The 461373-nt window shown below is 39.6% G+C and carries 379 protein-coding genes, 4 tRNA genes, 1 other RNA gene, 4 pseudogenes, 4 riboswitches and 3 other annotated features (2 of these 395 only partly in view); of the genes and pseudogenes, 77 read left to right on the top strand and 311 right to left on the bottom strand.

What is annotated here, in order from left to right:
- Window positions 1-316, top strand: the end of a protein-coding gene (locus RCP16_RS04285; protein ID WP_069329058.1) for an MFS transporter. 887 nt of this gene lie to the left of the window's left edge; only the last 316 of its 1203 coding nucleotides appear in the window; its start codon lies beyond the left edge, outside the window; it ends in the stop codon at window positions 314-316.
- Between the two features lie 50 nt (window positions 317-366).
- On the opposite strand, the gene RCP16_RS04280 is transcribed toward RCP16_RS04285, so the two are convergent.
- From RCP16_RS04280 to RCP16_RS04240, 9 genes and pseudogenes are all read right to left on the bottom strand, one after another.
- A complete protein-coding gene (locus RCP16_RS04280) occupies window positions 367-1098 on the bottom strand; it encodes a YitT family protein (protein WP_069329057.1) in 732 nt (243 codons plus the stop codon).
- Between the two features lie 366 nt (window positions 1099-1464).
- A complete protein-coding gene (locus RCP16_RS04275) occupies window positions 1465-2412 on the bottom strand; it encodes a serine/threonine protein kinase (RefSeq protein ID WP_069329056.1) in 948 nt (315 codons plus the stop codon).
- 311 nt (window positions 2413-2723) lie between these two features.
- A complete protein-coding gene (locus tag RCP16_RS04270) occupies window positions 2724-3311 on the bottom strand; it encodes a HEAT repeat domain-containing protein (protein WP_308641735.1) in 588 nt (195 codons plus the stop codon).
- Between the two features lie 325 nt (window positions 3312-3636).
- Window positions 3637-4980, bottom strand: coding sequence for an L-lactate MFS transporter (locus RCP16_RS04265; RefSeq protein WP_137220697.1), 1344 nt, complete (start codon window positions 4978-4980; stop codon window positions 3637-3639).
- Between the two features lie 148 nt (window positions 4981-5128).
- Window positions 5129-5974 (bottom strand): LytR/AlgR family response regulator transcription factor, encoded by an 846-nt coding sequence (locus RCP16_RS04260; protein ID WP_308642444.1) that lies wholly within the window; start codon window positions 5972-5974, stop codon window positions 5129-5131.
- Window positions 5975-5983: 9 nt separating this feature from the next.
- Window positions 5984-7645: pseudogene (locus RCP16_RS04255) on the bottom strand (LytS/YhcK type 5TM receptor domain-containing protein); the annotation flags it as partial.
- A gap of 201 nt (window positions 7646-7846) precedes the next feature.
- Window positions 7847-8641, bottom strand: coding sequence for an ABC transporter ATP-binding protein (locus RCP16_RS04250; protein WP_069329052.1), 795 nt, complete (start codon window positions 8639-8641; stop codon window positions 7847-7849).
- Window positions 8641-9576: an ABC transporter permease gene (locus RCP16_RS04245; RefSeq protein WP_137220699.1), complete on the bottom strand. Its 936-nt coding sequence runs from the start codon at window positions 9574-9576 to the stop codon at window positions 8641-8643. The genes RCP16_RS04250 and RCP16_RS04245 overlap by 1 nt, the downstream gene beginning before the upstream one ends.
- A gap of 162 nt (window positions 9577-9738) precedes the next feature.
- A complete protein-coding gene (locus RCP16_RS04240) occupies window positions 9739-10770 on the bottom strand; it encodes an ABC transporter substrate-binding protein (protein WP_308642443.1) in 1032 nt (343 codons plus the stop codon).
- 277 nt (window positions 10771-11047) lie between these two features.
- On the opposite strand from RCP16_RS04240, the gene RCP16_RS04235 reads away from it, so the two are divergent.
- Window positions 11048-11581 carry a hypothetical protein gene (locus RCP16_RS04235; RefSeq protein ID WP_308641734.1) on the top strand — a complete coding sequence of 178 codons (534 nt, stop codon included), beginning with the start codon at window positions 11048-11050 and terminating at the stop codon, window positions 11579-11581.
- A 219-nt stretch (window positions 11582-11800) separates the two neighbouring features.
- On the opposite strand, the gene recG is transcribed toward RCP16_RS04235, so the two are convergent.
- Genes recG through RCP16_RS04220 form a run of 3 tightly spaced genes read right to left on the bottom strand, consistent with a single transcriptional unit; the run spans window position 11801 to window position 16547 of the window.
- Entirely contained in the window at window positions 11801-13852 is a 2052-nt protein-coding gene (gene recG, locus RCP16_RS04230) for an ATP-dependent DNA helicase RecG (RefSeq protein ID WP_069329049.1), read from the bottom strand.
- Between the two features lie 13 nt (window positions 13853-13865).
- The gene (locus RCP16_RS04225) at window positions 13866-14726 is read right to left on the bottom strand and encodes a DegV family protein (protein ID WP_308641733.1); all 861 of its coding nucleotides are present in this window, start codon (window positions 14724-14726) and stop codon (window positions 13866-13868) included.
- A gap of 27 nt (window positions 14727-14753) precedes the next feature.
- On the bottom strand, window positions 14754-16547 hold the full coding sequence (locus RCP16_RS04220) for a DAK2 domain-containing protein (protein ID WP_137220701.1): 1794 nt from the start codon (window positions 16545-16547) through the stop codon (window positions 14754-14756).
- A gap of 440 nt (window positions 16548-16987) precedes the next feature.
- Here RCP16_RS04220 and rpmB point away from each other — a divergent pair, with 440 nt between their 5' ends.
- Window positions 16988-17176 (top strand): 50S ribosomal protein L28, encoded by a 189-nt coding sequence (gene rpmB, locus RCP16_RS04215; protein WP_069329046.1) that lies wholly within the window; start codon window positions 16988-16990, stop codon window positions 17174-17176.
- 208 nt (window positions 17177-17384) lie between these two features.
- On the opposite strand, the gene rpe is transcribed toward rpmB, so the two are convergent.
- The 6 genes from rpe to RCP16_RS04185 all read right to left on the bottom strand — a co-directional run bounded on the left by rpe (window position 17385) and on the right by RCP16_RS04185 (window position 23880).
- Window positions 17385-18047 (bottom strand): ribulose-phosphate 3-epimerase, encoded by a 663-nt coding sequence (gene rpe, locus RCP16_RS04210; protein ID WP_273594396.1) that lies wholly within the window; start codon window positions 18045-18047, stop codon window positions 17385-17387.
- A 3-nt stretch (window positions 18048-18050) separates the two neighbouring features.
- Window positions 18051-18980 (bottom strand): ribosome small subunit-dependent GTPase A, encoded by a 930-nt coding sequence (rsgA, locus tag RCP16_RS04205; RefSeq protein ID WP_137220703.1) that lies wholly within the window; start codon window positions 18978-18980, stop codon window positions 18051-18053.
- Between the two features lie 80 nt (window positions 18981-19060).
- Window positions 19061-21235 carry a Stk1 family PASTA domain-containing Ser/Thr kinase gene (pknB, locus tag RCP16_RS04200; RefSeq protein ID WP_308641732.1) on the bottom strand — a complete coding sequence of 725 codons (2175 nt, stop codon included), beginning with the start codon at window positions 21233-21235 and terminating at the stop codon, window positions 19061-19063.
- Window positions 21232-22005 carry a Stp1/IreP family PP2C-type Ser/Thr phosphatase gene (locus RCP16_RS04195; protein WP_069329043.1) on the bottom strand — a complete coding sequence of 258 codons (774 nt, stop codon included), beginning with the start codon at window positions 22003-22005 and terminating at the stop codon, window positions 21232-21234. Before RCP16_RS04195 ends, pknB begins: the two co-directional genes overlap by 4 nt.
- A gap of 6 nt (window positions 22006-22011) precedes the next feature.
- A complete protein-coding gene (gene rlmN / locus RCP16_RS04190) occupies window positions 22012-23058 on the bottom strand; it encodes a dual-specificity RNA methyltransferase RlmN (protein WP_069329042.1) in 1047 nt (348 codons plus the stop codon).
- Window positions 23059-23316: 258 nt separating this feature from the next.
- A complete protein-coding gene (locus RCP16_RS04185) occupies window positions 23317-23880 on the bottom strand; it encodes a TetR/AcrR family transcriptional regulator (RefSeq protein ID WP_083243609.1) in 564 nt (187 codons plus the stop codon).
- 191 nt (window positions 23881-24071) lie between these two features.
- Between RCP16_RS04185 and RCP16_RS04180 the strand changes: the two genes are divergently transcribed.
- Window positions 24072-24947, top strand: coding sequence for an alpha/beta fold hydrolase (locus tag RCP16_RS04180; protein ID WP_308641731.1), 876 nt, complete (start codon window positions 24072-24074; stop codon window positions 24945-24947).
- 85 nt (window positions 24948-25032) lie between these two features.
- Here the strand turns inward: RCP16_RS04180 and rsmB are convergent, their stop codons facing one another.
- The 11 genes from rsmB to dapF form a co-directional block, all read right to left on the bottom strand.
- Window positions 25033-26472: a 16S rRNA (cytosine(967)-C(5))-methyltransferase RsmB gene (gene rsmB, locus RCP16_RS04175; RefSeq protein WP_308641730.1), complete on the bottom strand. Its 1440-nt coding sequence runs from the start codon at window positions 26470-26472 to the stop codon at window positions 25033-25035.
- Window positions 26469-27419: a methionyl-tRNA formyltransferase gene (fmt, locus tag RCP16_RS04170; RefSeq protein WP_308641729.1), complete on the bottom strand. Its 951-nt coding sequence runs from the start codon at window positions 27417-27419 to the stop codon at window positions 26469-26471. Before fmt ends, rsmB begins: the two co-directional genes overlap by 4 nt.
- Window positions 27420-27426: 7 nt before the next feature.
- Window positions 27427-27906 (bottom strand): peptide deformylase, encoded by a 480-nt coding sequence (gene def / locus RCP16_RS04165; RefSeq protein WP_137220708.1) that lies wholly within the window; start codon window positions 27904-27906, stop codon window positions 27427-27429.
- 65 nt (window positions 27907-27971) lie between these two features.
- The gene (priA, locus tag RCP16_RS04160; RefSeq protein ID WP_137220709.1) at window positions 27972-30497 is read right to left on the bottom strand and encodes a primosomal protein N'; all 2526 of its coding nucleotides are present in this window, start codon (window positions 30495-30497) and stop codon (window positions 27972-27974) included.
- Window positions 30494-31723 carry a bifunctional phosphopantothenoylcysteine decarboxylase/phosphopantothenate--cysteine ligase CoaBC gene (coaBC, locus tag RCP16_RS04155; protein WP_308641728.1) on the bottom strand — a complete coding sequence of 410 codons (1230 nt, stop codon included), beginning with the start codon at window positions 31721-31723 and terminating at the stop codon, window positions 30494-30496. The genes priA and coaBC overlap by 4 nt, the downstream gene beginning before the upstream one ends.
- A 202-nt stretch (window positions 31724-31925) precedes the next feature.
- Window positions 31926-32144, bottom strand: coding sequence for a DNA-directed RNA polymerase subunit omega (gene rpoZ, locus RCP16_RS04150; protein ID WP_069329035.1), 219 nt, complete (start codon window positions 32142-32144; stop codon window positions 31926-31928).
- Between the two features lie 48 nt (window positions 32145-32192).
- Complete coding sequence (gmk, locus tag RCP16_RS04145; RefSeq protein WP_069329034.1) at window positions 32193-32765, bottom strand: guanylate kinase; 573 nt, start codon at window positions 32763-32765, stop codon at window positions 32193-32195.
- Between the two features lie 67 nt (window positions 32766-32832).
- A complete protein-coding gene (gene remA / locus RCP16_RS04140; protein ID WP_020615370.1) occupies window positions 32833-33093 on the bottom strand; it encodes an extracellular matrix/biofilm regulator RemA in 261 nt (86 codons plus the stop codon).
- Window positions 33094-33156: 63 nt separating this feature from the next.
- Window positions 33157-34053 (bottom strand): YicC/YloC family endoribonuclease, encoded by an 897-nt coding sequence (locus RCP16_RS04135; protein ID WP_137220866.1) that lies wholly within the window; start codon window positions 34051-34053, stop codon window positions 33157-33159.
- Window positions 34054-34085: 32 nt separating this feature from the next.
- Window positions 34086-35978, bottom strand: coding sequence for a bifunctional homocysteine S-methyltransferase/methylenetetrahydrofolate reductase (locus RCP16_RS04130; protein ID WP_069329033.1), 1893 nt, complete (start codon window positions 35976-35978; stop codon window positions 34086-34088).
- 115 nt (window positions 35979-36093) lie between these two features.
- Window positions 36094-36930 carry a diaminopimelate epimerase gene (dapF, locus tag RCP16_RS04125; RefSeq protein WP_308641727.1) on the bottom strand — a complete coding sequence of 279 codons (837 nt, stop codon included), beginning with the start codon at window positions 36928-36930 and terminating at the stop codon, window positions 36094-36096.
- 124 nt (window positions 36931-37054) lie between these two features.
- Between dapF and RCP16_RS04120 the strand changes: the two genes are divergently transcribed.
- The gene (locus RCP16_RS04120; RefSeq protein ID WP_308641726.1) at window positions 37055-38815 is read left to right on the top strand and encodes an Rqc2 family fibronectin-binding protein; all 1761 of its coding nucleotides are present in this window, start codon (window positions 37055-37057) and stop codon (window positions 38813-38815) included.
- Window positions 38816-38982: 167 nt separating this feature from the next.
- Here the strand turns inward: RCP16_RS04120 and RCP16_RS04115 are convergent, their stop codons facing one another.
- The 6 genes from RCP16_RS04115 to RCP16_RS04090 form a co-directional block, all read right to left on the bottom strand.
- A complete protein-coding gene (locus RCP16_RS04115; RefSeq protein WP_308641725.1) occupies window positions 38983-39870 on the bottom strand; it encodes a PHP domain-containing protein in 888 nt (295 codons plus the stop codon).
- A 51-nt stretch (window positions 39871-39921) separates the two neighbouring features.
- Window positions 39922-40824 carry a selenium metabolism-associated LysR family transcriptional regulator gene (locus RCP16_RS04110; protein WP_069329030.1) on the bottom strand — a complete coding sequence of 301 codons (903 nt, stop codon included), beginning with the start codon at window positions 40822-40824 and terminating at the stop codon, window positions 39922-39924.
- A 207-nt stretch (window positions 40825-41031) separates the two neighbouring features.
- Window positions 41032-41469, bottom strand: a complete 438-nt coding sequence (locus tag RCP16_RS04105; protein ID WP_069329029.1) for a hypothetical protein — start codon at window positions 41467-41469, stop codon at window positions 41032-41034.
- 393 nt (window positions 41470-41862) lie between these two features.
- The gene (locus RCP16_RS04100) at window positions 41863-42111 is read right to left on the bottom strand and encodes a YlbG family protein (RefSeq protein WP_069329121.1); all 249 of its coding nucleotides are present in this window, start codon (window positions 42109-42111) and stop codon (window positions 41863-41865) included.
- Between the two features lie 82 nt (window positions 42112-42193).
- The gene (locus tag RCP16_RS04095; protein WP_069329028.1) at window positions 42194-42634 is read right to left on the bottom strand and encodes a YlbF/YmcA family competence regulator; all 441 of its coding nucleotides are present in this window, start codon (window positions 42632-42634) and stop codon (window positions 42194-42196) included.
- Window positions 42635-42716: 82 nt separating this feature from the next.
- Window positions 42717-43916, bottom strand: coding sequence for a M20 metallopeptidase family protein (locus RCP16_RS04090; RefSeq protein ID WP_308641724.1), 1200 nt, complete (start codon window positions 43914-43916; stop codon window positions 42717-42719).
- A 503-nt stretch (window positions 43917-44419) separates the two neighbouring features.
- Between RCP16_RS04090 and ftsW the strand changes: the two genes are divergently transcribed.
- The gene (ftsW, locus tag RCP16_RS04085; RefSeq protein WP_371748224.1) at window positions 44420-45592 is read left to right on the top strand and encodes a putative lipid II flippase FtsW; all 1173 of its coding nucleotides are present in this window, start codon (window positions 44420-44422) and stop codon (window positions 45590-45592) included.
- 78 nt (window positions 45593-45670) lie between these two features.
- Here ftsW and RCP16_RS04080 read toward each other — a convergent pair whose 3' ends face one another.
- A complete protein-coding gene (locus RCP16_RS04080; RefSeq protein WP_069329026.1) occupies window positions 45671-46033 on the bottom strand; it encodes an Asp23/Gls24 family envelope stress response protein in 363 nt (120 codons plus the stop codon).
- Between the two features lie 192 nt (window positions 46034-46225).
- On the opposite strand from RCP16_RS04080, the gene cax reads away from it, so the two are divergent.
- A complete protein-coding gene (cax, locus tag RCP16_RS04075; protein ID WP_069329025.1) occupies window positions 46226-47290 on the top strand; it encodes a calcium/proton exchanger in 1065 nt (354 codons plus the stop codon).
- A gap of 72 nt (window positions 47291-47362) precedes the next feature.
- Here cax and RCP16_RS04070 read toward each other — a convergent pair whose 3' ends face one another.
- The 4 genes from RCP16_RS04070 to RCP16_RS04055 all read right to left on the bottom strand — a co-directional run bounded on the left by RCP16_RS04070 (window position 47363) and on the right by RCP16_RS04055 (window position 51595).
- Complete coding sequence (locus tag RCP16_RS04070) at window positions 47363-47662, bottom strand: Fpa/YlaN family protein (protein WP_069329024.1); 300 nt, start codon at window positions 47660-47662, stop codon at window positions 47363-47365.
- 196 nt (window positions 47663-47858) lie between these two features.
- Window positions 47859-48116, bottom strand: coding sequence for an HPr family phosphocarrier protein (locus RCP16_RS04065; RefSeq protein WP_069329023.1), 258 nt, complete (start codon window positions 48114-48116; stop codon window positions 47859-47861).
- 213 nt (window positions 48117-48329) lie between these two features.
- Window positions 48330-49445: an aminopeptidase gene (locus RCP16_RS04060; RefSeq protein WP_137220717.1), complete on the bottom strand. Its 1116-nt coding sequence runs from the start codon at window positions 49443-49445 to the stop codon at window positions 48330-48332.
- A gap of 176 nt (window positions 49446-49621) precedes the next feature.
- On the bottom strand, window positions 49622-51595 hold the full coding sequence (locus tag RCP16_RS04055) for a sensor domain-containing diguanylate cyclase (protein WP_069329021.1): 1974 nt from the start codon (window positions 51593-51595) through the stop codon (window positions 49622-49624).
- Between the two features lie 400 nt (window positions 51596-51995).
- On the opposite strand from RCP16_RS04055, the gene rpsD reads away from it, so the two are divergent.
- The gene (gene rpsD, locus RCP16_RS04050; RefSeq protein ID WP_069329019.1) at window positions 51996-52595 is read left to right on the top strand and encodes a 30S ribosomal protein S4; all 600 of its coding nucleotides are present in this window, start codon (window positions 51996-51998) and stop codon (window positions 52593-52595) included.
- A gap of 142 nt (window positions 52596-52737) precedes the next feature.
- Here rpsD and RCP16_RS04045 read toward each other — a convergent pair whose 3' ends face one another.
- Together RCP16_RS04045 and tyrS are read right to left on the bottom strand one after the other, a co-directional pair.
- Entirely contained in the window at window positions 52738-54795 is a 2058-nt protein-coding gene (locus tag RCP16_RS04045) for a methyl-accepting chemotaxis protein (protein WP_137220718.1), read from the bottom strand.
- A 216-nt stretch (window positions 54796-55011) separates the two neighbouring features.
- Window positions 55012-56265, bottom strand: coding sequence for a tyrosine--tRNA ligase (gene tyrS, locus RCP16_RS04040; protein WP_137220719.1), 1254 nt, complete (start codon window positions 56263-56265; stop codon window positions 55012-55014).
- 93 nt (window positions 56266-56358) lie between these two features.
- Window positions 56359-56626, bottom strand: a binding site (T-box leader).
- Window positions 56627-56799: 173 nt separating this feature from the next.
- On the opposite strand from tyrS, the gene RCP16_RS04035 reads away from it, so the two are divergent.
- Window positions 56800-59949 carry a transglycosylase domain-containing protein gene (locus RCP16_RS04035; protein WP_308641722.1) on the top strand — a complete coding sequence of 1050 codons (3150 nt, stop codon included), beginning with the start codon at window positions 56800-56802 and terminating at the stop codon, window positions 59947-59949.
- A gap of 200 nt (window positions 59950-60149) precedes the next feature.
- On the opposite strand, the gene ccpA is transcribed toward RCP16_RS04035, so the two are convergent.
- Complete coding sequence (ccpA, locus tag RCP16_RS04030; RefSeq protein ID WP_069329015.1) at window positions 60150-61157, bottom strand: catabolite control protein A; 1008 nt, start codon at window positions 61155-61157, stop codon at window positions 60150-60152.
- Between the two features lie 114 nt (window positions 61158-61271).
- Window positions 61272-61613: a bacillithiol system redox-active protein YtxJ gene (ytxJ, locus tag RCP16_RS04025; RefSeq protein ID WP_069329014.1), complete on the bottom strand. Its 342-nt coding sequence runs from the start codon at window positions 61611-61613 to the stop codon at window positions 61272-61274.
- 300 nt (window positions 61614-61913) lie between these two features.
- Between ytxJ and RCP16_RS04020 the strand changes: the two genes are divergently transcribed.
- On the top strand, window positions 61914-62441 hold the full coding sequence (locus tag RCP16_RS04020; protein WP_069329013.1) for a type 1 glutamine amidotransferase domain-containing protein: 528 nt from the start codon (window positions 61914-61916) through the stop codon (window positions 62439-62441).
- 130 nt (window positions 62442-62571) lie between these two features.
- Here RCP16_RS04020 and ptsP read toward each other — a convergent pair whose 3' ends face one another.
- From ptsP to aroA, 4 genes are all read right to left on the bottom strand, one after another.
- On the bottom strand, window positions 62572-64329 hold the full coding sequence (gene ptsP, locus RCP16_RS04015; protein ID WP_308641721.1) for a phosphoenolpyruvate--protein phosphotransferase: 1758 nt from the start codon (window positions 64327-64329) through the stop codon (window positions 62572-62574).
- Between the two features lie 2 nt (window positions 64330-64331).
- Window positions 64332-66206, bottom strand: coding sequence for a glucose PTS transporter subunit IIA (locus tag RCP16_RS04010; RefSeq protein WP_069329011.1), 1875 nt, complete (start codon window positions 66204-66206; stop codon window positions 64332-64334).
- Window positions 66207-66470: 264 nt separating this feature from the next.
- Complete coding sequence (locus RCP16_RS04005) at window positions 66471-66902, bottom strand: CoA-binding protein (RefSeq protein WP_308641720.1); 432 nt, start codon at window positions 66900-66902, stop codon at window positions 66471-66473.
- 75 nt (window positions 66903-66977) lie between these two features.
- A complete protein-coding gene (gene aroA / locus RCP16_RS04000; RefSeq protein WP_308641719.1) occupies window positions 66978-68273 on the bottom strand; it encodes a 3-phosphoshikimate 1-carboxyvinyltransferase in 1296 nt (431 codons plus the stop codon).
- A 163-nt stretch (window positions 68274-68436) separates the two neighbouring features.
- Between aroA and RCP16_RS03995 the strand changes: the two genes are divergently transcribed.
- Complete coding sequence (locus RCP16_RS03995; RefSeq protein ID WP_069329008.1) at window positions 68437-68745, top strand: rhodanese-like domain-containing protein; 309 nt, start codon at window positions 68437-68439, stop codon at window positions 68743-68745.
- Window positions 68746-68817: 72 nt separating this feature from the next.
- Here RCP16_RS03995 and RCP16_RS03990 read toward each other — a convergent pair whose 3' ends face one another.
- The 3 genes from RCP16_RS03990 to RCP16_RS03980 all read right to left on the bottom strand — a co-directional run bounded on the left by RCP16_RS03990 (window position 68818) and on the right by RCP16_RS03980 (window position 71759).
- On the bottom strand, window positions 68818-69351 hold the full coding sequence (locus RCP16_RS03990; protein ID WP_241669243.1) for a shikimate kinase: 534 nt from the start codon (window positions 69349-69351) through the stop codon (window positions 68818-68820).
- 196 nt (window positions 69352-69547) lie between these two features.
- Window positions 69548-70960 (bottom strand): NADP-dependent phosphogluconate dehydrogenase, encoded by a 1413-nt coding sequence (gene gnd / locus RCP16_RS03985; RefSeq protein ID WP_308641718.1) that lies wholly within the window; start codon window positions 70958-70960, stop codon window positions 69548-69550.
- 202 nt (window positions 70961-71162) lie between these two features.
- A complete protein-coding gene (locus tag RCP16_RS03980; RefSeq protein WP_069329006.1) occupies window positions 71163-71759 on the bottom strand; it encodes a YkzI domain-containing protein in 597 nt (198 codons plus the stop codon).
- A 332-nt stretch (window positions 71760-72091) separates the two neighbouring features.
- On the opposite strand from RCP16_RS03980, the gene RCP16_RS03975 reads away from it, so the two are divergent.
- Window positions 72092-72724, top strand: coding sequence for a YktB family protein (locus RCP16_RS03975; protein WP_308641717.1), 633 nt, complete (start codon window positions 72092-72094; stop codon window positions 72722-72724).
- 70 nt (window positions 72725-72794) lie between these two features.
- Here the strand turns inward: RCP16_RS03975 and RCP16_RS03970 are convergent, their stop codons facing one another.
- Window positions 72795-74078, bottom strand: a complete 1284-nt coding sequence (locus tag RCP16_RS03970; RefSeq protein ID WP_308641716.1) for an MFS transporter — start codon at window positions 74076-74078, stop codon at window positions 72795-72797.
- Window positions 74079-74268: 190 nt separating this feature from the next.
- Between RCP16_RS03970 and RCP16_RS03965 the strand changes: the two genes are divergently transcribed.
- Complete coding sequence (locus RCP16_RS03965) at window positions 74269-75753, top strand: aminotransferase class I/II-fold pyridoxal phosphate-dependent enzyme (RefSeq protein WP_069329003.1); 1485 nt, start codon at window positions 74269-74271, stop codon at window positions 75751-75753.
- A 100-nt stretch (window positions 75754-75853) separates the two neighbouring features.
- Here RCP16_RS03965 and RCP16_RS03960 read toward each other — a convergent pair whose 3' ends face one another.
- Both RCP16_RS03960 and RCP16_RS03955 read right to left on the bottom strand, forming a co-directional pair.
- Window positions 75854-76162 (bottom strand): DUF1292 domain-containing protein, encoded by a 309-nt coding sequence (locus RCP16_RS03960; RefSeq protein ID WP_069329002.1) that lies wholly within the window; start codon window positions 76160-76162, stop codon window positions 75854-75856.
- A gap of 175 nt (window positions 76163-76337) precedes the next feature.
- On the bottom strand, window positions 76338-76892 hold the full coding sequence (locus RCP16_RS03955; protein WP_069329001.1) for a stalk domain-containing protein: 555 nt from the start codon (window positions 76890-76892) through the stop codon (window positions 76338-76340).
- A 354-nt stretch (window positions 76893-77246) separates the two neighbouring features.
- Here RCP16_RS03955 and RCP16_RS03950 point away from each other — a divergent pair, with 354 nt between their 5' ends.
- Window positions 77247-77987 carry an MBL fold metallo-hydrolase gene (locus tag RCP16_RS03950; protein WP_069329000.1) on the top strand — a complete coding sequence of 247 codons (741 nt, stop codon included), beginning with the start codon at window positions 77247-77249 and terminating at the stop codon, window positions 77985-77987.
- A gap of 97 nt (window positions 77988-78084) precedes the next feature.
- Here RCP16_RS03950 and RCP16_RS03945 read toward each other — a convergent pair.
- Window positions 78085-78547 (bottom strand): annotated as a pseudogene (locus RCP16_RS03945) (GNAT family N-acetyltransferase).
- Between the two features lie 56 nt (window positions 78548-78603).
- Between RCP16_RS03945 and RCP16_RS03940 the strand changes: the two are divergent.
- A complete protein-coding gene (locus RCP16_RS03940; RefSeq protein ID WP_308641715.1) occupies window positions 78604-78735 on the top strand; it encodes a hypothetical protein in 132 nt (43 codons plus the stop codon).
- On the opposite strand, the gene RCP16_RS03935 is transcribed toward RCP16_RS03940, so the two are convergent.
- Window positions 78732-81008: a glycoside hydrolase family 3 C-terminal domain-containing protein gene (locus RCP16_RS03935; RefSeq protein ID WP_308641714.1), complete on the bottom strand. Its 2277-nt coding sequence runs from the start codon at window positions 81006-81008 to the stop codon at window positions 78732-78734. The two genes, RCP16_RS03940 and RCP16_RS03935, sit on opposite strands and share 4 nt — an antisense overlap.
- A 224-nt stretch (window positions 81009-81232) precedes the next feature.
- Here RCP16_RS03935 and RCP16_RS03930 point away from each other — a divergent pair, with 224 nt between their 5' ends.
- Window positions 81233-81664, top strand: coding sequence for a hypothetical protein (locus tag RCP16_RS03930; RefSeq protein WP_308641713.1), 432 nt, complete (start codon window positions 81233-81235; stop codon window positions 81662-81664).
- 158 nt (window positions 81665-81822) lie between these two features.
- Here RCP16_RS03930 and murI read toward each other — a convergent pair whose 3' ends face one another.
- The 30 genes from murI to RCP16_RS03780 form a co-directional block, all read right to left on the bottom strand.
- Complete coding sequence (gene murI, locus RCP16_RS03925; RefSeq protein WP_371748223.1) at window positions 81823-82617, bottom strand: glutamate racemase; 795 nt, start codon at window positions 82615-82617, stop codon at window positions 81823-81825.
- A 141-nt stretch (window positions 82618-82758) separates the two neighbouring features.
- Window positions 82759-83748 (bottom strand): alpha/beta hydrolase, encoded by a 990-nt coding sequence (locus RCP16_RS03920; RefSeq protein WP_308641711.1) that lies wholly within the window; start codon window positions 83746-83748, stop codon window positions 82759-82761.
- A 106-nt stretch (window positions 83749-83854) separates the two neighbouring features.
- On the bottom strand, window positions 83855-84610 hold the full coding sequence (locus RCP16_RS03915) for an SDR family NAD(P)-dependent oxidoreductase (protein WP_308641710.1): 756 nt from the start codon (window positions 84608-84610) through the stop codon (window positions 83855-83857).
- A 108-nt stretch (window positions 84611-84718) separates the two neighbouring features.
- A complete protein-coding gene (locus RCP16_RS03910; RefSeq protein ID WP_308641709.1) occupies window positions 84719-85465 on the bottom strand; it encodes an amino acid ABC transporter ATP-binding protein in 747 nt (248 codons plus the stop codon).
- A gap of 15 nt (window positions 85466-85480) precedes the next feature.
- Window positions 85481-86140, bottom strand: coding sequence for an amino acid ABC transporter permease (locus tag RCP16_RS03905; protein ID WP_137220729.1), 660 nt, complete (start codon window positions 86138-86140; stop codon window positions 85481-85483).
- Window positions 86141-86291: 151 nt separating this feature from the next.
- Window positions 86292-87071: an amino acid ABC transporter substrate-binding protein gene (locus tag RCP16_RS03900; protein WP_308641708.1), complete on the bottom strand. Its 780-nt coding sequence runs from the start codon at window positions 87069-87071 to the stop codon at window positions 86292-86294.
- A 224-nt stretch (window positions 87072-87295) separates the two neighbouring features.
- Window positions 87296-87910, bottom strand: a complete 615-nt coding sequence (locus RCP16_RS03895) for a hypothetical protein (protein WP_069328990.1) — start codon at window positions 87908-87910, stop codon at window positions 87296-87298.
- Window positions 87911-88462: 552 nt separating this feature from the next.
- Window positions 88463-88630, bottom strand: coding sequence for a hypothetical protein (locus RCP16_RS03890; protein ID WP_161594182.1), 168 nt, complete (start codon window positions 88628-88630; stop codon window positions 88463-88465).
- A gap of 231 nt (window positions 88631-88861) precedes the next feature.
- Window positions 88862-89170, bottom strand: coding sequence for a hypothetical protein (locus RCP16_RS03885; RefSeq protein WP_308641707.1), 309 nt, complete (start codon window positions 89168-89170; stop codon window positions 88862-88864).
- A 91-nt stretch (window positions 89171-89261) separates the two neighbouring features.
- Window positions 89262-89333 (bottom strand) — tRNA-Val (locus RCP16_RS03880).
- Between the two features lie 93 nt (window positions 89334-89426).
- Window positions 89427-89693, bottom strand: a complete 267-nt coding sequence (locus RCP16_RS03875) for a hypothetical protein (protein WP_069328986.1) — start codon at window positions 89691-89693, stop codon at window positions 89427-89429.
- Window positions 89694-89866: 173 nt separating this feature from the next.
- Window positions 89867-91765, bottom strand: a complete 1899-nt coding sequence (locus RCP16_RS03870) for an Ig-like domain-containing protein (protein WP_308641706.1) — start codon at window positions 91763-91765, stop codon at window positions 89867-89869.
- A 168-nt stretch (window positions 91766-91933) separates the two neighbouring features.
- Window positions 91934-92350: a hypothetical protein gene (locus tag RCP16_RS03865; protein WP_069328984.1), complete on the bottom strand. Its 417-nt coding sequence runs from the start codon at window positions 92348-92350 to the stop codon at window positions 91934-91936.
- Window positions 92351-92377: 27 nt separating this feature from the next.
- The gene (locus RCP16_RS03860) at window positions 92378-93049 is read right to left on the bottom strand and encodes a uracil-DNA glycosylase (protein WP_273594423.1); all 672 of its coding nucleotides are present in this window, start codon (window positions 93047-93049) and stop codon (window positions 92378-92380) included.
- Window positions 93050-93323: 274 nt separating this feature from the next.
- Window positions 93324-97289, bottom strand: coding sequence for a GH32 C-terminal domain-containing protein (locus RCP16_RS03855; RefSeq protein WP_308641705.1), 3966 nt, complete (start codon window positions 97287-97289; stop codon window positions 93324-93326).
- Window positions 97290-97320: 31 nt separating this feature from the next.
- Window positions 97321-99597 carry a GH32 C-terminal domain-containing protein gene (locus RCP16_RS03850; RefSeq protein WP_308641704.1) on the bottom strand — a complete coding sequence of 759 codons (2277 nt, stop codon included), beginning with the start codon at window positions 99595-99597 and terminating at the stop codon, window positions 97321-97323.
- Window positions 99594-102047, bottom strand: a complete 2454-nt coding sequence (locus tag RCP16_RS03845; protein WP_308641703.1) for a PfkB family carbohydrate kinase — start codon at window positions 102045-102047, stop codon at window positions 99594-99596. Before RCP16_RS03845 ends, RCP16_RS03850 begins: the two co-directional genes overlap by 4 nt.
- Before the next feature lie 20 nt (window positions 102048-102067).
- Entirely contained in the window at window positions 102068-103660 is a 1593-nt protein-coding gene (locus tag RCP16_RS03840; RefSeq protein WP_308642442.1) for an ABC transporter substrate-binding protein, read from the bottom strand.
- 135 nt (window positions 103661-103795) lie between these two features.
- On the bottom strand, window positions 103796-104692 hold the full coding sequence (locus RCP16_RS03835; protein WP_069328979.1) for a carbohydrate ABC transporter permease: 897 nt from the start codon (window positions 104690-104692) through the stop codon (window positions 103796-103798).
- A gap of 13 nt (window positions 104693-104705) precedes the next feature.
- On the bottom strand, window positions 104706-105659 hold the full coding sequence (locus RCP16_RS03830) for an ABC transporter permease (RefSeq protein ID WP_193555929.1): 954 nt from the start codon (window positions 105657-105659) through the stop codon (window positions 104706-104708).
- 173 nt (window positions 105660-105832) lie between these two features.
- Window positions 105833-106801, bottom strand: a complete 969-nt coding sequence (locus RCP16_RS03825) for a LacI family DNA-binding transcriptional regulator (RefSeq protein ID WP_137220740.1) — start codon at window positions 106799-106801, stop codon at window positions 105833-105835.
- A gap of 163 nt (window positions 106802-106964) precedes the next feature.
- Window positions 106965-109643 carry a glycoside hydrolase family 2 protein gene (locus RCP16_RS03820; protein ID WP_308641702.1) on the bottom strand — a complete coding sequence of 893 codons (2679 nt, stop codon included), beginning with the start codon at window positions 109641-109643 and terminating at the stop codon, window positions 106965-106967.
- A 37-nt stretch (window positions 109644-109680) separates the two neighbouring features.
- Window positions 109681-110508 carry a carbohydrate ABC transporter permease gene (locus RCP16_RS03815; RefSeq protein WP_137220742.1) on the bottom strand — a complete coding sequence of 276 codons (828 nt, stop codon included), beginning with the start codon at window positions 110506-110508 and terminating at the stop codon, window positions 109681-109683.
- 6 nt (window positions 110509-110514) lie between these two features.
- Window positions 110515-111399, bottom strand: a complete 885-nt coding sequence (locus RCP16_RS03810; protein ID WP_069328974.1) for a carbohydrate ABC transporter permease — start codon at window positions 111397-111399, stop codon at window positions 110515-110517.
- Window positions 111400-111503: 104 nt separating this feature from the next.
- Window positions 111504-112754: an ABC transporter substrate-binding protein gene (locus tag RCP16_RS03805; protein ID WP_308641701.1), complete on the bottom strand. Its 1251-nt coding sequence runs from the start codon at window positions 112752-112754 to the stop codon at window positions 111504-111506.
- 210 nt (window positions 112755-112964) lie between these two features.
- Complete coding sequence (locus tag RCP16_RS03800) at window positions 112965-114020, bottom strand: LacI family DNA-binding transcriptional regulator (protein ID WP_069328972.1); 1056 nt, start codon at window positions 114018-114020, stop codon at window positions 112965-112967.
- 239 nt (window positions 114021-114259) lie between these two features.
- Window positions 114260-115654, bottom strand: coding sequence for a glycosyl hydrolase (locus RCP16_RS03795; protein WP_308641700.1), 1395 nt, complete (start codon window positions 115652-115654; stop codon window positions 114260-114262).
- Between the two features lie 655 nt (window positions 115655-116309).
- Window positions 116310-116395, bottom strand: a tRNA-Leu gene (locus tag RCP16_RS03790).
- 84 nt (window positions 116396-116479) lie between these two features.
- Window positions 116480-116565: transfer RNA gene (locus RCP16_RS03785), tRNA-Leu, on the bottom strand.
- 152 nt (window positions 116566-116717) lie between these two features.
- A complete protein-coding gene (locus RCP16_RS03780) occupies window positions 116718-117983 on the bottom strand; it encodes a GAF domain-containing sensor histidine kinase (protein ID WP_308641699.1) in 1266 nt (421 codons plus the stop codon).
- Window positions 117984-118263: 280 nt separating this feature from the next.
- Between RCP16_RS03780 and RCP16_RS03775 the strand changes: the two genes are divergently transcribed.
- Complete coding sequence (locus RCP16_RS03775; protein WP_137220746.1) at window positions 118264-118464, top strand: hypothetical protein; 201 nt, start codon at window positions 118264-118266, stop codon at window positions 118462-118464.
- 183 nt (window positions 118465-118647) lie between these two features.
- Here RCP16_RS03775 and RCP16_RS03770 read toward each other — a convergent pair.
- The 38 genes and pseudogenes from RCP16_RS03770 to RCP16_RS03585 all read right to left on the bottom strand — a co-directional run bounded on the left by RCP16_RS03770 (window position 118648) and on the right by RCP16_RS03585 (window position 164089).
- Window positions 118648-118721 (bottom strand) — tRNA-Ile (locus RCP16_RS03770).
- 267 nt (window positions 118722-118988) lie between these two features.
- Window positions 118989-119630 (bottom strand): orotate phosphoribosyltransferase, encoded by a 642-nt coding sequence (gene pyrE, locus RCP16_RS03765; RefSeq protein WP_137220747.1) that lies wholly within the window; start codon window positions 119628-119630, stop codon window positions 118989-118991.
- A complete protein-coding gene (gene pyrF, locus RCP16_RS03760; RefSeq protein WP_308641698.1) occupies window positions 119617-120366 on the bottom strand; it encodes an orotidine-5'-phosphate decarboxylase in 750 nt (249 codons plus the stop codon). The genes pyrE and pyrF overlap by 14 nt, the downstream gene beginning before the upstream one ends.
- A 132-nt stretch (window positions 120367-120498) precedes the next feature.
- Window positions 120499-123798, bottom strand: coding sequence for a carbamoyl-phosphate synthase large subunit (gene carB, locus RCP16_RS03755; protein WP_069328967.1), 3300 nt, complete (start codon window positions 123796-123798; stop codon window positions 120499-120501).
- Between the two features lies 1 nt (window position 123799).
- The gene (gene carA / locus RCP16_RS03750) at window positions 123800-124930 is read right to left on the bottom strand and encodes a glutamine-hydrolyzing carbamoyl-phosphate synthase small subunit (RefSeq protein WP_069328966.1); all 1131 of its coding nucleotides are present in this window, start codon (window positions 124928-124930) and stop codon (window positions 123800-123802) included.
- A gap of 73 nt (window positions 124931-125003) precedes the next feature.
- A complete protein-coding gene (gene pyrC / locus RCP16_RS03745) occupies window positions 125004-126329 on the bottom strand; it encodes a dihydroorotase (protein WP_308641697.1) in 1326 nt (441 codons plus the stop codon).
- A 39-nt stretch (window positions 126330-126368) separates the two neighbouring features.
- Window positions 126369-127280: an aspartate carbamoyltransferase catalytic subunit gene (locus RCP16_RS03740; protein ID WP_137220750.1), complete on the bottom strand. Its 912-nt coding sequence runs from the start codon at window positions 127278-127280 to the stop codon at window positions 126369-126371.
- The gene (pyrR, locus tag RCP16_RS03735; protein WP_069328963.1) at window positions 127277-127840 is read right to left on the bottom strand and encodes a bifunctional pyr operon transcriptional regulator/uracil phosphoribosyltransferase PyrR; all 564 of its coding nucleotides are present in this window, start codon (window positions 127838-127840) and stop codon (window positions 127277-127279) included. The genes RCP16_RS03740 and pyrR overlap by 4 nt, the downstream gene beginning before the upstream one ends.
- A 591-nt stretch (window positions 127841-128431) precedes the next feature.
- The gene (locus RCP16_RS03730) at window positions 128432-129346 is read right to left on the bottom strand and encodes an RluA family pseudouridine synthase (protein ID WP_371748222.1); all 915 of its coding nucleotides are present in this window, start codon (window positions 129344-129346) and stop codon (window positions 128432-128434) included.
- Between the two features lie 125 nt (window positions 129347-129471).
- Window positions 129472-129963 carry a signal peptidase II gene (gene lspA, locus RCP16_RS03725; RefSeq protein WP_137220751.1) on the bottom strand — a complete coding sequence of 164 codons (492 nt, stop codon included), beginning with the start codon at window positions 129961-129963 and terminating at the stop codon, window positions 129472-129474.
- 216 nt (window positions 129964-130179) lie between these two features.
- Window positions 130180-133275, bottom strand: a complete 3096-nt coding sequence (ileS, locus tag RCP16_RS03720; RefSeq protein ID WP_137220752.1) for an isoleucine--tRNA ligase — start codon at window positions 133273-133275, stop codon at window positions 130180-130182.
- Between the two features lie 81 nt (window positions 133276-133356).
- Window positions 133357-133659 (bottom strand) — a binding site (T-box leader).
- Between the two features lie 199 nt (window positions 133660-133858).
- Window positions 133859-134362, bottom strand: a pseudogene (locus RCP16_RS03715) (DivIVA domain-containing protein); the annotation flags it as partial.
- Between the two features lie 159 nt (window positions 134363-134521).
- Window positions 134522-135304, bottom strand: a complete 783-nt coding sequence (locus RCP16_RS03710; protein WP_069328959.1) for a YlmH family RNA-binding protein — start codon at window positions 135302-135304, stop codon at window positions 134522-134524.
- 62 nt (window positions 135305-135366) lie between these two features.
- Window positions 135367-135639, bottom strand: coding sequence for a YggT family protein (locus tag RCP16_RS03705; protein WP_371748221.1), 273 nt, complete (start codon window positions 135637-135639; stop codon window positions 135367-135369).
- A gap of 4 nt (window positions 135640-135643) precedes the next feature.
- Entirely contained in the window at window positions 135644-136093 is a 450-nt protein-coding gene (locus RCP16_RS03700; protein WP_069328958.1) for a cell division protein SepF, read from the bottom strand.
- Window positions 136094-136095: 2 nt separating this feature from the next.
- The gene (locus RCP16_RS03695) at window positions 136096-136785 is read right to left on the bottom strand and encodes a YggS family pyridoxal phosphate-dependent enzyme (RefSeq protein ID WP_308642441.1); all 690 of its coding nucleotides are present in this window, start codon (window positions 136783-136785) and stop codon (window positions 136096-136098) included.
- Between the two features lie 7 nt (window positions 136786-136792).
- Entirely contained in the window at window positions 136793-137638 is an 846-nt protein-coding gene (pgeF, locus tag RCP16_RS03690; RefSeq protein WP_308641696.1) for a peptidoglycan editing factor PgeF, read from the bottom strand.
- Between the two features lie 165 nt (window positions 137639-137803).
- A complete protein-coding gene (ftsZ, locus tag RCP16_RS03685) occupies window positions 137804-138958 on the bottom strand; it encodes a cell division protein FtsZ (RefSeq protein WP_069328956.1) in 1155 nt (384 codons plus the stop codon).
- Between the two features lie 63 nt (window positions 138959-139021).
- Window positions 139022-140278, bottom strand: a complete 1257-nt coding sequence (gene ftsA / locus RCP16_RS03680; protein ID WP_069328955.1) for a cell division protein FtsA — start codon at window positions 140276-140278, stop codon at window positions 139022-139024.
- A 366-nt stretch (window positions 140279-140644) separates the two neighbouring features.
- Complete coding sequence (locus RCP16_RS03675) at window positions 140645-141430, bottom strand: cell division protein FtsQ/DivIB (RefSeq protein WP_273594435.1); 786 nt, start codon at window positions 141428-141430, stop codon at window positions 140645-140647.
- Between the two features lie 112 nt (window positions 141431-141542).
- Entirely contained in the window at window positions 141543-142448 is a 906-nt protein-coding gene (murB, locus tag RCP16_RS03670) for a UDP-N-acetylmuramate dehydrogenase (RefSeq protein WP_137220756.1), read from the bottom strand.
- A gap of 18 nt (window positions 142449-142466) precedes the next feature.
- The gene (gene murG, locus RCP16_RS03665) at window positions 142467-143588 is read right to left on the bottom strand and encodes an undecaprenyldiphospho-muramoylpentapeptide beta-N-acetylglucosaminyltransferase (protein WP_137220757.1); all 1122 of its coding nucleotides are present in this window, start codon (window positions 143586-143588) and stop codon (window positions 142467-142469) included.
- Window positions 143589-143698: 110 nt separating this feature from the next.
- Window positions 143699-145174, bottom strand: a complete 1476-nt coding sequence (gene murD, locus RCP16_RS03660) for a UDP-N-acetylmuramoyl-L-alanine--D-glutamate ligase (RefSeq protein WP_308641695.1) — start codon at window positions 145172-145174, stop codon at window positions 143699-143701.
- A 3-nt stretch (window positions 145175-145177) separates the two neighbouring features.
- The gene (gene mraY, locus RCP16_RS03655) at window positions 145178-146146 is read right to left on the bottom strand and encodes a phospho-N-acetylmuramoyl-pentapeptide-transferase (RefSeq protein WP_069328951.1); all 969 of its coding nucleotides are present in this window, start codon (window positions 146144-146146) and stop codon (window positions 145178-145180) included.
- A 6-nt stretch (window positions 146147-146152) separates the two neighbouring features.
- Complete coding sequence (locus RCP16_RS03650) at window positions 146153-147559, bottom strand: UDP-N-acetylmuramoyl-tripeptide--D-alanyl-D-alanine ligase (RefSeq protein WP_308642440.1); 1407 nt, start codon at window positions 147557-147559, stop codon at window positions 146153-146155.
- Window positions 147559-149046 carry a UDP-N-acetylmuramoyl-L-alanyl-D-glutamate--2,6-diaminopimelate ligase gene (locus RCP16_RS03645; RefSeq protein WP_308641694.1) on the bottom strand — a complete coding sequence of 496 codons (1488 nt, stop codon included), beginning with the start codon at window positions 149044-149046 and terminating at the stop codon, window positions 147559-147561. Before RCP16_RS03645 ends, RCP16_RS03650 begins: the two co-directional genes overlap by 1 nt.
- Before the next feature lie 111 nt (window positions 149047-149157).
- Window positions 149158-151629 carry a penicillin-binding transpeptidase domain-containing protein gene (locus RCP16_RS03640; protein WP_308641693.1) on the bottom strand — a complete coding sequence of 824 codons (2472 nt, stop codon included), beginning with the start codon at window positions 151627-151629 and terminating at the stop codon, window positions 149158-149160.
- Between the two features lie 15 nt (window positions 151630-151644).
- Window positions 151645-152061 carry a hypothetical protein gene (locus RCP16_RS03635; RefSeq protein WP_069328947.1) on the bottom strand — a complete coding sequence of 139 codons (417 nt, stop codon included), beginning with the start codon at window positions 152059-152061 and terminating at the stop codon, window positions 151645-151647.
- Between the two features lie 18 nt (window positions 152062-152079).
- Window positions 152080-153045 (bottom strand): 16S rRNA (cytosine(1402)-N(4))-methyltransferase RsmH, encoded by a 966-nt coding sequence (gene rsmH / locus RCP16_RS03630; protein ID WP_137220762.1) that lies wholly within the window; start codon window positions 153043-153045, stop codon window positions 152080-152082.
- A 20-nt stretch (window positions 153046-153065) separates the two neighbouring features.
- Entirely contained in the window at window positions 153066-153503 is a 438-nt protein-coding gene (mraZ, locus tag RCP16_RS03625; RefSeq protein ID WP_069328945.1) for a division/cell wall cluster transcriptional repressor MraZ, read from the bottom strand.
- A 279-nt stretch (window positions 153504-153782) separates the two neighbouring features.
- Window positions 153783-155042: an adenosylhomocysteinase gene (locus RCP16_RS03620; RefSeq protein ID WP_069329344.1), complete on the bottom strand. Its 1260-nt coding sequence runs from the start codon at window positions 155040-155042 to the stop codon at window positions 153783-153785.
- Window positions 155043-155087: 45 nt separating this feature from the next.
- Window positions 155088-156734, bottom strand: coding sequence for a bacillithiol biosynthesis cysteine-adding enzyme BshC (gene bshC, locus RCP16_RS03615; protein WP_273594441.1), 1647 nt, complete (start codon window positions 156732-156734; stop codon window positions 155088-155090).
- Between the two features lie 183 nt (window positions 156735-156917).
- Entirely contained in the window at window positions 156918-158690 is a 1773-nt protein-coding gene (locus RCP16_RS03610; RefSeq protein WP_069329342.1) for an ABC transporter ATP-binding protein, read from the bottom strand.
- Window positions 158691-158711: 21 nt separating this feature from the next.
- Window positions 158712-159587, bottom strand: coding sequence for an ABC transporter permease (locus RCP16_RS03605; protein WP_245703517.1), 876 nt, complete (start codon window positions 159585-159587; stop codon window positions 158712-158714).
- Between the two features lie 48 nt (window positions 159588-159635).
- On the bottom strand, window positions 159636-160568 hold the full coding sequence (locus RCP16_RS03600) for an ABC transporter permease (protein WP_069329340.1): 933 nt from the start codon (window positions 160566-160568) through the stop codon (window positions 159636-159638).
- 245 nt (window positions 160569-160813) lie between these two features.
- Complete coding sequence (locus tag RCP16_RS03595; RefSeq protein ID WP_137220767.1) at window positions 160814-162478, bottom strand: peptide ABC transporter substrate-binding protein; 1665 nt, start codon at window positions 162476-162478, stop codon at window positions 160814-160816.
- 199 nt (window positions 162479-162677) lie between these two features.
- On the bottom strand, window positions 162678-163070 hold the full coding sequence (locus RCP16_RS03590) for a DUF3397 domain-containing protein (RefSeq protein ID WP_137220768.1): 393 nt from the start codon (window positions 163068-163070) through the stop codon (window positions 162678-162680).
- Window positions 163070-164089, bottom strand: coding sequence for a ketopantoate reductase family protein (locus RCP16_RS03585; RefSeq protein WP_308641692.1), 1020 nt, complete (start codon window positions 164087-164089; stop codon window positions 163070-163072). Before RCP16_RS03585 ends, RCP16_RS03590 begins: the two co-directional genes overlap by 1 nt.
- Before the next feature lie 191 nt (window positions 164090-164280).
- Here RCP16_RS03585 and RCP16_RS03580 point away from each other — a divergent pair, with 191 nt between their 5' ends.
- Both RCP16_RS03580 and RCP16_RS03575 read left to right on the top strand, forming a co-directional pair.
- Complete coding sequence (locus tag RCP16_RS03580) at window positions 164281-165387, top strand: hypothetical protein (protein WP_083243634.1); 1107 nt, start codon at window positions 164281-164283, stop codon at window positions 165385-165387.
- Between the two features lie 92 nt (window positions 165388-165479).
- Window positions 165480-165908, top strand: coding sequence for a hypothetical protein (locus RCP16_RS03575; RefSeq protein WP_308641691.1), 429 nt, complete (start codon window positions 165480-165482; stop codon window positions 165906-165908).
- A 92-nt stretch (window positions 165909-166000) separates the two neighbouring features.
- On the opposite strand, the gene RCP16_RS03570 is transcribed toward RCP16_RS03575, so the two are convergent.
- The 45 genes from RCP16_RS03570 to lepA all read right to left on the bottom strand — a co-directional run bounded on the left by RCP16_RS03570 (window position 166001) and on the right by lepA (window position 225224).
- Window positions 166001-167344: a PhoH family protein gene (locus RCP16_RS03570; protein ID WP_273594445.1), complete on the bottom strand. Its 1344-nt coding sequence runs from the start codon at window positions 167342-167344 to the stop codon at window positions 166001-166003.
- Window positions 167345-167812: 468 nt separating this feature from the next.
- Complete coding sequence (locus RCP16_RS03565; protein WP_308641690.1) at window positions 167813-168823, bottom strand: LCP family protein; 1011 nt, start codon at window positions 168821-168823, stop codon at window positions 167813-167815.
- Window positions 168824-169153: 330 nt separating this feature from the next.
- Entirely contained in the window at window positions 169154-170992 is a 1839-nt protein-coding gene (gene typA / locus RCP16_RS03560) for a translational GTPase TypA (RefSeq protein ID WP_069329334.1), read from the bottom strand.
- A gap of 155 nt (window positions 170993-171147) precedes the next feature.
- Complete coding sequence (locus tag RCP16_RS03555) at window positions 171148-171645, bottom strand: hypothetical protein (RefSeq protein ID WP_069329333.1); 498 nt, start codon at window positions 171643-171645, stop codon at window positions 171148-171150.
- An 89-nt stretch (window positions 171646-171734) separates the two neighbouring features.
- Window positions 171735-172958: a tRNA uracil 4-sulfurtransferase ThiI gene (thiI, locus tag RCP16_RS03550; RefSeq protein ID WP_308641689.1), complete on the bottom strand. Its 1224-nt coding sequence runs from the start codon at window positions 172956-172958 to the stop codon at window positions 171735-171737.
- 2 nt (window positions 172959-172960) lie between these two features.
- Window positions 172961-174112 (bottom strand): cysteine desulfurase family protein, encoded by a 1152-nt coding sequence (locus RCP16_RS03545; protein ID WP_308641688.1) that lies wholly within the window; start codon window positions 174110-174112, stop codon window positions 172961-172963.
- A gap of 199 nt (window positions 174113-174311) precedes the next feature.
- Window positions 174312-175169: a lytic transglycosylase domain-containing protein gene (locus RCP16_RS03540; RefSeq protein WP_069329330.1), complete on the bottom strand. Its 858-nt coding sequence runs from the start codon at window positions 175167-175169 to the stop codon at window positions 174312-174314.
- 409 nt (window positions 175170-175578) lie between these two features.
- Complete coding sequence (locus RCP16_RS03535) at window positions 175579-176079, bottom strand: YpuI family protein (RefSeq protein WP_308641687.1); 501 nt, start codon at window positions 176077-176079, stop codon at window positions 175579-175581.
- 448 nt (window positions 176080-176527) lie between these two features.
- Window positions 176528-176941: RNase P RNA component class A (gene rnpB, locus RCP16_RS03530), an RNA gene on the bottom strand.
- Window positions 176942-177170: 229 nt separating this feature from the next.
- On the bottom strand, window positions 177171-178286 hold the full coding sequence (locus RCP16_RS03525; protein WP_308641686.1) for a Nif3-like dinuclear metal center hexameric protein: 1116 nt from the start codon (window positions 178284-178286) through the stop codon (window positions 177171-177173).
- Window positions 178262-179044, bottom strand: a complete 783-nt coding sequence (locus RCP16_RS03520; RefSeq protein WP_308641685.1) for a tRNA (adenine(22)-N(1))-methyltransferase — start codon at window positions 179042-179044, stop codon at window positions 178262-178264. The genes RCP16_RS03525 and RCP16_RS03520 overlap by 25 nt, the downstream gene beginning before the upstream one ends.
- Window positions 179041-179865 carry a hypothetical protein gene (locus RCP16_RS03515; protein WP_069329821.1) on the bottom strand — a complete coding sequence of 275 codons (825 nt, stop codon included), beginning with the start codon at window positions 179863-179865 and terminating at the stop codon, window positions 179041-179043. Before RCP16_RS03515 ends, RCP16_RS03520 begins: the two co-directional genes overlap by 4 nt.
- Window positions 179866-180136: 271 nt before the next feature.
- Window positions 180137-181264, bottom strand: a complete 1128-nt coding sequence (rpoD, locus tag RCP16_RS03510; RefSeq protein WP_069329822.1) for an RNA polymerase sigma factor RpoD — start codon at window positions 181262-181264, stop codon at window positions 180137-180139.
- Between the two features lie 41 nt (window positions 181265-181305).
- A complete protein-coding gene (gene dnaG / locus RCP16_RS03505) occupies window positions 181306-183126 on the bottom strand; it encodes a DNA primase (protein WP_069329823.1) in 1821 nt (606 codons plus the stop codon).
- A gap of 46 nt (window positions 183127-183172) precedes the next feature.
- Window positions 183173-183652, bottom strand: coding sequence for a YaiI/YqxD family protein (locus tag RCP16_RS03500; protein ID WP_069329824.1), 480 nt, complete (start codon window positions 183650-183652; stop codon window positions 183173-183175).
- Between the two features lie 153 nt (window positions 183653-183805).
- Window positions 183806-185881 (bottom strand): glycine--tRNA ligase subunit beta, encoded by a 2076-nt coding sequence (glyS, locus tag RCP16_RS03495; protein WP_308641684.1) that lies wholly within the window; start codon window positions 185879-185881, stop codon window positions 183806-183808.
- 2 nt (window positions 185882-185883) lie between these two features.
- A complete protein-coding gene (glyQ, locus tag RCP16_RS03490; protein ID WP_069329826.1) occupies window positions 185884-186762 on the bottom strand; it encodes a glycine--tRNA ligase subunit alpha in 879 nt (292 codons plus the stop codon).
- A gap of 340 nt (window positions 186763-187102) precedes the next feature.
- A complete protein-coding gene (gene recO / locus RCP16_RS03485; RefSeq protein WP_069329827.1) occupies window positions 187103-187876 on the bottom strand; it encodes a DNA repair protein RecO in 774 nt (257 codons plus the stop codon).
- Between the two features lie 138 nt (window positions 187877-188014).
- Complete coding sequence (gene era / locus RCP16_RS03480) at window positions 188015-188917, bottom strand: GTPase Era (protein ID WP_069329828.1); 903 nt, start codon at window positions 188915-188917, stop codon at window positions 188015-188017.
- 103 nt (window positions 188918-189020) lie between these two features.
- On the bottom strand, window positions 189021-189425 hold the full coding sequence (gene cdd / locus RCP16_RS03475; protein WP_069329829.1) for a cytidine deaminase: 405 nt from the start codon (window positions 189423-189425) through the stop codon (window positions 189021-189023).
- A gap of 199 nt (window positions 189426-189624) precedes the next feature.
- Window positions 189625-189993: a diacylglycerol kinase family protein gene (locus tag RCP16_RS03470; protein ID WP_069329830.1), complete on the bottom strand. Its 369-nt coding sequence runs from the start codon at window positions 189991-189993 to the stop codon at window positions 189625-189627.
- Complete coding sequence (gene ybeY / locus RCP16_RS03465; protein WP_069329831.1) at window positions 189993-190493, bottom strand: rRNA maturation RNase YbeY; 501 nt, start codon at window positions 190491-190493, stop codon at window positions 189993-189995. Before ybeY ends, RCP16_RS03470 begins: the two co-directional genes overlap by 1 nt.
- Window positions 190490-192736 carry an HD family phosphohydrolase gene (locus tag RCP16_RS03460; protein ID WP_069329832.1) on the bottom strand — a complete coding sequence of 749 codons (2247 nt, stop codon included), beginning with the start codon at window positions 192734-192736 and terminating at the stop codon, window positions 190490-190492. Before RCP16_RS03460 ends, ybeY begins: the two co-directional genes overlap by 4 nt.
- 66 nt (window positions 192737-192802) lie before the next feature.
- Window positions 192803-193774, bottom strand: a complete 972-nt coding sequence (locus RCP16_RS03455; RefSeq protein WP_069329833.1) for a PhoH family protein — start codon at window positions 193772-193774, stop codon at window positions 192803-192805.
- Window positions 193775-193999: 225 nt separating this feature from the next.
- A complete protein-coding gene (locus RCP16_RS03450) occupies window positions 194000-194563 on the bottom strand; it encodes a YqfB family membrane protein (RefSeq protein ID WP_139129316.1) in 564 nt (187 codons plus the stop codon).
- A 31-nt stretch (window positions 194564-194594) separates the two neighbouring features.
- Window positions 194595-195596: a flotillin-like protein FloA gene (floA, locus tag RCP16_RS03445; protein WP_308641683.1), complete on the bottom strand. Its 1002-nt coding sequence runs from the start codon at window positions 195594-195596 to the stop codon at window positions 194595-194597.
- Window positions 195597-195846: 250 nt separating this feature from the next.
- Window positions 195847-197271, bottom strand: coding sequence for an NfeD family protein (locus RCP16_RS03440; RefSeq protein ID WP_273594454.1), 1425 nt, complete (start codon window positions 197269-197271; stop codon window positions 195847-195849).
- A gap of 209 nt (window positions 197272-197480) precedes the next feature.
- Entirely contained in the window at window positions 197481-197924 is a 444-nt protein-coding gene (locus RCP16_RS03435; protein ID WP_069329837.1) for a GatB/YqeY domain-containing protein, read from the bottom strand.
- A gap of 15 nt (window positions 197925-197939) precedes the next feature.
- Window positions 197940-198113, bottom strand: coding sequence for a 30S ribosomal protein S21 (gene rpsU, locus RCP16_RS03430; RefSeq protein ID WP_005547957.1), 174 nt, complete (start codon window positions 198111-198113; stop codon window positions 197940-197942).
- A 195-nt stretch (window positions 198114-198308) separates the two neighbouring features.
- Window positions 198309-198677, bottom strand: coding sequence for a histidine triad nucleotide-binding protein (locus RCP16_RS03425; protein ID WP_069329838.1), 369 nt, complete (start codon window positions 198675-198677; stop codon window positions 198309-198311).
- A 63-nt stretch (window positions 198678-198740) separates the two neighbouring features.
- A complete protein-coding gene (locus RCP16_RS03420) occupies window positions 198741-202154 on the bottom strand; it encodes an SbcC/MukB-like Walker B domain-containing protein (RefSeq protein WP_308641682.1) in 3414 nt (1137 codons plus the stop codon).
- Complete coding sequence (locus RCP16_RS03415; protein WP_308641681.1) at window positions 202151-203326, bottom strand: exonuclease SbcCD subunit D; 1176 nt, start codon at window positions 203324-203326, stop codon at window positions 202151-202153. Before RCP16_RS03415 ends, RCP16_RS03420 begins: the two co-directional genes overlap by 4 nt.
- A gap of 179 nt (window positions 203327-203505) precedes the next feature.
- Window positions 203506-207675 (bottom strand): helicase-exonuclease AddAB subunit AddA, encoded by a 4170-nt coding sequence (gene addA / locus RCP16_RS03410; protein WP_308641680.1) that lies wholly within the window; start codon window positions 207673-207675, stop codon window positions 203506-203508.
- Complete coding sequence (gene addB / locus RCP16_RS03405) at window positions 207672-211223, bottom strand: helicase-exonuclease AddAB subunit AddB (RefSeq protein WP_308641679.1); 3552 nt, start codon at window positions 211221-211223, stop codon at window positions 207672-207674. Before addB ends, addA begins: the two co-directional genes overlap by 4 nt.
- 394 nt (window positions 211224-211617) lie before the next feature.
- Entirely contained in the window at window positions 211618-212988 is a 1371-nt protein-coding gene (locus tag RCP16_RS03400; RefSeq protein WP_137220784.1) for a class I SAM-dependent rRNA methyltransferase, read from the bottom strand.
- A 45-nt stretch (window positions 212989-213033) separates the two neighbouring features.
- Window positions 213034-213822, bottom strand: a complete 789-nt coding sequence (locus RCP16_RS03395) for a 16S rRNA (uracil(1498)-N(3))-methyltransferase (protein WP_308641678.1) — start codon at window positions 213820-213822, stop codon at window positions 213034-213036.
- A gap of 161 nt (window positions 213823-213983) precedes the next feature.
- Window positions 213984-214667, bottom strand: a complete 684-nt coding sequence (locus RCP16_RS03390) for a site-2 protease family protein (protein WP_308641677.1) — start codon at window positions 214665-214667, stop codon at window positions 213984-213986.
- 3 nt (window positions 214668-214670) lie between these two features.
- The gene (gene prmA / locus RCP16_RS03385; protein WP_069329846.1) at window positions 214671-215639 is read right to left on the bottom strand and encodes a 50S ribosomal protein L11 methyltransferase; all 969 of its coding nucleotides are present in this window, start codon (window positions 215637-215639) and stop codon (window positions 214671-214673) included.
- 152 nt (window positions 215640-215791) lie between these two features.
- On the bottom strand, window positions 215792-216913 hold the full coding sequence (gene dnaJ, locus RCP16_RS03380; RefSeq protein WP_069329847.1) for a molecular chaperone DnaJ: 1122 nt from the start codon (window positions 216911-216913) through the stop codon (window positions 215792-215794).
- A gap of 214 nt (window positions 216914-217127) precedes the next feature.
- Window positions 217128-218972, bottom strand: coding sequence for a molecular chaperone DnaK (gene dnaK, locus RCP16_RS03375; protein ID WP_069329848.1), 1845 nt, complete (start codon window positions 218970-218972; stop codon window positions 217128-217130).
- Window positions 218973-219065: 93 nt separating this feature from the next.
- Window positions 219066-219671: a nucleotide exchange factor GrpE gene (gene grpE / locus RCP16_RS03370; protein ID WP_273594460.1), complete on the bottom strand. Its 606-nt coding sequence runs from the start codon at window positions 219669-219671 to the stop codon at window positions 219066-219068.
- Between the two features lie 61 nt (window positions 219672-219732).
- Window positions 219733-220764, bottom strand: coding sequence for a heat-inducible transcriptional repressor HrcA (gene hrcA / locus RCP16_RS03365; RefSeq protein ID WP_069329850.1), 1032 nt, complete (start codon window positions 220762-220764; stop codon window positions 219733-219735).
- 187 nt (window positions 220765-220951) lie between these two features.
- The gene (locus RCP16_RS03360; RefSeq protein ID WP_069329851.1) at window positions 220952-221422 is read right to left on the bottom strand and encodes an N-acetyltransferase; all 471 of its coding nucleotides are present in this window, start codon (window positions 221420-221422) and stop codon (window positions 220952-220954) included.
- Window positions 221423-222008: 586 nt separating this feature from the next.
- Window positions 222009-223199, bottom strand: coding sequence for a radical SAM family heme chaperone HemW (gene hemW, locus RCP16_RS03355; RefSeq protein ID WP_069329852.1), 1191 nt, complete (start codon window positions 223197-223199; stop codon window positions 222009-222011).
- A 210-nt stretch (window positions 223200-223409) separates the two neighbouring features.
- Window positions 223410-225224 (bottom strand): translation elongation factor 4, encoded by a 1815-nt coding sequence (gene lepA, locus RCP16_RS03350; protein WP_069329853.1) that lies wholly within the window; start codon window positions 225222-225224, stop codon window positions 223410-223412.
- A 221-nt stretch (window positions 225225-225445) separates the two neighbouring features.
- Here lepA and rpsT point away from each other — a divergent pair, with 221 nt between their 5' ends.
- The gene (rpsT, locus tag RCP16_RS03345; protein WP_069329854.1) at window positions 225446-225718 is read left to right on the top strand and encodes a 30S ribosomal protein S20; all 273 of its coding nucleotides are present in this window, start codon (window positions 225446-225448) and stop codon (window positions 225716-225718) included.
- 267 nt (window positions 225719-225985) lie between these two features.
- Here rpsT and holA read toward each other — a convergent pair whose 3' ends face one another.
- From holA to RCP16_RS03295, 10 genes are all read right to left on the bottom strand, one after another.
- A complete protein-coding gene (gene holA, locus RCP16_RS03340) occupies window positions 225986-227005 on the bottom strand; it encodes a DNA polymerase III subunit delta (RefSeq protein ID WP_069329855.1) in 1020 nt (339 codons plus the stop codon).
- Between the two features lie 117 nt (window positions 227006-227122).
- Window positions 227123-228529, bottom strand: a complete 1407-nt coding sequence (locus RCP16_RS03335) for an anti-sigma factor family protein (protein WP_308641676.1) — start codon at window positions 228527-228529, stop codon at window positions 227123-227125.
- Entirely contained in the window at window positions 228526-229074 is a 549-nt protein-coding gene (locus RCP16_RS03330; protein WP_069329857.1) for an RNA polymerase sigma factor, read from the bottom strand. Before RCP16_RS03330 ends, RCP16_RS03335 begins: the two co-directional genes overlap by 4 nt.
- 308 nt (window positions 229075-229382) lie before the next feature.
- Entirely contained in the window at window positions 229383-232043 is a 2661-nt protein-coding gene (locus tag RCP16_RS03325) for a DNA internalization-related competence protein ComEC/Rec2 (protein ID WP_308641675.1), read from the bottom strand.
- A 198-nt stretch (window positions 232044-232241) separates the two neighbouring features.
- Window positions 232242-232745, bottom strand: coding sequence for a deoxycytidylate deaminase (locus RCP16_RS03320; protein WP_281181708.1), 504 nt, complete (start codon window positions 232743-232745; stop codon window positions 232242-232244).
- Between the two features lie 21 nt (window positions 232746-232766).
- The gene (locus tag RCP16_RS03315) at window positions 232767-233417 is read right to left on the bottom strand and encodes a ComEA family DNA-binding protein (protein WP_308641674.1); all 651 of its coding nucleotides are present in this window, start codon (window positions 233415-233417) and stop codon (window positions 232767-232769) included.
- 102 nt (window positions 233418-233519) lie between these two features.
- Entirely contained in the window at window positions 233520-235961 is a 2442-nt protein-coding gene (gene leuS, locus RCP16_RS03310; protein WP_273594465.1) for a leucine--tRNA ligase, read from the bottom strand.
- Window positions 235962-236076: 115 nt separating this feature from the next.
- Window positions 236077-236358 (bottom strand) — a binding site (T-box leader).
- 57 nt (window positions 236359-236415) lie between these two features.
- Window positions 236416-237669, bottom strand: a complete 1254-nt coding sequence (locus RCP16_RS03305) for an MFS transporter (RefSeq protein WP_308642439.1) — start codon at window positions 237667-237669, stop codon at window positions 236416-236418.
- A gap of 70 nt (window positions 237670-237739) precedes the next feature.
- Window positions 237740-239212 carry an FGGY-family carbohydrate kinase gene (locus RCP16_RS03300; RefSeq protein ID WP_308641673.1) on the bottom strand — a complete coding sequence of 491 codons (1473 nt, stop codon included), beginning with the start codon at window positions 239210-239212 and terminating at the stop codon, window positions 237740-237742.
- On the bottom strand, window positions 239184-240212 hold the full coding sequence (locus tag RCP16_RS03295; RefSeq protein WP_137220794.1) for a 2-hydroxyacid dehydrogenase: 1029 nt from the start codon (window positions 240210-240212) through the stop codon (window positions 239184-239186). Before RCP16_RS03295 ends, RCP16_RS03300 begins: the two co-directional genes overlap by 29 nt.
- 244 nt (window positions 240213-240456) lie before the next feature.
- Window positions 240457-240548, bottom strand: a riboswitch (SAM riboswitch).
- A 222-nt stretch (window positions 240549-240770) separates the two neighbouring features.
- Here RCP16_RS03295 and RCP16_RS03290 point away from each other — a divergent pair.
- Window positions 240771-242822, top strand: a complete 2052-nt coding sequence (locus RCP16_RS03290; RefSeq protein ID WP_308641672.1) for a molybdopterin oxidoreductase family protein — start codon at window positions 240771-240773, stop codon at window positions 242820-242822.
- Between the two features lie 34 nt (window positions 242823-242856).
- On the opposite strand, the gene RCP16_RS03285 is transcribed toward RCP16_RS03290, so the two are convergent.
- From RCP16_RS03285 to RCP16_RS03215, 15 genes are all read right to left on the bottom strand, one after another.
- The gene (locus RCP16_RS03285) at window positions 242857-243834 is read right to left on the bottom strand and encodes a LacI family DNA-binding transcriptional regulator (protein ID WP_308641671.1); all 978 of its coding nucleotides are present in this window, start codon (window positions 243832-243834) and stop codon (window positions 242857-242859) included.
- Between the two features lie 150 nt (window positions 243835-243984).
- Window positions 243985-245421, bottom strand: coding sequence for a glycoside hydrolase family 1 protein (locus tag RCP16_RS03280; protein ID WP_069329864.1), 1437 nt, complete (start codon window positions 245419-245421; stop codon window positions 243985-243987).
- 70 nt (window positions 245422-245491) lie between these two features.
- On the bottom strand, window positions 245492-246589 hold the full coding sequence (locus RCP16_RS03275; protein ID WP_161594190.1) for a GGDEF domain-containing protein: 1098 nt from the start codon (window positions 246587-246589) through the stop codon (window positions 245492-245494).
- Between the two features lie 106 nt (window positions 246590-246695).
- Window positions 246696-247490, bottom strand: a complete 795-nt coding sequence (locus RCP16_RS03270) for a class I SAM-dependent DNA methyltransferase (protein ID WP_308641670.1) — start codon at window positions 247488-247490, stop codon at window positions 246696-246698.
- Window positions 247491-247537: 47 nt separating this feature from the next.
- Complete coding sequence (locus RCP16_RS03265) at window positions 247538-248461, bottom strand: CvfB family protein (RefSeq protein WP_308641669.1); 924 nt, start codon at window positions 248459-248461, stop codon at window positions 247538-247540.
- Complete coding sequence (rsfS, locus tag RCP16_RS03260) at window positions 248458-248805, bottom strand: ribosome silencing factor (protein ID WP_069329867.1); 348 nt, start codon at window positions 248803-248805, stop codon at window positions 248458-248460. Before rsfS ends, RCP16_RS03265 begins: the two co-directional genes overlap by 4 nt.
- Complete coding sequence (gene yqeK / locus RCP16_RS03255; protein ID WP_308641668.1) at window positions 248805-249389, bottom strand: bis(5'-nucleosyl)-tetraphosphatase (symmetrical) YqeK; 585 nt, start codon at window positions 249387-249389, stop codon at window positions 248805-248807. Before yqeK ends, rsfS begins: the two co-directional genes overlap by 1 nt.
- Entirely contained in the window at window positions 249370-249963 is a 594-nt protein-coding gene (nadD, locus tag RCP16_RS03250; RefSeq protein ID WP_069329868.1) for a nicotinate-nucleotide adenylyltransferase, read from the bottom strand. The genes yqeK and nadD overlap by 20 nt, the downstream gene beginning before the upstream one ends.
- Window positions 249964-250006: 43 nt before the next feature.
- Window positions 250007-250303 (bottom strand): ribosome assembly RNA-binding protein YhbY, encoded by a 297-nt coding sequence (gene yhbY, locus RCP16_RS03245; protein ID WP_069329869.1) that lies wholly within the window; start codon window positions 250301-250303, stop codon window positions 250007-250009.
- Window positions 250304-250321: 18 nt separating this feature from the next.
- Entirely contained in the window at window positions 250322-251197 is an 876-nt protein-coding gene (aroE, locus tag RCP16_RS03240; RefSeq protein ID WP_069329870.1) for a shikimate dehydrogenase, read from the bottom strand.
- Window positions 251198-251233: 36 nt separating this feature from the next.
- Window positions 251234-252361: a ribosome biogenesis GTPase YqeH gene (yqeH, locus tag RCP16_RS03235; protein ID WP_069329871.1), complete on the bottom strand. Its 1128-nt coding sequence runs from the start codon at window positions 252359-252361 to the stop codon at window positions 251234-251236.
- On the bottom strand, window positions 252358-252885 hold the full coding sequence (locus RCP16_RS03230) for a YqeG family HAD IIIA-type phosphatase (protein ID WP_069329872.1): 528 nt from the start codon (window positions 252883-252885) through the stop codon (window positions 252358-252360). Before RCP16_RS03230 ends, yqeH begins: the two co-directional genes overlap by 4 nt.
- Window positions 252886-253034: 149 nt before the next feature.
- On the bottom strand, window positions 253035-255251 hold the full coding sequence (locus tag RCP16_RS03225; RefSeq protein ID WP_308641667.1) for a DUF4129 domain-containing transglutaminase family protein: 2217 nt from the start codon (window positions 255249-255251) through the stop codon (window positions 253035-253037).
- A complete protein-coding gene (locus tag RCP16_RS03220; RefSeq protein WP_137220800.1) occupies window positions 255248-256513 on the bottom strand; it encodes a DUF58 domain-containing protein in 1266 nt (421 codons plus the stop codon). Before RCP16_RS03220 ends, RCP16_RS03225 begins: the two co-directional genes overlap by 4 nt.
- Window positions 256514-256515: 2 nt before the next feature.
- Window positions 256516-257472 carry an AAA family ATPase gene (locus RCP16_RS03215; RefSeq protein ID WP_069329875.1) on the bottom strand — a complete coding sequence of 319 codons (957 nt, stop codon included), beginning with the start codon at window positions 257470-257472 and terminating at the stop codon, window positions 256516-256518.
- Between the two features lie 221 nt (window positions 257473-257693).
- Here RCP16_RS03215 and RCP16_RS03210 point away from each other — a divergent pair, with 221 nt between their 5' ends.
- From RCP16_RS03210 to RCP16_RS03185, 6 genes are all read left to right on the top strand, one after another.
- Window positions 257694-258767, top strand: coding sequence for a M42 family metallopeptidase (locus RCP16_RS03210; protein ID WP_069329876.1), 1074 nt, complete (start codon window positions 257694-257696; stop codon window positions 258765-258767).
- A gap of 308 nt (window positions 258768-259075) precedes the next feature.
- A complete protein-coding gene (locus RCP16_RS03205) occupies window positions 259076-261526 on the top strand; it encodes a right-handed parallel beta-helix repeat-containing protein (protein WP_308641666.1) in 2451 nt (816 codons plus the stop codon).
- Window positions 261527-262072: 546 nt separating this feature from the next.
- A complete protein-coding gene (locus tag RCP16_RS03200) occupies window positions 262073-264526 on the top strand; it encodes a right-handed parallel beta-helix repeat-containing protein (protein ID WP_308641665.1) in 2454 nt (817 codons plus the stop codon).
- A 321-nt stretch (window positions 264527-264847) separates the two neighbouring features.
- The gene (locus RCP16_RS03195; protein WP_069329879.1) at window positions 264848-267163 is read left to right on the top strand and encodes a right-handed parallel beta-helix repeat-containing protein; all 2316 of its coding nucleotides are present in this window, start codon (window positions 264848-264850) and stop codon (window positions 267161-267163) included.
- A 183-nt stretch (window positions 267164-267346) separates the two neighbouring features.
- Complete coding sequence (locus RCP16_RS03190; protein ID WP_069329880.1) at window positions 267347-268138, top strand: SDR family oxidoreductase; 792 nt, start codon at window positions 267347-267349, stop codon at window positions 268136-268138.
- Between the two features lie 194 nt (window positions 268139-268332).
- Window positions 268333-269403, top strand: a complete 1071-nt coding sequence (locus tag RCP16_RS03185; protein ID WP_308641664.1) for an SDR family oxidoreductase — start codon at window positions 268333-268335, stop codon at window positions 269401-269403.
- A gap of 72 nt (window positions 269404-269475) precedes the next feature.
- Here the strand turns inward: RCP16_RS03185 and RCP16_RS03180 are convergent, their stop codons facing one another.
- The gene (locus tag RCP16_RS03180; RefSeq protein ID WP_308641663.1) at window positions 269476-269844 is read right to left on the bottom strand and encodes a winged helix-turn-helix transcriptional regulator; all 369 of its coding nucleotides are present in this window, start codon (window positions 269842-269844) and stop codon (window positions 269476-269478) included.
- 260 nt (window positions 269845-270104) lie between these two features.
- On the opposite strand from RCP16_RS03180, the gene RCP16_RS03175 reads away from it, so the two are divergent.
- From RCP16_RS03175 to RCP16_RS03165, 3 genes are all read left to right on the top strand, one after another.
- Window positions 270105-272414 carry a right-handed parallel beta-helix repeat-containing protein gene (locus tag RCP16_RS03175; protein ID WP_308641662.1) on the top strand — a complete coding sequence of 770 codons (2310 nt, stop codon included), beginning with the start codon at window positions 270105-270107 and terminating at the stop codon, window positions 272412-272414.
- 360 nt (window positions 272415-272774) lie between these two features.
- On the top strand, window positions 272775-275453 hold the full coding sequence (locus RCP16_RS03170; RefSeq protein WP_308641661.1) for a right-handed parallel beta-helix repeat-containing protein: 2679 nt from the start codon (window positions 272775-272777) through the stop codon (window positions 275451-275453).
- Window positions 275454-275687: 234 nt separating this feature from the next.
- Window positions 275688-276662, top strand: coding sequence for a ring-cleaving dioxygenase (locus tag RCP16_RS03165; RefSeq protein ID WP_069329885.1), 975 nt, complete (start codon window positions 275688-275690; stop codon window positions 276660-276662).
- Between the two features lie 105 nt (window positions 276663-276767).
- Here the strand turns inward: RCP16_RS03165 and RCP16_RS03160 are convergent, their stop codons facing one another.
- The 9 genes from RCP16_RS03160 to RCP16_RS03120 all read right to left on the bottom strand — a co-directional run bounded on the left by RCP16_RS03160 (window position 276768) and on the right by RCP16_RS03120 (window position 289401).
- Window positions 276768-277340, bottom strand: a complete 573-nt coding sequence (locus RCP16_RS03160) for a GNAT family N-acetyltransferase (RefSeq protein ID WP_137220808.1) — start codon at window positions 277338-277340, stop codon at window positions 276768-276770.
- 144 nt (window positions 277341-277484) lie between these two features.
- Window positions 277485-278075: a nucleotidyltransferase family protein gene (locus tag RCP16_RS03155; RefSeq protein WP_137220810.1), complete on the bottom strand. Its 591-nt coding sequence runs from the start codon at window positions 278073-278075 to the stop codon at window positions 277485-277487.
- Window positions 278076-278112: 37 nt separating this feature from the next.
- Entirely contained in the window at window positions 278113-278907 is a 795-nt protein-coding gene (locus RCP16_RS03150; RefSeq protein ID WP_308641660.1) for an aminoglycoside adenylyltransferase domain-containing protein, read from the bottom strand.
- 142 nt (window positions 278908-279049) lie between these two features.
- Window positions 279050-281875: a DUF3863 domain-containing protein gene (locus RCP16_RS03145; protein WP_308641659.1), complete on the bottom strand. Its 2826-nt coding sequence runs from the start codon at window positions 281873-281875 to the stop codon at window positions 279050-279052.
- A 324-nt stretch (window positions 281876-282199) separates the two neighbouring features.
- Window positions 282200-283093 carry an L-serine ammonia-lyase, iron-sulfur-dependent, subunit alpha gene (sdaAA, locus tag RCP16_RS03140; protein ID WP_308641658.1) on the bottom strand — a complete coding sequence of 298 codons (894 nt, stop codon included), beginning with the start codon at window positions 283091-283093 and terminating at the stop codon, window positions 282200-282202.
- Window positions 283094-283119: 26 nt separating this feature from the next.
- Window positions 283120-283785: an L-serine ammonia-lyase, iron-sulfur-dependent subunit beta gene (sdaAB, locus tag RCP16_RS03135; protein ID WP_137220816.1), complete on the bottom strand. Its 666-nt coding sequence runs from the start codon at window positions 283783-283785 to the stop codon at window positions 283120-283122.
- Between the two features lie 76 nt (window positions 283786-283861).
- Window positions 283862-283940, bottom strand: a riboswitch (glycine riboswitch).
- 3 nt (window positions 283941-283943) lie between these two features.
- Window positions 283944-284054, bottom strand: a riboswitch (glycine riboswitch).
- A 218-nt stretch (window positions 284055-284272) separates the two neighbouring features.
- Window positions 284273-285064, bottom strand: a complete 792-nt coding sequence (locus RCP16_RS03130; RefSeq protein WP_308641657.1) for an SDR family oxidoreductase — start codon at window positions 285062-285064, stop codon at window positions 284273-284275.
- Window positions 285065-285190: 126 nt separating this feature from the next.
- Window positions 285191-287986, bottom strand: a complete 2796-nt coding sequence (locus tag RCP16_RS03125) for a PAS domain-containing sensor histidine kinase (RefSeq protein ID WP_308641656.1) — start codon at window positions 287984-287986, stop codon at window positions 285191-285193.
- A gap of 32 nt (window positions 287987-288018) precedes the next feature.
- Window positions 288019-289401 (bottom strand): sugar phosphate nucleotidyltransferase, encoded by a 1383-nt coding sequence (locus tag RCP16_RS03120; protein ID WP_308641655.1) that lies wholly within the window; start codon window positions 289399-289401, stop codon window positions 288019-288021.
- Window positions 289402-289760: 359 nt separating this feature from the next.
- On the opposite strand from RCP16_RS03120, the gene RCP16_RS03115 reads away from it, so the two are divergent.
- On the top strand, window positions 289761-290456 hold the full coding sequence (locus RCP16_RS03115; RefSeq protein WP_069329893.1) for a response regulator transcription factor: 696 nt from the start codon (window positions 289761-289763) through the stop codon (window positions 290454-290456).
- A 26-nt stretch (window positions 290457-290482) separates the two neighbouring features.
- Here the strand turns inward: RCP16_RS03115 and RCP16_RS03110 are convergent, their stop codons facing one another.
- Genes RCP16_RS03110 through RCP16_RS03100 form a run of 3 tightly spaced genes read right to left on the bottom strand, consistent with a single transcriptional unit; the run spans window position 290483 to window position 297143 of the window.
- Window positions 290483-294919: a polysaccharide biosynthesis protein gene (locus RCP16_RS03110; protein WP_308641654.1), complete on the bottom strand. Its 4437-nt coding sequence runs from the start codon at window positions 294917-294919 to the stop codon at window positions 290483-290485.
- A 41-nt stretch (window positions 294920-294960) separates the two neighbouring features.
- A complete protein-coding gene (locus tag RCP16_RS03105; RefSeq protein WP_308641653.1) occupies window positions 294961-296697 on the bottom strand; it encodes a sensor histidine kinase in 1737 nt (578 codons plus the stop codon).
- Window positions 296694-297143 carry a hypothetical protein gene (locus RCP16_RS03100; RefSeq protein WP_069329896.1) on the bottom strand — a complete coding sequence of 150 codons (450 nt, stop codon included), beginning with the start codon at window positions 297141-297143 and terminating at the stop codon, window positions 296694-296696. The genes RCP16_RS03105 and RCP16_RS03100 overlap by 4 nt, the downstream gene beginning before the upstream one ends.
- 45 nt (window positions 297144-297188) lie before the next feature.
- On the opposite strand from RCP16_RS03100, the gene RCP16_RS03095 reads away from it, so the two are divergent.
- Window positions 297189-297881, top strand: coding sequence for a response regulator (locus RCP16_RS03095; RefSeq protein WP_308641652.1), 693 nt, complete (start codon window positions 297189-297191; stop codon window positions 297879-297881).
- On the opposite strand, the gene RCP16_RS03090 is transcribed toward RCP16_RS03095, so the two are convergent.
- Genes RCP16_RS03090 through RCP16_RS03075 form a run of 4 tightly spaced genes read right to left on the bottom strand, consistent with a single transcriptional unit; the run spans window position 297865 to window position 302375 of the window.
- Window positions 297865-298779: a glycosyltransferase family 2 protein gene (locus tag RCP16_RS03090; protein WP_308641651.1), complete on the bottom strand. Its 915-nt coding sequence runs from the start codon at window positions 298777-298779 to the stop codon at window positions 297865-297867. The genes RCP16_RS03095 and RCP16_RS03090 overlap by 17 nt on opposite strands.
- Entirely contained in the window at window positions 298742-299956 is a 1215-nt protein-coding gene (locus RCP16_RS03085; protein WP_069329899.1) for a glycosyltransferase family 4 protein, read from the bottom strand. The genes RCP16_RS03090 and RCP16_RS03085 overlap by 38 nt, the downstream gene beginning before the upstream one ends.
- Before the next feature lie 12 nt (window positions 299957-299968).
- On the bottom strand, window positions 299969-301252 hold the full coding sequence (locus tag RCP16_RS03080) for an MATE family efflux transporter (RefSeq protein WP_308641650.1): 1284 nt from the start codon (window positions 301250-301252) through the stop codon (window positions 299969-299971).
- Between the two features lies 1 nt (window position 301253).
- Window positions 301254-302375, bottom strand: coding sequence for a glycosyltransferase (locus RCP16_RS03075; RefSeq protein ID WP_273594488.1), 1122 nt, complete (start codon window positions 302373-302375; stop codon window positions 301254-301256).
- Window positions 302376-302747: 372 nt separating this feature from the next.
- On the opposite strand from RCP16_RS03075, the gene RCP16_RS03070 reads away from it, so the two are divergent.
- Complete coding sequence (locus RCP16_RS03070; RefSeq protein WP_308641649.1) at window positions 302748-303701, top strand: DMT family transporter; 954 nt, start codon at window positions 302748-302750, stop codon at window positions 303699-303701.
- A gap of 286 nt (window positions 303702-303987) precedes the next feature.
- On the opposite strand, the gene RCP16_RS03065 is transcribed toward RCP16_RS03070, so the two are convergent.
- Together RCP16_RS03065 and RCP16_RS03060 are read right to left on the bottom strand one after the other, a co-directional pair.
- Window positions 303988-304620 carry a restriction endonuclease gene (locus tag RCP16_RS03065; protein WP_308641648.1) on the bottom strand — a complete coding sequence of 211 codons (633 nt, stop codon included), beginning with the start codon at window positions 304618-304620 and terminating at the stop codon, window positions 303988-303990.
- Between the two features lie 266 nt (window positions 304621-304886).
- Window positions 304887-305420: an NAD(P)H-dependent oxidoreductase gene (locus RCP16_RS03060; protein ID WP_308641647.1), complete on the bottom strand. Its 534-nt coding sequence runs from the start codon at window positions 305418-305420 to the stop codon at window positions 304887-304889.
- Between the two features lie 214 nt (window positions 305421-305634).
- Between RCP16_RS03060 and RCP16_RS03055 the strand changes: the two genes are divergently transcribed.
- Window positions 305635-306006, top strand: a complete 372-nt coding sequence (locus RCP16_RS03055; RefSeq protein WP_308641646.1) for a winged helix-turn-helix transcriptional regulator — start codon at window positions 305635-305637, stop codon at window positions 306004-306006.
- 125 nt (window positions 306007-306131) lie between these two features.
- Here RCP16_RS03055 and RCP16_RS03050 read toward each other — a convergent pair whose 3' ends face one another.
- A complete protein-coding gene (locus RCP16_RS03050) occupies window positions 306132-307910 on the bottom strand; it encodes an acid phosphatase (RefSeq protein ID WP_308641645.1) in 1779 nt (592 codons plus the stop codon).
- 188 nt (window positions 307911-308098) lie between these two features.
- On the opposite strand from RCP16_RS03050, the gene RCP16_RS03045 reads away from it, so the two are divergent.
- Window positions 308099-308989 carry a sulfurtransferase gene (locus RCP16_RS03045; RefSeq protein ID WP_308641644.1) on the top strand — a complete coding sequence of 297 codons (891 nt, stop codon included), beginning with the start codon at window positions 308099-308101 and terminating at the stop codon, window positions 308987-308989.
- Between the two features lie 78 nt (window positions 308990-309067).
- Here the strand turns inward: RCP16_RS03045 and RCP16_RS03040 are convergent, their stop codons facing one another.
- A complete protein-coding gene (locus RCP16_RS03040; RefSeq protein ID WP_308641643.1) occupies window positions 309068-309991 on the bottom strand; it encodes a VanZ family protein in 924 nt (307 codons plus the stop codon).
- 232 nt (window positions 309992-310223) lie between these two features.
- Window positions 310224-310739, bottom strand: coding sequence for a hypothetical protein (locus RCP16_RS03035; RefSeq protein ID WP_308641642.1), 516 nt, complete (start codon window positions 310737-310739; stop codon window positions 310224-310226).
- 342 nt (window positions 310740-311081) lie between these two features.
- Here RCP16_RS03035 and RCP16_RS03030 point away from each other — a divergent pair, with 342 nt between their 5' ends.
- Window positions 311082-312122 carry an NAD(P)/FAD-dependent oxidoreductase gene (locus RCP16_RS03030; protein ID WP_308641641.1) on the top strand — a complete coding sequence of 347 codons (1041 nt, stop codon included), beginning with the start codon at window positions 311082-311084 and terminating at the stop codon, window positions 312120-312122.
- Between the two features lie 97 nt (window positions 312123-312219).
- On the opposite strand, the gene RCP16_RS03025 is transcribed toward RCP16_RS03030, so the two are convergent.
- The 4 genes from RCP16_RS03025 to RCP16_RS03010 form a co-directional block, all read right to left on the bottom strand.
- Window positions 312220-312621, bottom strand: a complete 402-nt coding sequence (locus RCP16_RS03025) for a hypothetical protein (protein ID WP_308641640.1) — start codon at window positions 312619-312621, stop codon at window positions 312220-312222.
- Between the two features lie 22 nt (window positions 312622-312643).
- Window positions 312644-313093, bottom strand: a complete 450-nt coding sequence (locus RCP16_RS03020; RefSeq protein WP_308641639.1) for a hypothetical protein — start codon at window positions 313091-313093, stop codon at window positions 312644-312646.
- 146 nt (window positions 313094-313239) lie between these two features.
- The gene (locus RCP16_RS03015; protein WP_308641638.1) at window positions 313240-313674 is read right to left on the bottom strand and encodes a DoxX family protein; all 435 of its coding nucleotides are present in this window, start codon (window positions 313672-313674) and stop codon (window positions 313240-313242) included.
- A 90-nt stretch (window positions 313675-313764) separates the two neighbouring features.
- A complete protein-coding gene (locus tag RCP16_RS03010; RefSeq protein WP_308641637.1) occupies window positions 313765-314376 on the bottom strand; it encodes a TetR/AcrR family transcriptional regulator in 612 nt (203 codons plus the stop codon).
- A 279-nt stretch (window positions 314377-314655) separates the two neighbouring features.
- Between RCP16_RS03010 and RCP16_RS03005 the strand changes: the two genes are divergently transcribed.
- On the top strand, window positions 314656-315870 hold the full coding sequence (locus RCP16_RS03005; RefSeq protein WP_308641636.1) for an FAD-dependent monooxygenase: 1215 nt from the start codon (window positions 314656-314658) through the stop codon (window positions 315868-315870).
- A 167-nt stretch (window positions 315871-316037) separates the two neighbouring features.
- Here RCP16_RS03005 and RCP16_RS03000 read toward each other — a convergent pair whose 3' ends face one another.
- The 3 genes from RCP16_RS03000 to RCP16_RS02990 form a co-directional block, all read right to left on the bottom strand.
- On the bottom strand, window positions 316038-316259 hold the full coding sequence (locus RCP16_RS03000) for a hypothetical protein (RefSeq protein WP_308641635.1): 222 nt from the start codon (window positions 316257-316259) through the stop codon (window positions 316038-316040).
- A 41-nt stretch (window positions 316260-316300) separates the two neighbouring features.
- On the bottom strand, window positions 316301-316945 hold the full coding sequence (locus tag RCP16_RS02995) for a FusB/FusC family EF-G-binding protein (RefSeq protein ID WP_308642438.1): 645 nt from the start codon (window positions 316943-316945) through the stop codon (window positions 316301-316303).
- Between the two features lie 276 nt (window positions 316946-317221).
- A complete protein-coding gene (locus tag RCP16_RS02990; protein WP_308641634.1) occupies window positions 317222-317749 on the bottom strand; it encodes a DNA topology modulation protein in 528 nt (175 codons plus the stop codon).
- Between the two features lie 243 nt (window positions 317750-317992).
- Here RCP16_RS02990 and RCP16_RS02985 point away from each other — a divergent pair, with 243 nt between their 5' ends.
- The gene (locus RCP16_RS02985; RefSeq protein WP_308641633.1) at window positions 317993-318595 is read left to right on the top strand and encodes a hypothetical protein; all 603 of its coding nucleotides are present in this window, start codon (window positions 317993-317995) and stop codon (window positions 318593-318595) included.
- A gap of 28 nt (window positions 318596-318623) precedes the next feature.
- On the opposite strand, the gene RCP16_RS02980 is transcribed toward RCP16_RS02985, so the two are convergent.
- The 7 genes from RCP16_RS02980 to RCP16_RS02950 form a co-directional block, all read right to left on the bottom strand.
- Window positions 318624-319187, bottom strand: coding sequence for an ATP-binding protein (locus RCP16_RS02980; RefSeq protein ID WP_308641632.1), 564 nt, complete (start codon window positions 319185-319187; stop codon window positions 318624-318626).
- Between the two features lie 195 nt (window positions 319188-319382).
- On the bottom strand, window positions 319383-319811 hold the full coding sequence (locus RCP16_RS02975; RefSeq protein WP_308641631.1) for an oxidoreductase: 429 nt from the start codon (window positions 319809-319811) through the stop codon (window positions 319383-319385).
- Between the two features lie 279 nt (window positions 319812-320090).
- Window positions 320091-321119: an NAD(P)/FAD-dependent oxidoreductase gene (locus RCP16_RS02970; protein ID WP_308641630.1), complete on the bottom strand. Its 1029-nt coding sequence runs from the start codon at window positions 321117-321119 to the stop codon at window positions 320091-320093.
- A gap of 1 nt (window position 321120) precedes the next feature.
- Window positions 321121-322095 (bottom strand): ABC transporter substrate-binding protein, encoded by a 975-nt coding sequence (locus RCP16_RS02965; RefSeq protein ID WP_308641629.1) that lies wholly within the window; start codon window positions 322093-322095, stop codon window positions 321121-321123.
- Between the two features lie 96 nt (window positions 322096-322191).
- Complete coding sequence (locus tag RCP16_RS02960) at window positions 322192-323847, bottom strand: helix-turn-helix domain-containing protein (protein ID WP_308641628.1); 1656 nt, start codon at window positions 323845-323847, stop codon at window positions 322192-322194.
- A 147-nt stretch (window positions 323848-323994) separates the two neighbouring features.
- Window positions 323995-324849: an SDR family oxidoreductase gene (locus RCP16_RS02955; protein WP_273594508.1), complete on the bottom strand. Its 855-nt coding sequence runs from the start codon at window positions 324847-324849 to the stop codon at window positions 323995-323997.
- A 201-nt stretch (window positions 324850-325050) separates the two neighbouring features.
- Window positions 325051-326091 carry a LacI family DNA-binding transcriptional regulator gene (locus RCP16_RS02950; RefSeq protein ID WP_308641627.1) on the bottom strand — a complete coding sequence of 347 codons (1041 nt, stop codon included), beginning with the start codon at window positions 326089-326091 and terminating at the stop codon, window positions 325051-325053.
- 348 nt (window positions 326092-326439) lie between these two features.
- On the opposite strand from RCP16_RS02950, the gene RCP16_RS02945 reads away from it, so the two are divergent.
- From RCP16_RS02945 to RCP16_RS02920, 6 genes are all read left to right on the top strand, one after another.
- Window positions 326440-327492 (top strand): 2,3-butanediol dehydrogenase, encoded by a 1053-nt coding sequence (locus RCP16_RS02945; RefSeq protein ID WP_069328396.1) that lies wholly within the window; start codon window positions 326440-326442, stop codon window positions 327490-327492.
- A 412-nt stretch (window positions 327493-327904) separates the two neighbouring features.
- Window positions 327905-329203, top strand: coding sequence for a hemolysin family protein (locus tag RCP16_RS02940; protein ID WP_069329968.1), 1299 nt, complete (start codon window positions 327905-327907; stop codon window positions 329201-329203).
- A 74-nt stretch (window positions 329204-329277) separates the two neighbouring features.
- Window positions 329278-330357, top strand: coding sequence for a hemolysin family protein (locus RCP16_RS02935; RefSeq protein ID WP_308641626.1), 1080 nt, complete (start codon window positions 329278-329280; stop codon window positions 330355-330357).
- Between the two features lie 149 nt (window positions 330358-330506).
- Complete coding sequence (locus tag RCP16_RS02930; protein WP_308641625.1) at window positions 330507-332162, top strand: DUF6138 family protein; 1656 nt, start codon at window positions 330507-330509, stop codon at window positions 332160-332162.
- A gap of 262 nt (window positions 332163-332424) precedes the next feature.
- Complete coding sequence (locus RCP16_RS02925; protein ID WP_308641624.1) at window positions 332425-333960, top strand: methyl-accepting chemotaxis protein; 1536 nt, start codon at window positions 332425-332427, stop codon at window positions 333958-333960.
- A 148-nt stretch (window positions 333961-334108) separates the two neighbouring features.
- A complete protein-coding gene (locus RCP16_RS02920) occupies window positions 334109-334654 on the top strand; it encodes a DUF1697 domain-containing protein (protein ID WP_308641623.1) in 546 nt (181 codons plus the stop codon).
- 40 nt (window positions 334655-334694) lie between these two features.
- Here RCP16_RS02920 and RCP16_RS02915 read toward each other — a convergent pair whose 3' ends face one another.
- The 8 genes from RCP16_RS02915 to RCP16_RS02880 form a co-directional block, all read right to left on the bottom strand.
- On the bottom strand, window positions 334695-335768 hold the full coding sequence (locus tag RCP16_RS02915; RefSeq protein ID WP_308641622.1) for a leucine-rich repeat domain-containing protein: 1074 nt from the start codon (window positions 335766-335768) through the stop codon (window positions 334695-334697).
- 16 nt (window positions 335769-335784) lie between these two features.
- A complete protein-coding gene (locus tag RCP16_RS02910) occupies window positions 335785-336222 on the bottom strand; it encodes a DUF6678 family protein (protein ID WP_308641621.1) in 438 nt (145 codons plus the stop codon).
- Window positions 336223-336282: 60 nt separating this feature from the next.
- Window positions 336283-337086 (bottom strand): hypothetical protein, encoded by an 804-nt coding sequence (locus tag RCP16_RS02905; protein WP_308641620.1) that lies wholly within the window; start codon window positions 337084-337086, stop codon window positions 336283-336285.
- Window positions 337079-337789, bottom strand: a complete 711-nt coding sequence (locus RCP16_RS02900) for a DUF4274 domain-containing protein (RefSeq protein ID WP_273594515.1) — start codon at window positions 337787-337789, stop codon at window positions 337079-337081. The genes RCP16_RS02905 and RCP16_RS02900 overlap by 8 nt, the downstream gene beginning before the upstream one ends.
- 46 nt (window positions 337790-337835) lie before the next feature.
- Window positions 337836-338609 carry a hypothetical protein gene (locus RCP16_RS02895; RefSeq protein ID WP_308641619.1) on the bottom strand — a complete coding sequence of 258 codons (774 nt, stop codon included), beginning with the start codon at window positions 338607-338609 and terminating at the stop codon, window positions 337836-337838.
- Window positions 338610-338785: 176 nt separating this feature from the next.
- Window positions 338786-340411, bottom strand: a complete 1626-nt coding sequence (locus RCP16_RS02890; RefSeq protein ID WP_308641618.1) for a DUF1593 domain-containing protein — start codon at window positions 340409-340411, stop codon at window positions 338786-338788.
- Window positions 340412-340639: 228 nt separating this feature from the next.
- The gene (locus RCP16_RS02885; RefSeq protein ID WP_308641617.1) at window positions 340640-341359 is read right to left on the bottom strand and encodes a TerC family protein; all 720 of its coding nucleotides are present in this window, start codon (window positions 341357-341359) and stop codon (window positions 340640-340642) included.
- 497 nt (window positions 341360-341856) lie between these two features.
- Window positions 341857-342267, bottom strand: a complete 411-nt coding sequence (locus RCP16_RS02880) for a DoxX family protein (protein ID WP_069329979.1) — start codon at window positions 342265-342267, stop codon at window positions 341857-341859.
- Window positions 342268-342482: 215 nt separating this feature from the next.
- Between RCP16_RS02880 and RCP16_RS02875 the strand changes: the two genes are divergently transcribed.
- Both RCP16_RS02875 and RCP16_RS02870 read left to right on the top strand, forming a co-directional pair.
- Window positions 342483-343013 carry a helix-turn-helix domain-containing protein gene (locus RCP16_RS02875; protein ID WP_069329980.1) on the top strand — a complete coding sequence of 177 codons (531 nt, stop codon included), beginning with the start codon at window positions 342483-342485 and terminating at the stop codon, window positions 343011-343013.
- Window positions 343014-343183: 170 nt separating this feature from the next.
- Entirely contained in the window at window positions 343184-343813 is a 630-nt protein-coding gene (locus tag RCP16_RS02870; RefSeq protein WP_069329981.1) for a YfbR-like 5'-deoxynucleotidase, read from the top strand.
- A 66-nt stretch (window positions 343814-343879) separates the two neighbouring features.
- On the opposite strand, the gene RCP16_RS02865 is transcribed toward RCP16_RS02870, so the two are convergent.
- The 4 genes from RCP16_RS02865 to RCP16_RS02850 form a co-directional block, all read right to left on the bottom strand.
- Complete coding sequence (locus RCP16_RS02865; RefSeq protein ID WP_308641616.1) at window positions 343880-344341, bottom strand: hypothetical protein; 462 nt, start codon at window positions 344339-344341, stop codon at window positions 343880-343882.
- A gap of 40 nt (window positions 344342-344381) precedes the next feature.
- On the bottom strand, window positions 344382-345695 hold the full coding sequence (locus tag RCP16_RS02860) for a WD40 repeat domain-containing protein (RefSeq protein WP_308641615.1): 1314 nt from the start codon (window positions 345693-345695) through the stop codon (window positions 344382-344384).
- A gap of 152 nt (window positions 345696-345847) precedes the next feature.
- Window positions 345848-346159, bottom strand: coding sequence for a hypothetical protein (locus RCP16_RS02855; protein WP_308641614.1), 312 nt, complete (start codon window positions 346157-346159; stop codon window positions 345848-345850).
- Window positions 346160-346377: 218 nt separating this feature from the next.
- On the bottom strand, window positions 346378-347019 hold the full coding sequence (locus RCP16_RS02850) for a cell wall hydrolase (protein ID WP_308641613.1): 642 nt from the start codon (window positions 347017-347019) through the stop codon (window positions 346378-346380).
- A gap of 329 nt (window positions 347020-347348) precedes the next feature.
- Here RCP16_RS02850 and RCP16_RS02845 point away from each other — a divergent pair, with 329 nt between their 5' ends.
- Window positions 347349-348230 (top strand): PhzF family phenazine biosynthesis protein, encoded by an 882-nt coding sequence (locus RCP16_RS02845; RefSeq protein ID WP_308641612.1) that lies wholly within the window; start codon window positions 347349-347351, stop codon window positions 348228-348230.
- Here RCP16_RS02845 and RCP16_RS02840 read toward each other — a convergent pair.
- The gene (locus tag RCP16_RS02840; protein WP_308641611.1) at window positions 348208-348888 is read right to left on the bottom strand and encodes an alpha/beta hydrolase; all 681 of its coding nucleotides are present in this window, start codon (window positions 348886-348888) and stop codon (window positions 348208-348210) included. The two genes, RCP16_RS02845 and RCP16_RS02840, sit on opposite strands and share 23 nt — an antisense overlap.
- Before the next feature lie 92 nt (window positions 348889-348980).
- Between RCP16_RS02840 and RCP16_RS02835 the strand changes: the two genes are divergently transcribed.
- From RCP16_RS02835 to RCP16_RS02810, 6 genes are all read left to right on the top strand, one after another.
- Window positions 348981-349772 carry an exodeoxyribonuclease III gene (locus RCP16_RS02835; protein WP_273594526.1) on the top strand — a complete coding sequence of 264 codons (792 nt, stop codon included), beginning with the start codon at window positions 348981-348983 and terminating at the stop codon, window positions 349770-349772.
- Window positions 349773-349815: 43 nt separating this feature from the next.
- Complete coding sequence (locus RCP16_RS02830; RefSeq protein WP_308641610.1) at window positions 349816-351003, top strand: PstS family phosphate ABC transporter substrate-binding protein; 1188 nt, start codon at window positions 349816-349818, stop codon at window positions 351001-351003.
- Window positions 351004-351137: 134 nt separating this feature from the next.
- The gene (locus tag RCP16_RS02825; protein ID WP_308641609.1) at window positions 351138-352121 is read left to right on the top strand and encodes an ABC transporter substrate-binding protein; all 984 of its coding nucleotides are present in this window, start codon (window positions 351138-351140) and stop codon (window positions 352119-352121) included.
- A 195-nt stretch (window positions 352122-352316) separates the two neighbouring features.
- Window positions 352317-353663, top strand: coding sequence for an amino acid permease (locus tag RCP16_RS02820; protein ID WP_069329993.1), 1347 nt, complete (start codon window positions 352317-352319; stop codon window positions 353661-353663).
- Window positions 353664-353735: 72 nt separating this feature from the next.
- Window positions 353736-354881 (top strand): VanZ family protein, encoded by a 1146-nt coding sequence (locus RCP16_RS02815; protein WP_308641608.1) that lies wholly within the window; start codon window positions 353736-353738, stop codon window positions 354879-354881.
- A 177-nt stretch (window positions 354882-355058) separates the two neighbouring features.
- Entirely contained in the window at window positions 355059-355817 is a 759-nt protein-coding gene (locus RCP16_RS02810) for a YdcF family protein (RefSeq protein WP_308641607.1), read from the top strand.
- A 108-nt stretch (window positions 355818-355925) separates the two neighbouring features.
- Here RCP16_RS02810 and RCP16_RS02805 read toward each other — a convergent pair whose 3' ends face one another.
- The 3 genes from RCP16_RS02805 to RCP16_RS02795 form a co-directional block, all read right to left on the bottom strand.
- Window positions 355926-356573: a nitroreductase family protein gene (locus RCP16_RS02805; RefSeq protein WP_069329996.1), complete on the bottom strand. Its 648-nt coding sequence runs from the start codon at window positions 356571-356573 to the stop codon at window positions 355926-355928.
- 44 nt (window positions 356574-356617) lie between these two features.
- Entirely contained in the window at window positions 356618-357040 is a 423-nt protein-coding gene (locus tag RCP16_RS02800) for a MarR family winged helix-turn-helix transcriptional regulator (protein WP_069329997.1), read from the bottom strand.
- A gap of 257 nt (window positions 357041-357297) precedes the next feature.
- The gene (locus RCP16_RS02795; RefSeq protein WP_308641606.1) at window positions 357298-358599 is read right to left on the bottom strand and encodes a hypothetical protein; all 1302 of its coding nucleotides are present in this window, start codon (window positions 358597-358599) and stop codon (window positions 357298-357300) included.
- A gap of 143 nt (window positions 358600-358742) precedes the next feature.
- Here RCP16_RS02795 and RCP16_RS02790 point away from each other — a divergent pair, with 143 nt between their 5' ends.
- Complete coding sequence (locus RCP16_RS02790; protein WP_308641605.1) at window positions 358743-359651, top strand: FUSC family protein; 909 nt, start codon at window positions 358743-358745, stop codon at window positions 359649-359651.
- A 70-nt stretch (window positions 359652-359721) separates the two neighbouring features.
- On the opposite strand, the gene aspA is transcribed toward RCP16_RS02790, so the two are convergent.
- From aspA to thrC, 5 genes are all read right to left on the bottom strand, one after another.
- Window positions 359722-361131, bottom strand: a complete 1410-nt coding sequence (gene aspA / locus RCP16_RS02785; protein WP_069330000.1) for an aspartate ammonia-lyase — start codon at window positions 361129-361131, stop codon at window positions 359722-359724.
- A 209-nt stretch (window positions 361132-361340) separates the two neighbouring features.
- Window positions 361341-362636: an arsenic transporter gene (locus tag RCP16_RS02780; protein WP_308641604.1), complete on the bottom strand. Its 1296-nt coding sequence runs from the start codon at window positions 362634-362636 to the stop codon at window positions 361341-361343.
- Between the two features lie 39 nt (window positions 362637-362675).
- Window positions 362676-363989 carry an SMI1/KNR4 family protein gene (locus RCP16_RS02775; RefSeq protein ID WP_308641603.1) on the bottom strand — a complete coding sequence of 438 codons (1314 nt, stop codon included), beginning with the start codon at window positions 363987-363989 and terminating at the stop codon, window positions 362676-362678.
- A 171-nt stretch (window positions 363990-364160) separates the two neighbouring features.
- A complete protein-coding gene (locus RCP16_RS02770) occupies window positions 364161-364562 on the bottom strand; it encodes an RrF2 family transcriptional regulator (protein ID WP_069330003.1) in 402 nt (133 codons plus the stop codon).
- A gap of 242 nt (window positions 364563-364804) precedes the next feature.
- Window positions 364805-366205 carry a threonine synthase gene (thrC, locus tag RCP16_RS02765; RefSeq protein ID WP_308641602.1) on the bottom strand — a complete coding sequence of 467 codons (1401 nt, stop codon included), beginning with the start codon at window positions 366203-366205 and terminating at the stop codon, window positions 364805-364807.
- 229 nt (window positions 366206-366434) lie between these two features.
- Between thrC and RCP16_RS02760 the strand changes: the two genes are divergently transcribed.
- A complete protein-coding gene (locus RCP16_RS02760) occupies window positions 366435-367445 on the top strand; it encodes a BMP family lipoprotein (protein WP_069330005.1) in 1011 nt (336 codons plus the stop codon).
- A gap of 49 nt (window positions 367446-367494) precedes the next feature.
- Window positions 367495-369249 carry a methyl-accepting chemotaxis protein gene (locus RCP16_RS02755; protein ID WP_308641601.1) on the top strand — a complete coding sequence of 585 codons (1755 nt, stop codon included), beginning with the start codon at window positions 367495-367497 and terminating at the stop codon, window positions 369247-369249.
- A gap of 110 nt (window positions 369250-369359) precedes the next feature.
- Here the strand turns inward: RCP16_RS02755 and RCP16_RS02750 are convergent, their stop codons facing one another.
- The 4 genes from RCP16_RS02750 to RCP16_RS02735 all read right to left on the bottom strand — a co-directional run bounded on the left by RCP16_RS02750 (window position 369360) and on the right by RCP16_RS02735 (window position 372891).
- Complete coding sequence (locus RCP16_RS02750; protein WP_308641600.1) at window positions 369360-370217, bottom strand: formate/nitrite transporter family protein; 858 nt, start codon at window positions 370215-370217, stop codon at window positions 369360-369362.
- A 358-nt stretch (window positions 370218-370575) separates the two neighbouring features.
- A complete protein-coding gene (moaA, locus tag RCP16_RS02745; protein ID WP_137223415.1) occupies window positions 370576-371595 on the bottom strand; it encodes a GTP 3',8-cyclase MoaA in 1020 nt (339 codons plus the stop codon).
- A gap of 115 nt (window positions 371596-371710) precedes the next feature.
- Window positions 371711-372538 carry a formate dehydrogenase accessory sulfurtransferase FdhD gene (gene fdhD, locus RCP16_RS02740; RefSeq protein ID WP_308641599.1) on the bottom strand — a complete coding sequence of 276 codons (828 nt, stop codon included), beginning with the start codon at window positions 372536-372538 and terminating at the stop codon, window positions 371711-371713.
- Between the two features lie 5 nt (window positions 372539-372543).
- On the bottom strand, window positions 372544-372891 hold the full coding sequence (locus tag RCP16_RS02735; protein ID WP_069330010.1) for a Na-translocating system protein MpsC family protein: 348 nt from the start codon (window positions 372889-372891) through the stop codon (window positions 372544-372546).
- A 502-nt stretch (window positions 372892-373393) separates the two neighbouring features.
- On the opposite strand from RCP16_RS02735, the gene fdhF reads away from it, so the two are divergent.
- From fdhF to RCP16_RS02715, 4 genes are all read left to right on the top strand, one after another.
- Window positions 373394-376336 (top strand): formate dehydrogenase subunit alpha, encoded by a 2943-nt coding sequence (gene fdhF, locus RCP16_RS02730; RefSeq protein ID WP_137223411.1) that lies wholly within the window; start codon window positions 373394-373396, stop codon window positions 376334-376336.
- Between the two features lie 23 nt (window positions 376337-376359).
- Window positions 376360-376521: a hypothetical protein gene (locus RCP16_RS02725; RefSeq protein WP_308641598.1), complete on the top strand. Its 162-nt coding sequence runs from the start codon at window positions 376360-376362 to the stop codon at window positions 376519-376521.
- A gap of 224 nt (window positions 376522-376745) precedes the next feature.
- Window positions 376746-377240 (top strand): helical membrane plugin domain-containing protein, encoded by a 495-nt coding sequence (locus RCP16_RS02720; protein ID WP_308641597.1) that lies wholly within the window; start codon window positions 376746-376748, stop codon window positions 377238-377240.
- Window positions 377241-377426: 186 nt separating this feature from the next.
- Window positions 377427-378146: a stalk domain-containing protein gene (locus tag RCP16_RS02715; protein WP_069330013.1), complete on the top strand. Its 720-nt coding sequence runs from the start codon at window positions 377427-377429 to the stop codon at window positions 378144-378146.
- A 155-nt stretch (window positions 378147-378301) separates the two neighbouring features.
- Here RCP16_RS02715 and lpdD read toward each other — a convergent pair whose 3' ends face one another.
- The gene (gene lpdD / locus RCP16_RS02710) at window positions 378302-378646 is read right to left on the bottom strand and encodes a prenylated flavin chaperone LpdD (protein ID WP_308641596.1); all 345 of its coding nucleotides are present in this window, start codon (window positions 378644-378646) and stop codon (window positions 378302-378304) included.
- 229 nt (window positions 378647-378875) lie between these two features.
- Complete coding sequence (locus RCP16_RS02705) at window positions 378876-379310, bottom strand: LysM peptidoglycan-binding domain-containing protein (protein ID WP_308641595.1); 435 nt, start codon at window positions 379308-379310, stop codon at window positions 378876-378878.
- A gap of 337 nt (window positions 379311-379647) precedes the next feature.
- Between RCP16_RS02705 and fabV the strand changes: the two genes are divergently transcribed.
- On the top strand, window positions 379648-380844 hold the full coding sequence (gene fabV, locus RCP16_RS02700) for an enoyl-ACP reductase FabV (RefSeq protein WP_069330016.1): 1197 nt from the start codon (window positions 379648-379650) through the stop codon (window positions 380842-380844).
- Between the two features lie 98 nt (window positions 380845-380942).
- Here the strand turns inward: fabV and RCP16_RS02695 are convergent, their stop codons facing one another.
- The 7 genes from RCP16_RS02695 to RCP16_RS02665 form a co-directional block, all read right to left on the bottom strand.
- Entirely contained in the window at window positions 380943-382628 is a 1686-nt protein-coding gene (locus RCP16_RS02695; protein ID WP_069330017.1) for a methyl-accepting chemotaxis protein, read from the bottom strand.
- Window positions 382629-382817: 189 nt separating this feature from the next.
- Entirely contained in the window at window positions 382818-384587 is a 1770-nt protein-coding gene (locus tag RCP16_RS02690; RefSeq protein WP_308641594.1) for a helix-turn-helix domain-containing protein, read from the bottom strand.
- Window positions 384588-384658: 71 nt separating this feature from the next.
- On the bottom strand, window positions 384659-385927 hold the full coding sequence (locus RCP16_RS02685) for an amidohydrolase (RefSeq protein ID WP_308641593.1): 1269 nt from the start codon (window positions 385925-385927) through the stop codon (window positions 384659-384661).
- Between the two features lie 4 nt (window positions 385928-385931).
- The gene (locus RCP16_RS02680; RefSeq protein WP_137223397.1) at window positions 385932-386651 is read right to left on the bottom strand and encodes a DUF1028 domain-containing protein; all 720 of its coding nucleotides are present in this window, start codon (window positions 386649-386651) and stop codon (window positions 385932-385934) included.
- 29 nt (window positions 386652-386680) lie between these two features.
- On the bottom strand, window positions 386681-387511 hold the full coding sequence (locus RCP16_RS02675) for an ABC transporter permease (protein WP_069330021.1): 831 nt from the start codon (window positions 387509-387511) through the stop codon (window positions 386681-386683).
- 12 nt (window positions 387512-387523) lie between these two features.
- Entirely contained in the window at window positions 387524-388465 is a 942-nt protein-coding gene (locus RCP16_RS02670) for an ABC transporter permease (protein ID WP_273594539.1), read from the bottom strand.
- Between the two features lie 90 nt (window positions 388466-388555).
- Window positions 388556-390112 carry an ABC transporter substrate-binding protein gene (locus RCP16_RS02665; RefSeq protein WP_137223393.1) on the bottom strand — a complete coding sequence of 519 codons (1557 nt, stop codon included), beginning with the start codon at window positions 390110-390112 and terminating at the stop codon, window positions 388556-388558.
- Window positions 390113-390503: 391 nt separating this feature from the next.
- Between RCP16_RS02665 and RCP16_RS02660 the strand changes: the two genes are divergently transcribed.
- Both RCP16_RS02660 and RCP16_RS02655 read left to right on the top strand, forming a co-directional pair.
- Window positions 390504-390827 carry a DUF3817 domain-containing protein gene (locus RCP16_RS02660; protein WP_069329273.1) on the top strand — a complete coding sequence of 108 codons (324 nt, stop codon included), beginning with the start codon at window positions 390504-390506 and terminating at the stop codon, window positions 390825-390827.
- 166 nt (window positions 390828-390993) lie between these two features.
- Window positions 390994-392301, top strand: a complete 1308-nt coding sequence (locus RCP16_RS02655) for an MFS transporter (RefSeq protein WP_308641592.1) — start codon at window positions 390994-390996, stop codon at window positions 392299-392301.
- Here the strand turns inward: RCP16_RS02655 and brfA are convergent.
- Window positions 392269-392502 (bottom strand): ribosome rescue factor BrfA, encoded by a 234-nt coding sequence (gene brfA / locus RCP16_RS02650; RefSeq protein ID WP_069329270.1) that lies wholly within the window; start codon window positions 392500-392502, stop codon window positions 392269-392271. The two genes, RCP16_RS02655 and brfA, sit on opposite strands and share 33 nt — an antisense overlap.
- Before the next feature lie 315 nt (window positions 392503-392817).
- Here brfA and dctA point away from each other — a divergent pair, with 315 nt between their 5' ends.
- Window positions 392818-394185, top strand: coding sequence for a C4-dicarboxylate transporter DctA (gene dctA, locus RCP16_RS02645; protein ID WP_308641591.1), 1368 nt, complete (start codon window positions 392818-392820; stop codon window positions 394183-394185).
- 165 nt (window positions 394186-394350) lie between these two features.
- On the opposite strand, the gene RCP16_RS02640 is transcribed toward dctA, so the two are convergent.
- The 5 genes and pseudogenes from RCP16_RS02640 to RCP16_RS02620 all read right to left on the bottom strand — a co-directional run bounded on the left by RCP16_RS02640 (window position 394351) and on the right by RCP16_RS02620 (window position 399066).
- A complete protein-coding gene (locus tag RCP16_RS02640) occupies window positions 394351-395370 on the bottom strand; it encodes a Gfo/Idh/MocA family protein (RefSeq protein WP_069329269.1) in 1020 nt (339 codons plus the stop codon).
- 339 nt (window positions 395371-395709) lie between these two features.
- On the bottom strand, window positions 395710-396447 hold the full coding sequence (locus tag RCP16_RS02635; protein ID WP_308641590.1) for an MORN repeat-containing protein: 738 nt from the start codon (window positions 396445-396447) through the stop codon (window positions 395710-395712).
- A 138-nt stretch (window positions 396448-396585) separates the two neighbouring features.
- A pseudogene (locus tag RCP16_RS02630) lies at window positions 396586-397337 on the bottom strand (amino acid ABC transporter ATP-binding protein).
- A gap of 50 nt (window positions 397338-397387) precedes the next feature.
- Entirely contained in the window at window positions 397388-398056 is a 669-nt protein-coding gene (locus RCP16_RS02625) for an amino acid ABC transporter permease (protein WP_204823070.1), read from the bottom strand.
- Between the two features lie 161 nt (window positions 398057-398217).
- Complete coding sequence (locus RCP16_RS02620) at window positions 398218-399066, bottom strand: amino acid ABC transporter substrate-binding protein (protein WP_137223382.1); 849 nt, start codon at window positions 399064-399066, stop codon at window positions 398218-398220.
- A 285-nt stretch (window positions 399067-399351) separates the two neighbouring features.
- On the opposite strand from RCP16_RS02620, the gene RCP16_RS02615 reads away from it, so the two are divergent.
- Window positions 399352-400053 (top strand): MgtC/SapB family protein, encoded by a 702-nt coding sequence (locus RCP16_RS02615; protein WP_308641589.1) that lies wholly within the window; start codon window positions 399352-399354, stop codon window positions 400051-400053.
- A 130-nt stretch (window positions 400054-400183) separates the two neighbouring features.
- On the opposite strand, the gene RCP16_RS02610 is transcribed toward RCP16_RS02615, so the two are convergent.
- Window positions 400184-400801, bottom strand: a complete 618-nt coding sequence (locus RCP16_RS02610) for a hypothetical protein (protein WP_069329264.1) — start codon at window positions 400799-400801, stop codon at window positions 400184-400186.
- A gap of 363 nt (window positions 400802-401164) precedes the next feature.
- Between RCP16_RS02610 and RCP16_RS02605 the strand changes: the two genes are divergently transcribed.
- Complete coding sequence (locus RCP16_RS02605; RefSeq protein WP_308641588.1) at window positions 401165-401398, top strand: hypothetical protein; 234 nt, start codon at window positions 401165-401167, stop codon at window positions 401396-401398.
- 2 nt (window positions 401399-401400) lie between these two features.
- On the opposite strand, the gene RCP16_RS02600 is transcribed toward RCP16_RS02605, so the two are convergent.
- The 10 genes from RCP16_RS02600 to deoR all read right to left on the bottom strand — a co-directional run bounded on the left by RCP16_RS02600 (window position 401401) and on the right by deoR (window position 411481).
- Window positions 401401-401583, bottom strand: coding sequence for an aspartyl-phosphate phosphatase Spo0E family protein (locus tag RCP16_RS02600; RefSeq protein ID WP_069329262.1), 183 nt, complete (start codon window positions 401581-401583; stop codon window positions 401401-401403).
- Between the two features lie 275 nt (window positions 401584-401858).
- Window positions 401859-403160, bottom strand: a complete 1302-nt coding sequence (locus RCP16_RS02595; protein ID WP_069329261.1) for a pyrimidine-nucleoside phosphorylase — start codon at window positions 403158-403160, stop codon at window positions 401859-401861.
- Between the two features lie 24 nt (window positions 403161-403184).
- Window positions 403185-403898 (bottom strand): purine-nucleoside phosphorylase, encoded by a 714-nt coding sequence (gene deoD / locus RCP16_RS02590; protein ID WP_069329260.1) that lies wholly within the window; start codon window positions 403896-403898, stop codon window positions 403185-403187.
- A gap of 305 nt (window positions 403899-404203) precedes the next feature.
- Window positions 404204-405385 carry a phosphopentomutase gene (deoB, locus tag RCP16_RS02585; protein ID WP_137223376.1) on the bottom strand — a complete coding sequence of 394 codons (1182 nt, stop codon included), beginning with the start codon at window positions 405383-405385 and terminating at the stop codon, window positions 404204-404206.
- A 241-nt stretch (window positions 405386-405626) separates the two neighbouring features.
- Complete coding sequence (locus RCP16_RS02580; RefSeq protein WP_069329258.1) at window positions 405627-406811, bottom strand: NupC/NupG family nucleoside CNT transporter; 1185 nt, start codon at window positions 406809-406811, stop codon at window positions 405627-405629.
- A gap of 154 nt (window positions 406812-406965) precedes the next feature.
- Window positions 406966-407373, bottom strand: a complete 408-nt coding sequence (locus RCP16_RS02575) for a cytidine deaminase (RefSeq protein WP_069329257.1) — start codon at window positions 407371-407373, stop codon at window positions 406966-406968.
- A 168-nt stretch (window positions 407374-407541) separates the two neighbouring features.
- Window positions 407542-408207: a deoxyribose-phosphate aldolase gene (gene deoC / locus RCP16_RS02570; RefSeq protein ID WP_273594547.1), complete on the bottom strand. Its 666-nt coding sequence runs from the start codon at window positions 408205-408207 to the stop codon at window positions 407542-407544.
- Between the two features lie 299 nt (window positions 408208-408506).
- Entirely contained in the window at window positions 408507-409850 is a 1344-nt protein-coding gene (locus RCP16_RS02565) for an MFS transporter (protein ID WP_069329279.1), read from the bottom strand.
- A gap of 82 nt (window positions 409851-409932) precedes the next feature.
- The gene (locus tag RCP16_RS02560; protein WP_308641587.1) at window positions 409933-410391 is read right to left on the bottom strand and encodes a MarR family winged helix-turn-helix transcriptional regulator; all 459 of its coding nucleotides are present in this window, start codon (window positions 410389-410391) and stop codon (window positions 409933-409935) included.
- A gap of 154 nt (window positions 410392-410545) precedes the next feature.
- The gene (gene deoR / locus RCP16_RS02555) at window positions 410546-411481 is read right to left on the bottom strand and encodes a DNA-binding transcriptional repressor DeoR (protein WP_069329277.1); all 936 of its coding nucleotides are present in this window, start codon (window positions 411479-411481) and stop codon (window positions 410546-410548) included.
- Between the two features lie 349 nt (window positions 411482-411830).
- Here deoR and RCP16_RS02550 point away from each other — a divergent pair, with 349 nt between their 5' ends.
- From RCP16_RS02550 to RCP16_RS02540, 3 genes are all read left to right on the top strand, one after another.
- Window positions 411831-412733, top strand: coding sequence for a manganese catalase family protein (locus RCP16_RS02550; protein ID WP_069329255.1), 903 nt, complete (start codon window positions 411831-411833; stop codon window positions 412731-412733).
- Window positions 412734-412997: 264 nt separating this feature from the next.
- The gene (locus tag RCP16_RS02545) at window positions 412998-413255 is read left to right on the top strand and encodes a GlsB/YeaQ/YmgE family stress response membrane protein (RefSeq protein WP_069329254.1); all 258 of its coding nucleotides are present in this window, start codon (window positions 412998-413000) and stop codon (window positions 413253-413255) included.
- 220 nt (window positions 413256-413475) lie between these two features.
- Window positions 413476-414561, top strand: coding sequence for a mechanosensitive ion channel family protein (locus RCP16_RS02540; protein WP_308641586.1), 1086 nt, complete (start codon window positions 413476-413478; stop codon window positions 414559-414561).
- A 130-nt stretch (window positions 414562-414691) separates the two neighbouring features.
- Here RCP16_RS02540 and RCP16_RS02535 read toward each other — a convergent pair whose 3' ends face one another.
- Together RCP16_RS02535 and RCP16_RS02530 are read right to left on the bottom strand one after the other, a co-directional pair.
- Window positions 414692-415477: an alpha/beta hydrolase gene (locus RCP16_RS02535; RefSeq protein ID WP_308641585.1), complete on the bottom strand. Its 786-nt coding sequence runs from the start codon at window positions 415475-415477 to the stop codon at window positions 414692-414694.
- Between the two features lie 212 nt (window positions 415478-415689).
- The gene (locus RCP16_RS02530; protein WP_175425225.1) at window positions 415690-415857 is read right to left on the bottom strand and encodes a hypothetical protein; all 168 of its coding nucleotides are present in this window, start codon (window positions 415855-415857) and stop codon (window positions 415690-415692) included.
- A gap of 381 nt (window positions 415858-416238) precedes the next feature.
- Here RCP16_RS02530 and RCP16_RS02525 point away from each other — a divergent pair, with 381 nt between their 5' ends.
- Window positions 416239-416955 (top strand): S-layer homology domain-containing protein, encoded by a 717-nt coding sequence (locus RCP16_RS02525; protein ID WP_069329251.1) that lies wholly within the window; start codon window positions 416239-416241, stop codon window positions 416953-416955.
- A 187-nt stretch (window positions 416956-417142) separates the two neighbouring features.
- Here the strand turns inward: RCP16_RS02525 and RCP16_RS02520 are convergent, their stop codons facing one another.
- Both RCP16_RS02520 and RCP16_RS02515 read right to left on the bottom strand, forming a co-directional pair.
- Complete coding sequence (locus RCP16_RS02520) at window positions 417143-417694, bottom strand: GNAT family N-acetyltransferase (protein WP_308641584.1); 552 nt, start codon at window positions 417692-417694, stop codon at window positions 417143-417145.
- 50 nt (window positions 417695-417744) lie between these two features.
- On the bottom strand, window positions 417745-419760 hold the full coding sequence (locus RCP16_RS02515) for a S9 family peptidase (RefSeq protein WP_308641583.1): 2016 nt from the start codon (window positions 419758-419760) through the stop codon (window positions 417745-417747).
- A gap of 340 nt (window positions 419761-420100) precedes the next feature.
- Between RCP16_RS02515 and RCP16_RS02510 the strand changes: the two genes are divergently transcribed.
- Window positions 420101-420226, top strand: coding sequence for a hypothetical protein (locus RCP16_RS02510; RefSeq protein ID WP_308641582.1), 126 nt, complete (start codon window positions 420101-420103; stop codon window positions 420224-420226).
- 28 nt (window positions 420227-420254) lie between these two features.
- Here the strand turns inward: RCP16_RS02510 and RCP16_RS02505 are convergent, their stop codons facing one another.
- From RCP16_RS02505 to mdcA, 9 genes are all read right to left on the bottom strand, one after another.
- Complete coding sequence (locus RCP16_RS02505) at window positions 420255-421214, bottom strand: DNA-3-methyladenine glycosylase family protein (protein WP_308641581.1); 960 nt, start codon at window positions 421212-421214, stop codon at window positions 420255-420257.
- Window positions 421215-421424: 210 nt separating this feature from the next.
- Complete coding sequence (locus RCP16_RS02500) at window positions 421425-422471, bottom strand: HD-GYP domain-containing protein (RefSeq protein WP_069329247.1); 1047 nt, start codon at window positions 422469-422471, stop codon at window positions 421425-421427.
- A 365-nt stretch (window positions 422472-422836) separates the two neighbouring features.
- Window positions 422837-424306 (bottom strand): carboxylesterase/lipase family protein, encoded by a 1470-nt coding sequence (locus RCP16_RS02495; RefSeq protein ID WP_308641580.1) that lies wholly within the window; start codon window positions 424304-424306, stop codon window positions 422837-422839.
- Between the two features lie 171 nt (window positions 424307-424477).
- Window positions 424478-425410 carry a malonate decarboxylase subunit epsilon gene (gene mdcH / locus RCP16_RS02490; protein WP_308641579.1) on the bottom strand — a complete coding sequence of 311 codons (933 nt, stop codon included), beginning with the start codon at window positions 425408-425410 and terminating at the stop codon, window positions 424478-424480.
- A 63-nt stretch (window positions 425411-425473) separates the two neighbouring features.
- On the bottom strand, window positions 425474-426133 hold the full coding sequence (locus RCP16_RS02485; protein ID WP_308641578.1) for a malonate decarboxylase holo-ACP synthase: 660 nt from the start codon (window positions 426131-426133) through the stop codon (window positions 425474-425476).
- Window positions 426124-427857: a biotin-independent malonate decarboxylase subunit beta gene (locus RCP16_RS02480; RefSeq protein ID WP_308641577.1), complete on the bottom strand. Its 1734-nt coding sequence runs from the start codon at window positions 427855-427857 to the stop codon at window positions 426124-426126. Before RCP16_RS02480 ends, RCP16_RS02485 begins: the two co-directional genes overlap by 10 nt.
- Entirely contained in the window at window positions 427847-428146 is a 300-nt protein-coding gene (locus RCP16_RS02475) for a malonate decarboxylase subunit delta (protein ID WP_069329242.1), read from the bottom strand. Before RCP16_RS02475 ends, RCP16_RS02480 begins: the two co-directional genes overlap by 11 nt.
- Window positions 428146-429108 (bottom strand): triphosphoribosyl-dephospho-CoA synthase, encoded by a 963-nt coding sequence (locus tag RCP16_RS02470; RefSeq protein WP_308641576.1) that lies wholly within the window; start codon window positions 429106-429108, stop codon window positions 428146-428148. Before RCP16_RS02470 ends, RCP16_RS02475 begins: the two co-directional genes overlap by 1 nt.
- Window positions 429109-429110: 2 nt before the next feature.
- Window positions 429111-430778 (bottom strand): malonate decarboxylase subunit alpha, encoded by a 1668-nt coding sequence (mdcA, locus tag RCP16_RS02465; protein WP_069329240.1) that lies wholly within the window; start codon window positions 430776-430778, stop codon window positions 429111-429113.
- A gap of 48 nt (window positions 430779-430826) precedes the next feature.
- Here mdcA and RCP16_RS02460 point away from each other — a divergent pair, with 48 nt between their 5' ends.
- Window positions 430827-431714, top strand: a complete 888-nt coding sequence (locus tag RCP16_RS02460) for a LysR family transcriptional regulator (protein WP_308641575.1) — start codon at window positions 430827-430829, stop codon at window positions 431712-431714.
- Here RCP16_RS02460 and RCP16_RS02455 read toward each other — a convergent pair.
- Window positions 431630-432829 carry an acyltransferase family protein gene (locus RCP16_RS02455; RefSeq protein WP_308642437.1) on the bottom strand — a complete coding sequence of 400 codons (1200 nt, stop codon included), beginning with the start codon at window positions 432827-432829 and terminating at the stop codon, window positions 431630-431632. The two genes, RCP16_RS02460 and RCP16_RS02455, sit on opposite strands and share 85 nt — an antisense overlap.
- 256 nt (window positions 432830-433085) lie before the next feature.
- Between RCP16_RS02455 and RCP16_RS02450 the strand changes: the two genes are divergently transcribed.
- Complete coding sequence (locus RCP16_RS02450; protein WP_308641574.1) at window positions 433086-433637, top strand: GNAT family N-acetyltransferase; 552 nt, start codon at window positions 433086-433088, stop codon at window positions 433635-433637.
- 104 nt (window positions 433638-433741) lie between these two features.
- Window positions 433742-435466, top strand: coding sequence for a glycoside hydrolase family 13 protein (locus tag RCP16_RS02445; protein WP_308641573.1), 1725 nt, complete (start codon window positions 433742-433744; stop codon window positions 435464-435466).
- 158 nt (window positions 435467-435624) lie between these two features.
- Here RCP16_RS02445 and RCP16_RS02440 read toward each other — a convergent pair whose 3' ends face one another.
- The 16 genes from RCP16_RS02440 to gcvH form a co-directional block, all read right to left on the bottom strand.
- Window positions 435625-436101 (bottom strand): GNAT family N-acetyltransferase, encoded by a 477-nt coding sequence (locus RCP16_RS02440; protein WP_069329235.1) that lies wholly within the window; start codon window positions 436099-436101, stop codon window positions 435625-435627.
- Window positions 436098-437675, bottom strand: coding sequence for a PTS sugar transporter (locus tag RCP16_RS02435; protein WP_069329234.1), 1578 nt, complete (start codon window positions 437673-437675; stop codon window positions 436098-436100). The genes RCP16_RS02440 and RCP16_RS02435 overlap by 4 nt, the downstream gene beginning before the upstream one ends.
- 220 nt (window positions 437676-437895) lie before the next feature.
- Window positions 437896-439479 carry a gluconokinase gene (gene gntK, locus RCP16_RS02430; protein ID WP_069329233.1) on the bottom strand — a complete coding sequence of 528 codons (1584 nt, stop codon included), beginning with the start codon at window positions 439477-439479 and terminating at the stop codon, window positions 437896-437898.
- A gap of 45 nt (window positions 439480-439524) precedes the next feature.
- A complete protein-coding gene (locus RCP16_RS02425) occupies window positions 439525-440901 on the bottom strand; it encodes a GntP family permease (protein WP_069329232.1) in 1377 nt (458 codons plus the stop codon).
- 248 nt (window positions 440902-441149) lie between these two features.
- Window positions 441150-442109, bottom strand: a complete 960-nt coding sequence (locus RCP16_RS02420) for a Ppx/GppA phosphatase family protein (RefSeq protein ID WP_137223344.1) — start codon at window positions 442107-442109, stop codon at window positions 441150-441152.
- Window positions 442110-442367: 258 nt separating this feature from the next.
- Window positions 442368-445250 carry a type I pullulanase gene (pulA, locus tag RCP16_RS02415; RefSeq protein ID WP_308641572.1) on the bottom strand — a complete coding sequence of 961 codons (2883 nt, stop codon included), beginning with the start codon at window positions 445248-445250 and terminating at the stop codon, window positions 442368-442370.
- Between the two features lie 479 nt (window positions 445251-445729).
- Window positions 445730-446476: a type I methionyl aminopeptidase gene (gene map, locus RCP16_RS02410; RefSeq protein ID WP_308641571.1), complete on the bottom strand. Its 747-nt coding sequence runs from the start codon at window positions 446474-446476 to the stop codon at window positions 445730-445732.
- A 238-nt stretch (window positions 446477-446714) separates the two neighbouring features.
- The gene (locus tag RCP16_RS02405) at window positions 446715-447233 is read right to left on the bottom strand and encodes a GNAT family N-acetyltransferase (RefSeq protein ID WP_069329228.1); all 519 of its coding nucleotides are present in this window, start codon (window positions 447231-447233) and stop codon (window positions 446715-446717) included.
- A gap of 59 nt (window positions 447234-447292) precedes the next feature.
- Window positions 447293-447865, bottom strand: a complete 573-nt coding sequence (locus tag RCP16_RS02400; protein WP_308641570.1) for a DUF2569 family protein — start codon at window positions 447863-447865, stop codon at window positions 447293-447295.
- 132 nt (window positions 447866-447997) lie between these two features.
- On the bottom strand, window positions 447998-448849 hold the full coding sequence (locus tag RCP16_RS02395) for an SDR family oxidoreductase (protein WP_308641569.1): 852 nt from the start codon (window positions 448847-448849) through the stop codon (window positions 447998-448000).
- 238 nt (window positions 448850-449087) lie between these two features.
- Window positions 449088-450587 carry an extracellular solute-binding protein gene (locus RCP16_RS02390; RefSeq protein ID WP_273594566.1) on the bottom strand — a complete coding sequence of 500 codons (1500 nt, stop codon included), beginning with the start codon at window positions 450585-450587 and terminating at the stop codon, window positions 449088-449090.
- 45 nt (window positions 450588-450632) lie between these two features.
- A complete protein-coding gene (locus RCP16_RS02385) occupies window positions 450633-452126 on the bottom strand; it encodes an extracellular solute-binding protein (RefSeq protein WP_308641568.1) in 1494 nt (497 codons plus the stop codon).
- A gap of 504 nt (window positions 452127-452630) precedes the next feature.
- Window positions 452631-453503, bottom strand: coding sequence for a carbohydrate ABC transporter permease (locus RCP16_RS02380; RefSeq protein ID WP_069329223.1), 873 nt, complete (start codon window positions 453501-453503; stop codon window positions 452631-452633).
- 30 nt (window positions 453504-453533) lie between these two features.
- Window positions 453534-454433 carry an ABC transporter permease gene (locus RCP16_RS02375; protein WP_241669368.1) on the bottom strand — a complete coding sequence of 300 codons (900 nt, stop codon included), beginning with the start codon at window positions 454431-454433 and terminating at the stop codon, window positions 453534-453536.
- Between the two features lie 258 nt (window positions 454434-454691).
- Window positions 454692-457124 carry a helix-turn-helix domain-containing protein gene (locus tag RCP16_RS02370; RefSeq protein WP_308641567.1) on the bottom strand — a complete coding sequence of 811 codons (2433 nt, stop codon included), beginning with the start codon at window positions 457122-457124 and terminating at the stop codon, window positions 454692-454694.
- Window positions 457125-457429: 305 nt separating this feature from the next.
- A complete protein-coding gene (gcvH, locus tag RCP16_RS02365; RefSeq protein ID WP_069329220.1) occupies window positions 457430-457822 on the bottom strand; it encodes a glycine cleavage system protein GcvH in 393 nt (130 codons plus the stop codon).
- Between the two features lie 178 nt (window positions 457823-458000).
- Window positions 458001-458098, top strand: a riboswitch (glycine riboswitch).
- A gap of 280 nt (window positions 458099-458378) precedes the next feature.
- Here gcvH and gcvT point away from each other — a divergent pair.
- The 3 genes in view from gcvT to gcvPB are tightly spaced (at most 44 nt apart) and all read left to right on the top strand, a layout consistent with a single transcriptional unit that may run on beyond the window.
- Window positions 458379-459497 carry a glycine cleavage system aminomethyltransferase GcvT gene (gene gcvT / locus RCP16_RS02360; protein WP_308641566.1) on the top strand — a complete coding sequence of 373 codons (1119 nt, stop codon included), beginning with the start codon at window positions 458379-458381 and terminating at the stop codon, window positions 459495-459497.
- A 44-nt stretch (window positions 459498-459541) separates the two neighbouring features.
- Window positions 459542-460897: an aminomethyl-transferring glycine dehydrogenase subunit GcvPA gene (gcvPA, locus tag RCP16_RS02355; RefSeq protein ID WP_308641565.1), complete on the top strand. Its 1356-nt coding sequence runs from the start codon at window positions 459542-459544 to the stop codon at window positions 460895-460897.
- A protein-coding gene (gene gcvPB / locus RCP16_RS02350; RefSeq protein WP_308641564.1) for an aminomethyl-transferring glycine dehydrogenase subunit GcvPB crosses the window boundary here: on the top strand, window positions 460894-461373 show its start. The gene runs 1029 nt beyond the window's last position; 480 of the gene's 1509 nt are visible here — the first part of the coding sequence; its start codon is at window positions 460894-460896; its stop codon lies beyond the right edge, outside the window. The genes gcvPA and gcvPB overlap by 4 nt, the downstream gene beginning before the upstream one ends.

The raw sequence follows: 461373 nt of genomic DNA, 5'->3' as shown, positions 1-461373 counted from the left end.
TCTATCTACTGTTCTTCACAATCAGATCTTAACGCTTCTATTCGTATTTCTCTGGGGTGCAGCGGCCTTTGGTATCATGCCAGGTATTCAGATTCGTATTATGAATCTAGCCCATGAAGCGCCAAGACTTGCAGCCACTTCCAGTCACTCTGCATTGAATTTGGGTAATGCAGGTGGCGCTTTTCTCGGTGGCGTTGTTATTACCCATCTCGGCTTACCTTACGTTCCACTGATTGGTGGCGCTGTTGCTGTAGTCGGTATTTTAGGATCTATCCTTAGTTATTATTTGGTTGAAAAAAGAGCACTTGTCAAATAAATAGCAAAAAGCCGTTCAATGATCGTTAAGATCTACTGAACGGCTTTTATTTATACTTTGATGCTCTTATTATTGATTTGTAGTGACTGTGGAGTAGATGCTATAGGTTTTACAGCTGCTTTACTCACAGATACAGCTAATGTGGAAGTGCGCTTAATCGGTAGTACATAACGTATTTGCCAAGATGTTGTCATTGTCCATGTGATCACTTTACCAGCAATCCATACTGCAAGAACAGTATACATTGTTTCTTTAAGCGGTAAATAGAACAAACAGATCAATAACACAATCGCATCACTTGCAAAAAATACATTACCGATCTTCCAGCCACTCCAATCACTGATTAATTTGGACAACACATCATCGCCTCCGGTCGCCCCACCATATCGTAGAACGATTCCTGCTCCTAGACCGGTTAACAACCCAGATAAGACTGCGGCTGCTAGCAGGTTACCGTGCAGGTCCACCACAAACAACGATAATTGCTCAAATAATGAGTAAAATAGTGAAAACGATAGTGCTCCAATCAGTGTAAATAACATGAATCTGCGACCTTTCAACCACCATGCAAGTAATATCACTGGAATATCCAACAACAAGGCTGTCCAAGCTGGTGACCATCCAAATGCATATTTACCTAATAGGGCTAAGCCGACAAATCCGCCTTCTGACAATTGATTCTGAACATTAATGTGATAATAAGCAAACGCTAAAATCAAAGTTCCAAGCAGTATTATGGCAATCTGCCTTAATACTGTTTTATCCATTTGTTTTCTCCTCATACAAGCTCCCTCTATTTCTCGTAAGTTTGATCGATATCGACCGACTCCTACGTGAGGCAAACTTGGAGGACTTTGTCCTTCGCATACATGATTCCCTCTTCCGTTAGAGTTGGTCTATAGTGACTTGTTCTCTACGGAAGAGCTAAGTATAAGAGAGATCATAACGTTTCCAAACCGTCCTTTGGGGAAGTATCCTTCGGGGACCCATGGTATCCTGATCCTTTCGTTAATAGATTCTAAAGCTAAATTTATTATACCACAAGAAGCTTAATGCTAAACAGCTTGCTTGTGTAAAAGATTTTCTAAGATTGTATATTCCATGTAAAAAAAGCCTACACATTAAAAAGATGTAGGCTTTAAAGATATTTACTTTTTGATCGTTGATTTGTGATCATTTGCTAGTTTCTTTTTACCATTCATCAAAATAAATTTGCGTTCCCACAGTCGTTCAGCACGCATAGCGACTTTGAACCATTTGAGAGAAGCACAACGTTTCTGTGCAGAGACTGCCAATCCCCAATGAATTACTCTTGTTAAAATAGGAGATACTTTGTTCATATCACGCAATGGCTCTAATGTATCATGGAATAGACGCTTAGGTACATCAATCGGTGCTTTACCCTGACAGCAGAAATACAATGTAGCAGCCAAACTATAAATATCCGATACCGGTCCTTGTACCGAGCGACCTGAATAAAATTCAATCGGTGAATATCCTGCTGTCGTCAGAATCGTATGCGTTCGTTCTTGATAACGCACAGCCGAACCAAAATCAAGCAACTTGGTCTGTCCATCTTCTCCAATCAGAATATTACTTGGTCTCACATCACGATGAATATAACCAAGACTATGTATGTATTCCAATGCCCGAATAACAGGAACCAGTCGTTCTACCAGAAAATCATTGGTTACTTCTGTAGGATGTTCTTCCATAAATTGATCCAATGTGATGCCTTTGCAATATTCAGTGACAAGATAAGCTGTACCATTTTCTTCAAAATATTGTACATAGCGAATAATACCTTGATGATTGATCTGACTCAATATTTCAGCTTCAGAACGAAATGTTTCCAACATTTCTCTATATTTAGAACCCAGACCAGGTTCATGACAATCAATATGCCGACGATCCTTTTTACGTTGTACCAATGCACTTGGAAAAAATTCTTTGATTACATGAAGTGTACCCTGTTCTATATGTCTGGCTACATAGACGATAGATAATTCACTAACCGATAATGTCCGGCGAATCTGATATGTATTCGCAAGTGTATGGTTTCGGGCAAGGGCCGGATTGACTATTATTTTATTCATTCTACACCCCTTCGCACCTTCCCACAGCATAGCGGTTCCCCATGTATATTACGCCCTGCCGGTGAAGAATATGGATAACAGTCATTGATTATGGCTGTCTACACAAATATTTTAGCATGAAACTTGACAATTGTGAGCAATTTCTCTGACAAATTTCATTAATTTCAGCAAATGTTCTGCTTTTTTCTTAATATCGCAGAACATTTGCTGTTTTTCCCACTACTTTTCGGATTTATTTATAGTATCTCCCATTTCATGAAGGTTATCAACGTTACTCGATAATACTTCAATTGAGCTACGACTCATGCGTATTAAGCACGTTCTGAGATCCAATCGCTTTCTCGCATAATCCGTAAAGCACTCTCAGCTATTTCGGCTACTCTGGAATCAGGATCATGTGTAGCAGTATAGACTAACATATCCTCAAACTCTCGCCAGCCGATAAAACTTGTAGCAAATACGGCGGATTGACGTACACGTACATCGGGATCACGAAGATATAATTGGAAAATGTCTAACACTTCAGATGAAGCTTCATCATACGAAGCAATACCCAAACGACAAATCGCATCGATTCGATCATCAACATGTTGATCATGTAGACAACGATATTGAATATCTTTGCTTGAATACACCATACCACTTTGATATAAATGATACGCTAATTGCCGATGATCTGGGCCTGATAATAATAAATAAGGAATACTGGTCGATTGATCATTAATAAGATGTACCAAAGTCGACTGATCATCCATAACAAATGTGAAATATTCAGACGTCTGTTGCTCCTTTGTTTTCTGTGTTCCTTCTAAAGTAGATAAACATTGCAATTTTGATAGCGCTTCCAATATATCAAAAAAACGTAACTTAGGTTTCGTGCACAAACGAATATCATTCATACGAATACCTCCTCCTTTAATCTTGGGATAGAGTTAGTCTTACTTAAGTTATAACGATATATGGATATAAACGAATCATTATAGTAAAAATTGTAAGAAAAAGTAATCATACAAGTTACATATTGAGGCGAAATAATATTTAAAAATCAAAAATCGGTATGATTGTTCGAAGATTACTTAACACTTATAGAACCTATAGAAAAAGCGTCTCTTAGTGGATAAGAGGCGCTTTTAGATTTTACAATGATTGATCAATATGACATATATGATTATTTGTATTTCCATAATCATATCTACATCTTACAAGTACAATAGAGTATGCCTATTAACTACGTGCTGTATGCGGTTTGGCACTCCATTTTTTCTCGTCTGCGGTTTGTTTTTCTTCGGTTGCACCAGCAACTGGAGGTTTGATCCACAATGCAATCAAGAAGGAGACGATACATAACATGCCGATAACGATAAAGGTTGGTTTGAATCCACCCATCCATGCTGCGATAAATGAACCTGCTAATGCACCAATACCAAATCCTTGATAGACAATACCATAGTTTTTGCTGTGATTTTTGAGTCCAAAGAAATCACTCACAATCGCAGGGAATACGGTAATATTACCACCGAAGCAGAATGCAATCGCTGCAACAGCTGCGAAGAAGATACTGTATGTTAATGGGATAAAGCTTAGAACCGCAACTGCTGCTGCTGTCACCATAAATGTACCGCAGATCACTTTCATGCGTCCTACTTTATCAGACAATGCTCCCAAAATAATACGTCCTGCTGTATTGAAAATAGCGATCATAGCAACCGCATTAGCTGCTGTAGCCAAATCCAAACCTGCTAATTGAACACCGATATCTTTGACAATTCCGATTAAGTACAATCCACTCATACATGCGGTAAAGAACATAATAAACAGTAAGTATACTTGTTTGGTTTTGAGCATTTCTTTAACTGTATAATCATGAACAACTACTGTTGCTGTTGGTTTGATAGAAGATGGTTGGCTATCACCTACGCGTTGTTGTGCTGCTTTTGCTTGTGGAGCTGGTGCCCCGGATACATTTGCTTCACGAATAAAGCGTGAACCAATAACGATCATTAGTAGCACAATAATGCCCCAGTACAAGAATGTTGCTGATACACCTACAGAACCGATAAAAGCACCATTGATATATTTGAAAATGAGACTGCCTGTTCCATATGCTCCTACAGATATTCCGGAGATTAACCCTTTACGTTCCGGGAACCATTTGATCAAGTTAGATAGCGATGTAATATACGCTGTACCATCTGCAAATCCAACAATCACCCCTGCTAACATATACAGTAAAGGTAATGAAGAGACTTGCGAACTAAGCATTAAGCCTACACCGAGTACAATACCCGCGATACCAATCAGACGACGGATACCCCATTTTTCTTGTAATTTCCCTGCAAATAAAGTGGAAAAAGCTAAAGCAAAACTGGTAATCGAAAACGTAATCGCTACTGAACTGAGACCCCAACCGAATTTATCAACAAGAGGCTGGTTAAAAAGACTCCATGTATAAATCGTCCCCAGACCCATTTGTACAATAATTGTACCGAGTGCAATCAACCAACGATTGACTGGAGGTTTAGTGGTTTGTAATTGAGCTGTACTGGCTTGATTGGATACGTTTTTCATGATCGATGTTCCTTTCCGTAAGGACCGCAAATTGTAGTGTTATATGGTTCGGAGAATTCTCTGTTTCCTATGACCAAATTATAACCCTACCTTTGATGTAACATTCCCAAAAAGGAATGAAATGCAGTATATACGGAATGAAATGCCTTTAGATACTCATGATCTGCCTGAACTCTTTGACTTTACTTCGGCTCACCGGAACTTCATAATCCAGATCATGTAAACGAAGTAAATAAGTGTTATTAAACCAGGGCACAATTTCACGGATTTTGGTGATATTTACGATATAAGAACGATGACAACGAAAAAAATATTCTTCTGGCAATGTATTTTGAAATTCTGAAATGCTTGAAGACACTGTATATTCAGCTCGCTTGGTAAATACATTCGTTACTTTCTCACTGGCAGACGCATAATACACATCATCTACAGGAATCACCTGAATTTTATCATTTTTCCATAAGCTAATCTTACCTTGCAATACATGTGCATGATGAGGAACATGTGTTGTACTGGCTGTTGTCGATTGACCTAATGTAGACTGATCTGCATTAGAATAAGTCACTTCAGCATGTTGCTCTGTTGATTCTTTTTCAGAAGGCGGATTAGATAGAGTCTGCGAACCTTGATCACGTTCATACGTATTTTCTAATTTGCGTAACATTGATGTCATACGAGATTCACTATAGGGCTTCAAAATATAATCAAACGCTTCGATTTCAAATGCTTCTGCGGCATGTTCTTTGTACGCTGTAATAAAAATAATATAAGGTTTACGTGAAAATTTACTAATCGTATGCGCCAAAAATACACCATCTAACGAAGGAATATTAATATCAAGAAAAATAGCATCTACTTCATGATCTTGTACATATTTTAAAACATCCATTCCATCGTCAAAGCTACCTACAATCTCAATCTGACTATGTGTACGGATATAGTATTCTAATTCTTGTCTCGCCAGAAATTCGTCTTCCACTACGATTGCTTTCATGACATCTCCTTTTTTCACTTTAAACTGGATACGTGTGCCTCGTTCAAGACGCTCTATTTGTAATCCTTCACCATAGATCAATTTGACCCGTTGATGCACATTTGAAAGCCCGATTCGATTTTCAGGCATTTTACCATTATAGACATTCGTAATAATATCTTGATCGATTCCTGCTCCTGTATCTTCTACACTGATGAGTACTTGATCGCCATGATCTTTAACCGACAATGTTACTGTACCGGAACCTTTACCTTTCAAAATGCCATGCACTATCGCATTCTCCACTAATGGCTGAATAATAAGACTGGGGATTTTCACTTCTACTTCTTCATCCACATCATAGATCACCGTCAATTTATTACCAAATCGTGCTTTTTCAATCTCGACATAATTTACAACCTGACCGAGTTCTTTATTAATATCGATCAATTGGTCACTCCATTCCAGACTATGACGAAGATAACCGGATAGATTGATAATCATTTCACGGGCATAGTTAGGATCGATACGGATGGATGATGCTATCGCATTGAGAGCGTTAAATAGAAAATGAGGATTGATACTGGTCTGTAATGCTTTAATTTCAGCTTTGTTTGCCATTTCTTTCATCTGCTCAATCCGAGACACTTCCATCAATGTAGAAATGATCTGGGAAAGACCTACAGCTAATGTTTGTAAAGAATATGTTATTTTATGCGCTTTGCGATAATAAATCTTGAGTGCACCTGTAACGATCCCTTTTTCAGTCAAAGGAATAATAATTAACGATTGAATATTAGGTACTTTGCCTTCCATATCGTTATTGCTAATCATAATCTCACCGCTACGAATCGTCTGTTTGGTCGCATCAGTAATAATCTCATGCCCGATATTGTAGTGATCTTCGCCAAGTCCTACATAAGCTAAAATAAGCTTGGTATCTGTAATCGCTACAGCATCCGCTTGAATATCTTCTTTGATAATACCGCATATTTTGCGCAAAGATTCGCTATTAATGGACCTGAAATAAGGAAGTGTTTTATTGGCAATATCCAGAGCTAACTTTGCTTGTCTTGCAGCGATATTTTCCTTTTCCCCTTCGACTCCTTGTACAAATAGAACGATTAGACCTACACTCACCTGACCTAGAATCATCGGCAAAGCAATAATAGATACGATTTCTCGACCTAGTTGAGCCGGTTCTGCCATCACTAGAATTAAAAACATGGTTAATGCTTCACAAAACATGCCTGCTGCTATACCAGCAATCCAGCGTCGATTACGCTTTACTTTTTGATGAATATATCCTGAGACAATTCCTGCGGTAATACTGGTAATCAGACAAGGTATTGAAGTAACACCATCTATATCAATCAAATAGCGATGAAGCCCTGAGACGACACCGGTGACGATCCCGACCGGCCAACCAAATAATATACCGCCAGCCATCACAGCTATAATTCGTACATTGACCAGGGAACCTTCTACATTTATACCTGTATACGTACCAAATACAGCAAATCCACTAAAAATAATCGAAATAATCAACAAATCTTTTTTGAATAATATATCTTTCTGAAAAATCTGTCTAAAATGCGATAACCTCGTTAAAAAGTATAAACAAATCAGTAACAATGCTGCACGTTCAAACAGCTGTAACAGGATAATTAACGTTACATTATTATTAAGCATGTATGCCTCCACTATAAAGTTAAAAAGGATATAGGATATACTTTTTTATTCTTTCGTTTTCGTTTAGATTATGATTGAACTACATTCTTTTTATTTTACACTATTTTGCTTCTTTTGATTGTGACACCTTTCAAAATAAACCCAATCGCTCTGTAGATCACAGAATGATTGGGTTTATCTTCAAATATTTAATATAGGCCTTTAACCAAGTACCACACGATCATCTGCCATTTTAGTCCCGCTGATTTGCTCAAATTCAGACATCAATCGTTCGATCGTTAGATCTTTTTTCCGTTCTTCATCAATATCCAAAATAATTTTGCCTTTATCCATCATAATTAGACGATTACCAAGACGTATCGCTTGCTCCATATTATGTGTAACCATCAATGTCGTTAGATTCATATCACGTACAATTTCTTTGGTCAGTGATGTAATCAAGTCGGCACGTGCAGGATCAAGGGCAGCGGTATGTTCATCCAGTAAGAGTATCTGTGGGCGAGTAAATGTTGCCATTAGTAGACTCAAAGCTTGGCGTTCTCCACCTGATAACATCCCCACTTTGGCACGTAGCCGATTTTCCAATCCAATCCCAAGACGTGATAACTCTTGTTTGAAAAGATTACGTCTTGCTGTTGTCACGCCAAATGAGAAGCCACGATTTTTACCACGACGATACGCCATCGCTAGATTTTCTTCAATCGACATATGAGGAGCTGTTCCAGCCATTGGATCTTGAAAAACACGTCCGATCCAGCGACTACGCTGATATTCTGCTAAATGTCCTACCGATTGCCCTTCGATATTAACCAGACCTGTATCGGGTTTTATTACCCCGGAAATAATATTCATAAGTGTTGATTTGCCTGCACCATTACTACCGATCACAGTCACAAAATCGCCCGGCTTCAAATGAAGCTGAATACCGATCAAAGCAATTTTTTCATCGACAGTACCCGGATTGAACAATTTAGATACATTTTCGATATGCAACATTACTGTTCACCTCCGGTTGGTTTGGAATAAGGCGCTGTCTGGATATTGCTTAATAGTTCAGCAGAGCGCTTTTTGGCTAATCCTTTTTGTTTCACTTTGCTTCGAACAGCCGGGAACACAAGTGCAATAATAACTATAACCGCTGTAATTAATTTGAGATCAGATGCTTCAAACCATTCGATTCGTAGAGCAGCTGTGACCACAATCCGATACACAATCGAACCTAAAATAACAGCCAATGTAGCTCTAAATACCGTTTTGGCACCGAAAATCGCTTCTCCTATAATGACCGAAGCCAGTCCGATCACAATCATTCCAATACCTGATGTCGCATCTGCAAAAGTCGATGTCTGAGCAACAAAGGCACCTGATAAAGCCACCAGTCCATTGGAAAGACTTACTCCAATAATGGTTGTTGTATCGGTATTAGCGCCTAGACTGCGAATCATTTGCTTATTATCGCCTGTTGCTCGCAGAGCCAATCCCATATCTGTACGCAAAAAGGCATCTAGCAACAATTTACATGCAATCACAATAATCAGCATCAATGTGATTGGAGAAATATGATCAAATACCATATCGCTACCAAAAATAGACACGTTCGGACTACCTAAAATCCGCAAATTAATCGAATACAATGCAATCATCATCAGAATACCAGATAATAGTCCATTAATTTTACCTTTTGTATGAAGTAATCCTGTACAGGCTCCTGCTACAAGTCCGCCTGCAAAAGCTCCTAGACAAGCTAACCACGGCGAAAAACCATGAACAATCATCACTGCTGCAATCGCACTGCCTGTGGTAAAGCTTCCATCCACCGTCAAATCAGGGAAATCCAAAATACGAAACGTAATATATACACCTAATGCGAGCAGAGCATACAACAAACCTAGTTGTATCGATCCTTCGCCTATTTTCAAAAATAACTCCATACTCTAGCCCGCCCTTTCTTCATGTTGCTTCGTTGCTGATCGCTGGTGCTGACACGGATAGGATCAAGCCTACGGTAGCAAAATGGGATGAACTCAAAAGAAGCTCACCCCACTCTGTGTGATCCTATTTCACTTTTAGCTATAGTGCTCGCTACTATACTATTATTGAATCAAATTGTTCTCAGGATCTTTGACTTTGGCTTTCATTTCATCAGTCACTTTAATACCTTGTGCTTCAGCTGCTTTCAGATTCAAAATCAAATCTAGCTTTTCTTGCATAGCTACAGGTAGATCACCTACATTTTTGCCATTTTTCAATACGTCTACAGCCATTTGACCGACTTGATAACCATGATCATAATATTTGAAGCCTACTGTAGCAAAAGCTCCTTTTTCAACGGTATCGCGATCACTAGAGAAGAAAGGCATTTTGTTCTCATTGGCTAATTGAATAACAGTATCTACTGCGCTCACTACCGAGTTATCCAGTGTAATATAAAAGGCATCTGCACGACCGACTAATGATTGTGCAGCTTGCTGAACTTCAGAAGTATTGGTAACTGCTGCTTTGATCATCGTAATTCCGTGCTTTTTGAAAGCTTCTTCTGCACGTTGTGCCATAATTACAGCATTAGGTTCACCTTCATTAATCACTAATCCAATCGTTTTGATATCAGGTAATTCTGTACCGATAAAATCAGCTAATTCTGTGATTGCTTCTGGATTCGTATCCGATGCTCCTGATACATTTCCACCCGGCTTTTGTAGATCGCTAACGATCTTGGCACTTAATGGATCTGTTACTGCCGCAAATAAAACAGGTGAATCTTTAACCTGACTGACAACAGCTTGCGCTGAAGGGGTAGCAATCGCTAACACGAGATCATTGTCACTTTGAGATAATGTCTGTGCAATCGATAAGTTATTGGTTGAATCGCCCTGTGCATTTTTATAATCGACTGTTAAATTCTGACCTTCTACAATGCCCGCATCTTTAAGTGCTGCTAAAAACCCTTCACGAGTCTCATCCAAAGAAGGATGCTCGACAATCTGCGAAATGCCGATTTTGTAGGATTTACTATCTGTACTGCCTGCCTCTCTTGAAGAAGCACCTTCACTTCCACTGTTACTACACCCTACTGCGGTTAAGATCATTAGCACCATACTTAGAGGTAAAATCCATTTCTGCTTCATATTCATTTGTCTGTAACCCCTCTCGTCTCTAGTCTCAAGCTGTATATGTTCAGTAAACTAAACTGCATCATTCAAACTACAATGCCGTTTGAATGCGTTGCAACTTTACTTAGTAAAAGTCCCAGTATAAAAAAGGGTAGATTCCTTATACTTTACATTCTATGAAATATTCTTAGCGTATTTTAATTTACTTTTAAGAGTATTCTCATCTACAGCAAGTATGCTAAGTGGATATCCTCAACGTAAAGTATCAAGTTAGAAAGGTGGAGAGAGCCTGATGGATATCAAAAAAATAATGGCGACCAGTTCAATGGCAATGGCGCTAGCTGTAAGTGGAACCTTACTGATTATTCCACAAGCTCATGCAGCGACAATCAGCAAAACCATTCCTAGCCGACTGGAACGTACGATAGCGAATCCATTATCCGTTAATCAGACTCCAAGGCGTGATATGCACCAACTTATGCAAAGAGAACGTATACCCTCTGCTTCCCATGCTATATTAACAACAAGAAGTCTATTATCTATTGATACGACAGCAAATATAGGCCATTTATTTGATGAAATATCCAGTTTACTTGGCATGAGCAGTTTGGAATTAAAACAGTATTTACAAGATGGAGATACAATTGCTCAAATCGCTGAGCATCAAGGTATGGAAGAAACGAAAATTACCGATTTGTTGATCAATAACATAAGCATCATCTGGCAGCAACAATTAGCTGCTGGTCAAATTACACAAACACAATATGAACAATATAAGGTAGAGGCAAAAGATCAAGCACAGAGGATTATTAACAGTGCTATGTAAGAATATATTTGATATCGAAAATGTATATTAAATCTATATTAAAGCTCTATCCTATACACCGTCAATCTATAATTAGAGATATCTTTGTAAAAAATAATATTTGCTGCTGAGATATCGATTTGTACATGTTAATCATATGTATTTTATAACGTATAGCAAAAAAAGGAGAATACGATCATCGTATTCTCCTTTTTCATATCCAGTTTGAGTCTATTGCGTTTAATCCATTAACTCGCCTTGAAATACTTGCTGACGTTCCAGATAATCCCGCAAAGCAGCGTATTCGGGTGAAGTCCAGAAAAATTCGTTGCTTACTAATTTAACAGCATCTACACGAGCAATTTCTAATACTTCATAATCGCTCATCATATCGGCTACTTTAAATTCAGGCAATCCACTTTGCTTGGTACCAAAAAATTCACCAGGCCCTCGAATTTCCAGATCACGACGAGAAACTTCAAATCCATCTTCGGTTTCAGTCATCGCACGCATCCGCTCTTGTCCATTTTCAGACTTCGGATCAGCAATCAAAATACAAAACGATGCATGTTCACCCCGACCAACCCGTCCTCTTAACTGATGAAGTTGAGATAAGCCGAAGCGATCAGCATCCATAATAATCATCAGTGTGGCATTAGGTACATCTACTCCAACTTCAACAACCGTTGTTGAGACTAACAATTGAATATCGTTACTGTAAAAGTGACGCATCGTTTCTTCTTTTTCTGCTGCACTCATACGTCCATGTAATAATCCTACTTTATAATTAGGAAAATCTTGATCCATTTGTATATACAGATCAATCGCATTCTGTACATCCAATTTGTCGGATTCTTCTATAAGTGGACAGATGAGATAGGCTTGTCGTCCTTGGTCAATTTCGCGCGCAATAAATCCTTTGACACGATCCATCATATTATGTTTCACCCAATACGTGCTGATCGGTTTGCGACCTTTAGGACGTTCTGCAATCGTCGACACATCCATATCTCCAAAGGCGGTAATAGCTAGTGTACGTGGAATAGGTGTAGCTGTCATCGTGAGCACATCAGGATCGAATCCTTTGCGTCTTAAAATACTACGCTGATTGACACCAAAGCGATGCTGCTCATCAGTGACCACTACGCCCAGACTGCGGAAATACACTTCATCTTGAATCAAAGCATGGGTACCTACCAGAATATCTATCATTCCCATTTGCAAAGAAGCCAGTAGATCCTTCCGCTTGCGCCCTGTGACACTACTGGTTAACATCCCGACTGTAATATCAAAAGGCTCAAACATCCGCTGGAGCGAGCGCATATGCTGTTCTGCTAGAATCTCGGTCGGTACCATCAGTGCACCTTGATGCCCTGAACGCACAGTTGCAAATAAAGCGATCGCAGCGATTACTGTTTTACCAGAACCTACATCTCCTTGAAGCAAACGATTCATACTATAAGGCTCACGCATATCTTTGAGAATTTCCAATTCCACTTGCTTCTGCGCATTCGTTAATTCAAATGGCAAGCTACGAACAAATTCACGAATCGTCGCATTATCTGTGGTATGGACAATTCCGCTATTACGCTTACGATTAATATTGCGATACGCTTGTAATTTTAATTGGAACAGAAATAACTCTTCATAGACCATGCGGCGACGTGCTTGCTTACCTTCTTCAATATCACCAGGTTGATGCAAATGGCGAATCGCTTGCTTGCGTGATACCAGCTTATACCGACGCATAATCTCTTGTGGCAAAATCTCAGGAATCATTTCACCGTATTGGTCGAGCGCTTTACCAATCGTTTTGCGCATCCAACCTTGCGTGATATTACCCCCGACCGAATAGACAGGTTGCAGACTACCACTACGTTGTGTTCCCTTATCAGGAAATTCAGAATCAAGCACTGTCATTTGTGAGCGGCGTTGATCCCATTTGCCAGTCAGTATAATTTCACGACCGGAAGTTAATTGTTCTTTGAGATAATGACGGTTAAACCATGTCGCTGTAACCATCCAATCGTCGACCATCATTTTGCAGGTCAGACGTGACTTTTTACCATAACGTTGTAGTACAGGTAGACCTACTATTTTGGCTTGAACGGTTATTTTTTCGCCATCTTTGACTTCTATTAATGATCGTAAACGATAATCTTCATACCGGAATGGAAAATATTCCAGTAAATCAAGGATCGTATAGACGCCAAAGGCGTGAAGCTCTCCTTCTTTGAGAGCACTCACGCCGTTCACTTGCCGAACTGTAATCTGTTCCAGACTGATATTCATGTTCATCCCTCGTTTATGGCTGATCCGGCCACGCGAAGATCCCTAATGTGCGCGCTCCTGTATGACTTCCCACTACAGATCCGATGTCTGGCAATACCAGTTCACCAATCTCATAATGTTCTTTGAACAGCGCTAACAGTGGCTCGGTAGACTGTGGATCAGCTGTATGTCCCAAAGCTAGGTTAATTTTATCAACTTTTAATTCTTGACGCATCATTTCAACGATACGTGCCATTGCTTTTTTCTGACCTCTTACTTTTTCAACCGCATAGATTTGTCCTTGTTCGTCGATCGATAAGATTGGTTTCACATTAAGTAATGTTCCGAGAACAGCCGATGCTCGTCCAATCCGTCCACCTTTACGCAGATTTTCCAGATCATCTACGATAAAGTATAACGAACGACTTTTCAAAATATGTTCAATACCTTCTACAATCTCATCTACTGTTTTGCCTTGTTCCGCAAGTCTTGCAGCGTGGACCACAGCCATACCAAAACCGTATGATGCTGATTTGGAGTCCAATATCGTTATATGATCATCTTGATCGATCATTGATTTCCCAATAAGTGCAGATTGATACGTCCCGCTAAGTCCAGAAGACAAATGAAGCGAAATAATGGAAGCCTCTGGATACTGCGCATGAATTGATTCATACATTTCTGCAAATTTGGCAGGAGAAGGCTGTGATGTAGTTGGTAATACTGATACAGACACCAGACGACGGTAAAACTCGGTCGCCTGAATATCTACACCATCTTGAAACGTTTCTTCACCGAAAAATAAACTTAACGGGATAATCCGTATACCATACTGTTCTGATAGAGCAGCCGGAATATCTGCTGTACTATCAGTCACGATTATCGTATGTGCCATCGTTTCTCCCTCCTATCGTTCCTATTTTCAAGATTCTACCGAGAATAAGTAATGGTAAACGGGTTGACCACCTTCATGCATCTCAATCTCTGCATCCGGATATGTCTCTTCTAACCAGCCCATAAGTGCACTGGTGTCTTGATCATCTGCATCGTGCCCTACTAACACAGTCACTACTTCTTGTCCTTCTTCGATCATTTTGGACAGTAGTTGTTGACAGGTGGTTAGCATGAGATCACTAGCGGCTACAATTTTGGAATTATGAATTCCGATATATTGTCCTTCTTTAATATTCATATCTTCAATAACAGTATCACGTACAGCATTAGTCACTTGACCGGACTTCACATGTTGCAGTGCTTCATTCATATTGCTCTGATTGACACTGACATCTTCATCTTCTTGAAAAGCAAATGCCGCAGCAATCCCTTGTGGAATACTTTTACTTGGAATAACTGTGATGTGATGTGTTTCTTCTAATAAGTCTTTGGCTTGTTGAGCCGCCAGTACAATATTAGAGTTATTTGGCAAAATAAAGATATGGTCAGCTGACATACTTTCTACAGCTTTGACGAAATCTTCTGTACTCGGATTCATCGTTTGCCCGCCGGATAGAATAGCATCTACACCTAGACTTTTGAAAATATCAGAAATACCGTCTCCTGACGATACCGCGATAAATCCATAAGCTGCCACTTCTTCTGCTGGAGGTGTAGCTGTTTCCTGAGCAGTCAGTGGTTGTGGTGGCATTTCAGCAAATACGTCTGGTGATGGCGCAATATCTAGTCCTGCTGATAATAGATCACGATGTTGCTCACGCATATTCAAAATATGAATCTGTGTAATCTCACCATAACGTAATGCCAGGTTCAATACTTCACCGGGTGCTTTGGAATGGACATGTACTTTGACGACTTCATCATCGGCAATAACAATAATTGAATCTCCATTCTTAGAAAGTTCCTGACGGAAAGATTCTTCATTAAAAGCAGCATTTTTGATATCACCGATCTGACGATTGATAAAAAACTCCATATCGTACAAGAACTCGATATCTTCGGTCTCCATACGAGATTGAGCAGAATGATCAGGAGTAGTGGTCGCTAATCCTTTAGCTTTATCCAAAGCTACGCTAGAACCTTGTACCGGAACACTTTCTCCAATATTCGCATAGATATCCGCTTGCTCTTGATTCACTTCATAACCATGTTGTAAGTAGTTATAGAAGCCTTCATAAATATAGACTAATCCTTGTCCACCTGAATCCACTACGCCTACTTGCTTGAGGATCGGTAACATTTCTTGAGTCTGTGCCAATGTTTCTTGAGCACGCTTGAGCACTTCGCCCATCAACTCGGTAATATCGGTCGTGCGACGTGAATAATAGAGTGCATGTTTGGCAGCTTCTTTGGCAACCGTTAAGATGGTTCCTTCTACCGGTTTCACGACTGCTTTATACGCTGATTCCACTCCACTTTGAAGAGCTGCTGCAAATTGATTCGCATTTAATTCTTCATATGAAGCCGCAGAACGACTGAATCCACGGAATAATTGAGATAAAATAACACCTGAATTACCACGTGCTCCCATCAGTAACCCTTTAGATAATACGGTTGCAGTTGATCCAATAGCAGCCGAGTGATTACGCTTTAGTTCTGTAACGCCCGCAGTCATCGTCAAATTCATATTAGTGCCTGTGTCTCCATCAGGTACCGGAAACACATTGAGGGAATTGACGTGCTCTGCATGTTGTTGCAATCGCTCCGCTCCAGCCAATACCATAGCGGTAAAATCAGTCCCATTTAAAAAACGCTTACTCAATGAAAATTCCCCTTCCTCATCATACCTATACATCCTGCCGGATCATATTTCGGTCAGGATATTCATTTTTAGTTGTAGTTAAGATTGTTGAAAAGCCATATTTGTATTTCATAAGGACTATAACAGACTATTCTCTATCAATGCCACTCTATCCATTACCACCATACCTACAAATTAGAACCTTGTCCTTGTACCAAGTACCAAAAATAGGCGAGAAGGTATAAAGAATAGACGATTTCTTATAAACGATCCAGAAATCATCAAGTCAGTTACCTTTAAGATCCGACAAAAAGATATACGTCGGACTATTTTACATTGTACTATAACCTACCATAGAAATAAATAAAGTATTTGACACTGTTGACTATAGTCAAATCGTTATGCTAATATGGTAGAAGTGTTGTTTTCATGCAGTTTTTTTGGAAATAGGAGGTGTAACTATGGCTCGCAAATGTTATGTAACAGGTAAAAAACCTGGTAGTGGTAATACTGTTTCTCACGCTAATAACCGCAATCGTCGTACTTGGGGCGTGAACGTTCAAAAAGTTCGCATCTTGGTAGACGGTAAACCAAAACGCGTATATGTCAGCACCCGTGCTTTGAAATCCGGTAAAGTGACTCGCGTATAATTTACGGCTAATACATTTGTATTATATGTAATGATGAAAAGCATCTCTAGCGATAGGGATGTTTTTTTGATTTCATTTTTAAATTATGGCTCAAACATTCCAAATATACATATACACCTATATAAAAAAACCAGTAACTATTATCGTACTGATAACGTTACTGGTTTTTTTATGATATATACGCAATTACTACAAGATCATGAGTTGGTTAGTTCAAGCTATCTCGAATACTTTGGATCGCTTTAGCACGATCAGGAGCTCCAAAGATAGCACTTCCTGCTACTAACACATCTGCACCTGCATCCACGACCAATTTGGCAGTTGTTGCGGAGATGCCTCCATCGACTTCGATATGAAAAGCCGTATGACCTTTCGCGTTAGCCCAATCACGTAATTGTTTTACTTTATCGACCATACGTGGGATAAACGCTTGTCCACCAAAACCAGGGTTAACGGTCATCACAAGCACCATATCCAAATCATCCAATACTTCTTCAATCGCAGAGATCGGAGTTGCAGGATTCAAAGCTACCCCTGCTTTCACACCATGCTCTTTGATCAAATGAATAACACGATGTAAATGTACACATGCTTCTGCATGCACAGTAATCATATGTGCACCTGCTTTAACAAAATCAGCAATATAATTTTCTGGATTTTCGATCATTAGATGCACATCTACAAACAATCCTGTATGCGGAGCCACCGCCTGTAATACAGGAGCACCGAATGTAATATTAGGTACAAAATGACCATCCATTACATCAACATGCAACCAATCTGCTCCACTACGTTCGATTTCTGCGATTTCTGCACCTAATTTGGCAAAATCAGCAGACAAGATCGAAGGCGCAATTTTGATAGGATTCATCGTTCAATACCTCCGTTTTTCATCTTTCATTTCTTGATAAAATAATTGATAGTGCTTATAGCGACTTTCTGCGATTTCACCTTTAGCTAATGCTTCGGTTACTTTACAGCCCGGTTCGTGTAAATGAGTACATCCACGGAACTTACAACCGTCTGAGTATTCATTGAACTCACGGAAACATGATCCCAAGTCTTCTAAATCTACACCAAGCTGTGTAAAGTTCATCTGACTGAATCCCGGAGTATCGGCTACATAACCACCGCCATCAAGCTCTATCAGCTCGACATGGCGTGTCGTATGCCGTCCACGTCCCAGTCGCATACTGATCTCGCTAGTATTGATTGTACTTCCAGGAATAATAGCATTCAGTAAAGAAGATTTACCCACACCTGATTGTCCTGCAAACATACTGATTCGATTCGATAATTCTGCACGAATCGATGCTGTACCTAAACCGTCTTCCGCACTGGTCAAAATGACTTTATAACCAATTTGTTCATACAGTAGACGTGCTTGCTCTACTTCAGCTAATGTTTGAGTATCGTCTGGATCGATCAAGTCCATTTTGCTAAAACAAATCAATGGTTCTAGATTCGCATCTTCCACATGAACCAGAAATTTATCTAATAAATGTAGACTCAAATCCGGTTCTTTCACTGAAAACAGAAGGACAGCTTGTTCAATATTAGCTACAGGTGGACGAATCAACTCTGTTTTTCGAGGCAATAATTCTTCCACTGTACCTTCTCCATTTTCAGTTAACGAATACAACACTTGATCGCCGACTAAAGGCGCAATCCCTTTTTTCTTAAGAATACCGCGTCCACGACACTGAACTGTTTTCCGGTGATCCCCGCCCGAGGCTATATCATCGACTTGTTGTTGTACATAATAGTAGCCGCTTAAAGCTTTGACGATTAAGCCCTGTAGCATGTGATTACGTCCCCTCATGGATAAAGCTTATTTCTTTGGATTGTGCATTCTTATGGTTACTGGTTTATACATGATCACTATTACGGTGTACTGGTATCTCCACTATCCGCTGTTCCTTCTTCTGTTGTTGGATCAGTCGTCGCAGTTCCATCTGTAGCTGGATCAGTCGGTGTAGTGCCTTGACCGTCTACTGGTGGATCTACGGCAGGATCATCTGTTCCCGTGCCTGTGCCTGTACTTCCACTATTATCGACCGGTGGAACTTCAACAGGAGCGTCTGGTTCGACTACAGTTTCTTGTACAGTACCTTGCTTCGCTTCGTTATACCCAATCGCGTACGTATCAATAAATTCACCATCACGATAGATTGATACAGCGCCATCTCGATTTGGTCCCAAAACCATATTCACTTTTAGCGATTGACGTGAATTGATTGTTTTGGTTCCCCAATCTTTGTTTTCACCAGTAGCATCGGTATATTTAATATTGATTTTGCTTGATTTGCCTGCTGTAGCTGGCGGAATAGATACGGAGTACGTATAGTCGAATGCTTCTGGCGGATACCCAGAGCTCACCCAGAACGATACTTTACTTCCTTTGCTTAATGAATTACCGGAAGCAGGATTTTGTCGGGTCACTTTACCATTCGCTACAGTATAGCTAGTTTCTTGCCCTACATCGCCTACAGCAAATCCGTTAGAAGATAGTTTGGATTGCGCCTCTGATTGACTCATACCGGTTAGATCAGGTACTGAAGCTGTAGCTGTTCCTTTACTTACAGTCACCGTGACTGTTGTCGTTGCGGGATCAACATCTGCATTCGCTCCTGGAGTCTGATCAAATACGGTTCCACTATCTACATTGTCATTATTTGCATCTATACGTGTTATCTGATCTTCTTTGAATCCTTCAGCAAGTAAAAGTTTACGTGCATCTTCATATGTTTTGGCATTCAGATCAGGCATTTTGGATAACTCTTTTTCAGCGGTAACCGTAATATCAATTATAGCGCCCTCTTTGACCATCGATCCCGCGTCTTTACTCTGGGCGATAACAATACCGGCAGGCTGTCCTTCTTTGTATTCACTTGTAACCTGACCGATTTCCAACCCCTGAGCATCGACTAGCTTCTTGGCGTTATCCTGTGTCTGATTGATCAGATTCGGTACAGCCACATCTGCCACTTCTAAAGTCGAGCGAACATACATCGTCGCAATCGTCATCAGTGCCAGCAAGACGACAACCGCAGAGATCCAGATCGTCGGCTTCACCCATCTACGCTGTTTCTTCGAAGGCGCAGACGAGCGTGACATTTCACGATCAGACTTACGATCATCATCCCCAACAGGAATCGAAGTCGGGCGAATTGCGGATATAACTCGTGTCTGTTCATCATCATCAATCGTAGGGAAATACACTTTGGTTTCACTACGACGTTCTGGTAAAAGACAAGTGTCCAAATCTTGCAACATTTCATGCGCCGAGTTATAACGTTCCGAAGGATTTTTGCGCATAGATTTCAAAATAATATTTTCTACACTTTGCGGAATCAGCGGATTGATCAACCGCGGTTCTTCAAATTCATCTTGTAAATGCTTAAGCGCTACACTAATAGGACTTTCGCCCAGAAAAGGAAGTCGCCCAGTGAGCATTTGATACAATACAATACCTAGTGAGTACAGATCAGACTTCTCGCCTGTAGTCACACCTTTAGCATGTTCAGGTGAAAAGTAATGCACCGAACCGACCACAGAGCCTGTCTGTGTAATCGTTGTAGAGGTAACTGCACGAGCGATACCAAAATCGGTTACTTTGACCCGGCCATTACGTCCAATCAAAATATTATGCGGTTTGATATCACGATGAATAATCTGATTATGATGAGCATGATCTAGTGCATCGCAGATTTGGGAAGCAATTCGTATCGCTTCATCTACAGGCAAAGGCGCACGTTCTTTGATCACTTCATTTAAATTGTAACCTTGTACATATTCCATCACGATATAGTGAATATCGCCTTCTTGTCCGACATCATAGATGCTAACCACATTAGGATGTGATAAGGAAGCCGCCGATTGAGCTTCACGACGAAAACGGCGAATAAATTCTTCATCATATACAAATTGCTGGCGCAAAACTTTGATGGCAACATGACGATTAAGCAGCACATCGCGCGCATTATATACAAGCGCCATACCACCGCCACCGATTTCCTCGATGACTTCATAACGGCCGCCTAGCGTATGTCCGATCATTGTTCCCACCCCTTCGTGCTTAACTCTACTGTAGAGTCATCCATTTCGAACAGGGCAACAGTAATATTATCTTCGCCACCAGCTTCTAGGGCTAATGCTACTAAATGCTTCGCGCGTTCTTCAAGTGCAATACCAGCTAACGCAACGGTCTCGATCTGCTGATTACCAATCATATTGGTTAAGCCATCGCTACATAGTAATAACACTTCGCCAACTTTAAGCTGAATATCGTCAATTTCAACGACAACTTCTGCATCTGTACCCAGCGCACGTGTTAATACATTACGGCGCGGATGAACAGCTGCTTCTTCTTGGGTGATCTGATGATTTTTGAGTAATTCATTGACCAGTGTATGATCTTGCGTTAATAGACGTAATGCTTCTTCGCCTACCAGATAAGCGCGGCTATCACCGATATGACCGATAATGCCGCTATTACCGCGTAGCAATACAGCTACAACAGTCGTTCCCATATTGTGGTAACTGTCGTCCATTTGAGCAGTATGAAAAACAACATTATTCGCATGTAAAATGGCATCATGTAATGCGGCACGACATGCTTCAAGCGATAAGCCCGCTTCTAGCCCTTGCAGATCACCAATAATCGTCTGCACTGCCAGTTGACTTGCTGTATCGCCAGCACGATGTCCGCCCATACCATCAGCAACTATACCTAATGTATATTCCTGTTGAATTGAACCAATCCATACTGAATCTTCATTCACTTGTCGAACGTGTCCCCTATCACTATGTTGCGCTGTTCTAATCAAATGTGATCACCTCGCAGTCGACTCCATGTGTTTCGCTCGTAATTGTCCACAAGCAGCAGCGATATCGTGTCCTTGCTCACGACGGATCGTTACATTCACACCTTTGTCTGATAAAATACGCTGGAATTCAAAAATATCTTTGCGCGGGGTACGCACATAATCACGTTCTGGAACATAGTTAACAGGAATCAAATTGACATGACACATCATTGTTTTGAGAACATCTGCTAATTCTTCTGCATGCTCAGGTTGATCATTAACGCCACCAATCAACGCATATTCAAACGTAATCCGACGACCTGTTTTCTTCAAATAATAACGAAGAGATTCCATCACATCATCAAAAGGAAAACGACGGTTAACCGGCATTAATTTAGAACGTAATTTATCATTCGGTGCATGAATAGAGATCGCTAGATTGATCTGCGTATCTTCATCTGCAAATTTGTAAATATTCGGTACGATTCCACTTGTAGAAACAGTAATATGACGTTGACCGATATTCAATCCTTTTTCATGAATCATAATCCGTAAAAAGGTCATTGTTGCTTCATAATTTTCAAAAGGTTCACCTGAACCCATAATAACGATACTGCTTACCCGTTCATTTGTCTCATCCAAAATCTTCTGTGCTTGAACAACCTGAGCAACAATTTCACCTGCTGTCAGATTACGTTTCAATCCGCCCAGTGTGGATGCACAGAATGTACAACCGATACGGCAACCTACCTGTGTCGTTACACAGATACTATTTCCGTAGTTGTGACGCATAATAACCGTCTCGATCGCATGAGCATCATGCAGACCAAATAAAAACTTAACCGTACCATCTTTAGACTGCATTTTTGTAATCTCATCCAATAGAACAAAAGAAAACTGGTCGTCTAGTTTAGCGCGAAGTTCCTTGGAAAGGTTAGTCATTTCCTCAAACGAAGTCACACGCTTCACATACAGCCAGTCGAAAATTTGTCCTGCACGGAAAGCAGGTTCATTATTTTCTTTTGCCCAGTTCTGTAGATCTTCCAAAGCATAATCATATATAAAAGGTTTCATTACAATTATCACACCTATTCTCAAATTCTTTTCATTTTTTGATACTACTGATTACATGACGGTCAACATTGAATTTCATCCTTACTATTCTAGCATAAAACAATCAAACCCTAAAGAGTCTGTTCATTAAGATATCGTCATATTTATCACAACTTTATTCATTTTACAGATTATAGACTCTTATTTATTTATAAACATAGCAAAAGTTGCTTTATTCAAGGCATATTTCGTTATCCTAAGATATCCAGCCAAGATCCATTACGATAGTTGCTGAATCAGAATTTGTGCTGCTTCACGAGCATGAACAGCTGCCTCTGGCTCTGTTTGTAGCATATAAGTCATTATAGCTCCTTCTACTAACATATATAGAGTGCTAGCTAACATTTGCGATTGTTTAACATTGCACTGTTCTACCAGTGATGCAATATAATCACGTAGATACACTTTATATTGATGAGAAGCTACAAAGTAAGGATGATTATCATCTGAAAATTCCGAAGCTGTTTTGATAAAAGCACAGCCTGTAAAATCTGGCGCTACAAACCATTCTCCTAACACATCATAGACAGCTAGCAAACGATTTTGTGGTGTACCTCCGCGACGATCAACAGAAGATTCGAACCAATCTCTCCACTGTTCATCCTGTCTTTTCAGATAAGACAATACAAGTTCATCTTTGGATGGAAAATGATTATATAACGTCATTTTGGCGACTTTAGATTCGGCGACGACTTGATCGACACCTGTAGCACGAATCCCCTGTTTATTAAAAAGTTCAGAAGCGACTCGCAGAATCTGTTCTTTTTTACTTTTATTAACCATCACATAACCTCTATTCCCAAAAGCTTTTGCAATTGATTATCAATATATACAGACCTGTAAGTTTATATTAAATCGACTCCAATGTAAATACAAATAAAATAGCTTGAAACTATACAGACCTGTATGTATAATTTAAAAAGTGATAGCACCATTACACATTGCAATTCAAAACTAAAACTGAGGTGATCTCTATGAACGTGAAGCATAAATATGCGCTGGTCAATGGTTTAAACATTTTTTATCGAGAAGCAGGTAATCGCAATCATCCCACAATTTTGTTACTACACGGATTCCCATCTTCCTCGCATATGTACCGTAATCTTATGATTCAACTTGCTGATCGTTACCATGTTATTGCTCCTGACTATCCAGGGTTTGGTAACAGCGATCAACCGCCAATGACTGATTTCGAGTATACGTTCGACAGTATTGCTCATCTGATCAACGATTTTGTTGAACAATTAAACTTGGCTAAGTACAGTATCTACGTACATGATTACGGCGCTCCAGTTGGCTATCGTCTAGCCGTTATGCATCCAGAACGTGTTCAAGCGATTATTTCTCAGAATGGTAATGCTTATGAAGTGGGGCTCGAATCTGCATGGGCACCTATCCAAGCTTTTTGGAAAAATCCTAACGATGCTGCGATTCGTCAAGATGTGCTTGACATATTAACAATCGAAGTTACAAAACATCAATATGTAAATGGAACGCGTGACCCTGAATCGATTAGTCCAGACAATTGGAATAACGATCAGATTCATCTGGATCGAGAAGGTAATCAAGAGATTCAACTGGCACTCTATTTTGATTATCAGAACAATCTGAAGCAATATCCAACATGGCATGAATACTTCCGTACTTATCAACCACCTGTTCTTGTCGCGTGGGGTAAAAATGATATGTTTTTTGGAGTCAAAGGAGCCTTAGCGTATATGGATGATCTTGAAGATGTAGATGTTCATTTGTTGAACACAGGGCATTTCCCACTGGAAGAAGATTTAGCGATTAGCATTGATCTGATTCGACACTTTTTAGAGACTCGATTAATCGGTTCATCCTTATAAATATACAGACCTGTCTGTTTAAAAGTGGATTTCTTTTCCAACAAAGAAAGCGCCCAAAAGGCGCTTTCTTTGTATATCATTTATGTTAGTGACTGTTTTTACGTAGTGCTGCAATATAGAATCCATCTGAATGAAAATCTTGCGGTAAAATCTGTACACCTGTTGTAGCATGATTGGTAGTGATCGGTGCAAAAGGAACCACTTCAAACTCTTTATTTTGGTGTAAAAAGGATTCCACAATTGCTTCATTTTCACTACGTTCAATCGTGCATGTACTGTATACCAGAATACCATCTGGTTTGAGCAATGTAGAAATATTCTGCAACAATTGTTGTTGTAACTGTACGATTTCTTTGATATCCGCCATACTTTTATTCCATTTGAGATCAGGTTTACGACGAATAACGCCTAGACCGGAACATGGAGCATCTAACAATATCCGGTCAAAAGAACCCGCAGGATAACGTTCTGCTAGTGTTAAGGCATCACCAACGGTCGTTTCGATAATCGAAAGTTGTAGACGTTCTGCCTGATCGTCGACTAACTGACGCTTATGCTCATGAATATCGTTAGCGATAATATGACCACTGTTCTTCATTTTCTCTGCCAAATGAACACTTTTCCCACCGGGAGCCGCGCAACAATCGAGTACATTCATTCCAGCTTGAACTTGTACCGCTTCTGCCACTAACATCGAACTTTCATCTTGTACCGAAATCAATCCTTCTTGATACCATGATGTTAACGCCATATTACCACCACCATGTACCAGAATACCATCTGGAGATAATGGAGAAATTTCTACCTCGTATCCTTCACTTTGTAGCAATTCCAACATCGCTGTACGAGAAGTACGATGCGTATTTACACGAATACTTACCGATGGAGCTTCATTATTAGAAATACAGATTTGCTCTGCTGTCGCTTCATCATATTGCTTGATCCAACGTGCTACCATCCATTCAGGGAATGAGTGTTGCAATGATATTCTTTTGGCTGCTGACAAATCTTGCGGAATAACTAATTCTTCACGACGACGAATTACATTACGCAAGACACCATTAACCATTCCTGATATACCTTGATGTCCACGACGCTTCGCAATATTAACCGCTTCATTTACAGCCGCATGCGCAGGAATACGATCAAGATAATAGATTTGATAAAAGCTAAACCGTAACAGATTACGTACCCATGGTTGAAGTTTATTTAAGCCTTTAGCTACAAATTGTCCAAGGAAATAATCAATCGTATTCAGACGTGAAATCGTACCGTACACTAGCTCTGTGGCGAGTCCAATATCGGCACGTTCCAGACGAATACGATTGAGCATTTGATTGAGAACAAGATTACTATATGAACCTTCTTCTTCCACAGCAGTAAGTACTTCCAAAGCCACTTCACGAGCTGTTGTAGGACGAACCGATTTGCTTTTGGGATCCGATTTCGTTTTGGTGCTATTTGCTAACGGGCTATCTGCATTCGGTTGACGTTTGGATTTGTTGTTATGATTTTGATTATTCACCCGAGCACCGTACCTTTAGTCATTGACGTTCCGCGTACAAATTCAGACGCTTTGAGCGCCTTTTTACCCGCAGGTTGAATCTCTGTAAGTGTCACTGTGTTATCGCCTGTACGAACAACGATACCTTCTGGAGACAAGTCTAAAACAGTTCCAGGTTTGGCATCGAGTGCAGCACCTGTTAAAGTGACATCGGTATTAGGTTTACTCATTTTCCATACTTTGAATACTTCACCGTTCCATAACGTGAATCCACCGGAAAACGGTACAAGACCACGCACTTGATTATATAATTCACGACTGGTTTTCGACCAATCCAACTGTTCATCTTCACGAGTTAGGTTCGGAGCATAGGTTGATTCATCATCATTTTGCGGTTCTGCGTCAACTTTACCTTCTAACAAACGTGGCAATTCTTGACGAAGAATTGTTGCTCCCGCTTCACTCATTTTGGCAAATAAGGTACCCGATGTATCTTCATCCGTAATCGGAACTTCAATCTTGGAGATCATATCCCCTGTATCAAGTCCCTCTGCCATATACATCAGTGTAATCCCTGTTACTGTCTCACCATTAATAATACACCGCTGAATCGGTGCACCACCACGATATTTAGGCAACAAAGAACCATGAATATTGACACAACCTAGACGAGGAAGATCAAGTACTGCTTTGGGCAAAATCTGTCCAAAAGCAGCCGTTACGATCAAATCAGGTCCATAAGCGGCCAGTTCTGCAATAGATTCTGGATTTCTCATCCGCTGTGGTTGAAGAACAGGAATACCATGTTCTACAGCTGCCGCTTTGACAGGCGTAGGTGTTAATACTTTTTTACGACCTTGAGGACGATCGGGTTGAGTTACGACACAGACTACGTTCATGCCTTCTTCAATCAGAACATTCAAGCTATGCACAGCAAAATCAGGTGTGCCCATAAATGCAATTTTCACGATAGACTTATTCCCCTTCCTCATCTAGCTTACGGTCATAGACACGTTCTGCGATATCCGTAAACAGTACACCATTCAAGTGATCGATCTCATGTTGAAAAGCACGTGCTAATAGATCACGACCTGTGATTGTCACTTCTTCACCATTACGATCTAACCCTTTAACCGTTACTTCCAACGCACGACGAACTTGACCATTTAGACCTGGAATACTCAGACAGCCTTCAGTGCCTAATTGCTCGCCATTGCTTTCTATAATTTCAGGATTAATGAGTTCGATCAATCCGTTATCATCGCCTACATCAACTACAATCAGACGTTTCAAAATCCCAACTTGTGGCGCAGCAAGACCTACACCATCTGCATCATACATCGTGTCCGCCATATCGGTTAACAACTTTTGTACATTGGGTGTAATTTTAGTCACTTCTTTTGCTTTTTTGTGAAGCACGTCATCCGGTTCAGTTACAATAATACGTATAGCCATTCTTTATCCCGTCCTTTATGTCATCTCTCTACTTTTGCGTTGTTACTATTTTGCATAAACCCTTTTTACATTAATACCTGTGGATCGACATCGATACTGATTAATAATTCTTTATCACGTACACTGTCTTGCAATTGTTCTGCCACATGCTCTGCAAGCTTGGCAACGTCCATATCTCCACGCCATTTTATCATACATTGGAATCGGTATCTATTTTTTAAGCGTGGGATTGGCGAAGCGACAGGACCTAATACATCCAGAGCTTCATTTGAAAATCGTTCCAGACTACCTAACCAACCCAATTTAGAGGCTTGATCTTTAATCATCTGTGTATAATTTTCAGCAATTCGTACTAACAAAGCCAACTTCTCATGAGAAAAGGTAATCAGTGCTAGACGGCAATAAGGTGGATACCCTAATGTCTGACGATGCTTTAATTCTTCACGTACAAATGAATGATAATCGTGATGACTGGCATGTATGACCGAATAATGCTCTGGATTATACGTCTGCACAATCACTTCACCCGGTAAATGATGACGACCGGCTCGACCGGCTACCTGTGTAAGTAGTTGGAACGTTTTTTCCGCTGCTCGAAAATCAGGTAAATGTAACGCCGAATCGGCAGCAATAACACCGACTAATGTCACATCTGGAAAATCCAATCCTTTCGCTACCATTTGGGTACCTAACAGTAAATCCGCTTTTTTATCTCGGAATTGATTTAATAATTTCTCATGTGACCCTTTTTGCGTGGTTGTATCGACATCCATCCGTACAACACGAATACCGGGAAATAACTTCGCCAATTCTTCTTCAACACGCTGTGTTCCTGTGCCAAAATAACGAATATGCTCGCTACCACATTCCGGGCATATTTGCGGAGCCGGTTCAGCATGTCCACAGTAGTGACAACGTAGACTGTTCGAGCGCTGATGATAGGTGAGCGAGATATCGCAGTTCGGACATTCAGCTACATATCCACAAGTACGACACATAACAAAAGTAGAATGACCACGTCGATTAAGCAAAAGAACCGTCTGCTGCTTTTTCTCTAGCCGATCTTCTATCGCTTGGTGAAGCGGTCGGCTAAACATCGAGCGGTTGCCTTCTTTCAACTCTTCACGCATATCAATAATCTCTACAGCTGGAAGCTCACTTCCAAGTGCACGTCCATGAATTTCCAATAAGGTTGGCATAAATTCATCATTTGCTTGGGATCTAGCTGCATAATAACTTTCCAATGAAGGGGTAGCTGATCCCAAAATAACCACTGCATTATGCTGATGAGCACGATGAATAGCTACATCACGAGCATGGTACTTCGGACTTTCTTCTTGCTTATACGAAGTCTCATGCTCTTCATCCATAATAATTAAGCCCAGATTAGAAAAAGGAGCAAAAATCGCTGATCGTGCCCCAATAGCAACTTGCGATTTGCCTTCACGGATTTTGCGCCACTCATCATAACGTTCTCCACTAGATAAACGGCTATGCATCACTGCTACACGATCGCCAAATCGACCTTTGAATCGCTCAACCATTTGCGGAGTCAGTGCAATCTCAGGTACCAACATAATCGCTTGTCGATCTTGTTCAATCACACGCTGAATACATTGCAGATACACTTCTGTTTTACCACTACCTGTAATCCCGTGAATTAAATATTCACCTTTTTCCCGCTTGTTAATCCTACTGATGATCGAGTTGTATACCTGTTGCTGTTCATCGGTTAATGTAAATGGAGTAGTAGGTGTAAAGTTACGATCTTGATAAGGATCACGATACACTTCCATATCCATAATAGCGATATATCCTTTGTCAGCTAAAGCTTTCACTGTACTGGCTGTTACGCCAAGCACCGTCATAATTTCTTTCAACGGTACATCGCCGCCTGTATCTGCGATATACGTTAGTACTTCTTGCTGACGTTTGGCTTTGGCAGGAAATTCTTCAATAATCGTACGAATCTCATCTTCTGGCAAATGTAAAGAAACCGTTCGAACAGTTTTCTTTTGCACTTTATCACGTATGCTACGGCTTTCTAATAATATGCCTCGTTGTAACAACGATTTGATAATATGCGCTTGTTCACCAAAACGTCGACTTAACAATTCCATTCGCACTTCTTGTTGCTTTTGAATATGAGAGATAATCTGTTCTTCTTCATCGGTTAATAAAGATGCTGTAGCATCAAAAAGAGAATCTTCGCCTACCCAAGATTCACGTTCAGCCACTCGAATATACCGTTCTGCTTTACCTTTCAAAGCCGCAGGTAACATCGATTGAAGGGCAGTAATGCGGTGACACGCATATTTGGCGCTCATCCATTCAGACAATTCTACTAATTCTTCTGAAAGTGGAGGCACAAGATCAAGTAATTCCTGCAATGCTTTGAGCTTTGCAGCAGGTGTCTCTGATGTTCCACTTAATCCAATAACAAATCCTTGTAATGTACGTGGGCCAAAAGGAACACCGACACGACTCCCTACTTCTAACCATCCTTGCATCGATTCCGGCACAATATAATCAAATGGACGATCTGTGCCCCGGCTAGGTACATCAACAATCACCTGAGCAATAAGCGTCATGAGGTAGACACTCCATTCAGCCGTTTGGCTACTACACTCAACAATTGGATCGCTACGTCATCTTTACTCATCAAAGGCAGATCCATTACTAATCCATCAGCATCATAAATCTGAACTACATTGGTATCTGTACCAAAACCAGCTCCAACTGTAGTGACATCATTAGCGACTAATAGATCACAGTTTTTGCGTTTTAATTTGCCCATAGCATGTTCAGCCACATCATTCGTTTCTGCGGCAAATCCAATCAGAAATTGTCCCTGTTTGCGTTGACCTAAGCTTTCCAAAATATCGACTGTTTTTTCGAGTTCTAATGTAAGCCCCTCGTCTTTTTTCTTCATTTTGGTATCGTATACAGTACGTGGACGATAATCTGCAACAGCTGCTGTTTGAACCATAATATCGGTGCTGTTCCATTCTCCTAATACAGCTTCATACATATCTTGAGCAGACTGAACACGTACAGTCTCGATCCCTTCAGGTAAAGGTACTTGAACCGTCCCTGCGATCAGTCGTACCGATGCACCCATATCACGAGCCGCTTTAGCAATGGCAATCCCCATTTTGCCGGAAGAATCATTCGTAATAAAGCGAACAGGATCAATCCGTTCCACGGTTGCACCTGCGGTGACTGTTACTTTTTTGCCTGCTAATGCTTGACTTAACTGATTACGATGAGCCTGAGCTTGAAAAAAGTCTTGTACTACTCTAATAATCGTCTCCGGTTCTTCCAAACGTCCTTTGCCAACATAACCACAAGCAAGCATTCCACTTCTAGGCTCGATCATTAGCACACCTCTACTAACCAGTGTATTCATATTCTGCACCACGGCTGGATGCTGGTACATGTGTACATTCATTGCTGGAGCTACCATGATTGGAGCCATCGTTGCAAGCAAAGTTGAAGAAAGCATATCATCTGCTAGTCCATGAGCCATTTTAGCTATTGTATTTGCTGTGGCTGGAGCAATTAATACCAGATCGGCTAGATCGGCTAGATTAATATGCGTGACTACTTCTGGATCACGTTCGTCAAATGTATCTATATGAACCGGGTTACGAGAGAGCGTCTGTAGGGTAAGTTCGGTAATAAATTTGGAAGCTGAATGTGTCATAATAACATGTACATCTGCTCCTTGTTTTACCAATCCGCTACATAACGCTGCCGCTTTGTAAGCAGCGATTCCGCCAGTAATCCCTAGCACAATCTTTTTACCTTGCAGCATCTCTATCTCCCCGCTTTCGTTTAGTTTGAGCAATTATTCATCCCTTTATTATACCGCTTTTTGTAGTAAAAAGGGAATAACAGTGATCATTTCGAGAACTTTTCAAAAAAAATAACAACCTTTCGGTTGTTAGCAAGTGGCGCCGGGGACCGTATTTAATTATACATTAGATAGCGGACCCCTTTACCTAGACCCTTACTTCTTACTCGTCGTCATACTCTGTTTCTGTTCTGCGTTCAATGCGAAGAATATCGTTATAGATTTCTTCTAATGCAATACCTACATATTTGCTCGCATGAGCATCTTTCAATTCACTAGTGCTACCTTCGCGCAATTGTCTTGCACGACGGGAAGCTGCAACAACAAGAGAGTACTTACTGTCGACTTTAGTCATCATTTCATCAATAGAAGGATATAACATTAGATACACACACCTCTTCGTGTTCTGCGAAATAAACTTCCGCAGGACTTATTTTGTAATCTTACAATGTTCTGCGACAATAATACTCTGGATTCGCATACATGCTAGATCAATTTCATCATTGACTACAGAGTAATCATAATGCTTCATCAATTCCAACTCGTCAGCAGCTACCGTCATCCGATTCATAATCGTATCTACGGTTTCAGTTCCACGCCCATGCAGACGTTGTTCCAATTCTTCAAACGAAGGTGGAGTCAAAAAAATAAATACGCCTTCTGGAAACTTCTCCATGACTTTCAAAGCACCTTGTACTTCGATTTCAAGGAAAATATCGTTACCCGCATTCAGCGTATCTTCTACAAAATCACGTGGAGTGCCATAGAAATTACCTACATACTCCGCATGTTCCAGCAATCGATCATTTTGGATCATTGACTGGAATTGTTCATGACTTTTGAAAAAGTAATTCACTCCGTCCACTTCACCTGCACGAGGCTGACGAGTGGTTGCAGATACAGAATAGATCAACTCAGGCATGCGCGTCCGAAGAGCACTGCATACCGTCCCTTTACCGACACCAGACGGGCCGGATAACACAAATAATAATCCTTTAGACATGGTACACTCCATTTTAGGCTGTTGCGTCTTCCGGTCTGTACTGGATTGATCAACAGCCTCTTTTTGTTTATTCGTCGTGATCATCATCTTTGGTAGATAGACGATGTGCTACGGTTTCCGGTTGCACTGCGGAAAGAATCACATGATCGCTATCTGTAATGATAACAGCACGAGTACGACGACCATATGTGGCATCAATGAGCATATGACGATCGCGTGCTTCCTGAATAATTCTTTTGATTGGTGCAGACTCAGGGCTTACTATAGAAATAATCCGATTAGCGGATACAATATTTCCGAAGCCAATATTGATAAGTTTGATGGCCATCTTCAGGTTTTTCCCCCTATACATTTGACTCATTTACGCCGAAATGAGGTCGCTGACTTGCATTCATTCCAAATTTGCAGCTTGTTCACGGATTTTTTCCAGTTCCGCTTTCATCTCAACCACATGATTAGTCAGAGCCAGATGATTTGCTTTGGAACCAATTGTATTCACTTCTCTATTCATTTCTTGAATCAAAAAATCAAGTCTACGCCCTATTGCATCATTACTTTCGAGCAATAACCTGCACTGCTGAAAATGACTATTCAAACGTGTCAATTCTTCATCAATATTTGAACGATCTGCAAATACGGCGATCTCCATGCTAATTCTGGAATCATCCCAATGATAACTTCCATCCTGAAGTTCAGATAATCGCTGTACCAGACGTACACGATGTTCTTCTACTACAGTAGGTGCTAATTCACACATCTTCCGATAATGCTGCTCTAGTAAATTCAGACGCTCCCGCAAATCGTTAGCTAAATGAATCCCTTCTCGTGCACGCATTTCCAGTAAATTATGAAGTGCTTCTTGTAGCCCCTGACCAAGAATCTGTTGCCACTGTGCTTGTCCTTCTTCATCTGCCAATTCTGAAGGTTGCTCAGTCGTCATTACTCCCGGTAATGCAAGCAATTGGTTAATATCCAACGTTCCATTCATACCATAACGCTCTGTTAGCTCTTGACCTGCTTGTAAATAAGACTGGACATTCGCATGGTTGAGCTTCAGAGACGGAACTTGCCCTGTATCTTGCTCTTTGTTCATAAATACATCTATCCGTCCACGCTTGATCGCATCTTGAATCAGTCGTTTGAGACTGTCCTCCATTTGACCCCATTCGCGTGGTATACGCATCACGATTTCGCAATAACGATGATTGACGGATTTGACTTCAATCTGGACTTTGTAGCCGCCAAATTGCACGGCGGACTGACCGTATCCGGTCATACTGAATGACATCGGCATCACATCCGTTATCCTATTGTAATTGATTATCTAGTGTGAAACAAGGGGTTTGGACGGCGCTTTGCTTTTGTCCATATATATTCAGTTAGCTGTACGCTCATATCATAAAACATAAACGGAGTCATAATATATATTCCATTAAAATGTTCCATAGCGACATCCAGCAGTTCTTTAGCGATCACTACGCCTGTAGCTCTGCCTTCTTCACCTTCGAGCCCAGCCATTCGTCCACGTACTTCATCCGATAATTGGATACCCGGAACTTCATTATGAAGATATTCAGCATTACGACCGCTCGCAAGTGGCATAATGCCGATAAAAATAGGAATATCCAAATGTTTGGTCGCTTCGCGAATATCAGCAATCAACTGCACATCGTAGACAGGCTGAGTCATGATATAATCAGCACCGGCAGCAATTTTCTTTTCCAGACGAACGACTGCTTTGTCGAGATGTTTTACATTCGGGTTAAAGGCTGCCCCTACAACGAACTTGGCACGTTGTTTGAGTGGTTTACCTGAGAAAGCAATGCCTTCATTCAATTGCTTGATCATTTTGATCATATCAAATGAAGTCATATCGTAGACCGAACTTGCTCCTGGCAGATCACCAAATTTAGACGGATCACCTGTTACCGCTAGAACATGATCAATACCCAATGCATCGAATCCCATCATATGCGATTGACTACCAATCATATTGCGATCACGACAAGCAATATGGATCAAAGGGCGAATACCCGCTTCACGTTGCACAATATGTCCAAGTGCCATATTACTCATTCGAGTAACTGCTAGCGAATTGTCTGCTAGAGTTAATGCATCCACTCCTGCTTCTTTAAGCGCAGCTGCTCCTTTGAGAAAGCGAGTGATATCCAGATCACGAGGCGGATCCAGTTCAACGATAACGGTTGGACGTTCGCGCACCAGATCAACCAGTGTTGGCGGTACATCTTCCCCATTACGATCACTTTCATCCATAATTGCATTTTCTATGGTTACACTGATCTGTGGAGTAGGTTTTTGTACATTTGAAAAGTCTAATGTCTCCGGTGTATATCCTTCTAGTGCTCTTGCGATTGCAGCGATATGTTCAGGTGTAGTTCCACAACATCCACCGATCACTCTGGCACCTAACTCGGCAAATCGAACACTCCGTTGACCAAAATAAGCCGGGCTTGCTCCATAACGATATTCACCATCAACGTAATCAGCGACACCAGCATCTGGATAAACAGATAACGGTAACGATACTTTTCCTTGAATCGCTTCAAGTGCATGTAGTGTTCCATTAGGACCCACACGGCAATTAAGACCAACCATATCTGCTCCTGCATCCGTCAACAAAGCAAACGCATCTGGCAAAGCAAATCCATCTAACGTCCGAATCGCATCTTCTACTGTTAATTGGCACATGACAGGAATATCAGTAAGTTTGCGTACCTGCCGTAAAGCAATCGCAAGTTCTTCCACTTCAAAAAACGTTTCTAACAAAATTCCATCTACACCTTCATCTAATAACGAAGATACTTGTTGTCTAAAATATTGGCGTAATTCAGACCTCGGAATATTGGTACGTTTACCATTGCGAATCGCTCCGACTGAACCAACGACATAAGCTTGATCCCCAGCTGCTGCCCGGGCAATACGTACCCCTGCGCGATTAATTTCATCGACTTTATCTTCAAGCCCATATTTAGATAATCGGTCATAATTAGCAGAAAATGTATTGGTCTCAATCATTTGAGCACCTGCATTAACATATTGACGATGTACATCTTCTATAATATGTGGACGAATCAAATTAAGTTCTTCATAAGAGATCCCTACTGGAAATCCTAATTGATATAAATAGGTTCCCATCGCTCCATCACCTATAATCACGCTATCTGTCCATTTGGAACGCAAATCTGGCTTCATTGTATAGTCCACCCCACTGGATTCATTTACGTTCTAATGTAGCACAAAAACAAGAGCTATAAGACGTTCAAACGGTGATATAGCTAAATTATATAACCAGACTGTTTGTAAGCTGTTATTCGGTTGTTTCTCCTGTATAGACCGTAGCCGCAGAACCAGTCATATAGACTTTGTTACTGGACTCATCCCACTCGATATATAAGTCTCCACCTTTAAGAGATACATATCCACTACGATCTGAATATCCATTAAGCACCGAAGAAACTAATGTTGCACAAGCACCTGTTCCACAAGCCAGTGTTGGCCCTGCTCCACGTTCCCATACACGCATATCCATACGATCACGACTTTGTACAGTTGTAAATTCTACATTGACTTTGCGTGGAAATAACGGATGATTTTCAAGCAGTGGCCCCCATTTATTCAGATCAATATTCACTGCATCATCAACATAAATAACACAGTGAGGATTACCCATTGATACTGCTGTAAAATGGAAAACCTGTCCTTCCACTTCAATCTCTTGATTCATCACAGGATTACCTTCTACTGCCACTGGAATTAAAGTGCTATCCAGAATGGGTGCTCCCATATCGACACGAACGGTATGAGCAACGCCATCTTCGGCTTGAACTGTTACCGACTGAACACCTGCACCCATCGTTTCTATTGTAATTTCAGTATGCGGCGTTAGACCGCGATCATATACATATTTGGCAACACAACGAATCGCATTTCCACATTGTTCTGCTTCTGATCCATCTGAATTAATAATACGCATCATAAAGTCTGCATTGGCGGACGGCAAAATATAGACTAAACCATCTGCACCGATACCAAAGTAACGATTGCAATGCTTAATCGCCAATTCTGCTACATTTGCTGGCAATGATGGCTCTCCATAAACAACGATAAAATCGTTGCCCAGACCATTCATTTTGGTAAATTCCATCTCAATCCTCTCCTCCGAAAAACACATTCTATTGGGTAAGCATACATGATGGCACTATAAATTGCTATGGGTTTGTGGCATGATAGAAGATGATTATGATAGTAAGAATAGGAGAATATTAGATATGGCATTAGATGGCATTGTTACCCGTGCGATTGTTCATGAGCTTCAGTCTCTACAAGGCGCACGTATTAATAAAATTCACCAACCGACAGGTAATGATATTGTTTTTCAGATTCGTGCACAGCGTGGGAATCGCAAATTAATTCTAAGTGTGAACCCTACTTATCCACGTGTTCAATTTACCGAACAATCATTTATGAATCCGCAAGAAGCACCGATGTTCTGTATGTTACTCCGCAAACATTGTGAAGGCGCAATTATAGAATCCATTGAGCAAGTAGGTATGGAACGTGTCATTCATTTCAATGTGCGTCAACGTGATGAATTAGGCGATGTTTCATTCAAACGGTTAATTATCGAAATCATGGGTCGTCATAGTAATATGATTGTAATCGATCCGGCAACCAATACGATATTAGACGGAATTCATCATATTACACCCGCTATTAGTAGCTACCGTGTCATCATGCCTGGATTCAGCTATGTAGAACCGCCAGATCAGCACAAATTGAATCCGTTAGAAACAGGCGAACAACAGTTTATGGAACTGCATCGTGAAAATATTGATCCGCCTGCTCGTTTTATTTTGAATACGTTTAGCGGTCTAAGCCCTTTGATTGCTGAAGAAATTGTATATCGTGCTCAGCAAGCTGATGTGAGTGCTAATGGAGCAAATGAAAATCCGTATCCAGATGTACAGTATATCTGGCAAGCTTTTTCTACTTTAATGGAGCAAGTATCCAAAGGAGAATTCGCTCCTGTCAGTGGTCTGAATGCTCAAGGTAAAATCGTATTTTCAGCAGTGCCCTTGACTCTGATTCAAGAGGAAGAAAAGCATTACGATTCGATCAGTCAATGTATCGAGGCTTATTATGGTGACAAAGCAGAACGTGATACCGTAAAGCAGAAGACAAGTGATCTATTACGTTTTCTTCAAAATGAGCGTAGCAAAAATATTAAAAAATTAGACAATCTACAAAAAGATATTCAAGAAGCTGAAGGTGCTGAAAAATTCCGTATCCAGGGTGAATTGTTATTCGCTTCACTACATGAACTAAAACGTGGCGATAAACAGATCGAATTGATTAACTTCTATGATGAAGAACAGCGTCCAATTACGATCACTCTTGATCCGCAATTGACACCCTCTGATAATGCACAGCGTTATTTCAAACGGTATAACAAATACAAAAACAGTCTAGCGGTTATCGATCAACAATTAATCAAAACACATGCTGAAATTCAGTATTTGGATTCGTTGCTACAACAATTAGGCAGTGCTTCTTTGCAAGATATTGACGAGATTCGTGAAGAATTGGCGGAGCAAGGATATGTACGTAATCGTAATAAACGTGCCAAAAAGAAACGTAAAGACAATCGTCCGACTCTTCATGTCTATACGTCTAGCGAAGGTATCGAAATGTATGTAGGTAAAAACAATTTACAAAATGATTATATTACCAACAAATTAGCTCACTCCAATGACACATGGTTGCATACCAAAGATATTCCTGGTTCTCATGTGGTTATCCGTAGTCAACAATTTGGTGAAGCTACATTAGCAGAAGCTGCACAGCTTGCCGCTTATTTTAGCCAGGCTAAAGAATCCAGTAGTGTGCCTGTCGATTACACATTGATTCGTCATGTGCGTAAGCCCAGCGGAGCGAAGCCTGGATTTGTCATCTATGAGCAACAGACTACTTTGTTTATCACTCCGGAAGAAGATGTCGTTAAAAGTTTGGAAAGTTCGATCAAATCTTAATCCGTATGTTTTAATGATATTTTAGAACTATCCAATATTGCTTTTGCGATGATGATTTACAAATAAAGAACGGCTTGAATCACCTTTGTTACAGGTGATCTTCAAGCCGTTCTTTTTCTTATCATTTTTCTTATGATGCAGAAATATTCCATTTGATTACGTTGTGATTATTCTGCTGTAATGCCTGTCTCGATCGCTGTCTGTAATTGACGCAATTGAACTAATGTAGACATCGGTACATTTTTACCGCCTAATGGGCCATGAAATACTTTGCCTTGGCGCTCCCCATGATAATCAGATCCACCTGTGACAATCAGATCACGACGTTGTGCAATTTCCAAATAGCGTTGTTCATCTTCAGGTGAATGATCGGAATGATATACTTCCAAGCCTGCTATCGAACTGTGATCCAGAATACGCTCCACTAATGTATCATCACCATAAATACCCGGATGAGCCATTACAGGAACTCCATTGGCTTCACGAATCCATACTGCCGCATCAGCAGCAGTAATACGTGGGGGTGAAACATAAGCGGCTGCACCTTCTGCTAAGTACTTGTTAAACGCATCTTTCATATCGGTTGCATATCCTTTGGCAACTAATACATCAGCCATGTGCGGACGACCAATACTTTCGTCAGGCATTAATTCTCTGCCTAACTGTTCAATCACTTCTTCCATTGTAATCTCCACGCCAAGGTCACGTAAGTTTTGCAAAATCTGTACATTACGATGATCACGAACTTCACGCAATTGTTGCAGACGCTCTAATAATATAGGATCTTCTGTATTCAGATAATATCCTAGAATATGAATATCTTTGTTAGCTTCTCTTGTACTAATTTCCACACCGGCAATCACTTCAATATCATATAGCTTGCCTGCTTCGATTGCTTCAGCTACACCTGCAACAGTATCATGATCTGTGACAGCGATCGCACCTAGTCCTGCTTCTACAGCCAATTTCACGTTTTGCGATGGGGTATTCATCCCATCAGATGCCTGACTATGTGTATGCAAATCTGCATAACGTTCTTCTGAAGACATATCCATATCTTATTCACTCCTCTTCTATTCCTTTATATATTGATTACACTTTCCTATTCAGACCCACTCATACTCTTGCACAAATTGTAAAAAAGTCACTGCTGGAATGGTTAGCAATGTCGATTTGAGATGAATCGAGTAAAATTGCCGTTGAAAGGAGACCCCTTCAATCGTTAGTACTTTCAGTAACCCTAATGCTACTTCATGCTTTACGGATGATGGGGATAAAATTGTAATGCCTAATCCTGCTTCTACAGCAGATTTAACAGCGCCTGTACTTCCAAGTTCCATGACAGTCTGAATTTGAGAGAGATCGACATGATGTCTAATCAATTCTTCTTCCATTACCTGTCGTGTACCTGATCCTTTTTCCCGTAATACAAAAGGATACGTTAGCATATCGGATAACTGTACTATCTCCTGCGTGGCTAAAGGATGATTACCTGGCACAATAAGCTTTAGTTCATCTTGCATCACAGGCTTAATTGTCATATCAGGATGTTCAACAGGAGCTTCGATTAGACCAAAATCCAATTGATTACGACTGATCTCATCTAAAATCTGAGTCGTATTCATCACTTTAAGCATCACCTTCATATGTGGATATCGTTGCCCTAGTGGACCTAATAGACGTGGTAATACATATTCGCCAATCGTATTACTTGCCCCTAATACCAATCGCCCTGCTAATGTATCTGTAAAGCGTGACATGACCGCATCTGTTTCTCGCATCAAATGGATACCTTGAGAAGCAAATGGCATCAAAGCATGCCCTGCTTCAGACAATTCAATTTTTTTAGTTGTACGGTGAAATAATTTCGTGCCAAAATGATCTTCCAACGACTGAACTTGCATCGTTACCGCAGGCTGAGTCATATGAAGCGCTTGGGCTGCTGCTGAAAAACTTCCTCGTTCAGCAACTGTATAAAAAATATGCAATTGATGAAAATTAAATGCCACTACCGTTTCCCCTCCTTGCTATGTATATAGTGTACCATTTTCAAATAAGCATACAAAAAAGAAGCTTGCTTGAATAGCAGCTTCTTCTCAAAGTATACAGACTCTATTTATAGTGGATTGGATATTCATTGCATGATTACGCAAATGGCTATAATGGGTTCATAACATCCATTAAGGTAGGTTTATCATGAATGAAGTTTATCATCCTTATTTACGTTTACGACTGTTTTTGATCAATGTCATACGGCGAGAGTGTCTTAACCAAGAATAGTAAGATTTAAGATCGCGCAGTTCAATCGTTTCGGACATTTTACCCAAAAATGTAACGATAATCATTTTGTGCAGTGGATTACCTGTAAGATCGTATTCACCCGGCAGATCAGCAAATTCAGCGACAACAACAAGGTCTTCATCGATCAAATATACATCTTCTTCTTTACGGTAATAAGATATAATCCGATTTTGTTTAAGTGTTTCCCACATGAAGGAAGCGATCTCTTCTGGCTTGGTTTGAGCTTTGGCAATACGGTCATTATAACGACTGATCGCATGATTCGTGATCACAATATCAGCTACCTTTTTCTCGCCCAATTCTACGTGAAAAGGTTCGTACGTGCTCCAGCGTTCCATTACTTTATCTCTCATTAACTATTCACTCCCCATTCTGTATGGGTCTTTCCGTCTAAGTATTTATACCTATTAAGATATATATATCGTTCGCCCTACACAAGACGAAAAAGCTACCATTTTTAACGTTTTTTACTAAATATTTGACATTTTTAAAGTCATTTCATGTTATTAATTTATTTGTCTTTGTTATCTTACAGTTCTGTAGTCCCACTAAATATTATATCGACAGCTAGTCACGTTTCTTTAACCCATAAATGATAATTCTTCAAAATTATCGTAAATAATACTTATTAAATACCTTTAACCACTCATAAATGAAACCGTTTGCTGCAAATTAAATATAAAAAAGCGACCATTTAAGGTCGCTTTTTGTTTATTGCTAAAGGTAATCATTCCCAAAGGGATTAATTAAATACCGTAAAATTGAGTCTGATCCGGTACTGCTTTGGTGTATTCGGTCTTAATTTCATTACGATAAGAACGTTCAACTTTACGTACATAAGAAAGACGACGGATATTTTTGAGTGTTTCTTCGGCTTTTTCAGTGTACAGATACATAACCACATAATGCATGCGACGTGAAATATAATGAACACAGCCATATTTTTCAAGATTGCGCGCTGCTTTGACATCGTTGACCCAGATAATATAACCGATACGTTCAGGTAGAGCTAACCCTTGTTCCTCTTGTTCTGGAACTTGTTCTTGCTGGACTTGAACTTGTTCTTGTTGCTCATTCTCAACTGCATCCACATGATCCTCCACTACCACATCCGCCTCCTTTCGGTAAAGGGTTGTTACTTGGAACTTTAATACTTTCAGAAACGGAATGTGCAATCAGTTCTGACATTTCGTATAACATTTGATCCAAATTATTTTCAGCGTCTTTGAAGCGCCATACCGCTTCAATTTGTTCCATTTCCCGTTGAACCGCTTCCACCTGTTCTTTGGCTTCATGGAAGTTTGGATGGAAATGACCGAACCGCTGTGTTTCTTCAAATAATTCTTTTTTACTGTTGAGCTTGTGCATCAAGCTTATAACGTCCGGGTGAGCCAGCATACGCTCTTCCCAATATAGGTAATTCGCGACTTCGATAGAATTGTTGATCATATCGCCTAATTCATAGGCGTTTGTCAAGACTTCGGCCATATCGACCGTCCTAATCTCGGTTACGCTCATGAAATTCATCTCGTTTCTGTATATAAAGTGGACAACTATCTTCTTAGTTGTCTCTATTATCATAGCATAAGCCTAGAACAGATTAGAAGTGCTTTTCCAAAAATGGTATTTCATCCTGCTGTTCCAGATAATTTTCAGCCATAGAGACTAAGATTTGGGCTGCATTCAGCATCGCTGCTTCATCAATATCGAATCTAGGATGATGATGAGGATAAGTAATCCCTTTATCTTCATTACCAGCACCTACAAAAATAAAACAGCCCGGCACTTGTTGAACATAGTAAGAGAAATCTTCAGCAGGCATCATCGGTGGTGTCACCTGAACTTGTTCTTCTCCAAATACGGCTTTAGCTACTTGGAAAAAGCGTTCTGTCTCTCCGGCATGATTCACAAGCGGTGGATATCCCATCATATAATCAATTTCTACTGTTGCTCCATTCATAGCGCAAGTATGCTGAGTCACTTCTTCGAACCGTTTGCGAATAACAGCACGGGTTTCTTCATCAAACGTCCGCACTGTCCCTGTAATCCGGCACGTTTCGGCAATAATATTTTTGGCTGTTCCACTATTGATCGTTCCGATCGTTAACACAGCAGGTTGAAGAGGATTCACATTGCGACTGACAATCGATTGTAACTGTACTACCAATTGCGCGCCTGTTAATACACTATCCACCGTCACATGAGGAATACCGCCATGACCACCTTTACCTGTAATATCGATCACAAAGTCATCTACAGATGCCATGATCGGCCCTGCTGCACTTGCTAACGTGTGTACTGGCAAAGGCGACCATAAATGAACACCGTAGATGACATCGACTCCTTCAAGCGCACCTGCCGCAATCATTTTTAACGCTCCACCCGGACAGACTTCTTCTCCCGGTTGGAAAATAAGACGAATTTCGCCTTTCAAAGTATCTCTATTTTCACTGAAATAACGAGCTACTGCTAATAATCCTGCGGTATGACCATCATGTCCACAAGCATGCATGACACCTTCAACTTGTGAAGCATACTCACATTCTTTTTCATCTTGAATCGGTAATGCATCAATATCAGCACGTAGCGCTACTGTTTTGCCGGGCAGACTTCCTTTAATTGTACCTATCACTCCGGTATCGCCAACACCGGACTGTGTGTCAATACCAAAGGCTATTAATTGGTCTGCTATAAATTTCATTGTATTGTGTTCTTGATAAGATAACTCAGGGTGACGATGAAGATGCCTGCGCCATTCTACCATATCTGGAAATAAAGCTTCCCAATTATAATTCCCCATCTGCTCTTCATCCTTTCAATGTGATTCTCGTTATTTCATTATACACATATTGGTAAGTTTCAATACCTGTGTGTTGGTTAAATAATAGTTTATATGACCAATTTCTGTTTAACCGTAACATATTTGCTTGATAAGTGCGTCAATACAGCTTTTCAAAGCTTGCGCCTACCTACAAAACGTACTATCATGAAAAGTGAACTTAACCATAATTTTATATGATAATACAACATATATACGTTTTTTATTACAAAAGGAGGATTTGTGCATGAAAATTAGCAGTTTGTTAACTGCCTCTATGAATGATGACCTGTACATATCCGTTCTATCCTTGGAGACTCGTTATGAATAAAATCAGACATACTTCGCAACGAACACTAAACAACCAGACTACAGCCAATCGCTATCGGAATACAAATACCCAATCAAGTTCCAATGTGCGTAATATACAGCAACCTGCGCAGACAATCACCAAAAAAGGGGCTCCTGATTTTCAATTGTTAATCATGACCGTCATTTTGGTCTGTTTCGGTATTATTATGGTCTTTAGTGCAAGTTCAAGCATCGCATGGACGAACAAAAACTATAACTTCGACTCCTTGTATTTTACGAAAAAACATATTTTATACGCCGTTATTGGTTTGGTCGGTATGTTTTTTGCTATGAAAGCTCACTATAGTAAATATAAAAAATGGTTTGCGCCCTTTTTTCTGATTACTTTAGCGCTATTGGTTATCGTTCTTATGATAGGTAAAGAGTTGAACGGTGCTCGAAGCTGGTTGAATATTTTTGGATTTTCACTTCAGCCTTCTGAATTTGCCAAATTAGCTGTTATTTTGTATTTAGCGGCTCTGATCTCCAAAAAAGGAGATAAACTTAGAGATTTACGCAGTGGTTATATTCCAGTCATGGTTGTTGTAGGCTTAATTGCTGGCTTAATCTTTTTACAAAATGACTTAGGTTCTTGTATGATTTTGGTCGCAACAGCAGGTTTAATTATTTTTGCTGGTGGCGCTAGTGTCAAACATATTATGGCTTCTGTTCTTTTATTGGTTCTGGGAGCATCACTTGTACTCGGTATAGGTGCCCTCTTTAATCATGATGATAACAGCAGTAATGAAAGTAGCTACAAAGCAGGACGGATTGAAGCGTTTCTTGATCCCATGGCTGATGAAAAAGGAAGTTCTTATAACCTTGTTCAATCGCTAACTGCTATTGGAGTGGGTGGATTTACAGGCTCAGGCTTTGGTCAAAGTATTCAGAAGCTTCACTATCTTCCTAACCCTTACAATGACTTTATTTTTGCCGTCATTGGTGAAGAATTCGGATTTATAGGCACCAGCTTATTCTTATTGTTATACGGGTACTTTATCTGGCGAGGCTTGTTTATCGCTTTGCGATGTCCCGATATCTTTGGAACACTCGTTGGAGTCGGTATTATGAGTCTGATCGCTATTCAAGCGTTTATTAATATCGGTGGTGTTACGAATACGATTCCTATTACAGGGGTTACATTACCATTTATCAGTTATGGAGGTACATCATTAATTATGATGATGACCAGTATGGGGATCATGTTAAGTATTTCTCGCGAAACGAATCGGGTAGCTAGTGAAAAAGCACAAACAACAAATTCACGCATAAGTAGTCGTTCTTCGGTCTCTATGCGCATGAAATAATAAAATAACTGCATACAAAGTAAAAAAAACGACGGAGATCATATCCGTCGTTTTTTTATATGGTTAGACTTGAGATTTCTACAAAATATCGTCTTTAAAAGCGACGCCTTCTACTTTTACATTCACTTCAACCACTTTAAGTCCGGTTAAATTTTCTACAGCTTCACGTACATTTTGTTGAAGCATGCGGCATACTTCATGAATCGGAGTTTCGTAGAGAACAATAATACGCAGATCAATCGCTGCTTCCAATTGTCCGACTTCTACAGTCACACCTCTTTGTACATTTTTACCACTTAGACGTTTGGCAAATCCATCGGATAATCCTCCAGACATAGCAGCAATACCTGGCGTTTCTAACGCGGCCATGCCCGCTACTTTTGCTACGACGTCATCGGCAATTTTGATACTACCCATTTCCAATTGTAATGATTCGGTCATGTCCCATCCTCCTCTAAAGCTTAAAACTTCATCTGTCTAAATAACTTCATATCGAGCTGATGTTTTCTTCTCTATTGTATCAGCATTCGAGCAAAATCTAAACTTTATCCGATACAATCGGTTTAAATACCCTACTGTTTTGGTTATAATGTTAAAGAATTTACATAAAATATATAGAAAAAGGGGTGCACAATGAAGAAACATTTATCTACTATTTTATTAGCCATCTTTTTTGTGTTTAGTGCTATTGCTCATTATGCACATTTGAATCCTATTCTACAATTTGTAGTATCGGCTATTGCAGTTATCTTAGTCGCAGGATTTCTAGGACGTGCTACGGAAAGTGTAGCTCATTATGCAGGACAACGTTTGGGTGGATTTCTGAATGCTACATTTGGTAATGCCGCTGAGCTGATTATCGCTATTATGTTGCTACGTGAAGGATTATACGATATGGTCAAAGCCAGCTTAACTGGTTCGATTATCGGTAACCTATTGCTGGTATTGGGTCTTAGTATTTTTGCAGGTGGAGTCAAACATAAAGTACAGAACTTTAATGTGGCATTAGCTAATATGAATGGTTCATTGATGATCGTAGCTGTGATTGCATTATTTGTTCCTGCTTTATTTTTAAATACTCATTCTATTACGCCTCAAGAAGTCGATACACTTAGCTTAATTGTCGCAGGATTGTTGATTGCTGCTTATATTGCATGGTTGATCTTCTCGATGGTGACACACAAAAAGTATCTGGAAGATGTCAAAGATCCCAAAGCACCTGAAGATCATGAGCAACCAAAATGGTCTAAAAACAAATCAATCTTGTTTTTAGTGGTGGCTACAGTGATGACTGCATTTGTCAGTGAATGGCTTGTCGGTACACTTGAGACATTTACGACAGACTTTGGATTCAGTGAACTATTTGTCGGTGCATTCGTTGTTGCCATTATTGGTAATGCGGCTGAACATAGTGCAGCTATTATGTTAGCGATGAAAAACAAAATTGGTGCATCGGTTGAAATTGCAGTAGGTAGTAGTCTACAAATTGCTCTGTTTGTTGCTCCTGTACTGATTTTTGTTAGCTTTTTCCTAGGCAATACGATGGATATTGTATTTACGACACTTGAACTGGTCGCTATTATGGTGTCTGTATTTATCGCCAAATCCATTATTCAAGATGGTTCGACCAACTGGTATGAAGGATTACTATTATTAGTCACTTATATTATTCTGGGTGTATCGTTCTATCTCGTCTAAATAATATTCCAAACCAAAAAACGCCTGTACCCTCAGATGAAGGTACGGGCGTTTCTATGTAACGAAAGTCTGCTACTCAGCAGACTGTTGTTTATTATTCATAGCTTCGTACAATACAGATAAATTACGTTCCAAGTTGCTGATTAACTGTTTGCCTACAGGCTCAGAAACAAATCCGGCACGAATCGCAAAATCTACTTCTTTGGAAAAGCCGTATACTTGAGTATCCAGAACTTCCTCGTACAGAGGACAGTAACGAGTATCCAAATTCTCCATCTGTATTTCAATTAATTTTTCAATTTTATTTGCATCTTCTTGTAGAAGATTCAATGCTTTTATATTCAACTGTTCTTGTAAATCAGATGAAGTCATGCTCTTCCCCCCCATGTTCGAGAATCGTCAGTCACTACTACTCTTAATATTAGACGAAATTGGAGGCTAATACAAGAACCCCTAACGAAATTAAAGGAATTTACCTTAGATTTTAACAATTGATTCGTAAATCTATTTAAGATCGATTCCAACAAAAAAATGCTGACAATCCACAAGGGATCATCAGCACTCTTAATCATTGACCTTCTGCAAGTTTTACAGCAAGTCCATGTTTTTCAAAAGCAGCAACGACTGCTTTTTTAGCTTCTTCTTCGTCTGGTCCATGTACATGAAGCTCATAATCTTGGTTTTTTACAAGTGTTGTAAATAGTCCCAAAATACTTTTAACATCAATAAATTTAGATTCATGTTGTAAAACAATAGAAGAAGTGAACTGACCTGCTGTCTGTGCGATTTCAACTACTGCGGCATTATTCGTATTACTTGTTGCCATTTGAGAACCCTCCTACTCCGACTAAAATTTTTCAACAATTCAGGTTTTCCATTTACATCATAATTGAATACGCTTTCTTATGCAACCCATTTCTTACTTCTGGTAAGAGTGATAAATAGAGGTTATCTTATCGGGTTAGCACATAAGATGCTCACACCAATATATAACCTCTTTTACCATTTTCAATCTTTTACTGTAGATTCAATCCAAATATTATTTTAAGTTCTCTGGATTAAGAGCTTCCAATTCTGGTAAAACAAAGATTCCATCTTTACGAATCAATACATCGTCAAAATAAATCTCACCGCCACCGTATTCTGGACGTTGAATAAATACAAGATCCCAGTGAATCGAAGAACGATTACCGTTATCTGTTTCTTCATACGCTTGTCCTGGTGTGAAGTGGAAGCTACCTGCGATTTTCTCGTCAAACAAAATATCGTTCATTGGATGCAAAATGTGTGGATGGAATCCAATCGCAAATTCTCCGATATGACGAGCACCATCATCTGAATCCAAAATGCTATTTAATTTCTCTGTATCATTACTTGTTGCTTCAACAATTTTACCATTTTCAAAACGGAATGTGATGCCTTCAAACGTCGTTCCGTTATATACAGTTGGGGTGTTGTAGCTAATAACGCCGTTAACTGAATCACGAACCGGCGCGCTGAATACTTCACCATCAGGAATATTACGTTGACCAGAACATTTTTTAGCGCCGATATTTTTGATAGAGAAGCTCAAATCTGTATTTTTGCCGACTAGGCGTACTTTATCTGTACGAGTCATCAATTGTTCCAAAGCATCTTGAGCTTTATCCATTTTAGCGTAATCTAGATTACATACATCAAAATAGAAATCTTCAAATGCTTCTGTGCTCATACCTGCGAGTTGCGCCATACTTGCATTTGGATAACGAAGAACGACCCATTTAGTATGTTTAACACGTTGCTCACTATGAACCGCATGTTGGTAAATGCTGTTATATAGCTTTTGTTTGTCATCAGGAACATCGGATAGATCATTAATATTCTCACCTGCACGAATACCGATATACCCTTGCATCTGCTTCATACGTTCCAGATCAAGTGCAGCCCATGTATTCATACTTGCTTCTGTTGCATTCATCAACATAGCACGTTGTACTTTGCGATCTGTTAATTGAACAAAAACATTACCGCCTCTTTCGCCAATCGCATGAATCACTGCGTTCAGTAGATCACGCTCTGTACCGATCATTTCGACCAATACATTTTCGCCTGGTTGTACATCAATTGAATATTCAACCAAATTTTTGGCTAATACTTTTACTCTAGGATCTTGCATAGTATATCTTCCCCTCTTGGTGTTTTTTTCAAAACATTTTTTTGAACAACGGTTAATTATTCAAAAAATATTGTATCATGATGTTAAGTTTCTTGTCTTCATCTGTCCTTATAAAATAAAAAAGTAGCTCTATGATCTATAGCTATTCGCCATATACCGTTAGAACTACCCTTTGGTTATTCTCTTGGACTCTCATCAATACATATACGATTCCGTCCGCTTTTTTTCGCTTGATACAGTGCCATATCTGCACGATAGAACAAAGATTCTACACTGACTTTTTGATCTTCTCGATCCCACGCAGCAATTCCGCAAGAAACGGTCACGGTTGGATGAGTTTCATTTTCGATTTTTTCACGAATACGTTCAGCGATCACTTCTGTCTTCTCTGCATCAATCTGTGGGAAATACACGGCTAACTCTTCTCCGCCCCATCTTGCCGCAATATCACCTTCACGAATAGAAGACTGAATGATTAAGCTCACCTGTTTGAGAATCTCATCACCGATCTGGTGACCATACGTATCATTTACCTGTTTAAATTTATCAATATCTACCATTAGCAAAGCACCGCTATCCTCTTTACTTTGATAGCTTTGAATCTTTTCATCCAGATAGCGACGTAGATACAACCCTGTAAGCGCGTCACGGCTTGCCATACGTCTTACTTCATCATGTAGAGTTGCATTATCAACCGCGAGCCCAATATGCGTTGTAATGACTTGTAGCAGCTTAAAATTGCCATATGAAAAATAATGACTTTTACGGTGGCCCAAAAAGATCGATCCTTTGACTTCGCCACCACCGATTAAAGGAGAAGCAATCATTGAGCAAGAACCCGATGCATTCATAAATAAAGATTCCAGACTGGGATTGTTACAATAATCTGATAAAATCACCGGTTCTTTGGTACGGTAAAGTAAACCGGTATATCCATGATCTTTGCCTACTGACTTACCTTCCATACTTGGAACGTTGCCTGTTACGACTTCGAACTGTTCGGTTTCTGGATTCAGATGGAGTACAGCCACCGTTTCTGCTTTGAATACGTCTAATAACTCTTTGCCTGCGATATCAAAAATTTCATTCAATTGCAGACTTTGATTTAACCTTCTAGTGATTTCATTGATCAAACGTAGATCTTCATTGAGCAATTGCGATTGTTCGTATAATTTAGCATTTTCAAATGTACGTCCAGCCGCTTCTGCCATAATGCGCATCAGTTCAATATCTTCTTCTTCTAAAGGATAATCAGACAACAAATGAAAAACGCCATAGATCGCTTGCTTGCCACTTAAAGGAATCGCTACTTCCATTCGATCAGACAGCCCTGAAGATTCTGAATGCACTTCAATCAAGGGCTGACCTGCTGTAAAAGCACGCACACACATATCCTCTTTAGGATTTTGCAATAATAAAGGTTTGACCTTGGGATTGTTACTCTTATTGTCCTGAGATACCAGCAATTCAAATTCGACTTGCGGATACATCTGACCCACAATAGCAAACAGTTCTGTAATCAACGCATCGACTTCAAATTTGTCATGCATACGTTGAATGACTTGGAATAAGACGGAACGGCGCTGGGCTTCACGTTCTGCCAGCGTTTTGGAATGTAGCATATCGGCTATAAATGTATATTCAAAACGCCGATAAAATAAACTTTTATAATGTAAAACAAGCATGTTAATTTCTTCTTTAGATAACAACTGGGATTGATTACATAATTGAATACAACCCATCATTGCAAATGGTTTTTGATGATGACGTGTATAAATAGGAACAATTGTAAACTGATACTGTTCCTGTTGATATTCAATAAGATGCTCATTAGAGATTGAACGATCTAAGACTGCTATATCTATCTGTGGTATCAAGTGATCACTTGTCTGATCTCCGCCTATATATTTATGCATATGGTTAAATAAAAACCAATGTGCATTACCTATCCGTGTTTGAGAACTATTCTGTTGTTGCCAATCACTAAGGCTTTCTTGCAACAACGGTTCGATATACGGAAAATCTTCAGGACTAATATCCAGATTTTGAAGCCAGAATGTGTTATCAGTAGTTGATACGACCGGATAGGAGGCATGTCCTTGTTCGGTACGCCAGGCTTGCACCGGATAATTCCATTGATTGTCTGACATATAAAATGCCTCCTCTCACAACGAATGTAAGTCACTAAATGTCTTAACATTAATACACCCATTCTACAATTTTATACTATAGTTTGCACTCAATATTTAAATTCAATACTACCTCCATAAAATTTTACATAAACAATATCAACAAACCTATTGACGACAGATGATTGTTTCCTATATAATTTATTATTGATGAAGACTGGATAGACTTTAATTTGGGGTAACGTTGTTTCACCCTCACGCTTTTTGTTGCTAGCAAGACTGCGGCTGAACATTTTTGCTAGTAGTACGCTTCCTATCCAAGCCTACGACAAACAAAACGCGGCAACATGAATCACAGACCCAAAGCCCCGGAATGTTTATTTTCAAAATAAAACTTTAATTACGAAGGAGCTTATTATAAATGTCACGTTACACTGGTCCTAAATTTAAATTAAGTCGTCGTCTTGGTATTTCCCTAAGCGGCAATGGTAAAGATTTGAAACGTCCTTTCCCTCCAGGTCAACACGGAGCGAACCAACGTCGTAAAATGAGTAACTATGGTATGCAATTACAAGAAAAACAAAAATTGCGTCACATGTATGGTTTGGGCGAAAAACAATTCCGTACTTTGTTCTCTAAAGCTCAAAAAATTCAAGGTATTGCTGGTGAAAACTTCATGTTCTTGCTAGAAAGCCGCTTGGATAACTTGGCTTACCGTATTGGTTTTGCTAACAGCCGTGCTGGAGCACGTCAATTGGTATCCCACGGTCATATCACTGTTAACGGTAAAAAAGTAGATATCGCTTCTTACTCCGTAAAACCAGGTGATGTTATTGGTCTTCGTGAAAGAAGCCGTAGCTTGTCTTCTGTTAAAGAAGCTATCGAAAACCGTTCACACTTGCCTGCTTATGTTGAGTACAACGAAAACGCTGTTGAAGGTAAATATATCCGTTTGCCAGAGCGTTCTGAATTGTCTCAAGAAATCGACGAAAAACAAATCGTTGAGTTCTACAACCGTTAAGATTTAAATCCAAAGCTATCAGAGTTCGCTCTGATAGCTTTTTTATTTGTCTATATACGTGAATATAGCAAACCCCCATCAGTAATCACCGATGGGGGTTTTATATTTCTTTTATTATATGATCTCACCCTATTAAATGTTATTAAGTTCGGAACTTGGAAATCAATTCATTTAAAGAATCCGAGACTGCATCTAATGATTGCGCAGAAGCTTCAAGTTTCTGTAACGATTGCGATTGTTGTGTAGAACGTTCTGTTGCACTGGCTGCTCGTACTGCTGAAGATTTAGCAATATCAGCTAGATTATTGAGAGAAGCAGTAACTTCTTCTGCTCCAGCTGACATCTGCTCGGATGCAGAAGATACTTCTTGAATCTCACCCGCTACACTTTCGATATCCTCACTAATCGAAGCAAACATCTGCTTCGTATCTTCGAGCATCGTAATTCCTTCTGTGACTTGTAAAGATCCGTCTTTCATCCCACTGACTACCGCAGACGTCTCTGCTTGCATAGAAACGATCTGCTCTGTAATCAACTTGGCAGAGTCTCCAACATTATTAGCTAGATTACTGATCTCTGAGGCTACTACAGCGAACCCTCGACCTGCTTCTCCTGCTCGCGCCGCTTCAATAGAAGCATTTAACGCCAGCAATGTAGTCTGCTTGTTAATCGATTGAATCATATCTATAATACTGCTGATTTGTTGAGAGCGTTCATTAAGCGAAGCTGCCATACGTCCTGCTTCATCCATTACTTCTTTGGCTCTATCAATCTGCTCTACTGCTTTGTTCAGACGATTATTCCCTTGTTCAGCTTTCTGTTCAATCACAACTGTAGCTTCCGATACTTCTTGTACCGATTCAGCGATCCGTTGTACGCCAATAGCCATTTCTTCCATTGCGACTGTACTTTCATCTGCTGCTTTTAACTGCAAGTCGGCTCCATTTTCCATCTCATGCAATTCTTTTACATTATGCCCTGCATCGGTTGCCGCCATAGCTGAATCTTGAGCAATCTGAGCTGCGGCATTTTGAACCATGGTGGATTGTTGATTAAGATGCGCCATGATCCCACTTGTCGATTCTAATACTTTATTAAATTCGGTAGCCATTTGTCCAAATTCATCCGCTCGTTGATTAGACAAGCGTTCAGAATAATCGCCTACAGCCATTTTACGACTTACGTCTACTACTTTACGTGTTTCACGAATCAGTCCTATATTATTCCACAAAATAGCAGCACTAATTACAATAATACCTATGGCTCCTACAATCAGTAGAATATGTAACAATTCTTGAGTTGGCTGTTTAATTTCAGAATCTGGTAAAATAACAGCGATTTTCCAACCTGTCTCTGCAACAGTTGCATAGAAAATCGTATTCAACTCTCCTTGAATATTTAATACGGTATTGCCTGTTTGATTTTTGTTCATCAAATTAGCTACGGTTTGAATACCATCTATTTTCTCATCTTGTAACGGAGTATCTTCTACAATCTCTTTTCTTCCACTTGCAAGTACTTCACCTTTACTACTGATTAAGAATGCACGACCTGCTGTGCCTATTTTGAGATTGTTAATATAATCTTTAATATTATTCATACTCACATCGGCGGCTACTATTCCTAATACTTGCCCATCATTATTACGAATCGTTTTTCCTGCTGTAATCATCTTCATTTTGCTCACAGAATCGGTAAAAGGTTCTGTATAATAAATCTTATCAAAATTGTTCAGTGTACCTGTATAGTAAGGCTGTGTTAAATAATCATAAGCTGGATCATCATATTCTGTAGTGGTATTAATTTTGTCTCCATCTCGTACCGCATATATCGAACGATACTTTACGCCTTGTTCATACGCATTCTCAGCAAAGAAAATACCAGTTCCATACGTAAATGAACTTAACATTTGCCAGCGTTCTGCTAGCTTGAAATAATCGGGAACGCTAATTGTATTCCCTAACTCTCCAGTAGCGGCGGCGAGTGATGATACAATCATCGAATTCTGTTTTAACTGACTGTTTAAATTTTCGTTCAAGCCTGTTAATGTTGTTGCAGCATTAGTGTTGATTTCGGTATTGAGTTTTTGTTTGGCAAATTGATACGATAGCGCACTAATGAGCACAAGAGCAATAATAACAATCGGGAGTAGCGTTAACAGTGTGCGAGCTTGGATGCTTTTAAACTTAAATCTACGCAATGTAATTACCTATCCTCTCTATATCTATAATAAAATCCACATTCTACTTATATCGACAAATTGATACATAAAGTTAACAGTTTCATTTTGAGATATTGAACGAACAATAGATAAAATAAGGAGTATATGCTCAAAAATCTATAAACAAGTACAACAAAAAAACCTTTATCATCACCGAAGCGATCATAAAGGTTTTTGTTTTTGAATTAAGCTGGATTAAGCTTTTTTGATTTTAGCAAATTTACGTTTACCTACTTGAACAATATCACCATCAGCTAGTTCAATACTTGCATTTACATCATCATGCTTTTGTTCGTTGATTTTGAGTGCACCTTGTTGAATACTGCGTCTAGCCTCACTCGTAGATGTTGCAAATCCAAGCGTCATTACCAGTTTGATCAGCCCGATTTGTCCATTTTCTAGTACACTCTCGTCCAATACTACTTCTTGAATATCATCAGGTAATGCACGTTGCTGGAATACAGTTACAAAGTGATTTTTTGCAGCTACTCCTGCTTCTTCATTATGGAACATACGTACATAATTTTGTGCCAGATTCATTTTGGCATCACGTGGATGTACAGAACCATCTGCAAGCCCTGCTTTGAGTGTAGCCAAATCTTCATTCGAAATATCTGTTGTTAACTCATAGTACTTAAGCATCAATTCATCCGGTACACTCATTGATTTACCAAAGATTTCATTCGGCTCTTCATCAATGCCAATGTAGTTACCCAGACTTTTACTCATTTTTTGAACACCATCTAGACCTTCGATAATAGGTAAAGTAATCGCAACTTGAGTAGCTTTACCGTATTCTTTTTGCAGTGTACGTCCCATCAATAAGTTAAACTTCTGATCGGTACCCCCAATTTCAATATCACTTTCAAGAGCTACCGAATCCATCCCTTGCATTAGTGGGTAGAAAAATTCGTGAATACTGATCGGCTGACCGCCCTGGTAACGCTTCGTAAAATCATCACGCTCTAGCATACGGGCTACTGTAACTTTAGCTGCCAAATTTACCACATCGGCAAAATTCATCGGACTTAGCCATTCCGAGTTAAAGTATACTTTCATTTTACTTGGATCAAGGATTTTGGTGATCTGTTCTTTGTATGTCTCTGCATTGTGTTTAACCTGTTCTTCTGTTAATTGCTTACGTGTCTCTGACTTACCTGTAGGATCACCAATACGTCCTGTAAAGTCACCGATAATTAATTGAACATGATGTCCCAATTCTTGAAATTGACGTAATTTCTGCAAAACAACAGTATGACCGATATGAATATCCGGTGCAGATGGATCTAGACCTAATTTGACTGTTAATGGCTTGCCTGTTGCTACAGACTTGATCACTTTCTGACGTAATGCATCTTCAGGAATAATCTCTGCTGTTCCTCGCTGAATCACACTTAATTGCTTTTCGACTTCTGCTTGTTGCGCTGACGTTAATTCTTCCCATTTCATTATTCATTTGCTCCCTTATTCGATAGTATACGGATCACTTCCGCTGGAGTGCCTGCTTGAAAATGCGCATCAAAAAAGACCTACCCATCCCCATAAAGGGACGAGCAGGCCTCGCGTTACCACCCTAATTAGAAGACTGATCCTATACCTATATTGATAAAATCATAAGATATATTCAGCTTCTCACTTCATTATATATAACGGAATCTTCATTCCGGCTTGATATTATCAATAAAACTACTAATATCAAACGACTCCAGACCTGTAATTCAAAGGAAGTCCGCTTGCCGATTTGCACCAACCATCGGTTCTCTGAGAACGGTAATCTCCACTTCTACTGGGTGTCTTTCTTCGTCTTTGTGTTATGTAATTGTAGATTGCTTCAACGTATCACTTTTATAACATACCTTTTACAAACAAGTCAATGCTTGTTCACATCCGACTTTGTGCCCATCCTGCTTTTATCGGTCATAAGAAACTGATTATAGCGTAATTTTTATGATATAATAGTGGCTGGTAAAAGGGGGAAGTTACATGGCTGAAAAGAAGGACAAGCGTCCAACAAATAAGTCCACTAGCAAGCATGCTAGATTCCGCAAATTACTCACTATTTTGAAATGGGTAGTTATTGCTGGGTTTGCCATTTGCCTGTTTGGTGGAGGTATTTTGATGGGCTACGTTTCTTCGATTGTAAAAGACGAACCGGTGCGTTCGCGTGAAGAAATAGTCAAAAAAATCAACGAAAATGCAGTGACCGGTTTTGCTTATTTTAATGACGGTTCCCCGATCGGACAACTTCGTACAGAAGAAGATCGTCGATTGGTGACTTATGAACAGATTCCTCAACCTGTCATCGACGCCATTATTTCCATAGAAGATAATCATTTTTATGAACATAAAGGTGTTGACATGAATGGTACGCTGCGTGCTGTCAAACAGCGTGTACTGAATGAATCCGTCCAAACCGGAGGTAGTACACTTACACAGCAATTGTCGAGACGGGTCTTTTTGAACTTGGACAAAACAGATGATCGCAAAATTAAAGAAATGTTGCTTTCTCTTCGGATCGAGCGCTTTATGACCAAAAATGAAATTTTGACTGCTTATTTGAACAAAATGCCTTTTGGTAAAGGTTCAAGCGGATACAATATTTTTGGGATCAAAGCAGCAGCTAAAGGTATTTTTGCTGTAAACGATCTCAGTAAAATCAATATCGCGGAAGCCGCTTATATTGCAGGTCTACCTCAATTGCCAACCGCTTACTCTGCTTTTGACAGTAGCGGTAAATTCAATGAAAAAGGATTTAAACGTGCAGTCGGCAGACAACAACTGGTTCTTGAACGGATGAAAGAGCTAGGTAAAATTACAGCTAGTGAATATAATGAAGCAATTAACTTTGATCTCAAAAGTTCACTCGCCAAACCAACAGCCAAAGCGTATTCTCAATATCCTTACTTAATGATGGAAATTGAACGACAAGGCGCGCAAACAATTGTAAAAATGGAAAATCCAGATTTGGATATGTCCACTCTGTCTTCTGAAGAACGAAATCAACTGTTTGAAGATGCACGTCAGAAATTGTTAACTGGTGGTTATCGTGTCTATACAACGATTAACAAAACAGTCTATAACACGATGCATGAAGTCGCTGAAGATAGTAGTAATTTCTCACCCGACAGTAATACCAAAGGCAAAGAGCAAACTGCGGCTATGATGATTAATCATAAGACAGGCGCTATTCTTGGTATGATTGAAGGTCGTAGCTTCCAGGAAGAACAGATGAATTATGCTACTCAGATGACAAGGCAACCGGGTTCTACAATGAAGCCGATCGCTGCTTATCTGCCTGCTCTAGACGCAGGTCTGGTGCAACCGGCAAGTATTCTGGATGATGCACCAATTATTTTGAAAGACGGCGGTAAAGGCTATCATATCCCTGCAAACGCGAACGGACGCTATCAAGGTCTAGTCACTGCTCGGACTGCATTAGATGAATCGCTAAATATACCTGCCCTCAAATTATTTAATCAAAAAGTAGGTATTGATAAAGCTTGGGCATTTTCCAAAAAATTAGGTATCACTACGATTCAAGATACCGATTACTCTGCTCAAACCGGAGTACTGGGCGGTCTTAAATATGGAGTGACTGTAGAAGAATTAACCAATGCCTATGGCTCCATTCCGAATCAAGGGATATTCAATGATGCTTATATGATCGATAAAATTGTTGATCCGTATAACAAAATCGTTTACAAACACAAAGCTGATCCACAACGAGTCTTTTCGAAGCAAACCGCTTATCTTATGACCGATATGCTTCGCAGTGTTATCACAGATTCTCGTGGTACAGGGAGAACGATGCAGACCTTATTTAATAAATACGGAAAAATACCGATTGTCGGTAAAACCGGTTCTACTCAGAACTATGCTGATGTCTGGTTTATGGGCTTCACACCGGATATTACACTTGGTGTATGGGCAGGTTATCGTGAGCCTGTAAATACCTTGTCCGAGGATGGTAAAAAGCGTGCTCGTACCTTATGGGCAACGATTATGAACAAAGTTACTGATAGTGATCCCGAGTTGTTCAAAACCGATGCTTTTAAAAAGCCAGATGGTATTGTCACACAGACAGTGTCTGGATTTAGTGGTAAATTACCAACATCGGCTACACGACAATCCGGTAATCTAGTGACCGATATTTTCAATGCTAAATATGTACCTAAAGACTTTGATGATGGTGTAGCTTATGCGAAATATATTACGTACAATGGCGTAAATTATATTCCTCAAGATAGCACACCAGATGATATGGTCAATCAACGTACAGTCGTCAAACGGGAAATGCCTATTTCAGAATTAATCAAAGATCTGCAACATGCTCTAGCTAATATGTCAGGTCCTAAATATGCGCTATGGCGTTATCTTCCTGAAGATGCAGGTACAGATGCTCCAACTCGGATCGATCCAAGGCAAGATGATGGTGGGTCACCAAATCCACCAACTAATGTGCGCTTATCGACCAGTGGTAGCGATGCGCGAATTACCTTTAACTCAGGTGGTTCAGGAGATGTGGTAGGTTACCGTCTGTACCGTTCATCCGGTGATGGTTCTTATCAATATCAGAAGTCTGCACAGCTAGGTAGTAGTCAATTTAATTCATTTGTATCTGCAAATGGTAACTTCTCTTTCTATGTAACAGCCGTTGATGTCGGTGGACATGAATCGAGTCCAAGTAATACGGCGGATTACAGTGCAGCACCAGTACCGGTAGAAGAGCCTGATGAAGGCACCTTATTACCAGATGGAACGACTGAAGAACCTGCAACGGATGGCACGACGCCACCAGCAGAAGGCGAATCGACTGAGCCTGCTACAACTACCGAAGAAGCGGCTCCTGCTAAAGCAAAAGCAGCGCCTTCGGCTCCGTCTTCACTTAGCGCTAAAGGCGCAGGTAAAAGTGCAGTCGTGATCTCTTGGGGCGCTCCATCGCAGACTGCCACTAATTACAAAGTATACTTTAGCAAAACAAGTGGGGGTCCGTATAATCTAGCTGGATCAACACCAGATACCAAGTTCCAATATAATTCCAGTCGTAAAATTGATGGTTGGTTTTATGTAGTAGCTGTTAATGAAAGTGGTTCTTCTTCTCCATCATCACCTGTTCAGTATAAAGGGAAATAAACTAAAAATAGATTAATTGAACAGCGAGTACCGATTTAATATTTATCGGTACTCGCTGTTTTTCTTTTATTAAAAATTGTAATCAACCATTAATATCTATCAAGTTAGTTCCGTTGGGTAGGTATAGTCTAAAGATATAACAAAAAAAGCATCCTCTCCTTAAAGGAAAAGATGCTTTTGATTATTGCGGATATTCAATATTAGTTTAATTGATTGACAGACAAGCGTAGGATGGTTTCGTGTGGCAAAATAACACGAGTGTTCTCTACGTTTTCTTTTTTCATCAACTTCGTTAACAAACGCATAGCTACAGCACCTAGATCATACATCGGTTGAGCTACAGTCGTTAACTGTGGACGTACCATCGAAGCTAGACGAATATTATCTACCGAAATAATAGAGAAATCGTCTGGTACTTTCAAGCCTTCATCTTGAATGCTGTGAATCGCACCAATCGCCATTTCATCTGTTGCTGCAAAAATAGCCGTTGGGCGCTTTTTCAGACCGATAAAATATTTCATAGCTTCTACGCCAGATTCGTAACGATAATTACCGATACGTACCCAGTCTTCTTTATATTCAATATTTGCTGCTTCTAATGCTTTTTTGTATCCTTGGAAACGAGAATATCCATTTGCAGGATCTTGTAATGTACCACTGATCATTGCAATTTCACGATGTCCATGACGAATCAATGTATTCACAGCATCAAAAGCAGCTGCTTCATGATCGATATCTACAGATGGAATCAATCCATTCTCATCACGAGTGGCACACAAAACGATAGGTACAGCTGAAGATTGGAATGCTTGCAAATGATCTTCTGTAACGGTTCCGCCCATAAATAACAGACCATCTACTTGCTTCTCTAGCAATGTATTCACTACACGAATTTCTTTTTCTTTTTTCTTATCTGCATTACAAAGAATAATATTGTAATGATACATATTTGCGATATCTTCTATCCCACGTGCAATTTCTGCAAAGATAGAATTTGAGATATCCGGGATAACAACGCCTACTGTTGTTGTTTTCTTACTAGCAAGTCCACGTGCTACTGCGTTAGGGCGATAACCCAGACGCTCGATCGCTTCATAAACTTTTTTGCGCGTTTGCGGCTTCACGTTGGGATTATTATTCACTACACGAGATACTGTAGCCATAGATACTCCAGCTTCACGTGCCACATCGTAAATGGTTACTGTCACGGTCCTTCTCTCCATTACCAATAAATTTTCTTCATGTTTTCAAGAATTTGCTTCATTTTTCATTTAGATTCATGATACGCTAAAATACTATGACTTGCAATCATTGGTTATCGCTTAAGATAGCGCTTCACGTAGCGAACTGACTGTAATCTTAGAATGAGAGGTGTTCCAGATCGGCTCGCCATTTTTAACCAAAATCACTTGTGGTGATTCGTGCTTCAATTGCAGACTTTCTGCTACAGCGTTAGATACATCGCGATTCTCCACTACATAGACCAAACCATAATCAACATCTTCGCTTGGATTACTTTCCAAATACGATTTAAATTCATTATAAGCGCCAGCGCTAATCGGACAACGAGTACTATGTTTAAAAACAAGCAGTGGTTTTTGTGTTGTATGATTCAATGCTTCTTGTAACTGATCGGTTGTAGTCATCTGAGTTACACTTGCCATTATGCACACATCCCCTTTTGCTATTAATTAATGTAAGAACGTTTTCATGAATAACTATCATAAGTATCTTAACAAATAACAGTGTAAAAATCCATTTTTTTGTCATTGTTAACGTTTTTTTAGCTGAATTTAATGAAATGTAATTTTCATATTCACTTTCTTTTCATAGTTATACCATTGCTTTTCATTTGACCTCTTTTGATCCATGTTCATTATTTTGATACAATGAAGCCGAATAAACGCAGTTGAGCTATCGGTATGATGATCATTAATCAATATAATTCTGAAAGGAATGAGAATATGAGATTAGCAGGTAAAAAAGTGATTGCTTTGGTCGATGAGGAATTTGAAGATTTGGAACTATGGGTTCCTGTATATCGTGTACGTGAAGAAGGTGCTGAAGTTCATCTAGCAGGTGCAGATCGTGGTAAAAAGTACATGGGTAAATATGGAGTGCCTGCTGAAGCAGAATATAGCTTTGACGAATTAGACAGTGCGGATTATGATGGCATTCTTGTTCCCGGAGGATGGGCACCAGATAAATTACGCCGTTATCCTAAAGTATTAGAATTGGTACGAGAAATGCATGAAGCTCGCAAGCCGATCGGTCAAATCTGTCATGCAGGTTGGGTACTAATCTCAGCAGGTATTCTACAAGGAGTGACAGTTACTTCTACACCAGGTATTCGTGATGATATGGAAAATGCCGGTGCTACTTGGAAAGATGAAGCTGTTGTTGTGGATGGTCATATTATCTCAGCTCGTCGTCCGCCAGATCTTCCTCCGTACGGTAAAGCATTTTGTGATGCTCTGGCAGCAAAAGTGTAACTACAAACTCTCTTTTGGAGCAAGCATATTAAATTGGAATCACCGTACACTCTAAAGTAATATACAAAAAAGAAGCAGACCTTAAACTACATGGTCTGCTTCTTTTTGTATCATTTGATATGGTACTTATTTATGAAGTTGAAGAAGCAAATGAAGCATCCGAATCTGTTAATGTATTCATATAGTGTTGAATGCCTTCTTCGATCGCTTGCGATGTTTTTAATTTCATCCATGACAATGCTTGATGAGAAGCTTGCTTGGAATCGGTATTCAATATGCTCTGTTTGACCCGCAATAACGATTGAGGTGACATGCTTAGATGATCGACACCCATCTGTAACCAAAATGGAATCGAACGTTCATCTCCAGCCATTTCTCCGCATACACTTACAGGTATACCTTCTGCATGAGCAGCTTGAATCGTACTCCGAAGCATCCGTAGCACAGCAGGATGATACGGATTATACATATGGGCAATATGTTCATTCATACGGTCAACAGCCAGTACATACTGAACTAGATCATTGGTACCGATACTGAAAAAGTCACATTCTTCAGCCAGCAGATCAGCAATAGCAACAGCCGCAGGAATTTCGATCATAATACCGACTTGAATATCACGGTTATATGGCATTCCACGTTGATCCAATTCATCCATTGCTTCACGGAGAATTACATTCGCTTGTTGTACTTCTTCTACCGAAGAAATCATCGGATACATAATTTTGACTGCACCATAAGCACTTGCACGTAATATCGCCAGTAATTGCGTTTTGAACAAGTCCGTATGTTCTAGACAGATTCGAATCGCTCGATAACCGAGGAAAGGATTTTCTTCTTCAGGTAATGGGAAATAATCCAGTTCTTTATCTCCACCAATATCGAGTGTGCGAATAACGACTGCTTGTCCTTTGGCTTTTTCAGCAACTAACCGATACACTTCGAATTGCTCACGTTCACTTGGAAAAGAAGTGCGATCCATATACATAAATTCAGTACGGAATAATCCCACACCTTTAGCTCCATTTTTCAAAGCAATATCCAGTTCTTTAATCGAGCTGATATTCGCTGAGAGACGCATAGGAACACCATCTCTAGTAACTGAATCTACTGTAGACAACATCTCTAACTGCCGTTTACGGCGATCCTGAGCAGTTCTAATTAGCTTATAGTGTTCGATTGTTTTTGAATCAGGGTGAACAATGATTTTACCATTATCCCCATCGACAATAATCATTTCACCGGTCTGAATTGGTGGATCTAATTGACTTTCCAATCCAGAGACAAGCGGAATCCCGATCGCTCTTGCCATAATAGCCGAATGAGATGTTTTTCCACCTAAAATGGTAGCAATACCGAGTACATTATGTGGATTCAAATGCACCAATTGCGAAGGTGATAATTCTTTAGCTACCAGAATATAAGGTTGTGTATCTGTAGGCAACGTCACTTCAGGCGCACCTAGTAGATGTTTGAGTAGGCGGTTACCTACATCTTTGATATCAGCAGCACGTTCTTTCATATATTCATCATCCAGTAAATCAAACATCGTTACAAAATGGTTAATCGCTTCTTGTACAGCCACTTCTGCCGCTTTGTATTGACGTTCAATAATACCGCGAATCTCATTCATAAATTCAGGATCTTCCAAAATAGCTAAATGAGCATCGAAAATGCTTGATTCTTCGGGGCCTGCGATTTCCTCGAATTCATTTTTCATGAGCTCTATTTCCGTTTTGGATGTACGAATCCCTTCATATAAACGCTCAAATTCTTGTGCAAGGTCTGTTGGATCTAGACACTGATCCGGCACATCCCATTCCCAAGTTGGTAATACAAATGCTTTTCCTATCGCTACTCCACCAGCAGCTGCAATTCCTTTGATCATGTTTAGTCCCCCCCACCGCTCTTATCATGCAATACTACCGACATTACAGCCCCTTGTCCTTTTTTCACATTTTTAAATGGAGCATAACTCCATGATCTGACACGATCAGGGTTAGTAATAACCATCGGAGTCGCAAGTGACGGTGCGTTTTTTTGCAATGTTTCCAAATCAAATTTGATCAATAACTGTCCGGCTTCGACAACATCTCCAGCAGCAACAACCGCTTCAAAACAGCCTTTTTGCTGAGAGGTATCAATACCGATATGAAGCAATATTTCAACACCTTCGGTTGTGCCAATACCTATCGCATGCATTGTAGGATACAAATGCATAATCGTTCCGGCTACCGGTGATACCAATTCACCACTTTCAGGTAAAAAGGCTACACCTTCACCGACTAATTTACCTGCGAAAATCTGATCAGGCACTTCAGATAAAGCAATCATTTTACCTTGTACAGGTGCACAAAATTGAACATGTGTCAGATCGCGATCCATCAACTTCCGAATCTCTTCACGAATCAATTCAGAATACGTGCCGAATACGATTTGTACATTACCGCCACCTAATTTGATCAGTCCGGCTGAACCTAACGACTTCAGCGCACGACTATCTATCGCACGGTCATTGACTACCGTTAATCGCAATCTTGTAATACAAGCTTCCACTCTGACAATATTTTCTTTGCCACCTAATGCTTGCAAGATAAGCGGAGTCTGATAAGGTATATTACCCACCCAATCGCCTAATGTAGAAGCTTCTTCACGACCAGGTGTTGGAATCCTAAATCGCCGAATCGCAAAGCGGAAAATAAAGTAATATGCCAGTCCATAGGCTATTCCAATCGGAATCAACATCCATGCATTGCTGGACAAATGATAATTCAGCACATAATCAATCGCTCCTGCTGAATAGGAGAAACCATGATGAATGTCTAATGCATAGGTGATCCACATCGCTAGTCCAGATAACACAATATGAATACCGAATAACCATGGCGAAGCAAATAAAAATGCAAACTCAATCTGCTCGGATACCCCTGTCAAAAAACAAACGAGCGCCGCCCGCATAAATGTTTTACGCACTTTGGGCTTCAAATCTTCACGTGCTTCTTGAATAATAGCAAGAGCTGTCGCTGGTAATGCAAACATCATCACAGGATATAAGCCTGCCATATAGATACCTGCTGTCGGATCCCCACTGAAAAACCGTGGCAAATCACCCTGAACAATATCTCCATGCGTCTCATAAGACCCAATTTGGAACCAGACAATATTATTTAATAAGTGATGCAATCCAAAAGCGGAAAGAATACGGTATAACGCTCCATATAAAAATAACCCGAACCCGCCCATCGTAGACAATCCCCAGGTGAGTCCATTTAAAAGATGTTGTAATATCGGGGCGAACCATAACATGCCATAAGCAAATACAGAAGAAAATAACCCCATAAACAGCAAAACAAAACGCGATCCGCCAAAAAACTGGATCGCTTCGGGAAGACGTACATTTTTGAATCGCCTGTACACTGCCCCGGCTATGATACCCATCATGATTCCAATCAATGTGGAAGGCTGTATCAAATCACTGCTAAAATGCTTGGTCACCTGATCATATAATGCCATTCCGGCAAAAGCGGCAAGTCCTGCAGTTCCGGCTTGATTAGCCAGTCCTAAGGCAACACCTATCGCAAAAATAAACGGTAAATAATGAAAAATACTTTGACCTGCTATCGTAGCTACCTCAGAAACGACAGGTAAGCCCCATGCTCCCCATGGAAGGCCTCCTACACTGAGCAAAATAGCCGCTGCCGGAAGTACCATGGTAGGAAGCATAATTGCTCTTCCGAACTGTTGCAGGGAACCTAGCCAATTCAACGCGCCCTCCCCCTTCCTATACCTGATGGTACGCTGTAGGCCATGTTTTGTCAAAGCGGCTCCATATGATAGAAATGCCATGATTTCCTCATTTTTATATATAACATACACCTAATTGTTCATCTATTCTATATCTATTATGCAAAAGATATCGAAAAGACAAAAAAATATAGAAAAGCCTGAGATTGGATCAACCGGCTTTTCTATATTTTGATGGAGTACTTCATTTTTATCGTATATTTCAAGACACTTATCTATAATTGATTAAGCTCGTACAGGACGTACAATCGCTTCTTCTACTTTGATGCAGCGATCCATAATCATCTGGATACCCTTTTCTTCTGCTATTTGTGCGGCTTCGTTATTCACTACACCTAATTGTAACCAGATCGTCTGGGCATTGACCTCTACCGCTTCTCTAGCGATGTCCGCGCAATACTCACTACGGCGGAATACATTGACCATATCAATCGGTTCAGGAACATCTTTAAGGCTCGCATAGCAGGTTTCGCCTAGAATCTTCTGCCCTGCTGCTTGTGGATTAACAGGAATAATACGATAGCCTCGATTTTGCATCGCTGCGGATACCATATACGATGTACGATCCATTTTGTCAGATAATCCAACGACTGCGATATTGCCTACATTTTCCAAAATCGTTTTAATTTCTTCTCGTGAAGGATTAGTAAAAGCCATCTTCATCTTCCTCCTTGATCTGTATTTAATAGAGAACAGTACGCTGATTAATTCAAGCTATACCTATTGCTTATATTAACCTTGTACCCATTCTATATTAGCGCCAAGCGCTTGGATGTGATCAAAGTACTGCGGATACGACTTCGCTACATGATGAGCATCACGAATAACGATCGGTTGTTTGGCACGTAAGCCTACAATAGACAGCGCCATAATAACACGATGATCATAATGAGCATCAATCGTAACGCCACCTTCTACTCCTTCAGGACGACCATGCACGATGATCTCTGCTTGACGCTCTTCTACATTAGCACCTGCTTTGCGAAGTTCTGTTAAATAGTCTGTGATCCGGTCGCACTCTTTATAACGCAAATTTTCTACATTATAGAAGCGTGAAGTGCCTTCTGCAAATACAGCCGCTGCTACCATCGCAAGTACAGCATCTGTAGCCGCATCGCCATCAAATTCAACCGCTTTAAGTACGCCTGTTCCTTTGACATGTACAATATCATTTTCATGGGTTAATGGAACTTGCATCATTTGTAATACATCTACGACTGCTTTTTCCCCTTGCTTACTTTCTACAGGTAAGCGATGAATAATCACATCAGACTTGGTGACTGCCGCTGCTGCAAGTACAGCTGCTGATCCCGGATAATCGCCTTGCACCGTGTAGGATTGAGCTACATATTTTTGACGACCTGGTACTTTGTAAGTCATCAAGTTTTCACTTGCTTCAATCGTAATACCAGCTTGCGCTAATACTTCAAGTGTCTGTCCTACAACGACTTTGGACTTGAGATCATGTAGTACTGTAATTTCACTATCTTCTTCTAATAAAGGAGTCAAAAATAACAATGCACTTAAATACTGTGAGCTGACACTACCCGATACAGTAATCTTGCCACCACGCGGCTGACCTCCACGTATCGTAATTGGTAGTCTTCCATTCTGGTGTTCTACTTCGACACCTAATTGACCCAAAGATGTAATCAGATCATCATGTGGACGTTTCCCTAGTGAATCTGGATATGTATTCACAAACGTCACTTCAGGGCATAATGCAGCAATCGCCATCAAAAAGCGTAATACCGCTCCAGCATTACCTACATTTAACTCTTTCACATCTACAGGCTTGCTCCCGAATCCAGTAATCACTATTTTCTCATCATCTTCTTCTAAAATGGCTCCCAAATCACGAATACAACGACGCATTGCATCACTATCTTCACTGTGTGCAGGGAAATGAATCGTACTTGTTCCTTCTGCTAAAGCAGCTACTAGCAAATAACGTGTAGTATAATTTTTAGAAGATAACGCTCCAATTTCTCCTTTGAGTTCAGGGGTAGGGGTAACAATAACATCCATAGTTTTCTGCTCCTTTAAATAAAATAATATTGGTCATTATAGTTATACTTCTTTTGTTTAACTCATTTTCTGTGCTATGCTGTCACTTCAATTGACAGTAAAGATCACGCTTCGGTATGATAAAGATGTTAAAAACACATTCAGAAATGAGGGTATAACCTATATGTCTAATCCTACTCAGATCGACACGGATGAACTGCGCGAACGCTTGGCGGCAGGAGAAAAATTGCAATTAATTGATGTACGTGAAGATGAAGAAGTGAACCAGGGTATGATCGATGGTGCCAAACATATTCCTTTGGGTCAAATTCCTGATCGTCTGAATGAAATCGATAAAACAATACCGACTGTTTTAATTTGTCGTAGCGGATACCGTAGCGAACGTGCGCGCGAATATCTACAACAATTAGGTTACGATCATTGCTTAAATATGTCTGGTGGTATGATTGATTGGGTTGAAAATCAATCTTAATTGAATATTCTTTATCTGTATCAAAGACTTGTTGACTTCATGTAACAAGTCTTTTACTTTCGTACCTAAACATTAAAAAGCTTGAACGCGGTAACGTGTTAAAACATGTGTAGCCACTTCATCTGGATTCAAAAGCGATGTATCTACAGTGACATGGGCAAATTCATAAGCGTGTTTACGCTGCTCCATAATACTACTGACTCGCTCATATGTGTCTCCTGCTAGCAATGGACGGTTATCGTCTCCACCTACACGTTGTACAATATGATCAATATCAGCGGTCAAACATACCACAAGCCCTTTATTGGTCATGAGCTGGCAATTGGTATCCCGCAACACTGAACCTCCGCCTGTCGACACGATTTGCCCTTTTTGCTCCAACACTTTGGCAAGCATTTGGCTTTCAAGTTCACGGAAGTACAATTCTCCTTTGGAAGCGAAAATATCCTGTACACTCATACCTTCTGATTCTGCAATCACTGCATCAATATCAACTAATGGATATTGCAGTAAATCAGCTAATAATGTACCTACGGTTGTTTTGCCTGTACCCATCATTCCAACCAGAATAATATTGGAATGCAACAAATCTTTTGGTTGATGCACTATGTCTACACCTCTTTCAACAACTATGCTATTCCACCCATCATATCATAGAGGTAAAACATAAGACAATCATTCGTTTCTTCGATGTAATCCCTTTAGAAGCAGACAAAGTAGACATCAAAAAAGCGCACTGGCTTTTCCTATCTGCATAGGAGTTCCAGTGCGCTTTAAAATAATGATTATCAGATATTGTAGACTATTCTTGCATCCATTCGTGATGGAATGTACCTTCTTTATCCAAACGTTTGAACGTATGTGCACCGAAGTAGTCACGTTGAGCTTGTAACAAGTTTGCTGGCAATCTTTCTGTACGGTAGCTATCGAAGTAAGCCAATGCACTAGAGAATCCAGGAACCGGAATACCGTATTTCACAGCGATAGATACAACTTCACGCCATGCATCTTGATATTCTTCAACTACACCTTTGAAGTAATCATCAAGCAATAGATTTTTTAGACCGGAGTCTTTGTCATAAGCATCTTTGATGTTTTGCAAGAAACGAGAACGGATAATACAACCGCCACGGAAAATCATAGCGATATTACCGTATTTCAAATCCCAACCGTATTCGTCAGAAGCTGCACGCATTTGTGCGAAACCTTGAGCGTAAGATACGATTTTGGAAGCAAACAATGCTCTGCGAACTGCTTCAATAAATTCAGCTTTGTCGCCTGTGAAAGCCTCTGTTTTAGGTCCGTTTAGAATTTTACTTGCTGCTACACGTTCTTCTTTCATTGCAGACAAGAAGCGTGCAAATACAGATTCAGTGATCATAGACAATGGAACGCCTAGATCTAATGAACTTTGACTTGTCCATTTACCTGTACCTTTTTGTCCAGCAGAGTCAAGAATAACGTCAACCATAGGTTTGCCAGTTTCTTTATCATATTTAGAGAAGATATCAGCTGTAATTTCGATCAAGTAGCTATCTAGTTCGCCTTTGTTCCACTCGCTGAAAATAGATTGTAATTCTTCAGCAGAAGTTCCTAGAACAGAAGTTAACAAGTTATATGCTTCACCAATCAACTGCATATCGCCATACTCGATACCGTTATGCACCATTTTTACATAGTGTCCAGCACCGTCTGGTCCGATATATGTACAGCAAGGATCGCCATCAACTTTAGCAGAAATTGCTGTAAGAATAGGTTCTACCAATTTATAAGCACTTTCTTGTCCACCTGGCATAATAGCAGGTCCTTTAAGTGCGCCTTCTTCACCACCGGATACACCTGTACCGATAAAGCGGAATCCTTGAGCTTCCAAGTCTTTGCTACGACGTTGCGTATCTGGGAAGTAAGCATTACCACCATCAATAATGATGTCACCTTCAGCTAAGAAAGGAATCAATTGTTCAATCGTAGAATCTGTTGCAGATCCTGCTTGAACCATAATTAGAATTTTGCGTGGAACTTCCAAAGAATTAACAAACTCTTCGATAGAAAATGTTCCAGTTAGATTTTTGCCTTTTGCTTCTTCAAGCAAATCGTTCGTTTTTTGCGGAGAACGATTGAATACAGATACTGTAAAGCCTCTGCTTTCAATATTTAAAGCTAAGTTCTTACCCATAACGGCAAGACCGATTACACCAATTTGTTGTTTAGACATTTCTGGTTCTCCATCCTTTGCTTCAATATTTTGTATTCATGATTTTGCATAAAATAAGTAGGTTCAATTCATCATTTTACAGGTTTTAATGTCATAAGGAAAGTCTCAAAACGTGATCTGACCAAAATTCATAGAATTGTTGAAAGAATTGTGAATATTTTGGCTATCTCAACAAATTATTTTGGAGATCACGTTTTAAGGTTTACTTTTCCAAACGAATAAGTTCAAAACGAAGATTTTCCAACACTTTTTTACATTCATCAATTTTTTCAGTATCGCCTGTTTTGATCGCTTCATTCAATCGATCTAACGATTCATCAATTTGCGTCTCTATATTTTCCAATCTCTGTTCACCTTCCGTCGATAAAAAAAGTGTGTGTAATGCTTCATGCGTTAACGTCGATTCTTTTTGATACAATACACGCTGTTCGAAACCCGATATTTCGACCATACGAATCACTTCACCAAACAATATGTTTTCAACAAGAATCTGTTGATCTTTAAATCGTTTGACGATTGCATGTCCACGTGTATCACCGATTAACTTCTCCATCCATTCAGACAAACGCGAATCATGGATACGATAATCTCCGATCAATTTGTATCCTTCTTGTGTTTGTTGAAAACGTAATTTGGTCATATGATCATCTGTACGGATCGATACGATAAATGAATCCTCGGTTTCTCTCCAATACAGTGAATATCCTTCTTTGATCAAATCACGAATCAAATTTTGAATATCACGCCGCTCAAAACGCAATTCCAAGTTACAATATTCCACTTCATAACTTTTATTCATCATAATCCCTCCTTTTCAAACAATTGGTTGATCTGTATGTCATTCTATATATCTTTCTAGCTGTTCTGTGATTAATTGATAAAATATACAAAAAAAAGTATAAATAACGAATTCTATTTTGGAAATAAGCACTATAAAGAGTATTGTTGTATATGCAAACTTTAGTACAATGTATACTTATTATAATTTTACCCCTTTACAAGGTTGTCTAAGCACTAAAGCATACAGATACATGTAATCTTCATGAAATAATCGTATGCTCTTATGCTATAATAAACGCGGCTTATCGGTACACTTATATGGATGGATTTGGAAAGAGGGGCATTTTAAATATGAATAATGTTGAATTTAAAGGATTTGATTCGAAAGACTTTGATGTATTTACTATCGATGGTTTGGAGCCACGTATGGATGCGTTGATTCAGACGATTCGACCTAAACTCACAACAATCGGTGAACAGATACAGCCTTATCTGGCTACACTATGTGGTGAAGAAATGTATGTACATGTTGCCAAACACGCTCGTCGTACGGTGAATCCACCTAAAGATACATGGGTAGCATGGGCATCGAATAAACGTGGATACAAAGCATTACCTCACTTTGAAGTAGGTATGTTTGGCAGTCATGTCTTTATTGTATTTGCAATTATCTATGAAAGTCCACGTAAAGTAGATTTTGGTAAAGCATTACAAACCGATTGGAAAAAAGTAAAACAAATGATTCCTGATGAATTCTACTGGTCTACAGATCATATGTCACCACAAGCTAATATTCAGGGTGAATTGGATGACCAGTACTGGTTGGATACCGCAGAACGATTACAACATGTCAAAAAATCCGAGATCGTATGTGGATTACGTATCGAAAAAGATGATCCATTGCTTCAAGATGGTAAAGCTTTTATCGAAAAAGTAGAACAAACTTTCGAACAATTACTTCCGTTGTACCGAATGGCATTTTAATATCGACCTTCATATGAATCTATAAAAACACCTTATCTGCGATGTAAGCACATAAGGTGTTTTGGTATGTTTATCTAAGATTAGGTCGATGACGTATCATGATCCAATGAATACAAAACAAAATAAACATTGAACTAGCACTGACAAAAAAAGGAGCTTGTGGACTAATACTATCCCATAACTTTCCAGAGACTAGAGGTCCAATCACAAGCCCTGATCCTTGTAACGTCAAAAACAACCCCCAGATCATACCTCGTTCTTGCGTAGGCACAAGCTTGGCGAGTAACGAATTCCAAGCGGGCAAAATCATCGCATAACTCAAACCTATACCCACTACAAATATCCATATCCAAAATAAAATTCTAGTAGAAGCCATTCCGACTAATGCCGTACCTGCAAGTAAAAACCCAATATGCAGAAAAAAGCGACTGCCAAAACGATCGATCAGGCGACCTGCTGGAATCAGACCCAGTGCTGTCACACCGCCACCTACAATTAATAAGCCGTTAAAATACGCAGGCGTTAATTCGAGTTGGCTGATCACATACAACGTGATAATAGGCGTAAGAATACCTAATGCAAAAGATTGTAGAAATAATGCCGGATATAATAACGGGTGGATATGTAGCGAACGAATTAACGATACATATTGCTTTATCCGTTGCTTACCTGTAATTCGAGAAGTTGATCGGTGCTGTAGCTGTTCATCCGATTCAGGATCAGCTTCTAGAGCATAGACTTCTTTTTTACGACCCGGTAAGCATAAAGCAATTCCTAGCACTACAGTCATACAGACTAACATCATCCAAAGTGTTGATTGATACGATGTGCCACTGATCCAATTGACAGTTACGGGTCCAAGCCCGGCGCCTCCAAGAGAAGCTATTTCTATAATGCTCATCGATGTTCCATATTTGCCATCAGCCTGTGAAAGACTGGTAATCTGCGACATCACACAAGGCCATAGAGGAGCACTTCCTATCCCCATCACTGCACAAGCAAAGATTAGCCAGCCTGTACTTTTTTCGGTTGCCATAATAAAAACAGCACCCAGTACAAGAATCACACCGATCGACATAATCATTCGGAAGCCCAATCGTTCTGCTAACCAGCCAGCAGGACCTCGAAGTGCATTGTCCCCTACATATTGCAGTGCAAAAGCAATACCGATTGCAAACGCAGGTAATCCAAGTACATGGCCCATATATACAGGCAGTAAAGTGACTAATAATCCACCTTTAACAAATTCCACTAAAAAAATAAGGAGCCATAGGCATACAAATACAAAAATATGACGTTGACGCTTTTTTGCTTGATTCTGCTGGTCTGTGATAGAATTCGAAATCGATACCATTAATGAAGATGACTCCCTTCAAGTCTAACCCTGAATGTATACCTCTTTATAGATCATGCATTTTATCTTATCATAATAACTATTGCATTCCCTCCACGTTTTGCTATACTCATTTTGTTTGGCAAAATGTTGTATAAGCATTTTAGCCTATGAATCATTATTTGACATCAGAAAGGTTGTGACAGCTTTAATGGATCATCAGCAAACGCCGCTTTTTACCGCTCTTCGAGAACATGCGGCAAGCAATCCCGTCCAATTCCATATTCCAGGGCACAAAAAAGGAATCGGAAGTGATCAGGAATTTCGAGAGTTCGTGGGTGACAATACCCTTTCTATAGATCTGATCAATATCGCACCACTGGATGATTTACACCAACCTATGGGTGTGATCGAGCAAGCACAAAAATTAGCTGCTGATGCTTTTGGTGCTGATTATACGTATTTCTCAGTTCAAGGAACAAGTGGTGCTATTATGACTATGATTTTGTCGGTCTGCTCACCCGGTGACAAAATTATTGTTCCTCGTAATGTACACAAATCAATCATGTCTGCGATTATTTTTGCAGGAGCGAAGCCTGTATTCGTGTCTCCAGCACGTGATGAGAACTTGGGGATTGATCATGGTATTACGACTTCATCGGTACGTCGTGCTCTAGATCGTCACCCTGATGCCAAAGCTGTTCTTGTGATTAACCCGACTTACTTTGGTGTGTGTGCAGATTTGAAAGAAATCGTGGATCTTTCGCATAGCCGCGGTGTTCCCGTATTGGTTGATGAAGCGCATGGTGTATTGATTCATTTCCACAAGGACTTACCGGTCTCTGCGATGGAAGCCGGTGCAGATATGGCTGCTACCAGTGTACATAAGCTAGGTGGCTCGATGACTCAAAGTTCTGTCTTGAATCTAAATGTAAAAAATGGTCATGTGAATCCTCACCGCGTACAGACCATTATTAGCATGCTGACTACAACATCTACTTCATACATCCTACTCGCTTCTTTAGACACGTCACGTCGTAATCTAGCGCTACACGGACATGATATGGCAGAGCGCACGATCAATCTGGCACAAGAAACACGTCAGAAGATCAATGATATTCCTGGATTATACTGCTTTGGTAAAGAATTGCTTGGTGGTGAAGCTACCTTCAATTACGATCCGACGAAGCTGACGATTCATATCCGTCATTTAGGAATAACAGGCTATGATGCAGAGAACTGGTTGCGTGAGCATTACAATCTAGAGATTGAACTTAGTGATATGTATAACATTTTGTGTCTGGTGACTCCAGGGGATACACAGGATAGTGTAGATATTCTGGTACGTTCGTTAACGGATATGGCTTCTCAATATTACAGCACAGACGGTTCCAAAGAAATTCATGAACTGGTGGTCAAAATTCCAGAGATTCCGCAATTGTCACTGATTCCGCGTGATGCTTTTTACGGGGATACAGAAGTGGTTCCTTTCAAAGAATCCGCAGGACGCATTATTGCTGAATTTATTTATGTATATCCGCCGGGTATTCCGATTTTGCTACCAGGTGAAGTCATTTCACAAGAAAATATCGATTATATTACCGATCATGTAGAAGTCGGTCTGCCTGTTAAAGGGCCTGAAGATCGTACGGTTCATCATGTCAAAGTGATTGTCGAGACAGACGCTATTTTCTAAACATTCAATTACCTTTCTATAACATACAAAAAAAGCCGGAGCGAATACTGTATAGAAATATACAATATCCATTCCGGCTTTAGTTATAAAGTGATGAATCTTATTCTGATTCTTCAATAAGCTCGCCGTATGCTTTCTCTACAGCTGCCCATTCTTTTTCGTCTTCGATATTTTGCAATTCGAATCCGTCTTCTTCTTCCTCAAGACGCATGATATAACCATCCGCTTCAGGGTTGCCACGCTCTAGTAGAAGTGCATACAATTTCTCGCCCACATCAAATGTTTCAACAAGAACCATTTCTACATCATTACCTTCATCGTCAGTCAATGTTAATACATATTCTTCCGCTTCGTGGTCATGGTCGTGATCATGATTGCAATTTTCATCATGTACATGTTTATCGCTCATTAGGATAACCTACTTTCAGTATAAAATTGAATGTCATTTAGGTTCATAAATAGGTACAATACCTTGGATTCATGAAATAATACTTGTGTATCTTACCACTTTCCCCTAGACAGGTCAATTGAGAGTCATACCTTGAACAGATCCTAACGGATGAGAGACTAATCAGATATCATGATTATTGATTGAGCGCCGTAATTACCTTTTGGGATACCAGTACATAATCGCTAGCTTTGGACTTTTTCATATAAAATCCGACTGTATACTTGCCTGCGCTATTAAAGTCGTATGTGAAATCATATGTGCGGAACCAGAAGTTATCTTTTTGTTGTGTAATATCCTGACTTTGGATATCTTTTTGATTCCCTGAAGGATCGATAATCGCTACTTTCACAGCTACAATATCCGTTTGTAAATTGTCGACTTGACTAAATACGTTGAATTTGAGCTTTCCTTTACTGACGTTACCAAACGCCGTATCATTTTTGAATAAAAAGATATGTACGTTAGGTTTGGTAAGTTTGACCGTTTTGGCATCATTATCATAATCGACAATGCCTTGAATTTCACGCAAAGGCACATAGGTTTTGCCATCGATCATGTACGCTCCATCACTAACCTCACTTCCATTGATCCAGACTTTAATCTTTTGACTTACAGCATCTGCAAATAGCACTGAACTGCTCATTAAGAAAAAGGCTAATGCACAGACTGCAACTCTTTTCCATATCACGTAAGAACCCCTCCTTTTATATTTAGAAAAAGCTTATCGACTCCAATTCTTTCTGTATTATAAAAGCATTGTATCTCTATGCTGATCTTCTTATACATATATACTCCATTAGTCCCGTTCAGTTGCGGTGAAAAAATTGTAACCTTTTGACATATGGTCACTCTTCTGCATTTTCACTTTTAACTCTTATTAAACCAATGAATTAAAGTTGTATCTCTGCGGGTTGGCTATAACAGTATTATATTCATCATTTCCCTTCTTGGTTCTATTCATGGTACATTGAGAAGGAAGAATGTCTAATGACTATATAAGACATATCTAGATCATACGTACAATACAGACAGGAGGAATACTGTGTCTATTGAACTACAAATGCTAGGAACAGGTAATGCTTTTGCCAAAAATTATCATAATAACAACGCCCTTCTTCATGTAGGCGACTATACGTTGATGGTGGATTGCGGTATTACAGCTCCACTGGCTTTACATCAATTGGGCAAAACGGTCAATGAAATAGATGCGATTCTAGTGACTCATATTCATGGAGATCATGTTGGAGGACTGGAAGAGCTAGGCTTTCAAATGAAATTTATCTATAATCGTAAACCGGTTCTATATATTGCAAGTACATTGGTTCGTCCACTATGGGAGCACACGTTGTCTGGTGGAATGACACAAGAAGGAATAGAACGAATCGAAGATGTGTTTGATGTGAGACCGATTGTGGCTGAGCAACCGATTACTTTAACCGAAGGACTGGATATTGAATTGATTCAGACTCCGCATATCGATGGCAAGAATAGCTATTCCTTTTTACTGAATGAGACTATTTTTTATAGCGGAGATATGAAATTCCAACCTCATCTGCTGGAACATTTGGTATATGAGCGAGGGGTACAGACCATTCTGCATGATTGCCAATTACATCCTCCGGGTATTGTTCATGCCACGTTAGATGAATTGCTGTCTTTACCAGAACAAGTACGTTCGACTATTCTGTTGATGCATTATAACGATGATAAAGATGATTTTGTAGGCAAAACAAAAGAAATGACATTTTTAGAACAGCACAAAATTTACACGTTAGGATCATAACCCTCCTATCGATAGATCAACAAAACAAAAAAACCGTGCCCTATGCAACTGGCGCGGTTTTACTACGTTCATTCATGTCTATACATAGGTGAAAAGATTAGATCGTGACAACAAGTTGCTTTTTCATACTAACATGAGCAATACCTGCATCATCAAAAGGCTCTTCAGAAATCGTGATATATCCCATTTTATTGTAAAATCCTTCAGCTTGACATTGAGAATCAAGTAAAGCTTTTTCAAATCCATTTTGACGCGCATAATTTTCCATACCCAAAAGAATAGATTTGCCATATCCACCTCTACGATAACCAGGCAACACAGCAATACGTTGCATTTTAGCTGCTCCATTTTCATAACGAATCATACGGCCTGCGGCAATAACTTTCACCATCTTTTTGCAATAAAAAGTGGTAAGCTACACCGTCATTAGGCAAATGATCGTACTGATCTATTTCTCGACTCTCAGGAACTTTCTGCTCTACAACAAATACTTGTTTCCGGATTTTTAAACATTCTTCCAGTTGTTGTTGAGTTTGAACGCGTATCACTTCTATCGCCATTTTGTTTTGCTCCTTCGATCTTTCCATTGTGGACTCTTTATAATTGTATCATATAAATGGAAGATATAGACGGCTATTGTTGGGATATGGTGGATAAATTCTATTTCTATGCTGATCCAAAACAGCTTGGTGACAGCAAAAAACAGCCCTTTTCCATAGCGAAAAAGGCTGTTTTATCTACAAATTAACGTTGATTATTTACAAATGCTTGATTCAATATTTCGATATCTTTAGCTAACATTTCTTCTGTATATTTACCCTGTCCAAAGTTTACCATAGCACGTAAAGGCATTCCTTTGACCATAGCAGACATCATATCATCACTAGGATCAAATAATTCGCCCATTCCTGAACGTTCTAACAATTCTTTAGCCAGTTGTTGAGTCGTTGGGTGTGTTGTAATATCACCCATCGTTGTATTACGGTCAATCGTAATCGGAAGTTCTACTGTCGATTGTATCTCTACTGATTGTTGCACACGAATATCACGAGAAGAAGAACCGATTAGAATCTCAAATGTTCCTGATTCTACATGCCAGTCCGCAATATCTACATTGTAATAAGCGAAAGCACGTTTATCGAGGGTAAACTGTACTGTCTGACTTTCCCCTGCTTGTAGATGAACTTTCACGAATCCTTTCAATTCTTTTTGCGGACGTATCACTGTACTCTCATGATCGCTTACATACAATTGCATAATTTCTTTGCCTGCTGTCTTACCTGTATTGGTAATCGTCACACTCACTTTTACTTTATCTTGATCGCTGTATTGCTGACGATCTAACTGTAGATCACTATATTCAAATGACGTATAACTGAGTCCGTAACCAAATGGGAATAAAGGCTCTACTTGCTTGGTATCATAATAACGATAACCTACAAAAATACCTTCACGATATTCGACCCGATCTTTTTCCCCCGGGAAATATAAAAATGATGGATTATCACTTAAATGCATAGGGAACGTTTCTGCTAATTTACCGCTTGGACTCACTTCGCCAAAGAGTAGATCCGCAACTGCACCTCCAAATGCTTGTCCACCCAGATATCCTTCTAGCACAGCTTTGGCGTGGTTGATCCACGGCATTTCTACAGGTGAGCCGTTACTAAGAACAATAATGAGATTAGGTTGTACTTTAGCAATTTCTTCGATTAATTGTTGATGATTTTGCGGAATATTGAGATGAGTTCGATCATATCCTTCAGATTCATACCGATCAGGTAAGCCAGTAAACAAAATAGCTACATCTGCTTCTGCTGCTTGTTGTACCGCTTCTTGGACTAATGCGGTTTGGACATCATCGCTATCGAGATCATATCCAGCTGCATACGATACCTGACCTTGATCGCCTACTAATTGAGTAATTTCGTCAAATGCTTTATCCAGTTGAGTTGGATTCACATGGGAACTGCCGCCGCCTTGATAACGAGGATTTTGTGCAAATTCACCGATCACCGCAATTTTTCCTTTTTTAGCAAGAGGTAAAAGGTGATCTTCATTTTTGAGTAAAACCATACTTTCTTGTCCTATTTTGCGCGCTAGTGCATGATGTTCATCTGCATTATACGTAGCATCTGCTTGAAGTTGCTCGACCGCTTTGAAAATAAATTCCAAAATCTTGGTAACGGCTTGATCTAATACCTCTGCATCCAATTGTCCTTCTCGAACAGCTTTGACAATTTTGGCATCACCAATACCATTATTAGCAGGCATTTCAAGTTCTAATCCTGCACGAAGACCGTCTACACGTTCGTTCACAGCGCCCCAATCGGAGACTACAAACCCTTCAAATCCCCATTCTTCACGTAATACTTTGGTTAACAGAAATTCATTTTCTCCTGTATATGTTCCATTTAATTTATTGTAAGAACACATCACGCTCCAAGGTTGAGATTGCTTAACCGCTCCTTCAAAGCTAGCTAGATAAATCTCACGCAATGTACGCTCATCGACAATCGCATCTACACTCATACGACGTTCTTCTTGATTGTTAGCGGCAAAATGTTTGAGTGATGTACCGACACCCTGACTTTGTACCCCTTGAATATGATGAGCAGCTAATTCCGCAGAAAGATAGGGATCTTCAGAAAAGTATTCAAAGTTGCGTCCACATAACGGCGAACGTTTGATGTTGGTTCCAGGTCCAAGCAATACAGCTACATCTTCTGCTTGTGATTCTTGACCTAGTGCTTCCCCTACTTGACGGATAAGATCACGGTTCCATGAAGAAGCCATGCCTGCTGCTGATGGGAAACAAGTCGCAGGTACACTATCGTTTAACCCTAGATGATCAGCTTCTTTCCCTTGCTTACGTAATCCATGCGGTCCATCGGTCATCATGACAGACGGAATATTTAAACGTTCGATCGGTTGTGTGTTCCAGAAATCAAGACCTGAGCAAAGACTCGCCTTTTCTTCAAGCGTCATTTGAGATAATAATTGTGGAATATTAGTTTTCATTATGTCCTCCTTGAATAACTGTACTTATCTATAAATCGTTATCACTTCACTTACCCAATATAAGCATAGACTGAAATCAATAGTTCGTATGGTACGATCCATATGTAATTGGTACTTATCTGAATGATTATAAATAAGGCTTAAATAACACTTGAAAAAGAAACGTATGTTCGTATATAATAAGAATATAAATAAGAACAAATGTTCGGATGGGAGAATACGATATGTTATCTAAATATATAGGCGAAATTGTAGAAATTGTGTATATGGATCGTTCGAATCAATTGACTCAACGACGCATAGAGATCAAGCATATTCGTAAAGGTCTGGTATATGCAGACTGTCTACGTACAGGAAGTCCACGTACATTTCGTGAAGATCAGATTTTGGCATGGCAACCTGCGAAGTCCAAGCTGAAGCCTACGATTAAGCCTGTTCAACCGCTTCATCCTCGTCTAACAGGATACACTGCTTCTCCGACGAGAGCAGAAGTTATTCCTCAGACGTTCACTAGCTCATCCTCTCATGCTGTCACTACATCTGTGGTTAGACCTCCTGCAACCAAACGTAAATCTATGTCGATCAAAGCTACCCGTTCCCTTCGTCATTCTACACCGTCTGCTCTTGCTTCTACTTCTCCTACTCAGGTTTCTTAACCAAAGCTGTGGAAAGTGTACTCCATTTTTAGAATACTGCTTATCCAAAAAATATTTGCTGATGTACACTACATCTTATGCTGATTAGTACAGCAAAAAGCGCAGCTTATCATGATAGGCTGCGCTTTACTTGGTATATATGAGGATAGAATCATTTTTTAGGATGAGCGAAATGGTGATGGGGACGATAATCTGACTAACAATTGATGATAAGCCTCTAACTGCTCTGCCTCATGAATAACTTTGCCAGATTCTACATACATTATCTTACCTGTTCCTTCACCGATTGAAGAATGCTCTTGTAATATACGGTATAGATTTCGTGCTGTGCCTTCTCCACCATCAATAATATCTACTTCTTCTGGAAAGAAATGATGCAAGTGTTCTCTAAAATAAGGAAAATGAGTGCATCCTAAGACGATAGTTCCGTATTGATTGGGATCAAGTCCAGATAGCGCTTGTTCCAAATAAGACTGCACTTCTTCCTCTGCGAATTGACGCTTTTCAGCTAATTGTACCAACCCTGGCAAAGCCAAACTTTCTACAATATCAGCAGTATCAATAGAGCGGACTAAATTTTGAAATTTTTCTTCTTGTAATGTTAATGTGGTTGCGAAGACCAATACCTTTTTGCGCTTAATCATACTGTTCTGAACCGCAGGCTTCACTGCTGGTTCTATACCTAGAATAGGAAAATCATAAGCTTGACGTAGATCATTGACTGCTATACTGGTAGCTGTATTACAAGCAATCACCAGCGCTTTAATATCTTGCGCAGCTAAATAATCTACCGCTTCAAAAATATACTGACGCACTTCGTCTTTCGGCTTTTCACCATAAGGCACATGCTGAGTATCTGCATAAAAAATATAGTCTTCCTGTGGCAATACTTTTAACATCTCATGTAAAACAGTTAATCCACCAATCCCCGAGTCCAACACACCAATTTTCAATTTATTCACTCTTCTTTCAAGACGGCAACTTGTTGTCTTTGTAATAAAGTCGTTCTTTCATTATAACTTTTCTTGTTTATTTTTTAAAATCAAACCTTATTTAATAGATAATGCTCACTGTTCGACTTTATTCCTTAATATTCATTCTTCTTGGTCTTGGTCTTGTTCTGTCGATTGAATATAAGTTACCGATTCGTGTAATAACTGAGCGAAAGATTCAGGATAATCATGATCCAGTTCAGGAAGCTCAATATATTGGTAATCTACATGCGCTTCTTGTAGAGCTTCGATCAATTCCATCGTACCTGGTAGACAATCATCGTCCCATTCTCCACACATAATCGAAAGTTTAACACCAGCTTCCTGTAATCCCGCTAGCCCTTTCTCCCATTCTGAAGCTTCTGGTAACCACGGTGCGACCAGAATCAAGCCACTGAACGCTGTAGGGTCTTGAATCGCAGTATATAGAGACACTCTTGCTCCTGCTGAGAATCCACCTACAATCGGCTTCAAGGATGTAGTTGAAGGGCTTAGAGCATCTTCGGTCATAATATCACTAAGATGCCATTTCAATTCTTCTATACCTTGCTCTACATCTTCCCACTCATACGCATCGGTGAACAGAATTTGCGAAGATTGAGGTAAAGCTAGACGATAATGATGATCTAACAGACTGATCCAATAAGGTTCTGCAATTTCGATATTTTCCTGATCACCATGTAGAGCAATAATTGTCTGTTGTATTGTATGATCTTCTTGATCATTCGGGTACAGAATTTTCAATTCAGGTGTAGACTCTTCGCGTGCTAACGTTTCTCGTTCTACACATAGTTCAACTAATTTTTGAAATTCATCTTGATCACGTAAAGACTTCAAATCTTCTTCTTCCAGTAAGTATGTGGAAGAATACCAGTATCCTTTTTCCAAAATAGCTTCTTGTAGTAGTTGTAATGCTTCTGTATTCATACCTGAAGCAGCCGCTAAAGAATAACGGAAATTATACACTTGTGCATCGTTACCTTTTACTTCATTCGCATGTTCAGTTATATAAGTATAAGCTTCTTGACTGCTCTGCTCTGCCAAAATTTCAAGTGTCCGGTTAATAAGACGTGTGTATGTTAGTGTAGTCATGTCTTCAGCTCCTATAATGTCAAAATAAGAAAAACCCTTGAAATGATGATTCAAGGGTTCTTGCATACGTATTGTACCAAATTCTGATACGATAACCTATTCTATCTTATTGTGCGGTTACAGCTCCATCAATGGCATAGACAGCACCGTTGATATAAGGTGCTTCATCCCCTAATAAGAAAAATACTAGATTCGCAATTTCTTCGGGTTTGCCTAATCGTCCCGACGGGATACTATCAACGGTTGCTTTCATTGTCTCTGGATTCTGTCTTCCGAATTCAGCTACCATCGGTGTCTCGATTGTACCGGGTGCAATTGCATTCACACGAATATTGTTTTGACCGTATTCAATCGCAGCGGTACGCGTCAAACCGATAATCCCATGCTTGGTAGCGGCATAAGGAGCTACTGTCTGTACACCGACTACACCTGCGGTAGAAGCTGTATTGACGATAGACCCGCCACCTATTTTAAGCATTTCAGGAATAACATATTTCATCCCATAAAATGCTCCACGTAAATTAATATTAATAATCTGATCAAATTGCTCAATACTATGATCAGCTAATTTGAGTCCAGGACCGGAAATCCCTGCATTATTAAAAAACATATCGATTCGTCCAAATGTAGCTACTGTTTGCTGAACAAAATGCTCTACTTGTGGTGCTTGGCTAACATCAGCAGCAATAAAAAGCGCTGTGCCTCCTTTGGCTTCGATCATCGATACCGTTTCTTGCCCAGCTGTTTCCGAGATATCTACCACGACGACCGTAATGCCGTTACTGCTTAATTTGAGAGCAGTGGCTTGACCCAGTCCACTTCCTGCACCTGTAATAATAGCTACTTTTGATTGTGTATTCATCGTACGCCTCCATCAGATCAGTCTTTATGATTACGATATGATCTTAGATGAACCTACTCTGTTCCGCAATCCTCAATTAGCCTGCTATCTATTACTGGCTCATTAGACTTACTTTTCTACTCGACTTAAAAAAGCTTTGGTACGATCTAACTGTGGGTTGCCAAAGATTTGAGCAGGTGTACCTGATTCTGCAATTTCACCTTTGTCCATAAATATAACTCGATCAGCTACATCTCTAGCAAAATTCATCTCATGTGTGACCACAACCATAGTAATCTTTTCTTGCGCCAATTGCTGCATCACTCGTAACACTTCACCTGTCAATTCTGGATCAAGTGCTGAAGTCGGTTCATCAAAAAGCAAAATATCTGGATTTAGCATCAATGCTCTTGCGATCGCTACCCGTTGTTTTTGCCCGCCAGATAGATTAGCTGGTAGTACATTCGCTTTATCCAACAATCCTACTTTATTCAGAATCACTTCACTGCGCTTACGGATATCTGCGACACTTTCTTTTTTCACCGCTTTGGGCGCTAATTCCAAGTTCTGTTGTACCGTTAGATGAGGGAATAGATTAAAGTGCTGGAATACCATCCCCATACGTGATGTTATTTTTTTGATCGTGTTTGCATTCGTATATTTGCCGTTCTCGACTAATGCTTGACCTTGAAATAAAATACTACCGCTGTTCACTTCTTCCAGATGGATTAGACTCCGTAACATCGTACTTTTACCTGAACCAGAAGGTCCGATAATCGCAACCACTTCACCCGGTTCAACTGTAAAATTTACACCTTTTAATACTTCGAGATCGCCAAAACTTTTTTTGAGTTGTTGTACTTCAATCATTGTCATAGATAGACATTCCTTTTATTCAAATTTAAATCGACGTTCTAATCCTTTGAATAGCAACGTCAATACTAAAGTCATTAATAGATAAATAATACCTGCCAGTACAAATGGAGTGATCGTAAAATCACGATTGACTGCTGTTTGTGCAAAGTGAAGCAGTTCTGGTACCGCTACAGCATAGAGTAAGGCGGTATCTTTGACCAGTGTAATCGACTCATTAGCAAGTGAAGGTAACGCCACCCGAATCATCTGTGGAACAATCACTTTGGTCATCGTTTGCCATTTGCTGAGTCCCAGTACTTGCGCCGCTTCATGTTGCCCTTTATCAATCGACAATAATCCACCTCTGAAGATCTCTGCGAAATAAGCTGCATAATTCAGGACAAATGCAAGCCCTGCCGCTACAAAACGATCAAACACCAGATAATCGCCTATAATCGGCAACATCGGTAATCCAAAGCAGAAAAAGAGTAATTGTAATAGTAATGGTGTTCCACGAGTAATATAAATAAACGTATGCGCTAACCACGATAACAATTTGATGCTGCTATTGGCTAACAATGTAATTCCAAATCCTAGAGGAATAGATAACACAATTGCAATCAAAAACAGAAGAATTGTATTTTTAGCTCCCTCTAGCATGGGTCCTATAATTTGTAATAAGTAATCTACACTCATCGTATTCGACTCCTACATCTCAACATTTTTAATTTACATCTGATTATTTACAAAAGAAAACCGGGTTGTATCACTCAACCGGTTTTCTAATGACTTTTATATGGGTGTACTCTTGTACGCTTTGCAAAACATGTATACATCATCTTAATGATTATTTAAGAACTTTGTCTTCACCAAACCATGTAGTTGAAATTTTGCTAGCTGTACCATCGCTATTTAATTCATCTAATGCTTTTTGCAGACTATTAAGCAATTCTTCATTACCTTGCTTCACACCAATACCATATTCTTCAGGCGATAATGATTCATCCAATAATTTAAACGTATTCGGTTCTTTGGACATATAGTAACGAGCAACCACTTCATCAATAACGACAGCATCCAAGCGACCATTTTTCAAATCACTTAACGCCAGTACGTTATCCGGGAACTCACTTACTTCTTTCAGCTGTGCTTTGATCGGATTAGCTGCTAAAGCATCTGAAGCAGAAGATAGCGACTGTAGTCCGACCGTTTTACCAGCTAGATCATTGAATGTAGTGATTGGCGAGTTAGCAAGCACAGCAACTACTTGACTATTCGCTAGATAAGGTTTGGTGAATAGTACTTTTTGCTTGCGTTCATCTGTGATTGTATATCCGTTCCAGATCAGATCAATTCGACCACTATTTAATTCAGATTCTTTGGCAGACCAATCAATCGGTTGAAATTCGACTTGCTTACCCATTTTAGCTGCGGCAGCTTTGGCATAATCAATATCAAATCCAACAATATTATTTTGTTCATCACGGAATCCCATCGGTGCAAATTTATCATCAATTCCGATGACTAGCTTGTTATCATCTTTGTTAGCTCTACTAGAACATCCTGCTAATACCAATAAAACCACACTAAATATCAATAATAATCCTGCTATTTTTCTCTGTTTCATATGATCGCTCCCCTTACAATTTACCGAACGCTTTAGTTCGTTACCACGTTATCAGAACCACTATAATAACATAGCATGGAATTGAAGTCGAGCGCTAGAGTAGAGAACAAAAAGATATTTGGTGATTTCACGATTTATAGTATGTATTCAACCACTAGTAGGAGTTCTAAAGATTAAAATGGCATATAAAAAGCACCCATTTCAGGGTGCTCATCACATCAATATTATACAGCTTCCAATGCGTTCATAAAACGCTGGATATAATAAGTAGGAATATTTTGTTCCATCCAGTCTGTAATATCTTGATACACCAAGCTATATTTTGTATTTAAATATTGAGGATGTGGCAACACTTCAACTTCCTCAAAATAATTTTTAACTTTGCGACGCAAATTACGCAGAACTTGCTGTTTGGATTCTACATCTTCGCGATCTTCGATTAACAAATGATCTTCTAATTGATTACCATCATTCATCATAATTTCGCGACTATACATATAACGTTCACCTACACTTAATTCGCTTTCATAAAAGTTAGCATATACTTTATTGTCTACAATAATACGTCTACTATAGATACGTTTCAATTCGCCCATGACACGATCGAATTTTCTATATTTTTCGACTCCGATGGTATCAATCAATTCACAGATTGTTTTTACCGCTTGTTGGTGATTTTCTTCTTTACTATCAAATAACTCAAAGATATCTACTTTTTTGTAACGAAAACGGATATACGATTTGGATAACTTACCATACATATAAAAAACAATACTAACATCAAGAATCTGGTCATTGTACTGCACATCCATATTGACATATCGGTGCTGTTGACGCATAAGATTCTACCCCTTTTCTTGTTGAATTGATTGGGCTAGTAAATCGTTTATTCGACAAGGTGGATACCTTTAAAATAAATGTACTAAGCTACCATCGTATCCAAATAAATGTAATCTATACAAAGATTTAACCTTTAAATTACAATTCAAATCAAATGAAGCACAGTTATTAACAAATATATTTACAACAAGCCAAAATTTAAAACCTTTTTTTCTTCGATTATGTGGATATTATCTGTTATTTTGTTGGAGTATCCAGAGATATCAAGGTTTTTTTTCATCTTTTTCTAGATAAGACATTGTCGTATTTGAAAAGATCATTCTTATCATGTAAACACCTAATGTAAAAGAGTGTACTGATCTATTGTCTGCTTATGATCAAATCAATCTAGTATGAGGTAAAGAAATAAGGTATGTAATTTATTAATATACACAGGTGAGTCATTGTGTAATATATCTATACACATGAAAAAACAGGCGAACAGTGAAGTTCAGCCTGTCTTTATATAGGGTACGATTTTATAGTTATAATTAAGTCGTATAGTATGAAGTTTAGTTAGTAGTGGATGTATATCTGCTTACCAATTCACTAATTTTACCTCTAACGGCTAAGTCGGAATTCTGACGGTTTTTCAAAATAGCATGTACTTGATCGACAAAACTATTTTCGGTATCTTTTGTTTCCATTAAAGGTGTTGTTGCCATAGATTCTAAGTTCATCATTATTCCTCCACATCAATTAATACGTTCTCGAATGATACGCTTATTTAATATGACCCCGATTACAGACGTTTAAAACACATTTTGATTAAATTATTGGAAATACTTAGCAACTCTTTCGATACATAAATTGATTGTAATCGTTATCAATTCGTTCCAATCGCTTGTTTAACGAATATTTTGGTAACAAAAAAAGTCCCAAAATAATATTGGGACTTTCTGTTGAATACATTAACCTTCTGCTATATCTGCTCGTAATGCACTAGCCACTTCGATCATTTTCGGGATCACTGCTTCATTGGTACCTGAGACGTACAGATCGCCTTCATAATGACGGAAAGGGATCGAAGCTGTACCAATATCCCATAAGAAGAAATCTCCGTCTATCGACATTGTCGCTTCTCCTTTAACAGTAAACACTGGAGTGTATGTGAAATCAGGTTGAAGTGCAAAGTAAGCCTTGCACTCTTCTAAAGTAATTGGATCTACTTCACCTTCTGGTTGTTGCATTTCTCTTGTGATACGGTAACGCTGAATCATATGATGTCGCTCCTTTTATTCAATAAATATATAGTTCAATTCATACCATAAAAAAATAAAAAAGCCCTTGATAGACAAGGACTTTCGGTTATGACCTGTAGTGGGATCGAACCACTGACCCCTACCCTGTCAAGATAGTGCTCTCCCGCTGAGCTAACAGGTCAAAATAAGTATGACAACTTCCATATAATATCAAGAATTTATAACGTTGTCAATCACTTGCTTGGGTTCGTGTATGCGCTCGATATGTAATCTTCTAATACTGTGTCCAATACGATTCTGGAAGAGGAAGTACGGTCTTTTCTTTGCGCTCCCAACCCTGAATCATGACAACACTATTTACTTCAAGTTTGTTATCCCAGTATATGTATTGTTTATGTTCGAGTGATAATAAAATCTGACTCAACTCTTGAGTCGTCTTGCCTGTTTTGAAAGATAATTCTCTCCATTCTGGCATACGACGGTACAGCGAAAAAAAGTTATACAAAATACGCAACAACTTACGTTCATTATCTTCTAACATGATGTATCTCTCCTTCTGATCACAAATCCAATAGGCATGTAATCATATACGAACTTTTGTTCTTATTTTAAATGAAGTACTGCCTTTTGGCAAGTTTAGTTAACAAAAAGACTCTACCTCATGAGGTAGAGTCTTCCTATTAGCTAGATCACATCAAGTGAATACATTGATTATTATTGTTTAGCAGGAACAACTTCTTTTACGTTCACAGTAGTCGACAATTTTTTATCGCCGTATTCTACTTTAATTGTTGTTGTCCCTTTAGCAAGTGCTGTAATTTTACCTTCAGTAACTGTAGCGATATTGGCTTTGGTACTTGTCCATGATGCTTCTTTCGTTACATCCACTTTCAGACCTGTATCATATTCAGCTACGACCTGAACCGATTTAGCATCGCCAACAGTCAATTTCAAAGCTTTCTCAGAGAACGTTAATTTTTTCAACTTCGCTGTTACATTGACTTTAACTGTCGATGTTAAGCCCTGGTATGATCCTGTCAACGTTGCTGTTCCTAGATTCACGGCTTTGATGCTTGATCCTTTAACTGTAGCTACAGAAGGATTAGAAGACACCCAGTTCATTTTGGTAGATAGGTTTACAGATTTACCTGTTGCCGCATATGTTCCTACCGCTTTAATAGATTTGCTCTTTTTGATATTCAATTCAACCACTTCTGGCGTAACTGTGATTGATTTAATTTTTGGTTCCATCGTTACTGAAACTTTAACGATTTTGTTAAGGTAAGTTCCTTTAAGCGTAGCTTTACCATTTAGCAATGCTTTTGCTGTAGAACCTGTTAACAATAAGCTTTCAGAAGAAGAAGTCCAGTCGATATCTTTACTTACATCAATCGTAGAACCTTCTACTGTCATTGCTTCTACTTTAGGCAAGCTTGAAGATTCACCAACAACAATACTTAAAGTCGTTACATCTGGTGTTAATACAAGCAATTTCGTCTGAACGGATACCGGTACAGTTACTTTAAGGTCACCAATCGTACCCACTAGATTGACCTTACCTTCGCTTTCAGCTTCTACTTTAGTACTTGTAACTGAAGCAATACTTCCGTCACCTGCACTCCATTCTACAAGCTTAGATAAGTCTACTGTTGTTCCATCTACTGCTGTACCTGTTACTTTAGGAAGTGTAGCACTATCTCCTGTAACCAAGTCGATTGAATCTACACTAGATTCTACTTTTTTCATAGTTTTGTAGACTGTAACTTTGAAGCTCTTTGTATAATCTTCATACTCTGCTTTGATCGTAGAAGTACCTTCTACCCACGGAGTAAGCAAACCTTTATCTGCTGTTACGTTGATTGCATTAGATGAAGTCCATTTCACATCACTCGTTACATCTGTATTTACGCGAGTGGCGTCAGCTACTTCTGCTTTGATTTGTTTAGGAGTATCACCGATAAACATCACTTGATCTTCTTCAGGTGTTAGTAACAATCCTTGGAAAGAAGAACGTACATAGATCGTTTGTGTATCTGCTAATCCTGCATATCTAGCAGTTACTGTTGTTGTTCCTTGTTTGATTCCTTTTACCGTACCCAGAGATACAGTGGCTACTGCTGCACTGTATGTAGACCATGTTACTGAAGAAGTGACATCTTCTGAACTACCGTCTGTTTTGGTAGCTGTTGCTGTAAATGTATAAGGCTGTCCGATCGTTACATTTGCTGCTGCATCTGGTGAAATTTTTAATGCTGTATAGGGTGAGTTCACTGTTACTTTTTTAGTAGCAGATAGATCGCCATACTTAGCAGTGATTGTCGTTGTTCCTGTGCCAACCGGCGTAATACTTCCTGCTTTAACTGTTGCTACTGTAGATGCTGAAGAAGTCCATTTCGCTTCGTCAGATACATCTTCCGTATTGCCTGCTCCGTCTACTGTGGATACTGTCAAGTCAGTAGCATCATCATCTAAAGATAAAGTTAACGCATTATCGTCGGCGAATTTGAGTGATACGGCAGTCGTATTTGCTGCGAAAACTCCGGCTGGAAATAGTGTGCTTGCCACGATTACAATTGCAAGCATCCATTTTGCCATTTTTGCAGTATGTGTCATTAATTTCTCCCCTTGTATACAATATTTGTGTTCAGCTCTGTCCATTCCTGTATTAATATCGGTTGGAATACTATATTTTTGAAGATAAATGATCCAAAATAAGGCTATAGTCCTGTAAATTCTCTTCTTTTTCTGGAAAATCAAGGGGTATTTTCATCACTATGTAGTTCAGCATCCACGTAGAGAACGTACAATAAATCGATAATCGGATTTACGCAAAATACGTCCATTTCCCAAAACAACTTGTTGATGATCGTGTCTGACGATCTGCGCTTGAAGTTCAACCAGTCGATCACCTTGCCAGATCATAACTTGGGAGCCGAAAAGAATAGCATTATCGAATTGCACAGGTAATTTCATAATATACCCGATATGATTAAGTTCTGCTGCGGAAGACTCTAGCTCTTGTGGTAACTGTTCTAGTTCTTTAATATACAAAATATCATTGAGCAGAACATTGATCGCACCCGGTTGCAGAATCAATCTATTTTTACTTTCATCCCAGTACTGGATCGTACCGTACAAGCGAGAAGAATATTCATCATCTCGGGTGACTACTACTTTTTTACCTTCCCAATGCTTCATCTTTTCACCTCCCTGAATGATTAATCTTTATGTGATATTAGGAATACGCCAGTCGATTGGACGTTCACCGTGCTCCTCAAGAAATTGATTGGTACGTGAAAAAGGTTTGCTTCCAAAAAATCCTTTGCGAGCAGCAAAAGGACTTGGATGTGCTGAACGAATCACTAGATGACGCTCTTGATCGATAAAAGCTTCTTTTTCACCAGCATGATTGCCCCACAGTAAAAATACCATTGGCTCTTTTCTATTATTAAGCGCATGAATAACAGCATCTGTGAATTGTTCCCATCCTTTGCCTCGATGAGAAGCAGGCTTGGATTCTCTGACTGTTAATGCAGTGTTGAGCAAAAGAACACCTTCTTTGCCCCATTGTACAAGGGAACCGTGATTGGGTGTCGGTACATCGATATCTTCTTTTAGCTCTATGTAGATATTACGTAAAGAAGGTGGTACTCTTACCCCTGGCATCACTGAAAAGCTTAATCCTTCTGCTTGTCCTGCGCCATGATAAGGATCTTGTCCCAAAATTACAGCTTTGACTTCTGCATAGGGAGTCAGACGAAAAGCTTGAAAAAGCAGGTCACGTGGAGGATAGACGACCTCTTCTGCATACTCTTGATCTAGCCATGTCATCAACTGTTGAAAGTAAGGCTTTTCGATTTCTTCTTTTAATACTTCATCCCAATCATTACCGAACATATCCAACACCCTTTCTTCATTATTGATCTGTGATCTGACAAAAAAAGGACCGACCCATTATTCATGAGTCAGTCCTTTGTACAATAGGTGTACTTATGATAACCACGTATACCTACTTGAATGCTAAGGATCTCACCGTTCACCTATGAGCAACATTTATAATAGAAAGTAAACTATGCTATGCGTCTGTATTATAGCGTATTCTAGGTTCTAAAGGCAAGAATCTAGAGGATCTATTATCGTGAACGAATGGATGCTATTCTTTATATTTTTTCTATTTATGAGCAGGTACATTAAAGTCATCGACATTAATATGTCCGAATCCTCCAGTTGATTGATCCACTACTTTAATGTAGAGTTCTTCGCCTAAATATGCGGATGCATCCCAAATTTTTCTTTGATACTCTTCATAGTTAGTCGCTGTTTCTTTAAATAACTCTTTGCCGTCTGATGCTCGAACCAGTGCTACATATAATTTATCGATATCACGACCTCCACTGAGTAAGAAATTGATACGTCCATTTCCTCCCAGAATAAAACGTTGTGATTGTAGTGTACCGGTTAAGCTATCTCCTCCAGCTTGTTCATTGAATCCCCATAAATGGTATCCACCCGGGATTTTTTGGGAAGGATTGAAATAAATCGTGTCCCAGAAAAACTTTTGATTGGTGACATGTACATTTTGGAAAGCATTCCCTTCGCTAATCCATCCTGTAAGATCACCTGTAGCAAAATCATGATTAGGCAAGTCTTTAATATTGGTGTATTTGGTATTATCCCAATCCTCTGGTACATCTACAGGTGGAGCAGGTTCACCTGTCAAAGCATTCATATTCCATACTTCCATCGACTTCACTTGGATATCCTGATCTGCCCAGACTTGTAAACCAAGCGAATCGTATCTACCCACATAGACGCGAGTGGTCAATTTTTTCTTATCGTTGGCAAAAGCTTCAACAACCGAACGATCCAAGAAAATATGCAATTTCAGATTTTCTCCATCAAGGTCTACATATCCGCCTTGGATGCCATCGACACGTACATCAGGATCTACACTGCTTTTATTGCGATCGACGTTAAAGGTTTTATTAGTTTTATCATAATAGATTAATGTTTCCTCTTCACCTTTGTCAGAGCGTCTGACTTTCAGTCCAAACTTCTGAGATTGTTTAGGATCGATTTCCATTACAATTTCTAACGTATCGCCTTTGACCGATTGAATAGCTTGATTAGCAGCTTGTAGATTTTTTTCTTTGAAATTGACTACTTTCGCACCCCGTAGACTCTGTAATTCTTCTATCGGTTTAATCTGTAATTGATCCTTACTATCCAGACTCAGCGAAATCGGCAATGCCAAATTATGAGCCCAGCCTGCCTGATATTCAGCTTGCGGTGTTCTTACATTTTGCACCATCGAATAAATGACTGTTCTACCGTCAGGTGTGACCATTCCACTTTCAGCGGTTAAATAGCCGTCGCCTACATCTAACTTAGAAGGCGCTTCTTGATCCGGAATAAATTTGAAATGTTCTCGATCCCATGTGCCTATCCAGTAAAAGACTTCAACATCTCTTTGCACATCGTTAGCTGGAGCAACATGCTCTGGTTTTTCATGCGGATTGATAATAAAAATATGTTTTTCTTTGCCTGCACTATTTTTACCTAATGGTAACAATACAGGCAATTCCCATACTGTACCGAGTTCAGGATAGCGAGTTCGATCACTTTCATATAGTGGACCTTTGTACTCCCAGTTATACATATCATCCGATACATATACCAGAGCTGTACCACTGCTAAAATCTTTGATACCAGACGTGACTAACTGATACCACTTGTCAGTTTCTTTGTCATACCATACAAAAGGATCGCGGAATTCATTCGGAATTCCTTTACCGTTCTGTTCAGTCACCGGTGTAGGATGTTTCACCCATTTCTCCAAATTAGGATCAGCCAAATTCGCAGGTTTGGCTAGAGCTGTACGTTGATTAGGAGATAATGCATCATTTCCAGCTGTATAAAATAACACAGGATTACCTTCGCGATCATAGGCTGCACTGCCTGACCATGCACCATCAGGATCCAGACTACCTGCTTCTGGAGCAAGTGCAGGTCGTACATTTTCCCAATGTACCATATCATCACTCACCCAATGACCCCAATGAATCTGATGCCAGAAAGGTCCTTGCGGATTATGTTGATAAAACAAATGATATTTTCCGTTAAAATAAATCGGTGCATGCGCTTCATTCATCCAATTTTGTGGAGGCATTGCATGATATTGTGGACGATGTTGATCCCCATCAAAAATAGCAGGATCTTCATCAATATCACCATTTGGAATAGTTGGAATGTTGCCACCATGCAGAGTTTTCACACTCTCATATTCAGCTAAAATCTCTTGAGAAGTTAGTGCTTTGTTGTATAGCTTTAATTCATCAATCAATCCGCTAAACATATTAAATGAAAATAAACCTGCTAGCTCGACTGGATTGTTATTTTTTCCGATCACTAAATCTGCTGAAGAAGGAGTAATCGGAACGTTCGCAGGTGTTGCCTGAGAGGCTACTTGCTTACCGTTCAAGTATAACTTGATAATACCTTCTGTTTTGTCAAAAGTGGCAGTGACATAATTCCATTTGTATTTCTCAAGCGGGTGATCTTTAACCCATACTTGAACCCACTGACCCCCGATTCCTAACTGCATCGACCATGTGCCATGTCGATACATTCCAAGTGCAAAACCTTCTGCTTTATCCGGGTTAGACTGATTGATAATCGTAGATAGCTTATTGCCATCTCCCCATTCATAGCTACGTGGAGCTACCCAAGCTTCGATTGTTAATGCATCATTGACAGTAACAGTATCTTTGGCTTGAATCTGAATATCATTCGAATAGCCATCAAATAGTAAGGCTCCACCTTTCACTCCACGTGAAGTCCATCTAGGATCTTTGGAATCCATATATCTAGCGTTGTTAAATACATAATTCACATCGTGTTCGATATTGGTGACTTTTTCTAATGCTTTCTTTCCTGTACCTTCGTCAAAATTCATATCAAAAATAGTACCTACATTGTTAGCTCGAAAAGCATCAACAGCAATACTAGCTTGATCAGATGAATCGATAATCTTCAGATACAGTTGCTTATTGTAATATTTCTGGAGTTGCCATGAGATCTTCTGATTGGCACTGACAGTCTCTGTCTTTTTCAGTAGCACGTCTGTCTGTGCATCATATAGGGCAACATAAGCATCCTCTGGATGAACGATATCCAAAATAGTAAAGTTTATCATGCCTGTTCCTTGAAGTTTGAAAGTACTGGAAGTTAATGAACCGATTCCTTCCAGAGAAGACTTGGCATAATACTGTCCTTCTTTGCCCGCTTTAGATTCATCAGTTACTTGAAAAGGAGTCCCTTCTACTGTCCAACCTTCAATATTCCCTGTCTCAAAGCTAGGATTTTTTATTTCACCGGGAATAGTAGCCACTGGAACCCTATTTTCTGCTAATATGCCTTCTTGAGGAGCCGTTTTATACAATGTTTGGAAATCATCTGCGAAGATCAGTCCCCAATCGGAGGTTGCATGATCCACAATCTCAATATACAGTTTTTTACCTACATACTTAGACAAATCTGCTTTATACTTTTCCATATTTGCAAGTCTTAATCCTTGATTGGGATTGGGGAATCCAGATTCATTAAAAGCAGAATTTCCGTATTTGGCTACAGAATTTCCTGTATCTGCATCAATAATGTTCACATAGGCTTCATTATTATGCTTACCTCCGCCCAATCTAAACGTAATCCAACCTGTCCCACCAAGCTTGAACGTACTCGAACGAAGTGTACCTGTAGCCGATTCATCATATTTCCAACCGTTTAGATGATAAGAGCCTTCTTGATTGTATGGAATTTTTTCAGCCCACCATGTCGTTTCATTGGATACACTGTTCGGGCCGAATGCATTACCTTCAACCACCGTCCAGCCCGTAAGATCTCCTGTCTCAAAACCTGGATTGGTAATCCCATAGACTGCTTGTGTAGCTGATAATGTAGGATTTTGATAAACTGCATCTGTCACCGATGATTGGATGTCTTTCTGTGAAATCGAAATATCGCTTATCGTAGATTCAGGTGCTGCTGCCGCTGATATTTCAGGAGCGATACATTGAAGAATCATAATCGGAATAATCAATTTGGAAATCCAAGATTGTCTACTCTTGATATTGTTCATTAAATAGCCTCCTTCATCGTATAAAGCGCTTCTACCAAATCGATTGCATATCCCATACTTCCATCGAGATCACTTCTAACTCTCCATCACTCCAAAGTTCCATTTCCAAAGCATCTGCTCGACTAGGATAGACTCGAGTCGTTAAGCTTTTCAATCCATTTGCATAGACTTCGATCATAGAACCATCCAGATAGATATGAAGCTTCAACGGATCATCATGAATGTCTAACGTACCCCCTTGAATGCCTGTAGAGACCTCTTGAGGATTCAGTGTTGATTTGGTACGATCAACCAACAATTGAGCATCCTTTCTATCGTAATATAGCAATGTTTCTTCTGCTCGATCCGGTGTACACCGAACTTTAATCCCTATGTTTTGAGCTGTACTGGATTGCAGTTCGACCTGAATCTCTAGTCGGTCACCTCGAACATGCTTCAGAAGGTCATTAGCTTCTTGTAACGACTTTTCTTGAAACGATACATGCTTCTTCCCACGCAGGGATTGAAGCTCTTGAATAGGTTCTATGCCTAATCGTCCATCTTCCCTCAAATAGATGCTTAGCGGTAACCCAGCATTGTGAGCCCAACCTGCCTGATATTCAAGTTCCGAAGTACGATCACCCTGTGCAATAGTGAAAATAATTTTTCGATTGGTTTTGGGATCTATCATTCCGCTCGGGCCTGTAAAATGAAAATCTCCTACATCAATTAATTGAGGTTCTTCTTGATCCGGTATAAATGACATTTGTTGTTCATCCCATTGCCCGATCCAATAGAACACTTCAACATCTGCGCCCTCTCCTACAGGGCTAACTAACAAAATATGCTTATGCTGACCCTGCTGATCGATTCCTAATGGAAGAAAGACAGGCAACTCCCAAATCGGCCCAAGATAAGGATATTTCTGTAGATCCGCTTGATAAAAGATACCTTTGTACGTCCAATTCAGCATATCTTCTGAAGAGAAGGCAAGTGCTACTCCGCCTACATCTTCAATACCTGATCCTACTAAAGCTAACCAGCGATCACCTTCTTTCCATACAAAAGGGTCTCTAAAATCTCCAAACGCACCTATTCCATGGGGTTGCACCATCAGAGAATCTGGATATTTAGTCCATTGCACAAGATCTGGATTGTGATCTTGCAAATAAGTGCTTTGTGCAAGGGCTACACTTTGATTGGGAGAAAGATTATCATTGGCTGCTGTAAAGAACAAAACAGGTAGCCCGTTGGCATCATAAGTAGCGCTTCCAGACCAAATTCCATCAGGTGAAAGGTCATCATGTTCAGGAGCTAGCGCTACCGGGAGATCACGCCAGTGTACAAGATCTTTACTCACCCAGTGCCCCCAATGAATATGATAAAAGAACGGGCCCAAAGGGTTGTGTTGATAAAATAAATGATATTGCCCGTCAAAATAAATCGGTGCATGGGGTTCATTCATCCAATGAGCAGGCGGACTCGCATGATACTGTGGTCGATGCCGATCTTGTAATAATGGTGTTCGATCTAGCTTGATCTCGTCATATTCTAGCTGTGGATGTGTACCTTCAGACGTACTGTCTAAAACATGTTGATACGCAGAAGCAATCTGCTCTGTATTCAGTGCTTGATTGTATATTTTGAGTTCATCGAGGATGCCACTGAACATTTGAAGATGGAATACATCAGCCAGTACACTGCTATGATTGTTTCTACCAATAAGCAGATCGGTATCGTCAGCTTGAACAAGTCGAGCGCCCACAGGTACATCAGTACAAGCTATTTCGCTACCATTCAAATACAATTTAAGTTCTCCACGATCACTGTCAAATACAGCATGGATACAAGACCATGTATTTTTGGGAAGTTCATATCCAGCAGGTGCCCATACTTCTTTCCATTGCCCGGTAGCCAGCCCTACTTGAAAAGACCATGATCCATGTCGTGACATTCCTAGTAAATAGCCTTGTTTTTGCTCCATATCATGACGATTCACAATAGCTGTTAGCTTGCCTTCATTGCCCCAATCATAAGAACGTGGTGCTATCCAGACTCCTATCGTAAGTGCAGAGAAAGAGACAGCTTCACGCTCTATACCTGTCTTATCCAATGAATGAGCAATATACGTTGAATATCCATCGAAGCACAGCCCACTTCCGACAACGCCTTTTCTCCACTGTGGATCGTGCTGATGCAACTCTGATGAATGAAAAACATAATGGATCGAATCTTGGACTTGAGAGATATTCTCTACCGTGCTTGATCCTTTACCTTCATCAAAGTCCCAATACATTATCAATCCACGATCTTCTGCCAGGTGACTCATGCATCTGCCCCCCATGCAATAGCATCTTGCATTGTCACCGATTTCAGGGTATGCAATTGAAGAGAAGTTAGCGTCGTTTGACCTGATTTTGTACTGATCTCGATAGATTCAAGTGGATCAGGGAAAATCTGATCGGTGATAGCGACAATACCCTGATTGGCATACACTTCTATCGAATTGCGATCTACCCAAATATGCAGATGTAATCGCCCTTCTTTTATCGCTAGAGGAGCACCGTGTTTGACAGCAAATGAAGGATGAAAATCCGTTATTCCTGAACAAGAACGATCGATAAATAACCACTGTTGCACAGGATCGTAACCGATAATCACTTCACTTTGTTGCGAAGATTGAAGACGGATATGAACTTCATCTTGCGAGCGGACATCTAGCTCTACTTCTATTTCGATGAGATCATTACGGCTATGCTCTACAAAAGGAGTTGCAGGTGTAATCAAAATATTTTCCCAATGTCGAGATTCTTCACGTAACTGTTGTAATTCTTGTACAGGCATTTGCTTGAGTATTGTATGTCCGTTGTTAGAAGTTAGAGATAAGACACGTGGTAGCGTCATAGCGCCACGCCACAAATCAGTAGGGGTGTCGTTAGCATATTTCCAATTACTCATCCAGCCGATAATCACCCGGCGTCCATCTTGTTCAGGTATATCTGACCAAGTCACGCCTGCATAATTATCTCTACCATAATCCAACCACATGACATGATCTTTAGGGTTATCATTGCTGAAGGTATGACCGTCAAAATCTCCAACAAAATATTGTGTTCGAGATCCTTCAGGGTATTCAGGATGATCTCCTATACTTATTATCAGCACCCATTTGGAATACCCTGTATCATCTATAGGTAATTCAAATAGATCAGGACATTCCCATACCCCATCATGTGAGCCTTGACCTTCGCCAAATGTGCTGGTTAACGACCATTCCAATAAGTTTTTGGATGTATAGAATCGTGCATGATCGCCTGCAACAATCACCATAATCCAGTGAGCACTTTGCGAATGCCAGAACACTTTAGGATCTCTGAAATCGATCAAGTCTTTTTCCGTAATCACAGGATTCCCAGCGTATTTGTGCCAGGTATGCCCTTGATCGCTACTATAAGCTAGACTCTGACGTTGACGGGGTTGATCGGTGTCTGGATGGGTATCTGCATGGGTAAATATAGCGATTAATCCATGAGTATCTTCAAATAATCCGCTACTATTTTGCCAATCTACAACACAGCAACCCGAAAAAATCGCTCCATGTTCATCCGGAAATAAAGCAACCGGCATATGTTGCCACTGAATAAGATCTTCACTGACAGCATGCCCCCAGTGCATCGGTCCCCATTTCGTACTGTACGGATGATATTGATAAAAAAGGTGATACATGCCTTCGTAATACACTAATCCATTCGGATCATTCGCCCAGTTAGCGGCAGGTGCAAAATGAAAACCGGGTCTGAATACATCTGTAGTATGCTGTTGATTTAACTTCATAAATTGCTCAATCTCATCTATTGTTGGCATCGCTTCAAGAGCCCCTTTTCGTGTAGTCACTAATGCTCCTCCAGCGTTCGCAAAAGTAAGCATACTTATCATTTGTGGCGTTGTTACATGTTCCAAAGCACTATCACTCTTCAGAATGTGATATAACAAGCAACCTAGAAAAGCATCACCAGCGCCTGTAGTATCAATAGGGTCAACTTGGAAACCCTTTACATATCCCTCTAGATGAGATAAACGGTAATAACAACCTTTTTCAGCTAAAGTTACTACGATCAAGGGAATATTGAATTGACGTTGTAACTCTAACGAACCTTTTTCAATATCAGTGGTGTTGCAAATAAAACAAAGCTCTTCTTCCGATATTTTCAAAACACTGGCATGATTCATTCCCCACCATATCTGTTGCTTAGCTTCTTCTTCACTTTCCCATAAAGACATACGCAGATTCGGATCAAAAGAAAGAAGTACTCCTGCTTCTTTGGCTTGCATCACCGCAGTCTGAGTCGCACTACGTGCAGGTTCATGACTCAACGATACCGAACCAAAATGCAGCACTTTACAATGTTGAATCCGCTCGAGTGAAATGTCTTCTGATTTCAGAAAAGTGTCAGCCCCTGGCTTGCGAAAAAAACTAAACGATCGATCGCCTTGATCATCTAAATGAACAAAAGCCAAGGTTGTACTCGCTTCGTCTGTAAAAGACACTTCAGATACATCCACTCCAGCATTTAACAATCGTTGATGTAGTAACGAACCAAATGGATCACCTCCTACCTTACTGATTAATGCCGTACTCGCTCCTAGACGAGACAATGCAGTCACTACATTAGCAGGTGCCCCTCCAGGATTGCACTCAAACAATTGATGATGTTCAGCTGTATGTCCAGCCGGGGTAAAATCCACTAGCAATTCTCCAATAGCAATAACATCAAGCACAGTTGTTCTCCACCTATTCTCTATTTATTTGTAAGATTAGCATTGTAACGATCAAGTCCGGTCTGATAGATGCCCATCAATTCATTCAGACCCATTTTCTCCAATGTTTTTAAATAATCATTCCACTCTTCATCGGTCACACCGTTCACAATAAATTGTCCTCTTTTCGTGTTGACATATCTCATTAATTCAGGCTCAATTCTGTTGATCTTATCCAATTCTTCTGCTGCAAAAAAGATATTTGGGTACTTCTCTTTTTCCATATAAGGAACATAGTATTTGGCTAAATCTTTAGCACGATTCTGAGCACGAGGCTCCATATCTACAACTTTCCCAAAATCAGCAGCCGTAATGACGCCCGGTCCACCTGATCCTGGTGTTACTTTTTGGCGATACTCTCCTGCGGATGCTCCTTCTGGAAGTGGCAGATTGACTAATTTACCATTTTTGTCTTTTTTAAATATGATATCTAACGGACCCCAGTGAATTTGGGCAGCCATATACGGTTCATATTGTTGATCAATCCAACGCATCGTCAATTCGGGATTACTGTTGACGCTAGTAATAGCAAAAGCTCCGCGCCCTGGGCCTCCACCGTTAGCACGTCCAATCAATTGATCTCCTTGCGGTCCTTTTAGTGGAGATAGAAGAACATAATCTTTAGCACGCTCTGTTCCAACCACTTCTTCAGCTTCCCACCAGATATACGATCCAAGCGTCTCATCAATCGTTTTACCTTTAGATAAATACTGCGCGGCATCTTGAGTAAATGATTCTGGATCAATCAGACCTTGCTTGTACCATTTCTCATGGAAATACGTTAATGCTTCCTTGTATTGAGGCTGGGTAGCGGTAAAGATCACTTGTCCATTGCGAACCACTCTGTGCTCCAAATTGTCAGGAAGCCCAAAAGCTCCAAAAAGACCTGCAATATCCATACACCATTGCATATGCATAAAGCTTAATGGGATTTCATCAGGCTTGCCGTTTCCATTAGGATCTTGTGTTTTGAAAGCCAATAAAGCTGCTGTATATTCATCTAACGTTTGCGGAACAGGAAGCCCTAATTGATCCAGCCATGATTTATTAATCACATGAAAGAACGGGTTGATTTCAAGATTGTTTTCTTCCCAAGAAGGTAATCCATAGATATGCCCATCTGTTGCTGTAATGGCTAACTTGATATCAGGACGACGTTTAAGCAGTGCTTTCAAGTTAGGCGCATATTGATCAATCAAATCTTCCAACGGAATAATCGTGCCATCTTTTCCATAATTGATTAACTCGTAATCGGTAAATCCTGCTGCATAAAAAGCATCTGGTAAATCGCCACTAGCAATTAGCAAATTTTTCTTTTCTGTATAATCAGTATCAGGAATATTCTCCCAATTGATTTTGACATGTGTCTTCTTTTCCAGACGTTTGAAGATTTCCATTTCTGAAAATTCTGGAGCTAAAGCAGACTTTGGAGATACCATTCTTAACGTTATTGATTCATCTACAATAGGAAGACCTGTTTGATGAAAAGCTACTTTTTTACTGGGATCACTACTTTGATTGTTGGAACCATTATTGGTTGAACATCCACCCAGTATTAACGCTCCACTCACCATCAAAATGACGGTACTTTTTAATACAGATTTCACAATTTCTAACCTCCTTATACTTTCCACAAGCTACAATCTGGTATCACATGTTATGAAAATAGATCTCTTTGCGATCATCACTTCTGTGTAACTCTATTTCACTTATCCTTTGATTGATCCGATCATGACTCCTTTAACAAAGTACTTCTGCAAAAATGGATACAACATCAGTAAAGGTAGACTGGATACCATAATCACGCCGTATTTAATCAATTCAGTCACACGCATTTTCGCTGCATACGATTCGACATCAATCATCATGCCCGAGTTGACCTGATTCTGAATTAGAATATTGCGAAGGACTAATTGTAGTGGATACTTCTTATCGTCACTCAAATAAATCAAAGCATCGAAGAATCCATTCCAAAAGCCGACTACATGATAAAGCACCATAACCGCTAAAATAGATTTGGATAAAGGTAGAACGATACTCCAGAAAAATCGAGTATTGGAACAACCATCAATAGAAGCGGCTTCCCACATTTCATCTGGAATCGATGATTGAAAAAACGTTCTGACGATAATAACGTTAAATACGCCACCTGCTCCAGGAAGAATAAGCGCCCACATGGTATTTAACAAATGCAGATCTTTTATTAGCAAATAGGTAGGAATCAACCCTCCACTAAAAAACATAGTGATTAGCAAAAACCACATAATAAAAGACTTTCCAGCTAGATTTTTACGAGCTAAAGGATAAGCTGCAAATACGGTAACTGCAACTCCGATCAGTGTTCCGAGTGTGGCATACAAAATCGAATTCGCGTATCCAATCCATATCGAAGAATCATTAAAAATTCGTTCATATCCATCTAGAGTAAACCCTTTAGGAAATAACCAAATCTCACCCGAATAGATGTAATTAGGATCACTGAATGAGGCAACCAATACAAAATACAATGGATATAATACAAGCAACATAATAAAGGTCAGTAGAGCATAATTAATAATGTCAAACCACATATCTCCTCGACTTTTACGCTTCAGCAATGAATTCAAAGTAAACTCCTCCCTACCAGAGACTGGTTTCTGTCATTTTTTTGGCAATTCGGTTGACTGTAACAATCAGAACAATATTGATCAGTGAGTTGAACAAACCTACTGCTGTCGAAAAGCTATATTGTGCTTTCTGAATTCCCATCTCATACACATAAGTTGGAATAATATTAGAGGTCGCATAATTCAAATCACTTTGCATTAAGAATGCTTTTTCAAAACCTATACTCATGATATTACCGAGGGCGAGAATCAGTAAGATCACAATCGTTGGCAAAATACTTGGAATATCGACGTACAATACACGTTTCCATTTGCTTGCACCATCCATTGTTGCCGCTTCGTGAAGTTCAGGGTTAACCCCCGCTAGTGCAGCCAGATAAATGATCGTGGCAAACCCTGTTTCTTGCCAGATCCCTGATAAGATATACAGTGGTCGGAACCATCCTTCATCCGCCATAAAGAGAATCGGTTCTCCGCCAAACATCGTAATGATATGATTGATCATTCCACTATTGGGAGATAGAAAAACGTTAAGCATACCGATCAGTACTACTGTAGATATAAAATGCGGTGCATAAATCACAGTCTGTACAAATTTTTTGTATGTTTTCCCTAGCATTTGATTGAGCATAATGGCAATAATAATCGGAGCAGGGAATCCAAATAATAAGGATAAGAAGCTAAGTGAGAGCGTATTCATAATAACTGTCCAGAAATTATAGGAATTAAAAAAATCGATAAAGTGTTGAAATCCTACCCATTCACTTCCCCATATTCCTCGACTGGGTGAGAAATCTTTGAAGGCAATCTGTACGCCATACATAGGATAGTACTTAAATAGAAGATAAATAATAATGATCGGTAGTAAAAATAAATACAATTCATAGTCTCGTTTGAAGCGACTCCATCTTTTTTGTTTGGTTTTGGTCGGTTGTTTGACCTGACTGGTTATCGAATCCACTCTCATTCTCCCTTTCATTTCTATCGTTTTTGAAACGTTTCCAACTTGGTCTAAATAAAATATTCACGTTTCATTTTATAGGATTGATCATTTTTGAAACGTTTCCAATTTTAAATAAAAAACAGCAAGTACTCCTTATTACGCAGTATGTACTGAAGTTTTTTTGATCTAAACAAAGATCATGTCGTTTCACCTTGTTTGAACATTACTGGAATACGGTATACTTGTTGCTCCAAAGAGACACCTTCCATTTTGCTATACAGGAGTCTAATACTCGTGCGCGCCATTTCTTCTACTGGTTGTCTGATTGTTGATAATATAGGATGAAAATAAGGACTATCTTGAATCCCATCGTATCCAATCACTTTTACATCTTCTGGAACTGAGATCCCCTGTTTAGTTGCTCTGTCGATATAATTCGCTGCCAACATATCTGTAATTGCAAATACACCATCAATATCAGGATATGTACCAAAAAACTCATCAAAATACGCTTGATCATCTACGATCGGATCTGCCTTTTCATAAATAACATAATCGATTCCTAGTGCTTCTGCTTCATCGATAAATCCTTTTCTTCGATTCATCGTTTCGCTAAATACAGAAGTGATACTTCCCATAAAAGCTGGCTTTTGAGATCCTGCTTTAACCAGTTCTCTTAGAGCTAAGCGCCCTCCTTCATAATTGTCTGAAGTGACACAGGTGATCTTCTTATTAAAGTGTCGATCAATACTTACAATCGGAATATCATTACTGACACTACTTTCGATATCGTTATACGTTATGCCTACAATACCCGCGACTTTGTTTTGTCGTAGCATATCCAGATAGTACAGTTCTTTTTCAGGTTTCCCTCCACTATTGCATAACATTAACTTAAATCCTTCTTGATCCAATTCATCTTCAATATAATAAGCTAATTCAGAAAAGAAAGGATTCCAAATACTCGGAAGCAATAAGGCTACCATTTTAGATTTTTGCATTTTGAAATTACGAGCGACTTCATTCGGGAAATAATTAAGCTCTTGGATAGCTTCTTCTACTTTTCGACGTGTGATTGGTTTAACAGCTCCAGAGTTGTTAATAACTCTAGAAACGGTTCCTACAGCAACGCCGGCTAGCATAGCTACATCTTTAATGCTGGTCATTTAACACCTCCGACCTTTCTTATGGAATTTATAATAGCACCAAATTGGAAACGTTTCAATACTTTTTTGGAAACGTTTCATTTTAAATAAAAATTGAACAAAAAGGACTTACTCTTCCTTCTCGAGTCAGCCCTCTTCTACTACAAATATAACGGTTATCTAGCTAGCTATTTAATTCAGTTTGTCGTTCGTTAATACTAGCATGTTGTTGAAATGCGCTAAATACGATCTCAGGGAATCTCTCTCCATCTATTACAGAGTGATCCGTATTCTCTACCGATAATGGCTCTGTTGAAAATAATTCAGCTTCTTGACGACAGCAAGTCACGGTAATGTGTTTGGATTCACCCGGGAAAAGAGTAAAATAAGCTTCACTTGCTGTGATCCAATAACGGTCACTGGATTCATAAGGATAGATATGCAAAGCTACACTTTCCCCTTGATTGGTTACTTTATAATCTCTTGTCCATAATGTATAAGCGATACTATCAGATACAGAAGTACTCCACTCTTGATCGGCTTCTACCTGTAAATAAGAATTGCCTTTTTGAAGCGCAGGTGCATAGATAGACTGTTGCTTCGTTGAAAAAGTATACATATTATCTGCAATCGATTTCTCTCCACATGTAGACTGCAAGCGAATATAGAATAACTGATCTTCAGTCTGTGGAATCGTACAGCGGAACAAAGCAGGCGTTACCGCATGATTGGAATTAGTTGTTCCAACAATATGGCGTTCTTGCAATATCTGACCTTTGCTGTTCAGCAATTGGATATTCACTTTAAATGGTTGGTCGTGATCATGACTAACAATACGCATAGGAAATGCGACAATCTGCCCTGCTTGATAATGTAGACTACGATAATCGATACTTGCTCGAAAAGGAGCAAACGCTTCTTTCACCCAATAATAAGCCATTTTCGTTTCATAATAATAATCTACTAGATTTGTGCAGCTCACATTAGGCCACGGTTCATTCAATTGCCAGACAAGACTACCACTATTGTTAAACTGCCGGCTTCGATTGGAATCCAAAATAAAGCGTAATCCTTCAGCTTGAATCCATTGGCTACAATTAACAAACGTTTCTAATGTCTCTAAAGAGCCAAATAAGTCAAGATCCCGACTATACGTATCCCACCATTCTCCATGATGCCGCCAGACCAGACTCTCTTCCATCGAAGTCGGTTGCCGATAAGACTCACTTAGAAATTTATGTAGACTGCGAACAGGACTCATCCCGTCTACGCCAAACTCACTATGAAATAAATGATCTGCTTCTCCATACAATACATAATGTTGCGGATTACCTTCATATTTCCAGTGACCGTGTACATCATGGCTGACACCTTTTTCATGGGTAATATATTGCACAGGTCCTGAAGCAGATGTTGGTAAAAACAACCGCTGTGCGTCATATTGCTGAACAAGTTGCTTGAGCATCGCTAAATTAAGATCATCATATGTCGAAGGAATATTAGGTGCACTCATTAATTCATTACCACCACTCCAGATCGTAAGGCTGGTATGATTGCGACGACGCTTTAGTGCAGAGATCGCATTGGTTTGTAATAAAGTCAAAAACTCTGGCTGTTGAGAAGGCCTATTATCTATTCCAGAACTAGACTGGATAAATTCTTGCCAGATCATAATACCGTGCATATCACATAGCTCATATAAAATACTTTTTTCTATAATACCACCACCCCAGATGCGAAGCATATTCATATTCGCTTCTTTAGCAAGGTGAATAAGCCATTCATAACGACCATCCGTAATATTGCCGTACAGATGATCCAGTGGAGTGATATTTGCACCGCGAATATAGATTTTACGCCCGTTAATTTTGACAGTGTAAGGTAAAGCATCTGCTGGGCTTTCTTCATTCGCTATATATTCTAAGCGCCGAATCCCTATACGACATGTATACAGATCACATTTCATATCCTGCTGAAGCAATATAACCTCTACAGTATACAAAGGCTGATCTCCATATCCATTGGGATACCATAACTGCGGAGAATCAATAACACTTTGAATGTTAAATGCAGACTCATGCTCTGTAAGTGACTGTTCTAATTGAACAACCGAATTTCCTGCTGAATCCAAAATAGATACTTGCACTAGCTTAGCCTCTTTACTCTCCCCATGTTGCTTGATCTCTCCAACAATCTGAATAAGCCCTTGATGTTGCTCATTTAGATCTGTCTGTACTTGAATATCCTGTAATGAACAGTTTTGATAGGACTTGAGCACAAGATCATCCCAGATTCCAATATTGATCAGACGGGTTGAAAAGTCCCATTTGTAATTGAATCGGCTTTTCTGAGTAAAGGTTGTAGACGTTTTGCCGATTTGCCCCATTTCATCAGGAGGATGTTTGAGTACAATTAGTAATTCAACAGTCTGACTTTGCTTCAGACATGCGGTGATATCCAATACAGCCGGTTCATACATCCCGATATGTTCTCCTAGAAATTGCCCGTTCCAATAAATAAGGGCTTCGTAATCAAGCCCTTTGCAGATCAGTTCAGTTCCAATAGATTCTGGGTTTACACCCCATACATCTGTCCAGTCAAAACATGTCCGATACACCCACCAGCGATTCTCCACCCATTCACATTTTAGACTGTTCATATCAAGATATGGACTCTCTATCCAACCTGCACGATAAAGATCATAATGAACACCACCAGGTACAGTTGCTGGCATCCATTCGGTCACACCCATTAATTCATTCCCAATCTCCATACTTGTTCCTTTGATCGGAACCCAGGGCCAGAATCCTTTCAGTTCCCATGTCAACTGACGCAATGAATATTCTTGATCTGATGTATACATACTTGCCAATAGAATCATGTCCTCTCTTACCGTATGATTATCCTTTTACTGCACCACTGGTCACACCTGAAAAGATATATTTTTGCAGAAATAAATATAATAAAACGGTTGGAATCATAATAATCAGAATCGCCGCACAGATATTTGTCCATTGGGCTTGATTGTTTCCCGCAAACCGCATAATAGCTGTAGAGACCACCACTAAGTCTTGCTTGGGCATATACAGAAATGGAATATACAATTCATTGTAAATATTGATTGTTTTTAAAATAATTAACGTAGCTGTTGCAGGCCCTAGTAACGGTAAAATAATACTGCGATAAATCCGTAATAAACTGGCTCCATCCATCATGGCACTTTCATCTAATTCGTACGGAATATTTTTGATAAATTGCAAATAGATATAGATCTGGATCACATCGGCTCCTACAAAAAGCAAAATAGGTGCATACAGCGTATTATAGATTCCCATCGCTTGAATAATAGAAAAGGTAACCACCTGAGTCGTGATCGTCGGGATAATCGTAGCAATCAAAAACGCCCCAATCACGAGTTTCTTCCCTCTAAATTCGATTCGTCCTACAGCATAAGCCACCATCGTACCCAGTATAATATTGCCGATTAACGCGACCATAATAATCAGAAATGTATTGAAGAAAGCATGCATAATATCTGCACGATCGATTACATTTGCAAAATTGTCAAAGTTCAAAAAGCTAGCAGGTAACGAAAAAGGGTTACTGCCTTCATCTTCATTTTTAAATGCATTTACAAATACAACATACAGTGGAAAAAGAACGGTACATGTACCCACAATCAAAATGACATATTTGAGCATATGCACAAGATCAAATTTTCGACTCATTAATGATCAGTCCCCTTTCCGATTAATGACTAGATTTTGAACTAACAAAATAATGGCTGTAAATAGAAGTAACACCACACTCATCGCTGAAGCTAACCCATAATTGTTAAATTGGAAAGCAGTCTCGATCGTTTTGAATAAGAACGTTTCACTCGCTCCAGCAGGGCCGCCTTTGGTTAAAACAAACGGTAAATCGAATACAGCCAATGCACCACTAAGCGTTAGGAACATATTTAACGAGATGATAGGGGTTAGATTAGGAATAGTTAGTGACCATAACATTTGAAAACGACTGGCTCCATCAATTTTAGCGGCTTCGTACATATCACCCGGAATCGATTGTAAAGCTCCTAGATAAATGACCATATTGTAGCCCATAAAGCGCCAGAAGCCGATCGAAGCCAGTGCATAGTTAACTAGCGAAGCATTACCGAGCCAACTTTGTTGCCATGACTCTAATCCAACAAGCCCTAGCAATCCATTCAACGATCCATTAGTGGTATCGAAGACATACTGGAACATAAATGCAACTGCAACGGCATTCATAATAAAAGGAAGAAACAACATCACTCTAAAAAAATTACGTCCTCGCAACTTGGAATTCAAAATAACAGCAAATACAATCGCTACGATATTTTGAATAATACCAATCAGTACATATGGAATCTGATGTAGAAAAACACCAAACAAATCTGGATTGGTGAAAATCTCAATATAGTTCCCTAGTCCAAGCCACTCTTTAACCGGACTAATACCATCCCAACTGGTAAAGCTCAAGTATACTAATCGCATCGCCGGATAATACGTAAATAGCGCTAACAATGCCAAAGGGATCAACAAAAACGATATTAAAATGAATTTGCGTTGTAACGGATATGAAATATGACTCATCGTTCCACTTCATTCCCTTTCTATAACAGCTTCATAGAGCAAAGTAGACTCGTTTACAGATCGATGCTACTTTGCTTCTATTTAGTTCAACTTTTAATTTGGATTTAGTTACCTAGTGATTTTTTGGCATTTGCCCAGGCTGCGTTGTATTTATCAATAATCGTTTGTGGGTCTGAAGCTAGCACAAATTCTTGTACAAAAGCTTCTTTGGTGATCTGCGCTTTATTCACAATTGCTGTCACTTTAGGATCATCAGATACAGCTTCAAGATACTTCGGTTTGAAGCTATTAAATTCTGTTAATTGAGTAACCGCCGGCTTTTTATCTTTGAGAACTGGAATAAATCCTGCAAAATCATCAAATCCTGAATCTTCCAACATCCATTTTACAAAAGCTTTAGCTGTTGCCGGATGCTCACTGTTTTTGTTTACTCCATAAGCCCAGTCTGGTGCTAATGTCACATTGTGTTTACCAGAATTATCATAAGGGAATGGGAAGTATCCGATGTTAGCTGAATCGGTTCCACTTTCAATCACTTGCGGAATCGCCCAGTTGCCGATTACATACATCGCAAATTTACCACTGGCAATATCTTTTTTGGATTGCTCCCAATTGGTCGAATTAATATCCGGTTCAAGATAGCCTTTCTCATACATATTGCGAATAATGCCCATCGATTGACCATAAGGATTATCCAATTGATAAGGTGCATCACTTTGAAGACGATTGTTATTGAGGTTAGCATCTCCTGCGATAGCAGTCGGAATCTCTGAAGACCACGGATATAATGTCCATTGATCTTTAAAATTAGAAGCAAGTGCTACTTTACCGGCTGCTTTCAGCTTATCTGCTGCTGCATAAAATTCATCTAACGTTTGTGGCACTGTAGTAATCCCTGCATCGGCAAAAGCTTTTTTGTTGTACAAAATACCTGTTGTCGTAGCACCAACTGAAATGCCATACACTTTGTTTTCAAATGACTTGTAATCTTTAAAATAAATACGATCATTCAATCCTAGATCATCTAACGGTGCAAAATATTTAGGAAGATCAGAATTAGGGATGGTCGGAATTAACACTACATCTGGAAATTCACCTGAACCTACACGAATCTTAGTCGTTTTATCCAAATCGGTAACCGCTTCAAATTCGACATGAGCATCTGGATACTTTTCATTAAAGCGTTTAGCATAATCATCGTATTTCTCACCGATCATATCTGTACGATTCGTTAAAAAAGTGATCGTGCCACTAATCTCATTTTTGTCGGCGGATTGACTTTCTGTTTTACCACAAGCGGTGATGAATACAGATAATATGACAAGGAGTACAACAGGTAAGTATACTTTTTTCACTTTGAATCCCCCTAATATTGATATCGCTTACATCCAAACATTAACATATTTAAATTTTTATTTCAACAAAATAATTATATTTAATTCAACTTTATAAAAATTGTTGAAATGATTCGACTGTAAACATAGCAAAAAGACACCTTCTACACATGATGTGCTGGATAGGTGTCTTTAACAGGTAGCTATTCAATGGATGATAATAATATCCAATTATTCTTTTGATTGCTTTGGTGCTGTAATTGATGCTCGTTCAATCAATTGAGTAGACATTAGTATATGTTCAGGAGTCACATCAGGATTTTCAATACGTCGCATCAACATTTGTACTGCTCGCATTCCAATATCATTTTTAGGAACACGAATTGTAGTTAGCTTAGGATTCATCAGCTCGGTTAATGTCAAATCATCAAACCCGATAATAGATACATCTTCCGGGCAACGAATATCCCATTTTGATAACAGACTAAGTGTCTCTAACGCTACCACATCATTTCCACAAAATAGTGCTGTTAATGCTTGATCAGATGTTGTGTGCGTTTTCAAATGTTCTGAGAATTCACCAGTGATATACATTCCTGTACCACTTACACCGATCCCAGCAATAAACGTTGCTTGTATATCGTCAGTATTCTTTTCGTTAAAATCACGAATGGCTTCACGAAATCCCCGGCTACGTTCACGAAAGCTCCATGAAGCATCAGGATCACCAACAAACCCTATGTTACGATGACCTTGTGCAAATAAATGATTGGTCGCTTGATAGGCACCCAAAAAATTATTCGCCAGAATATGATCAATCGAAGGATCTAACAAATTCGCATCTAACATCACAAAGGGAAAATGGATCGAACGTAACATTTCAATATAATTATCCGGTAAATGCCCCATTACGATAGCACCATCCGCCTTGCGATCATAGATGCTTGACGGCAATCCTTCTTTGGGAAACAAACTAATATCTATCGTCGATAAAATCATACTAAACTGATGATTGGTCAACTCAGCTTCGACGCCTTGCATCACTTTACCCCAGTATTCAATATCATCAAGATACGCTCTAGGCATTAACACTACAATATTACCTGTTTGAGCATCTCCAACTTTTTTGCGAACAGGCTTAATCCGATAACCCATTTCTTCTGCGGTCTGCCATATCTTTTCTCGTGTGCCTTCATTAACAGCCGGATCATTAGATAACGCTTTGGAGACAAGCGCTTTAGATACTTTTAATTCATCTGCAATCACTTGCAGTGTAATTTTTTTCATGGAGCTTATAATCCCCCTTTATGTATCGTTTATCTGTGTTATGGATTCACTTGCTTTAACAATAAAGCTTTATTCAACAAATTTCAACTCTATTCCTATACGATGTAAGAACAAAAAAATCCAAACAATAGCTAAGAAATCTCTCTTAGTCTACAGTTTGGATTTTTCATCTGGACTGTGTCAGTTACGCCTTACTGATATAATCCTGAATCTTACTTAGTAATGTCTGGTACTTTATCTTACTTTAACTTCGGTAATTCATCACGTGTGATCACATTAGAAGCATTATAGACGGTTTGAATTTGTGCATTTGTATTTTTTTCAAAGGTGAGTTCTGCCCAGCTCATCGCAAATGCCCACTTAGGCTGAGCCGCTAACTGGCTCGGAGTCGGTAATACATCACATTCACCAATAGAAATCGGTTTGCCATTGGCTACACTCAAAGCGGTATTGTATTTCTGCGTTGTAAATCCATCTGGATTGTATACATCTAACGCAAAGATATCCCAATAAGCACTACCCGGATTATATACATTCCAATTCAGATCCAAATCTTGCATATCCCATACCCAGACCAGATTAGTCAATCCTTTAGTTTTAACTAGATAATCATGTGTTAAGCGATACAATTCAGCTGTACCTGTACTTCCCGGACGACCTGCCCACCAGAATACTCCTTGATTCATTTCGTGAAATGGACGGAATAAGACAGTCACGTTATTATCTTCTAAATATTGAAGGTATTGAGCATAGTTATCTAAGCGAGCTTTCCACGCTTTGTTTAACGTACCTCCATTAGTCGTTAAGTCTTTCCATTGTGTATCACTAAGATGACTGACTACGCCACCTTCCCAATTGCCTGCATCTGCTTGTGTAGGAGGTGTAACATGCATCATCACCTGAACGATTGCTCCGTTATCCCACTGTTTTTTGGCTTCATAGATCATATTCCAACGGTTATTGACATCATTTGCTGAAAATAATAAATCACCACTCCACAGCCCTGGATATTTACCTGTAATGCTTTTTATTTTCTCAGTTTGTACAGCAGGCGTAGCATTCGGTTCACGATTGTGCATGCCGATCACTGTCTGCTTGCCACTGATACTTTTAATATAATCAAGGACTCCGGTAGAAGCTTGTGTACCACTACCGTATATTTCAAATTCATATAAAGAATATCCATACGTTGTAGCTCGTTGAAAAGCATACATTTTCACATATCTAGCTGTAGTCGATGGAAAAGTAATCGTGTTGGTTCCACCAGTGTTACTATAATTCGAATAGACCGTATTCCAGTTTATATTATCGGTAGATGTCTGAATTTGGAATTGCTTCGCATACGCAGCTTCCCACCGTAAAATAACACTTGATACCGATTGAGCCGCTCCCAAATCAACAATATAATATTGTTGGTCTGCGTTGGTAGATGCCCAGCGTGTAGAGGTATTACCATCTACAGCATTAGAGGCTATATTGCCACTGGCTTCAGTCGAAGAAACCGTCACTTGTTTTCCTCGTGCCAGATTCACACCTGCCGCTTCCACCTTAGATGACGAAGAAAACGATACACTTCCAAACACCAAACTGAACATCACTAGAACGATTAACAAAGTACGACTCTTTTTCACCATCATATTGCCTCCTCTATCAAGTTCAGTGTTTTCTTTCTACTCCTACCCTGTAATTCATCTTGTGTAGCATACATTTACAATCGTGTACGGTAATAAAAAGCATTTTTTAGAGTACTCTATCACCTCCTTCAATATTTCAAATAATATAATTATACTTTTATTTAAATTTTAAAATTTGTTTAATATACATATATTACATAATTTGAAAATAAAAATATATAGTTTTTCACAAATTTTAAAAAAGAATTATAAACAAAACAGACTATCCTTGATCATGGATAGTCTTCTTCGCACATATATTCAGCTATTTTAAATGCTGTATAAGCAACAACAAGGCATTGATCACTTTGATAAAAGTAACTTGAAGTAGAAGGTTCGATCTTTCTGTATTTCTATTTTTATATACTTCTCATCTTTAATCTTCACCATCTTTTTTAAACAGCTCAAGAAGCGCTAGAAATGCTTTTATAGACGATTCAATTATAAATACGATTACTTATATAAAACGTATACAAACATAACTAAAAACCGATTCTAGAAGCTCTAACCAAGACTGCGGTATGACTGGATTGAACCTGATTATGTCTAGAAAACAAAAAGAGCGCTTCTACCGTTATACAACGGTGAAGCGCTCTTTTATCTGTACATCTCATAATGCCGAGAACCGGAATCGAACCGGTACGGTAGTCACCTACCGCAGGATTTTAAGTCCTGTGCGTCTGCCAGTTCCGCCACCCCGGCACATTAACCCTTAAGGGTTATACATGTGCTGCTCTTCTTTATGTAATACGTGTATGGCTTTTACTTATATCAAAAATATAAGTATGCCGAGGACCGGAATCGAACCGGTACGGTAGTCACCTACCGCAGGATTTTAAGTCCTGTGCGTCTGCCAGTTCCGCCACCCCGGCAAATGATGAGATGAATAAATTCACCTTCATACTCATTGCCTCAATCACTAGCAGTGATTGTTTCGCCAACATTTAAGATCATACCATGCTAAATATATAACTGTCAACACTTTAGATTGGATTTTATTTTTAGCTGATCAAATCGTCGATTTTCAAGAGACAATATCTATATTTTCCAAAGAAATAAATTGAGATAATCGCAAGTTAAAGCGAATCGAAGTGCCTTGCTCTCCACTATTGATTTCAAATTCACCTTTGAGTAAATGGATCAATTTTCTACTTATTGCAAGGTTAAGCCCTATACTACCGTACTGCTGATACCATGACATATCGTTAACTTCATTCAGCGAATCAAATAATTGCTCTAATGTTTTGTTATCCATAATCATGCGCGAATTATGAATAGAAACATCCAAAAATACACTGTTATCTAAAGCATGAATCACAGTAGAGATAGATAATGTTAATTGTCCCACAGAGTTGTAACGTAAAGCATTAAGTGTATTAATCAATGTTTGTCTTAGTCGTAAAGCATCACCATAGATTAACGGCAATATATTCTCAGCCGTATCGACTTTTACAATAATAGGATTCTCTTCTAAAGGGGTCTCTAGTGACGTAACCACTTCATGAATCGTATGCATCAGATCAAAAGGTTCTTGATCAATCTCTGTTGCTCCTTCTTCCATATGACTAAAGCTTAAAATGTCTTCTACTAATGTCAGCATCGATTGATTACTGGACTCAATAATATCCATATAGACCTGTTGTTGTGGATCGATTTCCGAGTCCATCATCAGATCCGCTACGCCTACAATATTTGTCATTGGTGTGCGAATTTCATGCCCCATGATCGCTAGAAGATTACGATTAACTTGTGCAGACTTTTCTGCTTTGAGGCGTGCTTGCTCAAGTTCTGTTTCTTTTCGCTTCAGATCTGTAACTGTTCGTTCCAACTCTACGACGTATGCCAAGAAAATAGTCATCGTTTCTAACGTTTGGATATCTGCTTCACTAAATTTATACGTATCACGGTCTAGCGCACAGATCGTTCCATAAATACTACCATCTCGCAAACGTACCGGTAATCCTATAAAAGAACCTCCACCAATAGAACTTGTTACTTCCATATTGCGTGTCAATTCGTCTTCATTGGTATTTTCGATAATTAAAGGCATCGTCTTATTCTCATTATTGATCACAAGACTGCAATAACTTAATTCTAAAGGAAGTACGCTTCCCTGTTCTACTAATTGTTCATCACGATTATAAGCTCTCATAATGACATTGTTTAAGCCATCATTACTGGCAATAAAAATAGTATTGATATGGATAAGTCCACCGATTATTTTAATAATGTGGTCTGCTGCATCGCCCACATTTTGATATAAAATGGTATTGATTGAAGAGGTATTCATTGTGAACTTCACCATCTTTCATTAAGAAAATTGCAAGTATAGTTCTATATACCCAATTTATACTTAAGTTTATTATATATTAAATTTTAAATAAAGTATTGTGAATTTTTGTACTTTTTTAGCATAAGATATATGTTTTAATAAACATATAAAGATAGAGAGAATCTAAAGATGTGATTCATCTTGCTCTACAATGGTTTATTTCGATAACATAGCCTTTATATTGTATTGCATATCTGTTATGTCGAAAATAGCAAGATAGACGAAAGGGTGACTTCTAATGAGTAAACCAGATGAGTATAAAAACCATGAGGAACGCGGCGCAGGTGTAGATCCTATACCAGATCCAGATTCTAATAAAAATCATTCTGCAGAAAATTTGCTTGAGGAAGCAGTGAGTGAATCTGTAGATAAAGTGAAAGAAGATTTCAGTAAAGATTCCAAAAAAGATTCTTCTACTGATCATTCTGATCATAAATAAAAATAATTCTGATTCTTTTGAACTACTTGGTCAGTGATAAAGCTTGGAGGTTATACGCTATGAAATTTATTCTAATTGTTGTTATTGTTGTACTTTTAGTGATGCTGTTTATGCGACGCAGAAAACGGTAAATATAGCTACTTATACAAAAAGACCCTTACAGATGTAAGGGTCTTTTTCTAATGGGCCCAGAGGGACTCGAACCCCCGACCAACCGGTTATGAGCCGGTAGCTCTAACCAACTGAGCTATAGGCCCGCATCTCCAAAAGAACGATTTCTATTGGAAAGTAATATAAACAGCGACTCAACTAATATACCGTATTTCACCATTTCACGTCAAGTGAATTTTCTGTATACTGTATACATCCATGTCATATACCTTATCATTATCACGTTCTTATTTTACAAAATATGTAGAATGTGTATTAAAGATCAGGGCATACACCATGATGTATACCCTGATACTCATCAATTCATTAATGAATTATATTTAGCATTGAGTTACCTATTGATTAAGACTAGCTTATTTGCCAAAAGCAGATGGATCTTCACGCCATGAACGTAGCAATTCCAAATCTTCTGCTGGAATTTTGCCTAATTCTACTGCTTTGTCGATCAAGGCTGTATAGTTGGAAAGCGTTTGTAATGGAAGATTCGCTTCTGCAAAAGCATGTGTAGCTTTATCCAACTGGTAACTAAAGATAGCCAGTACTGCTAATGGATCTGCTCCTGCTTCGCGCACTGCTTCAGCAGCTTTAATTGAACTACCTCCTGTTGAAATCAAATCTTCGATAACAATCACTTTCTGACCTGATTGAATTAATCCTTCGATCTGATTGTGTTTGCCATGTCCTTTGGCTTTGTCCCGAATATAAGCCATCGGTAAATCTAACTTCTGTGCTACCCATGCCGCATGAGGAATACCTGCTGTAGCTGTTCCTGCAATCACTTCAGTATCTGGATATTGTTCACGAATGATCATAGCAAACGCATCTGCAATCTGATCGCGTATGTATGGATATGACATCGTCAGACGATTATCACAATAGATAGGTGATTGGATGCCTGATGTCCATGTAAAAGGCTCCTGTGGACTTAAAGCGACCGCTTCAATCTGTAATAATGCAGATGCAATGTGTGCTGGAATCTCTTCAATTGTTAACATGTACACTCATCTCCTCTATAATCTGTTGTGTAGCTTCTCTAGGATCATTTGCTCCTGTAATCGGACGACCGACTACCAAGTAATGACTACCGCCTGCTATCGCTTCTCCTGGTGTCAATATACGCTTCTGATCACCTAGATCACTGCCTGCTGGACGAACACCTGGCGTGACTGTAGCAAATGATGTCCCACATGCTTGTTGAATCATAGACACTTCTAATGGAGAGCATACTACTCCGCCTAATCCACTTTGCTGTGCTAAGCGTGCATAATGAACCACAGCTTCTTCTACCGTTCCTTGAATACCAATTTCTTGATTCATCACTTGCTGGGATGTACTGGTTAACTGTGTCACAGCGATCAGTAAAGGACGTGCTAAGTTAGAATCTGTAGCTAACGCAGATTCCATACCTTCTACTGCTGCTTTCATCATCTGTACACCACCTGCTGCATGCACATTAAATATATCTACGCCCAGTCTGGTGATGCTGTTTGCTCCACCTTTAACAGTATTCGGAATATCATGCATTTTCAAATCCAGAAATACAGAATATCCTTTTGTTTTGAGTTCACGTACAAAATCAGGACCTGCACTATAAAATAATTGCATCCCTACTTTGATCGTACATGGAATGCCTTGAAGATGTTCAATCAATACTCGTGCTTCTTCTACATTAGGATAATCGAGCGCTACAATCAAGCGCTTCGCAATTGCTTGAGATATGGAATGTGTCAACTGGCTATACCTCCTTGATGATCGAATTCTTTATTTCATATCCGTACCTAAAGTTCAATTATATGCACACAAATGACGGCGGACACGAGAATGATCCGCCGTACTTTAATTGTGTGATCGGGGTCGCTGGTATTAGCTTAAAATCGTTTCTTGATCTTCTAATTGACCAACAACAACATTGTTAATGACTTCATCTTTTTTGCCTGCATGTACAGTGTTAGTCAATGACGGCATCGCGTACGAAGAGAAGTTGATCGTATCTAGCATCGTGAGTAGTGCTTCAACAGTATCCAGTGAGGTCATACATACCACACCATTTTCAACCGCTTCACGGCGGATACGGAATCCGTCACGAGCAGGTGTTTTGCCTTTAGTAAAGGTATTTACAACGAAGTGTGCTTGTCCACTGCGGATAAGATCCAGAATGTTCGGCACGCCTTCTGTTAGCTTATGAATAACAGTAACTTTGATCCCTGCTTCTTCTAGTGCTTTTGCTGTACCGCTTGTCGCAATAATTTTGTAGCCTAGACGATAGAATCCTTTAAGCAAACGAACCGCTTCTGGCTTGTCTTTGTCTGCTACTGTAGCAATCAAAGCACCAGTGGCTGGTATTTTCATACCTGCTCCGATCAATCCTTTATACAGAGCTTTCGCATAAAGTAGATCGCGTCCCATAACTTCACCTGTTGATTTCATTTCAGGGCCTAATGTAGGTTCTACACGACGTAATTTGGCAAAAGAGAACACAGGTACTTTTACCGAGATATATTCGCTTTCTTTCCACAATCCTTCGCTATACCCCAAGTCTTTAAGCTTAATGCCTAGAATTGCTTGTGTCGCAATTTTCGCCATCGGAATATCAGTTACTTTACTCAAGAATGGCACTGTGCGTGAAGAACGTGGATTCACTTCAATCACGTAGACTTCATTTTTGAAAATAACGAATTGGATATTCACCAAGCCGACTGTTTTAAGCTCTTTGGCTGTACGAATAGTGATATCGACCACTTTCTGCTTCAGTTCTTCAGACAGATGTTGCGGAGGATACACAGCGATTGAGTCACCGGAGTGAACTCCTGCACGCTCGATATGTTCCATGATTCCCGGTACAACAACGGTTTCTCCATCACAGATCGCATCGACTTCAACTTCTTTACCTAGCATGTAACGGTCAATCAATACCGGATGTTCTGGATTTACTTTGACTGCTTCTGCCATATACAGTAATAGCTCTTCATCAGAGTAGACAATTTCCATTGCACGTCCACCCAGTACATAAGAAGGACGAACCAAGACTGGATAGCCTAATTTCTGTGCTGTTTCTACTGCTTCATCTATCGATAACACGGTGCTACCTTCAGGTTGAGCAATATTCAAGCGAGAAAGTAAAGCTTCGAACTTTTTACGATCTTCTGCTTCATCAATACTTTCTAAGCTTGTTCCTAGAATTTTAACGCCTGCTTTGCTTAATGGTGCTGCAAGGTTAATCGCTGTTTGTCCACCGAACTGTACGATAACCCCGATTGGATTCTCCTGTTCGATAACATTCATGACATCTTCAAAGAATAACGGCTCAAAGTACAGTCGATCTGAAGTGTTGAAATCTGTTGAAACAGTCTCTGGATTGTTGTTGATAATAACCGCTTCATAACCAGACTCTTGAATTGCCCAGACAGCATGTACAGTTGAATAATCGAACTCTATCCCTTGACCGATACGGATCGGGCCGGAACCTAGAACAACGATTTTTTCTTTCGCACTTGGAATCACTTCATTTTCAGTCTCAAATGTTGAGTAGTAGTACGGTGTAGTCGCTTCAAATTCTGCTGCACAAGTATCTACCATTTTGAACACAGGCATCATGTTATTTTCTTTACGATATGCACGAATACTATGCTCGTTATTCATAGGATCTTCTGGATGATTGATATTGCGTAGTTCAGCAATCGAGCGATCTGTAAATCCAAGACGCTTCGCCATATATAATGTATCATCGCTTAGTGTATCTTCTGAAGAAATTACAGATTCATAAGCGACAATACGTTCGATTTTATCTAAGAACCACCAGTCAATATTGGTGAGTTGTTGAATTTGTTCTAAGCTATAACCACGACGGAATGCTTCTGCGACTAAGAAAAGACGCTCATCATCTGCTTTGGCTAGACGTTCATCTAATACGCTATCTTCGATATGTTCTGCATCTTTTAAGTGGATACGATGAACACCGATTTCAAGTGAACGGACTGCTTTGTGAATCGCTTCTTCAAATGTACGTCCAATTGCCATCACTTCGCCTGTTGCTTTCATCTGTGTACCTAGCTTACGGTTAGCACTGATAAATTTATCGAAAGGCCAGCGTGGAATTTTAGCTACAATATAATCTAATGTTGGTTCGAAGCAAGCGTACGTTTGTCCTGTTACAGGATTCACGATTTCATCCAATGTGTATCCCATTGCGATCTTCGCTGCCATTTTCGCAATCGGATAGCCTGTTGCTTTGGAAGCAAGTGCAGATGAACGACTTACCCGTGGATTTACTTCGATGACATAGTATTGATAACTTTGTGGATCAAGAGCGAACTGTACGTTACATCCACCTTCGATATTCAGTGCACGGATAATTTTGAGAGAAGCAGAGCGTAACATCTGATATTCACGATCAGAAAGCGTCTGGCTCGGTGCAACAACGATACTATCGCCTGTATGCACACCTACTGGATCAAAGTTCTCCATGTTGCAGACAACGATACAGTTATCATTAGCATCACGCATAACTTCATACTCGACTTCTTTCATACCTGCAATACTTTTCTCTACCAGACATTGTCCGATCGGGCTATAACGAATACCAGCTTGTACCGTTTCGCGTAATTCTTCTTCATCAACACAGATACCACCACCTGTACCGCCCAATGTATAAGCAGGGCGTACAATGATTGGATATCCGATCTCATTTGCAAATACTAGCGACTCTTCAAGGGTGGTTACAATAACACTTTCAGGAACCGGTTGATCTAATTCGCGCATCAAGTCGCGGAACAGATCACGATCTTCCGCTTTTTCAATCGATTCTAATTGTGTACCTAGTAATTTAACATTTTCGCTTTCTAGTACACCTGCACGTGCTAATTCTACAGCCATATTCAAGCCTGTTTGTCCACCCAGTGTAGGCAGTAGACCATCAGGACGTTCTTGACGGATAATTTGAGTGACAAATTCAAGCGTGATTGGCTCGATGTATACTTTATCTGCCATATTTGTATCTGTCATGATCGTTGCAGGGTTACTGTTGATCAGTACAACCTCTACCCCTTCTTCTTTCAGTGCCTGACAAGCTTGTGTACCTGCATAGTCAAATTCAGCAGCTTGACCGATAACAATAGGTCCGGAACCAATCACAAGTATTTTTTTGAGTTCATTATTTTTGGGCATATCAGTTAGCTCCTTTCACAGCAGCCATCATTTCGGCTTGACGCGTTTTTTGAGGGTGTTGTTCTTTATATTCACGAATCATCGTTAGAAATTGATCGAATAGATAGCCGTTATCAAAAGGCCCTGGTGCTGCTTCTGGATGATACTGTACTGAAAATGCTGGATACGTCTTATGCTTTAATCCTTCAATCGTTTTATCATTGTTATTGATATGAGTCACTTCAAGTTCTGTTCCTTCAATAGAAGCTTCTTTCACCGTATAACCATGATTTTGCGATGTAATGTAGCAACGACCTGTTTGCAAATCTTTGACAGGATGGTTACCACCACGATGTCCAAATTTCAATTTGTCTGTGTCTGCTCCGCAAGCCAAAGCGAACAATTGATGTCCTAAGCAAATACCGAAGATTGGATATTCGCCAAGTAATTCTTCAATCACTTTAACCGCAGCCGGTACATCTTTCGGATCTCCTGGACCGTTAGATAATTGAATACCATCTGGATGCAGACGGCGAATCTGTTCTGCTGTTGTATCTTGCGGTACAACCACCACATCACAACCACGTTGAGACAGTTCACGTACAATCCCTGTTTTTGCACCATAATCGATCAGTACAATACGTTCTTTCGGTCCTGGACTTGTATAAATATGAGAAGTTGAAGTGTGACTTACTTGGTTCGTAGCCGATACGCTACTGTTCAGACGCTCCATCAATTCTTCTGTTGATAATGATCCGCTTGTCAAAATGCCTCGCATTGTTCCTTGATGGCGGATACGACGTGTTAACATGCGTGTATCAATATCACTTATTCCGATAATGCCATGTTCGCGTAGCAACTCATCAATCGTGTATTGAGCACGCCAGTTACTAGGTACAGGCTCATGTCTACGAACAACGAATCCATTAATGTACGGACGAACCGATTCAAAGTCATCACGGTTAATACCATAGTTGCCGATCAGTGGATACGTCATCGTGACGATCTGTCCACAATATGAAGGGTCAGATAGCACCTCTTGGTAACCGGTAATTCCGGTATTAAATACAACTTCTCCAGTTGTTTCGCCTTCTGCTCCGAAACTACGGCCTGTAAATAATGTTCCATCTTCTAATAACAATTTTGCCTGCATCCCGTTTCACTCCTCTATCTATCTTAAAAGTTTGTTATATTAAAATGAATATTTATATCATTTTTTAGTATATTTATGCTTTGAAAGCCGTAGCTTCCTGCGACCATACGACTTGACCGTCTACGATCGTTGTCTGTGGCCAACCTTGTAATGTCCAGTTGGTAAATGGTGTATTTTTTCCTTTTGTAGCAAACGTAGTTGGATCAACCACTTGCTCTGTTTCCAGATCAATCACAGTTAGATCAGCAGGAGCCCCTTGTTCTAAGCGTCCTGTTGGTAAGCGGAATACTTTAGCTGGATCAGATGTCATGCGATCTACAAGCATTTGTAATGACCAGCGTCCTGTTTTTACAAATTTGGTATATAACAATGGAAATGCGGTCTCGAATCCGACGATACCGAAAGGTGCTAATTCCATTCCTTTTGCTTTTTCCTCTTCACTATGAGGAGCATGGTCTGTCACGATAATATCAATCGTGCCATCTTCTAACGCTTGAATACAAGCTTCTACATCGCGTGGTGTACGTAGAGGCGGATTCATTTTCCAGTTCGCATCCATACCCGGAATATCTTCATCCGATAAGATCAAATGATGCGGACATACCTCAGCAGTCACTTTGATACCGATCGATTTGGCTAAGCGGATCAAGCGAATTGATTGCTCTGTACTGACATGACACACATGATAATGAACACCTGTAGCTTCAGCCAGTAAAATGTCACGTCCTACATGGATAGCTTCAGACTCATTTGGAATCCCTTTAAGACCATGTTTACGAGCAAATTCGCCTTCACTGACTGATGCTCCAACGACCAGTGAATCATCTTCACAGTGAGCAATCACTGGCATATCCATCGAAGCGGCAAGTGCCATCGCATTTTTCATCATTTGTGCATTTTGTACACCTACACCATCATCGGTGAATCCGATAGCCCCTGCTGCTTTGAGTGCGGCAAAGTCTGTTAATTCTCTGCCTAGCTCATTTAAAGTAATCGCTGCATAAGGAAGTACTTTGACACTGCCTGCTTCTGCTGCTTTGTCCAGTACAAGCTTCACCGTATCCGCATTATCTGTTACCGGGCGTGTATTAGGCATACAAGCAATCGTTGTAAATCCACCTTTTGCCGCTGATGCTGTACCTGTTGCAATTGTTTCTTTGTGTTCAAAACCAGGTTCACGTAAATGAACATGCATATCAATTAATCCCGGTGTAACTAGCTTACCGGATGCATTAATTTCTGTTACTTCTTTGCCTGCTCCATATCGGACAAGCAATTCTGCTGCATTTTGATCGCCTGTAAATAGGTGTTCAATACTATTATTTTCGATCCATATATGTTTGATTTCCAGTTCGTTATTTCCGTTCAATACATTTGCGTTTTTGATAAAAAGTGTCATTGTTAACCTCCGAAGTTGTATTGTTGATCATCGTAGTGCTTAGTTACGTAAGGCTCTTTCAATCACAGCCATCCGAATCGGTACACCATTTTGCATTTGTGGGAAAATTTTTGATTTAGGACTTTCCACCAGTGCATCATCGATCTCAACATTACGATTGACTGGAGCCGGGTGCATAATAATCGCATGCTTTTTCATCCGGGCAGCTCTTTCTTCGGTCAATCCATATTGTAGGCGATATTCTTCTGCTGACTTGAGCATGCCTACTGCATGGCGTTCAAGTTGTACTCTTAACATCATCACTACATCTGCTTGCAATGCTTCTTCCATACTGATATAAGAAACATCTCCCATATCATCGGCACGCATATTGTTCGGTGCGCAGAAGCTTACTTTGGCACCCATTGTCTGCAATGCCCATAGATTCGAGCGAGCGACACGGCTGTGTAAGATGTCTCCAACAATTGCTACATGCAGACCCTTTAATTCGCCAAACTCTTGTCGCATAGTATACAGATCAAGCAATCCTTGTGTTGGATGCTCATTGTTACCATCGCCTGCATTAATAAGCGGTACATTTACTTTCTCTGCTAATTCTTGCAACACTCCTGAAGGTTTCAATCGAATAATTCCTGCATCGATACCCATACTCTCAAGTGTGCGAACTGTATCGTAGATAGATTCACCTTTTTCAACACTGGAGACTGCCGAAGTAAAGTTAAGTACTTCTGCACCAAGCCTTTTCTCAGCCATTTCGAAAGAGAATCGTGTACGTGTACTATTTTCAAAAAACATATTTGCGACAAAGCGTGATTGCAAAACAGATACTTGTTTCTCTGTATGTGCATCCCAATACGCAGCACGATCAAGTATAGACACTAACTCCGGTTGACTCATACCTTTGAGACCGAGTAGACTGCGTTGTTTCACTGTAGTGTTGGTCATAATCATGCAGTCACCTCACGATGTTGCATAATATTCACTTGATCACTACCGTCGATTTCGCTAAGTCGTACTTCAATCTCTTCTAATTTAGAAGTCGGTACATTTTTGCCAATGTAATCCGGGCGGATCGGAAGTTCACGATGTCCACGATCTGCCAGTACAGCCAGTTGAATCATTTCAGGTCGTCCACAATCCATTAGTGCATCCATTGCCGCTCTAATTGTTCTACCTGTGTAAAGTACATCATCGAACAAAATAATTTTTTTGTTGCGAATGCTTAGATTCGCTGGTGTAAGCATCGTGCTACTATTGATATCTGTAGGACGTCCATTGTCTTGGTCATCACGATATCCTGTAATATCTAGCTCTCCACAAGGAACAGGTTTGCCTTCAATTTCTTGAATACGCTCTGCAATCCGTTGTGCCAGGTAAATACCACGTGTACGAATACCGACCAGAATACAATCTTCAATCCCTTTATTTTTCTCCAAAATCTCATGTGCAATACGTGTAAGTGCGCGGCGGATTGCTGTCTCATCCATGATAATGCGAGTCTCTGTATTCATTATCGTTAGCCTCCTCAGGTTGTGTACACCCTGGGCCCCGTGGTCAACATCATAACGCGTGTCTGGTCATACTTGATTTCCTGACTAGATTGCACGTTCTAAGACAGGGTATAAAAAAGACTCCCTGCCCTAAAACGGCAAGGAGTCTGTAGTCATAGACACACGTCATGACAGTCATACTCAGACGCACTGTAGTATGCACCACTCCACACAGAGGGTGTCCTACAGTGAACATCGTTCACGTTACCTTGCCAGTCTCACGGGACTGAATTAAAGGTGCTTATTCATCTGAAATGAATTATGACAGAAACTTGAGTCACTGTCAACCGCACAACTTACCGTGGGATGATGAAGAAATCATTATATAGTTGTAAAAGGATTATCACACTTCGTTTTAATAATCATAATTATACAATATATACGAATAAATATCCACAATTATAAGTAAAAATATCATTTTAATCGATTTTTATTCATTATTTATTCATGATGCTCCATTACATTTTTCTATTGAATTAGTTGTCGATAGGATATAGACATAAAAAAGAAGCCATTCTAGTGATAGAATGACTTCTTTGACTTATTCATGGCTTAACGATTACGTAGTGAAAACAACACTTGTTCAAGATCATCAGGGATCGGTGCTTGGAATTCTAAATATTCACCTGTTGTAGGATGAACAAACCCAAGTACTGCTGCATGTAATGCTTGCCCATCCAGTGTGGATGTCTTGGCTCTTACACGTCCATACATCGGATCTGCCACTAGCGGATGATCGATAAATTTCATATGCACACGAATTTGATGTGTACGTCCTGTCTCAAGGCGAAGTTCGACTAATGTAAAATCACCAAAACGCTCTGTTACTACAAAATGGGTCACTGCATGCTTGCTGTTCTTCTCCGTAACCGTAAACATTTTACGATTCTGTGGAGAACGACCGATCGGTGCATCTATTGTTCCTTGATCATGATCTACATTACCATGAACAAGCGCTATATATTTGCGGGTAACCGTATGATTTTTGAGCTGTTCTGATAATGAAGCATGAGCTTTATCATTTTTGGCAGCCATCAATAATCCTGTTGTATCTTTATCAATACGATGTACGATACCCGGACGCACTTCGCCATTGATCCCTGATAAGTCTTTGCAATGATACATCAAAGCATTAACCAGTGTATCGGAAGAATGACCGACAGCAGGATGGACAACCATACCACGAGGCTTATTAATCACGATTACATCTGAATCTTCATAGACGATCTCAAGCGGAATATCTTGTGCTTCGATTTCTACAGTAGATAGACTTGGAAGTTGAACGATAACCTGTTCATTTTCTATCAATTTATGATTCGCTTTAATAACTTTGCCATCTACAGTCACTAAGCCATCTGTGATCCACTGTTGTACTTGAGAACGTGAGAAACCTTCTGGCAATAAGTCTGTAATGTATTTATCAATACGAGTTTTGGCATCTTCAGCATCGATTGTCCATTCCATCATTTGTCCAGTGTTTACTTCTGCCTCATCATCACCGATTTCTTCAACATGTTCCAGATCAGGCATATCCTGCTCTACCGACTGTGTATCTTGAACTTCATTTAACTCTGATTTGTCTTGCTTACTCACTAAACATTCTCCTCTTCATGACCGGCAGCTTGTTTCTTCTGACGGCTCATATCCAGCAGTGCGTCTATAATAATCAATGCCACCCCAACCACAATACAAGAATCGGCTACATTGAAAATCGGAAACGTATAACTACCGAAGTTAAATTGTAAAAAGTCTACGACTTCTCCCATACGTGCACGATCAATAAAGTTACCAATTGCTCCACCTAAAACAAGTGACAAAGCAACAGGCAATAATTTATCCGGTTGTGATTTTACTTTTTGGATATACCATATAATCGCAACAACGACTATTAAAGTAACAACGACAAAAAACCAGCGTTGATTTTGCAAAATACCAAAAGCAGCACCTTGATTACGGTGGGAAGTAATCAAAAAGAAATTGCCGATCACTGAAATCTGATCTCCTCGTTCCATCCCAGTAGCGATCCAGTATTTGGTTAACTGATCTACAATAATCGCTATAATTGCAATCACATAATATATCACAATAATCCTCCACCCTATTGATATCTTATCCATGTGCTTCGTCCAATACTACCACTAAACACAGCTTTGTTTATTGTAGCACAGCCTAGAATCAGTCGTCTATTGAGAAGCCTGATAATAAAAAGCATGAGTATCATTTCACTACTTTAAAAGTAGATTAATGATGCTCATGCGTATTGAATATATAACCTAGCATGTGATTCGTATAGCCGTTATTTAAGAAATACGGATACCTACATTTTGACCCATTAATTCAACTTGTTCCATGCCTTCTTCTCTAGCAAACGATACATCATTAACCAATACATTTTCACGAAGGACATGATCAAATGTTTGGATTGCTTGACGAAGATCATCATTCACAGACAATGTTAAATTGACATATTTCTCGATAGGTAAATCTAATTTTTTACGATAGTCTTGGACAGCACGTACAATCTCACGTACCCATCCTTCTTGCTCTAGTTCAGGTGTTACATCTGTATTGAGTGCCACCGTTAGACCATAACCAGATGCAGAAGCAAAACCAGACTTCGCTTTTTTCTCAACTAATAGTTCTTCGTTCGTCACTTGTAATTCTTCGCCTTCTGGAGAAAGAATATGCAAGAAGCCATCTTCAACCACTTTACGCGTTTCTTCTACAGCCATGCCTTTGAAGAAGTTTTGCAAGAAACCTACGTTTTTACCGTATTTCTTACCAGCAACTTTAAGATTTAATTTAAGAGTGAAGTCAACAAATCCAGAATCATCGGTCTCCGTATGGATACCTTTGACATTGATCTCATCTTTGATGATCTCTTCATAACTATTCAAATCAAAATCTTTGTCCAATGAAACGATCAGCTCAGATAGCGGTTGACGTGTTTTAAGCCCTGTTTCGTTACGTACATTACGTGCTAATTCAACAATACGACGAGCTGTTTCCATATCACGTTCTAGCTCAAGGTCGATCAGATCTTCATTGGCAACAGGATAATCATCCATATGCACACTTTCACCACTGCTTAGGTTTAGATAGATATCTTCAGCTAGCATAGGTGTAAATGGTGCAATCAATTTGGCTGTTGTTAATAATACTTCTGTTAATGTGCGGTAAGCATCTAATTTATCTTCAGTTAGACCACTACCCCAGAAACGGTCACGCGAACGACGGATATACCAGTTACTGAGTTCATCAACAAAAGCTTCGATCGCTTTGGAAGCATTTAAGAAGTCGTTAACAGCTAATCCTTTTTCTACTTGTTTGATTAAACTGTTCAGACGAGATAGAATCCAACGATCCAATTTATGTGCTGACGGTTGGAAAGGATGTTCTGCTGGATCGAATCCATCAATCGTTGCATACAATGTCATAAAGGCATGTGTATTCACAAGAGTATCAACCATTTTAGATTTGGCTTCGCCGACAATACCTTTAGAGAAACGTTTGCTATTCCATGGTGCACTATCGGATAACAATGCCCAACGGAACGCATCTGTTCCATACTCATCAATGACTTCCCACGGATCAATAACATTACCTTTAGACTTGGACATTTTCTGTCCTTGTTCATCCAAGACATGACCTGTCGCCATAACAGCTTTGTAAGGTGCTTTGCCTGTGATTAACGTAGACACTGCTAATAGACTGTAGAACCAACCACGAGTCTGATCGATACCTTCACAGATCATATCTGCCGGGAACTGTTCTTGGAACGTATCTTGATTTTCAAAAGGATAATGTTGTTGAGCAAAAGGCATGGAACCACTATCGAACCATACGTCGATCACTTCAGGTGTACGAATCATTTCATATTGACCACATGAACTGCGTACTTTGATATCATCTACATACGGTTTGTGTAGTTCAATATTTTCAGGAACATCACCAATCGCACGCGCGCGAAGTTCAGCGATACTATGTGGCGCAAATTGTTCACCTGTCTCTGCACAGACCCATACGTTAAGCGGTGTACCCCAGTAACGATCACGACTGATATTCCAGTCTACTAAGTCTTCCAAAAATTTACCAAAGCGTCCATCACGTATATGCCCTGGATACCAATCCACTTCTTTATTGTTAGCGATCAGTTGTTCTTTGACTGCTGTCGTTTGGATAAACCAGCTGTCCATTGCATAGTATAGAAGTGGTGTATCACAACGCCAGCAGAATGGATACGTATGCTCATATTTTTCTTTGCTGAACAAACGATCTTTTTCAGACAACAAACGCACGATATCAATATCACAATCTTTAACAAAACGACCTGCAAAATCAGTTACTTCTGCTACAAATTTACCTTCTAAATCCACCATATTCACAAAGCTGATTCCATTTTCACGGCAGACACGATAATCATCTTCACCATGAGCAGGCGCCATATGAACAATACCTGTACCACTTGCATCGGTAACAAAATCTGCACCTAAAATGATATTAGCTTTTTCTGCTGTAAAATAGTTAAAAGGCGGCGCATAGGTTTTGCCTACTAATTCTGCACCTTTTAATGTACTAAGCACTTTATATTCGCCTTTACCATCTTTCATCACATCGTCTACCAGATTTTTGGCAACGATATAGACGCTTCCATCTTGACTCACACGTACATAATCCATATCTGGATTAACAGCTAATGCTACGTGAGAAGGTAATGTCCAAGGTGTAGTTGTCCAAGCTAGAACATATTCACCACTATCATCTAATTTGAATTTTGCGGTTGCGCTCAAATCTTTGACATCTTTATATCCTTGAGCCACTTCATGAGAACTTAGTGTCGTCTGACAATCAGGACAATATGGACTTACACGGTGCCCACGATACAATAGACCTTTGTCATGAATCGTCGCTAGATTGTTCCATACACTTTCGATATAGTTATTTTCAAGCGTTACGTATGGATGATCTAGATCTGTCCAGTACCCAATAGCAGATGTAAGATCACGCCATTGTTGCTCATATTCAAATACACTTGCTTTACACTCTTGAATAAATTTCTCTACACCGTACTCTTCAATCTCAGGTTTGTGAGAGATGCCTAATTTTTTCTGTACACCAAGTTCTACAGGAAGACCATGCGTATCCCAACCTGCTTTACGAACAACACGGTATCCTTTCATCGTCTGGTAACGACCTACAAAATCTTTGATAACACGTCCAAGAACGTGACCGATATGAGGCTTACCATTAGCTGTTGGTGGACCTTCATAAAAAACAAAGTTAGGTTTGCCTTCACGATTCTGAATAGAACGTTGGAATGTATTTTCCTCATTCCATTTATTTAAAATCCGTAAATCACGTGTACGTGCTTTTTCTTTGACATCTACTCTTTGCATGATTTTGTCATCCTTCCCCATCTACAGATATTTAATACGTTATAACTATTCATTGTGAAAACATCAAAAAACCCCATCCCAGAAAGGGACGAGGTTGCTCGCGTTACCACCCTTGTTTCACTTCAATCCTTCATCGTACCTACTCAAACGAAAACCAGTTATAGATACTGTTTTCCTTTGGGTACAAGGTGAAGTGACACCTTAGATCCGCACAAATGATGCGGTGCCTCTGTAACGGTTGGCAATCCGGCTCGGCTTACTGCATTATGGTTCAGCCTCGCTTCTCCAGGGGGATATTCTATCATACGATGTTCATTGGCTTGCACCAACCGCCAACTCTCTGTGAACACATGTATGATGTACTGACCCTATCAACGAATGGTGATGTTCATATTTATATTCGTCTACACGAACAAATCGAAATAAGTTATAAAATATTTATAGCGCTTTAGGCTTTAAATGTCAACTTACAACATTGATCTTAATACAAATCGCCTGAACTGTGCTGTTCTTCATTATCGCGATCTCGTTCACGATCTCTGTCTCTATCGCGGTCACGGTCGCGATCTTCTAGACGATCTCTTTCACGATCACGTTCATTGCTTGTACGTTGCAGTTCACGCGTTTGATTTTCCAAAGCATCCCATCCATCTTGACTAAGTAGCTCTAATTGAGCTTCTACCAATGTACGGAAACGTGTGCGGTAAATAGAAGCTTGTTTTTTGAGCTCTTCTACTTCCATCGACACTTTGCGTGATTTGGATAATGACTCATTGATAATACGATCCGCATTTTTCTCGGATTCTTTAATAATCAATTGAGCTTCTTTTTTCGCATTATTACGAACTTCATCGGCAGCTTCTTGAGCAACGATAATCGTTTTACTCAATGTATCTTCCAGATTCGCAAAATGATCGAGACGTTCCTGAATAGACATTAACTGACTTTGCAGTTCTTTGTTTTCACGGATCGCTCCCTCATAATCCTTGATCACCTGATCTAGGAATTCATTTACTTCGTCTTCATCATAACCACGCAAACGACGCGAGAATTCCTTATTATGTATATCAAGCGGGGTTAATGGCATGTTGGACACCTCCTGTAATGTTTAGGCCGTTGAATTGCCTCGTTACTGCTATGATACTTCATTTCGACGCATAAGGATATATCCCTGCCAAAGACACTACAAAATAAATAAATTTGCTATATAAAGAATACATTTAATCCCGGTGTGTTCTATTCTTTATCAAACAAATTTACCTACTTTGACTCGGTATCTTCCTTTTTTTGTAATTCCATCCATCTCTAATACTTTAAAACGACCTAATCCTTGAATAGAGATCATATCACCTTGTTGCAAAGCATAAGAAGGATTTTCTTCCACTTTCCAATTGACACGACAACGTCCTGCTTTGATCGGGACTAGAATTTTACTACGACTCATCCGATAGACATCGCTTGCTATCCCATCCAAACGTAGAGAAGCTACGGTTAGCTCCATCGACTGCAATTCTGGAGTAGCCACTTGCAAATCGGTAATCGGTAAAATCTCAGTCATCACATGAAGACGATGCACTTGGGTTAAATTTAGATGCAAATAAGAAGCAATCTCAGACGACACCACTGTATGACAACCATCCGCCAATGCGTGGATATCTCCAATCTTACCTCGTTTCATACCCAGTCCTAAAATAGAACCCATATAATCACCATGCTCCAGATCAGCGAACTTGCGTCCTTCTGGTGTGATCGATAATACTGATAAATTCATATCTTCGTTGTCTAAATCCATATAATCTGGTCCAATAAGAGCACGCTTCCGTTCAGAATGTTCTGATCCTCCATCCAATCGGATATGCACATCTAGATTACGAGCAGCGAGAATATGGAGAATATAAGCCTGACGTGGATCCAAAAAATCGGTCAGCTTTAGCTCATGATAACGGGCTGCGTTATCGATCCACTCCGCAGCCCGTTCCACAAACTCTCGCTCATCTGGATGAAAATGATGATAAATATTGCTTTGCATGATGTTGTTCATACCTTTCATATTTAGAGCAAGTGTAATTTTTTTGTTACATCATTATTAAATTAGTAGATAAGACTTCTCAATAAAAATATTAATCCACTAAATGCTAATTGTAGTACGAATAATGCTACAATCGGAGATATATCAATGGCTCCCATAATTGGTGGTATAAAGCGACGGAAAGGAGCAAGATAAGGTTCTACTAATCGTGCTAGAATTTGCCCGAAAGAACTTTCACGCGCGCTAGGCAACCAAGAAAGTAAAATATAAATAATGATCATATACGTATAAATTCGATATAAAGCATTTAACACTGCAAAAGCTGTTTCCAAAATTGCGTCACCTCGTCTTGTTATATTCGTAATCTTCGCCTAAGATTTCAGCGATAGTGCCTTCAATTTCGACGGTATCCGGTGTACACAGAAAAATGTTGCCCCCGATTTTTGAAATACTGCCTCCAAGTGCATAAACGGTTCCGCTCATAAAATCAATAATACGTGTCGCTTGATCGATACGAACACGTTGTAAATTGACAATAACTGAACGATGAGAACGCAAATGGTCTGCAATATCTTGAGCTTCATCATAACTACGAGGCTCATTCAAAATCACTTTCACATTTTTCTGAGAATGAATACTAACGACATTACTGGCTCTATTGTTCTTACGTAATTCTGTGCCAGAGGTTTCACGAGGTTCTTCATCATCATCCATAATCTGTTCGCGCTCAACAATTTCCTCTTCTTCTTGAAGTCCTAAGAAGTTCATAAAGCGATTCATTACACCCATCGTTAATCCTCCTCTTTACCTACTAATATGGAGCCAAGTCGCACAAATGTGGCGCCTTCTTCAATCGCAATTTCAAAATCACCCGACATGCCCATAGATAAATGTGTAAGTGGATTTTTCGTTAATCCACGATTATTAATATCATCTCTTAATTCACGAAGTCCTCGGAATACAGGACGTGTCATTTCGGCATGATCTACTTCTGGAGCCATCGTCATCAAACCTACTACTTCTAGATTAGAGAAGGCAGATATTTGTTCAAAAAAGGAATCTACTTGTTCTGGTGGCAATCCGTATTTGGATTCTTCACCAGAGATATTTACTTGTACCAATACTTTAACACGAATATCCATTGAACTCGCTTTTTTTTGTATTTCTTTTGCTAACGACAAGCGATCCAGTGAATGAATATATTCAAATTTGCCAATCACATCTTTGACTTTATTCGTTTGCAAATGACCGATAAAATGCCATATGCCACGTTCGTGTAATTGATTCCATTTATCTTCAGCATTTTGCCAGCGATTTTCGCCTAGATGCAAAAGCCCTGCATCTAACACTTGAGCCGTTTTGGCAACAGAGACATATTTAGTGACTGCTACAAGTTGAATCTCTTCACGCTTGCGTCCACTTCGTTTACATACTTCTTCAATACGCTGTTCTACATGCTCTATTCGATCTTGTAATCCCAACTGCATTTCACTCCGTTTCTATACCTATCCAACTCGCCATTCTGCCGGTTACTCCTCCGTCAGCCCGATACGAGAAAAATAGATCGTGGTTACGGTAAGTACACCAATTACTCATTTCGATATGTTCAGCAGGTATTCCTGCAAAAATCATGAATTGTCGATTTAATTGTTTGAGGTCTAGCCAAGTTTTACCATTATCGCCCGGACGGGCATAAAGAGGTTGTTCACCATTACCCATTAACTTGCTTTCCCAAACGTTTACGGCATCCATGACTTTATGGTCGACTTCATAACTTTCTCCACCGATAGAAGGACCAATAGCCGTATGGATATCTGATATAACACTCCCATACTGCGTTCTCATCGTTTCAATCATTTCGCCTGCAATGTTAGCTACTGTTCCTTTCCAACCTGCATGAGCAAGCCCTACAACTTGTCGAACAGGATCTATAAAATACAGCGGTACACAATCTGCATAAAAAGAAGTTAACAAGATACCTGGTACGTTAGTGATTAATCCATCTGTATTTTGAAAAGCACTTTCACGATCAAGCCAGCCTTTACCTGCATGTTCTGCTGTAACGATCTCTATATGATTACTATGTACCTGTTCTCCCGATACCCAGTGAGTATACTCAAACTTTAATTCATCGCATAACAACTTCCGATTTTGCAACACATCTTCTGGTTGATCATTCACATGATAAGCCAGATTAAATGAATCATAAGGCGATTGACTGACTCCACCTTTGCGTCCTGTAAATCCTGCTGTAATTCCATGACTATATGCAGAAGTATCTAACTCAAATAATTCAGGTCCGCTACTTATCGTACGGCTTACAAACTTCTCCATGTATACACCTCATATTAAACAAAATATTTTAAAGGTATTTGACTATACCTATACCTTTATCTTACTTAGATCATACCATTATTCAACTCAATATATAATCAAATGAAAAAGACCTGTTTTCCGTAGAAAACAAGCCCCTCGCATAAATCATTATATTGCTAGTACCTAATCGTTTTTGTGACGAGAACGATTGCGTAGGAATGTTGGAATATCCAACTGATCTCCACTAGGTTGTGTAGTATTTGTATTGTTGTACGGACGCGATGTCGGCGCTTTGTCTTTGTCTTCTACATTGTTGGTTGGTGCTGGTGTAGATTCATCGACAGGCTGAGACGGACGACGTACTGGTGGCAATGGTTGTGCCGGTTTGTGTTCAAATCCTGTTGCGATAACAGTGACTTTGATCTCTTCTTTCAGATCTTCATCAATAATCGCACCAAAGATCATATTCACTTCTGGATCTGATGCTGAAATTACGATTTCTGCTGCTTCGTTAACTTCATACAATGAAAGGTTGTTACCGCCTGTAATGTTCATAATCACACCACGTGCACCTTCAATGGAAGTTTCAAGTAACGGACTCATAATCGCTTTACGTGCTGCTTCTGCTGCACGGTTCTCCCCTGTTGCTTCACCAATACCCATCAATGCTGAACCACGCTCAGTCATGATTGTTTTTACATCGGCAAAGTCAAGGTTAATGAGTCCTGGTACTGCGATCAGATCCGAAATACCTTGTACAGCTTGACGCAATACATTATCAGCTTCACGGAACGCTTCTAACATAGGTGTCTTTTTGTCAACAATTTCAAGCAAGCGATCATTAGGAATAACGATCAATGTATCTACTTTTTCTTTCAATCCTTCAATACCTAGCTCTGCTTGTGAAAAACGCTTGCGTCCTTCAAAAGTAAATGGACGAGTGACTACACCGACTGTCAATGCGCCACATTCTCTAGCGATCTCAGCAATAACAGGTGCAGCACCTGTTCCTGTTCCGCCACCCATACCTGCAGTAACGAATACCATATCAGCACCTTTAAGAGTGCTCATGATCAGGTCACGAGATTCTTCAGCTGCTTTTTTACCTACATCTGGATTAGCTCCTGCACCCAAACCGCGCGTCAATTTATCACCGATTTGCAATTTGTGTTCAGATTTAGCTAAATGCAATGCTTGAGCATCTGTATTAACCGTTATAAATTCCACGCCTTGAACACCATTCTCAATCATACGGTTAACAGCATTGCTTCCGCCGCCACCTACACCGATGACTTTGATCTGGGCTAGGCTTTCCATTTCGAAATCAAATTCTAACATACTTTCCCATCTCCCCCTCGTTGTCCATGAATAGCTTGTTCCCATTTAAAATAGAACGTTAGCTTATATAAACTCACTGAACATATTTTTTAACCGTTCAATCAAGCCCGGCTTGGCACTGCTTTCCGGGGTCGAGGTTGTTTTGTTACGTGCTGGTGCTTTTTTGTTAGTCCCAGCCGTGCTTCCACCACCACGGATATTGCGGATGACATTATACAAAATGCCTACCCCGCTTGTATAAGCAGGATCACGTACACCAATATAATCAGGAACTGCTATTCTTACAGAAGCTGCCAGTTCTTCGCGAGCGACTTCTAAAACGCCCGGCATTGAAACTGTACCTCCTGTGAGTATATAACCACCAGCAAGCTCTTGATAACCGAGTCTTGTGACTTCTTGACGAATCAGTTGAAAAATTTCTTGAACACGAGGCTCAATAATAGCTGCTAAATCTTGTTGTGTGAATTCTTTGTCTACGTTACTGCCAATACGCATCACTTTGAATACCACATCAGAAGCAGCATCATCTATCAAAGCACAGCCATACTTCAGCTTCACTTTCTCAGCATGTTCTGTTAGGGTACGTAGTCCATAAGCAATATCATTAGTGACAAACTCTCCCCCGATTGGCAAAGTCGATGTCGCTTTAAGCGAACCTTCTTCAAAAATCGCAATCGTGGATGAACCTGCACCGATATCCACTAGAATCGAACCCATTGATTTTTCATCTTTAGACAAAGCCAATTGACCTGCACCTAAAGAGATTAATACAAGATCCTTAATACGAAGATCTGCTTTTTCTACACAACGAAGAAGATTATGAATAGAAGTTTTGGCTCCTGTAATGATCGTAGCTTCTACTTCTAGACGAACACCAATCATTCCGCGCGGGTCCTGAATTCCTTCTAACCCATCAACCACGTACTGTTTAGCGACAACGTCAATAATTTCCCGTTCTGGTGGCAGAGCGATTACTTCTGCCGCTTTTAATACACGTTCGATATCTTCTTCACCAATCTCACGATCTTCATTGGATACGGCAACTACTCCGTGGCTCGTTTGAAGTCCGATATGATTGCCTGAAATACCAACGATAACTTCAGATATCTGAATGCCGACCATACGCTCGGCATGATCAACAGCACTACGGATGGATTGTACAGTTTGATCAATATCTACGATCGCACCTTTACGAATTCCTTCCGAGTCGGCAGATCCAACTCCAATAATATTAAAGGTTCCATTGTTGATTTCCCCGATAATAGCACGAACTTTGGATGTACCGATGTCCAAACTAACAATGATGTCATTGTTGCTCAAGCCCTAGGCACCTCCCGCTATCCTGTAATAAAAATGATGTATCTAAATCCTTAAGAATAACACCATTATGTGTTGGAAATTGAATTTCCGAAATAAATTGGTTCCCAAAATTGCTCTCTACATTAATATTCAACATTACCTATGCTTTCCCTCTTTTTTCTCCAAACTTTTTGAACACTGGTTTGCATTATAAAAAGGTTGAAGAAAAAAGGATCAGGTCAGCTATTTTCGTCATAAATTTTTAAAAGTTTACAAAACTTTAATATCTACAACTTTCATTCTAGCATCTTTCGGTCATTGCAGAAAGTATTGTATCGATATGATTTTACAAAACGTTCGTATTTATGAGTTACAAACGGTCAAATCCTAAGGTGCAACTTCCTGCTCTGCTACGTCTTCTGGATTAAAAGGAGTATATGCATCGGCTTCAAGCATCGTAATCACACCTGGTGGTTGAGTCTCGATAACCTGATTTAAATACTCTACTTTATCAGCCAAAAGTGACACACTTGTGATCACTTCAAAGCGAGAACGTGTATAGATTTTGATTCGGTCTGGAAAAGAAGGCGTTGGTGATGGACTAATCTCAGAAATATCAGAAGACAACTCGTTAGGGATCGTCCCTAATACTTTGCACAATTGTACTTTCTGCGCTTCGAAATCATTCCAACCTGTAAGCACTGGCTTCTCCACAGCAACTCCGCGTGTATCGGCTCGTACTAAAGCTCCACTTTGCAAGATAGCTGTTAGTTCTCCGGAATCTTGTAGTTCATATGCCACTACAGGATACTCTTTGATTGTAATATCAATTTGACCTGGAAAATGCTTAATGACTTCTGCATCTTCAATCGAACGAATCGTTAACAGCTTTTTCTCGATTGTTGTTGCCGATGTGCCAAAAAAGGCATTTCCCTTAGCCAATCCACTTACATTCAATAAATCTGTTTTGGCTGTGAATGTATTTCCTTTAAACGTGATTTGCGATATTTTACCAATAGGCGAGAACCAGAATACAATTCCGATGACGATTATCAGTATAAGCGATAATAAAATAATCAATCGCGTTTTGCGAGTCATTTTTGGGTTAAAGGAAGGTCTGCGATTGCCAGTCGATTTGTTATTCGGAATAACAGTTAATTTTTGCTTTACCATAGCGATCTCCACAAATCTTTTTTAGGTTCTATTCATTAAAGTCATTGTCATTATATCATGCAGAATGCTGAATACCTAAATGTGCTTTAGCTATCGCTGTATACGGCTCTATTTACTTTTCACCCATCAGATAAACTTCCGGTTGAAGCTCTATACCGAACTGCTTCACAACTTCTTGTTGCACATGCGAGATTAACTCTAATACATCAGCCGCAGTACTTTGTCCCACATTGACAATAAAGTTAGCATGTTGAGTCGATATTTCTGCTCCACCGATTCGATATCCTTTAAGACCTGCTGCTTCGATCAAGCGAGCCGAGTGATCTCCAGGTGGATTACGGAAAACACTCCCTGCTGAAGGTTGCTGCAATGGTTGTGTAAGACGTCTGCGATCTTTATGTGTATTCATTTCAGCCATAATCGTAGTACGGTCGCCTAATTTCATTTGAAAAGAAGCTTCCACTACGATTCCAGGTTGCTCTTGCAGGATAGAATGACGATACGCATATTGCATGTCTTCTACACTGTATGTCACGATTTGACCATCATGAAGAACAATACGAGCAGACTGCAAAATTTTAGAGGTATCTGATCCATGAGCTCCTGCATTCATATAGACAGCACCGCCTACAGAACCTGGAATACCGCCGGCAAATTCAAGACCAGACAATCCTTTTTTAGCCGCTAAAATACAAAGCTTAACTACGGAATGAGCAGCACCTGCGATAATACGATCTTCTTCAAACGTAGCATAATCAAAACCTTCGCCTAATTTGATCACGACTCCACGAATGCCTTTATCAGCGACTAACAGATTGGAGCCACGTCCTAGCTGTGTCCATGAGATCTGATGTTCTTTGAGAACAGTCATCAATGTACTTAGCTCTTCTTGATTGCTAGGTATAACCAGTACATCAGCAGGTCCACCAATTCTCCATGTTGTATATTTTGCTAACGGTTCATTGACAAGTACTTGACCGACAGCATGCTGGGATAATAGATTCATCCACTGCTGCATTTCGTTAACTTCCCCCTTCTAGCGGGACAGAACACCTGACAAACGCTTCATTTCTTCAACAATCAAAAATGCAGATTGAGGTGTACCCAAGCTGGTTGCTGCTTTGGACATGTTCTGTCTAACCTCTTCATCACTCATAACTTTGTCTATTCGAGCTAACAACGATTCTCCTGTTAACTCACGTTCTAGTAATACTTCAGCCGCACCTGCTTTTTGTAGTGCCCAAGCATTGGCTTCTTGATGATTATTGGTAACATTAGGTGACGGTATCAATATAGATGGTGTACCTAGTGATGTAACCTCAGCCAGTGAAGAAGCTCCTGCACGTCCTACTAATAGCGAAGTAGCCGCTAGCACTTCTGGCATATTCGGAATATAAGGAAGTACGTGAAGATAATAAGGAAATGATCCTACCGCATCCCGAATCCGTTCACGAATTTCTTCATAATAGATTTCACCGGTTACAAATACATAATGCATCGATGAATTGTTTTGCTTGAGTAAAGGAGCAATCTGAACCATGGCTTCAACCAATGCTCTAGCACCTCGACTACCTCCAACGACTAATACGATCTGTGCATCAGCAGGTAGACCCAAGGAAGCAAGTCCACGTTCACGATTGGCATTTTGTACCATCGTAGCTCTTGGATTCCCTGTAAACATCACATGCTTTGAACGTGGAAATCGATTCACTGAATCTTGAAAACTGACAGCTACTGTACTTGCATATCCACTCAAAAATTGATTCGTTAATCCTGGAATCGCATTTTGTTCATGTACAATCGTTGGGATTTTAAGCTTAGCTGCTGCATAAACTACTGGCCCACATACATAGCCACCTGTTCCAATAACAACATCAGGCTTAAATTTTTTAAGTAGCTGTTTTGAAGTTTTCACACCCTGAATGAAGCGATTTATCGTTTTAATATTTTCTAATGAAAATAACTTACGTCTAAAACCGGTAATATCAATACTTTCAAAAGGGATTTTTTCTTCAGGCACAATCTTATTTTCCAATCCTCTTTTGCCACCGATATACAAAAATTCCGCATCTAATCCTTCGGTCTCACATTGCTGAGCAATCGCAAGTGCTGGATAGATATGACCACCTGTACCTCCGCCGGTCAATACGACCCGCATGATAAATCACCTCCTTGATTCAAATTTCATTATTTAAGTTCGTAAGTTAATTTGCTGAATGACCTATTGTAAAGGAGAAGCCCTATTTAAGCTAGTCTATACAATCCATTTTATAATTGATGTACTGCTTCTTTAAACGCATTTCCACGTTCTTCATACGAAGAGAACATATCCCAACTTGCACACGCAGGAGACAATAAGACAATATCCTCTGCTTCAGCAAGCGCTGCTGCTTGTTCTACAGCTTGCTTGATAGCTAAGTTAGCTTCCTCTGATTCTTCGATAATCTTCACTTGGCTAATACCTGCCAGTTCTGCAACTTTAGCTAATTTGTGGCGAGTCTGTCCTAACACCACTAATGCTTTAACTTGTTGCTGAAATACAGGTAGCAAATCCATATAATCAGAACCACGATCCAGTCCACCCGCAATTAAGACAATACCTTTATCTTGAAACGCAGATAATGCCATCATGGTCGCTTTTGCATTGGTTGCTTTGGAATTATTATAATACTGTACCTGATTGTGATCCTGTACATATTCTAAGCGATGTTCCACGCCACGAAAATCACGTAGTGAATCTGCAAGGTTTTGCGGTAGACAACCCGCAGCAATTGCTATTGCACAAGCAGCTAACGCATTTTCGATATTATAACGACCTTTGATACCCAGTTCACTAACAGGCAAGATAGCTACTTCTCCATCTTGATCACAATACATCATCGTACGTGGTAAATCATCTTCCATTTCTGGAATATAAGCAGGAGATACATACAATCCCGCTGTTAATGCTGAATCCGTTGATGATGCCTGTTTTGCTGCTGTTATATAATTGCCTAGATTCTCTGTAATGGAAAATGGAATCAAAGTACCTGCTTGGATATAAGGCACAAGGCTACGACAGTAACTGTCATCCCAGTTAATGATGGCTGTATCGTCTTTGCCTTGATTTGCAAAAATCTTACGTTTAGAAGACACATAATCATCCATTGAACCATGATAATCCAAATGCGTCTCAGCTACATTCAACAAACAAGCAATTTTGGGATTGAAATCAGTCGTTCCTTTTAATTGAAAGCTACTTAATTCGGCTACGATCCAGTTCTCTGGCTGAGCTTCACTTACAGCTTCACATAAAGGAATTCCAATATTCCCACCTACGATAGGATGTAATTGATTATCTTCAAGCATTTTACCGACCCATGTTGTTGTCGTTGTTTTGCCGTTTGAGCCTGTAATCCCAATCATAGGCACATCCGAAATACGATAAGCTAATTCCACTTCGGTAATCACTTCTATGCTTAGATCTAGCGCTTGCTTGATCGGAGGAGCTGTATACGGAATCCCTGGATTTTTGACCATTAAAGTGATACCCGAATGAATCAATCCTTCTGGGTGTCCTCCACAAATCACTTGAATATCCAACGCTTCTAATTCTGCTGCTTCTGGTGATTGTTCTCTTGGTTTCAAATCATTAACAGTTACGATTGCTCCTAAACGATGCAAAGCTTTGGCTGCTTCTACACCGCTTCTCGCTAATCCGATAACGATGACTTCTTGTCCCCGATATGTCTCAGGATCATTCATATATTACAACCCCTTGCTCAAGTAGATGCCGATTACAGCTAATACTAGACTAACTGCCCAGAATGTAGTCACGACGCGCCATTCTGACCAACCTGACAATTCAAAATGATGATGAATAGGCGCCATTTTAAAGACTCGCTTACCGTTTCTTGTTTTGTAGGATACCACTTGTATCACAACAGATAGCAGTTCAATAACAAAAACAGCTCCGATAATTAAAAATAGCAATTCGCTTTTGGTTACAATCGCTATACCACCAATAGCTCCACCGATTCCTAAAGAACCCATATCACCCATAAATACTTTAGCCGGATGCATATTAAAAATTAGGAATCCAATTACAGCACCGATCATGGCTGCTGCACATACAGCCGCCGCAGGTGAAGTTGCTTGAACAGCTACCACTGCATATGCAGCAAATGCGATTGCACTTACACCTGATAACAATCCGTCCAATCCATCCGTAAAGTTAACTGCATTACTAATTGCCAGCAACATAATAACGATAAATGGATAGTAGAACCAAGGACCCCAATCAAATGAGAACGATGTCGCTGGAATACCTAATGCTGTACTGTGTCCACTTTGGATCAAAATATAACAAACAATTGCAGAAAATAACAACTGTCCAAACAACTTCTGCTTCGCTGTTAATCCAAGTGAACGCTTCAAGCCGATTTTGATAAAATCATCCAAAAATCCAACTAATCCGAATCCGAGTGTGGCTACCAGTAACACCCAAAAGTTCGTATCCACTACAGAAAATTTCACGTACGCTAATGTAAAAGCAATCATAATAATAATACCGCCCATAGTCGGCGTGCCTGCTTTTTTCAAATGACTCTGTGGCCCGTCATCACGTACTTGCTGTCCAAATTTCATACGGCGTAATACCGGGATCAGAAGCGGTGCAGCAATAACTGCTAATACAAATGAAACTCCTGCTGTTAAAAATAATATTCGAAAATCCATGTCGTTTTACTCCTCCAGCGCCTTTGCGTTACTTGTTGAATCAGGCATCAGCGCCTGTACGACCTCTTCTAACTTCATGCCACGAGATGCTTTGAACAAAATAGCATCTTTGTCCTGTGCTATTTGTAATAAATCGTTGATCAGTTCTTGCTTGGACAGATAAGAACGAATCTGAGAAGCTTCTAATACTTTAGCTGCTCCTTCGGCAATCTGTTGTCCAAGCTGACCATACGTAAACAAAATATCTGCTTGTCCATCAATATATTGACCTACTTCTTGATGATAAATCGCTTCGTCTTCACCTAACTCTAACATATCTCCAAGTACTGCAATTTTACGCTGATACCCTTTAAGATTGCCCAGTACATCGATTGCAGCTTTCATTGAAGTCGGGCTAGCGTTATAAGCATCGTTTAACAATGTTATACCATTACGTCCCTGAATGATTTCAATTCTCATCCCTGTCAGTTGTAGCTTGGATAAGCCTTGACGAATCTGTTCAGGAGTGACTTGATAATGTTGAGCTACAGTGATTGCAGCTAAAGCATTGATCACATTATGCATGCCTAATAAAGGTAATGTCCATGCTTCATCAGATTCACTATTTGTTGTGAAAACAGTACTTTTCCCCTGAAACATGACACCTGTTGGATATACATTATTAGTATGATCCAGTCCAAATGTTATTTTGTTCATTTCTTTTTGCTCAAATGCTGATTCTGACAGAATTTGTTTGAGTAAAGGTTCATCACCCAAATACACAAGCAGTCCGTCTGCACGTAGTCCACTGACAATCTCTAATTTAGCACGAGCGATTTCTTCTCGACTTCCTAACTGTTGAAGATGCGATTCACCGATATTGGTAATAATCGTTGTCTCTGGATGAGCGATATTCGATAGCAACTCAATCTCGCCACGTCCACTCATGCCCATTTCCAAAATTAAGATTTCGGTATCTTTAGGCATAGCTAGTATAGTTAAAGGGAGTCCAATATGATTATTGAAATTTCCTTCTGTTTTATGAACACGGTATGCTTCTGCAAGCAAAGCATAAACGATATCTTTAGTGGTTGTTTTGCCATTAGATCCAGTAATACCTACTACTTTAACACCTGTTTGTTGTACGTAAACTTCTGCAAGCTGTTGTAGTGCTTGTAGCGTGTCTTTCACGATCACAATATTTCCAGACGGTGGAGTGCCATGATCTTCTTGCCATAATGAACCTAATGCTCCTTCTGTCAACGCAGATGTCACAAATTCATGTCCATCAAATTTTTCACCGACAATAGGAACAAATAATCCGCCTTGAACCAACTGACGGGAGTTAATACTAACGCCTTCTAAACAGGTATCTGATGAACCTTGAAGTTGTCCACCACATATATCGGCTATTTGACCGAGTGTTGTATTTATCACTTGTTAAGACCCCTTATCGCTTCTTTGGCTACCAGGCGATCATCAAAATCTAATGTTTGTTGACCGATAATCTGGTATGTCTCATGACCTTTGCCCGCAATCAATACTACATCTCCTGGCATCGCCATTTCAACCGCTTTTTCTATCGCTTGCTTGCGATCAATCATACATTCATATTTTTCTGTAGCCACATGATGTTCTTGTAGTCCTTTTTGAATATCTTCAAGAATTGCTGCTGGATCTTCTGTACGCGGATTGTCTGAAGTGATCCATACATAATCACTATATTTAGCGGCAATCTGTCCCATCAAAGGACGTTTGGTACGATCACGATCACCACCACAACCAAAGACAGTAATAATCTTACCTTCTGCAAATTCATTGATAGTACGCAACACATTGTCTAATCCATCCGGTGTATGAGCGTAATCTACGATCACTGCGAAAGGCTGACCTTCATCTACAGACTCTACACGTCCATCTACACCAGCAATCTGTTCTAGACTCAGCTTAATCTGTTCTAACGATATATCTTCGATTAGAGCGGCTGTGATCGCAGCTAGAGCATTATAGACATTGAATTTACCGACCATTTTCAGAGTCATCTCTGTGTTGCCTTTAAATGTATCCAATTGGAACGTCGTACCTTGAGATGTAATTCGGATCTCTGACGCATGTACATCGGCAGGATGATCGACTCCATATGTAATCACATCTGCTGCTGTAATTTTACGGAAATACTCAGCGGCAGGATCATCGTTATTCAACACCGCATATTTACGCTTTGCAGGGTCTATTTCATAACGGTTCCCCAAACGTGCAAAAAACAGCCCTTTGGCTGCAATGTACTCTTCCATCGTCTCATGATAATCCAGATGGTCTTGACTTATATTAGTAAAAATAGCTGTACGGTAATCTGTACCTTTGACTCTACCTTGCTCTAGAGCGTGAGAAGATACTTCCATTACACAACTTTTCACATCTGATTGCACCATTTCATGTAACAAACGTTGCAATTCTAATGCTTCTGGTGTTGTACGAGGCATAGGTGTAGCTTTGCCGTTATAACGCATTTCTATCGTTCCAATTAACCCTGTATTGATATGAGCATCATTCATAATACGCTCAATCAGATAAGAAGTTGTGGTTTTGCCATTAGTCCCTGTAATTCCTATCATCGTTAGTGCTCTACTTGGATGATTATAAAAATGGTCGGATAATACAACCATAGCATGACGACAACTACTGACTAGCAATTGAGGAATGTCCAGTTCCAGTCGACGTTCTACGACTAGAGCAATAGCCCCTTTTTGAATCGCTTGAGCTGCATAATCATGTCCATCGACTGTAAAACCAGGCAGACAGATAAACAGATCACCTGACTTCACTTTGCGAGAATCAATCTCCATACCGGATATTTTTGTGTGAACATCACCTAGCACCTGAGACGTGATCAGCAGATGTGCTGCTTCTGACAAAAGCATAGTTTTACCTCTTTTCTAAATATTAATAACGATACCCGACAAATAGCAGACAAAAGATAGAGCCACTTGCACTCTATCTTTTCTGATTATGCCGGGTGATCGTAGATTACATTAATTCGTAGGCGCACCTGTAGGCTCTGGAATTTCTAGACTGCTTGCAGGATTTTGATTAGCACTGCTTTCAGATGTACTACTTCCAGTTTTACCCTCTGTAGTACTTGAATCTGTTTGAGTATCCGAAGTTGTTGGATCTTTGGATTCAGTAGCTTTCGGATCAGTAGAAGTTTCTTTATCTGTTGACGATCCTTCTGAAGTTGTTTTGCCATCAGTTTCTCCGTCTTTCGGCGCTGTTGCTTCTTCCGAAGTTGCTGGATCTTCTTCTGTATCATCTACACCTGTTACTGTTGCTCGCGCAGATTTAAGAGTAAGCGTCACAGATCGTCTCCCCCCACTAGAAGCCTCTACTTGTTCAGATACATACCCTTCGCCTGTCGCTGTGACTTCTACTTTCATCAGCGATAGAATTTGTAATGCATCACGCAGTGATTCTCCTTTTAGATCAGGAATACTCATTTTGGTGGGATCTTCTGTCATCAAATAAATGGTTTGTCCACCTGTCATTGCTACTCCACTGGCAGGATATTGTTTGACTACTTTCGTTCCTGAACCGACAGTTGTATATGAAATACCATCAGCAAGCAATTTTTTCTTCGCATCTGTAAGCATTTTACCTGTTAGTGTAGGAGCCGTATATGAAGCCATGAGTTTTTTAGAAGCAACTTCTGCTTTAGGTTTGGTTTCACCATCATCAAACACTTTGGAAATACCCATATAAGGTAATACTTGGCTCACTATTTTTTTAAATACAGGAGCCGCTGCTGTACCTCCGCCTAGCTTCGAATCTGACGGTTGGTCAATCACCACGATCATAGCGATCTTAGGATCATTAGCAGGTGCAAACCCTACAAAAGATACCACTTGCTTCGTATAATCATATTTACCATTGATAACTTTAACAGCTGTACCTGTTTTACCTGCAACACGATAACCGTCAATATAAGCATGACGACCTGTTCCGATGTCTTGATCCGAAACCACTTGTTCCAAATAACCACGTACTTTTTCAGAAGTTGCCGAGTCAATCACTTGACGAACGACTTTAGTCTGTGTATTTTCAGTAACACCTGTATTGGGATCTGTAATCGATTTGACTAAATGCGGTGTTAATAATTTCCCGCCATTCGCTACTGCTGAGATCGCTGCTAACTGTTGAATAGGTGTAACTTGCACCAACCCATGACCGTAAGCTGCTGTTGCTACTTCTGTCGGGATATTAGGATGGAAATTGATAGCCCCTTTAGCTTCACCAGGCGTTTCTATTCCTGTCTGTTCTCCGAATCCAAAAGCATCAATATATTTACGCAAACGTTCTGCACCAAGCATCTTATAACCAAGATTAACAAAAGCTACATTACTTGAACGTTTCAGACCTTCTAAGTAACTAATCGTTCCCCAGCCACTATGATTCAAGTCATGCAGTGTGGTGCGTCCTACTTGAATAGAACCGGATTGATACGTAGCATTAGGATTAAACAGATTTTCTTGTACTGCTCCTGAGAGCGTAACAATTTTAAATGTTGAACCTGGTTCATAGATCGCTTTGACAGCCAAATTACGGAAATCTTTAGGATCAGTCACTTCATTAAACTTATTAGGATTAAAAGTTGGCATATTTGCCATACCTAGAATTTCCATCGTATTAGGATCTGCTGCAATCACAGTGATACTTTCAGGTTTCAATTGTTCATAAGCATCTTTCATAGCTTGTTCAATATAATACTGAATCGTCTCATCAATCGTTAACGTTAGATTATCTCCATTTTTAGCAGGAGTATAGACATCTTTGGAATCAGGTAATTTATCTCCTTGTTTATCACGAAGATATTGAATATGACCGTCTGTACCTTTAAGCTTTTCATCGTAATAAGCTTCAATTCCTGCAACTGCATTACCATCTTTATTCGTATAACCAATAACATGAGCTGCTAATTCATTTTTAGGATAATACCGTTTGGAATCAGCACTTAAATAAACGCCTACATCCCATTTTTGTCCCGTTTTTTCTTTCAACTGCTTAACAAAAGCGTTAATTTGATCTGCTTTTTCTTGATCGATTAGACGACCACCTGAATTAAGTTCACGCCACGTACGAAGTTGACCTATTTCATCTCCACTGGTTAATACAGAAGTGGCTTGCTTTTCAATTTCTGTTTCATCTGTGCCAAGAATAGCATGAAGTTGACTTACAACATCGCCTTTAATCCCATACTTATCAATAACTCTAGGATTAAGGGCAACATTATAAGCTGGAGCATCCATTGCCAGATCATTACCATTACGGTCTGTAATCGTACCACGTTTAGCCGAAATATTACTGTTGGCTGTCCACTGTTTAATTGCTTTATCCGTCCAATCACCTGATTGAACAACTTGTAGCCAAAATACTTTAGTAATCAGTACAGCAAAAAAGAGGGTAATACATCCCCCTATAAATAAAGTACGAAGTTTTATTCTCTTATTCACTGTTGGTTCCCCCGTTTACTTGCCTTGTGTCTCATCCGTCGTCGAGGTTGTTGCTTCTGTTCCCTTTACCCGGGATACTTGAATTGGAGCTGTATCCGTAGGCTCTATGTAACCTAGAGCAGTGGCACGTTCAACAATTTGATCTTGTAACGAATATTTGCGAATTTCATTTTGTGTTGTTTGCTTTTCAATACTTGCCGTTTCACTATCCATACTTTGAATATTTTTGTTCACTTCATAGATATGTGCATATTGAAAAACAATTACACTTGCTACTGTCGCACAAAAAATAATAGTCATCAAATAAAGCAGCTTTTCTTTCGTTGGAAGCGCGCTACGACGTACAACTACTTTGGTCGTTTCACGATATCGTCGAGCCGCTTTTTCAGCCGATTGTTCTTTGACAGCTAGATTGCCGCGCGTATAAGCCATTGATCCGTCTCCTCTAAATTAAGTTTTCGTTGGTTTTTCCACCTTTTCGGCAACACGCAGTTTGGCCGACTTTGCACGCGAATTCTCTTCCAATTCTTCTTCCGAAGGAAGGATTGGTTTGCGATTGATCAATTTTAGTTCTCCACCAGTACTGACATAGACCGGAAAACCAGGTGGTGAGACGTTTTTCTCTACGTATTCTGCAAAAATTTGTTTGCAAATACGATCTTCTAAAGAATGGAACGTGATAACCGCCGCTCTTCCTCCTGGCGTTAGACAACGTATTGCTTGATGAAGAGCTTCTTCAAAAGCGCCCAATTCATCATTTACAGCAATACGAAGTGCTTGAAAACTCCGTTTCGCAGGATGTCCCCCTGTTCGTCTTGTTGCCGCCGGAATGCCTTCTTTGACAAGCTCAGCCAGTTCCCCCGTTGTTTCAATCGGCTGGATACTTCGCTTGGCAACGATCACTTTAGCAATCCGTCTTGAAAACTTTTCTTCCCCATATCGATATAAAATGCGGGCGATTTCTTCTTCCGGCCAGGTATTCACTATAGTTTTGGCTGTGAGTTCGGCAGATTGATCCATTCTCATATCCAAAGTTGCATCATGGTTATAGCTGAATCCTCTGTCACCGTCGTCAAATTGAGGTGAAGAAACACCAAGATCGAATAAAATGCCATCTACTTGCGGAACTCCATCTTTGACCGGTACTCCTGCTGCCAATAGCGACTCTTCCAATTGACGGAAATTGCTTTTGATCAACGTTACACGATCTTCATAAGGTGCAAGTACTATTTTCGCATTGGCAAGTGCCGTATCGTCTTGATCAAAAGCGATCAGTCTTCCGCCTGCTCCTAATTCAGCAGCAATGACTGAACTATGACCAGCTCCCCCGAGTGTGCAGTCAACGTAAATACCATCAGGCTTAACCTGAAGTGCTTTTGTGGCTTCTTCTTTTAATACTGTGATGTGATGAAACAAGATGTAAACCTCCCGGACGATTACAGGTCGAAATCAAAATCAACCAGCTTTTCTGCAATTTCATTAAAAGATTGTTCAGAATGATCATAATATTCTGACCATGTTTCTTTACTCCAAATCTCTACCCGATTCGAGACGCCAATAATAACACACTCTTTTTCGAGCTTAGCGTACTGCCGTAAATTCCCTGGCAGATTGATTCTGCCCTGCTTGTCCCATTCGACTTCGGTTGCACCGGAGAAGAAAAAACGACTAAATGCACGGGCATCCGCTTTCATCAGCGGTAGAGATTTGAGCTTTTGCTCAAGGAGGGACCACTCCTCCATAGGATAGACGAATAGACAATGATCCAATCCGCGGGTGACTACAAATGAAGTTCCGAGTAATTCGCGAAATTTGGCTGGAATAATAATCCGGCCTTTTTCATCAATGCTATGTTGAAATTCTCCCATAAACATTGACGTTTCACTCCTCTAAACCATAGTCTCCCACTTTGTCCCACTATCCACCACTACCATAAGCATAATAGATTCGACGCAGAAAATCAAAATCCTTTTTTTATATCATTATTTTTTAGAAAAATACTGAAAAAATTTGTTTTATGTAAATCAGCCATTTCATTTGCAAAAATAGGCGCAAAAAAGGACTGATTTCTCTTTATCGGAAAAATCAGCCCTTTTTATTATGCATGAGTAACTTTTATTTTAATTTTAAAGCAATAATTCAAAATTCAATGATTATGACCAGCTATCTAGATACAATTTTTGTTCTTCAGTTAATGTATCGATATGAATACCTAGACTTTCTAATTTGAAACGCGCTACTTGCTCATCCAGTTCATAAGGAACACTAATAACGCCTGCTTCCAGTTGTTCATAGTTTTCACTTACATAACGAAGACCTACTGCTTGTAGAGCAAAAGTCATATCCATAATTTCAACAGGGTGACCATCTGCTGCTCCCAAGTTAACCAAACGACCTTCTGCTAATAGATAAATGCGGCGTCCATCTGTTAATTTGTATTCTTCGATATTTTTACGAACTGTACGAATCGATTGGGAACGAGCTGCCAAATCAGGTTTGTTAGCTTCCACATCAAAATGCCCGGCGTTCGCAATGACTGCGCCATCTTTCATTACATCGTAATGTTCACCTGCAATAACGCTTTTATTTCCGGTTACTGTGATAAAGAAGTCACCATGCTTAGCCGCTTCATTCATCGGCATCACACCAAAGCCGTCCATATGTGCTTCTACTGCCTTGATTGGGTCAACCTCGGTAACGATAACATTTGCACCCAAACCTTTAGCACGCATCGCTATACCTTTACCACACCAGCCATAACCTACTACCACGACTGTTTTACCTGCAATAATCAAATTGGTTGTACGAATAATGCCGTCAAATGCTGATTGACCTGTTCCATAGCGGTTATCGAATAGATGTTTACAGTAGGCATCATTAACAGCAACCATCGGAATTTTCAATGTTCCTTCTTTTTGTAATGCTTTTAGACGAATAATCCCTGTCGTTGTTTCTTCTGCTCCACCACGGATCGTCGATAACAAATCAGGACGTTCTCCATATAAGAAAGTAATCAGGTCGCCACCATCATCGATAATCAGATCTGGCTTCGCTTCTAATGCTTTTAAGTTCAAACTTTTATATTCTTCTACACCTGGATTATATTTCGCAAATACGGTAATACCGTCTTCCACCAAAGCTGCACATACATCATCTTGTGTAGACAAGGGATTGCTACCTGTAATGGTTACATTAGCTCCACCGGCCTGAATAACTTTAGCTAAGTATGCTGTTTTAGCCTCTAAGTGTAAACAGATCGTTACATTCAATCCTTTGAAAGGCAAATCTCTTTCAAATTCTGCTCGAATACGATTCAATACCGGCATATGGGAAGATGCCCAATCAATTTTAAGATGTCCCTCAGGAGCAAGTGCCATATCGGCAACAATACTTGCTTGAATAGATGATGTCATTGTACAGTTCTCCTTTGTTGGTTGAAATAGATATCCAGCGTTATTTTATAAATAAACAAGGCGATGTGAACCATTAAAATCAGGTTCAAGTGTTAACAATTGATCAATCCAGTGCTCTCCGTAACGCCCTAGATAGTAATAACTGTTGATCGTACGTTCTTGTGGCTTACCAAACGGATATAAAGCATAAGCAATACGATCTAGACGCTGTAATCCAGTCTGATGTTGACGTGCTATCGCATTCTGACTTTTGCGATACAAATAATCAATTTGCAAATCAATTTTATGTTGAGTAGTTTCTCCTAGATGCGGTAATGAAGGATCAATCTCACGTAAAGAATCTACAAAAGGTGCATACAATTGTTGAAATTGCTCACGGAATGTAGTGAATCGTTTTTCCAAATGATAATCTTCTTGCTCACTTAACCACGTCTGACGAATATCATCAAACCGTTGTCTTACATCATCAAAGGTTAACTGATACTGTTGCATCAAAATTTTAACCTTTTCTTCCACCATTGTAAATAACATCCTAGGAACGATCGGAGGCATTTGCATATTTAATACAGGAAATGCTTGTTTGGTTAAAGCCCAGTATGCAATCTCGCCTGTTCCCAAAATGGTACTAAGTACAGGGAATAATGAATCTTGCATCAAAGGACGTGTTAACACATTATTACTGAATCGTTCAGGGTGTTGTTCCAATAATGTTAACAACTCTTGTTTGGTAAATACAACTAATCCTTTGCGATCAGTAAATAAACCATTTCGCTTAAATAATAATAATCGTTCATTGGTATACACTTCATCACTATGGATATAGAACAAATTAGCACTTTCTTCATCGACAGTGGCTTGTTCTTCATAGCCATACTGCCTTACTTGCTCAGCAGCAGCGACATATGCTTGAGTCAATGCATCATTATGTTCTATCAATTGACGAAATACAGGAATTTCTAGACGACGAATAGCTGCATCATCGGAATCCATCAACACTAATCCGAAACGTCCAAATAATTGACCCAATTGCTGAGCAAAAGCACTACTCAGATCAGTCGCTTGTTCCATAATATTTCGTAATGTCTGTGTCCACTGATTTTTATTTGCAGTATCTGGCAACAGACTCTCAAATTGATTCAAAATATGTTCGGTATTGAGCTCATTGATAAATGTACGGCTTACTGGTGAATGTCCACCACGTTCATGATCCAAACGAATTTTGACAGCTGCTCCGTCTTGATCAGGTAGATACGTATGATTGACTTCATCCCAGTCATGATCTTCACCTGCAATCCAGAATACAGGAACAATTGGACGTTGTAGGCGATTTGAAGCTTCACGCGCAGACGTTAACAATGTGATCACTTTGTAAATGACCAATAAAGGTCCTGTAAATAGACCACTTTGTTGTCCACCTACCATCACAAGTGCTTCATCTGTCCGTAAGGCTTCTAAAGACTGCTGTACCGCTTCATGATTATTATACTGACGGTTATATATGGTTAGGCAGTCAACTAAGGCTCCACGTTCGATCCGGGAGTGCTTACTCTGATCTAGCCATTCTGCGCGTTTGATCCATGTTTGTGGATCAGAGACATTCATATTATACAAACTGCTTACCGATGCAAAATCATTGATGTACCGCTCAGCGAGCGGCTGATTCGCGGGTAGGCTCTCCGGAATCACATTCATGGGGTGAAGTCCTCCTCATCGCTATTGCTTTTGATTGTTACTAATCGTAACTTATTAAATCTTATTTGATTGTAACGAAGTTAGTACTGTTTAGTCAAAAGCTATTCTTAAAATATTTAAATATTTTTAGTAACAACCAAAAAACCGCCAATAAATGGCGGTTTACAGGTTCGAACACATGGATTAAGCAGAAGGTTGAGATACCCAGTGACCTTCAGACACTTCGATCAACTGAGAATTTTCCAAATTAAACGGATCTTTAGCTGCCAAAGTGGCTGCTGCTTCTTGAGAAGCTGCAAGATGCTCTTCAGGCAATAAGATTCTACGTTTATTTGCTTCCACTTCAGGATCAGGAATTGGAATCGCAGATAGCAATGTTTTGGTGTAAGGATGTAGAGGATTTGCATAAAGTTCTTCACTTTCAGCCAATTCTACAATTTTACCCATATACATAACAGCTACACGGTCACTGATATGTTTTACCATTGATAAATCATGCGCAATAAACAAATACGTCAATCCAAGACGTTGTTGCAATTCTTCCAACAATTTAACGATCTGTGCTTGAATCGATACGTCCAAAGCAGACAATGGCTCATCACAGATAATAAATTTAGGATCTACAGCCAATGCACGTGCAATCCCGATACGTTGTCTTTGACCACCAGAGAATTCATGTGGATAACGAAGAGCATGACTTGGATTCAAGCCTACCATATCGAGCAATTCTTCTACACGTTTTTTACGTTCAGCACGGCTATTCACTAGACCATGAATGTCTAGAGACTCACCAATGATGTCCATGATATTAAAACGCGGGTTCAATGAAGCATACGGATCTTGGAAAATCATTTGCATATCTTTACGCATGTTTTTCATTTTGCGTGGAGACAGATCATAAATGTCTGTTCCGTTAAACTTCACACTACCACCTGTTGGTTCATACAGACGAAGAATCGTACGTCCTGTTGTTGACTTACCACAACCGGATTCTCCTACTACGCCTAATGTCTCACCTTCGTAGATGTTGAAGCTAATATCGTTAACCGCTTTAAGAATATTACCTTTACCTAAATTGAAATGCTGTTTCAATCCTTTCACTTCAACCAACGGTTTACGTGGATCAAGATTAAGTTTAGCAGAAGCTAATTTAGGTTTTTTAGGCTCATCCAAGCGTGGCAAAGCATTTAGCAAACGTTGTGTATATGGATGTTGAGGGTTTTTGAAAATTTCAGCTGTTGTTCCTGTTTCAACAACATCGCCTTCTTTCATAACAACCACGCGATCACACATACCTGCTACTACACCAAGGTCATGGGTAATCAAAATGATCGAAGTACCCAATTTTTGTTGCATATCTTTCATCAGATCAAGGATCTGAGCTTGAATCGTTACGTCTAGTGCTGTTGTAGGCTCATCCGCAATTAGCAAAGATGGACGACAAGCTAGAGCGATTGCAATCATCGCACGTTGGCGCATACCACCAGAGAATTGGTGAGGATATTGATTAAAACGAACATCAGAATTTTTGATACCTACCAGTCGTAACATTTCAAGCGCACTTTCTTTTGCTTGAGAAGAAGACATGTTTTGATGTTTACGCAATACTTCAGTAATTTGTTTACCCACTTTAATGGTTGGATTCAAGGAAGTCATCGGATCCTGGAAAATCATTCCGATATCTTTACCACGAATAGCTTCCATTTGCTTATCGGTTTTAGCAAGTAGACTTTGACCTAGGAATTCAATCTCTCCACTTTTGATCTTAGAAGGCGGAGAAGGAATCAGACGCATAATGGTTTGAGCTGTTACACTCTTACCACTACCGGATTCCCCAACAATACCTAGCGTTTCGCCTTTGCCAATTTCAAAATTGACATCTTTTACCGCATCAAATTCACCAGCACGCGTTTGAAAGGATACGCTTAAATTCTTTACTGTTAAGATTTTCTCCACTTGTTCCACCTCCTATAGATTTTATTTTCTCAATTTTGGATCCAAAGCGTCTCTAAGACCGTCGCCTAGCAAGTTAAATGCAAGCATTGTCAAACAGATTAGAGCAGCTGGGAACCACATACGCCAAGGATACAAGTTCCATCCTGTTAATGCATCATTGATCATTGAACCCAATGAAGCGACAGGAGCCTGTACACCTAGACCCAAGAAACTCAAAAATGCTTCAGAGAAGATAGCACTTGGTACAGAAAGAGTTACAGTAACGATAATAGGACCCAAAGCATTAGGCAAAAGATGTTTGAACAATTGACGTCCAGCACTTGCGCCCATAGAACGTGCTGCTAGTACAAAGTCTCTACTTTTCAGCTGCATAATTTCACCACGAACGATCCAGGACATTGTAATCCAACCTGTTACCGTCAAAGCAACGATAATCGTTCCCAAACCTGGCTCAAATACAACCAATAATAGAATAACAACTAGCAAATAAGGAATAGAATAAAGAATCTCTGAGAATTTATTCATGATAGTATCTACACGGCCACCAAAGTAACCCATGATCCCACCATAAATAATACCGATGATTAAGTCAATTGCTGCTGCTGCCAAACCTACAATAAGAGAGATTCGTGCACCCATCCAGGTACGAACCCACATATCACGTCCAAGGTTATCTGTACCGAACCAGTGAACACTAGAAGGCGCTTTATTCGTATTCATCAAATCATTAGAGTAATAGTTAAAAGCAGAGATCATTGGTCCAACGATTGAAGCCAAAATGATAACGATCAATGTTCCTAAGCTAAACATAGCTACTTTGTTACCTTTTAAACGAATCCAAGCATCCTGCCATAAAGAGATACTTTCCTGTTGCAGTGCGATTGGTTCGCCGACCACATCTGTAGTCGCATTTTTATTGTTATTGTTTCCGCTAGCTGACAACGTTTAGCTCCCCTTCCGACCTGATAATTTGATCCGTGGATCTACCAGTACATATAAGATATCTGTAACAAAACGAGCAAGCATCAACAACACACCATAGAAAATAGTTACTCCCATAATCATTGTATAGTCACGGTTAGTGATACTGTCTACGAATACTCTACCAATACCACCGATACCGAATATTTGCTCGATAACAACGGAACCCGTTACGATGTTTGCAGTCATAGGACCTACATACGTAACTACCGGAAGAATACCATTACGTACAACGTGTCTAGTCATAATGGTAAATCCATTTAGACCTTTAGCTTTAGCTGTTTTGATATAATCTGCATTTAACACTTCTAGCATACTAGAACGAGTCAACCTCGCTATAAATGCAATCGGTTGAACAGCAAGTGCTATAACCGGAAGTACAAAGTCACTTGGCTCATTAAAGCCCATAACATCAAACCAACCTAATTTTAAAGCAAAAATATACTGGATCAATGTTGCCAATACAAAGCTGGGAACAGCTATACCTAATACAGCAATAATCATAGCTACATTATCAATCAATTTACGATGGTAAAGTGCAGCGATTAGACCTAATACAATACCGACAACAATTGAAATAACAATAGCGAAAATACCAATTTGTAAAGATGGAGAGAATGTATCAGCAATACGCTGAGAAACCTCTTGATTTTGGTATTTCATAGAAATTCCCAAATCACCTTTAACTAAATTCCCTAGGTACTGCAAATACTGTTCAGCAATTGGTTTATTTAATCCATACTGCTCCATTAGACGTTCTTTAATTTGAGGCTGCACATTTTTTTCTGACATAAACGGATTACCCGGTATAGCTTTCATCAGGAAAAATGTAGCTGAAGCCAAAATGAACAAGGATAACAGCATATACAAAAATTTACTGGCGATATAACGAACCATTTCCCCAAGAACCTCCTTTATCACATTTTGTAGTTTATTGAACATGGTCAAAAACAGCTCGTCATTATTCAACAACTTTTTCATTTTAAAACTTCATCTAATAGATAACAAGTAGAACTTGAAATTATCATGTTTAGAATAGCAATATATGGAAAAACGATAAACACGCAAAAACGGGATATATATGGATGGAGAATCCACACATACATATCCCGCTGCAATCATTAAACCGAAATCTTACTTAATTATTGGAAATAAGCACGAGTAAAGTCAATTGCACCACTAAAGTCTACAACGATACCTTTAAGATTTGGTTTAACCAGTGAAACGCTAGTGTAGTAATAAATTGGCATCATAGCCATATCATCTTGCACTAAGATTTTTTCTGCTTTAGACATATCTTCCATGCGTTTAGCGTTGTCTTGAGTTGCTTGCGCATCTTTCAACAATGCATCGTATTCAGCATTATCATATTTAGCGTCGTTGTTGCCATTACCTTTCATCCACATATCCAAGAAAGTCATAGGATCATTATAATCCGCTGTCCAACCTGCACGTGCGATTTGGTAGTTACCACTTTGACGATTATCTAAGAACACGCTCCACTCTTGGTTTTGTGTTTTAACACTTACACCAAGATTGTTTTTCCACATATCAGCAATTGCCAAAGCAATTTTTTGATGAGCTTCACTAGAGTTGTAGATCAAAGTAATTTCAGGAAGAGTTGTGTAACCTTCTTCTTTCATACCTTCAGCTAACAATTCTTTAGCTTTAGCTGCATCTTCTTTGAAGTAGCTATCTTTGTATTCTGTACGGAATTCTTCAGTGTTACCTTTGATTCCTGGTGGTACATAACCGTAAGCTGGAATTTGTCCACCCAATGTTACGTTGTCAACAATCGCTTGACGGTTGATTGCCATAGAGAATGCTTGACGGATTTTCAAGTTGTTAAATGGTTTTTCTTTAAGGTTGAACAAGTAGTAATAAGTACTTGCAATCCCTTTAGCTTGGAACTGATCTGGATATTGTTGTTTTGCAGCTGGAATTTGGTCTGTTGGAATTTCACCAGTTGGTGCTCCAGCATAATCCAATTGTCCACTTTGGTAACTTGAGAACTCAGTAGCTCCAGAGTTAACCAATGAAGAAGTAATTGTATTTAATTTAACACTAGCAGCATCCCAATACTTAGCATTTTTTGTCCAAGCCAATTCTTGACCTGTTGTCCAAGTTGTTAAGTTGAATGCACCGTTAGTAATCATTGTATCTGCTTTAGAAGCCCATTGTGCATTAGCTTCTACATTCTTTTTGTTAACAGGGTAGTACGTGTAGAAAGAAGTCAATCCCAACCAGTAAGAAGTTGGATTAGCCAAAGTCACTTCTAGTGTTTTTTCGTCTACGACTTTAACACCAACATCAGCGAAATCTTTAACTTTTCCTTCATTGAATTCTTGTCCATTTTTGATGTAATAAAGTTGGTAAGCGTACTCAGATGCTGGAGTTGTTTTTGGACTTAGAACGCGTTCCCAAGCATAAGCGAAATCTTCTGCTGTTACCGGTTCACCGTTACTCCATTGTGCGTTATCACGAAGATGGAAAGTGTATTTCAATCCGTCTTCAGAAACATCCCATTTTTCAGCAACGCCTGGAACAGGATTACCATCTGTACCTGGACGTGTAAGACCTTCATACATTAGTCTCAAGGCAGTATTTGTTTGACTATCTTTTGCCTGAGCTGGATCAAACGTTGGAGGCTCAGCACTCATGTTAATGTGTAAGTCTTGAGCTGCTGTAGCGCCATCTCCTGATTCTCCACTTGTTCCTGTGTTGCTAGAACCGCTGCCGCAAGCTGCAAGCAAAGTTCCGAACGCCATGACAAGCGCCATAAGTACTAACCAACTTTTTCTCTTCATCTAGCAGTTTCCCCCTAAAAAATGTGGTATATGCTTTTAAATTATACAACCAGTGGTCAAAAAAATCTATAACTTATATTTAAAAAATCATGTTTTTTTCGTTATTTTATATAAAACTGTCACATTTAAGCGTATATTATGCTTCACGCTACGGTCGAATACCTAACATCAAGCAAATATATTCCAATTTTCGACAAAGTTACTGTGTTATGTATTGCAAAATTCCAGTAATCAGTAAAGCAATGTAACCTATACTCAGTAATAAAAAAGAAACTCTCCATACTGCACGAAATAATCGTTTATAGTCCACTTTTCCTTTTAAACGGTTTTGTGCACCTCCGATGAGTCCAATACCAAGCAATAAAATAAGTAAAAAGATATAAAATCCTGTTTTGGTATTAAACGTATTATTGAATAGTGCAGCTACAGCAATATACAAAAATGGTGTTGTGACATCCATCGCCATACTGATCGCTGGCTTTTTTTCTTTTCCTTTTAGCCTATTAATAGTATACGTTAATACAAATGGAATAAACGGAACTAGGCTTAAGAAAATAAATCCATTCAATAATAATCCCAAAAATACCCCCATTAATGATCCTCCTGTCTATTCATAGCTTCAATCAAATGATATACACAGTCATTTGTTGGTGTAGATATGTGATGATCTTGACCCATTTTAATAATACTACCATTGATCCACTGAATCTCGGTTGTTTTACTTTGCAAAACGTCTGCAAGCATAGATGATGTATTATTAGAAGTCGCTTGGCATATGGCTAATATGTCTTCCCACCACAACGAAGAAACTTCGATACCATTAGCTTCGTATACTTCAATCACTTCATCATATAATTTTCGCATGACAGCTAAGCGCTGCTTAGATACAAGCAATTCACCATTCATTATACGCCAGATCGCTGTTAATGGATTGATTACAGCATTGATAACAAGCTTCCGATAGATATCTTTATCGATATTATTCGACAAGACGATATCAAGTCCTGCTTTTTGTAGTTCATTTAGCAAGAGTTGTATAGATAGTTGCTCTTCTTTATCTATTGCTTTAGATTGATCAACGACTCTAGTACTAGAAAGATTGGTTACACGACCTACAACTGTTTTTCCTATTCCTGTATGACTGACTTCATTTGGAGATATTCTTTTAGCACCTTCTGTTGTAATTGCGGCATAAACCTGCCATGGTGAATCCCACCATACATCCGTTCTTACCCCATTTTGCAAACAGATAATGCGAGTATGATGATCTGCTCTTTGTTTCAAATAAGAAACAAAATCAGCAGTGATATCTTTTTGTTTGACGGTAACCAGTATATAGTCTGCTTTTGGTTTATTTTCGTTATCAGTCATATCATAGATAGCACAGGCTTGATGTAGCTTACTAGGAATATAAGTTTGCGCTTCTACATTGTAATCTGTAGTGGATGTTTGGGCAGTAATCCCTTGTTGATTGATTAAAGTTGCTTGTTCTGATGTTCGAGTCCATAGATGAATCGTAGCTACCGAGCTATGACTAACTAATTTGCTGTAAAAAAGTAATCCTATAGCTCCTGCTCCAAAAATATCAATGATCAATTTTGTAACCTCCATACGTTTTTAAATAGGTATAATTAGAGTATATTCAACACTAATGAGTACGATGTTATACTGATAGTAAGTCATGAGTAATGGTTAACATGTATAGAAACAAGTGCTAATACTCTGATGTTTTACTTTGTAAAATCACTTTGATTTAATAATAATTGCGCTTGTACTGCCAGGCGCTATAGGAGGGACGATCAGTGAGATACATATATCCGGTCAAAATCGTCTGCTTCTGTTTGACTTTAGCTCTAACTTCTCAGCTTTGGTCTTCTTCTGTGAGAGCACAATCTGTACCTGCACCTCCGCAATTAGACGAAGCGACACGACAGTTATTAGAAAACAGTCTATCTGTGAATGAATTAGATCAAGAAATCAAACGGATTGCAGATCAGCAACATGTAGCTCAAACAAAATACACGACATTGGAAAAAAGTTTGGTACAACAAGAAAAGTTACTATCACAAGCAAGACATCAAGCAGATTCAGTGCTTGTTTCTTATTATACAGGAGAACGGGATGATTTTTGGGCTCTTTTTTTCTCGACAGGTAGTCTTTCAGGTATGATTGCTTTTTACGATTATTATAGAATGATTATTGATCATGATCAGTTGCTCCTTAATGATTATCAAGAACAATACACATACCTTACTCAGCAAAGAAATGAATTATACACGACAGCGACTGAATTAGGAGAAATTACTACCAATTTATCGAACCAACGTACACGAGTAGCTAGTCTGCAACAATCGATTCATCAAAATCTTGCTACCAGCTCTGATCCTGAGATTGCTCGGCAACTTATGAATGAAATGAATGAATATTGGAACAATATTGGACTCTATGAAGTCAAAAGATATTTTAAAGCGATTGCTCTATCTATGCAGCAATTCCCGGATTATCTTAAATCTCAACCTGGAGCTATCCAGATTAGAGGTACACATTACACGATTTCTATAGATGAACAACAACTCAATCAATTTTTGCATATACAAGGTCAGTTACCTGAATCTTTTCAATTTAAATTTGCGCAGGATCAATTAAGTGTACATGGCAAAGAAGGCAATTTAGACTTGGATATTACAGGACATTATGAAATTGTCGATCAACCTCAAAATGCGATTCAATTTTATGTGGATAAACTTGTATTCAACGGACTTCAATTACCTGATACAACATGCCGAATGTTAGAAAATGAGTTTGATCTTGGCTTTTATCCACAGCAAATTGTATCTTATTTGAAAGCAACTTCAGTCACTACAGAACCACAATTGATGAAAATTGAACTTGAACTATCGTTAAACTAATTTCATCATACACAATAGATACAATGATGATGAAAGGATTTTGGATGATGAATGAAGTTAAAGTTCTACATTTATTCAAATTCTATACAACAATGGCTAGAGAATTATGTCATTCTATGTATCAAATGCTTCCAGATGATCAAAAACCTATAGTGTTACACCAGCAGGCTTCTACTCATTTTGAATGGTTATTTGATTTGATTTATGAGGTAGAGTTATGTAAACCATTTGTGATATACTGCAATACCCATTGGACTTGGGATCTACATGGGGAACACTGTTTATTTGAAAGTGATCAAGGTATTCAGATTGAAGCCAATATCTATAATACAGACTTTGTTGATATCGCCTTTTTTAATGTTTTTATCAAAAGTTATACCGATGCTCATTCCTTGTTCGAATCTATAGAGGATATTGATTTTAAATTCACAGCTACTTTATTTGATCAATGGGCTAACAAGAATATTTTGCAGCAACAAAGTGGTACTGAATTTAGTCTAGTGCATCCTATAGATCACTAAAATACAAATATATTCACCATTTATATGTAAAAAAAGACTCTACTGTGCTAACCATGCACGGTAGAGTCTTTTGCATTGTATTTAAAACTATGTTATAGCAAATCAGCAGCCAATTGAGCCAGTTTAGAACGTTCACCTTTTTCAAGGGTTATATGACCACTGATGCCCTCTTGCTTGAAATGCTCAACTACATGCGTTAATCCGTTACTGATTGAATCCAGATACGGATGATCGATTTGATCAGGATCACCGACCAGCACAATTTTACTGCCTTCACCTACACGAGATACAATCGTTTTGACTTCATGGCGGGATAAATTTTGCGCTTCATCAATAATAATAAATTGACCTGGAATCGAACGTCCACGTATATAGGTTAAAGCTTCAACCTGAATACTACCAAGCCCCATTAAAATTTTATCAATATCGCCAGCTTTTTTCGTATCAAACAAAAATTCTAAATTATCATAAATCGGTTGCATCCAAGGGCGCAATTTCTCATCCTTCTCGCCCGGAAGATAACCGATATCTTTACCCATAGGTACCACAGGTCTTGCAATAAGCAGTTTTTTGTATTTTTGTTCATCTTCGACTTTGGATAAAGCAGCAGCCAATGCAAGCAGTGTTTTACCTGTTCCTGCTTTACCTGTAATCGTTACTAAAGGAATATCATCATTTAATAATAGTTCCAATGCCATCCGTTGTTGTGCATTTCGAGCAGCAATCCCCCATATCGGATCATTACTTAAAAATAACGGTTCTAACTTCGTAGAATCGGCATTTACTTTAAGTAATGCTGATTTAGCACTTCCTAATTCATCTTTTAATATCACAAATTCATTTGCATAAAAAGAATGTTTGATATTTAAGGATTGGATAGGTAAATAACGATTGCTGTAAAATTCATCAATCACAGCTGGATGGACCGTTAATGTGGTATAACCTGTATACATTTCATTAGGATCGGCTGTGCGATCAGATAGATAGTCTTCTGTATTTACACCTAGCACGTCTGCTTTGACTCTCACCAATACATCTTTACTAACAAGTACAACTTGAGAACGTGCCTCTTGATTTTGTTCTTTTTCTTGCTCCTCTAACTCATAATTCAATGCTACAGCCAGAATACGATTATCATTCGAAATCTCTCCGAACATATCTTGTACTTTGGCAAAACTACGATGATTCAATTCAACACGTAATGTCCCACCATTTTCTAAGTGGACACCATCATGTAGATAACCTGATTCTCTTAAAGCATCGAGTGAGCGTGAAATACTTCGTGCATTACGTCCAATCTCGTCTGCATTCCGTTTTTTAGAATCAATTTCTTCGAGTACAACCGCAGGTATAATGACATCATTTTCTTCGAAAGCAAAAATGGCATTTGGATCATGAAGAAGCACATTGGTATCCAGTACAAAAATCTTTTTCATCGAGAGTTCCCCCTTGAGTAGAAAGTCTTATGATCTCTGATGCCATTTACTTAGTGGATAACTATGCTTATCCCTTCTTGATCGGCCAAGCCTCACCCTCCTCTTAAATACACAAAAAACCAGACGCTATATCATAGCTAACTGGTTTTTTTTATACAATGATTCATATATGCACTTTGTCCACGATACACCAATGTACATAACAGTATAGAGCCTCTCCGGCACGTATGTGTGAAATATAGCATACGATCAAGCATCATCATGGATTCCGGCATCATAGAGACCTCCAATTACTGGCATGAATATACTGGTGTTTCTTCATTATAGCATAGGTTAATTTCATTTCAAATCCATAATCTGGAGAACCCCGTACAGCAGATATACATAAAAAAAGAAGCCTTTGCTTAAGCAAAGACTTCATGATTATTGACAAACTACGATTAGCTTTATCTAGCTACAAGAGTGATATTACTGACTTACTTTGCTTGTACCTGCTGGTTGATCAAATTGATCGGTATGCGTAGCTGTACCTGCTAATTCATCTTGTAGTGCCTGTTTAGCATTTGCTAATTCAGTTTCGTTGATATAGACGTAAGGACTTTTCCAATCACCAGTTACTGGCATGTATTTAATATTCTGCTTAGGAATATCCCAATACGTAGTCAGTAAATTTTTAAATTGTTCACCTTCAATATCAGTCTCCATATTTTTATCTACAGATTCGATAATCGATCCCAATTTAGTTACACCGCTAAAAGATTGAATTTTGTCTACGACAGCATTCAGTACTTGGTTTTGGCGCTGGTTACGACTGAAGTCATCAGACCCTTGTGTACGAGGACTACAATTTGATTTACGGTAACGTACATAATCTAGAGAGTTTGCACCATTTAGATGTTGTTGACCGGTAGACAAATTAATATTCGTACCATCTGCTTTATCCACATAACACATTTTCATATCTACATTGATATCAATACCACCTACTGAATCGACAACATCCCGGAAACCCTGGAAGTTCAACACAGTTGTATACTCTACATCTACACCCAAGTATTTACCGAGTAAAGTTTTCATTTCACTCATCGCTAAATCTGTACCCTCTTTTTTATCTTTAGCATAAAACTTCGGATAATAAGAGTTTAGTTTATTAGGAATGTACCCTTCGAGTTGTAGATACGTATCACGCGGCAAAGAAACAATTGTGGCTGACTTGGTATCTGGATTAAGTGTAGCTACCATAACAACGTCTGTTAAACGTGTTCCTGTTTCTTGACGATAATCAGTTCCCAAAAGTGCCATCGTAATCGGTTTTACTTTTGCTGATTTCTCAGGCGCAACAGGTTGACTTATAACAGTACCACCATTGTCTTTAGGACCTACTCCATCAAACATACCTTGAACCTGATAATATAAATATCCGGCATAAGCCATCACGCCAACAACAGCTAAAAGAATAACAATAAGCAATATTTGCATAAAGCGCTTAAAGCCACTTGCTTTTTCTTTTGCTTTTTTTGGGATTGGGATTACCGGATTTTTGTGTTTTGGCTTTTGTTCCTGCACGCGGCGGAAGTCCACCTGTTGTCGTACTCATTGCTCTCAACACCTGTTCCATCATTTTAGATAATGAAGTTATAGTCTTCAATTATGTTGCCTTCATCATACGTTCCGCTTCTGCATAGAGTATGTAATGGCATGTACTGTAGCAGAGATTCGATCTATTTCTTAGCGACCGAATCTCAGAACAGTATTTAACCTGTTGAAACAGGTACTTAAGCGCAGTGGTCTATCCAACAATATATGATATTAAGATTGCATTGCAGATTTACGTTGTTTTTCAGCACGTTCGCGCTCACTCTTATTCAAAATCTTTTTACGCATACGAATTGATTTTGGAGTGATTTCACAATACTCATCTTCATTCAAATATTCCAATGCTTGCTCAAGAGAGAAGCCACGAGGAGTTTTCATTTTGACTGTATCGTCTTTAGTCGCAGAACGAACGTTAGTTAATTGTTTTTCTTTACAAATGTTAACAACAATATCGTTATCACGTGTATGTTCACCAACGATCATACCTTCGTAGATTTCAGCACCTGGCTCAAGGAACAATGTACCGCGATCTTCAACAGACAAGATACCATACAAAGTAGAAGAACCACTTTCGCTGGAAACCAATACGCCTTCATGACGTCCGCCAACTTGACCAGCAGCAACTGGACCATAGCTATCGAAGGAATGGTTCATAATTCCGTAACCTTTAGTCAATGTTAGGAAGTATGTTCCGTATCCGATCAAACCACGAGCAGGAATCAAGAATTCTAAACGAACTTGACCACTACCGTTGTTAATCATGTTTACCATCTCAGCTTTACGTGAACCCAAGCTCTCCATAACTGCGCCCATGCTTTCTTCAGGCAAGTCAATCAATAGATGCTCGATAGGCTCCATACGTTTACCATCGATTTCGCGCACGATAACTTCTGGTTTGGATACTTGCAATTCATAACCTTCACGACGCATGTTCTCGATCAAGATCCCAAGGTGAAGCTCACCACGACCAGATACGATATAAGCATCAGGGCTATCTGTTTCGTCTACACGTAGACTTACATCTGTTTCTAATTCTTTGAACAAACGGTCACGAAGACGACGGGAAGTTACCCATTTTCCTTCGCGTCCAGCAAATGGACTGTTGTTTACAAGGAATGTCATTTGCAATGTAGGCTCATCAATTTTAAGAACTGGCAATGCTTCTGGGTGTTGTGGATCAGCAATCGTTTCACCGATGTTGATGTCTTTAATACCAGCGATAGCAATAATATCACCAGCACCCGCTTCTTCAATCTCAATACGTTTTAGACCTTGGAAACCAAATAACTTCTCGATACGAGCTGTTTTCTTTTGGCCTTCACGGTTAATAACGGTTACGGATTGACCTTGACGGATAACACCACGGTTAACACGACCTACTGCAATACGACCCAAATATTCGTTATAGTCCATCAATGTAACCAAGAATTGCAATGGCTCATCAATTTTCTCTTTTGGTGAAGGGATATGTTCGATAATCGTTTCATACATTGCTTGCATCGTTTCGTCTTGTTTTTCTGGATCAAGACTAGACGTACCATTCAACGCTGAAGCATAAACAACCGGGAATTCCAATTGCTCATCATTTGCACCAAGTTCAATAAATAGATCCAATACTTCATCAATAACTTCTGTAGGACGAGCAGCCGGACGGTCAATTTTATTTACGACAACAGTAGGAGTCAAATTTTGCTCCAATGCTTTACGCAAAACGAATTTAGTCTGAGGCATACAACCTTCATAAGCATCAACAATAAGAAGTACTCCGTCTACCATTTTCATGATACGTTCTACTTCACCACCAAAGTCGGCGTGACCTGGTGTATCCACGATATTGATTAAATAGTCTTTATACGTAATAGCTGTATTTTTTGCAAGAATCGTAATACCGCGTTCACGCTCCAGATCATTGGAATCCATCGCACGCTCCTGTAAAGTCTCGTGATCCCGGAAAATACCTGACTGTTGCAACAATTTGTCCACTAACGTTGTTTTACCATGGTCAACGTGGGCAATGATTGCGATATTGCGAATTTGTTCTCTTGATTGCATAAATTTCTCCAAATCCTCTCCATAAAAGGAGCGTCGGTCAACTAAGCCGACGCTCTACTATTTGTTAACACGGTGGTCAAAAAATCGGCATCCATAATCTTGCTTATTATAATTATACGTCATTGTTTCTATAAATCAAGCAAATTCGCATTTTATTACCAACCTGTTTTTGAATTACTACGGCTAGCAAGTAACCACAATCCAGATAGAATCAGGATCATAGCGATAAAATAAAAACCTAAAGTACCTAATAAACTGAAAATAAGCAGAATAACTGATAAACAAGTAAGGACAATAGAAACAAAACCAACATTTCGTGAAGCCGGTGAAGCTGCACAGACATAATACTCATACAGTCCTATCGCAATTCCCAAAATAAGAACAGGCCATAAATGAGCCATTATCTCCCATCCCCATGTATTACAGAGGAAAAATAATACTCCATATACTGTAAGTATTCCAGCCGGAATCAATACAATAGCAGGTGCACTGCGGCTAAAATACAGCAATTGCAATACAATACCAGGCAAAAGAATAGCAAGTGGCCAAAAAACGTGACCAATAAAACTGAATACGCCCAATTTGCCAAGTAGGATAATCAAACCTGCAAATAAAACAAAAAGTCCGATTAACCCTTGATTACGATTGGTCATTCCAGCTTCCTCCTTCATCAATCTGTCCCTATTTATATCGGTTGACTTTTGGCTATTCTGAAGATGTAAGTCATTTAACCTGTTTCCGCTTAGAACCAATCCTCATTGATTGTAGCGGATGCAAGTTGTAATGGACTTCCCGCTTCAATAATCATTAATTCTGTCTGCTCTACTGCACGTTCAATCATAGGCTCTAACTCCAAAAATGATTCTACTTTTTCAATAATTCGTAAATTAGGATTTGTTGTTGGTGATTTTGGTATAAATAATGTACAGCAATCTTCATAAGGCAAAATAGATAAATCGTACGTGCCTATTTCTTTGGCTATCTGAATAATATCATCTTTTCCAGTCATCACTAAAGGACGCAAAATTGGTAATTCTGTCGCACGCTCAATAGCGTTCATACTCGATAATGTCTGACTGGCTACTTGACCCAAGCTTTCGCCGGTAATCAAGGCTAATCCTTTTTGCTGTTCAGCGATCTTCGTAGCGATTCGCAACATTGCCCGGCGCATCAATGTAATCATTAAATTATCTTGCCCTGTTGTGGTAAAGGCGGTCTGTATCTCTGTAAAAGGGACTACATGCAATTTGACCACTCCAGCATATCCAGCCAGTACACGAGTCAGATCGACTACTTTTTCTTTGGCACGTTCACTGGTAAATGGATAACTATGAAAATGAATACATTCGACTTCCAGTCCACGACGCATTGATTGCCATCCTGCTACAGGGCTATCTATACCGCCGGAAAGAAGCAACATCGCTTTACCATTGCTACCCCGAGGAAATCCTCCTACTGCCGGAATCAGTTCACTATAGATATACGCGGCTCCATCACGAATTTCTACCCGTAATTCAATCTCTGGTTGTCTTACATCTACTTTGAGTAAAGGATAAGCACGCAATACAGGTGAACCGACTAAATGATTCATGTCTTGTGACGAATGAGGGAATTCTTTCCAAACCCTTTTGACAGACACTTTAAATGTAGTCAATTGTTCAATTTGTTGTTCACCGATCAATTCTACAGCGGCTGCAATAATATCATCCAATTGAGGCAACGTCTGCTTCACTGGAATAATATCCATAATGCCAAAAACATTTTTTAATACTTGAATTAATTCTTCTACAGATTCTCCACCTGTTTCGACATACATTCTACCGTATTCACGGCGAACATGTGCTTTAGGATAAGGGCGTAATACTGCACGTACATGTTCTGAAATTGTTTTTTCAAATCGGGATCTATTTTTTCCTTTGAGTGTCATTTCACCTAATCTTAAAATCAAACGATCTATATTTTGCATACTTAATGGGTTCTCCTCTCCAATGGGCGAAGCTGTGTAACAGTCTGATGAAGTGCTGTAATCAAATGTTCAATATCTTGCTTCGTATGTTGATCTCCTAAGCTGATCCGTATACCGCTTGCAGCATGTTCTCGCTCAATACCCATCGCTAACAATACACGACTAGGTTCAGCTTTACGGGAAGAACAAGCAGACTGTGTAGATACAATGCAACCCTGTTGTTCTAGACTATGCAATATCACTTCAGACTTCATCCCCGGGTAGCTGAAATGAACAATATGAGGTGCAGACACTGAAGGATTCGTTAACACTAATCCTTCAATCGATTGAATCGCTATTTTTAACTGTTCACTCCATGCTAGCAAGCGTTCTAACAATGTTGATTGTTCTGTGGATGCTAAACGTAACGCTTTGGTCATCCCTACAATGCCAGCGACATTTTCAGTTCCTGAGCGATATCCATTTTCTTGTCCACCACCTGCAAGCAACGGGAACAATTCAGTCCCTTGTTTAACATATAATAAGCCAGTTCCTTTAGGCCCTCTTAATTTATGAGCAGATAAGCTATATAGATCAATATTCCATTGTGCGATATTTACAGGCAATTTACCAAATCCTTGGACTCCATCGACATGAATCAATGTGCGCGGTTGTACTTTTTTGAGCCAATCGGCTAGTTGTTGAATCGGCTGGACAGCACCTGTCTCGTTATTCACATGCATTATACTGACAATAATAGTATCTGGGCGTAAAGCATTCTGAATATCTTCTACACGCACAATACCATCTGAAGCAGGATCAATATAACTAACATCAAATCCGATCTGCTCTAATTGACGACAACATTCATACACAGAAGGATGTTCGATCCGTGTGGTAATAATATGTCCTTGTGTACGTCCGCCTCGCATAGCGGCTCCTTTAAGCGCAAAGTTATTACTTTCTGTAGCTCCTGATGTCCAAATGATTTCGCTTGGCTTGACTCCAAGAATCTGAGCTGTCACTTCTTTGGCATGTCGAACCAATCGATCAGCTTCTTCTCCATATTGATGTAAAGAAGATGGATTACCAAAATGCTTTTGCATAATTTCAGCCATCGATTGTATCACTTCAGGATAAGGAGGAGTGGTTGCTGCATAATCAAAATATTTCATCGTTTCTGTATCCTCCTTTTCCTGTACATTTATATTTTCTATCCATTAAAAAAAGATCAAAAAACGGAACCTACGCTCCGCTTTTTGATCTATCTCATATGGAACAATCTGACTCTATATGATGATCAAATCTCTGTATCGCTAAAACGTTCGTGTACTATTATACCATGTACTTAGGTACTATGAACGTTAATTATGATTATAATTCGTATTTGGCTTGTGCATTTTCAATCTTGCCAATATAGCGTTGTGTTTCTTTTGGCAATTGGCTTAATTTCGCCATCAATTCTTCATCATTGGAGATACCTAAACGTTGTAGTCGACCGGGTCCTGCATTATAAGCAGCTAACGCTGTTTTCACATTACCATCATAACGCTTGATCTGATAAGACAAGTATTTAGTACCACCATCTATATTTTGCGCCGGGTCAAAAGAGTTACTCACTCCCAAGCCAGCTGCTGTACCATCCATCAATTGCATTAATCCTTTTGCACCCGCAGAAGAACCAGCATTAGGATTAAACGAAGATTCTGTATCAATCACAGCTTTGATCAATGATTCTGAAATTCCGTATTTGCTACTGGCTGAACTGATCAAATCATTATACGCTGTTGGCTTACTAGCACCCGTGCCTGTAGCATCAATTGCAGAAGCAGCATCTGCTCCGCCAATTCCTGCTGTACCTGTGGCTGGAAGAGGTGTATTCACTTTAGCCGTTGTTGTTGAAGTCGATGGATCGACAGGAGCCAATTGATCAAATTGATACCACGGATCACTTTGACCTGCACCACTCGCTGCATAGGTATTACCTGTAACTGAGCTTGCATCCACATCGCCAATACTTGTTGCAGAAGGTAAAACACTTGCAAGGCTTACCGCACTCAAATTCGAACCTTTGGATTCAGTCGAACTCCCAATATTTTGTTGTAACATCATATCAAATAATTTATTGCTGTCACTGGTATTAGCGGTCACTTGGTCTGCACTACCCACACCAGACGAATTCAAATATTTTAATTCAATTAATTGTTTTGCCACTTTTGCATCAATTTGCATTCTGCTCGTGACTCCCATCTATATAATGTACATAATGTCCGTCATCTATATTTATCTTTGTCTTTATTATAGTTGTACAAAGTGTTCTATTCTATAAGAAACAATACTCATAACTGTACCTTCTTCAGAAAATAGGAACAATCTCCTTCTATACTCGAAATCATGGTTAGTTAAACATTTTTATAAGTCTATATACTACTTTTCGACAAATAACTTACTTTTGTGAATAACAAGTTTATTAATTTTTGTAACGACTGTATTTTATATTGTAAACAAATCATTAAATATGGGTAATTCATTAAATTTATATGTAATATTTTATATCATTTATCGTTATATTATATCTATAAAAAATAAAAAGATGCCCCGAAGGACATCTTGGTTTACTGATTTCATAGTGAGATCAAAATTAAGCGTGGCGTTGATTCATACGACGTTGTGTCAAATAATCACTTTCGTAGTAAGCTAAATCATCGCGTAATTCTTCATAAATTTTGGTGATTTCTAAAATAATGTCTCTAACCGGTTTGACAGGAGTCTGACGGAAACGAATCGCTTCCTGACCTGTATAAGCATAACGTCCATCTTCAGAGTAGCACTCATTTTTGGGATAAAAAAAGCTATTGATACAATGGTGATACGCATTATAAAGTGCTTTTTCTGCAAAATCCATATCGAAGTTTGCACGACGGATCACTACACCTAATTTTTCGTAAGAAACTTCGGAAAACACAAGCAAATGACGTAAATCGGACAAAAATCCTTTGTAGAAAACAACACTGTCGACCCCACTTTCAGCGGTCAATGCTTGTAAAGAGTATTCGTTTAGGAACTCTTCCATCTTCTCCATTGCTGGTTTCAATTTTTCCCTAGTGCTTTCACTTAACTTTTGGACATTCGCTGCTAACATGTCTGTAGCTCCCCCTTAAAATTGGTTCCTTAGAGACTGGGATGCCCCTCGAGAAAGGAAACATTACCCTGATTTTTAATTACAATCCTACCACAAAAATAATACTTATGGTATCTCTGATGTGTACAAAATCTTCTTAACTTCATTTTAACCATATTTTAAATATTAAAAACGTCTCCTTGTGAAAAGGAATCTCATCAATATCCCCATTGATGAATGGTTTATTATCATATAGATTACTTTGGTTTTTACAAAGAAGCAAGTTTGTTATTAGAATATCAATTTTAACCGCATCAAAAAGCGGCGTGCTCTCCAGAGATGGAAAAACACACCGCCTTCTTCCAGCGGATATACAACCGGTACAGAGTGTCTATAACTCTATATCGGATCATGATCAATACTTATAAATGATATCTGTATACTGCATCAAATAAATAGTAGCGTTAGTGGGGAAAGCTTCTCGTAAGCCGGGTTCTGTGCCTTTTGTGGTTCAGACGGGAACTACCCTCCCACTTTAGGCGACAATCATCTATCTAGGCCAAACATTACTGTTTGGCTCCAGCGACCAACCTCGATACACCTCGGGCAAAGGCTGCTTTTTCGAAAAAAAGCCGTATCTCTTTAGGTCTTGCTCCAGATGGGGTTTACCAGGAACGAAGTCACCAGCGTTCCTCGGGGTCTCTTACACCCCGGTTCCATCCTTACCTGTGCATAATTTCCGAAGAAATCAGCCATCGGCGGTCCATTTCTGTGGCACTATCCTTCAACTCGCGCTGACTGGATGTTATCCAGCACCCTGCCCTGTGGAGCCCGGACTTTCCTCCCGTGACGATAAGTCACCGGCGATTGTCTGTTTAGCTTTCCGCGAACGCAACACTTCACATTATATAATCATTCTATAAGAGTGTAAAGCATACATTACACTTTTTAAGAGTTTACATTACAAAAATGCAGATTTGATTGCATTCTCTAGCTATTTCGATACATTTCGCACAGTACATTTTGTAAAGCACACGATAATTAACTTAAAGATATACGGCTTCAAATCTTTAAATACAAAGATTAACATAACTTTTGTACCCGATTAACTTTTATACAAATTGAAAAGGTTCCGTATTGATTGTAGAAGCATGCACTTGAGTATCGTACTTATCTGCTTGTAGTCGCTTACGAATAACCTCAGCCAGTCCTGACTTCATAATCTTCTCTGTATTATGCCCGGGATCAATAATCGCTATTCCAGCCATCAATGCATCCTGAGCAGTATGATAATCGATATCTCCTGTAACAATTACATCTGCACCTTTAAATAAAGCCTGATTCACATAGCGACTACCTGATCCACCAAGCACTGCTGCTTTTTTGATCGTACGCTGAAGATCACCGGTTACTCGTACAATCGATACATCTAATCCTTGTTTAACCGTATCGACAAATTGAGCAAGACTCACCGGAGCATCTAATTTACCTACACGACCTAGACCATATACTTTACCGCTATCTGCTAACGGATACAGATCATAAGCGACTTCTTCATAAGGATGCGACTTGATTAATGCTTGAATCACTTTATTGCGCAGACTGGAAGGAACGACTGTTTCCAGACGAATCTCAGATACCGATTCTAATTTACCTGTAGTCCCTATGTAAGGCTCACTGCCTTCTTCCGGCTGAAATGTACCTGTACCTTCCAAAGTAAACGTACAATGGCTGTAATCACCGATATGACCGCCACCAGCCGCAGTGATCGCCTTACGTACACCTTCTACATGAGTATCAGGTACAAAAGTGACTAATTTGAATAAAGAATCTGTAGATGTCTGTTCGATCGGTACTGTCTGACGAAGCCCTAACGCATCAGCCATCCAATCATTGACTCCACCTTCAGCGATATCTAGATTCGTATGACTGATATAGACTGCAATATCATGCTTAATAAGCTTTTCATACAATTTGCCCATTGGCGTACTGGTATTGATACTTTTAAGAGCACGGAAAATAATCGCATGATGAGCAATAATCAAATCAACATTAAGAGCGATCGCTTCATCGACTACTTCATCAGTCACATCAAGAGCAACCAGAATGTTACGAATATCCTTTTGTAGTGTTCCTAATTGCAGACCAATTCGATCATCAGGTACAGCGATACTTTTAGGTGCAAATTGCTCCATATATTGAATTACAGTTTGTCCTTTTGCAAGCATACTAGAACCTCCTTCACAGTTTGAAGCTGTTGGCGAAAAGCAGCCGATTTGGCTTGTGCTTCTTCATTTTCAGACTTACCTGTTGAAGCAGCTACTTTTTCAAGTTTATTGATTTCTTGAGACCATTTGTATTGAAAAATGACAGACCCTTCTTGAATTAAATAAGGTCCAAAACGTAGCAAGCTATCTTGATCAACATGATAATCATTCACTTGGTGATCTGTACTGTGAGCAGTTAACGTTATCCCTGCATATAATTGTTGATTTTGCGTACTCGCATCAGGCAGACGATCTGCTGTTAAAATTTCATAAATACGTCCGTCTTCTTCTAAAATTTGTTCATGGCTTAAAAACCAATCATGTTCTAGTAACCAACGACGTACGTTTTCTTCGCCGACATTAGGTTGAAGTACAAGACGTTGTACACCTGCTAATTTATCAATGCCTTCCGATAAGATAGAGACGATCAATACGCCGCCCATTCCTGCGATCGTTACCACATCCACTTCGCCGGGCTCGATCACAGCAAGTCCATTACCTAATCTTACATTGATCTTTTCTTTGAGCCCTGCTTCATTCACCTGACGCTGAGCCGCATCGCGAGGCCCTACATTGACTTCCCCTGCAATTGCTTCTGTAATTATGCCTTTACGCATAGCAAAAACCGGCAAAAGGGCATGGTCGGAACCAATATCCGCCAACCGGCTTCCTGTCGGAATTTGCTCTGCAATTTTTGTTAATCGTGTTGATAATTTCATGCAGCCACCCACGCTATCCATTTTTTTCGAAGTACAAATAAAATAATACATATCAATGCCACTTTTACCATACAAAATAGTGCGAATGCTTCTGGCATTTGTCCCCGTAGAAAGACTTCATCAATCTCCGGCATAAACCAGACTCCAAGACTACTTGTAAAATAAACAGCCGCCATTTTTTTGCCACGATGATGTACAAGCCAGCAAAACCACATTAATAACAAACTAATAGGTAACCATAGCCCTTGTAACATCAACCATGAAGCTTTAGGTTGAACCTGAGCAAAGAACCCTGCATATAATAATACAAAAGCACCAAACCCTATATACAATAACACAGGACTCGAAATAATATAACCGAGTATACACCATATTATCGCGCAAACCAAAATTAACAGCGTTGTAAAAACACGTTCATCCATGCCCTGTTCACGAATCAAAAATATACCTAATCCCAACATGAGCAAACTACCTATCGCTAATAAAAATGACGATGCCAGCGCATTACGTGTACGCAGACGAATTCCGCCAGTATAACATAAAGCCGTAAATAACGGTATACATACCAGCTGTACTAAAAATGGAAATGTAGCAAAATACAAAATAGTCAAACAAATAAAACATACCACGATAAAAGTAAACAACCATGTGCGAATATTGCCCTGTTGTAATGAATTCATCGACAGTACTTTTTTGTCACTCCGCTCTTGATCCACATCGTACAAATTCATCAAAAAATCGCAATAATGCCCTGGAAGCAAGCGATTTTCCCGCCAGTATTCAATTTCATCCAAAATAACTTCCCGTTTCCCCCGATCCACGACTTTCCCACTCCCTATTCATCACTAGGCCATTGCTCGATCTATGCGCTGCCAGCCGATTGTAACCGATTATTAGATACTGATAACAGCTATACTTGCATTATAGCCTGTTATGTTCTTCTATAGTTATATATCGCTTAATTGGGAGCAAAAGTAAACCCCTTACATAATGAATCTGTAAAAAACGAATTTTGACTGATATGTAAACCAAAAAACATCGTAATACAAAAAGAGACCTTACCGCTATAAGCAGAAGGTCTCTTTGTATACTCTATTCTAAGAAATCTTTCAGACGTTTGCTACGGCTTGGGTGACGAAGCTTACGAAGTGCTTTTGCTTCAATCTGACGAATCCGTTCACGCGTAACACCAAATACTTTACCAACTTCTTCAAGCGTTCTCGTACGTCCATCATCTAAACCAAAGCGTAGACGAAGTACATTTTCTTCACGCTCTGTCAAAGTATCCAGAACATCTTCCAATTGCTCTTTTAACAATTCATAAGCCGCAGCATCTGCTGGAGCCAAAGCATCTTGATCTTCAATAAAATCGCCCAAGTGAGAATCATCTTCTTCACCGATCGGCGTTTCTAACGAAACAGGTTCTTGAGCAATTTTCATAATCTCACGAACTTTTTCGACACTTAGTTCCATTTCAGCAGCGATTTCTTCTGGTGTAGGTTCACGTCCTAATTCTTGTAGCAATTGACGGGAAACCCGAATCAATTTGTTGATGGTTTCTACCATATGCACAGGAATACGAATCGTTCTTGCCTGATCGGCAATTGCGCGCGTAATCGCCTGGCGAATCCACCAAGTAGCATACGTACTAAATTTGTATCCTTTTGTATGGTCAAACTTCTCAACCGCTTTGATTAGACCCATATTACCTTCTTGGATCAAATCAAGGAACAACATTCCGCGTCCCACATAACGCTTAGCAATACTAACTACGAGACGTAAGTTAGCTTCAGCCAATCTACGTTTTGCTTCTTCATCGCCATTTTCAATCCGTTTAGCCAATTCCACTTCATTATCTGCTGATAATAGAGGAACACGACCGATTTCTTTCAAATACATACGAACCGGGTCATTAATCTTGATACCTGGTGGAAGCGCAAGGTCATCGTCGAAATTAAATTCGCTATCTGAACTCTCACGATCGGTACTAGGGCGCATTGTAATTTCTTCGTCGCCTTCATTGACCACTTCGATACCTATATCACCCAATTGCTCGTAAAACTCATCAATTTGCTCAGAATCCTGGTCAAATGGAGCCAGTCTTTCCATAATATCTTTGTAATTCAGAGAGGATCTTTTTTTGCCGACCTCTATTAATTGTTCTTTCACCTGATCTAATGTTAATTCGGTTTCTAATTCAGTATGCTGATCGTTCGCCATCTTTCGACTCCCTCCTCCCTAGAACTATCCGTACAAGACAATTACTGTCTTTCTAGGGCGATAATCTCACTTGCAATTTGTGCAGCACGTAAAAAATCACCTGACTTTTCAACGCGTAGCATTTCTTCTCTTTTTTGCTCTACTTGTTTCTGTTGTGGAAACTTTTTGATCTGTTGAATACAATCTTGCAAAACTTGCGTACTGTCACCATGAGGGGTATCCATCATAAGGATCGAAGTCGCTGTCTTTTCTAGCCGATCATCCTGAAGCGACGAAATAAATCGGCTTACATCGGGTGGCTTACCTTGCGCATAATAAGCATAAATATAGGAAGCAATCGCAGCATGATCAGCAATATTAAAAGCATCTCCTAGATGTTCTGATACATACGTTGCCGCTTCAGCATCTTGTAGCATCATTGCAATGAGTCGACGCTCTGCCGCATGATAAGCCGGTAACAGAGTAGGTGTACCCTGAGCTTTTCTAGAATTACCATTTCCAGAACTGCGATTCCCATTCTGTCCTTGCGGACGAGTCCTATTCAAAGTCTGACGCATCAAATTACAATCTTGTTTAAGACTTTCAAGCGATACACCTACCTCGGTTGATAACTCTCTAAGGTATACTTCTCGCTCTGTCGGTGAAGATAGCTGGGCAATCACTTTTAATGCTTCTTGAGCATAGGACGCTTTGCCATCTTCTTCTAACAAGTTGTAATTTCGTTTCACATAAATAAGCCTGAATTTGGTTGTTGAAACGGCACCATCAATCACTTGACTTGCAAAACGTTCGGCTCCGTATGTTTTGATATACTCATCCGGATCGAGCCCATTTTGCAATAAAGCGATCTTAACGCGCATGCCTGCTTCTTCCAAAATCGGAATACTTTTGAGCGCTGCTGCTTGTCCGGCATTATCACCGTCATAACAAATCACAACTTCTTCTGTGAGTGTTCTCATTAAAGAAGCATGATTCTCAGTAAGCGCTGTGCCCATCGTCGCTACACTATGTTGTACCCCCGCATCCCATGATGCAATCACATCACCGAAACCTTCCATCAATACCAGCTGCCCTTGTTTACGAATAGCAGACTTAGCAAGATTCAGATTATAGAGAGTACGACTTTTGTTAAATAAACGACTCTCAGGTGAATTGAGATACTTGGGCTGCCCTTCTCCCAAGATTCTACCTGCAAATGCAATAATCCTGCCGCTTCGATTCATGATTGGAAACATAACTCGTCCGCGGAATCGATCAACATATCCAGAACCATCTTGTTTGGAAGAAAGTAAGCCGCCTTTTTCCATTTCTTTGAGATCAAAAGAGCGTTTTTCAAAAAATTGAACTAGCGTATCCCAACGATCAGGCGCATAGCCAATTTGAAATTGATCAATCAGCTTATCCCCGAATCCACGGGCACGTAAATATTCCATTGCTGGTTTGCCATGTTCCGTATTTTTCAAAAGGTAATGAAACAACTTGGCTGTCCATTCATGAGCTTGTAATAAACGCTCAAGCTCTTGATCACGAGGAGCCACTCCTCCACCTTTACCATCCTGAAAAGGAATATGTGACTCTTCTGCCATCAACTTTACAGCCTCTGGAAAAGAAAGCCCGTCAATCTCCATTCTAAACTTGATTGCATTGCCACCTGCTCCGCAACCATAACAATAAAAAATTTGACGATCAGGCGTCACTGTAAAAGAAGGCGTCTTCTCCGAATGAAATGGACAGAGGCCTTTCATATATTTCCCCTGTTTGGTCAAATGAACATATTTGCCTACCGTATCAACAATGTCATTGTGCTGAAGTACAGCTTCAATCACTTCGTCAGGAATACCACCATTATGTCCGGTGCTCATTGTTACCACCTTCATCTCTTTTCACACGATACATAATATTCGATAGCTAGGAGTCGATCTCCTGCAAATTTGTTAAAAGTTTTGTTAATTGGGACTGAAAATTTTTCTTATCTTCTGTTGTTAAAGGCTTAGGACCTTTACCATACTTGCCACTACGACGTGCTTTGGCTTGTGCATGTCGGCGTGCCAACAGGAATTCTATATTCTCACTATCAAATTCCATTCCTCGAAAAGAAAGAATTCGACATTGCTTTGCTAGAGCAATCGTTGCCAAACCATAATCTTGTGTAATCACAATATCTCCTGGACGCACATGATTCACAATATACAGATCAGCACTCTGATCACTGCGATCCACTTGAACCACAGATACACCTTCTTCTGCATAAATCTTGTGATCAAAAGAAGACACCATTAAAACAGGTGTCTGAAATGCTCGTGCCGTCTCTGCAATTTCTGCTTTGACCGGACAAGCATCTCCATCCACCACAATCGTACGCGGGTGGAATGGCTTGTTACTTTCCAATTTCCATCCCCCCTCTCATTGGGACTTCCTATGGAGCATACGTTCGTTTATAAAAGTAGAAAATACGGAACGACAAGACATAAATGCCGTCGTTCCGTATAGCTGTATTTAGTCGTTCATTTAAAGTTATATCTGTAAATCTGTTGTTATCTTTTATTTAACCAACTTCGAGAAGTCTGCATAGCTACGAATATCTTGATCGACCGCTGCTAGTAAAGCAAGGCGATTTTCCCGTACAGCTTCATCTTCTGCCATAACCATCACTTGATCAAAAAAGGCAGTGATTGCTGGACGTAAAGAAGACAATAATGCTAAAGCTTCTGCTGTGCGATTAGCTGCAAGCAGTGTGCGATATTCTGTAGTAGCGGCTTGCCATGAAGCGTATAATTCACGCTCTGCTGGTTCAATAAACAATGCTGGTTGTACAGCTACACCAGAAGACTTCGCTGCAAGATTAGATACGCGTCCAAAAGACTCGATCGTCAACTTGAAGTCTGGTGTTTCTTGAACCACTTTCATCAAATCATGACCACGAGCAACCACAGAACCAATATGATTGAATCCTGATGCGATAACTGCATCTACAACATCATAACGAAGATGCTCAGACAACAATTTTTTCACACGAAGTCCAAAGAAGTCATATAGTTCTATACGTATTATATCGTAAGAACGTTTCATATTCCTTAAATTTTGATGAATATTTAGGGCAATATCAAATAATTGTTCTAAAGTCAGTGATAATTGATGCTCAAGCAAGATTTGTACAATCCCTGCTGCTTGACGACGAAGAGCATATGGATCTTGCGAACCTGTAGGAATAATCCCGATTGAGAAACAACCTACAATCGTATCCAGCTTATCGGCAATACTGACAAGTGCTCCTGTTAATGATGCTGGAGAAACTTCGCCTGCAAAGCGTGGTTGATAATGTTCAAAGATTGCACGCGATACTTCTTCACTTTCGCCTGCTTTGCGTGCATAGTCTTCACCCATAACCCCTTGTAATTCAGGGAATTCGTAGACCATTTGAGTGACCAAATCGAATTTACAAATATCTGCTGCACGACTAACTGCTGTTGCTTGCTCAGGCGTCACATGAAGTTGTACGGCTAATTGATCTGCGATTTGACGAATACGACGTACTTTATCGCCTACTGTTCCAATCTCTTCATGGAACACAATATTTTCTAACTTGGCAAGTGCTGTATCAATCTGTACTTTCTGATCTTCTTCATAAAAGAATTTGGCATCAGACAGACGTGCACGCAACACTTTTTCATTTCCTTTAGCAATAATATCTAAAGAACGATTATCTCCACTACGTACGGTTACAAAGTAAGGCAATAATTGACCCGCTTCATCCAGTACAGGGAAATAACGTTGATGTTCACGCATCGAAGTGATCAATACTTCTTGCGGAATATTCAAAAATGCAGGATCAAATGCTCCGTACAATACAGTCGGCGTTTCGACTAGGAATAATACTTCTTCTAACAAGTCTTCTTTGACATCAATATGCCAATTCTTTTCACTCGCTAAATGAGCGATCTGTGCACTGATCATCGCTTCACGTTCTTCAATATCAGCAATAACATGTTGATTGCGAAGAGCTTCTAAATACAATGTAGGCTCAGCAATCTCAGTCTCACTACCTAAGAAGCGGTGACCGCGTGTTGTGCGTCCTGTGTGTACGCCTGTAATTTCAAAGTCGATCACATCATGTCCCCATAATGCAACGATCCATTTAATAGGACGTACAAATTTGAAATCATGTGTACCCCAACGCATATTTTTAGGGAATGTCATTGTCGTAATAATGTTACGCAATGCTTCAGCAACAATACTTTCTGTACTGATACCTACACTGCTCTTTTGAGCATAGATATATTCAACTCCGCTCAGTTCACGGAAAGTGAATGTTTCGGGATCAACACCTTGACTACGTGCAAATCCAAGTGCTGCTTTACTCCAAGCACCTGTCTCATCTTGAGCAATTTTGCGAGAAGGGCCTTTCACTTCTTCATTGATATCTTCTTGCTTTTCAGCGACATCTTTGATCCATACTGCAAGGCGACGTGGGGTTGCAAAAGCTTTTGCTTCTCCATGAGTCAATCTAGAATCGTCTAACCATTTGACTGTTTTATCAAGCAATTGGTTCATCGCTGCACGTAAAAAGCGTGCAGGTACTTCTTCCAGTCCAATTTCAAGTAATATGTCTTTTGCCATGATTAAGCATCTCCTTTCTTCAACATCGGGAAGCCTAACTTCTCACGCTCTTCCAGATACGTAGCTGCCACTTGACGTGCTAAGTTACGAACACGAGTCAGATAGCCTGTACGTTCAGTGACACTGATCGCTCCACGTGCATCCAGTAAGTTAAATGTATGTGAACATTTCAAAACATAATCATAAGCAGGGAATACCAAGTTCTGATCCATAGCACGCTTCGCTTCTTGCTCATACGTGCTGAATAGATTAAGCAACATCGCTACATCGGAGACTTCAAATGTATACGTAGAATGCTCTACTTCAGGTTGATGGAATACATCGCCATACGTAATGCCATTCACCCATTCTAGATCAAACACATTTTCTTTATCTTGAATATAAGAAGCTAGACGCTCCATACCATACGTAATTTCAACAGCTACCGGATTTGTCTCAATACCACCGACTTGTTGGAAATAAGTGAATTGAGTAATTTCCATACCATCTAGCCATACTTCCCAACCTAGACCTGCACAGCCGAGTGATGGATTTTCCCAGTTGTCTTCTACAAAACGAATATCATGATCTAACGGATTAATCCCTAATTCTTTGAGGCTATCCAAGTATAATTCTTGAATATTATCTGGTGAAGGCTTGATGATTACTTGGAATTGATGATGCTGATACAAACGGTTAGGGTTCTCACCATAACGACCATCTGAAGGACGGCGGGAAGGTTCTACATAAGCCACATTCCACGGTTCAGGTCCAATCGAACGTAGGAACGTCATTGGATTCATTGTTCCTGCACCTTTTTCAGTATCATAAGGCTGTACGATAATACAGTTCTGAGCTGCCCAAAAATTTTGCAGTGTCAAAATCATTTGCTGGAAATTCATTGACATTACTCCTTTATCTTCATAGTTGATAGGTGATTTCGCTGAATATGTATCATCTGCATCGCACGCAAAAAACTCCCGTTCCTACGCCTGATGTACAGACATAGGGACGAGAGTTGTATTCCCGCGGTTCCACCCTATTTGAAGACATTTGCATGTCATCCACTTTTCTATTCAGCTCATATGCTCACGGATGCCATTGGGCATAAGGTCGTCATCAGGCTTACACTATCCCTGACTCGCTATCCAAAGACGATAATCTTCTGCTTACTAATCCGGTCAACGCATCATGTGTGTATATAATACACAAGTTATAACCTAGATCATATCTGACTTTAGACTATTCGTCAACATGGTTTTGAAGTGAAGTTTCATACTTATCCAATTGATCTAGGAAGCGGCGGGATTTCAATTTAAGCCCTAACTGAACTTCCATAAAAGCATCCATAATTTTTTTCAGCTCTGCTTTGGTTGAATCTTTGACATCAATATTACCAAGGCGACGAATATCCAATCTAGAAAATAATCGCAACAACTTGAGCGTTCCCGGAGAAACTGCAAAAGCTGCTGGATCTTGACGACGTTCACGTTCTGATAAAATACCACCAAGTCCTGGACTGAGGAAAAACTTCCCTTCAGTTTCGCCTGAAAAAATACAAGCATCCACTTGCGGAGAGTATCCAGTCGCTTGCAGAATTTTCATTTCGAACAACGTAGTGAGTACGACAGGATCTCTGCCTTCGCCTAGAAAAGAAAGAAAAGCTTTGAGTTGATCGAACCAGAAGCGTCCTGTTTCATTTTCTTGGAGTGCTTTATCGACCATTTCACAGCCATAAGCCGCATAAGCTGCTAAAAATACATCTTCACGTAACTTATGATTCGATTCGATGATCTCACCTTGATTAAGAGTACCCAGACCTGTTCCATTACGAATAAAGGAATATTCACCATACGTAAACGGCTGTACCATAGCACCGTGGCGGCTTTTGGGCTTTTTGGCTCCGCGTACAAAAATACCTATCTTACCGTGTGTTTCTGTACACAACGTAACAATTTTATTCCCTTCGCCATAATCCATGCTGCGGATGATAATCCCTTCCACCCTGTATAGCATGTCTCATCTCCCTATCTGATTATGAATATAGTCCATTTTGAATTTAAAAGAAGCAGAGCATACAATTCTATGCTCTGCTCTTCGATCCTGAATCTGTATTGAAGTGATATAAAATAATTAACCCGATTTAACTATAGATTAAGCATTACGATGGAAACCAAGATCTTTCAACACACTATCTTGATTACGCCAATCTTTTTTCACTTTTACCCATAGCTCTAAGAAAATCTTAGAACCTAGCAAATTCTGAATATCCATACGTGCTTGTCTACCTACTTCTTTCAATAATGCTCCTTGTTTACCGATAACGATTCCTTTTTGAGAATCACGTTCTACAAAGATCACCGCTGAAATATTAACTACACCGTTAGGCTCTACACTCATTGCTTCGATGGTTACTGCAATGGAGTGAGGAATCTCTTCGCGTGTCTGATTCAAAATTTTCTCACGAATCAACTCAGCACATACAAATTGTTCTGGATGGTCTGTAATTTGATCGTCTGGATAATACTGAGGGCCCTCTGGTAAATACTTACCAATTTGCTCCATCAGTGTATCTACGTTGTTACCGAGTTTGGCAGAGATCGGAATAATCTCAGCAAATTCATGCAATTTACGATATTGATCAATAATAGGCAACAACTGCTCAGGTACCACTTGGTCAATCTTGTTGATCACTAGAAAAACAGGTGTTTTTACTTTTTTCAGATGTTCAATAATAAAGCGATCCCCGCCACCTAGTCCTTCAGCTGCATCAACTAAAAATAGAACAGCTTCTACTTCGCTAAGTGTGTTCAGTGCAGTTTGATTCATATAATCGCCCAATTTGGATTGACGCTTATGCACACCCGGTGTATCCAAGAAAACGATTTGTTTATCATCTCTTGTAAATACGCCATGAATCTTGTTACGTGTAGTCTGTGGTTTGTCAGACATAATCGCAATCTTCTGTCCAATCACCTGATTCATTAGTGTGGATTTCCCTACATTTGGTCTGCCGACAATAGCCACAAACCCTGATTTAAAATGTTTTTTCGACATATCATTCTCCGTTCCAAGAGTTATTCTTTAGAATAGCTCCTGTCATATTAAAGTGCTTTTTGGTAGTACAAGTCTGTGTATATAAAGTTCTCAACGATTCCGCTTATTTATTTAAATTCCACGGTCCAAACGCATGTGGCAACAATTCTGAAATTGTCGTCAATCGCGTATCGCCTTTCATATTTCCAAGCAATATAGGCATATCCGGTTGACATAGTTCAACCATCACCTGACGGCATACTCCACAAGGAGCAATCGGTTCATCTGTATCTCCAACAACAGCCATCATTTGAAAAGAGCCGGGTTGTTGCCCTTGCGCAATCGCACTAAACAACGCTGTACGTTCTGCACAATTACAAGGAGTATAGCCTGCATTTTCAATATTACAGCCGTGATGCACTTGTCCATTACGATCAAGCAATGCTGCACCGACAGCAAAGTTGGAATAAGGTACATAGGCTTTGGCACGAGCAAGAATAGCTTCTTGTAATAATTGTGATGATTCCATGGTAATCCTCCTGAACATGTATCGTATTGATCGTTTCCATACACTGCCTATTCTTATATATTACACGATTTAGACGTTTACGCCCACTAATCTACATGATGTTCTAGAACTTTTTGCATAAAAAAAGATAAAATCCCCTCCTGACTCTATACCTCAAGTCATTAGAGGGGAACGTATACGTTATAGTCATGCACACTATTTATCGGGTGAACCATGATAAAAAAGGTTCTACAAACACAATAAGACCAATCACAATCGCAACGATGGAAGAAATAAGAACAGCTCCTGCTGCGGCATCTTTTGCTTTTTTGGCAAAGGGATGCCAATCGGGAGAGCATAGGTCTACAGCAGCTTCAACACCGGTATTCATTAATTCCGCTCCGAGCACCATACCTATCGCTAATGTTAGCAGCATCCAATCTACAGCAGATACATGACAAAGGATTCCGGCGATAATGATAATACATGTAATCAATACATGAATACGAAAATTACGTTCTGTCCGAAAAGTGTCTGCAATTCCTTCTGCCGCAGAAAAAAATACGGCTCTCCACGTTCTTTTTTTCATCAGCGTGTCAATCCTGCTTGTTGTAATACCGCTTCTTGCTTGCCCATCATTTCGGCTTCGGTCTCATCATCTTGATGATCATACCCTAACAAATGCAGAAAACCATGAACAAACAAAAAACCAAGTTCCCGTTCTACCGAATGCCCATAATCTTCGCTCTGAGCAATAGCACGTGGCACCGAGATAATAATATCGCCTAACATATCGCCTGGAAGTGGTGTATCCTGTCCAGTTAATGCAGGATCATAGATAATATCTAATTCATCATCAAGCGATTCATGCATGGCAAAAGACAACACATCTGTTGGACGATCAATCCCACGATACTCTTTATTTAGCTCATGAATTGCTTCATCGTCAACAAAAGTAAGAGCAACTTCACCATCATTCACTTTTTCTTGTTCTCCTGCTTTTTGCAGAATCAGTTCAAGTGTAGTGATTAGCTCATCTGTAATCTCATATTTATTTTGTTCATTTTCCCATGCAAGCTGTAAACTCATGCTTTATTCTCCTTCTGATCCGGTTTCTTGATGTCTTCCGGATATTCAATACGAGAGTGGAATATCCCCATTACGGCTTCTTTGAGCGTTCTGGCGACCACATCTAGTTCTTTCATCGTTAGATCACATTCATTAAATTGATTATCATCGACGCGACCTTTAATAATTTTCTCGATCATCGTCTCTACTTGTTCTACAGTAGGTTTGCTAAGTGAACGTACTGCCGCTTCTACACTATCTGCAATTCCTACGACAGCCGCTTCTTTGGTCTGGGCTTTGGGCCCCGGATAACGGAAATCATTTTCAGTGAAATCCGGTTCGATCTCTTGTTCTTCTGCTAGCTTCAATGCTTTGTGATAAAAGTAATGCAAAAAGGTTGTTCCATGATGCTGTTCAGCAATATCACGGATCGGTTTTGGTAATTTGTACTCTTTCTGCATTTCTACGCCATCACGAGCATGAGCAATAATAATTGATTTGCTGAGCTTAGGATCAATACTATCGTGTGGATTACCAATATTGTTCTGATTTTCGATAAAATAACCCGGACGTTTGGTTTTGCCAATATCATGATAATATGAACCGACCCGACATAACAATCCATCGGCACCAATCGCTTCTGCGGCGGCTTCGGACAGATTCCCTACCATCACGCTATGATGATAAGTACCTGGTGTCTCAATTAATAATTTACGCAATAACGGATGATTTGGGTTCGACAATTCTACTAATTTAAGCGCAGATAAAATACCAAAAGTCGTCTCAAAAAACGGCATTAATCCAAGCACCAATACAGTAGTGATCAGCCCTCCAATACAAGCAAATCCAACAGCATACATCATCGATATACGTGTCCATTCTCCATCATTCAGTAATACTAATGTCAGAACCGCTATGGCTCCAAAGAAGCAACTCATAATACCTGCTTTGAGAATAGTAGAACGTTGACTAGCACGATGAATACATTGAATCGCTGTAAATGAAACCACTAATGTGAAAAATCCAAATTGATAATCGAATAATTCATGCTGACTCATATTCAAAATAATACTTGCTAAAATACTCATAATAATCGACGAAATATACGCCAATTGAATATCAAGCAACAATGTAATTAACATCACCACGATAGCCGCTGGTACAAGGAATCCAAAGTAAGGTGAATTTCCCATTTGCAAAATACGTACCAGATGCAAGCAAATCACACCAATCGCAAAAATAACGATCAACATGAACAACTGCGCATTATTGTAAGTTCGACCTTGATGAATAGACTGACGTAGATACATATACAGCCCTAAAGTAATCAAAAAGGCAAACAGTACTAGACCCAGTTGAGGCCAATAATTCACATCGTTTTTGAGCAGATCATTTTCATCCAGCAATGTATACATTTCCTGTGTGATCTTCTCGCCTTTAGGAACAAGTACTTCTCCTTGCTGAATATAGACGGTTGGTGTATTCTCACGAGCTTCTACTTTCGCCGCTCGGGTCGCTTCTTCATCATAGAACTTGTTAGCTGTGAGTGTGGCACGGACAAGCTCTTGCACCACTTCACGAGCTGTACGGCTACTTAGAGAACTGGTACTGACCAATTCAGCGACTTTAGCACGTGCAGATTGCGCATCTGTTATCTGATCGCTCATTAAACGAGACATAATCGATGTAGCGACCTGACGCATATCTTGTATTTCAGATGTGGATAGACGTGGAATTTTGAGAAACGTTTCTTCAGGAATACTGTACGTTTGCTCGCCTATCGTTTTTTGCATTTCATCTAACATCTTATCTGAATATTTACCTGCTTCACGGTTATTCCGAATAAAGTTAGCGATAGAATTTTGGGCACGTTGTGGAATCTCTTCGCTATAAATCTGTGCTTTATCCGCATTGGTAATCTGATCATCTTGATTCAGAGATTCAATTCGATCTAACATTTGTGAAATAACCGTTTCTCTACGCATCGATACAATCGCGTATACAGATTCTACTTGTTCAGCAGCAGCCTCCTGCGCTTGAAGCGTAGTTTTGTTATTCGGAATCTGCATCGGAGCAATAATATCGCTATCACTCACGGTACCGACTTGAATATCAAAGCGCTGTGGAAGCAGATTGGGTGCCAGACTGACATAAAGCACTACAAATAGCAGAGCAAACATTCCGTAACGGGTCATTCTGCTATTTTTCCAACCTGCGATCATAGAATCAAGTAAATTGCGTGTGGACGGTTCTTTGGAAGTCATACATACAGCCCTCTCACTTCTGAATATTCAAAATGTGCGGTTTCTGTTTTCTCCGCTGACCGCCGACTACTCCAGATTTTCCGAAGCTTTATCATAAGCGACAATAATTTTTTGTACCAAGGAATGACGAACCACATCTTGCTCGCCGAAAATAACAAATCCGATTTCTTTGATACCATCCAGAATCATTCGAGCTTCCACCAGACCGGACTTTTTACCACGAGGTAAATCAATCTGTGTAACATCACCTGTAATGACCATTTTGGAACCAAATCCTAAACGGGTTAAAAACATTTTCATCTGTTCGGCTGTACTATTCTGTGCTTCATCCAAAATAATAAAAGCATCATCTAATGTACGTCCACGCATATAAGCAAGCGGAGCAATCTCGATCAGACCACGCTCTAGCGCTTTGGCTGTCTGCTCAGGTCCCATAACATCATATAAAGCATCATATAACGGACGTAGATAAGGATCTACCTTTTCCTGTAGATCGCCGGGTAGAAACCCTAGGCTTTCCCCTGCTTCAACCGCAGGACGAGTCAGAATGATTCGTTTGGCTTTGCCTTCTTTAAGCGCTGCAACTGCTAAGACTACAGCTAGATACGTTTTACCTGTACCTGCTGGTCCAATCCCGAATACAATATCTAGCTTTTTGATTGTCGATACATAGTGTTTCTGACCAATCGTTTTGACACGAATTGGTTTCCCACGATACGTCTGTGTAATTTCACCTTTATATAAGTCAAGCAGTTGGTCTGCTCGAAGCTCTTTGGCAAGTTCTATTGCATATAAAATATCACGTTCTGTAAGTACATAGCCATTGCGAACTAATTGTAATAATACTTCGAAAAGCTGAGTCATCTGTTCTACTGCTTGTGCAGGACCATGAATCGAAATCTCTGCTTCACGACTACCAATTTTGGCTTCCGTTTCGCGTTCAATTAATTTTAGAAAACTGTCCTGTGGTCCAAACAGTGACAATCCTTCTTCTGCATTAAGCAGTGGAATTCTGGTGCTTTGCGTTTGCTCTAACAAATAGCCTCAATCTCCTCATTAATAAAATAATATAAAACTGCTGTGTGCATTTATACTATAAAACTTGAGTGCAATATCTTTACCCTAAACTTTACCATTGTATGGTTTGTCATGCAAAATTTTTTGCACATTATTTATCATTACCATACATCGGTCAAGATAGAAACAAAACGAAGATAGATTAGAAAGAAACCGATCTCCATATAGAGATCGGCTGATACCTTACTATTTCTTGTCTACTGCATATTTATGATGGTTATAAGGACGTTTAGCACGTGGTTCACCTAAGATTTCTGCCCAAATCACGCCTTTACGAAGTTCATCCGACCCGATTGCATTTTTAGAAGTCGATGCGGAATCTAATTCTTCGATAACTACTCGACTTCCTGCGTTCAAATGCATTGAGCGTGCTTGAATATCTTTATGCATAGCATCCAAACGTTTTTCTACTTCACTGCGATTAGCAGTGACCGGCTTCGGTATTTGAGGCTCTTGCATAGATGAAGCCGATCTAGTTGCAGAATCTTCATATCCTGGAGCATTTTCAGACGTATCTGACTCATCGTAACGTTGCTGAGCCTCATGATACCGTCGCTGTGCATCATCTAATGGTCCGGGTTCAGCAGATGTGCGTTCAGGTTCATTGAACCATCTTTTTTTGTGATCACCATTTCCACCAAACGTCGGCATCCCAGAAGGTTGCCCGCCTGATTTCTTTTTTGCTGAACGCGTTTTGACAAAAGAAAAGATAGCAAAAGCAATAATGGCGACAAAATATAAATTACCCATAAGGAAATCAAGCATCAATTATCGCACACCTTTATTTATTTGACTTGTTATCTGAACTACTATCGAAATCTTCTGATTTACCAAGTGAGCCTCTCATTTGAGTATCTGCTTCGATATTTTTGAGGTTCATGTAATCCATTACACCCATTTGTCCTTTACGAAGAGCTTCTGCCATCGCAAGCGGTACATCGGACTCGGATTGAACAACACGCGCTCTCATCTCAACAACACGTGCTTTCATTTCTTGTTCTTGAGCTACAGCCATTGCACGTCTTTCTTCTGCTTTAGCTTGAGCAATACGTTTGTCCGCTTCTGCTTGTTCTGTCTGTAGCATTGCACCAATATTTTTACCAACATCTACATCCGCAATATCGATCGATAGAATTTCAAAAGCAGTTCCTGCATCTAGCCCTTTTTGCAATACTGTACGAGAAATCATATCTGGATTTTCTAAGACTTGTTTGTGAGAATCACTAGAACCTACAGTTGTAACGATACCTTCACCCACACGAGCAATAATCGTTTCTTCCCCTGCACCACCGACCAAGCGTTCGATATTCGCACGTACGGTTACACGAGCTTTAACTTTTACTTCGATACCGTTACGAGCCATAGCAGCGACAACAGGCGTCTCGATTACTTTAGGGTTAACACTCATCTGTACAGCTTGTAGTACATCACGACCTGCAAGGTCAATGGCTGCTGCACGTTCAAATTCCAACGGAATCTCTGCACGTTGTGCTGCAATTAGTGCATTCACGACACGGTCTACATTACCACCTGCTAGATAATGACTTTCCAATTGGTTCATATCAAGTCCCAGACCTGCTTTGTGCGCTTTGATCTGTGGATTCACAATACGTGAAGGTGTTACACGACGAAGACGCATCGCTACAAGTGTAATAATACTTACACGTACGCCAGAAGCGACAGCCGAGATCCAAAGCATAACCGGGAAGAAACTGAAAAATACACTTAAAATAATAATAGCGACAACAACGATAAAGAGAATACTTAATACACTTGTACTCATTATTCACATCACACTCCAATTTTTATAGTTCAATCTGTGTTACCTGACTTGCCCATTGCCTGTATTCTTGGATTCAATGAATCGGTTATACGGCTAAATATGTAAACGTACATGACCCCTTTTGTCTACATATGTGTATATGAATCCATAATGAAGACGAAGCAATATCATTTTAAAATGATCAAGGTATGAATAGAAAATGAAACGGTTTATCCATACCTTACCTATGGAATAACTTCTATATTTGAAATTATTCTTTCAATAATTGTGCGTGCAGAGCCGATTCTTCTGTTATTTCTTCGACAATAATACGACTGCCATCCACTTGCTTGACTCGAATCGGACGATCACTCGCAATAAAGTTACCCTGTGTAACGACATCGATTCGTTCATCGCCGATCAGTACTGTACCTGACGGACGAAGAGGCGTTACACTTATTCCTTCTTTGCCCAAAAATTGTTCTCTCGTTAAGCGAGACATAAAGCTCTGTTCTGAAGAAAGTTGTTCTTTGAGAATAAATCGATTCCAGACGCCACGTTCTTTGAGCAAAATAGCAATCAGTGTGACGACTACAGCAGCGGCAGCAAATGCGATACCTAAAGATAACAAAGCATCGCTTGTATCATATGCGGCTTTCACTACCCCTGTAATCAGACTGGCTGATCCTAAAATACCCAATATACCAAAGCTTGGAATAAACAACTCCAACACCAGTAAAATAAGTCCTCCTAAAAACAGTAACCATGTGGTAGATCCTGAGAAACCAGCTGCATAACTACCGAAGAAGTACAATGCAAAAGCAACAATACCGACGATACCTGGTATACCAAATCCCGGTATAATAATCTCCATAGCTATTCCGACCATTCCAATAAATAGGAGCAATGTGGTTACAATCGGATTAGTTAGCACCCGTGCGATATTTTCGCCAGCACTTGGTTGTACTTTTACTATATCTTCAGGTGAATGCCCTAATTCAGTTACAACCGCATTGGTAGAAGAAAGAATCTTGTCTGCAAAGCCTACTTTCAATGCTTCATTACTAGAAAGAGAAATAATCTGTCCTTTTGTTTTGGTCTGATTAATCTCTGGCATAGATACTACCATGTTCACATCTGTCATACCGTCAGCGATATCTGCGTTACGATTATGAAGCTGTGCGGCAGCTCTCATTTCACTTTTCCAATAAGCGACCTGTTTGGGATTATCAATCGGATTGCCTTTACCATCTACAATAGCAGCAGCACCAATTGTACTTCCAGGTTGCATAAAAATCTTATCTGCATTCAAAGCAATGTAACTTCCTGCTGATGCAGCTTTGTCTTGTACAAAAACAGCTACAGGTACACTGCTATTACGTACCATCGCTCCAATATCACCAGCCGCTTGAAGTTCTCCGCCCGGCGTATTCATTTCCAGTACAATCCACGATGCTTTCGCTTGCTTCGCTTCTTCAAATCCTCTTACCAAAAACTTTTGTAATCCGCTTTCAATTTGACGGTCAATAGGAATCACGTAGACGGCACCATCATTATTGCTAGTAGCGGGTGCAGATGCGGCACTAGCAGATTGTGGATAAATCCCTGCCACGATAAGCATCGCCATCAGTGAACCTAGCAATAATAAACTTAGCTGACGCTTGATACGGCCAATCTGGTCAAGCGATGAGTTCATTCGATCTTAGCCCCTTTCAGTTCAGATGTGTTTTGTTTAATACAGTCATAACAACAATATTAAACAATATACATATAAGCATGGTAAAAGGTAGTCTATACATAATACGTAAACATCATGGTTACGTTTCAATTATATTCCTTTTTGATAAAATAAACATAGAAAAAAGCACCCCACTTTATAAAAAAATGAGGTGCTTTCACATATGTTTATTGCAGAAATTGTTGAACCGTTTGATTCACAACTTTTCCGTCTGCGCGACCTTTTACTTTAGGCATCAGGGCGCTCATCAGTTTTCCCATATCGGCTTTTGAAGAAGCACCGGTTTCCTGGATGGTCTGCTTTACAAGAACTTTAATTTCTTCTTCAGACAGCTGTGTGGGAAGATACTCGGAAATAATCTCAATCTCCGCTTTAAGGTTGCTTGTCAGGTCATCACGACCTGCTTTTTCAAATTCTTGGAGGGCATCTTTGCGCTGTTTGATCTCACGACTAAGAATATCAAGCACTTCAGTGTCGTCCAAGTCTCTTTTCAAATCTATTTCGAGATTTTTAATCGTTGAACGAACCATGCGAATAGTCGACAATTTGAATTTCGCCTTGTCTCTCATTGCTTGCTTCATATCTTCGTTTAATCGTTCGCTAAGATTCATAACGGGTAAATCCTCCTAAAACTTTCTTTTACGAGCAGCCTCAGATTTTTTCTTACGCTTAACGCTCGGCTTTTCATAATGTTTGCGTTTTTTCACCTCAGCCAGAACGCCATCTTTAGCGATGGAGCGTTTGAAGCGACGAAGTGCTGCATCAATTGTTTCGTTTTTGCGAACTTTCGTTTCAGACACTAGTTTTCCCTCCCTCCGACCAGACCGTCCAAGAACAATAACACGGTTTATCAACTTTCATTATAGGTGAAAGTTGAATGAAGTGTCAATATGATTGGCTAGTTTTGCCTGCAATTTTTTAATGTTCTATTATATACCCGTTTTAGACTGTATTGGAACATCTTTTTTTATTATTCTTTTACACGTTATTTTGACTTATGCGTGAGAGCTCGAAATGCCTGTCAGGGCGCCAAGATTGGCTCCACCTAACAAATGATAATGAAGGTGTTGTACCGCTTGTCCGCTATCCGGTCCACAGTTATTGATCAGACGATATCCACTTTGATCCACGCCCAATTCTTTGGCTAATTGTATCGCTACGCCATGAATATGACCGATAACTGGCAAATCTTCTTGAGATACTTCATTCATCGAGTCGATATGTTTTTTGGGAATAAGCAATACATGAACAGGGGCAGCAGGTGTAATATCGTGAAAAGCTAGTATCTGATCATCTTCATATACTTTTTGTGAAGGAATCGTTCCTGCAACAATTTTACAAAATAAACAATCGTCTTTAACCATAATCTTCAAACACTCCTTCAATTCTTTTTGTGTATTTTGTTTCCTATGGGCATAGTTTCAAATCTACATGCGTTCAAGGACTACTTTGGAGCCACTTCCTGCTTGCTCCGCAGGTACAATCACTAATTTACGAGGCAATCTCATCCGTAATTCAGGAACATGGCTAATAATACCCACCGATAGTTGATCGTTATGAAGCTTCTCCAGTGAAGTCACCACTGTATCCAAAAGTTCGGGATCAAGCGTACCAAATCCTTCATCCAGGAAAAAGAACTGAAGCGGATACTGACCGCGCAACTGAATCTGAGCCGATAAGGCTAATGCTAATGATAACGAAGTTAAAAACGTTTCTCCACCGGATAAAGAAGATACCGGGCGACGAATCCCACCATTGCCATTATCACAGATTACAAATCCTCCACCAGAATCCACTTCCAATGAATACCGTTGTTTGGTCAAAAAGCGTAATCGCTCAGAAGCGGCTAGACTGACCTGCATTAATTGTTCTTCTGCAATATATTCGACAAAAGCATTACCACGCATACTGGCTTGTAATTTGGATAAATGCTTAGCCTCTTGCGCTAAAATGACTCGTTTGTCTTCTAGCTCACGCCAGCGTACATGACGCTCTTGAAGGTCTTCACGATCACGAGTGGCTTTGGCTCGTTGTTCTAATGCCATCTCATCTGCTTGACGGGCTTCTGTATATTGCTGTTGTATCTGTGCCCATTCTTCTTCACTGAGACTCTGTCCGTTTAACTTGTTCTGTACTTCTCGCAAATGAACAGATAATTCATGTTGTTGATCACGATGCTGTTGAATCTGCTGACGATACAACTGAATCTGATCTTCTGCCATCCGTGATTGACTGACACTTTGCTCATTATCAAAAGGAGAGGCTTGTAATGCTTGTTGCCACTTCTCTGCATGCTGATCGACCTGTTGTTGTAACGATTGTGCTGATTGCACAGCCAATTCAACTTGATGTGTTGCTGTCTGCTGCTGCTGTAGCGCTTTACGCCACAAGTCTGCGGTCTGCTCTGCTTGCTGTCGTAATTGTTGTTGTTGCTGTTGCGTCTCTGTAAGTAACTTCTCAGCCGATTGATCGCCGATCCACTGTGTAAGACGATTTTTCTTTTCTTGTAAAAGTCGTTGATTCCCTTCTTGACGGGTCTGATCTTGAATACGTTGCTTATCCAATGTATTGATCTGTTCTGTACCATGCTTGATGGCTTGTTCACGCTCTTCGATATACGGAACACTTTTATCCAATCCTTCACGGATCTTCTCTGCTTGTTCATCCATCTGTGCTAGAGCTTCAAATCGCTCACGTGCCGACTGTTCTGTTAGATGCGGTAAAGTCTGTTGCCACTGTTCTAAAAGTTGCTCTAACGTCTGTGTAGCGGCTTGGAGACGAGTATTGGATTGTTCTGACAGGCGAGCAGATGATTGTTGTTCAGATTGAGCTGTAACTTTACGCCCTGACCATTCTCGTTCATTTTGACGCCATTGTCTTAATTGTTGTTGTAATTCTCTAGTCTGTTGCTCTAAATTCTGATTATGAGCTTGTATATCTAGCCATTGTGCTTGCAGTTCTTGATCCGATAAAAGAGTCGCTTGATCAGAAGAAGCAGTTAATGAATCTGAATCTTTTATCTGCCAATCCCATTCTTGCATATGACTGTCTAGCTCTATTTGACGACCACGAACATGTTGCTGTACAACTTGAAGATTTTGTTTCATTTGTTTGAGCGCTTGAGTCTGCTCAGTTGTTGTATCCGCCACTGATTGATTATCTGCTGTGACTTTATGTTCGATGTCATGAGCAGGTTGAGGATGATGAGTAGATCCACATACTGCACAAGGTTGACCTTCTTGTAGTTCTACTGCTAACAGACTTGCCAGACGATTCGATTCTGCTTCTCTGGATTGTTGTGCATACTGTTCTTCCAGTTGTTCCGCAGATTGGTGTGCTTGCTGTAGCACATGTTCAAGTTGTTGATGCTCTTGATACAACGAAAAAACATGTTGTTGTAATTGCTGTTCTTGCTCAGATCGAGTGGCTTCTTGCTCAATTAATTTTTGCCATACTTGATTCGCCTGTTGTGCTGACTGAGTATAACCATCATATTCGGTTTGTTGTTCTTGTAGACGGGTTCTAGCTGTATTCAGAGCAGACAATTGTTGCTGGGCTTCTTGTAATTCACGCCGATCCTGACTGCGAACTTCACAAGCTTTGAGTTGCTTATTCAGTTCTTCTTGACGCTGTCTTGCCTTATCCAAAAGCATCTGTTCACGCTGTACTTGATGAGATGCTTCTTCCCATTGTTTTTGTATATTTTCCAATTGCTGATGAATCTGCTGTTGATCTTGTTCTAATGCTACACATTCCTTTTGCAATTGTAGTGCTTGTTGTAGTTGTTCGATCCGTGTCATTAATTGCGGTTCTTGCTCGGTTAATTGTTGTTTGGCTTTTTGTTCACGCTCTACAGCTGTCGCTACTGCAATCTCTGCTTGTTGTAAATCTTGCTGTAATGTAGTTACACGTTGTTGTTCTTGTATGGCTTTGGCTTCATGAGTACGCCATGCATCTAATAATGGTAATAAGTTCTGCGCAGATAACGCTTGTTCAATCTGCTGTTCTTTGTGGGCAATCTCAGCTTCGTGTTGTTGTAATTGAGTTAGACGTTGCTGTAACTCAGCTTGTTCTCGTTGATATTCTCTAATCTTGCTCCATTGTTCGGTACGAGCAGTAATATCAACCAGTTCTTGACGACGTTGTTCTGCTTCTTGGATCGCTGTTTCTAAGCGCTCTATTGCTGTTTGTAGCGCTTCTGCTGAGGCTTCGCCCAGACCTGTCTGTTCGGCGTACAGTTTGCCTAGTACGTTGTCTGTTTCTTTCACACGCTGGCTAAGCTTCTGCATTAAGCGGTCACCGTATCGTTCCAGATGGAAAAGACGTTGCAACATCTGTCTACGGTCACTACCTTTAAGAGATAAAAATTCAGCAAATTTACCTTGTGGTAATACGACTGCGCGTGTAAAATCATCCATTTTCAGCCCGATATAATCTTCTACACAACGTGTGACTTCTGCTAATTTGTCAGCAACCACAACATCGCCATCTGCACGCATTTCGATAAAACGGCTCATCGCATTACTTACTGTATGATCGCCCGTACGTTTAAACCGGCGTTCGACTCGATACCGTTGCGCCCCTTCAGCAGATAACAATTCAAAAGAGAACGATACAAATAACGAATCTTCCGAATGATTCATGATCCCCTGTGTACCGTTGTAAGCTCGTTCCACCTTGCCATACAAAGCAAGTGTAATAGCATCAAGAACAGTTGATTTCCCACTCCCTGTAGGTCCAAAAATACCAAATAGGCCTGTTTCACACAGTGCTTCAAAATCGATTTCTTGTTGTTCACGATAACTTTGTAAACCGGATAATTTAAGTGTGATTGGCTTCATGATGATTGTTCCTCCCCGGTTTCTTCTTCATCGATCAGTTCCAAAAACAGCTCAACTAATCGATCTTCGGGCACGGCTCCACCTGTCTGGCGTGCATAAAACGTACGGAACAATTCATGGACAGGCAATTGAGCACGTTCTGCAAAAGATTGCTGTGCTTCTGTTTCTGGATATACAGGACGAATATTGACAATGCCACTATAAGCTTTGCGAATCGATTGAATATCAGACATCGACAAAGCTTCTAACAATGAAATTTCCAGATCGATAAAAGCATTGCGATCTCTGCCTTCCTCTAACCATTGATGGACTTCAGTCAGACCGCCTTTCGCTTTCCAGCGCACTAAAGGACGACCACAAGTTAAAAAGATTTCTTCTATCTGTGGAATACCACCGGGTACAACATCGAGCATCGTGACAGATTTGGCTTGCCCTGCTTCAGAAAAACTATAAGCTAGCGGAGAACCACTATACCGAATCATTCCTTCTCCTTTGACTGCTTGAGCACGGTGTAGATGACCTAGCGCTGTATATTGAGCTCCTGTATATAATGCAGAAGGATCAACTGTATACGCACCACCTACTTGAATAGGGCGCTCTGAATCCGATTCGACTCCTCCAAGAGCATAGATATGGCTCATAGCTAGATTGATCGTATCCGAACGGAAGTCAGTCGCTAATTGTCGCATTAACATGCCTACACGTTCACTATAGGCACGACGTATTAAATCTTCATCATGTTCCTCGGTTAATAATTCATTCAGTCTAGCTTCGGATGGATAAGGTAATGCTGCCACTATAGCTGTCTCCGAAGTACGAGGTACAGGAATAGTTAAAGCCTGTGCAGCAGGTGTACCTAATAAATAAATACCTCGCCCTTGAACCAATGGTGTCGCTGACGCAATACGATCAGGTTGATCATGATTCCCTGCGATAACAGCAAGTGGACGACCATTAGCTGTTAATCTAGCGGCGGCTTCATAAAATAATTGTTCTGCTACAGCAGGTGGATTCACAGAATCATAGACATCGCCTGCCATCAGAATAAGATCGGCTTGTTGATCATCTGCAATCTGAACCAATTCATCGACAAAAGCGATTTGTTCATCGAGACGACTTCTGCCTTCTAATGTTCGACCAAAATGCCAGTCAGCTGTATGTAAAATACGCATAGCTTTCTCCTTTTTAAGTGATGCTAGAATTGGGTGTATATCGAATCAAAGGAAGTTTGTCATCTCATAGACTAGCTTCAAAATGCCATTAGTCTTATGGACAACAAACCACCTTTTTGGTTTACCATTTTAGATTGATGAATGAAAAAGAGTTAGGTTATTTAGTATGTTAATCCTGTTTAGATTTCTATCGCTTCGTTAATGTCGAAGAAATACAACCATAATTGATCGACTTTCCAATGCAAAGAATCTTGAATCGCTTGCGCATACAGCTGAAGTTGAATACGATAACGATCTTTCAGCGCTTCTATACCTCCATGGGTATCTACTACACGATCGGTTTTGTAATCGACAATGATCCATCGATTATCAATCTGGAAAATGCAATCGACTATTCCCTGTGACAAAATCTTATCACCGGCATCATTGATCGGAATACCATAACTAAAGGCTAATTCTCGTCTGATCTCTGTAGCTTGCAACATTTGTTGACCGAGCGATGTTGCGAAAAAAGCAACGATCTCATTCGCATGTACGCTATCCGCTTGATCCTGACGTAGAATTTGGCGCTGAACCAGATCTGCTTTGGTCTGTTCAACTATCTTGACATCTACATATCCCTGATCTAAAGGCACTCGCTGCATGACAGTATGATATGCGGTTCCACGTTCTGCTCCGCTTAGACCACGTTGTTCCATAAATTTAGGACGTTGCAATTTGAGTGTACTTCCATCTGCTTGGTGATCGATCGCACCAGACAAAGTAGCTGATTGCTGAGAAGATACATCTGTTTGCAATCTATTCGATACAGGCCCAGCTGAAGAGGTCTGATCATCTGTCTGATTTTCCAGCAGTATACCTGCCCGCTGTAAAATAGTGCTCATCAAAAATGGATTAGCCCCTTTGACTTGTGGGACATCTATTATGGATTGATCTTGATGCTGGTCAGTATAACGTCCAATCATAACCCGTTGATCCAGAGATTCATGGATACCGTCTACAGCTGGAGATTCTTCTGAAACCAATTGTCGCTTGATTTCACTAATCGTTGTTTTGGCAGCAATATGAGTCGATAATTCATATGGATACTGCCATGACAGTCTTTGTTCGACTTCTTTCGCGTTCACAGACGTATCAACATCTTCAACAGCGAGATCATGATTATTTTCAAAATCAGTCACAGGCTGTACCTGTTCCCCATCTGCAATCTGTTGCAAAGCAATCCACTTGGGATCATGTTCGCGCAAAGCTGTTATCGATTGCTCGGTATCTTCTGTTTTCGATTGTAATTGACGACTATCCAGAATGGTAATGCTCCACGGTGTTGGATCATCTGCCAAGCAAGCTGAATAAGGCCCTGCCGCAATTTCGTTACGCTCACGGAATACAGAAGCCGTACGATGACGCATTAATGCTGGACCCACCCAATCAAGATACGTCCGACTTTTGGCTAATACATAATCAGGCAGTTGCAAATGATCAGAGTTCTGAACCTGACTCCATGCCGAGATTTTTTTGTCGATATCTTTGACTGTTCCGATCATAATCAGTTTGTCCCGAGGACGAGTTAATGCTACATAAAGGACACGCATTTCTTCTGCTAATAACTCTGTGGCTGTACGACGACGAATCGCCAAATTCGGTAATGTTGGATAACTCACACGTGTATCTTCATCTACAAATTTAGGGCCGAATCCTAATTCTTTGTGCATCAAAAAAGAAGTATTTAAATCTTGCATATTGAACATTTTGGACATGCCTGCTAGAAACACAACTGGAAACTCTAGACCTTTACTTTTATGAATAGTCATAATTCGAATCGCATTTTCTTGACCATCGACCGAAGCTGTAGCTCCTAGATCACCATCTGTATCTTGCAGACGACGAATAAAACGCATAAACCGAAATAGTCCTCGTGAAGATGTAGACACTTCAAATCGGCGAGCACGATCATATAGTATTCGTAAATGATGTTGACGTTGCAATCCTCCAGGTAAACCAGCTAACCAGTCGAGATAACCTGTATCCCGGTAAATACGCCAGATCAGATCACCTAGCTCACCTTCTCGTGCTGCTAGTCGCCATTGATTCAATTGTTCAAGAAAATGAAGTAACTTGTAACTCCATTCTTCCGGTTGTTCTTGCATATGTTCAGCCGCTAACATCATAGCTTGATAATACGAAGTGTCTTTGCCAAATAAACGAATGGTCGCCAATTGATCTTCATTCAAACCAACAATCGGTGAACGCAGTACAGAAGCCAGTGGGATATCTTGTTGCGGATTATCAATTACAGCTAACAAAGATAGAATAATCTTTACTTCCACTGCTTCAAAAAATCCTTGATTCAATTCGCTATATGCAGGGATACCTTCACGTTGCAATTCCTCTAATATGAGTGGTGCCCATGCTGCGGTTGATCGTAGCAAAATAACCATATCGCGATATTCAGCCGGACGTAACCCATCGACCGATTTATCATAAATCATCAATGGTATGCCATCAGGCTCTACCATTTCACGTACTCGTACAGCAATCGCTTGTGCTTCTAAGCGAGCAGATTCCATTTCCGAGACTTCGCTATTGCCATATCCCTCACTATCATTACTGTCATCTGCATTGTTGTAGTCAGAACTTGCTCCACTTCCTGCACGATCAATAATCCAGCATTCTGGTGCATAGGCAGTTTCGTCACCCGGTGGATAAGTTGCACCAGCTACTAATTCTGCTCGCTCATCGTATTCAATTTCTGCTACTGTTTTATTCATAATCTGTCTAAAAATCATATTAACAGCATCGACAACTTGATGACGGCTACGGAAGTTACGAGAAAGATCGATTCGTCGTCCTTCTCCTTCCCAATCGTCTTGATACTTCTCATATTTATCTAAAAACAGCCCCGGTTCTGCCAGACGAAAACGATAAATACTTTGCTTCACATCACCAACCATAAAGCGATTTCCTACCGTGTCTCGTGAAATGAGCTGTACTAATTCTTCCTGTACAGAGTTAGTATCTTGATACTCATCGAGCATCACTTGATCAAATCGTTCACGATATTCCAAAGCGACTTGTGAAGGAATCACATGCTCAGGTGTAGAATCGGCATGACGTAATATATGAAGAGCGTAATGTTCTAGATCGGCAAAATCGACCCATCCTTTACGCTGTTTCTCCTGTTGATACTTTTGACTAAAACGAATTACCAATTCTGTTAATTCTTTCATCAATGGAAATGTTTCACGTAATTCTTGAGCAAACTCATCAGGAGTTCTACCGAAAAATAAATTTTTGATCTCAGCTAACGATTTTTTCGCATTTTCACGCAATTGTTTAACAGTTTCTTGTAATTGAGGATCGATTCCCTCTTTGCGTACTGCTTTTAATTTACCGAAAGCCGCGCTTTGGAAAACGGTATACAATTGCTCCCACGGCTGCACAGTCATTGCAGATTGAAGAGTATGAATCACTTCCAGATCATCTCGTAGACTATCTGCATAAGCTACAGGTCCACCCGGTAATAATGCTGTATCTATCGCTTGATGTAGCACCGCTTGAATACCTTCTAATGTCAAAGCAATATCAGTCATAATATTCTGTACCCATGACGTATTTTGCAATGAAGACCCATCGGTTACATCGAATTCAGCCGCTGTTCGCTCTAACCAGTATTCAGGCCATGGATGACTACGTGCAAAATGATAAAGGCGCTCTACCAACACCAAAGCGGCATCATCACTTCGCTCTCCACCGAACCAGTTCATTAAGCGGTAAAATTGCTTATTATCACGCTCTTCTTCTTCGGTATACTTTTCTTCAAATAGTTCAGTTAACAATTCTTCCCGCAAAATATCACATTCATTAGCAGTCGCTATCCGAAACCCCGGATCTAACGGAATCATCGAATAATAACGTTGAATAATTTCTAAACAAAAAGAATGTAGCGTCGTGATCGATGCTTGGCTTAATAAAGCCAATTGTTGACGCAAATGATCATCTTCCGGGCGACGCAATACTTCTTTGTCCAGAGCAGCACGTATCCGTTGTCTCATTTCAGTTGCGGCTGCTTTGGTAAAGGTAGCTACTAACATCCGATCCACATCCATTGGATGAATAGGGTCGGTTACTTGACGAATAATACGCTCCACAAGAACAGCTGTTTTACCCGAACCTGCCGCTGCTGCAACCAGCATATTTCCACCGTCCAGAGAGATCGCTTTCCACTGATCATCGGTCCATGTACTCTGTTCAGGCTTAGGCATTTCATTTCTAACAGGCAATGGTTGATCATGATCTGCGAATAAATGATCTATCGATTCATTATTGTCGTTATCGTTGTTATGGATCATGAAGGTGAATCTCCTTTCTGGTAGTCATGACGGTTTTGTAAAAGTTCCCATGTCTCGTTTTTGCCCGGTTTTTGTAGTAATTTATATTGATTATCTTTTAACGTTTCATCGAATTGGCAGACCGATTTGTAATCACAGTAATCACATGCTTTTTCTTGTTCTATACGATAAGGTGTAATCTGTGTTGTACCATCTGTGATCTGCGTCCCAATTTCTTGAGCCGTCTGACGCACATTACGAAGCAATTCTTGCCACTGCTCTCCTGTGGCTACTGCTGAACTGCTGTAAAATCCTCCATCTGCTTTGACAGCTACAGGAAGAATCGCAGAATATCCTTTATCCAGTTCTGTATCCATTTTGCCAATCACATCACGGTCTGCAAGAAGTAATCCTTTCATTTTGAAACGCTTGAGCATTTCTTGTTCGGATTGTTGCATACTTAGCCCGTTCCCTGCTTGTAGCATCGGATTATGCACATGGAAATAAAGAGCACCTGCTGGTTGTGCCGATTGACCTAATTGTTGTTCTGCATGAGTTAGCAATACATCCAGATACGTCAGCATTTGCAAAGCAAGTCCGTAATAGACTTCATGCAATTTGAGATCGGTTTGACTGGATTTGTAATCGATAATCCGTAGCAATAATGTATCATCACCTTCAGCAACATCCACCCGATCAATTCGTCCTACAATCTCCATCGTACATCCATTTTCAAGGGTAAAACGAAGCGGTGGCCATTGTCCATTCGGTCCAAATGCCAGCTCTAAATAAAGTGGCTCAAAATCTCCACGGCGTGCTTGCTCTCCCAACATAATCGAAGCACGACTCACAATCTCACGCAATTTACGTGAAATATAATTGTATCGTTTGGAACTGGAAAGAATCTGTCCTTGCAGACGTGGGATATGCTTATCTACAGCTTCATAAGCAATTTCTACACACTCTTCACGAGTCAATTCTCCCCATGCCCGTCCTTGCTCTTTCAGTGTAGTGGCAAGATCGGTTAATGAAGCATGGAATAACTGTCCAATATCAGGTGCTTTCAACCGATACTCTTGGCGTTCTCGCAATCGTAATCCACGGGAAGCAAAGTGAGCGAAAGGACAAGAAACAAACTGCTCCATGCCTGATACACTGGTACGTAACGTCTGCCCGTATAAATGCCGACTGGTTTCCGTTTCTAATAATTCGCCTGTATTTCTATAAAATAAAGATTGAACTAACATACTGATCTGCGGTCGCCATGCTTCACGTGCTGTATACCAATTCAATACATGCCACCATGAATCTGCAATCGTTGTTCCACGACTCCATTCCCGTAACTGTGCTATTACATGTGGTAACGTTGTAGTTGGTGTAGTCACATATCGCAAAGATTCTATATCATTAGATTGAGCAGATAATGGAGTAGTAGCAACTTGTTCTTGTAAAAAAGGAAATAATTTATGCACATTCGTAATCACTTCAGAAGGCAAAAGTCCTTTATCTTCATCGTCTGTCAATGCATAACTAAGCCATAATTTGGAACTGGCTACCGTTAACGCATGATAGATCAAAAATTGCTCATTTAACAAAAGACGCTTACTACCTGGAGACAGCTCTAAACCACCTTCCAACATATTGGTTCGTTCCGGTTCACTCAAAATACCACTGTCTGGAAATAGTGAAGGCACAATCCCTTCATTCATGCCCAAAACGAATGCATATTTGATATCCATCGGACGAGTACGATCCATAGAACCGATCAACACCTGATCAATCGCTGGAGGAACAATCCCTAGACGGATGCCGCTTAATCCTGTTTCCAGTAAGCCTGCAAAAGTTCCCAGATCTATAGCATCTTCTGCCATAATATCCACCATCTGATCCAGTAAATCGATAATTTCTCCATAGATCTGTATATGTTCACGCGCACGTAATGGATTGCCTTGCGCCGTGGCTGTTGTACTCATATGTTCCAAATGCATCGCAATCTGACAATCTTCCAGTAGCTGATACAGAGCGATACACATTTCTTTGGCATGTTTTGCTTTTTTGATTCGTTTTTCAAATCGGTACAATGGTTCCACTACTAACTGACGTGCTTGTTGCATGCGTTGTCCTTCAGCTAATTCACGTTCGCTAATTTCTTTAACTTCATCCCCCGCTTCGAGTGAAAGGCTAGGAATACCTTTCCACGGATGTCCATCTGTCCAACGTGATCCATGAATCCCAGAAGCCAACACCACATTTTCCAAACGATCAATATCTTCTGTAGTGACACGTCCATCATCTGGAAGTAATAGCCCTGTCTTGATACAGCGGAATACATCTTCATACCGCCAAAAATATTGCACAATATCCAGTGCTGAACGTATAAACTCTGCTAAAGGATGTTGTAAAATGCTACGTTTCTGATCGAGAAAATAGGGAATTTCATAGTCTTGTAGTAGTGGTGCAATAATATGTTCATAATCTACTAATTGACGTACAAAAACGCCCATCTCTTGCCAGCGTGCACCTTCTTCACGAGCCAAACGAATCATTTCGCGAAGCGCACTCTCCACTTCTGAACGACGATCAGGAGCAGCATACGTATGAATATCTTGACGTTCATTTACCTGCTTCACATACGGAGCTTGTTGCCAGCGGTGAGATGAACGATACGCATTTTCCAAATGAGCAAGCTGTGGACTGGATTGAAAACGAACAGGAACATCTATAGGATTCTCCGAAAGATTTTCAACATCTATAGTAAACGATTCATCAATCGCTGTAGCGTACTGCTTTAACTTGATATACGTTGTAGCAGTCTGATGGAAAAGCTCTAGCTCATGAGGAGGCTCACCATCATAAGGACGATCCAATGTTAACGCAATCGTGACAGAATTGGCTTTTTGCAATAAAGCTGTAATCACAGCATATTCTTGTGGAGTAAAGCTATGAAATCCATCTATCCAGATATCGATATTATGCAGCACCTGTGATTCTGGAATCGCCAAAGCCAGATCTGTTAACGTATTTTCCCCATCTACATATAACCCTTGCAGATTCTGTTCAAAATCTTCATAAATACGTTGTAGATCATGCAATTTATCAATTAACAACGGTGAGCGCGCCGAAGTGGATAAACGTTCACTATATTCCGTTAACTGTTCTAATGTAATTGTATGACGCTTAAATTCATTATATAATTCGCTTAATTTGCCGATAAAACCAAACTGATCGCTAGATGTACCAAACATCCGTAGTTGCGATTGATGTCGCTGAATTAATCGATAAAGAAGCATTTTTTTACCTTCTTCACCGATCGGTGTTTTGGCACTGCCACCTACATCTTGAAGCACCCAATTAGCTAAGCGTCGAAAACCGTACGTTTGCACACGTACATTTCCTTTCGATTGATTGGAACGAACAAGTGCATATTGAGCTTGAAAAGAACCCTGTTCAGGAACTAATAACAAGATAGGTGGCCCATCAGGTTGTTGTGTAATTTGATCAATAATTCGATTAGTAATTGTGGTCGTTTTGCCACTTCCAGAGCGACCTAATAAAAAATGCAATGGCATGTGAGTTCACCCTTATTTATTGTAGTATAGTCTTCACGATGCATAAAAATTGTTCCACAAGACAAGAACAAATGTTCCCTTTATTATAAAGGAATAGATGTAGATATGTAAATCCCCTCCGGTTCAACCGTACAGTGTGTACATGTTTCACAGAAGGGGATATTGTAGATCATTGCAAATGCAGTTATATATTCATCATTTGATACCGAAAAACATGAATTACAGAGCCTCAATATATCTACAATCTATAGTTTATTACACTCCAAAGCTTATATATTAACAACCGATATATAATATACAATTTCAGATAACATATAACTTTAGATTCAAAAACAAGAAATAGATTATTCAGCTCATGATATGACTTTTATAATAACGAACTTAACCTTATGATTTAAAATGTTTTGCTACGCACTTCAAAAATAGCGAATTTCAAATAATGCCCTTCTTCTACACCCAAAATTTGCGGATGATCTTTACCTGCTGCACGCCATTCAATGAGACGTAATACTTTACCCGCATCTTTAGCTGCATCTTGAATCGTCTCCAAAAATAGATCAGGACGCATATGATACGAACAACTAGCAGTGACTAGATAACCACCTTCATTTACAAGCTTCATTCCGTGTAAATTGATATCTTTATATCCACGAACAGCACCAGCTACAGCACTTTTCGTTTTGGCAAAAGCAGGCGGGTCCAAAATAACAACATCCCATGAACGTCCACCAGAAGCAGTCATCGGTTTGGACGTATCTTGTTTGCTATCTGTGCTACTACGTAATTGACGCTCATCTAATCCTTTAGCATTACGGCGCAAATAATCAAAAGCATCATCCACTACAAATTCAACACGATCTTCAAATCCATTTAAACGTACATTTTCTTTGGCACTTTCGATTGCGTGTGCTGAGATATCAAGGCAAGTTACTTTTTTGGCTCCATAATGACAAGCATGTAGCGTAAAGCTTCCTGTATGTGAAAAGCACTCTAACACATTAGCTCCATCCCAATAAGGGAAATCGACAATTTTACCATTGCGATTCATAGGCTTATGCGTCATATGCCCATCTACTTCAACTTCAGTCAGCTCAATTCCACTACGATCTCCCCAACCTAACATCAGTGGAGCAATTGAAGCACGATTTTCACGCTGATCGAAGAAATAACCTGTTTTTTGACCTTCTACAATATCCACTTCAATCAATAGACCATTTTCTGTAACCGTTACATGGCGAGGACATTCTCCATATAACACACCGGTGACTTCTTCTAGCCCTTCTAATTTGCGTACAGATACATCGCTACGCTCATAGATACCTAATGGCTGCATAACTTGTACCAATGCATCAATAATCGATTGACGGCAAGCATCCATACCTAACGTCAATAACTGGACAACCAATACTTCTCCAAAGCGATCTACGATTAAGCCAGGTAAAAAGTCTGCTTCACCGTAGACTAGACGATATGCATTTTCTGTAGGCAAAAAACGATGACGATGCTTAAGACAACGAGTGAATCGCTCTACAAAAAAAGCAGTATCCATTTCTTCTAAAGGCTGATACGACACTACCCGCACTGTGATCTGAGAAGCTGGATTATAATATCCAGTTGCCAAAAAGCGCTTCTGATGCGTCAATACACTCACTAATTGCCCGGGAATAGGATCTCCTTCAACCGAAGCAATCTCATTTTGAAAAACCCACGGGTGAGCTTGTTCTAATCTTTTTTTACGCTTGGGTTGCAATATAACACTTGCCAATAGTATTCCACTCCTTCTTCTATACCTGTTTATTGTTTAAGCTCTTTATACGTTGTTAGCGCTCATTTCGCCTGTTTCATACATGATACAGGCTAGTGCTGTCATGGCAGCGGTCTCTGTACGTAAGATACGTCTTCCTAGACCTGTAGCTACTGCACCACTTGCTTCGGCTGCTGCTACTTCTTGCTCGCTGAATCCACCCTCAGGTCCGACAACAATCATGACACGAGTCACTTGATTAGAAGCATGATGATGATCTGCTGTTAACGATTGTGCAAAAGGTTGAACCACATCACGAAGTTGATGCCCGTTCTCTTTTTCATAACAAAAACAGATCAAATCGTAATCTGCAAATTGCTTCAATAATTGTTTCCACGATACAGGTGATTCGACCAGCGGAATACGACTACGATGACTTTGTTCTGCTGCTTCTTTAGCTATTTTGCTCCAACGCTGAATCCGTTTTACTTCTTTACGTTCATCATATTGAACAACTGTACGTTCAGACAAAAAGGGTAGAAAAGAAGATGCACCGATCTCTGTACATTTCTGAATCACACTTTCCATTTTGTCTGCCTTGGGCAAACTCTGAGCAATCGTCACAAATAGATTAGGCTCTCCATGCTGTTCTAATGTTTCTACGATCGACGCAGTAACTACGCCTTCGGCAAGTTCTGTAATTTCAACCAATACATCTAGAGATTGACCGTTACAAGCAATCACTTGATCGCCTACACGGGATCGCATCACTCGACTAATATGACGCGCATCTTCACCAGTAATACGCACTTCTTGTTCGTCAAACTGGTCTGCGGGTACAAAATATCGCTGCATACTTCATCTACTTTCTATGTGCATTTGATAACGTGCTAACTCAAGTTAATATCATACAACTTTTAAAGGGACAGGGCTAGGTGTAATGTATCGTTCACCTGCTTCTGTCCCTTTATGATGATGCTTATTACTCATTGGATTGCATAACTATATCATTAGCTTTAGCCACCGAAAATAGTTCTGGCAAACGTATAAAAGCTACCTGACATTTGTCCTGCCAAATCATATAACGGAGAAATAGTAACTGCACGTAGAGGCTGTATAAATACAAGGAGCAAAAATAATAACATCGCCCATTGTTCTAGCCGTTGCAATTTAGCACTTTGACGTGGTGGTAACCAATCGCTTAGTATCCGATAGCCATCTAAAGGTGGTAAAGGAATCAAGTTGAATATAAACAAGAAACAGTTCATTAACACCATATATTGTACAAATGTAAAAATAGCTTCGTCTATACGAGTATTAGCAAAAGAACCGATCACGCCAAAATAATTCAAAGCATAATAGACAATAATTGTAACAAGTGCTAATACTAAATTACTGATTGGCCCTGCCGCAGAGACAATAATCCCCATCAGACGTGGATTTTTGAAATTTTCACGAGTGACAGGTACAGGCTTCGCCCAACCAAAACCAGCAATCAATAACAAAATAATACCTAACAGATCAATATGCACCGCAGGATTAAGACTAACCCGTCCTAACAAGCGAGCAGTTGGATCGCCGAACTTATTGGCAAAATAAGCATGCGAAAATTCATGTACTGTAAATCCGATTACTAATGCCAATACGTAAAAAGGTAGTACATCTAACCGTACAAATAATAAGTTGTTCAAAAAATCCATTACTTACCTCTTTCTCGCAACAAAGGCAATCCAATCTTCATCCCGATGTGCGCCTTCAATAATAAATCCGGCAGCTTCTAAAGCTTCACGAACAACATCTTCTTTATTTTTATAAATACCTGATGCGATATATACACCATCTGGTGTTAGTGCTTCATACACATCTTCAATAAATAACAAAATAATTTCAGCTAAAATATTAGCCACTACCACTTGCACAGGTAAAGTTACATTCAGCTTGGTTGTTGCATCTGCTTTGAGCACAGATAACAGATCACTTTCAAATACAGTGATTTCTTGCTCTAATCCATTCAAATGTGTATTTTCTTTGGCACTAGATACAGCTACCGGATCAAGATCAAGGGCAAGCACGCTTTTTGCTCCTAATTTGATCGCTCCAATTGCCAGAATACCTGATCCTGTACCGACATCAATAACTTCTTCTCCGCCTTTGATAACAGTCTCAAGTGTACGTAAGCAAAGTGATGTTGTAGGATGGGTTCCTGTACCAAAAGCCATACCGGGATCTAATTCAATAATCTTTTCGATATCACTTTCAGGAGTATAATCTTCCCATGTTGGCTTAATCGTTAGACGCTCAGACACACGAATAGGCTTGAAATACTGTTTCCATGCATTTGCCCAATCTTCTTCGTCTACTGTTTTGAAAGACATCTCTGCTGTACCGACTTCAATATCAAATTCATGAAGTTGTGCAATACGTACACGCACTTCTTCCATCAATGTATTCATATCCGTTTCTTCTGCAAAATAACCTTGCACCACTGCTAATCCTTCTGGAATATCGTTAAGCGGAAGTTCATACCATTGTCCATATGAAGTATCGCGTGGCTTATTCAGTGTGCCTGATTCTTCAATCGCTACACCACCAGCTCCAGCTTCATGCAGAAAGTTGGAAATCATTTCTACTGCTTGCTCTGTTGTATGTATAGTTAATTCATGCCATAACATTATTCATTTCCCCCTAATAGTGAAACATACGTACGATTTATTGTACTACATCTGGACTGAACAATTCAAAATTCTCTTTCATACCTTGTAAATGCCTGAATGAAAAGCCCGGCTCATAAAGAACCGGGCTTTCTATTTAGACATGTTAGCACTTAATCACCGCGGAAAGCACGTTTTACACGATCAAAGAAAGATTGCTCATTTTCATGAGTATGCTCACCATTAAGCGCTCCAAATTGACGAAGTAAATCTTTTTGCTCTTCGCTTAGATTGCTTGGTGTAACCACAACTACCTTAATATGTTGATCCCCTTGACCTACACCACGTAGACGAGGAACACCTTTTCCTTTAAGACGGAAATACGTTCCTGTTTGCGTACCCGCAGGGACTTTGATTTTCACTTTTTCATTCAATGTAGGAACTTCGATCTCATCACCCAAAGCAGCTTGAGCAAATGTAATCGGAATTTCACAGTAAATATCATCATCTTCACGTTCGAAGAAATCATGCGGTTTAACGCGGAATACGATATATAGATCACCTGGAGGACCTCCACGTGAACCACCTTCGCCTTCACCGTTAACTCGCATTTGTGCGCCATCATCTATACCCGCTGGAATGCGAACATTGATTTTGCGTTGTTTTTGTACACGACCTGTACCGCTACAAGTATTACATTTCTCTTCAATGATTGTACCTGTACCTCCACAGTTAGAACAACTGCGACGGTTGACCATACGACCGAATGGTGTATTTTGTACCACTTCTTCTTGACCACTACCATGACATACAGAACATGTTTTAGGTTGAGTCCCTTTTTTGGCACCTGTTCCATTACATGTATCACAATTTTCACTACGGTTAATTGTAATATCTGTTTCTTTACCGAATACAGCTTCTTTAAATTCAATAGTCATCGTATATTGTAGGTCATTACCACGTTGTGGAGCGTTCGGATCACGCTGTCTTCCACCGCCACCAAAGAACATATCGAAGATATCGCCGAATCCTCCGCCACCTGCTGAGAATCCGCCTCCGCCCATACCTTGGTTCGGATCGACATGACCAAATTGATCATATTGAGAACGTTTAGAAGAATCGCTTAATACATCATAAGCTTCTTTAACTTCTTTAAACTTCGTTTCTGCATCTGCTTCTTTGTTTACGTCTGGATGATATTTACGGGCTAGCCCACGATATGCTTTTTTAATTTCATCATCGGAAGCACTTTTGCCTATACCTAGTACTTCATAATAATCGCGCTTATCTGCCATCGTTCCACCTCGACTCCTTGTCATATAATCGTATCAATCTCACACAGTATTCAAGTGTATCCTTATAAACAAACGAAAGTCAAAGCACGGGATGCCCCGGCTTTGACCTTCCCACTTCATAAATGTTATTTATTCCGTGCTGTGGTATAGATATTTTGCTTTGCAAAAATCTTTCTCTTATTACACTTTGTTGCACTTATAATGCCAAGTGCTATTACTCTTTATCTTTTTTCTCGTCTTCGTCAACCACTTCGTACTCAGCGTCAACAACGTTATCTTTTTGAGTTGTTGTGCCTTCAGCACCTTCAGCTGCTTGACCTTCTTGTGCAGCTTGCTCATACAATTTAACAGCAAGAGCTTGAGCCACTTCGCTTAGCGCTTCTGTAGCAGATTTGATTGCTTCTACATCGTCGCCTTCCAAAGCAGTTTTCAATGTTTCTTTCGCTGCATTTGCTTTTTCAACTTCAGCCGCATCTGCTTTTTCGCCAAGATCTTTGATTGTTTTTTCAACAGAGTAGATCAATTGGTCACCACTGTTTTTAACTTCAACCAATTCTTTACGTTGACGATCTTCGTCAGCATGAAGTTCAGCGTCTTTCATCATGCGTTCAACTTCATCATCGCTCAAACCGCTAGAAGAAGTGATCGTGATTTTTTGGCTCTTACCTGTACCTTTATCTGTAGCAGATACGTTAACAATACCATTCGCATCGATATCGAAGGTAACTTCGATTTGCGGTACGCCACGAGGAGCAACAGGAATATCACCCAACATGAAACGACCCAATGTTTTGTTACCTGCTGCCATTTCGCGTTCACCTTGAAGGACATGGATTTCTACGCTTGTTTGGTTATCAGCATATGTGGAATATACTTGTGATTTACTTGTAGGGATCGTTGTATTACGCTCGATCATTTTAGTAAATACGCCACCTGCTGTCTCAATACCAAGAGACAATGGAGTTACATCCAACAAGACAACGTCTTTAACGTCACCAGTCAAGACACCTGCTTGTACAGCAGCACCCAATGCTACAACTTCATCCGGGTTAACGCCTTTATGAGGATCTTTACCTGTTAATTTTTTGATTGCTTCTTGTACAGCTGGAATACGTGTAGATCCACCAACCAATACAATTTTATCGATTTCGCTAGCGCTTAGACCAGAGTCTTTGATCGCTTGACGAGTAGGTCCAAGTGTACGCTCAACCAATGGAGCAGCTAATTCTTCGAATTTAGCACGAGTTAAGTTTACTTCTAAATGCTGAGGTACGCCATCTACAACAGTGATAAACGGAAGAGAAATGGTTGTTGTTAATACACCAGACAATTCTTTTTTCGCTTTTTCAGCTGCATCTTTTAGACGTTGTACTGCTGCTTTATCTTTGCTCAAGTCCAAGCCTTGATCTTTTTTGAATTCACTTACCAAATAGTCGATAACCACTTGGTCAAAGTCATCACCACCAAGGTGATTGTCACCACTGGTTGCTTTTACTTCAAAGAATCCGTCGCCTAGTTCAAGGATCGATACGTCAAACGTACCGCCACCAAGGTCATAAACAAGGATCGTTTGATCTTCTGATTTTTCCAAACCGTAAGCTAAAGCTGCTGCTGTAGGCTCGTTGACAATACGAAGTACTTCAAGACCTGCAATTTTACCAGCATCTTTAGTAGCTTGACGTTGGCTATCGTTAAAGTAAGCAGGAACAGTGATAACGGCTTGAGTTACTGTTTGACCCAAGTATGCTTCTGCATCTGATTTTAATTTTTGCAAAATCATTGCTGAAATTTCTTGTGGGCTGTAGCTTTTCTCATCGATCGATTCTTTGTGATCTGTACCCATATGACGTTTGATAGAGCTGATAGTACGGTCAGGGTTAGTGATGGATTGACGTTTTGCTGTTTCACCAACAATACGCTCACCGTCTTTTTTGAAACCTACAACAGAAGGAGTTGTACGTGCACCCTCTGGATTTGGGATAACGACAGCTTCGCCGCCTTCCATTACTGCTACACATGAATTTGTTGTACCTAAGTCAATACCAATTACTTTACTCATCGTAAAACTTCCTCCTAGCATCTATTTAATATATTTTTAAAATGTTGGTAATTATTAATGTATAAAAAGGATATAGCCAATTAAAAGTTTGTATTAGCTACTTACTTTAACCATTGCCGGGCGAAGTACTTTATCTTTCAGTACATAACCTTTTTGTAATTCTTCAACAACGATACCTTCTTCATGCTCGTCAGACTCAACTTGCATTACCGCTTGGTGAAGTTCAGGGTTGAATGGTTGCCCTACAGCGTCCATTTGTGTCAAGCCTGCTCCTTTAAGCACTTCGTCTAATTGACGGAAGATCATATCAATACCTTTGTTAAATGATTCCAACTCAGGGCTTTCTGGCTTAGTTGCCATTGCGCGTCCAAAGTTATCAACAACCGGAATCAACTCGGTAATCAATTGCTCGGAAGCATATTTCGCCAAGTTTTCTTTTTCTTTCTGTGTACGACGACGGAAGTTATCAAAATCCGCTTGAGCACGTAGAACACGTTGTGTCTGCTCGTCTAGTTGCGCCTGTACACGTTCTAATTCAGCTTTGGATACCATTTCATCAGAACCCATATCGGCTGTTGTAGAACCTTCTGTTGCCTCAGGAGCAGGTACTTCGCTCTCTACCGCTTCAGTTTCTGTATGATTAACCGGGATTTCTTGCTCCGATTGATTATTTTCTTGAAAGGATTGCTCTTTATTCAAGATTGTTCACCTCCTTAAAATACTTAAATACAGATCATTATTTATATTGAAATAGTATCTACTAACGATACCAGTGATTCAAAATTTTAGTCATATCACGAGATAACACATTTAAAATACCGATTACTTTGGCATATTCCATTCGTGTAGGTCCCAGTATACCAATCGTTCCTAACGATTCGCCATTCACTTCATACGTAGCTGTAATCAGACTACAATTTTCAAACGCTTCATGTCGATTCTCTGTACCTATACGTACTTGAATACCATTTGGTGCCGAAGCTTCTGTAATTATTTTGGAAAGTGTCGGGGTTTCTTCTAACAAATCAAGAATACTTTTCACTTTATCCATATCTTTGAATTCCGGTTGGATCAGCATATTGGTTGCACCGCTCAAGAAAATCTTCTGTTCTTGATCTTGATCAAATGCAGCATTCAGTGTGCTCATTACTTCTTCATAATGATTCATATGGCGCTGCATCTCTTCACCAATTTCGGAAAAGATACGTGATTTTAATTTATACAGAGGCACACCAATCAATTTGCTATTTAGTAAATTGACGACTTGTTCCAAATCGGAAACAGCTACACCTTCTGGAATACTGATTTTACGATTTTCAACTTGTCCGGTATTCGTAACTATAATCGCAAGTGCCGTCTGGTCATCCAGTGAGATTAACTGAAAATGACGTAATGATGTATTAAACACTTCAGGCCCTAATAGAATCGAAGTATAGTTTGTCATATGGGACAAAACCATCGCAGCATGTTGTATAACCTGCTCTGCTGCTGTTAATTTCTCTGTAAAAAATTGTTTGAGTTCTTTAACATCTGAAGCGCCTACCGGTTGAAAAGGAGTCAGATGATCCACATAATAACGATATCCTTTATGAGAAGGAATACGTCCAGCTGAAGTATGCGGCTGTTCTAGAAAACCTAACTCTTCTAGATCCGCCATTTCATTCCGAATCGTAGCCGGGCTGTATTGCACATCGCCACGCTTGGATATACTACGGGACCCGACAGGCTCTGCCGAACGAATATAATCATCCACTATCGCATTTAGAATCATCTTTTGACGCTCGGTTAACATGTAGTTCCCTCCTTCTAAACATATCCAGTTTGATATCAATCCAAGTTCATTCTGCTCTATCATCGTTAGCACTCAATCAACATGAGTGCTAACGACTAATACAAAAATACCAAACTGACTCGATTATTGTCAAGTTAGTTTGGCTGATTTTTAATATATATTTGATGAATATGCTTACTTTTTTTGATTATACGGCAATAACTTTCAACACAGCAATTTCATCGCAACAATGTTGTTTGGGACAATGCACACAATCCGTCCATACCTTTTCAGGGAAAATGCTGGTATCTACGACTTCAAATCCATTCTTTTTGAAAAAAGAAACTTCATACGTTAATGCCATCACTTTAGGCAATTTTCTAGCTGCTGCATGTTCAAGCAGAGTATCGACTAACTTTGAACCTATTCCTTGACCTTTATGTCCATCTGAAATACCCAACGAACGAATCTCAACCAAATCTTTGCCTAATTGACAAAGTGATCCACAACCGACTAATTCATTATCGATTTCAGCGACAACAAAATGTCTCAATTGACGTTGCAATGCCTCACGAGAACGGGGAAGCATAATCCCTTGCTCGGCATAACCTGCAATCATCTGATACAGTGGCTCTACATCTTCAAGTACTGCTGCTCTACAAGTAACTACGGCAGGCATATAGCTTTCCTCCTCATGAGGTAATGCGGATCAATCGGTATCATTTAGCGATTTTCTTATCATCCGTATAACCGTTTCATTTTTTAGTTTAGATTTTCATTCATTTATTTTTAAAATAGCTTTGATTTGAAATAGAAATGTTTATTTGAATTTGGTTTGTAAACTGTAGCTATTATGCTACAAATTTGAATCTTATAAGAGAATACGTATAAATATACATTAAGATGAATGATATTTCAATAGATTTTCAGAAGAAAAAGATATAAATATTATCGGACAAACACTCTATTTTTCTTTATAGCTGAATTCTTTATATTCTACCTATTTCGAGATAATATTCATATTTTCTATATTAAAGCTCAGATATACAAGTATTTTCTGTATATCATTGCTTCTGCTTTCGCTATACTTGTACAACAAACTTCAAATGAATGCAATAGGTTATATACCATTTAACCAAATGAGTACTAATTATTCATGTCACTGCATAATTTTTATGTTATTTTCGATTTTATGATCTACTTTTATGTAAAATACAAACAAAAAACCTGAAGAATTTCTCTTCAGGTTCTTAATTTAATGAATATTATTTTGCAGTTTCTGCTTCTTGTACTAGACTGCCTACAAATTCACCGAACACATCATTACCAAACAGCAGACCTTTTTCGCTTAATTTATACCCTTCTGCTGTGGGTTCTATCAATGCTAGACGTAACAATTTCTCAATTTGTGGGCGGAAAATATCATCTAGCTGTGCTCCGTTAAATTGACGAACAAAGCGTTCTTTGGAGACACCTTGTAATAACCGCAGACCCACCATCATAAAGTCTTCCATCGCTTCTTCACGATCCACTTCAAAATGTTCTAATCGTGGTAAGCCTTTCATAGCCGCTTCATTGTAAGGATTTACGCCTTTAATATTCATATGACGTTTACCTCCTACATAACCATGTGCTCCTGCTCCAAGACCGTAATAATCTTCATTATGCCAGTACGTAGTATTATGCCGACTACTATAACCCGGTTTGGCAAAGTTACTGATTTCATACTGCTCGTAACCGGCTTTTTTCATCCGCTCCATCAGAAGCAAATACATATTCAACTCATCATCTTCATCAGGCAAAGGAAGTTGGTTTTTTTGGAACATGGTATGGAACAATGTGTTTTCTTCCACTTTTAAGCTATAAATTGAATAATGAGGCAAATCCAATTCTAGCGCACGATCAATACTGTACGACAGCATTTCAAGTGTCTGATTCGGCAAACCAAACATCAAATCAATCGATAGATTATTTAGCCCCACTTTACGTGCATTTTCCAGACTGCGATACACATCATCAATATTATGAATACGTCCGATACCTGTTAACAGCTCATTTTGAAAAGCCTGTACGCCAAAGCTTACTCGATTGACGCCGCCTGCTTTCATGATTGCCATTTTTTCCAAATCCGTTGTACCTGGATTGGCCTCCATCGTAAATTCTATATTTTCTGACCAATTTGGAAAATGCTTACGGATCGATTGTAAAAAGTATTCCATTTCATCGTTTTTGAGAACGGTTGGTGTTCCGCCGCCGACGAAAATCGTATCAATGACTCCGGGTGGAGTCTGTTGTACTGTATATTCCATCTCACGTTCTAACGCCCGTAAATAATCCATTACCGGCTGATCTTTAAGAACATAAGAATTAAAGTCGCAGTAAAAACACTTATTGGTGCAAAAAGGAATGTGCATATAGATCGCACGGGGCGCGTCGTTTTGTACATTACTATTCATGACTCTTTTCCTCCCCGTTTGTGGATATTTGGTAGTGCCCAGCACTTATGGTGCCAATTGCTAGGACAAAAGGGAAAGCCTTGCGGCTCTCCCCGAATGATCCTAGTATTGCAGTTGTGGTAAAAAAACTAAACGAACGTAAGATATTTTACTTTACAAAAATCACTTTTGATTCAAATAGAGAAAGTCACGCTTATATTGCCAAGCGCTTTAATCATCGATTTTCAGTACTGCCATAAATGCTTCTTGAGGCACTTCGACATTACCGACTTGTTTCATCCGTTTTTTACCTTCTTTTTGCTTGTCTAGCAATTTACGCTTACGTGAAATGTCACCGCCATAACATTTAGCCAATACGTTTTTACGCATCGCTTTAACGGTTTCGCGGGCAACAACTTTGGTTCCTACTGATGCTTGGATCGGAATCTCAAACATTTGGCGAGGAATCAATTCACGTAATTTTTCACAAATAATCCGTCCACGATGATAAGCACGCTCACGGTGAACGATAAAGGACAAGGCATCAACTTGCTCGCCGTTTAGCAAAATATCCATTTTTGCCAAGTTCGACTTACGATATCCAGACACTTCATAATCAAATGAAGCATATCCTTTAGTACTTGATTTCAATTGGTCAAAAAAGTCATATACGATCTCTGACAAAGGTACTTGGTACGTAATCGTTACACGTGTAGTATCCAAATATTCCATGTTGATAAATTCGCCACGCTTGTTCTGACACAATTCCATGACTGTACCTACATAATCATTCGGCACAATAATAGATGCTTTCACATAAGGCTCTTCTACATATTCGATTTTACCCACTTCTGGATAGTTCGAAGGGTTATCAATCGTCATGACATCGCCATTGGTCAATGTTACTTTGTAAATAACACTTGGAGCCGTTGTAATCAATGGAATATTGAACTCACGCTCAATACGCTCTTGAATAACATCCATATGCAGAAGTCCTAAGAATCCACAACGGAATCCAAAACCTAATGCACTTGAAGATTCAGGCTCAAAACTTAGCGACGCATCATTTAATTGCAATTTCTCCAACGCTTCACGTAGATCGATATAATCGGATGATTCGATTGGATACAATCCGCAATATACCATCGGATTGATTTTACGGTAACCTGGTAAAGGTTCTAACGTAGGATTTTTAGCATCGGTTACCGTATCACCTACACTGGTATCGCCAACTGTTTTGATCCCGGCAACGATAAATCCTACATCTCCAACATTCAATTCATCGACTATCGCCATACGTGGCATAAATGCCCCTACTTCGATAACTTCGAATTCTTTTCCTGTTGCCATCATTTTAATTTTGGAACCTGATTTGATTTTGCCATTAATGACACGAATATAGACAATAACGCCTTTATACGGATCATAATGAGAATCGAAAATCAATGCTTTAAGCGGCTCATTCGGATCACCTGTAGGTGCAGGAACTTTTTGTACAATCTGCTCTAAGATGTCTTTAATCCCGATTCCTGCTTTGGCAGAAGCCAGTACAGCATCGCTTGTGTCCAGTCCAATAACATCTTCTACTTCTTTCTTCACCCGTTCAGGATCAGCACTAGGAAGATCGATTTTGTTGATGACTGGCAAAATTTCTAAATTGTTATCTAACGCTAAATACACGTTAGCTAACGTCTGAGCTTCGATACCTTGCGCCGCATCGACGACAAGCAAAGCGCCTTCACAGGCTGCCAGACTACGAGATACTTCATACGTGAAATCGACGTGTCCCGGTGTATCAATCAGATTTAGCAGATACTCCACACCATCATCTGCTTTGTACACAAGACGAACGGCTTGTAATTTGATCGTGATTCCACGTTCACGTTCCAAGTCCATTTGATCAAGTACTTGTGCTTGCATCTCACGCGAAGTGAGCGCGCCTGTATATTCCAAAATACGGTCAGCCAAAGTGGATTTACCGTGGTCTATATGCGCAATGATTGAGAAATTACGAATTTTTTGTTGTCTTACTGACATATCAGTCATGCCTTACCCCCAACACAAGCCTGAAATATACTGCTGATTATTGAAAAAAATCAACAATCCCATTAATCCATTTATTATAGCAGTTGAGCGATTTTACAGCAATCCCACATCTCAAATATCATTGACTATAGTCAATAATGGTATTGCATTTGATTAGGGTACATGATAGAATATTTAAAGTTGTGAAGAATACGTATATGCTCTACAGGAGGTGAATGTAATTGCCTAACATTAAATCCGCGGTGAAACGTGTAAAAACTAATGAAAAACGTCGTATGTTGAATGCTTCTCACAAGTCTGCTCTTCGTACAACAGTTAAAGCTGCTGATACTGCACTTGTGAATACTGATGTAGAAGCTGCAAAAGCTGCTGTAATGGCTGCTTCTAAGAAGCTTGATAAAGCTGCTACTAAAGGTCTTGTCCACAAAAATGCGGCTGCTCGCAAAAAATCTCGTTTGGCTAAAAAACTAAACGCGATTTCTAGCCAAGGCTAAATTTCGTGCAACAGATTGTTGAATGTATTCACAATCTGCATATAATAAACCCCTGCATCGGCCATTCCGAGCAGGGGTTTATTTTGTTAGTTTGCTAGGGTGAGCTTGGGATACTGATACTATCCATGCACATCTACTTTTTATATTTACCAAAATATGATTGTAACAAAAAAAGGCTGCACCACAGATAATATACATTCTGGGTAAGCCTTTTTTGTGTGAAATAAGATAAATTTATGATAAACAGTAGTGCCTACCTCAAAAGGATCAAGCTCCTAAACGCAACAAAAACATTTCTAACCCTAATACTTTGTCGATCGCGCCTGTTTTCATCTGATAATCCAATCTACCCAAATGTGCTAAAATCGAGCGTAATTTCTGACTATCAAATTTACGAGCTTGTTCACCGGCTAACTTAACGACATAAGGATGTAGGCTCAGTTGAGAAGCCATCTGTTGTTGCGAATAATTCTGCCCCGCTAGCTCTTTTACCTGCAACATAATCCGAAATTGACGAGCAATCAGAGCCGCAATCTTGATCGGTTCTTCACGCTGTTTCAGTAGATCATAAAAAATAGTCAATGCTTGTTCTAAACGAACAGCTGCAATCTGTTCTACTAAAGCAAACACATTTTGCTCTGTACTGCGCGCAACAAGGTGCTGTACATCCTCTACCGTGATGACACCGCCTTTGCCAGCGTGTAAGCATAACTTGTCCATCTCGGCAGCTAGAATACCCAATCCAGTACCCGCAGACTGTACAAGTGCTTCTGCGGCTGTTGTAGAACATTCACATTCTAACTTTTTGGCATGACGAATCAACCATTGTAACAATTCATCTGCACCCATTGGTTGAAAAGGCAATATACACGCTGATGATGATTTAAGCGCTTTGACAATTTTTTTGCGCTCATCTAACTTTTCGCCCTGTACCCAAAAAATAATAATGCTATATTCAGCGGGGTGTTCCATGTAACGAAGTAAAGAATCGATGCGATGCTCGATTTTGGTATCTTTGCCTGCTGTTAGTACAGAAGAGTCTCTGACAATCATCACTTTACGAGGCACCATAAAGGGAATCTCTTCTGCTTCTTCGATAACGGTCTCTAGCGGTGTTTCTGCAAGATCATATTGAGCTAGAGCAAAATCTTTATGCTCGGGTTCAATTAATTGCGAAGTCGCAAAATCAATAAACTCACGAATACGATATTTTTCGTTGCCATAACATACATAAATAGCGGCTGGATTATTATTTTTAATTTCTTTACTTGCTGTTTTTAAGTCCATCTTCCGTCCCCCCAAGTTCGTCCTTTTTATTTTAACGGAAAAAGGAGTATACGACAAAGAACTTTCCTAAATACTCGGAAAGTTCTTGATTTACATTTGTTATCATGTACATTGATGTTATTGAAGTCCAGCTGTAGAAAGTTTATACCATTTGGTTTTGCCTTCTTTAGCTACTTGATAATTAAATGCTTTTCCATCTTTAGTCCATTGACCATTTAACCAGGTACCATCAATTGTAGCTGTAGCCACAACTGTGCGACCATTAATATTGTTTTTGGATAGACTATCCAATCTCAACGTATTGGATGTGGTTAATACAACTGCAAATTGCGAAGTGGGAGATACCCATTCTTGCTCTTGCTGTATGGTATTGGTACTAAATGAACGAAGCTTACTATCGTCTTTAGGTTTAGCATCTGTTTCTGGTGCTATACTATACGTTTTTGGTGCAACATCACTATCGGATGTATCCGGTGTAGTACTAGAAGCATTATCTTTAGACGATGAACTATCTTTGGACGAACTATCATCTGCACTTGATTTGGGTGCTACTGTAGATGAAGATTCATCGTTATTTGCTGTACTTGGGGTAGTGCTGTCTGACGATTTGGAACTGTTCGAAGAACTACTATCTGTTGTTCCTGAATCGGTTCCTGTTGCAGATGATGATTCGCTTGTGCCACTACTATCGGTATTCGGCGCAATTTCTTGCTGTTTCATCAACTGATCTTGATTACTGCTTGGGTCACTGCTCGAACTCGGCGGACTTGCTTCTGGTCCAGTCTGGGAACTTGCTGGAGGATTGCCTCCCTTGTTGCCTGAAGAAGGAGTGCTTTCCTGGCTAGTGCCTGTACCTGTATCAGGAGTCGCTTTATCTGGCGGTGTCGCTTGTGAATCTAGTGTTCCACTGTCAGGCACCGTAGTTTCTGGTGATTGATCCGACTGTGGTTGTGTATTACTTTCAGGTGAAGTTGTTGATTCAGGCGTATTTGTTACAGGTGCTTGTAAGGTAGCATCTTGTTCAGCATTGGATTTCGCTGCGCCTTTTTCTTGCTCTGCTGCTTGTTGTTCCATACTGATACTGGTTGGTGCTTGTCCTGCATCTGAAAGTGTTTTGGGTTCGTATGTTGCAATCGACACTCCAAGAATAACACCAGCAGCGACTAGCCCACCGATCGTACGTACAGGCAGACGATCTCTCCAAGAACTTCGCTGTCTACGACGTTCAGTGAATTCATCTTTACTTTCATGTTGCGGTTCCATAATGCCGATATCAGAAGCAATCTCAGCACGACGTTCTGCATCGATATCATCTAAAGTAGGCAATATAGAATCGACTAGACTAAACCGGGGCTTAACATCTGGTAATTTCTCAAGCTGTAAAGATAAAGCGCTCATTATTCGAAATGTATCCGCATCATCAGGATTATTATCGATATGGCGGAACAGGATATCAGCATCTTCCTCGCTTAGATCACCGTCCAAATAGCGGTTCATCCATTCTTCCGCTACTTCACGTTTCATCCAGTCACTCCTCCTTTCTCATAATCTGCAAGCAGACTCTGTAATTGTTGACGGGCACGAAACAAATACGATTTCACAGTATTCAATGGCAAATCAAGACAATCTGCTATTTCGTTATAGGATAAATCTTGAATATAACGGAGTACAATCACGGTTCGGTGATGCTCTGGTAGTTGATTAATCGCTTCGCGTACATCTTCTGATGTATAAGCACGCATAACATCATGCTCTACATTATCGCGACCTTCAAAAATCATTTCATGCTCATCGATCGAGACCGTTGGTTTGTTACGTCTAAATTTATCAATACATACATTTGTCACGATTCGTTGTACCCATGTTTTAAATTGTGCTTTTTCTTCATAGGAACCGATTTTGGTATAAATACGGATCAAAGCTTCCTGAGCCGCGTCTAGAGCATCTTGTTCATTATTTAAAATGTAATATGCCGTTTTGTAGACATGATGTTCTATCTCTCTTAATAGGGTGATTAGAGCATCCCGGTCTCCCGCTTGGGCGGCCTTGATGAGTCCCTGCTCCACCACGGAGGATCCCCCTCTCCTTACAACTATTCAGACGCAAAGAGTTGCCTAATAGTTGCAGTTATTTTCAAATTAATTTTAATTAATTGATTCATTTGAATAATTAGTGGTCTACGCGCTTTATCTTGCATTACGGAAAGATGTGAACTCTGGTGTTATAAAGATTTACCCTATGTAGGATTCATCCGAATCGAATGTCAAGATGTAAACGGTTCAAGACTGTATTTAGAATAACAGAAACACTTGTATTCGTCATCCCGACAGTTGGTATGGATTAGAATACACGTCTAAAGAAAGGCTGTAATGGAGGATTAAGGTAAAGGAAACATCACTCGCTCTAACATGTCTCCATCGGGTGTCACTTGAATCTGTATTTCTCCTTGCAGATCTGTACGAGCAACTTCCGAGTCTACTTGCTCTATCCGTTGCAATACTTCTTCTGTAGGATGACCGTATGTATTTGTAGCTCCTACAGAGATTACAGACAAATGAGGTTGCCAGTAGTGTAACCATTCACTAGAAGACGATGTTTTGCTACCATGATGACCGATTTTGAGCACATCAATAGGAAATTCGGTTCGTGATGCTACAAACGCTGAGTTAGATTCAAACGTAGACGACTGCTGAAGATGATATAATATGCCTTGTTCTTCTGCTTGATCAGCGTCTCCTGTAAATACAAAGTTACGCTTATTCATGGTCAGCAAAAATACAACCGAATAATGATTTTGATTTTCTTCACGTGGTAATCCTTTGAGCTGATTATTCTTTCCTTGATGTAATGATTCAGGAGCTAAAAAGGTCAATGTAGTCTGATCGTCGATCTGTAATTCGCTACCCGGTGTAGGTGTAATTAAAGGAATCTGTTGATCTAATAGCGTCTTCATCAATGGATTCAAGCTATCTCCATCTGGCAATGTGCCATTAAAAATAAAATGATTAACCGGAATCTGCTTCACTACAGCAGGTAAGCCTCCTGCATGGTCATGATCGCCATGTGTTAAAAGAACCGCATCTAATTGATGTATCCCTCGCTTTTTGAGCAATGGAACCAGTAGCTTGTTACCAATCTCATACGGATTTTTGCGTTTTCTCCATTCTTGTCCCGGACGTTCAAATGTCATTGTGCCGCCACCATCCACTAAGATCTGCTTTCCTTGTGGAGTCGTAATCAAAATACTATCGCCTTGCCCTACATCTAAATATTGAACGATTCCGTTACCTGAAGTGGTAGGCTGAATATAACCATAGATGATCAAAATAGTGACTAAACATCCACTGATCCAACAAGCGATATATCTTCGCTTGATCCATGGAGATTGATAAGATATGGCATACCATTTAGAATGTATAGTCTTTAAAGGCTGTGTGATTGCAGATTGTAGATCCGTTGAATGATCTGAAGAATCAGCATGTGCTGACTGTTCTCGAAATTTCCACTGTATAATACTTTGATTACAGCGCAATCCTATATAAAGCAGTACGTAATATAATAAGATCCATAACATAGAAGGCGAATACCAGATCGTTAACATGCCGGGTATAACATCGATCCAATCTACCAGATGAAATGTCCATGTGTTGATCCATGAGACTCCATTTCCAAGACTATTCGCTATAGGCAACCATACATAACTAAGAGCAAGTACGATAGATCCGATCGGCAATACAATCAAGCTTACAATCGGAACCAAGATGAAGTTAGCCACCGAGGATAATATAGAAAACTGATTAAAATAATAAATGGTTAAAGGAAACGAGATCAGCTGTGCTACCCATGTTACAGCTATCGCTCCTGCCCATTTGGACGGTATCTTTTGAAGTAAAGGTTGAACTAAAGGCACAAAAATAATTAATCCCGCTGTTACGATAAAAGATAATTGAAAGCTCACATTCAGCAAATAATAAGGTTCATAGATTAACATTCCTATACAAGCAGCACATAGTATATGCAGTCCATCTTTGAGGATGCCACGGCTAAGTGCATATAGACCAATCATGCCCATAATACCTGCACGGACAGCAGATGGAGAAGCTCCTGTTAATAAGACATAGATAGGAAGAAGCACAATCACAATCAAACAAGCCCGTTCTCTGGTCACTCTCATCTGGCGTAACAGCCATAATAAAATAGCTGTATAAATGGCTACGTGCAATCCAGATATCGCCAGAATATGCGTTAATCCTTGTCTGGAAAAAGAAGCAAATGTCTCAGGATCCAGATCACCCGAGTCTCCGATCAACAATCCTTTCATATATCCACGATCATGATCATCAAATAATGCATCAATGCGTGCTCCAAGATCCGCTCGAACCTGATCGTTATAACGTAGTAGTTCCCATTTCCACTGTGTTATTTTGGATAATGGCAGTGTAGTCTTTTCCAGTGAATGGGCACCTTTTGCGCTAATGATCCAATGGACGTATTGTGTACGTAGATAATCTCTGTAGTTAAACGTATTAAAATTACGAGCTTCTCCGGGTACTTTCCATACACCTTGAATCTGTATCTGATCTCCTCGTTGCCACAAAGCCGCTGTTTGCAATTCGGATTCTTTTGCTAATTTGAGCTGAATTCTTACTTTTTCTGGTGTAGCCAGTGATTGATCTTTTTGAAAATGATATGTATTCATCAAAAAAGTAACTAGATCACCATCTATTTTGATAGGACTAATAATGATACCACTACTTTGAACGGGTTGATCGATCATCTGTGATGCTTGAACTTGAAGGGTAGAAGGGATTCTGCTGATATTATTCACTTCATTCCAGTGCCAGTAAAGTAGCGCAATCAACATAACAGAACCTAGAATAATGATCGAACGTCGATTTTCCGGTAATAACAGATAACTTGAGCATAAAATCAGACTTAACCCTGCAAGTACCCACCCTATATATTCACTGGTTAGACAAGCGATCATACTGCCTCCAACCCATACTGCACATAATGCGACAAGTGGACGTGTTTGCAATCCTGTTCTCTCCGTTCTTGATTTATTGTGTTCAAAAGAACTATTTTTCAAGACCATCTCGCCCTCTACGCACAAAAAAAGAACCATTACCTGTATAAGTTCACACGCATCTTCAACAGATGTGGTGTACTTACAAGATAATGGTTCTTCCATATATCGTTCCCTAATTTGCGATGAGGGCAGATGAATCTTATGAAATTAGCTGATCACTGTGGTGTCAGGTGGTGGATTATAATGATCCAACTGACGGAAAATAATGCCTTTTTGCTTCATCATAGCTGTCACTTTACGTGTATCTTTGGGATAAGGACGATAATAGACGATCTCGATAATCCCACTATTGGCTAACATATTGGCACATGTCCAGCACGGTTCGTCTGTAACATACACTACTGAACCTTCACGGTCAGCACGATCGGTAAAAAGGAGTAAATTCTGTTCGGCATGAATGGTGCGAATACAACGTTGCTTTTTGACCATTGTTTCTACACCATCCACATTGACCACTTCTACTTCTTCTGAGATCATACAACCATCTTCAGAACAATCGGGTACACCCATCGGTGCTCCATTATATGCGGTACCAAGTAACTTTTTCCCTTGTACTAAGACTGAACCGACATGACGACGCGGGCATCGTGAACGTGTCGAGACCATATGAGCAATATCCATAAAATACGTATCCCAATCTTTACGTACCAATCTTACTCCCCCTTATATCCCCTAAAGCTGTACATAAGGCAACATCTTCGCTAACATTTTGCTACCGATTCCTTTGACATTATCCAATTCATTGACACTGCCAAAAGCTCCATGTGTATTCCGATAATCGATAATCGCTTGTGCTTTCTTTTCCCCGATGCCAGGTAATTCAGTCAGTTCCGACAAACTGGCACGGTTAATGCTAATCCGACCATCTTGCACACTAGCAGATGACTCAACCGTCTTTGATACAGGTTCAGTCTGCGGTGAGCTTGAACCTGTAGACTCTGCTGAGTTCATTGAAGTTGTGGTGGATCGTTTCTCACGGGTAGAAGCAGGTTCAGTTGTGATACCCTCAGCAGCTACCTCAACCGCACTCTCTTTGAGAGAAGCTGTTGCAGAAGTCGGTTCATCTCTGGAACGATCTCCTAAGTTGGTTGGTGTAGCTATTGATTCTTGTGAAGTAGAATCTTTCGTTTTGGGAGCAACTGCCTGATCTTCTGTCAGTGAAGCTTGTGCTTGTTCATTTAAAGCTGTCCATTTCGTTTCTTGATCACTGGATTGTAAAGTGCCGAACCCAATCAATCCTACACCAAGTACAGCGGACACTACCGCTGTCCATATGATATCCCGTCTCATAATTACACCTCTGCCGTCGGGACTCCAGTACATTACCGGAATCCCGGTAATAGACTCCCATCGCATAGGAGATTAAACGATTTTACTGTTAAATCAATTCATCCTATCGTAGTTAATCTATTCACTGGTTCGTGATTAGTTAGCTACAATATTTACTAATTTCCCAGGTACAGCAATGACTTTACGAACGGTTTTACCTTCGATGGCTTGTTGCACCGTTTCTAAAGACAATGCCGATTCTTCCATGGCTTTGGCATCCAAGTCTTTTGCAATTTTGTTACGTTGTACAATTTTGCCGTTCACTTGAATCACAATTTCCACTTCAGATTCCGTTGTCCATTGCTCATCAAATGTAGGCCATTCCACATACGTAATACTGCCTTCATGACCCAAACGAGTCCACAATTCTTCAGCGATATGCGGAGCAAGTGGAGATAACAATTGTACAAACTTCTCCATTAAATCGCGTGGCAATACTTCGGTTTTGTAAGCATCATTTACAAAGATCATCAACTGACTAATCGCTGTATTGAAACGAAGTCCGTCTAAGTCTTCGGTTACTTTTTTGATCGTTTTGTGAGCGGTACGTTTGAAAGCTTCATCACCTTCACTGTCAGTGATCTTCGGATTCAATTGTCCTTCATCATTGATAAATAGACGCCATACACGAGATAAGAAGCGGTACATGCCTTCTACACCATTTTCATTCCAAGGCTTCGTTGCTTCCAGTGGTCCCATAAACATTTCATATAGACGTAATGTATCTGCGCCATATTCATTGACGATATCATCTGGATTAATCACGTTACCACGAGATTTACTCATTTTCTCGTTATTATTACCTAAAATCATGCCCTGATTCACAAGTTTTTGGAAAGGCTCTTTCGTATCGACTACACCGATATCGTATAGTACTTTATGCCAGAAACGAGCGTACAACAAGTGAAGAACAGCGTGCTCTACACCGCCGATATATAGATCAACAGGTAACCATTCTTTTTGCTTCTCTGGTGAACACAAAGCATCATCATTGTGTGGATCGATATAACGCAAGTAATACCAGCAACTACCTGCCCACTGTGGCATTGTATTTGTTTCACGGCGTGCTTTCATTCCTGTTTCAGAATCAATCGTCTCTACCCAGTCCGTGATATTAGCGAGTGGTGATTCGCCTGTACCTGAAGGTTTGATTTGATCAATATCAGGAAGCAATAAAGGCAATTCAGATTCAGGAACAGTCTTCATCGTCCCATCTTCTAAATGCAAAATAGGAATAGGCTCTCCCCAGTAGCGTTGACGGCTGAACAACCAATCACGTAGACGATAAGTGACTTTACCTTGTCCTTTGCCACTTTCTTCAAGCCATGCAATCATTTTAGCAATCGCATCGGTTGTATTTAATCCATTTAAGAAATCAGAATTTACATGTTCGCCTTCGCCTGTGTACACTTCTTCTTGTACACTACCACCAGCTACCACTTCTTTAATTTCCAAATTGAATTTCTTCGCAAATTCCCAGTCACGAGCATCATGGGCAGGAACAGCCATAATAGCGCCTGTACCGTAACCTGCAAGAACATAATCAGCGATCCAGATTGGTAATTTTTCTCCACCTGCTGGATTAATCGCATAAGCACCTGTAAATACGCCTGTTTTATCTTTTGCCAAATCAGTACGCTCCAGATCACTCTTATGCGTTGCTTGGTCTTGGTAAGCTTTAACAGCCGCTTTTTGTTCAGGTGTTGTAATCAGGTCTACTAATTCGTGTTCAGGAGCTAATACGCAGTATGTTGCACCGAATAATGTATCTGCACGAGTTGTAAATACCGTTAGATTCTTATCTGTACCTTCGATATCAAAATGAACTTCTGCACCGACAGATTTGCCGATCCAGTTACGCTGCATATCTTTGATACTTTCTGTCCAATCCAATTCTTCCAAATCATCTAACAGACGCTCTGCGTATTCAGTGATGCGTAACACCCATTGACGCATCGGTTTGCGGACAACCGGATGTCCTCCACGTTCACTTTTGCCATCAATAACTTCTTCATTCGCAAGTACTGTTCCTAATGCTTCACACCAGTTCACAGCTACTTCGTCTACATAAGCAAGCCCTTTATTATACAGTTGGATAAAGATCCATTGTGTCCATTTGTAATACTGTGGATCGGTTGTACTGATCTCACGATCCCAATCATAAGAGAAACCTAGTGATTTAATTTGACGACGGAAATTATCAATATTTTTGAATGTAATATCACGAGGATGTTCACCTGTATCCATCGCGTATTGTTCTGCCGGTAGACCAAAAGCATCCCAGCCCATTGGGTGAAGAACATTAAAACCGCGCATCCGTTTGTAACGAGACACGATATCTGTTGCTGTGTACCCTTCAGGATGCCCTACATGTAGTCCTGCTCCAGATGGGTAAGGGAACATATCCAAAGCATAAAATTTTGGCTTACCTGGTTCTTCTTGTGTTTTAAATGTTTTGTGCTGATCCCAATATCCTTGCCACTTTGGTTCGATCTGCTGTGGATGATAACCGGGTTGAGCTGTTTTTGAATCTGTCATCAATGTGTCCTCCTTCGGTCTTAAAGACCGTTTGTGTCTGTGGTGTAGATTAATTTCGTTCTGTTTTACTGCGCATATGCGACAAAAAAACCTCTCATCCATAGCGCATAATATCGCTAGGGACGAGAGGTTGTGTCTCGCGGTACCACCCTAGTTAGTGAACAAGCATACTTTGCTATTCACTCACTTAGTTGCCTGATAACGGTAGGAAGCCGATGTCGTTCAGAACTATCATAACAACGCTGACTATGTATCGCTAACGATCACAGCGTGCCACATATTCTTGCAACATATCTCCAAGGTGAGTTCATACCAGTATCATATCGACTTGCACCACCCGTCGACTCTCTATCATTACATGCTTACTGATATTACTATTCCTTTTCACTGAGCATTGTATTATAAAATATAACAATAGTTCTATTTTAAAAAATTCACCTGTGAAAGTCAATGATTACGCAATATTCTCTTGCACTTTGCGTTTGCCTGCTAATTTGGCGGCATCTTCTTCAGGTGTTGTAATAAATTTGGTAATAATTGCGCTGATAAAATAAAGGATAGCAAATATCCATACGACCCCTTCTGCACCGATCGTACCAATAAAAGCAAAAGCAATTGCAGGCGCAATAAATGCAGATAACCCCGCACCTAGATTCACGATCGACATGGCAGGCCCTTTATTTCCACCTGCAACCGATGGAGCAAGTGCAGCGATTGGAACATAACCGGCTAATAATCCACCCCAGATAAATCCAACAATCGTTGTAATCCACAAATTACCGTTCGTCCATTCAGGAACATAGAATAGTAATAATGTGAAAATTCCACATCCCACTCCACCAAACCACATCACCGTCTGTCTCCAACCAAACTTGTCACCGATAATCCCGAATAGTAGATTGAATACGATATTACCTAAAAAAATCGTTCCCCAAATATTGAGCCATGTACCGGTTTGTATACCGTACTGTGCCATATGTAATGGTAAAAATACAGGGAATCCGTAGGAACCTACACTATTGATAACCCGTACGATCCCACTCAATCCGACTTTGGGATGCGTTTTGACAATGGTTAAGCCTTTGCTGAGTTCACGTAATGTTTCACGGGCATTGCCTGCTTTTTTCGGTAAGCGATCACGATTGATTAACAAAGCAAAAATAGCTCCGATTCCTGCAAGTACTACAGCACTCCATAATGTCTGCATATACCCTAGATGTTTGATTGCATAACTGGAATAATAAGCTCCCAATACAAACATACCTCCGGAATAAGCAACCCAGAACCAACCAATCGCAGTACTTAATTTATTTTCAGGACTACGATAAGTGACCCATGTTAAAAAGGAATACGCAAATAATGGATATCCGAATCCTTTGACAGCATACGTTAACAACATTATTGGATAGTTCAAATCAGTGATGCCAAAAGCGATAAAAGCAGACGTACCGATTACATAAGCGATAAATCCAATCAACATCGACTTCTTCGCTCCAAATGCTTCTAAAAATACGCCTGAGAACCATGAAGCTATTGCAAGAGTGACTCCGTATACAGTAAATAGTAGACTGGCTTGTTGTACACTAAGTCCTCGTTCAACCAAATAAGGACTTAACCAACCTGCTTCTAACCCATCTCCCATCATAAAAATCAATACTCCGAGATAGCCCCAGACTAGTGTTTTGGGGATACCGACTCGATCCAATATATTCATACTCCACACTCCTTTTCTTTTTTGACTATGGATATTGATGTGTACCATCAAAAGTAATTATTTTTTATCCAGAAGGGGTTGGTGCTGATTCTGCTAATTGTAATTGTGCAAAAAAGAGCTGTGCCGCATGCCATTGTTGATAATCTTTTTGCAATTGATCTGAAGATTGAGGATAAAAAGATTCTATCTGTTCTTCTTGCGTTGAATCTATACTCAAAGCTTCATTACAGATATAAGCGGCACCGACAATAGATGCATGTTCGAACCCAGCACGAATCCGAATTTCTTTGCCCAACAGATCCGCAATACTTTGGATCAGAGTACGGCTTTGTAATCCTCCGCCACATGCCCAGATATACGAACGATCTAGTGCTACCACTTGTGCCAGTTGATCGAAGTTCACTTTGATTGAAAATGCAATCTCATGTAAGGCGGATCTGACAAAATGAGCACGACTTAATTGATCTGATAATGGAGCATCAAATACAAATCCACCACGTACACGTGCATTTTTGGCAGAAGATAGATAAGAACCTAAGGCTGCAATACATTGACTTTCGCCAAGCGCATCCATCTCTTGCTCCATCACGTCATATCCTTCATTAGGATAGAAAATAGATTGCAATTTCTGATAATTCAAGCCTGTAATGCCTGGATTGGTTTCGATCAAAAATTGATGAGGTGTCGTATACGCATTAATCCATGCTTGCGCTGAATCATCAGTAGTAAATGTACTTGTAATCTTAGCGATAGGTGTCGTAGTGCCTGATACGATAACAATATCTTCAGCCTCTGCTTCTGTACTATGAATAGCCAGTTGTGTATCTCCACCACCTACGATCACAGGTGTATGTATAGGTAGATTTAACTCTGCTGCTATAGCGGGTATGACTGTCCCAAGTACACTGCCTGAAGACACCAACTCTGGCAATACAGTAGGTGAGATTCCAAGTACACTACACATCTCGTCTGACCAGTTTCCTTGCTCTACATCGTATAAAAGAGTCTCACATGCTTGAGAAGGTTCATAACTTAACGATCCACTGAGCGTATATGTCACCCAATCACTAATACTTGTCAAACGATGTAACCGTTGATACTGCTCCGAACGGCGTTCACGTAACCCGACTAATTTCATCGCTGAAAATAAAGCAGATGGTGTTCTTCCTGTTCTATGATAAATAGACGATAGATCTGTATACTGTTCTTCCCACTCTCGTCCACGGTTATCAATATTCGGTAATCCTAAATACGATTCTCCTGCTTCGTCGATCAATACAATTCCTTGACGTTGACTGGTCGAAGTAATCGCTGTGATATGAATATCAGGTACTCTAGATAATGCCACCTTCGTCAACCCGGCAATCTGTTCCCACAATACTTCAGGTACAAAGTGACGTGCATCTGGATACTGTTCATCATTGTGATAGACAATATCAGCACGTTCGATCGATAATACGTTCCCATGGATATCAACAACGGCTACACGGGCATTACCTGTACCAATATCAAAGACTAGATAAGCTTGTTGTGTCATTGTTCATATCCTCCAAGATTGCTTTATTGTAGAGCACTTTCACATCGGTCTGCTGATGTTCGAACCAATCAATTAACGCGGTATTCATAATCTCTACATGATGATCTTCTACTTCATAAGTAGCACCTGCTAGATGCGGAATGGCTAATACATTCGGCAATGAAATCAATTCATAATCTTTGGGAAGTGGTGGTTCTTGATCAAATACATCAATAATCGCTCCACGAATCTGATTCTGTTGTAACCGTTCAACCAGTGCATCATGATCTACCACAATCGAACGAGCCGTATTTACAAAAATAGCGTCGCTTTTCATCGATTGTAATAATGTTTTATCGATCAATCCTTTGGTATCTTCAGTGACCGGTAAATGAATTGATATGATATCGCTGGTTGAAAACAACTCCTCTAACGATACTTTCTGATCACGTGGATCCGGGCTTGTCACATAAGGATCGTAATAACGAATATCACAAGGAAAGCTACGTAGAATACCTGCGGTACGCTGAGCTACAGCTCCAAAACCGACCATACCTACGGTTTTCCCTGCTAGTTCATTACCTTTGAATTTGAGATAAGCGGTTAAACTGCCGCTTTGCCATTGTTTGTCTTCCAACCATTGGCTGGATGGAATAATACGACGTAGAAAAGTAATCAGACTGCCTACAACCATTTCTGCTACAGCCTGTGCATTACGGGCAGGCGTATAAAAGACTGGAATACAGTGTTTGGTGGCAACAGGAACATCTACATTGGAAGGTGTTCCCCGGCAGACACCGATAAATTGTAGATTGGGCACCGATTGAATAACTTTTTCAGTCACCAGATCAAGTTCTGCAATCAGTCCATCTGCTTGTGTTTCTTGTAATAAAGAAATTAATTCGTCTTCTTGATAGGCTTGTCCATGATCTTTCCAACAACGATAGATGACTTCTCCAAAAGTATCCGCGAGTTGCTGACGACCTTGTTCGTTATAAGGGGCAGTAATTAATATTTTCATTATTGAATCTCCTTTGGTACACTTAGGTGCAGTGTTATTTAAGTGAAGCTTTAAAGTAAGAAAGTATGAACTTATAGCATGTTCTCCTTTTGATCCAAATGGAAGGATCATATGAGATATAGATATGATGAGTAAAAGGATAAAATATAAAAAACCTCTTTCCCAAATCAAGGAAAGAGGTTATCTAAATATTCACTATACTGTTGTATATTTACAAACAGCTAATGCAATAATTCATCCTGCTTTCCTATCTCCCAAGCGATTCAAGCTTGCTGGAATTGGCACGTTTTTGCCGAGGTTTCGTAGGGCCAGTCCCTCCACCTCTCTGGATAGAAAATCTAATGTATGCAGTTGTCGAAAAAACTTGCAAATCAGGATCAGACACGATAAGGTATAAAACATCTAATTTTGTCGAATTCGAAATAATTTTCTTAATTCTAATTAAACCTAGTAAAAAAGTCAACATTAAATCTAAAATTTGATTTATGATAAACACAACATGTACACATCGTATGTATAATTTAAATTGTTTGATGTATTTTGAAAGGAGCTTGGTATATGTCTACTTATATTGATCAACAAGATGGGGTATTTCCTTCTGTCTGCTCACTCGATTGTCCCGATCAATGCGGACTGCTTGTTCATAAAGAAAAGGGTAAAATCGTCAAAATTGCAGGCGACCCTAATCATCCTGTTACTAAAGGCAATATCTGCAATAAAGTTCGCAATATGGCTGAACGTATCTATGATACGAAGCGTCTGACGACTCCGCTTAAACGTGTTGGTGCTAAAGGAGAAGGATCATTTGAGCCTATTTCGTGGGAGGAAGCTATCTCTATCATTACATCGAATTGGAAACAAATGATTGCTACATCCGGTCCTGAAAGTATTCTTCCTTACAGTTTCTACGGAAATATGGGCAATCTGTCAGCAGAAGGTATGGATCGTCGCTTTTTCCATCATATGGGTGCCAGTCTACTAGAACGTACGATTTGTACAGCTGCCGGTTCAGCAGGATATAAATATACAATGGGTGGCAGTATCGGTACCGATCCTGAAGATACTGTAGATACACAGCTTTTTATTTTCTGGGGAATCAATGCAGTAAGTACTAATATGCATCAAGTCACTTTAGCTCAACAAGCTCGCAAAAAAGGCGCTAAAGTGATTGTTATCGATGTTCACAAAAATCAAACCGGTCGATCAGCGGATTGGTTTATCCCTATTTTGCCGGGGACGGATAGTGCACTTGCTCTAGGCATGATGCATATTTTATTTGCCGAACATAAAGTAGACCAAGCTTTTATGGAGCAATATACTGTAGGGCATGAACAACTTCGTGAGCATGTGAAACAATACGATCCAGCCACAGTATCTGCGATTACAGGCGTACCTGTCGATGATCTGTATCGTTTAACACGTATGTATGGAGATGCCAGCCCTTCTCTAATTCGCATCGGAAATGGATTACAACATCATGATAATGGTGGTATGAATGTACGTACCATTACGTGTCTGCCTGCGATTACAGGGCAATGGTTAGTACGTGGCGGTGGTGCAATCAAATCCAATACATTCCAGCTTAGCTTTAACGAAGAAGCATTACAGCGTCCAGACTTGCTCATCAATCGCAATACACGCTCTTTCAATATGAACCAATTGGGTCGTGTATTATTAGAAGAATCTGAACCTGTACAGTCTCTGTATGTGTATAATTCGAATCCTGCTGTTGTCACTCCTGAATCTAGTAAAGTGCGTCAAGGATTAGCGCGTGAAGATTTATTTACAGTGGTTCATGATCTCTTTTTAACCGAAACCGCTAAGTATGCAGATATCGTTTTACCAGCTACATCTGCTTTTGAAAATACAGATTTCTATGCGTCTTACTGGCATCATTATATGCAGATTCAACAACCTGTTATTGCTCGCTATGGTGAAAGTAAATCGAATACTGAAGTCTTTCGCTTACTTGCTACAGCTATGGGGTATGAAGAACAAGCATTACAAGACAGCGATGAACAGTTAATTCGTCAAGCGCTCGATCACCCTGCGAATCCTGCACTTAAGCCGATTACGTATGATTCGTTAGTCCAGCATCAATATGTCAAAGCAGATCGACAATATATTTTCCCGGATCGCTTACCTACACCTAGCGGTAAGATCGAATTGTATTCTAAAGATATGGAACGTGATGGATTACCTCCATTGCCAACCTATACACCACTTCAAGAACAAGGTACCCATCCTTATATTTTTGTGCCGGGTCCTAATCATAACTTTTTGAATTCAACATTCTCTAATAATGCCAAGCATATCGGTCTTGAAAAAACACCGAAGCTATTTATGAATACTACTGATGCACAGAATGCAGGTATCGAAGATGGAGACTGGGTCACCGTCTGGAACGAGCGTGGTTCTTGTGAATTGCTTGCTACGGTAGGTGAACATGTATTACCGGGCGTTGTCGTCAGTCAAGGACTGTGGGCAGATACAGATAACAATCAAGCGACACATCTAGTGAATGCTCTAACACCTGATCGCTTAGCCGATATGGGTGGCGGTGCGACATTCTTTTCCGGTCGAGTCGATGTGATGAAGAAGTCCAGTTAATATTCAAATATTTATCCATCAACGACCATAGATATTAGACACTACTGCGTTCGATTAATGTATAGGGAATAAGCCGTTTGGCTGAAGTTAATGTAGGATCAAGGCTACGTTCATAAAATAAAGAAAAAGCTTGTCTGCCGATTTCTTGCAAATTCTGATCAATCGTCGTGAGTTGCAAGCCTGCGGAGATCGGCTGATTATCATAACCGATAATCGCTAATTGATCTGGAATACCTAGACCATATTGCCGAGCGCCTAACATCACACCTGCGGCAGCTTCATCCCCTGTAACGATTAATGCAGAAGGTGGTTTATCCATTTCAGCAATCTGTTTCGCAATTTGTTCGCCATCACTCATATGAATACAATCTGGAAAAATCCACTCTGAATACACTTCAAGCCCTGCGGCATGGAGTGTATTTTGATATGCACGGAATCGCGCTTGACTGCTGGCACTTGTTTTGCGACCGACACAATAACCGATTCGGGTATAACCACGATCTAATAAATACTGAATTCCACTACAAAAAGCATCATAATGATCAGTATAGACTGCTGATAGATTAGACTCTTCTGTATACTCACAGACGACTATAGGCCCTGATTCACTGTAGGACTGAAATTCTGCCCACGGCAATACACGTGAACATGAAATAACGCCATCCACTTGTCTTGTACTGAGCATATGTAGATATTCCCGTTCTTGATCTGGATTATATGAAGTCTGACATAACAATACATGATATCCATATTGATAAGCTTCTTCCATCACTCCTGCAATAATGGCATGATAATACGGATGATGACTAAAAGGCAAAATCAAGCCCACTGTACGTGTTTTGCCACGAATGAGGCTGATCGCTTGTGAATTAGGCGTATAGCTATTTTGTTCGATCACTTGCTGAACACGCAATCGCTTATCTTCACTGACATAAGGATGATGGTTGAGCACTCTGGAGACTGTAGTGACGGATACGCCTGCTTGTTTGGCAATTTGTTTGATATTGACCATGAGGTAACTCCTTTCTGTTTATACCCTTTCAATAAACTTTGTGTATTATTTCTATCATAACTTATAAATGATAAAAACGATAAAAACCGTTTATTCTTCTTAGTCATCTAACGAAGAATAAACGGTTTATTTAGATATAAAGGAATCTTATTACAATTGTTCGCCGTTGCTTTCAATCACTTGTTGATACCAATAATAGCTTTTTTTCGGAATACGACGCATATCTTTTTCACTGTCTTCATCACGGTTAATATAGACAAATCCATACCGTTTCTGATAGCCATTCAACCAGCTTAACAAATCTGTAAATGACCAGCTACAATAACCAATCAGATCAACACCATCAGCTATAGCTTCACGGCATTGTTCGAGATGTGAACGTAAATAATCAATACGATAATCATCTTGAATACTTCCATCGGCTTCTAACTTATCGAATTCACCTAATCCATTTTCAGTAATAAAGACAGGCAATCCATAACGACTTGTAATACGGCGTAATCCTATACGAAGCCCGATCGGATCAATCGCCCAATCCCAGTTCGACGTTTCTAAATGTCCATTAGGTGTTGTTTTGTATAGCCCTGGTCGCCCTGTATCTTCATTGCTTCCTTTTTGACCGGTCGTATTCATTTTACCTTCAGCGACACCATCAATCGGATTGAACTCATAAGTGATCGTCTGATAATAATTAACACCAACAAAGTCAGGAATACCTTTGGTCAGTAGTTCAATATCACCTTCTTCAAACGTTGGTGCTAGATCATGTTCTTGCAGATAACGAAGTGCTACCTGTGGATAATGACCGAGACAATACGTATCCAGCCACCAATTATTTTGAAACTCTTCCGCATTCTCATACGCTAACATATCACGAGGTTGGCTACTCGCTGGATACGAAGGAGAATACGCAAAGCTAGGTCCTATTTTACCGTTTGGTACATATTGACGGAATGATTCGATCGCTTTGGCATTCGCAAGAAAAGCAATATGGTTCGCTTCGTAAAATCGTTTGCGATCATGTACACCGGGTGGATGCATCGCTGTAATAAAAGCATGATTCGAGTTATAATTTTGCTCATTTAAAGATACCCAATACTTCACACGATCTCCATAACGCTTATACAATGTGATGCAATACTGGTTGAAATCTTCAATCATTTCTCTGGATTCCCATGCTCCATACTCATCGGCAAGCGCTTGAGGTGCATCCCAGTGATATAGCGTTAATACAGGTTCGATCTGATTCGCAATCAATTCATCAATCAATTGATCATAGAACACTAAACCTGCTTCATTGACTTCCCCTTTACCTTGCGGATAAATACGAGGCCAACTAATCGAAAAGCGATATGCTTTAAGCCCTTGCTTTGCCATCAAAGCAATATCTTCTTTATAACGATGATAATGATCTACCGCTACATCTCCGTTAGTTCCTTTAAACGTTTTCCCTGGAATTTTGGTAAAAGAATCCCACATCGAAGGCCCTTTACCATCTTCATCCCAAGCTCCTTCTACCTGATAGGCTGCTGAAGCAGAACCCCATAGAAAATCTGTCGGAAACGCTTTTTTCTGTTCATGATGCATATATACTCCTCCTTCAAGCTGATCATGCTTTTATGATAAAGTATGAAATGCATTTCAGATCAAGCACTGTTTATTTCAGTGGTTCAGCTAACTTCACCTGATTACGTCCCGAAGACTTCGCCACATACAATGCTCGATCTGCTTGTTCAAACATATTTTCAGGCTGATCTTGCGGATAACAACTAATTCCTATTGAGATGGTGACCTGAATAATCTGTCCATCTTCTAATTCAAATGGATGAACTTCGACCTTTTTACGAATAGACTCTGCTATCTTTAGCGTCTTTTCTATAGTGCAATCATTCAAAATAGCAGCGAATTCTTCTCCGCCTTTACGAGCACAATAATCATTCGATCGCATAGTCATCTTTAATAACTGAGCCACTTGGATCAAAATAACATCACCATTCAGATGCCCGTACGTATCATTGACTTGTTTAAAATGATCAAGATCAAACATAAGCAAACTAAAAGGCTGTGCTTGATACGCTATATTCATTGTTTTTTGCTCAAACATTTTCTCAAACGCCCTTGGATTATGAAGCCCTGTTAAGAAATCGAGATTGACCGCTTCACGCATCAGTAGTAATGCATCATCCGTACGTTTCATATAACGAAGCAAATAGTAGACGAATAAGACCGCAGGAATATAAAAAAGGGAAAAGATAATAATCGTAAAAAAGGCTTTCTCACCCAATACAGAAAAAACAGATAAACCATATACAAGTAAAATACCAAACATCATACGAACCCATTGCGATAAGACTAACTCTTTGCCTTTTTTGATAAAAAATCCAGTCACAATAAAGGTAAAAATCGCATTAAAAAAGCCAATAAATGAACTAAAATTGATCGGATCAATCAAAAAGAGTCGATATACGCCAATAATAACAGCAGTCACCAAGCTACTTAATGCCCCGCCAAAATAAAAGGAAAGGATAATAGCCACTTGGCGAAGATCCAGCACGATCATATCTGATAAACGAAATGAAAAGTATTTGGTAAGCATAATACCAATCACACCAGCAAATACACCAGATACTAATTTGACATACAATGAATGGATATCGATTCGTTTACTAAGCCATTTTAATATTAAATTACCAAAGAAAAGAGTAGTGGTTAGAAACGTAAGATTGTTCAGCAGGGATTGAATAATAGTTATCATCTCAAAATCCTCATCTATGAATTTGAAAAGCATTACGTGTAGATCAATCAAATAGATAGATCAAAAAAGCTCCCTATACTGGGAGCTTCTTATAAAGCATATCATATTATTTAATCGCTACAAAGAACAATCTAGACGCATCATTACCAGCTTCAACCCATTCAAAGTCAGCGTAACAATGTACATCTCGAAAACCTGCTTTGATTAATTCTGTTTTCAGCCATTCTGGATCATATGAACGCTGAACATGCGTTTCTTCAAATCGTTCATATAAAGCATTACGCTCTTCACCTGCACGGGCAAAAATCGTCAAATGATGCTCGATCTCAGTACGAACTTGATCATATTCACATGTCCATAAATATGAAACAGAACGCTCATCTAACATAAAAGGTTGCTCTTCATCGTAACGGCGTAGGGTCTGCGGATGATGAACATCAAACACAAACGTACCACCTGATTTGAGACCTTTATACGTAGATTGGAATGTATCTACGATATATTCAGGTTCTGTTAAATAATTAAGACAATCGCAAAATGAAATTACACTATCCACAGGCTCTGGCAGTATCCAATGCGTCATATTTTGACACACCCAATTGACACTCCCGTTTTGGAAAAGACGGTGTCCTTGCGGAGTCGATTCTAGCTTGTCTTTAGCAACAGATAACATATCCGAAGATAAATCGATTCCTGTCACTTGAAAGCCTGCATTGACCAGTGGAATAGTAATGCTCCCTGTTCCACAGCCAAGCTCAGCGACGGTACGAGGCATACCATATTTATCCCAGACTTCACGTACAAAGCGTAACCAATCTGGATAGGGCATGTCTGCCATTAATTCATCATATACATAAGCAAACTTCCGGTACGACAATACGCTAACCGTCCTTCCGTACATCTGCAATATTGATTACAGAATGATCAATTCATACTACAAGTTATCTATTAAGACTGTTGTTCTTCGTCAGGCGCAGAAGCTTCAGCAGCATCCGTTGGCTTGACTAACATCGTCCAGTTTTCTTTCTGCTCGACAATGCCTTCACGCATCAATTTACCAAGTGCACGTTTGAACGCAGATTTACTAATGCCAAAACGTTGCTTGATAATATCAGGTGTCGTTGTATCCGAGTAAGGCATCGCTCCGTCAGGACGCTCGTTTAAGAATGCAAGTAAACGCTCTGCATCTAGATCGCGACCGACTTCTTTACGCTGAATCATGGATAGATTGACACGTCCATCTTCACGAACTTGAGTCACACGTACATTGACTTTTTCACCTAGACGAAGCATACGACTGCGTTCGCTTTGGTGAATCATACCCAGTGCACCGAATCCAAGTACGCCACCTTCTACAATCACAAATGTCCCCATTTGTAACGGACGATAGACTTGTGCATCTAACCAGAGGTTAACCCAAGATTCAGGAGCGTGAAAAGTATGCTCCATAAATTCAAGTTCACCTGCTAATTTGGCACGAAGACGACCTTGACGATCATGCTCCATCATCACATAGACTTCATCGCCTATTTGCGGACGAAGTTCTTTGAGTTCAGGCATTTCGCTTAGAGGTAATAACAACTGGCGACCCAGTCCCATTTCAAGAAATGCACCCAGACGAGGATGAAGATCAGCAACTGTTAATTTCGCCATTCCACCTAACGTTAAAAATGGCTTTTTCATCGTTGCGGCTAGACGATCTTCGGTATCATGGAAAATAAACACTTCCAGATGATCGCCTATCTTGATTTTTTTAGTGATTTCACTGTAATGAAGCAACACATCGTTTTCTCCATCAGACAGAAAAAAACCATACGGCGACACTTCACGCACTAATTCAAGCGTTAATACTGTACCTGATTCAAAACTCATACGTTCTCCATCACTTTAGCATCTGACCACAGACGCTCGATGTTATAGTATTCACGCTCATCACGATGGAAAATATGCACGACAACATCGCCCAAATCCATCAATACCCAACGAGCTGCATTTACACCTTCCATACCACGAATCTCAGCTTTAGCATCATGCATCACTTTACGAATTTCGCTAGCAATCGCTTGTACTTGTGTATCCGAGTTACCGTGACAAATCACAAAATAATCAGCAATCATAGAGACACCACGTAGATCTAGTGCTACTAGATTGCTTGCTTTTTTACTTTCAGCTGCTTCTACAGCAAGTTGCAATAATTGTTCAGGATTCAATTTCATTAAAGTTCCCCCTCGAGTTGTAGCTGTTTGACTAAATCGTTGCGAGATAATACGGTCAAAGGAAAAATGATCTGGCGTTTGGCAACCAATAACTGAATCGTTGAGTCAAATCCAGCGACTAACCCCGCTTCAAGACTGTGCTCAGCTAGACTACGAATATGATCAACTCCTGGAAAATCACGTCCAGGCTCTATATAATCAGCCAAACAAATCACTTTTTCCAAAACAGTCATACCGACACGTCCAGAAGTATGATAACGAATCGCATTCAATATCTCTTCATCGTCTACACCATATTCTACTTGTGCCGTATATGCTCCCACTTCAGCATGCCATAACGGCTTATCATACAATAATAATTCATCATTCAAAGCATGTTCACGTAACACTTGCTCCTGGCGATCACTGGTCCAATATTTAGCGACATCATGCAAGATTGCAGCGATCTCGGCTTTGACAGGATCAGCACCATAACGTTTGGCAAGTACAATCGCTGATTGCATCACACCTTCGGTATGCTTCCAGCGCTTTTGTGGCATTTGAGCGGATACTGATTCCATCAACTCATCTCGTGTCAGGTTCATAGATTCCGCTCCTTTTTATATATTCATTCACTTGATCATGTACCATATAACGAACAGATTGCCCTGTTGCTAGACGTTCACGGATATCGGTCGACGAAATGTCTACTTGTGGCATCTTAACCAGAACAACTTTTTCCTGCAAATAATGAGGTAAATCTTCTTTGCGAATCACAGAACCTGGACGACCGACACCGATAAAAGTAAGCACCTGTGCTAGCTCTTCAATTCCATGCCATTGTGTTAACGAATTTACCATATCTGCACCGATAATAAAAAAGAAATCATGTTCTGTATAGCGTGCTTTTAATTCACGGATCGTATCAATTGTATAAGATACACCTCCGCGTACAAGCTCTATATCCAATGTACGAAAAGCAGGATTCGTTCCTACTGCAAGCTCCACCATCTGAAGACGTTCATCTCCTCCGGCTCCTGCTTCGTGCTTATGCGGTGGAATATGTGACGGCATAAACCAGACTTCATCTAAATGACAACCTTGAAGTGCTGCTTCTGCTGCTAACATATGACCGATATGCACAGGATCGAATGTTCCACCCATAATACCGACTTTCATGAATACACCACCGAATACGATTTTATAATAGAAATAAGATCAATTAAGCTTTTGGTAATTCAATTTGTTTGTGGTCTTTGGATTCTTTGTACAAAATAATCGTACGTCCAATCACTTGTACCAACTCGGATTTTGTACTTTTTGCTAATTCTTCAGCCAAATCTTTTGGCTCTTCTAGACAGTTGTTTAATACTGAGATTTTCATCAATTCGCGCGTTTCAATCGCATCCAGTACATGACGAACGATCCCGTCATTCATACCGCCTTTACCGATTTGAAAAATCGCATCTAAATGATGTGCTTGTGAACGCAAAAAGCGTTTTTGTTTTCCTGTTAACATATATTTCTCCTTCAATACCTATTCTTTTTGATGATTCATCGCTTCAAGTAAAGCACTACGCATGACAGATACCGGCGCAGGTTGCCCTGTCCAATATTCATAGGCATATGCTCCTTGATATACAAACATACCGAGTCCGCCAACTACCGTACAACCACGACTTTTAGCTTCGCGTAGAAAACGTGTTTCTAACGGATTGTAGATCAAATCACTGACAATAATTCCTTCTGGAATGCGTGACTGCTCTAGTGGAGTCTCGTCACTATTCGGTGACATGCCGATCGAAGTGGTATTAATAAGTATATCGGTCTGTGCAAGAACTTTATCGAGTGTATCATAACTGCCACTTTGTACTTGTAAAGTGTCATGACTGAACTCTGTTGCTAGCTGTTCAGCCTTGTCTACTGTACGATTAATAACCGTTACACTTGCAGGTTGTTCTCGCAACAAAGCATAGACCACTCCACGTGCAGCACCACCTGCACCTAGAATCGTAATGTGCTTACCGGATAACTCACTATTCAATTCTTCTTTTAATGAACGGACATAACCGATACCATCGGTATTATATCCTTTTAATTTACCATCTTGAATAACCACTGTATTCACAGCACCACAACATACCGCAGATTCATCAAGCTCATCCATCAACTTCAGCATTTCTACTTTATGAGGAATCGTTACATTGAATCCGCTGAAGCCTAGCGCTTTGGTGCCTGCTACAGCTTCTGCAAGTTGTTCTGGTTTCACATGTAAAGGAACATACATCCCCGGAATTCCTGATGCTTCTAACGCAATATTATGCATAGCTGGTGACTTCGAGTGTCCGATTGGATCTCCCATAACCCCTAATAAAAGCGTATGATGTGATAAATCATTTTTCCGGTCTGTCATGATGTACATCCTCCTGTGAATAAGATGGGTCTTCGATTAGATCAATGATGGACGCATCATTACTTTGACACCTTTAGGCAAATGAATAGCAGCTAATGCGCCTGTGTCACCGTTAACTTTGATCCAACCCAAGCCTGAAATAAATAGATCATATTGTGAACCGCGTGGAACACGGAATTCATGACGTGTCCATTCTGGCAAATCAGCTAAATGTTCTTTGGTTGGTGGTGCAAGCATAACTCCTGCATGATCTGCAAATAAGTCATCTGCACGTTCCAACTTGGTACGATGGATTTTGAGACCATTATTAATGAAGCAAGTAAATGATTGACGACCACCTTCAAGGTAATCAAATCGTGCCATCGCTCCGAAAAATAGCGTCTGACCTTCATTTAATTGGTATACCATCGGTTTGAGTGGTTTGTCCGGCATAATCGCAGCCAAATCTTGCTTGGTCACCAATTCTGTATAACGAGATTCGTATACAATTCCTGGTGTATCAATAATAAAATGTCCATCATCTAATGGAATATTGACGGTATCCAGTGTTGTTCCCGGATAGCGCGAAGTGGTTAATTCTTCTTCCAGATCACTATAATCTGAGATCAGACGATTGATCAATGTAGATTTACCTACATTCGTTGCACCGACCACGTACACATCACGGTTACCACGCATCTCGCCAACCACTTCCAAAATACGTTCAAACCCTGTATTTTGTTTGGCACTACAAAGAATGATTTCCTCGGTTTTGAGTCCGATTTCTTTCGCTTCTTTTTGTACCCAATTACGCAATTTGTTCCAGTTGGTTACTTTAGGCAACAAATCGATTTTGTTTACAGCTAGAATCACAGGATTATTTCCTACAAAACGTTGCAATCCTGAGATCACGCTACCCTGAAAATCGAACAAGTCGACAATATGGATAACCAGTGCATCCTTTGTGCCCACTTCACTGAGCAATCGCAAGAATTCGCTCTGATCTACCGTTACTGTCGACGATTCATTATAATTGCGGATACGGAAACAGCGCTGGCAGACTAGAGGTGTTCTTTCTAGTGCTTGTGCTGGCAAATATCCTGGTAATTCAGGCGCGTCCATCTGTAGAGCAATACCGCATCCACTACATTTCGCACCCGCGGTAAGACCGCTTTGTTCTGTCATTTATTCTTTTCCTCCTCGGACCATAGTCCTTTTCTACGCAGTCGTTTTCTTGCAAACCGTTCGACCTGACGGTTAACTTTGGTTCTCCAACCTTCATCAGCAGCAGCGATAGGTAAGACTAGAATTGTAAATAAACCCAGTCTGTTCCCACCATATACATCTGTTAACAATTGGTCACCGATAACAATAGTCTGTTCTTCGCTCCATTTCATCAGCGTCATTGCTTTGCGAAATGGTGCATTGGACGGCTTGCGTGCCGCATGCACAAATTTGATATCCAGTGGTGTAGCAAATAAGGATACCCTGCTCATATTGTTATTCGAGACAATAATCAGCTCGAAGCCGTATTTTTTTACTTTAGCAAACCATTCGATCAATTCCGGTGTCGCATTTGGCGCTTTAGCACCAACGAGTGTGTTGTCTAAATCTGTAATGATTCCACGATAACCTTTGGCATACATTGCTTCTAGATCAATATCAAATACAGTATTCACGCGCAACTTGGGTACGAGCATCTCAAACAAGCTTTATTCACCTCGGTTTCATACGACAAACTATATCATAAGTGTAACCTATCTGACAAAAAGAAACGCCGCATAAGCGGCGTTTTTTGTAGGATTTATAAATAGTTTGTCCAACGTTTTGAACAATCGTTCAGCCATCCATTATTATACTACTTTGTGGACGTTTTGCGCCATCTTTTTCGCAAGTTTTGTAGATGGTGTTGCATTGTTGTCCACTCTTCCTCTGTAATCTGATTCGGACTGTATTTGGCTTTTTCAAACAATTCAAGTAATGGGGTTAAATGTATCGCTAAATCTGGACGTACCTCTTCCCATCGGATCACCGATTCACGCAATGTTTCATGAGGACGACGATCCATTCCATGGCGTTTCATCCAGGCGAACCAGCGTTTGGATTCAGCCATCATTTTTTGTTGCGGTGTCAAAGCTTCACCTTGACGCATACGCATAATCATAAAGCTCAGTTCACGACGGTAGCGAATCAACATCACGATTGCCCAAGCAGCAATCACACCACTTGCTATCCAGATCACAGCAGCAGGTACAGCAGGCTCATTGTTTTGTACCGGTGCTTGCGTTTCTTCTTCCTCTGGTGTCTGTTCTTCTTCCTCTGGCTCAGGTGTTGGTGTATCATCTGCTGGTGTCTGAACAGCCTCTGTAATCATCGGCATATCAAATCCTGGTGTGGCTTCAATCGGAACCCATCCATAATCAGCAAAATAAATCTCTGCCCATGAATGTGCATCTGCATTAGTTACTGTATATTCTGTAGCACCATCTGGGAAATAATCACTGGTTACATAACCGGACGCTTGCCCGGGTGCATACCCTTTAACCCAACGTGCAGGGATATCTAATGAACGTGCCATCATCACCATCGCTGTAGAATAATAATCACAATACCCTTCTTTGACTTCAAATAAAAAGCTATCTACAAAATCACGGCTTTTTTTCTTCGACAAATCAGGATTGTTGGTATATGCAAAATTGTTTTGCAAATATTGTTGTAATAACTCTACTTTCTCGTAAGGCGTATCTCCTGATGCGGTTACTTCTTTGGCTAGATTACGCACACGATCAGGCAATTCCGAAGGAACTTGTAGATACCGATCTAACGATTTATCGGCATAGAGTTGATTAAATGTTTTCTTTTCCAATTCTTTGACAGGTACGATCGGCACTCTGGAAACCAGTGAATACGATTCTGGGAATTTACGATTCTGACGTGTAGGGCTCCAGTGCACTTCGCCCGGGTTACTACGCCAATCCAGTTGTGACGTATCTGACCCGCCATCGACATCGGTTACTCTTCCTATCGTATAAGCACCAAATAATACAGGATATGTCACATTATCTTCAGATAACATTTTTACTTGTTGCTTAACGGTTTTCTTTTCTACATCTGACGATTCATCCAGTGGAAGCTCGGTACCTGCTTCGACCGATTGCAGTTCACTCCAACCATTACTAGAGCGATCGATCCAACCTTCGCCTGAATAGACTAATCGTGTCTCGCCCCGCCAGTAACTACGACTGGTAGTGCTGACTGTCATCACCGGTGTATAGTCAAAATTAAAACCGCCACCTAGATTGGAATCTTCACGACTATATCCAGAAGAAGCACCTTGTCCATTTAAAGGATTAGAACCATTGATCGTAATAACAGCTTCACCACGCCAATTTTTCCATGCTGTATATGGATCTTTAAGTGTAGGTTGAACTTCCGGTACATTGACACCTACCAGTAAAATGATGGAGAAAATAACAGCAATATTAAAAATGATTTTGAGCGGATATCTACGTAAATGTTTCCATCCTTTGGGGAATCGTTGCTGAAAATAACGAAAATGATTACTTACCAGCCAACCCATTCCTGCAAAAACAACCCATGCGACTTCTTCCCACATCATCGAGGTTGTAAAAGAATCCAAAATCGACAACGCCGCAATATTCGTACCGACAAACATAATAATGGCTCTACGTGAAGAACCGATTCGAGCAGAGACTTCGATCAACACCCATGCCGATAACACAAACCACAAGTAAGGCGAGACAGTCTGAGTAAATGTTTCTACATTATCGGTGAGTGAGCCTTCTTGCCAGCTATAAAATCCATAATGACTGAGTACATAATAGACTGCACCCAGTACAGCAAATAATTTGATCACTAGACGATAGATCATTTTGAGCGGTATCAAAATATCAATAATAGCCACCACAGCCATCGTCGCCAGAACAAGCGGTGTCGTTTCTTGATACCAGACTCCATTGGCATAATTAATCCATTGTAGCGCAATAATAAAAACCCATACTAAAGATAACGAATAATACCAAGAGCGACTTATTCCATCCCACCATTTTTTCAAATCGCTCCACCTCCTAACACAGCTGGCAATTGCTCTAATGAAGAGATTGGATAACAAGATACTCCGCGTGCATGAGCAGATTGTGACCAGTTGATTACAGCTTCTTTATTTTTTTGCATCGTAGGGTTAATTAAAAATTGAAGAGGAGTCATTTGACGAATACGAGCAAATTGAAAAATCTCCCATACTTTTTCATTCATTAAAGGCGTAATCAAAATAAATAAAGTACCTGCTGGAAACATACGCGCATGATCTTCAAGTTTATCTAATAAACGTCCTTTACCATCTGCCATCACATCGACAAGGTGTAGACGCATTCTTTGACGTTCCCCTACATGATCGGATGGCAAGAATACTCCGCTATTCTGACCGGTTGTAAATAAACCCATTCCCATTCGTTCCCGTACCCCATAATCAAGCATTGATGCCGTCGTGGATACTGCTAATTCAAAAGCTTCATCTGATTCATAATGATCAGCGATCGCATCAAGTACCAGTACAGTTTTGGGTAATGATTCATGTTCAAATTCTTTTGACTTCCAATTGCCTGTACGAGCGGTAGCAGACCAGTGAATTCTTGAAATTCGGTCACCATATACATAATCACGTACACCATTAATCTGATTCGTTTCCGGACGGGACATCAATTGCGAGGTCTGTTGACCTCCAAGTCTAGAATACCGTGATCCCATTTGCCAGTTCGGAATAAAAGCAATTCGTGGTAATACTAAAAATTCACCGGACGCTGTAAATCGCCCTTTATTTTCGATTAATCCAAAAATATCTTCACTGATACATTCGGTGCCATAAAAGCGGTAACGTCCTCGCTCTAATGGAGGGGTCTGAAATAGTAGTTCACCTTTGCCCCGCATACTTGGAATCAGACTTTCTTCAAAAGACCACGATTCACCATTGTGACGCTTAAGCGTTTCACGAATAATCACATATGGTAATGGCAGAAATCCAGGAATCGTCACATCCAGACGTACCTGTACTTGATCACCTGCCAATATCATTTCTCCTTGTTCCCCTGCTGTCGATAAATGGCGCTGACCATGAGCGCGTCCAACACCACGAAAGCCACCGCCAATTAAATATAGCGACAGCAAAGAAACCATCACAAATAGCATGACCGATGTTTTACCACCTTGAAAAAGCACATAAAATAAACATCCAATCCATACCATAAACACCAACCATAATTTAGACGGTTGGCGTTTCCACTGCAAATTCAGACGCAAGTATGAAAATAAGGCTCTCATACTTATTGTCCCATAGATACAGGAGCATGAATTTGCTCCAAAATCTGCGCTACAATTCGTTCAGAACTCATGCGCTCCATCCGTGCTTCTGGACGTGGAAGTATACGATGTGGAATAACATAAGGAGCTAACTTCTTCACATCATCAGGGAGTACATAATCACGATTCTGTATAAATGCATAGGCTTTGACAGCCATCATAAAGGATAATGTTGCACGTGGACTGGCTCCAAGTAATACCGATCCATGTTCACGTGTATGGCGAACCACACTTACTAAATAATCACTTACCGATTCATCCAAATGAATCTTACGAATCTCTTGTTGAATATCAGCGATATGTTGCATATCTGTAACAGGTTCTAAGCGATCCACTGGTTGTCCGGCAGCACCATGACGAAGCAAATTGCGTTCAGTCTGCTCATCTGGATACCCTAGTGTAATTTTCATCATAAAACGATCCAATTGAGCTTCAGGCAACATGTATGTTCCTTCGAAATCAATCGGATTCTGTGTAGCACATAACATAAAAGGATGAGGCAATGGATGAGTCTCTCCATCTACAGTGACACTGCGCTCTTCCATAACTTCTAATAAAGCAGATTGTGTCTTGGTCGTTGCACGATTAATTTCATCCGCAAGTAGAATGTTCGTCATTACTGGACCTGGACGGAAATAAAACTGCTCATCCCGAGGATGAAAAATAGAAACACCTGTGATATCACTTGGCAAAATATCGGGATTACATTGAATACGACGATATTGACCACTCATTGATTTAGCAAGCGCTTTGATCATTTGTGTTTTACCTGTTCCCGGGACATCTTCTATGAGTACATGTCCTCCAGCAAGCAAAGCGGTAAGCAACAATTCGATTTCAAATGATTTGCCTAATATACAGGATTCTAGATTGGATCTTACAGCTGCAATGACTTCCATAGATTCTTTGCGTGCCGACATATATATAAAACCTCCTACTTCTGGTTCATATTCTTATATAATGATGTAATGACTCTAACTTTGTTGAAAATGTGTATATAGTTATATTGTACATGAACGATAAGTCAGAGTCACTTCAATAGCTGATTACAATTTGAAGTCAGCGCGAATGATTGGACATTTTTCGACATGAAGTTCATACTGTATCAAAGAATAACACTGTTAAGGAGTGACCTACGTCAATGGATAAGCAGACGCTTCAGATGTTTAAACAATTAACCGAATTCCCCGCAGTATCAGGGTTTGAAAGAGAACTTCGTCAATTCGTTAAAGAAAAAATGGAACCGTATACCGACGAATTTGTACAAGATCGATTAGGTAGTCTATTTGGTGTTATGCGTGGTGATGAAAATGGCCCTAAAATGATGGTCGCTGGTCATTTTGATGAAGTTGGATTTATGACAACAGGCATCACTGATCAAGGTCTTATCCGTTTTCAACCGTTAGGCGGATGGTTCAGTCAAGTCGTGCTTGCTCAACGTCTACATATTATTACCGATCAAGGCCCTATCGTGGGAGTTGTTGGATCTACCCCTACTCACTTACTTAGCCCGGAACAACGTAACAAACCTGTAGATATCAAATCCATGTATATTGATATTGGTGCTGATGATCGTGCAGAAGCAGAACAAATGGGGTTACGTCCAGGACTGCAAATTGTACCGATCTGTGAATTTACACCAATGGCTAATCCCAAAAAAATTATGGCAAAAGCTTGGGATAATCGCTATGGAGTCGGTCTAGCGATTGAATTATTACAAGCTCTTCATGGAGAGAAGCTTGGTGGGACTTTGTATTCTGGCGCAACTGTGCAAGAAGAATTGGGATTACGTGGTGCACGTACTGCTGCACAATTGATTCAACCAGATCTATTTTTCGGACTTGACTGTAGTGCGGCTAACGATATGACAGGCGATCGCAATGCATTCGGTCATTTGGGTAAAGGTGCATTATTACGTATTTATGATCCAACTATGTTTACTCACCGGGGTATAGTTGAATATATTCAAGATACTGCAAGTACACACCAGATTCCAGTACAGTATTTCATTTCTGCTGGTGGTACAGATGCAGGTCAAGTTCATGTCAGCGGAACAGGTGTACCTTCAGCTATTATCGGTATTTGCGGACGGTATATCCATACTTCATCTTCGATTATTCATACCGATGATTATGATGCTGCCAAAGAATTGCTCATTAAATTGGTAAAAGGCATGAATCATTCTACCTATCGTACCATTTTGGATCGAGCTTAATCTATCGACTGATCATGATTATTCCTATGTTTTTACTTTAATGATACGTAAATATCCGGTTGCCAGATCTCTTAATAGGAGAAAAGTAACCGGATTTTTTTATACATTTCCTTCTTTTCAAAGTGATTTATATACTAAATAACTACAAATTCGTCCCGACTTTTTCTTCGCTTAATCTACATCACTCGCCATTTTCAGTGCATAAATGAGACTTTGCAAACGAACGGTTTAACCCTATCGGCACATGTAATCTAGTGATATACCATTTATAATAAGCAACAAAATAGATAGATAAAAGGAGAGAACTAATGAATTTAAAGACTGTACTGTACCAAAAATGGTCTAAAAATCTGATGTTATTGACTGTATTTTTGATGCCTCTAAGTTCGTTTATCTACTCGGTACCTGTCACTGCGGAAGAAAGTTCTGCATCTAACAGCGAATCGACTCTGTCCAATCTGTCTACAGTGACTCAAAATGTATATGTGTCTCCTAAAGGTAGTGACTTCTTAGGATCAGGGACTCTACAGGCTCCTTATCGTACCCTTCCCAAAGTTCGCTCTGTTTTGCGGGATACGTATGCTGAACGACCGGCTGGCGGAACAACAATCTGGTTGCGAGAAGGCGAATATGAATTGTCTTCTACCTTAGAATTAAATGAACTGGATTCAGGTACAGCCGACAGACCAGTGACATATCGCAACTATCCTAATGAACAAGCGGTGATTACGACTGCCAAAACAATTGATCCCACGCGTTGGAAACCGCTTAATTCTGAAGCGGCAGCTCGTGTTCATCCGGCGGTCTATGCTGATCAATTAGTCGAATTGGATGTACAATCGTTAGGACTCAAAAATACGTCTGGGTTCCCGGGAGGGACTTCGTTTACAAAAGAATGGGGTATTGTCGATCTGATTGTAGATGGCGTACGAGAACCGATCTCTCAATGGCCTAATCCTCAGCAAAAAATAGGCAAAAATCGGGTGGGCTGGGTAACGATGAATGGTTCGGCTGATCCTCAATCTTTTTATTACGGTGAAGGTGGACAACCGAAAGATGGAATAACCACAGATGAAGTGAATGCCGATCAGACCGATCGTACTGCACGCTGGCAACGATCTATCGAACAAGGTCATGATCTGTATCTCAAAGGATTCTGGCGTACTGATTTTGACCCTGTTACTAGCAAAGTAGAAAGTATTGATAATACACGTCATACGATTCGTCTAGTTGATATCCCAGAAGGCGGAATGGGTTCCAAATGGAGTAAAGATGCTCCTGTAGCTGATTCTACAGGGACAGGGACAACTACATCTACAACTATCTCTACTCCCCTGCCAGCTCAGTCTCCTGTAACTATTCACGGGGATACGTATGTTACGCAAGATGTCTATGTAACCGATGACGTTTATCATGCGTCCCTGTTTCCTGAGCCGTTGCTAACTGCTACTTCTGTTACATATCAAGTGTATCGGGTGGGAACAGGAACCGAAGAATGGCAAGCACTGAACCTGTTGGATGAGATTGATGCGCCGGGAGAATGGGCTTTGGATTTTAAAGATCAGAAAATCTATTATTATCCTGATGGCGATATCAACAAACAGAATATTATTATTGCCGATCGTACAGGCCCTATTATCAAATTAAATAATGCTTCGTATCTGAACTTTGTCGGTCTGACGATTGAAGGTGGCTTAAATAACGGTATCGAGATGCAAAGTTCTCATCATATTTCACTGGATAACAATACGATTCGTAATATCGGTGGTGGTGGAATTCTCGATTATTATGGTCATGACAATCGGATACAAAATAATACCATCTATGAAACAGGAAGTTTTGGGATCAGTATTGGATATGCAGGGAATCGAGATACATTGACCCCTGCTGATTCATGGATCACCAACAATCATATTCATAACACAGGTACACTGATTGCTTTGGAAGGATTAATTATTACACAGTCGATCGGAATGACGATCAATCATAATCTAATCCATGATGTGCCTAAGCATGGTATACGCTATGTGTATAATAATGATCTGCTTTTCGAATATAATGAGCTTCATCATATCTCGCTTGAAGATGGAGATGCAGGAGCTTTCTATACCGCTCAAGATTGGACTTCATACGGTAATGTATTACGTTATAACTATGTACATGATAGCCCGCGGGCAAATGGATTCTATGCAGATGACGGGGATAGCGGAGATACATTTACCAACAATATTGTCTCAGGAGTATCCAAAGCATTTCTGTTTGGCGGAGGTCATCATAATCGAGCTACAGGCAATCTGATTATTAATGCCACATCTGGTATTCAGATTGATGATCGCGGTATTGCACGCAAATATACAGCAGACAGTACTCATGCAGAACAATTAATTGCTAAGAACCCTTCTACCGGGCCTTGGAAAGAGTATGGTCGTGTGTTGGCAGATACGTATGGATATGATACGAATCTATGGAAAAACATGTTGAATCCAAAATGGCATCCTGAATACCCGAATGGAACTCATTTCAAAGATAATGCTATTGTTCAATCGGGTACACTGGTTATTCCTAAAAAAGGGGCTGTTATTATCCAAAACAACCCAAGAATCACAAATACTCAATCGGCTGGACTGAATCCGAATACAACAAATGGATTCTACACTCAAAATCCTACGATTTTGGCTATCTTTCCAAATATCAATACCATTTATCCACAGATTGGATTGCAAAAAGGAGATGTTATCTCTACCTCCTCTTCTGATTGATAGATCCTATTTAGGTTAAAAGAATACCTTCTCAATCCAAATAGCCAAAAGCTTCAGACATTGATCTGAGACTTTTGGCTATTTTCTTATGTCCTATATAGCTATCGGGGCTATTGCTTGCTGACTGAATAGGAAGGACATACTAATATAATTTGATTTTCTATCGCAATAGATACCTTCAAGAATGAGACATTAAGGCGGTTATCAGTTGTTGGAACATATACTATACTGAGGGTGGCTAAAGAAACACCAACACTTTCAATTTATTCTTCTATCTATCTCTTCTACTTCTTCCCACTCTTTATTCTACTACCTAACCTACTTGTTTACGTTATCCCTACTTCATTACATTTTGCTTTCCTTGATCTTCTTTCTAATACGAGTATATCGAAAGTTGAGATCACGGATTAATCCAATACTATATCTGACCTAATAACCCTACTCAATTATAAGAAAACAGCTACAGTTAGCCATCTTAGAGTACATCTATTCGTTCATCATTTATTTGATAACAATAGCATTCAGGATATTTAGGAGGAAAATATAATGGTAACAACTACGAAATGGGTAGCATGGATACTTTCACTGAGTCTTATGATTACTCTTCTACCAACAGGGCAAACCAGTTATGCTGCAACAAATCAAATGCTTAGTAGTGGTAACACGGTTGCAACTAACGTTAATCTATACGTCGATCCAACAGGTAATGATACAACAGGGACAGGCACTAAATTAGCACCTTTCAAATCATTATTCAAAGCTAGATCAACGATTCGTGCTTACAAAGGCAATTTACCAGCAGGTGGTGTTACCGTCTGGGTCAAAGGCGGAACATATAATCTAGCCACAACATTCGATCTCAATGCTCAAGATTCAGGAACACCCGATAAACCTGTTATTTATCGCACGTACCCGGGAGAGACGGTTACCTTAACAACAGGTAAAGGCATTGATCCTACATCATGGCAACCTTTAAGTGCAGATGCAGCGGCACGTGTTAATCCTTCTATTCAACCAAGTAAACTACGCGAGCTAGATGTAGCTTCGCTCAATATACAGAATATTGCTGGCTTTGCAGGAGGTACAACATTTACAGAACAATGGGGTATTGTTGATCTGATTGTAGATGGTATTAGACAACCGATCTCTCAATGGCCGAATGAAAATCAAAACATCGCATCAAATCGTGCAGGTTGGGTCACTATGAATGGATCCGCAGACTCCAAATCCTTTTATTATGGTGAAGGCGGTATTCCAGAGAACGGAATTACAGACGATGAAGTCAATCAAGACGGTACCAATCGTATTCAGCGCTGGAAAGCTTCCATGGCTAAAGGGCATGATCTGTATCTCAAAGGATTCTGGAGAACAGCATGGAGCCCTGTAACGAGTAAAGTAGGCGCTATCTACCCTAACGATCATATTATTTCTCTATACGATATTCCAAGTGGCGGTATGGGCGATAAATTTAGCAAAACGGTTGTTACAACCAACACACTCAAAAGTTCAACGGTCAGTATGGATGTTTATCGTCCTAATCTAATGTCTTCTACTTCAGTACAAAAAGATGTATATACTCCAGCATTTTCTGTTCCAAGTGCTAATGTGAACCTCTTCAATGTGACTGCTAGTGTCTATGGATTGGCTAACGATGAACCTTTTATTCCAGATACAAGTGTGAGCTATAGAGTCGGCACAGGGAAAGAAGAATGGAAAGCTATTAATTATTTAGATGAAATCGATGTTCCTGGGGAATGGGCACTTGATTTTAAAGACGGCAAAATTTATTACTATCCTACAGGTGATCTTACTAAACAGATGATTACCTTATCGGATAACAAAGCATCTATTATCAAAATGAGTGACGCTTCTTATATTCAATGGCTTGGATTTACGGTTGAAGGTGGTATGGGTAACGGCATCGAGATGCAACGTTCTCATCATATGAAGCTTGCTGGAAATACAGTCTGTTATGTAACAGGCACAGGTATTGTTGATTACTACGGCAATAACAATCTGATCCAAAGTAATGATGTATTTGAAATTGGAGCTGCCGGTATCTCTATGGGGTACTCAGGAGATCGTACTACTTTGACAGCATCCAATTCTAGAATCAATAACAATCATATTTCAAATATCGGCACATTGATTAGTCTTGAAGGTATCGTGATACGCGAATCTGTAGGGATTAAAGTCGATCATAATCTTATTCATGATACACCCAAAGCGGCAGTTAAGTATACTTCAGATAACAACCTGTTGTTTGAGTATAACGAAATTCATAATACGTCTTTAGTTGAAAGTGATTCTGGTGCTTTTTACACACCACAAGACTGGACTTCTTATGGAAATGTACTCCGTTATAACTTTATTCATCATAACAAACGGTCTCATGGATTCTATTTTGATGATGGAGATAGCGGTGATATTGTCAGCAAAAATATTATTCAACAATCTCAAATCGCTTTTATCATGGGCGGTGGACACGATAATCTAGCGCAAAATAACCTGATTATCGCTTCTAGAGCAGCAGGACAAATTGATGATCGTGGTATTACACGTGGATATACGGCTACAAGCACGTATGCTCAGAATTTGATTAGCAAAAATCCAACTTCTGGCGCATGGCTACAGTACGGTAAAGATTTGAAAGCAACTTATGGCTACACTACTAATCTATGGGCAGATATTCTTAACCCTGAATGGCATCCAGAATATCCAAACGGTTCTTCGATTTCCAATAATGTATTTGTACAAACAGGCGCAGTCACTACACCTAAAAAAGGATCTTTTACTGTAGCGAACAATGTGATTCTAAATACGATCGCGGATGCTCAATTTTATAATGCTAATACAATGGATTATCGTACCAATAATGCAAGTATTCTGAGCAAATTTACAGATTTAAATACGATTTTCCCACAGATCGGATTATCTCAAGATGAGTATAGAGTGCAAGTCGTTTCTAGATCAGCATCAGGCGGAATGAGTAATCATTAAAATGAATAGGAATTTCCATATTATTGTGAACTTTTTATGAATACAGTAGGTCTACCCCTTTTACTCCTCCTACTAATGATTCATAAAAATAACTTTTATTCCGGGGATAATTAGTAACTAAATATCTTAATTATCCCCTCTTTTATCAAAAAAAGTCGATTTTTCACTTAAATTAACCAAATTTATCTATAACCATTACAAAATGGGCAAAAGTATCCGACAAAGTAACTAGTGAGCCTAATTCGATAATTATAAAACCAAATATCCAATTCTAATACAACTATAGGTAAACCATATTACAGTATGAAAGGATGTTTTATAATGTTCAGAAAGACACCGTTAGCCATGTTAATGGTGATAACTACACTAGTTGTAAGTACTTTGTTATCACCAAGTTCCGCTTTTGCAGATCGTACCGTAAATGGAACTGTTGTTACCCTAAGTAGTGGAGCAACGACCAATACAGGTCTCAATATCTATGTAGATGGTTCTGTAGCAACTGCTGGAACAGGGACAAAAGATGCTCCCTTCAAAACACTGATCGAAGCTAGAAATGCGATTCGTGCTAAAAAAGGAGTTTTACCTGTTGGAGGAATTACAGTATGGGTCAAGGGCGGCACATACAAATTCACTTCTACAATGGATATGAATGCTTCTGATTCTGGAGCACCTGGTAAATCAATCGTTTATCGTACCTATCCTGGAGAGAAAGTTATTCTTTCTAACGGTACATCTGTTGATCCTACACTTTGGAAACCTTTAAATAGTGAAGCACAATCCAGAGTTAATCCAAAAGTTAGTGCAAGCAAGCTAGTTGAACTGGATGTAAAAGCTTTAGGGCTTACCAATATTAACAGCTTTCCTGGAGGCAATTCATTCTCCGATAAATGGGGCATTATTGATCTGATTGTCGATCATGAACGTCAACCGATCTCACAATGGCCGAATCCAGGCGAAATGGCTGGTTCCAAACGGGCTGGTTGGACAACAGCTAACGGTTCCGCAGATGCTAAATCTTTTTACTACGGTGAAAATGGAATCCCAACAGATGGTAAGACTGATGATGAATTAAATGCAGATGGAACCAATCGTTCCGAGCGTTGGGCTGCTTCTGTGAATGCAGGACATGCTCTATACCTTCAAGGCTTCTGGAGAACAGTCTGGAGCCCGGTAACAAGCAAAGTACAAAGTATTGATAATGCAGAAGGCAGTATTTCTTTGTTAGATACACCTACAGGCGGTATGGGTTCCAAATGGAGTAAAGATATTGCTAACTCTAACCCTGTCTACCGTACAGGTGATGGAACAGAAGAATGGCGTGCAGTGAACTATCTAGATGAGATTGATGTTCCTGGCGAATGGGCACTTGATTTCAAAGATGGCAAAGTATACTACTACCCTGATGGCGATATCAAAACAAAAGATGTAGAAATCGCTGATAATGCTACACCTATCATCAAAATGTATGCGACGTCCTACCTTCAATTGCTAGGCTTCCAATTAGAAGATAGCATGAGTAACGGGATTGAAATGCAAAAAACGCACCATATTACAATTGCAGGTAATACGATCTTAAACGTAAGTGGTGGCGGTATTGTCGATTACTATGGCAGTTACAATTTGATCAAAAGTAATGATATTTACGATACAGGTGAATTCGGAATAAGTCTTGGTTATGCAGGTGATCGCACAACGACATTTACCAAATCCAATACACGTGTAACCAATAATCATATTCATCATACTGGTCTACTTTCTCACCTTGCAGGTATTATCGTACGGGATTCCAATAATGTATGGGTCGATCATAACTTGATCCATGATGTTCCCAAAGATGGTATTCGTTATGTAAGCAGTACAAATCTAACGTTTGAATTTAATGAAATTCATAATGCTGCTCTAGTTGAAAGTGATACAGGAGCTTTCTATACAGCTCAAGACTGGACTTCATACGGAAATGATCTTCGTTACAACTTTATTCATAACAATGTACGTGCCAACGGATTCTATGTGGATGGCGGCGATGCAGGCGATAACTTCTACAACAATATTATTCAAGGCTCTGATCGTGCATTCCAATTTAACGGTCATCATAATATTGGTCGTAACAATGTCGTGGTTGCTTCTTCCAAAGTACAGATCGAAAATCGTAGTGATGTACTCACAACTGATGTGGTAGCAAATGCGATTATGACGAAAAGTTATGGAGTCGGCAGTAGCTTTGCAGATGGATTGCGTGCTAAAAATCCTTCATCCGGTGTCTGGGCAGGCTTTGCAAGTGAGCTCAAAACACGTTACGGATACACGGATAATTTGTGGACAGATATCCTGAATGCTAACTGGCATCCAGAGTACTCTAATGGTTCCAAATTAGTAGATAATGCATTCGTTCAAGTCAATAGTATTATCAAACCCAAACTTGGAAATATCACTGTTGAAAAAAATAATATTCTGTCTAAAGTAGCAGATGCAAGCTTCTTCAATTACGGTCAAATGGACTTGCGTACTAACAACAGACAAATTCTTGAGAAATTCCCGAATTTGAATAGTATTTTCCCTCAAATCGGATTGCAACAAGATATGTACCGTATCCGTGTGGTAACTCGTGCAGAGACAGGCGGATTCACCAATCACTAAGTTAAATGGCTAGCATACAGCCGAACTTCTTTTGTAAAGAAGTTCGGTTTTTTGTTGTGTTTAGCTCCAGCTATACTTGTGCATGACATGAACCTATTTGATTAGTTATCCAAGCGAACGGGTAAATGCACTATGAATCCGAACGACACGAAGACGATACAGAACATACAGGAGGAATTCATCATGTTAGGTAAAAAAACAATTTTTATTACAGGTGCTGGTAGTGGACTTGGTAAAGGTGCTGCATTAGGTCTTGCCAAAAAAGGACATAAAGTGATTGCTTCCGTAGAAATTATTCCTCAAGTGACAGAGCTTCGAGAAGAAGCCAAAGCTCAAGGACTCGATATTGAAGTACTCAAATTAGATGTAAATAAACCACTTGATCGTATTCAATTGGAAAAATATGATTTTGACGTATATGTAGCGAATGCAGGTATTGGTGAAGGTGGTCCACTTGCTGAGATTCCAGTCGATAATATCCGTCAAATTTTCGATACCAACGTTTTTAACTCATTAGAAATGGTACAGATTGTCGCTCGCCAATTTGTCGCTAAAAAGAAAGGTAAAATCATTTTTGTCAGCTCTATCGCTGGACTAAGTGTGACTCCTTATCTTGGTGCATATTGCGCTTCCAAACATGCTGTAGAAGCGATGGCTCAAGCGCTTAAAGAAGAACTGAAAGAGTTCGGAATTCAAGTCGCTACAATCAATCCTGGCCCTTACAAAACAGGATTTAACGATAATATGTTTGAACAAAAAGAGAAATGGTATGATGAGAAAACCAACTTCACCAAACGTGCTGATTTGTTAAAAGGTGAAAAAATGCTAGCTCAACAGTTCGATCCTCAAGATATGATCGACAAAATGGTGGAAGTCATTGACGCGAAGCACCATCCTTTCCGCAATGTGTATCCAAAACCATCTGAAGAGCAAGTAAAAGAATATCAAGCAAAAATATGGGAAGAAACAGTATAAATCTTTCTTTTCTACTCACTACTATCATGTATCCAAAGCACACAGAATGGGCATTTTGACTGCCTTCTCTGTGTGCTTTTATACTGCTAGAGCACTTTGAAGTACCTATCGCACTTCAAAGTGCGTACTTCTCATCTCTTCTATTATGCTGCAAGCTAATCATGTAACCTATCATGATTAAAGGAGAGCTCAAGATGAATACATCGATCAATCATTCTCGTAAAGTCGCTCTGGTTGTTGGAGCCAACGGAGTTATAGGTAGTAACCTGATTGACCACTTAATTACACTCCCTGATTGGGATATTATAGGGTTATCCCGTAGAGGCGGTATTTCAACAGATCGTGTGACTTATGTATCGGTAGACCTTTTACAGCGAAGCGAAGTTGAACATGTTTTAGCATCATTTCCCACGACCACACATATTTTTTATGCGGCTTATCAAGATCGTCCAACATGGGCAGAATTAGTAGAACCTAATCTGAATATGCTGATTCATATTGTAGAAAGTGTAGAAGCCACTTCTCCTCAACTTGAACATATCAGTCTGATGCAAGGCTACAAAGTATACGGTGCCCATCTGGGTGCATTTCCAACCCCTGCCCGTGAAACAGATGCGAAGCCGATGCCACCTGAATTCAATATGGCACAACAGGATTATCTAGTGCATCAACAACAAGGTAAAGATTGGACATGGTCTGCTCTTCGACCTTCTGTAGTATGCGGATTTTCAGTAGGTAATCCGATGAATCTAGCTATGGTGATTGCGATCTATGCGACGATTTCTAAAGAACTGCAAATCCCTTTGCGCTTCCCTGGCAAGCGAGGAGCTTACCATAGCATTTTAGAAATGACTGATGCAGGCTTACTCGCCAAAGCAACGGTATGGGCAGCAACAACGCCTGCATGTGCTAATCAGGCGCTGAATATCAATAACGGAGATGTATTTCGCTGGGAATCCTTATGGCCTAAGATTGCTCATTATTTTGATATGGAAACGGCTCCGCCTTTGTCGATGAACTTAAACGATATGATGAAAGATAAAGAAGCTCTGTGGGATTCGATCGTTAGTAAGTATGGATTAACAGCATATACTTATGCAGAGGTGTCTTCATGGGCTTTTGGTGATTTTGTATTTTCGTGGGATTATGATTTTTTTGCAGACGGTAGTAAAGCACGTCGTCTTGGCTTTCATGAGTATGTCGATACCGAAGAAATGTTTATCACTATTTTTGAGGATTTCCGCAAGCGTAAGATTATCGCCTGATCTTCTGTCGTTTGTATCGATATATCAACAAAAGCCGACCTTAGGTAAGACAAAGGTTCGGCTTTTATTGATTTACATCACTTGAGGAGGAGACGATAAAATACGCGCTTGATCGCCATAGTGTTTATTCACATGCACTTCTCCCCATTTGCACATTATATGAAGTAACTCTGTTAGAGTCGTTCCGTATGGGGTTAATTCATATTCAACTTTGGGTGGCACAACATGATAAGAAGTTCGCAATACGGTGCCTGCTTCTTCTAATTCACGTAATTGCTGGGTTAGCATTTTTTGCGTAATCGCTGGAATTAACTTTTTAAGTTCACTGGTGCGTTTTTTACCAAATGTAAGATGGAATAAGATCACGGGTTTCCATTTACCACCGATCACTTCCAACGTGACTTCAACAGCAGTATGATATACTTTTTCTTTTTCTTCCATTATTGTTCCACCTTTCTAAGGTAGTTAATTATTTAGTATACTTACATCTAAGGTACAACACGAGCGTATGGTATAGTTCTTTCTACTGTAACATAGCCTATGGATAAGAAAGGTAAGCTATTTGGTTTGGTAAACATTACTTTTTTATTACCATGAGTGTATTGCTCAAACCAAGTGCTGTTTGACAGTAGTCCTTTGTTCTACCTATACTAATGCCAACTCAATCTATACCCAAGCATATAATATAAGGAGGTGGTCGCTTGAAAGCATCAAACTCGCGAATGATCCTTTTGGGGCTCGCTTTATTCGCTTTGTTACTAGGAGTACTATACTACAGTTTTCATACGAAAAACGATTCGTATCCGTTAAGTAGCGGTGCTGTGAAGGAGTCTGGAATGAATATCTATGTCGCCAAAACAGGGAATGATCAGACTGGAAATGGTAGCAAGAACAGTCCTTATGCGACTTTAAAACAAGCTCAGAAAAAGATTCGTGCCTATCAGGGCAAGCTTCCTCAAGGAGGCATAACGGTCTGGGTGAAGCAAGGAAATTATCTGATGGATTCTAGCTTACAACTGGATCAAAAAGATTCAGGAACAGCCAGTTCTCCAATTACATATCGCACGTACACTGGAGAACAAGTAACGTTATCTACAGGCAAAACAGTAACGGACTGGCAACCACTCAGTCAAGAAGCTCAAGCTAGAGTTCATCCGAAGATTGATCCCAAGCAGTTAGTAGAATTGGATGTACGCAAATTAGGATTTAAGCATATTAATGGATTTGAAGGTGGTACTTCGTTTACAGAAAAATGGGGTATCCTGAACTTATTTGCAAATAATCAAATGCAACCTATTTCCCGCTGGCCGAATACTACAGAAGTCGCTGGTGGACAACGTGCAGGTTGGGCGATTGCTCAAAGTGTCTATAATGCTCAATCTTTTTATTATCAAAAGCCCGGTTCGTCTAGTGTTAATATTCTGGATGAAGATGGTACTAATCGTTCCAAGCGCTGGCAAAATGCGATTCAACAAGGACATGCGATCTACTTACAAGGTTTCTGGCGTACACTATGGAGTCCAGCCAGTATCCAGATCAGTCAAATTGATCCTGCTCAAAAAACGATCAAGCTTCTCGATACCCCTCAAGGCGGTATGGGTTCTAAATTCAGTGCTCTCGTGTCTCCTTCTGCTATATCGAGAACAACGAATGAGCAAAATGATAACAGTAGTACACCTTCTACTTATCGTGTCGGTGATGGCTCTGAAGAGTTCCGAGCGCTTAATCTATTAGAAGAAATTGATACGCCCGGAGAATGGGCGCTTGATTTTAAAGACGGCAAAATTTACTACTATCCACCTTCTGACATTCATAAATTGCAGACCGTGATTGGCGATCAAGATTCACCGATTGTCAGTATGGATGGTACATCTTATGTGCAATTTAAAGGATTTACGATACAGAATAATATGGGCAATGGTTTTGAAATGAAACGAAGTCATCATATAACGATAGCAGGCAACAAAATTCATGATGTAAATGGCGGTATCTTAGACGTAGATGGTCATCATAATACATTCCGCAGTAACGATATTTATGATACAGCTAGCTTCGGAATCAGTCTGAATAGTGCAGGTGATCGGTCTACCTTATCGTCTGCAAATACTCGCATTACCAATAATCATATTCATCATATCGGTAAGCTGATTCATCTTGAAGCGATTATTATTCGAGATTCAGTCGGTGTGCGGGTAGATCATAATTTGCTACATGATGTTCCCAAAGATGCTGTTCGTTATGTATTTAGCAATAAGCTGTTGCTAGAATACAATGAAGTTCATAATACATCTCTGATTGAAGGCGATACAGGAGCTTTCTATACCGCTCAAGATTGGTCTTCGTATGGCAATGTATTACGATATAACTTTATTCACAATAACAAGCGCTCCAATGGATTCTATGCAGACAGCGGTAGCAGTGGGAATACGTATCAGTATAATATTATTCAAGATACTTCCCGTGCTTTCCTATTTGAAAATGGTCATCATAATGTAGCGACGAACAATCTATTAATTGATGTCCAATCGCTTGAAATTAATGACCGTTCCAATCAACTCGATTATGGACTAAATAGCGACAATGCAAATCGTCTACGTGAACTACAACCTTTAACCGGAACTTGGAAAAAATACGGTGAACAACTTGCTGAAAAATACGGACTGCAAGGCAATCTATGGAGTAGCGTATTAAGCAAGAAATGGAATCCGCAATATCCAAACGGCAGCAAGCTCAATCATAACGTTATTGTAGGTGCAGATGGACAAGTGAAATTACCGAAAAAAGGTGATGTGACAGCCGTAGGGAATACTACTGTGAGTAGCACATCCAAAGCTGGATTTTATAACCTAGCTACACTGGATCTACGTACCAAAAATGCGAAGATTCTAGAGAAATTCCCAGACTTGAATACCATTTTCCCAACGATTGGATTGTACAAAGATGATTATCGCACTCAGCCTTTTAATCGTGCAGATTCAGACGGTCTTTCCGATCATCAATCGACTTCTTAAATCAAACTTTTCTTGATATTACTGACTGATCAGTTGTGCTTCGGTGCAATTGATCAGTTATCTTTTTATAGATTAAGATTTCGTCCGACACACTTGACAAGCAATCTACCAGTATGCTCAAATGGTTACAAAAAAGAAACTAATTTATGAATAAATTGAAATTTTATTAAGAAAGTATGAAAATAGTCTTTGCTAAATATGTATCTGTATTTTATTATATAAAAGCATCTAAAGAAATTACCAAATTATATGTATTTTAGGGGGTGATTAACTAATTAAAACAATGATCTACACCATAGCAGGGATAAACCATCATCCCAACGACATCAGTGTATCTAGAAACGGAGGGAATTTATATTTATGAAGAAGTTCCAGAAAATGATATCGCTCGCAGCTATTCTTGCTTTGAGTAGTGGTATAGCAGTTCCATATGCATCTGCTGACAAAGTTGGAAATCAAGAAGTGATTAATCTTGATAGCGGTGCTGTGACAAAAACCGGTTGGAATCTATATGTAGATACTGCCGGAAGCGATACCGATGGGAATGGCACAAAAGAGAAACCATACGCCACCCTCGAAAGAGCACGTGATGCGATTCGTAGCCTCAAAGGCGCCCTACCCGATTATGGAGTAACGGTCTGGGTCAAAGGTGGAGAATATGAATTTTCCAACTTGGAATTTACAGATGCAGATTCAGGTACGCCTGATAAACCGATTGTCTATCGTACCTATGCGGGAGAACAAGTAACGTTAACCAATGGTATTCGTATCAATGCGTCAGATTGGAAGCCTCTTAGCGCTGCTGCCAAAGCTCGTGTTCATCCTGATGTAGATGCCAATGCTCTGTACCAGTTAGATGTAAAATCGCTGGGCTTGAAGCATATTAGACATTTTGAAGGTGGCACTTCATTTACCGAAAAATGGGGAATCATTGATCTGATCTCTAACGGTATTCGTCAACCGATCTCACAATGGCCGAATATCACCGAATCGGTAGATGGACATCGTAAAGGATGGACAACTGCTAACGGTTCAGCGGATGCCAAATCTTTTTATTATGGTGAAGGTGGTATTCCTGAAAATGGAGATACAACGGACACATTGGATTTGGATGGTAGCAATCGTGCAGCACGCTGGCAGAAGTCTTTGTCAGAAGGTCATGCTCTTTATCTCAAAGGATTTTGGAGAACGGTCTGGAGTCCATTGACCAGTTCTGTACAATCCGTCGATACCAAGCACAATGTAATTACACTTAAAGATATTCCAGATGGCGGTATGGGTTCCAAATGGAGTGCTACCGTATCTGATTATGCATCTGCTACATCCGCTACAGCGAATACGTATGGAGACGATGCCAAGTCAGCTAGTGTGGCTCCATCTACTTCTGCGACAAGTGCGCCTGCGGCAGATGATGCTTTGCATGATACTGATTCTACGCCTCAATCGTATAAGCTGTTTAACGAACAAGGCGAATCAGGATCAGTAAGTTTGAAAGAAAATGTGACAGACGATTCTCAATTAACGACCGAAGCGACGGACTCGGAAAACAGCTTATCGTTACCTTCAGGCGTAACGGAACATACAGGTACCGATGCTACTGTGACAGAACATACCGCTGACTCCGAATCAGCCAACGTTTCTTCATCTGTAAAAAATGATGTCTACAAAACAGCGACAGCCAGCACGTATTTCGCACCTTCATCGTATTCATCCAAAATTAAAGCGCCTTATCGAATCGGTTCCGGTTCGGAAGAGTGGAAATTGATTAATTATCTGGATGAAATCGATGTACCGGGTGAATGGTCACTCGACTTCAAAGATGGGCAAATTTATTATTATCCGAAAGGCAATCTAAAAAGCCAAACGATTATTATTGCCGATCAAGAAAACCCGGTTGTCTCTATCAACGGTGCTTCCAACTTGGAAATGTTAGGGTTCACTGTTGAAGGCGGTATGGGGAACGGAATTGAATTGAAAAATACCGATCATATTACGATTGCAGGTAACACACTTCGTAATCTAGGTAATGGTGGGATTCTGGATGTAGATGGTACCAATAATCTTTTCCAGAGTAACGATATTTATGAAACAGGCGGATTCGGGATCAGTATTAACGATGCTGGCGACCGTAAAAAATTAACAGCAGCAAATAGCCGCGTTACTAATAACCATATTCATAATGTGGGTGATCTTACTCACCTCGAAGCGATACTGGTGCGTAATTCAGTGGGAGTCAAATTCGATCATAATTTACTGCATGATGTACCCAAAGATGCTGTCCGTTATGTGTACAGCAACAATTTAACATTTGAGTACAATGAAGTACACAACACTTCGTTGATCGAAGGCGATACCGGAGCATTCTATACCGCTCAAGATTGGGCTTCGTATGGTAATGTGCTGCAATATAATTTTGTTCACCATAACAAACGTTCTAATGGATTTTATTCAGATGGTGCAGATAGCGGCGATAATTATCGTTACAATATTGTACAAGGTTCCACAAAAGGTATTTTACTCAATGGACATGACAATATCGCAAATAACAATCTAGTGGTCGATTCCAATATGATTCAAGTCGATCAACGGGGCGATAGTAATTCTCATGGTGTGAATAGTATCTATGCAGATCAACTTCGAGAAATGAATCCAACCAGTGGTGTCTGGAAAGAATACGGAGCAACATTACAGAAAACGTATGGTTACGATCATCCGTTATGGAGTAGTATTCTTGATCCGAACTGGCATCCTGAATATCCTAATGGTACAAAAATGAATAACAATGTAATGGTCAATACCCCGAATATTGTGGTTCCCAAATTAGGCGATGTGAAAGTTGAAGGTAATCAATTTATCTCTACGGTCACAGGTGCAGGATTCTACGATTACAGCAAAATGGACTTACGTACCGACAATAAGACTATTTTAGCGAAATTCCCGAATCTGAATGAAGTCATGCCTAAAATTGGATTGAGTCAAGATGAATACCGTATCAAAGTCGTGACTCGTGCCGAATCAGGCGGATTAACCAATCACTAATCTAACCAGCTCTTCTATGCTTTGACCAAGTAGAACCTTTGAATCAACAGGCTGTTTGCCTACGATTCAAAGGTTCTTTTTTGTCTATACATTTCTTTTTTACATAGTTACTATATTTTTTTCATGGAAATGACTTGTAATTATTTTTGTCCATGTTATAATTATCTTAATATTAAGATTTTAAATATAAGCCGATTATGATTCATTCATATATATATTAGGAGGTTGACGATTATGGAATTATTAGGTATTCATCACGTCTCAATTATGACAGGTAAAGCGGAAAAAAATTACGATTTTTATACCAAAACAATGGGTATGCGTATGGTCAAAAAAGGAGTCAATCAAGACGATACCACTTCTTATCATTTATTTTATGGGGATGCTGTTGCTTCTCCCGGTACCGAACTGACTTTCTTTGATCTACCAGGTATCGGACCTAGCTATCAAGGAGTATCTAGTATTTCAGCCACTTCATTACGTGTAGCCAATACAGAAGCGTTGCAATACTGGTCTGATCGATTTGATCAATTGAATGTTACTCATGAAGAAATCAAACAACGGGCTGGACGGGATACTTTAGCGTTCCAAGACTTTGAAGGTACACGTCTTATTCTTGTAGCCGATAATGGCGAACAAGGTGTTGCTCCCGGCAAAGCTTGGGATCAGACTGAAGTTCCTGTTGAATACGGTATTCTTGGACTTGGACCTACCACATTGACACTTGCCAAACCAGCTTCTACAATTATGATTTTGACTGAAGTGATGGGATTCCGTCACACAGGCTCGTATCCTTCGCTTGCAGGTGACTTTGCAGATATTGAAGTCTACTCTACCGGTCAAGGCGGAGCAGGTGCAGAAGTCCATATCGAGACACGCCCTGATCTTCCGAATGCTCGCTTGGGTCGTGGTGGTGTGCATCACGTAGCTTTCCGTGTACCTGATGAATCCGAGTACGAACGTTGGGCAGACAAATTATCCAAATTAGGCATTCCTAATTCGGGTAAAGTCGATCGTCACTATTTCCGTGCTCTTTACTTCCGTGAACCCAATGGGATCTTATTCGAACTTTCTACAGATACACCGGGATTCGATATCGACGAATCTATGGATTCATTAGGTGAGACATTGTCTTTACCTCCTTTCCTTGAAGGTAATCGTGCACAGATCGAAGCTAATCTTCGTCCGCTTGTACTTGATGAAGCTTAATGTATTAGATGAAATAGTATCGTTATCATAGATTTATAACACAAAGAGCAACTCTTAACAGAGTTGCTCTTTTATGATTTAAGCATATTTTTGTAGCTGTGTCTCTTACTTCCCTTGAGAAGACGTCTGCTCAAGTTGCTCTGCTTGCTTCCGCTCTTCAAGATAGGCTTCAAATCGCTCAGGATGAACCACTTTACGCATCAAATGCATCGGTCCTTCTCCTTTACCTGCATCTCTAGAACGGATACTTTCATATCCTCTACGTTCATACATTGGCAGTAACCATGGATGTTTCTCCGCAGTACCCAGTGTAACCGCAGGCGCGCCTACTTCATCACGGATAATATGTTCTTCTACCCAATTGAGTAATTTGCTACCTGCACCTGTTCCTTGTACATTCGGATCCACTGCGAACCACATAATAAACGGTAAGCCCGTCTCAGCAGTTAACTCTTTGACCCGTTCAGGATCAGCTAAAGTCACTGTCGCTACGATCAAGCCATCTTGTTCTAATACATAGCATTTATTGTGCGTAATATTATCTTCAATTAATGCTAGATCAGCATGAGCTGCTGGCCACGTTAATCCTAATTCACGAATAGTCACATATGCTTCATATGTGATATGAAGTACACGCTCTGCATCTTCTACGGTTGCCAAACGATAAATGTCACTCAATTCTGTCACCTCTTTATTCCGACTATGTTCATCAGATTATTAAATATAATCTAACATTGATTATACCACTTTTCTAATTGATTTTTTTTATAAGTAATTTTCTATAAGTAACGATGGATGATATGAATCCTTATTTTATATGATCTACTTATCGACAATCGTTAGACGATTCCATGTGTGTTGCCAATTTTTTTGTTGAACACGTTGCTGATAAATATGAACGTCTCCGCGTGTCTGAAGAAAGCGTGGATTGACACGTATCTTCATTTCAAATACATCTTCAAGTCCACAAGGAGCGACAAGAATCACTTGATCATCTTCATCTAACCGTACTCCTAATGCTGTCGCAGTTTCGGGAAAGCATGAGATAGCATCTACTGTAGAGGTGTAAGGCTCAATACGATTGGCGATATGCATTCTTGCTTCATTTTTGACTGACCACGGCACTGCTGGTTGCATACAGGATAATTGGCGTTCCCACTCTTTTTCATTATTTTCATCCAGCTGGTTGGGATCGTAATAGACTACATCAATATCAGCAAGTACTGTGCGAGAGTCAATCTGATGTAACCTATCCCAGATCTTCGAACGGACAAATCCTGCACATACCCAGCTATCCGGCAGATCCAGATGTCGTACACTGCGCAAAATATCCATCATCCAACCATCATCTTCAATCCATTGAACAATCGTCTGCTGCCTACTTTGCTCTTTGTCACTATCATATGTAGACATGTCTGTAGCTCCTTTATACCCTGAATTGTGCTCCTATTTATACGGTTGAATCACTAAGCTGTTGTTGGATTTCATTTACCATATATTCGGCAAATGCTTGTAACTGTACAGGTTCCAATCTTGGATCATCTATACTGCCACTATACATATCAAGGCAATTACGAATAAGCTCAGAGTAGGTAGAAGGCAATGCAGAGATTCCCCATTCCCCTCCTTCTTTTTTCGATGACACCATATGTTCTTGAAGAAACAGCAAGATCCGACACAGGTTAAGGGTGTAATATACAGGTGAATCTATTATATCTGTAGATACATGTTCTATATCTAACAAAAGTGATTGAATATACAAATGAGGGTCGATTGGCGCAAATACTGCGGAGATCTGTTTACCATATAAGGTTAGACCTCGCTGATATGTAACAAAAATATGGGCTGCTATATCGGTATCTGTATCCCCTCCGCAAATATAATGCGTATCTGTACGATACTTTTCGCGGTGATGGGCTGAATAATGGAATTCAAATGGAGTCGGGTATACAAAAGGGTTTATATCTTTTTGCAATAATATACTCAACTCGAGCCCGTTGCCGTATATTAAGTCTTCTTCTACTATTAGAAGTTTTTGAGCGATATCTAATTTCAATTGCTGACTGATTGCATCTTGTACCACAATTAACAAATCAATATCACTCTGTTCAGGATTGAACCCACCCATCGCCAAAGAACCATGTAGATAAATACCGACTAGATTATCTTCTAATACTGTTTGAAATAACTCTGTAATACCTTTAAGTTTATAGGCATGATCTGAGATATGAGGCTGAATATTCAATATGATCGGCTCCTTTTCAATACCCTATTTCACCAAAATATCCTTCTATCTTCTTCCTTTTAGATGGTATCGTCAACCATAGACAAGGATCTATCAAAAAAAGCATCCCTAATGATCTAGGAATGCTTTTTGCTATACTATTTTACTGATAATCTACATCTTCGGTGAAATGAATCTGTTGCAATCGTTCTTGAATCCGCTGAATCTCAGCTGATGTTAACGGTGCGTTAGGCGCAATCTTATAATTACGTCCAGTCACATAACTAACTTCAGTATGACTGTCAAAAGCATATGGGGTCTGCGGAACAGGCGTTTTTGTATAATCAGTAAAATCAATCACCGACCATGCTTGATCTCCATCGTGCTTGCGCAAAATTAGACGCTGATATTGATTCTCTGTCCATAGATAACGAGTATCAGCTGGAGAGTTATTACCATCTAGTGCCGTCGTATAACCGGAACCTCTGAACATCAATGTAAATTGAGCTTGATCATTGGTAGAACCTGACTTCGTTCGATACGTTTGCCCAAGTTCGTTGATCCCTACAATATGCACATTACGTCCTGCTGGAAAATGATCAACAAAGTCTTTCCATCCATTTAGCAAATTATCATGACGTAACACCCAGTTTGTATCAATCACAATAGATAGATAGTTAACGGTGTTCATCATTTGATAAGGATTATCGACATATTGCTGCGCAGTATACAATTGCGGTTCAGCATTAGAGTCTTTGACATACGGATCACCCGGATGAATCGTCCACCGGGAAGACTTTTCTACATAACGTGAACCGATAGGATCGATTGTCACTGGATTCATAAAGACGGCTCCACTATTATCTAGACTTCCCTGTGCAGGCACCAATGGATTATGCTCATTCGACCAGTAAGGCATCAATGGCGAACCTTCTCCAAATAATTGATTTACATTATATTGCGTCGCTGCCCAGCCCATATAGGATGTAATCTCAAAATGATCTTTGAGCCATGTCACTTGCTCGGGATTGACAGCAAAGCTAGATAATGAAGTTGGACGATATGCCGCTGGAATACTTTCAAATACTGATGGTTGTCCGACTGTACCTGATTCATGCAAGGTATTCATAGCATTATAGCGATACATATACAACCACTCATTCATCTCATTGCCCCACTGTGCTAACGTATAGTGATTGTTCGGATAACCAGACAAAATACCGACTTCATCTCCATACAGATCAACATACTGTAAGACTTGATGCAATTGAGGACGATTGCTTTCTTGAAAAACAAAATTATTATCGATTGCCCATGTCAGATGTACATTCGGATCAATCTGAGCAAGCATACTGCGCATCTGTTGCATTTCAGCTAGGGTAGTTGATGAACCTGATCCACCTTCTAACATCACGGATACTGCAAAATATTGTTTTCTACGCTCACCAGCCACTACGTTCAACTCAAATTCTTTATGGAGATATACGCTAGTCGAAGGTGATGTCACACTGATTTGGACAGGAATCGTGCTACCTACCGGTGGGATATTATGCACATTGATAATCCGTCCTTGCTCATCAATAATACCCGTATTATTTTCAAATCGAATATGAAGATCGGCTGGCAAATGTTCAGAAGCAATCGGTTGACCATATACATCTTGGAGCACATACCGGATACGCCATGAATCTGGCTTAATCGATACCGATTGATCTAACGTATATGTGTCCAGATAGACAGAACGAATCACATAATCTGGCTTGTATTCCGGTTCTTCAACAGGTGGAGTCACTGGTGGTGCTTTGATTGTCACCATTATCATGGTCTCGATCTTAAGATCAAGCTTCGCTTGTGGTGAGACAATATGAAGTTGAACAGGAATTAATCCGCCTGTGGCTGGAATATGTTCAGGATGAATAATTTTGCCCTGTGTATCAAATATATTTAATGGATCTTCAAATTGGTATGTCAGATCGGATGAGACTCGTTCAGGTAAAGCAATCTTCTGACCCTGATACCAGAAATAAAACGACAGTCGATATGCACTATATGTTGCAGGATCATTCCACAGTACAGGCGCTTCTATATTCACCCGATCAAATACAAATGAAGGTTCCACTGGAGGCAACACAGGAGGTGCGACGGGTGGCACAGGCACTTCTGGATTAGGACTAGGGTTGTTGCGATCATGGTCTTTGTCTTTAGGATTTGCCCGGCTACCTGTCAGTTCAGGCGTACTATCTACAGAATTTGATCCAGACGTTGGTTCAGAATGATCTTTTTCTATTATTACAGGTGGACGCTCGGGAGTCAGTACAGGTGGAGTTACCTCTGTAGAGCGGCTGGCTAACAACTGCTGTGCACGCTCCTGTAAGTTATCTCCTGATTGCAGTACCCGATAGGCTACCAAAATAGCCGCTTGACGTTGTACAGGTTGCTTGGGTGCAAAATGATGCTGCTCATTGCCTTGCATCAGTCCTAATTGCTCCATTAACCACACACTAGATTTGGCATAATCTGAAATATCGGCTTGATCTTCAAATGTCGATACATTCGTCACCTGTTGCTGATCAGTCAAGCCAAGATAACGAGCATACCAGACAGCGACATCTTGACGACTAATCGGTTGCTTTACACCGAATTCGGTAGCACTGATTCCTTTGGTAATATCATACTGATATAAAGCACTAACATAAGGAACTGCCCAAGGTGATACATCGGTAAAAGGGAGTACCGTTCCAGGTTCTGATGTCCAATTTAAGCTTTTAACAAATACACTTGCCCATTCTTGTCTAGAAATAGAGCGTCTCGGCTGAAAGCTGCCATCCTGATAGCCTGTAATGACTCCTTGTGCTGACAATGACGTAATAGCATCAACAGCATAAGATTGTCTAATATCTGTAAAGGCTTCTTTGCTCATCGCTGATATATCGGTGGCATTCGTACAGAACAGCAATACAATCAACAAACAAGCTATATATTGCTTCATATGTGTTGACCCCGCTTTGGATATCATATAATTAGTTATAACCTGTTCTACTTCAAACAAGCTATAACGTTGTATTCACCTCCAAACACATCTTATGAACCTATAATTTGAAATTAAATTCATACTTTAGACTCATTTAATTAAGTAAATACATCTAATCTAGGGTAAAAGTTGAGCAACTATACTACTAATTTATTTACGTATATATCGAATTATACAACAATTTATCGGAATATTAAGGAAAGGTTTGAAGAAAAATCGAAAAAAGTCGTTTTATTATAAACGACTTTCTTCATTTCACTTCAAATAGTTCATGTGAGGAAGTTAATTTTTATTTTCTTGTCTTCTGCGTCTTAATTCTTCAGTGATTTTGCGTCCGGTTGGTGTCTGTGCTAATCCTCCGCGGGCCGTCTCACGATGCTCACTTGGCATAGAACGTCCGACTTGTAACATCACATCGACCACCTCATCTGATGGAATAGCGCTACGCACTCCAGCAAGTCCCATATCTGCCGCTGCTAACGCATTCACTGCACCTAATCCATTACGAACAATACAAGGAATTTCGACAAGTCCAGCGACTGGATCACAGATTAATCCCAATGTATTTTTGAGAGCCAATCCTACAGCATGCATAGCTTGCTCGGGTGTACCGTTACGCATCTCGACCATCGCTCCTGCTGCCATCCCAATTGCTGAACCGACTTCTGCCTGACATCCACCTTCTGCGCCTGAGATCGAAGAATTGTTGGCAATCACATAACCGATCGCTCCTGCTGCAAATAGTCCTAGAACCATATGATCATCATCCCATCCAAAACGTTCTTGCGAACTGACAAATACGCCAGGAATAATTCCACATGAGCCGGCGGTTGGTGTAGCAATAATACGACCCATCGAAGCATTGACTTCAGATACAGCTAGCGCATACGCCATCGCACGAGTAGCATCACTGCCTGAAGAAGTTTCTCCACTTAACATATACTCATGCACACGGCGTGCATCTCCGCCCGTTAGACCGCTTCGTGAAACGGTATCTTCTGTAATTCCGCGGTGTACTGCTTCTTTCATCACTTGATAATAATCTGCCATCTGCTGGATCACTTCAGGTTCACTAACCCCTGTTTCTTTTACTTGTTCTTCAATCATCAGTTCCGCAATCGTGAGTGAACGTTCTTCACATAACCGAACAATATCTTTTAACGTGCGAAATTGCATATTCTATACTCTCCTTTGTCTTTCATTTACTTCAAGTCTATAACAGCCGCACGAGTTACATAAGGCAATTGTAAAATACGATTCAACACATGCGGATCAGGCGCAGTATCCAATTCGATAACAGTCATCGCTTCACCACTACGAGCTTTGCGATCCACATCCATAAATCCAATATTGAGTTCCGCATCACTAAGTGTACGTGTAATATCAGCCAGTACACCTTTACTATCCGTGTGTTCTACAGCAAGCATCGGATACTGACCAGAGCCTCGTACATCGAATCCATTTAATTCATGAATCTCAATATTTCCGCCACCGATCGAAGCACCTGCTACTTCAGCTGTTTCTGTTCCATGCTGTACAATAATTCGCACAAAGTTAGGATGCGGATAATTGCCTGTGCCTTTATCAAAAGAAATCGTTATCCCTTGACGATCGGCTTCTTCTGCTGCATCTGGTAAGCGATCATCATCGGTATCATAATCAAGCAGACCACCGACAAGTGCTAGATCTGTACCATGTCCCCAGTACGTTTCTGCAAACGAACCATACAAAACAATCTTTACATGCTCAGGGCATGCTCCTAAAAAATGACGAGCCGCTCTTCCTAGGCGAGCTGCTCCTGCTGTATGTGAACTAGACGGTCCTACCATCGCCGGCCCTATAATATTGAATACATTTTTAAAACGCATAAATTCCTCTTCTCCCTTATCACCAAAATATGCGCGCACAAAAAAAGACAGGGAATAGCCCGCGCGTGGCTTATTCCTCTGTCCTCGTTACCTGAGAGTTTGGACCGAATCGTATCGGTTGTACTCCTTGGGTGGCTGGTATGCTCTCTCCAGAGTTGCATCCGATAGCGGTTCGGGTACCTGAGAGATTAATCAATCATCGCCAAATGATTAACTTGCTCCTTCGGTGGTGGATCACATACATCCACAGACTCTCCCTCTATCTTCATGTGCAGTTATTTATTTGAATGGTTCGTTATTAGTTAAATCACGTGAATACGTTCGATACCTTTAGCTTAATTCAGCATACCTGACACTGTCAATTGATTGATTTGAAAAAGGATACTTTTGTGCATAAAGACAACAAAGTCCTTTCCCGATATGCTCGAAAAAGGACTTTGATTGGACTATCATAGTATCATTTATCTATCTATACTTGTAGATACAACTATCCTCGTAATAACGATTCTGCGCCATCTACAAATATCTCTGTACCGGTTACATGTGAAGCTTCACTAGAAGCCAAGAATAGCACTAGATTAGCCACTTCTTCGATTTTACCAGGTTCGCCTTTAAGCGGATGATCGCCTTCTGGGAATTCCATTGGAATTTCGACTTCTTTTAGATCGTCACTTGGATACGTATTGTCGTCGATTTCGGTATCGATCGCTCCCGGACAGACCGCATTAACTCTGATTTTATAGCGTGCAAGTTCTAGCGCCGCCATTTTCATAAATGCTACTTGCGCTGCTTTGGTTGAAGCATATGCAGAGAATCCTACATTAGAGAATACACGATTACCATTGATTGAACTTGTAATAATAATACTACCGCCCTTTTCTTTCAAATGAGGGATAGCGTATTTTACAGTTGCAAATGTGCCTCGTAAATTAATCTCTACCGTTTGATTCCAATCATCTATTTCTAATGTTTCGATAGGGGATTTGCTACCATTGATTCCTGCATTCGCAAATACAATATCCAATTGACCTGCTTCAGCCACTACTTGTTTCATAGCACTTTCAATCATTTCTGGTTTGGAAATATCGCACTCAATCACATATGCTTTTCCGCCAGCTTTTTCAATTTCGGCTTTGGTTTCTTCTGCATTTTCAGGCGTACGATCTAACATATATACAACAGCACCTTCTGCCGCAAATCGTATCGCTGATGCTTTACCTATTCCTGATCCGCCACCTGTTACTGCTGCTACTTTACCTACTAATTTTGTTTCTGCCATGTGGATAAGCCTCCATATTTCAGAATGTGTTTGTACTAGATAACTGTTTTTTGATACTCACAACGTTATCTGTTTTCCTATTGTAAGTACCCTAGCAGACAGAACAATGAAACAGATGATAACGTATTATTCGATAGAATGTGCAGAATCATTCTTTTTGGGCTTCGGTAAAAGAACAGAAAAGACAGAACCTTCATTCGGTCTCGATACAAAACTTAATTCACCCTTATGATCGTTAACAATTCGTTGCGTAATATATAATCCAAGCCCCGTTCCTTTGATTTGATGTTCAGACGCAGAACTTGCTCGGAAAAATTTTTGGAAAATACGAGCTTGATCTTCAACAGGAATACCTATTCCTGAATCTTCTATAGATACACGAATCTGATGAGGTAATTCTTCAATCACAATATGAACAAACGATTCAGCAGATGAATATTTAAGCGCATTGCTGATTAGATTCTGAAAAACTTGAATTAAACGATGATGATCACCGGTAATAAAGACTTCATCAACCCCTTCATGATGAAGAATAATACGATCTCTCGAATCTGGATTCCATTGATGACAGATTCCTTGTAACAGTTCATATAAAGGAATATACGTCATATGATATTCGGCATGATCTGCTTCGATGCGCTGAATATCGAGGAAATCATCTAACAAATGAGACAATCGTTGCCCTTCTTGATGAATCGTTTCTATAAAAGTATGTCTTTTCTCAATCGACATATCCTGATAGATCATTAACATTTCGATATATCCCATCATCGCTGACAAAGGAGTACGCAATTCATGAGAAACGACACTAATTAACTCATTTTGCATTTGTTTGACCTGTTCTTCTTCTGTACGATCCCGAAAAACAAGAATAACACCATGTTCAATCTGTTGTACGGTATCGGTCACTGGAGTGACATAAAGCGATAAAATCTTTTCATTTTTCAGCAATACAAGCTCGCCTTGATTCCAATGAGGTTCACCATTTAAGAATTGTTCTAACTTTTCAATCCATGATGATGTGCCTTCAATCAGTTGATCTTCAATATGATGTAACAATTGCTGTACCGAGTAGCCGGTATAATCTTTGATTTTGAATAGCGATAACATCGTAGGATTGATAAAAGAAATGATTCCTTTTGAATCACACATCACAATACCTTCTTGTACCGATTCAAGTAGATTCCCTGTAATACTTTTCTGCTTTTCAGCTACACCCTGCTCTTCTCGCAAGCGATCATTAAGTGCTTCTAATTGACGTTCATGCTCATTGCGCTGTGCACGTTCTTTTTCCTGCTGGGTTAAATCATGTACAAAGAAAGTCTGAAAAGAAGATTCTTCTGCCAAAATTTCACTACGTGTCAGTTCCACCTGAAAAGGCGTATCATCCGAACGTATCGCTGTAATAGAATGATTGGAGTCTTCCTGCTGACTTGTGTCGATAACCAATAGATCTGATAAAGGCCTGCCAATGACCTGTTCACGACTGTACTTGAACATCTGCTCTGCCGCAGGGTTAAATTCTGTAATCTTCATCTGATGATCGGTTGAAATAATACCGTTAATCGCATATTTGAGAATAGCCCTTTTCTGTGATTCACTTTCAGCCAGATCAAAAGTACGTTCGACTACACGAATTTCTAGATTTTCTTTATCCCGTTGAATTTGCAAAAACTGATTCTCCAACACAAGCGATACCAATTTGAAGTTCTCGATCAATGCATGAAATTCGGAAATATTGCTGTTAGGCCAATCAATAGGCGTATCTTTAACCAATTTACGTGGAATATTGTTAGACGCTTTGGCTAATTCCAGTAAAGGTTTGGTAATTTTGCGACTAATCGGTCGTGCTAACAAAATCGCAATACCAATAACGATCAGAATCGTAATAATACTCTGAATATAAAATATATAAATACGTTCTAAATAAAACGCCGCTGTCAATTTTAAAAGTAATCGATAATTATGATTTAGTGGAATATCCATAACAAAGTACGACTCCTGCCATCTCTCGATCAGGGTTAACCGATTTAACGGAAAATGATGAAAAATTCTTGCTCCGTCTGCTGTTTCTTTAATCATCAACGATTCATAACTTCCATCTTGAACGAGTTGTTTTGTTGTCTTATTATCTAGTGTGCTGTACATGGACGAACCTAACGGACTAACCAGAACAGAATCAATATAGAAATTTTTTTTATATTGATTCATTAACGGTTTGACTGTACGCATATCCGAAAAACTACCTTCAATATCTTGCTTATAAATATAAGAAGAACGTTCCAAATACGAAGAATACAATCCTCGAATATCTTGAAATTGCTGATGACTGCTAACGGTTAATAATAGCAATGACGTAAAGATAACAAAGGCAATTAAATACTTAAAAATAATTCGCCCCAACGAAATCGTATACGTAGGCTTAATATCTATTTTGATACGACTTATAATACTTTCTAACAAAATCGAAGCGATCAATAAATTGATAATACTGTTAAAACTTTGTTCCAGAATAACCAGTGTCATCATCTTGATTCCCATTTCATCAAGACGGTACTGGTACATTAAGAATACTAAAGGGAGTCCGATACATCCCCAGAATAAAAGATCGCCTTTAAACAAAATACCTTTATTAAACCACTTAAAATAAAAGTACAAAAACAAAATTTCCAAGCCAAACAAGCCGGTCATGAAAAGATAAGACCCGCCAAATCCAAAAGGTATATTTATAGCGAGTAAAGCAGGCACAGCAAATCGTAATCCGTAGAGACGAAAAATAATCAAAAGTGCTGCGCTGCCAAGTGCAAATCGTAAATTTAAAGATAAATCCCATTTAAAATAATTACCTGCTATGCCCAAGATCGTTAAGATGATTGTTCCAATCCAAGGCGATCGGAACCAAAGAAGTATTCTGTATTTCATGACTAACGGTCCTTTCTACCACGGACAGCAGGTTAACCCGAAAGACCTTCTGATAACAAAATATCTGGATTCACTCCAGGATATTCGTATCTAAAAATGTCAGTCTCCGATACAGCTTTCCCTATCTGTGACTCAATAAATTCCAGTTCGCCTTCTGAAGCGCTAATATAATGTCTTATCTCAGGCTCTACGACAATGACATCACCTGGAGATACTATAGTTAGGACTCCATCAAGGCAAATCTTGCCTATACCTGATACAATAGTCCATACTTCTTTACGTAACTTATGTTCATGATAACTAATCGATCTACCTGACGTGATGACTACACGTTTAGTCACTGTTTCAAGTCCACCTTCATCTTTACGATGAGAAAGAATTGTTTGTTTTCCCCAGAATCGTTCTTCAAAACGTGGGGCAATTTCTACTTGCCCGACCATATCTTTAATGCCTGTTGCATCTTCCCGATCGGTAACTAATATGCCATCAGGTCCGGCAACCACGATAATACCTGGCACATTCCATACACTCACGGGTATATCTAATTCGTTGATAATTCGCGTCTTATCAGATAACGGAGAAATGTATCCTGAACCCGTGACATCAAAATCCATTTCACGAATTAAAGAGTCCCATGTTCCCAGATCGCGCCATTCTCCATTAAACGGTAATACTGATATATGACTTGTTTTTTCTACAACAGCTACGTCAAAGCTTGTTTTTGGTAACGACAAATAATTGCTTAGTAAATCATTATAATTGGAATTCCATCCTTGATGATCCATATGATCTAGCAGAAATCCTAAGCGAAATGCGAATACACCGCAATTCCACAATGCCCCTTTATGTATTAAGGATTGGGCAGTGATAACATCTGGTTTTTCTATAAATGAACAAACACCAAAATATTCCTTATCCACCATATCAGACAACAATGGTACAATATATCCGTATTTGTCTGAAGGCTCGGTAGGAGAAGCACCCATAAGAACTAAGTCATCACCAGAATTCTCTAAGATAGATGGAAGCTTACGCAAATGCTCAAAAAATTCATCACCGGCATAACCGTCTACTGGCATAACTCCTATCATTTCATCACGTTTGGCACCGGCATGATGATATAAATATGAAGCTGCTAAAGCGATTGCTGGAAAAGTATCCCTTTGCGCAGGTTCTTCGATAATGGTAGCATTTATACCAATTTGTCCTCGAATCAAGTCAGCTTGATGCCCGCTAGCCGAAAAATAAGCTTGCTCGGATAGCCCTGCATCTTGTAATTGTCGCCATATGCGCTGAAGCATACTTTCAGGCTGACCTTGATGGCGAAGAACGGGAAGAAATTGTTTGGGACGATTAACGTTCGATAAAGGCCACAGACGTTTACCTGACCCACCGGACAACAATATCATGCGCATATATGAAACCTTCTTCCAAAAAAATTGTAGTAAATCTTAAAAAACTGTTCATTTTAACTGATTATGCCGAAAATAAATGTAAAGATTCGAATGATACTATAGTCCTATTCCATTTTCTCATGTATATTTTAAGAAAGTTCTCTTTTCTGTATAAAATTTCATGCTAATTGATTCGCATTTTTTTAACATTTGGATTACTTTCATTATATTCAAAAATGAAATAGTACTATTTTATTGAAATTCTGTTCTTGATTATTCTATACATGGTATTTAAATATTGTCCTATTAAACATGTTATAGAATAGGAAAAGGGAGATATTCAACAAGCCTATTATTTTTCATACAGGAGAGTGACAGCGATGTCTATTAAAGTTCTTCTTATTGAAGATGAGAAAAGTCTGGCAGATATGATTGCATTTTTTCTTCAAGAAGAAGGTTACCTTACCGAAATGATTCATGATTCCAAAGACGCTATTCAAAAGTTGTTTCATTTCAAACCCGATATTATCGTAACCGATCTTATGCTTCCTGATATGGATGGAAGTGAATTAGTCAGTCAAATCCGCAAACAATCTACCGTACCTGTATTGATGATATCTGCCAATACGATGCTGAATGAACGGATCAAAGCACTGGATAATGGTGCAGATGACTTTTTGTGTAAACCATTCAGTCTCAAAGAGCTGGATGCTCGGATCAAAGCCTTATTACGTCGAAGTGGCCCGACCATTATTAATGAACCTAAAGTCAATGTTTCGAAAGACAAAAAAGGTCGTATTTCTGTGAATGATTATCGTCACAGTCTGTTTGTAGAAGAACAAGAAGTTGAAGTGACACATATTGAATTTGCGATTATGAAAGAACTTTATAATTATCCAGGTAAAGTATTTACCCGCAATGAATTGATGGATCGTATTAAAGGAGGAGATCGCGCTTATCTGGATCGTACCATTGATGTACATATTTCCAGCTTACGCAAAAAGATAGAACGCGATCCCAAAAACCCTCAGCATATCCGCACCGTCTGGGGTACAGGATACAAATACGTGATGTAACGAAAAGCACATCATTTTACATTTTATTACCGTCGTTGCCTTCGCTTTTTCCAGCGCTGGTAAGGAAGAATACAAGCAATACCTGCTACAATACCTATTGCAAATAGTATCCAGCCTATCCGGTAAGCAGAAGCAAGAATAATAACAACTGTTCCACTTCCGTTTCCTTCGGTGATAAATCCGGTTGTGACTCCGTTAACAGCCAGTCTGGCTCGCTGAGTCTCTCCGTTTAATCGGAATTCCCAGAGTGGATTAGGCGATTCAGTCTCACGAATCAATACTTGATCATGCGCTGGATTGCTCAAGATGAAGCTTCGTTCCATCGAGTTCTCACGAGTCGCTTGGACTGTTGCTTTGAGAGTAGGAACTGTAAAGAACTGATTGATATCCTCACCTTCAAATAACATGAATTGATCGACCATAATCATCGCTTTATACGGAATAATGGAGTAGTTTTTCATTTGAAAAGAACCTTTTACTTTTTGATCCGCATGCGCCAGCACTTGGAACTGCATCATTGCAGTTTCGGCTGGCGCTTTTATGATTTGATCATAATGATTCCACTTGTTTTTATCCTCTTCTTCTACTTCATTGATATAGGTAGTCTGTAGAATTTGAGAATTAGCATTGAGGAAGACTAATTTCATATGACGCTGTTTGATCTGTTGAGACACAGCATCCAAAGTGACTGAATATTCTTCCAATGGTTCAGCTTTCATTTTCTGAGAAGCATAAATATTCCAATCGCAAGAGTAACTAGGGGCATACTGAATGGTGATCCCGTCTTTAGATATCACTTTGCGTGTCTGTCCGGGCTGAATATCTGTCATACATTCTGCTGACGTATTCTGAAGTAAACTTTCATTATTCTCTTCACTTGGCAGTACTTTGACTTCATCCGCTTTCATCAAGTGAAGATCTTGCTCATTGGTCAGCGATGGTACTTGACTATCCAACACTAATTTCAATTGATACGTACCTTTGGTTAGCAGTAAATGATTCCATTCAATACGTCCATAATTACGAAGTAAATGAGGAATACTTAACTTTTGTTTGGCAAATCCATCTTGATCCGGTAACGTTTCGATCACTGTATTTTTGATCGTGTCTGGATCGGTTGATCGGGTATAGACTTGATCGCTTGCTATTTTGCGAGAAATGACTTCTCCTGTTTGTTGATTGATCCATTTCATCGTCAAGCTTCCTTGATAGCCTGAAGGAATATTTGCCAGAATCGATGTCGAATACTCTGCTGTTTTGAGAATATCTACTTTTTTCTGCAATGTTCCTTGTTGATAACTGATTCCTTTTCCCATACTTAATAAAGGAAAAGCACGCTCAGTCTGCGTATTGCCCTGTCCTGCAAAATCATTCTCTGCTTCTAGAGTGAAAAATAACTTACCTCGCTTCACTGCTTGCTCTACAGGGAATGATAATTGATCCTCTCGATCGGTTGGAACAACAGCCAGTAGATTGATTGCATTGAAGCCTTTAATATTGTTTACTGTAATGGCTGAATCGCCCGCAGGGAAATGATGCTCTCCCAAGTCAATCCATTCAAATTGATTGCTACCTTCATGTTGTGTATTGATATTGACTTGCTTATCAGGCATCCCAAATACCAATTCTCCACCTTGCTTATTCATAAATATTCGAGCATATACATGAGCTGTCTGCTCTTGATCTAACTTTTTGTGCATTGTAAATGTATTAGGCTTACGATATTGCCCTAGATCAAGTAACTGAATATCATGAATCCACCAGTAATTTTTTTGCTCCGGACGCTGTTGAGTTAACAGATCAATTCGCATCCATTTGCTACCCGGTGGTGATACATATTCCCCGTAGAAATTAACACCGTTAAAGTTATTTTCTTCCGAAGGAGCAACGACATAACTCACTCCAAGTTCATCCATATGTTCATCGTAAAATCTCATTTTGACATGCATTTTATTCGTGCCTCGACCTGAAGCGGTGATATTGAATTGATAAGGATTGTTTTCTTTGGCTTCGATCATGCCAGATTTGGCAACTTGCCAGATATTATTGGCATCGCCTTTGATAATTTCTCCGTGTAGTGTAGGCACATCATTTAACTCATCTAATGGATTCGCCTGTACACTGAACATTTGCGGATTATCAGGTGTAAAAAACTTTTCAGTACGTAATAATGAATCAAAATCGACGACTGTTCGTCCTTCAAGCTTACTCATCTCATAGGGTTGTACATCTAATTTTTCACTGGCAAAAGTGACAGCAATTCCTGCATCCATTTCCATATCAAATGAAAAGTTTTTAATATTTTGTGAGGACAGATACCAGAGCCAATCATTCGTTGAAGCAAATGTTTTGGACCATTTTAGAAAAGCATTACCATCTTCAATCGCATCAAATGGGAGTAAATAATCTTCTTCTGGTAATTGTGATAAAAATAAATCGTTATATGATGAAGCTTCTACATAATCACCTTTGTTTACCGTCTGAATCGTATCAAGCTTGGGATTAAGTGTACTGAACAGCACTCCAAATTGATTGAAATTAAAGCCGGGCTGATGACTATAACTTTCCAGTCGACTATATCCATAAGGCGTAATCACTTTAGCAGGCAAAATATTCATATATTCAGGAGCTTGATCCAATTGGAATATCGAAAAGATCGAATTCTGGTAGGTGCGCTTCAATCCTGCTTGATCTTCCAGCATGGATAACTGGAATTGTTGCCGCTTCTCCTGTCCTTCATATTCGTTATGATAGACAAGTTGATTGATACCAAACGTTGAAAACAATGAACCCATTTTCGAACTTAATCCATTGTCCAACATATACTGCAAAAAGTTCATATAATACGTAATACTCGGGTCATTACCTTCATGGTGAAAGATTGTATTTTTGGGCGAAGAATAGACTTGGAAATCACCTGTTGCTTTTTGCATCGATGTCTCGCCTTTATTCCAATAAGGTGTGGCTACCCCGTTAAAACCTTGAATCATATTATCTGCAATGGGGAAATATAACGCTTTGCTATCATAGCGATCAGGATCGGTTAATTTGTTCGCCATTTCGGCATACTCTGCGGGTACTGTCACAGGCTTATAATACCCTTCTACAAATTGAGTCCGTAAAGGTGTAACATAAATCGCCAGACATACCACTACAGCAACAAAAGCAGTATGTTTGAATATACGTTGTAATCGTGACGAGCCGAACCATTCAATCAGCTGAATGATCCCAAACGTCAACAACACACCAAAATTCAAAGCAATCAAACCGATAAACTTATTCGGATCACGGAATATAGAACCGATTACAGGTGTCTTGGTGACTAAAATGACAAAAAATCCAGCAATCGAAGGAAATGTCGTTCCAGTAGCAGCAATTAAAAAGAATAAAGTTAGCAAAGTAAAAATCAAAATAATCGGATTTTTGTGTGAACGTGTAACCATTGCATAGCCGATCAGTAATAACAGAAATCCACCGCCGATATAGAAAATAAGCGGTAAACTGGATAAAGGAAACATAGGCCACCAGTAACTAAGTAAATAAGCTACATTTTTGAGTGTACTGTTACGACTGAATAATGATAAGGTATCAACCACATTGATATTATGTTGTGACGCTTGCGCATCCATAAGAATACTTCCCATATACAAGGACAACCAGTAAAAGCTTAACAATCCAAAAAAGCAACCAAAAATAAGCCATTTACGAGCAAAGTTAAGATACAACAATTTCAAAAATCCCCAACCATTTTGTTTATACGTCCATGTTAATTTGATTAATAACAGACCGGTAAAAAATGCTAGATAAATCATTCCAAAAAAGAAATAATGAATCGCAGCAGCACTTACTGTAAACACAGCCGCTAACATAAAAAGATCGATCCAATTACGCTGATATAACTTATGTAGGTTGTAATGATAAATCTGTTGTTTCTGAAACTTCGGATCAAAACTACTAAAGAAAAAGCGCAATACTAAAGGAAACAGGCTATATCCACACAATAAGTAGATATGTTGAATACGAAACACTACCCACGGATTCAGCGCGTAAAATAAAGCTCCGATCACAATCGCAAAAATACGTGTTTTAGTAAAACTAGGTGAATAGTACACACTGACCAGACGCTTTGCAAAAGCATACATGGAGAACGCAGATATAAATAACAAGCCCGTAATAAACGACTTGAGCAAAACCGGGCCACTTTCGCCAAAAGCAAGTGATAATAAATAAAACGGTAAAATATAAAGGATACGTGGTGCATTAAATAACGTAGATGTTGACCAGCGTTCATTCCATACTCCTGCAATCTCTTCCAAATAACGATGAGAAGTCGCTCCAAAAGCGATATCGCTAAATACAATCTGTCCTGAACTGTAAATTGGAAGCAAAAATAAAAGGATGGCTGCCAGCATAATCAGTACAGCGACCAGATCATAACGATACATCTCGATCCATTTTTTCATGTGACAGCCTCCTTTCTTTGCTTATTTATATTTATCATCCATCAACGTCTTAATTGGATAATCGCTTGCAGTCCACGATCTGTATTACGTAATTTAAGTCGCCCACCGATCGTTTTCAGAAAAGCATCCATATGATACAGACTGAGTGTATCGGCATTATTATTTTGAGAATAATCAGACTGGAAGTAGTTCCAGCGCATCTTATCATCAATCCCTCCGCCAGTGTCTTCAATCGTAATTAGAATCTCTTCTTCATCCATCAGAGAACTGACTTTGAGTGTTTTGTTCACTCGCTTCGATCTTGGAGCAAAAGCACCGTGTTCACTCATATCAGGAGGTGCTTCATAATGCTGAGCCATGGCTACAACTGCATTTTCAACCAATCCTTGAATCGTACGATATAACATCGCCGACTGCGCCGCTATTGGAGATACAGGTTCTTGCTTGACGACCACTTCGATCCCTTTCATATCAAGAGCACGATTTGCCCATTTTAACGATTCTGTGATCACTTCATTCATATCTGTAAAATTAATACCTGCTGCACCATGCATCTTCTGCTCTAACTCTTCACGAAGTTCCTGCACAGATACAGCAAGCTCTGCAATATAAGATTCTTGCTTCAATCGTCCTTGAGTAAAGTTCTGATTGAGCTCTCGAAAAAATTCAAGTTCTGCACGTGAAGCAGAATCGCCTCGGCTGGCTGATGCTTCTAGATTGTCTGCTAAGTTGTTATAGAAACCCAGTAATTTCAGATCATCGCCACCGGTTAAACGGGTGGTTCGATTCTGTAATTCTTGCAATTGTTCTTCCATGGATTGCAACATCGGCAAGTAATACGTATCCTGCTGTTGACGCAAATCTTCTTCACGACGCTGATCTCGAACTTGAGTGTTCACTGTATTGTCTTTAATCACACGTCTGCGGTAAAACACCATCACTATCGCTGCGATCAAAAAAACAGGGATATAGATCAACACCATTTGATTGCGAAATGCTTTTACATTTTGAGCCGTATCATTATTGATCTCATGTACAGCGACATAAAGAGCATGGTCATCATTAATGCGACTGAACCCGATACCATATTTAATATGGTTATCTTCGATGATCCCTGTGTTACCGTCTAGTAATTTTTTGGTAACTGCTGTAATATCGACTCTACCGATATCTGTTGCATTATGAGAGCCGACTACTTTGAATTCTTCGTTATAAATTAAAGTCTCGTAATGTGTAGAATCAGCAATGATCCGTTGACTCAACATTGATGTATCAATAGCACGCACAGCAAATCCATTTTGATCGGTTCCTTTGATACGGCAAATCATATATTGGACAGGTTGATTATTTTCGGTTGTAAATCCTGTGATTCCACAGCCATTTTGTAACGTTTGTACTTGTTGAACAGCACTTTGCATAATGGTATTGTTACGACCGCCTATAATCTCATATTGATTGGTAAGCACATAAAATTCGCCGGGGTTACGTGTAATTCCACTGGTATACGCTCGCTTGCTATTATCCAATATATTTTTACCAATAGTAGCGGCAAGTTCATTCAATTCCACTTGCCATGTCTGATATTGATTGTTCATATTGGTTGAAGTCGCTTGCACAATATCTTGCAAATGACTTTCGTTAATCTCTGTGATCTGAAGCTGATACTCATGAACAGCGAACCACTGGATTGCAAATAACAACAGCGCTACAATACCCATAACGACGGTATATAGAATCAGTCGTTGCCATGCTGGTCTGACAAATGCCCAACCTTTCATTGCCGTACCTCTCCTTTATTCTGCTCCAAGCGGTGAATGATCGCTTGCATGAGACATTCCAATTCAAATTTGGCTAATGGTAATCGTGCACATAATAAGCGCGGTGTTCGGCGCTGAAGCGCGGCAAAGCGAGCCGCATCTTCCGGTTCTCCATTACTGAGGAGTAGCAGTTCGCAATGCTTCGCGATATACAGAAGATCCAATTCTTCTTCGGTATACTCGCGAAGATTCACGATATATACATCGTATTGTTCATCCATATGTTTAAGTCCTTGAGAGACTGTTAATGTCAGATTAGCATGTTGATTCCCTTGATATTGATGAAATAAATGCATCCCTTTTTCCCAGAGTGCATGCTCGGCTGAACTGAATCGTTCACAGAATAAGCGTAGTTCACACGCCACACTAGTATCTTTCAAAAATGCCAAAACATTGATATTATACATGTAGTTCCTCATTTCTGAACCTATGATTGGAGTTATCCAGAGCTTATGAAAACCCAAAGTATTCTGTTTGTTGACGATAATAAGATGGTCTTAACGATTCTAGAGCGTTGGTTAGAAGAGGAAAAATTTCACATTCATATGGCGAATACGCCTAAAGAAGCACTACGCATTATTGAGCAACATCCTATTGATGTTGTTGTATCTGATCTGTTAATGCCTGGTATGGATGGACTTGCTTTTTTAACAATGATGAAAGCAGATTATCCTCATGTTGTCCGTATTATTTTATCCGGTCATTTACATACTCAATCAATGCTATCTGCTATCAATCAGGTAGGTATTTTCAAATTTCTAACCAAGCCATTAGAACTGACAGAAACACTTAAAAACATTCTGTACGAAGCGTTACAGCAATCTGAACGAAATCTATTCGCTTATCATGCTGAACAACAGTTCGCTAATCATTTATCGGCATTTATTACAGATATGATGAAAATAACAGATCAACCGTATGTACTGATCAATCATAATCATCTGGTTATGGCTAATCATCACTCGATGAATCAAATGTATCCGGTAGGACAGTCGCTTCTGCATCCTGTCCATGATGGGATTCATCTTGCTGCACATGATGTATATATTGCACGGCAAGAACTTGAGCATTATACGAGTGATCTCTGCACGATTAACCAATTAGTATTTAAAGATACGATATTGCGTGTTATTTATTTTCATTAAGAGGTGTAGATTGGGTAGAATGGGAACTGCTTTTTAGTAGTGCAGTTACCCCGAGCACACTGAGACAAATATACATCCAACACATTCCGGCAGTTAACAACGGATGACGCAAATATTGAAGTCTATTCGCACGTGAATACAAGACAGGACGGAAAAAGTACCATCGTTCTAACGCTTTACGAAATCCGCCTTCTTCTGAAGAAATAGTCTGATCCATAACCGAAAAATAATATGCTTTTTTACGTAATATATCGCTAAGATATACTTGTTTTTCATCATGATAAATACGTGTACATACAGCACGGCGAATATCTCCGCCTTCTTCTACATAACGCAGTGTCGGCTGAATTTCTTCGAAAGCAATCTGATCGGCATTAAAGCCACCGGTTGACTCATATGCATTCATGCGCCAGAATCGTGCGGCTTCAATCGAACGCTTACCTAATGTTTCTCCTGCATTATTAATGACATTACGTTCAAATACTTTGACTTTGGAAAAGAAGTTAGTCGCTGTCGAATAGGCTTCTTCAGGGACAACAAGTGCTCCCACCTGAGGATGACTATCCAAAAACGATACACACTGACTGACCAGATCTTTTGCCAGAATCATATCGGAATCGATCACCAGTATACAATCAGCATGTAATCGCTGTGCTTCTGCAATCGCTGTTACCCGTGCTATACCACGTTCACCATGCGGTAATTCTAATACAGTAATAGGTACAATACTCTCTTCAGCTAACTCACGTATCACCTGCACCGTGTTATCGCTAGAGCCATCATCAGCAATAACAATATGAAGCGACTGATGATTCTCCTGACTCATACAACTTTGCAGACAAGCGACCACCGTCTGTTCATTATTGTACGTGGAGAAGAGAATGACGACTTTGCTCATGCTCTTGTGCCTCCTTTACCAAATGATCTACAAACGTATCGAATGCAGCTCCTGTATGATTGAAATGGAACTTTAATGCATACTCATATGCACGCTTACGCATCCCTGCATAATCTTCTCCGCCCATAGCTGCACGTTCCATTTGCTCGGACAACCCTTTTACATCTCCATGAAAACAGAGATACCCTGCTTTGCCAAAATCGGTTGCATCGACAAGTCCTGGTGAATTACTCACAATACTTGGTGTACCGACAGCCGCCGCTTCAGTAACCGTAAGTCCCCAACCTTCACGCAATGATGGGAAGACTAGTGCTTGGGCACGACTCATCAATTCAAGCTTACGTTCTTCCGACACAAATCCGTGAAAAATCACATCCACTTCAGGATCATCCAATTCACCATAGGTTAATCCATATTGATTCATGATTGGCAATAACGCACATTGCACATACTCTTGATTGGTACGACCAGCGATCCATAATTTGGCTTGCGGAAATTTCTTTTTCAATTCGCCGAACGCTTGGAATACCAGATCAATCCCTTTATATTTTACAAATCGTCCCACATACATAAAAGTAGGTTGAGCTTCTTTAGGCAAAAATTGCTCGGGTTGCCAGTGTTCGAACTCAATGCCTTCTGGTAATAAATGAACACGCTTCGCATCGAATCCTAATTGCAGTAGATCATACCGGGTCGAAGGCGATACTGTGATTGTCTGATCCTTTTGAGCTAACTTCAGCATCCAGGGTTCTAAAGCATGACCAATATGATTCAGTGGAAAGCTAGCATTTTCATACCAGATTTCACGTGTTAACTGGTGAATAAAGAATATACGCTTTGCAGGTTCTACCCAGAATGAAGTGAAAAATTGATGTGTATTGGATTGATTCACTACATAATCAATTTCATTGCGATGCTGGCGATAATAACGAATCGCATGACCGATAACGCTATAGATATTGCCCTGACGAATATAAGTCACTCCATCGATCTCTTCTTCAGCAGGTAAACCTTCAAATTGAGGAGCAAAATGGATAAAACGATATCGACTCTGTTGCGAACGTTTTAACATTTCATGAGTGAAAATTTCTGCTCCTCCGCTTTTTGGAGAGCGAATATCACGCCATGATAACAGTAAAATAGTAATTTGATCTTTTTTTACATAAGTAGAATCCATAATCTTGCTCCTTCAATTCAAAATAGTTGGATCATGTTGTTGCCTCTGTTGTGCTGGCAACGTCTGTTTAGAATATAAATAAAACCACGCATCAATAATAAAATAGATAGATAAAATGCTATATAACCACAGTTCAGCACGTAAAAAGTCTTGCGGGCTTTGATGCCACCATCCAAAAGAAATCAATAAAGCAGCCGCCCCTGCTAACATGCCCCACATAAATTTGCGTCGACCGATTAATACATGAACATGAACAAAAAAGAGAACAATCGAGAATAACCAGTACACCCAACCGCCTAATACCAAATATTGTTCTGCCGATTGGTAAGCTTCACCAAATAACAACGGAATTGATAATGGGAATATAAAAGTAGTTCCGATATACACACCAATCGCTGCACAGATCATTAGAACGCTATAGATTCCAATCAACTTACGCAAACCTTGCTTGTTATCGCCATTAGCGCCTAATTTGGGAATAAAGGCAGCAATGAGACTGTAAGAAACATAATAGACGAGCTGACTGTATTTCAAAGCAATCGCATAACCACTACTTTGTACCGGAAAATAATGTTGTACAAAAATCATATCGATTGAAATAAAAAATAAAACGAATAAATTGGTCATCAAGCTATCTGTAAAATCTTGACCGAGTGACTTCCAAATCCCTGATAACTTTGAATTCCCAGCTGTGACCGAGGGCGCTGTATTTTGCCGCACACTATATATCCAACCGTGAATTAAAGCGAATAACATGCCTGCACAACTACCAATCAGAACAGCTGCTAATGTAAAGCCCAAAGCAGCAAGTATAAAAAAGACAATCAGCTTCCCTAACACTTCAATATAATAATTTATATTTAGCGCTAACATACGTTCTTTGCCTTGCATATCACCACGGGTCATACTCACAATCGTATGCAAGAAAACAAGTATGTAGAGTAACAATAAAGAACCGGAATCTACACCAAGTACAGAACGTAATACAGGCAACAGCATCAACAGGATAATACATGAAGTGAAGCTCAATATAATCGGTGTTTTGATTAACAATGAACCTAAAGGTAATTGCTTGAGCGACAATGTACGATCTTCTTTTGAGACCACTTTAGCTGTTAATAATTGAATTGATAATCCTAGAACAGACAATAAAGCGAATAAAGCCAGTAACGCATTTGCTTGTCCATAAGCAGTGCCTGTTAAATACCAGCTGGCAGCGATATGGAAAAAGAAGTTGAATCCATTCAGCATTACATTAAAAAAAGGAAAAAGCATAGGTCTTATCCGACGAATCACGTTAACGCACCCGCCGATCCAGTCGCCAGATATCGATTAAAGATCGCAAAAAGCGAACTGAATCTTTCCACACTTCAATATGTGAACCTTCACGGTCGATACATTTGACAGGAATCTGTAATACACGCAATTGTAATCGTTTGGCGATAAACATCATTTCTAGATCAACTGCAAGTCCAAGTTCTTGCTTCAGATGAGGAAACATTCGTTTGACAGCAACAGAACTCATAATTTTGAGACCAGTCTGCGAATCAATCACACCTGATGGTAAAAATGGTCGACAAATCTGTCGTTTGCAAAAGCTAACCATCGAACGAACAAAAGAACGATTTTCAGCCGTCATATCTTTGGTTCCAATTACCACATCGTAATAGCCTTGCCTTACCACATTGATCATTTTGGCAATATCTTCAATAAAAAAAGAATCATCCGCATCTACAAATACATAATAATCGGCTTCAATCGTGCGCATACCTTCTAAATACGTTCCAGCTTTGCGTGTATTCCGCTCTAACTGCTGTGCTTTAAATAATGGGCTGGCATTACGATTGATTCGGTTGATCACCATACTCGTGGAATTTTCTAATGATTCTAACAAAAGCTGTGTCCCATCCAAGCTTCCATCATCAATCACATAAATAGAGCCTTCCACTAGATGACTTCGAATAAATTTTTGTAATCGTTCAGCAAATTTTTGCACATGACTGAATCGCTCTTCTTCGTTATATACCGATAAAATAAAAGCGATATGCGGACTTTTAGCTGGATATTCGGGATACAATAAACTTTGAATTTCAGACAACATTTCTTCACTATGATTCTCTTTCCAATACAACAACCGTAATCGCCCTACTCCTGTAATACGCACTAGATGTCGGTCACTAACTGGCTGCGATACATCAGTGATTAACAATAATGCCATTTGTGGAAAATACAGTCTGATCTGATTAGCCGTGTGAACAGTTCGTTCAGGATCTGTATACGCAATTACACAACAACGTGCGGTTTCGTAAACTTCCAATTCATCTGGATGGTTACAAAATGACGTTTCATAGAAATAAATAACATTTTCGTAGTCAATATTTCGGATATGATCCGTAAAAATGGTTATATGCCCCTGCATGATAGTACCCTCCGTTTAGTGCGGATACCTTATTTTGTCGAAAAAGGATTAAAAATGTTTTTATTTTAGTATAAAAGTACTAGTTCTATTTTTAATACTTTTTTAATAAAATTCCTATAATACACTGATATTAAAGCGTATATAAAAATTAATAGTAAAATATCAATATATTAAGTTTGTTATCTTTAGACCTATTTTTCTAAAAAAATAGAAATTAATGGTTCTTTTTTACTAGTTCTTAAGGGCGTTTTTGTTGTCAATAGGAAGATTTTCGAGTAATCATTCCCAGCTAATCAGGGATAGAGTATAATCATGAAGGCATAATTTTATTAAAATATGTACATGATTATACTTATATTTAGGAGCGCACCTATGAATTCACATGCAACCTCTAAGAGTCCTGCTATTCCTCTAGAACTTCTCTACGTTATTGGCATTATAGCTATTTCTTTTTCGTCGATCTTTATCCGGTGGTCAGATGCTGAAGTATCTGTGATCGGAATGTACCGATTGTATTTCACCAATTTACTGTTATTACCGCTTGCGATTCGTTATCGCAAAGAACTATTTCGAATTCAGCCCAAAACATGGCTGATGCTGGGTATATCAGGGTTGATGCTTGCACTTCATTTTCTACTTTGGATGGGATCGTTACGTTTAACGACCGTTGCTAGTTCTACTGTTATTTTGACACTTGAGCCTATTATGGTGGTCATCGGTTCTTATTTCCTTTTTCGTACACGTACCAATCGATTTATGATTATCGGTATGGGTATGGCGGTGCTGGGATCAGTCGCTATTGGGTGGGGAGATTTTGCTCTGTCGGGAACAGCGCTACAAGGTGATATTTTATCGTTTCTAGGTACGATTGCTGTGGCTATACATATGCTAATCAGTAAGCATATCCGCTCTCATATGGAAGCTTTGATTTATAATTTCTGGGTATTTTTTATCGCAGGTAGTGTGATGGCGCTTTACAATGTGTTTCATGATATTCCGTTTACCGGATACGCGGCTAAAGACTGGGGCGTATTCTGGTTACTTGCGATTGTGCCTACATTGTTCGGACATTATTTGTTTAACTGGCTTTTGAAATATATGAATGCGGGTGCTGTGTCTATGGCGGTATTGGGTGAACCTGTTTTTGCTTCTCTTTTGGCTTTCTGGTTGCTAGGAGAATCGTTAACAGGGATTCAATTGGGTGCTGGCGTATTGATTTTACTTGGCGTATGGGTGTTTATTCGTTTTGGAAAAGATAAAATAGAAGCGCTTGTTCCTCCTGATCTGATGGCGACAGAGGAAGAAATGGTGGAGCGGGGGAAATAAAATCAACTATGATGCGCAAACGATTTGTAATGAATGGGAGTGGGACACTGCGGGAAAAGAATCGTTTGGTGGGGGTTGATCATTTTTAAAACCTTTAAGAATCTACAATCTATAATCTATAATCTATAATTTATAATTTATAATTTATTATTTAGAGTTTAGGGTTTATAAAATTACAAATACTATAAGAGTGTTGGGTTTTATTTCTTTAATGAGGTTTAAGGATATAAAGTGAATTAAAATGGATTAAAAAAAGGCTACTTCCTTATGAGGGAAGATAGCCTTTTTATCTACTTTTACGTGTGCGCTGAGATTGTCGTTGGTTTGTGTTTTGTTTCCACGGAGATAATAGAATCTGGGGTTCACTTTCGATGATGTCCATAGCTTCTTCGTGATCATTGGATTTGAAATCTTCAATCAGTTGAATCAGATCATTGCGATCTAGTAATGTGACGGCATTGACACCGGCGAGTGTTTCACAAGCTTTGGTAAAATAAGAAGATGTTAATACGATACACTTCTCTGCTTCATAATAACGCATGGATGAATAAATTTCCTGTACAGCACTCAAACCAATTTTATTATGTTCGGCATAGCATTTGGCTTGCAGTACATTACGTATTCCTTCTCGATCGGTAAAAACTAGATCTGCACCAAAGTCGCCACTGCTTTGTGTTTTGTATGTATCTTCATATCCTAATTCAGTGAACAAGCGATATAAATATCGTTCAAATTCTGATCCTTCCATCTGGTCAATATCCTGCATAGTAATACGGTATGGATCAAGTTGTTGACGGCGTATTCTAGCTCTTCTGCGGGAGAGGCTTTTGATCGTGAGTATAATGATGAGTAGAATAACTACTGCAATCAGTGCGTAAATCCCGAGCGAATATTGGTCAAATATCTGGTTGATATTCATGATGTGTGGCTCCTCTTATTTATCGTTATTCTGAGTGTAACAAAAAAAGACTTTAACCGAAATACCAACGTTACACTTGAACGTCTACGGCTAAAGCCTTTTATACAAGAAAAGATTTATAGATATAGGTAATCAATAGAAAGATTAGTAAAAGGAATTAATGAAAACAATCATTACAAGTAAACATGTCTTATGTGGTGAAAGGTCGTATTTCGATAAATCTACTTTTACTCAAGCTTATGTTTGATACGTTTTTTACGATTAGGTTAACTCTTATGCTCTACAATATAGTCAATATACTCTTTAGCACTTTGATCAATTTGTTGATCTGTTGCTTGAAAAGATGCCCCAAACATAGCGAAGTGTGGCACTGCTATCGCTCCTACATGCTGCATACTTGCTTGGAACGGACTGATTAATTGTTCTACTGTAAAAGTAACCGAACCTTCTGGATCATAATTTTCCTGCTTATCTCCAATAGACATCGCTAAGCCTATCTTTTTCCCTTTCAGCTTATCCCCTGCTGATCCGTATGCCCATCCATATGATAAGACATCATCGAACCACTTCTTCAGTAAAGGTGGATAGCTATACCAGTAGAATGGAAATTGTAAAATAATATGATCATGAGCTTCCAGTAATTGTTGTTCCTGAGCTACATTAATATTCCAATCTGGATATGCTTGATATAAATGATGAATCGTCACTTGATCCGGGTGTTGAAGTAATTCCTGATGCCAGCGTTTATTCACTTTGGATGTTGCAAGATTCGGGTGTGCTAAAATAATCAATGTTTTCATACGATATAATTTCCTTTCGTGATGTGAGAATATTGCCATTATGATATAGCTTGATCCAAAAGAAAATACACACAATAAAGTCATGTACTTACTTTAAAGTGTGTATAGACTTTATCTACGATCTGGTGTAACAATAAAGAATCAAGCTTATGATCGATAGGCTTATATAGCTCAATAACTACAAGCAAATGAGCTCAAACGGAGGAAATGAAGAATGAAACAATATCATCTAGGCATAGAAGCCACCCTTGAAATTATCGGCGGAAAATGGAAAGCGTTGATTATCTGTTTGTTAATGGCATCGGATGCAATGCGTACTAGTGAATTGCAACGTAATATTCAAGGTATTTCGCAAAAAGTACTGATTCAGCAATTACGTGAACTTGAACAAGATGGCTTAGTAAGTCGATATGTCTATCAGCAAATGCCTCCTAAAGTTGAATACTCTTTAACAGCATACGGCAGAACAGCCAATACTATTGTCGAAGTGATGTGTGCATGGGGCACAGAAAATATTACTCTGCGTCAGCAACAAGGAGAAGACATTGAACTATTAGATCATGAAGTAAAGCGCAATGTTAAATAGGATATATGAGCATCGACTTCAATATAAGAATGACTTGCACCATAAGAGGTAAAATGCAAAAAAATACAAAGAAAAAGCCATCTATAAGATGGCTTCACTTTTAGGAATATATGCACGACATCAGACTATTTTTTACTCACTTTTAATTTCACACTGGTATTACTGTAGATCGCTTTGACGCTGTACCCTTTAGGTAATCCTGTTGTTGTCATCGACGAGAATTGTCCATGTTGTACAGATTTCTTATTGATCACAATCTTCATACCGTTAGCAGGCATATAGTTATTAGTAAAGTTCAATTGTAGCTTACCGTTATAACTAGCTTTTCCTTTGATTTTCAAAAGATCGGCTTTGCTCCCGATATTTAGTTCCAGTGTACCTTTAGGTGTTTGTTTGAAATCACCATCAATCGTCCACATGCCAGCTGTTTGTTCAGCAAGCGTACCGCCTTGGTTGGTGACATTTCCACGTCCAAATGCTGTCGCTGTTGTTCCTTCGAGTGTGCCTTGCATAACCGTTGTATTTCCACTGAATGTATTTTTACCTTCTAGATAAAGAGTACCTGTTCCTTTTTTGATCAAACCGCCTTTACCTGCGATAGCATTACGCCAGTGATCTTCCTGATTGAATCCACCTTTGTAAGCATCCATCGTTACCGTAACATTACTCATAAATTCGCCATAACCATCCGCTGCGGCAAATAAATTCAAACGTCCCCATCCTTCAGCATCATCCAATACAGGATAACCAGATGGAATCCCTGTTGTTGCTAATACGGCTCGGCGCTGGTTATCACTTAGATACGGTTGACGCGTTTCTAATAATACCTCTGCCCCTTTAGGTACAGCGATAGGTTGGTTTTTGGCATACACTTGCGGGAATTGGTACGTTAAGCGCTCGGTATACATTTTTTTATTGGCTTTGTAATCACTAAAGCGATCTGGCGCTGTTCCTGTTTGCGTCATTAATACTTTTTGCGCTTGTTGGTATGCTTGTTTCTTCAATTCTTTATTTGCTGGATCATTCAAAATAGCCGCCGACAAAGCCGTTGCCATCACACGTCCACCCATTACATCAAATGGAGAATGCATGCCTGCAACAATTCGGTTGTTGCCAAGTTCAGAAGCACGAGTCAGTAACTCCTGATAACGTTCAGGCATAGCATAAGCCATCGCAAAAGCACTTAAATAGGCTGCATTCGTATGCCCACTCGGGAAGCCACCATCTGAGGTTGGATCAGACTTAATCTGTGGCACTAATGTTGGAATCACAATCGCTGGTGAATCCCAACGGAAAGGACGTTTGTAATTAAAAAAGCTTTTCGCTGGATTCGTAGATGAATAATCACCACGTAACTTGTTCACCAGACTTACAACACTACCCAAGCTAGAGTTCGGATCACCTGCATTGTTGCCTCCATCATCATACTTTTGCGTTGTCGCATCTGCGGGAACATCTGTAATGGTTGTCGTTGCGCCTGCATCTTTACGATATACATCTGTAAGCGAACCTAGACCTTCGATCACACTGTAACTCTGGTTACGACGATCATCCAGATAAGCCGCTTGAGCTTGACTGGCTGTACGTTTTTTTGCTATGTCGATAACCATCTGAATATTCTGGTCTAAGATTTTAACATTTACGGCTGTACCTGAATCCCAAGTAGCACCCGGTGTCCATAACTTTTCAAATCCAGATAATACACCAATAGCCGGATTAGATGTTGCAGACATATTGTCTTTAGTATTGTTTTTGTAATTGTCTACAAAATAACCCCATGCTGGCTTCACCGGTGTCAATGCATCTTTCGCTTCTGCTGCATACGAAGAATGTCCACCGACCGTACCTGCCAATACCGATAACGTCAGGGATAATCCTAGCATTTTAAATTTAGATAATTTCATAATAATGTAAATCCTCCTCAACAATTGTGCATCTATGTACTTTCCACATCTTACGGTAATTTTGTTAACGCTATGTTTGTTATTTATATTAAGTTTGTTAAACGTCTTTACGAATTCCAAATAGATACCTGCTGCAATATCATGTACACTATACAAAAAGATATTATTTATAAAAGGAGATACATATAATGCAAAATATAGTATCAATGAAATGGTTACTTGCTCGCTTGTACGAACCCGATATCGTCATTGTAGATTGTCGCTTCTGGTTAAATGACAAACCTGCGGGTGCGGCGGCTTATGAAGCAGAACATATACCGGGTGCGGTCTATCTCGATCTGGAAAAAGATTTATCGGCCCCAGTAACAGCACATGGTGGTCGTCATCCATTACCTGATGTCGATCAATTAGCACTTACTCTTGGCAAAGCTGGAATTCATCCAAATAGTCGTGTCGTGGTCTATGACGATAACAAAGGGCTGAATACTGCTAGATTGTGGTGGATGCTTCATTATGTAGGACATGAGCAAGTGTATGTATTGAACGAAGGATTTACCACCTGGAAAAATGCGAAGTATCCTGTGACTAGCGATCAACCTGTTGTGATTCCAACCACATTTGTCGCACATGTACAGCCTGATATGTTAGCAGATATCGAAGAAGTTCGTCAGGTGTCTCAAGCTTATCGTTCTACAGATGCGACTCCTTCTGTCCAGACTCAGGATAAAGATTCTTTGCCTACATTGATTGATTCTCGTGAAAACAAACGGTATCTGGGACTTGAAGAACCGATCGATCCCAAAGCTGGACATATTCCAGGAGCGGTGAATTATTTCTGGTTAGATACCCGTCATGATGAAGAAGATCGGTATGACGATGTAGAGCGGTTGGAGAAGCATTTTGCAGGATTGGATAAAGAGAAACCGATTATTGTGTATTGTGGTTCTGGAGTGTCAGCTTGTCCGAATGTGTTGGCATTGAACGAAGCTGGGTATAAGAATGTGAAGTTGTATAGTGGGAGTTGGAGTGACTGGATTAGTTATGAGGAGAATCCGGTGGCGACTGGAGAAGATATATAACATTTAAAAAAGCCAAAAAAGAGCGACTTTAAGTCTAAACTAAGACTTAGAATCGCTCCTTTTTCTATTCGATTGTTCTTATTCCCAAAAATGCTTCATCTCTCGATATCCAACATCCCATGCCTTTTCGTTTCCTTCTAACGTAATCGTCAGCACGTCGGCTTGTTCGAAATACCACTCGAATATCTCAGGCTTATGCTTTTGATATTCAGAGGAATAGGATAAGATTTGCCGTCCGTCTACAGACACACTTATACTTCCTTGGAAATCGGTTTGGTCTGGAATTCCATATTGCAAATAAAAATAAAATTCGTTGTCATTAAACTTGTAACTATATGTTTCTGATTTCTTACCGTTAGTGTCATATACATTGAATTGAGGAGTGATTTCTTGTCCACCTATTTTGAAGGGGAGCGATTTCGTCTTTTTCGATGTGACTCCACTGCTGTTTTCCCATTCGTTTAAAGCAACAAATAATCCCGGATTTTTAGCAACTGCTTTATCGATCCCGGCACCAATTCCCCATGTTACGATCAATAGCAAAGCCATAGAAATACCCATAGAGATAACGCTTCGTCGAACGTTTTTAGCACGCATTCCAACGCTGTAAGCTGCGAACCCGATCACTGCACCAGTTGAGTTTTTCAAAACATCGCCCATATCGAAGCTTCCAAGTAAAGTCAAAGCCTGTATCGTTTCAAGCACAAGGATAGAAAATATAAACAAGATAATGAATCGAATAAATTTTATCGAATACAATAATGGAATTAAAATGCCAAAAGGAATAAAAGCCGCCATATTTCCTAGACTCACCATATCCATTAGTGTCGGATGCAAAAAGTCTAACGGATTAGGTAATTTCAAAAAATTATCGGGTACAAAGATAAATGTATAACTATCGGATTCAGAATCGCTTCTGCCGAACGCAAAAAACATAAAATAAAGAATAAAGAGCGTATACAGTAGTGTTATAGTGAGAATAAGTTTGCGTCTTTTAAACATCGTTGGCTCCTTTGAAAAGAACTTTTTCAATACTCTGTATAAAAGACGGACTTTTGCTTTCTTTTGTATCCATTTCTTAGGAGTCTAATATTTAACAAGTAATCAGAAAGCAAAAAGTCTCGTAAAATAGAAAAAAGAATTGATCCTATATAGTGACCAATCCCTTACATATTCATTGCCCATTATTATGGTTATCGATTCAGATGAGTATACGTACGGAGCTAAGAAGGATTCAGTTACTCCACTGTTTGTATCCCAAAACAGCAAGATTCGGATTCATACTTGAAATAAAAATTCGAAATTTCTTGTAATCATTTCGTGGTAATGTCATATGTTGCTTTTGGACTTTGGAACTTGGTTGAAATGTAGTTACAAATACAGATTCCCAGCCTTTAGCTGTTTCTGTTTCCAGACTGAATACTACTATTTCTTTATTTTGACCTGGAAATGGAAATGCAGTGAATTGCACATCTGTCATTCCTTCTGCATTAAAACTTATCGTCGAATGAGGTGTAGATTCAGCAGTAAAACCAGAGATAACATAATAAGCAAGATCAGGTACCGGATCTCCTGACTGTGGAGGTTCTGGAATTGTAATCGGTCCAACCTGTATGCTACTCGGCTGCATAACACTTGAAGCACTCTCCGCAAAAGCAGTAGATTGACCTGAAATACACATGGTGAATAACAAACCTAAAGTCATAACTGGTATAGACCCTTTTTTTACCAGCAATTTTAACATTTTCATTATTCTTCTCCACCTTCATTTGTCAAAATATTCAGCTTTATGCCGTGACGAGCTATAATGTTCTACGCTCACCTCTTTTCTTTATAAGTCCTATCTCCTGTGTACATTTTCAAACTAATTAACTAACTAAGTACACCTTTAATATAGAATATTTAGAAATATATGTATATAAAATTCTAGGATTTCTTCTGCTTCTTTTAATCACAGCCTAAGGGATACTGGCTTATAAGAAAGAATAGATTTTATAGTTGGAACATGATTTGAAAAAGCTAGGTATTGGATTGTCATAACGCCCGATGAATATGGCTTATGCTACAATGGAGGGCAAAGGAGGCGTTATTATTGAATAAACCGAAAATCGTCATTATTGGCGCAGGGATTGTAGGAGCTTCTATGGCATACCACCTCGCCAAACGGAATCAAGATGTAATCGTGATTGAGCAGTATTCAGCCGCAGCGCAAGAAGTGACAGAAAAATCTTTTGCTTGGATACATACGACTCATGAAGTGGCTCCCCCATACCAACATTTATATGATTCAGCTTTGGAAGAATATCATACGCTTCAGCAAGAACTGCCAGAACTGAATATCCATTGGAACGGAGCTTTGACTTGGGACATTTCGTCACCTGTTAAACAGCATCGCTTTCAAAAATTAAATCGTACGCAACTTATGGAGCTAGAACCGAATTTAGAAGAATATCCCGATGAAGCGTTTTTTGCTAGTGAAGAAGGAGCAGTTAATCCTATAGAAATAACCAAACTCTTACTCGGCAAAGCGCAAGAATATGGAGCGAAAGTTCTATTAAGAACACGTGTGACCGGGCTAGAACAAGACACATCCCGACTGATCGGTGTTCATACATCCAATGGTTTTGTAGAGTCAGATATCGTTGTATTGGCAGCAGGTACAAGCATTCTTGAACTGTGTAGCCCATTAGAAATTCATGTACCCGTAACATCGTCACCTTCTATTCTGGTTCAGATGAAAACGTCCCATAAATATATCCATACATTGATTTCGAATGCTAAATTTGAAGCACGTCAACTGACAGATCATATCCTATTGGCTGCTGAAGATTATATCGACGATTCGTTAGAAAATGGGCCTGAGGCAGTTGGTAAGCGAGCGTTCGATACGCTGCGTCATAGCCTCAAAGATGGGGATCAAATAGAATTAGAAAGCATAAAAGTTGGGTTGAGACCCATGCCTGAAGACGGTTATCCGATCGTAGGTTTTGATAACCGCATAAAAGGTCTTTATCTAGCATCAATGCATGCTGCGATTACGCTAGCACCTCTTATTGCGCGTTTGGCAGCAAATGAAATTATCAATCAGCAATCTGAAAGCCAATTAGCTCCTTGTCGACTTTCCAGATTTTAAAAGTGCTTTTTGAAGGAGCTCTCATGATTAGGAAAATTAGAAATAAGTAAAAAAGCTCGTATATAACTCAAAAACCCCTTTGCAGACTCTACGGTGATCAGCAAAGAAATTTCATTTTAATATACTTACTTCCCAAACCCCAATAATCACGGCTATATTCTTCAGGGTATTGTATAAGATGTTTTGAACGTTGTATCCAAGCTTTTAACTTTTTAGCCTTTGCAGTCTTATCTACTTTATTTAGTAATATAGAAAGTTTTCGTATCTCTTCTACCTTTGCACCTCTAATAACATCTCCAGTAAAAACATAAAGACTACTCAGAAAAAAGCGATCACGATTACATGTCTCATCGTCAATAAAAGTACAAATCATAGGTATATGATCAAAACTATTGACTGCTAATTCCCAGTCTTGCTCTGGAATACTCTCTTTACTATAAGCCCAACTTCTAATTTCTTCAGAAGTTGGATTCCAAGCATGACTCGAATCTCTAAACAAAAATATCATCTCCTTATGTATACTATTGTTTTAAAGCTCTACTGACATCTGTTAATTCATCTTGAGCTTCTAAATATCGTAGTGTTTTTTCAATAGCTTCATAATTTATTTCTTTTAATATAAGTAAATGCCTGATATTAAAACCTAAACGGTCCATTTGCTTTTCAAAATAATCTGCAAGTTTAGAAGGAGTGGTGATCAGACACCATCGCTTACTACCATCTGAAAACATAAGATCAACTTCTATAAAATCTAATTCTGCTGGATTATCTTCTACTTTCCATTCTTTCAAATAGGGCAATGTGATATTCCCCTCTATAAAATAAGCTTTAGCTATCCAAACTAATCTGCCATGATTACCAGTTATTCTATACTTATCATCACTCTCATTATTGACAATATACTGATTACCTCTCTTAAGCGCATGCCCATATACACCTACACTACAGCAAGTTACGATTGATTTGGTCATCACTAGATTCACTTCCATCCTTGATTCAGTATTTTAGTTATTCAGATACTTTAGCACATCATCAAACCCTTTGTTTTAGACAAACTACTATACAATTGATATGAAAATTTGTGTATAACCTTTCTCACCTAAATCTAGAAACCTTTTCACCCTGCCAAAATTACAACTATGATAAAAAATACTTGCACAATACTTCGCACAAAAAGATTTGGCACAGGCTTATATCCGACCTTCAATTGATTTCGAGAAGCTAGAATGTTTGCTGGGAACATGGCAACGAATAATAGAGCCAATCCCATAGAAGCCACTCGTGATGTAAACGGAACAATAATTCCAATCGCTCCTGCGATTTCAAGAAGCCCCGTAGCAGTCACGATCCAATGTGGACGTGGAAAAATTGCTGGAACCATGCGAATCAAATCTGCTCTTTTAGAACCCCAATGGGCAGAGGCTGCAACGAATAACATCACTGCTACACTTCCTTGAAGTACAGCATGCCAATCATCAAAATGTGAAAGACCTAGTAAACCAAGACCTTTGAATATCAGAAACGATATAATCAACACATAAAATGGGATCATACTTAGTACTCCTTTGAAATAATCTTGTATTTACAGCGCATAAATAAACATAAATCGGTCATCAGCAAATAATCTATAGATATCAAGCGCTTATGCCTTTGGTGGTTCTTTGGGTGATTGAAGCATTTCAGCAATCCATTTCGAAAATAGTTTTGCATCAAAAAAGTGCTGTATATTTGGAATAGAAGCTCGCATACGTATACCCATCGTCAATAAAACGAACATATCTGCCATTTGATGCGAATCGATTGATGGCGATATAACACCATGCTGTTGTCCGATTTCAATCCATTCCTGCGATAAAGCTACAGTTCTCTCGTAATATTCTTTAAGTGCTTCTGCGATCATAGGCTGATCTTCTTTACCTAATAAGTACAAAAGAATTTTGTTCGTTGCATCTTCTGGATTTTCATAAAATGTAATACTTTCTGAGATTCTCTTCATAGGTTCGGAAAAGGATTCTTCGTTCTCCTTTACTTCGTTTCTAAATTGTCGATTTGTTTCTTCGAGTCGTTCTTGAAGTACCCAAATAAAAAGTTCATCTTTACTTTTTATATAATGAAAAATAGCTCCTTTGGATAACTCTGACCTTTCCATGATGTCTTGCATTGTGATAGAATTACACCCTTTTTCATTAACCAAACTTTTGACAGTATCTAATAACTTTTTTATCGTTTGTTCCCGGCGTTCTTCTTGCTTCAAGCGTACTCCTCCTTTGTTACTACACATTGAATAACGTTTAATTGCTATTATTATAAAAACAAACCGTCGGTTTGTAAATTATTTATTATTACATCCATTTAATATGCTCAACAATATTACTTTTAATTACAGTTTCAATTTCTAATCACAGAGGGTAAGAAACATCTAACTGCATCTCTCCACTTTGTACTAAGGGTGAGTTGTGGTTTTTTATGATTGCCTTTAATGATTCTAATGTTATTCATAATGGCGTATTTACACGTCGAGAGGAGCAACATCATGACGGTTCAAAAAGCGCTGATTTCAGGTGCGAGTATTGCTGGACTTAGTACAGCATTCTGGTTGAACAAAGCTGGTTGGGAAGTTACAGTTATTGAGCGTGCCCGTACTTTTCGTGAGGGTGGGCAAAATGTCGATGTACGTGGGATTGCACGCAAAGTTCTTCAAATGATGGGCTTGGAAGATCAAGTACGCAACCAAACGACGACTGAAGAAGGAACGGCATTTGTAAATGAAAAAGGGCAAACCGTTGGTGCTTTTCCTGTAGAAGGTTCGGATGGACTGACGGCTGAACTGGAAATCCTGCGTGGAGACTTAGCACGTATCATTTTGGATGCGTTACCAGAGGAAGTCCAGGTTCGTTATGGTGACTGGATTGAACACATTGTGGATCATCCAGAACATGTGGAGATCGATCTACATTCGGGTAAAACAGAAATATACGATTTGCTTATTATCGCTGAAGGTGTGCGTTCCAGAACACGGGATAAAGTGTTTGGAGATCGTGTATCTAGACGTGAACTGGGTCTGAACATAGCATACGGTACGATTGAACGACAAGCTGGAGATGACCGATGGTGGCGCTGGTATACAGCTACAGGTGGTCGTCAAATCTCACTTCGTCCTGATAATCAGGGAACGATACGTGCGATGCTCGCCTTTAAAGATCGTGATCGTAATCTGGCAGCTATTCCTTCAGAACAGGCTCGTACAGAATTACGTAATATTTTTGCAGGAGCGGGCTGGGAAGATCAACGCGTGATTGACGGATTTTCTACATCACAAGATGTTTACTTTGATTACCTCACGCAAATTATGATGCCTACATGGTCAGAAGGCAGAGTATGTGTTACCGGTGATGCGGCTTGGTGTGTCACTCCTATCGGTGGAGGTGGATCGTCACTCGCATTAATTGGCGGATATGTGCTTGCAGCTTCCCTTTCACAAGCCTTGACTCATCAAGTTGAAGAAATTCAAATGTGTCTTGGCAAGTATGAAAAATGGATGCGCCCTATTGTAGATAAAGCACAGCATTTGCCTCCCGGAGCTCCTAACCTATTTTACCCTCAAACCAAGGTTGGCGTGGGAACAATACAGACCTTTATCCGAATCGCTAGCTTTGGTCCGATCCGCAAGCTTGCTGCTCGCATCGGTCATGTTGCTCGTACCGATCAACAATTGCCTGATATCAGGCTTGTACAGACTACAACATAAGTAATCTTATGAACAAATTGATATACACATAGAAATCATTATTAGAAATAAGTTCACTTGCTCTTACCCTTCTTGATGTACAGGTTGTCCTCCTATAAAAGATATGGAAAATGGCTCTCTTTCCGATACATTATAGGAGGGGAATGTTGTATGCAATTAACGTTTTCTTACGTATGTATCACTTTTATATAGGTTCTTATGGAGTCTGGAATGACTTCTGCACTCTCCTCCGATACTGAGTATTCACTCTTTATTTGATCTTCAATGATCTCTATTCCATCAAAATAGGCTTTTGCTTGATACCAGCTAACCATTTCAGCCAAAGGAAGGCTCTCTTTTAGATGTGTACCTTTATATTTTGGAATACTTATAACTACGTAATAAGCCACAAAAAAGCCGCTCCAAAGAGCGACCTTTTCTGATCCTAATATTACTTGTTCACCGCAGAAATAAACTTCTCCAACGCAGCAGTATCTGCAATACTATGGTTGCAATCTTCATCGTCTACACAAATATACTGACCCACCGAAGCAATATTATCCGGCGATCCACTTGCTTTGATTTTCACATTGAAAAATCCAAGTTCACGATGTCGATTACAGAACATACAAAACCCTTTTTTATTCATCGAAGTTATCTGTCCTTCAATACCGACCAACCGATCTTGATGCGGATAAACAATATATAGACGATTTGTCGCAATATCTGTCCATCTTAGATATGTTGTATGTGTATAATCGATTACTTCTAGATTAGGTGTTTTGAGCTTTTTCGCTTTTGGGAAAAGCTTCTGAATCTGCTTGAGCGAAACTTTTGGAAATGGAATCACATACGCATCCAGTTGTTCTAAATACTTTTCCAGATCATGAGTCGCTTCATAGGTAGATAGCTGTTCCAAAAGACTTTTTTGCTCTGCGGTCAAGTCGTCAAAAGCTTCTATAACGTTCATAACAGCAGTTTCTCTAACGGTTGCTAATACTTTACGATCGGCAACACTTCGCATTGTTTTTAAAAGAAAATCTGCTTGTTTTTTGATTACATTCAATTGATAATTTTGGATAAATGGTGTTTGCATTGCTTTCAGCCCCTTATTATTATTCATAAAATCATAAGGTGCAAAGCCTACGTATACCAAAATACGTTACAACATGGGCGATATCCTTTGTTCTTATCGCGCCCTACACAAAGAAATGCGCCCCGTTTAGGCTTTGCGTAAGGCCTTTGTAGTGAACGAGCAATCTAGCACTGCTACCAACATTGCCACGGTATAACCCCCAATTCAGTAGTATATCCAAATTATAACAGGGAAATGCTAAGAAGGAAAATCAACTTTATATTCCAGATTCTGTGGTTATAACAGATCATTTTCATCATTTTGCAATCGCTCTATAAATTGTTGTAACTGCTTCGGATGACGTATAATGATAACTTTTTTATGTTTTCCGACTTGTTCTAGCTTTTCTAACGTTCTCACGCGATTTCTTTTTTTATAATTCCATACCCATTTGATAAATTCAATGTCAATTTTTTCCGGGCAATCTTCGTTAAGATCAGGTCTTGTTTTGCCATGATACTGCACTCTTCGCTTCATGATCCGATACATACACAACCATCTAGGCATGTCCAAAAAAATAATGACATCAGCTCTCTTAATCCGTATATCTAATGTTCTGGAGTAATTACCATCTATAATCCAACGATCTGTTAACGCAAAATCTTCTACTTTTCGATCCCATTCTGTAGACTCTGTCGCTTGCCAATTAGCTTTCCAGTAATAACGATCTAAATGAATAACAGGTAATTGCCATGCCTGATGAAGCTTTTGCGAAAGAGTCGATTTCCCCGAACCTGAACAACCTATTACTATGACTCGTTCCATAAAATTCACCTCTTTTTTATTTCATACATTGTATTATTTCGCTTATATCTAACTCCATAGATGTAGATATATAAAACTTATATCATTTATTCAATTTTTATTTAAAATTAGTTCTTTTATACTATTTTTTATTGCTGTATTCCTAATCCTTTGATAGTATAAATAAGAATTTGGTTATATTTAACTATTTCACTCTATTAAATACTAATACATTAATATAAAAATGATAGGATGTGCGAAATCATGTTATTTAAAAAGTTAGTATTACCTGCTACTGTTATTATTCTCCTTTGTGGCTGTGTTAACCAACAAGAAGATGTACAAGTTAATAACTCAAGTACAGATTCTACATCAACTACTGAGAGCACAACTAAAACACTAGACACAAATAAGCAACAAAATAAAACAGAAGCCACTTTGTCTAAACAACAAAAAGAAGATATTAAAAAATATCTGATAACTTATACGCAAGGTATACAGTATATAGGTCAACAAATGCAAGAAGTTGCTACACCTGCTAATATATCTGAAGAAATGACTGAAGATGAGATACTGGCTAATATTCAACCTTATTCAGACAATATTGATAAAAAATTATCCGCTCTTTCATTAATCACTACACCTCAAATCAAGGACACTGATTTGCAAGCTGATGTTATAGCTCTTCGCGATCATGTACTGGTTATAGGTTATACAGGTAAACAAATTATAGATAATCTAAAACGCTACTTAAAAACTGGAGATGAAGCTATTTATAATGACACTATCAAAATGTATGAAAAAATGGCTGCTAATCAACAAGAATTTATGGAGCAGGCTAAGGACTTAGGAGATCAACTGAACTAGCCTTAATAGGCTACCTTAACTAGACAGCCTATTTTAGTTTAAACTTTTCTATAATCATGTCTGCCACCGTATCTGCTGATAGATGAGTATTATGGATCCGTAAATAATGTTGCTGTTGTATCTCATCGGATAAGGAGTTAAGTCGATACATTTTATTTGTTTCAATCATCTCATTTTCTGACCATTCGGTATTTCGTTTGGTTGGTTTATGTATTAGTCTATTCTCGGTCTTATTTCGCACCTTACGTTCTTCAAGATCTGCTTCAAGTTCCACATAATATACTTCAGCACCCCTAGATCGAAATAGATCAGAAATGTTCTCTATATAATCCCAATCACTTTGCAGATCAAACGCCCATACATAGGTGAAAATCAGTCCATCCAGATTACTTTTGGATATTTCTTCAAATATCTCTTGTCGGATGACCTGTACCAACCGCTTGCCAGCAGGCGTACCGTAATCGAAAAAGTTAGACACCAAATCAATCGACATATGATTATGAAATAATTTAAAGTTCGTTTTAGCTACAAGACTCTGACCGACTGTCATTTTCCCCACTGCTTGCGGACCAAATATAATAATAAATTTCATAGAAACTCTCCTATTTTTCAGCTTTCACTATTACACAGCACACATCCATGACAGGTTAAATAAACATCATGCTTTTCGCATTTTGGATATCCTATTGGAATCGTAGGTCGATCATCACCTTCTTCAATTTCTGTCCATTCTATGTAACTTTCCATATTCACATGTTCCTGAGTAAATACTTCTATCATTATATTGTTATTTAGTCTTACTTATTAATTTCTGATATTTTTCCCATTCAAAATAAAAGGGTTCTATAGGTATAGTTTTATTATCAGGCTCTAGTTTAAAATCTCTCCATATGATCATGTCTGCTTCTCTTTCTATGAGAACAGATATAAAACCACATTCTTCATCCCCGCACCAAGGACAGACCAATATCGGATATCTATAATATAGATAAGGATGCATCTGTCTGAGTAGCAAATAATCTAATATTTGTTTTTGATGCTCTTCCCCACCCCATCCTAACACAGGAACCATATCATATTTTTTCAGCATGTTATAAAGAGATTTACCATCGATGACAAAATCAATAAATTCTGTATTTTTATTTCCATCTTTTTGAGGATCGAACTCATCGTATCTCTGTGTAGGATTTAATTGTAAATGATTTATGTTATGCATATATTCTCCTTTTCAACATGCTGTTTTGCACAAATAAGATATAAGGATTCTTTTCTATCCATTCATTCGATCTCGACTCTATTAAGAAATTATTATTCACTTTTTTTACTTATTAAAAAACGAGCTAATCCGTAGTGGTTACAGATTAGCTCGTTTATTTTCTTCTATCTCTAATTAGCTTATAATCACTTAGATTATTGTTCTATGCTATTTTGGGTCTATCGTTATTGGGTATACTCACTTCTTCATCCATCATCACACTATACTTGCTACGCTAACTTACGAGCTCACATTTTTATTTTTTTCATAAAAACGTGTATTGTGAGAAGAGACTCCTGCCATAAGAGAAGCATCCGGTTCTAGATACAATTTGGCTGCATTTACTGCAAGCACAGCATCGTTAAATGCGCCTGCGATCAGTCTCACTTTGCTTCCATACGTGATACAATCTCCTGCACCAAATACGCCTTGAATATTGGTACGCATGCGTGGATCTACCGATACACCGTAATCTTCCCGCTCTAGACCCCATTCCATCAGATTACCAAAGTTACGATCGTATCCGTGATTGACGATGACTTCATCGACTTCAATATGTTGTCGCTCATCCGTATGCATATGAGCGATTTCCACACTATCTATTTTATCTTGTGCACCATGTAGATGATCTATACGATAAGGTGTGCATACCCTAGCAAAAGATTTCATTTGTGCAACAGGTTGTTCATGTCCTCCAAATTCATCTCGTCGATGCACAACAGTGACTTCTTTGGCTAACCCTGCTAACTCATTTGCCCAATCGACTGCTGAATCTCCACCACCAGAGATCAGTACGCGTTTGCCCGCAAATCGAGAAAGATCGGTTACTGTATAGTGTAGATTGGTCAGTTCATATTGATTGGCACCTTGGATATCTAGCTTCTGAATCTGAGTCATCCCTCTACCGATACACAACACAATAGTCCGTGTGTAATGACGTTCACCTGTTTTGGAAGTAAGCATGAGCACCCCATCTTCAAGCCGTTCCAAGTGAGCCACTTCCTGACCAAATACAATAGTGGGTTCAAATGTTTTGGCTTGTCTTTCAAGCGAATCAATAATGTTCTCGCAACGAGTCGGATCAATGCCGCCTACATCCCATACTAATTTTTCAGGATAGGTACGCATAAAGCCACCGAGTTCATGTTTGGCTTCGATAATCTTAGTACGCATTGCTCGCATTCCACTATAGAAAGAAGCATACATCCCCGCAGGGCCGCCGCCAATGATGGTGATATCATAAATATCAAGCTGTTCAATAGGATTCATCTTATTTCACCAACTTTTCGACGACGTTATTCATCAATAACACAGAACCGACAGGTCCTACTCCATGAACAAAGTCACTGGTTTTTAAAGGGAATACATGATCATTTTTGACAGCTGTCAGACTTGCCCATACTTTATTTTCTTTCAACTTTTTCATTGATTCGGTATTATCGTGATCTTTCAAAATACGATCTTCGACAAAAATATAATCGGGATTCATATCAGGTAAAGCTTCTAGTGATATAGGAGAGAACCAATCGGTAGAGTCTTTGATCGCTTCAGGGCTATGTAGACCTAATGTCTGATAAAAGAATGCACTACTATTCGCCGCTTTGGGTCCCATGACACGATAACGCTCTGACTCTACACGTAGAATCAATACCGTTTTGTCGCCAATGGCTTGCTGAATCTGTTCTCTAGCTTGCTTGGCTTTGGCATCGAATGCTGCTAGTACTTGTTTGGACGTTTCTGTTTTATCAAAAATACTAGCTAATTCAGGCATAGCTGTTTTCATTTCACTATCTGCATTGATCGCTACTGTTGGTGCAATTTTAGATAACTCTTCATAGGTGCCAGGCTCCATACCTATTCCAATCCCTACGATTAGATCTGGAGACAAGGATAGCAATTGTTCATAATTATATTGATACTGCTCGGCTTCAATCATTTGAATTCCATTTTTTTTAAAATAAGGAGCACGATAATCTGGTTCTACTTCCGGTACAAAAATCACCATCTGTGGTGGCACACCCATTTCAATCAAATACTCTGCATAGATCGAGCTAAGCACCAGTACATTTTTAGGCTTTTCAGGAACAGTCACTTCTCCAAAATAATCTTTTACTACTTTGGTTGCTGTAGCTTGTTCAGTAGCTGTTGCTGTGTTTGCTTCTTTATTCGAACCGCTAGAACAAGCGGACATCAACACGCTAAATGCCATCAAGATTATTCCCCAACTTAACAAACGACGTGACATAAATGTATCTCTCCTCATATGATAATGATTATTATTATCATATAGTATCAGACAATAACTCTTCCTAACATGGGGAATCGTGCGTATTGATTTGAATTATTGTGCACTATTTTTAGAAGTAGGGTTAAGATGAGTCGTTATTTCATCCAAAATCATCGTGTATCCTTGGATTCCACGTCCTTCTACCCACAGCCTTGTATCCATATCAAATACTTGCTGTTGCTGAACAGCTTTTAACTGTTGCCACACATCACTGTCTATTAATTTGTTCATGCTCTCTTCTGTACTGAACTGCTCTATAATTCGTTTTTCTATAAAAAGATAATCAGGATTGGCTGATAGCAACAAATCGAATGTACACGGATTGAACCATGCTTTACCTTCTTGTAATACCTCTGGCGCACTCAAATCCAACTGATGATACAATAATCGGGCAATCCCCACTGCATCTACACCAAGATAACGATATCCAAACGGTTCTACTCGTAAAACCATAATAGTCGCTTTGGCGTTAATGATCGGTTGTAGCGCTTGTTTGGCGACAGTTATTTCTTGTTCTAACTGAATTTGAAGTTGCTGAGCTTCTGTCTGCTTGTTAAATACAGACGATAATTGTTCCAGTAATGTCATTACATCTATACTCAAGCTTGTAATCAAAGGGGCGATAGCACGTAACTGTTGTCTCACCTCTTCAGACCAGACATTGCCAACCAATAATTCAGGTTCTAATTGCTGAATCTGCCCAATATCTTGCTCATACTGCGCGATCTCCACCATTTTCACACCATGGGCTTCGAATTGCTTGAACTGATGGGGAGCCAAAAGAATCGGAGTAACAATCACCGCATACGGAATTATACCAAGGTGAATCATAATGTCTGCACAGGTAGAAGAAAGACAGACTATTCTGCGTGATGACAAGCTGTCAGCATATAGAGTTGGCGAAACACCAACCAACTGCTTAAACCTGCGGCTAAAATAATGCGTATCTTCAAAGCCCGACTTTTTGGCAATATCTTGTGAATTGATCTGTGTAAAGATCAGTTGTTCTTGCGCTCGATACATACGAAAAGAAGCTAGATACTCTAGCGGTGACTTCCCGAATCGCTCACTAAATTTACGTGAATAATACCAAGGACTTACTCCTGCAATCTCTGCTAACTGCTTACGGGTAATCACTTGATCATAATGAGTCTGCATATATTCAGCAGAACGTATGATTCCTTGAGTCAGTGTCTGTTGATCATCGGGTTGATGCATCCTGTCCATATACAGATAATTAAGCAATTCATAGATCATATAGGGATGCTTAATAGATGATTCGTACTGTTGATCTGCTTCTTCTTGACTCAAATGCTGGCTAATATTGGTTAGTATTCCGCCTGTTAATTGTACTTTCTGATACGTTCCTTCTACAGGAACAGACCATGGGTATTCAGTCAAAGTGGAGGTATTATCTGCTATACCATATGTATTAAATTCAAGGCACCAACCTGACAAATCAAGTTGACCTCCTTCAAGCACTTCGATCAACGAGTATGCTTCTACTGCAATTAATTGACCGAATGACACTTGAACACGTTCACCGTTAATTTTCCAGATGGCCTGTCCATCTATAATAAGAATGAATACTGGATATATAAAAGAATGATACTCCCCGATCGACATCCATTGATGGGTTAACGCTTGTGTTGATTTCCATTGTACAATCCACTGCTTTTTACCTGACATCACGATTTCCCTCACGATCATTCGTATAAGCTTGACTACTTTAGTATCTTTTAAGCTCATCTTACTTTTTTGTGTATTGTATCATAGCTATCAAAAAATAAGCCTGCTTCTACAGCATTATTCACTGTATCAGCAGACTTATGTGTTGGAATCGATTATTTATTTAAATTAGTTTTGCTTCAAAATATCACGAAATCCTTCGCTAAGTGGTGTATTCGGATGACCCAATACGTTTTGGAAATCCTGACTGTCTACAGCTAGTGAACCTTCACGAATCGCCGTCTGAATACCAACTACAAATGGAAGAGCGTCTACAGGTACGCCAGCTTCTTTCATTACTTGTTCATAAGTTGCATCATCCACTTGTTGAACAGGAATATCTTTGCCACTGACTTCAGCTAAGATGGCTGCTAATTCTTCTTGTGTTAATAATGGACCTGACAATTCATAGACTTTATTATTGTGACCTTCATGAGTTAACACATTAGCTGCTGCTTCTGCATAATCACGACGGATCGCCCAGCCTACTTTACCGGTTCCAGCAGATGTTAACCACGGAGCACCTTGTAATGCAGCTTGAATCGTACCCATTTCATTTTCCAAATACCAGTTATTGCGTAGAATAGCATAGGTGATACCTGAAGCGATTAGCGCATTTTCAGTTTGACGATGATCTTCTGTTAAAAAGAATGTACTTTCTTGAGCATTCGGTGCACTCGTATATGCGATAAAGCTAACACCTGCGGCTTTAGCGGCATCGATTGCAGCTTGTTGCTCTGCTACACGATTACCCGGCGAAGTTGAGATCATCAATAATTTATCGATACCTGCAAATGCGGAAGATAATGTCTCTGGACGAGCAAAATCGCCTTCTCTTACTTCTACACCTTGAGCGCTTAAATGCTCTGCTTTTTTCGGATCACGTACACTTGCAACGACATCACTAGCAGGAACCGTTTTTAATAATTGCTCAATAACCAGTGAACCTAATTGACCTGTAGCTCCAGTAACTAGAAATTTCATAAGCGCAACCTCCATTGTATCTCACATTATTTTTTGATCTGTAATCAACTTGCTCTATTCATCATAATCAATAACGTATGCAATTCATATTACATTCAGCAAAATAAAATAATTTGTTATCTTAAGCACAAATTCATTTATTTACTTTATGTAAGTTAGTATATTTAAAATATAAAGTTTCGTCAAGTAACCAAAATAAATTTATACATCACTAGATTTGTTGATATGAGAATAATGATGCGACGCTACACTGGATTCACGCACAATTAAACGAGGTTCAAATTCGACACGGTCATATTCAGTTCTATCAGGTGACTGAATACGTTTGAGTAATAGTTCTGCGGCTAATCTCCCTACTTCATTGCCCATAATCGAGACTGAACTGATCTGCGGAGTCGTGATCGTTGTCCATAAATTATTATCGATTCCTACAATAGCGATATCTTCAGGAACACGCACTCCTAATTCTTTGAAACGATTCACAATACCGATCGCTACCATATCATTTACAGCATAGATTGCATCAGGCATATGTTTGAGATGATAAAAATAATTCGCTGCTTGCCGTCCCGTCTCAAAGGTGAAATCTTCGCCAAAATAAACAAGTGAAGCATCGACCTGCCCCACAGATTGTTCATAAGCAAGATAACGTTCTTCAATCTTGTCTTTGGGTGCGCCTGCATAAGCAATTCGAGTACGTCCAATCTGAATGAGGTGCTCCATCACTAACTTGCCTTCTTGCTTGGCAAGGCCTACAATATCGGCTTTGAGATCAGAGCTTAGCTTTTTACTATAATTAATAACCGATATCGGGATACCTGCACGATTAATAAGACTTTCTAGTGATTTGGGATAAGCGAGTGGCATCATCACTAACCCATCTACATGAAGTTTTTTGATGTCACGTAACGTTTCCAGTTCCAGTCTGGCATTTCCCAGTGTATTGATCTGTACCACACGGTATCCATGTTGTTTTGCCGCTTGTTCAACTGCCCACGCAATATCAGGAATAATAGCGTTACGAATATCGGGTACCGCAAGCGCAATCTGACGGGTCTGACGAATTTTGAGACTTTGTGCAGAAGTATTCGGTGTAAAGCCCATTTCATCAATAATCTGTAATACCCGTGCTCTAGTCGCTTGACTGATCCCTGTACTGTTATTTAATGCCCGCGATACGGTAGCAATACCGACTCCCGCTTGCTTGGCTACATCTTCTATCGTTACTTTTTTTGAAGTCATCTTTAGATCGTCCTTCCTCATCGGAATCGTTTCCATACTCTTTTGAAATTTTTCATTAGTTACATCCATTATATCATGCAGTCTGATCTACAAGCTGTATCAAGGGATAATGCATTATCCGCATGATTCTATTTCGTTATTGAACTCTCCTTTTGATCTAATATAATCTCATATAAAGATTATTCTTATGAAAAAAGAATCTATTTTTTCAATGATTATCATCACTTTTTATCGCTAAACCATTTGACTTTATGTCAATAATGTGACATTATAATTTTCGGAAACGTTTCCTAAAATATTTTATAATTAACTTTAAAATGATATATTCAGACTAGGGAGATGACAGAAATGCAAGCATTGCGTTGGCATGGTGTTAAAGACTTAAGAGTAGAAACGATCGAAGAACCTCAAGCATCCGCAGGCAAAGTAAAAATCAAAATTGAGTGGTGTGGTATTTGTGGTAGTGATTTGCATGAATACGCAGCAGGTCCTATCTTTATTTCTCAAGGAACAAATCATCCATTAACTCATGAACAAGCCCCTGTCGTTATGGGACATGAATTTTCCGGACAAGTGGTTGAAGTGGGCGAAGGTGTAACCAAAGTGAAGGCTGGTGACCGTGTGGTCGTAGAGCCTATTTTTGCATGTGGTAAATGTACAGCTTGTAAGCAAGGTAAATATAATCTGTGCGAACATATGGGATTCTTAGGTCTTGCTGGTGGTGGCGGTGGTTTCTCCGAATATGTCGCTGCTGATGAACATATGGTTCACAAAATTCCAGATAGTGTGTCTTATGAGCAAGGTGCTCTTGTTGAACCTTCGGCTGTAGCTTTATATGCTGTACGCCAAAGTCAATTAAAAGTCGGTGATCGTGCTGTAGTATTCGGTGCAGGTCCAATTGGATTGTTAGTGATCGAAGCACTCAAAGCATCTGGTGCAGCAGAAATCTATGCTGTTGAATTATCAGAAGAACGTCGACAAACAGCTGAATCTCTAGGCGCTATTGGTCTAAATCCTGCTGAAGTAGATGTGGTTGCTGAAATTCACCGTCTAACCAATGGTGGAGCTGATGTCGCTTATGAAGTAACAGGTGTACCTGTTGTATTAACACAGGCGATTCAATCCACGAAGCTGAGCGGACAAATTATGATCGTTAGTATTTTTGAAAAAGAAGCTCCAATTCATCCGAACCAGATCGTCATGCAAGAGCGCAATATTACAGGTATTATCGGTTACCGTGATGTATTCCCTGCGGTGATTAGCTTAATGAGTCAAGGCTACTTCTCTTCTGAGAAATTAGTCACCAAACGTATCGCTTTAAATGAAATTGTAGAACAAGGATTTGAAGCATTACTAAAAGAAAAAAACCAAGTGAAAATTATGGTTTCTCCGAGTCTGTAATCGTTAAGACCTTTATAGAGTCTAATTGAGGAGAACTCATCTACTTTTATTGATATATTTCTATCTCTATTTAAATGATTGATTTTATTCATATTTTATAGACAAAGACCTCTTTTTCGTAAAGAGGTCTTTTTTGCAATAATCACCAGAAATGTGGACAAAATAAGAACCATTACCTGCTACTGTATGCTTGAGGTAAGAACATGATATAATCATAGGAATATAACAAGAGAGGGGGTAGTCCAATTGGGAAGGCGATATTGCAAATGGATCAAGTTACTCAATTAAAGCCAAGTGATGCTGTAATGAATATTCTCGATAGACTACCTGTTCTATACGGATAGCTAGCTCAACACAAATGAATAAGGCTTTTTATACTTTTGGAGGTGAATCCCTTTTTTAAGGGAAATAATTGGACATTATTACGATCATTAATTTACTTATACTTGCTGTTTTAATTGTGTTAACTGCGTTTTTTGTTGCATCTGAATTTGCTGTAGTCAAAATTCGAATGTCTCGAATCGATCAATTGATCGCAGAAGGTAACAAAAAAGCTCATTTAGCTAAAAAAGTAGCAAGCGATCTAGACTATTACCTTTCTGCTTGTCAGTTGGGGATTACAGTAACAGCACTTGGACTTGGAGCGATCGGTAAACCTGCTGTAGAACGGTTAATGTATCCTGTGTTTGATCTATTAAATGTTTCTGCTGCAACAGCTTCAATTGCTTCGTATGCGATTGCTTTTGCTTTAGTCACCTTTTTACATGTCGTTATTGGAGAAATGGCTCCCAAAACGTTGGCGATTCAATTTTCGGAAAAATTGACGTTAATGCTTGCTCCTTCTCTTTACTGGTTCGGTAAAATTATGAACCCTTTTATTTGGGCTTTGAATGGTACTTCACGCGTATTGCTTCGTTCGGTTGGTGTAAAGCCTGCTGGACATGAAGATATCTATTCTGAAAGTGAATTGAAGATTATTATGACTCAGAGTTTTCAAGGCGGCGAGATCAATCAGACCAAGCTAGATTATATGGAAAATGTGTTTTCATTTGACGAACGGGTAACCCGCGATATTATGGTTCCTCGTACTGCTCTGGTTACACTTGATCTTAATATGACAGAAGAACAGATTATTGCGACGCTGGACGAAAATTATTATACTCGTTACCCGGTGACAGAATCCGGTGATAAAGACGTGATCTTAGGCGTAGTTAATGTTAAAAAAATGTTGCCTCATATCGTGGCAGGTCGAGAACATCAATTGCAACAGTTTGTACGTACTCTTCCTTCGGTACAAGAAGCAACTCCTATTCAAGATGCGATGATTCGGATGCAAAAAGAACGTGTGCATATGGCGCTCGTTATTGATGAATATGGTGGTACTTCCGGTGTGATTACAATGGAAGATGTATTGGAAGAACTGGTTGGCGAGATTCGAGATGAATTTGATGATGATGAAGTCGCTGATATTCAACAGATCGATGACCATCAATATCTGATCAATGGACGTACATTATTGGATGAGTTAGAGAAGCAATTCGGTATGACTTTTGAAAATGATGAAGAGATTGATACGATAGGCGGTTGGATTCAGCATTATAAAGGAACCGATGTGCAAGTCGGTGAACAATTAGAAGAAGACGAATCTGTCTGGACGGTTACAGAGAAAGACCACTTACAGATCAAGCAAGTACGACTAAATAAAATATAATCAGATCGGTAGTATATCGTATATTCACAAAATTATAATCACGCGGAGGTGAATCCCTCATCTGAGGGAAATCATTGGACGGAACAATTGGTTTAAATTTATTTTTAGTAGCTGTATTTATTGGCTTAACTGCTTTTTTTGTAGGAGCAGAATTTGCTATTTTGAAAGTCAGAATGTCTCGAATTGATCAATTGATCGCCGATGGTAACAAAAAAGCAGTACTGGCGAAAAAAGTAGCCCATGAACTTGATTATTATTTGTCTGCCTGTCAGTTGGGGATTACGATTACAGCGCTAGTCTTAGGGGCGCTCGGTGAACCGACAGTTGAGAAAATATTGCATCCGTTATTTGATCAATTGAATGTACCTGCTGCGCTATCTACTGTGCTCTCGTATGTAATTGCATTATCTATTATTACATTCTTGCATGTTGTTATCGGTGAATTGGCACCCAAAACATTAGCAATTCAATTTGCGGAGAAAATGACATTATTGTTGGCACCTCCACTGTACTGGTTTGGTAAAATTATGTATCCATTTATCTATATTCTGAATAGTTCGGCAACTTTGTTACTACGTATCTTTGGCATTAAGCCTGCCGGTCATGATTCTGTATATTCTGAAGAAGAATTACGCTGGATTGTGGATCAGAGTTACGAGAGTGGCGAAATTAACAAAACCGAGCTTAGTTATTTGCAAAATATATTTACATTTGATGAGCGTACATTAGAAGAAATTATGATCCCCAAAGCTCAAATTGCCACGCTGGCGAAAGAAATGCCACTTGCAGGTATTATTGAGATATTGGATGAATATGAGTACACTCGTTATCCTGTGATCGACTTAGACGAACCCGATCATTTTATCGGATTTATCAATACCAAAGAATTATTAACGGCTGTAGCCGCAGGTCGTGATTACAAAGTCGCTGACTTTATTCACAAAATGCCCCATTTTCCATCGACTTCTTCAGTGAAAGACGTATTGATCAAAATGCAACAAAGCCGTGTGCATATGGCGATTGCTATAGATCCATCCGGTCACACTGTAGGTCTAGTGACGATGGAAGACATTTTAGAAAAAATTGTCGGTGCGATCCGTGATGAAGCAGATACTAGCGATCTTGTTTTTGAACCGAAAATGACATCATTTTAATGGCATAGTAATATAAGCAGTACCATAAAAGGTCTCTATATCTCTTAGAGACCTTTTTCTTTTGTATTCATGAGAGCCATAAGATCATTCAAACGGTACATGGTATAATAAGCAAATCATAATCAGTGATTAATCAAGGAGGTTATACTTTGAATCCACATATTGAACTTTTATTATCCGAAACATGGTCACAGATCGAGTCATTATATCTGAAGGAAAAAGAACGTATCGATGCATTCAAATCATACCATTCATTACAAGCAGGATTACGTGATTATCTCAAAGTTGGTTACCGCAAAGGAACAGCAAGCTATAAGCAAGGCTCCTTTTTTGTAGAGATTGAAGAACCTTTTTCTTGGAGCGATTCAGCCTATACATGGGAAAGTGAAGTCTCTATCGATGAACTATCTGCTACTCTACTCCAAGAAGAATATGCTCCTGCTCTGCAACAACGCCTGTATACGTTATTTATGTCCGATGAATATGGAAGTCACTTTTTTGATTATCGTTTTGAGCTTTGGTTTGAATTTGAAAATGAACAAGCCGAGCAATTGTATATACATAATGAGCAATGGATCAACACATCCAAATTAACAACATTACAACAAGCACTGGATCATTTTATAACCGATAAAGTAACTTCGGATCTGCCTGTATTACCTAAAGAAAAAGATTTATTTTTCTTTGCCAAATTAATGTTGAATAAAGATATTATCCCTACCGATGTAGAACGTGTTTCTTCTTTATTTGAGCAGCTTGATCTGAAATTATTTAATTTTAGAAGTCTGTACAGTGATTGGCAGTCTACATCTACGATGGCTTTACGTTTTTGGGCAAATGAAATCTTTTTACCTACCTATTTCGATGCTGAAAGTGAATATAACACCACATTACATCTCAAATCAGCAGAAAGTCTTCCTGCGGTAGATGAAAAAGAATTAGCATTGTTTATTTATGCTGCTTTACGTATTGGTAAACAAGATGCCGAACAACGGAAAACATATCTAGAATATGCTGTTCAATTACATTCAGAACAAGCTCAGCGTTACCTTCGTCAAGGCAGTGGCACGATAGAAAGTGAACGCAAAACCGACCTTTTTCATGGTAAAGCTAATGACATTTTACAAATGATACAGATTAAGCTTACTGCTGAAGATGAACCACATTATCGTGAAGCTTTGACCTATATCTGCGATCTTTTGCGTGCCGATTTCCCACGTGAATATGTACTGAAGTTCAGCAGTAAACAAAAGAACTTTTTACCTGTTAAAGGATTAGCTAAGTCTGCATTACATCGCTTTTTCGCTAATGCTTTGCAGTATAAAGAATTGCATCCCTTGATCGCGGAGTATGGTGAATTGGCTTTGCAAGAATTCGCATGGTATAACGATGTTGAAGCTGGCGAGAAATCGGTGATGCCTGGAACGTATGCGATATTAGGTCTAGGGCTATACAGTACCGAATATTTCCCTCTGCTTATCCGTTATATGAAACTGGTGGATACAGAACATCAATCTGCACAAGATCATTATCCAGCGGCTCTAGTAGAAGCTCACGGGATGGATGCCTCATTTGTACCTACATTAATGTCTGTACTGTTAGCTAGTAGTGAATCAGCTAAACCGATCAAAGGCTGGGGGGATGTTCTGGAAAAAGATGAGATTATTCTTGCATGGGATACTCAGCTTCAGTCCTTAGAAGATTATCAGCGTGATCAGGTATTGTATTTACTCTGTGGCAATTCCGCCAAACAAAAAGCTTTTATGCAAAAAGCAGAGCGTCTTCGTTCTTCAACCCATTCCTAATCAACTTCATATGTATATCTACCTTTTATCTGTGCTGAATTTAGCAGGATGAGAGGTATTTTTTTGTTTTTCTTATTTTTTTTATCTTAGCTATTTAAGTTTGTGTCTTAAGTTCCGATATACTGTTAGTAGTAGAACTTTTGAACTATAAATATAATCAAAAAGTATACATAAATACTAATTTTTATACATAAAAGTAGTGTACCTTTTTATTAAATAGTACTATAGTCGCTACATATACAATCATAAAGGATGGGTATAGATGACTCGCAATGATGAGATTATTTGGCAGAGAAACAAATTAGTAAGTTATATGTTGTGGGCTATTACAGCGATCAGCGCAGCATTAACCGTACTTGTACCGGATTTACTATTTTCTACATTATTATCTGTTCTAGTAACTGGCTTGATTACAGTTGCCAACTTAACTAAAAAAGGAATTCACATTATCCCCTGGGTAGTCACGGTTGCCGTCATCGCAAGTGGCATTTATGTTAGCCGTGATTCTGTAAGTACAGTGCAAGGTATTCTAGTCACTGCTCCACTATTATTATATCCAAATAGTAAACATTATAATATTTCATTTGGCGCATTATTATTGTATTACATCATCAAATTAGTCACAGGTACGCAAGCTGATCCTATGGTATTCTTCAACGATATTATCAATATTACGATGTTTATTGTTACAGGTATTATTTTGATCACGGTTTCTCGTATGAACAAAAAGCTATTTACAGCGAGTGAACAACGCCGTAATGAAGTCGAACAATCACAGACCAAAGTAGAAAATATGCTACAACATGTCAAAGAAGCCGTTAACGGTCTGACTGTATTTACCGATCAATTTAAGCAAAAAGTAATCAGTACAGGTTCTATCACTAACGAAGTTACAATGGGATTCAATGAAGTGGCTAAAGGTGTAGAATTTCAAGCTAGTAATGTCGCTGAAATCTCTGAATCGCTAGCTATTTCAGATCAACATATTCAGGACGTTGCTTCCTATTCGTTACAGATGAAAGAAGTATCTGCTCATATGGCGACTCGTACAGCGACAGGTAGCACCACAATGGAGCATCTTAATACACAGATGGTTGATCTGTATGAGAAAGTAGATACCACGGCTGAAGATATGAAAAAATTCAGTGAAGAAAGTGCATCTATGACTGTGATTTTAAATGGAATTTCTGATATCGCTCGTCAAACCAATTTGCTAGCTCTAAATGCAGCAATTGAATCGGCACGTGCAGGTGAACATGGTAAAGGATTTGCTGTGGTTTCGGATGAAGTACGTAAGCTAGCTGAACACTCCGGACAATCTGCAACCGATATTGCTTCTATTTTATCAAGCTTACAAGATCGTACCAAGACACTAACTGAGCGATTTGATCATATACGTAGTTCACTTCAAGAAGGTCGCAATGCGGTGCAGACAGCCGCAGAAGTATTCCGTCATGTGAATACCAATTCTCAACAAGTACTGACTCAAGCTACTGATATTGAAAATAGTTCAGTGACGATGAAGCAATCATCTACTAAAGTGGTCGGAGAAGTTAGCGAAATCTCAAGCCTTACCGAGCAATCTAGCGCAGCTACAGAAGAAATTCTAGCCAGTATGGAAGAACAGCATCAACTGACTCAGAATATGGTGTCTAGCTTTGGTGAGTTGGAACAACTGATCGTAAGTCTGAATACATTAATATCTGAGAGTGATCATGCGGTAGCCCCTACACCGATCTCGTCTAAAGTAGTAGCACCACAATCATCATCGGCACCATTAGCACAATTACCCGCTTAATATCTGGATACAACAAAAAAGGCTGTACTCCTTTATCAAAGGAAGTACAGCCTTTTTGACTTGAATAAATATTCTCTTGTAACCTTGAGATAACACGTTACACTATACATACATCATTATCATTTCTGATACGAAAGAGGTAGAATGTATGATCTATATTGCTTTACTACGTGGTATTAATGTAGGTGGTAACAACAAGATCAATATGAAAGCACTCCAATCTACATTTGAACAAGCAGGTATGCGTCATGTAACTACTTATATCAATTCAGGCAATATTATCTTCTCCCACTCTACTCTCACGCATAGTGAACTATCTTCTATTCTAGAGCAAGCTATAACCACAGACTTTAATTTACAGATCAAAGTTATGATTCGAGATATGCAACAAATGCAGACCGTTCTGTCACAAATACCGGAATCTTGGAGCAACGATGATCAGATGAAAAGCGATGTCTTTTTTCTCTGGGACGAGATCGATAACGAATCGATCATAGAAAAGCTTCCTCTCAAAGCTGGTATAGGCATACTGATCTATATTCCGGGAGCGATTCTATTTGCTGTTAGCCGTGAAGATGCTGCCAAGAGTCAAATGAATAAATTAGTTGGTTCCAAACTCTATCCATTGATGACCATTCGCAATGTAAATACCACTCGTAAAATAATTCAGTTGATGCAAGCTGTACAAGAGTAATCCGATTACAAAAGTTTACAATAGATTGCATCCTGATCTATTAATTCTCATATGGAAATTCAAACCACCAATGTTCATGATGGTGATCGCGTTCTTCCAGTGTATTCTTTTTGTGATAATGGTGTAATAAATGCTGAAATGTATTCATTTTTTTAGCGTTTTTCAAATGAGCATATGCTCGCTTCACTGAAGGATTTCTCATTAAGGGTTCATACGCTTCTGGTGCCATTTCCCAAGCTTCCCGATGAATAAATTCGATCAGTGCAGGTGCATATTCTAACGATTGAATATCTTTTAACCCTTTCATGCCGATCAATTCAATTTTTCGTAAACTGTGTAGTTCATCCAGAGCAGGTAATGTTGTGATATGAGGCAAAGCTTCTAAATACAAGTATTGCAAGCCTTGCATAGCAGAAATGAAATGGATATCATCTAATCCTTTAATTTGAGACAGGCGCAGGTATTTAATATGCTGTAGACGAGCGAGCCCTTCAAGCTGACGAGTACCTCCAAAATGAAGATGAAGCGACCATAATGACTTCAAGTCTGCTAGAAAATCCAAATCAGATACAGAAATCGATTGCAATACCAGTTGTTCTAATGTTCTTAATTGACCGATTACTTCGATATGCTTGTGATGACCGTCTATCGACAGGTAAGTTAGCTGTTCAAATCGTGCTAACATCTCCAGATCAGGCTTTTTGGAGGATGTGGAGCCAAGTTCTAATGACTGAAGATGGGCAGGAATCTGCGACAATAGATCAAAGCTATCGATTTGTTCACACTGTAGACTGAACTCCTTTAATTGTTGAAGTGTAGCTATCGACTGAAGATGAGCAATCTCTCCTGTGCATTCAATAGACAGCTTTGTTACAGCAGGCATATGTTCCAGACATTCAAGATCGCATACTTCATCGTAAAATCCATATATTCGCAAAGTTACATCAGAGCGCTTTGCAAACAATAGATCATTTAGATGGGTATACGTATCTGCACCAAGTGGATGATTATATTGAACAATACGGAGTTCAGACATGTGACAGAGTTCTTTTATTTCTGTTGGAGTCAATTCTTTTGTCACTTCAATAACACCTTCACGAATCTGACTGTACATAGATGTTCACCTCATCTTAATATCCTAGTTGTTCAAATTCTATGGCTGTGGCATACCCGTATATCCAGTAATCCTGTTCTTTTTTCAGATAAGGGATACGTAGTCGTTGTAATAGATTGACCCATTCTGCTTCGATATTTAACAGAGTCGGTTCGGTATACTTTCCTGTATGTTCAAGCAAACGTGGCTTTACTCTTACCCATTCGACATTGTACCAGGCTGTACTCAGACTTTCCCAGTCCCCTAGATAAAATACATCTTGCTCGAACACTAATGGATAAGGTTCTGCTTCTAAAACATACTTGTTCTGAAAAGCAGGAGGAAAACGCAGTTCAAGATAGATCGCTTCTTTGAGCTCATTCCATCTCGTATGATTCATGACAGAAGTTAGTGAACGTTGTTCCACTTCTGCGATAACTTTTTGCTTATATATCTGGTCTGGATCGGCTTTCATACAGCTATTCCTCCTTTGTCTCTTCCAATCAGTGGATGATAAGGTTCATACTTTATTCGCTTATAAATACGTTCCAAAATAATAATGGAGCATAGAGGAAGAGTACCGATCTTCACCTTGCCATATAGCCACCGAATTGAAGTCGCCAGAACCTCCGCGTAATTTGCGTGGTGTATCTAAAGGAACCAACAACCCTGCATAACCCCATATTTCCATTATCACATCACGTTCATGTTTATTAGCAGGAAAAAGGTCTTTCCAGCGTTTTTCTAATTTGCGTGCGCCTTCATCTTCATTACATTCCTCTATCGCTTGTATCATTTGCTGTAGTATAGCTATATCCTCCGGGGTCACAGTGATGGCAGTATGATCCTGCTCCATAAATAATTTTAGATCCAACCAGCAATACAGCAAGTGATTCAGACGAATTCCACCCCATTTGATCCGTTCAAAATTCAATACATTGATATCTACATCTGTATACTGATCATCTGACATGAGTCGATTAAAATTACAATCTCCACAACTGCTCGTATTCGCATGTACAGCACGTCTTTCTTCATAGGTATGTAGGGGTAGGTTGACGGTTAATGCCCAGCTAGACAAGATACTACGCCCATGTGTTTGACGTGTAGAAAGACTATGTAAAAAAGCTTGCATTACCTGCTCTTTAGTAATCACTTCTTGATGCCATCGGTGTATATCTTGAATGATAGCATCATGAGTGATCGATAGCCGATCAAACATCGTTCCCTGGCTTTTGGCATACTCAAATTCTTCACCTGTAAAAGACGTAGGAGCTGATTTCCATCCTTGTGCTGACCAATATGTTTCTAGTAAAATCTTTTTCGCTTTTTTATCCATTGTGTTCTCCTTTACATTCTTGATCTAATAACAGAGCCAGTTCTTTCCAGCGTGGATATTCTTCATTTTCAGCCAGCTCCTGATCTTCTTTTGCTAACCAGTAGTCTGCTTCTAGTAGTTCGTACATATCTAACTTGGTAATATACAGACATAACGGATGCCTGACAACTGCTAACATTGGTTCTGGACCATCATCCCAATTATATTGATTGACTACAGCATGCAATATCACAGAAGAATCGAGTTGTTCAATTCCTCTACATGCTACCGCCATATCTTCTTCATACAAAATGGCATCGAGCTGTTGCTCTTCTTGTTCAAGCAAAACAGATCGTACCGACCCTACTGTATCCAGTAACATATCAGCAATACCCGGATGATGTTGACGTGCAAAATTCCACGGTGTCGCTAAAATACCCTGCTCTGAATCTAACTGTACTTCTGCTTGAATCAAGGCGGTTATCACAGCAGTTTGTTTGAATTTAATTGCTTTTTTTAGAGCGGTATGTCCAAGTTTATCCTTCCTTTCCAGATCGGGTTGTTGCTCTAATAGAAGCTGAATAGCATCCAAAGAGGAGCGATTGGTAATCAATAACATTAGCGGAGTTCGACCGCGTTCATCTTGCTGATTAATATCTAACGTCTGTACTGCTTGACGAAGCTGTTCCATATCTTGAAGTTTTATAATTTCTTGCCAATTCAATGTAATATGCCTCCCTTGATGTAATGAACGATTTCTATATATACATCTATAGAACAACCGAATTGACAGCAGCTTGAGCGCATTGAAGTAGCGCTGTATATAACTGTCCGGAAAGATCCCGATATTGTTGCTCTAACTGATGACTATGCGCGCTATTTGCTGGATCATCATTCCATGATCCCATTCCTCCGAATACCCATGCTTTGTATACGGCATTCAGTAGAAGATACGCTTCTTCGGAATAGACTTCAGGTAATTCAAATGTAAGCTTAGGCGCATTCGTAGCATCCGTTAACATCACAATAGCGGGATCAAAAAAGTTCACTTGCCAGAACCTCTGATCTATCTGCTCCGCAAAATCAGAAATTTGTTGTAGTGCATGTTGTAAATGATCTATATATTCACTTAATGGCTTAAATGCATGTTGTGATTGTTTGCTCGCTTCATAAGGTTCTGCTGTATAGGATACGTCCCATGTGACTTTAGCAGGAAGCCGATGAACTTGCCAACTCGGTCGCCATAATGTATCTAGAGCGGTTCCTATCGTTCTGATTCCTATCGGCGTCCCTCCACCTGCGAACCCGCTACTTTGCCAGGATGAAGATGGTGCAGGGCTACTGACTAGCATCAAGCGCTGATACCCTGTTTCTCGTAAATACTCTAGCCATTTGATCCATGTCCAGCTTTGTTCTTGATACTTAAATTGAACATGTATACTTTCATGTTGGGTCAGCTCAGGATGAGTAGCATCAGTTCCTCGTATTAAATACGCATTGCCTAATGCTGTAATCAATAATTGTTGATGCAATTCACCATTCATACCGCATCTCCTTCTATCATTAATGATCTTAAAGTCGTTATATATATACACTTAATGCCATTTAAACATGCAAATGATTCTAAATTATTGATCTGTATATTACGGCTGGAAAGGTATATTATCGCACAGAATAAGCCCACGATAAACGTGGGCTTGGTCATACTGATCAAATCATTTTATTGTACTGTAATAATCACACGCTGATAATGTTTGAGTTGGTGTTTGCCATGATCTTGTACTTCACCAATGATATGAATCGTATCGCCTGATTGGGCATCTGTTGGAACGGTGAAGCTTACCGTATTTGTATCTTTACCTGTTAAAGCAATGGTATCTACTTGTTCACCTGTCGCTAATTGTTGATGAAGTCCAAGCTGTAGATCGCCTGCCATATTCGGTTCTACTTTTTCTGGTGTCCCTTTGAAGTCTTGATACGTATCAGCTTCAAAATATCTCCACCATTGGTATGTCAATTTATCGCCATCAGGGTCTGTTCCTTCGGCATGTAACGTCATCGCTTGCCCCGGCGTAGCTGTAAGGTCTAATCCTTCTTTAATCGTTAATGTAGGATTATGATTCGCGTCTGCATATTGATCCGCTATAGCCCAATCTGCACGAGCTGCAAAATCATTTTGAATATCATCAAACCAGCGCATTAATGAATATTCAGCTTCATATTGCTTAGTATAGATATCATAATCAAGAACGGTGTTGCGGTACAACGTATCACTTACTTGTCCAAATCGACCACCCCATCCTCCATAGCTAGGATCTTCCATACTACGTAGACCATTATCGATTAGATAGAAGAACGAAGGAGAATCCCCTTCTGAAATAAAATCGTACTTTTTGTACTGTGGATTTTTGGCTAGATACTCTGCACTACCACGTTGTTCTTCTGCAACTTCCCCATCGATCATTTTGCCATCGCCCATCAGTGCATACATATCCAGCAATGTACCATGATCTTTTTGAATATGTTCAACATTCCATGCCCCTTGCAATTTATCATTCACTTTATCGGTATGCATTTTCCAAGCATACGCAAAATGCCAGAAATTCGATTGGTCATTAATAATACGAATGTTGGGCCACTTTTTGGCAATATAATTGTTATAGCTATCATCTTGATCCAAAATAATATACAAGACTAACTTATCGCTCACTTTTTTCTGAATATCTGCCCACTCCGCTGTATCTTTATATTTCTCTTCAATCGATTGGAGTGCTCTTGCTGTCGTATTGGTTCCACCCCATGTCTGTACATATAGATCGCGCTCATCATCGTCTAAAAATAACTGTTCTAGAAATGTAGAACCTTCGGTTACTTTTTTCATTTCGCCTTTATCTGAAATATTACCGATCTTGGTCACACTGCGAATATAGTCAGGAGTAGGATAACCTTCTGCCTGTTGACTTAAGTTCGGATAAATCTCTTCATAAGCATCCGTCATATCCGATACCCACTGTGTTCCTGTCCAGCGGAAAGGCTTAATTCCTGCTTGTTTGTCTCCTGCATAATGATACATAGAACTGGTTAATACAACGCCTTCCAGATCCATTTCATTCGCATAGAGCAAAAAGCGAATGACCGAGTTCATATCATCCACTTCACCATCGGTAGTGATGACTGTTCGAGCTTTAGACGATTGATTTGGGGCAGGGGTAGCGACTGTAGTCTGTGTATCTGAATTCGTCTGCTGCTTGGTTCCTGCTTGAGGTTGTGCTTGAGTACAAGCCGTTAATATCCATACACATAGTAGACTAACTATTCCCACTTTGAGCCATTTTTCTTTTTTCATGATAAGTCCCCTTTTCTCATTGCTAATCAGATTAAGATGACTGAGAACGAAAAAAAACCTAAATATATGTAGCACCCCATACGTGTGGGTGATACATATACTTAGGTTTTGCCTGCATTATCAGTCACAATCCGTATTCGTACAATAGCATGTTCATTTCTAAATGTAAACGGTTTATATCTAGATAATAAAAAAACTCCTCTGTCGTTATGACAAAGGAGTTCTTGATTATACTTTAGCTTTATTTACACGAATACGGTTGATTACAAATGTAATTGCGAATACAACAACCAGAAGAACAAAGAATGTAGCATGTCCCATATGGTAAATACCTGCTGTATCTAGAATCATTTTAAGTCCGATAATAGCGATTAAGATAAATGCTGCATTTTCAAGTTCAGGAATTTTATCCATCAATTTCAGGATAAAGCCAGCAACTAGACGCATCATCAAGATACCCAATAGTCCACCCGCAATCAGAATCCACGGGTTAGGTGATACAGCGAATGCTGCTAGAATGGAATCGATAGAGAATGCGATATCCATCATTTCAACAGTAATGATTGTACGAACAAAAAGGCTCATACCTGTCTTAGCAAGTAATTTCTGTAAACCGCCTTCTTCTTCCCCTTCATCATCGCCATCTTTACTTTTGAATTTATCCCAAAAGTGTTTGATCGCGATCCAGAGAAGATAAGCCGCACCGATATATTTGACCCATGCGATCTGCACGAGGTAAATACCGACTCCGATAGCAATGATCCGGAAAACGTAAGCTCCCCATAGACCATACAATAATGCTTTTTTACGTTGATGCGCAGGCAATTTGTTAACGATTGCTGCTAGAACCAACGCATTATCTGCGGATAGCAGACCTTCGATAATGACAAGGGATAAAATAAAGCCCCAGCCTACAGGTGTTGCGAATGCTTCTAAAAATGTACTCATTTCAAACAAATGACTATACGTCATTACCGCACAACCCTCTCTCTTTTTTCTGGTATGTTTAAAAAAATCAGATGAAGAAAGATATGATTCATTCTTCGATCTAGCACACTCTATTTATATTCGTGATTCCTATAAAACCATAAATATACTACATATTTCCTTATTGTCAATCTGCCGACATGAAAAATTATATCATATAAACATGATTAGCCAAGTATAAAAAATGAATATATTCTACTATCGTTTTGGGCGAACAAAATAGAGTTAAAGCTGATTGATTATTCAAATGATCTTTTTTACATATAAGAAATGCAACTTTTTGAATAATACGTTGTAGCCGGGTAAATGGTTTCTTTTTTATTTAAAAAAGAATATGTATACCTTTTTTCGAAGATTATGTATATCGGATAGAAGCTATATACAGCCAAAAACCTCTATAACCATATTGCTATGATCACAGAGGTTTTTGATAAAGATGAGGGTTACGCTACATTTAATTAGCGATTTGTTGACGACTTTTTAAATAACAATCCGTCTACTGACCAGCTTCTTGTATTTGCTACAGCTAGATAGAGCGCAATCACAATATAAGCGATATCTAATTCGTAGCCTGCCATTTGACCATTGCCCATTAGACCAGCAGATAACTTCGCTGTAAAAATAGCACCTAACAGAATAATAATAAATACGATTGAGATATAACGTGTCAATAAACCAATAATCAACATAATACCGCCAACTACTTCGATCGTACCTACAACGTAAGCCATAAATCCTGGAATGCCTAGACTTTCAAAAAATCCAGCTACATTTCCAAAGCCCATTTGTACTTTACTCATACCATGTGCCAGGAACAAAATTCCTAATACGACTCTCATAATAGTTGTAACGACGTTAATTTTCATCATCATACATCTCCTTTTATGTTCTAATAGTTACTTTTATACTGTAACTTTTATTTTGTAACTATAAAGCAATACAAACAGAACTGTCAACAAAAATATTATTATTACCAATAAAATATTTCTATAACTAATAAAAAACAATGGTTTTAGTTGCTATACTTAATTACTTGTTGTTACAATAACTCATAATATAATGTAAAGAAATGCGGGGTTATATAATGAATATAGGAGCTATGATTCGTTCGATTCGGAAGCGTAAAAATATAACAATTGCAGAAATATGTAAAGAAACCGGACTATCACAAGGATTCATGAGTCAGGTAGAAACGAACAAAACTTCTCCTTCGATCAATACATTGGAACATATAGCACAGACGCTTCAAGTGCCTTTAAGCTATTTACTCTTACAGCAAGAAGAACGGATGCAAGTGATTCGCAAAGAAGAACGTGAATTGACTTCAAGCGGCCCTGACCAGCTGAAAGTCTCTCATCTGGGTCATACCTCGAATATGCGAATGATGTTAGTGGAAGTTCCTCCAGGAGCTTCGACAGGAGAAGTGCCGATGGCGCACAAAGGAGAAGAAGTTCATCTTGTGGTTAAAGGAACGATTTATGCAGAACAAGGTGAAGATCAATTTGAATTGCATGAAGGCGATTCATTTAGTTGGAATGCTTCTGTCCCTCATCGGGTTAAAAATATCGGGGAAGATACGGCTGTTGTTCTTATTTCAGTGTACAAAGAGAAATAAATTGTAGATCATAACCATTTATTTCATACTGCGTTAATACCCTACTAACATATGAACATTATAATTTAGCTTATCAATACTCTTGCTGAATATTTACATTTTTTTGTGAAATGAATGTAAGTGTTCATCAAAATCTACTACTTTGATGTAGCTAAAGGATGGCTTATATTATGGGAATTCATGCGTATTTTAGATCACTTAATGAATTAGAACGCATTATTCGTTGCCCGGGTAAATTTAAGTTCGAAGAACACAGTGTATCTGCTCATTCATGGAAAGTGGTGCAGTATGCCAAAACACTAGCAGATATTGAAGAAAAACATGGTGTCACTGTCGATTGGAAAAAGTTATATGAGATTACCAGTAGTCATGATTATGGCGAAATCTTTATTGGAGATATCAAAACACCGGTGAAGCACTCTTCGATGGAACTGCGTAAGCTGATCCAACAAGTCGAAGAAGGCATGGTACAGCATTTTATCGAGGAACATATTCCGGAAGATTTCAAAGCGATATTCCGTCAACAATTACGTGAAGGTAAAGACGAATCCGTTGAAGGTTTGATTTTGGAAGTTGCGGATAAAATGGATCAGGTGTATGAAGCTTTTGCAGAGTTACAACGTGGCAATACGGAAAAAGAGTTTATCGTGATGTATCGTAATGCACTGGTCAAAATAAAGCATATCAAACTGCATTGTGTTGATTATTTCCTTGAAGAGATTTTACCGGATATGGTAAATGAAGAATCATTGTCTCCGATTGATATCAAACGCATTACAGAAGAAGCACTGGCGTTATAATCCAGCACTTCCCCTGCTCTCTTACTTGTATGAGAGTTTTTTGCGTTGTATACATATAGCATTCTATTACGTATAGGTAATACTTATCGAGGAACTAGCAGAACGAGGATCATACGATGAACTAATGCTGCCATAGGCTACTTTATATTCGATATAAGGATAAGGCTTGGAGCGCCGAACATCTGGTTTACGTTCTAGTTCTTGGCGGAGCAAAGCATCATGTTCTTGCTTGCGTTGCAACTCTTTCGCTTCCGTCCAATCGTCCCATGATTGACCATATTTTGGATGAGAGATGCTCATCATCGTCATGCGAAATACTGAATTTTGGAATAACAAAGACACTGAGAATACGTGAGAACCAATCGGTACATTTTGAAAAGAGTACCATACATAACCATTATTCATATCCCGAATTTCTGTAAAATAATCGCTATACCATTGAGATTGTAATACTTCTTCTAACGTCAGTACTGGATATATTGCTCGTTCTTGATTCACCTCTAATTCGCCTGCAATCCAATTGCTCATCAATAGACTCCTTTCTCTATACTGTACATCTTCACTTTGATTACCAGCGTAATGGGATTTGATCTTTCCAAAGAATCCAGCGACTGGTTTCACTTATCGGTGCTGTTCCAATGGTATATTCATCTCTTACTCCACTTTGTAGATCAATCCAATGTGCCATACCGCCATGCGTTCCTACAATTAACCACTTTTCATCAGAAGATACAACAACACCTACAATCGTACTGCCTACAAAATAACGCCATATTTCTTGTCCATCATGATCGATCAAGCGCAAGTATCCATAAGCATCGCCTACAATATTACCGGACGGCAATGAAGCTCCTGCATAGACACGCATTTCTTGATCCATCAATGGTAATTCGTCTTCTTCGTTGATCTCATCTTGTTGAATGTCTGTAAGATCAACTTTAATGGTTGCTCCATTATAAAAATGACAGGCATTGTACCAGACACTACGATTGTCTTGTGCAAATAAACTGTAATGCGGATAACTGGATGCCGGTTCGAATTTGTGTATTTTCTGCGTATATGTATCTAACAAGCAATGTTCACTCATCTGGCTACCATAAGCAATCCAGCGACTATCCAATGATACTGCGCCATGCGCCATATCTAATGATATCGTTGTATACTCTTTTCCATACGATTCGATCTCTGCTAATTCAGGCGATAGTAAGACTGCTTGTTCTCCTTCAATTAGATAAATACCATATCCGCTAACTAGCAATACTTTGGTTCCTTGGGCAAATGGAATAATATCGATCAAAGTCTCAACAGGATAGATACTATCGGCGAGCGATTCCCAGCGCGATAATTTCTTTTTCAGGGTCTGTTGAATATGTTCCCAGCTAAAATAAGCGGTATGATCTCCATTTAATAAAAGATCGGGGTTATGTACAACACTAATCCCTGCTGCCGTGACTTTGGCTATATATTGCTGGTCAGGAGATATACCTAGTCGAAGAATATTAGGAATTTCGATTAATTGCTCGCTGTTGGCTAAATACAACTTCGTATGCTCGCGTGTATTACCTGCTTGAACAATAGCATAATCCTGAATACATCCGATTGGACATACCGGTTGTAATTGCTCTTCAAAATGAGGCGTAATTGGTGAAGATGCGGGTGGAACTTGTTCATGTAGACGCTCTATATCATCAGCTTGATTAGCCGCTATAATCATTCCCATCACATCAGATGCCAATACCGGACGCTTGTCTTCTTCCGGTTCGTCTTGAGGTTCCTGCCAATCACTTGCTATACCGATACGTACAAATTCATTAATAGCATGTGCATACTTTTTACCTTCTTGTCTCCATTGTGATGCTACTTCTGGATGTAACCAATCCATACTACTCATCTCTCTTTCTATTCAGTATTTCTTTATTATCTCAAAGTTCTACTCAAAATAAAAATAGCCCCAACGAGGATTAGGGCTAAATACAATATATATCGATCCTTTTGATAGCAACGACTCACAACGTTTTGTAGCTCGCATTCGATTCACTTGAGGTGCAATCTAGGCTTGGCGTATTCTTTGAATGCCTGAATAAACAAAGAAGGATCTTCACGAATCATATATGAAAATACACCTTTACGCGTATGCAGATAAAAGAAACCTTCACCATCGCTAAATGTACGATAAGACATATCAAACACATCCAAAATAGCAAATTCTCGGCGATGAGTCGTTACTCGATCTTGATATAAAATAAGCATCCGTTCATCAATCCAATGCTGTTGTTCCAGTCCATCGTTTTTGCGCTCAATTTTGCGTTCGACTTTGTAATAAGGTTGTACTGCAATTTGATTCATTTCACCCCTCCTTAGCGAGAGAATACAAGTCTATTGTATCTATTACCCAAAGTATTCGGAATGACGAGAACAATAACCTATTCATTCAACATTTTGCAAAATAATATATCTTCTACCTACTCATCGACCTGAAGTCTAAAGCAAAAAGCCGCTTTGCTTTTCTACACATATAGAATCAGCAAAACGGCAATTAAATTATATTGTTTATCTCTATTGGATTAGTTCGTAAATGTATGTTGACCTAAAGAAATCACTTTAGGACGGGCAATACTCCAGCTAGACGTTGCAATCTTAGGATTGTAATAGTAAAGTGATCCGTTCGTTGGATCGACACCATTTAATGCTTGTCTTGCTGCATCATAAGCTCTCTGATTCGGTCTCATTCCGTATTGTCCATCTTGCACTGCTGTAAATTGTCCGGGTTGTAAAATAACAGCAGAGATCGAATTAGGGAATTGATTTGATTGCACACGATTCAACACGACTGCACCTACCGCCACTTGTCCACGGAATGATTCTCCACGAGCTTCAGCATAGATAATTTTGGCTAACATATTCAATGAATGATTGTTGACTTTGCCTGACGGGTTAAGCCTTTTCATAGTTGCAGGGCCTATAACTCCGTCTGCTGTTAATCCATGATCTCTTTGGAAATTTTTAACGGCTTTGCTGGTAATTTGACCGTAATAACCGGTAACGCCAACATGAAAATATCCGCGTGAAGCCAGTTGCTCCTGTACCTGACTTACTTGTTCATTTTGCATACCTTGTGTCAGCATCAATGCATGGGCTGGCGTAGCCACCGTAGCTGTACCGAACAAACATGCACAAGATATAAGAAGAGCGGGTAATTTTTTCATCTTTTGAGATAACCTCCACTTTGATTTTCTGACCGGTTCCATATGCCGGGCTGTCCATCCGAGAGACGTTGATCCGCCTGAATCGAATATACACGCTCCAAACGGAGAATGTAACGCACTAAAGGAGTGGGACTAAGCTGTATTAAAGCATCGGTAGGATTCTAGCATATATTTTTGTGAATAGCAATTTAATTGCTAAAAAGATGAACGCAAACAATATAAAATACATTGTTCTGAACTTCTGCTATTACCTTATTACAGTCAAAATCTTTTCTTGAATCACTTTTGACTCATGATATACTTTCGTATATTGAGAAAGGGGATTGAGAATGGATATTGAAGTGTATACTTTAAATGCTTTTTCCTATCAAGAACAAGGCGGTAATCCTGCGGGTGTTGTGCTGGATGCCAGTCATTTATCGACCGCACAAATGCAGCATATTGCGCACCAGTTAGGCTTTTCAGAGACTGCTTTTATCCTGCCTTCTACAGTCGCTGATTATCACATTCGTTATTTTACACCGAATCATGAAGTGGATCTATGTGGTCATGCTACGATTGCTAGTTTTTATTTGATGGTGAATCAGCAACATATTCGCCCTGGCAAATATCAGATTGAGACGTTAGCAGGACAATTGGACGTACATATTCAAGATGATCATTATGTATTTTTAACACAGACATTACCTCAATTTGATATCGAAGTCGACCGTCATGAGATTGCAGATTCGTTAGGGATTTCTGTATCTGAATTAAGTGTAGATTTACCTGTTCAGATCGTATCTACAGGATTGCGAGATCTGATGATCCCTATTCGTTCGTTAGCTACGTTACAACGCATAGAGCCTAATTTGGAGCAGATCAAAAACATTTCACAAAAGTATGATGTTGTCGGTTATCACTTATTTACACTGGATACAACGGGTGATGCTATCGCACAATGTCGTAACTTTGCTCCACTGTACGATATTCCAGAAGAAAGTGCTACAGGTACTTCTACAGGAGCATTAATATGCTATCTCCATCAACATAACTCTATTCCAGTCACAGCTACTGCACCTTTTATTTTTGAACAAGGGTATACGATGAATTTACCTTCCCGCCTGCTAACCACACTACAACTGAATACTCAAGGATCGATCGAAAGCGTACAAGTAGGTGGTCTAGCAGCAAACATTCAGAAGTGTTCTATTCATCTACCTGAGGAATAGAGTGAGTGTTGATCCAGTTGTGAATAGCTGTAAACCCTAGATGTTTATGTGCTGCATAACAGACCAAATGTCCACTATCTGGTACCATCACCAATTGAGTATCAGAGGTGCCTAGATGTTGGGCTAGATAAGCAGCACTTTTGGGTTTGACTAAATGATCAGCATCTCCCTGTACAATTAGTGCAGGGATTTTGATCTGAGGATAAATAGCGAATGATTCATGAACAATCCGGTAAAATTCGCGTGTCGCTTTGGAAGGCACAACAAAGAAATTGCGAATATAAGCTTTCACCATAGGCCAGCGATATAGTGTACGAATAATCTGCTGTGGATTGAGCGGGAAAACAGGGGTAGACAGCATCGTTAAAGAACAGATGCGATCTGGATATTTAACAGCCAAATGAGCTGCTATTAATGACCCTGTTGAAAAGCCAATAAGATGTATTTTAGAATATGTAGTTAGCAATAGGTTTAATTGTATTTCAGCACTCTCGATCCAATCATAACGATCAGTGTTACGAAGATCGGTTTTACTGCCACCATGACCTTTTAACGTAAACATTTTCACTAGATAACCTTGTTGTGCTAAATATTCAGCTAATGGAGATACTTCATGTTCTCCTCCAGTAAATCCGTGGATTAATAAGCATACTTTCATAACAAGCTCCTTTGGTGTTGGTAATGCTAGATTCTTATCATAACTGGTTATGGTACACTATGAAAAGTCTGACAAAGGAGAATAACTTACTTATGAAATTAATATCTTGGAATGTAAATGGACTGCGTGCAGCAGTTAAAAAAGGATTTAACGAGTATTTCGACCTTATGAATGCTGATATTTTCTGTATTCAAGAGTCCAAATTACAAGCGGGACAGATTGAAATGGATCATGGAGATCGTTATCATCAATACTGGAATTATGCGGTCAAAAAAGGATACTCCGGTACAGCTATTTTTACTAAAGTGAAGCCTCTATCTGTATATTACGGTATAGAAGAAAATGCTGAAGAAGAAGGTCGTATGATCACACTGGAATTTCAGAATTTTTATCTGGTTAATGTGTATACGCCCAATGCCAAGCGTGATCTGACACGCCTACCGTATCGCTTAGAATGGGAAAATCGGTTCCGACACTATGTTCAGCAATTGGATCAGCTTAAGCCGGTTATTATCTGTGGTGATCTGAATGTCGCTCATCTCGATATTGATGTCAAAAATGCCAAGTCCAATCATGGCAATTCAGGCTTTACGACCGAAGAACGCGGTAAAATGACCGAATTATTGAATGCAGGCTTTATGGATACATTCCGTTATTTCTATCCGGATACGACCGATGTGTATAGCTGGTGGTCATACATGTCCAAAGTACGTGAACGTAATATCGGCTGGCGTATCGATTATTTTCTAGCTTCTGAACGTCTTGCTCCTTATCTTATCGATGCTTCAATTGATCATCAGATTATGGGTAGTGATCATTGCCCGATTATGTTAGAGATCAATGATTTTCCAGAGTTGCCTGCACATCATGCTGTACAATCCTAGATTCTAGAATAGAAGAGCAAGCTACGTTAAAGGAGGATTTGTGTTGAAAGAAGACAAAGCAGATCATTTATTTAAAAGCTTTGGAGCGATTCTGGCGATTTTATTTTTAGCTTTTGTAGGATTGATTGTTGTTGCTTTATTCAGCAATTCACAGCCTTTTTATATTCCGTTTATTTTTGTCCTAGCAGGTGCGATGATCATTGCAGTGATTTTGAGCAATATTCAGTCGATTGCTCGTCATCGCTTTTTTCCATTAGCTATCAAAATCAGTCTTGGTTTATTTGTACTAACAGCTGTCGGTTATCATATTCAACATTTAATTGTGAGTGAACAGGATGTCAATGTCGATGATTATCGCCCTTTTGCTGATCATACTAAAGTGGTCACATTAGATAAACCTTCAACCTATACGCTAACTGCTCAGGATCAATTACCTGTATTAGATGGTGCAACCGCTCTGTATCCACTTTATTCTGCTTTTGTCAGAGCCGTCTATCCAGCTAACGATTATAAGCCTAATGATAAAAAAAGTAGTGTTCGAATGACAGGAACAGGTCAAGCATACAAACACTTAATTCATCATCGTGTAGATATAATCTTTGCCGCAGCTCCATCGAAAGAACAAGAAAAATTAGCTCAAGCTAAAGGATTACAATTAAATATGCAACCGATCGGACGTGAAGCTTTTGTATTTTTTGTACATAAAAATAATCCGGTACATAGCCTAACTTCTGCACAGATCAAGCAAATCTATACAGGTGAAATCACCAATTGGCAACAAGTTGGAGGCAATAATGATCCGATTCGTGCTTTTCAACGTCCTGAAGATAGTGGTAGTCAAGCGATGTTACGGCGCTGGATGGGTGATCAATCACCGATGACTCCAATTGTAGACGATGTAGCATCAGGTATGGGTGGAATTATGGAACGGACTGCTGATTATCGAAATTACAAAAATGCGATTGGATATTCTTTTCACTATTTTGCCACCCAAATGAATGCTAACGCTGATATCCGTCTGCTCGCTGTAGATGGCGTATATCCAGATGAAGCATCAATTCGTAATGAAAGTTATCCTATTATTACTCCTTTTTATGCGATTACAGCTTCGGATCGTACAGCAAAAGATTCAACGGATACAACAAATCCTAATATTCAACCTTTTTTAAATTGGATCTTGTCCGAGCAAGGTCAACAATTAGTAAGAAAAACAGGATATTTTCCGATCTGATCCTAGATTGACGTTATATTTCTAAGAAAATGTTGAAAATCTCTTTATTTTTCGTTGTGATGGTATACATTTAAAGCTATACTAGCGATGAGGATGATAATCATTTTCAACAACTTGGTGGAGGGAATATACACATGAATCGTAAGCATACTTACTCAGTAACCCTTATTTTATTATTAAGCGTGGGACTTTTATTAAGTGCTTGTTCTTCAGGCACATCTACACCAGCACCCGCAACAAGTACTGAAAATACAGCAACCACAGAGTCGATTCCTACAGAGCGTACACTAACCGATGCAATAGGAAATGTAGTCAAAGTACCTGCAAATCCACAGCGTGTCTTGGCTTCGTATTTAGAAGATCCTTTAGTGGCTTTGGGAGTAACACCTGTTGCACAATGGGCAATCGGTGAAGGAAATACACAAGGTTATTTGCAAAAACAATTAGCTAACGTTCCTCCTATCGATTCCACTCTTCCTTATGAAGCGGTACTGAATACTAATCCTGATCTGATCTTGATGGATAGCGCTGAAATGGTAGCTGGCGACAAATATGCTCAATACAATCAGATTGCACCGACTTATGTAGTTGGCAAAAAGCAAAATAACGATTGGCGAGAAGAATTACTCACTATAGGTGATGTACTTGGCAAAAGCAATGAAGCCAAAAAAGTGTTAGTGGATTATGAAGCCAAAGCCAAAACAGCAAAAGACCAACTGCAACAACAGATTGGTAACGAATCAGCGGCTGCGTTATGGGTGACAGGTAAAAATATCTATGTGGTAAGTCGTAACTTATCCAGTGGAGATGTACTTTATAACGATCTGGGCTTAAAAGCTCCTGTGGTTGTAGAGGAAATTTCCAAATCAGGTGAAGCAAACTGGCAAGCCATTTCGTTAGAAAAATTAACTGATCTGGATGCTGATTATTTATTTTTGATTAACAGTACCGAACAATCTAAAGAAGAAATCACTAGCCCTGCGGTATGGAAAAATATTCCGGCAGTCAAAAAAGGTCATGTCTATGATTTCAGTGCAGATTCAAGCTGGTTGTACACCGGTGCGATCGCTAACGGTCAAATCATCGACGATGTACTGGCAAGTGTACTTCAAAAATAATAAAAAAGAGGAAGCAGAATTATTCTGTTTCCTCTTTTTTTGTCTATCTAGATAGAGTCAAATCGATGTTACTAGCTACCAAGTTAGCAACTGCATATTAAATTCATTTCTCATGCTTACATTCTGGTGTAATATAGATAGTCTGAACGAACGATATATATAGAGTGTGTGTATTTATGGAGGAGGATTGGAACGTTGAACGTCAAAGAAGAAGCATCATTACAGAAAAAATTACGTCCACGTCATATTACATTTATGGCTATGGGTGGCGTAATCGGAACAGGGATTTTTAAAGGGAGTTCTGAAACGATAGGGTTAGCAGGACCGGGCGTTATTTTCACCTATATTTTTGCAGGAATATTACTATTAGTGGTCATGGGTGCGATCGCAGAGATGGCTACTGTTTATCCTAATATGAATATGAAAGACTTTATTCGTCAGGCTTTTGGCGAACGATTATCTTTTATTGTAGGCTGGTTGTACTGCTTTATGTGGTTATCGGTCTGCGTAATCGAAGTCATTGCTGCGGGTAGCTTTCTTCAGTACTGGATGCCTGATGTCCCTCTATGGATACTTAGTCTAGCGAGTGCTGTATTTATTTTATTAATTAATACGATGAGTGTCGGCAATCTAGGTGAAGTCGAATTCTGGCTTGCTGGTATCAAAATAGGCATGATTATTGTATTTATCGCTCTAGGAGGTCTACTGTTATTCGGCATTATTCCTAGCGATCCTACACCTTACTTGAGCAATTTTACTGCTCATGGCGGATTTTTCCCTAATGGTTGGACAGCGATTATATCTGCTCTTCTGGTCGTCATGTTCTCGTATGGTGGATCTGAACTGATCGGACTTACGTTAACAGAAACAGAAAATGCAGATAAAATATTGCCTAAAGTGGTAAAAAGCTTTATTTTGCGTGTTGTTTTATTTTATACCTTACCGATTCTAATCATCTGTGGACTGATTCCATGGAATCAACTTAGTGATCAGACCAGTCCATTTGTACAAGTATTATCTTCGACAGGACTGCAAGGTGCAGCTCATATTATGAACTTTATTCTAATTACTGCTGTATTGTCTGCTGCGAACTCCGGAATCTATGGAGCAACTCGGATGTTACATTCACTAGCTACAAATAATGAAGCACCCAAAGCACTTGCCAAAACATCATCCAAAGGAGTACCGATCAACAGTTTGATTTTATGTGCGGTTGTTCTTTTGGGTGGAGCCATGCTTGCTTATGTCGCTCAAGATCAAGTATTTGGTATTTTACTTGCTGTTCCTGGATTTGTGGTGTTGTTAGTCTGGATTAGTATCTGTCTTGCTCAGTTAAAATTAAGAAAAGTCTATCCGATTGAGCCAACATTCCGTATCTGGGGATATCCTTATATCACAGGAATCACTACTCTGTGTCTGGCAGTCATTGCGATATTGTTTGTATTTGATGCGAATAATCGAATTAGTATTGGTGCTTGCTTGATCTTCTTAGCTTTTCTGATTGTATGGTCTATCTTTAAATTCCGCAAATCTGCTCACTAAACAGAATGGAATATGAACAAAAGATACATTAGACTAAAAATACAATTTACTTGCTGGCAGGTGTCCCAACCAATGTATCAATCTTATCTATTCCCTATCGCCTATGCTTTTATTGCTTTTCCATTTGTAGCGGCTTTGTTCACTTTGCCTTTTCTAATCGTGCAGTATCGCAAATATGGTTATATTCACAAAGTACGTGCGATCACACTGTATTTGTTGTTACTGTATCTGATGAATACCTTTTTTCTAGTGATTCTACCGTTACCTTCTTCTCGTCATAATCCAGCTTTAGCGAATGGTGATCTACAATTATTGCCATTGCAATTTGTATATGACTTTTTGAAAGAAACATCGGTTTCCTTTAGGCATCCATCTACGTACTGGCATATGTTTGTCGAGCGAGCTTTTTTACAAGTGGTATTTAATATTTTACTGACAGTGCCGTTTGGAATGTTTTTACGCTATTATTTTAGAGTTCGCTGGCTAAGTGGATTGATATTATCGTTTATGTTATCGCTCTGGTTTGAGACGACTCAACTCACAGGAATCTATGGTATCTATGATCATGCTTACCGGATATTTGATATTGATGATCTACTTTGTAATACACTTGGTGGTATTCTTGGATTTTTGATTGCCGAATGGATTGCGAAGCGGCTCCCTCATATTGAACATCTGGATCGCCATATTGATCGTGCCAGTAAACGTGTGTCTTATACGCGTCGTGCTGTGGCTTTTATGATTGACCTAGTTATCTGGTATTTATTGATGATTTTGCTTACTTTGAATGATATTCCTATTCCTTTCTGGATATCGAGTGGTATCTATTACATTCTGATTCCTTATTGGACGCATGGGATTACGGTAGGTAAATGGATTGTTCGTATCTATGTCACTAGCACACGTCCTGATCACTCCAGAGTATCTTTGCTAGCTTTAACGATTCGTTATGGGTTATTGTATTGGGTATTTCTCGGGCTTAACAACATTTTGAGTGATCTGATCGTGTTGCCTGATATTCATACAGTCTGGCGTGCGTTATGTAGCTTATTATTATTTGTGATTGATATTAGCTTTTTGATGCATGTATTAACTCGATTATTTCAAAAAGGTTCGGTTCTATGTTATGAAAAGCTCAGTCATACCAAGCATCATATTCAGTGGCCTGAGCTAGAACTCTCCACTTCTAATGAAGCCGATCAAAAGGTTGATGTATAAACCAATTAAAGACAGCCAAGCATACCCGATCTTTAGGATCAGTATACACTTGAGCTGTCTTTATTTATTACGCTTGTTTTATGATCGATATAACCGTGTTACAATACATCTAATGTTCTAAGTTGATTCCAATGGATTGTGTCTCTGTTGCGCAATAAAGAAGGCGGTTGATCGGTTTTGATTTACATTATCAAATTTTTGTATAGTTTTGTACTCCCTCCCGGGCTTTTTATTGTTTTACTATTCGGTATGACGGTCTGGTTGTGGCGAAGTCAATTTAACGTAGCTATGGTTCTGTTAGCAATTACACTATTACTCTACATATCTTCGATTAGCATTGTTAGTAATCTACTGATTGGTAGTCTAGAACGTCAGTATCCACAACCTAAGGTAGCTGAACTTCAAGGTGATGTTATTGTAGTGCTTGGTGCCGGAGCTTCTAAAGGTACACCTGATATTGATGGTACAGGTAATATGTATGGTTCAGCAGGTAACCGTCTGATCACAGCCGCACGTCTTCACCGAATTACCGGTTTGCCGATTTTATTTTCGGGTGGACAGGTCTTCTCAGATAGTGGAAATGAAGCTGATATTGCGAAACGCCAGCTTTTGGGCATGGGTGTAGAGGAAAGTAAGCTTATGGTTGAAAATCGCTCGCTTAATACAGCGCAGAATGCTAATAATACGGCTGTGATTTTAAAAGAAAAAGGATTATCTCATCCGATATTGGTCACCTCTGGATTTCATCTTCCACGCTCTGTCATGCAGTTCAAGCGTCTAGGCTTGACCGTTCAACCTTTCCCAACCGATTACTGGGTAAGTCAGCCTTCGTCGATGTATTTCAGCAAATTCTATCCATCAGCAAGCGCTATGTCTTCGACGGCCACAGCGATCAAAGAATATTTAGGTATGTTAGCGGTAAAAATCAAAAACTAACTATCTCTGATTCCAAAACAGCAAAAAACCTCCTAAACACGAATACTGTGCAAGGAGGTTTTTTTGCTGTTTTTGTTATTTATATGATCACATCTACGTTGTAGATGATTATTTCCACTCGGCTACTTTTTCTACAGGAAGACGACCTGAACCGTGACCTTCGCTGTCTGCTTTACCCATAGACAACAACATTACAGGTACATAACGATCTTTTTCCATACCAAATGCTTCAGCAATTTTAGTTTTGTCATATCCACCGATTGCATTTGTGTCATAACCATGAGCACGAGCAACCAACATCAATTGCATTGCTACAAGACCGCTATCGATCAATGCGATATCTTTACGTGCAGCATCAGAAATATTTTCATAATAAGCTTTAGCAAACGGAAGTTGTTGATCTCTTACGTCAGCAGGCATATGACCCGCTTCTACAGCAGCATTAAAGATTTCATCTGCATTTTCTTCATGACGAAGATCACCGAAAATAGCAACAACCGCAGCAGCTGTTTCTACTTGACGTTGGTTAAACATAGCAAGTGGCAACAATGTAGCTTTGGCTTCGTCACTTTCGATAACAAGGAAACGCCAAGGTTGTAAGTTGATTGAAGATGGTGCGCGTGTTGCTTCAGCCAAAATTTCAGTCATTTCTTCACGGCTGATTTTTACAGTTGGATCGTATTTTTTAATTGAACGACGCTCTAAAGCAATTTTGTTAAAATCATTTGTTTTTGTAATTTGGTTTACAGTATTCATTGGGAAAACTCCTTTAAATGTAAGTTGAAATATCAATTTAATCGTTACATCTCACTCATATTTTGATTGAGACGACGCAACATATCCAATAATTGCTCTTGTTCTTTCTCTTCAAAATTCTGTAGCATATCTCCAAGAAATTGTTCTTTTTCTTTGGTGTAGGCTAGAATTTTCTGCCGACCTTCTTCAGTCAATTGCACGAGTGTAAAACGATTGTCTTCAGGACTCATGCGACGTGTCACCATTCCCGATATTTCCAATTGCTTTAAATGTCGAGTGACAGCTGCACTATCAATACCCAGTGTTTTTTGCAAAGAAGTCTGACTGATCTCTTCCACTTGATAAAGCTGATGCAACAATTGTAGGCGCGACGCACTTATGCCAGCACAACGTTCAAATACGCTACTGATCTGACGATGCAGCCCTTGCAACTGGTTAAAAATATCTTCAGACGATGAATGAAGCATAGCGTCCCTCCTTGTCCAAAACCAATCCTTTTATCCAGAACTGCTAGTATATAGCATGTTCTCAATTCAATCACTTCTTATTAATTGACCCGTCAACTATTGAGTACTCAACTAATATAACACATTGTACATATGTTTGCAAATACCATTCTATAAATTAAATTGTGTGAAATAATAAACGGTATTATTTTAATGTGTATAGCAAAAACCGATGTAAGTTTAACACTCACATCGGTTACTTTCAATCTTTGATCCGATTAAGACTTTCCTTTAAGATCAGAAGCTTTCACTTTCAAAATCTTACCTGCCGATTCGGATACAGGCTTGGTGTCTGTTCCCAGTCCGAAATAGAAATCACCGTCTAGTTCTTCAAATGACTTCGCATACGTATCTTGATTGAATTGCAAGATTTGTGTCCACTTGGTTAGGTTCTTTGTCATATAGACACGGTTGATATACGAACCGTCTGCTTGCTTTGTATACGTAAGCACATACGTTTTATTAGGACGTGTGATAATATCAGTAGGCAATGCATGGGTATCAGGGAATGTCACTGTACGTGCAGGGTCTGCAATATTTTTAGTGACGATTAACGCTTTAGGTGCTAATTGAGCGTCATTGTATACATCGCCTACAATATAAGCAAGTTGCTTTCTAAATACGACTGTTTTGCCCATTTTCATATACGGTGTTTTGCCAGCTGTCTGTACATAGGTCATACCGGGCAACAAATTAGTACCGGATACTTGTTGTTGTGTCACATTAAATTTTTTGTCAATCGCAAGAAGATGGGTCTGATCTCCCCAGATATTGTTATTAGGCATTAAGATAGCAGCTGCATATAATGTTCCTTTAAATTCAAAAAACTTATATGCTCTTGTGCCTAATCCTTTGATCTGAGCGAGTTCTTTCCAATTCTCTCCATTATCGTCTGAAATCAGTACTTTGGGTGCGGTATCTGTACCGATCGCCGCTAGCAATTTCCCATGATAATAAGCCATATCGTATACATGGATACCGTCTGGCAAATTACGATATTTGTTCCATTCACCGCCATCTAGCTTGTAGAAATTACCGAAGCTCCACTGTTCACTTTTGGAATCGTTACCCGGAATATAGAGTTTACCTTTCAAAATTTTGAACGTATCGATCTGTTCTTCACTTGTTGCATCTTCTGTGCTTTGTTTGCCTGTTTTTGGATCGGTGTATGTGACTTTTTCCGTTACAAATTGACTGGTTTGAGGATTATAATAGACAATAGGGATCGGCCCTGCATTAGGTGAAGGCTCAGCATTGCTACTATTGCCATGACCCAGATAAATTTTGCCATCAAATACTTGCATATCCCATACATTACGAGCATATGCAGGTGTAGAAAAAGGCTGACCCACTAGCTGTAATTTGGAAGTGACATCTGTACTCTGATCGGCTTTGCTACTGGCGGCACTTACCACTTGTGTAGTAGCAGGTAAAGATAATGGGCTTACACTCACCAGTATCCCAGCACAAGCTGTACAGATAAGAGAGAATTGTATTATTTTCTTTTTGGTAATCATCATTATATTCCTCCACTCAGTTAGTAAACTATATATTTTTAATCGTCCTTATTTAAGGGTATTAAAGCATAGGGTAACGAATATCGACCTCCTTACAGATATGTATCAGGATTCACTATTTTCTAGGAAGGAATCACAGAAATCTTATGAAATTTTTAGTAGGTATGCGTAATCTCAAAACAGCACTGGCTGTTTTTATTTGCATCATTATCTCACAACTTCTGCAATTAGAGTATCCTTTCTACGCAGTGATTGCAACTATCATTGCTATGGAAAATTCGGTAACCAACTCATATACCGTAGGCAAAAACCGAATGATGGGTACACTGGTGGGTGCGGCAATTGGCTTTGTTTTTGCATGGATCGATCCGCATAGTGCCGTCTATTCTGCAATCGGTATCGTGATTGTGATCTATATTTGTAATTTGCTCAAATGGAACAAATCGATCTCGATTGCCAGTATTGTCTTTCTAGCAATTATGCTGAATTTGCGCCCCGGGGAAAGCCCTTTTCTGTATGGTATGCACCGTGTCGCAGATACATTGATCGGGATTAGTGTCGCTGTACTCGTTAATTATCTCGTTTTCCCACCAGATCATGAACGGTCGATGGAGCAGATGCGTAGTGTATTACGCAAGCACTTAACCAAGCTGGCTCATGAATTGCTGTGTGAAGGTGGAACTATTCATATTAGTCCACTCAAAAAAGATATGGCTAATTTGGAAAAAGCATATGAGACCTATGCTTCTGAATTTCATCTCAAAAAGAATAAGCAACAAATGTTAGAGCATCTGGAGCAAGAAATTGATGTCTATCACAATACGTACTCTCATATGCGAATGATTCGTCTGCTCACCGATGAATTACCCACTCATCATCATTGGGATCTGCCCGAGCAACATCACAGTCATCTGATGGCTCAATTGCCACTGGATATCTCTTCTCAGCAGATTATTTACAATTATCATGTGAGTTGTATATTGCAAGAAATGAGTACATTGGGGTTATTGATTCCTTCTCATATTGCCCAACCCTTTTCCAGTTCTTCTACATAAATAAGCGATGCCTCTCTGTCTGTAGAGAAAAGGCATCGCTTATTTGTTTTATACGACTATAATTATTCTATTATTCTTTGTGCAACAACTGTTCACCAGCAATACCCGGCTCTGTCATTTGGTATGGATCTAGAATAATATTCAATTCTTCTTCGGTCAGTACGTTATACAGCAAGCAAAGCTCACGTACAGGCTTACCTGTCTGAATCGCTTCACGAGCAATACGAGATACCACTTCATAACCTAGATGCGGATTGAGGGCTGTAATCATGCCTACACTGCGTTCTACATACTCACGGCAACGATCCACATTGGCTTGAATCCCATCAATACAATGAAGACGGAAAACGGTAAATCCTTGCTTCATAATTTCTAAAGACTGCAATAAATTATAGACCAATACCGGTTCCATAACATTCAATTCCAATTGCCCTGCTTCTGAAGCTAGACAGATGGTATGATCATTACCAATCACTTGAAAAGCAATCTGGTTAACGACTTCACACATTACTGGATTAACTTTACCCGGCATAATGGAAGAACCCGGTTGACGAGCAGGTAATACCAATTCGCCTAATCCTGCATAGGGGCCTGAAGCCATTAAGCGAATATCGTTCGCCACTTTAGACATATTCATCATGCAGATTTTGAGAGCCGCGGATACTTCTGTATAAGCATCCGTATTCTGAGTCGCATCGACGAGATGATCTGATGCAACCACAGGGAATCCACTAATATCAGCCAGTATTTCAGCTACTCGTACGATATAACGTGGATCTGCATTTAGCCCTGTTCCAACAGCGGTTGCGCCCATATTGATATGAAGCAAGTTTTCTTGTGTCGCTTCTACACGGCGAATATCCCGTCCCAATACACGAGCATAAGATTGAAATTCTTGACCCAAGCGAATCGGTACAGCATCTTGTAAATGAGTACGTCCCATTTTGATCACTGTATCGAATTCATCTGCTTTCACTTGAAAAGATTGCTGTAATTCGCGCATCGCTACCAGCAATTTCTCGATCATGGATAATGTAGCAATATGAATCGCTGTTGGAAAAGCATCATTGGTGGATTGCGCCATATTCACATGGTTATTCGGACTGATATCGACATAGCTTCCTTTGTCTTTTCCCATAATTTCCAGTGCACGGTTAGCAATAACTTCATTCGTATTCATATTAATTGAGGTACCGGCTCCGCCTTGAATCGGATCAACGATAAATTGATCTTGCCATTGTCCAGCAATAATCTCTTCAGCCGCTTGTACCATTGCTTCTCCTTTAGGAGCATATAGACGTGACAATTCCATATTTGCGATTGCTGCGCCTTTTTTGACGATCGCCATCGCACGAATCAATTCAGGATGTAGACGTTGTCCGGTAATAGGGAAATTCTCTACTGCACGCATCGTCTGAATACCATAGTATGCTTCATCGGGAACTTCTTTTGTACCCAAAAAGTCTTTTTCTATTCTCACGCTTCATTCCTCCGACTGTTTGCCTATTGTTAAAAATCTCATAGTTGTTCTACATTGACTATTATATGCTTCTGTTGTTATCTATGCCACCATATACAGCCTTTATTTTGTAAACGTTTACAATATTAATAATAAAAAAACAGTACCGCTTCTTTGTGAGAAACAATACTGTTGAAATCGTACGTTTAACCATGCATACAGATGAATGATTATACGACCAATAACCATAAATATAATCCAAGTAACGTAATTAATAATGTCGGAATGGTCAAAATAATTCCGATTTTAAAATAGGTTCCCCATGAGATTTTGATTCCTTTGGTTGCCAGAACATGTAACCATAATAAAGTAGCTAGAGAACCAATCGGCGTTATTTTAGGACCCAGATCGGAACCAATCACATTCGCATACACTAGTGCTTCACGAATCGGTTCTGATGTTACAGTTGCTTTGATAGCAAGTGCATTGATCAGAACGGTTGGTAAATTATTCATCACTGACGATATAATCGCTGCAATAAAGCCCATACCAATCGTAGCTGCAAACAGTCCTTGGTCGGCTATCTTCTGAATTAAGGTAGCTAACAGATCGGTTAAGCCTGCATTACGTAATCCATAGACTACGACATACATGCCGATAGAGAAAAAGACAATCGACCACGGAGCATTTTTAAGTACTTCTTTGACAGGAACAATTGGACTTTTGCGTGCTAGAATTAAGAAAATAATGACAATAACTCCTGCAACAATCGATACCGGAATATTCAAAAATTCACTCACAAAGTAGCCAATTAATAATACAATCAGCACGATCCAGGATAAGCGAAACATCCGTACATCTTTAATAGCATCCATAGGTGGTTTTAAATGAGTACTTTCAAACGTACGAGGAATACTTTTGCGGAAATAAAGATACAATACACCGATACTGGCAATCAGTGCGAATAGATTAGGCACAATCATATGCCCTGCATATTGCATAAATGTAATCCCAAAATAATCAGCAGATACAATATTCACCAGATTACTCACTACTAGCGGTAATGATGTCGTATCTGCGATAAACCCGCCTGCAATAATAAAAGGAAATACTTTACGTTCATCCAGATTGAGTGCACGCACCATCGCCAAAACGATCGGTGTTAAGATTAGTGCTGCTCCATCATTAGCAAATAGTCCAGATACAATAGCGCCCAGAATACCTACATAGATAAACATCCGTACACCGTTACCACGGGAGATATGAGCGACATGAAGTGCTGCCCATTCAAATAACCCTACTCGATCCAAAATCAGCGAGATTAATATAATCCCAACAAAAGCCAGTGTAGCATTCCAGACGATCAAGGTAACATCCCAGACATCATGAAAACTCACCACACCCAATAGAAGCGCAAGTGCTGCACCTCCACAAGCAGACCAACCAATCGACAGATTCCGTGGTTGCCAGATCACGAATGTTAATGTGATCACAAAAATAAGACACGACAATATAACCAGAACCACGTAGTTAGCCTCCACTATAAATCATTCTTTATTTACTTATTAAACATTGTATTGATCCAATACTTTCAACGCTTCTGCGATAATTCGCTTTTCTTTTTTAATTACAGCTTTGTTCATAGCCTGTTCTAATAATACACGCACACTTTCAATTTGTTCAACTCTGTGAAACGTTTGATCTAATTGTACCGATTTGCCCAATGCTGAAATAGCGATCTGGCGCTGTGCATCATTGCCTTGTAACCACTCTATATAATCTTCACTCTGTGGATTCGAAATGGCAAAGAGCTGATCCCAACCATCGTATGGAAAAGTGACTCGATCTTTGATCCAGTGAATGACTTTGCGACTGTGAAAATTTTTGAGACCGGTATTCGCTTCATACCCATTTAATTTACGCTCTTTTTCCTTTTCTTTTTCTTCAATCTTTCTCCATATCCGTTCCAAACCTTCATCTTCTGGTAAACAAATCGCTGTCAGATAGGCAAGAATATATGAATTAATCCGTTGATCTTCAGGTAAATCCCATAATTCGCGCACCCAATCCGCAGCATGATGTCGATTAATTAATCCGGTATATTCGATTAATCCGTCTTTGATAGACTGTATATGTTCGATCTGAATCCGTTCAAGCCATGCTTGTAATACTTCGTCTGGATGATAATGTGCAAAAGCTTGAACCGTATCATCTTCTATTCCATTTAATTCTGTATAACGAATCAATTGATTTAGATGCTGACTTGCGTCTTCTAACGTAAAATGCAGATAATCATGAATCCATTGTTGCCACTGCTTGGCAAGCTTACTATACAAATTCAATCCACAATTATCGATAAACGGCTGGTACTGCCATTCTTCTGCACCGATACAACTCAGTTCTGTGACTTTATTCAAAAAGTCAGTAAGCGAGACAGCTAGAATATGAAATTCGCCTGTCTCATGTGCCCAGTGGAATACCATTGGACGCTGAGGATTACTATACAGATCCAATACCAGCTCATCGCCGTTACCTGCATGGTAAAAGCATAAGTAACGCTTCTGATCAATCTGTTCATCGTCTCCAAAATCGGAAAAATCTATACTTTCTATATCCCAACCCGTATCTCCAGATAACTCAAAAGGAGCCGTTTGAGCATATGAAATATTCCAGTAGACCATGACTCTTTTGCCACCATCTTGCAACAGACTTCTTAACTCTTCTGGCAATGTAATCTTTAATTGATGCTCAATATCAGCAATTTCTTGATCTGTAGCTGGTTCCTCCCAGAGCAGTGCAGTGTCTGCTCCTTTTAGCTCCAATTGGTGCAATAATTGCTTCCATTGTTGTTGCCATTCGACTAGATTCTGTTGCAGCATTCCTATATCATCCTTTCTACAGACCCAAATATGTCCTCGTATAACAATGAATATACATAACTTGTAACATATACAGCTTCCTCTTAGTACCCATTTTAATATAGGCTTAACGCAAACAAAAGATCGCAGATATAATTACCTGCGATCTACTGGATCAAAAAGGAGCTTATTTTATATCGTCATCTCCGAATGGATAGACACATCGATCAACTTTTTCTCTTTGAGATAGTGTTCCATCTGACCTTCTGCTTCGAACATCACTCGCTGAATAGCACATTGATCATTGTTATTCAAACAGCCTGTAAATAAAGAATTAACGCCCTCTATAGCATGAATTACTTCCAGAAATGAAATCTCTTCACGCTTTCGTCTTAAGCGATATCCTCCATTCGCTCCTGAAGCCGATTCAATAATGCCTGCTTTGACCAGCTTGGTCAAGATTTTGGATAAATAGGTTGGTGAGACGGAGAAGGTCTCTGCAATTTGTTGTACTCCGATAGGCTTATTCGATTCCTGTTGCACCAGATAGACCATTGTATGCAGTGCATAATTGGTAGCTTTTGAAAATTTCATATCGATCCCTACTTCCTAGCGTTTAGCTCTATCTGTATTCTTTATGATATTGGTCAAAAGCGATTGTATATAATCAAGATGTATGATGTCTTTAATTTTAACGAAGCAAAGAATGATCGTCAATAAAGCTCATTACGTGTACATACCAAAAAACATCCTTTTCTTTATATCTATTCTTCTGGCTGGTGACCTGAACAGAATATAAAGAATACAAGGATGTTTATTCGGTCATATCGTGAGAACTACGCTAATGTGTAAAAGGCTTCTAATTGACGTACAATTTCTGCTGTATCATGTTCAACCACTTCTTGATGTTGCGGTTGGGAGAATAATGCTTTGATTTCGTCAGGGAACTCTTGCTCAATTTCACATAGAATAATGGCTTCATCAAATTTGGCTGGATGAGCAGTAGCTAAAGTAATACAAATCTCATCGTCCCCTTGATATTTCTCATAAGCTGTAATCCCACATGCTGTATGAGGATCAAGTAAATAATCATGATTGCCTTTATATTTCAAAATCGTATCCAGACATTCTTGATTGGAAGCGCCATAAGCCGCAAAGTCACTTTGTACTTTGGCTAGATCTTCGCCTGTCATCACAATTTGTCCTTCACTTTTGAGAACGTTCATATATTCGGAGACTTTAGCAGCATCTTCACCTACAAAATAATAAAGATAACGTTCAAAGTTACTGGCCACTTGAATATCCATCGAAGGGCTATGTGTACTTCTGAAATCACCCGGTTTGTATTCACCTGTTTGTACAAAACGCTCTAAAATATTATTTTCATTGGTTGCGATAATCAGTTTATTGATCGGCAATCCCATTTTTTGAGCTAAAAATCCTGAAAAGATATTACCGAAATTACCGGAAGGTACGCTGAAATTAATCTTTTTCAATTGGTGTTGTCCTTGATCAATATGCAAGTAAGCATAGAAGTAATACACCGTTTGTGCTAAAATCCGCAAAAAGTTGATCGAATTAATTGCACGTAGATGATATTCTTTTTTGAAATTGAGATCGCCAAACAACTCTTTAATAATCTTCTGACAATCATCAAAATTACCTTTAACTGATAAGTTGAGTACATTCTGATCATCCACTGTCGTCATTTGTAGCTCTTGTACACGACTTACTTTCTCATGTGGATGTAAGATACAGATTTTGATTCCTTCTTTACCACGCACCCCTTGAATAGCCGCAGCGCCAGTATCACCGGATGTTGCTCCCAAAATATGAATAATCTCGTTTTGCTTTTTGGATACATAGGAATAGAATTCACCCATAAATTGTAAAGCTACATCTTTGAATGCGAATGTAGGTCCGTGGAACAATTCCATAATATAAAGAGATTCATCAATCTTAGTCACAGGTGTCACTTCAGGATGACGGAAATTAGCATAACTGCGAGTCGCTAAATCTTTCAAATCCTCTGCTGGAATCTCATCATTCGTATAGTAAGAAAATATAGTGAGGAATAAATCTACATAACTTAGACTTTTCCATTCATTTAACGTTTCAGGAGCAATCACCGGAATATGCTCGGGTACCATTAGACCGCCATCATCAGCAAGCCCCATTAATACAGTGTCAATAAATCCTTTTGGTTCTACTTGTCCTCTAGTACTGATATACTTCATGCTTCTCCTCCAGTAATAACGAATTCGTATTTTTATTGTCTATCATACCCTGTCACAGTGTCGCATCCAAGCATTAATTTCAAAAAAACTATTTTGTGCTTAAATAATTATTTTAAATTTAAAGTATTAGGTCGATGGCTATAAAATTTTATAAACGAACTTCTCTCATCAACCGATATAAGAAAGGAAGTTATTTATTTTGGGATTAGAGGGGAATAGGAGAAGTATGATGAGAAAAAAAACGTTTCTATCTGGATTGACTGCTTTAATCGCAATCATGTTATTACTAAGTGCTTGCTCTTCTCAGCAAACAAAAACAGAAGCTGCCACAGGGGCAAACAAAATCAAAGTAGGGATTGTATTATCGGATATTGGCTTAGGTGATCAATCTTATAGTGATGCTGCTTTTCGCGGATTAATAAAGGCACGAAATGAAGAAAGTATTACCTTTGATTATAAAGAAATTTCTCAGACCAAAACGTATGATGAAGCGTTTAACCAGTTAACAAAAGAAAACAGCGATATCATTATTGGACTTGGTTATATCATGAAAGAAAGTCTAGAAAAAGCGGCTAAAGCTAATCCTACCAAACAATTTATTATTGTAGATGAGACTTCAGAGCTACCTAACGTTGCTTCGATCACGTTCAAAGAAGAAGAAGGTAGTTTTTTGGCAGGTGCTGTAGCTGCTATGGCAAGTACATCTGATCGTATTGGATTTTTGGGTGGTGTAGAATCCCCATTATTGCATAAATTCCAATCTGGATTTGAACAAGGGGCTCGCTCTGTAAATTCTAATATTTCTTTTGTAACCAACTACACAGGTGACTTTGGTAATTCAGAACTAGGTGCCAAAACAGCGAAAGAAATGATTGAAAATGAAAATGTAGATGTGATTTATACTGTAGCAGGTTTGACGGGCGTAGGTGCTTTACAAGAAGCACAGACTCAAGGTAAATATGCGATTGGTGTAGATAGCGATCAATTTTTCGTAGCTGAAAAAGCAGTGTTGACTTCGATGATCAAAAATGTCGATGTCGCTTTGTATAGCGCATTACAATCTTTTGCCAAAAACAATAAAACGTTTAAAGAAAAAGACATGGTGTTTGGTCTAACTGGCGATGGTGTAGGCCTAACCGATATTCATGTTATTCAATTAACCGAAGAACAACAAAAACAATTAGAAGATTTAAAGAAAAAATTGATTTCAGGCGAGATCAAAATTGATCTAAATTCTTAATCAATCTAATATAGCTCCTGAATTTAAAAGTAACTACGTGGAGGATCTTATGAAAATACAAGGTAAATTAGTATTAAATGCGATGATTTCGCTGATCGCTTCTTTAATTCTTGTCGCATACATTATTTTTCAACTACTTAATATCAACTCACAAAACAATAATCTCGTTCCAGCTATGCTAAATGTTAAACAGCTAGATGGTAATATGGTACAGACAGGACAAGCTTTAGCTAACTTCTCTTTTACCATGTCAGCTAGTAATAAATCGAGTGTAAATACTCAATTGACTCAGACGCAAGCAACGATTGATACCCTTTCAAATGGCATGTTACAGACGCCTGAAGAACAAGCACGTCTAGCTTTAATAGTGACTAAATTCAAAGACTTGAGTGACACATCACAACAAGCATTAACAAACGATGATAGCTCAGAAGCCAAGCGTCAAAGTATTCGTATCGAAGGCGTTCAGAACGATATTTATATTTTGAATGAACTTACTCAGACACGGTATGCCGAATATACTAAAGACTTAACACACAGTATTGATCTCACTTGGCAAATCGCTTTATTCGGCGCTATCTTCTTACTGATTGCTGTCGGCGTATTTAACACATGGACAGCACGTAAATTTGCACGTCGTACTCAACAAATGAATATTGCAGCTCAACGAATTGCTGATGGCGATCTAACGATCAAGTTAGCAGAGACTAAAGGTAAAGACGAACTGGATGATCTTAATCGTTCATTCCATATTATGATTGATAACTTGCGTAGTATCGTAACTTCGATTGATCAAGCAGGCGTTCGTGTCGATAATATGGCACAAGATATTGATCGTAGCAATGATGTGATGCAAGAAATTGTGAATCAAGTTGCTACTTCGACAGAAGAATTAGCGATTGGTAGTCAGAAGATTGCGGAAGACTTGAGCACAACAGTTATGGTTGTTGATGATATGCAACAGAAATTTTCATCCAATCTAGAGACGACCACAGAATCTGCGGCGTATAGTGAAGAAGCGATTCAAGCGATTGAACAAGGTAGTCTTGTGATGAAGCAACAATTGCAACTCGTAGCTAACAATCGTTCTGCGATGGCTGAAGTCGAGAAAACCGTCTCTGAACTTGAAAAAAATGCAGAACAAATCACAGATATGACCAAGTTAGTATCTGAAATTGCATCTCAAACGAATTTACTTTCTCTGAATGCTTCCATCGAAGCGGCTCGCGCGGGCGAAGCAGGTAAAGGATTTGCTGTCGTTGCAGATGAAGTGAAAAAGCTAGCTTCTCAATCTGTGACCGCTGTACAACAAATTTTTGCAGCAGTTGAAGGCATTACTGTAGCGATGAATAAAGTAAAATCTTCTGTTGCTCAAAGTATTGATCTCTTTCAGGAACAAGAGCAAGCGACAAGTTCTACAGATGCTTCCTTTGCGGCAATTAGTAGTAAAGTCGGACAGATTGCTGAACATGTAAGTAAGCTTGCGACAGATATGAAAGTTTCTCAAGATATGAGTAGTCAGGTTCATCAAGCGATCGAAAATATCAGTGCTATCACTGAACAATCGGCTGCCGGTAGTGAAGAAATTACAGCTTCTACAGTAGAACAACAACGTTCATTCTTAGAATCTAGCGAAAAAGTGAAAATGCTTCGTCAGATTCGCGAAGAAATGCAACACGAACTGAACCGCTTCCAGATCGATATGAATGAAGTAGTCAATTCAGCAGACACTAATAATGTTGAACCGATCGTCAGACCATCTACTCCTACTTCAACACCACATGACGAGAAAACTTCGGCTTAATAGCGACATGATGGATTTGTATATTTAGCTTTATTTCTATAAAAAAGAAGCATTGCCGTATCGATTCGGTTATGCTTCTTTTTTTATAGATAGATATGCGTATATGGCTGTTAGTGTTTGACTTTGACCACTGAGCTACTTAATCCTTGCTCATGATAATGGTTAGAATCACTTACTGCTTCTGTCGTTATAGCAAGCTCTGTCGTATAGCGATAAGCTCCAAAATAAGCAAGAGCAACAAAGATAGCCCCTCCAACTAAATTCCCTAACAAGACAGGCACAAAATTCTCTACATATTGCGTCCATGTAATATCAGACCCTGCAAAAATAGCCGCTGGAATCACAAACATATTAGCGATCACATGCTGAAATCCAATTGCAACAAATGCCATAATCGGGAACCAGATTCCTATAAATTTACCGACTGAATCTTTACTGCCATAAGCTAACCAGACTGCCAGACAGACTAACCAGTTACAACCAATCGCAGATACAAAAGCTTCACCAAAACCTTCGCCCACTTTGGCATGTGCAATTGCGAGTGTTTTGGCTAAAAAATCACCTTCTGTAAGTCCAACCACATGTCCAAAAAAATAAGCAACTGCAATCGCACCTATAAAATTAGATAGCAATACCAATACCCAATTGCTGATTACTTGGGATAGTGTAATCTTTTTGGCAAACCACGACATAGCCATCACCATCATATTGCCTGTTAATAACTCTGCTCCTGCAAGAATCGTCAACATCAGACCTACTGGAAAGACAGCGGCTCCAAAAAAGCCCGCGATTGAGCCTAATTCTTTGGGTGCTGTACCAATCACACGAATATCAGCTAAAAATCCTAATGAGATAAATGCTCCACCTAGAAAGCCCAGAATCAATACCGTCCAGAATGGTAATCTTGATTTTTTTAGACCATTTTCAGCGGTGATATTCATAATTTCTTGCGGGGTGTAAAAAGACATTGTAAACCCTCCATGTTCATCATCGTTGTAACAGATCGTCGTTATCATAAACTATAAAAAAAACGCCAAAAAACCACCATTAACAATGCTCCAATAGACCTCTTAGATCTAGCTCAAAAAGAGGATAGAGAATAATTAATGCTGGTTAATGCCCTTACAGACGCCTATAAGGATACCAATCAACTTGATCGTTAGATTTAAAGCAAAAACATTCTATGAGTCTGCTTCAAATAATAATCGCTAACTGCTCATTAAGATTAATCTGGTGCTTAAAGTTTGTCAATACTGTGACAAATAAAATTTTGGAATACCCAATTCTGCTGTATTTGCAAATAAAAAAATAGAAGGGTTGCCCCTTCTATCCTCCAATATGCGACATTTCTACTTTATGACCATTGGGATCATTTTTGTCAGAAGCTAATCCTCGCTCTAACGAATACTGGTCTTTACGATTGGTCCATACAGCTTGTATATAATCTGCAATCTGTTCATCGCTACGGTCTGAACGTAACCAATCTCTAAGATCATGACCTTTAGTTGCAAATAAACAAGTATATAATTTCCCTTCGGCAGACAATCTTGCTCGTGTACATGATGAACAAAAAGCTTCGGTTACCGAGGAAATAAACCCAATCTCTCCGATACCATCTGCAAATTGATAACGTGTTGCTACTTCACCATCATAATTCGGTGCAACCGGTTGAAGTGGAAAGTGTTCGCCGATCCGATCCAGTAATTCTTGCTTACTGACCACATGCTCACGATTCCAACCATTACTATTTCCTACATCCATATATTCAACCATACGTAAAATATGACCTCTTTGGCGGAAATAATCGACCATCGGTACAACTGCATCTTCGTTGAATCCTTTTTGTACGACCATATTTACTTTGACCTGTAATCCTGCTTCAGCTGCCGCATCAATCCCATCAAGTACAGGTTGAACACGACTGCGTCCTCCATTCATCTGCAAAAACATATCGTCTTCCAGACTATCCAGACTCACGGTAACACGATGAAGTCCAGCTTGACGCAAGCTTACAGCCATACGGGATAACAGACTACCATTGGTCGTTAACGATATATCTTCTGCATCCAAAGTGGATAGACGCTCTATAATATTAGGCAAGTCTTTACGCAGTAAAGGTTCTCCGCCGGTAATTCGTAATTTTTTGGCTCCTAGAGATACAAATATTTTGGCAATTCGACCAATCTCTTCCTCTGTCAGTACGCTTTCTTTAGGTAAAAAGGCATAATCCTTACCAAAAATTTCTTCTGGCATACAATATCGACAACGGAAGTTACAGCGATCTGTGACAGAGATGCGCAAGTCTCTTAATATACGATTATGTTGATCTTTTGAAGTCATAGACACCTCTCCATTCCTCGCTAGTACCGTCTTACATCGACTTCGAAACGTGTTCATCTTACCTTGTTGCAAGATAGTTTAGAATCTTATCTTCTTCTGGTATTTATTTTTTGGTTTCATACTAGAGTATCATAGAATCTGGTGATATGTCCTGACATTCCAGAATTCTTTGTGAATGTGTATATACATTGCATGAATCTTCACGAATAAATCCAACAGTTGTAATGCCTAGATGATCGGCTAGCTCAAGAGCTAATCCTGTAGGCGCAGATTTGGATAAGATCACTTCACAGCCAATTTTGGATACTTTCGTCAAAATTTCGGAAGAAATTCTACCGCTAAATACGATAATTTTACCTTCTAAACTAAGATTCTGTTTGAGGCACCAACCGTAAATTTTATCCAATGCATTATGGCGACCAATATCGCTTCGTGCCACAATAATTCCACTCGGATCGCATAAAGCGGCTGTATGCACACCACCTGTATGACGAAATAATTCCCCGCTTTGTTGGACTTCTTCCATTAGCCGAAAACAATCTTCAAAAGACAAAGTAACGTTAACTGTATCTATAACTTTAGCTGTACGTGCATCATTAAAAAAAACAAATCCCTGACGGCTGGTACCGCAACAAGAAGTAATATAACGCTTGGTAAATAATTGACGATGCTGTGGCTTCCAGCGATCTGTATGCACATGGACAAAACCTTCTTCAGGCTGTACCCATAGTTCTTGAATATCGCTATACTGCTTGATCACGCCTTCTGAAGCCAAAAATCCTACTGTCATATCTTCAATATACTCAGGTGTGCAGACTAACGTTACAAATTCTTCGCCGTTTACTTTTACAGTAATCGGTTGTTCGCTAACGACCTGATCAGTGATCGTGGTGACTTGTCCGCGCCGGTAACGCACAATCGTACGCTCTTGTTGCAATTCTAGATCCATCTGCCTCATCCTTGCTCAATATTTTTTTCGAAAACAAATACAGAGATGGCAAAATCATCTTCCACCTTAATATCGGTAAACAAATGCTGTAATTTAGAACCGCATAATTCTTCCATACCATCAGGTACATGCTGATCATACAGTCCTTGAACCATCTGTGTTCGCGCACGGTGTACCATTTCTTTGCCTTCAGAAGTTAAAGCAATAAATTTTTCGGTAGGTGTAAAATTGCCCCACATTTTAGTAATTGCCATATTATCTACAAAGGTCGTATGAATCCGTTCCGGTCCTTTGCCAAATGTATCTTTACGTACTTTACGTACGATTTCATTGAAAGTAGTTTCCTTTTTCATTGATAATCCTCCTTGCTGTAATGTTTTGATCATACACCTCATTTTGTAGATTTCAAATACAGATAGCTAGCATGGTGTGTTAAATGTGTCTTGAAATTTCACAAAAGAAGAGTATAATTTAGAGTATTCACATTTTTGTCATAATATAATCGGATTGGTCAGTTAGTATGTCATTGCTAAACGATTACTCCACTTTAAAAGTGCTACCTGCAAAGGGGTAGTGATTTTAAGGTGGAGTTTTTTTATGCCTTTTTTATTTTATCCTTAATCTGTATCTATTAGTTAATAATACATATTTAGGATAATAAAGTATAAATATGATACTACACAAATCCGAAAATCTTTATATTATGCTCTATTTGATGTGCCACATTTTGCAAAACCTGAGAAGGAAGATATTTTGTTTCACAAAAATCATTTTTGATTTCACTAGAAGAAGTCGCATTTATAGTGCCAAATGCGTACATCTAGAAATACAACTGTTAAATAAAGGGGTATCTGCATGAGCGAACAACAACCAATCAAAATTACGATCAATGGCGAAACCTATGAAGCCGGGCAAGGATTAAGCGTACTGAATGTTATTAATCTAGCTCAAATTCAGCATCCACAAATCTGTTATGTTCCTGAAGTCGATCCGATTCAGACCTGTGATACCTGTATTGTTGAAATTGACGGTCAATTAGCACGCGCTTGTTCAACAACGATCACAGAAGGAATGAATGTGCAGACCAATTCTATTTCTGCCAAAGCGGCTCAAACAGAAGGTATGGATCGTTTACTGGAAAATCATATGTTGTATTGTACTGTTTGTGATAACAATAACGGTAATTGTAAACTCCATAATACAGTTGAAGAAATGGGTATCGAACATCAGAAATATCCTTTCCAACCGAAAGTCCCTGCAACCGAAGTAGATATGTCTCATCCGTTCTATCGCTATGATCCCAATCAGTGTATCGCTTGTGGGCAATGTGTAGAGGTATGTCAGAACTTGCAAGTCAATGAGACGTTATCAATCAATTGGGAAGCCGAACGTCCATACGTGATGTGGGATGAAGGCGTTTCTATTAACGAATCTTCCTGTGTCAGTTGCGGACAATGTGTCACCATCTGTCCATGTAATGCTTTGATGGAGAAATCGATGCTAGGCGAAGCTGGATTTATGTCCGGTATTGGCGAAGAAATGCTTAATCCGATGATTGATCTAATCAAAGATGTAGAACCAGGATACAGCGGTATTTTTGCTATTTCAGAAATCGAAGCGGCTATGCGTGATACACGGACTCGCAAAACCAAAACAGTGTGTACATTCTGCGGAGTCGGTTGTTCATTTGAAGTATGGACGAAAGGTCGGGAGATTCTTAAAGTTCAGCCTTCTCACGATGCACCAGTGAATGCCATCTCTACCTGTGTAAAAGGTAAATTTGGTTGGGACTTTGTTAACAGTGACCAACGCTTAACCACTCCACTGATTCGTCGTAATGGTGAATTTGTAGAAGCGAGCTGGGATGAAGCCTTAACACTTGTTGCTGAAAAAATGACAGCGATTCGCAAAGAACATGGCAGTGATAAATTAGGCTTTATCTCCTCTTCCAAAATCACCAATGAAGAAAACTATGTGATCCAAAAATTAGCTCGACAAGTATTTGAAACCAACAATGTCGATAACTGTTCTCGTTATTGCCAATCCCCTGCTTCAGATGGTCTGATGTCTACAGTAGGGATTGGTGGTGATGCAGGTACAATCAAAGATATCGCCGCTGCTGGTCTTGTGATTCTGATCGGTTGTTCTCCAGCTGAAGGTCATCCTGTTCTAGCGACTCGTATCAAGCGTGCACACAAATTACATGGTCAACAATTGGTTGTGGCTGATCTACGTAAACATGAAATGGCTGAACGGGCAGACTTATTTATTCGTCCGCAACAAGGAACAGACTTTGTCTGGATTACAGCGATTATGAACTATATGGTAGAGCAAGGCTGGCATGCTGCTGACTTTATCCACCAACATGTGAATCAATTTGATGAATACCTCAAAGCTTCTGAGCCTTATACGCTTGCTTATGCAGAAGAAATTACTGGAATCGCACAAGCTGAATTGATTCGAATTGCTGAAATGATTCGGGATGCGGATGGAACTGTAATCTGTTGGGGTATGGGAGTTACACAAAATATCGCTGGATCTCATACGTCTGCGGCTATTTCCAATCTGTTATTAGCAACAGGTAACTATATGCGTCCAGGTGCAGGGGCTTATCCACTTCGTGGTCATAACAATGTACAAGGTGCTTGTGATATGGGTACTTTACCACCTTGGTTACCAGGATATCAGCACGTTTCTAATGATGAAGCACGTGCTAAATTTGAAAAAGCTTATGGGGTCTCGATTTCTCCAGCGCCGGGTAAAGATAATATCGCAATGGTCGATGATATCGCTCGTGGAGAACTTAAAGCGATGTATCTTGTCGGTGAAGATATGGCATGGGTTGATTCCAATGTGAATCATGTTCATGAAATGTTAGCTCAACTTGAATTTTTCGTTGTTCAAGATGTCTTTTTATCCAAAACCGCTCAGTTTGCAGATGTAGTCTTACCTGCGGCTCCATCTCTTGAAAAAGATGGTACTTTCTCCAATACGGAGCGTCGTGTGCAACGTTTGTATCAAGTCCTTGAACCTTTGGGCGATTCTAAGCCTGACTGGTGGATAACAACTCAACTTGCTAAACACTTGGGATTTGATTGGGGGTACACTCATCCTTCTCAAATTTTTGATGAAATGGCAAGCTTAACGCCTTTCTTCTCCGGTTGTAATTATGAGGTGTTAGAAGGTTGGGGAAGCTTCTTATGGGGTTCGAGTACGGGTGAAAGCACACCTCTACTTTATACAGATGGGTTTCATTTCCCGGATAAAAAAGCTCGTTTCTCACTAGTGCAATATGTACCTGCTGTAGAGTTCCCTGCTGAGTTCGATCTTGTGTTGAACAATGGACGACTACTCGAACATTTCCATGAAGGCAATATGACGAATAAGTCTAAAGGGATCAATCGCAAATTACCTGAAGTGTTTGTCGAAGTGTCTCCTGAACTAGCCACAGAACGTGGTGTTGAAGACGGTACACTGGTTCGTCTTGAATCTCCGTATGGTGCTATTAAATTAAGAGCTGTTGTCACCGACCGTGTACGTGGCAAAGAAATTTATGTACCTATGCACTCTACCAGTCATGAGACAGCTGTTAATCTTTTAACTGGTTCAGCGGTTGATGTACGGACGCATACACCCGCTTACAAACAGACCAAAGTACGGATGATGATTTTGAATGTCAAAGGTGTTAATCCATTACCTTCATTCAATCCTCGTAACAAAAAACGCCATCCGCAAAATGGTGTTGAAGTACAACGTAAATGGAATCGTGATGATTACGTCTCTTTAGTTGATATGTAGAGGGGGAGGAGTTACCTGCGCTTGTGAGTGAGATTGTTCTTGTCGTCGCTGGTGTAACGGAATCCCTTGATTTACCGCTTGGCGGTAGGGATTTCGTTACAAAGGCGAGCGCTTCGCTCTTTCAGAACAATTTCACTCCCTTCGCTGGTGCAACTTGGGGATTGTGGAGCAGTGGTAAAGAATAAAACCTTTTTAAAGAATTTAATTCTTTAGAGAGTTGAATACATTATTTTATTTTTATGATTTGTTTTATATGGATTTATTTCCTACTTTTATGTGTTTTTCATTTTTACTTGTTAGGTTTGATTTCCTTTTTTATATGATGTTTTTTGAGTATTGATGATGAATTTATATGTTTGTAAGTTGGTATATCTTACTAGATGGATATGGGCGAAAGGAGAATGTATGTATGGCGACTCCGATTACTACGATTCGTAAGCGGGTGCTTACTGATGAAGAGCAACAGCAGCAGACGATTGATGAATTGAAAAAGGAATTAGCAGAATCTAATGCGGCGTTAGCACGGTCAATGTCGATATTACGGGAGTTAAATGATAGTGGGATTTTGGAAGCAGCGGAATCGATGCTCAAAGCGAAAGCGCATATTGCAGAGATTGCTTTGGGACAAGTTTCTCGTAAAGAAATCACTAATCTGATCAATAATGGTATGGCGGCAGCGGGTGCCTTAACTGCGGTTGATCCTGCACAAACGACTCAATTAATGAATAGTGTGACCAAAGGATTAGAAGAAGCAGGTAAAGAAGATAACACCAAACTAGGTGTATTCTCATTAATGAAAGCTTTGAAAGATCCTGATATCAATCGAGCGCTTCGATTTGGAATGCGATTTATGAAAGGGCTAGGTCAAGGATTGAAAGAAAAAGATCCTACAGATTATTCTTAATATACAACATTATATAAGCAGACAGTACAGAGGTATTTTACTTTGTACTGTCTTTTTTGATCTTTTATGATCTATATTATACATATTAAAAAAGACATATCAACGCATACCGAACACTTGACAATCAGTTGTTAATCGTTTATTTATAATAGTGTTTATTACTTTATTACTCAGGAGGGATATTTAATGAACAAAAAAGTTGGTTTGGGTATTTTGGCGGCTACGTTAACATTTGGAATAGGGACAGGTGCTCTCGCAGCTACAGGATTAGAACCGATTAAAGCTTATTTGAACAGTACAATTTCTCTTAAAATGAATGGAACTACGGTTACGGCTAAAGATGCAAATGGTCAAGCGGTACTCCCTATTACTTACAACGGAACAACCTACTTACCTGTACGTGCAGTTGGAAATCTAATGGGAACTTCAATCACTTACGACAAATCTTCTTCTTCTGTTATCATTGGCGATTCAGGTAACACAGGATCTTCTACAACCCCTATCGAAAATAAATCTCAATCACTCAGCACGCTAGGAACCAAAGTATTAGGTACCTCTGACTGGCACACCAAAGATCCAAGCAATACTGTTTATAAAGACAAAGATTACAAAGATATTTTTCTATACACTGGTGTAAATAATCAAAGTAAAAGCTTTCAGATCATGACTGATAATAAATATTCTACATTGCATCTAGAACTAGCTTCACTTAGTGGTAATCAAAAAATAGTTATTATGAATCAAGATAATACCACACTCAAAACGATATCTGTTAATCCTGATAATGGTATGGTTAGCGCCGATGTAGATGTTTCTAATACCAAAGCTATTTTTGTTGAAATCACTGATGCTGATAATGACTCTAAATTATTCGTACCTTTAACTACTTCTTCATTAACTAAATAAGCAAGAAATGATTTGATTTATAAATAAACGAGATAATTATGTTAACGATTGACATTCTATTCGTTGATGTATCATCTCGTTCTTTTTGTATATGTATTCTTTATTTAAATTAGTTACATGGCTAATTCTAATGTTTACTCTCACTCTATCTATTACTACTTCTGCAACTTCAATATCAATTCATTCCCCATCTCTACCACCATTTCGATAAGTTGGTTAATTTCTTCACGATTGATCTGATCAATATGAATTCCTCCAGAAATCGCAAAATTCCCACGCCAATGTTTCCGTAAGTTCATAGCGATTTCCTCTGTGATATAAAATTCTTGATGTCGCTGAAATTGAATCGTTTGCAACGGTTGATCTTTAGTGCCTGTCGTTATTGTGCCCAAATGAGGGCGATCTCCTCCACTGATCAGTATAACCACATCGTCTGTACCCATCAGATAAGCATCCATCTGAATCTCTATTCTTCCTCTACTTTTACATATATGAATCATAAGATCCCCTCCGCTTTCTTTATTATTAAAAGCGAATAGATGTCACAGCACAATGAACTATCTAACAGTTATTGATCGTCTTAACTGTTTGAAAACAACAAAAAAAGCCAACGCTCGGGGGAACGTCAGCTTTTTATATATAAACTACGCCATAAGCATTTGGCAGATACTTATGGGTAGATAATATTTTGGCCGATCAGATGGCAGTTGATCGATAATGTCTAAATTCTTATTTTTGAGGAATAGTCAATTGGTATCCAGCAGGTAGAAGGTTGTTGGCAGCAACCAATTCGTCTACAGTTACACCATATTGAGCAGCGATTTCAGTAAGGCTAGCACCTTGTGGAAGAATTACAGTGATTTTGTTGTTTGCTACTGGTTCAGTTGTTTTTGTAGGCTCAGTTGTTGTGTTGTCTGTTGGTGTAGTAGGTTCAGTTGTTTCGTTAGCAGTTCCGAACATAGAGTTAATTTGTGCACTTACAGAATCTACATAAGCTTGGTTGTCAGCACGTTGTTCTGCTTTGTCTTTGTTTTTCTCATGGTTGCTTTGATCGTTAGAAGCTGCAGATACTTGGTTAGCTCCGATTGGTGCTACAACTGCTACTGCTCCAAGACCTAGTGCTAAAGTAGTTGACAATAAAACTTTTTGAAATTTGGTATTCATGGTTAATTTCTCCTTTGTGATGTTAGCTGTTTTTTGGTAACTAATTTTCTCTTAGTAACCTTATGAATTAATAATAACATTAATTAAAGAATATTGCAATACTATTTAAAAATATTTTATTATATTTTGTGCAATTATTCTTTGATGTTATTTATTAACCAACCTATCTAAATTTTAAACAGCTATTTAGCATTATTTTATGTCCATTTTGGGACGATAATTGAACTTTGTAATTTACTGATTCTATATGCCTCAACTAGCCTTATCGTGTACACTTTCGCAAAAAATGCTACAATACGAAAGATGATGTAAAAAGTGAAAGCGAGGAATCCTTCCTATGATTATTAAACCTAGAACACGTGGCTTTATCTGCACGACAGCTCACCCTGTCGGTTGTGCACGTCAAGTTCAAGAACAAATTGAATATGTACAATCTCAACCTAAAATCAGTGGCCCACGCAATGTACTTGTTATCGGTGCTTCTACGGGTTATGGACTAGCTTCTCGTATCGTAGCGGCATTCGGTGCAGGTGCTAATACAATCGGTGTTTATCGCGATGGAGGTTCAGTTAAAGGGCGTACCGCTTCTGCGGGCTGGTATAACTCGGCGGCTTTTGAACAAGAAGCACAAAAAGCAGGATTGAAATCTTGCAGTGTGATTGGTGATGCTTTTACTAATGAGATCAAAGCTCAGACGATTGAAGCGATTCGTAAAGAATTGGGTCAAGTCGATACTGTGATCTATAGCGTAGCAGCTCCACGTCGTACCGATCCAGAAACAGGTGAAACATTCAGCTCTGTGCTCAAACCTATCGGCGCTGAATATACCAACAAAACAGTTAACTTCCACAATGGTGAAGTCACTCCAATTACGATCGAACCGGCTTCTGAACAAGAAGTACAAGATACGGTAAAAGTAATGGGCGGCGAAGATTGGAAATTATGGATGGATCAATTGAATGCAGCAGGTGTCTTGACTGAAGATGTAACAACAGTTGCTTATTCTTATATTGGTTCAGATATTACGCAAGCGATCTATCGTCAAGGTTCGATCGGACAAGCAAAAGATCATTTGGAACGTACAGCACAAGAAATGAACGATCAATTAAGTGCTACAGGCGGACGTGCTTTTGTATCTGTAAGTAAAGGATTAGTAACTCAATCCAGCTCAGCGATCCCTGTTGTTCCTTTATATATCTCAGCATTGTATAAAGTTATGAAAGAAAAAGGGATTCACGAAGGCTGTATCGAGCAAATGTACCGTCTTTTTGCAGACCGTTTGTATACAGATGGCCCTGCTCCTGTGGATGAGAAAAACCGTATTCGTATCGATGACTGGGAGTTGCGCGAAGATGTGCAAGCTGAAGTTGCTGAAATTTGGGACAACTTAACGTCTGAAAATATTTATGAATTGACTGATCTAGAAGGCTATCGTCGTGAATTTTTCCAACTGTTCGGCTTTGAGACAGATCATGTGGATTATGAAGCAGATCTAGAACCTGACGTGAAAGTGCCTAATATCTTCTCAACATAAAATAATTCTCAATATACCTTTACCAACAAAAAAAAGCACATCCTACATCATGTAGGAATGTGCTTTTTTCTTTAGGCTATAGATCTTTGCGATATAGATTAGATTTTGAAACGAGTGACTAATGCTTGTAAATCTTCTGCAAGTGACGTTAAAGCTACAGCAGAATGTAGAACTTCTTCGCTCGAAGCTAATTGCTCTTCTGTTGCCGCAGCGATTTCCTGCGTGCTGTCTGATATTTCTTGTGTTCCTTTAGTCATCGTCTGCATTGTATCCGCAGAATCTGCAAAAGAATCATTAACTTGTGAAGCATTATTCGCGATATTTTCCGTTTTGGATGAAATTTCTTCCACTGCATTCAAAATATCATGGAATTGCTGTACTGTTTCTCTGGTCATCTGATTACCTGTTGCAACATCTGTTTGAACCGTTTGAATAGCTGACATTGTCGATTGTGTTTCTAACTGAATATGACTAACCAATTCTTTGATCTGTCTACCTGCATTTGCTGATTGTTCAGCCAGCTTTCTAACCTCTTCTGCTACCACTGCGAATCCACGTCCATGTTCTCCCGAACGAGCAGCTTCTATAGAAGCATTTAATGCTAGAAGATTAGTTTGAGACGAAATTTCATTGATTAATGTAGTTACTGTATCAATCTTAGTCGCATGTCCTGCCAGTACACCTACACTTTGATCTGCGCGAGATACTGAACTTTGAATCGATATCATTTGCTCGCCTACACGTTCAATCGAATCTGCTCCTTTTTCAGATTGTTGCTTCATTAATTGAGAGAAATCTGCCATTTGAGCAGTGTTCGAAGAAATCTCAGATAATTTATGGAATGAATCTTGCAAAGAAGCCGATTGATATCTCAATTGTTTGGCTTGTCCACCTGTCTGATCAGCGATCACTTGCATAGATTCAGCGACTTGCTGAGAAGTAGCCTTGGATTGCTCTGCACTTGCTGAAAATTCTTCTGCTGAAGCTGCAACCATATCAGACGATACACCGATCTGACTGACGATAGAATGTAATGTAGATACAAATAAGTTAAAGTTCGATGCTAATGTTCCAAATTCGTCTTTTTGTTTCAATATAATTTTCTGAGTCAAATCAGCTTCGCCTTGAGCGATTTCTAACATTTGGCGATTTAGCAGACGTAAAGGTTTGAGGATAGCACGTAGTAAAAGAATACCTAAAAGAATACCCACTACTGAAGAAATGATTACTGCTGCTAAAATAATCGTTTTGCTGAGATGCGCTTGTTTTTCATTTTGTGCTTGTAATTGTGCTACTTCTTGATTAAGGTTCGTAATCACTTCACTGACTGCTGGTGTTAAAGCTGTTTTGCGTAGTGTCCGTTCTTCTCCAAAATGATATTGACTAGCAGCTGTTGGATTTTCGCCTTGCAATTTGACTACATTTCCATTTAACTCGGTAACTTTGGCAAATGTCGTACTAATCTCTTGTAAAGAAGATTGATAAGGTGCACCGGCTGTTGATTGTTGCAACAATTGTAAAATGCTATTAATTTCGGTGATTTTTTTCTGCATTTCGGGTACGTATTCTTGATCACCTGTAAGTAAATAACCACGTTCATCATTAGAAAGCCCTGCTAATCTAAAATCGATCTGTTTCATATTTTTTTGCATTTCCATTTTGGATTGTAATAATGCACTTTGTTCAATCGTATTAGAAATGGTAACAAAAGATAATATTCCGCTTCCTAAAATAGTAAAAATTAATAAACTAATGGTTACAATTAATCTGGTTCTGACCGTCATGATGTGTCTGCCTCCGCTATATTGTTATATAATCCTCTTAGTTACTAAGACCTATTATTATTATCGAATTTTGTCATATTATGTATTAGCTTTTTTTGAAATTTTTACACTGCGTTAACAAATCAAAAAAACTTTATCTCTTTTAGGATAAAGTTTCGTGTTTATTTCGTATTTTCTCCCGCATTTTGGTTAATCTTCATATAAATACAAATAAATCTGACATGCCATGCGGACATTGAACCATTCATCTCCATGATCAAAAGAGTAACCTAATAATTCTTGAATCCGTCCGAGTCGATAATATAAAGTATTGTGGTGAATACGTAATGATTGAGTTGTATTTTTGAGATTGCGGTCATATTTAACAAAGGAGACTAAAGTGATCATTAGATTGGCTTTTTTTTGCTGATCATACTGAATAATTGGTTCCAATACATCATTCAAATATTCTTCTAATTCTTCATACGATTGTTGCATAAAAAAGCGAATCACTCCTAGATCACCAAAATAGATCAAGCGCTGTTGATTGCCTTCTTTGAGCAATAACTGCATACATTGTTCAGCATCTTTGTAGGATCGACTTACTTTATCTAATCCCTGATACAATCTACCGATACCTGATGATAATTGACGATCTCGGCGCAGCTCACGTAATAACAATTGAAATTGACTTTGACGTTCTTCTTTGTCCAGATTCCCCGCAATATTCACAATAATAATCGTATGATGATGCCGTTCAACCAATAAATAATGGATATGTAGCTGACTCATAATAGATTCAAATGAATGTCGTGCACTCCCTTGTAGCGGTTGCATCAACATCACTGCATAATGATCTTCCTGTTCAAATCCGAGTACACGCGCTTGCTCTTGTAAAGACATATTCATCTCACCGGATAAAATACTTTCGAAAAAAGCATCTTTGGCACGCATTTGTGATTGTTGAACAGCTTCTTTTTTCACCCAATCTAAGGCAAGCACCGTGGCACTGTATTCAAAAATCATTTTGTTCGTACTCATAAATTCTTGATTTCCTGTCCATGCACACAAATAACCAAGCAATCGATCGGTACCTACAATCGGAGTTACAATAATAGATTGAGCAGCATCTTCTTCGAGTACAATTCGTTGCCACTTTTTACTGCGTTGCACCCACTGCATCGCAGGATGTTGTAGAAATTGATCGGGTAAATGAGGTTTGACTTCAGCAGGTAAATAACCCATAGGTGTGAGTAGCAGATCGAATACAGCAATCGGCATTTTGACATTACGATATAGAGCAGACAGAATTTCAGGGGTTCCGTACCCTTTTGCTGCCAAGTTATTAATCTGATTATGGAAGTCCATTGTCACTTGTAATCGCTCATGCTCTTGACGTAGCGCATCATGAGTCAAAAACAGCTCATGATTCTGCTCTTGAACCTGTCGAAATAAACGATGATGCTCAATCGCCATCGTTGCAAGATCACAATAGATTTGTAGAGATTCCAGATCATGTTCAGTCAATGCTTGTGCATCGGTAAAATTATCAAGCGTCACTACTCCTATACAACGACCATCAGATAATAAAGGCACTGCAATACAGCAACAAGGTATTTCCCCTTGAGTCGATGATTCTACATAGTATTTGTAATTAAAAGCACTCATATTATCCATAGCACTTTGTAGATCCAGAGGATTGTTGATCCGAATAGGCATACGTTCTGCAAAAACCTTGCCTGATATCCCTTCACCTGAAGACAATCGAGTCATCGTCATCACTGCTGGAAGATAGCCTACTGTAGCTTGAATAATCAACTTATTGATTAATGGATCATACAAAAATAAAAACCCTGCTTCTGCGGCTGGGATACTATCCATCGCTGTCTGCAAAATCAGTTGAAGCATTTGTTCTTCATGAACCGGAGACATAATCGTCTTCATGAAGCGCATAAGAGAATGAATCGGGGGATGCTCCATCGGTTACGCCTCCTTTAAGTTCATTTTTTGCTAACATTTTGTACTATAAGTGATGTATACTTTTTGTCTATTTATAGTTGCGGTTCAGACTGCTCAAATGTTATTTGTCCACCTGCCATCGTCAGAGCTACTTCACCTGAATCGGTAAGCGGATGTGTATTCCAGATCACGATGTCTGCATCTTTGCCTACTTTTAGTGAGCCTGTAGAATCGGCTAGATGCAAATGACGAGCCGCTTGAATCGTTAACGCTTCCCATGCGGCATCTAGTGGCAATCCTGCTTGAATAGCCATTTTGGCTGATGTTGGCAAATATTGAATAGGTAATACAGGATGATCGGTTGTGATTGATATCGGCACCCCTGCTTGATACAGAGCAGGATACGTTTCCCAAGAAAGGTTACGCAGTTCCACTTTACTACGTGAAGATAAGGTAGGACCTACACTGCAATATCGACCTGATGACGCTAATTCTTTGGCAATCTTAATCCCATCGGTTGTATGCTCAATGGTAATATCCAAGTCAAATTCATGTCCTAATCGTAGTGCTGTCGCGATATCATCGGCACGATGTGCATGAAAACGAACAGGAATTTTCTTTTCTAAAGCCAGACCCAAAGCTTCCATACGCAAGTTGCGTGGAGGTGATGGTCTCGATTGTTCTACCTCTATAGATTGTTGCTGTGCTATATAATGTTGAGCCTGTACTAATTGTTCACGAATGATACCAGCTATCCCCATACGAGTCAATGGCGCTCGACCACTAGCTACTCCATGATATTTTTTAGGATTTTCGCCCAATGCCATTTTGAGACCTGACGGATGCAGTACAACCATCTGCTCTACGGTTGATCCTGGAAGAACTTTGAGACAACACATTAAGCCTCCAATCACATTAGCACTACCCGGTAAGACTTGAACCGTAGTCACACCTGTTCTAGCAGCATCTACAAAGCCTTCATCATAAGGATTAATTCCATCTAACGCACGCAAATGAGGAGTTACCGCTTCAGATGTCTCATTGTAATCAGCACCTTCCCACCCGATACCTTCTTCATCTATACCGATATGGGTATGAGGATCGATCAAGCCGGGAGAGACTAGGCGATTCTGTGCATCAATAATTCGAGTATTGGATATATTGCTTAGTTGTGACTTATACGTTTCCCATTCGGTAGTATCGCCTAAGCCTACAATTTTACCATCTACGATATGAATCCAGCCTTGCTCTATCGTTACCCCTTCCATCGTTAACAGGTTTGCATTGGTAATCAGGATAGAAGATGTGTTTAACAGAGATGTTGTCGTTAAAGAAGGATCATTTTCCGGAAAATAACTCATCGACTCAACCTTTCTTTTCGAGTGGAATACCTTTCATCACGGTGTCCACCCAGTCGTAGTATTGTTCAATTAATACAGATCGATTACTATAATAAATTCGTTCTAATTCAAGAATAGGTTCGGGATGATCATCGACACGGAAATCGACATAAGGAAAACCGGGTGTAGCGGCGACTTTGAGTACGGATGCTTGTTTGCCACGACGATCTCCACCTGCATCTGAACCTGCTTTGAGAGCAGCAAGTAGGCGTTCTGCCAGTTCCAGATCTGCACTTTGTTCAAAAGCTCGCTCCATAGCAGGCAATACGTCTTCATTCGCAAGCAAATTGCCTGATAGACAAAATTGATCCCCAATCACATGCCCTTTAACATCATCATTTTCACTACCTGTAAAAGCAGCACAATGACCAAAACGATCGATTACAGCCACCTGCCGCAAATCTCGACCGGGATCTTCCATCAGCAGATCATCTAATACTTTATTAGCAGTAAGTCCTTGTCGTAACAATTCTATACCACGAGGTCCGAGTGCTGGATTCATCCATCCTTGGGTAGCTACCACCCCATATTCAGGATCAACACAAGGAGAGAATGCGCCAACACCGGGAAATTTAGAAGCCGCAGCTGCACCAAAACGTTTGGTCTGAGGACAACGAGCAATAATAGCAAAGGTATTGCATTTAAAGTCAGCTAAAGGTCGATCTGTTGGATAAAAAATAGGCATCAAACAGCACTCCTTTCTTCTAAGATGATTTAATGTTTATTGGATTTGGGATCAAGCGCATCACGTAGACCATCTCCCAGAATATTAAAACTTAATACAGCAATGGTAATCGCTAGACCCGGGAATACAGCAATCCACCATGCCGATTCCATCCAGTCTTTGCCTTCGTTAAGCATCGTTCCCCATGATGGGGTATCCGGCTCTGCGCCCAGCCCTAAAAAGCTAAGCGCTGCTTCTGCTAAAATAGCGAAAGCAAAAGATAAAGTAATCTGTACAATAAGTGGAGCCATAATATTAGGCAATACATGTTTGAGCATAATTCGAATATGCCCTACACCGATCGAACGAGCGGCTTCGATATAAAGCGAACTTTTGATCGACAATACAGCACTTCGAGCAATACGTGCAAATATCGGTGTGTATACAATACCGATTGCAATCATTAAGTTCGTTGTACTTGCACCTAGAATCGCCATAATTGATAAGGCTAACAAAATATCAGGAATCGAAAATAGAACATCGGTGATACGTGAAATGATCGCATCGACCCATTTGCCAAAATAACCTGCAAGGATTCCCATTGTCGCTCCAATAAGCAATGCAACCCCGACAGCAATAACACCTACTCGCAATGATATCCTTGCTCCATAAATAATGCGAGAAAGAATATCCCGTCCTAACTGATCTGTACCTAACCAGTGATGAATACTGGGCTTGCCTAACATTTCGGTTCCCAGTGCATAAGGATCAAATGGAGCTATCCAGCCTGCACCCAATGCGATCAGCACAAAACAACTAATAAATAGGAGACCCGTCATGGCGAGTTTGTTTTTGCTAAAACGATACCAAATCTCTTTCATTCAGAGCTCCTCCTAATAACGAATTTTGGGATTTAAGATCGAATACAGAATATCAACGATCAGATTAATGACTACAAAACAAAAACCTACAAACAGTATTGTCCCTTGCATTAAAGCGTAATCTCGATTGGTAATGGCTTGTAATGCTAAGCGTCCAATTCCGGGTAACGAAAAGATTTGCTCAATCACAACAGATCCACCGATCAAATAACCAATCTGGATACCGAGCACTGTAATAATCGGAATCATTGCATTTTTGAGTGCATGTCTTGTTAACAATCGCAACGGCGACATTCCTTTGGCACGAGCCATTTTCATATAATCTTCGCTTAATACTTCAAGCATCGTGGAACGTGTCATCCGCATGACTACCGCAGATACGGCTGCACCAAGCGCAATACCCGGCATCCACATATGATGTAAGTTTTGTAGTGGATTTTCCCAGAAAGAGATATATCCGCTGGAAGGAGCCCAGCCTAACTTCAATGCAAATAATAAGATAAAGATCGTTCCTAACCAGAATCCCGGAATCGAAATTCCCAATAGCCCTACAACCGTTGCCATATAATCAGGTAGTCGATTATGGCGATAAGCTGCCCATATACCGAGTGGAATCCCTACGAGACTGGCAATCAATACACTAATCAATGTCAATTCTAGAGTGACGGGCAAGCGTTCGATAATTGATTGCATCACCGAATCTCCGCTAAATGAAGAACGTCCTAGATCGCCCCGCAGTACATTTCCAATCCAGATCAAATATTGGATATATAAAGGCTTATCCAGCCCGTAATAAGCTTTCAATTGTATAGCTTGCTCTTCGCTATAACGTGTTCCCAATAATGCCGTAACGGTATCTCCGGGTACTAAACGAATCATAAAAAAAGTAACAATAGAAATGCCGAACAATACAGGAATAGACACTAGAATCCGCCGGACAATATAGCTCAACATCTTATCCCTCCTTTAACCAAACAGGAACTGATACGAGCAAGCCCGTCAGTTCCTATGTTCATGTCTAGCAGCTATATTCTACAGTTCAATCTACTCTACTTTGGTTTGTTTTAAGAAAATAGAAGTAACTGTCGGTTCCACGATAAAGCCTGTAACATTATTACGATAAGCGGCTGCACGTTCATTCATATACAGGAATACCATCGGAGCTTCATCAGCTACAGTGGTCTCAATTTGTTTGTAAATGTCTTTACGTGTTGCTTCATCCGCAGTCGTGCGACCTTTTTCGAGTAAAGCATCTACTTCTGGATTAGAGTAGCCTTGTTGGTTATAAGCTTCACCTGTATGGAATAAGTTATAGGTATATTCATCTGGATCTACAAATCCTTGCCAACCAACGACCGCCATCTGGAAGTCACCTTTACCTAGTGCATCGAAAAAGACGCTAGATTCTTGAGATTCCACTTTGACGGTAATACCTACTTCAGCTAATTGTTGCTTAATTACTTGAGCAGCTTGCACCTGATAATCATATTCAGAGCCGACTTTGAGTGTAAGCGAAATAGCCGGGCTTCCTGCTGCTTGTAACAATTGCTTGGCTTTTTCTACATTACGCTCAGCATATGGATGAATATCAGGGTATGCCCAGTGATTCGGAGGAATATTTCCGCCGTCCAATACCGTTGCTTTACCTAACTTCACCAATTGATTGATCTGATTGCGATCTACTGCATTGGCAATCGCTTGACGCACACGAACATCACGTAGTGCAGGGTCTTTGACATTCAGCCCGATATATTCCCAAAAGGTACCGGGTTCTGACTTCAATGTAATCCCTTCAACATTTTCTAATACTTTATTTTCTTTTTCTGTCGTTTCTAGAATCAGATCAATCTCATTATTACGAAGAGCTGTTGTACGAGCGGTTGCATCTGCAATCGGCTTGAAATCCACTTCGTCCAAATAAGGTAACCCTTTTTCATAATAATCAGGATTCTTTTTCAACGTTAGCTGTTGATCTTTATCCCATTTGACCAATTCAAAAGGACCTGTGCCTGCATCTACGTTATCTAGGCTGTTGTTATTGGCTTTGACAATATCGCTATCTACAATGCCATTCATCGGGTTCGCTAGATAGGTAAGGAAAGGAGCCATTGGTTGTTTTAAATGAAATACAACTGTAGATGGATCAGGTGTATCTATACTTTTGACTGCGGTAAATTGATTTGCACGTACTCCTTTATCAATAATTCGTTCAATAGAATATTTCACATCGGCTGAAGTCAGTTCTTTACCAGAACCGTGGAACTTCACCCCTTGATGTAGCTTAAAGGTATAGGTGAGTAGATCATCCGAAACAGTATACGATGCAGCAAGTCCCGGTTCAATTTCACCATATTTACCATTGTATTGCATCAATGTACTGTACATATTTTCGATATAATGCATAGAGCCTGCATCTGTAGCGGTATGAGGATCAAGCGTTTTGCCATCCGATTGTACGGCGACTCTTATCACATTGGATGCTGTAGATTGACCTGTACTTGTTGAAGAGGTTGATGTGCTTGCCGTATTTGGAGCTGAACTAGAGCACGCTGTCAACATAATTAACATTCCAACCAAAATTCCACCTGTTATCTTTCTCAATATACTCACCTCATCTATAATTTCTTGTATTTGATGTTTTTCATGTTAACAATGTTTACTTTTTAAACATACGTTAAATCTACTGAAATCCAACAGTACTATTTGGGATAATTACCAAATAAACTATTGACTATTGCCCAAATAAATGGATTATCATGCTAAAATATATGTATTCTTATCCAATAGGATCTACTTATTCATAGTTAAATAGAAAGAAATCGCTATTTTTTAGATTTAATTATTGTTAGCTAAGTTATCATAAATATTTATTATGTATATAATCTCTTATTAAAGTGTACTTTCAATATTTTGTAACTTTTGATTGTGCTTTTAACAGAACATTTACGTTATATTTGAATTATTAAAATTGGAATAAAGGAGAATATACTTTATGATCAAAAATGCTCTAAGTATGTTACGAGTGATTGGTAACGTGGAAGCGGTATCTTATCTTGCTCTCGTACTGATCGCAATGCCTCTTAAGTATTTTGCTAATATGCCTCTTGCGGTGACTTATGTAGGGATGATTCACGGGGTATTGTTTGTAGCTTATGTAGCGGCGATTGGATTGACTTTGATTTTGCGTAAAATATCGTTTAAACAAGCTATTTTAGGATTGGTCGCTTCTATTCTTCCGTTCGGACCTTTTGTATTTGATCGCTACTTGCACCGTCAACATCAACGTGATGCTGTAGAACAGACTCAAATTTCATAATGCATTAGAAGATCATCATCAATGATCATACATACATGAGATCGTTTATATGGTTTTGGATCAGACAATTCTTTTAGAGAATTGTCTTTTTTGTATAGTATTGTATAGAGAAGAACGAATACACTTGAATACAAGAATGATATGAGCTGAAAAGGAGAAATCGAACATGCCCCTCGAGCAAGAACAGCAAGAATCTGTTATACGACGTTTTCTCTCCCCTGTACGTCAGTCCAAAGCATTTACATATCTGTGGTTAGGTCAATTAATAGCGATGCTGGGTAGTTCGGTTACGATGATTATTTTGCCTATCCTTGTCTACACGTTAACCGGTTCTTCAACCATTATGGGGCTAGCGATGACGATCTATATGCTTCCGATTGTGATTATTTTGCCGATCTCCGGCTGGATTGTAGATCATACCGATCGGGTACGCTTGATTTTATTGACCAATAGCGTCCGATTTGTGTTAATGCTGAGTGGTGCAATTTTAATTTTTACAGATCAATTGTCTTTAGCTGTCTTATATGTAGGACTTGCTCTATATGGATTAATGGAAGGTATATTCCAACCTGCCTATTCTGCTTTACGTGCTGAAATATTTACACCTGATATTCGAAATGCGGCGAATGCTCTAACCCAAGTTAGTATTCAGTTCGTCCGTCTACTAGGTCCGACATTAGGTGGGATTCTGGTGACTGTCGCTTCTCCCGGAAGTGGATTTGCTTTGGATTCACTTACATATCTATTCTCACTGCTTTGTTTTACTTTACTTAGCAAGCACTTTATCTCTAAACGTCAGCAAGAACGTCATAAGCAACAGACGATTGATCAAACCTCTTCTACCGATTCGCTACACTCTCCAGTGAAAACATCGGTGTGGCAAGAGTTCACCGCAGGATTTGTTATTTTGCAAAAACAGCCGTGGTTGTGGATTACAATTGTAATTTTCTCGCTCTTGAATATTTGCTATGTAGGGATTACCAGTGTTCTTATTCCATGGCTTTTCAAAATTCATCATCATTTAGATCCTGTTGTCTATGGACTGGCTATGACATCTGCTGGAGTTGGTGCTATTATCGGAGCAGTCTTATTTGGAAGTCGAAAACAGTGGCGCAACCGCGGTTGGATTGGATATGGCGGAGCATTGTTAAGCGGAATCGCTCTATTCTTATTATCGGTGATTACATGGCCACCCGGTATGGTGATGATTATGGCTTTGGAAGGATTCGGCTTGATGATGTTTGCGCTAGTCTGGGAAACGAGTCTGCAAGAGTTAGTACCTGTGGAAAGTTTTGGACGTGTGGCTAGTCTGGATATGTTCGGTTCATTCGCTTTTTTACCGATTGGATTTCTACTTATCGGTTGGTTAGCCGATCAGATTGGTGGACTGATTACGATTAGTTTATTTTCGGGGATTGGAATGTTATTGGTGATTATCGGGTTATGCGTACCTGCGATCAGGCGATTTGACTAAAAGACACAAAAAAGAAGCATCATCGTGTGTGATATGCTTCTTGTGTTTTACTTTTTGTAATCGTTCTTGTTTGGTAGATGTCATACGGGTATGTTGCGAGATGGCTGCATAATCTTCATTGGCTCTGCGACTGTATTCGGGAATCCAACTGCCACTACGCTTTGCTTTACGAATAGCTTTTTGAGTCTGGGTACGTGCCATAATAAGTTCACTCTCCTGAATATTAAAATAGGTTACTGCAATATTATACCATAATGTCTCAAAATAAATAAGCGAATGATATGTTACTTATTTTAACATATCATTCGCTTATTTTTGTATAAAACTCAAAATTTAAACGTTTGAATTGTGAAATATACAAAAAATATCGAAATCTATAGTAACCACTTTGACCAAATGTTATAAAATGCTACATAAGTTAAAGCAGAATATACAACCAACATAGACTAAATAATTCTTTTCCAAATCCATGAGGATGTAGTGTCGTTAAGCATTTGAATATCAAGGAGGTTTATTATGAATTTTGTTAAATCATTATTTTTTCAAATCATTGTAGCTGTTGTGATCGGTATTGGTGTAGGAATAGCCTTTCCTAACTTTGGAGAGCAGTTACAACCGCTTGGAACCGGATTTATCAAATTAATTAAAATGTTAATTGCACCCTTGATCTTCTTCGTCGTTGTCGCAGGTATTGCCAAAGCAGGCGATCTCAAAGCAGTCGGTAGGATCGGTCTCAAAGCTATCCTGTGGTTCGAGCTTGCTACGACGGTGGCACTCATGTTAGGTCTTGTCGCTGCTCGTATATTCCGTCCGGGAGAGGGAATGAATATCAATGCCAGTACACTTGATCCCAATGCTGTAGCCGCCAAAACAGGAGGCGCAGAACTTCCACATACTGTCGACTTTATCCTCAATATTATTCCAACCAGTGCAGTAGATGCTTTTGCGCAAAATGCACTGTTACAAGTTTTACTACTTGCTTGTCTATTCGGTACTGCTCTTGCCGCTAGTGAAAGTCAATTAAAACATAATGTACTGACGCTGGTCGATCAGATCATGGAGCTGATTTTTAAAGTGGTCGGTTATATTATGAAATTAGCACCCATTGGTGCATTCGGTGCGATTGCTTATACGGTCGGTGCCTATGGAGTAGCGACATTGACTTCTTATGGAATGTTGATCCTTGCTTGTTACTTAGCTGCGATCTTATTCTTAATCTGTCTGGGATTAGCGGCATGGTGGATCACAGGTATGAATCTATTGCAATTTATCAAATACACTCGTTCTGAAATTATGCTTGCGATTGGTACAGCTTCGTCTGAAGTCGTTATGCCACGTATGATGGAAAAGCTGAATAAAGCGGGCTGTGATAAAGCAGTAGTCGGATTGGTTGTACCAACAGGATATTCTTTTAATCTAGATGGTGCTTCGATCTATTTATCTCTAGCTACCGTGTTTCTTGCACAGGCAGTAGGCATCGATCTGACCTTAGGACAAGAGATTACTATTTTAACTGTGTTGATGCTAAGTTCAAAAGGAATGGCTGGTGTACCGGGTTCCGCTTTTCTAGCGTTATCGGCTACAGCCGCAGCACTTAATGCGTTTCCTGTAGCTGTTGTAGCACTGTTGCTCGGTGCTGACCGATTTATGGATACCATGCGTGTATTCACCAATCTTATGGGCAATTGTGTAGCTGCTTTTGTCGTAGCCAAATGGGAAGGTATGTTGGACACACAGAAAATGAAAGCTGTACTTGCAGGAGAATGGACAGAAGAAGAAAATGAGCCGATCCCAACAGCCCAACCTGCTAGACCTACAGAAACGATCCACTCTCCACTTGGTCATCCGTTAGCTCAATCTTATACCGTATACGATAAAACATAATCAAATGGATAAATGTCTTTGCTTAGCGATTATGTATTTGAACATAATCAATAATCCCGTCTCAAATTCATACTAAAAATCTATACTAAAAAGCTGCTACCCTCGATACGAAGGTAACAGCTTTTTGGTAATACTATTTTGTTGTTTGGCTACTTGTAGCTTATTTTATAAAGAAATAGTTTTGTTATCCGCTTGAGATTGGAAAGCAGATAAGATTACAGATAGTGATTTTTTGCCTTCTTCACCTGAAATAGATGGTGGTGTATTGGTAACGATAGATTCGATAAAGGCATCTACTACACCGCTAACTTCTTGCTTGTCATTGGTAGAAATAGCACCTACACGATATTTCTCGACTGTACCGTCACGAAGTTCGACAATCACTTGATCATCAGGATCGGTACCAATTTTCATAATACCGTTCTCACACCACAAGTATGTGCCGTTATCTTCACCACGATAAGCTGTCCAGCTCGCTACTAATGTACCGATTGCACCGCTCTTCATACGAAGCAAGCAAATAGCATTATCATCGACATCTGTATCTTTTTTATCCAATGTACCGATAAATGCACTCACATCAACCACTTCGTCATCTAGCAACCAGCGAATCATATCAGACTTATGTACGCCTAGATCACCCATCGCACCCATGATCGCTTCGTTTTTACGGAAGAACCAGCTTTCTTTACCATCAATACTCCAGAATTCTGGACCTCCATGGCTAAAAGCCGTACGGAAAGTCAGTACGCGACCCAATTTGCCTGTTTGCAATACTTCTTTGGCTTTGACGTGTGGTGGCATCAAACGTTGATTATGACCAACCATCAAATACACATTGTTCTTTTTAGCTGCATCAATCATTGCTTGTGCTTCTTCTTCAGACACAGCCATTGGTTTCTCCACCAGTACATGTGCGCCTGCATTTGCAGCGGCAATCGACATTTCAGCATGGAAAATATTCGGAGTGCACACGCTTACAGCGTCGAACCCACCAGCTGCTAATAATTCTTTGTAATCACTATATGCTTTGGCATCGAAACGTTTCGCATAACCTTCAGCACGTTCTATAATTGGATCAGCAAACGCTACCAATTCTACATTCGGATGTTCTGCATACTCTGGAATATGGCGACGTTCCGCAATACTTCCACAACCTATAACTGCTACTCTGACTTTAGTCATCGTTACATTCCTCCTGAAATATGAAGTTAAGTGTTCCACAGCTATCTTATAGTAATCTGCTCAAATTATCCACCTTTGCGATCTATCATATTACCCTTTTTAGAAGTTTTAGCTCATTATTTATAGAAAAAATATACATTATGAATACAACATGTAGAAATATTTTTATTAATCATTCTAAATGTAGGTCGAATATTAATAGAATTTCGACAAAAAAATCTCTAAATTTATTTTAAAAGAATGTTCTTTTTGAGTCCAAATCACAAAAAAAGCAGTTCAACGTCATCTCTACCGAGGCTGTGTTGAACTACTTTTTGGATAACGATAAATGGCTCTATTTTAAGATGAAGTAACTGGTACTTTGATAGAAAGGGTCTGGAATGTTTTAAGATACGTAGACACTTGTGGTTGAATCTTTTTGAAATATTTCAAGTTGGCTTGATTGGCTAATTGCTTAGCAGCATCTTCTTCTGGAAAGATAGAGTACTCTTTATCAATCTTTCCTTTCCGGTATTGAATCTGCGTGAATTTACCAGTTGCCCAGTATTGCGAGATATTTTGGTTATCTCCATAAATCTGTAACCATAGATCACTATCTTTGTAATTAAAGCTAAAGGCAGGATCTGCTAATGCTTGAGTCACAGTATATCCTTTTTTAAACACATCATTTTCAAACTGACCTTGCTGAATCAAATTCGCTTCTATTTTACCTGCTTTATTTTTGATCGTTTGTCTGACTTCGCCCAGACCATTGCGCTGATCTTTGCTCCATTCGCCTTTGTATGTCACGACAAATGTACGTCCTTTGACCGTATATTGATTTACATATTTCCCTGTACCTTGCCGTATCCCATCTACCCACTGTCCTGCATATGATTTGGAATCTCCCCAGCGAATCGTACCTGTTCCGTTAGGCTTTCCATTTTCCACTTGTCCGTAATACGAAGCACGTGCTGAAAGTTTAAGTGACTCTTTCTCGGTAGCCGCATGAGTCATCGGTGCATATATCCCAACAGACGTAGCGATCAATACTGTACTTAATATGACGGTTTTGCATGTATGTAATATTCTTCTCATTCCTTCATCCCCTTATATGTCTCTAAATATAGAAAAAAAGAAAACCATACATATTCGTCTGTACGATTTTCTTCTCTCTCAAGCTAGTTACCTTTATGCTATTTTATACCCTGAATAGAGCATTTATAATCTAATTTGTTAGATGTCTTCACCTGTTAGGCGATTAAGGAACTGCTTCGCACGATCGCTTTGTGGGTTATTGAGTACATCTTTGGGATGTCCTTGTTCTATAATGTATCCACCATCCATCAGAAGCACATGGTCAGCGACATCAGCTGCAAATTTCATTTCATGCGTTACGATTACCATTGTTCTACCTTCAATCGCTAATTGCTTAATGACTTTGAGCACTTCACTAACCAATTCAGGATCAAGTGCAGAAGTAGGTTCATCAAAAAGGAGTACATCAGGTTCAACCGCCATTGCACGTGCAATACCAACACGTTGTTGCTGTCCACCAGATAATTGGTGTGGATAAGAATTACCACGGTCGCCTAATCCTACTTTGGCAAGTAATTCTTGGCTGGATTTGCGAGCATCTTCTTTACTTTTTTCTGCACCGTAATCTGAGCTTCCATAACGTTCTCAATAACGGTTTTATGAGGAAACAAATTATACGATTGAAAAACCATACCTGTCCGTTTACGAAGTTCGGTCACTTCTTTGCTAGACACTTTACGACCTTTTTGAAAATCTAATGAACGATCACTTAACTTGATTGTTCCTTGATCAGGAGTCTCCAGTAGATTCATACAGCGAAGTAGCGTGGTTTTACCTGAACCAGACGGTCCGATAATAACCAGCACTTTTCCTTTGTCTAAGCTTACGTCAATTCCTTTGAGTACTTCCAATGCACCGAATGACTTGTGCAAATTACGAATCTCGATCATCATCGGCTAATCTCTCCTTTACTTCTTCAATAGCGATTCTTATATATGAGTTAGTCCGCTGACGAGCGACCTAGTCGTTTTTCTAATTTATTTTGGAAAAAGGATAAAATTGAAGTGAATACTAGATAAATAACTGCTGCTTCTGAATACACTAATAAGTATTCATACGTGGTAGCTACAATTTCTTCAGACTTCCGAAATAATTCTACATACGTTACTGTTCCAGCCAAAGAAGTGTCTTTCACTAGACTAATAAATGAATTCGATAATGGTGGTAATGATACACGAGCAGCTTGAGGAAGAATAATTCGGCGTAATGCTTGTCCACGTGTCATTCCAAGTGAATAGGCAGCTTCCCATTGCCCTTTATGAATCGATTGAATCGCTGCACGTACAATTTCAGAACCGTATGCCCCTACGCTCAAAGAGAAACCAATTAATGCCGCTGGAAAAGGATCTAATTCGATTCCAATCGTAGGCAATCCGTAGAAGATAATCGCTAACTGCACAATTAAAGGAGTTCCTCGGATAATCCAAATATAAAATCGTGCAATAAAATCTAAAATTTTCACGCCAGATAATCGGGCTAATGCTGTTAATACAGCCAAAATCAAACCAATAATAAATGAAAAAATAGCTAACGGAATAGTAAAACGTATTCCGGCTTCAAGCATAGGCCAAAAAGAATTAACAAGTATCTCGATTTGACGATCGTCCATATTCTAACATCCTTTATTTCGACAATTTGGGTTCATCTCTCTTGTACATGCAATGCTAAGTAAATATCTTAGAAAGGCTTACAACGTACAAATATCTTGACGAGTGTTTATTCGTCAAGATATCGTTATCGTCGCATATATACAAAGTGAGACTCAGTGTATTATTTAGATACATCTTCTCCGAAATATTTCTCAGAGATTTTCAAGTATGTTCCATCATCTACCATATCTTTTAACGCTTTATTCACAGCTTGAACCAAATCTTCGCCGCCTTTGTTGAAAATAGCACCACTTTGAGAAGCATTTGCTTCTTCAGCTACAACTTTGATAGGTGCATCTGGTTGTTGCTTTTTCAAATCAAGGTAAGACAAGTTATCATTGATTGTAGCTTGAGCACGATTAGAAGTTAACAATCCTACTGCTTGTGTAAATCCATCAACAGAAACGATTTCTGCACCGTTATCTTTAGCGATTTGAGCTAGATTACTTGTTAAAGATTGAGCAGATTTTTTACCATTTAGATCAGCAAACGATTTAATATCTGTATTGTCATCACGTACGATAAGTACTGCTTTGGAAGCGATGTACGGATCAGAGAATAAGAATGTTTTTTGACGTTCTTCTGTAATACCTACTTCATTAAATACCGTATCAAAACGCTTCGACTCTAGTCCACCTAGTAAGCTATCCCAAGCAGCTTCAGTAAATACAGGTTCTACACCCAGACGTTTACTGACTTCTGTTGCAATATCTACGTCAAAACCAGTTAATTTACCACTTTCATCATGAAACGTAAATGGTGCATATGTTCCTTCTGTACCAATACGTAATTTACCACTAGCTTTTACAGATTCCAATGTAGCTACTTTGCTAGAAGAAGCTGTGTCTGTATTGGTTGCTCCAGATGTATCGGTATTGCCTGTCGTTGCTGTATTAGAACTGTTACCACATGCTGCAAGAACAAGCATGGTCAGTATCATAACCAGTGTAAAAGAACCCCATTTTTTCATTTGAAAATACCCCTCTCAGATGTTGGTGATCACACTTATCGTTGGTGATTCACTACTTATTAATAACGTACTGCAAATTGTATAGTACACTGTCTTTCGTCACACGTCAACTCTTTTTCCGATAAAATTACTTGGTTTTATTGTAATAGACATAATTCCATCATTATTCTTACCCTTTATCGCTTTATTTGAACATGGTATATACGCTGTGAAGCAACATATTTCTCTGCAATTGGGGTATATACTTTTTAGGATAATGATCTTGCGAAGGAGGAAATTATAGGAATGATATGGATAACAATAGAACATATTTTGCGAGTATTAATTGCAGGATTGGCTGGAGCTATTATCGGATATGAACGGAGTAGTCGCCAAAAAGAAGCCGGGATTCGCACTCATTTTATCGTAGCGGTCGGTTCTTCTTTAATGATGATTATATCCAAATATGGATTTACCGATATGGGAAATTGGAGCAATGTATCCCTTGATCCTTCGAGGGTAGCTTCGCAGATTGTAAGTGGAGTGGGCTTTCTAGGAGCAGGCACTATTTTTATGAATAAGCAAAAAGTAAAAGGATTAACGACAGCTGCCGGTATATGGGCAACAGCTGGAGTAGGGATGGGCATAGGAGCCGGTATGTACACGCTAGGGATCGGAGTCACCCTGTTGATTGTAGTTGTACAATTTGCAATGCATCGTCATCGTAAGCCGCTTGTAGCGACTCGTGTGTCCCATCGTCTAACTGTACGGATCGTAAATCATAAGCAAGCTATCCCATCGATCCTGGATGCGTTGGATCAGCACCAGATTCATGTGTTTAGTTTACATTCTGAAATCGAAAAATCGATGACTGACGCTAAGGAGTCCGTTCCTTCCTATTTACTGTTACAAGCTTCCATTCAATTGAATACCACTATCAAACCAAAAGACCTTGTTCCTCTATTACAATCCCTACCGGATGTACAAATGGTCAAAATAGATGAATAAACTAGCTTTTTCTTTTATAAAGAACACATACCAAAAAGCATCTTGCTACAACAAGAGATTGAACCATTGACTCGTTCAGTTCTTCTAGCAAGATGCTTTTGTTGTATTCTGTATTGAAGTCGCCAGCTTATCAAAAGTTCTGCTTTAACTGTTCAAATTGAGAACGAATGCGATCCCGTACATCGTCTGATCCATTTTTGAAATATTCATGACGCTGATTATTCATACGTTGATGAGCTTCACGTTGTAATTCACGCTCTACTTCATAGGCTTGATCTATTTCTGCTTCGACATCGATCACATCATGCCGACAGACAAATTGAGAACCCAATTGACTCAACACATAATTGAATACGCTTACATTATTTTCTTGCACAATACTGATTAAAGCCATTTGCCCCTCATCTAATGTATACAACGTAGATTGGATCAATCCCATTTCTTGTTCTGCTACTTCATGAGTAAATGGCATACTAATCATCGAATCGATACTGCGTTCTAACAATACACCTAACGGACCTGCAAAAATTCCAATCATTGACCCCAAAAGTCCACCTGTTGTCCATTCACCTGCCAGTGATCCATGTGTACCAAATCCATCCCAAAATACCACTTTGCCTTTTTCTCGTGCTACAATAGCGGCTTCCAAGACAGCATATCCTTCGGTAATACGACTATGTCGAAGAGTAGATAAAGCTCGGTATGCCTTACATTCATCTGTAAAAATAACGGTCACTACATTTTCCATAGGACACCCACTTTCTTTTGTTTAACCAGTTGTAAGCGTTCTCAGATATCGTTTCTTTTATCTTATGCTATTTTCCAATTAAATCAACTTATTTTATCGCAAAATAGTATAAATACTGCGAAATTGAAATATATTTCATTTTTAGTATATTATTTAATATAAAGGAGGGAATGTTATGTTACAAGGTGTAGGTGTATACGGGCTTATTTTATCTGTGATTGTATTGATTGCTTTTGTAATCGCTATACGTTGGTTGGTTGCGAAGTTATTTGCCAAAAGATCTTAATTCCTAGAGTAGAAGTCAGCTAAGATTTTTATTGTACATAAACCTAAATCAATTTGATTAACATGGAGGACAAGGCTATGACACAACCTCATCATTCGTCTACAGAAGAACAGCCTATTATCGAAGTACCTAGAGATTCTTCTTTTAATAGTGTAACCGAGCATAATCATACGATTTTAGGCGTGCCACGTACTGGAAATATCGAAAATATCTCGGATATGCCTGCTCCAATACGTTGGTTTGGCTATATTGCTTTTGGAGCTATTGTTGTAGGTGGTGTAGCTATCTTAGCAATTGGACTATTGATGTAGTGTTATAACATATTCATATGTGTTCGTTTATAGAGGGTAGCATATTGATTATATTCATTGAGGGTCTCATCCAATTGTTGGGATTTATCTAAAACACGGTTATCTGAGAATCCGTACATTTCAGCCAATTGGTGCATTTCTTGACGTTGTTGCTCGATTTTCTGTAGGCATTGGTGTAAATTCAATGTACCTCTCTACTCCTTTCTTCTTATGTCTAGTAAATGTATTACGATTTATATTTATTGCATACAGAATATTCAATTTGGATAGATAGTCTATACTATATATCGATCCATTTTAGCCATTTTTTGAATAGTTCCCAAGTCTAATTTATTCGACATTATAATCGAATTTTCTATTAACTCTATATCCTTAAAACAGAAAAACCCCCGACCAGAGTGAACGTAATGTTCAATCGTCGAGGGTTTGTCTATTTTAATCTATTAAAAAAGGATCTCTATTACTCCGTTACTGTTCCGTATACTAATGTTGGAGCGTCAGCATGATCTGCTATACGAATACTCTCGTATAGTTTTTTCAATACATCGTCTACATTTTCACGGTTAGCATGAATTGTTACTAAAGAGTCGCCCACTTTAACAGCGTCGCCTACTTTTTTGTTCAACATCAAGCCTACAGCAAGATCGATTTCGGATTCTTTCGTTGCACGACCAGCGCCTAACAACATTGCTGCTGTACCGATTTCATCCGCTACCAATTCAGCTACAAATCCATCTTCTTTCGCAGGAACTTCGATCAAGAATTTCGCTTGTGGCAAACGTTCTGGTTGATCTACAACCGAAGCATCTCCACCTTGGCTTGCAAGGAATAATTTGAATTTCTCCAACGCTTTACCGTTAGCAATAACTTCTTTCAATTTTTCTCTTGCTTCTTCTAGTGAACTTGCTTTACCTGCAAGATATACCATTTGGCTTCCAAGTGCCAAGCACAATTCTTCCAAATCAGCAGGACCTTCACCTTTTAATGTATCGATTGCTTCTTTTACTTCAAGAGAGTTACCGATTGCTAGACCTAGCGGTTGACTCATATCTGAGATAACAGCCATTGTTTTGCGTCCTACGTTGTTACCGATACTTACCATTGCATGAGCCAATTCTTTAGCATCTTCTGCTGTTTTCATAAATGCGCCAGCACCTGTTTTAACATCCAATACAATAGCGTCTGATCCAGCAGCGATTTTTTTACTCATGATTGAACTTGCGATCAATGGAATGGAGTTTACGGTTGCTGTTACATCACGCAAGCCGTATAACTTTTTGTCAGCAGGTGTTAAGTTACCACTTTGTCCGATAACAGCGATTTTGTTTTCATTCACTAATTTGATAAATTCTTCGTTTGTGATTTCTACATGGAAACCTTCTACTGCTTCTAATTTATCGACTGTACCGCCTGTGTGACCTAGACCACGACCAGACATTTTAGCTACTGGAATATCCAATGCTGCTACAAGAGGAGCCAATACCAATGTTGTAGTATCGCCTACACCGCCTGTAGAGTGCTTGTCGACTTTGACTCCTTCGATAGCGGATAGGTCGATTGTATCTCCAGAGTTCACCATAGCCATCGTTAGGTCTGCACGTTCGCGCTCTGTCATGTCTTTGAAGAAGACCGCCATTGCGAATGCGCTCATTTGATAGTCAGGAATTTCGTCGTGTGTGTAACCATTAATAATAAAGTTAATTTCTTCGGTTGTTAGTTCTTTACCATCACGTTTTTTTTCAATAAGGTCTACCATTCTCATAATTATTCTAGCTCCTTGTACGTTTTATTTTTGGAAAGAGATTGCTGCATCTAAAGCAACTTCCATCATTTCGTTAAATGTAGATTGTCTTTCTTCAGATGTTGTTTCTTCACCTGTTAGCAAGTGATCACTTACTGTTAAAATGGTTAATGCGTTTACGCCAAACTTCGCTGCTAATGTGTACAATGCACTTGTTTCCATTTCAACGCCTAGTACGCCGTATTGCATTAACAATCCTGTAACGGTTTTGTCGTCACGGTAGAATGAATCTGAACTGAATACGTTACCGACATGCAAATTCAGACCTTTTTCTACGCCACGATCATAAGCAGCTTTGAGTAAAGGGAAACTTGCTACAGGTGAGAAATCGTATCCGCCGAAAATATGACGGTTCATACTGGAATCTGTACAACATGCTTGTGCCAAAATCACGTCACGAACACGTACATTTTCTTGCATACCACCACATGTACCCACACGGATCAAGTTTTTGACGCCGTATTCGCTGATCAATTCATTCACGTAAATGCTGATCGAAGGCAATCCCATACCTGTACCTTGTACAGAGATACGGTTACCTTTGTATGTTCCTGTAAATCCAAGCATACCGCGCACTTGGTTATAGCAGACTACATCTTCAAGATACGTATCTGCAATGTATTTAGCACGTAATGGATCGCCTGGTAAAAGAATCGTTTCAGCGATTTCGCCAGCTTTTGCTTCAATATGAACGCTCATTTTATAAAAACCTCCAAAGTATGTGTTTAGGTTTGATTTGCTTGGTTGTACCGCTACGGCTAACGGATTGGGTTCCGCTCTCTGGTAAGGATAGATATCTTGAAAGACTGCTGATGCAGTCGATATCTATCCTTACGAGGAGAGGCTACACTCCAATCCGTTAGCCTTCGCTCTGTGCGGATGCAACAATATCACAAAAACATAAAGATGGGTGGTCGGCGCTGGGGACTCGCTTGACCGGGGAAACAACAAATTAGAATATTTAACATTGAGCTTATTTACAACTCTGATCCGTGTTTTGAATATTACTTAAGATCAGACAGGAAGCTTGTGCCGTATTCTGGGCTTGTTACACCGAAGTTTTCGGCTACAGTTGCAGCGATGTCTGAGAATGTTGTGCGTAATGGCAATTCTTTACCACCATTTGCAAAACGTTTGGAATAGACAAGTAATGGTACATATTCACGAGTATGATCTGTACCTGTGTAGGTTGGATCATTACCATGATCGGCTGTAATGATCAATAGATCATCTTCTTCCATACCTGCAAATACTTCTGGTAAGCGAGCATCGTATTCTTCCAGTGCATCAGCATATCCTTTAGGATCGCGGCGGTGTCCGAATAGAGCATCAAAGTCAACCAAATTCAAGAAGCTTAGACCGTGGAAAGGCTTCGCTAGTACGTTGACCAGTTGATCCATACCGTCCATATTAGACTTGGTACGAATCGATTCTGTTACGCCTTCGCCATCGTAAATATCAGCAATTTTGCCGATAGCAATCACGTCTAGACCTGCATCTTGCAAAGCGTTCATTGTCGTCGGTTTGAACGGTTTGAGTGCATAATCATGACGGTTGGATGTACGTTGGAAATTACCGACTTCACCGATAAATGGACGAGCGATAATGCGTCCTAACATGTACGGATCTTCCAGTGTAATCTCACGACAGAATTCACAGATTTCATACAATTCTTTCAAAGGAACAACATCTTCATGTGCTGCAATCTGCAATACGGAATCTGCAGAAGTGTAGATGATAAGTGCGCCTGTTTTCACATGCTCTTCGCCTAGCTCATCCATAATTTCTGTTCCACTTGCCGGTTTGTTACCAATGACTTTACGTCCTGTTTTTTCTTCGATCCGCCCAATCAATTCATCCGGGAATCCATCTGGAAATACACGGAACGGTGTATCAATATATAATCCCATGATCTCCCAGTGTCCTGTCATTGTATCTTTACCACGGGATGCTTCTTGCATTTTAGTGTAATAAGCAAGTGGTTGATCTGCTACAGGTACGCCTTGAATCTCACTGATATTCGATAATCCTAGACTTGCCATATGTGGCATGTTAAGTCCACCATTTTCGCGTGCAATATGTCCGAATGTATCTACATCAACATCTCCAAATTCAGCTGCATCTGGTGCTTCACCAATACCTACTGAATCCATAACTACTAGATGAATACGTTTAAATTCGCTCATTTGTATTACCCCTTTCAACTTTTCAAAATGTCTACAGTGTTCATATACCCTACTCTGTCCAAAATGCGCAGTAGAGCATTTGGTTGCTATCATGCTTATGCAACAATAGTGTACCAAATGCTCTATGTTATACCTATATCTGCTTTTTGAAAAGTAGGTAAGGAATTCTGCGATCATTTATGAATTCTAAATCTACGATCACGATTCATATTCATAGGTTGTCATATACTCAAGTGATCTTTTATTTTAAGAACAGACCTGTAATTGTAGCAGAAAGCACACTTACTAGTGTAGCACCATATAATAGTTTCAGTCCAAAACGAGCTACAACATTACCTTGTTTCTCGTGTAGACCTTTAACCGCACCAGCAATAATACCGATTGAAGAGAAGTTAGCGAATGATACTAAGAATACAGATACGATACCTAGTGTACGTGAGCTAAGTTCTGTGTGTTTCACTAGATCTAGCATCGCTACAAACTCATTGGATACTAATTTCGTTGCCATAATACTACCAGCTGTTACAGCTTCACTCCAAGGTACACCCATCATGAATGCAAATGGTGAGAAGATATAACCTAAGATTTGTTGGAACGTAATACCGAAGATTAATCCGAATAGACCGTTGATCATACCGATCAATGCTACGAAACCAATCAACATTGCTGCTACAATAATAGCAACTTTGAATCCGTCTAAAATATATTCGCCCAGCATTTCGAAGAATGACTGTTTCTCTTCTTCTTGTACTTCTAGAATATCTTCTTCTTTTGTAACAACATAAGGATTGATAATGGAAGCGATAATAAAGCCACCGAATAAGTTAAGCACTAATGCAGTCACAACATATTCAGGTTTCAACATCGTCATATATGCACCTACGATAGACATCGATACCGTAGACATAGCAGATGCACAAAGCGTATACAGACGGTGTTTAGGAAGCGCACCGATTTGTTTTTTAACAGAGATAAATACTTCTGATTGACCTAGGATCGCAGATGCTACAGCATTATACGACTCTAGTCTACCCATACCATTTACTTTACTGAGCACAAGACCAATGTACTTAATAATAAACGGTAGAATTTTGAAGTATTGCAGAATACCGATCAATGCTGAAATAAATACGATAGGCATAAGAACACTTAAGAAAAATGGTGTAGAACCTTCTGCAAAGACAAATCCACCAAATACAAAACTAATACCTTCACCAGCATATGCTAATAAATGTGTAAAGACAGTTGCAAATCCTCCGATTACCCATGTACCAACGACTGTATTAAGGAGCACGAATGCTAAAATCGCTTGCAGTACAACCATGACAAATAATGGACGATAACGAATACCTTTTCTATTATTACTTCCCAAATAAGCTAATCCAAACACCAAAAGAATACCCAAAATTGCGATAATATAACTCATAAATAATTAGCTCCCATTCTGCACTCTGCTTCATAATCATAACCACGTATTTAAAATCTTTTGAAACAAATTGAAATAATCAGAAATTATACATTAAGCGCTTACATTATTCGTAAAAAAGAACAAATCCTTGCGGATACATTCTTTTTTTGGATTATTCTGCTGGCTGACTATGATCCATGTCATGCGCTTGGAAAAATCCTGGTAACATTTGAGCTATTGTCCACTCGGTAACATCACCTTTAAGGTTAGTCAGGTATACTTTCGTATTCTCATCACTAAATTCAGCAATGACTTGACGACAAGCACCACAAGGAGAGACCGGACCTTCAGTATCCGCAACGATCGCAATCGCTTCGATCTTGCGTTGACCTTCAGATGCAGCTTTGAAAATAGCTGTACGTTCTGCACAATTGGTAAGACCATAAGAAGCATTTTCCACGTTACATCCCCCGTAGACTTTACCGTCTGCGAGCAGTGCAGCGCCTACTTGAAACTTGGAATAAGGTACATATGCATTTTTACGTGCTTCTATTGCTGCTTGAATCAATTGATCTTTCATGGATAGGTCTCTCCTCTAACGGATAAGATATTTTGCTTTGCAAAAATCATTTTTAATTCTAATAGAAGAAGTCGCATTTATGATGCCAAATGCTTTAGGTAAGATATTTTGCTTTGCAAAAATCACTTTTGATCTTACTAAAAGAAGTCGCATTTATGATGCCAAATGCTAGTAAGAAGAAGTTCCTTCTTCGCCTTCAACGATTTTGACGCCAGAGCTTGCACCGATGCGTGTTGCACCTGCTTCAACCATGTTGTTTAAATCTTGAAGATTACGTACGCCACCAGATGCTTTAACACCAACATCAGGTCCTACCGTTTTGCGCATCAAAGCTACGTCTGCTGGTGTTGCTCCACCTGTAGAGAAACCAGTTGATGTTTTAACAAAATCTGCTCCAGCTTTGACAGACAATTCAGAAGCACGAACTTTTTCTTCGTCTGTAAGTAGGCAAGTTTCGATAATAACTTTAACTAAAGCTTTACCTTTAGCAGCATTAACTACGGCTTGGATATCACGTTGCACTAGCTCGTTATTACCATCTTTCAAAGCACCGATGTTGATAACCATGTCTACTTCTGTAGCACCGTTTGCAATCGCATTGCTTGCTTCAAAAGCTTTCACTTCTGGAGTTGTTGCTCCTAAAGGGAATCCGATAACCGTACATACTTTGACAGGGCTACCTTTTAATTGTTCTGCACAATAAGCTACCCATGTTGGGTTAACGCATACAGATGCGAACTCATATTTTCTAGCTTCTTCTGTCAATTTAGTCACTTCTGCTTGTGTAGCATCCGCTTTCAATAACGTATGGTCGATCAATTTAGCTAAATTCATATTGTTAATCTCCTTTGAGTGAATGGTTTGTTTGACAAATAACTGTTCAGCTCTTACATCCACATCATAACACCATGTTGAACATATGTAAAACAGTTTTTGAAATTATGTTCACGACAAATCAAAGGCTTACAGCACAGCTTTATTTTTTGCGCAGGCTGTTCCTATTTTAACACTATGTTACTTGAGATGTCATGTACTAAAATAACTTTCATTTTCAAAAGCTATTTATAAGTAACCGATTGCATAGTGGAATAAAAAAAGACTTCAGGTCATTGATCTCCTGAAGTCTCGTTACATTATGCTTTGCGTGGTAGTGAAGAGGATTTGCCTGTCATTTTCGATTGAGCATAATAAAGTACGATAATCACAATCGCTAACAAGGCTTGTACCGAAAAGATATTGCTAAATACATATCCATCTGCATACACTGCTACTGGATTAAAATGAACTGAACCATGATTCGCTTCGATCATTTTACCAATAATACTGGTTGCCATCGCTCCAGCTATAAAGTTAAGTAAAGAGAATAATCCCATACCTACTCCTACTTGATCTTTGGTCAATGTACGTGAAATCGTGTTAGACATCGCAATCTGCATAAACGTCTGACCCACATTACCAAAAATAAGAATAAACATCACCACATAAGGAGACACCCCAACCAAAGTCGATAACGTAATAAAACAAATAAAGATTAATGTCGTTGCAATATAGACTAATAATGGGTTGCCTTTGCGATCAGCTAACTTACCGCCCTGACGACCTAGAAAAGCAGAACAAATCGCAGCCGGGAACATAATTAGTCCAATCAGTGCTGGAGATAGTCCATTCAATCCACTTAAAAATTGTGGAGTGACATAAGGTAGTCCAAAGCTAAGTCCTGTTGCCAAAAATGCAATCAACAATCCAAAAGAATACTGTTTATTGCTGAATAATTTGGGCTGAATAAAAGGCTCTGCCGCTGTACGTATCCGAACAATAAATAAAATCAATAAGATGGCACCAATTATAGCGTACATCCACTGCCCTTGTGAGATCGCTAATAGTAACATCGCTACAGTTCCACCTAGCAAGATGCCACCGATCCAGTCGATCTTCTGCGCTTCTCCTCGATAATCATCTAGATATTTACGGAAAAATGGTAAAGCGATTAAAGGAAATAACGATAGTAAAAATAAAAATCTCCAGCTTCCAAAGCTCGTAATCAGACCTGCAACGATGGGTGCAATAGCGGTTCCTAATGATAATCCAATCGCTGTTGTACCGAGAGCACGTCCCCTTTTTTCAGGTGAAAAATAACGAACAGGCACAATCATAGCGGTTGCTGGGATAACCGCAGCTCCGGCGGCTTGTAGAACACGCCCTACAACCATCATCCAAAATTCAGTCGCTGCTAAGCCAACGACAGAACCTAAAGCAAAAAAGATCAGACCGAACGTCAATAAATCTTTGAGTCGGTATTTATCGGCAAGCTTGCCGTATACGACAGAACCTACTGCATAAACAATCATATAACCGGTTAATAACCATGTCACATCGGCGGCTCCAATATTGAACTCTTTACTAATCGTAGGCATCACTACATTGAACATCGAAGCATTCATTACCGAGAATACTAACGTAAATGCAAGTACACGCATTAATTTCTCACCATTGGGATAGACTCTTTCTGTTTCTGTTGCCACTTATGCTGTCATCCTCTCTACGTATACCGTTGCTATTTTATTGATAAACATGAATTAATTTGTTTAATAGCTGTTTGAGATGCTCTAATTCTTCAGCTGTAAATGTGTGTGTCGAACGGCTTTTGACTTCATTAACGGCTTGTTGAGCCTGAATATACTTTTGCTCGCCTGCTGTAGTTAATGTATTTTGCTTCATACGAGCATCATCAGGATGAGCATTACGTATAATCCAACCTCTTTTTTCTATACCATTCATTAAGCTAGTCACGCTTGATTTCTCAATAAGCAGTTGATGTTCTAACTCATGATTGGTAATCCCGGGTTGAATCGCTATTTCGTGCAATGCCTGACTCTGCTGAGAAGTTATATTTAAAGATCGTAACGACTGCTCGATCTGACGCTTGATCGTTAAATATGTTTTTTTGATTAAAGGAGTCGGACTAGATAAAGCATCTTGTGCCTGTTGCTTGTATCTATCTATATCACTCTGACTCAATACATTCCCCTCTTTCTTTAGTTCGAATTCGAACTAATTTTATTTCAAAACAAAACTATTGTCAATACAAGCTTATGAATTAGATATACAAAAAAACAGCCTTCTACTGGATCGTGTAGAGGGCTGTTTTATAAGGCAAATCACTTTTTGATATTTATGTTAATAAAGCTTGAGCTGTAAATTGATCGGTTACCAAAATATTAGCGTATTTGCCAACTAGAGCAGCTTCAATCGCTTCGATTTTACGTTGTCCACCAGCGACCAAAATCGATTTTTCTTTTTTTCGTAAATCAACCAGATCGATGCCTACCGTGCGATCATTGATAGCTGGGCTACAGATATTACCCTGTTTATCAAAAAAGCGTGAGCAGATATCGCCAGCTCCTGTTTGTTGTAACAATCGCTGTTCTTCTTCGTTAAAATAACCCAGTCTGAATAAAAGAGCATCTTCTTTTACAGTTCCTACGGTGAAAACAGCAATATTAGCTTGTCTACCCAGTTCAATAATACGCTGAATATGACGATCTTCATCTACCATTTTTTTAAGTTCAATACTGTCGAAAATAACGGGTAATGGCAAATAGCGAGCAATCGTGTGATACGCTTCTGCAAAAAGGTTGACCGTTTCAGCCGCATAGGTGTTCACATGCGAGTGACTTACCCCGCCTTTGAGTTGTACCACTTCAACTCCGCGTACTTGCTTCTGCTCTAAATGTTCTGCAACAGCATACATCGTAGTTCCCCAGGTCACTCCAATAATATCACTATCTTTAACCGTCTCATGCAAATAATCGGCGGCACGTTTGCTGATATGCTTTTGGATTTCTTTGTACTCATTGATCGGTGAATAACAGACATGTACCGTATCTAATCCATAACGTTTTTTTAATTGTTCTCCAAGTGCATCCAGATCTTCGAGAGGATCTACAATATCTATCCGCACATACCCTTTTTCTTTGGCATACTGTAGTAAGCGAGATACAGTCGGTCTAGAAACGCCTAGCTTGGTCGCTATTTCTTGCTGGCTATGATCAGAAAGGTAGTACAATCTTGCTGTCTCTATACTCAAACGTTGTTTGTCATTATCCACGGCTTTTATCATCCCACATCTCTATCAGAATCTAGCTGAACAGTTCAAACCATCTCATTTCACATATTATACATTTTTTATACATTTTTTAAAAATATATTTCAAGGATCACTATTCATGTGAAATCATATCGTTTTACAGTTGTTAACAGATTTGTATCTACCTTTTCGAAAAAAGTGACTTTCTAGTAACAGATTATATCTCCTTTTTGCAGACAAAATAGCCGTTTGTTTTCAATAATATAGGGTATGAAATAAGAGAGCCTTTGTTTTGGAAATATGGGTTAAACACCAATATTGACTATTTTTGATAAGGGCTTCAAGAATACAAAAATACTGGAGGTATGATAATGTTCACACGTCTTGACCAAATCATGATTGAAATTCCGGATGTCAAAAAGCCTGATCCTAATGCAGCAGCAGCTGTGCAAGAATTACTTGGTGGTAAATTCGGGGAAATGTCGACTTTGAACAACTACCTCTATCAATCTTTTAACTTCCGTGGAAAATCTAAATTAAAACCTTTCTACGATCTAGTTACTAGTATTACAGCTGAAGAATTAGGTCATGTGGAATTGGTTGCACACGGTATCAATAAAATTCTTGCAGGTTCTAGCTTGCCAGGTGAACCTGATTCAACTCCACTTGATCCGCTTAAAGATGTTCGCTTAAGTTATCATCATCTAGCAGGTGCACAAGGTGCTATGCCTCGTGACTCTATGGGTCGTCCTTGGACAGGTGATAATGTATTTAATAGCGGTAATCTTGTAGAAGATTTGTTGCATAACTTCTTCTTAGAGTGCGGCGCAAGAACACATAAAATGAAAGTCTATGAAACAACAGATCACCCAGCTGCACGTGAAGTGGTTGGTTTCCTTCTTGTTCGTGGTGGCGTACACGTTGTCGCTTATGCAAAAGCATTAGAAATTGCTACAGGCGTAAATGTAACCAAACTTGTACCGGTTCCTTCACTCAGCAACAAAGCATTTAATGAGTCACGCAAATACGAGGAAAAAGGCGTTCATACTCGTCTTTATACTCATAGTACAGATGATTTCAAAGCGATCGACCAAATCTGGAAAGGTACTCATCCAGAGGATGGATTGCCACTTGAAGTGATTCACGGATTCCCTCAAGGTGTCCCTGTTCCTGAGTATCCTGAGTTAGATGAAGAGTTCGCTCCAGGAATTTCACAAGAAGATTTCAAAGAAATTGCTAAGCGTCTCAAAATGGCTGGTAATATTACCGACTAAAGCAAAAAGGCTGGTTTCCAGCCTTTTTTTACATAATTTCAAATGCATATTTACCCTATTTAACTCATTATTTTTAGTTATTTATTTATTAAATTTTAAACATATGGTTTCGATTGCTAAACAATGGTTAATAAATAGACGAGAAGAGATTGCTGAATAAATCTTCTAAGTGCTTGTTGTAACACAAATGTTATAAATCAAGTGATTTAGTGTAGTTATTCAACTATCTTAAAAAAGACATTTAATTATTAGGAGGCGACAACAATGGGTTGGTTATGGGCATTAATCGTAGGTGGTATTATTGGTTGGATCGCAGGTATGATCGTAGGACGTGACGTTCCAGGTGGTATTATTGGTAACATCATCGCAGGTTTCATCGGTGGTTGGTTAGGTAACATGTTGCTTGGTACTTGGGGTCCAGAAATCGGTGGATTCTTCATTATTCAAGCGATTATCGGTGCTGTGATTGTTATTGCTATCGTGAGTGCTATCATGCGTTCTTCTAGAAGATCACGCGGTTAACACACATCATTATGTATTATAAGATATTCAATATCTTATGATCTCAAAAAGTCTGTTCCTTCGGGAGCAGGCTTTTTTTATGCTTTTTTTGTGATTTTCTTCTTATAAAACTTATCCTTTTCACGATGTTAGAAGCTGTTTGCTTCGGCATTCTATCGAACAGGTGCAAATCGGTTAATAATAGATAACAACATAGAAGATGAAGCAAAGGATGGTGGATATGTATTTTTATTCGTTGTGGGACAATCTAGTTGCGTGGTATTACAATATCCGCTGGATTGATCTACTTGTATCTATTGTAATACTGATTGTTTTTTTAGGTTTCCGCAAATTATTTACACGCTATTTATTTACTTTTGTTTTACGACGATTTGATAGTCATCTAGCTGTTCTTCGCTGGTTGCAAGCTTTTGAACGACCACTACAAGCCTTTTTTACTTTAATCGGTACTTACTTGGCTTTGCGATACTTTATGCATGAACAATGGACATTTATTATCGGGATTGACCGTATTTATCGCAGTATTGGCATTATCCTTTTGGGATGGGGAATCTATAATGTGTCTGCTTCCTCTTCGCTTATGTTAGAAAGTATGAGTAAGCGATTTGGATTGGATGCTACAAGCATGATTATTCCTTTTCTATCCAAAGTATTACGTGTGATCGTTGTTGTACTTGTTATAACAATTGTCGGTGGAGAATGGGGATTCAGTATTAACGGTCTAGTCGCAGGTATGGGGCTTGGCAGTCTTGCTGTGGCTCTAGCTGCTCAAGAAACACTAAGTAATGTAATCGCAGGGATTATTATTATTTTGGAAAGACCGTTCTCGAAAGGTGATTGGATCTCTACACCGGATATCGAAGGGATTGTCGAAGATATTACGTTCCGTAGTTCCAAAATCCGTACTTTTACTGATGCACTGGTGATTGTACCCAATTCAAAATTAGCTGCACAACCGATTACTAACGGTAGTCAAATGGGAAAACGCAAAATTTCGTTCCCTCTTCGGGTGGCTTTAGATTCTAATCGAGATGCCTTAGCACGAGTGGTCTCTCGTATTCAATCAGAGTTAGATAGAGATGATAATGTCGTAGCAGATTCCGCTATGGTCAAATTCAATGAATTTAACGAAAGTAGTCTGGGTATTCTGGTGCAATGTTTCACTAAAACCGCTGCTTGGGGCGAAAATCTGGAATACCGTCAACATCTTAATTTGATGATTTTAGATATCTTAGAAGAAGAAAAAGTGAAATTAGCTTATCCAACACAGCGTATCGTCATGCAAGAAGTGGAAGCTTCTTCTTGATCATCATGTATAACATCCTATAGCCAACAATGACTTATATAAAAATATTAAAAACCACCTATTGGGAGTCTTAAGACCAAGCAGGTGGTTTTTGTTATGTGTATAAAATTGATACGATAAGTAAAGTGGTCTATTTACGAAGAGGCAACCATTCCAGTACACGCTGGATTTTGGTATCCCAATATCCCCATTCATGCTCGCCTGGCTCTTCTTCATACGTTAATGCTAATCCCAATTGCTTCACATGATCACGGAACCGAATATTATGCTCATACAAGAAGTCTTCTGTTCCACAGCATTGATATAATTGCGGAACTTCGGTGCTATTGGATTGAGCAAGTTGTTCTGTCAGATAAAATAAATCATTTTCTGAACCACGTAATTCTTCAACTGTTCCGAAAATGCGTTCTAGCTCTTGAGTGTAGGCAACATCGCCACGTTCATACAATGCACTTGCATCGGTTGCTCCAGATAGACTGGCTGCGGCTGCATAACGATCAGGTCGACGTAAGCCTAGCTTGAGTGCGCCATAACCGCCCATTGACAAACCAGCTACAAAACGGTCTTCACGACGATTAGACAGCGGGAAAAACGATTCAGCGAGTTGTGGTAATTCTTCACTCACGAACTTGAAGTAATCTCCGCCTTGCTTCATATCTGTATAAAAACTACGATGTGCCGCAGGCATTACAACTGCAATACCATATTCTGCTGCATAGCGTTCTATCGATGTCCGTCTTAACCAGATCGAATGATCATCAGATAGACCATGTAGTAAATACAATGTAGGATGCTTACCTCCGGTTACTTTACCTTCCATTCCAATTTGAGAATGAGTTTCCTGTGGTAAAATCACATTCATTGTAGATGAAAGCCCTAGTACTTCTGAATAGAATTCACATTGAATTAAAGCCATATTATCTCCTCCTCTTTTAATATCATACCCTTTTTCAAAAATGAAAGCGATTTTATAATAACAAATATAGGTAAACAAAATAAAAAAAGCAACCTTCAGTGAATCAATTCACTGGGTTACTTTTGCAGGTATTCTATGATATGCATAACTGTAAACATGTATTCATAAAGAAACATGCTTAATATGTATTCTATGTTTTTTTATCGTTTTAATTAAGCGCGAGTTTTAACAGGGATTCGTGTAGAACTCAATTGTGCGTTCAAAATATCTTGAAAACTTTTAGGTGTTTCTTTATCCGCTGCTTTTTGAACGGTTGCGTTTGATTGCTGTCTGAAGTGGTTGTAGTTGTATGGTGTCATGTGGTGAATACTCATATTCATTTGCTTCACGCTTCCTTTCGTCCGTCAAATTTGTTTGTTTTTGTTTTGTATCTTGTAATGTGTATATACCCCTGCTTTTTGAGAATGAAAACATAAATTAAACATATTTTGAACTATTTTCGTTAATTGATTCTATAGACCCTGATCCGTCAAAAATCTCATTATGTTAACTAGGACTTCATTTGTCGAATGCTGTATAAAACAAATTCTAAAGTCCTATAATCGACAATATGAATTTAGTTACATATAATTCCAGAAGTAAATATTCCTAAAATCAATTTATAAAAATTTGACTATCTTTTTGCAACTTATTTTAAATCCTTTGCGTCTGTAAGGATAAGCAAGCCAAGTAAGGCTAATAATTAACCGAGGTGATTGGTAATGAGAAACAAACAAAAATGGATGACATTCGTTACGGCTTCAGTATTGACACTATCTTTAAGTGGCCAAGCTTTTGCAGCGAGTGGGGATTTTACAGATATCAGTAAAGTACCAGGTCATGAGAAAATTGAATCTCTAAAAGATCGTGGATTTATTAACGGCGTTACAGCAGATCAATTCAAACCTAATCAAACGATCAATACAGCGCAAGGTGTGCAAATGATCGTCAATAGTTTCCAATTAAGTCTAGCGGCTTTTACTTTTATTAAAGCTCCAGAAGCGAAAGACTTTTATAATAATGTTAAAGATAAAGTATGGTATTCAGACGCATTTATTATCGCTAATCTAAATGGTGTGGATATTCCAAAAGATGTGAAGCCTGCTGCTAAAATGACAAAAGAAGAATTTACAACTTTTGTGATGCAAGCGATGGAAAAAGCCGGTAATATGCCGATGATCAATATTAAACCTGTTGAGATTGCAGATGATAGCAAAATCACTCCTTCTTATCAGGGTGCTATTCAGCGTTCATTAGCACTAGATATCAACAAGTTAGATAGTAAAGGTAACTTTGATCCAAAAGGCGAGGTAACTCGTGCTGAAGCAGCAGTCATGATCTATAATGCTTTAGAGTATATGAGTCATCTCAAAACACCTACTGTTGATCCTATGCCTGAACCTTCTCCATCTCCATCCGACGATAGTTTAGATAAATAAAAATCACTTTTACTTTCATGTTTACCTTGGAGTGAATATTCTATTATTCTAAACAGCGAATACAATAGTTAGTGTTCACTTTATAAGCTGTATAAACAAAAAGAGTCTATCCCTAGGTAATATAGGAATAGACTCTTTTTTTACTGTAATGCATCACCATACATTATCAATCAATATGGTCTATACTCTAGACCTCACTTTGCATTTGATGATGATTCCATTCTTCACGCAAAATACCCATACGAATCGAATCGTAATAAACACCGTTATATAATCTGCATTTACGTAAACGTGCTTCCAGCATCATGCCTAATTTGTAACCGACTGCAATCATCCGTTCATTGCCTGACCATGTGGTGAATCCTACTCGTACCAGTGGCATTGCTGTAAATAGATGATCGATCCATAATGTCAGCGCTCTGGTACCATATCCCCCGCTCCAATAAGCAGGATCATAAATCACAATCCCTACTTCTAACCATAATGAAGGTTCATGCTCCCAGTAATAACTGACAATTCCGATGATATGCTGATTCACTTCAATCACCCAAAAGCTTGGACTTTCTATAATACGCAGTCGATCTTGCCAGTATTGCTCATAAGGAACGTGAACATGATCATAATAAGGAGCATCCCACTTTTTCCATTCTGGAGATTCGTCTTTATATATTAAATCCCATAATATTGGAATATCGGCTTCAGTTATCGGACGAATCTGTAATTCTTGATCGGTATGCACGATACTCCTTCAGCTCCTTTGATCTGACTTTTTGGATCTTACAGTGATATCTATAAATACTGATTAAACCAATCGGCAATATGATTCAGTCGTTGTATTCGTAATTGAGGATGACCGCTACGAGATAACTCATGATTGGCATCCGGGAAACGGACAAACTTGGTCACTGCATTCAACCGTTTTAACGCTATAAACCATTGTTCAGCTTGCTCAATTGGGCAACGCAGATCTTTTTCACCATGCAGTATCAAAATAGGTGTTTTGACATTCTGCACATACGCTAGCGGGGAATGATCCCATAAGGTATTGAAATGTTCCCACGGATTGCCTGCAATCTGATCTTCTACAAAATAAAAACCAATATCGCTTACCCCATACATCGACATCCAGTTGCTGATCGAACGCTGAGTGACTGCTGCTTTGAAACGATCGGTCTGTCCTACAATCCAGTTGGTCATAAACCCACCATAGCTACCGCCCGTTACACCTAATCGCTCTTGATCAATCCAGTCGTAATGCTCGATGGCATAGTCTGTGATTTCCATCAAGTCTCGATAATCACCACCACCATAATCATGACGGCATGCATTTACAAATAATTGACCATAACCATGACTACCACGCGGATTACCATAGATTACAGCATATCCTTGCGAGACTAATAGCTGAAATTCAAGCATAAAAGTATATCCATACATCGCATGAGGACCACCGTGAATTTCGAGAATAGTCGGCACTTTCTGATTATCTGCTTGATCTCCGGCTGGACGCATAATCCACGCTTGAAGACTTTTGCCATCTACAGAAGTGACACTCATTTCTTCAGGCTTGCTTAAGATCAGTTCAGCAAGCAAAGCATCATTATGGTGAGTCAGACGCGTCTCAACTTCAGTCTCTGGATGCCAGTAAAACAATTCACCCGGTTGCAATGGATCAGCCGCAATAAAGACGATATGTTGCTGTGCTGTACGGGCAAAATAGTGAATATTACGCTCTCCACCCAGTACCGTCTGATAACCTGAACCATCTGTAGCGATCGATAGTAAATGACAAGCACCAAACGTAGTACATAATACATCAATCGCTTGTCCATCCGAATGATAAACAGGCTTATACGTTGAACTGAGTCCTGTATCTCCTACTACAGCATTCAGCAACATCATATCATCGTAGTCACATAACCCTGTAATCGTTCCACTCGCTAAAGACAATTGATACAGTCGATTCAGCGTCGCATTGTAATAAGATTGATCATCTGCCACCATCGCAATAGATTGTCCATCCGGTGACCAAGTCAGACTGGAAATGACATATTGATGATCTGTCCATTTGCGTTGCTCATGACCTTCCGTGTTGATCGTAAATAGATCATTTTTGCGTGAAAAGTCAGGATTTTCTTCATCTTCTGTAGGAATATGAGCGACATATGCAATCTGCTGTCCATTCGGTGACCAGGCAAAATCTTCAACATCATATTCTCCTGCTGTGATCCAAGTTCCCGATGGATCAGCTAGCTTATGTACATATAGATGTGTTCGTCCTCCATCCCATAATCCACCACTATCCGATTTGTAAATGATTCGATCGATTTCCAAAGCCTTTTTGGATAAAGGAACCGACGAATCTTCTTTAGAATCTGATGATTCGTTAGGCGTTTGCTGTGATGATATATTATTTGTCGCTGCAATTAATAAGGACTGACTATCCGGTGACCAGACAAAAGAACCTACTCCTTCAGCCAAATGAGTCACTTGATGTGCTTCTCCACCATAAGCAGACATGATCCAGATCTGGAAATGGGAATCAGACTCCTGTTTACGTAAAAAAGCCAGTTGCTTCCCGTCTGGTGACCAAGCAGGAGCACGATCATGAGTGCCTGCTGTCCATTGAATATCTTCACTACCATCTGCCTGCATCCGTCGCAAATGGGAATCATATCCATCTTGCTTCTTATTTACCTTCTGCATTTCATATACAATTGTACCGTCTAACGGTGAGATCACCGGATTTTTGACCCAATGAAACCGATATAAATCTTCTGCAACAACGCCTCGTCGACTTCCCATATTTCATATCCCCTATCCTCATTAGAGTCACAAAATGTATACGTATTCTTGCTTAAATACTATCTGATTACATTTTCAATCGCAAGAACATACCCCATAACCCACACAAATCAATCCCCCCTAAACATATTAATTTTCAACTCCCTAAAATCTCTAAAGCCCTTAAATTCTTAAATCTTTAAGTTCTTTAAAATCTTTAAATTCTTTAACCCCTTTAAATTTTCTAAATCCATACCACCCTTCCAAATCTGTAAATCTTCAAAATCCTTAAATCTTTAAAATCTCTCCAACTCCCCCTAGCCCTCCCCTTATACTTCAATTTATAACTTGTGTTACCCAAATGGCGCTAGCGAAGGGCGGAGGATTGTTCCGTAAGTCGCCTTTAAGACTCGGATATCGACCGCTTAGCGGTTATTCAAGATATCCGATCTTACCAGCGACGGTAGGAACCATCCACCGCCCGTAGCGTCCTCCCATTGAACACCCTACAAATTTCAGTACAAAAACCGCCATAAGTAAAACGTCGCATACGACTCCCACAACGACCAACCTGCGGATAATTCAAGAATATGAGCTTTGGTCGGCTTAGCATCCATTTTCAGCACATGCTTGATCGAATTGTGCAGACCGACATCATCAATAGGAAAAGCAGATGGCATGCGTAGACAACGCATCAATACATAATGAGCCGTCCACGGGCCAATCCCCCGGATTTTCACCAGTAATTTTTCAGCTTGTTTGACATCAGTTGCTTGTAAAAGCTCTTCTTTGGATAATGTACCGTTAACGATTAATTGAGCGGTATCAATCAAATATTCACACTTTTTCACAGTTGTCATGCCTGCCGCAGCTAATTCGTCGACAGTAAGAGTAGCAATCGTCTCAGCAGTAGGAAATAGCCAGTAAGACTCACCATTGTAAATGAGTGCTTGTCCAAAATGCTCTACAAATCTTCGTTTTAATGTATAGGCAAATCCTAAATTAATCTGTTGACCAAGAATACCCCAGCAGATTGCTTCATATAGATCAGGAATTCCCATATTGCGCAATCCATAAAAGGAAACCACAGCTTGCTGGAGTAGCGGATCTTGCGCAGCCATTTTATAAAAAGGGGCAAGGTCTGTCCCTAAATCAAACCAATCGTATACATACTGAGCAACTCCTGTACGTAACGTAGGTGAAATGGATTGATCTTCTTCGACAAAACGGATCAACATATGATGTTCATCATAATCACTAATCTCAACAATCGTAGCTTCTTGACCGACAGCAATTGCTTTGTAGATCATTCCGTTGCGTAATGTATATAAACTCTCATTGGTAGCTGTTGATAAATGGCTATAATTTTCAGTAAAGCTAAATTCTTCGGGTACATGGATCAATAGATCTTGTCCATGATCTTTGGTAAAATCAGAAATCGACAGATTCGAGTCGGTATGAAGTTCATGTTGCATACGTGTAGTGTGCCTCCATTCGTATCCTTAATGAGTCAGATCACGATTTATCCTCATCAGGATGTATCAACCTATTAACCATCTATTCCTATTCATTAACGGTACTATTGATAGTAGGAGGAACTTGCTGTAGACATACCAAAAAGGAACTTGCGCTAACAAGTTCCTTTTCTTCTTATTTGAATGATGTATATATCGTATAAGGAGTACTTAGACAAAGATTTCTTCGATATGCAGTTCTCTGACTTTAGTTAAATCGACAAATTGATCATTTATCTGTATCAAAGGTCTAAAAATATCCAGTGGATTATTTAAAATAATCGTCCCTTGTTCTCCATTGGTCAATTGTACTTTTTTGCCGATCAGATTAGGAGCAAGATGATGAATTAACGCTTGAACCGGCTTTTCATTTAATTTGGAAAATCCTAATTCGTAAATGCTTTGCAATACAGCAACAAATCCTTGTTTGTTTTGTTGATTTTTGCTAGCAGTCATATTCACAAATACATCTGCTACTGATACGATCTGCGTAAATGGATGAATTCCCCGTTTGTATAAGCGATTCGGATAACCTGAACCATCTCCACGTTCATGATGCTGTAAAGCAACAGATGCAGTCACTTTATCATTCATCGATTCCATAATAATATCGTATCCATAGGTGGTATGATTTTTGTATTCTTTGAACTCGGAGTCGTTTAATTGCTCAGGCTTGCTACGCAAAATAGAAGGCAGACGGCTTTTACCAATATCATGTAGATAGCCTGCTTTGCTAATGCGATAACAATCATGTTTGGAATAATCCAGCCATTCTGCAATATAGTAACTCAGCAAACCGACTTTGAGTGAGTGACTATAGAGATGATCGTCTTCTTTTTCTAAATTTAACAATAGTGCTACTACATCTTTTTGCGCATCTAGATCCAACAATAAGGGTTGCAACAATTCATCGACAATAGCTGGATTGAATTTGCCTTTAGTCAGTGCTTCCAAAAAGATGGACTGATATGCATCTATTGAACGATTGATTTTTTCTTTCAACGCAGGAGATAATCCTGTAATCGCTATCATATCAGCGACTGGTTTGATATCTTCTCTGGCATCAATATCAATGTATTCTACTTTATGGCGCAGTAATAAGGTGATATCTTCTTCTTTGATATCTACTCCTTTTTTTAACAACGGAACACCTGAACTATTAAATGTATCACTGCTTAATCGTTGGCCTTGCTTAAGTTCAGTAATATGTATAATCAATCACGATTCCCCATTTCATTATGTTCTATATTTATATATCAAAAATCAAAATAGCGTATATACGAGTAAATAGAAGCTAAATCAGTAACTATAGTTATAAAGTAATGATCATCTAGAAGTGTGCCAAAATGATGTATACCTTTTTCGATATTTACTCTATTATATCGACAAATTATAGAAATAATGTATAGCTCTTAATCCTCAATTATAGGTAAAATGTACTTCGCTTTTATGCAAAAATAGATTTATAGCTATAATCCGTTCTTTTTACTGAATATCTCTTATTTGCGAATACGAAAGTGAAATGCCAAATAAAAAAGATGAACCGGATAAAGATCGGTTCATCTCATGCTATTTACAACTGCTTAAGAATAAGAAATCAATTGTTGACGTTTGTCACTTTCTGGATCGTGTACCACATTTAACTGGCGATTAAAGACCATGGTAGAACGTTCTTTAAGATCATAATCAGACCACGGCAAATTGCTGGTCACCGGCATACTGTTATGCGCAAAATTAATCCAAGCCGCCTGCATTTGCTCTGCTAGATTATACGTATCTTCATCAATTTCTAATCCAAGATGAGCAAATAAAGGTAGATTGTTAAAAGCAAAAGCAATCTCAGCACCATGTGTAGCTGTTCCTAACAACGGATGCCCTGGTTGACACCAATCAAATCGATACATCCATACTGGAGCATGTCCAATCTGTGCTTCAGCACATTGTAAAGCCGAACGCCAGAAGAACAAGTCAGTCATCAGATCAGCATGACCTCTCACTGTTAGTGGATATTGTTTAGATAATCCATGAGGATCTTCTCCCAACAAAGCTTGGACAATATTTACAATTTGAGTCTCGCTCATCAATTGAGTCGGTTGATTGAAAAATAACGTACCCTCTTCCAAATTCGTACCGATAATCAATGGAATATGTTTGGCTGAGCCATCTTTGATCGCTTGTATAGGTTCAACAGGTAAAGTATGTGGATGAATCGTTGGTTGGAACAACAATGCCCATGTACCATTATCAAGCATTTGACTCACACGATTACCTGCTTGCAATATTTCTTCCGTCGAAGCGGTATACAACTTAGATAAGTCTTGTTCACCTACACCCAATGCTTGTACAAATCCGTCTGCAATTTGTCTGCTGACTTCTGTTGGCATTACTTGAGCGGCACCACTTTGCATAATAGCGCTTTGGAATAACCCTTTAGCGGCTGGCATTGCCAAAAGAGATGCAATACTCATCGCACCTGCGGACTCACCGAATATGGTTACACGTTCAGGATCGCCACCAAATGCTTCGATATTGTTTTTGATCCATTCTAACGCCGCAATCTGATCCAACAAGCCAACATTGGAATGATAATCATCACCATAAGATGATAAATTCAAAAATCCAAATGGCCCTAATCTATAGTTAATCGTTATTACAATCATATCTCCGTTAACTGCAAGCGATGTTCCGTCATATAAAGGAATACTACCTGCACCTGTTACAAAAGAACCTCCGTGAATCCAGACCATAACAGGTCTCTTTTGAGTCGATTTATCCGAAGCCCATATATTCAAATATAAACAATCTTCCGATTGCACAGGAGGTTCGCTTCCAGAACCGAACATACTCGCTCCTTCATATACCGGTTGAGGAGCAATCGGACCAAAATGCAATGCTTCTTTCACACCTTGCCATGGTTGCGGCGGTCTTGGAGCTTGAAAACGCAGTTCTCCAACAGGTGGTTCTGCAAAAGGAACCCCTTTCCAGATCACTGCTCCATGTTCACGTATACCTTGTAATTCTCCGTATTGTGTATGAATTTGTGTCGTTTCCATCTTTTTCTCATCCTCTCTAATACGCTGCAACAAGATCAATCCAAATGGTCATTTATACATAATGACTATATTTATTATAGTACACTTCTTCTATGTATATAAACATGCGCTCTTCTTTTGAAGATAAGAGCACATGTTTATGCATGTATTTTGCGTATAGCTTAGATTACGTTAGCGGTTACCTTGCTCTCGCTTTGCCAAAATGACTGCATTATCGAGCCGACTGGAAGATAAGGCTTCTGCACGAGCTTCTGGAAAAGCAGCAGAAGCCAGACCACTTAATACTTGTCCGGGAGGCATTTCTAAAAATAACCGAGCACCTAATTCATAAAATAAAGTAGTCACTTCATGCCAGCGTACAGGATGAGCAATATTTAAAGATAAATCTTCTACAATTCCTTCTGCTGTACGAATAGCACGCCCTTTATAATTACCTGCATACGGGATAAGTGGACGAGACACTTCCATATCATGCATTGCTGTAGCTAACTGATCGGATACAGAAGATAATAATGGACAATGGGAGGGTACACTGACATTCAATCGTTTGGCAGTATGTGCTCCTTTGCTTTTGCATGTGGTCAACAGTTGGTCGATCGCTTGCCACTGCCCTGCGACAGTAATCTGTGTTGGGGCATTTAGATTAGCGATATATACTGGATGCTCTTCAGAATGAATACTTAGACGAATCTGTTCCACCTGACGCTGAGTCATCCCCGTAATTACACCCATTCCATACCCTTGTGGATAAGCTTCCATCATCAATTGACCACGTAAGCGAGTTAGATGTAGAGCATCTTTGAACGAAAGTGAACTTGAAGCCACTGCCGCGGCAAAAGCACCTGCACTATGACCCGCTACAAGATCAGGAAGAACGCCTTCTGCCGCCAAAGCTCTAGACACAGCTACTCCAGCAATACAAAGAGACATCTGCACATGATCGGTTGTCTGTAATGCTTCTTCACTATCCAGTTGATCGATCTTTAATTGTAAAAGTTCTTCTGCTTCTGTCAGTGTCTGCTTAATCACAGAATGATCCGGCAATTCATGCAACATCCCTGCACGCTGTGAACCTTGACCGGGAAAAAGCATGACTACACTCATCTGGCATCTCTCCTTCATCTGATCGTGTTTATCAGATATTTTATAACTTTGGATCAATCATAATTATACGAGACGTGGATTCCACGGATCAGTCACCAGCAAAGGCCCTTGCAAAGTACGCATTAACACCCGATCAGTAGCTGGTCTTGCCCATTCACTTAGAGCTACCGCTCCATAAGGCGTCTCTATCTGTACATCGACACGTACCGGAAGATCCAATGTTTGTTCTAATAATTGCTCTGCTAACACAGGAGCAAGAAATGAAGGACAACGCAGTACAATATCCAGATCGCTAGTCATCGTCAATGTTGGCATACCCGTAGCTAATTCAAATCCAGTGCTTCCTGCCGGTCCCCAATGGAGATCATATGATTTCCACGATACAGCAAGTTGCTCTAAAGCTTGTAGGGCTGGCATAGTTTTCCAACGTTCTTTCGCTATCGAACGGTGATCAGGAGATAGGGATAACTGTAGTAATTGCTCTGGTGTCACTTGTTGAACAACTAAATGATCTGGAATCGTTAATGCTTGCCGTAGATGACGTTCTTTGCCACGAACACCTACAGCAATCTGACCTTCTAGCGCAGGAGCACGTCTGACGACGACCCATGGTGTCTGTTCTAGTGATCTAAGCACCCATTCAGGCAGATCATGATCTGCTTCTACTTCTCTCCAGCGTGAATTCAGTTGAAGTAAATCATGAGGAGCTGTACTTAATCCCATTGCTCTGCTAATAACTGTCTTACTTTGATAGAAGAAGCTCTACCTGTTGCCGCAGTTGCACTGGTTAGACGTACACTTAGATCACGAGGTCCTTGACGAGTCTCTGCAATAGCTGTAATCAGATACTGCTGAATGCGCTCGATATCTTTGGTTTGTGGTTGATCTGCTTCGATTCCTTCGATCAATTGATCTAAAGCTCCCAATTTGGCAAAAGAACGAATATCGTAAGCCGCACCTGGCACTTTAGTCGCCGCTTCATTTAACTGTTCGATCGAACGACGGGTGATACGAGCCGCAGACTGCTTAGACATGACTTGTACGGTTACTTTTTCATCATCTAAAGCAAGTAATCGATTCGCTTGCATACCATGGGCTAGAAATGCGCCCGAGATAGCATTGCCTACAATCAAAGCAATCACAGGATGACCGGCAAGACGGGCACTAGCATAAGCATCCACAGCTGATCCACATGATAAATGAATGCCTAATACTTCTTCACGATAACCATAAGCTTGACTAGGAACATCTACGATGGCTACAATCGCGCGCTTTTCTCCGTCTTTGTCTGCTTCAATCGCTTCACGAATAGAACGAGCGATATTCCATCCTTCTTCAAGTCCAATCTCACCTTGGCGAGCTCTCACAAATCGTGCATTTGGATTCGGAACAACCGAGATATAACGTACACGTTGATTCTCTAATTCAGTATCTGCACAAAGTACCGAAGCAATCCCTTGCTGAGCCGAAGCAGATTGACCGGATAATGCTTCAAACCATGTCCGTCCTCTGGTGATAGGTGCTTCAACAACTGAATCATTGGCTTGAGCTTGCTGTGCTCCCAATTGTGACTGTAAATTCTCTTGGTCTACGATACCGGATTTCCAAGATTCACGAATCGAAGAGGGAACAATCAATGTATTCGCATCAACAGCAGCCAACAAAGCAAGGTAACGATCGACTTGCGCTGTACGTGTCACTTCTCGAATCCCTTGGCGGAAAACGTCATGAATCGCTTCGTTAATTTCGTGGATATCATCATTCACCAGTGTATCTGCAAAACCAGCGGCGACTCGTTGCTCTCCGCCTACCATCGACCAGATACGAGAACGATCCGATGCATCCATTTCTTGAATCCCTGCTTCTTGCTCAATCACTTCTGAACCATTCAACTGTAAGCGACCTTGACGGGTCATAATTAAATGACTGGATAATCCTGCCGCACAGATCGACATTCCGCCATAACAGCCAATCATACCCGAGATCACACTTACTACAGGTGTATACGGACGAAGCGCCATAATAGCTGCTCCAATCTCAGCAATCGCCAGTAGACCGTAATTTCCTTCTTGTAGTCGTACTCCACCTGTTTCGAGTAACAAGACAGGACGTGTTTTGATTCCTTTTTCATGATCACGAAGTACTTGTTCGAGCGCACCTGAGATTTTGGCTCCACAGACTTCACCGATCCCGCCACCTTGAAAAGCACCTTCAAGTGCAATCGCTACAGCAGGTTCTCCATCAATCGTTCCTCTGCCTACGATCACTCCATCATCACTTTGTGCCACAATACCCTGTAATGGTAAATGAGGCGAAGTCATTCGATCAAAAGGTCCGATCAATTCGCGAAAGCTACCAGCATCAAGTACAGCTTGTGCACGTTCCCGTCCTGATAATTCGATAAAACTTTCTGTCGCTATATTTAAAGGTTGAGTATTATTGTCCATCACGAAGCACCTCCATGGCTTGAGTTAATCGCAAGTTGACGACACCCGGTGTAGCGCCAAAATCGTTAATTTCAATCTTTACCGCATACGAATAGATTTTGAAAAAGCGATCAAATACTGCACGCCAAATATCTTCAAATCCATTTGCACTTGTACTGATCTGAATATATGCTTGATTGTCTGTAGAAGGTTCAATCAATAGTTCCAAGTCGCCTGACCCGGCTACACCGATATGTGCACGCTGAGTTAATGTTTGCTTCGCTGGATATTGCAGATGAATAATTTCCATTACATACGGCCTCCTGTCGTTTTTGAGAGAGATTCCATGTCAGTCCTATCTGTGATGCCTTTAAGAATCGAATCGATATATAAAGTAGCTGCAAGTAGATCAGCACTACCTCCCGGCGAGAAATGATGCTTCACCATCCACTGATCGAATGCTAATAGAGCTTGCCAGCCTTTAATTGTAGATGTTCCACCTTGTGACAAAATCGCTGTTGCACGTTTCTGTGTCTGCTCAAGCGCCTGCTGACCTCCTCGATATAATAAACAGGTATCCGGTAGAACCGAAATAATAGTCAGCAGACTATCGAGGCGAGCATACAATTCATCAATTCCTTGTGCACGAGCTTGTTGTAGAGCAGGTAGCCCGACGTTGATCACATGAGGGAATCCATGTTGTGCTTCATCTTTGGCTCCACCTGTTCCATATTGATGCTTCACCTGTGTACCATGCGAAGCTGTAACAGGTGCATAACGATCGGGATACTGAGCAATTTCAGATGCGGTACGTGCGATATGTTCAGCAGAGATAGCCTTTAATCTATAAGGTACTTCTGTATTCCTATAAGCTTCTCCAATAAGCATAGAAGCTGAGCCTGTTAACAATCCAAGTGCCCAGATCGCTCCTCGGTGGGTATTGACCCCCTTCGTTACAGTAAGCATCTGCTGTTCACCTGTGCGTCCGATCCATGCCAGTTGTTCACGTAGCGATTGATCGGCACATTTGTCATAAGATACTTGAGCCATTTGTGTAAATGTAGATTGTAAAGAGGCTGCCGATTGGTACATCAACTCAATATTCATATCTTCATGAGAACCATTATGATGAAGATCAACCAATCCGGGCTTCGGGGTTAAAGAAGCTTCATCTCGAAGTGCAGATACTGCTAACTCCCCTAACCAAGAAGCATAACGATTGACTATAAGGTTCTTGTCTGATTGGATTGCGGATATACTTGATATGCTCATGATTACCAGCTCCGGAATTTGGATGGTGGTTCGTATAATCCATCTGACCATTCTACAAGTTCTTCTATACTTTTCGCAGCTAACAAAGAACGCTTCGCATCTGTCCGTCGAATCTCTAAATCTTCTGGAAAAGCAATCAGTCCATCTTGACGTAATTTCTCATTCAGATCGGTATCATGACGTTGACCTAAAGGGGTCACTCCAGCAATCGCCGCTAATGCAGTGCGACGTTCTTCGATATTTTGCGCTTTGTAGAGATACGCGATTCCTTCTTCAGTAACAACATGGGTTACATCATCTCCATAGATCATAACAGGAGCAAGCGGTAGACCTGCATCATGCCCTACTTGAATCGCATCCAGTTGATCGACAAATGTAGGTTGATCCCCTGATTGGAAAGTTTCTACCATTTGGACTACTAATTTGCGTCCACGTACGATAGGATCTTGATCTTTTATCATATTCAGCCATGCTTCTGTATCATGACGACGTCCACGAGCATCACTACCCATATTTGGTGCACCGCCAAAACCACTTAACCGACCCGAGGTCACTGTTGATGAGTTGCCGTCTGGATCAATCTGTAGACTGGCTCCGATAAACATATCTGCCGCATACTGTCCAGCAACTTGACCCATTGCCCGATTGGATCGAATTGTACCGTCATGTCCGGTGAAAAAGACGTCCGGGCGAGCAGCTGTATATTTTTCCATACCGACTTCACCGCCGAAGCAATGTACACTTTCAACCCATCCACTTTCAATAGCAGGAATTAACGTAGGATGAGGATTGAGCACCCAATTTTTGCAAATCTTACCTCGTAGTCCAAGCGATTCTCCGTAGGTGGGTAATAACAATTCAATCGCAGCTGTATTGAATCCAATCCCATGATTCAGCGATTGAACTTGATGCCGTTCATAGATGCCTCGAATTGCCATCATGCCCATTAAGATATGAGTTTCTTTGATATGACGTGGATCACGGGTAAATAACGCTTCTAATTGATACGGTTGATCGGCTTCAACAATCACATCGATCCAAGAAGCAGGTACGTCTACACGTGGTAATTCATCTACAATTTCATTCACCTGTACAATAACAATTCCATCGCGGAAAGCAGTGGCTTCAATAATGGTTGGTGTTTCTTCTGTGTTTGCACCTGTGTATAGATTACCTTGACGATCTGCTTTGTCAGCGGCAACCAATGCGATATTTGGAGTCAGATCGACAAACATCCGACCATACAGTTCAAGATACGTATGAATCGAGCCGATACTCAGCGTCTGATCTTCCACCATTTGAGCGATACGTAGACTTTGAGGACCTGCATAAGAGAAATCAAGTTTGCTAGCAATATTTTTTTCGAAAATGTCTAAATGTTCTGGACGAGATACACTGGACATAATCATATGCAGATTGTTAACCACTTGCGGATTCACATTGGATAATGCTTGGGATAAGAAGCTAGCTTGTTTCTGATTATTACCTTCTAGCGCTACTCGATCACCGCTAACTAACAAGACTTCCATTGCATCTACAATATGATCCGTAGGCAAAATCACACCGTTTAACATCGAGCGAACCTTTTCCATACGACGTTTTTTTTCATCACGACGGGTCGTCCAAATACGCGGAGTTCCGGCTTTCAACTTGCTGATGTGGGTTGACATGATACTCCTCCTTGATGTTTGATTAATTGAGATTGGATGGTGTTCTGAATGGAATTACTTCACTTAAAATACTTTTGTAAAGTAGCACGGCTTCAACATATGACTCATGCTGCTGAAGAACTTCATATCGCTCAACCTGCACTGAGTAAATCAATCAAAATGCTCGAAACCGAACTTGGTGTTTCTTTATTTGACCGTACCGGGCGTTATATTACACTCAACGAATACGGAAGAACTTTTCTCAAACATGTTGAAAAGGCGCTTCAATCGCTTGAAGATGCTACCCGTGAAGTTCATGATCTTGCCACCGGGACAGTGGGCTATATCAAGCTTGCTTTTCCTGTTGGTTCTCATATCGTACCGAATTTGATTACTGCTTTTCGTGAACAATATCCTGATATTCATTTTCAATTGCTTCAGCATTACGAAGAAAATGTCAAACCTGAATTCGATCTGTGCATCTCTTCCTTACCGCTCAATTATGAACATATACAAAGCACTCCGCTTGTGACGGAACAGATCTTTCTAGCGGTGCCCAAAGGTCATGCTCTAGCTCATCGAAGCAGTATTGCCCTATCTGAAGCGGCACATGAACATTTTATCGGTCTTCGTCATGGACATAGCTTACGTGAAATGACCGATGATTATTGTCATATGGCTGGCTTTAAGCCTCAGCATATTTTTGAAAGTGATGATCCAGCTACCGTACGCGGATTGATTCGGGCGGGACAAGGTGTTGCTTTTATCCCAGCTGTATCCTGGGAAGGATCAACAGGGCCGGATATTTCGCTTTTACCTATCCATTCACCAATTTGCCAGCGTACGATCGGTATTTCTTGGCGTGGAGATCATTATTTATCACGAGCTGCACTGGTATTCCGTGAATTTACGATTGAATTTTTTGCTAATGCTTCGGATGAAGCACCCTCTTCTTGAGTAGTCGTCTGATGAGATGATGTGCTTGCGGATCGGCGAAATAAAGCCATTATCTTTTTGCAGATCCACTCTACGATATACACAATGGCAAACGAGAGAAAAGCAGTTATTCCAAAAGTCATGATCAAATTCAACCCTAACGGAATATCACTAAAATAATCACCGATTAATGCCACAGTTAATCGAAGTGCAAAATAACTGGCTAGATACGCACGAAAAGCATATTTAGCGATAAACTTAAAGTACGGTAATGTTTTGGAACCACTTTTGATCAGCGATACGGTACATCCATAAACGATAATGATCAATGCGATATTGAACAGTACCATCGACCATTTCAAATAACTGGCATCGGCTAGATTCAGTGTATCCAATCCAAAAGAGAACAATTCATGGTTTACCAGTATGAATAATAGTCCAGCTACAGGTAACGCCCACCAGCGAATACGTTCTACCAGTGCACGCCATTGCTGATTGTAAGTGGATGCAATCACACCAAGCACAGCATAGATACCAAACATAAACAATAAACGATCCCACTGTATAAGTCCGGGATGCTGGGTATTGTGAAAAGCATAGATTGAATACCATGCAATTAATGCAGCATAGACGACCACCGTAATAATCATTACTGGTATGATATTCTTTTTATTTTTTAATAAGAATAGAACCAAGCCTGTGAGTAGTGGCAACAATAAGTGAATCTGAAACATCATAATCGTGTACCAGAGTTGCGGTGCAGCACCGCCCAGTACAACACCTTTGAATATATTCCAGATCGTCGAGTAGTTGCCTATATTGAACACAATCATATATACCACTGTCCAGGCAAGATAAGGGCCTATAATCTCTTTTGTTTTGTGCCATACATAATGAGAATAGTGAGTATCTCTTAACTTCGCCAAATCAAACGCTATTGCAAAAATAAACATAGGTGCTGAAAATTTAACCAGATCGTATAATATGCCAATTTCTATCTTTTGTGCTGTCGTCTGATAATGAAGTAACATTACATTCAACATCAATTGCCAGATTACAGCACTTACAGCTAACGTCTTCATGATCTCCGGCTCAGTCGTTTCACTTACACGCATAGCAGGAGATGTGGATGACATACTCAAAATGACACCTCCAGTTACCTAACCATGCACAGTGTGTACACACGGCATAATCGTTCTTATGGAACAGATTCTTTAACCATGAATATGTAACATCAAGCGCTTGAAATCTCATATTCAATCATGCAATGCCTTACATCTATAATAGTAAAACAGATACAGGAGTATGTATAATACAGAACGAGTTATCAGCTTATAACAGATTTGGTATAGAACGATATTCACAAATAATGATTCAAATGGAGGACTTATGATGAGACCCGCTCAACCTACAGATACACCTGTTGTCTTAGAACTGATGTATACCGCAATTGGAGATATCGCCCATACCTTAACAGGAACAACTAACAAAGAACAATCGTTACTTGCGCTACGTTCTTTTTTTGAACAAACAGGTAATCGGATCAGTTATGAAAATGTATTTGTCGAAGAACGTGATCACCAAGTGATTGGCTTTGTACTGTCTTATCATGGAAGCCAGATTGCTTCGCTAGATGCTCCTCTCATACAACGTGTACAAGAACTGGGACAAGATCCAACAGCTATTGTGCCTGAAGCACGGGAAGATGAATACTACCTGGATTCACTAGCTGTAGATGCTCGTTATCAAGGACAAGGGATTGGAACTATTTTAATTAAAGCCTTTGAAAAGCGTGCTCAACAATTAGGACATTCTAAAGTGATGTTGATTGTCGATACTGCTAATCCTAAAGCCAAACAGTTATATGAACGATTAGGGTACACAGAAGATGGAAATATTAAGGTCAGTGGACATGATTTTTATCGAATGATAAAGACGGTGTAGTGATTGTTTGAACATGTACTCCGAGGTTTAACCATGTATTAAAGGCTAATTATGTTAAATAATTGAAATTTATATGGGGTTAAACATCTAATAGGAGGATCATCATGGAAAATAAAACAGCTAGAGAATCTGTGATTTATCAGATTTATCCGCCTAGTTTTATGGATAGCAATAACGATGGCTGGGGCGATCTGAATGGGATTGCCACACGAATTCCTTATCTTCACCAACTGGGAATTGATACGATCTGGCTTGGCCCTGTCTACGATTCACCGATGATTGATAATGGCTATGATATCAGAGATTATTACAAAATCGATCCCAAGTATGGAACTATGGAACAATTTGAAGCGCTACTTGAACAGTTACACCATATAGATATGAAGCTTATTATGGATCTAGTGATCAACCATACTTCAGATGAGCATCCTTGGTTCGAACAATCGAGAAGTGCGAAAGACAATCCATATCGGAATTATTATATATGGAGACCAGCTAAAAGCGATGGTACAGAACCGAATAACTGGCGTTCGTTCCAAAATGAATCCGCTTGGACATACGATGAGCAGACCGATGAGTATTATCTTCATTTATTTGATCGCAAGCAACCTGATCTGAACTGGGAGCATCTCCCTTTACGTCAAGAAATCTATAAAATGATTCGCTGGTGGTTAGACAAAGGAATTGACGGCTTTCGCTTAGATGCGATTAATATGATCTCTAAGCATCCTGATCTACCCGATGCATCAGAAGATGATCCTCATCCAATCGGACAAAAATATTATAAAAATGGGCCACGAATTCATGAATTTTTACAAGAGTTGAATCGAGAAACATTTGCTCATTATCCGCATATTTTGACAATAGGTGAAGCTCCTTCTTTAACGATGGAACAGGTATTGGAATATACGCTACCTGATCGCAAAGAATTAAATATGGTACTGGCTATGGATATGATGCGTCTGGGCAAAGATCCTCATGATCCGTGGCGCTCTGCTGATTGGTCGGTGTCTCAGTTAAAAGAATCGGTAGCGAAGTGGTATGAACATGTTTTTGCGCGCGGAGAGTATGGAGTCTACTTGAGTACGCACGATCATCCACGTATGATTCCAGACGTTGTCGGTCATCATGAACACAATATGACTGCTGCTAAATTAATAGCTACGTTTCTCCATCTCATCCCTGGTGTCCCACTGGTATACCAAGGAGAAGAATTAGGATTACCGAATACCACGTATGATCGAATCGAAGATTATCGAGATCAAGGTACAGTTCATTATTATGAAGAAGCGGTAGCCAATGGGCAATCTGCTGAAGAAGTGTTATCCGGTATTCATAAGCGAAGTCGGGATGGTTCACGTTCGCCGATGCTATGGGATCACCAGCATCACAATTTTGGCTTTAGTCCCGATGAACATGTGGAACCATGGATTCCATTTCCAGAGAAACGTGGATTGAAAGGTTATAGTGTTAGCGAACAAGAAGAACAACGAGGTTCTGTTCTATCGTATTACCGACATCTTATTGCCATGCGCAAGCAGTTCCCGATCATGTCTCATGGTTCATTTACGATGCTACTGAAAGATCATTCTGAAGTGTTTGCTTTTATCCGAGAATGGCAAAGCCAACGCTGGTTAATTCTACTCAATTTTGCTGATATCGAAGCAGAGATTGATTGGACTCAAGAATATCGAGTCTTTCCGACTTCGATGGTCAAAATTCTAGGAAACTATCCTCATACTGCGCATCCTCCTCATCTTGAGGAAGAACAATATATCGAAGATTTACAATATTTGCGTCCTTACGAAGTATTGATCTATCGGATGTAATCTTTTTATCGAATCAACATCTCTAATGTAATGGGCATATATCATTATAGAAAAACCTCTTTCTTCTGCGCAGTAAGGCAGATGAGAAAGAGGCTTTTTTGATGAAGATGATATTGTTTATAGCCTTTTTTTAGATTTACTAACTATGTTCTATTTTTTTATAGAGTTAATGTTTTGGACATTTGATAGTCGGTAATCTGATAGCCTGCTTTTTCATACACATGTAGCGCTTTGAGATTATGACCGAATACATGCAGTCCAATCTTAACGGCACCTTCTTCTATCGCAACTTGATCTAGTGCTTTCATGGTCGCTTGACCATATCCTTTACCCTGATACGGTTCATAGATCAAAATATCATACAGAAAAGCTTGCTTACCTGCTGGCGCATCACTGATCTGAAGCCAGATATAACCGATAATTTGTTGCTTAGCTGTATCTACAATATTATAAATATAAGCGCCCGGTGTATCTTTGCCCTGTGGTAAATATTTAGCAAAACTTTCGGTTGCTAATCGCTCTGCATCTACAGCATCCCATGTGCCTGCTGCTACTTTTTCAGCGGCATAATCGGCTGCCGATTGATCACGAAAAGCTTCATATTGTTCATGATTCATCAGTACTAATTCGATCATAGAATAGCCTCTTTCTTTTTACGGTTTTTGAACATGAGATTAATAATCAATGTGATTACAAATGAACAAGTCAGACTGCCTAACATAGCGATCGCAAAGCCAGCAATATGATTAGAAGAAAAAGGAGCTGCAAAAGCAGGAACATAAGCGATCCCACGCACATCCAATACACCTACCAATAATCCACCTAACCCGGCTGAGAAAATGGCTCCGCCAAACACCCATTTGCTTGCAAACATAAATGGATATGCCGCTTCTACAAATGTACCAAATCCGATATTAATAAGAAACCCTGGTGCGGCTACTGCGGCGGCACCTTTATCTTGTGGAGCAATAATATTAGCTAGAGTAATCCCTGCTGATACCATAACCAGCCCTGTCATATCCACTGCACCGAGGAAACTGTTACCACTTCGTTCCATTTCCAATAATACAATCGGTAAAATAGCCGCATGATATACACCACCAAGAATAGCCGGCCAGATCAACAACCCTGCTATTAAGCCAGCAAGGGCGCTATTGGCTTGTACCAGATTTTCTAAAAGAGTACGTATCCCTTCGCCAGCTTGAGCGGCAATCGGTGCGATAAAGAAATAGACTACTAATCCTGCTACCAGACCTGCGACTCCGCCTGCTACAATATTAACGGTTGTTGCAGGAAATCGCCATTCTACACATTTACGGAATAGATAATTGGCTAACAATCCTGCACCGATACCACCAATCAATCCACCAATAATTCCTCCATTGACAGACAATACACCGGCTACAATCCCTGCTACAATCGATACTTCATCTAATTCAGCCACTTGCTTCGCTGCAACAACTGCAATAATCACAGGTAATGCCGCAATCATAATATCAAATACTTGACTTAAAGCCGTTAATCCGGGGATCTGACTGGCTGCCAGAATCAAAGCCATCGCAATAAAACCCGGTAACGATGCCAGCATAATCCCACGAATATTGATGCGTGAAAAGCCTGTTCCCTGTGGCATTCCTTGTCCGTGGGAAACTTGACCAATCACCGGACGATACGATTTGCCCCAATGCTTACTCAGTGAAGTGATAAATGAAACGGCGCGGGTACGATTGGTTGTGCCTGTTGTACCAGAAGTGGAGATCACTTTCAATCCTTTGGTAGCTGCTGCTGCCATCGACGTTCCACCTGTACCTGTCACTGGTAATTGAGCAGTTGCTGCGGCTTCAATCGCTAAGCGATTCGCTCCTCCAGGACTAGCGCTCATCAGAATAACACCATCTACTTCACCATTGGCTATCATAGCTGCTAATCGTTCATCTTGAGCGATAGCTGCTTGGTTTATTTCTTCTAGCGTTCCTTTACTCGCAATCACCGGACGTTGTTCTTCTTCACTCCATATGTATAAAGAAGCAGGGGTAGATTCTTTGATATGATCCATAGATGTTTGAGCAGCAATAAATTGAATACCTGCACAATGAAATTCAGCCGCCTCCATTTGTACCAGTAATTCTTTTAGTAGTCCATCTGGATTTTTCCCACCAAGACTATAGAGATTGCCTCCACTACTGCCTAAGATAATAATATTTTTCATACAATCCTCCCTCAGCCTTTATGAATTCTATTTACTATACCTTTTTAACTCTATCACGGTAAAGCAATAACTAAGTAACTCGATATATTTAACCTGAAATAATACGTTATAAACTAAAAAAAGATTACTGCGAATAGTAGCAGTAATCTTTTTTTAAATCAACCTTATATGATCTTCTAGATTAGTTATTTATTGTATGAAATTTCATTCAACATATTGATTAAAGATCATCACTATCTTTTTTATCAATAGGCGTATACTTATCTAGCATTTTCTGTTGGAAGTCTGCGATATCTTCATAATCTTCTTCAAATTTACGTGAAATTCGAATATAGATTGGCAATAGTTCGCGATAGATCGCCACATGTTCTTTGTAAGGCTTATGTTCATACGTGGTACCGATCATTTTGGATACTTCATCCAATGAATCGATCCGTTTGAGAGCATACAATCCGAGCACAGCTGCACCTAGACAAGAACTTTCGATACTTTCAGGAACCACAACTGTCTGGTCAAAAATATCAGCCATCATCTGACGCCATAGCTCCGAACGAGCAAACCCGCCTGTTGCATGGATTTTCTTAGGTACACCAATTTGCTCTTCTACTGCTAACATCACGGTATACAGATTGAACAGTACGCCTTCTAAGGCTGCACGAATCATATGTTCTTTTTTGTGATGCAAAGCCAGTCCGAAGAATGAACCTCTTGCATCTGGGTTCCATAACGGTGCACGCTCACCCGATAAGTAAGGATGGAACAATAATCCATCTGCGCCTGGATGTACTTTTTCAGCAATACGAGTCAGTACATCATACGCACTCAGTCCAAGACGCTTCGCTGTTTCTACTTCTGAAGCAGCGAATTCATCACGAATCCAGCGGAAAATAATACCACCATTATTCACCGGTCCGCCTACTACCCACTTATCTTCAGTCAACGCGTAACAGAAAAAGCGACCTTTTGGATCGGTGACTGGCTTATCGGTGACTGTACGAATCGCTCCACTGGTTCCGATAGTTACAGCGACTACGCCCGGTTCAATAGCATTCACACCTAGATTCGATAGCACTCCATCACTGGCTCCAAGTACAAATGGCGTACTTTCAATCAGACCCATTTCTGTTGCATATGTCGCATGTAGACCGTGCATAATATGTGTAGTCGGTACTAACTTGGATAGATGATCACGTGTAATGCCTGCTGTTTCTAGAGCTTCTTGATCCCAATCTAATTCTTTCAAGTTCATTAGTCCAGTAGCAGAAGCCATCGAATGATCGGCAACATACTCACCGAACAATTTCAGGAAAATATATTCTTTGATCGAAATGTATTTGTGCGCTGCATTCGCAATCTCTTTCTGATCATGGGTAATCCACATTATTTTGGTTAATGGAGACATTGGGTGAATCGGTGTCCCTGTACGCATATAAATCTCATGTCCTTTTTTCTCTTTTTGCAATTGACGAGAATAGGCGGCACTACGATTGTCTGCCCAAGTCATACACTGCGTAAGCGGCTTGCCTTCTTTATCCACAACCAACATACTGTGCATCGCTGAACTGAAAGACACAAATAAAACATCCTCCGGTGCAACACTGCTTTTGTCCATCGTTTGTCTTACGGAATCAACCACTGCACGGAACAATTGATCTGGATCTTGTTCAGCAATCGAAGGTACAGGCGTATGCAAAGGATATTCTGCTCCACCTTGTGCTACAATTTTGCCGTTTTCTTCGAACAATACAGCTTTGGTACTTGTTGTTCCAATATCTACACCGATCATATATTTCGCCGTGCTCATGATTTAACCTACTTTCGCTCTAATTTCCTGCACTTCTTTTCTTATTTAGACTACTACATTCAGTAGCAAAATTAAACCAAACGCCACAAGAGACAATAAAGTCTCCATAACTGTCCAAGACTTCAACGTCTGTGGAACGGTCATATTAAAGAATTCTTTGACCATCCAGAACCCTGCATCATTCACATGAGAAAGAATCAATGAACCTGCACCTGTCGCCAGTACGACCAATTCAATATTGGCTCCCGGCGTTAATGCTAGTACCGGTGCTACAATCCCTGCGGCAGTAGTCATTGCAACTGTAGCCGATCCTGTAGACACACGAATCAGAGCAGCCACTAGATAAGCAAATACAATCACATTAACATGAGCAGAAGTGGCTACTGCGGCGATCGCATCACCTACACCACTGTCGATCAATACTTGTTTGAATGCTCCACCACCACCGATAATCAAAATAATCGAAGCGGTTGGTGCAAGACAATCCCCTGCAAATTTGGATACTTGTTCTTTGGTAAATCCTTGTCCGAATCCCAATGTGAAAAAGGCAAACACAGTTGCAATAAACATCGCTACGATTTCATTACCAACAAAGCGTAAAAATACACTAATTCCGTGCGTACTTTGCGGATCTGCAATCTCAGCAATAGAACCTGCTAGCATCAGAATTACAGGCATAAGAATCGTCAACATCGTAATCCCAAAACCTGGCAACGGCTTGTCTGGACGATCCAATTTGTTATTGGTTGTAAATTGTTCAGATAACCCTTCAGGCGGATGCACAATAATGCGTTTGCCAATATAGGCTCCGAATAAAGGCCCTGCGACTATCGCTGTCGGTATACCTACAATCAGCGCATAGATGATCGTTTTACCAATACTTGCACCAAAAGCATCAATCGCTATCATAGGTGCAGGATGCGGTGGCAACAGTCCATGAACGGTGGATAAACCTGCCAGCATCGGAATCCCTACACGTAATAATGAAATATTCGTTTTGCGAATAACAGTAAATAAAATAGGAATCAACAAAATAATGCCGACTTCAAAAAATACCGGCATCCCTACAATAATCCCTACGATTAGCATCGCCCAGGGAATATTTTTCTCCCCGAATCGATTAACCATCGTGGTGGCAATCTGCTCTGCACCGCCCGATTCAGCCATCATCTTTCCGAGCATTGTACCCAGACCGATAACAATAGCGATGGAACCCAGTGTACCACCTAGACCACTTTGTACGGATTTGACCACATCGAGTGGTGCCATACCGATAACCAATCCCAAAAACAATGATGCCATGAGCAGAACGACAAATGGATTCCATTTGTACTTCGCAATCATGACAATCAAAATAACAATAGCAACAAGAGCCCATACCAATAGTGTGGTTTCATGGCTCAAACCAAAAATGGAATACATTCATTTTCCTCCTTTTTCTGCTTATGTACATCTTTTCCCAAATAAACCCCTTCTATTATTACCCCAAATTAAAGATTTTTCAAACGATAATGTCATTTTAATTATTTCATGCTCATTTGTGACCGTTTACATTTTTTGAGAATTTTCCGGATTGTTATATACGCAACAATTTGCTTGTAACAACAACTACATAACAAAAAAGCTGTTAACGTCACATCCTAAGATGCGCATTAACAGCTTTTTGATATTTATGAAGTGGGACGTGAAGAAGCTGATTCTGCGGTGAAAAAATGATGTGAAAAACCATCACTCAGACCACGCCAACTGGCTAACAATGCTGAACATTTCATATGTTTTAACAATGTGCGTAAGATAAGCGTACCTGCAACAATAATATCGGCACGATCTTTCCCTAGATCAAATCGATTCACCCGTTCTTCTAGACTTAGCGTTGCTAACGCTTCAGCATAAAAGAAAATGGTATCTGGATCGATACGGTAAGGATCACTAGCGGGCTTCGATTGACGTTTACGTTCTCGCTCCATTCTTGCTAGAGCACGAATACCCCCACCTAGACCAATCAAAGGCAAATCAGGATGCATCGCTGTCCACGGATATTCTGCTAATTGTTGCTGAATATTCTGTTCCAACTGTGCTGTCGATTGCTCGCTCCAATGATCGGTACCACCATTTTGCATCGTCATATTGACTGCCCCACAAGGCAATGAAGTACTTTGAATTAATTGGTTATTTTTAAAATAAGATATTTCGGTACTGCCACCACCAATATCAACAATAAAGCCTTCTGTGACATGAGCTGGCATAGAGCGCATTACCCCTAGAAATCCAAAATACGCTTCTTCTTCACCGGATAAGATCTGCACTTTGATATCGGTATTGCTTTCCCAACACTTCATAATCTCTTCCGTATTGGCTGATTGTCTAACTGCTGCTGTAGCTACAGCACGAATCTGATGGGTATGATTCGTTGCGCAAATATGCTTAAACTTCTGGAGGATAGGAATAACCGTTCGGATATCTTCCTCAATCATGTTGCCATTCTCATCCCTGCGCACACCTAGCCGAACAGTTTCTTTCGCTTTGTGTATCATACGACAGGTTCCATCTGCACCTGCTTCATAAATAATCAGACGGATTGAGTTTGAACCAATATCAATGACTCCGAGTCGGTTCCGGTTTTCGCTCATCGTATACTTGCTGTGAACGCGTCCGCTATTCCATAAATCGCCATCAACGAGTTCCTCCTTCTATCTATTTTAGGTGTTCGTTATTCCTTATCCTTTACTTCCATCGCCATATTTTTCGCTATGCCAAACGTTTGTTGGTTATGATTTTATCAGGAACGGTCTCTCATTTCCATAATTACTCGTTATAAACCTAATTTATTATCAAAAATAACAAAAATAGCTACTCTTTATTTCTAAAGAAGTAGCTATTTTGAATGATTACATCACAGGTTCTACTTCAAATTGTGGATCGCCACTTTTGATTAATACTTTAATCGCATCTTGATGAGTATTAACGAAAATATAGCGATCTGTATCTACATCTTTGGCTTGCCAGTCTTTGAGACGGATAATAAATCCAACACTGGTTTCTTCAGGAGCAACCACAATTTTTGCAACGGCTCTACCGTCTTCAATCCGTTCAAAATCAACTTGTCTGTGACCTAAGATTGGTCCCCATACCCATAGATTCCAACCTTTATAATCTTGATTAGGACGCTCATATTCCACTTCAATACTACGAGGAACATAAGGCAGTACTTCTACTAACCATTGGGCTGTTGCTTTACCACAAGAAGCGGTAATTTTGGCTGTACCCGGGCGAATCCCACGTACCAATCCATCTTTATTTACACGGATAATCCGTTTGTCGCTTGAATCCCATTGCACTTTTGGACGAGCAATGGGGCGACTGTATTGATCCAGAACTTCAGCCTTCAACGGAATACGTTTTCCGCCATAGACTTGATGTTCCCCTTGCAAATGAATCATATGCGGTACTAGCGTTTCTACATGTAATAACAGTGTACTTTTCACGCTACCACAAGAAGCACAGATTGTACTATCTCCTTCGTTTAAAGCAATTATTTGTCCATTTTCACGAACAATGACGTTTTGCTCATTCGAAGAGTGGAACTGTACAGATTCTGCTTCAAAAATACGACCCCGTTGATCGCGTGGAGTGACTTTAATCTGTAACTTTTCGCCGGGTTCCATAATGCTTGGAGTATAATCCCATTCTAGACTAGCTGCTACAGGGATATATTGATCTTCTTCATCGTACAGCACCATAATTGATAATGGTGGAACGATCACTTCTTGACCGACCACACTAGCTAATGGATGTATACCTGCTTGATTCTCGTTAACAACCACTTGCCATGGGCTTGCTGATAATGGCAAAGCCACATTCTGATCATGAGTGCTCGCATTATAGATTACAACGATTCGATTCCATTTATCACCATGAGCATATTCACCAAGTTGGAAAGCAACAATCTGCTTGTCACTACGCAATACTTTTAGATGTTTTTCAACATCTTCTCGTTGATCCATACGGAATGCAGGATGAGAACGTCTTAATTGAATCAGACCTTGATAATAATCAAATACAGGACGGAAATGATGTTTATTTTCCCAACGTAATCCATTGATCACATCAGGGCTACGATAACTGTTATGATCGCCAAATTTGGTACGTAACATTTCATCGCCAGCATGGATAAATGGAATGCCTTGACTGGTTAACACAATCCCATTTGCCAAGATTGAACGACGAACCCAATCATTAGACAACACATATTCAGGATCAATGTATTTATAAGGTTCTGCGGCTTCTACCGCTTGTTCTACGCTACGTCCATCTGCTAACTGTCCATTATCCATGTGTAAGAAAGAAAGAGCATCATCTTGTCCGTAGGTACGTACAAGCTTATCCCACAGATTTAAGTTATCATGAGCGGTTACATAATTGACCGTTTCACTAGGATGATCTGTAAAATCACCAATTGCGCCATAGATTCCTTTGACAACATCGCCTTCAACATCAAATGCTCCTGTTGCAAAGCCCTGTGTATCCCCATCGCTATCGCCTTTAATCGCTTCACGGAAATTATCGTTAAATACAGCAAATCCTTTACCACGTTGTGCGCCTTTCAGCGTCTGTTGTGGAAGAAGAGACCATCCACCTGTCCATGGCTCACCATAGATCAATATACAAGGATCGACATCACGACGTAATTCTTGAGTCAATTGAGTCACGGTATCGGTATCAATTAAGCCCATCAAGTCAAATCGGAATCCATCCAAATGATATTCATTAGCCCAGTAGCGCAAAGAATCTTTGATATATTTGCGTACCATTGGACGTTCTGTTGCAATCTCGTTACCTACACCAGAACCGTTAGTCAATTGACCTTTTTCATCTGTACGGTAAAAGTAGCCCGGAACCAAACGATCAAAAGGTCCATCATCTACAGAATACGTATGGTTATACACGACATCCATGACTACACGTAGACCTTCTGCATGTAAAGCTTGTACCAAACGTTTAAATTCACGAATACGTGAAGTCGGATCCGCAGGATCAGTCGCATATGCGCCTTCAGGTACATTGTAATGCTGAGGATCGTATCCCCAGTTGTATTTCATCTGAGTAGAATCAGGATCATTTACTTTTAATTCATTGACGGTATGGAAATCAGCAATCGGTAATAAATGAACATGGGTTATACCTAGTTCTTTAAGATGATCGATACCGATCTGATTGCCATGCTCGTCTTGTAGACCTTTTTCAGTAAAAGCTAGATATTGACCTTTATATTTCATTTGCGAAGATTCATCAATGGAGAAGTCACGCACATGCAGTTCGTAGATCACAGCATCAGTCACACTGGACATACGTGGCTTTACATCATTTTCCCAACCTTCTGGATTGGTCGTCTGAAGATCAATAATAGCTGTCCGTTGTCCATTCGGAGAAACAGCCCGAGCATAAGGATCTACTGCATATTGGACAGAACCGTCAGCAAATGTAGCACGGTACATATAATACTGACCTGCAAGATCACCGTGTTGCTCACATTGCCATACGCCGCCTTCTTCGGATTTCATTGGATACGCTTTACCATACGTATGATCATGCACTAGACCTTCGTCATCGTACACACCCATATCTTGATATAACATAAGATCCATCTGGACAGCATCTGGTGCCCAAAGTTTGAATATACTGTACTGAGGCGTATATTGTAGTCCAAGATCATCTATATCGTAAAAGTAGTCAGCAGCTACATCTAAATTTCGTATTAAGGAATGATTCATTTTATCTAACATTATATTCACCACCATATTTTAGGTTAACTATGAGCACGAATGTTCATATTCATTTCCATACCGTCAAGGGTTACTAACAAGTCTAGTATTTATTTACAATTGCTTATAATAATAGTATCGGATATTTTGTCGAATTCTTGAAGGTTTAATGGAACTTTAGTCCTATTTAATGGAGGTTTTTGTAATATTCAAGAGTGCAATCGTTAGCACAAATAGTTAATGAATATCATACCGACTATTATTATTTATCCGATAGCGATTGTATCTTTGGGAAAGCGAAGGTTGATTTGGATATAATATTGCCTATTATTTACCTCAAATGCTTGCTTTTGAATAAAAATCATAACCATATATCAAAATTAAATTATTAATTAGGATTAATGATCAGGTAACAGCTGTTGATGATTCACTTGCTAAGCACTGCACCTGATCCTTATTCAAAAGAAACTCAGACGAATCTAAAACGATTACTGAGCAGTCAAAATAATCGGTCCATCCGCTATGATCGCTATTGTATGCTCATACTGAGCAGACCATCCACCATCTGCGGTACGTGCTGTCCAACCATCTGCATCAATCGTCATCCGGTACGTACTTTCATTAATCATCGGTTCGATCGTAAAGACCATACCTTCTTTAAGACGTGTGCCTTTGCCGGGCTTACCTGTATGTGTAAAGTTTGGTTCCTCGTGAAGTTCACGCCCTATTCCGTGCCCTAACAGATCACGTACCACATGGAAGCCATTGCTCTCTGCATGATGTTGAAGAGGTGCCATTGCATCTCCTAGACGATTGCCTACGATAGCATGTTCTATCCCGATATACAGACATTCTTTAGTGACTCGCATTAATTTTTCTGCTTCTGGTGAGATGTTACCTACGGCATAACACCATGCGGAATCACCAAGCCAACCATCATATTCAGCAACGATATCGATTTTGGCAATATCGCCTTCTTTTAAAGGAGTACGACTCGGAAATCCATGAGCAATAACGTCATTTACAGATGCACAGGTCTCATATTCAAAACCATTATATCCATTGGTAAACTGCTTACCACCTAGTTTGGTGATATGTTTTTTGACAAATTCATTAATTTCCATCGTGGTAATGCCGGGTTGAATAAGCTTGGCAAGCTCACGATGACAATCAGCTACGATCTGACTAGCTGTTCTCATTGCTTCTATTTCTTGAGGCGATTTTAATATAATCATTGATCGGCTTCCTTTCACAAGCTATTTCCTGTTGGCATATGCTGGAATAGCCATTTCTCTATAGTTATGGTTCCTCATACATATTAACGTCAACTTTATCTTTGAGCAACCTACCGATCTTATCAGATGCATACTCTATCCCAGTGTAATCGACGCCATAATGAAAAAACACCTGATAATCTTTAGACGGATTATCAGGTGTGAGGTTGCAAGTATGAAGTTAAATATGTAGCTTATTTTACTTGGATTCTATGCGTTTGCCCACAATCGCTAAATGACGTTCTACATCATCCAAAATAGCTACACGTGGCAAATGTCCCCAATCTTCAAATCCAAACTTACGCAATAATTTTAGACTTGGATCATTATGAGCAAAAACAAATCCAAGCAATGTATGGATATGCAATGATGGGGCTTGCTCAATCGCATAAGATACTAATTTGCTCCCTATCCCTTTGCCTTGATAATCATTATGCACATATACACTTAGCTCCACTGTTCCATTATAAGCAGGTCGTCCATAAAAGGTCTGTAAACTTGCCCAGCCTGCAATCTGACCTTCTTGCCACAAGACCCACAGGGGACGACGATCTGGAACATGCTCATCGAACCACGCTTGACGGCTTTCTACAGTCACAGGTTCTGTGTCTGCGGTAGCTAGCCTTGCAGGGATCGAAGCATTATAGATATCGACAATAGCAGGTAAATCTTCTTGTCTGGCTATTTCTATAGTGTACGGTAAATGTGGATCACTCATAAAGTCTGCCTCCTTGTAAAAACGCAAAAATTAAGATTAGATGTATTAATTAAAGAAGATTAACGCACAAATGTGTTTTTAACACGTACAGAACGCATAAAGTAGAAAATCCAAGCTACAGCAAGAGCAACTCCCAAAATCGTACTAAATGTAGTAAATACACCTACATCAGGTATGATAAGCATAGTAACGACTGTACCTGCTAACTCAAAAATGAAATAAGCAATCATCAAACGTGGCAAGAATTTTTTACGTTGGTAAAAGAAAATTAAATTAACAAGCATCCAGACCAAAGAGATCGAAGCAAGTATAATTCCTATGGTCATCACCAATGTAAAACGTTCACCATAAATCGCAAACAACTGATTAGTCATTCCGGGCATTGCTGATTCAAACTCTTCTGGATTATTGTGCATCCACATTAAAAATATGTAACTAGGAATCGTGAAAAAGAAAGCGATAAGTACATAATACATATACACCTGAAAACAAGCTAACCAGCCACCTAACCCTTGTAAAGGCGGTTGCATATAAGGTGGATAGGGTGGCATTCCTCCCTGTTGCTCTTGAGGCGGAGCTTGATACGGATTCTGCTGAACTCCATTCGGATTTGGTGGATATTCATTACTCATTCTATATCATCATCCTTTCTATGTTTATTCTGATCCTACTGGATACCAGATGCTTCTATTGTAACAGTAGATCCATCATGATGTAAGATAGATTGCACAACAAATGACATCATTTTAAAATGATCATTCTTATTAATCTTGCCAGCCTATTTGCTCTTTACTCCATTCCCAAAAACGAAGCGCTTCTGCTTCATCAAGGGCTTTGGACTTCAGCTTATGATTCTGTTTACGATAATAATAAGCACCCGAATGTTGAGCGACAGCCTCATCATCCACTAGAAAAATAGCAGTCTCGGCACCTTGCTCTGGCGTCTGGAAAAAAGGAAGATGCGCTACTCCTGCCAAAATACGCTTGCCGAATCCAGTATCTCGATCGACTCCAATATTCGTAGCCACTGCACCGGGATGCAGGCAATTGATCGTTACATTTGTGCCTTTTAACTTGTCAGCCATAACACGTGTAAAAAAGATATTCGCAAGCTTGGATTGAGCATACGATTTGATAACAGTATATCCATGATGTAAATGTGGATCATCCCAATGAATTTTACCAATTTTGTAAGCGCCTGAACTGACCACAACAATTCGTCCTTGCGGAGAAGCTTGAAGTGCATCCAACAGTAAATGAGTCAGCAAAAAGTGCCCTAGATGATTCACACCAATACTCATTTCAAATCCATCTTCAGTCTCCTGACGCTTTAAATTCACTACTCCTGCATTGTTAAGCAGTACATCCAAACGATCATATTTTTGGTTGAATTCTTCGGCAAACTCTCGAATATGTTTAAGAGAACCTAGATCACATTTCATAAGACTAATTCGATCAGAACCACTCTGTTCACGTGCTTCTTGTAACGCTTGTTGTCCGCGTTCTTCGTTACGACAGCCCATAATCACTTCATAACCACGCTTCGCTAATTCGATAGTAGAAGCAAGTCCCATACCGGAATTGGCGCCTGTAATCAATACACGTTTTGTACTCATGATGTTCCTCCTGTAAGTCATTCTTTTCTTGTTAATAAACCAGTCCATCTATTTCTACGCATGTATTGATCGGTAAAAGCGTCGAAACATGGAGATGACATACCAAAAAAAACTGTAATCACCCCTCATTGCCTACTCTGTAGTATCAGAATAGAACAAGAAGTAATTACAGTTTTTTGGTATCTATCCTATTGTATAGTTTCAATAAACATTTCGTTATCGCTAACTATTTAATCATTTACTTGTTCAACTTGGCATATGCTTCTTCATACTCTTTGATCAGTTGATCTCCTCCTGCTGTACGCCAACTTGTAATCGCTTGTTGCCAGCCAGCATCATCTAATTCACCCATAATGTACTTGGTCTGAGCATCACTGATCATCTGATCTAATTCTTGCCCACGTTCGGTATAGATATCAGATACCAGATTATACGCCGGGTTGGAGACTGCATATTTGCGATCATCTTTCGATAATTTCACACCTTTAGTTCCCAGTTCAGTGTCGATTAATTCAGGTACATTATACCCTTCGATATTTAGTAAGTTATCACGGTATGGCTTCACATCCCGTTGGTATCCGTCAAAGTCGATAAATTCGGTTTTACCATCTGCTGTTTTTTTATAATGTTTATTTTCGATTCCACGTAATTGTAATGTACTTGTCGGTTCGTCCATTAATTTATCGAGTGTACTTAACAGATCTTTCAATTGAGCTTCATCTTGTACAGTCGCTTTGGGGAAAGCCAGAAAGCCAAAGTTACCGGGTTCACCGGCTATCCGAATACCTTCGGGTCCTACGAATGGAGAAATATCCACTACGCCATCCGGTACAGCAGCTGTCAGCAACTGTTGTGTACTTTTGCCGTTAGTAGCTACGCCATTCAATTTCATCCCTATTCTACCGGATGCCATCATTTTATCAGCTTCTGTTGAATCCAGTGATGGAAAATCGGCATTGATTAATTTTTCTGCATATAGACGATGCATCATTTGTAATACCTCGGTATATTGCGGTGTGATAAATTCAGGCGTAAATTTACCACTGTTATCTACTCCCCAGCGATTGACTCCACCTAGACTGACTGCAATACGGGTCAATGGAGCTTGAGAACCTTCGGTATATGTTTTGAATAATGGAAAAGCATACGTATCGTTTTTACCATTGCCATCAGGATCTTGAGTCGCTATCGCTTTGGCGGCATTGTACCAATCATCTACACTTTTGGGAACACCTAATTTCAATGTATCAAACCAGTCTTTTCGATACACGATTGCAGCCCGTCCAATATCGCGGAAATTAGGGATTCCATACAATTTGCCATCTACTGTGATGTTGCTATAATACTCAGGATCTTGAGCGCTTAGATTCGGATAGTCTTTAAGATACGGCCCTATCTCCCAAAATTGATCTGAACGAATCGCACCCACTGTTGTCGGAATATAATTCAATCTCATAATATGAGGTAGATTGCCTGAAGCGATCATCACGTTGACTTTATCGTTAAAAGCAGAGCTTGGAATCCATTGAATATCCAAATCTTTGCCGATATGTTTTTCCAATCCTGTCTCGATATCATTTCCAGTTTTGGGAATATCACCGACTTGCATAAGCGAAATACGTACTGTTGAAGAGTCTGCTGTGGCAGCGCCTTGATCGCTATTGCCACAACCTGTTAATCCGAAAGCCAAGATTGCTGTCAGTGTCCAGCATGCACTTTGTTTGACCACAAATTTCATTTTGGTATCCTCCTGAATATAGTGGGATAAAAATCATGATTGGCTTTACTTTTGTTGTTGCTGTTCTTTGTAAGAGCTTGCGTATTCTTGCATCACTTTATCGCCACCCGATGTTTTCCATAGTTCCACTTGTTGTTGCCAACCGTTCTCATCGATTTTGCCCATAATATATTTGGTCTGTGCATCATTGATCAGTTGATCTAGATCACCGCCACGTTCTTCATATGTCGGTGAATATAATGTCAATGCTGGATTAGGAACAGCATACTGCGTGATTTCTTTTGCCATCGCTACTCCTTTTTCACCAATCTTGGTATCTTTTTGCGCAGGTACGTTATAGCCTTCTACCAATGGCAGATTATCACGATAAGGCTTCACTTCACGCTGAAAAGCAGCAAAGTCTGTCATCTCTACACGTCCATCGTCTAACTTTTTATAATGCTTGCCATCGACTCCACGTAATAACAATGTAGACATTTCAGGGTCCATTAATTTATCCAAAAAAGAAAGCAGTGCTTTGAGGTCTTCTTCTGTAGGTACAGACACTTTGGGGAATACAAGAATGCCTGCATTACCCGACTGTGCAGGTACACGATAACCGTCTGGCCCTTCTAACTTGGCAAGATCAATCTCTGCATCAGGTACATTTTCTTGTAATCGTTCAAGCTGACTTTTAGCCGTTTGTGCTACAGCGATCTTCATACCGGTTAGACCGGAATCGAATTTCTTGTCTGCTTCAGTTGAATCAAATACAGCAAAATCTTGATTGATCAATTGCTCATCATACAGACGCTTCAGTAGATCCATTACACCTTTATATTCTGTTGTCATAAATTCTGGCGTAAATGAACCATCTTCTTCGACTTTCCACTTATTAGGTGCACCCAGACTAACAGCAAGACGCGTGGTAAATGAATATTCGCCTTCATTGTATTTTTTGAACAGCATCATGCCATACGTATCTTTTTTGCCATTATCATCTGGATCATCTAATGTTAACGCTTTCACATTGTTGTACCAGTCTTCTGTGCTTTTCGGTACATCTAGCTTCAGCTTTTTGAACCAATCCGAGCGATAGATCAATGTCGCACGGGCAATATCGGAAAAGCGAGGTACCCCGTAAATTTTGCCATCTACTTTGACGTTATCGTAAAACACATCAGCTTGTGCAGCTAAGTTGGGATAGTCTTTGAGATAAGGACCAACTTCCCAGAACACATCATTACGCATCGCATTGGTGACCGCAGGTGTGTAGTTTACTTTCAAAATATCAGGCATATCTCCTGAAGCGATCATGACATTGATTTTGTCATCATAAGCGGAGTTCGGTATCCACTGTACATCTATTTTTTTACCGGTATACTTTTCGATTTCTTGTTGCACTTGATTGCCTGCGGAAGGAATATCCCCGACTTGAGAAATTGCCATAGTGATTGTATCATCGACAGAAGCTCCTTGAGAGCCTTTGCTTCCACATGCACTGAGTACGGTTGATGTGGCTAGGATGAGGCACATTAATGTTGCTGTTTGCTTTTTCATGTGTTGATAACTCCTTTCATTGATGGGGTGGGGTGAAGGGCTTCGGGGGAGATGGTTCTTGCCGTCGCTGGTAAGATCGGATATCTTGATTGACCGCTAAACGGTCGATATCCGAGTCTTAAAGGCGACTTTCAGAATCCATCTCCCCCTTCGCCCAGCACCATTGGGTGGGGGTAGCAGGAAAGATTTAGACATTTAGAGATTTAGAGATTTAGACATTTAGACATTTAGAGATTTAGACATTTAAGGAATTGGATATTGGTTTTGAATATGAGTGAGATTGTTTGTTTTGAGCATTTGGAGTTCAGATATTATTGGAGTTAATCATTTTCTAGATAAAGTATTGATTGTAATGGTTTATACAAATAATAGTGGATCGAAATGCATTGAATGTGGTTTTTGATTATGGATGTGTTGGGATAGTTGTAACTTGGGATTTCTATTCACAAACTTATTTAAGTTATTTTTAAATACGCAATTAAGATGTATTGGATCATTAATATATTAGCCTTTGACTGAGCCTAGGAGTGCGCCTTTGGCAAAGTGTTTTTGTAGGAATGGGTAGACCATTAATATTGGTAGTGTGGAGAAGACGATTACTGCCATTCGGATCGTGAGTGGTTGGATATCGGCTTCTTCGATACTGGTGTCTCCGATTCGGCTTTGAGCGAGAATAACGATTTCGCGTAGCCACACTTGGACAGGCCATTTGTCGCTGTCATTGATATATAGAATAGCGCTAAAGAAGCTATTCCAGTGAGCTACAGAGTAGAACAGTGCAAAAGTTGCCATTGCTGGTAAAGATAGTGGTAAGACGATACGGAAAAGGATCGATACGTCGTTACATCCATCAATCTTGGCGGCATCTTCCAGTCCGTCCGGAATCTGTTGGAAAAAGTTTTTGAGTACAATTAAGTTGAAAGCGCTAATCGCTCCGGGAATCATTAGCGACCATAATGTATCTGTTAAATGTAGTGAATTGACTACAAAGTACGTAGGAATCATTCCGCCACTGAATAACATGGTGAACAGTACACCGAGCATGATGTATTTTCTGCCTCGCAAATAAGGACGAGATAGCGGGTATGCCATCAATGTCGTCAGTAGCAAGTTAATCAGTGTACCGAGTACAGTAATATAGATTGATACCCATAGACTGTTCAGTAGTGTAGACGTTGAGAAGATATAGCGATAAGCGGCAAGAGAGAATTCTTTGGGAAAAAGAATAAATCCTCCTTTAGCAACTTCGGCTGGGCTGGTAAACGATACAGCAGTGATATAGATAAAAGGTAATACCGTTACAATCCCTAACAATAACAACAAAGTATGATTGGTATAATCAAATAACCGATTTCCTAATGTACGATCTTGTTTCATCATGTGGTCTCCTTTCGGACGATAGATACATTAATAAATGCCTTCTTCTCCGCATTTTTTGGCTAATTGATTAGCACCGACAACCAGTAGCAAGCCGATCACAGATTTGAATAGTCCCACAGCGGCACTGTAACTGTATTGGGCTTGAGTCATCCCTTTGACGTATACATAAGTATCGAACACTTCCCCTACATCACGGTTTGTAGAAGTCAGCATTAAGAAAATCTGTTCGAATCCGGTATCCAAAAACGTACCCAGACGCAAAATAAGTAAAATAATAATCGTACTGCGAATCGCTGGTAATGTGATATGCCATAACTGTCTCCAACGACTTGCTCCATCCATCCGGGCAGCTTCATATAACTGAGTATCTACACCTGACAAAGCCGCTAGAAAAATAATCGTTCCCCAACCGACTTCTTTCCATATCGATTGCGAAATAATCATCGTGCGGAACCAACCGGGTTCTAATAAAAATGCTATTTTTTGTCCGGTAATCGCAAAGATCAATTCGTTTAAAATACCACCTTCTGTGGTAAAAATCATATAAAATACACCAACAACGACAACCCATGAGACAAAATGCGGTACATAGATTAACGTCTGGACGAACCGCTTAAATCGTTCTGTCACCACTTCATTAAGCATCAACGATACAATAATGGGTAAAGGAAAAAAGAAGATAATATTGTACAGTGCTAAGATCAGCGTATTGCGAAATAACATCCAAAATTGCGGTTCACTGAAAAAGCGTTCAAAATGCTTGAATCCTACCCAATTGCTTTCCCAGATTCCTCGGTAAGGAACATAATCTTGAAACGCCATCACAATTCCATACATCGGTACATATTTAAAGACGACAAAATAAATAATTCCCGGCAATAACATAATGTACAACCAACGATTTTTGTAAAATTCTTTCCATGACATGTTTGCCTGACGTTCCTTTGTACGTATCCGTGTAGATGATTTGACCGATTTGGCTTCCATCCTTCACCCTCCTTGAAAGCGTTAACATTTTTATAGACTCATTGTCGCTTCCAGAAGAATAACAGGCTATCATCCAATTTTAGCTTTATATGTAAAAAAAGAAGCTAATCCTTACTGTATCAGGGTTTTAGCTTCTTTTTTGGGAACATAATAACCTTTTTTCAACCTCTATATATGCTGAATTCAACTCGTATTTACTCAAATCAACTTCCGACTTCGATGTTCTTCACGATATTTACCAGGAGTCGTTCCTACTATTTTACGAAAAATACGGATAAAGGCTGTCGTGTTACTGTAGCTTAATTTTTCTGCGATATCTGCAATTCGCCAGTCGGTTGTTTCTAACCATTTTTTCGCTTGATTCATTCGATATTCAGCTACATAATCACTAAACTTAATACCTGTTTCTTTTTTGAAAACACGACTTAAATACACTGGATGAAAGTTAAGCTGTTCTGCACACATTTCTAAGGACAAATCTTGTTCATATCGCTGTTGGATAATCTGGATCATCTGATCGGCAATATTGATATACTGTGACTCCGATTGGCTTTGTAAAAATTGCTGTAACGGCTCAAATAGTGCATGAGTGAACCAGTGTCTGATTTCTTCTACCGTCTGTAGTTCAAGCAAGCGATGCAGCGATGCTTTTTTACCTAAGACTCCATTAACAGTTCCACCTTTTTGCTGTACCATCTCATATACACGAGCAGCCAATTGGGTTAGCAATACTGGATAATCGCGGAAATGTATTTCTTTGTCCATAACATGACGAATATATTCATCGAAATACAGTGGAGTCTGCTCATAATCTCCATTTTGCAGCGATTGGATAATACGATCTTCTAACTGTTTGAGCTGAGTATAGACTGCTACTTCCATAGGCGTACTATGATCAATATCTTCAAAATGAATAATCAATTTGTTGCCCAGACTCATTCGTTGCTTGAGTGCTTCTAGTCCTTCTCCATAGGCATCAGGTGCTCCTTGATAATGTTCAAATGGACGGCTGATCCCGATACTGACTGACAACGATAAATAGTCTTGAATTTGAGTACGTACTCGCTCTGCTTGACTGTGATACCACGAAGTAGCATCTTCATTATCTGCGGGTTGGACCAGAATACTAACTTGAGATTGTTCGATCAATACCGGACTAAAGCGATGTTCTACCGAAATCAATTCAGACACCATATTATTAATAGCAAACAGTAACAGTTCTCGATCGGTTTCTTCATAGCGTGTTCCTTGTACCGTATCGATCTGTAATACCAATACCGCCATAGAACGAACCGATTCAGGAAATCCATAGATTAGACGGCGACGTTCAAATTCATTAGCAGGAATCTGCCCGCTGATCAACTTAATCACTGATAATTCTCGCAATTGCGGAACCTGTCCCCGAATCTGCTCTTCTAACTCACGCCCTGTTAAGCGCATCCGCTCTACTTGTTCTCCAATATAAGCAAATTCATCTCGTCTTTTCACTGGCTTATGTTGATCTCCAGCTAATCCTTTTCGGTGACCTAACCATAATCGTCTATACCCTGTAGCTGTGGATGGCTCTTCTGCCTTGAGCCGTCCGGTATAATCTACAGAGTCACTGGCACCTAATAACTGCATTAATTTAGACACAGGAGAATACATACGACGACTGCTGAGAAAAGCCAATAGTGCAGTTAACAATAACATCGCTACACAGACACTAATCGTTAATACTGCTATTTTTCTTGTCTGGGACGTAATCTGTCCTATAGATACGACAGACACATATACCCATCCGTTCAGTGTCGATGAAGAATAAGTCACTCCCACTTCTTCACCTTCACTTTTCCAATTAAAAAATCCTTGACGTTCTCCTTGATGAACATGAGCAAACACTTCATTTTGTAATCCAGGATATTGTGCACTCTGACCGTTATCTAGAAATTCTTGTTGGTATTGATCAAACACATATATTTGTCCCAGACGTGTACTGCTGGTGACCCAATTATCAATTTCATCATTGGCAATATCCAAGACTAACAGTCCACGTGGTTCACCGGTCGAAGGTAATAGTGGAATTTTGAACACCATACTGGTTACTTTTGTTTCCTTTTCAGGCGATCCTGAGTCCAATTCCTCTTCTGAGATCATATCTATATTTGACGTATATCCGTTATTCGCTATTGAAGTATCGGTTACCCAGAACATGCTATTTCGATTGTGTCGGTATGATCGAAGCACACTTTGATCTTCTGCATCAGATACTTGACTGAATGATGTTCCTGAGACTACCCAGTTATGCTCAAAGTTAATTAAACGTATCTGATCTAGCGATGTAATCGTTTGCAAATTATTAAATCCGGTCGTCAAATTACGTATTTTTTCAAAGTCTCCCGATTGCAAAGGTTGCTTCATCGTTTCCGTAACAAACGGCGAATTGACATATTGTACAGCAGACAACTGCAATGTTTTGAGTACTTGATCTACACGTAATTGAGTTTCATTTAATAATTGTGCATTACCATCTTGCACTTTCTGCTCGACATCACCTGCCGCCAACGTATAAGAAAATATCCCGATTACCAGTACAGGTAACGATCCCAATATCACCATAATCAGAAATAAACGATATAGATATTTAGACAACAATCTCCCCTCCAGAGGTAATCATCAATAAAATAGGTATGTTGTACATGTCGCAGTGTACATTCATTATTGGATCTATGTAAAAAAATTCTATTTTTTCTTTATTTAATCATTCTATCGTATTATGCAGATTCCTCCAACCTAAAATAAAAAAGAATGTCGTTATTGTGCACTTTAATTACCTGTATCAAAAATATACATAACAAAAAAGACTGATCCCCATCTAGGTTTTCAGTCTTGTTCTTGTTACAATACATATAAATAGATTTTATATCCTTCTTTTGTATAGATTGACAGTGTATGAGTTAGTCTTGGGCGTGTTCAGCATAAGCTTCTGCACTCAAAAGGCTTGATAATGCACTATCTAGGTCACCACTGACTTTAACTTCAACCATCCAGCCACGTCCGTAAGGATCAGAGTTCACCAGTTCAGGTTCTGTTTCCAGTTCAGGATTAAAATTAGTGATCGTACCTGTCACCGGACTAAAAAGATCAGATACTGTTTTGACCGATTCAATCGTGCCGATCACAGCTTCAGAAGCAACTTCTGCACCTGCTTGTGGCAATTCAACAAATACGATATCTCCTAGCTGATGTTGAGCAAAATCAGTAATACCGATACGAACCGTATCATCACTAATACGCTCTACCCATTCATGTTCTGCACTATACAGCAATTGATCTTTAATCTCACTCATTGTTCATTCCTCCGGTTCATGGTTGTAATGTCTTCATGCACACAAGCGTATAGCAAGGCAGATTATACTGTCAATACTCTTGACATTGCTTTTTGAATCAAGTATTAATATAATATACATACATTCACCACTGTTTCAATACTTAATGTTCGGAAATACATAACATCATATGTAGCGAATGAAAGTACAGGGAGAGACTGTTCAGAACCATGACAGCGCCGAAGGAGTAAGCCAGTAATGGTGAATCTCTCAGGTAAAAGGGACCTGTACCGGACGCAGCTCTGGAGAGAATTGGCATCATTCGGTCACCGACGAATATCCGAATGATAACAACCAATCACCCAAGGGGAAACTTGTTGCTTATAAGCTATTGAGCACAAGGTAACTCTCAGGTATCAAGGACAGGGAGAAAAAGAAATATTTCAGGTATAGCACCTGCTTATTTCCTTTTCTCTCTGTCTTTTTTGTTGAGCTTTTTCGGATGATTTTATTCTTTTTTCACAAAAAATGATATATGCGATTTTTCGCTACAAACTAATTCGATGAGGTGACGATCATGACAACAGAACTGAAGCGTACGCCGATTTTTCCTCTTTATGCTCAATCTGGTTCCCCACGCTGTATCGATTTTGGCGGTTGGGAATTGCCTGTTCAATTTACAGGAATTCAAAAAGAACATGAAGCGGTTCGTGAACAAGCTGGATTATTTGATGTTTCTCATATGGGTGAAGTGATCATTTCAGGTAAAGGTTCCCTTGCCTATTTACAACAATTATTAACTAACGATGCTTCTCGCTTGCAAGATGGACAAGCCCAATATACATTAATGTGCTATCCAACAGGTGGTGTAGTCGATGATCTATTGGTATATCGTCTGGGCGAAGAACATTATATGCTCGTGATCAATGCCTCGAATATTGATAAAGATATCGATTGGATGAAGCAGTCTTTGCCTGCCAATGTCACTCTTGAGAACATTTCAGAACAAACTGCTTTGATTGCTTTACAAGGTCCTCAAGCGGTTGCTATTTTACAAGCGGCTACACAAAGCGATCGTTATGCTGAACTGGCAGGATTTTCTTTTATCGAAAAAGCTGAGATTTTTGGCGTTCATGCGCTCATCTCTCGTACAGGTTACACCGGTGAAGACGGTTATGAACTATATGTATCTGCAACAGATGCTCCTCTCATCTGGGAAAAGCTATTGCAAGCAGGTGAACCGCTTGGCTTGATTCCTTGTGGACTGGGTGCACGGGATACGCTTCGCTTTGAAGCTCGTCTTCCTCTGTATGGTCAAGAGCTGTCGGCAGATATTTCTCCACTCGAAGCGGGACTTGGCTATTTTGTAAAGTTGGACAAAGAACATTTCACAGGCAAAGAGGCTCTAGTCGCGCAAAAAGAAAAAGGATTGTCTCGTAAATTAGTGGGTGTAGAAATGATCGACCGTGGTATTCCTCGCCCGCACTATCCTGTCTACCAGAACGGTCGACAAATCGGCGAAGTGACGACAGGAACTCAATCTCCTACACTTAAGCGTAATCTTGGACTTGCTTTAATTGAAGCTGACAGTGCTGCTCTAGGAACACCGATAGAACTTGAGATTCGCGGTAAAATGCTCAAAGCTGAAGTGGTGAAAGCACCTTTCTACAAACGAGCATCTTCTGTCACTAAATAAAATTACAAGGCGACTGATATGTTGCCCCAAAGGAGTCTACCTTTATGAAATCGCATCGTTATATTCCAATGACCCCACAGAATGAAGCAGAGATGTTAGAGGTTGTTGGTGCTTCTTCGATAGAGGATTTATTTACAGATATTCCGGCATCCCTTCGTTATCAAGGCACCATGCCCATGTCTGAAATGCTAGATGAATATACACTGACTCGTCATATGTCTAGTCTTGCAGGGCAAAATGCAGATACAGATCGGTACACTAGCTTTCTGGGTGCAGGATTGTATGATCACCATTTGCCATCTGTGATTAATCATGTAATTTCTCGTTCTGAATTTTATACAGCGTATACTCCATATCAACCAGAGATCAGTCAAGGTGAATTACAAGCGATCTTTGAATTTCAGTCCTATATCTGTGAACTGACAGGAATGGCTGTAGCCAATGCAAGTATGTATGATGGCGCAACAGCACTTGCCGAAGCAGCTTCCCTTGCAGCATCAGCTACAGGACGCAAAAAGATTATTGCTCTTTCTACGATCCATCCTGAATCACGCGGAGTCGTTCGCAGTTACGCTCGTGGTCTTAATCTGGATGTAGTTGAAGTGCCTTATGGCGATGGAGTCACAGATATTGGGGTGCTCACTGAAGCGATTGATGAGCAGACCGCTGTTGTGCTTGTCCAATCCCCTAATTTTTTCGGTGGTATTGAAGCGATTCAAGCAGTTGCTGATCTTGCTCATGCCCAAGGTGCTTTATTGGTAGTGAGTACGAATCCTATTTCACTGGGACTACTCGAATCTCCTGGTAAACTTGGAGCTGATATCGTTGTTGGTGATGCACAGCCGCTTGGCATTTCGATGTCGCTTGGTGGGCCAACTTGTGGATTCTTCGCTGTGGCTCAACCGCTTATGCGCCGTATGCCTGGACGAATTGTAGGTCAGACCAAAGATATTGATGGTAAACGTGGTTTTGTATTGACGTTGCAGACTCGTGAGCAACATATCCGTCGTGACAAAGCGACATCAAATATTTGTTCCAATCAGGCATTGCTTGCGCTGTGTGCATCGGTATATCTATCTGTCATGGGTAGACAAGGTATGGTGGATGTAGCTGATCTGAATGTGCAAAAAGCTCATTATGCTGCTCAAACTTTATCTTCTATCCCTAATGTCAAATTAGCATTCCAATCTCCTTTTTTCAATGAATTTGTACTAGCTTTACCGCAAGGCACTTCAGTCGCTGATGTTAATACTCAACTGTTAGCTAAAGGCATGATTGGTGGTTATGATCTAAGCCTATCTTATCCTGAATTGTCCGGTCACATCTTGTTCGCAGTCACAGAGAAACGTACCAAAGCAGAGATAGATCTATTGGCAACTGAACTGGAGGCAATCCTATGACAAACGAAACTGTAGTCCATGAGACCGTTACTTCTGTACAAGGCGCTGTTGTTACTGAAAAAGCTTTGATTTTTGAATTGAGTCAACCGGGTCGAATCGGTTATTCTTTACCAGATTGCGATGTTCCTCGTGTCGAAGTCTCTCAATTGATTCCACAAGAAATGCTTCGTAAAGAAGAACCTGCTTTACCTGAAGTATATGAAGTCGATGTGATTCGTCATTATACAGAATTGTCCCGTCGTAACTTTGGCGTAGATAATGGCTTCTATCCGCTGGGTTCTTGTACGATGAAATACAATCCTAAAGTCAATGAAGATGTAGCTCGTTATGCAGGGTTTGCGAAGATTCATCCTTATCAACCACAACAAAGTATTCAAGGAGCACTGGAACTGATGCATACTTTGCAAAATGACCTTGCTGCTCTAACAGGCATGGATGCCGTCACTCTTCAACCTGCTGCCGGTGCTCATGGAGAA

Origin of the sequence: Paenibacillus nuruki (assembly GCF_963311185.1) — a bacterium.
Classification (GTDB): domain Bacteria; phylum Bacillota; class Bacilli; order Paenibacillales; family Paenibacillaceae; genus Saccharibacillus; species Saccharibacillus nuruki.
The sequence above is the reverse complement of the archived record's forward strand: the minus strand, read 5'-3'. Positions and strand labels throughout refer to the sequence as shown.

Bases quoted from the DNA above. Each gene is read 5' to 3' on its own strand.
- RCP16_RS02850 (WP_308641613.1), bottom strand. From the start codon at position 347,019: ATGAAAAAATTACCCGCTCTTCTTATATCTTGTGCATGTTTGTTCGGT.
- pyrR (WP_069328963.1), bottom strand. From the start codon at position 127,840: ATGAATACAGAGACTCGCATTATCATGGATGAGACAGCAATCCGCCGC.
- RCP16_RS04005 (WP_308641720.1), bottom strand. From the start codon at position 66,902: ATGGCTTTTACTAATCCTTCACGAGAAGAAATTAAAACGATTTTGGAA.
- RCP16_RS04090 (WP_308641724.1), bottom strand. From the start codon at position 43,916: ATGGGGAATTATAATTGGGAAGCTTTATTTCCAGATATGGTAGAATGG.
- RCP16_RS02425 (WP_069329232.1), bottom strand. From the start codon at position 440,901: ATGTATTCCATTTTTGGTTTGAGCCATGAAACCACACTATTGGTATGG.
- RCP16_RS03825 (WP_137220740.1), bottom strand. From the start codon at position 106,801: ATGACCAGCATTAAAGATGTAGCTATGCTAGCCGGCGTTGCTGTAGGA.
- RCP16_RS03270 (WP_308641670.1), bottom strand. From the start codon at position 247,490: ATGTACGGAAGGACGGTTAGCGTATTGTCGTACCGGAAGTTTGCTTAT.
- glyQ (WP_069329826.1), bottom strand. From the start codon at position 186,762: ATGAATTTCCAGCAAATGATTTTGACACTGCAAAATTTTTGGGCAGCT.
- RCP16_RS03940 (WP_308641715.1), top strand. From the start codon at position 78,604: ATGGAAGATATAGACGGCTATTGTTGGGATATGGTGGATAAATTCTAT.
- RCP16_RS03085 (WP_069329899.1), bottom strand. From the start codon at position 299,956: ATGGATTCTACTTATGTAAAAAAAGATCAAATTACTATTTTACTGTTA.
- RCP16_RS02515 (WP_308641583.1), bottom strand. From the start codon at position 419,760: ATGGGAAGTCGACGAGGCGTTGTTGCAGAAGATTTATATCGGTTTCAT.
- RCP16_RS02840 (WP_308641611.1), bottom strand. From the start codon at position 348,888: ATGAAAGTATGCTTATTAATCCACGGATTTACTGGAGGAGAACATGAA.
- RCP16_RS03710 (WP_069328959.1), bottom strand. From the start codon at position 135,304: ATGCAAAGCAATATTTATCATCATTTTCATCCAGATGAGCGAGAGTTT.
- recO (WP_069329827.1), bottom strand. From the start codon at position 187,876: ATGCTATACAGGGTGGAAGGGATTATCATCCGCAGCATGGATTATGGC.
- RCP16_RS02825 (WP_308641609.1), top strand. From the start codon at position 351,138: ATGAATCGTAAGCATACTTACTCAGTAACCCTTATTTTATTATTAAGC.
- RCP16_RS02505 (WP_308641581.1), bottom strand. From the start codon at position 421,214: ATGCAACATGAACTTCATACCGACTCGAATCTGTCGATTTCTGATTTT.
- RCP16_RS02860 (WP_308641615.1), bottom strand. From the start codon at position 345,695: ATGGATTGGTTACATCCAGAAGTAGCATCACAATGGAGACAAGAAGGT.
- tyrS (WP_137220719.1), bottom strand. From the start codon at position 56,265: ATGAAATGGGAAGAATTAACGTCAGCGCAACAAGCAGAAGTCGAAAAG.
- RCP16_RS03450 (WP_139129316.1), bottom strand. From the start codon at position 194,563: ATGGGTAATTTATATTTTGTCGCCATTATTGCTTTTGCTATCTTTTCT.
- RCP16_RS03075 (WP_273594488.1), bottom strand. From the start codon at position 302,375: ATGCAGGGGCATATAACCATTTTTACGGATCATATCCGAAATATTGAC.
- RCP16_RS03600 (WP_069329340.1), bottom strand. From the start codon at position 160,568: ATGGTTCGTTATATCGCCAGTAAATTTTTGTATATGCTGTTATCCTTG.
- rpe (WP_273594396.1), bottom strand. From the start codon at position 18,047: ATGAATCCTATCAAAATTGCGCCTTCGATCTTGTCTGCTGATTTTGCC.
- RCP16_RS02750 (WP_308641600.1), bottom strand. From the start codon at position 370,217: ATGTCTTTTTACACCCCGCAAGAAATTATGAATATCACCGCTGAAAAT.
- RCP16_RS03870 (WP_308641706.1), bottom strand. From the start codon at position 91,765: ATGACACATACTGCAAAAATGGCAAAATGGATGCTTGCAATTGTAATC.
- RCP16_RS03265 (WP_308641669.1), bottom strand. From the start codon at position 248,461: ATGAGTTTTGAATCAGGTACAGTATTAACGCTTGAATTAGTGCGTGAA.
- RCP16_RS02770 (WP_069330003.1), bottom strand. From the start codon at position 364,562: ATGAAATTTTCAAAAGCTACCAATTATGCACTGCATACAATGGTCTAT.
- RCP16_RS03275 (WP_161594190.1), bottom strand. From the start codon at position 246,589: ATGATAACTATTATTCAATCCCTGCTGAACAATCTTACGTTTCTAACC.
- RCP16_RS03920 (WP_308641711.1), bottom strand. From the start codon at position 83,748: ATGACTACACTAACATACACACGTCTTATTAACCGGACACTTGAAATT.
- RCP16_RS02875 (WP_069329980.1), top strand. From the start codon at position 342,483: ATGAATATAGGAGCTATGATTCGTTCGATTCGGAAGCGTAAAAATATA.
- RCP16_RS03395 (WP_308641678.1), bottom strand. From the start codon at position 213,822: ATGCAGCGATATTTTGTACCCGCAGACCAGTTTGACGAACAAGAAGTG.
- RCP16_RS02870 (WP_069329981.1), top strand. From the start codon at position 343,184: ATGGGAATTCATGCGTATTTTAGATCACTTAATGAATTAGAACGCATT.
- RCP16_RS02980 (WP_308641632.1), bottom strand. From the start codon at position 319,187: ATGAAATTTATTATTATATTTGGTCCGCAAGCAGTGGGGAAAATGACA.
- RCP16_RS02450 (WP_308641574.1), top strand. From the start codon at position 433,086: ATGAGACCCGCTCAACCTACAGATACACCTGTTGTCTTAGAACTGATG.
- RCP16_RS04035 (WP_308641722.1), top strand. From the start codon at position 56,800: ATGGCTGAAAAGAAGGACAAGCGTCCAACAAATAAGTCCACTAGCAAG.
- RCP16_RS03470 (WP_069329830.1), bottom strand. From the start codon at position 189,993: ATGAAAAAAAGAACGTGGAGAGCCGTATTTTTTTCTGCGGCAGAAGGA.
- RCP16_RS03005 (WP_308641636.1), top strand. From the start codon at position 314,656: ATGACGGTTCAAAAAGCGCTGATTTCAGGTGCGAGTATTGCTGGACTT.
- RCP16_RS04265 (WP_137220697.1), bottom strand. From the start codon at position 4,980: ATGAAAAACGTATCCAATCAAGCCAGTACAGCTCAATTACAAACCACT.
- fdhD (WP_308641599.1), bottom strand. From the start codon at position 372,538: ATGGATCTAGAATTGCAACAAGAGCGTACGATTGTGCGTTACCGGCGC.
- carB (WP_069328967.1), bottom strand. From the start codon at position 123,798: ATGCCCAAAAATAATGAACTCAAAAAAATACTTGTGATTGGTTCCGGA.
- typA (WP_069329334.1), bottom strand. From the start codon at position 170,992: ATGCAATCAAGAGAACAAATTCGCAATATCGCAATCATTGCCCACGTT.
- RCP16_RS02510 (WP_308641582.1), top strand. From the start codon at position 420,101: ATGGCGCTAGCGAAGGGCGGAGGATTGTTCCGTAAGTCGCCTTTAAGA.
- rpsD (WP_069329019.1), top strand. From the start codon at position 51,996: ATGTCACGTTACACTGGTCCTAAATTTAAATTAAGTCGTCGTCTTGGT.
- RCP16_RS03975 (WP_308641717.1), top strand. From the start codon at position 72,092: ATGAATAATGTTGAATTTAAAGGATTTGATTCGAAAGACTTTGATGTA.
- RCP16_RS03390 (WP_308641677.1), bottom strand. From the start codon at position 214,667: ATGGATTTTTTGAACAACTTATTATTTGTACGGTTAGATGTACTACCT.
- pyrE (WP_137220747.1), bottom strand. From the start codon at position 119,630: ATGTTAACAATTGAAGAGATTCCAGCACACATTGCATCTGCATTATTA.
- RCP16_RS02635 (WP_308641590.1), bottom strand. From the start codon at position 396,447: ATGAGAAGAATATTACATACATGCAAAACCGTCATATTAAGTACAGTA.
- gntK (WP_069329233.1), bottom strand. From the start codon at position 439,479: ATGAGCACGGCGAAATATATGATCGGTGTAGATATTGGAACAACAAGT.
- RCP16_RS02955 (WP_273594508.1), bottom strand. From the start codon at position 324,849: ATGAAATTTCTAGTTACTGGAGCTACAGGTCAATTAGGTTCACTGGTT.
- floA (WP_308641683.1), bottom strand. From the start codon at position 195,596: ATGAGTACAAGTGTATTAAGTATTCTCTTTATCGTTGTTGTCGCTATT.
- RCP16_RS03100 (WP_069329896.1), bottom strand. From the start codon at position 297,143: ATGTATAATATCAATGTTTTGGCATTTTTGAAAGATACTAGTGTGGCG.
- RCP16_RS03015 (WP_308641638.1), bottom strand. From the start codon at position 313,674: ATGATCCCATTTTATGTGTTGATTATATCGTTTCTGATATTCAAAGGT.
- RCP16_RS04060 (WP_137220717.1), bottom strand. From the start codon at position 49,445: ATGCAAGATCCTAGAGTAAAAGTATTAGCCAAAAATTTGGTTGAATAT.
- ftsZ (WP_069328956.1), bottom strand. From the start codon at position 138,958: ATGTTAGAATTTGATTTCGAAATGGAAAGCCTAGCCCAGATCAAAGTC.
- RCP16_RS03565 (WP_308641690.1), bottom strand. From the start codon at position 168,823: ATGCAAATATTGCTTATTGTTATTCTTTTAGCTGTTGTTGGCGTGATG.
- RCP16_RS03170 (WP_308641661.1), top strand. From the start codon at position 272,775: ATGAAGAAGTTCCAGAAAATGATATCGCTCGCAGCTATTCTTGCTTTG.
- priA (WP_137220709.1), bottom strand. From the start codon at position 30,497: ATGACGCTTATTGCTCAGGTGATTGTTGATGTACCTAGCCGGGGCACA.
- RCP16_RS03200 (WP_308641665.1), top strand. From the start codon at position 262,073: ATGGTAACAACTACGAAATGGGTAGCATGGATACTTTCACTGAGTCTT.
- holA (WP_069329855.1), bottom strand. From the start codon at position 227,005: ATGGACTTAAAAACAGCAAGTAAAGAAATTAAAAATAATAATCCAGCC.
- RCP16_RS04185 (WP_083243609.1), bottom strand. From the start codon at position 23,880: ATGGTTAATAAAAGTAAAAAAGAACAGATTCTGCGAGTCGCTTCTGAA.
- RCP16_RS03285 (WP_308641671.1), bottom strand. From the start codon at position 243,834: ATGGTCAATATCAAACAAATTGCCAAACAAGCAGGCGTATCCGTCACT.
- RCP16_RS03900 (WP_308641708.1), bottom strand. From the start codon at position 87,071: ATGAAACAGAGAAAAATAGCAGGATTATTATTGATATTTAGTGTGGTT.
- murG (WP_137220757.1), bottom strand. From the start codon at position 143,588: ATGCGGGTCGTATTGACCGGCGGAGGTACAGGTGGTCATATCTATCCA.
- RCP16_RS02815 (WP_308641608.1), top strand. From the start codon at position 353,736: ATGTATCAATCTTATCTATTCCCTATCGCCTATGCTTTTATTGCTTTT.
- RCP16_RS03545 (WP_308641688.1), bottom strand. From the start codon at position 174,112: ATGAAATATTTTGATTATGCAGCAACCACTCCTCCTTATCCTGAAGTG.
- RCP16_RS03335 (WP_308641676.1), bottom strand. From the start codon at position 228,529: ATGAAACGTGAAGTAGCGGAAGAATGGATGAACCGCTATTTGGACGGT.
- RCP16_RS03890 (WP_161594182.1), bottom strand. From the start codon at position 88,630: ATGAACTTAGAATCTATGGCAACAACACCTTTAATGGAAACAAAAGAT.
- RCP16_RS03440 (WP_273594454.1), bottom strand. From the start codon at position 197,271: ATGAACTCATCGCTTGACCAGATTGGCCGTATCAAGCGTCAGCTAAGT.
- RCP16_RS02775 (WP_308641603.1), bottom strand. From the start codon at position 363,989: ATGCTGCAACAGAATCTAGTCGAATGGCAACAACAATGGAAGCAATTA.
- dctA (WP_308641591.1), top strand. From the start codon at position 392,818: ATGAATTTTGTTAAATCATTATTTTTTCAAATCATTGTAGCTGTTGTG.
- RCP16_RS02965 (WP_308641629.1), bottom strand. From the start codon at position 322,095: ATGTCACGTCGTTTGTTAAGTTGGGGAATAATCTTGATGGCATTTAGC.
- pknB (WP_308641732.1), bottom strand. From the start codon at position 21,235: ATGATCGGACATACGCTAGGCGGCCGTTATGAAGTCATCGAGGAAATC.
- yqeK (WP_308641668.1), bottom strand. From the start codon at position 249,389: ATGAACCTGACACGAGATGAGTTGATGGAATCAGTATCCGCTCAAATG.
- RCP16_RS03620 (WP_069329344.1), bottom strand. From the start codon at position 155,042: ATGACATCATCTATTCAAGCAAGTATTGTTGCCGATATGGCACTTGCT.
- pgeF (WP_308641696.1), bottom strand. From the start codon at position 137,638: ATGGAGAAGTTTGTAAGCCGTACGATAAGTAGCGGACCTGAATTATTT.
- RCP16_RS04245 (WP_137220699.1), bottom strand. From the start codon at position 9,576: ATGGAGTTATTTTTGAAAATAGGCGAAGGATCGATACAACTAGGTTTG.
- fabV (WP_069330016.1), top strand. From the start codon at position 379,648: ATGATTATTAAACCTAGAACACGTGGCTTTATCTGCACGACAGCTCAC.
- RCP16_RS02525 (WP_069329251.1), top strand. From the start codon at position 416,239: ATGAGAAACAAACAAAAATGGATGACATTCGTTACGGCTTCAGTATTG.
- RCP16_RS04120 (WP_308641726.1), top strand. From the start codon at position 37,055: ATGGCATTAGATGGCATTGTTACCCGTGCGATTGTTCATGAGCTTCAG.
- remA (WP_020615370.1), bottom strand. From the start codon at position 33,093: ATGGCCATCAAACTTATCAATATTGGCTTCGGAAATATTGTATCCGCT.
- RCP16_RS03885 (WP_308641707.1), bottom strand. From the start codon at position 89,170: ATGATTCAGCGTTACCGTATCACAAGAGAAATGCAACAACCAGAAGGT.
- RCP16_RS02475 (WP_069329242.1), bottom strand. From the start codon at position 428,146: ATGGAAATTATTCATCTGCAATATCCAGCGAAGCAAACATTAACTCAG.
- RCP16_RS03020 (WP_308641639.1), bottom strand. From the start codon at position 313,093: ATGACCAAATCAATCGTAACTTGCTGTAGTGTAGGTGTATATGGGCAT.
- RCP16_RS02720 (WP_308641597.1), top strand. From the start codon at position 376,746: ATGGCGACTCCGATTACTACGATTCGTAAGCGGGTGCTTACTGATGAA.
- RCP16_RS03195 (WP_069329879.1), top strand. From the start codon at position 264,848: ATGTTCAGAAAGACACCGTTAGCCATGTTAATGGTGATAACTACACTA.
- RCP16_RS02460 (WP_308641575.1), top strand. From the start codon at position 430,827: ATGGAATTACTTCACTTAAAATACTTTTGTAAAGTAGCACGGCTTCAA.
- RCP16_RS02885 (WP_308641617.1), bottom strand. From the start codon at position 341,359: ATGAGTACATTTTTAGAAGCATTCGCAACACCTGTAGGCTGGGGCTTT.
- RCP16_RS02995 (WP_308642438.1), bottom strand. From the start codon at position 316,945: ATGCAAACACCATTTATCCAAAATTATCAATTGAATGTAATCAAAAAA.
- RCP16_RS03040 (WP_308641643.1), bottom strand. From the start codon at position 309,991: ATGTTTAAAAGACGCAAACTTATTCTCACTATAACACTACTGTATACG.
- rlmN (WP_069329042.1), bottom strand. From the start codon at position 23,058: ATGAAACCTTTTATATATGATTATGCTTTGGAAGATCTACAGAACTGG.
- RCP16_RS02530 (WP_175425225.1), bottom strand. From the start codon at position 415,857: ATGAATATGAGTATTCACCACATGACACCATACAACTACAACCACTTC.
- yhbY (WP_069329869.1), bottom strand. From the start codon at position 250,303: ATGTTAACAGGAAAACAAAAACGCTTTTTGCGTTCACAAGCACATCAT.
- RCP16_RS03895 (WP_069328990.1), bottom strand. From the start codon at position 87,910: ATGCGTCAACAGCACCGATATGTCAATATGGATGTGCAGTACAATGAC.
- murB (WP_137220756.1), bottom strand. From the start codon at position 142,448: ATGCAGCAGTGGATGAATCTATTATCCCAGCATGCTGTCGGTCAAGTA.
- RCP16_RS03205 (WP_308641666.1), top strand. From the start codon at position 259,076: ATGAATTTAAAGACTGTACTGTACCAAAAATGGTCTAAAAATCTGATG.
- RCP16_RS02755 (WP_308641601.1), top strand. From the start codon at position 367,495: ATGAAAATACAAGGTAAATTAGTATTAAATGCGATGATTTCGCTGATC.
- mraZ (WP_069328945.1), bottom strand. From the start codon at position 153,503: ATGTTTATGGGAGAATTTCAACATAGCATTGATGAAAAAGGCCGGATT.
- RCP16_RS04275 (WP_069329056.1), bottom strand. From the start codon at position 2,412: ATGAATAAAATAATAGTCAATCCGGCCCTTGCCCGAAACCATACACTT.
- RCP16_RS03055 (WP_308641646.1), top strand. From the start codon at position 305,635: ATGAAACAATATCATCTAGGCATAGAAGCCACCCTTGAAATTATCGGC.
- rpoD (WP_069329822.1), bottom strand. From the start codon at position 181,264: ATGGCGAACGATCAGCATACTGAATTAGAAACCGAATTAACATTAGAT.
- RCP16_RS04270 (WP_308641735.1), bottom strand. From the start codon at position 3,311: ATGAATGATATTCGTTTGTGCACGAAACCTAAGTTACGTTTTTTTGAT.
- sdaAA (WP_308641658.1), bottom strand. From the start codon at position 283,093: ATGCAATTTCGCACGTTAAAAGATATTGTTCGGTTATGTGAAGAACGT.
- carA (WP_069328966.1), bottom strand. From the start codon at position 124,930: ATGCAGGCAAAATTGTTATTAGAAGATGGAACATTATTTACAGGCCGT.
- RCP16_RS02685 (WP_308641593.1), bottom strand. From the start codon at position 385,927: ATGAGTTATTTTCCGGAAAATGATCCTTCTTTAACGACAACATCTCTG.
- RCP16_RS03210 (WP_069329876.1), top strand. From the start codon at position 257,694: ATGGATAAGCAGACGCTTCAGATGTTTAAACAATTAACCGAATTCCCC.
- RCP16_RS02690 (WP_308641594.1), bottom strand. From the start codon at position 384,587: ATGGAGCATCCCCCGATTCATTCTCTTATGCGCTTCATGAAGACGATT.
- RCP16_RS03910 (WP_308641709.1), bottom strand. From the start codon at position 85,465: ATGACAATGATTGAAGTACAACAACTCAAAAAAAGTTTTGGCGATCTC.
- RCP16_RS02375 (WP_241669368.1), bottom strand. From the start codon at position 454,433: ATGTCATGGAAAGAATTTTACAAAAATCGTTGGTTGTACATTATGTTA.
- era (WP_069329828.1), bottom strand. From the start codon at position 188,917: ATGTCGAAAAAACATTTTAAATCAGGGTTTGTGGCTATTGTCGGCAGA.
- RCP16_RS02985 (WP_308641633.1), top strand. From the start codon at position 317,993: ATGTTATTTAAAAAGTTAGTATTACCTGCTACTGTTATTATTCTCCTT.
- RCP16_RS03460 (WP_069329832.1), bottom strand. From the start codon at position 192,736: ATGACTTCCAAAGAACCGTCCACACGCAATTTACTTGATTCTATGATC.
- RCP16_RS02715 (WP_069330013.1), top strand. From the start codon at position 377,427: ATGAACAAAAAAGTTGGTTTGGGTATTTTGGCGGCTACGTTAACATTT.
- RCP16_RS03045 (WP_308641644.1), top strand. From the start codon at position 308,099: ATGCAAAATATAGTATCAATGAAATGGTTACTTGCTCGCTTGTACGAA.
- ybeY (WP_069329831.1), bottom strand. From the start codon at position 190,493: ATGAGTTTACAGCTTGCATGGGAAAATGAACAAAATAAATATGAGATT.
- gcvPA (WP_308641565.1), top strand. From the start codon at position 459,542: ATGAAATCGCATCGTTATATTCCAATGACCCCACAGAATGAAGCAGAG.
- mdcA (WP_069329240.1), bottom strand. From the start codon at position 430,778: ATGTCAACCCACATCAGCAAGTTGAAAGCCGGAACTCCGCGTATTTGG.
- RCP16_RS02680 (WP_137223397.1), bottom strand. From the start codon at position 386,651: ATGCCTATTTTTTATCCAACAGATCGACCTTTAGCTGACTTTAAATGC.
- RCP16_RS03965 (WP_069329003.1), top strand. From the start codon at position 74,269: ATGGATCATCAGCAAACGCCGCTTTTTACCGCTCTTCGAGAACATGCG.
- recG (WP_069329049.1), bottom strand. From the start codon at position 13,852: ATGAATATCAGTCTGGAACAGATTACAGTTCGGCAAGTGAACGGCGTG.
- RCP16_RS02880 (WP_069329979.1), bottom strand. From the start codon at position 342,267: ATGATGAAAATTAACGTCGTTACAACTATTATGAGAGTCGTATTAGGA.
- RCP16_RS04095 (WP_069329028.1), bottom strand. From the start codon at position 42,634: ATGAGCGTAACCGAGATTAGGACGGTCGATATGGCCGAAGTCTTGACA.
- RCP16_RS03215 (WP_069329875.1), bottom strand. From the start codon at position 257,472: ATGTCGGCACGCAAAGAATCTATGGAAGTCATTGCAGCTGTAAGATCC.
- ytxJ (WP_069329014.1), bottom strand. From the start codon at position 61,613: ATGGCAAGTGTAACTCAGATGACTACAACCGATCAGTTACAAGAAGCA.
- RCP16_RS04130 (WP_069329033.1), bottom strand. From the start codon at position 35,978: ATGAAGCCAGATTTGCGTTCCAAATGGACAGATAGCGTGATTATAGGT.
- RCP16_RS02670 (WP_273594539.1), bottom strand. From the start codon at position 388,465: ATGTTGAGCTATATTGTCCGGCGGATTCTAGTGTCTATTCCTGTATTG.
- RCP16_RS02575 (WP_069329257.1), bottom strand. From the start codon at position 407,373: ATGAAAGATCAATTGATTCAAGCAGCAATAGAAGCACGTAAAAATGCA.
- RCP16_RS02865 (WP_308641616.1), bottom strand. From the start codon at position 344,341: ATGAGCAATTGGATTGCAGGCGAATTAGAGGTGAATCAAGAACGAGCA.
- RCP16_RS02795 (WP_308641606.1), bottom strand. From the start codon at position 358,599: ATGATGATTACCAAAAAGAAAATAATACAATTCTCTCTTATCTGTACA.
- RCP16_RS02385 (WP_308641568.1), bottom strand. From the start codon at position 452,126: ATGAAAAAGCAAACAGCAACATTAATGTGCCTCATCCTAGCCACATCA.
- RCP16_RS03190 (WP_069329880.1), top strand. From the start codon at position 267,347: ATGTTAGGTAAAAAAACAATTTTTATTACAGGTGCTGGTAGTGGACTT.
- RCP16_RS03165 (WP_069329885.1), top strand. From the start codon at position 275,688: ATGGAATTATTAGGTATTCATCACGTCTCAATTATGACAGGTAAAGCG.
- RCP16_RS03185 (WP_308641664.1), top strand. From the start codon at position 268,333: ATGAATACATCGATCAATCATTCTCGTAAAGTCGCTCTGGTTGTTGGA.
- RCP16_RS04055 (WP_069329021.1), bottom strand. From the start codon at position 51,595: ATGTCAGACAATCAATGGAATTATCCGGTGCAAGCCTGGCGTACCGAA.
- lepA (WP_069329853.1), bottom strand. From the start codon at position 225,224: ATGACTGATATGTCAGTAAGACAACAAAAAATTCGTAATTTCTCAATC.
- RCP16_RS02905 (WP_308641620.1), bottom strand. From the start codon at position 337,086: ATGGATAAAAAAGCGAAAAAGATTTTACTAGAAACATATTGGTCAGCA.
- RCP16_RS03905 (WP_137220729.1), bottom strand. From the start codon at position 86,140: ATGAGTGTAGATTACTTATTACAAATTATAGGACCCATGCTAGAGGGA.
- RCP16_RS03060 (WP_308641647.1), bottom strand. From the start codon at position 305,420: ATGAAAACATTGATTATTTTAGCACACCCGAATCTTGCAACATCCAAA.
- RCP16_RS02990 (WP_308641634.1), bottom strand. From the start codon at position 317,749: ATGGAACGAGTCATAGTAATAGGTTGTTCAGGTTCGGGGAAATCGACT.
- RCP16_RS02660 (WP_069329273.1), top strand. From the start codon at position 390,504: ATGATCAAAAATGCTCTAAGTATGTTACGAGTGATTGGTAACGTGGAA.
- RCP16_RS03800 (WP_069328972.1), bottom strand. From the start codon at position 114,020: ATGAAAAAAATTACACTGCAAGTGATTGCAGATGAATTAAAAGTATCT.
- fdhF (WP_137223411.1), top strand. From the start codon at position 373,394: ATGAGCGAACAACAACCAATCAAAATTACGATCAATGGCGAAACCTAT.
- RCP16_RS03675 (WP_273594435.1), bottom strand. From the start codon at position 141,430: ATGGTAAAGCAAAAATTAACTGTTATTCCGAATAACAAATCGACTGGC.
- RCP16_RS04240 (WP_308642443.1), bottom strand. From the start codon at position 10,770: ATGAAGCAGAAATGGATTTTACCTCTAAGTATGGTGCTAATGATCTTA.
- ptsP (WP_308641721.1), bottom strand. From the start codon at position 64,329: ATGATCAAAGGAATTGCAGCTGCTGGTGGAGTAGCGATAGGAAAAGCA.
- addB (WP_308641679.1), bottom strand. From the start codon at position 211,223: ATGCCATTGCATTTTTTATTAGGTCGCTCTGGAAGTGGCAAAACGACC.
- RCP16_RS02835 (WP_273594526.1), top strand. From the start codon at position 348,981: ATGAAATTAATATCTTGGAATGTAAATGGACTGCGTGCAGCAGTTAAA.
- RCP16_RS03035 (WP_308641642.1), bottom strand. From the start codon at position 310,739: ATGAAAATGTTAAAATTGCTGGTAAAAAAAGGGTCTATACCAGTTATG.
- dnaK (WP_069329848.1), bottom strand. From the start codon at position 218,972: ATGAGTAAAGTAATTGGTATTGACTTAGGTACAACAAATTCATGTGTA.
- RCP16_RS02580 (WP_069329258.1), bottom strand. From the start codon at position 406,811: ATGAGTTATATTATCGCAATTTTGGGTATTCTTTTGGTGTTTGGATTA.
- RCP16_RS02975 (WP_308641631.1), bottom strand. From the start codon at position 319,811: ATGCATAACATAAATCATTTACAATTAAATCCTACACAGAGATACGAT.
- prmA (WP_069329846.1), bottom strand. From the start codon at position 215,639: ATGTTATGGCATGAATTAACTATACATACAACAGAGCAAGCAGTAGAA.
- RCP16_RS04070 (WP_069329024.1), bottom strand. From the start codon at position 47,662: ATGACTTCATCTGATTTACAAGAACAGTTGAATATAAAAGCATTGAAT.
- RCP16_RS02800 (WP_069329997.1), bottom strand. From the start codon at position 357,040: ATGCTTCATTCATCGTCTGAAGATATTTTTAACCAGTTGCAAGGGCTG.
- RCP16_RS02440 (WP_069329235.1), bottom strand. From the start codon at position 436,101: ATGATCGAATTAGTACTGATGAATCATGAACAATATGAAGCTTTTCGT.
- RCP16_RS02960 (WP_308641628.1), bottom strand. From the start codon at position 323,847: ATGATCGTGAGGGAAATCGTGATGTCAGGTAAAAAGCAGTGGATTGTA.
- RCP16_RS03780 (WP_308641699.1), bottom strand. From the start codon at position 117,983: ATGAATACCTCTTCAATCAATACCATTTTATATCAAAATGTGGGCGAT.
- RCP16_RS04115 (WP_308641725.1), bottom strand. From the start codon at position 39,870: ATGGATATGTCTTCAGAAGAACGTTATGCAGATTTGCATACACATAGT.
- RCP16_RS04135 (WP_137220866.1), bottom strand. From the start codon at position 34,053: ATGTCATTCAGTATGACCGGATACGGTCAGTCCGCCGTGCAATTTGGC.
- RCP16_RS03730 (WP_371748222.1), bottom strand. From the start codon at position 129,346: ATGATGGAATGGACAATCGATGCTGAAGATGCCAAAACTCGTATTGAT.
- murD (WP_308641695.1), bottom strand. From the start codon at position 145,174: ATGAATGATCCTGAGACATATCGGGGACAAGAAGTCATCGTTATCGGA.
- RCP16_RS02420 (WP_137223344.1), bottom strand. From the start codon at position 442,109: ATGAGCGAAAACCGGAACCGACTCGGAGTCATTGATATTGGTTCAAAC.
- RCP16_RS03555 (WP_069329333.1), bottom strand. From the start codon at position 171,645: ATGACCAATCGTAATCAAGGGTTAATCGGACTTTTTGTTTTATTTGCA.
- brfA (WP_069329270.1), bottom strand. From the start codon at position 392,502: ATGGCACGTACCCAGACTCAAAAAGCTATTCGTAAAGCAAAGCGTAGT.
- deoC (WP_273594547.1), bottom strand. From the start codon at position 408,207: ATGAATTTAGCTAAATTGATCGACCATACGTTATTGAAAGCGGATGCT.
- RCP16_RS02910 (WP_308641621.1), bottom strand. From the start codon at position 336,222: ATGAAAGCCGATCCAGACCAGATATATAAGCAAAAAGTTATCGCAGAA.
- RCP16_RS03865 (WP_069328984.1), bottom strand. From the start codon at position 92,350: ATGAAGCATTGGGAAGGTAAAAAAGTAGTAGTCACCCGAGATGATGAA.
- RCP16_RS03875 (WP_069328986.1), bottom strand. From the start codon at position 89,693: ATGTTAGAAGATAATGAACGTAAGTTGTTGCGTATTTTGTATAACTTT.
- aroA (WP_308641719.1), bottom strand. From the start codon at position 68,273: ATGGATGTTATTGTTACCCCTACCCCTGAACTCAAAGGAGAAATTGGA.
- RCP16_RS02455 (WP_308642437.1), bottom strand. From the start codon at position 432,829: ATGTCATCCACATCTCCTGCTATGCGTGTAAGTGAAACGACTGAGCCG.
- RCP16_RS02705 (WP_308641595.1), bottom strand. From the start codon at position 379,310: ATGAATACCAAATTTCAAAAAGTTTTATTGTCAACTACTTTAGCACTA.
- RCP16_RS03420 (WP_308641682.1), bottom strand. From the start codon at position 202,154: ATGAAGCCAATCACACTTAAATTATCCGGTTTACAAAGTTATCGTGAA.
- pulA (WP_308641572.1), bottom strand. From the start codon at position 445,250: ATGAATCATTCCTTAATACGAAATTTAGATGTAGCTGCTGACTACTTT.
- RCP16_RS02535 (WP_308641585.1), bottom strand. From the start codon at position 415,477: ATGGCTTTAATTCAATGTGAATTCTATTCAGAAGTACTAGGGCTTTCA.
- leuS (WP_273594465.1), bottom strand. From the start codon at position 235,961: ATGACAGATTCAAAAACAGCTCAACCCGGTTATCATCCACAGCAGATC.
- RCP16_RS02550 (WP_069329255.1), top strand. From the start codon at position 411,831: ATGTTCACACGTCTTGACCAAATCATGATTGAAATTCCGGATGTCAAA.
- dapF (WP_308641727.1), bottom strand. From the start codon at position 36,930: ATGGAATTTACCAAAATGAATGGTCTGGGCAACGATTTTATCGTTGTT.
- RCP16_RS02470 (WP_308641576.1), bottom strand. From the start codon at position 429,108: ATGAGCATATCAAGTATATCCGCAATCCAATCAGACAAGAACCTTATA.
- RCP16_RS03595 (WP_137220767.1), bottom strand. From the start codon at position 162,478: ATGAAGAGAAAAAGTTGGTTAGTACTTATGGCGCTTGTCATGGCGTTC.
- RCP16_RS03115 (WP_069329893.1), top strand. From the start codon at position 289,761: ATGTCTATTAAAGTTCTTCTTATTGAAGATGAGAAAAGTCTGGCAGAT.
- RCP16_RS02445 (WP_308641573.1), top strand. From the start codon at position 433,742: ATGGAAAATAAAACAGCTAGAGAATCTGTGATTTATCAGATTTATCCG.
- RCP16_RS02480 (WP_308641577.1), bottom strand. From the start codon at position 427,857: ATGGACAATAATACTCAACCTTTAAATATAGCGACAGAAAGTTTTATC.
- RCP16_RS02945 (WP_069328396.1), top strand. From the start codon at position 326,440: ATGCAAGCATTGCGTTGGCATGGTGTTAAAGACTTAAGAGTAGAAACG.
- RCP16_RS02760 (WP_069330005.1), top strand. From the start codon at position 366,435: ATGAGAAAAAAAACGTTTCTATCTGGATTGACTGCTTTAATCGCAATC.
- gcvT (WP_308641566.1), top strand. From the start codon at position 458,379: ATGACAACAGAACTGAAGCGTACGCCGATTTTTCCTCTTTATGCTCAA.
- yqeH (WP_069329871.1), bottom strand. From the start codon at position 252,361: ATGACAGAACAAAGCGGTCTTACCGCGGGTGCGAAATGTAGTGGATGC.
- RCP16_RS02625 (WP_204823070.1), bottom strand. From the start codon at position 398,056: ATGGACGATCGTCAAATCGAGATACTTGTTAATTCTTTTTGGCCTATG.
- RCP16_RS03300 (WP_308641673.1), bottom strand. From the start codon at position 239,212: ATGACACAACAAGCTTATCTAGTCTTTGATATTGGTACAGGTAATGCC.
- RCP16_RS02395 (WP_308641569.1), bottom strand. From the start codon at position 448,849: ATGAGTACAAAACGTGTATTGATTACAGGCGCCAATTCCGGTATGGGA.
- RCP16_RS02925 (WP_308641624.1), top strand. From the start codon at position 332,425: ATGACTCGCAATGATGAGATTATTTGGCAGAGAAACAAATTAGTAAGT.
- RCP16_RS03815 (WP_137220742.1), bottom strand. From the start codon at position 110,508: ATGAGTCGAAAATTTGATCTTGTGCATATGCTCAAATATGTCATTTTG.
- glyS (WP_308641684.1), bottom strand. From the start codon at position 185,881: ATGGCAAAAGACATATTACTTGAAATTGGACTGGAAGAAGTACCTGCA.
- RCP16_RS03830 (WP_193555929.1), bottom strand. From the start codon at position 105,659: ATGAGAGTGGATTCGATAACCAGTCAGGTCAAACAACCGACCAAAACC.
- hemW (WP_069329852.1), bottom strand. From the start codon at position 223,199: ATGAATAGTAATGTACAAAACGACGCGCCCCGTGCGATCTATATGCAC.
- RCP16_RS03065 (WP_308641648.1), bottom strand. From the start codon at position 304,620: ATGAATATCAACCAGATATTTGACCAATATTCGCTCGGGATTTACGCA.
- RCP16_RS02610 (WP_069329264.1), bottom strand. From the start codon at position 400,801: ATGGAAAATGTAGTGACCGTTATTTTTACAGATGAATGTAAGGCATAC.
- RCP16_RS04250 (WP_069329052.1), bottom strand. From the start codon at position 8,641: ATGTTGCATATCGAAAATGTATCTAAATTGTTCAATCCGGGTACTGTC.
- RCP16_RS03795 (WP_308641700.1), bottom strand. From the start codon at position 115,654: ATGGTGAAAAAGAGTCGTACTTTGTTAATCGTTCTAGTGATGTTCAGT.
- RCP16_RS02390 (WP_273594566.1), bottom strand. From the start codon at position 450,587: ATGAAATTTGTGGTCAAACAAAGTGCATGCTGGACACTGACAGCAATC.
- RCP16_RS03935 (WP_308641714.1), bottom strand. From the start codon at position 81,008: ATGAAAACTAATATTCCACAATTATTATCTCAAATGACGCTTGAAGAA.
- RCP16_RS02640 (WP_069329269.1), bottom strand. From the start codon at position 395,370: ATGACTAAAGTCAGAGTAGCAGTTATAGGTTGTGGAAGTATTGCGGAA.
- RCP16_RS03090 (WP_308641651.1), bottom strand. From the start codon at position 298,779: ATGAGCAAAGTCGTCATTCTCTTCTCCACGTACAATAATGAACAGACG.
- RCP16_RS02405 (WP_069329228.1), bottom strand. From the start codon at position 447,233: ATGAGTGATCCACATTTACCGTACACTATAGAAATAGCCAGACAAGAA.
- RCP16_RS04065 (WP_069329023.1), bottom strand. From the start codon at position 48,116: ATGGCAACAAGTAATACGAATAATGCCGCAGTAGTTGAAATCGCACAG.
- RCP16_RS03415 (WP_308641681.1), bottom strand. From the start codon at position 203,326: ATGCGTATTTTACATACAGCTGACTGGCATTTTGGTCGAACATTAGAA.
- RCP16_RS03820 (WP_308641702.1), bottom strand. From the start codon at position 109,643: ATGTATACATCAGATCAAGAATATTCATTGCGTCAGTTGACATGGGAA.
- RCP16_RS03970 (WP_308641716.1), bottom strand. From the start codon at position 74,078: ATGGTATCGATTTCGAATTCTATCACAGACCAGCAGAATCAAGCAAAA.
- RCP16_RS03315 (WP_308641674.1), bottom strand. From the start codon at position 233,417: ATGTACTGGAGTCCCGACGGCAGAGGTGTAATTATGAGACGGGATATC.
- RCP16_RS03930 (WP_308641713.1), top strand. From the start codon at position 81,233: ATGTTATCTAAATATATAGGCGAAATTGTAGAAATTGTGTATATGGAT.
- RCP16_RS03540 (WP_069329330.1), bottom strand. From the start codon at position 175,169: ATGCAAATTGATGCAAAAGTGGCAAAACAATTAATTGAATTAAAATAT.
- RCP16_RS03575 (WP_308641691.1), top strand. From the start codon at position 165,480: ATGGCTAGAGAATTATGTCATTCTATGTATCAAATGCTTCCAGATGAT.
- RCP16_RS03635 (WP_069328947.1), bottom strand. From the start codon at position 152,061: ATGGCTTATACGCGCGGCAATCTAGCTGTCAAAGAACAATCGGCTGAA.
- cdd (WP_069329829.1), bottom strand. From the start codon at position 189,425: ATGGAATCATCACAATTATTACAAGAAGCTATTCTTGCTCGTGCCAAA.
- dnaG (WP_069329823.1), bottom strand. From the start codon at position 183,126: ATGAGCACCGGACATAATGGTGGTATTCCTGACGAAGTGATTGAAGCT.
- RCP16_RS03850 (WP_308641704.1), bottom strand. From the start codon at position 99,597: ATGAGTCACCTGGCAGAAGATCGTGGATTGATAATGTATTGGGACTTT.
- ftsW (WP_371748224.1), top strand. From the start codon at position 44,420: ATGACCGTCATTTTGGTCTGTTTCGGTATTATTATGGTCTTTAGTGCA.
- deoB (WP_137223376.1), bottom strand. From the start codon at position 405,385: ATGAGCGAATTTAAACGTATTCATCTAGTAGTTATGGATTCAGTAGGT.
- RCP16_RS03995 (WP_069329008.1), top strand. From the start codon at position 68,437: ATGTCTAATCCTACTCAGATCGACACGGATGAACTGCGCGAACGCTTG.
- RCP16_RS03775 (WP_137220746.1), top strand. From the start codon at position 118,264: ATGAGTAAACCAGATGAGTATAAAAACCATGAGGAACGCGGCGCAGGT.
- RCP16_RS03525 (WP_308641686.1), bottom strand. From the start codon at position 178,286: ATGCTTGCAAAAGGACAAACTGTAATTCAATATATGGAGCAATTTGCA.
- RCP16_RS03180 (WP_308641663.1), bottom strand. From the start codon at position 269,844: ATGGAAGAAAAAGAAAAAGTATATCATACTGCTGTTGAAGTCACGTTG.
- RCP16_RS03120 (WP_308641655.1), bottom strand. From the start codon at position 289,401: ATGCGCATGATATTGTTGTCCGGTGGGTCAGGTAAACGTCTGTGGCCT.
- RCP16_RS04020 (WP_069329013.1), top strand. From the start codon at position 61,914: ATGAGATTAGCAGGTAAAAAAGTGATTGCTTTGGTCGATGAGGAATTT.
- RCP16_RS02540 (WP_308641586.1), top strand. From the start codon at position 413,476: ATGTATTTTTATTCGTTGTGGGACAATCTAGTTGCGTGGTATTACAAT.
- RCP16_RS03295 (WP_137220794.1), bottom strand. From the start codon at position 240,212: ATGAAAATATTAATTACTGCCCCTTATAACGAACAAGGTCGTCAGCAA.
- sdaAB (WP_137220816.1), bottom strand. From the start codon at position 283,785: ATGCGTTTTAAAAATGTATTCAATATTATAGGGCCGGCGATGGTAGGA.
- RCP16_RS04180 (WP_308641731.1), top strand. From the start codon at position 24,072: ATGAACGTGAAGCATAAATATGCGCTGGTCAATGGTTTAAACATTTTT.
- RCP16_RS03535 (WP_308641687.1), bottom strand. From the start codon at position 176,079: ATGTTAGCAGCGAATGTCCAAAAGTTAAGTGAAAGCACTAGGGAAAAA.
- thrC (WP_308641602.1), bottom strand. From the start codon at position 366,205: ATGAAGTATATCAGTACTAGAGGACAAGTAGAACCAAAAGGATTTATT.
- RCP16_RS03110 (WP_308641654.1), bottom strand. From the start codon at position 294,919: ATGAAAAAATGGATCGAGATGTATCGTTATGATCTGGTCGCTGTACTG.
- RCP16_RS02495 (WP_308641580.1), bottom strand. From the start codon at position 424,306: ATGGAAACGACACAAATTCATACACAATACGGAGAATTACAAGGTATA.
- ileS (WP_137220752.1), bottom strand. From the start codon at position 133,275: ATGCAAAGAGTAGATGTCAAAGAAAAAGCACGTACACGTGATTTACGG.
- dnaJ (WP_069329847.1), bottom strand. From the start codon at position 216,913: ATGGCAGATAAGCGCGATTATTATGAAGTACTAGGTATAGGCAAAAGT.
- RCP16_RS03570 (WP_273594445.1), bottom strand. From the start codon at position 167,344: ATGAAAAAGATTTTTGTACTGGATACCAATGTGCTTCTTCATGATCCA.
- RCP16_RS03130 (WP_308641657.1), bottom strand. From the start codon at position 285,064: ATGGCAGAAACAAAATTAGTAGGTAAAGTAGCAGCAGTAACAGGTGGC.
- def (WP_137220708.1), bottom strand. From the start codon at position 27,906: ATGGCTATACGTATTATTGTAACTGAACCGGATGACGTGCTTCACAAA.
- RCP16_RS02695 (WP_069330017.1), bottom strand. From the start codon at position 382,628: ATGACGGTCAGAACCAGATTAATTGTAACCATTAGTTTATTAATTTTT.
- RCP16_RS03360 (WP_069329851.1), bottom strand. From the start codon at position 221,422: ATGCCTGCCGTAGTTACTTGTAGAGCAGCAGTACTTGAAGATGTAGAG.
- aroE (WP_069329870.1), bottom strand. From the start codon at position 251,197: ATGACAGACCGGAAAAATGATTTATCACATCATACGCTTTTATTAGGG.
- RCP16_RS03840 (WP_308642442.1), bottom strand. From the start codon at position 103,660: ATGGTGAGTGGAGCGTTAATACTGGGTGGATGTTCAACCAATAATGGT.
- map (WP_308641571.1), bottom strand. From the start codon at position 446,476: ATGATTATATTAAAATCGCCTCAAGAAATAGAAGCAATGAGAACAGCT.
- RCP16_RS03125 (WP_308641656.1), bottom strand. From the start codon at position 287,986: ATGAAATACAGAATACTTCTTTGGTTCCGATCGCCTTGGATTGGAACA.
- nadD (WP_069329868.1), bottom strand. From the start codon at position 249,963: ATGAAAGTCGGTATTATGGGTGGAACATTCGATCCTGTGCATATCGGT.
- rpoZ (WP_069329035.1), bottom strand. From the start codon at position 32,144: ATGTTATATCCTTCTATTGATGAAATGATGACTAAAGTCGACAGTAAG.
- coaBC (WP_308641728.1), bottom strand. From the start codon at position 31,723: ATGCTGCAAGGTAAAAAGATTGTGCTAGGGATTACTGGCGGAATCGCT.
- RCP16_RS02920 (WP_308641623.1), top strand. From the start codon at position 334,109: ATGATCTATATTGCTTTACTACGTGGTATTAATGTAGGTGGTAACAAC.
- RCP16_RS04225 (WP_308641733.1), bottom strand. From the start codon at position 14,726: ATGGCACATACGATAATCGTGACTGATAGTACAGCAGATATTCCGGCT.
- rsgA (WP_137220703.1), bottom strand. From the start codon at position 18,980: ATGCTACAGGGCTTAATCGTCAAAGCTTTAAGCGGCTACTATTATGTA.
- RCP16_RS03280 (WP_069329864.1), bottom strand. From the start codon at position 245,421: ATGCATCATGAACAGAAAAAAGCGTTTCCGACAGATTTTCTATGGGGT.
- RCP16_RS03050 (WP_308641645.1), bottom strand. From the start codon at position 307,910: ATGAAATTATCTAAATTTAAAATGCTAGGATTATCCCTGACGTTATCG.
- RCP16_RS03700 (WP_069328958.1), bottom strand. From the start codon at position 136,093: ATGGGTGTAATGAATCGCTTTATGAACTTCTTAGGACTTCAAGAAGAA.
- RCP16_RS02485 (WP_308641578.1), bottom strand. From the start codon at position 426,133: ATGGGATTAAGTACAGCTCCTCATGATTTACTTCAACTGAATTCACGC.
- deoD (WP_069329260.1), bottom strand. From the start codon at position 403,898: ATGAGCGTTCATATTGAAGCAAAAGCTGGCGAAATCGCTGAAACGATT.
- mdcH (WP_308641579.1), bottom strand. From the start codon at position 425,410: ATGAGTGTAGTCATGCTTTTTCCCGGTCAAGGTTCACAGCGTGCAGGG.
- RCP16_RS03855 (WP_308641705.1), bottom strand. From the start codon at position 97,289: ATGAACAATATCAAGAGTAGACAATCTTGGATTTCCAAATTGATTATT.
- RCP16_RS02970 (WP_308641630.1), bottom strand. From the start codon at position 321,119: ATGAATCCTATTGAACAGCTTGATATTTATGATATCACCATCATTGGC.
- RCP16_RS02545 (WP_069329254.1), top strand. From the start codon at position 412,998: ATGGGTTGGTTATGGGCATTAATCGTAGGTGGTATTATTGGTTGGATC.
- RCP16_RS03960 (WP_069329002.1), bottom strand. From the start codon at position 76,162: ATGAGCGATAAACATGTACATGATGAAAATTGCAATCATGATCACGAC.
- rsfS (WP_069329867.1), bottom strand. From the start codon at position 248,805: ATGAAATTGAATCCTGAACAATTATTGCAACTTGCTGTAGAAGCAGCT.
- RCP16_RS03435 (WP_069329837.1), bottom strand. From the start codon at position 197,924: ATGAATCTTAGCGAACGATTAAACGAAGATATGAAGCAAGCAATGAGA.
- RCP16_RS04280 (WP_069329057.1), bottom strand. From the start codon at position 1,098: ATGAGGAGAAAACAAATGGATAAAACAGTATTAAGGCAGATTGCCATA.
- lpdD (WP_308641596.1), bottom strand. From the start codon at position 378,646: ATGATTCATATATGTAAAAGTAGAGGAAGAATAGAGATTCAGATGGAT.
- pyrC (WP_308641697.1), bottom strand. From the start codon at position 126,329: ATGACACTTTTTATCAAAAACGCAAATGTATTGAACGGAAATAACGAA.
- RCP16_RS03810 (WP_069328974.1), bottom strand. From the start codon at position 111,399: ATGAGTCATATTTCATATCCGTTACAACGCAAATTCATTTTAATATCG.
- gnd (WP_308641718.1), bottom strand. From the start codon at position 70,960: ATGTCTAAACAACAAATTGGTGTAATCGGTCTTGCCGTTATGGGTAAG.
- RCP16_RS02380 (WP_069329223.1), bottom strand. From the start codon at position 453,503: ATGAAACAAGATCGTACATTAGGAAATCGGTTATTTGATTATACCAAT.
- RCP16_RS03520 (WP_308641685.1), bottom strand. From the start codon at position 179,044: ATGAAATTATCAACACGATTAACAAAAATTGCAGAGCAAATTCCGACA.
- RCP16_RS02845 (WP_308641612.1), top strand. From the start codon at position 347,349: ATGGATATTGAAGTGTATACTTTAAATGCTTTTTCCTATCAAGAACAA.
- RCP16_RS03590 (WP_137220768.1), bottom strand. From the start codon at position 163,070: ATGGGGGTATTTTTGGGATTATTATTGAATGGATTTATTTTCTTAAGC.
- RCP16_RS04105 (WP_069329029.1), bottom strand. From the start codon at position 41,469: ATGAGAGATAAAGTAATGGAACGCTGGAGCACGTACGAACCTTTTCAC.
- RCP16_RS03740 (WP_137220750.1), bottom strand. From the start codon at position 127,280: ATGATTATGACCAACACTACAGTGAAACAACGCAGTCTACTCGGTCTC.
- RCP16_RS03290 (WP_308641672.1), top strand. From the start codon at position 240,771: ATGTCTACTTATATTGATCAACAAGATGGGGTATTTCCTTCTGTCTGC.
- RCP16_RS03145 (WP_308641659.1), bottom strand. From the start codon at position 281,875: ATGAAGCAATATATAGCTTGTTTGTTGATTGTATTGCTGTTCTGTACG.
- gcvH (WP_069329220.1), bottom strand. From the start codon at position 457,822: ATGAGTGAGATTAAAGATCAATTGCTGTATAGTGCAGAACATGAATGG.
- RCP16_RS03585 (WP_308641692.1), bottom strand. From the start codon at position 164,089: ATGGAGGTTACAAAATTGATCATTGATATTTTTGGAGCAGGAGCTATA.
- mraY (WP_069328951.1), bottom strand. From the start codon at position 146,146: ATGGATTTTCGAATATTATTTTTAACAGCAGGAGTTTCATTTGTATTA.
- addA (WP_308641680.1), bottom strand. From the start codon at position 207,675: ATGATCCATAACAACGATAACGACAATAATGAATCGATAGATCATTTA.
- RCP16_RS02435 (WP_069329234.1), bottom strand. From the start codon at position 437,675: ATGAAAAATATTATTATCTTAGGCAGTAGTGGAGGCAATCTCTATAGT.
- RCP16_RS03980 (WP_069329006.1), bottom strand. From the start codon at position 71,759: ATGAATAAAAGTTATGAAGTGGAATATTGTAACTTGGAATTGCGTTTT.
- RCP16_RS02890 (WP_308641618.1), bottom strand. From the start codon at position 340,411: ATGAAAAAAGAAAAATGGCTCAAAGTGGGAATAGTTAGTCTACTATGT.
- RCP16_RS02805 (WP_069329996.1), bottom strand. From the start codon at position 356,573: ATGAATACTGTAAACCAAATTACAAAAACAAATGATTTTAACAAAATT.
- rpmB (WP_069329046.1), top strand. From the start codon at position 16,988: ATGGCTCGCAAATGTTATGTAACAGGTAAAAAACCTGGTAGTGGTAAT.
- RCP16_RS03425 (WP_069329838.1), bottom strand. From the start codon at position 198,677: ATGGTTAAAGACGATTGTTTATTTTGTAAAATTGTTGCAGGAACGATT.
- RCP16_RS03105 (WP_308641653.1), bottom strand. From the start codon at position 296,697: ATGAAAGGTTGGGCATTTGTCAGACCAGCATGGCAACGACTGATTCTA.
- RCP16_RS04080 (WP_069329026.1), bottom strand. From the start codon at position 46,033: ATGACCGAATCATTACAATTGGAAATGGGTAGTATCAAAATTGCCGAT.
- RCP16_RS04260 (WP_308642444.1), bottom strand. From the start codon at position 5,974: ATGAAAGCAATCGTAGTGGAAGACGAATTTCTGGCGAGACAAGAATTA.
- RCP16_RS02615 (WP_308641589.1), top strand. From the start codon at position 399,352: ATGATATGGATAACAATAGAACATATTTTGCGAGTATTAATTGCAGGA.
- hrcA (WP_069329850.1), bottom strand. From the start codon at position 220,764: ATGTTAACCGAGCGTCAAAAGATGATTCTAAATGCGATAGTGGATGAT.
- RCP16_RS03220 (WP_137220800.1), bottom strand. From the start codon at position 256,513: ATGAGAGCCTTATTTTCATACTTGCGTCTGAATTTGCAGTGGAAACGC.
- RCP16_RS02895 (WP_308641619.1), bottom strand. From the start codon at position 338,609: ATGAATGGTGAATTGCATCAACAATTATTGATTACAGCATTAGGCAAT.
- RCP16_RS03645 (WP_308641694.1), bottom strand. From the start codon at position 149,046: ATGCTTTTGTCAGAAGCAGCACATCTGCTGATCACGTCTCAGGTGCTA.
- RCP16_RS02605 (WP_308641588.1), top strand. From the start codon at position 401,165: ATGACACAACCTCATCATTCGTCTACAGAAGAACAGCCTATTATCGAA.
- RCP16_RS03095 (WP_308641652.1), top strand. From the start codon at position 297,189: ATGAAAACCCAAAGTATTCTGTTTGTTGACGATAATAAGATGGTCTTA.
- RCP16_RS02855 (WP_308641614.1), bottom strand. From the start codon at position 346,159: ATGAATCAAATTGCAGTACAACCTTATTACAAAGTCGAACGCAAAATT.
- RCP16_RS04235 (WP_308641734.1), top strand. From the start codon at position 11,048: ATGGATATCAAAAAAATAATGGCGACCAGTTCAATGGCAATGGCGCTA.
- RCP16_RS02620 (WP_137223382.1), bottom strand. From the start codon at position 399,066: ATGAAAAAATGGGGTTCTTTTACACTGGTTATGATACTGACCATGCTT.
- gmk (WP_069329034.1), bottom strand. From the start codon at position 32,765: ATGTCTAAAGGATTATTATTTGTGTTATCCGGCCCGTCTGGTGTCGGT.
- bshC (WP_273594441.1), bottom strand. From the start codon at position 156,734: ATGAATGTGATTCCGGAGAGCCTACCCGCGAATCAGCCGCTCGCTGAG.
- RCP16_RS02595 (WP_069329261.1), bottom strand. From the start codon at position 403,160: ATGAGAATGGTAGACCTTATTGAAAAAAAACGTGATGGTAAAGAACTA.
- RCP16_RS02790 (WP_308641605.1), top strand. From the start codon at position 358,743: ATGAAATTTTTAGTAGGTATGCGTAATCTCAAAACAGCACTGGCTGTT.
- thiI (WP_308641689.1), bottom strand. From the start codon at position 172,958: ATGCAAAATATAGATCGTTTGATTTTAAGATTAGGTGAAATGACACTC.
- RCP16_RS03070 (WP_308641649.1), top strand. From the start codon at position 302,748: ATGAATTCACATGCAACCTCTAAGAGTCCTGCTATTCCTCTAGAACTT.
- RCP16_RS02735 (WP_069330010.1), bottom strand. From the start codon at position 372,891: ATGAAAAAGGAAACTACTTTCAATGAAATCGTACGTAAAGTACGTAAA.
- RCP16_RS03155 (WP_137220810.1), bottom strand. From the start codon at position 278,075: ATGTCTACATATGATAGTGACAAAGAGCAAAGTAGGCAGCAGACGATT.
- RCP16_RS03860 (WP_273594423.1), bottom strand. From the start codon at position 93,049: ATGTTCGGTAATGATTGGGATGAAGTATTAAAAGAAGAAATCGAAAAG.
- RCP16_RS02400 (WP_308641570.1), bottom strand. From the start codon at position 447,865: ATGAGTAATGAATATCCACCAAATCCGAATGGAGTTCAGCAGAATCCG.
- RCP16_RS02675 (WP_069330021.1), bottom strand. From the start codon at position 387,511: ATGAAAGAGATTTGGTATCGTTTTAGCAAAAACAAACTCGCCATGACG.
- cax (WP_069329025.1), top strand. From the start codon at position 46,226: ATGAAGAAACATTTATCTACTATTTTATTAGCCATCTTTTTTGTGTTT.
- RCP16_RS02950 (WP_308641627.1), bottom strand. From the start codon at position 326,091: ATGACTTCAAAAAAAGTAACGATAGAAGATGTAGCCAAGCAAGCGGGA.
- RCP16_RS02655 (WP_308641592.1), top strand. From the start codon at position 390,994: ATGCCCCTCGAGCAAGAACAGCAAGAATCTGTTATACGACGTTTTCTC.
- RCP16_RS02915 (WP_308641622.1), bottom strand. From the start codon at position 335,768: ATGTACAGTCAGATTCGTGAAGGTGTTATTGAAGTGACAAAAGAATTG.
- RCP16_RS02565 (WP_069329279.1), bottom strand. From the start codon at position 409,850: ATGCGTGTACTTGCATTTACGTTAGTATTCTCGGTAATGAATGCTTCG.
- RCP16_RS03915 (WP_308641710.1), bottom strand. From the start codon at position 84,610: ATGAATACACAATCAAAAGTAGCTATTATTACAGGTGCAGGAAGTGGA.